Origin of the sequence: uncultured Kriegella sp. (assembly GCF_963975415.1) — a bacterium.
In the GTDB taxonomy this organism is placed as follows: domain Bacteria; phylum Bacteroidota; class Bacteroidia; order Flavobacteriales; family Flavobacteriaceae; genus Kriegella.
This window is the reverse complement of the sequence record NZ_CAXBGN010000002.1, coordinates 115,343-576,715: the sequence shown is the minus strand read 5'-3', so window position 1 is coordinate 576,715 and position 461,373 is coordinate 115,343. Positions and strand designations below refer to the sequence as shown.

The following is a 461,373-nucleotide window of genomic DNA, read 5'->3' as shown; positions in this document are numbered from 1 at the left end:
TACCAACGAAAAGGTATATATGAACTATGACACTTTTCCAAAAGACGTGAAAGCCGGGGAGCGCATCTTATTGGATGACGGAAAACTAATGTTTCAGGTGCTTTCGACCAACGGTAAAGACGAAGTACGGGCGAAAGTAATCCAAGGAGGGCCCTTGAAATCTAAAAAAGGGGTGAATTTACCCAATACGAACATTTCGTTGCCGGCGTTGACTGAAAAAGATATAAAGGATGCAATTTTTGCCATATCCCAAGATGTCGATTGGATCGCACTGTCTTTTGTGCGTTTTAGCCAAGACCTTATAGACCTTCAGAGCATAATCAAAGAACACTCAGAGCATAAGATTCCGATTATTGCGAAAATTGAGAAACCCGAAGCTGTCGAAAATATCGATAAGATTGTTGCTTATTGTGACGGTTTGATGGTGGCAAGGGGAGATTTAGGTGTAGAAGTGCCCGCACAAGAAGTTCCTTTGATACAAAAGCAATTGGTACTGCGAGCCAAAAAGGCAAGAATTCCGGTTATCATCGCTACACAGATGATGGAAACTATGATCACCAGTCTTACCCCGACAAGGGCCGAGGTAAACGATGTAGCTAACTCCGTAATGGACGGCGCTGATGCCGTAATGCTTTCCGGTGAGACTTCAGTGGGTAATTATCCTGTTCAGGTTATTGAAAAAATGTCAAGTATCTTACAAAGTGTTGAAGGATCTGAATTAATTCAAGTACCACATGATCCACCACACATTAGAACCAAGCGGTACATTACCAAATCGGTTTGCTATCACGCGGCAATAATGGCTAATGAAATTCAGGCCAAGGCCATATCAACATTGACCAATAGTGGTTATACGGCCTTTCAAATATCCGCTTGGCGGCCCAGCGCCCATATTTTGGTGTTCACCTCGAACAAAAGAATATTAACGCAGTTGAGCTTGCTTTGGGGGGTAAAGGCATTCTTTTATGATAAGTATGTTTCAACCGATGAGACTATCGAAGATGTAAACGGAATTGCTTGTAAAAAAGGATATTTAGAGGTTGGCGATATGCTTATTAGTCTTGCTGCCATGCCGATAAAAGAAAAAGGAATGGTAAACACGCTAAGGGTTACCGAAATAGAGAGCTGTAGTTTTTAGCATACACTTGGAATAGAATTAATAAAGACCGATTTTATACTTTCACATGAAATCGGTCTTTTTTATGCAGGTATATTGTAAGTGCCGGCGTATAAATAAGACTAATAGGCTTCACCTATTCTATTCGCTATGAAGTTCGAATTTCATGATGCTAAAATTGGTTCCCTTTTTGCGCTGACCGATGATATTAAAGTCAATGAAAATCGATTTTCCTACACTAAAGGGAATATTACTATTGTTTGGAACAGGAACACGGTGCCCGTGCGGCTTGAGGTTGATGATCTAGAGGTAGTTTTGTTTCCTGGGCAGTTGCTCACCACCACGTATTTGCAACACGTATCCTACAAAAAAACGGAGCAGCCTTTAACTGCCTTCTTGTTCAACAGGGAGTTTTACTGCATTGTGGATCATGATAGTGAGGTGTCGTGTAATGGGATACTCTTTTTTGGCACTCAAGACCTTCCTATTATACAAATACCGGTCGATCAAGAACGAAAGTTTAATACACTATACGAAGTCTTCGTTGACGAGTTTTCTACGCCCCGTGATAATATTCAGGGTGATATGCTACAAATGCTATTAAAACGATTGATTATTATCTGCACGCGTTTGGCAAAGCAACAGCTAATCGTCAAAAATCTTGATAATGACCAAATAGATATCATACGAAGGTTCAATGTCTTGGTAGACACAAATTTTAAGTCTAAACGCAAAGTTGGCGATTATGCCGATATGCTGTTTAAAAGCCCCAAAACTCTTTCCAATCTATTTGCCATATATAACCAGAAGACACCGCAACAAATAATTTTAGAGCGGGTGGCCTTGGAAGCAAAAAGACTCATCAGTTTTAGCGATAAGCAAAATCAAGAAATTGCTTTTGAATTAGGGTTCAATGATCCTGCACATTTTAGTCGTTTTTTCAAGAAAATGACCTCCTACTCCCCTACAGAATTCCGGGCAATCAGCACAATTTCGTCCTAAAGGGAAATTTGTACAAGCCTTCGGGAAATTCTTCATAACGTCTGGTTTGATTTCTGCTTCATCTTTGCAGTGTAATTAAAACAATACCAGATGAAAACAAAGCATATATCCATTTTCAACCTCATTGAAATTTTCCGGACACCCAAAAGACCGGTTCGGAATACTATCAGTTCAGAAACACATTGTGCACAAAAGCACCATCACGATTTCTATTGTAATGCTAAAGGCCAATATGTAAATACAAACAAAAATCCGAGTATATAATCAGACCATCCTTACATAAGGAAAAGGTCATAAATAGTTGAAAGTTATGAGCAAATTTAATGTACCCACAAGAGAAGAAGTAAGTGTAAAAAACCAAGGTATTTTTGACAATTTAGAAAAGGCGGTCGGTTTTGTGCCCAATCTATATGCCACCTACGCCTATAGTGAAAATGCTTTGGAGAATTATTTAAATCTTAGCGGAGCCAAAACTTCATTAAGCAACAAAGAAAAAGAAGTAGTGAACCTTGCTGTAAGCCAAGTAAATAACTGTACATATTGTTTGGCAGCGCATACGGCTATTGGTAAGATGAACGGTTTTAATGATGGTGAAATTTTAGAGTTGCGAACAGGAAAAGCCTCTTTTGATTCTAAACTGAATGCTTTGGCTGCCCTAGCAAAGAACATTACTGAAAATAGAGGCGCTACTGATAGTACCATTGTCGAAGCCTTTTTTAATGAGGGGTGGACAAAGGAACAGCTGATAGACACTATAGTTTTGGTCGGTGACAAAACCATATCGAACTATATTCATAAAACAACAGATGTACCCGTCGACTTTCCTGCTGCCCAGCCTTTAGAAGCTATCGAAGCATAACTGTAAATGGCAGTTCGATCATTAGTATTGACTTGACATTCAGTAAAAAATCCATAATTCAAAAAAATAAAAAGCAAATCATGAAAAAAGTAATCGTAGTAGCAACACTAATATTTGGGGCGGTATTTTCAATAAACGCTCAAGATAAACAAACTTCCGAGATTATTTCTTTGGAGCAAACCCCGGGTGAGTTTACCCAAAAAGAAATTACGGTTTCCCCCGGAACCTATGTTTTCGCAATTCACAATAACGAAGTCGGGCACGATGTCGGTTTTGTATTGGTAGAAAAAGGAAAGGATGTCAGTAAACCTGAAAATCATATTCAAACAGCCTATGTAACAAAAGCTGTTGCCAATGGAAAAACCCAACGTTCAAAACCCACGGTTCTGAAGACAGGAACATATTTATACTTCTGTCCACTAAACCCGACCGCTATAGATAATGAATTGGTTGTGAAATAAGCACGTTATATTTAGTGTTTAAAAGCCTTAAAGGTCTATTGACCTTTAAGGCTTTTTTTTGGAATTAGTGCCGATTAGTTAGTAATTTAACGAGGTGAAAATGGGGTCGAGTACGAACTCAAGATAAGTACATTATAAGATATACCTATGTTAAAGGAGCTACAAGAAAGTTATGGAAAGATATTTGAAGAAGGCCTGATGAACGAAATAAATCAGGTAGGCACACTTAAAGAAGTGCCCGAAGGATTTAAGTTGATGGAAATTGGTGACTATATAAAAAGTATGCCTCTTTTGATTTCAGGGGCAATTAAAATTCTAAGGGAAGATGGTGATGGTGATGAACTGCTGCTGTATTATTTAGAAAGGGGTGAGACTTGTTCGATGACGATGACATGTTGTATGGGAGATTCAAAAAGTGAGATTAGGGCCATTGCCGAAACAGATACCAAACTTATTATGATACCCGTAGCGAAGATGGAAGAGTGGACGGCAAAATATAAATCATGGCGCAATTTTGTGTTCGATAGTTATCACACGCGATTGAATGAGCTTTTAAATACACTGGATACCATAGCTTTTAGTAAAATGGACGAACGTCTTATCGCTTATTTGAAAGAAAAAGCAAGGGTCAATAAAAGTAACAGTATTCACAATACACATCAAGAAATTGCCTATGAACTACATAGTTCAAGGGTCGTTATTTCAAGACTTCTAAAGAAATTAGAGCGGATGGGCAAGATAGAACTGCACAGAAATTATTTAAAAATCCTGGCATTGTAAAGGGGTAGGTACAAAGGAGTTGGTGTGAGCGTGTAGATAAACGCATTACTCGGAGTCAAGACTTGGTCATGAAATCAAGGTGTTCCCAACATTCAAATGAAAAAAAATAGCCTTACAACAAACAAAAATACGGGCTTTGTAACCTAAGTCACTGTAGAATGGGCTTAAGCTGTCTATGTTTGCAAAGGAAATGTAACAGATAGTGCGATTATAAAAAACAAACAGATGAAAATCGAACAAATTTATACCGGTTGTTTGGCCCAAGGGGCCTATTATATTGAAAGTGAAGGTGAGGTGGCAATTATCGACCCCTTACGTGAAGTAAAGCCGTACCTAAATCGGTCTAATGCCGACAATGCCAAAATCAAGTATATCTTTGAAACCCATTTTCACGCAGATTTTGTAAGCGGCCATGTGACTTTGGCCAAGGAGACGGGTGCTTCAATTGTTTATGGGCCAAATGCAAACCCATCATTTGATGCAATTATCGCAGAAGATGGCCAAGAATTTAAATTAGGTAAAATTACGATTGTCGCCTTGCACACACCCGGGCATACCATGGAAAGTACCACCTATCTACTTCGTGATAAAAATGGGAGAGACCATGCTATCTTTAGTGGTGACACCTTGTTTTTAGGAGATGTCGGTCGGCCCGACTTGGCTCAGAAAGCAGCCCATATGACCCAAGAACAATTGGCTGAAACGCTTTTTGATAGTCTGCGAACGAAGATAATGACGTTGGCCGACGATGTTATTGTATATCCCGCACATGGAGCCGGTTCGGCCTGTGGAAAAAATATGATGAAGGAAACCGTTGATACCCTTGGTAATCAGAAGAAGGTAAATTACGCCCTTCGTGCCGATATGACCAAAGAGGAGTTTGTTAAAGAGGTTACGGAAGGGCTCTTGCCTCCCCCAGAATATTTTCCTTTAAACGTCAAAATGAACAAAGAAGGCTATGACGATATCAAAGATGTGCTGAAAAGGGGAACGCGTCCTCTTTCTCCCGAAGCTTTTGAAGCAGCGGCAAATGAAACCGGCGCGGTTGTTTTGGATGTCAGAAATGAAAATGATTTTGCCAAAGGACATATTCCACGGTCGATATTTATCGGCCTGGATGGAAGTTTCGCCCCGTGGGTCGGTGCTTTGATTGCCGATGTAGAGCAGCCCATTCTATTGGTAGCACCCAAGGGTCGTGAAGAAGAAGTGGTAACCCGTCTGTCTAGGGTCGGTTTTGATAATACCTTAGGGTTTCTTGAGGGAGGTTTCGAAGCTTGGAAAAAATCGGCTATGGAGTATGATACCGTAGCGTCTTTTCCGGCGGCAGAAATAAAGCAAATACTCACAGAAAAAGACACGCCGGTTTTTGATGTTCGTAAAGAAAGTGAGTTTCTTTCTGAACATGTTGAAAATGCGGAAAATACGCCCTTGGATTTTATAAACGATCACATTTCGCAATTTCCGTCCGAAGGAACCTTTTACCTACATTGCGCAGGCGGTTATCGAAGTATGATAACGGCATCGATTCTTAAAAGTCGAGGAATTCACAACCTTATTGACGTAGCTGGAGGTTTTGGGGCTATTAAAGAAGCAGGCGTTCCGGTGTCTGATTATGTCTGTCCGTCGACACTCTAATAAAAAATAATAATCGAAATACGTGGGGAGGCTTGCATCGTGTTTTTAAAAGCTAAAAAAGGAATTTCCATTTACGGAAATTCCTTTTTCTTTTTACGGTTGTAACGGAAATTACGTTAATCTTATCCCTATTTTTGCACTACCTATTCCGAAAAACCATCCCTTTATGGAAGACATGCTTTTTTACGATCGGATGCAGTTCGCCTTCACGATAACCTTTCACTATTTGTTTCCGCAATTGACCATGGGACTTTCTTTAATGATCGTCTATTTCAAATGGAAGTTCTTAAGAACACTACAGGTCAAATACAACGATGCGGCCAGGTTCTGGATGAAAATTTTTGCCTTGAATTTTGCCATGGGGGTGGTAACCGGCATACCCATGGAATTTCAATTCGGAACAAATTGGGCGAAATTTTCGGAACTAACAGGAGGGATTATTGGGCAGACCTTGGCGATGGAAGGTATGTTTTCTTTCTTTTTAGAGTCCTCATTTTTGGGGATGTTCCTTTTCGGCGAAAAGCTTCTGGGCCAAAAACTTCATTTTCTAACGGGATTCTTGGTCTTTTTAGGATCATGGGCCAGTGGGTTTTTGATTATAGCTACACATTCGTGGATGCAACACCCCGTAGGTTTTGAAATCGTTGAAAATGGGAAATTCGTACTTAACAATTTTTCCGCCCTCTTCTCAAACCCGTGGTTATGGCCAGCCTATATTCATAATCAACTGGCTTCATTGATAACTGCATCTTTTGTAGTAGCTGCTATCGGAGCATTTTATATCTTGAACAACAAGCATAGCGAATTCGGAAAGTTGTTTGTAAAAACGGGGGTACTGTTCGGTTTGATAGCTTCGGTGCTTGTCGCTTTCCCAACGGGAGATTGGGCGGCTAAGAACGTAGTTGAGTACCAACCCGTCACTTTTGCAGCGATGGAAGGTATTTTCGAGACGGAAGACGGAGGTTCTGAAATCGTATTGATTGGTCAACCCGATACCGAAAATAAAAAACTGGATAATAAGATTGCAGTTCCAAATGTGCTGAGCTTCTTGACCTATCAAAGATGGGACGCCCAAATAAAAGGGCTGAACGAATTCGATGAAAAAGACTATCCCACCAATATTCCAGGACTGTATTATGCCTACCATATTATGGTGGGTTTGGGCACGATTTTTATTGCATTGATGCTCGTAGCTACTGTACAGCTGTGGCGTAAAAGGTTATTTGAAAGCAAATGGATTTTATGGGCGCTTGTTTTTGCATTGCCCTTTCCTTATATCGCCAACACTACGGGATGGTACACTGCTGAATTGGGTAGACAACCATGGTTGGTTTATGATCTATTACGCACTGCTGATGGGGCGTCGCCAACGGTATCTGCAGGAAACACACTATTTACCCTCTTGGGCTTTATTGGGCTCTATTTGCTATTGGGTATGTTGTTTCTAATTTTAGTGGGAAAAATGATAAACAAAGGACCTGAAACCTCAAAAGTGTAGTTATGGAGTTATTTTGGTATGTTGTTTTAATGGGGATGCTGGCCATATACGTTGTACTCGATGGTTATGATTTTGGTGCGGGCATTGTGCACTTATTCTTTGCAAAGACCGAAAAAGATAAAAAGGCAATAACCAGTGCCATAGGTCCTTTTTGGGATGCCAATGAGGTATGGTTGATTGCTTCTGGGGGTGTGCTTTTTTTCGCTTTTCCTACGTTGTATGCGTCTTCCTTTAGTGGGTTTTACCTGCCTTTGATGATGATTCTGTGGTTGTTGATTTTTAGGGCTATAGGGTTGGAACTGCGGGGGCAGGTGCATAATCGCCTATGGGAAAGTGTCTGGGATAAGGCCTTCGGAATTTCGAGCTTGCTGTTGGCATTGTTTTTCGGGGTCGCCCTAGGCAATGTGGTTCGGGGGGTGAATTTGGGCATTGTTGAAAATGGGGTCTCCGCCCATGAAGCCCATTATTTCTTTCTACCCTTGTGGAACCCTACTTTCAGCCCGACAGCCGAACATCTCGGCATTATAGATTGGTTCACCTTGCTATTGGGTGTTATCGGTGTAGTGGCATTGACCATTCACGGGGCAAATTGGATTATTTTTAAGACAAATGCGGTTTTAAATGACAAACTTAAAAAAGTGGTTTTTCGATTGAATTTTGTGCTATTGGCCTTGATCGTGGTTTCCTTATTGGTATGGCATATAATAGAACCGAAACCTTTCCATAATTTTATCGAGGCTCCGTGGTTATGGGTTTTTCCCGTTATTACATTTACAGGTCTTTTCGGTTTGTTCAATGTAAGGGGATTCAAAAAGGACGGTCAAGGTTTTTTGTGCTCTACGCTTTTTTTGTTGGGAGGTTTTGCCACGACGGTGGCATCTATTTTCCCCAATGTGTTGCCCTCAACAAATGATGTAAATCCGTCTTTGACGATCTACAATGTAGCGGCCGATTCTTACGGACTTACCGTCGGATTGAACTGGTTTATCATCGCCTTGATTCTGGTGATTATTTATTTTGTGATACAATATCGTGTCTTTAAAGGCAAAATGGAAGATGTGGGCTACGGAGACCATTGAAAATTAATGTTTTAGGGAAGATTTCTCCTGCTTCCATTTCTTTGTAACAATTGTTACTGACCACCCGAAAGATAATTCCTTTCTTTGCTTTTAATAATGAAATTGTATGGATTCAATATATGAACCTTGGCCTTGGTATGTTTCGGGCCCACTGATTGCTTTGGTAATGTTTTTATTGCTGATGGTCGGAAAGAAGTTCGGTATGTCATCAAACCTACGCACGCTATGTACTATTTGCGGAGCCGACAAAACCACTGAATTTTTTAAATTTGATTGGAAGGCGCAGCGCTGGAATTTGGTCGTGGTCTTAGGAGCTATAATCGGAGGCTTTATCGGTTCTCATTGGCTTTCGACTGATGTAGCGGTAGCCATAAGTCCTGAAACGGTCAGTGATTTGAATAGATTGGGTTTTCAGAGTGCTGGAAAGGCCTATTTACCTACCGAATTGTTTGATACGGTAGCCTTGACCGATTTAAAAAGTTTGCTTTTGTTATCAGTTGGTGGATTACTCGTCGGTTTTGGCGCGCGCTATGCTGGCGGATGCACATCAGGCCATGCTATATCAGGTCTAAGTAGTCTAGAACTCCCATCGTTAATAGCGGTAATCGGTTTCTTCATCGGAGGTTTGGTAATGATACATTTAATTTTCCCTTTATTATTCTAATTCATGCGCACACTCTCATATCTTTTTATTGGTATATTTTTCGGTATTGTAATGTTCAAATCGGAGGCCGCCTCATGGTTTCGAATCTATGAAATGTTCAAATTCGAATCATTTCACATGTATGGTATTATGGGATCTGCCCTAGTCATAGGTATTGTTATGGTGCAATGGATCAAACGGTTTCATATCAGGTCGTTTTACGGGGAAGAAATCGTGTTTTTCCCGAAAGACAAAGGAATTCGTCGTTATCTCTTTGGCGGTATCTTTTTTGGTTTAGGGTGGGCATTGTCGGGGGCTTGTCCCGGCCCCATGTTTACTTTGGTGGGGGCGGGTTATGTGCCTATTTTAGTCGTTGTTTTGGCCGCCTTGCTAGGAACGTACGTATACGGGGCGCTAAAAGACCATTTGCCCCATTGACATGTGCATTGCCAGGTACTGGGGCCATACTTAGGCATATCGGCACCGCAGTTGTACACCCGCTTTCTTTAAGTTATCATTTCGTCATTTCCTGAAAAATGGTACATTAGTGCAGTTTGATACAATGCTACTCACAACTGTAACTATGAAATTACCTAAAGCATCTTCCCTTATTATAATAGTACTGACTCTACTTGGATCTCAGTACAGTTTTTATGGTCAAGATCGACCGAACATTCTTTTTGTGATCAGCGATGATCAATCGTTCCTGCATACAAGCTACGAAGGCTCGGGCTTTATAAAAACGCCTGCCTTTGATAGGGTTGCCCGTGAAGGCGTGTATTTTGAGAATTGCTATGCCGGATCCCCGGGCTGTGCCCCTTCGAGAAGCGCACTTATTACGGGAAGGCACCATTGGCAAAATGAACAGGCAGGTCAGCATGCCTCCGCATGGTTGAACAAATATGTTCCGTTCGTTGATTTGGTCGGAAAAAATGGCTATTCCGTGGGGAGAACGGGGAAAGGTGTAGGACCTTTTCAATATGCCCGAACGGAGAATGATTCGCTCTGGCGAAAGACTGATGCTGCGGGAATCGCCCATAGCGATATAAGCTACGATGGGCAAGAAGATGAGCGGTTTGCGAAAGGAATCAGTACAACCAATTATTTCGAAAATTTCAAATATTTCTTGGAAAACAATGACGATGGTGCACCGTTTTTTTTCTGGTACGGTGGTCGAGAGCCCCATCGCCGTTATGAAAAGGGGTCATGGAAAAACAGGTCTAAAAAACTAGAGGATGTTGAGGTGCCCGAATTTCTTCCGGATAATGATGAAATTCGGGGCGATTTATTGGATTATGCCGTGGAAATAGAATGGTTTGACCTTCACTTGCAAAGAATGCTCGATTATCTTGAGGAAATCGGGGAATTGGAAAATACCATTGTAATCGTAACTGCCGATAACGGCATGCCTTTTCCTCGTGCCAAAGCAAATAGTTATGAATATGGTGTACACGTGCCGTTGGCGATTCGATACCCGAAAGCGTTTCCATCCAATAGAATTATCAAAGACGCAGTCGGTTTTGTTGATCTTGCGCCGACGATACTTGAAATGACCAATACTTCCTCTGAAGGAATGCTTCCGATTAGCGGAAAAAGCATAGTGAATCTTCTAAAAGCTAAGCAAAATGGCTTGGTTTCAAAACAAGACCGTCCTGTCTTTTCGGGTAGGGAACGCCATTCTTCTTCGCGCTATTTAAACTGGGGATATCCACAAAGAGCTATACGAAAGGGAGACCATCTTTTGGTTTGGAATATGAAACCTGATCGTTGGCCAGCTGGTGCTCCCCAAAAATTTGATAAGAACGATTCCCTGAAGCTGCTCTCCATGCATGGATTGAATGAACATAATACCTATATACCTGACGGGGCCTATACCGATATCGATGATTGCCCTACTAAGACCTATCTTATAGAAAACCATGAAGAAGATGAAATCGGGCCCTTTTTTGAACTAGCGGTGGCCAAACGGTCCGAATATGAACTTTTTAATGTGATTGAAGATCCTGCCTGTTTAAAGAACCTATCCGGGCAGTCGGCTTTCAAGACTATTGAAATGGAATTAAAAAAGGAATTGTTGGAAGAACTAAAAAAAACTAATGACCCGCGCATTGTTGGGCCTGACCGCGAAGTATTCGATAGCTATAAAAGATATTCCCCGATGCGAAAATTTCCTAAGCCTGATAAAACCTAAGTATGGAAACTACAAAACTTAGGATGATTGAAAAGCCTCATAAACAAATCCTTTAGAGGTTTTGCCAACAAAGGCTAACCTGCTATGACTACTTTTTTATTGGAAATAATGTCTCTAGTTAATTTATGTAACTGGTTACGATAAATTTTTATATATTTGTGTAACCAGTTACATATAAATACGGATGAAGGACTTTCTAACCGAAATTGAGCTTGCGGGTTTAATCAGTAGACTTAAGCGATTAAGTGATGAGCTATTGTATAGTACGCGGGATTACTACAAAACTGTAGGTCTTGACATTGAACCCAATTGGCATTTGGTATTCTTGCTTCTTGAAAAAACGAATGCCTTAACAATATCGGAAATATCACAAGAGTTGAGAATGTCACATCCTGCCTGTATAAAAATCATCAAAAAAATGAAGAAGCATGACTATCTGATATCAAAGACAGATAAAAATGATTCAAGAAAGCGAATATTGGAATTGTCCGACAAAGCCAAAAAACGGCTTCCTTCTTTTCATAGACATTGGGAAGCAGGGATACAGACCACGCAAGAATTGCTGCAAAATAGCCCCCACATCTTTGAAGATTTAAAAGCATTTGAGAAAGAGGTAAGTGAGGTAAGCTATAAGGAAAGAACGTTAAAAAATCTTAGAAAGGAATGACTTGGATAACGGAAATATTGGGTTATATCGCCATAGCAACTGGTTTTTATGCAATAACAAAAAAGGAAATGGGTGCGTTTCGTTTGTGGCATCTCGTTTCGAGCTTTTTCTATATCATTTACGGAGTATTTTTAGAATCAAGTCCGCTGATCATTGCGGGTATTGTTTTCTGTGTCATTCATGTTTTTCATCTGAAAAAACTCAATATGAAAAAAAATCAAATGAATAAATCGAATAAGTTATAACGGAATTTGTAGGGGGTTAATACATGATAGCCTCGGTCGGAATATACTCCAAAATTAAAGATTCCCTCACTTTTGACCCCATGTATGTTAATAAAAAACAGCTAAATTAGCAGGGTTCCTAACTACCAAATTAGCCCTTATTATGAGTTTTCGAAACCTATGCGTTCTGTTTTTCCCAATAGTTGTGCTGTGTCTATATGCCAATTTCAGTTTTGGTCAGCAGGTGAAAAATGTACCCGAAGCCTTCAATGCTTTAGACACAACACCGGAAGTAGTTGTGTTTAGCAATTCGCTGAATGTTCCCATAGCGAACGGACATTTTCAAGGCGTACAGTTGATTGAAATCGATGGCAGCGAGAAATTACTAATTTCGGGAAGCTCCCAAACCACTGCCTACATATTACAGGCCGATTTGACGACACAAAAAACGGATGAGCTTATTCCCTTAATGAACGAACCTTTTAGACACGCCGGAGGCATTCAGATTAGCGACCCGTATCTGGTGGTGGGAATAGAAGACAATATAATCAAGACCACCTCAAAGGTTTGTTTGTACAATTATAAAACGGGAAATTTGTATAATGCCCGACAAGACATGATTATTGAAAGGGAGGGTGAAGTAGAATTGAAAACTGCCGGGGCTACAGGTTTATTGGGCATGGAGAATGGTTACCTTATGTTGACGAGTAATTGGGACAGCCGTAATTGGGATTTCTATCGCGTGAATCCTAAAACAGGAAATCAAAAAATGCTTACTAGTTTTACGGCCCCTAACGATTGGGCGGGTTATCAATCGATTAATCTGATTAGTGATGACGAAGCCATTTATGCTGTTGGAACTTATAAGGAGGAGGAATTAAGTCATGCGGATTTAATTCTTGTAAGTAAACACGGAACTTTCGAGCCGATTATGAAAAAAGTCGCTACCAAAGCCTTCTATTGCAAAAATCAAGTTGATTTTGGAGGTGCTGCGGGTATTCAAGTCGACGCCCAAGGAAAACTACACCTTTGGGGAACCCAAAAAAATTCGGAGCGCCAAATTAGTGTAAACCGATTTTAGCAACAGTAAACTTGTCCTCCCAAGGTGCGAAGTAATCTCTTTTCCAAACCATGAAGCGACCCACCAAGTCTATCATTGCGAGGTACGAAGCAATCTTCCCCTTCAGGCATCCAAGAACCCACACCAGTAAGTCGCCATTGCGAGGTACGAAGCAATCTCAATGAATATCATTGCGAGGTACGAAGCAATCCCTTGAAACAATCTGCTCCGTTTTGACCGTCCACTACGATGCACAAAGCAATCTCCTCCCTGAGGTCTTGAGCAATCCATGCCCGTAATCCCTTATCTCTCTCTAACACGTCTACCCCACCTCGAGTAGTTCGTATTAAAAAATGTAAATTCGTGTATAATTGGTTGAAGCAAATGAGTATACCAATAGCACCTGTAAATTGAAAAAATCGTGTTTAAATTGAAATGAAGAATAAAAAGCAACCAATACAGCTTTTTTTAAAGTGGTTTGACGAAGAACTAAAACGATCAAAAGTCCGTATTCCGTCAGCAGTTTGCTTGTCTACCATTGGTACAGATGATTTTCCTAACGCGAGATTCGTTTCTTTTAAAGAGTTAATTGATGATTCGTTTATTATTACCGGCCCATTAAATTCAAGAAAGGGACTTGAAATTGAAAAAAATAATAAAGTAGCGTTGACTTTTTGGTGGACGGAAACTGAAAGGCAAATTAGAATCCAAGGGTTTGCCACAAAAATATCTGATCAACTTGCGGATAAATATTTTGATGCGCGCAGTACAAATTCCCAAGCTGTATCTTTAATTAGTGAGCAGGGGAAAGAAACTGACAATCTGAAAAACTGGAACAAAAAGTGTTGGAAAAAGTTTCTGAAAACACCAAAATTAGCAGGCCACGGAATTGGAGTGGATTTTCAATTAAACCGATACGAATTGAATTTATGGAATTCAAGAAATCAAGGTTTCACGACAGAAAACTTTATGAAGTTGTAGCTGATGATTGGACGCTAAAAAGAATACAACCCTAGGAAAATGCCCGTGGAGAACTACCGAACAGTTGGTTTTTATATGAGAATATATCCAGAGTTATACTAAAACAGCGCACCATTTTTATGAAATATACTTCAAATCACATCCTTTTTATACTGTTGGCTTTTCCCTATTTAACGCTTGCCCAAAGTACTTTTTGGCAGCGACATGTAATAGATTCATCGTTTAGTGGTGCAGACGGGGTACGGCTGGCGGATGTAAATGGTGATAACTTAATGGACATTACCACGGGCTGGGAAGAAGGAGGGTTTACTAAGGTTTATCTTCACCCTGGGTATGATTTTGTAAGCGGAAAATGGCCGTCCGTAATTGTGGGAAAGACGCCGTCAGTTGAAGATGCGGTCTTTGCAGATTTAAATGATGATGGGGCTATTGATGTTATCAGCAGTACGGAAGGCAAAAACAGAAAAGTATATATCAACTGGGCACCAAAAAACCCGGAAAACTATCTTGATTCCACGAAATGGACTACTGAAGTTATTCCGGCGTCTGATGGTCTTATGCAGTGGATGTTTGCAATTCCTTCTCAGGTAGATGGCATCAACGGATTAGATTTTATTGCTGGTGCCAAAGGGGACGAAGCTAAAATCGGATGGTTTCAAGCGTCGGAAAACCCGAATGGAATTTCTGATTGGAAATGGCATCCCATAAGTCCGGCAACTTGGGTGATGTCGCTTCTGGTTAAAGATATGGATGCTGACGGGGATCTCGATATCGTAACGTCCGATCGTAAACCGGGGCCCACAAACGGTGTTCGGTGGTTGGAAAATCAGGGAGAAATAAGAAAACAATCCCAAGAATGGGAAAACCACTTTATTGGGGCGAAGGGTTTGGAGGTCATGTTTTTAGACATGGCCGATCTCGATGGCGATGGATTGGAAGACGTCATCGCAACCGAATATACCAACCAGAAAATTGTGTACCTGCGAAAACTTGACAGCACTGGACTTAACTGGCAGCATTATAACATTGCTATTCCTGAAGTAACAGGAAGGGCCAAAGCAGTTAGCTTAGGCGATATCAATAATGATGGTAGACTTGATATTGTTTATAGCTCAAATACGCTTGGCAACGACAGCAAAGTTGGTTTGATCTGGCTATCGTTTAAAAATAAACCTACAGACCCGATTTGGGATTGGCATCATTTAAGTGGACCTGAAGGTTATAAATTTGACCGCATCGAGTTATTGGATCTTGATGGAGATGGTGATTTAGATGTACTTACCTGCGAAGAAAATTACGGTGTAGATAGCCAAGGTCTTGGCGTGATTTGGTACGAAAATCCATTGAACATTAAAGCCGCTCATAAAAGATAACCCCTTCATTGCGAGGCACGGAGCAATCTCAATGAACATCATTGCGAGGAACGAAGCAATCCCTCAAAAACAATTTCGCCGTTTTACCTCATCATTGCGAGGCACGGAGTAATCTCGCAAAAGCAATTTCGCTGTTTAGCACATCATTGCGAGGTACGAAGCAATCTCTACCTTGTATTAACCCCTATCTCTATAATACACCAATGCTACCTATTACAATTCGTATTAAAAATGTAAATTAGTAACTAATCGCGATAGCATCAATGATGCTATCCAATTGTTGTGCATAATACTGTACAATCGCAAATCCACAACTATAACAACAAATTTATTTTTACCAATCGTATCAGCCAACTCCCAAAAAATAAAAGAGCTGTTTCTGACTTTGCGCTCAACCGACTTTATCTACAAAAGAATGTGAACAAAAAAAAACATATGCCTAACAAAGCGTAAATATCTTTTTTAACTTGTGGAATTGAATACTCAAAGGAATGATTAAAGAAAAAATTGACATAGAGAACATTGACGGACAACTATTTGATATTAAAATAGTAGCGCCAGAGAACTCTAAACCAGCGTCCTTTACGCACTATTTACACAATCACGAGAACGGAGTTTCGCAATTTTACAAAAAAGACGCTCTAGCATTTGTAAAAGAAATACTTACCAAGGAATATCCGTCTGGCGAAGTAACTAATAAAGTTGCTGAAGAGGCACTCCAATATTTAATTTTTGACCTTAATAAATCAGTTCCATTTCCTACCCCAGAAAAACCCAAGTTCAAATTTATTGATCTTTTTGCTGGAATTGGAGGGTTTAGATTGGCATTTCAAAATCTTGAAGGAAAATGCGTATTTACAAGCGAATGGGACAAATACTCTAAACAAACCTACAAAGCAAATTTTGGAGAAATACCTTTTGGAGATATTACCAAAGCTGAAACAAAAAGTTACATTCCAAATGGATTTGACATTCTGTGCGCAGGGTTTCCGTGCCAAGCTTTTTCCATTGCTGGCAGACGTGGTGGGTTTGAAGACACTAGAGGAACACTATTCTTTGACGTAGCAGAAATCATAAAAAAGAAACAACCAAAGGCAATTTTCCTCGAAAATGTTAAAGGACTGCGAAATCACGATAGAGGAAAAACACTAGCGACCATCCTAAATGTCCTGAGAGAAGATCTGGACTATTATGTGCCCGAACCGCAAATTTTAAACGCAAAAGATTTTGGTGTTCCCCAAAATCGAGAACGTATTTTCATAGTTGGTTTTCGAAAAGATTTAGGTATAACAGACTTTCAATATCCTGAGTCAACTAATAAAAATGCGGTTTTAGATGATATTCTTGAGCCAGAAGAAGTTTCTGTAAAATATTATTTGTCCACCACTTACGTTCAGACCTTAAAAAACCACAGAGCAAGGCACGAGAGCAAAGGGAATGGATTTGGTTACGAAATTATACCGAATGATGGAACAGCTAATGCTGTTGTTTGCGGAGGAATGGGAAGAGAACGGAATTTGGTGTATGACGACCGATTGACCAATTTCAAACCAATAACAAATATTTCAGGTGAAGTAAATCGCGAAGGTATCAGAAAAATGACACCACGAGAATGGGCAAGACTTCAAGGTTTCCCAGACAAATTTAAAATAATAGTTTCTGACGCGCAGGCTTACAAACAATTTGGGAATTCAGTTGCGGTTCCCGCAATTCAAGCGACCGCAGATAGAATAATTAAAAAATTGAGCGGAATAGAAAGAAGCAAAATAAACTAGTTCATGGGGTTTCATATTTGTATTTCAAACGAAAATGCTATAGAAACTTCACTTTTTCATGGTGTTTATGGTAATGTTGGCAATGCTTCAGAAAGCAGAAGAACAATTTGGGGGAAAATTAAAGATTTGTATGCCATAAAGCCAGGAGACTTAATTTTAATCTATGTAAAACATCCCGTTTCACATTTTAGAGGAGTTTTTGAAGTATCTTCAATTCCGTACATATGTTCGGATGATTTATTCGATGAAGCTGATAACACGTACCCTTTTAGGTTTAATTTTAAAATTAAGCAACATTTTCCCAATGCAGTTCCTGCATTTGAATTCTATAGCTTAGTAGAATCTGGCAAAATTGATTCGTTAATTAGTCTAGCAAGAGATATAAATTCTTCGTACAGAGGAATTAGACAGTTATTCGAATCTGAATTTAATGAAATTCTTCATTTGTTTTATAAGTATAATCCTAAAACTAACCCTCTAGATTTTGAAGAAATAATAACTCCAAATATAAATCCGATTGAAATTGAGGCTAAAGATTTTATGGCCGAGAATTTGGACGATATTAAAGAACATACAATTATAAATTTTAATCAAATACCATTCGAAAATAACCGAGCTATTTTAGAGGATGTTTTACATGCCTATATTGTAACTAACGTTTTGAATAACACAAATAATTTAAGAGAGAAACTCGGTTTACTTAATTTTAATGAACTAATCTTAGAAGCCCCTATTTTTAAATCTATGCAGTTTAGGAGTGATATCCTAGCTACTTTTAAACAAGCTGATAGAGTATATTTTTACAGCTTTTTCGAATTAAAAAGAGATAAGAAAATAGGGATAGAAGAAATCTCTCAATTGATTAGTTACTTAAAATCATTTGCTGCTAGTAAATCACTACCAGTAAATAGTTATGAAGGTGTTTATATATCTAATCGATTCGATGACGAATTAATTGATTATTTGAAAAAAAGACGTACTGTAGAAAAAGAAAATATTATCAGTTTGATTTCATATTCTATTAATGATGATGGTTATGTTACATTAAATAAAGAAATATGATTACTGGCAACAAAGGAGAATGGAGTGAAGTCTATGCTCTTTTTAAACTCTTAGGAGACAAACAACTCTTTCTTGGAGATAAAGATATCGATAAACTCGAAGGTTTTATTTATCCTATTATCAAAGTTCTTCGTTCAGAAAATAACGGTGATTTTGAGTATTCTATTCAAGATGAAATTATTCTAATTTCAGGCAATGAAGAAGTTCTTAAAATTCCAGTTGACGAATTCAGAAACAAGGCTTTATTCCTCCTAAATGCTATTAAAGAAAATAAAGAAAGAACGTTTTCCGTTCCTGAAATTGAGCATTTTATGCATTCAATAAACTGTATTTCATTAAAAGCAAATTCGTCAGCAAAAACAGATATTACGATTGTAGTTCACGACCAAAGAACAAACCAGCAACCAACACTCGGTTTCAGTATTAAATCTCAACTTGGAAGCCCGTCTACCTTACTCAACGCCGGGAAAACAACCAATTTCATTTATAGAATTAATGGAGCAGATTTAACGGACCATGAAATTGAGCATATCAATTTGATTACAACACGTCGTAAAATAATGGACAGAATTGCACAGATTCAAGACAAAGGCTGCTCATTTGAATTTGCAAAAATTGAAAGGAAAATATTTTTAAATAATCTTGTTCTTATAGATAGTTTATTGCCCGAAATTTTGGCCCAAATAATTTTTGACTTTTATTCGAGTGAATACTCTCATTTAACCGATTTAGTAAATTCAACAGCAGAGAAAAATCCAATGAATTTCGATATTGAAAACGAGCATAAATTTTACGAATTCAAAATAAAACGTTTCCTAACGGATGTAGCACTTGGAATGATGCCATCGCAAGTTTGGACAGGGAAATATGACGCAACTGGTGGTTATCTGATTGTGAAGGAAAATGGTGATGTATTGTGCTACCATATTTATAATAGAAACGAGTTTGAGGATTACTTATTTAATAATACCAAATTGGATACAGCAAGCTCGTCTCGACACGGTTTTGGAGAAATATATAAAGAACATGGAGAGTTGTACTTTAATCTGAACTTACAAATTAGATTTATTAAATAAGTAGGGAAGAAAACAACCTCGTACGATGCTGGTGCCAGCAAGGTTCAAATTTATCTTACCGATGAAACCGAAAAATCAATAATCGTTAAAGATGATGGTCACGATAAGAGTTGTACAGATAAAAAATAAATCTTTTTTAGTATTCATAGAAATACGTGCAATAACACTGCACTGCCCGTGGCAAATAGGGCGCAAGTATTTATTTTTATGCAGCAAAACAATTCAATGAAAAAAAGAAAATGGCTAATTGGAATTTTGTTAGGCCTAGCGCTACTCTATGTCTTGGCCGTAGTTATTGTTCCTAAAACATTGGATAAACAGAAGAATACGACAAAACAACTTCCTCCCTATCAGGTTTCCGAAAAAGCCCAATCCCTTTATAATTCTCTTGATTTTATTGCCGATTTGCATTGCGACGCCCTACTTTGGAGTAGAGACCTGACAATTAAAAACAGCATCGGGCATGTCGATTTCCCAAGAATGGAAGAAGCGAATATGGCGTTGCAGGCGTTTACGATTGTTACCAAATCCCCAGTTGGGCAGAACTTCTCAAAAAACACGGCCGAGACTTTTGACAATATCACTTTGCTCAATTTTGTACAAGGGAGACCGCTATCGAATTGGTTTAGCCTTTTTGAAAGGGCCGCCTACCAAAGTCGACGGTTGCATAAGTTCGCTACCGATTATAATGACGAATTCATTGTGGTCAAAAACACCGATGATTTGAATCGGCTTATAGCGCTAAGAAACCAGAACAAACGGGTGACCGGAGGTTTTTTAGGCCTCGAAGGCGCACATTGTCTTGAAGGAAAAATCGAAAACCTCGATAAATTATATAAAGAAGGTGTACGTATGGTCGGCCCCACCCACTTTTTTGACAATGAACTGGGAGGCTCGGCACATGGGGTGAGTAAAGGCGGACTTTCCGATTTCGGCCGTGACGTGATACAGCGTATGGACGAGCTAGGCATGTTTGTCGATCTGGCCCATGCCGCACCAGCCCTAATCGATGATGTCTTGGCAGAAACTAAAAACCCGGTGCTCGTTTCACATACCGGCGTCCGTGGCACCCTAGACAATTCCCGTAATTTATCCGATGCCCATATCCAAAAAATTGCGACCAATGGAGGCTTGATCGGGGTTGCTTTTTTTAAGGGCGCAGTCACCGCACCGCTGATCAAAGGCATTGTCGATGCGATGAAATATATCAAGTCTATTGCCGGTGTCGAATGCATAGCTTTGGGCTCCGATTATGATGGTACCATTGCCGCACCTTTTGATGTTACCGGTCTGCCGTTGTTGGTCGAAGAACTATTAAATCAGGGGTTTCAAGAAAGTGAAATCAAGATGATAATGGGTGAAAACGTAAAACGGTTTATGTTAGAAAACCTAAAGTAACATTTAACAATTTACCGTATTTTAAAAATCAAACTTTAATTGAACCGACACCGATTCTTCTTTGGTCGGGGTTTTCTTCTTTTCGGTATTCAGATTCGCGAGTGAAATACCCAACAATCGCACCGAATTCTGAAGTTTTTCTTGATAAAGCAGTCCTTTTGCAGTTTCAAAAATAAGGGCCTTGTCCGCCACAAAATAGGGTAGGGTTTTGCTCCGGGTATTCAGCGTGAAGTCGCTGTATTTGATTTTAAGGGTAATAGTCTTTCCAGCGAGTTTCGACTTTTTTAAACGCCGTTCAAGCTCCTCGGCAATATGCTCCAGTCGTTCGAGCATAAAAATTTCACTGCTGAGGTTTTCGCTAAACGTACGTTCGGCACCAACTGATTTTGGGGTGCGATGCGATTTTACCGCACTGTTATGAACGCCGCGAACCACATGGTAATAGTAAGCACCACTTTTTCCGAAAATATCTTCCAAATACTCCAGTGACTTGGCTTTAAGATCTTTTCCTGTAAAAATGCCCAAGCGGTACATTTTTTCGGCGGTAACCTTGCCGACACCGTAGAATTTGCGAATTTCAAGATCCTCTAGAAAAGAAAGCACCTCTTCAGGATTTACTGTTTTTTGCCCGTTCGGTTTGTTAAAATCACTGGCTACCTTGGCGATAAATTTGTTGATGGAAATTCCGGCGGAAGCGGCGAGCCCGACTTCATCAAAAATACGCTGTCGTATTTCTTGGGCAATCAAGGTGGCCGAGGGATTTCCCTTTTTGTTGGTGGTAACGTCCAAATAAGCTTCATCCAAAGAAAGGGGTTCTACCAAATCGGTGTACTCGAAGAAAATGGCCCTGATTTTTTTTGAGATTTCTTTGTAACGATCAAATCGAGGCCGAACAAAAACAAGATGCGGACATTTTTTTTTGGCCAAAACACCACTCATGGCGCTATACACTCCGAATTTCCGTGCTTCGTAATTGGCAGCCGACACCACGCCTCTTATTTCGCTTCCACCTACAGCGACCGCCTTTCCTTTTAGATCAGGGTTGTCGAGCTCCTCCACAGAGGCGTAAAAAGCATCCATGTCGACATGTATGATCTTTCGTAAAGGAAAATCCGTTTCCATATTGTAAATTTATGGAAGAAATTATTTAGAAATGGCCTTAATTATTTTTGGGGCAATAGATTGGTTAGAGGTTTGTGAAGTATGAAAAAGATGGGCAAAACAGCGATTCTTTTAGGAGCAACAGGGTTAACGGGCGGGAAACTACTCGAAATGCTTTTGGAAGACGGGGATTATGAAAAAGTCAAACTTTTTTCCAGGAGTTCGGTGGGACTTTCGCACCCAAAGATCGAGGAATACTTGGGGGATATGCTACAACTTCAAAAATTCGAAAAGGAGTTTGTAGGTGATATTGTTTTCTGTTGTATCGGTACAACGAAGTCTAAAACGCCGGATAAGGAGTTCTATAAAAAGATCGATTTCGGAATCCCTAAAAATGCTGCAGCGTTGGCACATACAAATAAGATTCCGACTTTTATTGTGATTTCTGCCCTTGGCGCCAATGCAAAAAGTGCTGTTTTTTACAACAGGATAAAAGGAGAGATGGAAGATGCGGTGCTCGAAGCGGAACTGCCGAAGACCTATATTTTGCAGCCTTCTTTGATTGGGGGAAAACGGAAGGAAAAGCGTATTGGGGAGTTGGTTTTCAAACAACTAATGAAATTGGTGAATATTGTTTTGGTCGGGCCATTGGATAAATTTCGTTCGATTTCACCCGAAAGTATTGCAAAATGCATGGCCTGGCTGGCAAAAAATGAATATGACGACGTACGCATACCATCTGACAAAATAAAACAAATCGCACAAGGTAATTCGATACTGTAATGCTTGAGATAGAACGTAAATTTTTGGTGTCATCGCAGACGTATAGAAAAAAGGCTATTTCAAAAGAACGTATCGTGCAAGGCTTTTTAAATACAAACCCCGAGCGAACCGTTCGTGTTCGGATGAAAGGAGAGAAAGGGTTTTTAACGGTAAAGGGGAAATCGAATAAAGCGGGAACATCACGTTTTGAATGGGAAAAAGAAATTGGGGTCGATGATGTAGACGCCCTACTACCCTTGTGTGAAGCGGGGGTTATCTCCAAAGTAAGATATGAGGTGCCCGTGGAGGAACATATTTTTGAAGTGGATGAATTTGATGGGGATAATGAAGGGCTTGTGGTTGCCGAAATTGAGCTAAGCAGTGAATCGGAACCTTTTGAAATACCCGATTGGGTAGGAAAGGAAGTTACAGGGGAAGTAAAATATTATAATTCGCAATTGGGTCAAAATCCATATAAAAACTGGAAAAAATGAAGTATATATACACTTTTCTCGTCGTTATTGTTTTTTTCTCTTGCAAGCCAGACGCTAAACCAGAACCGAGCGTTGAAAAGGTAGAAGCCAAAACAGTAAAGGAAATTAAGGAAGAACTTACTTCAAAAGGGTTTCAAATTTTTGATTACGTAGATGAAAAGACCAAAGATACTGTAATCATGCAGCAGTATTTTATTGCCTTTTTAAAACGTGGGCCTAACCGTTCACAAGACAAAGCAACGGCCGATAGCCTACAGGCGTTACATTTGGCTCATTTAGGAAGCATGTATGAAAAAGGCTATGCCGATATTTCGGGACCTTTTGGTGACGATGGCGACATAAGGGGCATCACCGTTTACAATACTCCGACTTTGGAAATGGCCGATAGTTTGGCAAATTCAGACCCTATGGTGAAAGCAGGACGCTTGATTATCGAAATACACCCTTGGTGGGCCGGTAAGGGATTTCCGCTCAGGTAGTTTTTGTTTTGAAAAGTTGCCAGATTTCGTTTTTAGGGATGCTTTAAAAGATGGTATTCTTTTGTATAATCAAAAGTCAATATCCCCTTTAGATTATTTACAATTAAGTGTTCAAGCAATTCGTGCACCGTGTATCTTTCCCATAAATTAAGATGTGAGAACACAATATTCTCCATATGAATTAAATATAGTTCGCAGACCAGCTTTAGATTTACATCAGCCCTTATGTGTTTCTGTTCTTGTGCTTCTTTTAATAAATTATGGACTACGCCCAGCACTATTTTTTTTCTAAAATTATCGTAGGTGTCGTAGGCTTTCGGATAATATTTTTTGAGGCCGTACAAAAAAGAAGGACTGAAGCTACGCATGTGCTTCAGTCCTACCTTGTAAATATAGACAACCTTTGTTATTGGGGGGAGTGTGACACCTTCATTGAGATGGGTGTCGATTTCTTTTTCAACTTTATCAAGAAGAAACTGAAGGCTTTCGGTTACCAGTTCCTCTTTGTTGCTGAAATAATGGTAAATGGTTTTTTTAGAGATTCCCAATTTACGCGCCAGCTCGTCCATAGTAAAGCTTTTGCTACCAAATTGGGTGAAATTGGCGATTGAAAACGCTAATAACTGCTCTTTAGTTTCCATTTATAGTTATTTCCAACCTCCGCCCAATGCCCGATATAAGGTTACGATGGCATCCAGTTGGCCATATTGCGCGTTGATGTAGTTAAGTTCTGAATTCAGGGCGTTCTGCCGTGCGGTCAATACTTCCAAATAATTGGCTAACCCATTGTTGAGTAGTTCTTCGGAATAGGATTCGGCCAAAGTGTACGCTTCCAGTTCTTTGGTATACGCCTCGATTTTTTTGCTTTCCGCGTCATAGTCGTATAGGGCATCCGAGACCTCCTTGCCGGCAACTAGCAAGGTTCTTTTATAAGTCAATAGGGCCTTTTCTTGTTCCACTTTTGCGACCTCGTATTGTGTTCTTATTTTTCGACCGTTCAATATGGGTTGTGTCAAAGAACCGATCAAACTTGAAAATAAAGAGCTTGCATCGAACCAATTGTCAAGTTCAAGGCTTTGTAGACCCCCAGAAGCGGTGAGTTGTAATGACGGGTAAAAACTGCTCTTTGCTACATTGGTCAATTCAAAGGCATTGATCAGTCCGTATTCGGCTTGCATAAGATCGGGCCTATTGGTCAACAACTGTGCGGGAACCCCTGTTCGCAACGTGGTTTTTATTTGCTGCTCGTCAAGCTCCCCTCGTTCAATAGCGCCGGCCGGCTCCCCTAGTAAAATGCTCAAGGTATTTTCCAACAACTTGATATTTTTTTCGAGATCGATCAATATTACTTCGGCCGTATAGAGTTGTGCTTCGGTTTGTTTGACCGCAACTTCGGTCACTTGCCCGGCTTCTTTAAGGGCTAAGGTAGTCTCCAAGCTACTTCGGCGTGCTTCCAAAGTTTCTTCGGTAATACTCTTTTGCTTATCTAAAGCCATCAATTGGTAATATGAAGAAGCAATGGAAGCTACCAAGTCTGTTTTTATAGCCTGATGGGCCGCCACACTTTGTAAATATGACGCACCAAAAGCTCTTTTTGTACTTCGTATCTTTCCCCAAATATCCGCTTCCCAAGATAAGGTGGCAGAAAGCTCGTATTGTTCCACGGCTTCACTGAACAGACCTCCGAATTGACTGTTTTCCGAGTTTTTGGTCCGTGAAAATTGACCAGTCCCCGTCAAGGTAGGCAAGTATCCCATTTTTCCTTGTTTGACATAGGCTTGAGCCGCCGCGATATTTTGCATCGCGATACGTACGTCTAGGTTATTGGTGAGCCCTTTTTCAATATAGCCGTCGAGATAGCTGTCGGTAAAGATGTCTTTCCAAGAAACCGTGGCCATGGAAATACTGTCTTGCGGCAAGTTATCGGTTCTATATAGGCTTTCAGCTTCCAGTTCGGGGCGAACATAATCTTTGGCTACAAAACAAGATTGCAATAACAGCGGAAGAATGGCTACCAGTACGAATTTATTAGTTACTAATTTATTCATGATTTTTCTAGTTCTTTGATTGTTCTGTGATTTCTTCGGGAGCACCGGTTATGCGCTCTTGAATGGTTTGGAAAATGACATAAAGCGCTGGAATAACAAATACCCCGAATATGGTGCCTATTAACATACCACCAACCGCACTCATACCAATAGATTGGTTGCCGACTGCACCGATACCTGTAGACAAGGCCAAGGGCATTAATCCGAGAATAAAGGCGAAAGAGGTCATCAATATGGGTCTAAGTCTAGCTTTTGCACCATCAATGGCAGAGTCAATTATCGACATGCCTTGTTTTCTTCGTTGTAACGCAAATTCTACAATTAGAATGGCATTTTTAGAAAGTAGACCAATAAGCATGATTAAGGCAATTTGGAAATATATGTTATTCTCAAGACCTGCCATACTTACAAAACCAATAGCTCCGGCAATACCCACTGGAAGCGATAACAAAATCGACAATGGTAATATGTATGATTCGTATTGGGCGCTCAATAAGAAGTAGACAAAGACCAAACTCAGTATAAATATAATAATCGTTTGGCTACCTGCACTGTTTTCTTCTTTTGTGAGTCCCGAATATTCATAGGTATAGTTGTTGGGCAATACCTCCGCGGTTACTTCTTCGATTGCTCTAATGGCATCACCAGTAGAATAACCAGGATTCATGGCTCCGTTAATCTTAACCGAACTCAATAAGTTAAACCTACTAACTACTTCAGGGCCGTAAATTTTCTTTAACGATACAAATTGTGATACAGCAACCGACTCGCCATTTGAATTGGTTACAAAAATATGGTTCAGCGAATTTTCATCGGCCCTATCTTCAGGTTTCGCCTGGATCATAACACGGTATTGCTTACCGAACTTGTTAAAGTCAGTGGTATATAATCCACCATAATATCCTTGCATTGCACTGAAGACATCGGTCACCGCTAACCCGGCCATTTTAGTTTTCTCAATATCTACCTCTAATTCATATTGCGGGAAATTGGCGTTGAAATTTGTGATAGCGTATTGTACTTCCGGTCTTGCATTTATAGCAGCTAAAAACTCATTGGTAACCTTATTTACAGACTGCCAATCATCTGCATCCTTACTTTGTAAATTCATCTCAAAACCGGTTGAGTTACCAAAACCACGTACACTTGGCGGTGTAAAGAAGAATATTTTTGCATCTTTTAATCCGGCGGTTTTAGCAAAAAGACTTCCCACGACTTCCTGAACAGATTCGCCTTCACCCTTTCGTTCGCTCCAATCTTTAAGTCGAATTACCGAGAAACCATAAGAACCACCGTTGACACTATTCAAAATACTAAAGCCGGTAATGTTCATTCTAGCTTGTATGATATCCATAGATTCATAAATGGAATCAAGCTTTTTAACGGTCTTTTGAGTCTGCTCCAATGTCGTTCCTGGAGGCATCGTAACATCGGCAAATACAATGGCTTTATCCTCATTGGGTATAAAACCTGTTGGGGTAGAGCTGAATAACATATATGCGATAGCAGAAAATATTACAAGCGATAATACGGTTACCCATTTTCTTTTGGCAATGAATTTTACCGAGCCAACATATTTATCGGTTATTGCATCAAAGCCAGTGTTAAAGGCTGAAAAGAAACGTTTTGTAATTCCTTTTTTATGTTCTTCCGATGGATTGTGAGGCTTCAATAAAAGTGCTGCCAAGGCCGGACTAAGCGTTAAGGCGTTTACCGCAGAAATAAGAATTGCGATAGCCAATGTTATTCCAAACTGTTGATAGAATACGCCCGAAGATCCACTAATGAAAGATACCGGAATAAATACGGCCGACATTACCAAGGTGATGGAAATTATCGCACCTGATATTTCAGACATCGCTGTTTTTGTTGCAGTTTTAGCATTGGTGGCGCCTTCTTCCATTTTTGCATGCACCGCTTCTACTACCACAATAGCATCATCTACCACTATACCAATGGCGAGAATCATTGCAAATAACGTCAGCATGTTGATCGAATAACCAAATAATGAGAGGAAGAAAAAGGTTCCAATTATGGCTACTGGAACCGCAATAGCCGGGATCAATGTTGATCTAAAATCTTGTAAGAATAGAAACACCACTAAGAATACCAGCAAAAACGCTTCAATTAAGGTTTGTACAACATGGTCTATAGATGCGCTTAAGAAGTCTTTGGTATTATACGGAATTACATAATCCAATCCTTTCGGGAAATCCTTTTCACTTTCTTGTAAGATATTTTGAATTTCATCGATAATGGCATTTGCATTAGATCCCGAAGTTTGGAAAATACCGACTGCGGTGCCGGGCTTACCCATACCTTCGTTTTTTGTACCATAGTTAAAGGCACCCAATTCGACTTCAGCTACATCTTTAAGTCTTAAAAATTGACCGTTTTCTTGAGCTTTAATGATGATATCCCCATATTCTGCCTCCTCTGAAAGGCGTCCTTTGTATTTAAGAACATATTCATACACCCCATCTGCATTTTCACCTATCTTACCTGTTGCAGCTTCAAGGTTTTGCTCATTTAATGCGGCTTGTATGTCAGAAGGCATTAGCTTGTAAGCGGCCATCTTTTCTGGGTTCAACCAAATACGCATTGAATAATCTTTCGATCCAAATACAGTTACATTACCCACCCCTTCAATACGCTGTAACTTAGGTACTATGTTAATTCTAGCATAGTTCTCTACAAACGTTGCATCATAATCATCGCTGTCTGAAAATAGGGAGAAGAATAATAATGCACTAGTTTGAGACTTTTGGGTAATTACTCCGGTTTGAACAACTGCTTGCGGTAAAACACTGTTTGCTCTCGCCACCCTGTTCTGAACGTTTACCGCGGCAATATCTGGGTCGGTACCCAATTTGAAAAAAACGTTTATAGTAGCGGCACCGTCATTACTAGCGTTGGAGGTCATATACAACATGTCTTCAACACCATTAATTTGCTCCTCTAACGGAATAACAACACTATTAAGTACTGTTTCTGCGTTCGCACCTGTATAGGTACTTGTAACCTGTACCGTTGGTGGTGCTATTTCTGGATATTCTTCTATAGGTAAGGTTGTCAATCCTAGAACACCTAGAATAACTATGATAATCGATATCACCGTAGACAATACGGGTCTATCTATAAATTTTTGAAACATTGCTCTTTAATTATAGATTGTGAGAAATACGATGTAAACGAAGCTTATTTGGAAGGATTAATGGTCATTCCGTCTTTTAATTTTGAAACTCCTTCTAGAACAAGGGTAGTTCCTTCTTCTATTCCGTTTTCTACGATAAAGCCTTTCTGGGTATTGGTTGTAATATCTAAAGGCACGGTTGAAACGGTATTGTCATCTTTGACCACATATATGAGTTTCTTCCCCTGAAGGTCAACAGTTGCTGATTGCGGTATTTCATAAGCCCCTTCGTATACTGTTGGTATTTTAATTTTACCTGTACTACCGCTGCTCAATAAATTGTCTTTATTATCAAAATCAGCTCTCGCAGTTACACTACCTGTAGTACTGTTAATGATAGTGTTTATCATGGCAAGTTTACCGGGCTCGGCATATTCTTCGCCATTGATCATAACAAGTGTCACGTTTGGAGCTTTGGCAACATCCATAGTGTTGTTCTTAGGCATAGATTCCTTTAGCTTTAAAAGTTCCTTTTCGTTCATTGAAAAATAGGCACGTACTTCACTAATATCGGAAACAGTAGTTAATGGTTGACTCATGTTTGAGCTGACCAAAGCACCTATTTTGAAAGGAATCTCTCCGATGTAACCGTCTACTGGACTTGTAATGCGGGAGTAGCCAATGTTTGATGCCACACTTTCATAACCAGCTTTGGCTTGTTCTAGCTGCGCTTTAGCAGTTTCTAGTTGAACACTACTGATAATGTTTTTCTCAACTAGCGGTTTTAACTTATCAACTTCGACTTGAGCAACATTGACCGATGCTTTTGCGGCATTGGCATCTTGGTTCAATGTTTGGGTTTCCAATTTAAAAAGTAATTGACCTTTTTTGATTTTTTGACCTTCTTCTACATAAACTTCCTGTACGAAACCGGAAACTTTTGGCCAGATTTCAACATTCTGTTTACCTTCTAATGTGGTCGAGAATTCATTGTATACCGTTAAATTTTGCCTATCTAGTTTAGCTACTTTCAAACTTGGCGGTGGCGGGGCGGCAGCTCCTTGTACTGGTTTTTCTGATGTTGCAAAGCAGGAACTCAAAAGAAGGGCGGTGCTTGATATGGCTATAATTGAAAACTTTTTCATTTTAAGGTGGATGTTTGTTTGTATTAAATTATTGATTCGAACCTGTTAAGGTTTTGTTAATTCGGAATGTTCGGTATTAAACGAACTAAACATATAAAAAAATTATTGTTCAAGATTCTTTAAGTTGACAATTGTCTTTTTGTAGATAGCTTTGGTGTCTTCTAAACATTTCATATAAATCTTTTTCTTCTCTTTATTGGCTTGGTGCTTTTCAGCGTTATATGTTTTATTAAAGGCCGCTACCTTTTCGATCATCTCAGATTCATCTTCAAGCTTTTTAAGTGTTTTATTTAACTTTTCAACAAAAAATGCATCTTTTTCCGCAATTTTGAAATATCTCCTTCTATCTCCGGACTTGGTAAAATATTTGATAAAATTCATTTGCAATAAAAGATTGAGCGAAGTCGATATGGAACTTTTGCTGGCACCCCTCTTAATTAGACAATCATCAAAAGTGAGTCCTTCTTCCTCGGTTATCACAAGGCTAGCAAAAATTCTTGCAGCCAAAGGGGGAAGGGAATATTCATTTTCAAAATGAATGCCCAATTCCTCGATTAACAATTTTTTACTTTCTTCTTTATTCATGATCAACATAAATTTCAATGCAAATGTACGGTTAGTTCGGAAACAACCAAACCAAACGAAATAAAATTTATGTTAAAATATTAAATGATAATTTTTGAGATTGACTTCTAATGCCTTTTGTTACCCTGTTTTGGGAATTAAGTTTTAAGGGTACGTTTGAGATGCTAATACTTATACGCTTGGGGTGTCACTTGGAATGTTAAGTTTTTGTGATACCGCTTTCGGTGGCCCCGAAAGTTTTTCCTGTAACCACTGAAAAACAACAAATAGTGTTGGAATGATAAATACGCCAAGCACCGTACCGATGAGCATGCCTCCAACGGCCCCGGTTCCTATGGCATTGTTTCCTGCCGCACCTACTCCAGAGGCCAGTACCAAGGGCATCAACCCCAAGATAAAGGCGAAAGAAGTCATTAGAATCGGACGCAAACGGGATTTGGCAGCATCAATGGCCGCTTCCTTCAATGAAAGTCCGTGTTGTCTGCGCTGCCTAGCAAATTCTACAATAAGAATTGCATTTTTTGCCAGTAGCCCGATTAGCATAATTAAGGCAATCTGAAAATAAATATTGTTCTCAAGACCTGCGAATTTTGTAGTCAAATACGCTCCTGCAACTCCTATTGGTAAAGATAGCAACACCGAAAAAGGTAAAAGATAGCTCTCGTATTGTGCCGATAGAAAGAAGTACACAAATACGATGCTTAGTAGAAAAATAATACCCGCTTGGCCTGCGGAAGCAATTTCTTCCCGTGTAATTCCTGAGAAGGCCACTTCGTAATTGTTGGGCAAATTGTCTTCAGCTACTTGGCTCACTGCCTCAATCGCATCGCCGGAACTAAAGCCGGGAGCGGCCGAACCATTTATTGTTACGGCATTGAACAGGTTAAATCGACTCACTGTCTGGGGTCCGTATACACGATTCAGGCTTACAAATTCAGAAACCGGCGCCATTTCACCCTCACCGTTTCGTACAAACATACTATTTAGACTTGCAATATCTTTTCGGTCTTCAGGCTCGGCCTGTACAAATACCCTAAACTGTTTTCCGAAGCGACTGAAATCTGCTGCATATAAACCGCCAATATATCCTTGAAGTGTTCCTAAAATGCTGCTAATTTCTACGCCAGCTTCCTTAGCTTTAGGAATGTTAATATCCATCTGTAATTGGGGGAAATTTGTGCTGAATGAATTGGAGGAAAACCCGATTTCTGATCGTTGGTTTAGCGCCGTCACAAAATCGTTGGCTACCTTGTCAAGGTCTTTCAATTCGCCAGAAGTACGATCTAACAATTGTAGTTCAAATCCGTCCGATGCTCCAAAACCAGGAATACTAGGCGGGGTAAAAAAGAGGATCTTGGCATCTGCGATGTTGGCGGTCTTGGCGAATAATTGTTGTATAATGGCATCTGCCGAAGTCTCGTCCGTTTGCCTTTGATCGAAATCTTCTAGAATAATAAAACCCATCCCGTACGAACTACCGGCACCTGAAAAGAAGTTTCGCCCACTGATAATAGAGGCCGTACGAATTCCTTCGACCGAACTGATAATCTCGTACAATTTTTGCTGAACGCTGAATGTTCTATCTAAAGATGCACCCTGCGGAAGGTCAAGGTTTAGAAAAATCACACCGCGGTCTTCCGAGGGCACAAAACCACTTGGGGTAGTGCTGTTCGCCCACCAAATGGCGGCTCCGCAAATAATCAGTAATAATGCGGTAATCCATTTGTGATGTATCAAAAATCCTAGAGAGCCTACATATCTTTGGCGTATCGCATTGAAACCTATGTTAAATGCAGTATAGAACCGTTGAAGAAATCCCTTTTTCGTTTCTTCCCTGTTCTTATAGGGCTTAAGAAAGATAGCACAGAGTGCTGGACTCAAAGTCAAGGCGTTTACGGCCGAAATGATGATAGCAACAATAAGTGTGACCCCAAATTGCTCGTAGAACACCCCGGAAGGACCTTGTATAAAAGTAATCGGAATAAATACGGCGGCCATGACCAAGGTAATCGAGATAATGGCCCCGCTTATTTCATCCATGGCGGAAACGGTAGCTTCCAAAGCAGAATCATAACCTTCTTCCAATTTTGCATGTACGGCCTCCACCACCACAATAGCGTCATCGACCACAATACCAATGGCTAAAAGTAGCGCAAAGAGGGTCAAGAGGTTGATGGAATACCCTAGGATTTCCAAAAAGAAAAAAGTACCGATTATAGCGACAGGTACCGCTATGGCAGGGATAAGTGTCGATTTGATATCTTGTAGGAAGATAAATACAACAAAGAATACCAATAAGAAGGCTTCAATCAAGGTTTCTTTGACCTTGTTCATCGAAGCTGTCAAAAACTTATTTGTATCGTAGTTGATGAGGTAATCTACTCCTTCGGGAAAATTCTGTTTTAAATCGTCGAGCTTTACATAGATTTTCTCAATAATTTCCTGAGCATTCGAACCGGGTGTTTGAAAAACGCCGAAGCTAATGGCTGGGTATCCTCGAGATAGACTGGTCGAGCTATACGAAAACGCATCCAGTTCTACCTTTGCTACATCCCCAAGTCGTAAAAACTGACCGTTGCCGAGTGATTTTATGATGATATCACTATATTCTTCAGCAGTCTTGTATCGCCCCTTGTATTTGATAACATATTCGAAAGAGGCTCCCGTATTTTGTCCCAATGAACCCGCTGCAGCCTCCAAACTTTGTTCGCCGATGGCATTGGATACATCGGTCGTGGTAATGCTGTAGGAGGCCAATTTCACAGGATCTATCCAGATACGCATGGAATAGTCTTTGGCTCCGAAAACCGAAACATCGCCAACCCCATTGACGCGTTGAAGTTCTGGTCTTACATTGATATTTAGGTAATTTTGAACAAACGTATCATCATAATCCGGATTTGTCGAATAAATGGCGGCATACAAAAGCGCAGAGCTCTGTCTTTTTTGTGTAATCACCCCAGAACGTATGACCTCGGCAGGAAGTAGTGCATTTGCTCGCGCTACCCGGTTTTGAACGTTGACGGCTGCAATATCGGGGTCTACGCCCTGCTCGAAATACACGGTAATACTCGCACTACCAGTATTACTTGATGACGACGTAATATAAGTCATTCCCTCTACACCATTGATCTGTTCTTCGATAGGTACGATGACACTTTCTAAAATAGTTTCGGCATTGGCTCCTGGGTAATTGGCCGAAACCTGCACCGTTGGGGGTGCGATATCTGGATATTGGGTAACAGGCAGTGTTGCCATACCCAGTAGACCTAATACTACAAGTATAATCGATATGACCGTGGAAAGTACCGGCCGTTCTATGAATGTTTTTAGCATCGGACGTTATTTAAAAACGGTTGTGAATGAACTGGTAATACTGTCGATTGTGGTCAGCTGAGGTACGATTTTGGAGCCAGGGCGAACCTTATTTATGCCTTTGGCAAGTATTTCGTCGCCTTCGTTTATTCCTTCTATTACAACAACTCCCCCGATTGTGGCTTTTGGATCTACGATTTTGGTTACCAGTGTATCGCCTTCTATCAAATACACAAAGGTGTTGCCCTGTTGCTCAAAGGTAGAAAGAGCGGGTACAATAAGTACATCCTGCATTTTTTCTGGGAGTAAGATGGTACCGCTGCTGCCATTTCTTAAGAGTCCCTCAGGATTGACGAAAGTGGCCCTGAATTTTACGGTTCCCGTATTGGGGTTGATCTCCCCGGTAATAGTTTCTATCTGGCCTTCATGGTCGTAGATGGAACCGTCTGCTAAGCGAAGCTGTACCCTGGGTAGATTCTCTGCCTTTTCCTCCAACGTTTCACCCTTTATTTTTTTTAGGAAGCCAATTAAATCTTTTTCGTTCAGTGAAAAGTAGGCATACACTTGGGAAATACTGGAAATGGTAGTCAATGGGCGGGCATCTTGTGAGCTAACCAAATTACCCTTACGAAAGGGAATGGATCCCACCACCCCGTTAACGGGGCTTTTAATGTTCGCATAGCCGATGTTGGCCGTAACACTTCGGTAATTGCTCTTGGCCTGTTCTAAGTTGGCCTTCGCAGTTTCCAATTGCACGTTGCTAATGATGTTTTTATCTACTAAGGGCTTTAATTTGTCAACCTCTACTTGTGCTGCGTTAATTCTAGCCTTTGCGGCCCCGGCATCTTGGGTAAGCGATTGGGTTTCCAATTTAAACAATAACTGCCCCTTTTTTACCACTTGGCCCTCGTCTACCAAAACCGATTGAATGTACCCTGGTACTTTGGCGCGAATAGTGCTATTCACAATCCCTTCGATGCTTGCCGGGAAAGTAGCAATATCTTCAACGCTTCTTTTAGTTACTAGAATAGTTGGATAGGACGGTATACTTTGAGGTTTTTGGTCGGCAATCTTATTTCCACAACCTGTTAATAGCAAAGTTATTAAGGCTAAAACCGAAACAAGAAGAGAAGATAGTTTTTGTTTCATAAGCTTCAATTTTTTGAAAAATGCAACGCTTAAAACAAAAATACGATAGGGTCAATTTTAAGTCGAACAGGAGTAGTTAATTGAATGTTAAAAGCCTGAAAGGCTCATTCCGATAAAATACCCTCTTTGTCAATGACGGAAATATGTTTTAATGCATTTTCTTTTACCGAATATTTCGGAAATAAAAACCGTTTTTCGAAGAGTTTGCCCTCGGCAAAAAATGTAACAAAGAACTCATTGTTCAATGCCAGTACATCTTCCTGTAAGAGTTCGATTTTCGCAAAGGATTTTGGGGCGACCAAACCGATTCCGTGTCGCATGATAGATGTTTTTCGTTGTTCGTCAAAACCTTTGGAGACGACTAAAACCATTTCAATCTGATCTTGCCTATTGTTGATGAGATAGGCATTCCAGTCTTTTGAGAGAAAGTCGTCGTTCCATTCCCTTACCACGGCAACATACACATCTTTGGCAATAGGTATTTCAATATCCTTTTTCAAAACGAAATTTTAAAAAGTACTCTTGAATTGCTCTAAAAACCTAACGTCATTTTCGCTGAGCAGTCGAATATCAGGAATTTGATGTAGTAATAATGCAATACGATCAATACCCATACCAAATGCAAATCCCGAATATTCGTTCGCATCTATACCACAATTTTCTAGCACATTGGGGTCGACCATACCACATCCCATAATTTCAAGCCAGCCGGTTCCTTTGGTCATTTTGTAATCGGTTTCGGTTTCCAGGCCCCAATATACGTCTACTTCCGCACTCGGTTCTGTGAACGGAAAATATGAAGGGCGTAACCGTATTTTCGATTTGCCAAAAAGTTCGGTAGTAAAAAATTGTAAGGTTTGTTTTAAGTCGGCAAACGACACATCTTTATCAATATAGAGACCTTCCACTTGATGGAAAAAGCAATGCGATCGTGCAGAGATGGCTTCGTTTCGATAAACCCTACCGGGCGAAATTGTTCTGATAGGAGGTTTATTGTTTTCCATATACCGTACTTGAACCGAAGAGGTATGGGTACGTAGCAAAATATCGGGATCGGTCTGAACGAAGAAAGTGTCTTGCATATCTCGTGCAGGATGATGCTCTGGGAGATTCAAGGCGGTAAAATTATGCCAGTCATCTTCAATTTCAGGACCTTCTGAAACGTTAAAGCCAATTCTTGAGAAGATATCGATAATTCTATTTTTTACAATTGAAATAGGATGTCTAGCACCTAATTCGATAGGTTCTCCGGGTCTTGTCAAATCACCGTAAATACCTTTCTTCTCCGATTTTTTCTCTAAGGCACCCTTAAGAGTGCTTACCTTTTCGGTAGCAGTTTGCTTCAGCGCGTTGATGGTCTGGCCAAATTCTTTTTTTTGTCCGTTAGGAACATCCTTAAATGCTGCAAAAAAATCATTCAACAGCCCTTTTTTTCCTAAATATTTTATTCGGAAAGCCTCAATTGCTTCTTTATCGTCAGAGATGAACGATTCGACTTCTTTTAGATGCTCTTTTATTTTATCTATCATTGTTTGGCTAAAGAGAGAAGGGCAAATTTAGGAAATATTCCTATTACGTGCCTATAATATGCCATTGCATTTACAGATTATGCTGAACTAATAATTACTCCAATTGTCAATCTCAGAGCTTATTGGCTTCAATGCCCTTAGAATAGAATGTGATAGATGGGAGGAATCACGACAATAAAAGGCCCTGTCGCGCTGATTGTAATCGGGTATAAATCCGAAATTATGCGACAGGGCCAATTTGATTATAAAAATATAAGAACCCTTAGCCCGGTTTGTCTTATATCGCCTTTATTTATTGCTTAGCTTCCACTTTATTGTCCTTGTTCTGAAATTGACTCTGTTTCAACTTTATATAAGAGGTAGCCTGCTTAAATGTATCGAAGATATTCTCTTTAGGAACCAGGTCGGGAATAATGTCGATTCGCTCCATCATATACATGGGTTGTTGCAATACATCTACTAAAATCACTTCGATGTCTTTTTTCCTTAAATCGACAAGTACTTCTTCCATAGCATATAAACCACTTTGATCCATATATTGCATTCGATCCATTCGTATAATTACGGTAACGGCCGTATCTGGAATTTGATCGGCCAATTGCTGAAATTCACTGGTCGATCCAAAGAACAACGGTCCTTTGATATGTTTGATGAAAACTTCGTTTTTCAGATTTTCAGGAAAATTAGCTTCATCGTCCCAAGCTTTTTCTTTCAGCAAGCTCTTTACATCAGAACGCTCGGCAGTCAAATCCCCCATTTTTTTCATAAACATCAAAGAAGCAATAACAAGGCCCACGCCCACGGCATATACTAAGTTCCATACGGAAGACAACACCAGTACGATAAGCATGATAATTACTTCTGAACTCAATTTTATTGGTCCGAATCTCATATCCTTAGGTAAACTTGGAATGGCTTTGAGACCTTTGTAATCCATAACACCGATTCCTACGGTTACCAAAATTCCGGCTAGAACTGCTGCGGGTATTTGGGAAGCAACTGGCCCCATGGCAAGCAGTATGACCAAAAGCAGTAACCCTGCAATCATACCTGATAATCTTGTTTTTCCACCTGCATTAATATTGACCACCGTTCTTATGGTTGCTCCGGCCCCCGGAATTCCTCCGAAAATTGCACCGATACTGTTTCCGATACCTTGACCTACCAATTCTTTGTTAGGCTTATGTTTGGTCTTTGTCATGTTATCGGCAACTACCGAAGTAAGCAAAGAATCAATTGCACCCAAGAGTGCAAGGGTTAGAGCCGTAAAAATGTAAGGAGTTATCGAACCTAGTTCGAATTCGGTAAAAATTCTCAAGTTCGGTATGGGTAAACCACTAGGTATTTGTTCAATAGGCCTATAGTTTAAGCCGAATCCGTAGGCGACACCGGAGACAACTACCAATGCCACCAATGCACTGGGTATTTTAGTCGTAATTCGCTTAAAACCATAAATAATAAAAATGGTCGATAAAGCAAGGATGAGCTCAAGCCAATTGATGTTCTGCAAGGCTCTTGGCAATACCTTAAAAGCACCAACGACTCCAGAAGCATCGCTAGCGGCCAAGGTCTTGGCCTCTTTCAGCATATCTTCTTCAGTAATGCTCTCGGCCCGTTTTATGGTCTCTTCGAAATTTTCTAAAACTAAAATGCCTTCTCCTGCTTCCTCTTTTAGAATGTTATCAAGAATGATTTCTTCGGCATGCGGTTTGAATTGGTCTACAAATTCGACGTCTTCTTTGGGGTAGTACCCTATGGCCGGTAATATTTGAGTAACCAGAATAATCACACCTATTGCCGTCATAAAACCAGAGACCACGGGGTAAGGAATGTACTTTATATACTTTCCGATTCCAATAAGCCCCAGGCCGATCTGCATGAGACCCGCCAAAAGAAAAATGGTCAATATTGCTGGTAAGGCCTTTTCTATACTGCCGTCATATATGGCCACAATGCCCGCGATAACGACCATACTTACTGCGGTCATTGGAGCTGTCGGACCAGAAATCTGCGTGTTCGTACCTCCGAACATAGCCGCAAAAAAACTGATAAAAATTGCTCCGTAAAGGCCCGCACTTGGACCCAGGCCAGAGCTAACCCCGAAAGCCAAGGCTAGAGGGAGTGCAACGATACCAGCGGTGATTCCACCAAAAAGATCGCCTTTAAAATTAGAGAATAGGTTTTTCATATCGGGTTTTTTAAAGTAATTCTACCTTTCCATTGGAAAGTGAGTAAACACCACCGACGATTTTGATTTCGCCATTGTCTTCCATTTCTTTTAAGATGGGACTTTTTTCACGTATTCTTTCAATAGTCAGTTTTACATTATTGGCCACAGTCGCGGCAACAAAATCACTGTTCGAAGAGTTAGCTTCGCCCTCTATTTCTTCAGCGGAAAGCTTTACTGCCGGCAGTATGTTGCCCAGCATCGAAGTAATATTGCCCATTTCTACACCGTCGCAAGCTGCTTTTACGGCCCCGCAAGATTCATGACCTAAAACTAGAACCAATTTACTTCCAGCGGCTTTGCAAGAGTATTCGAGACTACCCAATATATCCGTATTTTCAAAGTTTCCGGCAACTCTGGCAACAAAAACGTCACCTATTCCTTGGTCAAAAATAGTTTCTATTGGGACCCTTGAATCAATGCAGGATAATACAACGGCCTTTGGAAATTGTCCGTTTATGGTAGATTTGCGTTGTTCTTGATAGCCTCTTGTTTCCATATTACTGTTGATAAACCGATCGTTGCCAGAAATAAGATCTTGCAATACGGCGTCAGGAGATAGGGAATTTTGAGTTTTTTTATCCAATGTTTTGGTAACCATGATGTTATGATTTTTAGTTTAAATGTACAGATTTAAATCCACAAGAAATTATGAAAATATTTTCATATCTCTATGGATATTTTTATTGATTATAATTACAGGAGCTAGATAATGGGTTCCGGGGGAGGAAGAATTATTTCTAAAGTATGGTCAAAGTTGGCCAAAAGATAGAAATCACTTAAGGAGTGGTTCCTTAAGCGAGCTAGAAAGTAAAAATTCGTGTTGTCGTATACAATTTTTTTTTCGGCAACGTTTTTTTTCCCTTGTTCAGACTGCTCCTCTTCATTTAAGTTGATGGTAATAATGGACTTTCCATCATTGTTCATCAAAGAAATGATAGGCGGTGCAAATATGGCAAAGAGCCATATTGATAAAAGGGTAATAAAAATTGTCGATCTAAGCATTGAACGGCATTTATTGCAAAAATAATATCGAAGAAATCAATATGCGTTAAAGATATATTAAAAATCTTTAAGCATTTTTAAATCCTCCGAAGAAATCCAGCCTGTTTTGCCATCGGCTATCTCAATTTTTTTCCAATCGTTGAGTATATCAACGACATTGACTTTCGCTCCTTCATGCAACGTAAATATTGCCTGACTTCTTTTATTCGGTTCAGATTTCACCATTGTTTCCTCTGAGAAAATTATGGCAGGATTGTCTTTTTTAAAATCGCTAAAGCCCATATAAGCAAAAATAAGGCCAACCACCATAAAGAGTATTGAAACAATACTTGCTACAAATGCAATACGTTTTCGAGAAGAAAAACGGAAAAAATAAAATGCAATATAGGAAATTACAAATAAAAACATAAAGGCTACGGCCAAATAGGCCCATTGGTCAAAAGACAACGCTTTTACTGTTGAATTGTATAATTTAGAGAAGATGGTCTTAGGTAGCGGTTCTATGGCGTCTAAGGTCATATTTTGGGCATAGGCCAAATTATTTTTTATCTCGGGATCATTGGGTTTTAAAAGTAACGCTTTTTCATAATAATAGATGCTTGGTGCAATATGATTAAGCTTGTAATAACAGTTGCCCAAATTAAAATAGAGTTCAGGGGAATGTTGTTTGTTCTCTAGTATTTTGAGGTAACTCTCGGCAGCTTGTTCATAGTTACCTTCATTATAGGCTGTTGTAGCCCGATTAAAAAGGGCTTCATTTTGTGCCGTGGCCCAAAAACATATAAGAAGAGAAAATGTTGTTATTATTTTTTTCAATTCGCTTTTTTTCAATTCATTGATCCAGTTCTTTCCCGCCCTGATTTAGGGCTACAATTGTTTGTCCATCTGGGAAATCACTTCACTGGCCTTGTCGTAATCTTGTTGCATTTGTACTTCAGAAAATGGGCTATACCGAGCCATTTCACAATTTTGCAGTAAGGCTATGAAACCGTCCTTGGTTGCAACATCTACTTTTCTCTCGGTCAGCAAGGTTGCAATTTTATCTTTACTGAACTCCGAGGTTTCAATTTTCAATTTTGCCTTTAAGTAGTTGTGCAGTGCTTTTTCCAAAGCTATATAAAATGCTTCTTTGTTACCTAGTTCTTTTTTTGCCTTTGATAAATATCTTCGTGCTAGTTTATTTGCCCTTTTTATTTTATTGCCGGCAACATCGCTTGCAATGGCCTCTCTTTTTTTGCCGGTAATAATGGTTAAAGGAATCAATATTAACGGAAGTAATAACCATAAATAGAAGCGGGTAGACCCAAAAAAGTGCTTTAAGCCTATGGTTGTCAAGTTCGGATCCAGTTTTATGAAATTAAATTGATCCCCAGTGGTTACGACTGTCTGCTTGCTTCCTGAATTGAGAACGGATCCCGAGGGGCCGGCGGCACTACTCGGACCTTGGATTACATCTATCATAATTTCCTCTGAACTCAGGTTCTTGTATTTTTCCGTTGTAGGGTCAAAATAGCTGAACGAGATGCTTGGAATAGGGTACTTGCCCTTAAAGGAGGGTACAATAGTGTAGCTGTTGCTTACTTTGCCTTGCATGCCGGAAAGGGTGGTGCGAACACCTTCTTCAAACTCTGGGTCATAAACCTCTAAAGAACTGGGCAGATTCGGTTCGGGTAGTTGAAAAAGCTTGAGGTTGCCTTTTCCGCTGACCTCTACTTTTGCTTGTAACGATTCCGAGGCATTGAGTTTTGTTTTGCTTGTGGTGACCGTAAAATCAAAATTGCCGACCGCCCCGCCGAAATTAAGCGGTTTTCCTTTAGAAGGCAATGCTTTCACTGTAATTGTGCGTTTACCTGCCGATACTGTTTTGTTTGTTTGGGAATAAATACGTCCGCCAAAGAAGTCCCGTTTGTTGGTGGGTACGTCTACTGTAACCTCTAGGGAAAGGGGTTCGATCTCAAGTTCCCCGGATTTTTGAGGATAGAGAACCACTCTTTTTAATACAACATATCGGTAAGGCTTTCCTTGATAGGTGCCATTTTGGGCATTAAGTTTAGAAACCGGAATATCTTGGCTCCAAAAGTTATTATATTTTGGATTGTCTAAAGGCCGGTAATTCGAGACACTAATGGAAGGGCTGACATATAGCTTGTACACCACGCTAAGGGCTTCATTGAGATAGGGGTTGGTCTTTGAGACTTCCGCAACTAAATGTAGGCTCTCATCGGCAACATCGTCTACGGTTTTCTCTCCACTGGGATTATCGACCGCAGCTGTAACCTCGACCTGTTTTGCCAGTGATTTATAGGTTGTGCCCTCGATTACGATGGAGGCTTGTTTGATAGAGAATTTCCCACGAGCTGTCGGGGTCAAGGTATAGGAGTACGTCTTGGAATAGCTTCTAACACCGTTGAACCATGACGAACTAATTCGTTGCGACGGGCCCATCAGAACGCGAAAGCCCTCAAAATCAGGGGGGATGAAATCGTCTCCGTCTTTGTTCATGATAAAATCGACGCGCAGGCGCTCGTTTATGCCCAGTTTTTCTTTACTCAGTTCTACTTTAAAAGTAACCGCATCCTTATCCTGCGCATTCATAAAGATGAATGCGAAAAGCATTGGAAAAATTGCGATATATTTTTTAAAGCCCATTACCAGTCCTTCTCATTTTTAACTTTTACGCCTTTTACTTTTTGTGCATCGATTTTTTCTTGCACTTTTTTCTCCTCATTCTGCATGGCATCCAACAGATTTTGAATTTGTTGCTTGCTCAATTGATTAGGTCTAGGTTGTTGCTGCTGATTCTGTTCTTCCTCAGATTTATCACCTTGATCTGGCTGTTTTTTTTCTTCTTCTTTTTCATCTCCATCTCCTTCTTTATTGTCTTCTTTTTCATCTCCTTCATCACCCTTGTCGCCTTCATCACCTTGGTCTTGCTCGTCTTGATCTTTATTGTCTTCTTTATTGTCGCCCTCGTTCTTCTGGTCTTCGTCCTTTTTATCTTCTTGGTCTTTGTTATCTTTGTTATCCTTGTTTTGCTCGTTCTGTTCTTGCTCCTTTTTGAGCATTTCTTTTGCCAGTGCAAGGTTGTATCGGGTTTCCTCGTCCTTGGGGTCGTTTCTAAGCGCTTCTTTATAGGCCTCTACCGCTTTTTCGTATTCTTTGCGCTTCATAAAAACGTTACCCATATTATGGTACGCTTTGTGTTTGTCTTTTTTATCGGTGGCTGTCTCACCGGCCTGCTTGAAACGCCCGAAAGCTTCGCTGTAAGTTTCCTTATTATAATAAGCATTACCTAGATTATAGGGTGCTGCGGCATTCTCTTCACTTTTTGAAATGGCCTTTCTATAATCGATTTCTGCTTCAACGAATTTGTTTTCAGAAAGCGCGGCATTTGCATCCCAAGTAAGGTTTTCGGAAGCTCGAAGTGCATCGCGATTCTCTTTTTCGGTTTCTTGGGCATTTAGCAAGTTGCCCAACATTAGCATTATGAAAATGAATTTTTTCATATTATAGAATTTCTTCGTTCTTTTCGTTGAACAAATTCAATTTTTTAAGCCATTTTGTTTTTCTGTCCAAGATAAAAACATCTAAAAAAAGAAACAACAGTCCCGCACCTAAAAACCATTGAAATTGGTCTTTGTACTCGGCGAATTGCTTGGCTTCGAATTCCGTTTTGTCCATTTGGTTCAACAGTTCTTTGATTCTGTTTACGGCTGTCTCCGTATTCGTGCCGTCGATGTATTCCCCATTTCCTTCTTCGGCAATGTCTTCAAGAACTTGTTGATTTAACTTTGATATGACCACCTCTCCCTGAGCATCTTTCTTAAGACTTTCGACTACGCCATTGTGCTTTATTGGAATTGGAGCACCTTTGGTTTTACCGACTCCGATTGTAAAGATGCGTATGCCCTCTTCCACGGCAGGTTCGACGGCGTTCAATGCCGAACCATCGGAATGGTCTTCGCCGTCTGAAACAATAAAAAGCACTCTGTTGGTCTGCTCTTCATCATCGTAATATGTGGTTGCCAATTTTACGGCCTCATTTATGGCGGTTCCCTGCGAGGTAAGCATATCGGTATTCATACTCTGCAAGAACATCTTTGCCGCTCCATAATCGGTTGTAATGGGAAGCTGCGGAAAAGCTTGCCCGGCATAGGCGATGATGCCGATACGGTCACTGGCCAATTGATTGATAATTTCAGAAATCAGTCTTTTTGCCTTTTCAATACGGTTGGGGGCAATGTCTTCGGCCAACATACTTTTTGAAACATCAAGGGCAAATACGATATCGACCCCTTCCCGTTTAACCGTCTCCAATTTCGTGCCAATTTTTGGGTTGACAAGCCCTAAGGTCAGAAATGTTATTCCTAATAATAGAAACAATAGTTTTAGCGTAGCCTTGAAATTAGACTTATTAGGGGTCAACCGCTTCAACAAGGCAAGGTCTGCAAACTTTTTCTGCGTTTTTTTCTTCCAAATTAATGACAGCACGAATAAGACGATCATCACAGGGATAATCGCCAATAGGTAAAAAAATATTTTTTCGTCGAACTGTATCATTTTTTCTCTTCTATCTCAAGCCCTAAACAGTTTTCATTGTTCGATGGGCGTATACGATGTTCTAAATAAAACTTCTAAATAAGGTATTTCGCAATAGCCATTCCAATACTAACAAAGCTCCTGCCAAAAGTACCCATGGCCTAAATTTTTCTTCATATTTATAGTATTTGAACTCTTCTATTTCTGTTTTTTCGAGTTTGTTTATTTCATCGTAAATGGCCTCTAATTTTTCGTTGTTTGTGGCTCTAAAATATTGACCGCCCGTTGTATTTGCAATATCCATTAACAAATCTTCATCTATTTCAACTTGGCGCATACCATATCTGAATGACCCATCTGCATTATAGGAAATAGGAGTTAGCGCATTTCCGTTCGTGCCCAACCCTATGGTATAGGTTTTAATGCCGAACTCAATTGCCAGATCGGCTGCGGTCTGGGGTTCAATAAAACCCGAATTGTTGACTCCGTCTGTTAGCAAGATAATTATTTTGCTGATGGCCTTGCTTTCTTTTAATCTATTTACGGCTGTGGCTAGACCCATTCCTATTGCGGTTCCATCATTCAATTGGCCGTAGGTTATTTCCCGTAATGCGTTAAGAACAATTGATTTGTCACTCGTAATGGGTGTTTTGGTAAACGCCTCCCCCGCATAGGCGACTAACCCTATTCTATCGTTAGGCCTTTTCCGAATAAAATCAGAAGCCACCTTTTTCAGGGCCGATAACCTGTTGGGTTTTAAGTCTCTGGCGAGCATACTGGAAGATACATCTATGGCCATTACAATATCGATACCTTTGGTCGTCTTTGTTCTGGTAGAGATGTCTTCTGTTTGGGGTCGCGCCATAGCTACTATAATTGAGGCCAATGCCAATAACCTAAAAAGAAACAATATGGGTTTCAGTTTGGGGAGCAGCCCTCCTTTGGAAAACCCTTTGGTGCTTGAAATCTTAAGGGACGCGCTTTGTTCATTTCGCTTAAAAAAATACCATAGCATTGCTAGTGGCAGCAATAACAGCAGCCAAAAAAACTCAGGGTTTGCGAATGATATATTTTCGAACATCTATGCCTCTGTTTTTACCTCTACGGTTTTTAATATACGATCAACAATTTCTTGCGCATATGTATCGTCTTCTTGCCAGGTTAGCAATATTTGTTGTTGAAAGCCTTTACCTCCAAAACTTAATATCACATATTTTCCGGTGACCGGCTGCGATGCGTCTGGAATCGTGAACTTTCCACTTCCATAGGTTTTAATTCCCTTAACACCGGTAATGGTCGAGAACTCCTCTTGTTTGGTAATTATGTTCTTTGCTCCCTTTTTTTCGAAGTTTTTCAGTAATTGTTGAATGGTTTTTTCGTGATCAGGCTCAACGGGTTGGGTAAAGGTCGTTGATGTTGCGGCAATCGTAAGGAGTGTTGCATCATTTTGGTATATAAAAGTCTGCATTTCTTGGATATTCGCTTGGGCTTCTGGTGGAACCTTAATGTCCTGCCGTGCCAAAACCTCTGGTGTTTCAAGATCTATGGGAGGATAACCATAAGAACTGGAGACCCATTCTTTTTCTAGAAGTCGCTTCGAAGCATCTCCTGTTACTGTATCCCACACATAGGCTGGTCCGTAATAGATGGTCAAAGATGTGATGGCAATTAGTAGTGCTCCTACCGCGATACCTGTAGTCAATATCCATTTTTTTCGTTGTTGCTTTCGCGCCAATTCTTCTAGATATTCTTCTTGCTCCATTAATTCTTCCATGGTAGGTTCTGGAAGGGCATCGTGGGTCTTGATTACGATTTGTTCAATCGATTTTCGATCTTCTTCAGCTACTGCTGTGTCCGGTTTTGATTTGGCAAATTTGACCAAATCCGCAGTCTGTAATATGCGTTTGAATTGGTGAAGGGTGTCGTGATCAAGCTTCAATTCGCCTGCGTCCTTCAGCATTTCCAATTTGGAAATCAGTTCGTCGGTCGTGCTTTCCATAGCCATTACATGAGCATCTTCTTCAAGATAAGAACGCACAATAGTCGTAAGTTCTGTATAATATTCTTTATACTCGTCTTGTATTAGATACTTGGAGTTTTCTAGCTTTTTAAGCTCTAAAAGTGCTCTGTCGTACGGGGGTAACAAAGCTTCTTTTTCAGCTTCCGTCAATGGTTTTTTTCGGAAAATAAACCAATAAATCAGTCCTCCTAATAGCGCTAGGCCAATAAGTATACCCAGTAGCATTTTCCAGAGCTGCATATGGCTCTTTTGTACCTCCATCAATGGCTTGATGTCGTACATTTTTTGTGCTAAGGTATCTACGGCAACAGTTGCCACTTCGATCTGCAATGAGTCGGTGAGATACCCCTTGCCGTCAATTTCTATGCGTTGGGCAGGTAATTTGTACAAGCCTGAATCAAATTGGGTAAGCGCGTAAATTTTTTGAAGCGTATATCTGTCGCTTTTTCTAGTAGTATCGGTGGCAAAGGCCTCAACGGTTTCTAACGGAGCGAAAGTTTGTCCTTCCGGGAAAATAACCTGTGCGGTAGAATCTGCCTCTACAGTCACGGTGAAATTTATTTGCTCCCCTATCTTGATAGCGGTAGTGTCGACCTCTGAACGTACGGTTGGTACATTTTGTGAAAAGCCTTGAAAAGTACAAATAAAGACCAGGCATCCAACCATATACCGCAAAGCCTGCGATATATAACAATTATGTATTACCTTTTCATTTTTCATTGAAATCAACCTCTTCGCTTAAAATAACCCAATAACTTTTTTACATAACTTTCATCGACCCTGCAACTTAATACGCCACAACCCGATTTGGTAAAACTATTTTTAAAATAATCGACGCGTTCTTTCTGGTAATTCGCATAAGCCCTTCGCACTTTTTTTGATTGGGTATTGACCAATTGAACCGTTCCGGTCTCGGCATCTTCCATTTGAACCATGCCTAAATTGGGTATTTGTTCTTCACGTTCGTCAAAAACGCGTATTCCAGTAACATCGTGTTTGTTTCCTATTATTTTTAGAGTGCGCTCATAATCGTCGGCAATAAAGTCGGATAGTACAAAAACGATAGCCTTCTTTTTCATTACGTTGGTGAGGTACTTTAATGCCCCGGCAACATTGGTCTTGTTACTTTTAGGCCTAAACTCGAGCAATTCTCGAATGATTCGGAGTACATGGCTCTTTCCTTTTTTTGGAGGAATAAAAAGTTCGATTTCGTCGGAAAAAAGAATCAACCCAGCCTTGTCATTGTTCTGCAATGCCGAAAATGCGAGTGTGGCCGATATTTCAGTAATGATTTCCTTTTTGAATTGATTGGTCGTTCCAAAGTATTCTGAACCACTAACATCGACCATCAACATCATGGTAAGTTCCCTCTCCTCTTCAAAAACTTTTACAAAGGGCTCGTTATAGCGCGCAGTAACGTTCCAATCGATACTTCGAACATCGTCACCAAACTGATACTGTCGTACTTCACTGAAGGTCATGCCACGACCTTTGAAGGTAGAATGGTATTCTCCTCCAAAAATGTGATCGGAAAGACGGCGCGTCTTTATTTCGATCTTACGAACTTTCTTAAGTAATTCTTTGGTATCCATTTTTCGGTAAACAGTTTTCAGCAAGCGTGTTTCAATCGCAACCAATAAATAAATTTAAACGGCGACTGCAACTGCTAACTGCCCACTCTTCTAAGGTACTTCGATCTCGTTAACGATCTTGTTGATGATTTCTTCTGAAGTGATGTTTTCCGCCTCTGCCTCGTAAGTTATTCCAATACGATGTCTAAGCACATCGTGTACTACCGCCCTGACATCTTCCGGTACTACGTAGCCACGACGCTTGATAAAAGCAAAACATTTGGCCGCATTGCCCAAATTGATACTACCCCTTGGAGAAGCTCCGAAGCTTATCAAAGGTTTTAAACTCTCCAAATTATATTTTTCAGGATAGCGTGTGGCAAAGACAAGATCCAATATATATTTTTCTATTTTTTCGTCCATGTAGACCTCCCTAACGGCCTTTTGGGCACTCAAAATCTGATCTAAAGAAACGACGGGCTTAACTTCTTCGTACGCCGACAATAAATTTTGACGCATTATCAACTGCTCTTCGTTCATTTTTGGGTAGTCAATAACCGTTTTTAGCATAAAACGATCTACCTGTGCTTCTGGCAATGGGTAGGTGCCTTCTTGTTCTACAGGGTTTTGGGTGGCCATAACCAAAAAAGGCTTGTCTAAAATAAAAGTTTCGTCACCAATGGTGACCTGTTTTTCCTGCATGGCTTCCAATAAGGCAGATTGCACCTTGGCAGGAGCACGGTTAATTTCATCGGCCAACACGAAATTGGCGAAAATCGGACCTTTTTTTATGGAGAAATCATTCAACTTCATGTTGTAGATCATGGTACCGACCACATCGGCGGGCAAAAGGTCTGGAGTAAACTGTATTCTGCTAAAACTGCCCTTTACGGCTTTTGACAAAGTGTTTATGGCCAAGGTTTTTGCGAGACCGGGTACTCCTTCCAATAAAATGTGGCCTTGACCCAAGAGACCGATAAGCAGTCTTTCGACCATATGTTTTTGACCAACGATAACCTTGTTCATTTCGAGGGTAAGCAAATCTATAAAAGCACTTTCGTGGGCGATTTTCTCGTTCACGGCACTAATATCAACAGTAGTATTTTCCTCCATATATTTTTATAAATTTTGGTGTTAATCGGTTGAATGGTTATTAGAGGTGCAAATTGAAAATTTATTCATTGAGTAGCTGTTAACGATTGGTTAAAAAATAGCACAAGCCCTTATTTTTATGAAGTTTTTAAGGGATTTCTTTTTAATTTCACACAGCTATGGAAAACTTTAACTTTTTTTCTAAGATTATGGCAAGATTCCTGACTTGGGGTAACCGAGAAAAGTAGTTTTCTAAAGCTGAAATAATTCTCTTGGCGACCCCTTGCTGGCAAGCGTCAATCGCCACTTTTGCCATAGTGATATTTGCGTTGAACATACCTAGTGAAGCCGATTATGGAAATAATTTTTTCAAAAACACTGTTTTTAGAATGGGTCCCTTTAGGTAATGATTGTTTGATATATTTTAAGGTCATTGTGGTTATATTGGTGTTGGTTGTGTTGCTTTGGAATTTTAAAAGTAGTCTTTTTTAACGAAGATAAACTTAGGGCAGATTGTTCTGGGATTTTTAATTATTTATTATCAAAGAATGTTTATGAGTAAAACCGTACTTATTACTGGTGCTACGAGTGGAATAGGTAAAGCCACCGCTGAACTTTTTGCTACAAAAAATTTTAATCTGATTCTATGTGGTAGACGCCAAGAGCGGCTTGATGATTTGAGCAATGACCTCGGTAAGCAAACGAAGGTCCATACGTTGAATTTTGATGCTCGCGATAGAAATGCGGTAATTGACTCGATCAATTCTCTGCCAAAAGGGTTTTCAGCGATCGATATTTTAATCAATAACGCAGGAAATGCCCATGGGTTAGACCCCATTGAGAACGGTAAAATTGACGATTGGGACGCTATGCTCGATATTAATGTAAAGGGGTTGCTCTATGTTTCCAAGGCCGTAATTCCGAAAATGATCGAGAAAAAATCGGGGCATATCATTAATATTGGTTCAACGGCCGGAAAAGAGGTGTATCCCAAAGGTAATGTATACTGTGCGAGTAAACATGCTGTTGACGCCCTAACAAAGGGCATGCGTATAGATTTGAATCCATATGGCATTCGTGTTGGCGCCGTAAACCCAGGGGCCGTCGAAACCGAATTCAGTAATGTGCGATTTAAGGGAGACGACGAAAAGGCCGCAAATGTATATAGGGGATTTCAACCCCTTGTGGCACAAGATATTGCGGAGACTCTACTTTTTGTAGTCACAAGACCACCTCATGTAAATATTGCAGATTTGATTGTGACGCCAACGGCACAAGCATCTGCCACTATTTGGAAGAAAGACCAATGATTAACAAACGGCTATTGGTAAAGAACCTGCTCGCCCATAATGACGAGAACAGTTTTTACGACAAGAAGCGCTTTATTGATATTGGCCAAAAAGAAGGAAAGGGGAAATTTCTTAAACACGTTTGTGCCTTGGCAAATAGTAACCCCCAAAACAACTCGTTTATTGTAATCGGGGTGGAAGATGAAGACAACAAAATTGTCGGAGTCGATTTTTTCGATGATAGCAAGATTCAAAATTTGGTCAATGCTTATTTAGACAATCCTCCTTTGATATCGTATGAAAATATTCCTTTTCCCCATTTACCTGAGGGTAAGGTTGTAGGGTTGGTTACCATTAGATCCAATGGGAAAGTTTGCGCCTTACGAAAGAACATTTGGAAATATTATGGAGGCGCAGTTTTTTTTCGGGAAGGAAGCATCAGTATGCCAAAAGCATATGGCATAGAGCTGAAAAATAGTAATGTCGACGCCGTAGCGACTATTGAACAACATGCACATAATAACATAGAACTTACCTTAGATGGGGTTATCGATTTCATCAATTACCGCCATAAAGACCTGACGAGCAGTTACAAGGTTTTTAAGGAACAGTTTGTGGTTTGCTGGGCCGGAAACGAAAAGAAGGTGAAAGGCAATGTTTATTACTCGAGGGTCGATATTGAGCTGATTAACGAACAGGTGAAATTGTTCTATTCGACCTTGGATGAAATCACTATTACTTATGATGAGCAATCTTTCTCCACAACGGAATACGTGCAGCTGGGACTTGGAAAAAATCAGGCTTACTATCCTTTGGAAAAAATGGTGCTTACTTTTGATGACAACGGCACCTATCAAATACAGAGTGATTTAATTTTCAAACCTCCGCAATTCGATAAGAAAACATTACACCATATCTACAATGCCAACAATGCCTTGCTTCAGAAGCTGAAAAATAAAATGGTAGTTAAGCCTTCGGAAAGGGCCGACCTAAAAAATCTTCCCGACACCTATTTGATCTGTTATCTTAATGGGTTTGAAGAGGCAAAAGATCAAATGGAAATTGCAAGGCCATTACTTAAGCTATATGATGAAAAGATATATGCTTCTTTAAAAGAGGCACTACGAATCTTAAGAAAAGTCAGGTATAATTAGGGCATTGGAGTGGTACAAGGCGGCAATCTATTTTAAGTTGGCTTTTTTTATCGACTTATGACCGTTCTATTTGTGTTCTGGAAATAGCTTATCATCCTTTTTGCCCACTTTAAAGAAATGCCTATCTTTTTGAAAAATTTAAAATAGCCGTAAAATGGATTTATTCAACGAAATCAAAAAGAAACTTAGCCATGAATTTATAGATATTATCGAGTGGTTAGACAATACCAATGACACGATTGTGCATAGGTTTGAGCGCTATCAAAACGAGATAAAGAACAATGCGAAACTAATTGTGCGAGAAGGTCAGACCGCAGTATTTGTCAATGAAGGTCAATTGGCCGATGTATTTAAGCCGGGCACGTATACACTGAGTACTAAAAACTTGCCTATTTTGACTACTTTGAAAGGATGGAAATACGGCTTTGACAGTCCTTTCAAGGCAGAAGTGTACTTTGTAAATACACGACTCTTTACTGATGAGAAATGGGGTACCAAAAACCCGTTTATGCTAAGTGACGAAAGGTTTGGTCTAGTTGAAATACGGGCCTTTGGAACGTACAGTTTCAGAATAAATGACCCTGGGAAATTTGTGGTCGACGTGGTCGGTACCGATGGAAATTTCACAAATTTTGAAGTAAATGAGCATTTAAAGAGTTTAATCGTCACCCGTTTTACCGATACTGTAGGTGAAGCTAATTTGCCTATTGAACTATATGCCGCGAATACGAGTGAGTTGTCTGAAACTTGTCGTGAAGTAATGCAGCCTGAATTTGGGCGTGTAGGTATTGAATTGGAGAAGTTCTATATTGAAAACGTTTCAATGCCGGAGGAGCTTAAGAAAGAAATATTTGAGTATAGTCGATTAGATAAGCTTGATATGGTCAAACTGTCTCAGTTCAAGGCCGCAAAGGCAATGGAAGCTGCCGCTAAAAATGAAGGTGGTACCGCGGGTGCGGGCATGGGCATGGGCATGGGTTTTGTGCTGGCTCAGCAAATGGGGAATATGATGAATCCGCAAGCTGCACAGCAACCCTTTGGTGGTCAACAGCCCCAGGCTATGGCCCCGCCACAGCTGCCCGCGCAGGTCGTGTACTTTTATGCCGTTTCCGGTCAACAGATGGGTCCGGTTTCCTTTGAAAAACTAAAGGAACTTTTTGCCGCCAGAACGATAAATAGAGATTCTTTGGTTTGGAAACAGGGCATGGCCAATTGGACGGCCTTAAAAGAGGTAGAAGAGCTTAAGTCGTTTTTAGGAGGGAATACGCCGCCGCCGCTACCAACAACATAACATTTCGTTCAAAACAGCTGTAGAAAAGGAAGAAAATCTTTTAATTGATACTTCAGGCGGCCGTTGCTATATTCGAACAATTTATTTCAAAAAATTCCCAAAATTCTTGGGAACGATAGGTGTTTTTCATGGAAGAAACCAAAAAATCGGAAGATAAAAAGTCGTGCGCTAATTGCGGTGCCGAAATGAAATTTAAACCCGGTTCGCATCAAATAAAATGTGAGTATTGCGGTTATGAGGCGTTTATAGAACAAACGAAAAGTAGTTTTGAAGAGCTTGAGTTGGAACACTATTTAAAAGTGGTGGGCCAAAATGCGCATACCGAAACCATAGATTTACTCAATTGTAAAAATTGTGGGGCCAATCAGCATGTTGAGGAAAATTACAAATCCCTTAACTGTGTGTATTGTGGAGAACCCTTGATTCGGGAAGATATAGAAAGGGAAGGCTGGATTTTGCCCGGGGCCGTTCTTCCTTTTCAATTAGACCGAAATAAAGCCCTTGGCATTTTTAAAAATTGGGTAAAAGGTATTTGGTTTGCTCCCAACAATTTAAAACGGGCATCGATCGATGCTGAAGGTCTTCATGGTCTTTATGTGCCTTATTGGACATTCGACTCCAATTTACATGCCTCGTATCAAGGGGAAAGGGGTGATTATTATTATGAGACACAAAGGGTAAGAACAAAAAATGGAACCCAAACCAAACAAGTACGAAAAACAAGATGGTCACGTGCGTCGGGTAATGTTAACGGTTTTGTTGATGATATTTTGATTAATGCATCCCAAAAAAAACGAAGAGACCTTCCTTCAAAGATCGCTTTTTGGAATGTTAAGGAACTAGTTCCCTTTAACTCCAATTACCTATCGGGGTTTGTCACTGAAAAATATACGGTCTCATTAAAAGAGGGGCATCATCAATCGTTTCAAGAGGCAAAGAAGATTGCACACCAATGGATTCGCCGTGACATCGGCGGTGATACCCAAAGAATTCATCAAGCTGATATCAAATTGACCGATGAAACTTTCAAGCATATTTTGCTTCCTGTTTATATTAGCTCATATCGCTATAATGGTAAAGAGTACCAGTTTTATATTAACGGTCAAACCGGTACTCTGAGTGGAACAAGACCCTACTCTTTTTGGAAAATTTTCTTTTTGATTCTATTTATCATTGTAATAGCTGTCATAATTACGATTTTTGCACAATGAATTCAAGAATATTAGTTATAGGAGATATACACTCTGGGTTGAAAGCCTTGAAACAGCTGCTTCAAAAAGCGAAGGTTACAACAAAAGACAAGATTATTTTTTTAGGGGATTATGTCGATGGATGGAGTGAAGCTGTTGATACCGTCGACTTTTTGCTTGATCTACGATCGACCCATAATTGCATTTTTATACGGGGAAACCATGATGAGCTCTGTTACGAATGGCTTCGTGATAGGGAAGATAATCCACTTTGGTTACAGCATGGAGGTAGGGCTACAAGGGCTTCTTATGAAAATGCAAGTAAAAAGACCATTGAGCAGCATATGCACTTCTATGAAAATTTGGAAAACTATCACCTAGATTCCGAGAATAGACTTTTCTTACATGCAGGTTTTACCAACCTCAAAGGTATTGACCACGAATACTTTAAAAAAACTTTTTACTGGGATCGAACACTTTGGGAACTGGCACGCTCTTTGAATCCGGCGTTGTCAAAAACCGATAATTACTATCCACAACGTTTACGTAATTATGAAGAGATTTATATAGGCCATACTCCTATTTCAAAAACTGGCTTGGCCGAACCTGAAAAGGCAGCGAATGTTTGGAATATTGATACGGGTGCAGCCTTCAAAGGACCACTTTCAATGATTGATGTCGGTACCAAACAAATCTACCAAAGCGATCCGGTATTTACGTTTTATCCGCAAGAAAATGGCAGAAATTAAAAATTGCTGTTATTTTAAATGATTTTATTATATTATTTGACGAAATTTGTAAAAAAGCAGCGAATGCCCACAAAGAATATAAGATTAGAGGTAATGCAGGCGATTGAGCCTCAGGTGGAGGGATTTATGGAATCTTTCTTGATTCCTATTGAGGATATATGGCAACCATCTGATTTTTTGCCAGATTCTGAGAACGAAGGGTTTTTAGATGCTGTAGCCGATTTGCGAGGTGAGTCAAAAGAACTGGGTTACGATTTTTGGGTTACGATGGTCGCCGATACCATTACTGAAGAAGCACTGCCGACATATGAATCTTGGCTGATGGATGTTGAAGGGATCGATCAACATGGGGAAAATAAAACCAACGGATGGTCTAAATGGGTACGTGCTTGGACCGGTGAAGAAAACCGGCATGGTGACGTGCTAAACAAGTACCTCTATTTATCGGGAAGAGTGAATATGCGTGAGGTAGAGATTACCACCCAACATTTGATTTCTGATGGTTTTGATATTGGTACCGATCGAGATCCCTATAAAAACTTTGTTTATACCTCTTTTCAGGAGTTGGCCACCAACATTTCACACAAAAGGGTAGGTCAGATGGCCAAGAAAAAGGGGAATGTGCTTTTAGGTAAAATGTGTACTATTATCGCTGGCGATGAGATGAGGCATCATTTGGCTTACAGAGAGTTTGTGAAGACAATTATGGGAGAAGACCCTTCTGGTATGATGTTGGCTTTTGCAGATATGATGAAAAAGAAAATAGTTATGCCTGCCCATTTTTTAAGAGAGTCGGGGGGAACTATCGGAACGGCCTTCGAAAATTTTTCGAATTGTGCACAGCGCTTAGGAGTATATACGGCTCAAGATTATATTGATATTCTAAAGAAACTGAATGCTTATTGGCAAATTGATTCTGTAAGAAGTCTTTCAGATGAGGCGGAAAAAGCAAGAGATTATTTGGTAAAACTACCAGACCGTCTGCAACGTATTTCTGAACGAATACAACACCCTCAGGATCAGTACCGATTTAAATGGGTCGAGGCTAACGGAATGGTTTAAACTTTTGGCATTATAGTGCATAAAAAAATCCGATTCTACATGAATCGGATTTTTTTTATGTTACACTTATAGTTTTCCGTGGTCATGTTCGTCTTGCCATCTGGCTAATTCGACCCATTTTCCTTCAAAACACATTTTTGCCTGCATGGGCCACGATGCGGGGTCATGAACTTTAAAACGACTTCCGCCGCTCCTTAAGATTTCCTGACACTGGGCCACTGCTGTTTCAGACAATGATTGCCATGTGTTTATTCCTGCATTGCGGAACATTTCTTCTATTTTAGGTCCAATACCCTCGATAATTTTTAAGTCATCCTCTTTTATGGTTTTACCCATAATCGCCGTTGCCCTTGAGGCGTCAAAGGAAGCCAAGGTTACTTCCGGTGCAATTGTTGCGATGGGGGGCTCGATTTGAGAAGAAAGCCTGTCTCTGCAAGCGTCAAGATCAGCTTGTAATTTGATTTTTTCTTTCTCAAAAAGTGCAAGATTTCCCGAATTGTCAACCGATGTGTTTTTTCCTTTGCCATAGCGATACCCGAAATAGGCAGAAAGGGCACCAATTAAAATAGTTAAAATCCAGTACCCGGGAGTTACAGTTGAAAAATCCATATGTTTTTTGTTTAGGGTTCATCGGTCGATCCGCCATATATCATATTTGAAGTTGGGGAAGGTTCAAACGTATAAGATGCTATTGATTTTTAATTAGTTTTCTGATTAGCAATGTATTAAAAAAAAATTAAAAAGATGTTTCAAAAGTAGGCAGCTTTTATAACCAGAACAACATGAATATCAGACTTGGGTAATTTCAGGTTTTTCATAATATGGCACGAATAATTCTTGTAGTTTATCGAATTCTATATGCTACCATTCGAACATGGCTTTGCCGTAATCATACATTTTATTTCTCCTGTCATACAAAAGTGCTTGTAATCAGTTGTTTGCCGAGTTATTTTTAAAGTAATATGAATCTATAAACAGATGAATCATGAAAATTACTATTAATTTTTTCAAGATGGCATTATTGATATTTGCAATTGTGTTGACTTCAAGTGTAAGGGGTATGGTTCGGCCATTATTGCTGCCAAAGCGAACTTTGGGTAAAACGAACTTTAATCGAAATGGAGTCAACTTAGACTAGTCATCTTTATAGTACGACCTCAATTCCATTTCGTATGGTAATGTTTACAATTGCTGCTCTATTTTTTCCTTCTATCTTAATATAGTTAATTTCTTCCAGGGAAAGCGTTGTCCGAAATTCTGCTGTTCTGAACAACCATCACATGGTAAGTTTAAAGGTTTTTCTTTCTTGCTTTTCAGGTTTTTAAGCTGATTTCAAAACAGACGTTTCCTTTCCAACCGATTCAAACGTTGTTTTACCAACTATACAAAAATGTGCTACAATTATACAAGCTACTAAGACGAGGATACATAAGTATCTGTAAGTCAATGTTTATATGGCTATTTTTAAGTATTGAAAGAATAGAGAAACATTTAAAATGAAAACCAAGATGATACATTTTTTGACGTTTTGCTGTATGGTATTAGTATTAGGCGCGCAAGCGCTACTAAAAGGTAGTTGGGCAGTCGAGGAAACAAAACCCATTAAAACCGATCAAGGTACTAAAGATTAGGGTTTCGTAAGTTAAGCGGAATCACAGAAGATAGTTGTTTGAGTTAGTTTAGTTAGTGTTTAAGAAACCGCTGTATTTTCAAAAAATTGCCGATCGGGGGAACGGGCAACAAAAGGGAAGTACAGCGGTTTTTCTATTCTCAAACGAAAGAATTGTTTAAAGGTGTTCACCTTTATCGTAATGGGGGTATTAATTAATAAGAAGAATAATTGAATCGGCCAACCAAAGCTTTTAGCATCCGGAACTAAAATGCTGCTGGAAAAAATTGGCAGTAAAAGGCCCCTGATCGTTTGAGCCAGTTGCGCTTTTTGAGGTAATGAAGGAGCTAAACGGCCAGGAGCTTTTTGCTTTGTGGTATTTTAAGATGTACTCAGTCTTTATGTACGAGGTTTAAAACTATAGTTTAATCGCCCGCTGTTTTTTTGACTTGCCGATCGGGGGAACGGGTAAGTCGAGTTGCAGCGGGTTTTATTTTAATATTTTAGCAAAGCACATGCTATAAATCAAATTTGATTCCTTGTGCCAAAGGTAATTCTGTGGTATAGTTAATCGTATTTGTCTGCCGTCGCATATATACTTTCCAAGCATCTGAACCACTTTCACGACCGCCACCGGTTTCCTTTTCGCCCCCAAAGGCACCGCCTATTTCGGCACCTGAAGTTCCTATATTTACATTGGCAATACCACAATCGCTTCCGGCAACGGAAAGAAAAAGTTCTGCTTCCCTAAGATTGTTGGTCATGATTGCTGACGACAACCCTTGAACTACACCGTTCTGTATTTTCAGGGCACTTTCGATATCTCCAGAGTATTTTAAAAAATAAAGTAGCGGTGCAAATGTCTCATGTTGTACGATTTCATAATTAGGTTGGGCTTCGGCGATGGCGGGTTTAACGTAACAACCACTTTCATAACCCTCGCCTTCTAGAATTCCTCCTTCAACAATCATATTCCCTCCTTGATCGACAACTTTTTGCAAAGCATTTTTATACATAGCGACCGCATCGGAATCTATCAATGGACCAACATGATTATTCTCGTCTAGCGGGTTTCCTATACGTAGTTGTTTGTAAGCGTCGACCACGGCATTTTTAACCTTATCATAAATCGACTCATGGATTATCAATCGCCTTGTTGAGGTACAACGTTGTCCTGCTGTGCCAACTGCCCCAAAAACAGCGCCGATTACGGTCATTTTGATGTCGGCATCGGGGGTTACAATAATGGCATTGTTTCCGCCAAGTTCCAATAGCGATTTTCCTAAGCGCGCCGCCACGGCCTGTGCAACAGTTTTTCCCATTCGTATCGAACCTGTTGCCGAAACCAACGGAACTCTTTTATCGGTGGTCATAAATTCGCCAACTTTATAATCTCCGTTGATAAGACAAGAAATACCTTCAGAAAGATGGTTTGTTTTAAGAACTTCAGCGGCTATATTTTGGCAAGCAACTCCGCATAAAGGTGTTTTTTCCGAGGGTTTCCAAATACAGACATCACCACAGACCCAAGCGAGAGCGGTGTTCCATGCCCATACGGCAACGGGGAAGTTAAATGCCGAGATAATGCCCACCACTCCCAAAGGATGATATTGCTCGTACATTCTATGGCCAGGTCGTTCAGAATGCATTGTCAGCCCATGCAGCTGTCTTGAAAGACCAACTGCAAAATCACAGATGTCGATCATTTCCTGTACTTCACCAAGACCTTCTTGATAACTCTTACCCATTTCATAAGAGACTAATTTGCCCAAAGGTTCTTTAAGCTCTCGAAGCTTATCACCAAACTGGCGTACAATTTCACCACGCAACGGGGCAGGTTTGAGACGCCAAGTCTCAAAAGCTTGGGTCGCAGTATTTATAACTCTGTCGTAGTCTGACTTTGATGTCGTTTTTACCTTGGCTATTAATGCGCCATCTACAGGGGAGTATGAAGAAATTGATGGCCCAGTTGCGAATTTCTGTGAACCGGTAGCAGTTCCATCATTTATTGCTTCGATACCCAATTGTTCAAGGGCTTTATCAATACCAAATACGGATGCAATTTTTGACATTTTACAACTTTTTATAGATATATTGTTAGATTTAAGACAAAGCTACAAATAATAGCTGTCTTCTAATGGCTCGCAAAGGGTATTCAGCTTATAAGAAACAGTATGGCCAATAATGCTGGAAGTGCCTGTATGAAAAATATTTTCTTTTCAACGGTCAAGGCTCCATAAATACCGGCAATCGTGACACAGGTTAAAAAGAAAAGGGAAATATTAGTTTTCCAAATAGGGTTGTCTATAAAGAAGGTCCAGATGAGACCGGCAGCTAAAAACCCGTTATATAGGCCTTGGTTGGCTGCCATCGCTTTTGTAGGTTCGAACAACTCCGAAGGAAAGCCTTTGAATATTTTTCTTCCTTTAGTTGTCCATGCGAACATTTCAAAATATAGAAAATATAGATGCAAGAATGCTATAACACCGATTAAGATAGCGCTGATTACCCTCATGACAATTTAAAAACGGTTGACGTTGATAAGGCTTATATGAAACATATATCCCGTGCGTACAAGATATGAATTTAAGTCTTGCCAATGGTTTTACTTTTCAACCTTATTTGCAAAAGCGACCTTAAAACGGCTACCCTTTTCGTCGGATTCATAGGAGAGGTTTGCCGAGATTTGTCTGCATAAAGACCGTATTATTTCAAATCCGATACCACTTGCTTTGGTAATATCAAAATCTTTTGGCAATCCTTTGCCATTATCATAGACCATCAGTTCGACCTCGCCGTCATAACTTTTTACTTCGATATGTAATTGATTTGATTTAGTTGGATCTCCATAGGCATGTTTTAGGGCATTGGTCACAAGTTCAGAAACAATGAGCGCCAAGGGTACTGCGTAATCTAGATCTATAGATATTTCAGGACAATCGATATTGTATTCAACTGAAGGAAATACCTTTTTCTGATAGGCCATTAAATCAACAAGGTATTCATATAGATTGACCGCTTTGGAATCTCTATCTTGATAAATTTTTTGGTGGGTCAATGCAATTGCCAAAATACGTGCTTGGCTATCTTCCAAAGCGGTAATAGCCTCTTTGCTCGACAGCTTCCTTTTTTGCATGTTCATTAGGCTCGAAGTGATTTGAAGGTTGTTTTTTACCCGGTGGTGTATTTCCCGTAATAAGTTTTCCTTCAATTCGTTTGACTCTTCCAATTCTGCCGTACGCAATCTTACTTTGGCCTCTAATCGGCGGTTATAATCATCACGTTTTCGAACCAATGAAACAATGAGAAAAGTAGCCAAGAGTGTTAGAAATGCCGCAACGTAGGACTCGTATGCGTGGGGAAAAGACTGGTATTGATCCCTAGCCACAAAACGTACTTCCCAGAGATGATTTGCTGCCCTTAATTCGATTGGCAGTGCTTTTGTCTCAATTTGTTCTATCTTTTCACCACTATAATACAGCAGCGTATTGTCGCTTTTCTCATAGATAGCTATATCTAGAAATTTTAGTTCCGAGGCCAAGGTTTGTTCAATGAACATGTCCATTCTATATACCCCGGCAACAATGCCCTTCACACTATCTGTTGAGCGGTGAAAGACTGCTTTTACTGCTAAAAAGCCTCGGGAGACATTATTTTTTACTACCAGTTCTATAGGGCCTGAAATGGAGAGTTTGGTGGTTGCAATGGCCGTATCGATAGTCGATTTTCGAACACTTTCGGAATACGTATCGTAACCCAGGGCATCACGCAGAGGCTCTACCGGGTTGAGAAGTTCTATGGGGAAGTAAACTTCCCTTCGTTCCGCATCGATAAACTGATTGTCGGATCCGATTTGCCGAATGAATGGTGAATTATTACCATTTCTTTCGGTTCTTTCGAAATATTCTTCTTTCGAAATGTCCAATACTTTTGGAGACCATTCTAATGCACCTATGCCGTAGAGCTGGGTTAAAAATGGATCTGTGAACTTTTCAAAAACCTCTTGGGTGATACTTGTTTTCTTTTTATTTTCAAAAAAGAAACCCATTGATTCTAGAACCAAATTAATTTTATTGATTTCCTCTGAAAGTCGTAAGACTACTTTTGACGTAGCATTTTCAACAATAGCCTTTTTTTGTTGAACGAACTTGTCATTGATGGCAAAAAAAAGATAAAGAGATATGGAAACTCCAGTAAATAGTACTGTAAAATATTTCAGAATTTGCCTTCTTGTCATAATAGTGTAAGATACTTAATCGTCATAACATCGAAATAACAATAAGGCCAATGAAACCTCTATTTTTTTTAAACTTTCTGAAGTAACTAGCCAATAAACCTAGGGTCGACTGGCATTATGGTACCACAATTATCACAAGTACGAAGCTCTTCCGATTTATAGAAATGCTTGAAATGTCCTAGAAAATCTTTTTCGATGTCGTTTAGAGTGAAATAAACGTCATAGAGCTTATGGTTACAATTATCGCAAAACCAAAGAAGTCCGTCTTCAACGTTCATATTGGCCCGCTTTCGTTCAATGACCAAACCTATTGAATCTTTATAGCGAACAGGCGAGTGGGGTATTTTGGCAGGGTGTAGATACATGTCTCCGGGCCCGAGTTTCATGGTCTTTTTTTTGCCGTTTTCTTGAATATGAACCTCAATGTTTCCTTCGAGTTGGTAAAAAAGTTCTTCGGTCTCATTGAAATGATAGTCTTTGCGGGCATTGGGGCCGGCAACAACCATCACAATATAGTCGCCGGCGTCTTTGTACAGATTCTTGTTTCCTACGGGAGGCTTAAGTGTGTCTCTGTTTTCGTCGATCCATTTGGTGAGGTTGAAGGGTGGGGGTATTGCCATTGTTTTTGATGTATAAAATTCATGGTGCCAGGTGGTCGGTGGACCATCACCTTGGACCAGCTATCACCTGTCAGCTCATCAAAATTAAGAAAACAAAATTTGATTTAAGATACTATCTGTAGAAACAGTTCACCAAAGTGACATATTGGGAGTCGTCGATATACCGTAAATGAAAGTCTTTACGATAAAAATGGCGGAGATTTACGACAAAATCTAGATTTAACGGAAAAACAACTGGGTATAATAGAGTTTTCCCTGTAGGTCTTTTTTGACACTGACGGCTGTATGGGTAAATTCGCCCTCAATAGTCTTTCGATGATCAGAACTCTCAAGCCAGTTTTCAAAGGCCTCTATTGCCGTTTCATAATCTTTGGCAACGTTCTCGGCCACATATTGGGCGTTTTCCTGAGAAGAAATACTTGACGCTCTTGCACTGAAGTTGTCATGGCTCAAATTGCCCTTGGAAATCATGTAATCAGTGTGTTCATTGGCGTAGGTATAGGCAACAGCACTGAATTCTAAAGCTGTAGCGCCCTTAGTTTCTCGGTAGTTATTGACAACCCTGAGCAATTCGCTCTCAATATCAACATTGTTTTCAGCAACTGGTTTGTCAGCAATTTGTATCGATTCTTTACTACAGGATATCGCCACAAATGCAAACAAGACCATGAAGGCATGGTATAATCTTATCTTCATAATAGTGTTCTTATTACGCAAACAGGTGTTCTAAACCTAAGTAGGTAGTAAATGGAGGGTTCTCGTATTCGAGAATTATGTAAATGAAAGTTGATAGGGGAAGAATCAACAGTGTAATATTAATGAATATATCACCCAGTGTTGTGTTAAATGATTTTTTTTCGACGAACTACGCTTTTCTATAAAATTGTTGTAATCTAAATAAGACAAGTCTTATAATCTTTAAGGGAATGACTACGGAAAATACGATTTACTTTTAGAGTGCTCGCCGCACAACCATGTCTTGAATTGACCCTTTTCTCCAAACCCGAATTAGCATTGACTTTGAAGTGCATCCATAGAAATTGAGTAAATTTACAGAACTAAAACAATCTGCGAATATGCGCGCAAAAGCAATAGTTGTATTGTTCCTAATTATTCTTTCGGGATGTACACCAAAAAAAGGCAATACACTAGAGCAGTATGATAATCTCGACAATTTTGGGGATTATATTTCCGAAGTAAGCCATGGAATTATTTCTGCTCAATCTGATGTTCGTGTAATATTGAGCCAACCCGTTTCTTCTTGGAGCGGTGGTGATGAATTGAATATGAACCTGCTTCAGGTCTCACCGGATATAAAGGGGAAAGTTGTGGCTCTTGATGATAGAACTATTTCTTTTGTTCCTGAAAACGGACTCGAACAAGACACTCAATATCGCTTTACTTTGGCTTTGCAAGCTATCATCGAAGAAGTTCCTGATGACCTAAAAACATTGACTTTCGGGGTTAAAACGTTAAAACAACAATTCAATGTTTACACCAACGCGCTTCAATCGTATTCCAAGGAGCGGCAGTTTATTGAGGGACAATTACGTAGTGCCGATCAGCTTACCTTGGAAACCGTAAAACACTTGGTCACGGCCGTGCAAAACGGCAAATCAATTCCCATCAATTTCGATGATACTGCGCAAAAGGGAACCCAATTTTATTTTAAAATCGATAGTATACAGCGATTTGAAGAAGATTCAGAATTGGAGATTTCTTGGGGCGGTTCTGATTTTGGTATTGAAAGCTCAGGAAAGAATACGATCAAGATTTCGGGAAGAAGCAATTTTACCGTACTTGGCGCCTCTGTTGAAAGGGGAACGAACCAATTAGTGCTCGTGAATTTTTCCGACCCCATAAAAAAAGGCCAGAATTTAGAGGGTCTAGTGGTTCTTGATGGTGACGACAATCTCAAATATGCAGTAGACGGCAATACCATAAAAGTCTATCCTTCCAAAGAAATTAAAGGTACCGTTAATCTCGAAATTTTTGAAGGTGTCGAAAGTGTTGACGGCCATAAATTAAAAGTTAAATTTGAAGAACACATCGCTTTTGAACGGGCAAAGCCGCAGGTACGTTTACTATCCAATGGTACCATTCTACCTTCATCAAACAATTTGAAAATCAATTTTGAAACAGTCAGTCTCAAGGCTGTCGATGTTTCGGTACTAAAAATATATGAAAATAACATTTTACAGTTTTTGCAGGGCAACAACCTTGATGGCAATTACAATTTGCGCTCAGTGGCCCGCCCTATTGCTACAAAGAAAATAAGTATTCCGGATGATGGGGCCGATTCGCAGTTAAAATGGACGGCGCACGCGTTGGACTTAAGGGCGCTAATTTCTCCTGAGGTAGGGGCCATGTATCGGGTCGAGCTTAGTTTTAAACCTTCGTATAGTACCTATAGCTGTTCGTCGACCAATTTTGAACCACAACTCGATAGTGCCGAGAATTTTGATGAGGAAAAAGAAAGTAGTTCATGGGATGGAATAGAGGGCTATTATGATAATACCTATTACAATTATGATTGGAACGAACGTGAGAACCCCTGTCATACTTCCTATTATTATGATAAGAAAGTAGGTGTCAATATATTGGCTTCTGATATTGGTGTTACGATAAAGAAAGGTGCCAACAAAAGCTATTTTGTGGCGGTCAACGATATTGTGAATACGAACCCGATTGCCGGGGCCAAGGTTGTTTTTTATAATTTTCAACAACAGGCTATGGGTCATGTCATCACCGAAGACAATGGTACTTCGGCTTTTTATGCAGACCGAGTGGCTTATTTTGCCATTGCCGAATATAACGGCCACAAGACATATATAAAATTGAATGATGGTAATGCCCTTTCGATAAGCAAGTTTGACGTGTCGGGGGTAGAATTACAGAAAGGTATCAAAGGGTTTATTTTTGGGGAACGTGGTGTGTGGCGTCCCGGTGACCACATTTATCTGTCTTTTATACTGAACGATAATGCCAATAAGTTGCCACAAAACCATCCGGTTAAATTAGAGTTTCTAGACCCTTATAACAAAATTGTACATCGGGAAATCAAAACAAAGGGGCTGAACAATTTTTATCTGTTTGATTTGATAACTGATGACAATGCACCGACAGGGAATTGGTTGGCCAAGGTATCGGTCGGAGGAGCATCGTTCACAAAAACAATTAAAATCGAGACGATAAAACCCAACCGATTGAAGATTCTTGCAGATTTTGAAAAAGAGTTGCTTTCAGGGGAGGCCCCATTATCGGGTAAACTAGAGGTGAAATGGCTGCATGGGGCGATCGCAAAAAATTTAAAAGCTGATATTACGGCAAAATTTAATTCTTCGACAACTACTTTTAAAGACTTTCCAAGTTTTGTTTTTGATGATCCTACCCGAATCTTTTCCACTGAAGATCAAGTTGTTTTCGATGGAAAAATTGATGCTTTCGGCAAGACTAATTTCAAGATCAATCCACAATTGGCCACTAAGGCACCTGGGATGTTGAACGCTGCTTTTGTAACCAAAGTCTATGAAAATGGCGGTGATTTCAGCACCGATGTATTTGTCAAACCTTATTCTCCGTATACAACCTACCTTGGGTTGAGCGTTCCAAAAGGTGATAATACACGGGGAATGCTCTTGACAGATACACCGCACACTTTTGAAGTGGTATCTGTTGATGAGAAAGGAAATCCTAAAGCGACAAAAAATCTCAAAGTGACTGTACACAAGGTTAATTGGCGATGGTGGTGGGATACTTCTGCGGATAACCTCAGTAGTTTTAATAGTAGTAATTATCGGGAAAAAGTTTTTGAAAAAACACTGAATACCGATTCGAATGGAAAAGCCTCATTTGATTTTGAATTGAAATATCCGGCATGGGGGCGTTATTTGGTACGCATTGAAGACGAAAAAGGGGGGCATGCTACTGGAAGGACCGTCTATATCGACTGGCCGGGATGGGCAGGAAAATCTAGAAAAAACGACCCATCTGCTGCCACAATGTTGGTTTTTTCTACAGATAAAGAACAGTACAAAGTGGGAGAGACGGCCACTGTAACATTTGCTAGTTCTAAAGGTGGCCGGGCTTTGGTGACCATTGAGAACGGTACCGAAGTTTTGGAGTCGCGGTGGGTGGAAACACGTCAAGGAGAGACAAAATTCGATATTGCAATAAATGAAGGATATGCACCGAACGTATTTATCAGTATTACATTATTACAGCCGCATGCTGCAAGTATCAACGATTCGCCGATTCGATTATATGGGGTGTTAGGTATTGGAGTGGAAAATCCTGAAACAAGATTACAACCTAAAATTTCTATGCCTGAGGTGTTGACCCCTGAGGAAAATGTTAAAGTGAAAGTAAGCGAAAAGCAAGGCAATGCAATGACATATTCGATTGCCATCGTTGATGAAGGACTTTTAGACTTGACGGGTTTTAAGACACCTGACCCTTGGGATATTTTCTTTGCAAAAGAAGCCTTGGGGATAAAAACGTGGGATGTCTATGATGATGTCATCGGTGCTTTTGGCGGTCGTATCGATCAAGTTTTTGCGATTGGTGGTGATGATGAACTTGCAGGAGCAAGGAATAAGAAAGCAAACCGTTTTGAACCTATGGTGCTACATTTGGGGCCTTTCGAATTGAAAGAAGGAGAGACTAAATCGCACACCGTAAAAATTCCCAAGTACATAGGTTCAGTACGTACGATGGTGGTCGCGGAACATCCGGAAAAGGAAGCTTATGGAAGCATTGATAAAACCACTGCGGTACGCAAGCCGTTAATGGTCTTGGCTTCATTACCACGAAAAATAACCCCTGGTGAGAAAGTGATTTTACCGGTGACGGTTTTCGCGATGGAAAGGAAAATCAAAGATGTAACGATAAAACTTCAACAGAACCAATCGTTTAAAATAATTGGAGAAGCCACTCAAAAATTGACGTTTGCGCAACCTGATGAAAAAATGGCTTATTTTGAGTTGGAGATTGTTGATTTTGAAGGAATTGGAAAGGTGGTTGTTGAAGCATCCGGCAATGGAGAGAATGCCTCTTTTGAAATCCCTGTGGATGTCGTAAACCCCAATCCGTTGACTACAGAAGTCCAAGAGGTAATTTTAGATGTCAATAAGGAACATACTTTTGATTTAAAAACCTTTGGTATTTCAGGAAGCAATACCGCACATGTTGAATTTTCGACATTACCGCCTATGAATTTCAATGGAAGAATGCAGTATTTGATCCGTTACCCCCACGGGTGTGTAGAACAGACCACTTCTGCTGCTTTTCCCCAATTGTTCTTGGCGGATATCTTTGACGTGGATGTGTCCCGGAAAAACCAGATACAGCAAAATGTAGAAAATGCTGTTCAGCGTTTGGGAAAATTGCAGAACAGCGACGGTGGATTCTCCTATTGGCCAGGGCAGCAGCAGGCTGATGATTGGGGAACAACTTATGCCGGGCACTTTTTATTGGAAGCCGAGAAGAAGGGGTATGTGCTTCCTATCGGGTTTAAATCGGGCTGGGTGAAATTCCAACAGAATATGGCAAAGCAATGGCGTTCTGAATCTGGGAATTCTGATTTGGCGCAGGCTTATCGATTGTACACGCTGGCGTTTTCAGGAAATGCAGATGTGGCAAGTATGAACCGATTACGTGAAACAAGCGAACTTTCTAATGAGGCCAAGTACCGACTGGCGGCGACCTACGCATTGATCGGACGGGCAAATATTGCGAAGGCCTTGTTGGGTGGTGCTTCGCTCGACTTTGATGGTTATACACACAATGCCTATACTTATGGTTCTGCAGATCGAAATAGGGCCATGGCTTTAGAGACTTTGGTACTTCTAAAAGACAAAGCGAAATCTCAACAAACGGCAAAGACTTTGGCCAAAGCACTGAGTGAAGAGCGTTGGATGAGTACCCAAAGCACGTCGTATAGCCTTTTGGCCATGGCAAAATTTGCCGAAATGGTTGGCGGAAAGGGTATTGAAGCAAGTATGATGATAAATGGTACTTCAAGAAGTGTAAGTACCTCAAAGACTTTGGCGAGCCGAAACCTGAACATTAAAAATGGCAATAATCACATTTTTCTCAAGAATGAAGGACAGAATACACTTTACGTGAGCGTTGTCAATAATGGTGTTCTACCAATTGGCGATGAAAGGACAATACAGCGTAACCTCAAGGCCAGTCTGGTGTTTAAGGGTAGAAATGGATCTCGAATAGATGCTTCACAAATAATGCAGGGAACAGATTTTGTGGGAGAAGTGACTTTGACCAACACTACGGGTAACACTATCAAAGATTTAGCATTGACGGAGATTTTTCCCAGTGGTTGGGAAATTGTAAATACCCGCTTCACAGACTTCGGGGAATTCGCTGAAAATCAAGTAACCCATACGGACCTTCGTGACGATCGGGCCCATTTTTATTTTGATATGGAAAAGAACGAGACCAAAACCTTCCGCATACTATTGAATGCCTCTTATCTTGGGCGTTATTATTTGCCCGGAATTCAAGCAGAGGCCATGTACGATAATGATTATGCCGTACGAACCGAAGGGCAATGGGTCGAGGTGGTTCGGCAGTAGAAAGCATGTTTGTTTATGGTAGGGTAAAAGAATCTATGAAGCAATCGATTTTGAGTCCGAAAGATTTTTTGCCCAAGCAATAGCGTTCTCTAAATTTGAGAAACGCTCTGTTGTGGTTTGTACAAAAAGCTTCTCTAAAAGTGCATTGTAATGTCCAGATTGACTGTAGCTTACAATTCCGTAACCTTTTAATTTGTTGCTGAACCTAAAGAAATTCATCCAATCCGTTGGTTTGCATGAGTAATTATTTATTCTATTGGTTATGAACACCAAATCACTGCCGTCGCTATCATATAGTTCTAAGATTTTGGTGCTGGCTTTTTTTCCATGGTCTTCCCAAGTATATATAATATCTTCATATACTTCGGCAACCACAAAGCCATCGAAAAGGTAATAATTACCAAAAGGGAGATTGAGTTCTTGTATGGCTTCCTTATACCTTGGAGAGTTTTTTAAGCTATTCAATATCAACTGTTTTTGGATTTGGGGCCAAGGTCAAGAAAAATTTGATAATTCAACATTTTCTTCGGTTAAAGGCTATGATATTCTTTAGGCCGTAGGTTTTACGCTTTTATAAAGTGCTGAAAACTGGTATCTTACGTTTTTTATAAATGATCTTCACATCATTTGCGACCGATTGTATAAAAGGTTGAAAGGTAGCGCTACGTAGCTGAACATAGCGCTCGCTGATTGAATTTCTCGGTTGTTCCGATTACTGTCTGTTGAGTGGCGGGTATTTCAATTTTTTATTCGCTTTTGATACTATCCTCTTTTTTTAAAACCTTGGCAAATACAAAAGCCCCTATTTCTTTAATAGGTTCATAGAGTATCGATTCTTGCACCTTTTCGTTTTGCACTAGTTGTGTTGAAGTATTTACTCGGTCGAAGAATATCAAAAGTGCCCCAAGTATTACGGCAACCTTTAAGGCTCCAAAAATACCGCCGGCGACTTTATTAAGCAGGCCAAGCATAGCAAAATCCGCAATTTTGGTCAGAAATTTTCCTGCGATATGCACTACCATAACTATGCCGATAAACGTAATGACGAAAGCGGCGATATTGATATACCGTTCTTCCCAATCCATATTTTGAGCGAGATAGTCCCCGGCATAATAGGAAAAATGAATGGCCCCGTAGATTCCCGCGATTAAGGCGATAATCGAAGCAATTTCCACAAAAAGGCCGTTTTTAAGACCCCTCCAGAGGCCATATAGCAAGAGTAAGCCCAAAATAATATCTAAAAAACCCATAGTCGAACGTTTGTGTAAAAGTAATATTTTGATTTGTACCTTTGGTGATTAATGGTTGTTCCTCTGAATTCGGGACTAAAGGAGAAAGGTAATGGGGTTTAGGTCAATACCATCGAAACACTTTGAAATAAGCCATTATTCGATGAATTTTGCCCAAATTACAGGGAGAAAGGCTGATTTTACAGTATTAAGCATCCATCTTAACAAAAAAATAAAAGCTTAAAAAAGAGATGTCAAGAGACGTAGAACTTAAAGAACGTTGGGGGGTACTTGTAGCGAAGCTTTCCGCTCAATTTTCAGACAATGACCCTTTAGACTTGGATGCCATTATTTATCTAGTGGGAATTCAAGAGTTGGGGCAGTATCACAGAAAGTATAAAAAAGACGATAAGCTAGACCTTATGCATATTGCTATCTGTCGCTTATTGGAACCTTATGGGTATTATGAATTTGATTTTTTTGATGCGGAAGGCTGGCCACATTATAAGATAAAGGAAGAATTACCGGCATTAAAGGCCGGGGAGCAATCCGTACTGATGAAAGAGGCTATTGTGGGTTATTTTTTGGAGAAGGAGTACATTATCTAATGACATTTCGACCCGATTTGCCAAAGGCAGGCAAAATGAAGGGATTTGCTTGTCGGTGTCTTGATGGTCTCATTGTATGAAAAAATAGCTGTTTTACGTAGGTTGAAAAGATTCTTGCGCTACAGTCGAAATGATGAAAAATGAAAACGAAACCGCCCTATTACGCCGTAATCTTCACGAATCAGAAAACCAAAACAGATGATGGCTATAGCGAAATGGCGCAAAAAATGGAGACGTTGGCCAAACGACAACCCGGCTATATCGATTTAGAGAGTGCAAGCGGTGAGGTAGGAATAACTATAAGTTATTGGGAAAGTCTCGAAGCTATTGCGCAATGGAAATCAAATACTGATCACTTGTTCGCCCAGCAGAAAGGTATTTCTGATTGGTACCTCTGGTACAAGGTGCGTATTTGTTTAGTCGAACGGGAATATGAATTTGAGAAATAAAAATTTTGGGAGAAATCGCTTTATTTTTAATGGCCTAACAGGTCTAGTTCACTGGACTAAACAGCATTTCAAAAAATTGATGCTTTTGGTTATTTTATTCACGGCCTACTATTTCTGTCTTCCTAAAAAATTGTTCAACGATCCTACGGCTACGGTTATCGAGAGTAGATCGGGCACCCTATTAGGCGCCCTGATTGCAGATGATGGTCAATGGCGGTTTCCTGTGGTTGATAGTGTACCCAATAAGTTTAAGGAGTGCGTAGTGCAGTTTGAAGACGCCTATTTTTATAAACACCTAGGGTTTAACCCTGTTTCAATGGGAAAGGCTTTTGCAGCCAATGTTTCCGAGGGAAAAACGGTTCGGGGTGGAAGCACCCTTACCCAACAAATAATTCGCCTCTCTAGAAAAGGAAAAAAGCGGACTTATTGGGAAAAATTCATAGAATTAATTTTAGCCACTCGATTGGAACTTCGTTCTGGAAAAGATGATATTCTAAAATTGTACGCCAGTCATGCACCATTTGGGGGCAATGTTGTCGGCTTAGATGTCGCCGCATGGCGGTATTTCGGACTCCAACCACACCAGCTGTCTTGGGCCGAAGCGGCAACCTTGGCCGTATTGCCGAATGCTCCGAGTTTGATTTATCCGGGTAAAAACCAGGCAAAATTGTTGGCTAAAAGAAACCGGCTTCTTCAGAAACTTGTATTTAAAAGCATTATCGATAGCACAACGTATAACTTGGCATTACTAGAAAAGTTGCCTAAAAGACCTTATGCCTTGCCGAAAACAGCGCCTCATTTGGTACAGTATATGGTCAAAGAGAACAAAGGGAAACGTATGGCAACTACCATCGATGAGAATTTACAAGACAATGTAAATGCTCTCGTTGAAAGGCACTATCAAAGTCTTCGACAGAATCAAGTTCATAATGCCGCTGTTTTGGTGCTGAATGTAAATACGAGGCAGGTTCTTGCATATGTAGGCAATACCCAGACTACGGTAGCCCATCAAAAAGATATTGATATGGTTCAGGCGAACCGAAGCACAGGTAGTGTCATGAAGCCTCTTTTGTATGCCGCCATGTTAGATGCCGGGGAACTATTACCTGACATGTTGGTGCCTGATGTACCCACACAGATTGCGGGCTATACTCCAGAAAATTTCAATGAAGATTACAGCGGGGCGGTTCAGGCAAAAAAGGCCTTGGCACGTTCGCTTAATATTCCTGCCGTTCGCTTGTTGCAATCGTACGGGTTGAAAAAGTTCCGAGATCAACTTGACCTGTTTGACTTGCGAGGGTTGAATAAATCGGCCGATCATTATGGGTTGACTCTTATTTTGGGGGGGGCAGAAACAAACCTTTGGGACCTCTGCAAAACGTATGCAAATATGGGGTCGACCATTAATCATTTTAATAATTCTTCGAGTGAATATTTTTCAAATGAATTTACAACGCCAATACTTAAAAAAGACCAAGCGGTCGATTTTGGTGTCAAATCCTCGGAAAAAATAATTTTTGATGCGGGCAGCATGTATCTCACATTTGAAGCTATGAAGGAGGTCAATCGCCCTGAGGGAAGCGAGTCTTGGGATTTTTTTGACAGCAGCAAAGAGATAGCTTGGAAAACGGGTACGAGTTTTGGCAATAAAGATGCATGGGCTATTGGCTTGACAAAAGACCATGTAGTCGGTGTTTGGGTCGGAAATGCCGATGGTGAGGGTAGACCAAATATTAGCGGGGTGAATAGTGCGGCCCCTATTTTATTCGATGTGTTCGATGTACTTCCCAAGAGCAAATGGTTCTTAAAACCGTTGGATGAGTTTACTGATATTGAAGTCTGTTCCGAAAGCGGATTTTTGGCAACTACCGATTGTCCCAATAAATTAATTTCGATTCCCAATAAGCAAAATTTTGTAACGTCTTGTGGTTACCACCAAATGGTACAGTTGGATGCCCAAAGCCAATTTCAGGTTAATTCTTCCTGTACAAATTTGGCAGGGACGGTCTCAAAATCATGGTTTGTTTTGCCTCCCTTGATGGAATTTTATTATAAAAGAACACACCCTAATTATAAAGTCTTGCCTCCCTTTCGCTCCGATTGCGAAAGCACCAATGTGCCTCCTATGGAATTTATATACCCCAAAGATGAAAGCCGAATTACTTTAGCTAAGAATTTCGATGGAAACAAAAACGAATTGATAGTAAAACTGGCACATACAAAACCAGAGACTGAAGTTTATTGGTATTTAGACAATAGGTTTATCGGCAAGACCAAAAACTTTCATGAAAAGGGTGTTTTGCCTTTGGGAGGGAAACATAAGATTACGGTGGTTGATGCATTGGGTAATGAAATTGCCATTTCGATAAGCGTTATCAATGAACTTTGATATGGAAGGTTTAAGTATTATATTTAACAGTTCTCGAAATATTGGGAATCTGCAGTTCCACTTGAATTAGGAAGCGCAAATCACTGTACGATTTTAAGGGCAACGGCCCGAATTTCAATAATTAAAGCAAAAACACATGAAATATATCATTTCCCTAGACCAGGGCACCACAAGTTCACGCGCTTTGTTGGTAGATCAAGAAGGAAAAATACAAGGAATGGTGCAGCAGGAGTTTAAGCAGATTTTTCCGAAGTCAGGCTGGGTCGAACATGATGCCAACGAAATTTTGGAATCCCAATTGGGTGTGCTCAAAGAGTTGCTTAAAAAGAAGAAAGTGTCGGCTACGGATATAAAAGCGATAGGCATTACCAATCAAAGGGAAACTACGGTTGTTTGGGACAAAAATACCGGAAAACCAGTTTACAACGCCATTGTCTGGCAAGATAAACGTACCGCCGATATTTGTGAGCATTTAAAGAAGAGCGGACTAGAAGAACACGTTCGTAATACCACTGGGCTGGTCATTGACTCCTATTTTTCCGGAACCAAAGTAAAATGGATACTTGACAATGTCGAAGGTGCCAAGGCCAAGGCAGAAAATGGAGATCTTTCTATGGGAACCATCGATTCTTGGTTGGTTTGGAATATGACGAATGGAAAAGAGCACGTCACCGATTATACCAATGCCTCCCGTACCATGATTTACGATATCGTAAATCTAAAATGGGATGATAAAATGTTAAGGGCACTAGGTATTCCAAAGAGTATGTTGCCAGAAGTAAAGCCTTCGGCCTATCATTTTGGCGATTATGAAATCGATGGTGTAAAAATTCCGATTGCAGGCATTGCCGGTGACCAGCAAGCTGCACTTTTCGGACAGGGATGCTTTAAAAAAGGAATGGCAAAGAACACCTATGGTACAGGCTGCTTTATGTTGATGAATACGGGCGATAAACCTCAATTCTCCAAAAATGGATTGTTGACCACGATTGCCTACGGACTCGACGGAAAGGTAAATTATGCTTTTGAAGGCAGTATTTTTATTGCTGGAGCCGCCATTCAATGGCTTCGAGATGGTCTTGAATTGATAAAAGATGCCAAAGAAACCGAGGCTTTGGCGAATTCGGTTAAAGGAGACAGTTCGGTATATGTCGTTCCGGCTTTTGCTGGTTTGGGTGCTCCCTATTGGGATATGTATGCCCGTGGCGCTATCTTCGGATTGACCCGTGATACAGGCAAGGCTCATTTGGCAAAAGCAACTCTCGAATCGTTGGCATATCAAACAAAAGATATTTTAAAGGCTATGGAAGATGATTCGGGCCTGCAATTGAAAAATCTACGTGTCGATGGCGGTGCTTGTTCCAATAACTATTTGATGCAGTTTCAGGCCGATATTCTGGATACTGAGGTGCACAGACCCGAAGTCATCGAATCGACCGCTATGGGAGCTGCATTCTTGGCCGGAATACAGGTTGGGCTCTGGTCACAAGAAGATATTGATCAAAATCGTCCTATGAATCGAATTTTTGAACCTAAATTTGACCGTGTAAAAAGAAAAAGGTTATATAAGAATTGGCAGAAGGCGGTCGAACGTACAAAGGGCTGGGAGGAAAAGTAGAAAATTCGTATTTGCGAAAAACCAAACAAGATTTGACCATTGGGTAAAATGCATATGGCGTCAAAGCAAACGGTTGGTCAAGCATCCGGTTTCTACGGCTTGCTGTGTTACGAAAGCTCTTTTAGTGACGATTTTAATTAAAAAATATCATGGAAAACATAAAATTCTCGAATAGAGATAGGGCAAAAACCATTGCGAAATTTATAAAAGAAGAATACGACCTAGTCGTAATCGGAGGAGGTATCACAGGGGGTGGCATTGCCCTTGACGCTGCATCACGTGGTTTGAAAGTAGCTTTGGTCGAAAAAGGCGATTTCGCATCGGGCACCAGTAGTAAATCGACAAAACTGATACATGGCGGGTTGCGTTATTTAAAGCAATTCGATTTTTGGCTCGTAAAAGAGGTGGGTTCAGAACGTGCCATTGTTCATAAGCTGGCCCCACATCTGGTGCTTCCCGAAAAAATGCTGCTTCCGCTGATCGAAAATGGGTCTTATGGTAAATGGCTTACTTCCATTGGGTTGAAGGTCTATGATATTTTAGCCCAAGTTACGGGAGATGATAAGCGTAAAATGTTGGAAAAAAAGGAAGCATTAAAACTGGAACCGTTACTTCCTAAAAAAATATTGAAAGGCGCAGGTTATTATGCCGAATACCGTACCGATGATGCCCGTTTGACTATTGAAAATATTAAAACGAGTCTTAAGTATGGTGCTGTGGCTTTAAACTATGCGGAAGTAAAGGGTTTTACATATGTTGAGGAAAAAGTAGCCGGGGTGACTGTGAAAGATTTAGTCTCTGGGAATGAATTCAATATCAAATCGAAATACGTAATCAATGCCGCAGGGCCGTGGGTAGACGAATTGCGAAGCATGAACAATTCTAAGAAGGGAAAGCAACTGCATCTTACCAAAGGAGTGCATTTGGTGTTTCCGTATAAGAAACTTCCTGTGAAGCAGTCGGTTTATTTCGATATTCCCGATGGGCGTATGATGTTTGCCATTCCAAGAGGCAAGATTACCTATGTTGGTACTACCGACACCAATTTTAATAAAGACAAAGACCATGTGGGTATTGACTTGGCCGATGCCATCTATCTTTTGTCTGCAGTAAATAATATGTTTCCTAAAATCAATTTGGAAATGGAGGATATTATTTCTTCCTGGGCCGGATTACGTCCATTAATTCATGAAGAAGGAAAATCTGCTTCAGAACTTTCGCGAAAGGATGAAATTTTCACTTCCGACACAGGGCTTGTGAGTATTGCGGGCGGAAAGTTGACCGGGTATCGAAAAATGGCAGAAAGAGTTGTCGACCGAATTGCCAGAAAATTGGAAGAAGACTACGCGTCCAAATCGAAAGAATCGGATACGGAGAATATACCGTTATGCGGTAATGTTGGCTTTAAAAAATTCAAACACGTTAAAAAATATATCGCAGAAATCTATGATCGGATAAAGGCCGACGGATTTTCAGAATATGACGCTTGGTTCTTAGTTACCAATTACGGCAAACAGACCGATACTATTCTAGAAACCTACTCGAAATTAAAGGATAAAGACCACTATGTGCGATTGATAAAAGCGGAGTTGCATTTTGGTATTGATTTTGAAATGGTGCAAAATCCGATGGATTTCTTTGTGCGAAGAACAGGAAGGTTATACTTTGACATCGATGGTGTTACCACTTTTATGGAACCTGTACTAGAAGAGTTTCAATCCGTTTTTAAAGTTGATGAAGCACAACTAGATGCTTGGCGTGAGACCTTGTTGGCCTTGATTAAAGAACACTCCGATTTTTCATTGGAGCGGGTTTGATAGGTTCCATTCGATAGGGTTCCTTTCCAAACTGCAATCCATATTCGGCTTATGACCCGGATTGTTCAAAAAATCTTCCGCTATTTGAAAAAAACAAGAATTATAAAAATGGTGACTTTCATCTTGAAAAATAACCTCATAACCATTTATAAAATTTTTTACAGCACCAGCTGCATTGCTTACAGGTGTGGCAGGATCCAAACGGCCCGATACCATTAACGTAGGAATATCTGAAACGACAGCTTGGTTTTCAATATCCGTAGCCCTAAAAGGGTGCCAATCGGCCAGTAACTTGGCTAACAAGTTATGGGCAGTATGGGCGTACCCAATTTTGGACTGTAGTATTGCTTTTTCTGTATCTTGGGCGTTATAGAATGGAAACTCCTCATAGGCCGTGACCGAATAAAGCATTGGCAAATTTACGAAGCTATAAAGGGATTCGAAAGCACTTAAATGGGCGATAATAATTTCAGTTTCTCCATTTTCAAGAGCCTCAATAAATAAAGGGACATTGGCAATGGACTGACGGTCGTAAAGTACAACATTTAGTATAGGGAATACATCTTGTAAATTCAATACGAAGGGTTTATTTTTATAGTCAAAGCGCAAAGGATTAGACTCCAATGCCTTAAGAACTTTCAATAAACGTTCTTTCAGATTAGGATATCTGTTGTTACAGTCCTTGTTTTCCTCGCAACGTCGAAGAACTGTAAAAAGGGAACTATCAATGCTCCTAATCCTATCCCCAAACAAATCGGATTCAGGAGCCAAAACCCCGGCAAGTATCGAACTTCGAACACTATTGGGGAAATCACGCATAATGGTCAACCCAAGTCGTGTTCCATAAGAAGCTCCAAAAAGATTCCATTTGTCATACCCTAAAGCTTTTCGAAGGTCTTCAAAATCGGCTGCATTTTCACGACTATTATAACCAGCTAGATCAACTCCTTTTTGTTTAATAGCCTCCCTGCATCGGTCAAGCTGCGCCCTCGAGGCATTATAATCATCCTCAATGTCAAGATCTTGTCGCATGAGATCAAAAAGTGAATTGCCTAATTCTGTACAATTGGCTTCAGATTGACCGGTTCCACGTTGATCCATCAATACAATATCCCTATCATTTCGCAGTGGATGGTCGCTCCAAAATTCCTCCATAATCAAGGTCTCAGCGCCAGGGCCGCCCTGTAAATAAACAATAGGTGCTTTGCGAGAATTGGTGTCCTTCGCCTTTAATACTTTATAGGCTAATTTGAGGGTTCGCGAATCGGGATCATCTCTGTTTTCAGGTACTTCTAGAATTCCATCTATTATTATATCGGGGGGAGTATTATTGCATGCACATAACAAAACTGTAAAAAATAAAATTCCCCATAAACGCATAACCTTTATGTATTGAAGTAATCTAAGATAAAGAAACTTTCTTTAATCGATTTTCTCGGTCAGCTTGGCAAAAACTTTTTTTGGGTTCTTGCCTTCGTAAAGCACGGCATACACGGCATTGATAATGGGTGTTTTTACCTTTTTTTCGAATTTAGATTTGATTTCAAAGGCGCTCTTGGTGGCATAGTAGCCTTCGGCGACCATGTTCATTTCCATTTGGGCACTTTTTACCGTATAGCCTTTCCCGATCATATTACCGAACATACGGTTGCGGCTAAAAGTTGAATAGCCTGTTACCAGAAGATCTCCAAGATAGGCGGAGTCGTTAATATTCCGGTCAATTTTATGAATGCGTTTGGTAAAGCGTTTCATCTCGCGGATTGCGTTGCTCATCAGTACACTTTGAAAATTGTCGCCATAGCCCAGTCCATGTGCTATACCTGCGCCAATGGCATAAATATTCTTTAACATGGCGGCATATTCGGTTCCGATGATATCTTTTGAAATTTTAGTTTTGATATAGGCGCTAGTTAAATTTTCGGCTACAAGGTCAGCTTTTGCACGGTCAGCACATGCGATGGTTAAATAGGAGAGTCTTTCCAGGGCTACTTCTTCTGCGTGACAGGGACCCGTAATGACGCCAATATTCTTAAAGGGAATATCATAAGTTTCGTGAAAATGCTCTCCAACTATGAGTCCGGTTTCCGGGACGATTCCTTTAATGGCCGAGAAAATAATTTTATCAGCTAAGGTTACTTTTAATTTTTCAAGTTCACTTCCTAAAAATGCAGAAGGTATTGCAAAAATTAAAATATCAGCATGTTCAGCGGCCTGGTTGATATCGTCCGTTAATTGAAGTTGATCAAGGTTAAATTCAACGGACCGTAAATAATTAGGGTTGTGTTTTTCAGTTTGTAAATAACTTATAGCATCTGAACTGCGCATGTACCATGTAATTTTGTCCAAATTTTCGGTAAGCATTTTTACAATTGCAGTGGCCCAGCTTCCTCCACCAATTACAGCAATTCTTGTTTTTATCATTAGTAGGTGTAATTAATTTCAAAAGTAATTAAAATTGATTTAGGTACTTCATCGTAGTTTTTCCGATAAACTACATCTAGGTGAATAAAAACCGACCAAATGCCTAAAATTTTAACATCCTTCGGCCAATTGCCCAACAATAAATTGTAGGAAAATACGCTATTAATAAAGAACATTGCAAAAAATAAAATATAGGGACTTGAAACAGTCCGAGAACAATTTTTTTGGTTGGTTATTTAGTTAGGAACCGCCTCGACGTCTTAGTTGGGGCGGTTTTTTATGGTCCTATAGTTTGAAGAAAAAGTGGCGCTATCTTTTAATTGTTTAAATATCTTTTTTTGAATTCCGAAGGATTTTCTAACGTAACTTTTTTGAATATACGATTGAAATAGGAAAGACTTTCGAATCCGCAATCGAAGCACGTTTCGGTAATGTTTTTTCCGGTTAAAAGTAGTCGTTTCGCCTGGCTGATCCGGTATTGATTTAAAAATGCTACAAAAGAGTTTCCTGTGGCTTTTTTAAAGTAACGACAAAAAGCGGGTTTACTTAGATTGCAAAGTGACGCGATTTCCTCTACCGTTATTTTTCCTTGATAGTGTTCATCAATGAAAGCGTAGATGGTTCGCATGCGTTTTTGTTCTTTTAGATTGAAGCGGCTCACAAATGGTTTTTCATGTAAAAGGGTATATTCGTTGGTAGTGGATAATACGTTCAATAATTGCATAATTTCTACAAATAATTGAAATGGGGCAAGCGCATGTATTTTTTTAATGCGTTTTCCAATTTCATTTTTTGTTTCTCCATGAAAGGCAATTCCAAATTGTGCTTTTTCAAAGAGTACCTGAATGTGGTTTAGCTCAGGCATTTCATTTGCGAAAGATTGTCTAAACGATGGTTTGATATGCAACACCTCCATGCGATAGTTGCTTTTGACCCCATGGTCAAAATTCAGATGTGGAATATTCGATCCTATAAAAACCAAATCACTTTCCTCATAAGTAGAAATGTGGTCGCCCACGTGTCGGGTGGCGGTGGCCCCCTCTATATAAACAAGTTCGTATTCAGGATGAAAGTGCCAAAAGAATAGGTCGTTAAGCTTGGGCTCGTGTAATACCCGAAAAGGGCTTTTAGTTTCAGGACTGATGGTCTCTAGCTGGATTTTCATAATTCAATTTAACAAATTTCACATGTAAACCATTTTTTTTGGTATAAAATATCAATATTGTTCAAATAATGGTCAATATCAAGGTAGAAAGGCACCTTCTGAATTTCTAGTTTTACTTCACAACTCTAACTTCTGATAAAATTTGAACTATGAAAAAAATAGATAAGATTGAAATGGCCAATAAAGGTCATAAGGCAATTCCCGGGAATCCATCTACCGCAACGACCAGTAAAATTAAATTGAACGATCGCTCGAATAATGTACCGTTACGGGTTTTGAGCGAAGCCGATTGGGATTTCTGGGTACACAATGGCTATATCGTCATTAAAAATGCAGTTTCAAAAGAGCAGGCCAAGGCAACAGCTGATTTCATCTGGGAGTTTGATGAAAAAGATTCTAAAAGCCCAGAAACCTGGTACGCTCCGCCAAGAGCGGAAATGAAAATGAAAGAACTGACCGGAACAGGAATGGTCGAAGTATATAACCATCAACATCTCTGGAACAATCGCCAGACGCATCGCGTATATGATGCTTTTGTCGATGTGTGGGGCACCGAGAAATTGTGGGTTACTATAGATCGGGCCAATTTGAATTTTCCTTTAAGACCCGGGGTCAAGAAAAAGGGGTTTATTCATTGGGATTATGATCCGGAAACGAGGCCTCAGAATGTTCAGGGTGTTTTGGCATTGGCGGATCAGACCGATGAAAATATGGGTGGTTTTCAATGTATCCCGTGGTTGTATCGTAATTACGATGCTTGGAAATTGACCCAACCCGAAGACCGTGATCGATTTCAACCCGATGTTTCCAATTTAGAAGACAAAATTGTCAAAGTTAAAATGGAGGCTGGTGATTTACTCATTTTCAATAGTACACAACCGCACGGTATAAGGCCCAATAACTCGAAAGACAAGGTGCGTATTGCGCAATATATTTCCATGATGCCGGCAGAAGAAAACAATGAAGAGCTTCGACAATGGCGGATCAATTCCTGGCGGCAACGGATCGCACCTGAGGGGTATGCATTTCCGGGTGACCCGAGAAGATGGGAACAGACAAAATATGAAACTGCCAATTTATCCCCACTGGGACAGAAGCTATTAGGGCTGACCCCTTGGTAGATCATCAAATCTTTAATTCTTAGCTAGTTTAAGGTGAAACCGACTATTAATGGTATTTTTGCATCCTTAAAATAAGAAGGTTTGAAGAAATACTTTAATTTATTCGATTTTAAACAAAAGGTAGACTATAAAACCGAGATTTTATCGGGCCTTACAGTGGCATTGGCATTGGTGCCAGAGGCCATTGCCTTTGCTTTGATTCCAGGTTTTTCACCACTTACAGGTTTGTATGCAGCTTTTGTGTTGGCATTGGTGACCTCAATTTTAGGAGGTCGACCAGGAATGATTTCAGGTGCTACAGGTGCAGTTGCCGTGGTTTTTATTGGATTGATACTTGAACTCAAACGTAATTTTCCGGGAATCGAACCCGAGACTATTTTAAATTACGTTTTTGCCACGGTCATTATTGCCGGATTACTTCAGATCGGAGCAGGAGTTTTGCGTTTAGGAAAGTTTATCAGACTAGTGCCGCACCCCGTAATGTTCGGGTTTGTTAATGGATTGGCCATCATCATATTTATGGCACAGTTCCCTAATTTTTATCAAAAGGGAACCGATACATTGCTAACGGGTGCCCCAATGTATACAATGCTAGGGCTAACCTTGCTAACCATGCTCATTATATGGGGTTTTCCAAAATTGACCAAGGCAATTCCATCTTCTTTATTGGCAATCGTTGTAGTTTCTTCCTTGGTTATAGGTTTTGGAATTGACACCCTTACCGTAGCCGACACCATGAAAGCAGGAGAATCGATTAAAGGGGGCTTTCCGCCTTTATCAATTCCACAGATTCCTTTTACTTTTGAGACCCTTAAAATTATTTTCCCTTATGCGGCCATTGTTGCCGGGGTTGGTTTGATTGAAAGTCTATTGACGCTGAATATCATTGATGAAATTACAGAAACACGAGGAAGTGGAAATAAAGAATGTGTGGCGCAGGGTACGGCAAATATATTATCCGGATTCCTATCAGGTATGGGAGGTTGTGCAATGATTGGGCAAAGTTTGATCAACACTTCATCTGGGGCAAGAGCCCGTTTGTCTGGTATTACCGCTGCGGTAATGTTGCTGGTTTTTATTATGTTCGGGTCAAGTCTCATTGAACGCCTTCCTATGGCGGCCTTGGTCGGATTGATGTTTATGGTCGCTATCGGAACCTTCGAATGGGCAAGCTTTAAGACATTTCGAAAAATGCCGAATTCAGATGTTATTGTGATGGTTTTAGTGACCTTGATTACGGCGATTACACATAATTTGGCAGTGGCCGTTCTGTTGGGAGTGATTATCTCCGCTTTGGCATACTCCTGGGAGAATGCAAAACGTATTCGAGCACGAAAACATATTGATGAAAACGGGGTCAAGCATTACGAGATTTATGGCCCTCTGTTTTTTGGTTCAACCACATTATTTGCTGAAAAATTTGATATTCAGAATGATCCTTTGGAAGTAATTATAGACTTCAAGGAAAGTCGTGTTGCAGATATGTCAGGTATTGAGGCACTGAATAAAATAACCGATCGTTACCAAAAAGTTGGTAAAAAAGTACATCTCAAACATTTGAGTAAAGACTGCATTCGCTTGTTGAAGAATGCCAATGATATCATCGACGTAAATGTTTTAGAAGATCCTACCTATAAAGTCGTCGTAGACAAGACTTAAAAAGAAATCATTATAAAAAAAACCGATGCACAAGCATCGGTTTTTTATAACTTTCTGTAAATTTTTACAGCGACTATTGTTTTTAATTAATTACCGCCGTACAATTTATAGACTTCAGAACCAGCACTTAAAAAAGCACCTGTTCCATATACTTCGGTCTTATCGGGCCAAGCTTTTCCAGGAGCTGCTCCTATTGGTTGTACATAACCCAACATACCTTCATCGGTAACATGGCTTACCATGGCATTCCACCCTTTCTTGACGGCCGGGCCATAGGTAGATTTGTCTAAAATACCCTTATTAATGCCCCAAGCGAGACCATAGACATAAAATGAAGAACCGCTTGTTTCCGGTGTAGGATAGAAATCTTGTCCTAATAAACTCATGGCCCAATGGCCTTGTGGAGTTTGAATGGCAAGCAATTTTTTGGACATTTTTTTATAGATACCCAAAAAGTATTTGTATTCCTTGCTTTTAGGGTCTAATTCGTTCATGACATTAGTCAGTCCGGCGAATACCCAGCCATTGCCTCTCGACCAGAATATTTTGGTTCCATTGTCTAGCTTGCCCATATAACTTTCATCACGGTAGTATAAGCTTTCTTTCTTATCAAATAGGAAATCTGTAGAAGCTTTGAATTCGGTCATTAAAAAATCAAGATACTTTTTTTCTCCTGTGAGTTTATAGAGTTTTGCCCAAACCGGTGGAGACATAAACAAGGCATCACACCAGTTCCAACGGTCTTGGTGGTATGGAGACTTCCAATGAAACGAAGATTGCGAAGGGTGCATCATAATAAAGTTGAATTGCTCCTTGGTTGGCTCGATCATTTTTTCGTCGTTATACTTACGAAAAAGCTCAATGTACATTTGACCGACAGTGTGATCATCTGCATGATATTTTCGACGATATAATTGCCATTCGTTTTCTTCTCCAATTGTTTTTAGCCAGTTGTAGTATTTATCGTCATCGGCCATTGCGGCCCATTTTACCATACCGACGTACAAAGCACCATTGGTCCAATCAAGTGGGTGGTGGGGTTTGGTGTGGCCGCTATAAAGGCCGTCGAAATGATCTATCTGCCAATCGGCTACCTTTTTCATGATTTGTTCGACTTCATTTGGCTTTATATCTTGAGCAGTCGATGCAATAGAAGCGGTTAACACTACTAGGGCAAGAATATTACGAATTGATTTCATTGTTAAGGGTTTTATTGATGGAAATTTAATTTTGTGCCAAAACGAAATGTGCTATTACCCCAAATTCATTTCAGGATAACAGCACAGTAAATTTGGTTCGGGACAATGTTACAGTGTGCGTAAAAATTCTGTCACATTTCTTGCATCCTCTTCGCTTAAATTTTGATTTAACATAATCGCGTTGTTATACTCTTTAAGTAATGCCTTTGCAATAGGATCTTCTTTAAGCATAACATCAGGATTGATAATCATGTTCATTACCCATTCAGGACTTCTGCGCTCTAAAACACCTTTTAAAGCAGGGCCTATCATGCGTTTATCGACTGCATGACAAGCAATACATACGGTGCTAAAAATCTTTTCACCTTTGGCAGCCATTTCAGAGTCTATTTCATCGGCAAAGGTTACCGATTTTATAGGGCCTACTCCTTTGTTGCTTAAATCAACGGGTACGCCTTCAGCCTCTGCCGCTGGGGCTTTAGCTTCCGTTTTCGTTCGGTTCATTTCAAAACCTTCTTTCTTCTCTTCCTTTTTCTCTTTTCCTCCACAGCTGATCATTAGACCGCCCAGTGCGAAGACCACAAATAATTTTTTCATCATGTTTGTTTTTGTCGGCACTAATATAAGAATTACCGTTATTTAAATAACCTCTTCACAAAATTTTACCGCCCTTTTTTCTGTATAAGTGGCGTTATTTTTACCAAAAAATCCAACATGACCACCATTTCGGGGCATCTCTAAGCTTAAATTGGGATTGGTATTTGCGGCTTCAATGGGATAACATTCTTTTCCTAAAAAAGAATCGTTCTTGGCACTAATTATCAATGCCGGAATGCTAATCTGACCCAAAAACTGGAGACAACTGCATTTCTTGTAATAATCCAGTGCATTTATAAAACCATGGGCGCGACTGGTATAGATATCGTCAAAATCCTTTAAAGTTCGAATACTGGCTATGTCATTGGCCGAAATTTTATCTGGAAACATTTTTTGTTTCGGAATTAGTTTTTCCACCAAATGATTTTTAAATCGTTTGGCATATGGAAAATTCTTGGGCTTCAGAAGCTCTCGAAGTGAGCTGTGTAGGTCACATGGTACTGAAATTCCGATAATACCTTTCACTGTTTTTGGGATGTTCCGCCCTTCGCCCGCATATTTAAGAGCCATATTACCGCCTAAGCTTACGCCTTTTATAAAAATTTTAGGGTATTTTTCTGTGTTTACAATATGCCGTACTACGGCATCTAAATCTTCGGTAGCTCCTGAATGGTACGACCGAAATAGTTTGTTGGTTTCACCACTACAGCCTCGAAAATTTACAGAACAAGCATCGTAACCCAGTGTATTGAAGGCTTTGGCACTTCCTGTGATATAAGGGCGCTGTGCATTGCCCTCTAGACCATGAAGTAGAATAACGACCTTGTCGGTAGGTTTGAAGGAGAAACTCCAGTCGAGATCAAGAAAATCGCCATCGGGCAAATCAATACGCTCTCGGGTTTGTAGTAAACCTTCGACTTTACGAAAAAGACCTGAATAGATCGTAGCGAAATGTCCGCTCCTGAATAAAAAAGGAGGGTTATAATTTGATTGAAATAAAGGCATCTCTAAAATGAATTACTTTTAAGAGTAAGAAGGTACCGCATAGTTTAAAAGTACCTTAAGATTCGTAAAGGGTTGGGTTAAATCCAACAACGTCAAACTTTATTGTAAATTTTAGCATGACCAAAATAATAAAAAATGCGACCATTAAGAAGCGTTTTCCGAAGTTATGAAGCCAAAACTAACGGGGAAGTAGGGCATTGTGAAAGTGATACGGTCTTATTCGTTTTGGGAGATTTGCAGTATGATTTTGTTGTAGTTCTTAGTGGTGAATTTTCTGTTATGACCCCAATATCGGTACTGTTGCAGTAGTGATTCACAAAAAAATAAATTTTCAGGAGAAAGTGGGGTGCTTTCCAGTCGTGGGGTGCAGTTTTAGGCGCTGGCAAAATCAGGCTCCAGCATGCTAGGTATAATGCCCTTGCGCTTAAAGGGAGCTACTTCTAAATGGCTATGTCTTCAATGCTTACTTCGGGTACATTTCCAATACCTTAATTTGTTCCTCGATTGCCGATTTAAATTCTGATTTTAAATGGTTTACCAGTTCGGAAACCGGAAGAACATTGTCTATAGTGGCTGAACCTTGACCTGCCGACCAAATGGTTTTCCAGGCTTTAGCTTCCGTATCGAGTTCTTTTCCAAAATCGATTTTTCTATCTTTTTCCAAATCTTCCTCCGTAATTCCTGCGGCCTTTAAACTAGCCCCCAAAAAATTGGCATGAACACCTGATATTGCTGCAGTATACACTACATCACTTGCGCCAGCAGCCACGATCATTTCGCGATATGCAGCCGAGGCCTTGCTTTCTTCGGTATTTATAAAACGAGTGCCCATATAGGCGAGATCCGCCCCCATTTGGAGGGCCGAAGCAATATCACGACCCGTACTGATGCAACCGGAAAGTATAATGGTCTTATCGTAGAATTTTTTTATTTCAGCAACCAAAGTCATCGGGTTTATAGTGCCCGCATGGCCGCCTGCACCTGCTGCTACAAGAATAAGTCCGTCGACCCCTGCACCTGCCGCTTTTTGGGCATGACGTTTTTTAATGACGTCATGAAATACCAATCCACCGTAACTATGAATGGTGTCTACAACCTGTGAGACGGCACCCAAAGAGGTAATGATCAGCGGCACTTTATGCTTTACGCACAATTTAAGATCGGCCTCCAATCGAGGATTGGTGGGATGAACAATAAGGTTGACCCCGAACGGTGCCGGCTTTTTACCTGTTTCATCCTCAAAATTCTGCAATTCCGATTGTATCTCGATTAGCCATTCTTCGAAACCTTCCGATGTCCGTTGGTTTAAGGCGGGAAAAGTGCCTACTATACCGTTCTTACAGCATTCGACGACCAATTTAGGGCCTGAAATCAAAAACATCGGCGCCGCAATGGCAGGAAGTGAGAGATTCTTAATGAAGGGAGCTTTTAAATCCATTTTTTGTTTTTCTACTTAAAAATAAGGCATTTTAACCTTGAGATTTCCAAAACTATACTATTTTTATAAAATATTATGCATGCATAGCAAAAATATTTAAAGGATGTACTTAAAAGACTTTGAAGTTCGGTGGAGCGATATTGATGCCAACCGACATTTGGCCAACTCGGCATATATTAATTTTATGAGCCACACGCGAATGTCTTTTTTATGGGAGTTGGGTTTCAATCATAAAACAATGGCCGAGAATCAAATCGGCCCGGTAGTTTTTTATGAGCACATGTACTATTTTAAGGAAGTTTTTCCCGGCAAGCCCATAAAGGTGTCTCTAGAAGTTACAGGATTGAGTGAAGATGGAAAGTTTTTTGAATTTCACCATAACTTTTATGATAGCAACGGAAAGAATGTAGCACATTGTGAGATGATGGGTGCGTGGATCAGTTTGAAGACGCGAAGTCTTATTGGTCTAAATGATAATATGTTAGCTGCTTTCAATTCGATTGACAAGCCAGAAGGATTTAAAGTGTTGACCAAAGAAGATACCAGGCGATTCGCCAAAGCACCCCAGAAAGATCTGTCTATTTAAGCAGTATTAACTTTTTGCTACAGAAGATGGTTTGCGACTTGCCAAGTAGACGCCGACCAATACCATTGCAGCACCGAATATTTTCAAGGTGGTCAGACTATCTTTTCCTGTCATTACAGCAAACAAAATGCCGATGATAGGTTGAAGATACACAAAAGCGCTTACGGTAGATGCTTTTAATTGTGTAAGCGCAAAAACATTGAAAAGGTAGGTGCAGAAGGTGGTACCAACGACTACAAATATAATTCCCAAAAACGCTTCAGATGGTAAACTTGTCCATTCGATTTGTAAAAGCTCTTTATAGCCCATGGGAAGACAAACAAAAATGCCGATAGTAAAAAGCCATTTCATGCAGGTGAATAGATGATATTTCTCAATTAATTTCTTTACTAGGATCAGGTATAGGCCATATGAGAAAGCGTTAACGACAAAAAGGGCATTGCCCAGGGGAATGTTGGGGGCATCTTGGCGTATTTCTGCTCCAAAAAGAATGAGGGATACTGCTCCGATAAGTCCAATGAAAATACCGAAGATTTTACGGTTTGAAATTTTTTCCTTGATAAGCAGGGCAGATAGCAGCAGCACAATAATGGGTGTGGTGGTAATTAGCACAGCGCTGTTGATAGGGGTCGAAAGCTGTAATCCCTTAAAGAAACTAAGCATGTTGATACCCATTCCAAAAAGTGCGCAGATTAGCATTCGTCCGTAATCTTTTTTTTCGATGGTTTCTTTTGGTCCAAAAAAAGAAATGGCCCAGAATAGAATAGAAGCACCGATTACCCGTAACATAATAAAGCCGAAAGGAGCGACATGATCGGGCATGACTCCTTTGGCAATGGTATGATTCAGGCCGTAAATGACCGTTGCGCCGATAGCTGCAAATATCGCAAGTGTTCTTTTACTCAAGGATGAATGGTTGCAGCGGCTGCGGAGACCACGTTTTTACTGTTACCGATGAAAATTTGATTATCTACAACGATTACCGGTCTTTTGAGAAAAGTATAGTGGTCTAAAATAAGGTCTTTATAATCGGTTTCAGAAAGTTGTTTTTCTTTTAGATTCCTTTCTTTGTACAACATGGCCCTTCTGCTGAAAAGAGCTTCATAGCTTCCGGAAAGTTTTTGCATTTCCTCAAGTTGTGCTACAGTAATTCTTTCTTTTTTTATATCCTGAAGTATGAATCCTTCTAAAGGCTGAAGCTCCTTAATGATCCTTTGACAAGTGCTACAGGTACTTAAATGGTATATTTTTTTCATAAAGAAACAGTTTTTTCATTGTCGGAAAGATTTAGATTTTCCCAATTTTACCAAAAATTATCCTTGTGCAAAGAAACCCATTTCAATCGAATTGTGCTACTTTTGGGGTTTCGATACAAAAAGTATTTTAACCAAAAAAATTGATATTTTGGAAAAATTATTCAATGTCATATTACAGAACCGAAAGTCTTTCTATCAAATAATATCAGAAACACCAAAGGAGCAGTTGCTGCAAATACCGGAAGGCTTCCGAAATAATATTTGGTGGAATATAGCGCATGTGGTGGTTACACAACAAATATTGTTATATAAATTTAGCGGAGTTTCGATGAAGGTCGATGAAGAATTGGTGGCCAAATTCAAAAAGGGAACAGTACCCGATGGCACGGCTGACGATGAAGAAATAGCGAAAATCACAGACTTGCTCTTGACCACGGTAGAATCGGCACAAAAAGATTATGAAAACGGAGTTTTTAAAGAATATAGTGAGTACACCACAAGTGCTAAAGTTACCTTAAGCAATGTGGAAGATGCTATTGCCTTTGTTGCTTTTCATGAAGGGTTGCATAGAGGCGCGGTTATCGCGCTTCAAAAGATGGTAGTGTTAAAAGAGGCTTAGGACTTTATTTTTTTGGCTAAAAACTTTTTTACGTCATTATATGGGAAAGTGATTTCAATTGGGCCATCGGCATACGATGCGACCTCATATTGATTATACAAAAGTTTCAAGCCCTCTTTGGTAAGGCCAATATTTTCAGGTAGGTAAAAAGAATCGCTTTCAAACATAAACCCCGTACTGTTAATGGGCTTTCCTTCAGGAATGTTCTCTTTTATACGAAATTCAGTTTCGGCGTATTTTTGAAAATTCTCTAAATCTTTGAAAAGTTGCCAGTTTTCAAGTTCGGTACCTTTCTTTTTGTCAAAATTTAAAAATCGTTTAGATCCGTACCCATGTGCTCCGCCAGTAAAAAGATATGCATTGAGCTCAATAGTCAACAAAGCGTCGTCTTCATAAACCTTTTTGCCGTCAATTTTAGCTTCCCATTGGGCGGTTTCGTCGGCATATTCTTCTTTGAGCTCAATGTATCCATGGGTAAACGAGGTTATGGCTTCTTCAATCGTCGTCGCTTCCAAATCATCATCGTATAAGAGTAATGAGATAATTTCTTCCCTCAGTGTCCTGTTTATGGTTCTGGTTAATTTGGTCTGTTCAATTGCCTTAGGAATTGAAATACTGACATCAGGACAATCTGCACATTCTTTCTGGGCTATTTCCATAGGTTCAAATGTCAGCTTGGCTTCTTTTTTACAGCTGATAAAGACGAAAAATAAAATGAGGCAGGCGAAGGAGGTTTTCATGGGAATGTTTAGGGATAAAACACAAAGTTACATCATGATTGTGTGCTATGAAAGATAACGATACATTTGTGTAGTAAATTACATGTCATGAGCGAAAAAAAATTACGATTTAACAGTAAGACAATACACGGAGGTCAGCAACCTGATAAAGCTTACGGGGCGGTAATGCCTCCGATATACCAGACTTCTACCTATGCCCAAACAACCCCGGGCGGGCATAAGGGATATGAGTATTCACGAAGTGCCAACCCTACGCGCACGGCCATGGAAAATGCATTGGCCAGTATTGAAAATGGAACATACGGACTAGCTTTTGGTAGCGGACTTGCGGCCATGGATGCCGTTATTAAACTATTGAGTCCGGGTGATGAAGTAATCTCGACCAATGACCTGTATGGAGGTAGTTACCGGATTTTTCGTCAGATTTTTGAAAAATATGGTATCGTTTTCCATTTTGTTGGTATGCAGAATGTAAACGAAATAGCTGAAAAAATCAACGCGAATACGAAGCTCATCTGGGTAGAGACCCCCACCAACCCGATGATGAATATTATCGATATTAAAGCGGTATCAAAATTGGCGAAAGAACATGCTATACTTTTGGCCGTTGACAACACTTTTGCGACACCCTATTTGCAACAGCCTTTAGATTTGGGCGCTGATATTGTCATGCATTCGGCTACGAAGTATTTAGGAGGTCATAGTGATGTAGTTGTTGGGGTTTTGGTAGTAAAAGATAAGAAGTTGGCAGACCAATTATACTTTATTCAGAACGCAAGCGGTGCTGTGTGCGGCCCTATGGATAGTTTTCTGGTACTTCGCGGTATAAAAACACTTCATGTAAGAATGCAGCGGCATTGTGAAAATGGCAGGGCCGTAGCACAGTATTTATCCAAGCACCCAAAAATTGAAAAAGTGTATTGGCCCGGTTTTGAAAGTCACCCAAACCATGAGGTGGCAAAATTGCAAATGAAAGATTTTGGCGGGATGGTATCATTTGTGACCAAAGGAAACAATTATAAAGATGCCATAGCAATCGTGGAAAAATTGCAAGTATTTACGCTTGCGGAGTCTCTGGGCGGGGTCGAGAGTTTAGCTGGCCACCCTGCAAGTATGACTCATGCCAGTATTCCAAAAGCCGAGCGGGAAAAAAGTGGAGTAGTCGATTCCCTAATAAGATTGAGTGTAGGAATTGAGGATGAGGCAGATTTAATAGGCGATTTGGAGCAGGCCATAGGATAGAGGTTTATCAAATTCACAAAATAGGATGATTAAATTGAATAAATAGTATAATTTTGCCATTAAATTATCGTTTTATTAAAATATTTGTAATCAATTAAAGAATAGATGGAAGCAAAGGTCAAAGCATTTATGGATGAGGTGAAGACTCGAAATGGTCACGAACCTGAATTTATACAGGCAGTGCAAGAGGTTGCTGAAACGGTAATTCCGTATATCGCTAAACACAAAATATATAGTGGCAAAAATATTCTTCTGCGTATGGTCGAGCCTGAACGATTGATTTCTTTTAGGGTGGCATGGGTCGATGATAATGGAGATATACATGTGAATAGGGGATATCGAATTCAAATGAATTCGGCAATTGGGCCCTATAAGGGAGGATTGCGTTTTCACTCATCGGTAAATGCCAGTATTCTAAAATTCCTTGCTTTCGAGCAGGTTTTTAAAAATAGCTTGACTACACTTCCCATGGGTGGAGGAAAAGGGGGTTCTGATTTTGACCCGAAAGGGAAATCTGATGATGAGGTAATGCGTTTTTGTCATGCCTTTATGGTCGAACTGTGTAGGCACATTGGTCCGAATACTGACATTCCTGCTGGCGATATCGGAGTAGGCTCACGTGAAATAGGCTTTTTATTCGGTATGTACAAAAAGATTAGAAATGAATTTACGGGGGTTCTGACAGGTAAGGGCCGCTCATGGGGTGGTTCATTGATACGTCCTGAAGCTACAGGGTATGGCACCGTTTATTTTGCGCAAAGTATGTTGCAGACAAAAGGCCAAGATTTTTCAGGAAAGACCGTGGTAATTTCTGGCTCTGGCAATGTGGCCCAATATGCAGCGGAAAAGGCTCTGCAATTGGGGGCGAAAGTATTGACCCTTTCCGATTCTCAAGGCTATGTGTACGACAAAGATGGTATAGACGCCAAGAAATTGGCGTATGTGATGGATTTAAAAAACAACAAAAGAAAAAGAATTTCGGAATATGTAAAAAAGTATTCCTCTGCCACTTTCCATGAAGGAAAAACGCCTTGGGAGGTAGCATGTGATATAGCATTGCCATGTGCTACCCAAAACGAATTGAACGGCAAAGGTGCCAGCGCATTGGTTAAGAATGGATGTATCTGTGTCGCCGAAGGAGCCAATATGCCATCTACCCCGGAAGCTATTCACGAATTTCATGCTGCGAAAATTCTTTTTGCCCCGGGCAAGGCTTCCAACGCAGGTGGGGTGGCGACATCAGGGCTCGAAATGTCGCAGAACTCGTTGCGGATCAGTTGGACCAGGGAAAAGGTCGACGATATGCTTAAAAATATCATGGGAGACATTCATGATTCATGTATCGAATATGGCAAAGAAAAGGACGGTTTCTGTAATTATGTAAAAGGAGCCAACATCGCAGGTTTTGTGAAAGTAGCCGATGCGATGCTCGCGCAAGGGGTTATTTAATGATCAAGCAATAAACGGTCACGACATGATAATCAAATAGTTCAAGCAGTGGGGGTTGAAAATTTGATGTAAGTAGCTTGTCTTTTGAGAATGTTGAATTGCTTCTGGTGCTCTGCTGTTTTGATAATGCTTAAATCGTTATTTCTTTTCATAAAATTGGTGGTTCCTTCTCTTGTCTCTACCTTATCAAAACCAATACCCTACACTAAAAAAGAAGTTGCTAAAACTACCTTCAGGCGACCAAGAATAGTGCACCTGTACAGGGCCAAAAAAAGACTCCCAACCGTAGCCTATGCCATAGCCCGAAAAATCAGGCTCTGTAAACCATTCGCCAGTTCTAAAAAGGTCATCATCGACATTGGCATAATTTGCCGAAAGCATAAAATGGTTATTAGGGGCAAACTCCCAATCTGCCCTTCCATAGGCTTTTACAAAACTATTTCCGGGTAAACTTAAAAAATCATACCCCAAAAAGGGTACAAAATTATTGATCAAGTTCGTACCATTTCCTCCTAAAACGAAATCATAGGTAGCGATACCCGAAGTACCTAATTTAAAGCCGCCGGAGGTCTCAAAATTCAAGGATATGTTTTTTGATACCGGAAACGCCCCTCCTATACGTGCTTTGGCAATTGAAAACTCCTTGAAATCATTATTAAAATCGGAAGAAAGGATGTAAAAATGAAAATCCCCGTCAAAAAATAGACCTTTGGTCGGAAAATATTTGTCGTCGTAAGTGTCGAGCACAAGTTTTCCGAAGGTGCTATAATAATTACTCTTTTCAAATAATACCCTACCCTTGGTGCCAGTAGTGATGTTATCGGTGCCCGCATCATCTTCATTAAAAAAATTACCCAGCGTTCTTGTACTATATTTCAAAAACTTATGCTCGACACCTAAGCTCACGGCAAATTCTTCTTTTAGAACAGTTTGAATATAAAATTGATTGGTTAAATCGGTTACATCAAAATTTATAGTATTGATGTTCGAAGTGTTCGAGATATCAAAATTACTGGCAACCAAACCATAGTCTACATCTTTTTCAAAAGCATTGAATCTAGAATTTAGACCAAAGCTCCAATACGCACCCTTATCGACAAAATACCTAAAGTCATACCTGACATTGTCACCGAAAATAAAATCAAGGGAACTCACGTCATCTTTCATCAGCAGATTTTTATGCGTAATATTGATGAGAGCTGCTGTTTTATACAAATCGTCATAGTGCGCGCCCAAACGAATATATGTTTTAATAGGGTTCTCCTTTAAATCGAGTACTAAATCTACCTTATCGTCGTTTGACAATAATTCGTACCTGATGGTTTTAAAGTTGCCTGTCGCCGACAGGTTATTTATGCCTTGTTGCAACTTCTCAAAATTCACTTTGTCAACTAAATCGAACCTTAGCTTTCCTTTTACATAGCCTCTAGTGTAATTTTCATTACCCGTTAGCACAAGTCGATCTATTTTAATGCTATCACGCATCGTTACAGGTTTTATTTTGGCCTTATTTAAGCGTTGTTCTTTTGACAACTTCCTTAATGCCTCTATTTGCGCAGTTGCAGCATCGGTACCACTATCGATAATCTTCTGCCCAGAATTAAAATCGACTACCGAAAAATCACTGATGTCGGGTTTGATATATACATCGGTCATGATCGACTTGTCTTTCATATCCAACGCTGTTCTGTAATTGTTGATTTGTAGTAAAATCTCCGTTGCCGACAGAAGGGCCTCACGATCACGAAGACCATGTTGTACATCTACTCCTATAATAACATCGGCACCCATATTTCTTACCTCTTGAATGGGGTAGTTGTTTACGACACCTCCGTCAATTAAAACCTTTTCTCCCATCGAGGCCGGCTCGAACAATGAAGGTAGCGTTCCACTTGCCATAATCGCTTCAGGAAGATACCCCTTATTTAGCAACACTTCTTCACCCGTCTCTACATCAGTGGCAATGCATACAAAGGGAATAGGCAATTGGCTAAAATCATTCACATCTTTAACATGATAAAGTATTCTGACCAGTTCATTATAAACATTTTGTCCGCCAGAATAGGCTTGGGGAAATGAGACCTTGAAATTATCGAAAGGCAGGGTCAACGCATATTTTTCGGCCGCTTCTTTTTCATAAAAAGATTTGGCACTACGTGGTAAATTGTCTTGAATGAGATTGGTGAAATCAATACTTCTAAAAATAGAGTCTAATTGTGTGGCCGAATATCCAGAAGCATATAAACCGCCGATAATGGCCCCCATACTCGTACCACCGATATAATCGATTTGTATACCGGCATCTTCGATTACCTTTAAAGCCCCAATATGGGCAAGGCCCTTGGCCCCGCCACCGCTTAATACCACCCCAACTTTGATATCGTGATTACCCTCGATATTCTGGGCCATAGAAAAAAAGGAACTTATCAAGAACAATATTGAAACACCAAGTTTTTGCATAGTGCGATATAAGTCGTTTTTTTTAATGAAATGTTTCATATATTTTTTTAGCCCTTGCCATACCGACACTTTTTGCCAAATTTTCTATGGAAGCCTCTTTGATCCGTTTTACTGATTTGAACTTTTTCAATAACTCTTCCGCTGTCTTTTCCCCAATTCCATCAATGCCCTCCAATTCGGAATTAATCGCCGCTTTGCTCCTTTTGTTTCTGTGAAATGTAATCCCGAACCGGTGGGCCTCATTCCTAAGCTGCTGAATTATTTTTAGACTTTCCGATTTTTTATCGAGGTATAAGGGAATGGGGTCTTCAGGAAAATAAATCTCCTCCAACCTTTTGGCGATGCCTATTATTGCGATTTTACCTCGTAATCCTAAAATATCCAAACTTTTTACCGAGGACGAAAGCTGCCCTTTGCCTCCATCTATTACAATCAATTGGGGCAAAGGTTCATCTTCTGCCAATAGGCGCTTGTAACGTCTAAAAACCACTTCTTCCATAGATGCAAAGTCATCGGGGCCTTCAACCGTTTTGATATTATAGTGCCGGTATTCTTTTTTTGATGCCTTTCCATTTTTAAATACGACACAGGCAGCCACAGGATTGCTGCCTTGTATATTACTGTTATCGAAACATTCGATATGACGGGGTTCTTCTGACAATCGCAAATCTTTTTGCATTTGGGCCATTATTCTATTGGTATGCCTATCGGGATCCGTAATACGTATTTGCTTGAACCGTTCTTGCCGGAAGAACTTGGCATTGCGCTCTGAGAGTTCTAGAATCTTTTTTTTGTCTCCTAGTTTGGGTATCGTCACTTTTAAATGCGGTTCAACCACAACTTTAAAAGGAAGGTAAAGTTCTTTCGACTGTGAATCGAACCGTTGCCGTATTTCTACAATTGCAAGCTGTAATAGCTCTTCGTCCGTCTCGTTCAGCTTCTTTTTTATTTCCAAGGTGTGCGAACGAATAATGGATCCGTGGGAGAGCTGTAAGAAATTGACATATGCAAAGGTATCTTCGGAAATAATTGAAAATACATCTACATTATTGATTCTTGGGTTTACTATCGTAGTTTTTACTTGATAGTTCTCCAGGATTTCTATTTTGTCTTTTATACGTTGCGCTTCTTCATATCGCATTTCACTCGCCAACGCCTTCATCTGATGTTTAAAATATTGAAGTGAAGATTTGAAATTACCCTTTATGATTTCACGAATATCGGCAATCTGCCGATCGTATTCCGAAATGCTCTGTAAACCCTCACAAGGACCTTTACAGTTGCCTAAATGAAACTCGAGACATACTTTATATTTTCCCGCATTGATCTTTTCTTGTGAAAGGTCATAGTTGCAGGTGCGTAGGGGGTATACGCCTTTAACAAGGTCTAATAGGGTCTTAACAGTCTTCATACTGGTATACGGACCGTAATATTCAGACCCGTCCTTTATAAGTTTCCTTGTTGGAAAAATTCGAGGGAAACGTTCATTCTTAATACAGATCCATGGATACGATTTATCGTCCTTAAGAAGTACATTGTACCTAGGCCGATATTTTTTGATCAGATTATTCTCTAAAAGCAGCGCATCGGATTCGGTCGGCACAACTATATGCTGAATTGAACGAATTTTTTTTACCATGACCCTCGTCTTACCGTAATCATGGTTTTTTGTAAAATAGGATGACACCCTTTTCTTTAAATCCTTTGCCTTGCCGATATATAAAATGCTGTCGTCAGAATCGTAGAATTGATATACCCCCGGACTGTTAGGAAGTGTGCTAAGTTGAACTTTGATGGGTACTTGGGCCATTTTATAATGGGCAGATTAGTTACTCCCTATTTAAGCTGTTAAATTACTATGTTTTTACAAAATTAGACATTCTTCGTATTATTTTAACGTTACTCAAACCTGAATGGCTCTTTGTTTCTAAACGTAAAACACCCCTTTATTTAATGGCCTGTACCTTTTGATAATGACTTTGTCGTGTCAACAGGCCGTAGTCTTTTTTGAAGGCATCAAAAATTATTGCAGATTTTCTAAATTTAACGAAAATCGGGAAAAAACAATTAATCATTGATAGCCAATATTTTACATAACACAAAATTAAACAGATGTAGTCTTTCGGTTAGAAATTTGTTAAAGTTTCTTAAAAAAGATGTATTTCATCGATAAAAAGTTGCACTTGATAGGATTTCAAAGAAAAAATTATCTAAATTTAAAGACAAAATCAATTTTACACATGGATAACTATTTAATAATGCTAGGCATGTACCTCATTTTAATGATTTTCGTTAAGGTATATGTTTCAGTCGCTACCAAGGATTAAGATTTAATTGTCATTCTAGTGAATGTACCGATTAATCCTTCAGAATGCTAAAAGAAAGTCTGCGCTCCATATATTTGAAACGCAGAAAGAATATATCGGCCCAACAACTTATCGACGCCGACCTCTGCATAGCTAACAATCTCTTGAGACTTTCTGTCTGGGAATTTAGCAATTACCATGTTTTCCTATCTATTACCGAAAAAAAAGAAATTGACACTACCCCTATACTTTCTATAATTCAGGGAAAGGACAAAAACATTGTCGTTCCAAAAATGAATGAAGACGGTACACTGTCGAACTACTTACTTACAGATAACACCACACTAGTCAAAAATAAGTGGAATGTTCCTGAACCAATTGATGGTATTGAAATCTCGGAGAAAAAATTGGATGTTGTATTTGTTCCTCTTTTGGCCTTTGATAAAGCAGGCCATAGAGTGGGGTATGGAAAAGGGTTTTACGACAGATTTTTAAGCAATTGTAGACCAGATATCATTAAAATAGGACTTTCCTATTTTGAGGCTGAGGAAGAAATCTCCGATATTGAAGAAAATGATGTCCCTTTGGACTACTGTGTTACCCCAACAAAAATCTACTACTTTTAGGTTGATTGATTTCCCTCGGTTGCTGCTGTTTCCTCCGCAGTACCAAAAGCTTTTTTATTAAATACTAAAAGTATGCCGACCCCTGTACTAATAGCTGTATCGGCCACATTAAAGACGGGCTCGAAGAAGCGAAAGTTTTCACCTCCTACAAAAGGAACCCATTCTGGCCAGATGGTATCGATCATAGGAAAGTAAAGCATATCTACCACCTTTCCGTGGAATATGCCCCCATACGGCTCATCAGAAAATAAGGTTGCGACTTGATTGTTGCTGTGGTCGAACAAGACGCCGTAGAAAACCGAATCAATAATGTTGCCCAAGGCTCCTGCAAAAATCAAGGCAACGGCAATAATTAATGTCCGCGAAGATTTTTTACGAATGACGTCGAATAACCAATACCCGATGCCGGCTACGGCAAATAATCGAAATATAGTCAATATCAATTTTCCCGATCGCTCTGAGATTGGTAGAAAATCACTTAATTTTGCTCCCCAAGCAGCTCCCGAATTTTCTATAAAAAGTATTTTGAACCAACTGAAGACTTCCACAGGCTCACCAAGAACAAAATTGGTCTTTATGTATAATTTGCTCAGCTGATCTACGATTAGAATAGCAGCGATTAAAAGTAAGGACTTATTTAGGCTCATTCGTTACAATAATAAATGGCAAAAGTAGACATATTATTCGGTTTTCTTAAGATGGATATTTCCGGTTGTGGTTCGTAAAACTAAACTAGTGTCGCCTTTAGGTATCGATACGCTATCGACAAGCCCGTATTTGCTACTCGCCAGAATAGTTGCATTTGTACTACTCACCATAATATCGCCGCTTTGGGTCATAATATTTGCCGATTCGGAAATATTACTTAAGGTACATTTTCCGTCGTTTAGGGTTACCCGCAAAAACTGGTACTGCCCTGACGCAAAAACATTGCAACTCGTACCATGAAGGTACACCTCTTTCTGTTTTGGTACCGTAATTTTCAACGCAATCGAAATAACCTTATGTGCACTTAATTTGTCATTCGGGCGAACAAAATTAGGTTGAAAATCAGCACTGACCGAAGTGGTGGCCCCATCTCTCTTTACATTTAATAGAAGTTCTTTGCTGTATTCCCCATCTATGTTAGCCGCTATAAGCATTTCGTTCGTATTACCTGTTTCTAGCTCGACTTTAAAGCAATTGTTGGCATCTACCCTGATAAATGAGATGCCGGGGTCAATAAAAGATTTTTTCAGCACCTTTTGTGCCGTCAATAAAGTTGCATGTAGCAAGAGAAGCAGATAAAAAGACTTTTTCATAATAAAAAACGCCCCGAAGGGCGTTTGTCTATTTCTGCATATTCTTAGCCTCGATACTCAATGTGGCATGGGGCACAAGTTTCAGGCGTTCTTTATTGATCAACTTTCCGGTCACCCGGCAAATACCATAAGTTTTGTTTTCAATGCGCAGCAGGGCATTTTTCAAATCTCTGATAAACTTCTCTTGTCGAATGGCCAACTGTGTATTGGCTTCTTTACTCATGGTTTGAGACCCTTCTTCAAAGGCCTTAAAGGTTGGCGAGGTATCATCAGTACCGTTGTTGCCATCGTTCATATAAGAGCTTTTGAGCAAATCTAAATGACTCTTCGCTTTTTCTATTTTTTGCTCTATCAAAACTTTGAATTCCGCTAAATCTTTGTCCGAATATCTAATCTTTAAATCTTCTGCCATACTTTCTAATGTTTTTCAATAAACAATTTCGTGTTAATTTCATCAAAGGAAACCTTTGTTCCATTTTCCAAATTATCTTCAAAATTCAGTTCTGCCGTCAACGTCTCTGTCTTTATATAATCAATGTTGTTGACGACCGCATTTTCAACGAGCCCATCCTTAAGAATCTTGATATCGATTCTATCGGTCACCTCGTATCCTGATTCTTTTCTAATATTCTGAATACGGTTTACAAGTTCCCTGGCAATCCCTTCTTTTCTAAGTGTATCGTTAATGGTTACATCAAGCGCCACGGTAAGCGAACCTGAACTGGCCACCAACCAACCTTCGATATCTTGCGATGCTATTTCAACATCTTGTAACTGTAATTTAATAATTTTATTTTCAATATCCAGTGATATTTCGCCCTCTTGCTCGATTTTCTGGATGTCTTCCTGTCCCAAGCGCCCTACGGCAGCCGCTATTTGCTTCATTTCTCTCCCAAATTTTGGTCCTAAAACTTTAAAATTTGGTTTGATCTGCTTTACCAAAATACCAGAAGTGTCATCAAGAAGCTCAATTTCCTTTACATTCACTTCCGATTTAATTAAATCGGCTACTGCCTCGATCTCTTCCTTCTGTTTTCTATCCAAAACAGGAATCATGATTTTTTGTAGCGGTTGCCGCACCTTAATTTTTTCCTTCTGCCGAATGGAGAGCACCAAAGATGAAATCGTTTGAGCCTTTTGCATTTTGCTCTCAAGGTCTGTATCTACGACCTTAGCATCGAAAAGTGGGAAATCGGCTAAATGCACACTTTCGAAAACCTCCTTTTGTGTAGTTTGCGTCAGGTCTTTATACAGGCGGTCCATGAAGAATGGCGCAACAGGTGCCGATAATTTAGCTACGGTTGCCAAGCAAGTATAAAGCGTCTGATATGCGGAAATTTTATCTTTTTGATAATCCCCTTTCCAAAAACGTCTTCTACTCAATCGCACGTACCAATTGCTCAAATTTTCTTGAACATAGTCGGAAATCGCCCGAGTAGCCCGTGTAGGTTCATAATCTGCATATGCTTCATCGACTTTCTTTATTAGTGAATGTAATTCTGATAAAATCCATCGGTCGATTTCAGGACGTTCCGATAGTGGGATGTCTGTCTCCGAATACTCAAACCCATCAATATTGGCATAAAGACAGAAGAAGGAATAGGTGTTATACAGTGTTCCAAAAAACTTTCGTTTTACTTCTACTATGCCTTCTTCATCGAATTTCAAGTTATCCCATGGATTGGCATTCGAAATCATATACCAACGGGTAGCATCGGCCCCATGATTTTTCATCGTTTCAAACGGATCTACTGCATTACCAAGGCGTTTTGACATTTTTTTGCCATCCTTGTCAAGTACAAGTCCGTTAGAAACCACATTTTTATAGGCGACAGAATCAAATACCATGGTCGCAATGGCGTGTAATGTATAAAACCAGCCCCTGGTCTGGTCCACGCCCTCGGCAATAAAATCGGCGGGGAATGTTTTACTTTTATCGATTAACTCGCGGTTCTCGAACGGATAATGCCATTGTGCGTAAGGCATGGATCCACTATCGAACCACACATCGATCAAATCGCTCTCGCGTTTCATCGGTTTTCCCGATGCCGAGACCAGAATAATTTGGTCAACTATATTTTTATGAAGATCGATGCCGTCATAATTTTCTTCAGACACATCATCTACAACGAAATCTTCAAAAATATCTTTCTGTAAAACCCCGGCTGTTACGGCCTTGGCCATTTCCGATTTCAATTCGGCAACGGAGCCTATCATGAGCTCTTCTTTACCATCTTCAGTGCGCCAAATCGGCAGGGGTATACCCCAATACCGAGATCGCGAAAGGTTCCAGTCATTGGCATTGGCCAACCAGTTACCAAATCGACCATCGCCAGTTGCCTTGGGCTTCCAGTTTATCGATTGGTTGAGTTCGTACATACGATCTTTTATATCGGTGACCTTGATAAACCACGAATCTAACGGGTAATACAGAATAGGTTTGTCGGTACGCCAACAGTTAGGATAACTATGCACATACTTTTCAACCTTAAATGCTTTGTTCTCTTCCTTTAATCGAATGGCTATTTCTACATCTATAGATCGCTCTGGGGCCTGACCATCTTCATAATATTCATTTTTTACATATTTGCCACCCCATTCTTTCATTTCTGACCGAAACTTCCCTTGCAAGTCGACTAATGGAACAGGGTTGTTATTTTCGTCTAAGACCAGTAATGGTGGAACTTCGGGAACGGCCTGTTTGGCGACCAAGGCATCATCTGCACCAAAAGTCGGTGCCGTATGTACGATTCCGGTTCCATCCTCGGTGGTTACAAAGTCACCTGTAATTACCCGAAAAGCATTCTCAGGATTTTGATAAGGTTGTGCATAATCGATCAGTTGTTCGTACTTAATACCGACCAAATCTTTACCCTTAAATTCTTTTACGACGTAAAATGGAATTTTTTTATCACCGGAATTATACTCCAATAATTCAGGTTTTGTTTCGACTTGATGGAACTTTCCGACAAATTGCTTGGCCACAAGACCCTTGGCCAGTACAACGTTCATGGGCTGAAATGTGTACTGATTATACGTCTCGACCAAAACATAATCGATTTTCGGTCCGACCGTTAATGCCGTGTTCGATGGCAATGTCCACGGAGTGGTCGTCCACGCCAAAAAATGGATTGTACCCTCGTTTTGAAGAAAATCAGGTAATGAATCTTCTATGGCCTTAAATTGGGCCACCACTGTAGTATCGGTAACATCTTGATATGTTCCCGGTTGATTGAGTTCGTGTGAACTTAATCCGGTACCGGCTTTTGGGGAATAGGGTTGAATGGTATAGCCTTTGTAAATAAGGCCTTTATCATATATTTGTTTCAACAACCACCAGACCGATTCCATATATTTTGACTTGTAGGTGATATACGGGTCTTCCATATCGACCCAATAGCCCACCTTTTCTGTCATTTCATTCCATACATCGGTATAGCGCATTACTGCTTTTTTACAAGCAGCATTGTATTCCTCTACGGATATTTTTTTGCCAATATCTTCCTTCGTGATACCCAATTCTTTTTCGACCCCAAGCTCTATGGGTAGGCCGTGCGTATCCCAGCCAGCTTTCCGTTTTACCTGAAAACCTTTCATGGTCTTGTAACGTGGAAAAATATCTTTAATAGTGCGTGCCATTACATGGTGAATGCCCGGCATGCCGTTTGCAGAAGGGGGGCCCTCATAAAACACATAGGTATTTTGACCTTCCCTTGTTGAAACGCTTTTTTCAAAAATCTGGTTCTCTTTCCAATAGTCAAGAATTTCTTCCGCTACTTTTGGTAAATCCAGTCCATTATATTCTGCAAACTTCATAGTAACTTCTTCTACCGCTACAAATTAAGTCCGCAAAATTAGTGATTTTTAAGTAAAGTATAAGGGGTGTAAAACAAAAAGCCTCTTTTTGAAGAGGCTTTTATATAAGACTATTTTTTCTGTTATTGTTTGGTACCCGTAATGGTAACATTGGCACTGATTTGGAGCGCTGCGGAAACGCTTATGGCACCTAAATTCAACCCGGTAGTCGATTCGACTTCCAAAAGCGAATTAAAATAAAAGGCGTCACCATCTTTATTGTAGGAAGCAAAAACCAATTCATATTCCCCTTCTGCCAAGAAATTAAGACTATAGCTCCCATTGGTGGCACTGACCTCGGCACTGGTAATGGCATTGGCAAAAGTAACGTTACTGGAACCTTGTCCTTCCGTTTCAGTTTCGGCATCAAAGGCGCCTTTTTCATAGCAGTAGACCACAACTTTGTCAGAAGTATTATTCGTATCGTTTGCCGTACCCGAAATTTCACCTGTAAATTCTTCGTTGATCGTTCTGATACTAGCAGAAAGTTCTGAAGTGGATACGAATTCAAAATTCGATGAGACCGCGCCCTGTTCTTCTTTAACGGCCTTTCTCAAATCAAAATCGATAATGATTTCGTTTGATGTGGAAGTAAACACTTCGAAGGCATTGGAAATATTGATTTTTTTAGAGCTCGCCTCTAACTTGTCTTTAGATCCATCGGCCATTTCTACATAGCAACCCGGACTATTCCCAAAGGAGTCCATATCATAATCCAATTCCAAAACAATGTCGGAATAAGAACCCGCCTGCAAATCAAGATTTCCCAAAGTTTCGGTTTTTCCATTGACAAGGGCCGAAAGTTCTATGGTTGTGGTATTAAACCCTTCTAATGAAGTACCATCAACTTTCACATCAGAGATTGTAACGAACACTGCTTCTATATTAGCATTGTCGACCGGTGCATCGGTAATTTTAAACGTAGTATTGTAAGATTCACCATCTGTGTTCTTTTCTCCATCATCGCTTTTACTACAAGCGATCATGGCCATCATCGTTAGACCTAATAAGGCTCCATTTTTTAAATACTTTTTCATAAGATTGAATTTTTATGGGACAATTTGGTATGGAACAACTGAACCCTACCTAATATTCTTAAAAAAATGTTAAAAATTGAGATTATCGATGAAATGCCGATTTGTCACAAACTAGGAAATGTGACGTGAAGTCAATATTCATAGGCTTTTTCAGAAAATAGATGGGGTGGTTGAAAAGAGAATCATCCAAAAGGCCAATTGTGACGTATATACCTGCAACTAAACAATGGACTATAAACAATTAAAACTAAAAACAATGAAAAAGGTAATTTTAAGTTCAATTCTAATGCTTGCCCTAAGTGTTTCTTTCGTTTCGTGCAGGGAAGCTGCCGATAAGGCTAAAAGTGCTACTGAAGAGGCAGGCGATGCCATGGAGGAAGCTGGTGAGGATCTTGAAGAAGTGGGTGAAGATGCCATGGATAAGGCTAAGGAAGTGGGCGAAGACATTAAAGAAGCTGGTGAAAATGCTGCCGATAAGGCCAAAGAAGCCGGCGAAGATGTTAAGAACGCAGCTCAAGATGGGATTGACAAAGTAAAGGACGCTGTTGACAATTAATAGCGGACAGCCAAATCAAAAAAATGACCCTGGCAGTTTTGTCAGGGTTTTTTGTGGCAATACCCCAATGGCATAGATGACCAAGTTCTGCTCAAATTTCAAAAATTATAACCTATGCCAATTATAAGGTTTGTGCCCGGGGCCACAATACCCGATGAATAAGAACGATACCGTTGGTCAGTAATGTTTTCCAGTGAAACATTCGCTTTTAAATTGTTTGACACAGAATATTGCGTTCGCACATTTAAGGTATACCAAGATGGGGAGTATGGATTGCCATCGGTATCGATAGCGTACATATAGTCTTTGCTTTTTTCCGATGTAGCTAAATTGGAAAAAACAATTTCCCCATTATAATTCAAGAACACATCTGTTTTAAGTCGTTGATTCTTCCATTTGACATGAAAGTTTCCAAAGGTCGGTGGAACATGTCTTGCTGGAGAATCAGTACCATCATCCTCTTCTTCGATTCCTTCCGTCAATGTCAGGTTCGAAGACATAGAAAGGTTATCCGTGAAAAAAGCCTCCAACCCAAATTCAAAACCATATACATAAGCTTTGGCAGCATTCTGTATGGCTTGAACATTGCTCAATTCTCCCTTATATTCAATCTGCGAATTTCCATTGAACATAAAATCACGGCGTACTAGGGCATCTACCAAATACGTATAGAAAGAGGCGGCTTTAAAAACCACCTTATCACTAAAGTTTTTCTGTACTCCCAGCTCCATATTATAGGCATATTCAGCTACCAAATCAGGGTTGGGAACGACCACCGAACCAGGTTCGGAATCAAAAATTTTCCCCACATCATCTATATTCGGGGCCCTGAAGCCCGTTGAACCGTTAAGTGTGAACTGCAAGTCTGCTCGTGGAAGCCAACTGAACCCTACGCTACCAGTCAATGCCCCGGTACTCAAATTGGCATCGTCAAATGGAAAAGGATAAAAGGTCTTGTCAAAATCGGCATCGATCCACACATGGCTATACCGCAAACCACCGAGCATCGTGAAATTGGGCTTTGCCTTATACTCACCATGAAGATACCCCGCCAAGGTCTGCCAAGTAGATCCATCTGGATATCTTGAGGCTGCATTCAATGAGGTATTAGTCTCAATGTTTAGCACATCGCCTACAGAACTTACTTTGTTAAAGATATACTCGCCCCCATAGTACAATCGCAGGTTACCAATTTTTTTGTTTTCAAAATCAATATTCGAAGAAATGGCATCTACCTCTTCTTTCGTCGAGAACAAGTCGGTATCTTGAAAGGCTCGATCGTGCCGGCTCTCTTCGAAATGCTGATATGCCGTCGTAATCTTAAGTCCGTCGTAGAACTTTCCTTTTCCTTTTTTGTCGATCTGGAAATTGCCCAAAAACCATTTTTGAGGGCCATAATACCATTCGGCCGACCTGAATTTGTCATCATCATGGCCTGGCCGTATCAGCCTATCATATCTAGAGTAATCAGACGTTTCAGAATAATGCATACCAAAATTGTAGCTCCAATTGTTATTTGGTTCAAAAACAACTTTCTGCATTACATTTATTTGGTCGTAACCTGTTGGAACCTGCTTTCTGGCATTATTATTGACGCTCACGATATCTTCACCACCAATAGTAGAAACATACTCGTTTCTGAGATAGGAAACCGGCCCATGACCGCCCATTTTTAAATCGCCAAAATCATTGTACGAAGCACTGGTCAAAAAAGCCCATTTTCTTTTACCCAAATTAATGTCAAAGTGAAAAGTGTTTTCGGTGTTGGCCGAAGAAAATCGATATTTGGCGTTACCCGACATAGCCAAGCCATCGGTATCTGAAAGCACTGGTTTTTTCGTATAAAAATTCATGACCCCCCCCATGGCATCACTCCCATATATGACAGAACCAGGACCAAAAATAACTTCCGTCTTATCAACGGTAAAGGGATCAACAGCTATTATATTCTGAATATTCCCTCCTCTAAAAATCGCATTGTTCATTCGAATACCATCCACGGAAAGAACTAGCCGATTGGTGGCGAACCCCCGAATCATTGGGCTACCGCCACCTAGTTGACTTTTTTGCACAAATACTTGACCACTATGTTCCAATAAGTCGGCAGAAGTCTGTGGAGCGGTAAATGAAATTTCTTGCGCACCGATAAAAACAACTTTTTGAGGAATATCCTTTTTCTGTTGTTCCCATTTTGAAACCGACATCACGACCTCATCTAAATGCTCGGCCCTAGATGTCATGAAAATTCGGGAGGCCCGCTTTAAAGTTTGTGATTTAGTTGACCTATACGTTTCATAGCTCAGGTGTTTAAAAGTAATGCGTTCGTGTCTTTCGAATTTTGATAAATCGCATTTTCCATCAAAATCGGACAATGCCGTTACAGATCTATCATCGTTAAATACTACCACATTTACGATGGGCAATTTGCTTTCTGCATCTAAAACGGTAATGTTTTGAGCGAAGGCTTTAGCGGAAGACAATAGAATAATACCGCAAAATAGAAGTTTACGCTGTTTATGGTAAGAGTCAAATTTGCCGATCGCTCTCATAAGCTCATTTCCTTTTTGGTAGGAAAAACCAAAAATTAAGTCAATCAAATTAGCAATCATTACACTAGCTAAAAACTTCATTTAAAATGGCAAGCGATTTGGGTTTCCTGAATCCTTGTAGATGCAGTTCATAATAAAGCACGATAGATTTTAATAGATTTTGCCGATCGGTTTTCGTCATCTTGATTTTATGTATACTATCAAAATTTATGCCTAAGAACTGCTTAAAGTACGCTAAGTTTTCCTTTTCTAAAATCAAGTTCGCGGAAAGTTCGGATACGAACTCCCCTTCTACAACATCGAAGTACGGCAAATCGATGGTTGAGGTTTCTGGATAAAAACCAAGATATTTGGTCAAGCGCAATAAAAAATACAAATGAAAATTCGAAATTTCTTCATGAGTGTCTAAATATTGCAATGAAGCTTCCAGAAAATGGAAAAGCTCTTCATTTTGCTCCTCTTCGAAGATACTATTTCCCAACATCTCGGCAAGAAACAAAGTCAAGGCGTTTTTAAATATATCAGTGTGTAGAGCAATATAGTGATATGCTACCTTTACCTCTCTTATACTTTCTAAAGTACCCTTGTTCTTGTGGTTGGCATTAATTTCCAATTGGGTCAAAGGTTGAAAATAGGCAGGTTTAAGCTTTCCCTTTTTCGATGCCAAGACCCCTTTGAGAAGATATGTTTTTAATCCATCGGACAATGTAAAAGCCTTAACGATAAGGCTAGTATCGCCATATTTCAGAGAAGAAAGAACAATGGCCTTTGTGGTAACCTGCATCTTTTGCTATTCGATTTATGCAAAGATATAGGTTTAGCGATAGCATGAAGAAGTTATCCGTATTGCTTGGCCAAACAGTGTATTTGTAAAGGAGGGTAGGGTTGAACGAAATTGACGTAATTCGATGATGTGAACAGGAAGGCATTGTATTCGTGATTTTTAATTTTAAGAAACTTCCGGGAGAATGTTTAAACTCATTTCTTAAGACTGTAATTGAGCGAAAACGAGTTTGTAAAAACTTAGCTGTTTTGTTACAAGAGGAAAACAAAGAGTTGATTCTAGCGGTATGTCTTTACAAGATATGTAGGTTAAAGTTTCTTTAAGGACTATAAAACTGTAGGAATAATCAACAATAAAAATGAGTTAAGCTTTATTTTTTTTCTTCCTTTTCATCGAAAATATTCCTAATTAAGCCTTTTTTAACTTAATTTTATGATTATAGATAAGTCCTTTGTTCAGGTTCATAATCCCACTTCTCATGTTACACGCCCTAGGTTTTTCCCAGAGTATCAATTTTGACCAATTGGACAAAGAAAAGTGGATGCGCTATAATGGTGGCGTTTCGGCCAATGCCGTCTATTATGATGGAACGGCCAATCGACAGAATCTCACGTACTATCTTTCCGGAAACCTTAATTTTAATATTGCCGGACTTTACAACATTCCGCTTTCCTTTACTTATTCAAATCAAGTGTTTGATTTTCCTAATCCGTTTAAATTTAACCGATTGAGTTTGCATCCTTCTTATAAGTGGGCTACAGCACATATTGGTGATGTGAGTATGACCTTTTCTCCTTATACTTTGGCCGGTCATCAATTTACAGGAGGCGGATTTGACTTGAATCCTGAAGGAAAATTTCAGGTCAGTGCGATGTACGGCCGATTTTTAAAAGCTACGGAATACAACTTTGAAGAACCACGGGCCATTACCGTCTACAAGCGAATGGGATATGCTTCAAAGAATTAGAGAATCCTTTGAGCCAAAACATAAAGTTTTCACTAATAATGTGGAACTTGACGAGGCTTTTTACGTTGGCAAGAAAAGAACAAGCACATGAATAAAAGAACTAAAGCTCACAAGGTAGAAGCCTTTAAGACTAAAACTCCAATATTAGGTATCTTGGAGTGGGACGGTAGGGTTTATGATATTCCTGTTGCCGATGCGTTCGCTAAATCCTTGATTCCAATTATCAAAACAAAAGTAAAAAAAGGTCCTAGTGTGTTTACTGGTGAATGGAAAAGTTATCGTAAATTGTCCGAGAACTACGACCATAAATTCATTAAGGATTCAGCTAATCAGTCTATTGATGGCAATATACACAATAACAACATTGAAAACTTTTGGTCGTTTTTAAAAAGAGGTATTGATGGAATTTACCATCATGTAAGCGATAAGAATTTATCTAGGTATGTAAATGAGTTCACCTGTAGATACAATAATCGAAAAATTACGGATGGCTCTAAATTTGATACCAGTACTGCCAAAGCAAAGGTTTACTTATAAAAAACTTATTAAAAATGTATAAGTTTTCTCTAAAATTTGACGATAAAAATCATTCTCTTTCTGCGGAGAAAGGTTTGCCAATTGATATCCTTTCTGAGTTGCTTAAAGATTTATATAAGGCGATAGATTTAGATAAGGAAGCAAACTGCACACTTTCCAATATTCGGGGAAACTGTTACGCTTTGGACTTTAACTCTCTCGAAGAAACACATTTAGAAAGATTTAAAATCGTTCACAAAAACCTACAAGACGTACCTTTAAATATATTAGAGGGTGATGAAAAAAAATATGGAATCACTTTAAAAAAAGTACTTGGAGATGATTATTATGTCGTTGCATACGATGAAAATAATAATGAAGTTGCTTCAATAAAGGAGTTTAAATCCTCTAAGGAGATAAAATACTATTATACATATCAAACGATTTATGGCTATTTATCTGAGCTTGGTGGAAAGTCAATAAATTCAAAGACAAAACACATCAAGGTGGATGGGTATCCTTTCAATATATATATAGACAAAGACTTGGACCTATTACTTAAACCGCATTATAGAACGGATAAATTATCTATGAAAATAAAGCTTAAAAGGTTTTTTGAAAAAGGAAACGTTGTAAGCGCAACAATGGATGGTTTTAAGGTTGTTCATGGAAAAACCCTGATGGGGACTTTAAAAGACGAAGGTTTTATTGACTTGAATATTTTTAAAGAAGTTACATCTATTGACGGATTAATTGATTCACTTTATGGCGGTAATTGAAAAAACTATAGCAGACTGGAAAAGGATTATGCTGGACACAAGCGTAATTCTTTCTTTGTTTTTATCAGAAGACGAAAACTGCAAAGACGAAGTCGTTTCTTTTAATAGAAAATTGATTGACTTCCTCGAAGAAAGTAAATCAGGAGATGGAAAAGACCGGACTTTTCTGGTTTCCACTGTGGTTATAACTGAGATTTTAGTAAAAGAAAACGATCAGGAAAAAATCAAAAAAATTCTTCGTGTTTTGAATAGCTCTAATGTCGAATTTGTAGACTTTGACCTAGATACGTCGTTAATGTTTAATTATCAATTACACCCACATCTGGGTAAAAAATCACTACATAAATTTGCAGAAGAATTTGGATTTAAGACTCATGAATATATGATGGCTAGGGAGTGGATTAACAGGGATTTTATGATTATGATGTCTGGGGTAAGGCATAATGCGGATGTTATACTTACGGCTGACAAAAATACATTTTATCCTTTAGCAGAGAAAGCTAATGCCTTTTGCGCCCTCACCTATCCTAAGTACTTTGAGCAGTCCCCTAAATTTATAATCGGCTATAAACACAAAGATGTAGTTTCAGAATTACTTGGCTCAATTAAGGAAACGTTGGTTATGGAAGTTCCTGTTGTAAGTTTAGATGTTATCGAAGATTTTGCCGAAACAATTTCAGTTGATGAAGATGAAGAAGAATAAGGAAAAAGACCCGCTAAAGCCAAAAGAGGACGTTAGGATTGATAAAAAAGACGGAGACGGATTCTTAGATACCTTGTCAAAAGTCGTAGGGGTGAATAATGATGATATTTGCCCTAAGCATGGATTAAAAAGTCGATACATTCCACCCTCTACACTAGACGGAACAACTTTGTACGCAACTTATGAATGCCCTAAAGGCACAAGTTTACCGTACAATCTTCAACATTAGAATAAACAAATAGACTTTTTGGGTTACATAAGTAATCCATTGCCTAATTAATAAAATATTGGGTGCTTAAATAATAGGTTTTATGTATTAAAACCGACTTATATTCTAATTCTTCTTGTTAGAAACGTCATTTTTCAAATCATTAATATTCAGCTGATTAATAGTTTTGATGCCTTCTTGAAGCTGAAATATTTTCCGATATTTGTATATCAAAGCACTTCTCTTATGCTACAATTTAGAATTGATATTACGGCCCATCTGAGGGCGATGTGGTAAAACACCGCTTGATCGTCATTATATCACTGACGAATGACTTTATAATTTTTGTAAATTCTATTAGTTTCAAAAAACACGCTTATGTCAGCACACGATAAAACATCATTACAATTGCCCAAAGAAAATCTGGAGGCTGAAGATTTTTTGCCCTTATTGGGTACAGATCACGTAGAACTTTATGTCGGTAATGCCAAACAGGCTGCACATTATTATATGGCGGCATGGGGGTTTCAGCCCTTGGCCTATGCCGGTCTTGAAACAGGGCTTAAAGACAGGGTGTCTTATGTGGTACAACAAAATAAAATTAGATTGGTACTTACTTCTCCCTTAAAGTCAGGCGGAGCGATTAATAAGCATATCGATGCGCATGGCGATGGCGTAAAGGCGATTGCCCTTTGGGTCGATGATGCTAAAAAAAGTTATAGGGAAACCGTTAGCAGGGGGGCGGAGCCTTATTTTGAACCCAAGACCCTAAAAGACCCCAAGGGTGAAGTAGTACTGTCGGGCATTCATACCTATGGTGAAACCGTTCATGTGTTTGTAGAACGACGCAATTATAATGGGGTTTTTATGCCGGGGTATCGGGCTTGGCAACCCTTCTACCGTCCGAAAGATGTGGGCCTTAAATATATTGACCATATGGTGGGCAATGTAGGATGGAACGAAATGGATAAATGGTGCCAGTTTTATGCCAAGGTCATGGGGTTTGCACAATTGGTATCTTTTGATGATAAAGATATTTCGACGGAATATACCGCTTTGATGAGCAAGGTGATGAGCAATGGAAACGGAAGAATCAAATTTCCCATCAACGAACCGGCCGACGGCAAAAAAAAGTCACAGATCGAAGAATACATTGAATTTTATAATGGGGCGGGGGTGCAGCACATGGCTTTGGCTACCGACAATATAATTGAAACCGTTACGGCCCTAAGAAATCGGGGCGTCGAATTTTTATCGGTGCCTGTAAGTTATTATGAAGAGGTGCTTGACAGGGTAGGCAAAATCGATGAAGATTTGGCCCCGTTAAAAGAGCTGGGAATACTTATCGATAGAGACGATGAAGGGTATCTGCTACAGATTTTTACAAAGCCGGTTTTAGACCGTCCCACCATGTTTATCGAGATTATTCAACGAAAAGGGGCGAAATCATTCGGAAAAGGAAATTTTAAGGCACTTTTCGAGGCTATAGAACGGGAGCAGGCGTCTAGGGGAACGCTCTAAAAAAAAGGTTGTTTTTCTTAACTTTTTGCCAAATTGACGGCCGAAGCATAAATAACTGTTAACGGAATAGTTAAAGTACGTTAAAACCGTTTACGGCATGCCTCGTATGTATTAGATTTGTACTCGTAAGGGGTGGTTCCCTTACAACTTTAAGTATTGGTTTTTCATAATTTAAAGTTTGGTTGGTTATTTAGGAAAAGCCCTGACAATAGCGTCAGGGCTTTTTTTATACAATACTTTGGAACAAATTTTGTTTAAGTAATTGTCAGATACCTCCTGCTTTAAAGTTCATTTAGTAATTTTGTTATAAGCGTTCAATTATGAGAAGAATTTTTGTACTGTTTTTTTTGTTCATAGGGCTTTGTTCCAGCGCTCAAAATACCGATGCTGCTTTTAAGCCGGGCGAGTGGCTGAAATTCCGATTACATTACGGTTGGTTGAATGCCAGTTATGCCACACTTCAGGTGAATTCTAATTATGTTGAAGGCGTTCCCGTGTATCATGTGGTAGGTAGGGGCGAGACCACTGGTTTTGCAAGCGTCTTCTTTAAGGTAGACGATACGTACGAAAGTTATTTCGGAAAAGAAGATGGCAAACCGTATCGCTTTGTGCGCAAAATTGACGAAGGCGGTTATAAGAAGGATTACGATATCGTTTTCGACCATCAGAACGACACAGCCGTGTTGAATGATAAAAAAAACAAAAAAAAGATTAATTTTACACTTCAAGACAGTATTCAAGACCTGCTTTCGGCTTTTTATTACTTGAGAAACAATTATAACCCCGAAGATCTGGTCAAAGGGGAGAATATAAAGCTGAAAATGTTATATGACGATGATGGAATTTTCAACTTCAAGCTCAAATACCTGGGCAACGAGGTGTTAAAAACCAAATACGGCAAAGTAGAGTGCTATAAATTTAGGCCTCTGGTGCAGTCGGGAAGGGTTTTTAAAGAAAAGGAGAGTCTCTCATTGTGGGTTTCGGCCGATAAGAATAGAATTCCTATCCGCATAAAGGCAGATTTGGCGGTTGGGGCGATAAAAGCAGATCTTGATGGCTATAACGGACTGAAACATCAGTTTAAAATAATCATGGACTAACCATTGGCATGAAGGACAAAGCGCGTATCGATTCCCAAATTTCCAAACTTGAAGAAAAATATAAAGACTCCGGCCAAGATTTAAGCTCGTATTTGGACGGCCTGCTCTATCAACGTTACCTCACCTATTGGGATTATATTCATTTAGATACATTGTTGAGCCTCCAGGTTCCTAGAACCTATTTTCCCGATGAGGAAATTTTTATCATGTACCACCAGATTACCGAGCTTTACTTTAAGCTGATATTGCACGAACAAAAGCAATTGGTAGATGATAAGTCGCAAAGGGTCGAATTTTTTATCGAAAAGGCCAGAAGAATAAATAGTTACTTTAAGGCACTTATTTCATCCTTTAGCATCATGATAAAGGGAATGGAACGCGAACAATTTCTACAATACCGAATGGCGTTGTTGCCAGCTAGTGGATTTCAATCGGCACAATACCGAATGATCGAGATTTACGCCACGCCTTTAGAAAATTTGGTGCATCATACCGAACGTGAAATGTTTTCATCTGAAAATGCGGTAGAGGAGCTGTATGAGCATGCTTATTGGAAAAAGGGTGCCACTGATCTTACCACGGGAGAGAAGACACTGACCTTAAAGCAATTTGAGTACCGATATACCCCGCGCCTCATACGTATTGCCAAGCAAGTGGAGACCAGTACTATTTATGATAAATACCGGCAATTACCCGAGAAAAAGCGACATAATAAAGAACTCGTTGAAGCGTTAAAGACTTTAGATATGAATGCAAATGTAAACTGGCCGTTGATGCACATGGGTTCTGCCCATAGATATTTGGGTAAAGAGGCTGGGGAGATAGAAGCTACAGGAGGCACCAATTGGAAGGAGTTTCTTCCGCCAAGTTTCCAAAAGATTGTGTTTTTTCCGGAGTTGTATACAAAACAAGAGTTAAATAATTGGGGAAAACAATGGGTAGACCATATCTTTAACCCTGATAAAATAAGAGAATAGCAATGCGTAGAATTTGGTGTTTATTGTCCATTTTAATAGTATCAATATCTTGTTACGACAAAAAACCAAAAAATGAGGAAGTTAGAAAAGACCTTGTCGAGGTCGAAACTATAGAAAAACCAATAGTCGTAAAACAGTTCGGCTTTAATTTTGAAGATTTTAAGGTTAAGCATGATACGGTTCGAAGAGGAGACAGTTTTGGCCAGCTCATGTTGGAAAACAAGGTCGACTATCCTAAAATTGCTAAACTCTCACAAGACTTCAAAGATACATTTGACGTGCGCAAGATCCAATTGGGCAAACCATATCTTATCTTAAAGTCCAAAGACACTACCGAAGCGGCCGAAGTTTTTATTTATCAGAATGACCCTATCAATTATACGGTTGTAGATTTTAGGGATAGCGTTGTTGCCTACAAAAATAGTAAAGAAGTAAAATACGTAGAGCGCGAGGCTTCGGGTATTATCGAAACTTCACTGTCAGAGGCTATTTTAGATCAGGGTATCGATTACAATATTACCAACAAGCTTTCCGAAGTATATGCTTGGACCATTGACTTTTTTCGCCTACAAAAAGGAGATAAGTTTAAGGTCATTTATAAAGAAAAGTATATTAACGATTCAATTTATGCTGGTGCCGGACCAATAGAATCAGCCTATTTTGAGCATAATGGTAGACCGATATATGCCTTTGCCTACGAAAATGATTCCCTTAAGAGTATTGTTGACTACTTTGATGAAGAAGCCAACAACTTAAGAAGAACTTTTTTGAGAGCGCCTGTGCAGTTCAGTAGAATTTCATCACGGTACAACCTTAAAAGAAGAATACGGTATTATGGCAATAAGATAAGGCCGCACCGGGGAACAGATTATGCCGCTCCCGTGGGAACACCTATCATGGCAACTGCCGATGGTACCGTAACCGAATCTACACGAAAAGGGGGTAATGGCAAATATGTAAAAATAAGGCACAACGGCACCTATAGCACCCAGTATCTGCACATGCAGAAGCAAAAGGTACGCAGAGGTGAGTTTGTGCGCCAAGGTGATGTTATCGGATGGATCGGAATGACGGGAAATACCAGTGGTCCGCATGTATGTTATCGCTTTTGGAAGAATGGAAGACAAGTCGATCCACTGCGGGAAGAGTTACCGCAGGCAGAACCCCTTGACGAAGCATTACGACCTGATTATTTTTCCTATATTAACCCCAAGAAAGCACAATTGGATTGTATCGTTTATCCAGAAAAACTGGATGATGAAAGTGAAGAACTACTAACATTGAACCAATAAAATGTCACTGCAGAACACTGACCCCACGACTACTGAAGCTTGGAAAAAATTAGAACTACATTATAAAGAGACCAAAGACATCCATTTAAAGGACCTTTTTGCCGCCGATGTAAAAAGAGCTGCTAAGTTTAGCATTCGATGGAATGATTTTTTGGTCGATTTTTCTAAAAATAGAATTTCTGAAGAAACTTTGCAACTGCTGCTAGCGTTGGCTAATGAGGTCGATCTAAAAGGGGCGATTGAGGGCTATTTCGGTGGTGACCTTATTAATCAGACCGAAGGGCGTGCTGTACTTCATACAGCGCTTCGCGGAAAAAAGACCGACACGGTCATGGTCGATGGTCAAAATGTGATGTCTGAGGTCTACGAGGTAAAAGAAAAGATAAAAGCATTTACCGATGCCGTCATTTCGGGGGATAAAAAAGGGTATACCGGCAAAGCCTTTACAGCTATCGTTAATATTGGTATCGGAGGTTCAGACCTTGGCCCGGCGATGGTGACCGAAGCACTGAAATTCTATAAAAACCATTTTAAGACCTATTTCGTAAGCAATGTAGATGGAGATCATGTTCATGAAATTTTAAAGGAGCTTGACCCCGAGACCACTCTTTTTGTGGTGGTATCAAAAACATTTACCACTCAAGAAACCTTGAGCAACGCAACCACTATTAAAAAATGGTTTTTAAAACACGGGAAACAAGAAGATATTGCCAAACATTTTGCTGCGGTATCTACGAATACAGCACAAATAGCTGAATTTGGCATTGCCGCTGAGAATGTATTCCCGATGTGGGATTGGGTCGGAGGCCGATTCTCGTTATGGAGTGCCGTTGGCCTTTCCATTGCCTTGGCAGTGGGGTTTGAGAATTTCGATGCGCTTTTGACCGGGGCCAATGAAATGGACGAACATTTTAAATCGGAAGATTTAGACCAAAATGTACCGGTAATACTGGCGCTCCTAAGTGTTTGGTACAATAATTTTTATGGTGCGGAGACCGAAGCGATTATACCTTACGCTCAATACTTAAGCCGATTCTCTGCATATTTGCAGCAGGGCATAATGGAAAGTAATGGTAAAAGTGTTGATAGAAATGGTAGCCCAGTTAACTATCAGACCGGTACGATTATCTGGGGCGAGCCTGGCACGAATTCGCAACACGCGTTCTTTCAATTAATTCATCAGGGTACAAAATTGATTCCGGCTGACTTCATTGGTTTCAAAAATTCGCTTTATGGTGATGAAAGTCATCACAACAAATTAATGGCCAATTTCTTTGCCCAGACCGAGGCACTAATGAACGGAAAAACCAAAGAACAAGTGCGTTCAGAATTTGAAGGCAAATCGCTTTCCGAGGGTGAGATAAACAAATTGCTTCCGTTTAAAGTATTTACGGGCAACAAACCTACAAACACTATTTTTATAGATAGGCTTACCCCCAAAAGTCTGGGTAGTTTAATTGCATTGTACGAGCATAAAATATTCGTTCAAGGAGTGATTTGGAACATTTTTAGCTACGACCAATGGGGAGTTGAGCTGGGTAAGCAGTTGGCAGGTGCTATTTTAAAGGATATTGAAGATTCCGAAATCTCTGATCATGATGGCTCTACATTACAACTTTTGCAAGATTTTAAGAAGTGATTTAGTATTTTTCCTTTTTTTTCATAAAGTCTTATAACTTCCTTCTTTATGAGCTTTGTTTTATTCGTAAAGCGTTAATTTTGAGACGGCTAATTTAACGTTGTCTTAATCTAAATGTGTTATAAATGCAACACATTTGCAACAATTTAAGAAACTATAAACTCAAAAAGGATGAAGAAAATTTACTTCGCAATGGTTGCACTTTGTGTTGCTGCCACTGCTTTTTCACAAGGAACAATTACGGGTACAGTTACCGATGCCGAGCTTGGCGAGCCACTACCCGGGGCAAATGTGGTCGTTCAAGGTACGACAAATGGTACGACTACCGATTTTGACGGAAACTTTGTGATCGAGGTGTCTAAAAATACCGGAACCTTGTTGGTATCCTATATTGGATTTGTTACCAAAAAGGTAAATTATACGACTGTTGGCGCTATTGGAACCATTACGTTGGCACCCGATGCCGAAGAATTGGAAGGTGTTGTTGTAACAGGTATTATGGATATCGCTAAAGATCGCGAAACTCCCGTTGCAGTATCTACGATTAGGGCTACTGAAATTAGGGAAAAACTGGGTTCGCAGGAATTTCCTGAAATTTTAAAATCAACACCATCCGTTTATGCTACGAAGTCCGGAGGTGGTTTTGGAGATGGTCGGGTCAATGTTCGTGGTTTTGAATCCCCGAATATTGCAATTATGGTCAACGGTATTCCTGTTAATGATATGGAGAACGGTTTTGTCTACTGGAGTAACTGGGCAGGTCTTAGCGATGTTACTACGGGTATGCAGGTTCAAAGGGGGTTGGGGTCTTCCAAATTGGCCATTTCTTCCGTTGGAGGTACAATTAATATCATAACTAAAACTACTGAACAATCTCAAGGCGGTGCCGTAACTGTTGGAATGGGAAATGATGGATATCTTAAAACCAATGTAGCCTACAACACGGGGAAATCAGACAGTGGTTTTGCGGCTTCGGTCTTATTAGGTAGAACGGCAGGTGATGGTTACATTGACGGAACCCAGTTTGAGGGGTACAATTATTTTATAGGATTGGGGTATGAGCCCAACGAAAAGCATAGCTTTCAGTTTATACTTACAGGAGCACCACAAGTACACGATCAAAGAACGACCAGTTTCTTTAACGTTGCGACTGTTGAAGATTACTTAGAGTATGGCGATAAATACAATTATAACCATGGCTTTTTAAATGGGGAGGAATTTGGTTGGAGAAGTAATTTTTACCACAAACCCATAACCTCCCTGACTTGGGAATGGAAAATGAGCGAGAAGTCGACATTGGCGACTTCGGCATATGCCTCTTTTGGTAGAGGTGGCGGTACGGGAGACATCGGTTCGGGCCCTGGTTTCGGTTTTGCCAGCTCAAGCCGATATAGAAACCCTGAAAACGGTCAGGTAGACTACGATTTGATTTCAAGGTTCAATGGCGGTGAAGCGGTTACTTTTTATGATGGCAGGGACTACCAATTGTCGCCCAATAGCGATGGCGAATATTTGACAACGGATTTTGGCGATGGCTTGACCCGAAGGGCTTCTATGAACTCACATAACTGGTTCGGGCTAATTGCCAACCTACATACCGATATCAATGAAAAATTCAGCTATGACTTAGGGGTTGATTTAAGAAGTTACAAAGGAATTCACTACAGAAGAGTAGATAATTTATTGGGAGCCGATGGTTATTTAGATACCAATGATGTTAACGACCCTGAACACATTGTGCGTCAAAATGCTACCGTGGCGTCTGATTTTTCATCGATTTTAAATGTATTCAAAGACATAGACAAAGAAGAGAAAATCGATTATTACAACGATGGATTGGTTAGGTGGTATGGTGCCTTTGGTCAAATGGAGTACAAAACGGAAGTCGTTTCGGCATTTGTCCAAGGCGGAATATCACAACAGGGCTTTAAAAGAATTGATTATTTCAACTATTTAGATTCCGACCCCGAGCAAGAAACCGACTGGGAAAATATTTTGGGAGGAAACATTAAAGGAGGATTGAACGTAAACATTAACGAAGAAAACAACGTTTTTGTAAACGGGGGTTATTATTCGAAACAACCTAATTTTGATGCGATATTCCTGAACTTTGTAAATGATCTGAATCCAGATTATAGAAATGAAAAGATTTTTGGTTTAGAGGCAGGGTATGGTCTTAATCTGGGAGATTTTAGAGCGAAGTTAAACGTTTATAGAACTTCTTGGAAAGATCGGTTTATCAACGTTGAAGTCGAAACTACGACGGGAGATGAAGGGTTTGCCAATATTTCAGGCGTCGAGCAAGTACACAAAGGTGTTGAAATCGAGGCAGACTATAGGGCCTCTGAAGTGGTACAATTTAAAGGGATGATTTCCCTTGGTGATTGGGAGTATGCCGGAAATGTAAGTGGTGTTGCCTTTGATGACAGTCAAAATGTTATCGATGACGATGTCAATCTATACCTAGATGGTGTAAAAGTCGGTAATGCCGCCCAGTTTACCTCAAATTTGGAAATGGTTATCAGACCGGTCGAGAGCTTGAAATTGAGCGCAAACTGGTTCACTGCCGCTAAATTGTATGCCGATATTTTGGCAGAAGATTTTGATGAACCAAACCACCAAGGTTCATTAAGATTGCCCACCTATAATTTATTCGATGCGGGTGCTTATTATACATTTAAATTTGGAGGTGAAAATGCAATAGGGTTGGCACTTAATGTAAACAACGTATTCAATACCGAGTATTTGGCAGAATCGTTGACCAATACTTTTCCTGGGAGTGGAGATACTACCTATGAAGGTATCGCAACCAGTAATAAAGCATTTTTTGGTTTTGGTAGAACATGGAACTTAAGTCTACGGTATAGTTTCTAGGCATAGCTTTATAAAAAATGAAAACCCTGCCGATTCGCAGGGTTTTTTTGTGGCCAAAAATTGCTACATTTAGACGCTTAAAACCTAAGATATGTACGAAGTTATACTTACCCTTCATTCCTATTTGGCTTATATCGTATTGGCCATTCTTTTTTTGGCAGTGGGCAATGCCATTTCTGGCCTTGCCACCAATAAAATGTTTACACCTGAAAAAGATTTTCGACTAAGTCTTTTTGCCTTGATTTTGACCCATTTGATGCTTCTTGTCGGGTTGATTTTGTTTTTTGTTTCCCCAAGTGGACTTCAGGCGATTCAGGCGCTTGGTATGGGCGGATTAAACGCACCTGCTCGATTATTGGCAGTTGAACATCCATTTATAAATATTATTGGCGTAACGCTTATCACAATAGGTTGGTCGCGTCACAAGAAGTTTATCGAAGGGAAAAAGAAATTTAAAAGTATCGCCATTTTCTATGGTCTGGGGCTGGTATTGATTTTGAGCCGAATACCGTGGGGGCAGTGGTTCAATTGATGCTATCTCCACGTTTAAAGGAACTAATAAATTTGAATAACACATCTTATATAAAACAATAATTAAATACTTAAATATATTTCGAATGAAAAAAATACTCCTACTAGTTACAATCCTCTTTTCAACACTGACTTTCGCACAGAAAAAAAAGCTTTTTAATGGAGAGAATTTAGATGGATGGACAATCTATGGCACTGAAAAGTGGTATGTTGAAGACGGATTGTTAATCTGTGAGAGCGGCCCGGATAAAGCGTATGGTTATTTAGGAACCAACGACCACTATAAAGATTTTGAACTTACCCTTGAATTCAAGCAGGAAGCCAATGGCAACAGTGGTGTTTTTATACGATCTACCGTTGATGGTACAAAAGTAAGTGGCTGGCAGGTAGAAGTTGCTCCCCCGGGGCATAATACGGGCGGGGTTTACGAATCTTATGGCCGGGGTTGGTTGATAAAGCCAGACCCTGAAAAAGACAAGGCCCTAAAAATGGGGGAATGGAATAAAATGAAAATTCGCGTTAAAGGTGATCAATTGACTTCTTGGCTGAACGGAACCGAAATGGTCGACATTACCGATGAGAAAATAGGTCAGGGTGAAGGCTCTGTCGCACTACAAATTCACGATGGTGGTGGTATCAAAGTAAAATGGCGTAAAATCAAGCTCAAGCAATTGTAGCTTGAATAATATTGACCTTAAAGGCATTACTCCCCATTGGTAAATTGATCAACGGGGAGTTTTTCTTTTATCAAATAGATATATACCGGAAAATGGTCACTATACCCTCCGGTATAATTTCCGCCAGAATAAGTGCGATACGGATAGCCTTTATATTGCCCCTTTTTTGTTATCAAATAGGGTTTGTTAAAAACCCCCGCTTTCCAATACGAATAGCTGTTTTTTTCGGAATTGATAAAATAGTTGGTAAAGAAAATTTGGTCGAATAAGTTCCATTTGTCACGATAGGCCAAAGAGCCTGTTCCTTTTTTAAAGAGTTTTTCCATGGGGTTGAACAAACCTCCTGCTTCTAAGTTTTTTTGCTTGCCTTTCGTTTTCAAAATCTTTTTAAGACTACCATCAATAGGATCATCGTTTAAATCTCCCATACTGATGATTTTGGCCAAAGTATTGATTCGCTGAACCGAGTCGATAATGTGCTTGTTAAGCTTGGCAGCTGCAATGCGATTTGGTTGGCTACGTGCTTCTCCCCCGCTTCGAGAAGGCCAATGATTGACGATGATATGTATTTCTTCATCATCTAGGAGACCTTCGACGATAAGCTGGTCACGAGTATAATCCCGCTTATCATTATTATCTATCAAAAGTAGCCTATGGCTGGCGGATGAGATAGGTAAGAATGTGGTTTTTTTATACAATAAGGCCACATCTATTCCTCGCTCATCGGGAGAATCGAAATGGACAATACCATAATTTTTACGTTCAAGTTTTGGGTGATGTATCAGATCTTCAAGCACTTGTCGATTTTCGACTTCGCAAAGCCCCACAATATCGGGAGAGGTTGTAGAAATGTTGGAGCCGATTTCTGAAATTACTTTTGCAATATGAGCTACTTTATGCCAATACCTTTCTTTTGTCCAAAGGTCTTTTCCAGTTGGAGTTCTATCATCGTCGAACGTAAGCGAATCATTCACTGTGTCGAACAAATTTTCCACATTGTAAAACGCAATAGTTCGAATTTGGTATTGGCGTGAGTCTTGTGCAACCGTTCCCAGTGGCGTAAGAATAACTAATAGTATTGTGATTCTCAAGGTCTGCATTGATGCTAAACGTCTAATGGAAGTGTAAATAACGTAAATTCTTACAAAATATTGATATATTTATTGTAAGAATCTTTGTTAGATGTTGGAAATGAGACTTTTAGTTTTATGTATTTTCTTGATTTTACCATTCTATTTTTTGTCGGCTCAAGAGAATTATGTCATATCGGGTTATGTTGTTGACAATCGTACAAAAGACCCGATCGATAATTCTACAATTTCTATCGAAGGATCATCTTTTTCGGTTAAATCTAACGACTCAGGAGCTTTTACTTTAAAGGTAGATTTGTCCGGTGTAGTGATTTTGAACATTACCGGCATTGAATATGAGTTAAAACGAATTCCAGTGGAACTCGAAGGTTTCGCAGTAGATATTGGCACAATTTTTTTGGAAAAAGACTTGACCATAGAGCAAACAGACAATCTAATAACATTGACCGATACTGAATTGCTTGATGATGAAGTGGACTCCAACACAGCGGGACTTTTAAGGGCCACACGCGATGTCTTTTTAAGCCGGGCTGCGTTTGATTTTGGTCAAGCATTCTTTCGTGTTCGTGGTTATGATTCACAAAATGGAGAAGTACTTGTCAATGGCATTTCCATGAACAAGATGTTCGACGGCCGTCCACAATGGAATAATTGGGGCGGACTTAACGATGTAACAAGAAATCAGCAATTCACAAGCGGGCTACTTCCTTCCGATTTCACCTTTGGAGGCATCTTGGGCAACACCAATATTGATACCAGGCCATCAAAGTTCCGTACCGGCACGCGTCTATCGTCATCAGCCTCAAATAGAACCTACACGGGAAGGTTGATGGCTACATATACTTCGAACGTTCCTGACAAAGGTTTATATTATTCTTTTTCTGGCTCTAGAAGATGGGCCAAAGAGGGTTATGTCGACGGAACTCTATATGATGCATATTCTTTCTTTAGTGCTTTGGAATATCAAATTAACAAAAAGAACAGTTTTAATTTTACCGGTATGTTTGCTAGCAATCGCCGAGGGCGTTCGTCGGCCGTTACCGAAGAGGTTTTCGAGTTGCTGGGTAAACGGTATAATCCGTATTGGGGATTTCAGAACGGTAAAATTAGAAATTCCCGAGAGCGAAAAATAGCAGAGCCTATTCTGATGCTCAATTACTTTTACGAATCTGAAAAATTCAGTTTGAACACGGGCGCCGCATACCAGTTTGGTACCAATGCCAGAAGTCGCCTAGGGTACTATAACGCACCCAATCCTGATGCGACCTATTATCGTTATTTGCCTAGCTTTTCTATCAACAGTCCCATTGGCGCCAATTTTCCTAGTGCCAATCTTGCTAAAATGGGGTTTTTGCAAAATCCGCAAATGGATTGGCCAAAACTTTATGTGGCGAATAGTAGGGAAAAGGCTGCTTATGTTCATTACGACGATGTGGTACAAGACCGTCAATTTACGGCGAACACCACAGGGAATTGGAATGTGAACTCAAAATTACAAACGGATTTTGGAGTGATGTATAAAAAATTACAATCAAATAATAATGCCGAGATTCAAGATTTGTTGGGTGCACAATTTCATGAAGATTCCGACCCGTTTTCCCAAACGTTGAATGATGTGCAAGGCGAAGTCCGTAAAGAAGAAGGTGATATTTTCAATTATCGGTACGAAATAGATGCTTTTCGATTTTTGGCCTTTACCCAATTTCGCTACGAAGAAGTGAACTGGAATGCCTTTTTATCGGCAACCTACGGAACGTCAGGTTACCAACGTGATGGTCTGTTTCAGAATGAGCGATTTCTTGACGATTCATTTGGTAAAAGTGATAAAGTCAAATTTACAAACTATGGAACCAAAGGCGGATTTACCTATAAGCTTACGGGAAGACATTGGCTTACGTTCCAGGGCGCTCTTCTGACACAGGCTCCCGTACTTCAAAATGTATTTATTAATCCGAGGGAAAATAACCGAATCGTTCCCGATTTACAGAGTGAGACGGTATCGACGGTTGATTTGAATTATTTTCTTCGTTTACCCAAGTTGACGGGGCGTTTCACGAGTTTTTATACCCGTTTTCAAAATATGACAGATATCAATTTCTTCTTTGTAGATGCCGGTGTAGGGTCTGATTTTGTTCAAGAGGTGCTCACAGACTTAGATAAGCTGCATATGGGAGTCGAAGTTGGTTTGGAGTATCAATTATCATCGGCAGTCAAACTTTCATTTGTTGGTGCCTTGGGGAAATATCGTTATGCGAGTTATCCAAATGTTTCCATCAACTTCGACACCGCGGGCTCAGAAGAAGATTTGATAAATCCTGATGGATTTATTGACTTGGGTCCGGCCAATATCAAAGATTATAATTTGGCACAAGGACCTCAGATGGCTTTTGCATTTGGTGTCGAGTATCGCGATCCAAAATACTGGTGGTTGGCCGTTACGGCCAATCATTTGGGAAACAATTACGCAGCCATTTCAACGATTACAAGAACATCAAGTTTTTATTTGAATCCTGAAACCGGAGCTCCTTTTTCTGATGCTACAGTAGAAAATGTAAATAAATTATTAGAACAAAATGAACTGGATGATTTTTATTTACTAAATCTAGTAGGAGGAAAATCTTGGTTAAAGAAGGGTAAATATATCAGCATTTTTGCAAGTGTCAACAATGTGTTTGATGCCGTCTTTAAAACGGGCGGTTATGAACAGAGTAGAAACGGGAATTTCGGGCAATTGAAGCAAGATAACCTAAGCGGTAGCCCCTCTTTTGCACCCAAATATTGGTATGGTTACGGCAGAACCTATTTCTTGAATGTAGCCTTTAGTTTCTAGTGTAGAAAACAGCAAATTATCAAATGGTATGCGAAAATTTATAGAAGTAAAAAGGCCATTCATAAAGAAGCATATTAAAATAGCAAGCTTCTTGAGTTTGTGGCTACTTCTTGCATGTGTAAATAACCGAGATTTCGATATGCCCAAAAGCACTTGTGATGCGGAGGTTATTGTCAATAGCACTTATGCCGAGGTAAAGGGATTGTATGTGAACGAAACGCTGCAAATTCAGGAAGATCTCACCATTGAAGGTTATGTAGTGTCTTCCGATGAAGTGGGGAACTTTTTTAGTTTACTACATTTTCAAGATAGCCCTTTTGCACCAACGGAAGGTTTTCAGATTGAAATCGATGTTCGAGATTCACATTTGTTTTATCCTATAGGCAGTAAGGTTTTCATAAAACTCAAGGGACTGTATTTAGGTAAAACCAAGGATGTTTATAAAATTGGCGGGGTCTTTACTTCCTTCGGAAATGTATCGGTAGGAAGATTGCCGGCGTCAATAGTTGGCGAACATATTTTTAGGTCCTGTGATGATGTGGAAAATATTGTACCGACTCACGTTTCAATTGACAGTTTAGATAAAAATCAAACCAACACCCTTGTACGGCTTGACAGGGTTGAAATTCTTGAAGAAGAATTAGGGTTGCCCTTTGCTTTGCAGGGAGAAGAAACCGAGCGAACACTTATTGATTGTAATGATAACGAAATTGTATTGCTGAACAGTGGCTTTGCTGATTTTAGCGCTGAAGTTTTACCAGAGGGCAGTGGAAGTGTTACGGCTGTGCTACTAAGGGAAAATGATAAGTACCAATTAGCGGTACGCGACTTAAATGATTTTGATTTTTCGCGAGAAAGATGTGACGATGTTATCGATGAATTTACATCGACCGCTATTTTTATTTCAGAACTGGCCGACCCTGATAATAATGCGGGCGCTCGTTTTGTTGAACTCTATAATTCAAATTCAGAATCACTTAGTTTAAAAGGATGGACATTACAACGCTATACTAATGCAAGCACCGAAATCAGTTCAACAATTGATTTGTCTGAGTATATTATTGAAGCGCAAAGCACGCTTGTTATTTCTCCCAATGCTACGGAGTTTGAAATAGTATATGGTTTTGCCCCAGATTTAGGAGTTGGAACGGGTGGTCCGGCCGATTCTAATGGAGATGATAACTTTGAACTTGTCGACCCTTTCGGCGTTGTCATCGATGTTTTTGGTATTATTGGTGAAGATGGTTCTGGTACCGATCATGAATTTGAAGATGGTAGGGCGTATCGCAATCCGGAGGTTATGGAGGGAAGTCCCAATTATTCAGCTAGCGAATGGACAATTTATAATGATACTGGTGATTTCGGAACCATTAATCAGCCTCAGAATGCCCCGAATGATTTTACACCCGGAGGGCGACATTGATATGGGAGGGCAAAGCAATGATGGTTCTATTATCTATAGAAAATTGAGACCAAATTTATGGTTCAAAGTATATCGAGTAACAGGGTAGAATTTACTGGTTTGGGTAAGAATCTTGTGGCAAGACTGTTGTTGTGCACTTTTGAGATATCGGCAATATCTAGAGATGAAGACATGACATATATACCGTCTTTGCCAGCTTCGTTTCCGGGAATCTTTATTAGCTCTTTTAAAAAATGCCAACCGCTCATTTCGGGCATATTGATATCAAGAAAAATAATCGAGGGTGATTTTTCTTTGTTTTTGGCAAGCCGTTTGAAATGTTTGAGTGCGGTTATTCCATCGTTGAAAATAACTAGGTTGTCACAATATGCTATCTGTTTCATTGATTTTTTTAGACAAAATATGGCTATTTCATCGTCGTCTATGATACAAACAGTTTTTACTTTTTTCATAACTGTATTTGCAGGTTCATTTAGGAAGAAGTAATCAGAACAGCTATTTTAAGTTATTCAGTATTTCTTCCAAGTCGTTCGTGGAAATAGGTTTTAAAATATAGTTGTTTACCACTTTGTAACTTTTTATGCGCTCTAAATCTCTAGGATCGACAGAAGAACTTATGATATAAACGGTAACCTCTTCCCTGCTTTTATTAGGTATCTTGACAAAATCTTCTAGAAACTCCCACCCGTTCATTATGGGCATGTTTAGGTCTACGAAAATAATTTCAGGCAACTCTTTATGTTGCTCTACCATTTCTGTGAGTGCGTCGATGGCATCTTGACCATTCTCAAAGACCATAATTTCGTTGCAGAAGTCCACTTCTCTCATGACTCTTTTTGTTCCGTAAACAAAAATGGGGTCATCATCGATGATACAGGTGCTTTCAATTCTTTTCATTTTTTGTTTTGGTGTTTATTTATCAAAAATTAAGGTGAATTCTGTTCCTACGTTTACCGTACTATCCACTGTTATACTTCCATTCATGGCTTCAATTTGGTTTTTCGTTATGAATAGGCCTATGCCCTTGGCATCTTTGTTGCGATGAAATGTTTTGTACATACCGAATAGTTTTTTTCCATGCCTCTTCAGGTTTATGCCTAAGCCGTTGTCAGCGAAAGTAACGATAACCCTGTAGTCATCTTTTTGAATGACTTTAATCGTTAATTTAGGGGGGCGGTCGACAGCGCTGTATTTAATGCTGTTGGTGAATAGATTGAGAAAAATGCTGTCTAAGTAGGCGGGTATACCTTTAACCGTGATATGCTTGGGAACATCTATAATACACGTTGCTTTTTTGTCTTGCAACAAACCACTTAAGTTTTTTTCTACATTGATTATGGTTTTGTAGAGATTGACATTTTTTAATTTGTTCAAGGCTCCCGACTTTACCTGTACTACCTCATTTAAATGCATGACGGTCTCGTCCAAACTTTCTGAAGCAGCATCTAGCATTGTCGTTAGGTTGCCTCGCTCGTTTTCGTTCGTTTCCCTTTTCAGAAAGCCGGTCAACATTGATAAATTACTCGAATGCGACCTAAGATTGTGTGAAACGATATGAGCAAAGTTCAAGAGACTCGTATTCTGTTTTTCAGTAACTTTGACCAATTGGGTCAACTTATGTTCATCTTCTATGCGAGCGGTGATGTCCATAATTTGGGAAATAAAATAAGATAGCTTTCCGTTGATGTCTTTTACTCCCGTTACGGTTAGAACAACATACACAATATGTCCCTTTTTATGAAAATATCGTTTATCAATTTGATAGCTGTCACGTTTTCCCGAAACTAATTCATGTAATAAATCTAAATCACTTTGTAAATCTTCCGGGTGGGTTACATCTTGAAAAGTGAGCTTTAGAAGTTCGTGGTTTTCATAACCCAAAATTTTACATATACTATCATTTACCTGGGTCCATTTTCCATCTAAACTAATTATGGCCATTCCCAGTGTTGAATTTTCAAAGGCCCCAAGAAATGATTCCCTACTTCTTATGAGTTGTAATTGGGTGGTTTTTAGTTCCGTGATATCCCAATTGGCACCGACCATTTTTATGGGTGTGCCATTGAAATCCTTAATGGTTTTTCCCATTCCTATAAGATTACGGGTTGTTCCGTCGGGCCAGATTACCCGATATTCCGTCTTGAGTTCTTTCTGGCCTTTAATGGCCTCATTAACCTGCATTTCTGCCTGTTCGAGGTCATCGGGGTGCACCGTACGAGCCCAAGAATCAGAATTGGCCGAAAAATGTTTCTTGGAAACCCCATGCAAATCGAGCATAATGTCATCCCAGATGAGTTTGCCTTTATTAAGGTTTAATTCCCATATGCCGATTTGAGCCGCTTTTGTTGCAATTTTTAGACGTTCGGCAACCGCCTGGTATTTAACTTCTGCTTTCTTTTTTTCGTCGATATCTTGAAAAGTTCCAAAAATTCGAACACATTTGCCATGGTGCATTTCGGTTTCTCCTTTGGCATGTACCCATCGCTCTTTTCCTCTTGCAGTGATGATGATCAGTTCTGTGTCCCAAGGGGTTCCTTTTGCCAAAGCCTCATTCACCAGTTCGGTAATACGGTTACGATGTTCACCAGCTTTATAGAAGGTTATGGCATTTTCTAGATTGGCTTGAAAGTCGGAAGGAACTTCATGAATCTCTTTTGTTGTGTCCGTCCAAAATATATCATTGGTGATCAAGTCAAGTTCCCAGCCTCCTATTTTGGCAACCTTTTGGGCTTTTAAAAAAATTTCTTCCCTGCGTTTTTGTAAAGTTATATCCTCTTGGGCAATTACCAGGCCCCCAACCTTTCCGTCTTCCGTTTTCCAAGGATTTATTCTCCACTTAAGCCATTGTACTTTTCCATTGGCCTGCGTGAATTTGGTGCCTTCATTGGTGCTTGTTTTACCTTGAAGACATTCTTGATGGACTTTTTTAAGGGCCAATGGGGTTTCAGGAAGAACATCATAATATGATTTACCAATTATGTTCTTATCTGAGATTTGAAATTCTTTTAACCAAGGTTTGGAATGACTGATAAAACACAGCCTTTCATCTAGAATAAAGATTGAGGATGGTGCATCCTCAATAAAGGAATGAACAGATAAAGTACGCAATACGGTGGGTGTTTAGTTAGTCGCAAAATACGATTATTATAGGTAACGTAAGAAATAACCCAAAAATTGTCGGATAAATGACTTCCTTTTATATAGCAAAAGATTGTATGGTCAAAATTTGACCTGCATACTGATAAAAGTGGTGAAGGGGAAATACTTTGCCGATGAAAGTCTTTAGGCTTCTACTTTTAAAAAACCATTAAAGTGCTTTGCGTTATGGGATTATCGATTGCTTTTCCATTAAGAAGTTCGCGGGTTCATAGGAAACTGCTCTTTGGGAAGAAGATAAAGAAATTAGAAAATGCTATAAGGGAAATAGCTTATAAACATGATGAAAAAGATGCATATTGTGCAGCTTTTACTTACTTTTATAGCATACAAGGGGATATTCAAAACCGGAAAAAATCCAATAATTCCGATTAACTATGAACGAAGTATTTTTCAATGAAATACGCAATGGAAACCTCAAGGAGGTTAGGGCAATGTTAGCTAAAAATCCACTTTTGCGTGACAGTAAAGACCAACGAGGTTCAACACCGCTTATTTTAGCAACGTACTACGATGAGTTGGAAATCGCAGAGCTTTTACTCGAGCAAGGGGCCAAAATCGATGTGAAGGATGAATCGGGCAATACGGCATTGATGGGGGTCTGTTTCAAGGGGTATACCGATATTGCTGAAAAGTTGATAGAGAAAGGGGCCAATGTGAACGAAAAGAACGCGATGGGAGCAACCTGTTTGATTTATGCGGCCACTTTTAATCGGGAGGAAATCGCAAAGCTGCTAATTTCTTCCGGGGCCGATGCATCGGTAGCCGACGCTAGGGGTAATACGGCTTTGGATCATGCCAAAATGCAAGGAGAACCATCGTTGATTAGATTGTTGGAAGGTCTATAGTGTATAAATGGAGGAGACTAGAAATTTAGAACTGATAAAGCGTATTAAGGCTTTGGCCGACACCGGTTTGGTTTATGCGGAAGATGAGTATAATCGCGAGCGTTACGAAGAGATAAGGGAAATTGGTTTGGAATTATTGGGGGCGGTTATGGAGCGACCCCTAAAAACATTGAAAAATTTCTTTATGCCCGTGACCGACTACCCTACGGCTAAAGTCGACGTTCGTGGGTTTGTTTTAAACGATGCGAACCAGATTTTGTTGGCTAGAGAAAGTGTCGATGGGAAGTGGACAATTCCTGGAGGATGGGCCGATGTCGGTTATTCTCCTTCCGAGGTAGTGGTGAAGGAAATTAAGGAAGAAACAGGACTACAGTCACGAGTAGTGCGATTGCTGGCCGTTTATGATAAAAAATGCCACCCTCATCCGCCGGAGCCCTATTATATTTATAAATTGATTTTTCTATGTGTGCAAATCGGAGGTGAGCTACAACCAGGTTTTGACATGCTGGGCGCGTCATTCTTTGCTATCGACAATCTACCCGATTTATCTGAAGACCGAATCTTGGAATCACAGTTGCGGCAACTATTCAAAATGGCCGTGGAAGATGACCACGAGGTTCATTTTGATTAAATTTTTTAGCAATGGAAGAACGTCTTAAAATAGCACTAGTGCAATCTGAACTGGTTTGGGAAAATCCAGAAAAGAATAGAAGTCATTTTTCTGAAATTATAGAAGCTATTTCTCTTGATGTAGATCTTGTTGTTTTACCCGAAATGTTTACCACTGGGTTTACGATGAACCCGAAAAACATTGATGCTTTCGAAGGAAAGAAAACGGTAGCTTGGATGCAAGAATTTGCTGCGAAAAAGAATATGGCAATCACGGGTAGTGCTGTTTTTTTTGAAAATGGGAATTATACCAATCGGTTATTTTTTGTTGAGCCGAGTGGAAACGTGTCTCATTACGATAAGCGGCATACGTTTACCCTGGCAGGGGAGGATCAGGTATATAGTGCCGGAAGTAATAAGTTGATAGTTAATTATAAGGGTTTTAAAATTTGCCCTATGATCTGTTATGACCTTCGATTTCCGGTGTGGTCGAGAAACGTGGAGAATTATGACGTCCTCATTTATGTAGCCAATTGGCCAAAACGTAGAGTTGATGCTTGGGATACCCTCTTAAAAGCACGAGCTATTGAAAATATGTCATATTGTATTGGCGTAAATCGTGTAGGGGTAGATGATACGGGTTTTGTCTATTCAGGGCATTCGGCGGCATATGACGCACTGGGAAACCAATTGCTTTTTTCTGAAAAAGAAGAGGTAATCTGCACCACTTTAAATAAAGGGCATACACAAGAACTAAGAAGTGCACTAAAGTTCTTGGATGATATGGATAAATTTACTTTAAAAGGGTAAAGGTTACTGGCATTTCCCAATTGGCACGAACATCTATGACTTCAGGGTAATAACTAACCTTTTCTGGCTGAATTCTTTTAAGATAACTTCCTGTGTCCCATTTTTTATTACCGTTTACATCGAAGATAATACGAATCAAGTATTTTGAGGGTTGTAGGTGGTTGAATTCAAATACTTTGGGTTCTTCGGCAAAAATTTCCCTTTTAATCTCCCCTTTTTCGTCGGTCAATTGAACCAACAGGGGGTATGATAAGCTGTCAGTAACAACATTAAAACTCAGGTTGCCGTAATCAGCAAAGCTTTTGGTAGCCAGATTTAAATTCAAAGTATCGTTGGTTTCCCCAAAAAAATTAGTAATCGCACCAGGTAACAACCCCATCTGATAATTTTGATTGGGCTCTACTTCAAAGTCAAAATCTATTTTGTTTTGTAAAGTATCTAGATCAGAAGTAAAATAGATTTGGGTCGAATCTTTGTCCATCAATGTTATCCTTGTAGTATCGATGGCCGTAATCGGGGTATTGGCGGTAATATAAAAAGGGTCTTCAAAATTTAGCGATCCCGTTTGGCTCGGGTTGAGCTGCAATGAATCGGTGTCTACCTTTCTTGATTTGACGGTAAATGTATCAATGACCTTTAGCTTTTCATTGGTGACCGTAAAAATAATAGAATCAAGATCCGTGGGTGTAAACCAATAGTTTAGGGTGTCTTTATGCCGTTCTTTAAGCACTTTGGTCTTAACGCTATCCGGTAGTGAATTTAAGGGTTCGATCAGTATAGAATCGCCCTCTCCATAATAGCCAAAGATTATCCTGTTCTTTGCTGCAAAAGTCGGTACGGCCACACTGTAATCGGGTATCTCTTTGAATAAATTCAATAAATAGGTAGAATCGGTTGGAATGGAAATCGTATCACTAACGAAGGCTATTTTATCGGTATTTTGATCAAAAACATTATTTTTGGCAATGTCTTTTATTCCAAAAAGCGCATATTTACCGGCTTTCAAGTGGTCTAAGGTAAATATGACCGCACTATCTAACGTATTGGTAATATAGTAAGGCGGTTTTTGATATACCGTACTGTCGGTATAGGCCGAATCTATTTCATAAAGCATCACGCTAATAAATTCCTCGGCCTTTTTGTTGAACGCATCTTTCACCGCACCCTGCACTTTGAGTGAATCTAAATAATCTCCTGTAGAGAATACATAGGTGAAAAAGCTAAACGGGTTACCCTCGTTATTATCGGTAATGCTCTGACCGAAATTTAGGGTGTACGTGGTGTTTTCCTTAAGCGTGTCTTTAAACTTTATCTCAAGGTATTTGCTGGCACTGCCTTGCGGTGTAATGTCTGGAGTGTATTTCAGGGGAGGGGAAACAATGAGCTGATCTTGAATGTCTTTAAGTTTTATAAACTCGTCGAAATACAGTCGAATTTTTTTCGCTTTAAAATTGACACTCATGTTTTCTGGTTCAGCCTTAACCAGTACCGGGGGGTCAAGGTCTTTTGGGCCACCAGTGGGGTTACCTCGTCGTGCACATTGCCAGAGTGCCGCAACCACAAAGAATACAAATATAGAAGCCAAAATACGTCGTAACATTGCTTTGAATATAGGGGCAAAGTAACAACTATTTTGGTAAAATGAACAATATTTGGGGAGCCTCATTTATAGCGCAGTGGCACTATTGCTATACTTGCTATGTAAATTATAATACCTGTTGTTTCTTGCAAGGCCCTTGCGCAGATTTCCATGGTCGCTCCCGTAGTGATTACGTCATCGACCAGCAATACCCGTTTATTCTCCAAGAAAGTTCGGTCAGATAAGGTGTAAAGAGAGGTGTTTCCATACCATCTGCCAAGTCTCCCTTTTTTTGTCTGTGTCTTGGTATTTGCAGTTTTCAGCAGGATATTGTCGACGTATTCAGCATTCAAGTGATGTGCTATACGTTGCCCAAATTGGGCAACTTGATTGTACCCTCTTTTCCTTAGCTTCTTTTTATGTAGCGGCACGGGTACTACGGTGTCTATAAAACTTATACCATGTTCTTCTTTTAACAATTGACCGTACCAATCACCCAAAAATGCGCCAATTTTTTCCTGATTTTTATATTTAAGGTAGTGAATAAGCTGCTGTACAATGCTGTTTTCCTCGAAAAACAGGAATGAACTCGCTTTTTTTATATTAATTCGACCATAAAAAATACGGTCAACAGGGTTTTCGACGTTAAAACTATATTCGGTAAGCGGTATTTCGTTTCGACAAAACGTACATATAAGGTGTTCTCCTCTATTTAAATGGACATTACATCCAAAACATAGTCGTGGCACTAAAACCGTGTTGATATCATTTAGTATCTTTGATATCGCTATTTTAACCGAATCGAACATAAAAAACCTGCTTAACCCTAACATTTTTAATGGACGGTCAAGATAAGAAATTCAATTCCAAAATAATCTTCGCTATGTTGGTTGCCGTTATTATCGGCATACTTATAGCTTTTTTCTATAGTTACGCCCAGTCACAGGCGAAAATGGATTTTCTGAACGAAGAAAAAGATTTGCTCATCAAAGATATTAATTTGATGAAGGCCGATGTTGACCGGCTTTCTGCGCTTGATGAGGTTAATGAAATTGAGCTGGAGTCTTCAAAATTTCGGGTTCAGCAATTACTCGATTCGGTGGGTAGATTGAACTTTACTGTCGAGCGACTACGAGAATTCAAAAGCGAACTACGTCGGCTGGAAGCCAAAAATGATAGCCTCAAGCTTAAAAATAACTTTCTGCGTTATAATAATATGGTGCTTTCTGAAAAGTATGCCGAAAGCAAACGGAAAATAGAAGAATTAGAAAGTGCTAGCAACTCATTGGCCGAAGCCGATCAGCAGCAGAAAGAGAAAATTAAAGAGCTGAATGAAGAGCCTAAAATAAAGAACTACCTGCAACTTCGCAATTCTGAGGGCGGTGGGTTTAGAGAGCGAAGTGGAAAGCCCATACGAACAAATAAAGCATCAATCATCCAAAAATTACGAGGGTGCGTTACCGTTGTGGCAGATTCGGAGGCCATTAATGAGGAAAGAATTATCTATTTTCAATTTCTGGGTCCAGATATGCGGGTCATAGAAGATAATGCCAACACCATTACGGTTAATGGCAATGTGTATAGCAAACGAATCAAACTGTTGCTGAACAGTGAAGATTTTATAGTATGCGATTTTATCACAATTCCTGAGGGCTCTTTAAAAGAAGGTATTTACACCTTGAATATCTTTGAAGATGAGCGTTTACTGACCAATACTGAATTTCAACTAAAATAAATTATTTCATTTTAGGGTAATATTCTATTTTTGCCGAATGGCAAAGCAAGAAGACGATTTTAAAAAGGTGATATCCCATGCTAAGGAATACGGCTATGTGTTCCAATCAAGCGAAATTTACGACGGCCTAAGTGCTGTTTACGATTATGCACAAAACGGTGCGGAATTAAAAAAGAATATCAGGGAATACTGGTGGAAGGCGATGGTGCAGTTAAACGAGAATATTGTCGGTATCGATGCCGCTATTTTTATGCACCCGACTACATGGAAAGCTTCGGGCCACGTTGATGCCTTCAGTGATCCTTTAATCGATAATAAAGATTCAAAAAAACGCTATCGTGCCGATGTGTTGGTCGAAGATTATGTCGCCAAGATCGAAGGCAAAATAGAAAAGGAAGTCAATAAAGCCGCAAAACGCTTTGGCGATTCTTTCGATAAAACCCAATTTTTAAGTACGAACCCACGGGTCGTGGAATATCAAGAAAGAGCTACTTCGATTTTAAAACGCTTGGGAAAATCGTTGGAAAAAGAAGATTTGGCCGATGTCAAACGTTTGATCGAAGAGTTGGAAATTGCTTGTCCCATGTCGGGGTCAAAAAATTGGACCGATGTAAAGCAGTTCAATCTGATGTTCGGTACCAAATTGGGAGCCTCTGCTGAAAGTGCGATGGATCTTTATCTGCGCCCCGAAACTGCTCAGGGAATTTTCGTAAACTTCTTGAATGTTCAGAAAACGGGTCGTATGAAAATTCCGTTTGGAATTGCACAGACCGGTAAAGCTTTTCGGAATGAAATTGTAGCGCGTCAGTTTATTTTCCGAATGCGGGAATTCGAACAGATGGAAATGCAGTTTTTTATAAAGCCGGGTACACAGCAAGAATGGTACGAAAAATGGAAGGAAACCCGTATGAAATGGCACTTGTCATTAGGGTTGGGCGAAGAGAACTACCGTTTTCACGACCATGAGAAATTGGCACACTATGCCGACGCCGCGGCAGATATTGAATTCCGATTTCCTTTTGGTTTTAAAGAATTGGAAGGCATACATTCCCGTACCGATTTTGATTTGGGTGCACACGAAAAATTCTCAGGTAAAAAACTACAATTTTTCGATAACGACACACGAGAGAGTTATGTGCCTTATGTGGTCGAAACTTCTATCGGACTAGACCGTATGTTCTTGGCGGTCTTCTCGCATGCCTTGCAAGAAGAAGAGCTGGAAAACGGCACTACCCGAACTGTACTTCGGCTCCCTGCCGTCTTGGCCCCTACCAAGGCCGCCGTACTGCCTTTAGTTAAAAAAGACGGACTGCCCGAAGTGGCACGGCAGATTATTGATGACCTCAAATGGGACTTTAACGTCACGTATGATGAAAAAGATGCTGTGGGCCGACGGTACCGCCGCCAAGATGCGAACGGAACGCCTTTCTGTATTACGGTCGATCATCAAACTTTGGAAGACCAAACAGTTACCATTCGCCATCGCGATAGCATGGAGCAACAGCGTGTGGCCATTACCGAATTGAAGGGCATTATTGCCAAAGAAGTAGATATGAAGTCGTGGTTGATGAAGATGGAGTAGTCAGCTACTGAGATAATTTTAATATTTCCTTTTGTAAAAAGTAAGAACACTATTTTTTTGAAAAAAGGCGTTTAAAGTTGAATGTTTTAGTTTAGTAGTTGCTTTCCATAACAACATTATGAATGTGGTCTTTTTCGAATCTTGTGTCCGTAGGGATTAAACCAAACCTAGCATCGTTTTGATCTATTTGCACGGGAAATACGCCATCCCTTACTACTTTTTCCTGCCTTGTCACTTCGATGACTGTAATCAATAATATGGTGCCATGGCCTGATGGTGGTTAATTTTTAGAACTGGACGCCATTGGTTACAAATAATGAAATTAACGCAACAACTTTATTGCTTAATATTAAGATTTTTCTTTTTCAATTAAATCCTGAATTGCATCCCAAAGAGAAATTCGTCTTTCTAGAGATTGTTTTGCAATGACCAATGTCTCATTCCATTTTAGATCATCGATTCCGCATAATTCTGAAATCATTTGAAGGGATAGGGGGCCATGTTCATCTCCGTCAAGTTCGATATGGCGTTGAAGATAATAAGTGAGTTTGTTATAAAGTTCATTTTTAGAATCGGCATTTTTTAGAATTTCGATAAACATGTCGGGAATAACATCTTCTCTTCCAAATGTAAATGCTGAAGCCACTAAATGAGGCTTCTCTGTTTCAATGATTGAAAATGAGAATTTAACAAAGTTGACGACTCTTTCATCAATTTCAATTTCATTGAAAGAATCGTTGACCGATTTCCCGGATTCTATCAGTGTTATAAACTTATTTATTTTATTGGTGTTTGCACCTACTTGGGACATTGCATCCAAATACATTTCAAAATGACTCTTAGGTTCCTCTAACTCATTAATATCGCTTTCTTCCCCCAGAACAATCTCATTAATAAATCTAGAAAGTGTCGGGTTGTTCTTCGGAATCCATGGTATTTCTACGCTTGTGAGCTTTAGTTGTAAGAACTTTAATAGTGACATAAAATCCCAGACGGCGAAAACATGGTTTTCCATAAAGAGTTTTATGTCGTTTATATCTTTTAAACTATCATAAAGTCCATGATTTTGCAATTGACTTCTTAATTCAGAGATTTCATGTTCTATATATTGTATACGGTTCATGGTGTTTATTTATGATTGCAATTTTTTGAATGCTACAAGTGATAGCCCAACCGTAAACTTCCATAGAAATTTCGGGCATCGCCGGGGTAATAATATCGGGGTTCACTACCGCCAAAACCTTGGGTGTTGATCAGTACCGATCGGGCGTAGACCTTATCAAATACATTGTTGATCCCCAGATCCATTCCTACGGTAAATCGTTCAGAGAGCTTTTTGCGGTACCCCAAGCGTGTAGTAAAAACAGTAAAGGGGTCGCTTTCCAACGTGTTTGCGTCGGTCAATGGTATTTCGCTGACGTGTTGGTGTACGATATTCCAATAAAAATCACGGAAGAACTGCATTTGAAGTCCAGCAGTTCGGCGTTGTTTTGGCACACCCGTAAGGGGGTTTCCAGAAAAATCATTGTCCCCATCAATAAATTCTATGAATTCGTGGTCGCTGAGCGTGTAGTTGATAAAGGGAGTGATTTGAATTTGTGGGCTGAGGTCCCAGCGGTAGTTCATCGTAATTTCTAAACCGCGATGCCGGGTTTTACCCGCATTTTTCCCGATAAATTGATCATCACCGACACGCTGTGCGACCAAAAGATTTTTAATGTCCATTTGATAAAGGGCGAGATTAAGGTAAAATCTTTTATCGTGTAGAAATAAGTGTGTGCCCAATTCATAGTTCATACCAGTTTCTTGGTCAATATCGGGGTTGATAACCCCATCAGGGGTCAAAGTCTCTTCGAGACTCGGGTTTGAAAAGCCTCTGCTGATATTGGCGTACACCTGTTGGTCATCTGAAAAACGATAGTTCAGGTCGAGACTGGGCAGCACAATTGCCTTAAAGCTGCGGTCCGCACTTTTATTTGCCGTTCCCGAATTAAAAAGATCCTGAAAATCATAGTCCGTTTTGTTGATATTAAGTCCGATCTGCGCCGAAAAAGCTTCGGTCAATCTATAAAGTGCGGTGCCAAAGGCGTTCCATTGACTTCTAAACTCTTTGTTCTCTGCAAATCTTTCACCCTGTAAACTGCCCTGCCCCTCATTTTCCTCGTATAAATTTTCATATTCGTCCCAACTGTATTCGTCTTTGTACAGTTCGCTCCCAAAAGTGTATTCTCCTTTGTCAAAATTACCTGTAAATCGGGTACGGAAACCGTAGCCGTTGGTGAATTCATCGAGAATGCCGAAAGGTCTTGGTTCATAATGGTCGAGATAGGTATAGAAAATACTGGTTGAGTTTTTAAGCTTTTTGTTAAAAACATGGGTATAGTTCAAACCAACGAGCGAATAATTATTGGCTTCGTACCCTTTGGCCGAGCTCCATGTAAAGGCCGCCTGTTTTGGGTCTTCGGAAAATGCAGTTGCACCTAACGAACTCGGTATCTGAGCGGTATAGTCTATATGGTTGACGAGCAAACTTATACTATTCTTTTCGTCAATCTGATAGGCGGCATTTAACAATAGGCCGTCTCTTTCAAAATTACTGTTGTCGCGGTACCCATCAGTCTCCATATGTCCATATTGCAGCCCCAAGCGTAATTTGCCATCATAATGGTTAAATGACAGGTTGTTTTTAAGGAGTCCGAACGAACCAACGGTCAAATTGTTCGAAATGTTCGTGGATCGGCCTAGGGCCTCTTTAGGGTTCAGTATAATGGCCCCTCCGAGGTTAGCGCCAAATGCCGTGCTTTTAGGCCCTTTGATTACTTCCACTTGACTTAGATTCTCTAGGTCGTATGCCTCAATGGTTGAAAATCCGGAGCCATTGGTTACGGGAATATCGTTATAATACAACCGAAGTTTATCGGTTCCGAAAAGTGTTCGAGCCCCGATTCCCCGAATAGTAATGCGATTTGTGTTCAGGGCACCTGAAAGAATATAAACACCTGAGACTTGATTGATGGCCGAAACCATATCTACAGGACTATAATTCTGGAATGTTTTTGCACCAATGACTTCGGAAGCGGTGATGCCCGTGGCATTTTTAGTTTTTAGGGCATCCAACAAAATAACTTCATCAAGCTGTGTAATACTGTCCGTTTTGGCCGGATCCTGAGATAATAGCGAAAAAGTAAGGAGTGAAAATGTAAAAGCAAATAGGGTTTTCATTCAAAGGGATTAAGCGCCAAAAATAAAGAACTAAAAGGAATTAAAACCAAAATTCTGCAAGAAGGATGTTTTCACCAAGCCCCCTATAGCTTTATTGACACCTGCTTATAGTGCCATTGGGTTTCAGATGGCCGAAACATTCCTTATTTTCGGCCCAAATTGTAAAGAATGAAAATTGTATCATACAACGTAAACGGTATTCGTGCCGCTTTAAAGAAAGGCTTTATAGCGTGGCTAAGAGCCGTAGATCCAGATGTGGTTTGTCTTCAAGAAATCAAGGCCATGGAAGAACAATTGGATCTTTCTGTTTTTGAGGAGGCGGGTTATATCTATAATTATTGGTATAGTGCCCAAAAGAAAGGATATAGTGGAGTAGCCATACTTTCTAAAAGGCAACCAGATCATGTGCAGTTTGGCACCGGTATCGATTATATGGATTTCGAGGGAAGAAACCTTAGGGCCGACTTTGGCGATGTCTCGGTCATGAGCATGTACCTGCCCTCGGGCACCAATTTGGCACGATTAGACCTTAAACTGCAATATATGGCCGATTTTCAGAGGTATGCCGATACCCTGCGAAAAACCAAGCCTAACTTGGTGGTGTTGGGCGACTATAATATTTGTCACGAAGCTATTGATATTCACGACCCGGTACGTAATAAAAATGTTTCCGGGTTTTTACCTGTAGAACGTCAATGGATCGGTGACTTTATTAAAAGTGGATTTATCGATAGTTTCCGACATTTTAACAAAGAACCCGATAATTATACGTGGTGGACCTACCGTGCCAACGCTCGAAACAACAATAAGGGTTGGCGGCTCGATTATGCCATGGTCTCCGATCCTTTGGCCGAGCGCTTGAAGCGGTCCGTAATCTTATCCGAAGCGAGACACAGTGATCACTGTCCTATTTTAATTGAACTGGGAAACAATTGATGACTCCCAATTTACGTTGTTGTTATCAGAATCATTAAATTTGCCGCTTCTAATCACCTAAGTACCCTCAAATGATATATACTAACCTACCCCACACCAACCTTGAAGTAAGTAAAATTTGTCTGGGCACCATGACCTGGGGCAAACAAAATACGGAAGCCGAAGGCCATGAGCAGATGGACTATGCGCTGGAGCAGGGCGTCAATTTTTTCGACACTGCCGAACTTTACCCGGTTCCGGCACACCCTGACCGTAAATCAGAGACCGAAAAAATTATCGGTTCATGGTTCAAGGCAAAAGGCAATCGTGATAAAGTTGTTTTGGCAAGTAAAATGGCAGGAAAAGCTGATTTTACAAAATTTATTCGCAGCGGAGGGTTTGCTCGTGAATCGATTATAGATGCTGTAGAAGGAAGTTTAGAGAGGTTACAGACTGATTATATAGACCTGTATCAATTACATTGGCCTGACCGTAATACCAATTATTTTGGTAAGCGGGGCTATAAACATAGTGGGTCTGATCTTTGGGAAGATAATATTCACCAGGTATTGGAAACGTTGCGTGATTTGATTCGGGAAGGGAAAATCAGGTATGTGGGCATATCGAACGAGACCCCATGGGGCACAATGCGTTTTTTGGAAGAAAGTAAAGTGCACGCCAGTTTGCCACGAATAAGTACAATTCAGAACCCGTACAATCTTTTGAATAGGCTTTTTGAGGTCGGATTGTCAGAGATTTCGATGCGTGAGAAAGTAGGTCTTTTAGCCTATTCTCCTTTGGGTTTTGGAACATTGAGCGGCAAGTATTTGGGAGGTATGCAACCAGCAACCTCTAGAATAACCTTGTTTCCACAGTACGATCGGTACAGTAGTGAAACGGCTGTAGCTGCCACGACAAAATATCATAAATTAGCGCAGGAAAATGATATGTCAATGGCTCAAATGGCTTTGGCATTCGTTAGTTCCCGACCTTTTTTGACAAGCAATATCATTGGAGCCACAAGCATGCGACAATTGGAAGAAAATATTGCCAGTATCGATATAAACCTGCACGAGGAAGTATTAAAGGGAATAGAGGAAATTCATAACATGATTCCAAATCCCGCTCCATAAACAGAAATATGATTTTTTTAAAAGTAGGTTTTGGTCAGGTCGTTTTGATTATCGTGGTAATCATCGGTATTCTGGTATTGTCACGTATTATGAGGGATAGACGGTAATATTATGAATTAAGTCTAACTCATCAATTAAGGTATTCACTTCTTATCATCTGTGGTTAGGCTAATGTTTATTTTTTCTAAGTTTTTGTTTATTTTTTCTAGATTATGGGCAATTAGTCCGACATAATTATCTGGTGGAACAATTCTTGCCGAGGCAAAACTATCCTTGAAGTTTAGTACAAAATTTTCGGAGAATTTATCACCGAAAATATCTTCGTAATAACATTTTATCTCGATATAATCTTCAAATTTGGCTTCAGCATTATTAGAAAAATCAAAAATGTAATGTCTTAGATTATAATTCGGTGGGAATTTAAGATAGTTTCTGTTCAAAAAAGAGCGACTTTCTAAATTTCGATCAAGTTCATGAGAAGTTTCCATATCCTTGATTACTTCAAATTTAACATTTTGAGCAACTCCCTGCCCGACATTTTTAACGTTTAAATACCTTCCAGTGGGCTTGGCTTCTGGTGAGTCTAAATAAAGAATCATGTAAGGTTTGAGTCCAATTTCCCGTGTTTTTCGAGCTTCTTGTACTAATTTATAAGTGAAAAAGACATAAACTATTGTTGAAATAACCAACACAAACGTGAAAAAAACCTCGAAATACTGCATGTTTTTAGAATTTAGCTAATCAATCCGCTGGCCACATCTTCGATTTTGGCTACCAGCTGAATTTCGATTTTGGTATTTTTTAATCCGATTTTATTCCGTTTGGAAACATAAATAGTTGTGAAGCCCAATTTTTCAGCTTCCAAAATGCGTTGTTCCACCCGTTGTACGGGCCGTATTTCCCCTGCGAGACCGACTTCCGCGGCAAAACAAATGCCCTTTTCAATGGCGATATCGGCATTACTAGATAGTATGGCTGCGATAACAGCCAAATCGATGGCCGGATCATCGACCGATATACCACCGGTAATGTTCAGAAAAACATCTTTTGCACCCAATTTAAAACCTGCCCTTTTTTCCAAAACCGCTAAAAGCATATTCAGTCGTTTGGCATTGTAGCCTGTGGTCGAGCGCTGGGGTGTGCCATAAACGGCCGTGCTGACCAAAGCTTGTATTTCAATCATTAGGGGGCGCATACCTTCGATGGTAGAGGCAATGGCCGTTCCACTCAACCCCTCATCATTTTTTGAAATTAGAATTTCCGACGGATTGTTTACTTCACGTAACCCACTGCCCTGCATTTCATAGATACCCAGTTCTGCCGTAGATCCAAATCGGTTTTTAAGGGAACGGAGAATGCGATAGACATAATTGCGATCGCCTTCGAACTGGAGTACGGTGTCGACCATATGTTCCAAAATTTTAGGGCCTGCAATGCTGCCGTCTTTGGTGATGTGGCCAATTAAAACTACGGGAGTGTTCGTTTCTTTGGCGAATTTGATCAATTCGGCTGTACACTCCCGAATTTGAGAAATACTACCTGCGGCAGATTCGATATAATCGGAATGCAATGTTTGTATGGAATCGATTACGACGATATCGGGTTCGGTAGCTTCTATCTGTTGGAAGATATTCTGGGTTTTTGTTTCGGTCAGAATAAAACAAGTTTCACTATTTGGGTGAATACGGTCGGCCCTCATTTTGATCTGTTTTTGACTTTCTTCCCCAGACACATACAATGTTTTATAGGGAAGCTTCAGTGCGATTTGAAGCAAAAGCGTGCTCTTGCCTACACCGGGCTCACCTCCGAGCAATACCAGGGAACCGGGCACCAAACCACCACCTAGAACACGATTGAATTCTAGGTCGTGAACATTCAACCGCAATTCGGTTTCGGTGCTGATTTCATTTACGCGTAAAGGTTTGGCTATTTTTTTAGAAGAAGGGCCGGTCGTAATTTTCCATCCCTTCTTTTCCTCTTTTTGAACGACCTCTTCCACGACGGTATTCCATTCTTTACAGGCACTACATTGCCCTACCCATTTGGCATATTGAGTACCACAGTTTTGACAGAAAAATGCTGTTTTTGTCTTGGCCATTTCTTGAATTGAAGTTCGGGACTAAGATATCGTGGTTGGGGGTAAAAACCAAGGGAAGTTATAGCTTTAGCTATAACTTTGGGATAGTTGGGTCAGTACAGCAATAGCTTTTTCCGCATCTTTTTTGGCCACAAAGATATGGTCGTGATAATACCCCGCCACAACATTGCAACTGATATTGTTTTTTGCCAATTCAGTCGCGAATACAGCTGTTAGGCCGACGCCATCCAAAGAAGAATGAATCTTTAGAGTAATCCAGGATGCGATATAGCCATAGTCGAGATTTAATTTATCCGCCTTTTTTCGCTCGATTACGAGGGTTGTGCCTTCGCTTTCCTTAAACTCACAGATGGTGTCCTTTCGACCAATTCCATCTAAAGTTTTTACAGAAGCGAAGACATATTCTCCTTGATTCAATTCGGGCTTCATTCCCTTTATTAACTGAGATAGATTTGTTTCTCCTGCCATTTTTCTGTAACCGAATTACTTTTCTACTTGTATAAAAATAAGGTTTATTATCCGGATGAATTCTGGTCGAGGGCTACAAAAAACTATTATTAAAACTAGTTGTTATCGGTCTGTTTTATCAGTTCATTTTTTACGAAATATTTTTTTCGCAGCCAAAATGAAACGCGAACGAGCAAAATAAGCGCAGGAACTTCCACCAGCGGACCAATAACTCCCGCGAAGGCCTGCCCTGAATTTAAGCCAAAAACGGCAATGGCAACAGCAATGGCCAACTCAAAGTTATTGCCTGCTGCCGTAAAGGCTACGGAAGCTGTTTTGTCGTATTCCGTGCCCATTGCTTTAGTAATGAAAAAGCCAATGATAAACATTAAGGCGAAATAGATTAGCAGTGGTACGGCGATAATCAAAACATCCATAGGTATTTTGACAATCAGTTCACCTTTAAGGGAGAACATGACTACAATGGTGAATAGTAAAGCAATCAAGGTCATCGGTGAAATGGTAGGAATGAATTTTTCGGTATACCATTTTTCGCCTTTTAGGCGCACTAAAATCAAACGGCTTAAGATACCCAACAGAAATGGGATACCGAGATAAATGGCAACGCTTTCGGCAATGGTCGCTATCGAAATATCGACAATGGCGCCTTCAAACCCGAAATAGGGCGGAAGCACGGTTATAAAAATCCAGGCGTAAAAACTATAGGCAAAAACCTGAAATATGCTGTTCAAGGCAACCAGACCTGCCCCATATTCACTGCTCCCTTCCGCAAGGTCGTTCCAAACAAGAACCATGGCAATGCATCGAGCCAAACCTATCAAAATTAATCCGACCATATATTCGGGATAATCCCTTAAAAAGGTTATGGCCAAGAGGAACATTAAAACAGGACCGATAACCCAATTGAGCAGTAGTGAAATTGAAAGGATCTTCGTATTTCTGAATACTTTGGGCAAAAGTGCGTAATTCACCTTGGCTAATGGCGGATACATCATTACAATCAACCCGATGGCTATTGGAATGTTGGTAGCGCCACTACTTGCCGAATCGATTAAGGTCGGGAAACTTGGTATAAAATATCCAATGCCGACCCCTATTGCCATTGCGATAAAAATCCATAGGGTCAGGTAACTATCGAGAAAGCTCAATTTTTTTTTAGCCATTTTTAAATAGTTATTTGTGAGAAAACATAGCACATTTCCGTTGCAATCTGTACACTTCTTTCATTATACTTTTCAGCCTGTTGTGGGGTGTTGTCAAAGGCCTTTGGGTCTTCAAAGGTTATCGGAATGCGTTTTTCCGCGCCCACGATAAACGGACACCCACCATCTGCTTGTGAACAGGTCATAACAGCGGCAAAGCCTGACTTCGGATTAAAATCGTCATCCAGTTTCTTTGAAAAACCAATAACGGGATGTTCGTTCACCGCATACTTAATGGTGTAGACGGGGTTTTTTCCTTCGGAAATGGTCTGAACCTCAAAGCCTGTTTTTAGCAATGTTTCGGCCACCATGGGAAACAATGCCGTGGACTCCGTTCCGCCCGAATAACAAGACACGTTGTCAATATTAAAATATGTCGCCATGGTTTGCGCCCATACCTGCGATAAATGACTTCTACGTGAATTGTGGGTGCAAATGAAATTGATCCTTATTTTTTGCTTGCTTTCTGCTTTGTTCTGAATAAAATCAATTAAGGGTTGCAATGTTTCCTTTCTTTCCTCGGAAATTTTAGCAACTTCTAATGTAGGTATCAAGTTCGCTATCGCTTCGAATAGCACTTTTTCTGTTGTCATTGATTTCGATTTTATGTTATTAGCAACAACCACCTCCAGGGGTACAGGTATTTTCGGTTTCCAATTCTGAAAATTGTAGTTTGGGTTTTTCGGTCGGAATGCCACAATTTTCTTTGGCTAGACAATCGGTCTGCTTGGTGGTCAGTAAGAAATTAGTGCCGTCAAAATCGAGTCCGAATTTACCAATGGTTTCCGCTTGGTATTCCACTTCGATTTCCAGGTCGCCTATTTCCAATGCTTTTTCGGAGAGTTCTATAATGTGTACCAACTTCTCAGGATGCAGTCTATGATCATAGTCGTTGGCATTCCAAAGTTGAAAATTCACTACCTCCTCATTTCGCAGGGTTCCTCCACAATCAATGAAGTTTTTGGTAATCTTACCTACTTCCGTTACATGAAAATGGTTGGGCACCAATTCACCGTTCGGTAACTGGAAGGCAATTTTTTCCAATTTCCCCAAAGCTGTTTTAATTTCTGATAGTTTCATAATTATATTTGTTTATTGCGATTATACGATTAATTGTTTGAAATTTTTTTAGCAACATTGTTCTTGTGAAATGTCTTGATCTAAAAACTGCAACATCACCGCTTTCATTTTGGCCCAATTTTCCGAATCGATACAATAGCAAACGCTGGTTCCTTCAACATTTCCTTTTATCAACCCTAAATGTTTTAATTCTTTCAAGTGTTGCGAAATAGTGGGTTGTGCGAGGCCTATCACATCAACCAAATCACCACAGACACAGGTATTTATTTTGAATAAATGTTGTAGAATGGCTACCCTTGCCGGATGCCCGAACACTTTGGCATATAGCGCAATTTCGTTTTGCAGTTCGGAAAACATTTCCGTTTTGGTGAGTCCCATCTTTTATTTATTATTTCATTGCAATATTACGATAAACATTTGAAGGCACAAAATTATTTCCAATTATCGTCAAATTGTTTCTTTTTTTAAGGGAGCGAATACGATGGTTTAAATTCAATGATTTGCCAACCATTGTTTGCGCCTTAAATCGGGAAGATGGTTAATTTCAAAATGTTCGAACAAGGCTTCGAACCCATCTCCATCGGGAGAGGCTGCGGTCAACCCAACCATGATGGGTGTGTTATCCGGAAAGTAGGCAAGTCGCATCATTTTGAAATGATTGTTGTTCAAAGAATAACTTATCTCAACGGTATCTATTCTTCTGACGACTTTAAGCCAAATCGATTTAGGGTTTTGTTCTAGTTCTATAACGCTCCAATCGCTTTTCTTTCTAGTTACGACAGCGCTTAACTTGACTTTTTCGTCAACGTACTCAACGCCGGTTTTAATCCAGTTTTTTTCATCTTTCCGGATCATAAGTCCCATTTGGTCATATCGGGTTCTGTAATCTCCGGTTATTTTGACCTTCATTTCAAATTCCCCGCCCAAAGAGCAATAGTAAAACGGACCATCGTCGACCGTAAAGCCGTAATGCGTCTCCCTCCAAAAGTCCGTCTGAGGCGTCACGAACATTGATAAAGAAGAATCATCGATTTGAGTCCATTTATCGGGTTCATTATACCATTGCATTTTTTTCATTATCAATTATTTAATTTATGTACTAAACCCATCAGAAAGCGGCAGAGTTCTTAGATTATTTTAGCATTTAAGAAGTAAAAGGTCATTCGTTTATATTCAGCGCTCTTTTTAAGGCGCCGTGCATTACAGTGGCATCAACGTCTGTATTTGTCCAGTACTTGATTCCTATGACCCCTTGGTTTACCAACATTTTCAACCCGTCAATTGTTCTACAACCTTTGTTTGCCGCGGTCTTCAATAAATGTGTTTGCGGTGGATTGGGGATGCAATCAGCCACTACCATATCTGGTAAGAGACTATTAAAGTCAATGTTCAATTGCGCATCAACATTGGGGAAAAGTCCGATACTGGTGGCATTGATGATAATATTGGATTTGGGGTCAACCGCATATTTTTTGTTCCAAGGCTGATAAAATGCCTTGGTCGATGTATTTTCATTCAATAACTTGACTACAGCATCGGCACGTTCCTCACTGCGGTTCACAATGGTTATCGTACTAGCTCCCGCCAATGCTAATTCTACAGCAATTGCCCGCGCCGCGCCACCAGCTCCAAATAAGGTAATGTGCTTCGCCATGGGGTCGATCACTTCTTTAAGGGCCTGTAAAAAACCCTTGCCATCAGTGTTTTCGCCGATCCACTTGTTGCCTTGTCTTACTATCGTGTTAACTGCGCCTATTAGTTCTGCCGATTTGCCCAATTCATCCAAGTATTTGATGACGGACACTTTATGCGGCAAAGAACAATTGAACCCTGCCCAACCCATTGCTTTTGCACCATTTACGGCCGCACTAAGGTTCTTAGGGTCAACTTCACAAGTGATGTAGCGAAAATGTAATCCGTGATGTTGGTAGGCCGCCTCTACCATGGCTACTGTAGGGTTTTCAGCGGCGGGTTGTGCAAAACAACCCGTCAATTGTGGTAAAAAATCAATGGGCGTTGTTGAATTTGTATTCATATGGTCAATCCACTTTTAAATATTGTTGCAATTGATTTCTACTTAGAATCAAAAGCTTTTTTTGAGTCTCAATTGTTTTTTATGCTAATGTTGAAGACAACCTTTGTGCTTCGAAACAAAACAAGTTACGAACAGTTGATCCCTTCGTCTCAAATATAACAAAAGTTTACCGGTGAATGCATCGTATTTATTGATGGAAATGGTTAGTGTGCATAGGTATAGTTGCTTATTTTTAACATTTATCTTTTCGGTCGCCATATAGATAGCATGAACACATTTATATATAAAAAACACGCTATCCGCTCATTTTTAGCACAGTGTGTATTTGTATGTGTTGCCTTAGGCTTTTTTGTGAATATCTATCCCTGAGATTATCTTGTATGGTCTTTTTAAAATTTATATTTGCCATCCTAAAAAAAAGATATGAGCGTAACGTGGTATGAGTGCAAAGTAAAATATAGAAAAACACACGAAACAGGAGAGCAAAAGATAACAACGGAAGCCTATTTGTTGGATGCGGTATCGTATACCGAGGCGGAAACGAGAATCAATCAAGAGATGGCTGCCTATACGAGTGAAGAGTTTCTGATTACAAATATAAAAGTGGCGAATTTATCGGAGGTTCATCCTTTTGAAAATTCTGATCGCTGGTTTAAATCCAAAGTTTCTTTAATTGCCTTTGATGAGGAAAGCGGAAAGGAACGAAAAACCAATATCTACATGTTGGTTCAGGCAAATGATGTAAAGGAAGCTTTTGACAACACGAATGAGATGATGAAAGGTACAACGGGAGATTATACGATTCCTGCTATTTCAGAATCTCCTATTATGGACGTTTTTCCTTACTTTACTGGAGAAGAAGAGCAGTTGGAAAAATTTAATGTCGTCGAAAGACCCGAAACTTCCGAAGAAGAAGTTTTAGAAGAAGGTGAAATAATTTAGTTTTAAAAAGGCTCGTGGGCCTTCTAAATATTTCGATAAATAAATTATGAGCGGTGTCAGTGTCTCGATAGGTACTCATCAATTGGGAGGATCAATTTCCTCTTTGGGTCAAGTAGATTTGCCTAGTACCCGAAATCGGCCTTTAAGGCATCTATTTTCTCCAAGGCCATTTCTTTTGTCAAGAAATCAATTTCTTCCATGCCAAATGATTTTTCAAATGTACGCAGTGCCTTTTTGGGCTCTCCTTTTTGTTCGTAGTATTCGGCCTCAAAGTAGAAACCTAACATAGTTTCGGGATACTCTTTTTTGCAAAGATCTGACAATGGTTTTAATGACTCGAAATCTTCTTTTTTTCGTGTTGCCGCATAAATGGCCATTATGTCGTTAAGATCGACGCTTTTTTCGAAACCGAAAAGATCTTCGATGCCCTTATATTTGTCTTCCAAGTATTGAAAAACTGGTCCTTCGGCGGTTAAAATTTCGGATTTATACTCTTTAGGACTGATAGGTTTAAACATGCCGAAGATGTTGTCAAATGCCTTTCCTATGCCATACGTCGCTATGGCAATGTGATCAGCGGAAGGGTATTCGTCAAAGAAGTAATGCAACGTTTCTTTTTCAATGTCTTTTATTGCATTGTGCATGGCCATAATTTTCGGTGTGTCATTTGACTTTTCACCCTCAACGATCAACTGATAAAAAATCTTTTGATCGATGGCGCTTAAACGTGCTGGCACTCTCATTTCCATTTCTGGGGCAAGTGTCGGTGAGATATTGATATAAGCGTTGAAAAGGGAGTTTTCCTTGAAAAGCCAATAGTTTTGAAAATTGGCTGTAATGTCGTACCCCACAATCATTTTAAAGGGTGCTGTGCTATAATTTAAATCTAAATATGGGATGATTTCAGTGCCTAAAAACTCGAAGAATTTTTTTCCTTTTTCAGTTGGAAGCCCGGTATCGGGTTCATAGGCACAATCGTCTAGCCGAATACTATTGATACTTTGATGGATGCCAACAACAATCATTTGAGGCATTCCATGAAAAGTACTGTAAAATTTAGAGTTGGCTACTACCTGATCAAAAAGGTAATCTCCGTCCAAGACAACGACCAAAGGGTATTTTTTCTCCTTGTCATAATCTTCCGGGAAATAGTAGCTTACATCCCTTCTTTCCTGCAGTTTGAAAGATTCAAAGATTTCTTTGGAGACCTGGGCTTTGACGCCAAGGCATATCAAGAGGGCAAAAACGACTATTGAACGTTGCATAACAAGGTAATTTGGTACGTAGAAGACGTACAGTTATTTCTTTCTGTTCAATAACGGTAATACCAGAAAAGATATTGCACCAAAGAATACGATCATCAAAGTTTGGGAAATCCACATAATCCACCCAAAGGCATCGCCGGCTATGGCGCTAACACCAAAAATGGCCAAGGCCTTGCTAACGGCAATTGGGTATAGCCCTACCCCGCCGTTGGTCGTTGCCATGGCAAAGGCTCCTGCGACAAAAGCTACCAGAAGTTGGTCTAGTGAGAGCGCGGCAGTTTCGGGAAGCGTATATTTTATAACCCAGAACATTGCGATGTAGCAGGCCCAAATAAGAAAAGTGTGGAAGATAAAAGCTCCTTTCTTTTGCATTTTAAAAATGCTAAAAACCCCATCTAGGAGTCCTTTTATGAATCCTTTGATTTTAAGCGCAAGACCACGGTTAGACCTTTTTATAAAAATAAAGAAAAGGAGTAGTCCGAGAATTCCGAGACCCCCTAATAATAAAAGGCCCTTAAAATCAAATCCTCTTTTTTCTAAAAATCCAACGATAATATCTGTTTGAAGGGCTAAGGTAGAGCCAACTACAAGTAACAGCATGATAACATCGATCACCCGCTCGGTAACAATAGTGCCAAATCCCTTTTCAAAGGGAACGTCTTCATAGGTGGCCAAAGCGGTAGCCCTTAAAATTTCACCTGTCCTTGGAATGCCCAGATTGGCAAAATAAGCCATTAGAATAATAAATATATTATTACTCAACTTTGGTCGATATCCCAAAGGTTGCAGTAAGTAGTTCCAGCGAATGGCGCGTGAAATGTGTCCTAGTATCCCAAGAAATACTGATACGCTTACCCAAAATGGATCTGCTTCTTTGATGTAAAAGAGTATTTCTTTACGATTTTCGGGGGAAGTTGAATTAAACCAGTACCAAACGAAAAAAACTCCCAAGGCAATTGGGAGTATTAACTTTAATGTTTTTTTTACCGAAGCGGCCAAATCAGTTTAGAAGATTGGTTTCTTCGTTGGGGAATACCAAAGCCGGATTGAATTTTTTTGCTTCTTCAATGTCCATTCGAGCATAAGTAATCAATATTAAAATATCGCCAACAGCGACCTTTCTGGCTGCGGCACCGTTCAAGGTAAGTTCACCGCTGCCACGCGGCCCGGGAATAACGTAGGTTTCCAATCGTTCGCCATTGTTGTTGTTGACGATCTGTACTTTTTCACCTTGTATAATATTGGCGGCATCCATCAAATCTTCATCAATTGTGATACTTCCAATATAGTTTAGGTCTGCTCCTGTGACCTTTATACGGTGAATTTTCGATTTTACAACTTCTATTTGCATAGGACAAAGTTAGTTAATTTAGGGCTATATTATCAATGAGGCGTATACCGTCGGCATAAACGGCCACAAAGGCCCTATATTTTAAGTGTTGTTGTATTTTTTGAATCGGTGTCAAGGTTTCGACGTCTGAAATTTCAAAATATTCTAATTCGAAATTAGGCTGGTCCTGAAATTCCTGAACGACCCAATCCGTTATGTTTTTAGCACTTTTCGTGCCAAATTTTTTCTTTGCGGTCTGTAGGGTGCTGTAGATTAAAGAAGCCTCCATTCTTAGGTCTTTGGATAGGCGCTCGTTTCTCGAGCTCATGGCCAGTCCGTTGGCTTCCCTGACAATTGGGCAGCCCTTGATTTCCACGGGAAGCTGCTCTAATTCGACCAATTTTCTGATAATTTGTAATTGTTGGAAATCTTTTTCCCCGAAATAGGCGCGATCAGGTTCGATCAATCGCAAGAGCATTTCAACGATAGTTCCTACGCCGTTAAAGTGATCGTCACGGTAAGCGCCTTCCATCACTTTGTCCAGTCCATGAAAGTCATAGGTTTTGGGGGCAATGCGCTCAGGATAGATTTCAGCTACCGACGGTGTGAATACGATGAGCTTGCTCGAGATGTTTTTTAGCAGGGCGAAATCGGCTTCCAGCGTTTTAGGGTACTTTGCAAGATCCTCATTGTTGTTGAACTGGGTCGGGTTTACAAAAATACTCACGGCTACATAATCGTTCTCTGTAAGGGCTTTTTCGACCAAAGATGTGTGTCCTTCGTGCAGAGCGCCCATTGTGGGTACAAGCCCAAGACTTTGCCTTGTATTTAACGATTCAAGGTGAAATCTCAGTTCTTTTTTTGTTTTGATTACCAACATTGGTTTTATATATGGGCGAGCAAACTTACTATAATTACTGCTAATCTCTATAATTTTTGTAATTTTGCAGCCACGCACGGTCGATAAATAAAACAAAGCCCCATATGAATGGTAAAAAGATATTGTTTGTATCTTCAGAATTAGTCCCTTACTTGCCAGAGAACGAAGTTTCACTTATGTCTTATGAAGCCCCCCGAATGGTCAACAGCAATGGTGGTCAGATTCGGATCTTCATGCCCAGGTACGGTAACATCAATGAGCGAAGACATCAGCTTCACGAGGTTATACGTCTTTCTGGAATGAATTTGGTTATTAACGATATGGATATGCCCTTGATTATAAAGGTGGCATCTATTCCACGAGAGCGTATTCAGGTTTATTTTATTGACAATGAAGAGTATTTTAAAAGAAAAGCAACTTTTGCCGATGTAGATGGAAATCTTTTTCCTGACAATGATCAACGGGCTATTTTCTTTGCCAAAGGTGTTGTCGAAACGGTAAAAAAATTGAACTGGACGCCAGATATTATCCATGTTCATGGATGGATGGCCTCTTTGTTGCCACTCTATCTCAAGAATTACTACGCCGATGAACCACTATTTGGCGATAGTAAAATTGTACTATCGGTATATGGTAAATCTTTTGAAGGAGAGTTGGATAAAGGAATGAAAGATAAGATTCTTTTTGATGGTATATCGGAAGAAGCTATTAGTTCGCTCACTGAGCCTACCTATAATAATTTGTTAAAAGTAGCTGTAAATTTTTCGGATGCTGTTATTTTAGCCTCGGAAGAAATTCCCGAAGATTTGCAATCGCATATTGCCAACCTCCAAAAACCGGTGTTGCCATATGTTTCTCTCCAAGAGTTTGAGGAAGCTTATGCAAACTTTTATAACACAGAAGTTTTAAAATAATCTAGATGACTTTTTTGAGTAGATTTAAATTTCCTGCGTTGGCAGGTTTTTTTCTGGTTGTAGTAATGTTAGGTTCCTGTGAGGAAGACTTGACTACTATAGGGGCCCAAGTAGTGGGCGATTCTCCTTTTACGACCAACAAACAGGTTTTTGATGTATTTGCTTATAATAAGAAGATAGAAGCTGTTCGAACCAATAAACTGCCCATTTATCAGTTAGGGGTTTTTAATGACCCCATTTATGGAAAGACAGAAGCAAGAATTACCTCGCAGTTGACACTTGCATCCGGAAATCCGATATTTGGGGGGCTTAGTCAAGAAGGGGAGGATAGTGCGGCCGCCGATAGCGACGATACTACAGTGCCGGATAATGAACAAGTAAAGGAGGTCTATTTATATATACCCTATTTGTCACAGGCCGAAGCGCTTCGCGATAGTGATGGCGACGGAGTCGATGATGCTTTTGATGTCGATAGCGCAGATCCAGCTAGTGATAGTGACGGTGATGGTATTACGGATAATCAGGAAAGAGCGAATGGTACAAACCCGCTAAGCTCGGTCAATGATACGATTCAGAACAATTTTGCAAAGCGTATAAATATCGATAGTATTTATGTGAATGGAAAGAGCCTGCCCAATAATTTAGACGGAACGTCACATACTTTTTCCCTGAAAGTGGAGAGCTCAACCTATTATTTACGTAACCTAGATCCGAACACCAATTTTCAACAAGCGCAAGAGTACTTTTCGAATAAGGAATTTGCGCCTACTTTTGTTGGTGATGTGTTGGCGACTGAAGACGTGGTGATTAGTGATATGGAAATGTTGTTGACCCCCGAAGATAGCGAAACCACAGAAGATGTTGATGAATCATTGACAAAAATACATTTGGCACCAGGAATACGAATTCCATTGAGCAATAGCTTTTTTCAAGAGAACATCTTGGATAAAGAAGGAAGTTCTGAATTATTGAGCCAAGCAAATTTTGGCGAGTTCTTAAGGGGGGTTCATTTATCTGTAGAATCAATTGATGATGATATTATGCTCTTGTTAGATTTGACGAGCGCTAATATTACGATTACATACGAGTACGATAGTTATAATAGCACTGATGGCGAAGTTGAAAAGAAGGAGCGTGATTATGTACTCGGACTACTGCGTAATACGAGCGGTGTTATAACGGGCAATGCGGTAAATACTTTTGTGAACGACACTTATCCTCCAGAAATTCTTAGTAGTATGGATACACCTGAGAATGCTTCTAGACTGTATCTTAAGGGTGGCGCGGGTTCTTTTTCGCAAATAAGGTTATTTCACGAAAACAAAGATAATGCCGAAGGAATAATTAATCAGATTAGGGTCAATAATTGGATTGTTAATGAGGCAAATCTTGTGTTTTATGTTGATGATACTTCGCCCTTGGCAGAAGAGCCGTTGAGATTGTATATGTACAAGGCTGGTACCAATGAACCGCTTATTGACTATGCCACTGAAACATCATCCTCGGAAACCTTACAGGGTCTCTATTTGAATTATGGAGGAGTTTTAGACGATTCGGGAACGGGAGCTAAAAAGTATACTGTTCGAATAACCGATTATATCAACGATTTGGTGCTGAGAGATTCTACCAATGTCGATTTAGGGTTGACAATTACCCCTGATATCTCCAGAACTGTTGAGAGCAACGCTATGTTGGCCAATGATATAGAAGAAGATATTCCGGCAGCCTCTACTATTACTCCGTTGGGTACCGTTCTTTACGGAAGCACAGGCACTACACCTGTCGACAATAAATTAAAACTTGAAATATCATATACCAAGGCTGACTAAGTACTTATTATCCAAATATTTAAATGCAGATTATGAGATAATTTTCAAAATCACATAATTTTTAGCCACCTCAAAGTGCTACTTACGGAAAATTTACGTTATATGTCCGTAAACCACATGATTATCTCCCTACATCATGTAAATTTGCTCAATATTAAGAATTTAACCGAACTAGAAATAAAATACTATGTGTGGAATTGTAGGTTATATTGGCCATAGAGAAGCTTATCCCATTGTTATTAAAGGACTACAAAGATTGGAGTATCGTGGCTATGACAGTGCCGGAATAGCACTATACGACGGCAACAACATAAATCTTTCAAAGACAAAAGGTAAGGTCGAAGACTTGAAACAGAGGTCTGAGGCTACTATTTCCCTTAAAGGAAGCTTAGGGTTGGGTCATACCCGTTGGGCTACCCACGGTATTCCCAACGATGTAAATTCACATCCACATTACTCTAATTCTGGAGATTTGGTCATTATACATAATGGAATCATTGAAAATTATGAGTCTATTAAAAAAGAGTTGACCAACAGGGGATATACATTTCAATCCGATACCGACACCGAGGTATTGGTAAATCTGATCGAAGAAGTTAAAAAGACCGAAGACGTGAAATTGGGCAAGGCGGTTCAGATTGCATTGAACCAGGTTGTCGGGGCATATGCTATTGCCGTTTTCGATAAACAAAAACCAGATGAAATCGTTGTGGCCAAATTGGGCAGTCCGTTGGCTATTGGTGTTGGAGACAAAGAATTTTTTATTGCTTCCGATGCATCACCGTTCATAGAATTTACAAATAATGCGGTCTATTTGGAAGATGAAGAGATGGCGATTGTTCGGTTGGGCAAGGAAATTAAATTGAGAAAGATCAAAGATGATGCCATCGCCTACCCAAATATTTTAGAGCTGCAATTAAATCTTGAGGAAATTGAAAAAGGGGGGTACGACCACTTTATGCTCAAAGAGATATACGAACAGCCAAGAGCGATTTTAGATACCTATCGTGGGCGTTTACTAGCAGATCAGGGATTGATTCGTATGGCAGGTATAGATCAGCACTTAGAGAAGTTTCTGAATGCCAATAGAATAATTATCGTTGCTTGCGGTACATCTTGGCATGCCGGTTTGGTGGCCGAATACATTTTCGAGGATTTAGCTCGAATTCCTGTGGAAGTCGAATATGCCTCGGAATTTCGATATAGAAACCCCGTAATTACAGACAAAGATATATTGATTGCTATTTCACAGTCGGGAGAAACAGCCGACACCTTGGCGGCTATAAAGATGGCCAAGAAAAAAGGCGCTTTCGTATTTGGTGTGTGTAATGTTGTGGGTTCTTCTATTGCTCGAGAGACTAATGCAGGGGCATATACACACGCTGGTCCGGAAATTGGAGTCGCTTCTACAAAGGCCTTTACTACCCAAATTACGGTTCTTACGCTGATGGCCCTAAAATTGGCAAAAGAAAAAGGTGTTTTTTCGCAATCAAAATTCCATGAGTTTTTGACCGAATTAGAGACTATTCCGGCTAAAGTGGAAAAAGCGTTGGAGTCCAATGCGCTCATCGAAGTGATTTCAGATGTCTACAAAGATTCTACGAACTGCCTGTATTTAGGCAGGGGGTATAATTTTCCCGTAGCACTTGAAGGCGCTTTAAAATTAAAGGAGATTAGTTATATTCATGCTGAGGGATATCCTGCGGCCGAGATGAAACACGGGCCTATTGCTTTAATCGATGAACAAATGCCTGTTTTTGTAATTGCTACCAAAAAAGGACATTATGAAAAAGTGGTCAGTAATATTCAGGAGATAAAATCCAGAAAGGGTAAAATCATTGCAATTGTTACCGAAGGGGATACCCAGGTTAGGGAACTTGCTGATCATGTGGTCGAAGTTCCTGAAACACTTGAAAGCCTAACCCCACTTTTAACTACGATACCCCTACAATTGTTATCATATCATATAGCGGTTATGAGAGGATGTAATGTTGATCAACCTCGGAACTTGGCAAAATCTGTTACCGTGGAATAAGAACCAAGAGTTATTTTCCTACAAAGCTCATGAATTGATTCATGGGCTTTTTTTGTGGATTTGGGATTTTGGAGTCCTCTTTTTGAGAAAAATATACTATGCATGCATAATTTTTTTCATTTTCGTATTCTTGGACTAAAAAATTCCGTAAATTGCTAAGGTAAAACTATATAACTCAAATACTATGCGAACAGTACTACTCGTCCTCCTGCTGTTGCTGGGGGCAATTGCCTTTTCACAGACTAATATCAAAGGAAGCGTAGCCGATGAGAATGGAGATCCAGTACCGGGTGCCAATATCGTCATTGTTGACAAGGCTATCGGAACTACTTCAGACTTTGACGGAAACTTCTTTCTTGAAACGGAGGAAGAACCTCCTTTTCAGTTGCGCATCACAACGCTGGGCTATTCCGATGCCATAGCCGAAGTGACATCGAATAATCAAACGTTGGCGATTGTTCTCACAGAGGCCCAAACTTTTTTAGATGAAGTGGTTCTTTCGGCCTCGCGTACGCCGGAACGTATTTTTGAATCGCCCGTAACCGTAGAACGCTTGGGGCTGAAAGAAATAAAAAATACAGCTTCGGTCGATTTTTATGATGGTTTGGAAAATTTAAAGGGTGTTGATGTCAACACGAACAGTTTGACTTTTAAGTCGGTTAACACTAGGGGCTTTGCAACATTTGCCAATAACCGGTTCATGCAATTGGTAGATGGTATGGACAATTCTACTCCCGCTTTGAACTTTCCCATCGGAAACCTGGTGGGTATGGTCGAAACCGATGTGCTGAGTGTAGAGCTGCTCCCAGGGGCTTCATCGGCACTATATGGTGCGAACGCATTTAACGGTATTTTATTTATGCGTAGCAAAAACCCTTTTGATCATCAGGGCATAAGCGTATCCATTAAACGGGGAATTACCTCGCAAGAAGCGGCAGGTGATAATTCGTATACCGATGTAGGTTTCAGGGCCGCTTATAAATTTAACGAGAAGTTTGCCGCAAAAGTTAACTTCGGTTACCTGAGGGGTACCGATTGGCAGGCGACAAGTGAGGTTGATAAATTTGTTGAGGGTAGAACAAGGGCGAACCCTTCGTACAATGGTATAAATGTGTATGGCGATGAGGTGGCACGAAACATTCGATCGGCTTCGGGTCTAGGTATTCTTCCAGATGTCGTCGTTTCAAGAACAGGGTATAACGAAAGAGACTTGACCGATTATAAAGCTGAAAGTGTAAAAGCCGATTGGGGACTTTATTACCGCCCAATTGTAGATAATAGCCTAGAATTGTCTTATGTAGGTAAGGTGGGAACGGGAACGACCATATATCAAGGTTTGAACCGATACAATATCGACGGTTTTTTTCAGGAACAGCATAAATTGGAAATAAAAAACGACAACTTCTTCTTGAGAGGCTATCTGGTTGCTGACAAAGCTGGGGATTCCTACGATATGCTTTTTACGGGGATTAATATTCTTAATGCTTGGAAGCCACACTTACAATGGTTTGAAGATTATATTGGCACCTATGCGGGAATTGAATTAAGTGGCAACCCCCAAGGGCTAACCACGCAGCAAAAGCACGATGCGGCAAGAGCGGTAGCCGAACAAGGAAGATATGAGCCCGGGTCGCCTGAATTTCAGGCAGCTTTTAACAGAAGTATAAATGACCCTAGCTTACTGACCGGGTCTAAATTTCAAGATGCTTCGAAATACTATCACGCAGATGCTAACTATAATTTTAGCCATTTGACCGAATTTGCAGATATTCAAATTGGAGGTTCTTACCGACAGTATAGTTTGAATTCGGGAGGAACCATTTATACCGACTTTGACGGGGCTATAGATTATTCAGAATTTGGTGTCTATACGCAGATACAGAAAGACTTTGATTTAAGCGAGACTATGAATTTGAAATTAACGGGTTCTGCACGTTATGATAAATCTGAATTTTTTGATGGCTACCTCTCTCCGAGAATATCAGCAGGGTTAACGGTTAATAGAGATCATAACCTTCGGGCATCTGTACAGACCGGTTTTAGAAACCCTACTACCCAAGACTTATTTATTGGGCTAGACTCAGGTCAAGGCGTTTTGGTAGGTTCCGCACCTGCAAATTTGGATAGATATTCAAAGCCGTATGATGTAAGCAGTGCCGCACAATTGTCCGGTCAACCGGCAACCATAACCCAAACAGGGGCGGCAGCCTATAATAACTCATATACTGTAAGTTCCTTGGAAGAATTTGCCGCTACCGGGAATCCTGCTGTTTTGGCTGATCCAGGTGCAATAGCGAGTCCTGACTTAATAAAGCCGGAGCAAGTGACGTCTGCTGAAATCGGTTATCGAGGTAAGTTCGGTAACCTCATAGTAGATTTTAGTACCTATTATAATAGGTATAAAGATTTTATTTCCCAAGAATCTGTTGCAGCACCTTTATACGGAACGGTTGGTGATAATAGCCTGTCGGTGGCCGCCATAGTTAACGGTGATTATGTAGGGTATGGTACATATACAAACGCTGAAGCCGACGTTAACTCGTATGGGGCGTCTTTAGGGCTATCACTAAAAGTTTTTGGCAATTTTGATTTAGGTGGAAGTTATACTTTTTCGAAACTAGATTTTGATCAGGAAGAATATCCTGATTTTACGACAAATTTTAACACGCCGGAACACAAGTTCAAGGCAAGTTTTGGAAACACCGAGCTCTTTGAGAACTTTGGTTTTAATATTGCCTATCGATTTAGTGATGATTACTACTGGGAAGCAACCTTTGGAGATGGCCTGGTGCCAGAGTTCCATACGTTGGATGCCCAGATAAGCTATAGTGTGCCGAGTATAAAATCTACATTTAAGGCCGGTGGTACCAATCTTTTGGGAGATGAATATTTCACGGCTTTCGGAACAGGCTTTATTGGGTCTATGTATTATGTAGGGTGGACAATCAATAACTAAAAAAATAGCACCATGAAAATCATGAAAATAAAACATATAAATTACTTTGCCTTTCTCACTGCGTTGATAGGCTTTACGGCGTGTAATGAACCCGAAGACGTTTTACCCGAAGATCAGATGGAAGAAATGGTTGAGACGCCACCACAGTTGACTGCGGGTTCAGCGGATTTTTCGACGTATGTTGCCATCGGAAATTCTTTGACCGCAGGTTTTACCGATAATGCATTGTTCAAATCGGGACAAGAAAATTCAATGCCAAATACATTGGCTGCGCAGTTTGCCCTCGTAGGTGGAGGTAGCTTTTCCCAACCATTGACCAATGATAATATTGGAGGGCTGCTCGCTGGTGGGACACAGATAGATGGTTTTAACCCCAGATTGGTTTTTGACGGGGAAGGCCCCGTTGATTTGGCCGATTTGATCGGAGACGTTATGCCGACCACCGATATTGTTTTGAATAACCCTACAGGGCCGTTTAACAATATGGGCGTTCCCGGGGCCAAGAGTTTTCACCTGATTGCACCGGGATATGGCAATATTGCCAATTTACCCGCAATGTTGGCAAATCCATATTTTGTTAGAATGACAGGAGCTACACCTGATGCGAGCGTATTGGAATTGGCCATGGCGCAATCTCCAACTTTCTTTACGCTGTGGGCCGGTAGCAATGATGTATTGGGCTATGCGACTAAAGGAGGCGATGGTACGGATCCAATCACAGAGCAAACTACATTCGACTTTGCAATTAATACTTTGGTGACTACTTTGACCTCTGGAGGGGCGCAAGGGGTTATGGCGAATATACCGTATGTAAATACCATTCCGCATTTTACTACAGTACCTTATAATCCTTTGGATCCGACAAATCCTGATTTTGGTCCTCAAATACCTACGTTGAACACTATTTTTGGTGCTTTAAATCAAGTCTATACGGCCTTGGGACAACCAGAACGAAATGTTGTTTTTTCGGAAACTGAGGCCAGTGCGGTAGTTATTAAGGATGAAAACCTAACGGATATCTCCGAACAAATAATAGATGCTTTAAATGCAAACCCTGCATTTTCAATTTTTGTGCAACAGTTCGGCCTTTCGGAAGAAGCCGCTCCGCTTGTTGCTAACCTATTGGGCACAACCTATGGCCAAACAAGGCAAGCCAATGAAAACGACTTGTTCGTATTGCCAAGTAGTTCAGTGATCGGAACGGTCAATGAAGCTTCCGTTGCAGCTCTGGTTGCTCAAAACTTACCTTTAGAGTTGGCAGGTCAATTCTCTGTGGAAGGTGTGAGCTTTCCATTGGAAGATAAATGGGTTTTGTTACCTGAAGAGCAAGCGGAAATAAAATTGGCAACCGATAGTTTTAATGCGACAATTGCTTCCGCAGCCAATGGTGCTGGACTTGCATTTGTCGATGCAAACGCGATGATGCAGACTTTGGCAAGTAGTGGATTCACTGACGGTGACTACACCCTTACCGCTAGTTTGGTTACCGGTGGGGCATTTTCCTTAGACGGGGTGCACCTTACGGCTAAAGGGTATGCGGTAATCGCCAATGAGTTTATGAAGGCTATCGATGCAACGTACGGGTCGAATTTTGAGGCCTCTGGGTCTTTGGTCGATATAGGAAATTTCCCTACCAATTACGCCCCGACACTTCAATAACTGTTGTAGGTTGCAAACTATAATGAAACATTCTAAATGACGGTTTTTTTAGGGGTTTTAAAAAAAGAAAAAAGTAGTTTCTTATTTAAGATTGAAAACCTATCTTTGCAGCCTGAAAAACAAAGGCTTCCAAGCCTGGTTTTTTTATCTAGGTTAATCTTAAAAAGATAAATACGCAATAGAATGGCTAAAGTTACAGGCAAAGTATCCCAGATTATTGGGCCAGTGGTCGATGTAGAATTTGAATCGGGAGCGGACCTTCCCAAGATTTATGACTCTTTGGAAATCACCAATAAGGATGGTTCTAAATTGATATTGGAAGTGCAATCGCATACCGGTGAAAATACGGTTAGAACAATTTCTATGGATTCGACCGATGGTTTGAGCCGTGGAACCGAGGTGCTTTCTACTGGAAATGCCATACAAATGCCGATTGGTGATGATGTGTATGGACGCTTGTTCAACGTTATTGGAGATGCCATTGACGGACTTGGGGATTTACCTAAAACAGGAAAAGATGGCCTTCCTATTCACCGTGAGGCCCCGAAATTTGAAGACCTTTCTACTTCGACAGAAGTGCTTTTTACAGGTATCAAAGTTATCGATTTGATCGAGCCATACTCAAAAGGTGGTAAAATTGGATTGTTCGGAGGTGCAGGTGTAGGTAAAACGGTATTGATCCAAGAATTGATCAATAATATTGCAAAAGGTCATGGTGGACTTTCAGTTTTTGCCGGTGTAGGTGAACGAACAAGGGAAGGGAACGATTTATTGCGGGAAATGCTTGAATCTGGCATTATAAAATATGGTGACGATTTCCTTCATTCTATGGAAGATGGCGGATGGGACCTTTCGAAGGTCGATAAAAAAGCCATGAAACAGTCTAAGGCAACCTTTGTTTTCGGACAAATGAACGAACCTCCTGGAGCACGTGCTCGTGTAGCGCTTTCAGGATTGACCATTGCAGAATATTTCCGTGATGGGGCCGGTGACGGTCAAGGGAAAGACGTATTGTTCTTTGTTGACAATATTTTCCGATTTACGCAAGCAGGTTCTGAGGTATCGGCACTTTTGGGCCGTATGCCATCTGCGGTAGGGTACCAGCCTACTTTGGCAACTGAAATGGGTGCCATGCAAGAGCGTATTACCTCAACAAAAAGAGGTTCCATTACATCGGTGCAAGCGGTTTATGTGCCTGCAGATGATTTAACGGATCCAGCGCCGGCGACTACCTTTGCGCATTTGGATGCTCAAACGGTACTTTCCAGAAAAATTGCTGAATTAGGTATTTATCCAGCGGTTGATCCCTTGGATTCTACCTCTAGAATTTTGACTGCGGATATTTTAGGTAATGAACATTACAATTGTGCACAGCGTGTAAAAGAGCTGTTGCAGCGATATAAAGAACTTCAAGATATTATTGCCATCTTAGGTATGGAAGAATTATCTGAAGAAGATAAACTGGCAGTAGGTAGGGCACGACGTGTACAACGTTTCTTATCCCAACCTTTTCACGTAGCAGAGCAGTTTACGGGTATTCCTGGAGTGTTGGTAGATATTAAAGACTGTATCAAAGGATTTAATATGATTATGGAGGGAGAGCTTGATCATCTTCCAGAATCTGCTTTTAACCTAAAAGGAACCATTGAGGAAGCTATAGAAGCAGGAGAAAAAATGCTTGCTGAAGCGTAATTAGTCGATAGTTGACCGTTTATTGTTTTGGAGAGCCTGAAACATTGAAGGACAACTAACAACCAACAACCATAGAATATGTATTTAGAAATTGTATCGCCAGAAGCGACCTTATTCGCCGGAGAAGTTAACTCGGTCACTGTGCCGGGGGTTGACGGGGAATTTCAGATGTTGGAAAATCATGCGCCAATAGTGTCTTTATTGCAAAAAGGTAATGTTAAGGTTGAGGGCAATATTACTATAGATAAGGCTTATGAAAGCAAATTTTCAAAAGATTCTAGTGGAAAAACGGTGTTGCCAATTTCGAGCGGAACACTTGAAATGAAAGACAACAAAGTAATTGTTCTTGCGGAATAGTTGGTAAGAATATAATAGATAGGTAAAAGGGCCATACAATTACAGTTGTATGGCTTTTTTGGTTATTTGAAGTGATGGAAGAAAGAAAAATCATTATCTCGGAGGGAAATCGGCCGTTCTGGCAAAGTGTGATAGCTTCATTTTTTTACACTATTTCAGTAGTTTTCACGGGTATGTTCTTCTTTGGTTACGAAATTTTTCCTTCAGAAGGCGTTTCCCCGAAATGGGATTTTGGTGTCATATGGCTTGCGATTGCTTGTACGACACAGGGTGTTTTGTTTTCATCGGTAAAACGTGTTTTTTTTGATTTAGACACCAAAAGGTATAAAGTTCAGTATAGTGTCGGGCCAATACATGTTGGGCGATGGACATCATTGCCAAACGTTGAATATGTTTCGGTCTTCCAACAGGCTAAAAAAGATGGAAATTATATTTTTGAAACCAATCTGTGGTATCAAAAAAATAAACATTTTAATGTTTACGAGAGTATTGACCCAGAGCCAGCTTTTGCCATGGGGAAATTGGTGGCACTTAAACTGAATCTAGATCTATTGGACGCCACACAACCCAAAAACTATGTTTGGGTAAAAGTAGCGCCCATTACGCAAGAATAATCAATTGCCATTGTTGTCCGTCGTATTGATAACTTTTTAGAAGCTTGAAGCCAATGGCATAATGCGCATCTATAGATCTTGTATTTCTAGCGTCTACTTCGGTAATAATGCTTTTGTAAGTTGGGGCAATACTGTTTTGCATCGTTTCATATAATTTGCGAAAGATTCCTTGTTTTCGATAGGCCTTGGCAATACAGATTTGCCCCATGACCAGATAATTTTCGATTTTTGGCAATGTTCTGTTTATTTCGTAAAACATAGGTTTGAGCACGTCGATGGTGTTGGCAAATTTGGGATGCATACTTAAGGCATAACCTACAACTTGACCGGATGACATTGCGATAATGTGCGGGCAAGCTTGGTTCATGTCTTTTAATATGTCAAATGTATGCGCTACGGTGACAAAACCTTCTTGTTTTCTTTCCGAAGCTTCTAAAACAGCATTCAGATTCTGTTGCTGAAGCTCCAAAATCTGACGGAGTTCAGATTCTTTTGAAACTTGTTTAAAAATAATCATAGTGTGAAGTATATCGAAAAAAGATAAAGAATAATTCACCAAGTTTTAGAACTCGTCTTTAAAGGTAGTAAATTTGAAATATGGTCCGGTTTCCAAAAAAAATAACAGTTAAACTTGCTCAAAGAGAGGGGGCAAATGCACTCCGTAGTTTGATCGATAATGGCCATTTGATCGATTTTTCTTCAAATGATTATCTTGGGTTTGCTAGAGATGCATCGCTTAACGAAAGAACTTCCGAAATACTTGCCGATAAAAGAAAGATTCGGAATGGCGCAACAGGTTCAAGGCTTCTTACGGGCAACCATTCCTATTATACGGCATTAGAGGCAAAACTTGCGGCTTTTCATCAAACCGAAGCAGCTTTGGTCTTTAATTCCGGCTATGACGCCAATGTCGGATTTTTCAGTGCGGTTCCACAACGTGGAGATATAGTTTTGTATGATGAATATATACACGCCAGTATTCGCGATGGGATCAATCTTGGCAATGCCAAAGGCTTTAAATTTAAGCATAATAGTCTTACCGACCTTGAAAGAAGATGTAAGGTCGAGCGAAGTCAAAGTACGTCTAATGCTGAAATATATATCGTTACCGAGTCGGTTTTCTCTATGGATGGCGATTCCCCCGACTTAAAGGGCATGGCAGAAATCAATGAAAAATACAATTGCTTTTTTGTGGTAGATGAAGCACATGCGCTCGGTGTTTTCGGAAAAAAAGGAGCGGGTCTTATACAACAAATGGGCCTAGAAGAAGCCGTTTTTGCTCGAATAGTGACTTTTGGAAAGGCTATTGGTGTACACGGGGCGGCCATTTTGGGTTCTGGATCATTAAAAGCTTACTTGGTGAATTTTGCGCGAAGCTTTATATATACCACAGGGCTTCCCCCCCACGCTATAGCTTTGATTTCTGCTGTATATGGGAAGCTGGAGGAAGATAACCAGACTAAGAAGGCCCAACTGCATGAAAATATAAATTATTTTGAACAACAGGTCGAATCATTAAATTTGAAATCGCTTTTTATTCAAAGTGTTTCGGCAATACATTGTTGCGTTTTTTCGGGAAATGATAGGGTGCGTTCTATGGCTGAAAGGTTTCAAAATGAAGGGTTCGACATACGACCGATTCTTTCCCCGACCGTTCCCAAAGGTGAAGAACGTTTGCGCATCTGTATACACAGCTTTAATACTAAGAAAGAAATAAGGAAGGTTTTACAATTATTAGCTATTTTTACAGAAGAAGTCTAATCCCACTGAATTTTGACGATAAGGAAACTCGAATATGTTAAGAACGACGAAATTTTTAGCACCGTTGCGTCTTTTCAGTATTCTTCAGAGGCGCAAATCGTAAAAGGGCGGTTGGAAGCAGAGGGTATTCCGGTTTTTCTTTCCGATAATCTTACTATCGATACCGATCCATTAGTGAGTAATGCCATAGGAGGGGTTAAACTCAAGGTTCGTTCTAAAGACGAAGGCGATGCAATTAACATCTTGAAATCTATAAATCGGTACTCCATAGATGACCTGGGAAATAAGATTGTATGCCCAAACTGCCATAGTAAGAAAGTAGATTATTTTACCAATGTTAAAGACTTAAAATCGCTGGTTTCTTTTTTAGTTGGATTTATGTTCGGAGTACTCCCGTTCTATACCAAATATGAATATCGGTGTGATAATTGTAAAAACAAGTTCAATATATGAAGGAAATTTTTGTCACGGGAATATCGACCGAAGTCGGAAAAACAATGGCTTCAGCCATTATTACGGAAGCATTACAGGCTGATTATTGGAAGCCGATACAAGCAGGTGATTTAGACAATTCCGATAGCCATAAGGTCAAATCTTTGATTTCAAACGACAAAACGGTGATTCATAAAAACAGTTATGAGCTCAATACAGCAATGAGTCCGCATGCCGCTGCCGAAATTGACGGAATTAGAATAGACCGTTTTCATATCAACCAACCTGAGACGTCAAACCACTTGGTCATTGAAGGTGCAGGGGGGTTACTTGTACCCTTGAACGAAGAAGATACCATGTTCGATATTATCATGCCAAGTTATAAGGTTATTGTTGTTTCAAGGCATTATTTAGGTAGCATCAACCATTCTCTATTGACCATTAATTGGCTTATCGGAAAGGGTTATGATGTTTCGGTACTGTTTAGTGGGGATGCCAATCCGCATACCGAAAATATCATATTGCACAAAACTGGTGTTTCCTTGATTGGCAGGATTGATGAAGAGGAAGTGTTTGATAAGCAAATTATTAGTAAATACGCCAATAAGTTTAGGGGTGTTCTTGAATCACTCTAGTCTTTGGTGTACGTTGGCGTTGCCTATGATTGTATCAAGCTTATATAGGTCTTTTAAATAGCTTTCGATATAGGTATTTGCAACTTCATATTGTTCGTCGAATGCTTTTCTGTTCTTTCGGGTGATTACTGTTTGTGGTTTAATGGTTTCCATAATATAACGGAGTTCTTCTAGACCCGTTTTTCTGGGGTTTTCATAAAAGGGAAAAAGGGCTTCCCGTAATATGTTGCTGGGGTGTGTTGCCGCTACCGTCGGTGGTGTTGCCTCTAGCATCCAATAGCCAATGTGGTATTCCAAGAAGAGAATGTTTTCCGTCTCTAAATCCTTTTCGAGAATGTAGTTGGGTACATCAATACCTTCGCCATTATAAAAAGTACCCTTTTTCCATCGATTATTTATAATGTTGGCGTATTCCAAATGGCTTTCAATAGGAAGTAAAAGCAATATGACGGGTAGGTAATGCAATAGTTTTTTAGATTGAAATAGTTCAATCTGACTTGCCACCATGGCAAATAAAACAATGAAGATAGGGTGAAATTGAATTAAGTAATGCCCGTTTACCCTCCCTCCTAATAAAAACATAAGTATTATTCCTATAATGGTAACGATTAAAATGGCTACCGTTCCGTCATTAAAGTTTAAAACTTTCTTTTTCCATGTGAAAAACAAAAAAGCTAGAATGATAAGACAAAAAGGAGCTGTTTTGTATATCGGATTTTGTTGTGAAGCCGAATATTCGATAGGCGCCATAACTACAGAATTCCACCAAATTTCGGTTTGACCCTGTAAATAATATGGTAATAAAGTTAAAAGGATAACAAATAAAAGGCTTGAACCCATGCCAACGAGATGGCCGACCCCAGTCCAAAACTTTTTTTCCGTATAGTGCTGATATAACAGATAGAGGCCTACAACAAGAATAACATAGGCGATATTCAATTTAGACATTACTGCCAATCCGAATAATAGTCCGGCACAACAGTAGGCCCACAATTTTTTATACCGTACCAAAAGGTAGAGCGCCGGAACAAAAAATAGCATGCAAATATGTTCAGACATAACACCTTGTAGGCTTCCGAAAAGACTCAAAAGCAAAACACAACCAACAGCCGACCATAACCCTATTTTTTTAGATTGTGCCGTTTTACCAATTTTATAGGTAAAAAAGGCGGTCAGTGCAACGATGACCACTCCAAAAAACCGAACGGCTAAAAAACTTTTTCCAAAACTATAGATGATGGCCGCAAAAAAAAGAAAAATAATCGGTGGTTTTAAATCCCAGAGTTCAGTATAAGGCAAGTGTCCGTCGACCCAAGATTGTCCCATTAAAATAAAGGTACTTTCATCACGATCGATATAATCGCGAAAAAAAAAGGGTAATCTAATAATGAAAGAAATCAAAAATAAAACCGCAAAAACAGTTCGATTTTTCAGGGAATCGAAATTGTTTACCAACGAATGTATAAGCCTTTGAAACATGAATTGTTTAGGGATTAATTCCCATCTTTGCAAGATAGAAAAAGCGAGTTTAACCAATTCAATTGTTTTGAAAAATCTAGCGGAAAGAGATAAAAAATACTTGTGGCACCCCTTGACACAACACAAACTGCATCCTGAAATGTTGCCTATAGTTAAGGCTAAGGGTGCATTGTTGTATGATGAGAACGGCACGGAATATATTGATGGTATTGCCTCGTGGTATACCAGTGCCTACGGGCATTGCAACGATTTTATCCTAAAAAAGGTGTATGAGCAAATGCAGCAATTGGATCAAGTAGTCTTCAGTGGTTTTACCCATGAACCTGCGGTCAAATTGTCGGAAGACCTAATAAACATTTTGCCCCAGAACCAAGGGAAGCTGTTTTTTTCCGATAATGGTTCCACGGCCGTGGAAGTAGGTATTAAAATGGCGCTACAATATCATCACAATCAAGGGAATAAACAACATGTTTTGTTGGCTTTTGAAGATGGTTTTCACGGCGATACTTTTGGCGCCATGTCGGTTTCTAGCTTATCGGTATACAACGGTCCTTTTGAAGATTTTTTTATTGAGGTAGAACGTATTCCCGTGCCGACAAAAGAGAATATTGAAGGTGTTCTTGATGCTTTGGTGAATAGACTGAAACAAAACAATATCGCGGCATTTATTTACGAACCTCTTGTGCAGGGTGCGGCGGCAATGAAGATGCACGATGCAGACGGGTTAAATCGAATAGTGTCTCTTTTGCAACAACACAATGTATTGACCATAGCCGATGAGGTGATGACCGGTTTTGGTAAAACAGGCAGTTATTTTGCTTCCGATCATGTGGATACCAAACCCGATATTATGTGCTTTTCAAAGGCCTTGACCGCTGGTTTAATGCCGATGGCGATTACCAGTTGTACCCTTAATGTTTACGAGGCTTTTTATAGTGACGAATTGACAAAGGGATTATTTCATGGGCATACGTATACGGCTAACCCCCTGGCCTGCGCAGCGGCCTTGGCCGGAATAGAACTGTTGCGGTCTAATGAAATTCAAAGTGACATACAATGTGTTATTGCCGCTCATCAAAAATTTGATGCGGAAATAAAAAGTCATCCGAAAGTAGCGGGTACACGACAATGTGGAATTATCTATGCGTTGGACTTAAATGTAAAAATGGAGCGCTACGGGAATTTAAGGGATCGCCTTTTTAAGCACTTTATGGATAACGGGGTATATTTGCGTCCGCTTGGTAATACGATATATATTTCGGCCCCTTATATCGTTTCCGACGACCAACTACAAAAGATTTATGGCACTATAAAAGGCGCTTTGAATTTGGTCTAAGCAAAGCATTTTAATTCTACTAGGGTCCAAAAAAGATGAAAGGTATGGAGAATGAAACTTCCCTTCTTTTGAAGGATAAGAATAATGAAGGACTTATTTCAATAACGGCAATAACTTCCGTTTCCCCTTTGGGAATTTCGATGGAGGAAGTTTGGAATAATTATAAAACGGACCGCCATTTTTTAAAAAAAATGGGATTTGGTACGACCGAAGAATGGGCGGCTCCGTTGTCAGAGGATGCGAAAATTGTGATCGACCAGCTTCGTAAATCAGATTCGAAATACAAAGACCTTGATGATACAGTGCTTTTTGCGATTTATGTGGCGAGAAAAAGTGTTGCTGTTGCAGGATGGAAATCAGGGGATGACTTTGGTGTTAATATTGGCTCCTCTCGGGGAGCTACGGCATTATTTGAAAAATATCATGCCGAGTTTCTCGATCAAGATAGGGTGTCGACATTGTCTTCTCCGACAACCACATTAGGCAATATTTCTTCGTGGGTAGCACATGACCTGCAAACAAAAGGCCCTGAAATATCACACTCCATAACCTGTTCCACTGCGCTGCACGCTCTTCTGAACGGTGTGGCATGGATCAAAAGTGGATTGACCGATAAGTTTTTGGTGGGTGGTAGCGAGGCTCCGTTGACTCCCTTTACCATAGCGCAAATGAAGGCGCTAAAAGTATATGTACAACAAGAAGATGTGGCTAAAGGCAATCAGCATTATCCGTGTCGGGCATTGGATCCGAACAAGACCAAAAATTCGATGGTCTTAGGGGAAGGGGCGGCCGTAGTTTGTTTAGAGGCAGGCCATTCCAAGAATGCCTTGGCGGTGATTGAGGGTGTCGGGTATGCAACGGAAGTGTTAAAACATAATGTTTCCATTTCTTCGGATGCCGAATGCTTTCAACGCGCCATGAAAATGGCTCTGGGGAATACGTCGCCTAATGATGTCGATATAATCGTAATGCATGCCCCGGGTACGATTAAAGGTGATTCTTCGGAATATAATGCGATACAAAAGGTATTTGGTGAAAAGATACCTGCTTTGACCACTAACAAATGGAAAATAGGTCACACCTTCGGGGCATCGGGAATGTTGAGTCTTGAATTGGCTGTCTTGATGTTGCAAAAACAGGAATTTATAAAAGTTCCTTTTGTAGATAATACGGCAGTTCCATCGCAGATTAAGAAGGTAATGGTCAATGCTGTGGGTTTTGGAGGGAATGCGGTATCTGTACTTTTTTCGAAAAATTAGTTTTCGGGAATTCTTTTTCTTCAGCTGATATCTAATCGCTTAAAAAGAATTTCCCTGTATCTGTTGCTAATTGGTGTTTTGTAAGGGCCCATGTGAATATGGTTGTTTTCTATTTTATCTATTGCAGAGATATTTACAATATAAGATTGGTGCACTCTGATGAATTGCTGAGAAGGTAATTTTTCCACAATATTCATAAATGTCATTCTGGGGGTGTATGTTTCCTTCTTTGTGATAATGTCCAAATAGTTCCCGGCACCTTTGATGAACAAGATATCGTCGAATTGCAATCTAAGATTTTTAAACCCGTCTTTTACAAAGAAAAAGGTGTTTTGTGACTTTTGAATTGAAATGCGCTCTTCAACTTTTTTAATAGCTATTTGGAACCTGTCGAATTCGAAAGGTTTCAGTAAATAATCTACGGCATTCATAGTGTAACTTGCCAAGGCAAATTCGGAATATGCTGTAGTAAATATCACCAGTGGGTCCACTTGTAGGTCTTGAAGCATTTCAAAGCCTGACATATACGGCATATTGATATCTAAAAAAATTAGATCCACAGGATTCTGCCTCAGAAAAGCAATCGCCTTTTTAGGGTCGTAGAAATAATCGGTCAATACAATATTTTCCAGTTTTGATATATGGTTTTCGATGATACTAATGGCCTTAGGCTCGTCATCTATAGCAATCGCATAAATCATTAGGGTTTGGTAATTATACTAAGTTTTACTTTGAACATTTCCTTTTCTTTTGCAATAACTAAGGTATGTTTTTTAGGATAAATCAGTTGTAATCGTTGTTTAGTATTGGTAATTCCGATGCCAAACCCTTGTTCTTTGTGAGAGGTTTTATAATGGATGTCGTAGCTATTGGTGCATTCAAAATTGATACCTTTTGGGTCTCCAGTTACCAACAGGGTTAATTTTGAGGGCTTTGATGGGTCTATTCCATACTTAAACGCATTTTCTACAAAAGGAATCAATAGACCTGGACTGATGGTCTTACCCTTAATACTTTTAAAATTAGTAATGATTTCTGGAGTTACTTCACAGCGTAATTTTTGAATGGCAATATAGTCTTTCAAATATTTGATTTCGTTTTCCAAAGCAATAAAATCTTTTGAGATGTCGCTTTGCATGTATCGTATTAAGTTGGCCAATTTGGCAATACTTTCAGAAGTTTTCGGGGCATTTTCCTCTAAGGCCGTGGCGTATAAAGTGTTTAGGGTATTAAATAAAAAATGAGGATTGACCTGTGACTTTAACAGATCGAGTTCAGACTTCTTGGTCTCTAATTTGAGGTTAAAGAAGCGTTCTCTATTTTGTATTTTTAAACGTATATGGGCGTAGGTTAATGATAGTATGGTGGTTATTATAAATAAGGTAGTAAGGTTAAATAAATTAGCGGAATGTATGAAATCTAGAAAATGGGTGCCATATATCAATGACGCCATTACGATAATTGATAAATAAGACAGAATTATCTTAAATAGATAGGTGCCGATGTTTTTAGCCTCTAATAAAACTGGGCCGAATAGGAAAGAGTTTATATAAAAAAAGAGTATGTACAATGATACTTGAAAGAAAGCCTGAATGTCTTTCGTACTATGAATTAATAGGTGATAGATATAAAACAATACTATTAGGTTTATTAATAGCTCTAATTGTTTATTCGTAAACTTTTTAGTCAACAAACGTATGTCTAGTATGGCAATACTATAAACTGAAGACAGAAAAATAAATGAAGCAAATTCATAAAGACTACGGGTCAGATGCTTAAAGCTTAAGTAACTATATTTAAACGTTGTTGAATCATGCTCTTCTGTATAAAACATAATTTCGGTTACATTTATATACAGCCAAGAAACACATACGGTGTATAAAAGTGAATAAAGAAGAATAAAAAGAAGGCCTTTTTTTCTGTTAACTATAATCAAGGGGATAAGCCACCATGCTAATACATAAAATGAAAAAATTTGAATTATTAGCCTTGCGATTCCGTAAGTTTTAAAATCTTCATTGTAGTTATGTTTTTGAATCATATCGTTCATAGATTCAATAGAATCAAAAAATAACCAGACCAAGCAAATAGAGATAAACCCGTGAATGTAATTTTTGTATTTAGGTGTAAAAAAATCTGAAATAAGCATACATATGGTTTTGGCGCCAAATTATCTCCAACCATAAGGTTAAAAAAAATTATGTGATGGTTTGCCTGATTTCTGGGATATATTTTCAGTTTTTTAGGATTTGGTTTTTAGAAATTGTCATTTCTTCAGATTATACGTTACTTTTGAAACCGATTTAAGGTAAACGTATGAGCTTAATTAGACACAACTGGACCAAACAAGAAATATTAGATGTTTACAACAAACCCTTGATGGAGTTGTTATACGATGCGGCAACGATCCATCGCAAGCATCACGACCCCAATACGGTTCAGGTGTCGACTTTATTGTCGATAAAAACAGGTGGTTGCCCAGAAGATTGCGGGTATTGTCCGCAAGCGGCGCGATACCACACCGATATCGAAGGCAATGATTTGATGAGCGTACCCCATGTGAAAGCTCAAGCGTTGCGTGCCAAGGCATCAGGCAGTTCGCGGGTGTGTATGGGTGCAGCATGGCGAAATGTAAAAGACGGTCCTGAGTTTGATCAAGTACTTGAAATGGTACGTACCATCAATAAATTAGACATGGAGGTCTGCTGTACTTTGGGAATGTTAACCGAAAATCAGGCCAAACGTTTGGCAGAAGCGGGGCTATATGCCTACAATCATAATTTAGATACTTCTGAAGATTATTATAAAGACGTGATTTCGACTCGCGCTTTTGAAGACCGATTGGAAACTATTGATAACGTTCGTAAGAGTAATGTAACCGTATGTAGCGGTGGCATTATAGGAATGGGGGAACAATTGGAAGACCGGGCAGGAATGCTGGTAGCGCTTGCTTCGTTAAATCCACAACCGGAATCTGTACCTATAAACGCATTGGTTGCCGTTGAGGGTACACCTATGGAAGATATAGAACCCGTATCTATTTGGGAAATGATACGTATGGTGGCCACCACCCGTATCGTAATGCCAGAGACCCAAGTGCGTTTATCGGCCGGGCGAACGGAAATGAGTAGGGAAGGGCAGGCGATGTGTTTTTTCGCAGGGGCAAATTCTATTTTTGCGGGAGATAAATTGCTGACCACTCCAAACCCTGATGTTAATGAAGATATGGAAATGTTCAAATTACTAGGTTTAAGTCCGCAGAAACCGTTTACCAAAGTTTCCCAACCGAAAACTGTTGAGGCACAAGATTCTGAGTTTATAACTCTGGGCGAAAAGCCGAAATGGACGCGACCTGGTCATACCATCGAACGTAATGAACAGGCCAAGGCTAAGGCCAAATTAGCAGGGCAATCTTAATCAAAGGTTAATTTTGGGCTATTTTTTTGTAAGGTTTTTTAACTTTGAATCCAAATAACCTTAGTAAGCTTGAATTTAAAAGACATCCCCAGAGTCAAAAAGATTACCAAAAGGGAGTTTATCAACAATTACTTTAAACCCCAAAAACCGGTAGTAATCGAACAATCGGTTACCGATTGGCCTGCCTACTCCAAATGGAACATGGAGTACATGAAAAAAGTGGCCGGTGATAAAATCGTTCCATTATACGATGATCGCCCAGTACGCCATGAAGAGGGCTTTAATCAGCCGCATGCCCAAATGAAAATGGCAGATTACATCGAGTTGCTCAAAGCCGAACCCACAAAATACCGTATTTTTCTGTGGAATATATTCAGGCAGGTACCTGAGTTGCAAAACGATTTTACCTATCCTGATTTTGGATTGAAGTTAAAGAAGAAGCTGCCCATGCTCTTTTTTGGGGGAATGGATTCGTATACTTTCATGCACTACGATATCGATATGGCCAATATTTTTCATTTCCATTTTGAGGGTGAAAAAGAATGCATCTTGTTTCCGCAGTCAGAAACTAAAAACCTGTACAAAGTACCACACTCTTTGATTACTCACGAAAGTATAGATTTCTCAAATCCTGACTTTGAAAAATGGCCTAGTTTGAAGAGTGCGACGGGGTATCGGACCCACCTCGGCCATGGTGAAGTACTCTATATGCCCGAAGGGTATTGGCACTATATGAAGTACATTTCCCCTGGTTTTTCAATGAGTTTGAGAGCATGGCCTAAAAATCCCATAAATTTCGCTAAGGGACTGTATAATGTCTTCGTTATGCGAACATATGACAATATGATGCGTAAGGTGAAAGGGCAGAAATGGATCGATTGGAAGAATGAACAAGCTATTGCGAATACCAATAAACAATTGGCCAGAACCGGTCCAGTATTGGATAAATAGATACATTTGTATATTAAACACTAACATTTTTATAATGAAAAAACTGTCAATTTTGACTTTGTTGCTTTTAGCAACTGCTTTAGGTAGTGCCCAGGCCTATGAGGGAAAGGGCGATTTGAAACTTCAGATCGGAGCCAACTTTCAAAACAACGGTAGCGGTATTATGGCAAGTTTGGATTACGGCCTAGGGGAGAATTTTTCAATTGGAGCTGCATCTACCTATCTTTTGGGAGTAAATACCATTTTAGACGCCGATTTTAGCGATCGAATCGATCTCAAGGCTAAATTCAACGCCAATTTGGGAAGTGTGTTCCAATTGGGTGATAATGTTGATATTTATCCCGGACTTAATCTTGGGTTGAAGAACTTCGGTGGTCATCTGGGGGCTCGGTATTTCTTTACCGACGGCTTTGGTGTTTTTACCGAACTGCAAACGCCCATAGCAAAATATAAAACTGAAGATTTGACGGCAGCAGAAAAACTACATAATCAGTTTACTATTAATATTGGTGCTTCGTTCAATATACAATAGGATGTAAGCTATTTGATGAATTCATTTATCTTGTCATATACCAAATGGCTTTCCCAGCCTCGGTATAACAGGTAATCTGCGAGTTTCTTTTTCTTTTTCTGAATATTGGTCTCACCCTTTAAGGTTGCCAATTTCTTTAGAATTAAGGTGTCAAGGGTTTCTTGGTATGTCTGGGTATTAATTTCTTTTAAGGCTATTCCGATTAAAAAGTGGGAGATTCCACGACGCTTTAATTCAAGCTCGATACGTTTTTTTCCCCATTTTTTAATGTTGAACTTGCCACGTGCAAAGCTTTGGGCAAATCGTTCTTCATTGAGATAGTTTTCTTTGATAAGGTGAACCATGATTTGGTCAATAGCCTCTGGAATCATGCGCATTTCCTGCAGCTTTGTGAGAACCTCCTTATGGCAACGGTCTTGGTATGCGCAGTAGTGTTCCATTTTTTTGGTAGCTTCGGAAAGCGTATATGCTTTGTAATTGGTCATTGGGATTAAAACGGGGCAATGGTTACTAAATCATTTTTTCTACAGCGGAGCCAAATATGCCAATCTTCTTTTTACTTCTTCGTTTTCTTTTACTTCTTCGGAAATCTTATTCCTATCTATTTGAAAAATATATTTTGAGTCGCCATCGCTGAGCAATGCTATTGAATTCAAAATAAGCAAAGCTTCCGTTCCGTCTTTTGTACTGTATAGGGCATCGGTCATCACTTCAACCGGACTTTCTGCCTTTATAATACCTAGAAATTCTGCCGCTCTTACCCTGTTTATTGGCTCTGGGTCGGTTTGGGTAATCTTTTTGGCTTGGGGTGCAAAAGTATTTGCCTCGTCCTTAAATGTACTACAAGCAATAAGTGCCCAATAGCGCTCCCAAGGATGTTCAGATTGCAGACTCGTGCGTAAAGCTGCTTTGGCATTGGCGAAATTGGTCAAGCTTAAATCGGCAATAGTCCTATATTTTTGAATATTGTTTTTGTTGGCTTGTCCGAATGCGACGGGATTTTCAATGGCGTTTTTAATTAGAAAATGTTCGGGAAAGAAAGATAAATCGGGCATTTCTTCCGTCCAGTCGATTAATTTTTGGCGCATTTCTTTTAGAATATCGGCAAAGTCTGCCTTTTGGGCCAAATTTTGGGTTTCGTAGGGATCTGCTTCAACATCAAAGAGTTGTTCAGGTGCTCGAGGCTTAAAGAACTGCGCTTGAATTTCGCTCAATTTGCCCTTGTGATATAACTCCGCCCACTCTTGATAAGCTAGCTGTTTATATCTGTAATTGTTCATCAACCCATCAAAATTAAAAGGTTGGTAGTTTCTGATGTACTTGTATTTGCCTTTTCGAACAGCACGCACCATATCATACTTTTCATCGAATCGGTCAGCATAGCTATACGTTTCATTGCGAAGGACCCGATTATCGGCTTTGACGCTTTTGCCAAGAAAAGGTTTTCCGTCGATGGCGTTGGGAATGGCTACACCAGCTAAATTTAGCACTGTAGGGGCGAAGTCTATAAAGCTTACAAAGGTTTCTAAAGTGCTACCTATTTCAGAAGCTACTAAATGTGCATATTTGTTGGGTATATGAACTACTAAAGGAACATGTAGCCCTGTCTCATAGAGATACCCTTTGCTGCCCGGAAGTACTCCACCATGATCTCCAAAATAAAAAATGAAGGTGTTGTCGAGTAACCCCTCTTCTTTAAGCTCAGCAACAACTTCGCCGACCTGCCTGTCCATCTTAACAATGTTATCGCGGTATCTGGCATTGGTGTAGTTGAAAAGTTCGGTGTCGGGGTGGTTGGGCTGTACGGTAAACAAATCAGTATTGGTTTCTGTTTTGTTTGTGGTCATTTGGGTCTTATTAAAGTGCAGACTGCTTTCGTGTGTGGTGCCGATATTGAACACATGGAAGAAGGGTTGCCGGCCATTTCTATTTTTCCAACTAGCAGTCTTCGAAGATTCATCCCAAACGCTATCGTTTTTAAAGAAGTTGTAATCTTCCTTGCTATTATTCGAGGTGTGATACCCAGCTGCTCGTAAATAGGTAGGAAACATCAACACGTTTTCCGGCATGGGAACTTTTTGTAATTTTCGGTGATATTGGGCACCTACTCGAGGGGCATAACAGCCAGAAATTAAGGTAGAACGGGCGACGCTACAAACAGGTGCATTGGAAAAGCACTTGTTAAATACCAGTCCGGTTTCGGCCAAAGCTTTTATGTTAGGTGTTGCCACACCGTTGTCGTCGAATAGCTTCATGTAGTGTTTTGAATTGTCTTCAGAGGTTATCCAAACAATATTGGGAGGCTGTAAATCTTGGTCGCTTGTTGTAGTACAGGAGCCTAAAAGGGCAAATATGACCGATAGGCAATGGAATGTAATATGTTTTTGGACTTTGAAACCTATTTTAAGGGGCATTGAGAATCTTGTTCTGGTGAAATCAAATATATCGAATTGTAAGTCGAAACGAAAGGGGTTGTTGTCTTAAATAATCATAAGGTGAAGAGGGTGGAGCATTATTAAGGGGTGTTATTCTGTTTGCTGCCTAATAGTGCATGCTGACAATTGGGTACAAAAAAAGCGACTACGTTGCCGAAGTCGCTTTTAACTTTTAATAAATTGTTTTACCGTCTTTATCTTTAAAACGGTATTCGAGATACGTATACGCATCCCTAGGTTGTATTTTAATCCATTTTTTATGCTCTAAGAACCATTTGGAGCGCATGGAGGGAAAACCTTTCGTAATATAGGCGGCAATGAACGGATGTATGTTCAAGATAATGCCATTATCCTTTTTAGGGCCTTTTAAAAGTTTTTCCAAATCGGAGTTTATTTTGTCTATCAAAACAATCGGAGCTTCGACCTGTTGGCCATTGCCATTAGGGTTTTCCTCTGTTGTTTTAATATTCATTTCGGGGCGTACCCGTTGTCTGGTAATTTGAATAAGACCAAACTTGCTCGGAGGTAGAATTTTATGTTTGGCACGATCATCTTTCATTTCATCCCTGAGATGGTCGAATAACTTTCTCCTATGTGGAGCTTTGACCATATCTATGAAATCTACTACGATGATACCTCCCATGTCACGGAGGCGCAATTGCCTTGCAATTTCAGAAGCCGCCAAAAGATTTACTTCCAATGCGGTGTCTTCTTGATTCTTTGCCTTGTTTGAACGATTACCACTGTTTACGTCTATAACGTGCAACGCTTCGGTGTGCTCTATAATTAAATAGGCACCTTTGCTCATTGAGGCAGTGCGACCAAAAGAGGTTTTTATTTGCCTCTCAATCCCGAATTTCTCGAAAATAGGAACAGGAGTATTGTATAGTTTTACAATAGACTCCTTACCTGGCGCTATTTCTTGCACATAATCTTGAATTTGTGCAAAAAGCGTTTCATTGTCAACATGAATACCTGTAAAGGAATCATTGAAAACATCCCTTAAGATGGAGGAAGCTCTATTGAGTTCGACCAATACTTTAGAGGGGGTGTGCGCCTTGTACAATTTTTTACACATTGCCGACCATTTGCCCAGCAAGTTTTCCAAATCTTTGTCCAGTTCGGCGACTTTTTTACCTTGGGCAACCGTGCGTATAATTACTCCGAACCCTTTTGGCTTAATACTTGTTACCAGCCTTTTGAGCCTATCTTTTTCCTCTTTACTTCCTATCTTTTGAGAGACGGAAACACGATCTGAAAAAGGTACCATGACCAAATAGCGCCCAGCTAATGAAAGCTCGGAACTTATTCTAGGCCCTTTTGTAGAGATGGGTTCTTTTACGATTTGCACTAATAAGGATTGATTGGCTTTTATGACATCGTTAATGGTGCCATTTTTATCAATATCTTTCTCAAAGGGAAAATTTTTCAAGGAATAATCCCTAAGTTTCCCTGTGCTTACCCCTTTTATGAATTTTAGCATAGTGGAAAGTTGCGGACCTAGGTCATGATAATGCAGAAAAGCATCTTTTTCATAACCCACATTTACGAATGCCGCATTCAGGCCAGTTACAGGTTTGCGTACCTTGGCCAAAAATATGTCTCCAACAGAAAAATTGTTGTTGTCTTCCTCTTTATGTAACTCAGTGAGTTTTCCATCCTTTAACAAGGCAAAATCGACAGCGTCTGAACTAGATCTTACGATTAATTCTCTATTCACCTGAATGTATTTGTATCTGCCAACTGCGGCAGATAGATTAAACAATTGTCAAAACAGGTTATATAAACCCGTCGAAATTCCTTTGTGAATTTCTATGTCAAAGAACGTGTTAAAACGAAAAAGTAGTTTTTAAAACTACTTTTTCTTGTGTCGGTTAGCTCTCCTACGCTTTTTGCGTTTGTGGGTAGCTACCTTATGTCTTTTTCTTTTTTTACCGCTCGGCATAAAGTTCTGCTTTAGTGATTAGATTTAATTTATTTAACCCGGACATTGCTCTTAACTCCTTCAACAAAAACCTTTGCAGGCTTAAATGCGGGGATATTATGGGCGGGTATTTTGATGGTTGTGTTCTTAGAGATGTTTCTCCCCGTTTTTTCGGCTCTAGTTTTTACGATAAAACTGCCAAAGCCTCTGAGATAAACATTGTCTCCGCCCTCTAATGAAGATTTTACCTCTTCCATGAATGTTTCGACCGTTGCTTGCACATCACCTTTTTCAATTCCCAGTTTGTCTGAGATTTTCGATACAATTTCCGCTTTCGTCATCTTGAATTTTAGATTTTCTGTATGTTTTTTTGGGTTGCAAATATATAAATTAAATTCAATCTTTCAGGCTAAAGAACTAATTTTAAGTATATAAACTGCTACTTTTGTTAATCACTATTCTAGTCGATGTCTTTTTCCGAAAAAATTCTCCTTTGGTATTCAGGTAATAAGCGCTCACTTCCGTGGCGAAATACACGAGATCCGTATAAGATTTGGCTGTCGGAAATTATGCTGCAACAGACCCGTGTAGCACAAGGTCTGCCTTATTATTTAAAATTCAATGAGGCATTTCCGACCGTTGAGCATTTGGCAAATGCTTCTGAAGAACAGGTCTTAAAATTATGGCAGGGATTAGGGTACTATTCCAGAGCTAGAAATTTACACGCTACAGCCAAAATGGTTGTAAAGGTTTATGATGGTGTTTTTCCCAATACGTATAGCGAACTTTTAAAGTTAAAGGGTGTTGGTGATTATACCGCAAGTGCTATCGCATCGATTTGTTTTGATGAGCCCCAACCAGTGGTCGATGGTAATGTGTATCGGGTTTTGGCGCGTTATTTCGGTGTTGATACGCCTATAAATAGTACTAACGGTATCAAATACTTTAAACAGTTGGCTCGAGAGGTCATGAATACAGGGAACATACGCGATTATAATCAGGCAATCATGGAGTTCGGTGCCATTCAATGTGCACCAAAGAAGCCAAATTGTGCCCGCTGTCCGTTAAACGGGAGTTGCGTTGCACTTCAAAAGAATTTAGTCGATCTGCTTCCGGTTAAAATCAACAAGACCAAGGTAAAAAAACGGTATTTTAATTATTTGGTCATGCTGGATACTGAAAACCAAACTAGACTACAGCAGCGTAAGGGTAAGGGTATTTGGCAAAATTTATGGGAGTTCCCGCTTTTTGAAACAAAAACGGAAATCGGTCTCAATGAAATTAAGAATCATCTAATTGGTGATTTGAAACTTAGTTCATCAACGGAAATTTTATTGTACAACAAAGACCAAATCGTTCATAAATTGTCGCACCAGCATCTTTATACTAAATTTTGGATTGTTAAAATAGATGCGAGATTCGATAAAGGTATCACATTGAAACAGCTTGATGAATTTCCTGTTCCTGTTTTAATAGCTGATTTAATAAAAACACTGAAAAATTCGTACTTTTGATATCCAATAAGTTAAGACAGCAGTATGAGTGGAACATTGAATAAGGTGATGTTGATAGGGCATCTTGGAGATGAGGTCAAAATGCATTATTTCGAGGGTGGTGGCTGTATTGGAAGATTTCCGATTGCCACGAATGAAACCTATACCAATAAGCAGACGGGAGAGCGAGTGACCAATACCGACTGGCATAACGTAGTTGTGCGCAATAAGGCCGCAGAGATTTGTGAAAAGTATTTGAGTAAAGGTGACAAGGTATATGTAGAAGGCCGGCTAAAAAACCGGCAATGGCAGGGGGAAGATGGTAATACCCGCTACTCGACCGAGGTGCAAGTGCAAGATTTTACTTTCTTGACGACCAAAAAGGAGAGTATGGCAAACAACAACCAAAGTGCGAGTCGACCAAATTCTGGGAATGCCCCTGCACAGAAAGCCACGACAAAACCTACACAACCGGCCGGGGTGAATGAACCCGAATCCGAAGATGACCTTCCCTTCTAGAAACTAAATAAAACTGTGACTGTTGGACCCTGACCCCTATAGTTTACTATTTAATTTTATTGGATTTGACAGTGCACTAGCGCTTAAAATCGGCTTTCTTATCGTGCTGTTGGCATGCTCTGCCCTTATTTCTGGGGCCGAGGTCGCTTTGTTCGGTCTCTCGCCCACCGATATTAACGAAATGGAAGAGGCCAAAACTTCGCGAAGCAGCATTATTGTGAAACTTCTAGAGCGACCGAAAAAATTACTGGCTACCATTTTGATTGCCAATAATGGTATTAATATTGGCGTAGTTCTGTTGTTCAGTATAATAGGCGATACCATTTTCTTTGGTGTTGATGCGGTTCTTCTTGGTTTTATTTCCGTGCGTTTTCTTTTAGAGGTTGTGGTCGCCACTTTTTTGATTTTGATGTTCGGTGAAATTTTGCCCAAAGTTTATGCCAATAGAAATCGAGTTGATTTTTCACAATTCATGGCGTACCCCTTAAAAGTGCTAGATTTTATTTTTTCGCCATTGAGCCTGCCCATGAGGTCCGGTACTATTTTTTTGTACCATAAATTGGGCAAAGAGAAATCTAACCTCAGTGTCGATCATTTGTCACAGGCTTTAGAGCTCACATCTGATGGTGATACCACCAAAGAGGAGCAAAAAATCTTGGAAGGCATAGTTTCTTTTGGCAATACCGACACCAAACAAGTAATGCGGCCCAGAATCGATATTTTTGGGCTTAGTGAAGAAATGAAGTTTCCGGAGGTGATGACAGAAATAAAACAGAACGGATATTCAAGAATACCCGTCTTTTCTGAAAATATGGATAATGTTCTCGGTGTGCTATATGTGAAAGACCTTTTGCCATATATCGACCGAAAGACTTTCAATTGGATGTCTTTGATCCGCGAACCGTATTTTGTGCCTGAAAACAAAAAGTTAGATGATCTTCTCTTGGAGTTTCAGGAGAAAAAGAACCATTTGGCTGTTGTAGTCGATGAATATGGAGGCACCTCGGGCATCGTAACGCTTGAAGATATTATTGAAGAAATTGTAGGTGATATCAGTGACGAATTCGATGACGAAGATTTGGTGTACTCCAAGCTTGATGACTTTAATTATGTTTTTGATGGAAAGACCGCATTGAAAGATTTTTATAGGGTGATTAAAATAGATGATGCCACAATATTTGAGGAGCAAAAAGGGGAATCTGAAACAATTGCCGGATTTGTACTTGAGATAGCCGGAAATTTTCCAAAAAAGGGAGATGTTGTAACTTTTAAAGCATATCAATTTTTGATAGAGAGTCTTGATAAAAAGCGTCTAAAGCAAATTAAAGTGACCCTGCCCCATGAAGAATAAGCCCATAATTTTTGTTGTGATCGCGGTACTCGCTTTTTTAGGATGCAAAGAAGATGTGCTTCCTAAGCCTAAAGCCCAATTGCGCCTTGAATACCCTGAGGTGGAAAGAAAGAAGCTTGAAACCGACAAATTTGAATTTGAGTACAATACGATTGCTGGAATTAAAGATAGACGAGAGACATCACTTACTTTAGATTATCCCAGTATGAGAGGGTCTATATTTCTCACCTATAAAGGTGTTGATGGCAATCTTGACAAACTTTTGACCGATGCTCAGAAGTTGTCGTATGAACACGTGGTGAAAGCAGACGGAATTGAAGGTGATTCCTTTGTTGATGAGGAAAATAAAGTCTTCGGAATGATTTATGAAATCACGGGTAACGCAGCATCCCAGTCGCAATTTTATGTTACCGATAGTATCAAACATTTTGTGACAGGTTCACTTTACTTTTATGCCAAGCCCAACTATGATTCTATCTACCCGGCAGCCGAATATCTTCAAAAGGATATCAGAAAAATTATGGAGACCTTACGATGGAAGTAGCGTTTTAAACCGTTCCAATGTTCTTATCGGGGGAGTTAGAAAGTACGGGTAATAACACGAAGCTCAAGAAAGTATGTCTAAACGCTTAAAAATAATTAAAAGAATGGTGGTTTTCATTGGCGGAATTATATTGATTCTGATAGTGGGGGTAATGCTCTTTATTAGGTTAAGTCCACAATTCGGCGGCTCCGCGACAGAAGCGCAAAAGGCGGTTTACGCTGAATCGAAGCAGTACAGAAAGGGAGTTTTTTCCAATATCGGTGATGTTAAAATGAATATGGGCTTTAGTGATTATGTTAAAAGCCTGGTAGGTTTTTTTGGGCCGCAACCCAAATCAAAACCAAAGGAAAATATTACCGTACAGAAGGCCGATTCATTGAATATTGCCCAGTACAGTGGCAATGCCCGTTTGATCTGGTTTGGCCATTCGACCTTTTTACTACAGATAAAAGGTAAAAGTATTTTACTTGATCCCATGTTTGGGGCGGTTCCTGCACCATCACCCTTACTTGGATCGAAACGTTTTAGTAAAAATTTGCCAATTGAAATTGAAAAGCTTCCGAAGATCGATGCAGTCATTTTATCCCACGACCATTATGACCATTTAGATTACGGGTCTATTTTGAAATTGAAGGATAAGGTAGGGGTCTTCTATACCCCTTTAGGTGTTGGTGTACATCTGTTGGAGTGGGGAGTTGAACCTGACCGTATTAAGGAATTGGACTGGTGGGAGGAAATTATTCTTGAAGAGCTCACACTTGCGTGCACACCTGCTCAACATTTCTCGGGAAGGGGCTTGACCGATGGGGGGAAAACTCTTTGGGGTTCTTGGGTTATAAAATCTGCGTCGGAAAATATATTTTTTAGCGGAGATAGCGGATATGGGTCTCATTTTAAAGAAATTGGGGAAAAATATGGACCCTTCGATTTTGCTATGATGGAATGTGGTCAATATAATACCTTGTGGCAAGAAATACATATGCTGCCGGAAGAAACGGCTCAAGCAGGTGTTGATGTAAAAGCAAGGGCAATAATGCCAATTCATTGGGGAGCGTTCAAGCTTGCTATGCATCCTTGGTCAGAACCGGTAGAGCGCTTGTCGATAAAGGCTGCCGAACTTAACATCCCTATAGTGACGCCTAGAATCGGAGAACCCGTTATTTTAGATCAAGAGCTCATGACAGTTGAGGAGTGGTGGAATGAATTTAATTAGTCGATAATAAAGCTTCCGCTTTGTTGATACTCGAATTAATATCTCGATGTACCTCTTTAATTTTTTCTTCCTCTTCGTCGAGCCAAGCTTGCTTTTCTTTCGACAAGGCTTTTCCGTTCAAAATTTCATCAGAATCAAACCGGTCGCCAAAACCTTTCATCCAGTCCATCATGTTTTTATGGGCAGCCTGAAGGTCTTCCCGTGCTTGTTTGTATTTTAGGCCCATGGCCGTACTATCTTCTTTGCTCTTAAGTTCTTTAACAAGTTTGCCGAAAACACCCATTTTGGGCATTACCTCATCATGTAGGGCCATAACTTGCTTCATTTGGTCGTTGGTGTAACCATCGGCCTTCTTGGTTTCTTTACACGCGATTACAGCGAAAAGTAGTACTATAGCACTTAAAATTGATAGGATATGCTTCATGAGTCGACTTTTATGCAAATATAAGTGATTATAGGATCAAAGGTGAATCTTTGCTTTTTGAGCCTCTTTAAATTTATGTCAATTGTTTTTTCTATACTTTTTCGTGTGTATACTTTCCTGGTAACCTCATTAAATGTAGGCTAACTCTTATTTTGAATTTTGCATCTGAAATATGCGGTTTTATTTCAATTTTTATTCCATTGATTAAGGTGCAGGTATGTACTGAGGATTCGTACTTGGGTACTTTGCATCAATACTTTTTCGCCATGCCTTTAAATTATGATAAAGGTCCGCTACAATATCAGGATGTTTTTCGGCCAAATTATGATTTTCACCTAAATCACTTTTGAGATTATAGAGTTCGAGATGATTGTCTTCAAAAAACTCAAGCAATTTCCATTTTCCTTTTCGAATTGCACTTACCGGGGTTGTGGTGGGATAATAGTGCGGAAAATGCCAGTAAAGCGTTTCCCGGGCCAGAGTTGAAGAGGGGTCTCGCAGTAATGGCACTATTGAAACGCCATCTATTTTTTTAAGATGATTTTCTTTATCTGTCAATCCGGTCATTTCCTGAATGGTAGGCAAGATATCAATAGACGATACGGGGTAATCACATACGTCGCCCGGCTTCGTGATTCCCGGCCATTTAACAATAAAAGGAACCCTGATGCCCCCTTCGTATAGCGACCCTTTTCCAGACCTTAGCGGATAATTGTTTTTTAAGTTTACCCGTGCATTAACTTGTCCGCCATTATCCGAATAAAAAAAGATGATTGTATTTTCTTCTATGCCAGCTTTCTTGATTGCGTTAAAGACTCTTCCAATATTCTTGTCAAGAGATGCTATCATTGCCGCATATCCTGGATTGGTGTGATAAGTATTTTTGTTTCCAGCGGTAAGTTTATGCTCAAAATAATCAACTAGTTCAGGTTTTCCTTCTATTGGTACATGACAATTGTAATAGGATAAATTCAGAAAAAAGGAATCGTTCTTTTTTGCTTCAATAACCTCAATAGCCTTGTCGGTTAAGCGATCGGTCAAATAAGCATTCGCATTGTTTCCGTCAATATTATCTAGGCCGGGAACATATCTTATTTCTTGGTCACTTTCTCTCCAACCTCTAAATGGGTACCAATACGTTTGCGGCATTCCCCACATGGTTCCGCCGATATTTATATCAAATCCCTGCGTTTCCGGGTAATGATTTGCGTCGCCCAAATGCCATTTCCCTATGTGAGCGGTAAAGTACCCTGCTTTCTTTACCATTTCGGCAATGGTGAATTCATCAAGAAGAAGGTTGGGCAATGTGGTGGGTGGAAGTAGTTTGTTCTCTGTATTGGGGGTTGGTGGTCCGGCATTCTCATGCCAAGTGGTCATATTTAACCTCGCCGGACATTTTCCTGTCAAAATGGACGCTCTAGTCGGAGTGCAAATAGCGGCTGCGCTGTATGCATTGGTAAATTTCATTCCTTCCTTTGAAAGTTGGTCGATGACAGGCGTCTCATGCAGGTTACTTCCGTATCCGCTCAAACCCGTCCACCCCATATCATCGGCCATAATAAATATGATGTTCGGTTTTTTTACCTCCTCCGATTTCGTTTGGGTATATGCAGAAAAAGGATAAGTGGCAAGCGATCCTATGATTATAAAGGAATTGACTAAAAAATCTTTGATCATAAGTGGCTATATTTTGATTTTTCGACCAATGGTTTTTTAAGAATAAAGGGTGACTTAATATTTTTTGTCAAATGTTCGGTAACCACATGAATGAGTGTATGATGCGCTCTTTTCAGCGTAACACTACTCGAAATCGGTGTCTGAAACCCCTTCGTCAACTTTTATTTCTTTTACGACAAACTCAAATTTTTGAGGGCCCATGGTTTGGGAGATCGTGAAGGGAAACTGTATTCCGGATGTTTCCTTGTAATCGCCATAGCTTATAATGCTTGTCATTGTTTGGCCGTTCATTTCCGCATTGGTGACTTCCTGTATTTTTAGTCCAGTTTCCATATCATAGAAAGCGGATTTCTCTTCGGATATTTTAAGCTTGTACGCCTTTTTTCCGTCAATTTCTTCAATACCTTCCAAAGACAGCTCTTTATCGAGATAGTTTAGTTCAGGGAATAATGCAGACTCTTCCTTCACTTTCTTCAGTTCTTCAACACCCATTTCTTTGCGCTGCCCCTGTATAGTCATATAGCCTTGATCTCCGTTGAGAACCTGTAAGCTCATCGAGTTGCCGGCCACTTTTATCTCTTGCATAAACTGATTTTTTACCGTTTTTTTAATTTCAAGGGCCAATTTCATGCCTTGCATTTCAGCCTCGGCAAGTAATTTATACGACGCAATACCTCCCAGTTTTTCTTTTCCTCCTATGGCCTCTAGGTACTTGTTCAATACATCGTTTACGGCGATACCTTCGGGCATTTCAGAATCGTAATTTGGCTTGTCAACCGGATTGGCATATTTATCAAAATACTTCACCTGCATAGGTTTGCCGTTAAAAGTAATGGCTTCAAGATTTTCTGCCACATCACTGCCTTTTCCTGTGACAACAACTCGGGCGTTGTCTACCGTGAGGTATTTTTTTGCTGCACGCTGAACATCTTCAATGCTAATGGCATTGATTCGTTCAAGATATGTTTTGTAAAAGTCTTTGGGCAAGTTTTCGGTTTCCATATTGATGGCATAACGTGCCATGGTTTCTGGTCGTTCCAAGGCCAGTACGAAACTACCGATATACGTGGCTTTGGCATTTTTTAATTCTTCTTCGGAAACAGGGTTTTTTATTATTTTGTCGATTTCGCTCAAAATCTCTACGATAGTACTATCGGTCACCGCGTTGCGTACACTTGCGGAAGCACTAAAATTGGCAGGGGCGTATTTGTCGTTACCAATACCGGAGTAAGCCCCGTAGGTATAGGCCTTATCTTCCCTAAGGTTTTGAAAAAGTCTTCCCTGGGCACCGCCTCCTAAAATACGATTGGCCATAAGGGCCGAAAGGTAGTCATCGTCAGCCATTCTTAGATTCACCAAATTTTCCACAGCGACTTCAGATTGTACGGCATTGGGTACATCGATGAAGTTTATTTGGGTGTATAACGCGTTTGACGGTCTTGAAAATTGAAATGATGGCGGTGTGGCTTTCGTCCACGGGGTAAAATGGGTTTCTACCAGTTCTTTTGTATCTTCAAAATTTACGTCTCCTATAATTACCAAATAGGCATTGGCCGGAACGAAATAATCGGTATAAAACTGCTTAACGTCATCCAGGGTTACGTTGTTGACACTTTGTTCGGTCACAAACTCGCCATATGGATGATCCTTTCCATAGGCCAACGAATTTTGTACCCTATTGGAAATTGCGGATACATCTTTCTCTTGACTTTTAAGATTGGTCAGCAATTTGGCTTTTTCCTTGTCGAATTCTGCTTCAGTGAAATTAGGGTTTAGTGCCGCATCGACCATAAGCTCAAAAATTCTAGGAAAATACTTGCTAAGCGAATTGGCAAAGGCACTTTGCGAACCGAAATTAATGCTGGCGCCCAAATAATCGACCTCCTCATTAAAGTCATCCATTGAGATTGATTTTGAACCTTTGCCCAATAGACTTGCGGTCAAGCTCGATACGCCTGCTTTGCTGCCTTCTAATATGGGTGGGTTGTCAATCAATAATTGCACAGAGACCTTGGGCAGTTTGTGGTCTTCTACCACCATTACTTTAAGGCCGTTCCTCATCTCGAAGCGTTGGGGCTCTTTTAGATTAATTTCGGGTGCTGGTCCCGGTTTTGGTGGCTGACTACGATCAATCTGTGCATGCAATGATATGCCGAGAAATATAAAAGTTAAGGTGAAGGCTATATGTTTTTTCATCTGGTTTTGTGTTTTCAGCTATTACTTGCCTGTAGATTCGCCCGGTAAATATTGCAACTCTACACGTTGATTGGGATGGAGGTATTTATTGGCTACTTTTTTAATTTCTTCCCTGGTAATCGACCTGTATATTTCGATTTCAGAGTTGATTAAATCTGTATTGTCATAGAGTAGATAGTTTCGCGCCAATGAATTGGCGATACCCGCTATACTGCTGTTCGAATTCACAAATTGATTTTCAAATTTATTCTGAATTTTTTGATAATCTTTTTCAGAAATCAAATCAGTTTGAAGCTTTACGATTTCTTCGTCGATTTCGTTTAAAAGATCTTGCAGTGAATTTTCACCTAGCGGAAGTGCACCTATCACGTACGACCCGTAATCTTCTTGACTAATATTGAAGGCGAATACTTGAACGGCCTTTTTTTTCTCGTCTACCAATTTTTTGTAGAGTTTTGAGCTTTTTCCACTGCTCAAATAGGTAGAGATCATATCAAGAACATACGCTTCTCGATCAGTGTTTTTTGGCGTTCTGTATCCAGCGAAAATTGCTGGTATTTGAATATTGGGGTCTTTGTAACTGGCCTTGATCGTTTGTGTAATAGGTTCTTCGATAATTGTTTTGCGCTGAATTTTTTCTCCTCTAGGAATAGGTCCGAAATAATCGTCGATCATTTTTTTGGTGACTGCTATATCGATATCCCCTGCCACGACAAGAACGGCATTGTTCGGAACGTAGTAGGTTTTGTTGAAATCCTTGAAATCCTCGAGGCTGGCACTGGCTAAATGCTCCAACGAACCGATGGTTTGCCAACGATAAGGATGCTTTTTGTAAAGATGGATGCCCATTTGCTCTTGCCATCTGCCATAGGGGGAATTGTCGTATCGCATGCGACGTTCTTCCTGTACGACTTCCTTTTGAGTGTCGACTCCTATTTGATTGATAACCGGGTGCATTAATCGCTCAGATTCGAGCCACAATCCTAGTTCTAAGTTGTTGGAAGTGAATACTTCGTAGTAATAGGTGCGATCTTGTGTGGTGTTTGCATTGTTCTGTCCGCCATTCGAAGACACTATTTTAAACCACTCCCCACGCCCAATATTTGCCGTTCCCTCAAAGAGTAGGTGTTCAAAGAAATGGGCAAAGCCTGTTTTATTTTCATTTTCGTCTTTTGCGCCGACATGGTACATCACAGAAGTTGTAACCACAGGTGCGCCATTATCTTGGTGCAATATTACATGTAGTCCGTTGTCAAGATCGTATTCTTGATAGGCCACTTCTTGAGCCTTGGAGATAGTTGCCAGTAGCATCAAACAAATCTTAAGTAGTAAGTTTGCCTTCATCTTAATATGGTGTTTGGTTCTTATATAATGTAGGTAGTGAATTATCGTAGTTCGTTACAACGAATATAATTTTTTTTTGATGTTTGGGTTGAAAGGCATGGCGCTTTAACATGATTTTGTAATGTTAATTTATAAATTTTGTGTAATTTGAAGGGGTCAACTTGAAAACTCTGATAAATGAAACAATTTGCACTTCCGATTCGTTTTGGTGTAGCCACAAGTGGCTGTCTTATTGCATATTTTTTGATCCTTTCGCTCTTTAATTTGCATACCAATGTTTTTTATAGCCTTTTTAATGCTATAATCACGGGGTTTGGGATATATGAGGCTATCAAGTACATGAGGTTGCGAGACCCCGGTTTTGATTATGGAAAGGGTTTTGTTGCCGGGTTGGTTACAGGGGGTGTTGCAACGTTTATTTTCACCTTGTTTTTTGCGTTGTATTCTACAGAGTTGAATACCAATTTTTTAAATGAGCTTTCTACGGCATGGGCCAAAGATTATGCGGGTTTCGAGGGTATCGTCTTTGTGACTGTGGCCATTATGGGTTTCGCAACTACCTTGGTTCTGACCCTATCTTTTATGCAACTCTTCAAATCAAGCAACAACTTAAAGAAGAGATCTGCTTAAAAACTCGATAAAATCACTTGTACATTTGATATTTAGCAGTATATTTGCATCCGCTTATTGAAAAATAATAGGTGATAATATAACTAATATACACGCTATGTATGCAATTGTAGAGATGGCAGGGCAGCAATTTAAAGTTGCGAAAGACCAAAAAGTGTATGTTCATCGTTTGCAAACAGAAGAAGGTAAAAAGGTAACTTTTGACAATGTACTTCTTTTGGATGACGGCAAGAACATTACTATTGGCGCCCCAGCTATAGACGGAGCCGCAGTTGAGGCTAAAGTCATTAAGCACCTTAGAGGTGACAAGGTAATTGTCTTTAAAAAGAAAAGACGAAAAGGGTACAGCAAGAAAAACGGTCATCGTCAATCATTGACCGAAATTGTTATCGAAAGTATTGTAGCCAAAGGTGCTAAAAAGACCGAATCTAAAAAGGAGTCAAAGCCCTCGAAGGAAAAAGCTGATGGTAAAGCGGCAGCTGTAGAAGTATCGGTTGCATCAAAAGCTAAAGCGGAGAAAGCGGCACCTAAGAAAGCCGCTGCCAAAGGTGACGATCTGAAGAAAATCGAAGGAATCGGGCCAAAGGCGGCAGAAGCCTTGACAAACGCCGGTATTGGAACTTATGCCAAGTTGTCAAAAGCTGAACCAGACAATATCAAAGAGATATTGACCGAAGCTAGTTCAAGAATGGCTCATTTAGATCCAGGAACATGGCCACAGCAGGCTCAATTGGCTGCCGAGGGTAAATGGGATGAGTTAAAAAAATTACAAGACGAATTGAACGGAGGAAAGTAAGACTGCTTTTCCAAGTAACATATAAAATTTTAGAAGATGGCACATAAAAAAGGTGTAGGTAGTTCTAAGAACGGTAGAGAGTCGGAATCAAAACGTTTAGGCGTTAAGATTTTTGGTGGTCAGGCTGCAATTGCTGGAAACATTATCGTTAGACAAAGGGGAACTAGACATAACCCAGGAGAAAACGTATATGCCGGGAAAGATCATACATTACATGCCCGTGTTGACGGACTCGTAAAATTTGAAAAGAAAGCAGGCGGAAAATCTTATGTTTCCATAGAGCCTTTCGAGGCTTAGTATAAATTTCTTTACATAGTAGATAGTGAAAACCCTTTTTGGAAACGGAAAGGGTTTTTTCGTGCTCTAATGGACTGAAGGAGAGTTCGTAACTGTTTTTTTTAGAACGGGATAAAGATTTTTTTCTTATATTTATTACCTCCATTTTTTCATTGAGGACTTAAAATTAAAATAATTCCCCACTCTTATTCATAATTTCTTCGGTTCTTCCCGAAGGGCATACGATGGCTTAATACATTATAGTGTAATTTGATTAAATGATACAAAAATGGCCAAGATTGAAATAAAAGGTACACCAGAGAAACTTGATAGAATTGCCATCTTTCTGAAGGCTAACAGTATACCACATGTCATCATAGATGATTATGGAAATCACTCAAAGGAAGACTCTGAAAAGTATAGGGATTTGATGTTGAGACACAACGATTAGGTTGTAATCGTCAAAAATCCTAGAACGTTGTGTATGCTCGGCTTTTATCAGGAATCGAGCGTGTATTAGATACTTTTCATTGCATTTTCTGTTTTTAGAATAGCTTGTTCTATTCCGTATGTTGATAACCGAGGCGCTTTTACGGTCAATATTCTGTCTATTGGCGAGTGGAATATTATTTGTCGTAAGCGCTATGCTTTATGTCAAACCAGTTGGAGGTTCTATAAAGGAATCTCAAATGTTAAATTACTGAACTTTTCCTATTCACTGTCCAACATTTTTACCGATTTTAAAAAATAGTGTTAACTTTCCTCTTCTTAAGGCAACCCTGCATTTTATGCCTGTTCTATCACAGTGATAGAATCAGAATAGCAAGGGGGCAATAGGGTACCGATTAAATTTTTTAACATTCAATGAGTCATGTTCGACTGTTTTAGAATGTTGATTGGTTTAGGCTTTAGCGGTAGTGATCAAGAATTTTAAGTTTAACTAAATATAATAGCGAATGAAATCAACGAGAAGGTCCTTTATAAAGAAAACGGCCGTTGCTTCCTCGGCTGTAATAACGGCGCCAACCATTATCTCAGCAAATGTTTTTGGAGCTAACGATCGAATAAATGCTGCAGTGTTAGGTGTTAATGGTCGTGGCAAAAGCCATATTAAAAGTTTTATGGCTCAGGATAATGTGCGTATCGCCACACTATGCGATCCTGATATGAACCTCTTGAAGGAGCGTCAAAAATCGTTTAAGGAAACATACAATAAAAATGTAGGTATCGAACAAGATCTTCGTCGCGTTTTTGATGATAAAGATATCGACGTTGTCAGTATAGCTTCTCCTAACCATTGGCACGCCCTTTCTGTGATATGGGCTTGTCAAGCCGGTAAGGATGTCTATGTCGAAAAACCTGGATCACATAACATATGGGAAGGCCGAAAGATGGTTGAAGCTGCAAACAAATACGATCGCATCGTACAGCACGGCGTACAGTTAAGAAGCTCTCCCGCAGTCAATGAGGCTATTGAATTAATGCGAGATGGTTATATCGGGCGTGTTTATATGGCACGAGGTCTTGTTTTTCGTTGGAGAGGCGATATTGGGGATAAAGGCACTTCTCCTGTTCCTGCTGGTCTAGATTATGATTTATGGACTGGCCCTGCCCAAAAGCAACCGTTTACCGAAAACCTTGTACATTACAATTGGCACTGGCATTGGGATTATGGTAACGGCGATGTGGGCAACCAAGGTATTCATGAAACGGATCTCTGCATGTGGGGATTAGATGTTGGTCTTCCCACCCAAATAACCTCTATGGGGGGTAAATTCCTTTGGAACGATAGTAAAGAGACACCCGAATTGCTTACTTCCGTATACAATTATCCAGATGAAAACAAGATTATACAATTTGAAGTGCGTCCTTGGTGTACCAACACCGAAGAAGGGGCTACTGTAGGGAATATTTTCTATGGCGACAAGGGTATACTGGTAGTAGATGGTTACGACAAGTACAAAACATATTTAGGTCAAGACCGAACTCCGGGTAAATCTGGTGAGGACGGAGGAGAGTCTGGTACTGGAATGGATAGAGGTGCCGGAGGTACCGATGGACATTTCGCTAACTTTATCGAAGCCGTTCGCAAGCATGATAAATCGATTCTTAACGGGCCGGTCGAAACTGCACACCTTTCTTCAGGCTTGGCACATTTGGGTAATATAGCCTATCGTACAGGTCGTGTTCTGAACTTTGACCCTAAGACTGAGAAGTTTGTCAACGATGCCGAGGCAGATAAATACTTGACACGAAACTATCGGGCAGAATTCGAGGTTCCTCAGAATGTTTAAATCGATATGAAAGATTGAACCGAACCAGTTCGGTGAATTTAAAAAAAAACACTGGCCATTGCATTATGTGGTGGACGGTGTTTTTTGTGTTTATAAGAAGAAAAAGAGTTTGTTTTGCAAGGGGTTCAATAGGATGAAACCGTTGGAGAACATGAAATAAACAGGAGGTGTGTATCATAAAAAAACCTCCACATTGCTGTAGAGGTCTTTTGTTATTCGTAAGTCTCCTGTACCTTACGGCCTGAGGAGGAATGATTTTAGTACCTGTAATACTCGGGCTTGAACGGCCCTTCAACGGTCACTCCGATATACTCGGCTTGATCTTCACGAAGTTCGGTAAGTTCTGCACCCAAACGTGATAGATGTAATTTGGCCACCTTTTCATCTAAATGTTTTGGCAACATATATACATCGTTTTTGTATTTGTCGCTAAATTTCCAAAGCTCGATCTGAGCCAATGTTTGGTTTGTGAACGAGTTGCTCATAACAAAACTAGGATGTCCTGTGGCACAACCCAAATTGACCAAACGACCTTCGGCCAAAATGATAAGATCTTTACCGTCGATGGTATATTTATCCACTTGTGGTTTTATTTCATCTTTGGTGTTACCGTAATTTCCGTTTAACCAAGCCATATCGATTTCATTATCAAAATGCCCGATGTTACACACGATGGCTTTGTCTTTTAACGCCTTAAAATGTTGTGCCTGAATAATGTCTTTATTACCAGTTGTAGTGATAACCACATCTGCGGTACCGATAACATTCTCTAGTTTTTTAACCTCAAATCCATCCATACAGGCTTGAAGTGCACAAATAGGGTCGATTTCGGTTACAGTTACGATAGAACCTGCGCCCTTAAAAGAAGCAGCAGTACCTTTGCCGACATCCCCATAACCTGCTACAACTACCCTTTTTCCGGCTAACATGGTATCGGTAGCTCGGCGAATTGCATCTACGGCACTCTCACGACAGCCGTATTTATTATCAAATTTCGATTTGGTAACAGAATCGTTCACATTTATGGCAGGCATAGGTAATGTGCCTTTTTTTACTCTCTCGTACAAACGGTGTACACCAGTGGTAGTTTCTTCCGAAAGTCCTTTGATCGCTGAGGTCAACTCTGGATATTTGTCAAGTACCATGTTCGTAAGATCGCCACCATCGTCTAAAATCATATTCAAGGGTTGACGATCTTCGCCAAAAAATAAAGTTTGCTCAATGCACCAATCGAATTCTTCTTCGGTCATGCCTTTCCAAGCATAAACGGGAATACCCGCAGCCGCTATTGCGGCCGCTGCATGGTCTTGTGTAGAAAAAATGTTGCACGAACTCCAAGTGACATCGGCGCCCAAAGCGACCAAGGTCTCTATTAATACTGCTGTTTGTATGGTCATATGCAGGCATCCGGCGATGCGAGCACCTTTTAAAGGTTGTTCGTTTTTATACTCTTCCCGCAGTGATATCAAACCGGGCATTTCTGCTTCTGCGAGGTCAATTTCTTTTCTTCCCCAAGCTGCAAGAGAAATATCTTTAACTTTATAAGGCACATAGGCGATAGTTTTGGTGCTCATATCCTTTTTTATTTTTATTTTCGTTATATGACAGTTTTTCTGTCTTTTTTAGCGCATACAAAGTTACAAATTACTTAACAAACGGAATGCCACTATATAAGACAATAACCGTAAGTTCTTCGATCAAATTGTACATTTGGAAGATCGAAGAGTCTGAAGCCCAACTTTCTGAAGGCATCAGGTTGACCCCACATTGTCAAAATCGTATGGATGGTATGAAGTCCGAATTACACCGTCGCGGTTTTTTGAGCATTCGTCATTTGATGGCCGAGGCAGGTTACGTAGATGAAGATTTGTATTACGACGAGGCGGGCAAACCCCATTTAAAAGATGGGCGACATATATCGATTACACATTCGCATGAATTTACGGGCATAATTATTAGCGGTACGCAGGAAGTCGGTATAGATATTGAAATGCAACGGGAAAAGATATTGCGTATTGCCAATAAGTTTACACCGATCGAAGAGTACCGTACGATTGCCAATACCGATGCCTTAATTCAGAAGCTGACAATTGTGTGGGGTGCCAAGGAATCAATTTTTAAGATTTATGCCAAGCAGGGGCTTAGTTTTTTGCATCATGTAGATGTAAAGGATTTTTCTTTCGCTGATAATCTAACTACGGCCGAAGTGCTTTATCACGGTGATTCATCATCTTATGATATCCATTTTTTGGAGTTTGAAGGCTTTACATGCGTCTATGCCCTTAAAACTTAGGTCTAATTTTATGTGAACTGTTTTTCAAATTAGCACAATCCCTTTTTATTTTAATTCTCCTTATTAACTTTATTATAGTAATTGATAAATGGATATTTCCGTAGAACTGACTTTTTCTCCATTACAAGATGATTTTGAAGAGCGCATTATTGATTTTATTAAAAAACTTAGGGCTTCTGGTCTTACCGTTCTTGAAAACCCATTAAGTACTCAGGTCTACGGAGAGTATGATGCGGTAATGAAGTTACTTCAGACCGAAATTAAGACAGCTTTTGAACTAATGGATCGGGGCCTACTTCTTATGAAAGTAGTAAAAAGTGACAGAAGCGGGTATGAGCCACATTTTTGATTGGATTTTTTCGCAGTACCAAGGAGTTCCGATGCATTTAACCGTGCTGGAGATGATTGGTGTGGTCTTTGGTTTTTTAAGTGTTTGGTATTCTAAGAAGGAGAATATCTTGGTTTTTCCTACCGGTATTATCAGCACGGCCGTTTTTGTTTATATCTTGCTGATTTACGGGCTCTTGGGTGACATGCTCATAAATGCCTATTATTTTACGATGAGTATTGTGGGATGGTATATTTGGACAAGAAAAACAGATGAGGATCATTTTATACCAATAACCAGAACTACAACAATGGAGAAAAAGTGGTCGGTTATATTGTTTGTTAGTACCATTGTATTTGTCGGCTTGGTATATGCTTTCTTTAATAAGTTCAACAATTGGACAGCTTATGTAGATGCCCTGACTACGGCCATTTTTTTTCTGGGAATGTGGCTTATGGCAAAGAAGAAATTGGAAAATTGGACGTATTGGATTATCGGCGACATTATATCTGTTCCGCTTTATTTATACAAAGGACTTATATTTACCGCGATACAATACTTTTTGTTTACCATAATCGCCATTTACGGGTACAATGCATGGAAAAAGAGTTTGAACAAGAGCCCTCGAACGTTGTTAAAGTAGTACTCTTCGGTCCTGAATCGACCGGTAAGACAACCCTATCGGAACAATTGGCGCGCCATTATAATACAGTTTGGGTGCCCGAATTTGCTAGGGCATATCTTCAGGAGAAATGGAACAACGAACGAAAGACATGTGAGCCGGAAGATTTGCTTCCGATTGCGAAAGGACAGATACAGCTTGAAAACGAATTGGCAAAAAAGGCCTCTGATGTCTTGATATGTGATACCGATTTGTTGGAGACCAAAGTATATTCAGAAGCATACTATCTTGGTCATTGTAATCCGATTTTGGAACGACATGCCCTGAAAAATACGTATGATATTTATTTTTTGACATCTATTGATATACCTTGGGTAGGAGACGATTTACGCGATAAACCTAATGAAAGGGAAAGAATGTTCGAGTATTTTAAACTTACGTTGGAAAAGTATAAACGAAATTTTGTTATTTTAAAGGGCGATAAAAAAGAAAGAATGGCCAAGGCCGTTAAACACATTGATAAACTATTGAGCAAATGACACAATTTTCAGAAAATGATTTAGCACAGCTTTCAAAGAAAAAAATAGCAACTGAAATAGTAGCAAACCAAATCAAGACCTTTGAGGAGGGAGTGCCGTTTGTTCATTTATTAAAACCTGCGGTGGTCGGTGACGGTATTTCAAAGTTTTCGGAAGGGGTGGAAGACGTATTGGTACAACGGTTCGATAATTCACATCACAAGCTCTCATTGCTTAAGTTCGTTCCAGCCTCGGGTGCGGCATCTCGAATGTTCAAGGCTTTGTTCAATTTTCTGGAAAATTATGACTCCGCCAAAGAAAGTCTTGAAGCCTATATCGAACGAACCAATGATAATGATATCAAACGATTTTCTGAGGGAATACAGAATTTTGCATTTTATGATCTTGTGAAAAATAGAATTGCGGGTGAAGCAAAATCAAAAGATGAAGAGGTATATCTCTTTGTGAAAGAACTTTTGTCCGATCAAGCACTAAATTATGGTTTTTACCCTAAGGGGTTGTTGCCATTTCACAATTATGGTGATTATGCTGCCACACCTTTTGAAGAACATTTAAAAGAGGCTGCGGCATATGCCAAAAATGACGATTCGGCTAGACTGCATTTTACCATTTCTGAGCAACACGGAGATTTGTTCAATAAAGAATTTGAAAAGGTAAGACAGCGGGTGTCAGAGGCAACCAATACGTCATTTGAAGTTGGCTATTCCTATCAAAAACCTTCAACCGATACCATTGCTGTCGATATGGATAACAATCCTTTTCGAAATTCAGATGGATCATTGTTGTTCAGACCTGGAGGACATGGGGCGCTCATTGAGAACCTGAATGAGCAAGATGCCGATATTATTTTTGTAAAAAATATTGATAATGTAGTGGCGCCAGAATTCGCTACGGCTATTGCGAAGCATAAAAAGGTACTTGCCGGCCTTCTGATGCGTGTGCAAGAAAAGGCTTTTGCTTACGCCAGACAATTGGATGAAGGTGAAATGACCGCCGAATTGATGGAAGAAATCGAGCGTTTTCTGAAAGACGAACTAAACGTTCGTTTATCCGAGAATTTTTCCGGATTTAGTCTTCAAGACCAGTTAGACATATTAAAAGATAAAATCAACCGGCCTATACGCATCTGTGGTATGGTGAAAAATGAGGGAGAACCCGGTGGTGGTCCGTTTTGGATACTTGATCAGAATAACCATGTATCGTTGCAGATTGTAGAGTCGGCACAAATCGATATGGACAATGAGGGCCAAGTTGCTATTTTAAAGAATTCCACCCATTTTAACCCGGTAGATCTCGTTTGTGGCATTAAGAACTATAAGGGAGAGAAGTATAATCTATTGAATTTTGTAAACCCTAAACAAGGTTTTATAACGAGTAAAACCAAAGAAGGACGGGCGTTAAAGGCATTGGAACTACCAGGGCTTTGGAATGGCGCTATGGCTTTTTGGAATACTATTTTCGTAGAAGTTCCATTGGTAACCTTTAATCCGGTTAAAACAGTGAACGACCTATTGAAACCGGCCCATCAGGTAAAGTAGGTAGTTATATATTACTTTTTTTAAAGATAAAAACCCGAAAAAGTGTGTAAGCTTTACACACTTTTTCGGGTTTTTACACATCTGTATACAATAAATATAGAGGGCGGTATGTTTGTAAAATGCTATAAATCAGTGTTTTAAATCCTATTTGTTGTCATTTGTTAGGTTGGCATTATTTTTCCTCTTTACTAAGTGATTTCAAAACAAAAAACAATAATAATTTTAAAACACACACAAGATGAAAAATTTAATGATTGTAGCAGCAATGTCTTTAGGAACAATGACTGCTTTTGCGCAAGAGGAGGCCCCTGCGGTTGAAGAAGCAGCAACTGAAGTAGTTGAGTCTCAAGATGGATTTAACGAAGTAGCAATCGAAGAGTTGCCAGAAGCAATTTCTACAGCTCTAGAAGCTGCCCATCCTGGAGCTACTATCTCTAAGGCATACGCTAACGAAGAAGCCCAATACAAGTTGGAAGTTGCCAAAGAAGACGGTTCTGCAGTTGAATTGTACGCAGATGCCGAAGGTAACTGGATCGATATGTAATTAGGCGTCTATTGACGTTTCACGATCAAATCGTGGAAAAGAAAAGCCCCAACGCTACCGTTGGGGCTTTTTTTATTGTCTTGCTACCTTCTACTGCTATTTTCGACAATGGGCTGAAGACAACACTTAGCAGTTGGCGATTTTTTTCGAAGTAGCTATTCTTTTGTTTACATATTACACAGTTTTATTGTAGTCTCCCCAAAATTACACACATGAAAAAAGAGTGTTGTTTTTTAAACCATTGATAATCAATTACATATGCATTTATTCAAAAATGGTATCATATTTTCTATGTATTAAGAGAGTTTAATTATTAATAACACTATTAAAAATAAAGATCATGAAAAAATTAGTTTTTGTATTAGCATTGTCATTAGGAAGTTTTACTGCATTCGCTCAAGATGCCGAACCGGCACAAGAGGAAGCAACTGAAGCTGTAGCCACTCAAGATGGATTTAACGAAGTAGCAATCGAAGAGTTGCCAGAAGCAATTTCTACAGCTCTAGAAGCTGCCCATCCTGGAGCTACTATCTCTAAGGCATACGCTAACGAAGAAGCCCAATACAAGTTGGAAGTTGCCAAAGAAGACGGTTCTGCAGTTGAATTGTACGCAGATGCCGAAGGTAACTGGATCGACATGTAATCAGGCATTCAAGAATTTTTGCGGTAATCTTTACGATTATATCGTAGAAAGAAAAAGCCCTAACGGTAACGTTAGGGCTTTTTTCGTATTGAGATATATCATCGCATACAAGTAGAGCACATTTCCTGAATGACTACTACGTTGCACTGGTATGACCAACACCGTTGCTTTGCGTTTACATTTTACACATTTTTTCACGGAAGTTCACATAATTACACATATTAAAACTATCGATTATTTTATAATGAATTAGTAATCAATAGTTTACAAGTTTACTTAAAAGTGGTATCATATTTTCTATGTATTAAGAGAGTTTAATTATTAATAACACTATTAAAAATAAAGATCATGAAAAAATTAGTTTTTGTATTAGCACTGTCATTAGGAAGTTTTACTGCATTCGCTCAAGATGCCGAACCAGCACAAGAGGAAGCAACTGAAGCTGTAGCTACTCAAGATGGTTTTAACGAAGTAGCCGCTGATGAATTGCCAGAGGCCGTTACTGCCGCCGTTTCTAAAAACTATCCAACAGCTAGCATTGACAAGGCTTACGTAAATGAAGAAAAGCAATATAAGTTAGAAGTATCGTTGGAAGATGGTACAGCCGGAACACTATATGCTGACGAAAGTGGAAACTGGATTGAAATGTAATAACTTGAGTTATTTGTTTTGTATCAAGTTGGTTTGGTCAGAAAGGGGTTGTAGCAATACAGCCTCTTTCTTTTTTTATGAATGTCATTAAAACTAATGCAACATCTCCAAGATTTTTTTAAATAAAAATTTTGACTTTTTCAAACGTTCGGTCAAATAGCCGATTCATATTGTATACAATACCTTTGGGGTATTTTTTGCGTTTTTAGCACGTCTCTTGAACGGGAGTTTTTTCTCACTTTTTGTGAAATATTTTTAAAGTATTATTGGTGATTAACGGCTTTCTTATGGTATTTTTACGTAGATACCTATAGACTAGAAAATTTTTATGCCAAACATCTTGATAATTGAGGATGATGCTGCTTTTTGTCAAATGCTACAGAAGTTTTTGATTAGGAATGGTTATGATACGGAAATTAGTTTTACCGCTCCTGATGCCAAAGAAAAAATTAAGAATACCGATTTTGATTTGGTCTTGACAGATTTGCGATTACCAGACTATGATGGAATTCAGCTGTTATCCTATATTAAAGAAATTAATCCGACGATACCCGTAATTTTGATGACAGGTTATGCCGAAGTTGGTTCTGCGGTAAATGCCATGAAAAAGGGTGCTTTCGACTATATATCGAAACCTTTTACGCCTGATGAGGTTGTAATGGTCATCAAGAACGCACTAAAATCAAAAGCCGAGCGCCAAGATTTTATTGAAAAAGTTGAAGAACTCCCCATTAAAACATTGGAGAAAACTGCGACAGTAGAACCTACTGCTGCCATACGAAAGGGTCCTGTGCAGGGGATAAGTGAGGCTTCCAAAAAATTGGAGGAATATATTAAGTTGGTCGCACCGACAGATATGTCCGTTTTGATTACAGGTGAGAGTGGTACCGGGAAAGAAGTGACCGCCAAAGCCATACATGACAACAGCAAGCGAAAAGATTTTAATTTTATAGCGGTAGATTGTGGAGCTATTCCCAAAGAATTGGCAACCAGTGAATTTTTTGGTCATATAAAGGGGAGTTTTACAGGAGCAATAGAAGATAAAATCGGTAATTTCGAAGCTGCTAATGGTGGAACCTTGTTTTTGGATGAAGTTGGTAATCTTTCCTATGAGAACCAGATACAGCTGTTGAGGGCTTTACAAGAACGTAAGATAAAAAGGGTAGGTAGCACTAAAGAAATCAATGTTGACCTCCGTATTATAACAGCCACGAACGAAGATTTGACCGAGGCCGTGGAAAAAGGAACTTTTCGGGAAGACTTGTATCATAGATTGAACGAGTTTTCAATTGAAATTCCGTCATTGGAAGAACGCTTCGAAGATTTGACCCTATTTGCCGATTATTTTTTAAATAAGGCAAACCTTGATTTAGATAAAAATATCAACGGCTTTTCTACCGAAGTATGGGATATTTTCAGAAGATACCATTGGCCTGGAAACTTGAGGGAACTACAAAATGTTATAAAAAGGGCCGTACTTTTAAGTACCGGAGACAAAGTCGAGGCAGATGCCTTGCCAAGGGAAGTTTCCGAAGCGGAAAACTCAGGGGGGAAGTCTACCGAAAACTTATCAAAATCGGAATTTGAAAAGGATCAAATACTTAAAGCCTTAAAAAAGACAAATTTCAATAAGTCGAAAGCGGCAAAATTGTTACAGGTTACCCGCAAGACACTATATAATCGAATCAATCACTATAACTTGGACTTGTAGTAGTTCGTTCTTTTAGCGCGGTTACCAAATCGTTTACAACCGATATTAATTTTTTCAGGGCAACGTTTAACGATGCTGAGTCCATCGTACTGATTTTGGCCAGCTCCAATTGCTCCAAAGGGGTAATGGCTTCACGTACCCTTAATTGTCTAAACATGGGTAACATGCGATGTGCGACATGATTGATCTGTTTGTAATCGGTGGCACCAATAGTCTCGTTCAACAGCCGCATATTGGTATGGGTATCCCTTAAAAACGTATCGAGTACTTCTTGAATGGCATCCTCATTGTTGCCTAAAAAGGAATATATAGTGTCTAAGCTGTAGATTTCCGATTTCTCTTCTTCAGCTGTTTTGTGAGCCGGAGTGTCGAGCACACTGTTGGTTTCGACCCCCAATAATTTTAAAATACCAATCAATTCACCTTTTGAAAATGGTTTTTGAATCACTTGGGCGAAGCCCAAGTTGGCATAAGCTTCCGGTTCAAGGTCGCGTCTTCCGGTCATGGCGATAATCGGTTGATTTTTATAATGCTTATAAATTCCCGATTTAAGTTTTTTAAGTACTTCAAAACCATTGACCTGAGGCATTTGAATATCCGTTAATACTACATCATAGGCCAAATGCGCATCTTCTTCGACACGTAGGAAATTTGTAAATGCATGTGCCGTAATGCCCATGCTTTCTGCTAATTCCTGCAGCATACGCAATAAAGAGGTGTCGTCATCAATGATGAGCATGCGTAATTTCGGGGCCATATAAGGCTTATCTTTTTGTTTGGCCTCTTCAGCATCGGCAATTTTTAACGGAATTTGTATGGAAAAAGTGCTGCCTTCACCAAACGTACTTTGTAAACTCAAGGATCCCTTTAGTAGTTCCGTAAGTTTTTTAGAGATGGTCAGCCCCAGACCATATCCCCCGAATCTTTTTTCGGTATCGTGATCCGCTTGGGTAAATTCTTTAAAAATATGCTCTTGTTTCTCTTTGGCAATGCCGATTCCGGTGTCGGTAATAGCGATATTGGCGATTAAGGATTTTTCTTTTCCAACCGTTGATGTAGCCTTTATTTTTATATGCCCTTCTTCGGTGAATTTAAAAGCATTCCCGATAAGATTTGTCAATATTTGCCGCAAGCGGAAAGGATCGCCCAAAACAGTTTGCCGGAATTCTGGGCCTATCTCCAAAAATAATTTTAAATTTTTATTGTTGTGAAGGGCTTGAATGCTCTCGGCAGTTTCTTGTATGAGATGGGCGGCTATAAATGGCACTTTTTCTATATTTAGTTTGCCTGCTTCCAGTTTTGAAAAATCGAGCAAGTCATTGACCAGGTTGCCTACATATTGCGTTGAAGATTTGACATTTCTTAGATAGCGTATCTGCTTCTTGGTAAGCTCCGTGCTTTCCATCAATTCCGTATAACCCGTAATCGTGTTTAAAGGGGTTCTAAGGTCGTGGCTGACTGTAGATATCAACTGCTCCCTACTTTTTAGGAGTGATTCTGAATATTTCTTTTCTTTTTCCAGTTTTTGACGATAGGTCTGTACTTTCCAGAAATCACGGTTTATCAGAAACGTAAAGAGCCCGACTATGATAAAACCTAAAATGGCCGTGATTCCGGCAAGTCGTATGGTTTTTTTAAGGGCAGCCTCTTTTTTAAGGTTTTCATTATAAGTAGTGGTCATCACTTCCTGTTCAAAGGCCGAGATTATGGCCCGTAACTGCTGCGAAAGCTCAAGGTCGTTCTTGCTGATTTCAAGCTCTTTTCGGGCCAAGCTGTTTTCTGCCGCTGCACTTTTACGCTTTGCACTCAGCAATTGTGATTTCGAGGCATTTAAAATCGAATCGATATAAGCGGCATCTTCTCTGCCCTGTGCTTTCTTGGGTGAATTCTCGGTAAAGAGCAAGGCAAGTTCGCGACGTGATTGCTGTTCTTTTGGTGATAGTTCGTCAAAATTGGGCCACAGGTTTTCGGCCGAAAACTTTCCGTAAGATTCCTCGATTTTATCAAATTCCTTAAGTGCCTTGTCAATAGAATTGTTGTTTTTGCTCTGTGCCTTTAATGTAAAAAGCTGTTTGCTATTGGCGACTTTTTTTTGCAAAAGTACTTGTAGACTGTCTAAAAGGTCTTTTTGTGAGGCATATTCCGTAAGTAGCTTTAACGAATCGATTTCTGCAAATATGGTGTCTATTTTTTGCTCGTAGGCAGCGAGACTTTGTTTTGTCTTGACTTGTGATACACGCTTTGACACCCCTTCAACTTCATAAAGTTCTGCAATCAGTGAGCCAGTTTTTAAGAGTTTGTTGTCTTTTTCTTCAACAGTTTCATTGGTTATGAAAACCCGTATTTCAGAATAAATAAAATATCCCGCAACAAAGGCAAGAACGCACAATACCAAGTAGCTGAATATTATTTTTGCGTTGTATTTGTTGTTTGACTCTTCTCTCATAAACTCCACCCTGTTAGACCGTATGTTATAGATACGTATTTATCGCCAATATTGACTACAAAGAATAGTTAATATTTGTTATGATATTTAATTTTCGCGCAGTAGCTTTGCCCCATCTCAAAGGGGTGCTGAATCTCAAACTAGTTTTGAAGATTTTTGATACTGGTTTAGGACAAGGCTGAGATTATACCCAATGAACCTGGGCGGGTAATGCTGCCAAGGAATGCGGAAGTCGCTATTTGGAATTCAACCGTCCTTAAATGGGCAAAAATCATGTTTTAACTTAGAATAATAGCCCCTTTTATTCGTAACAAATGTATTACGAATGAAAACTATATTCACAACTACGGCCCTTTTTGGGCTGACCATGGGTCTCTGGGCCCAAGAAAAACCTTCAGATTCTCTGGAAGGAAAGAAAATCGTTCTAGATGAGGTTCTGGTATCGGCAATTCGAGTTACGAAAGAATCGCCCGTTACATTCTCTAACTTGGGAAAAGAACAAATCAAGCCACGAAATTTAGGGCAAGATATTCCCATACTTATGAATTTTCTGCCCTCCGTAGTCACTACGTCCGATGCCGGCGCAGGTATGGGATACACGGGCATTCGGGTGCGCGGTAGTGATAACACCCGCGTTAACGTAACTATTAATGGTATACCTTATAACGATGCCGAATCACACGGTTCGTTTTGGGTGAATATGCCCGATTTTGCATCTTCGACCGAAAACTTACAATTACAACGAGGGGTAGGTACTTCAACAAATGGGTCGGGAGCCTTCGGTGCAAGTTTGAATATCTTGACCGATGCAATATCAGAAACTGCATACGGACAGGTTTCGTCATCGATCGGCAGTTTCAATACACTAAAAAACAATATCAAATTCAGTACCGGACTATTGAGTGACCACGTTGAAATCTCCGGAAGATTGTCGCGAATTACTTCTGACGGATATGTTGATAGGGCCGCTTCTGAACTCGACTCCTATTTTTTACAAGGCGCTTATAAAGATGACAATACCTTGATAAAAGCGCTTTTGTTCGGCGGGCACGAGATTACTTATCAAGCTTGGAACGGTATCAATGCCGATAGCTTAAAAACCAATCGTACCTATAATTCTGCAGGAGAATATACTGATGAAAATGGTGACACGCAATACTACGGGAACGAGGTAGATAATTATAAACAAAACCATGCACAATTGCTGTGGAACGAAAGACTTACCTCTGCTTGGAGCACCAATATTGCACTCCATTACACCCGGGGCCGAGGCTTTTTTGAGCAATATAAAGAAGACGATGATTTTGCCGTGTATGGCATTACACCTGTTGTTGTCGATGGAGCGGAAGTCAATTCGACCGATTTGATTCGCAGGCGCTGGCTCGATAATCACTTTTATGGAGCTGTTTATTCGGCAAATTATGTGAACGAGAACCTGAACTTGATTTTCGGCGGTGGATGGAACAAATATGAAGGAGGGCATTTTGGCGAGATTATTTGGGCCCGATTTGCCAATAATACCGATTATCGCGATCGTTATTATGACAATAATTCTACAAAGACCGATTTTAACTTTTATTCAAAGCTGAACTATACCATAGACAAGCATTGGACTCTTTTTGGGGATGTGCAATATCGTTCTGTGGGGTATAAAGCAAATGGTGAAGATACTGGCCTTGTCGATGATACTTTTGATTTTTTTAACCCGAAGGCAGGATTGACCCTTGACTTGAATTCGAATAACAATTTCTATTTTTCATATGCGATGGCCCATCGCGAACCCAACAGAAACGATTATGAAAGTGGCAATCCGCGACCGGAGAAACTAAATGATTTCGAGTTGGGGTGGCGGTATGTTTCTTCCGAAGTGCAGGTGAATTCCAACATATACTATATGCGTTACAAAGACCAGCTGGTCTTAACAGGCGAGTTAAATGATGTTGGGGCACCTCTTCGCGCCAATGTAGGAGACAGTTATCGTTTAGGATTGGAGATAGACGCTAACTTAAACCTAGGCGAGCATTTTCAATGGCAGCCCAACCTCGCATTGAGCACGAATAAAAATGTAGATTTTGTTTTTGAAAGAAACGGAACGTTAGAGGCGCTGGGGAATACCAACATCGCCTTTTCGCCAGATATCGTAATTGGGAACAAATTGAATTATCTCCCGACTGAGAACATGCAATTATCACTGCTTACTAAATTTGTTGGCAAACAGTATATGGGCAACATAGATGCCGATGATTCGGTACTTGACGCGTATTCGACTACCGACTTCAATGTGCAATATGAAATCAATGTCGGTTCTTTCGTAAAGAATATTGTGTTCTCGGCATTGGTAAACAATATTTTGAATGCCAAGTATGTGTCAAATGGCTATTTTGGGTCATTTGATTATGATGATACAACAAGTGCTACTGGAACGACGACTGGGTTCTACAGTGGGTATTATCCGCAGGCGGGAACCAATTTCTTATTAGGGGCTACCGTAAGTTTTTAGATAAAAAGAGATTTACTTCGAATCCCCGGAATGTGACATTTTCGGGGATTTATGTGGTGAATATCCTTATACGGAAACGATAATGAATTTGGTTTTTGAGATTACCGGTACTGTTTTAAGTTTAGCCTTTCTCTATTTTTTGATCAAAGAGAAAAAGATATGTTGGCTGTTCGGAATTTTGGGTTCGCTCTTGAGCATGTACCTATTTTATTCGACCAAACTATATTCCGAATGCATCTTGCGTATGTATTATGTGTTCATTGGATTTTATGGCTATTACCTTTGGAATAAACGTAGCGGAGCTAATAAGGATTCGGCGGAAATCATAAAGTGGAAGGGCTCAAGCCATGTTATGATTATTTTGGTTGGAATTGTTCTGGTACTGGTTCTCGGCTATGTTTTTGATAATTTTTCAGATGCCAAGAAATCGTATTTTGATGCCTTTACCACGGTATTCAGTTTTTTGGCCAGCTACCTTGAGGCAAAAAAAATACTACGCACTTGGGTCTATTGGATTATACTGAATGGCCTTAGTATTTTTCTTTATGCGGGCCAAGGGTTGTTCGTCTACGCCGTTTTGGCGGCCATCTATTTTGGGGTTTCGTTTTACGGATACTTTTCATGGAGACAGAAATACAACAAGTTAAATTCAGTAAGTAATTTGGTACATTTGCCTTAAAATCGAAGGCAAAATGGCTAAATACGATAACGAAAACGTGAAAATCGACGGTATTGATAAGAAAATACTAAGATTCTTGATGGAAGATGCGCGAAAACCTATTTTAGAAATAGCCCGAAGTATTGGTATTTCTGGTGCGGCGATACACCAGCGTCTTCGTAAATTGGAAGCATCAGGACTACTTTCCGGGTCGAAGTTTATCATCAATCCGAAAGCGATGGGGTATAGCACTATGGCTTATATCGGTATTTTTTTAGATAAGGCGATGAGCAACCCTAAAGCCGTAAGGGCCTTGGAAAAGATTCCGGAAGTACTCGAATGCCATTATACTACGGGAAATTGGTCTATTCTTATCAAGGTGCTCTGTCGTGATAACGAACATCTTATGCAAGTATTGAATAAGGAAATTCAGCAAATCGAGGGCGTATCCCGCACAGAGACCTTTATTTCATTGGCTCAACAAATTGATCGACAAATTCAGGTATAATATTTGTATTAAATCTAAATAAGGATTATTTTTGTGCCTCAATGGAAATAATTCATTCATCACGATATTATTCATTCTTCCAATCCGATAAGGAAAGATGCTTCTATATTGACCTAGGTCAAAAAACAGTGCGTTTGTCTTTTTGTCAATTGTTGGCCCTCCGACAGAAAGTATGGAATATTCAAATAGAAGATCATTTTGAAGACGAAGGTAATAAGCATGGTTTTGAGATTTTAGTGCTTTGTAACAAAGAACATCTTTTTATTTTGAATACTTTAGAGATTTTAGATCTAAAGGAATTGCTTGTGGGTGTCTTCTTGTTCCTCGATATGGGTGTTTCTAATTCTCCCATACCTCAAAAAATATAGACCTTCCGACTATTTTTAATCAGTCTAAAACCAGTTATAAATTGGTTTTGGTACTAGACACGCATGCTTTTATTTGGTAGCTTTACATAAATTAATATAAAATACGAAACAGGCACGCAATACTTTGGAAATATCCTTTAAAATAGGATGGTCGAAATTTTGATGAAAAAGGGGTAGGATACTGTTATCCTGCTTCCAATAAGCCGTTTCTAAACAAATTAAAGATTAAAACATATGAAAGATATAGCAAGACAGCAGATGAGTATTAAGGTGGAAAGCATGGATATGCTTAACGCGCAAATACAAATGGAAGGCAAAGCATCGGCCTCATATTTGGCCATGGCTTCATGGTGTGATCAGCATGCATACCTTCAAAGTGCCGATTTCTTTTACCATCAAGCCGGTGAAGAACGAGAGCATATGATGAAAATTTTCAAATTTATCAACGATTGTGGAGGGAACGCGATATCGCCCGAAATCACTAAAATAAACCATGACTTCTCTTCTTTGGAAGAGATATTCGAGACGGCACTTAGTCAAGAAGTGGAAGTTACCAGATCGATCAACAAGATTGTCGCGGCCGCAAAGAAGCATAATGATTATGCTGTAGAGAACTTTTTACAATGGTTTATAAAAGAACAATTGGAAGAGGAAAAAACAATGCGTGATATCCTTGATCTTTTCGAAGTGATGGGAAGGGACGGAATTGCCCTAAAATTGATCGACGAACGTATTACAGTGGAATAATTGCGATTACCTACCGCCCTTCGGAGACAAAACAAAAAGACCGGCTAAAATTTTTAGCCGGTCTTTTTTATTCGCTTCTTTTTTAACAGGAATTAATCCCTTCCTCCGAAGACTTGCATTCCCCAATAGACCAATGTGGCCAATGAGCCTATTGCTGCAACCAGATACGTTCTAGCCGCCCATTTTAATGCATCTTCCGAGCCTTTAAATTCTTGTTGGGTCACCATATTTTTTTGTTTTAACCACACCAAGGCACGTTTACTGGCGTCGTATTCCACCGGCAGCGTAATAAAACTAAAGAGGGTGGCCATGGCCATCATCACCAGACCGGCAACTGCAACCCAGTAACCAAAGCCTACACCGGCGGCGGCACCCAACATCAATCCACCAAAAACGACCCACATGCTCATACCTGATGTAACACTTACCACAGGTACCAATTTAGAACGCAAGGTCAACCATTCGTACGCCTGTGCATGCTGAACGGCATGACCACATTCGTGCGCAGCTACTGCGGCGGCGGCGGCATTACGTTGACTATACACCCCCTCGCTGAGGTTGACCGTTTTGTTTTTCGGATTGTAATGATCCGTCAGCATACCTGCCGTCGAAATCACCTTTACATCACGAATACCGTGGTCTGCCAACATCTTCTCGGCAATTTCGGCACCGCTCATACCATTTTGTAAATGTACTTTCGAGTAATGCTTGAATTTGCTTTTTAACTTGCTACTGACCAACCAGCTAATAAGGGCAATGGCACCGATCAATATATAATATCCCATCATAATATGTACGTTTTAAAATTTAAAATTAAAGATACTAAAGATCGCCTCTTGGCCAAATAACTTTATGATATGACTAAAGCGATACGTTTAGATAAATAGCAAAAACCCCGCCATATTATGTTGGTTAACTTAAACTGACAAAATGTACTGACAGTTATTTATATTTAAGTTTAAGCCCGATAACGAGTACAATTAAAGCGGAAGTGATGCCGTTGGCCAAAATCATCGAAACACTTTCGTAATGCAGTCCGTAGATGAACCATAGCGTGGTGCCTGCCAAAAAGACGAGGTACATTACCAATGAAATGTCTTTGGTCGACTTGTGTTTCCAGATTTTAAAAACCTGGGGCACAAAAGCCGAAGTGGTGCAGACCGCGGCGATCAAGCCTAATATTTCGATGTTTTGCATAATTTTTAGAGCCTTGGTATCTTATTAAATGTTCATATAACACTCGGTTTCCCGAGTGAAAAAGTCCGGATCCACCTCCCTTTGGTAAAGGGAGGAGCCAATTTCAATGCAACATTCTTCAAATGTCCGATCCAGATGCTCCCCTCTTTTAAAAAGGGGGGAATGAATCCCGTGGAATGCAATGTAGCGGGAGAAAGGGGAGTTTGCTCTCACGGCATATACATTCATACTATCCTACAACATTTACGATTTTCCCGGGTACTACAATAACTTTCTTAGGCGTTCGCCCCTGCAACTGGGCTTGCGTTTTTTCGTGTGCCATGACTTCGGCCTCGATTTCTTCTTTTGATAGATCCAATGGAAGCTCCAGCTTAAACCGCATTTTGCCATTAAACGAAATGGGGTACTCTTTGCTGCTTTCCACCAAATACTTTTGTTCGAATTTTGGGAAAGGTGCCGTGGCAATCGATTCGCTATGTCCCAATTGTGCCCAAAGTTCTTCTGCGATATGCGGCGCATAGGGCGATACTAGAATAGCCAAGGGTTCCAGCACAGAACGGCTGGTGCATTTTTGGGCGGTCAGTTCGTTCACGCAGATCATAAAGGTGGAAACCGAGGTGTTAAAACTAAAGTTTTCTATGTCTTCCTCGACTTTTTTGATGGTTTTGTGCAAGGTTTTAAGGCTTTCCGCCGAAGGTGCTTCATCGGTAACTTTAATGCCACTTTCCTCAAAATAGAGTTTCCAAAGTTTCTTAAGAAACGAGTGTGCTCCTGTAATCCCAGCGGTGTTCCAGGGTTTGGATTGCTCCAACGGCCCCAAAAACATTTCATAAAGCCGTAGGCTGTCTGCTCCATACTCCTCACAAATCGCATCGGGACTAACCACATTGTATTTGGACTTGGACATTTTTTCGACTTCACGGGAAACAATAAATTCCCCTCCGGGCTTCCCCGAAGTGGGATTGATTCCCTTATAGATTTCTCCATTGTCCAGGGTGAATATGGCATCTTTAAATTCTGGGCGCCAGTTTTTAAAAGCTTGGATATCTAGTTCGTCTGATGCATTAACCAAAGATACATCTACATGAATGGGCATCCATGTGCTCACTTCGGTCGTTCCATCGGTTAGCCTTTTAAGAATATCCTCGAAATCAGCAGTATCCGGGGGAACCATCTTTTCTTTGGAAGGGTCACTTAAGTCAGAAACAAGTTTGTTATACCAATTTCTAGAAACAAAGTGTTCTTTATTATCTTCTCTAATTAAATAGGCCAATGCACTTGTCCCCGTAATCATCCCTTGGTTGATCAGTTTTTTTGCAAACTCATCTTTGGGAGCGACACCTCTGTCAAATAAAAACTTTTGCCAAAACCGGCTATATAACAAATGCCCCGTGGCATGTTCGCTACCACCGATATAGAGATCCACATCTTGCCAATAATTAATGGCTTCGGGTGAATAGATAGCGTCTTCGTTGTGCGGGTCCATATACCGATTAAAGTACTGTGAGCTACCCGCCCAACCGGGCATGGTATTCAATTCTAAAGGGAAAACCGTTTTATGGTCGATCAAATCATTGCTGACCACTTCGTTCTTTTCAACATCCCAGGCCCAAACCGTGGCATTCCCGAGTGGGGGTTCGCCCGTTTCGGTAGGGAGGTATTTTTCAACTTCCGGCAATTTAATGGGCAGGTATTTTTCGTCGATCATCTGCGGCATTCCCTCTACATAATACACAGGGAAAGGTTCGCCCCAATAGCGCTGACGGCTAAAAACGGCATCGCGCAAACGGTAGTTGATTTTACCCTCGCCTTGTCCTAATTTTTCGAGTTCGACAATGGCTTTTGTTGTCGCTTCCTTATAGTTCAGTCCGTTTAAAAAATCGGAATTGGCTATCACCGTAGTGGCCTTATCGGAAAACGCTTCCTCAGAAATGTCAACGCCCTCAAAAATATTCGGAATGGGAATATTGAAATGCTTCGCAAAGTCATAATCGCGTTGATCGCCACAGGGTACCGACATCACCGCTCCCGTACCATAGCCGGCCAATACGTAATCGCCGATCCAAATCGGTATGGGTTCTTTTGTAAACGGATGCTCGGCATAGGCGCCTGTAAACGCTCCAGTAATGGTCTTGACGTCGGCCATACGATCGCGTTCCGAACGTTTTGCAGTCGCTTCGACATAGGCTTCGACCTCGGCTTTTTGATCCGGTGTCGTAATTTTCGCAACCAAGTCATGCTCGGGAGCCAGGGTCATAAACGAAACGCCAAAAATGGTATCGGGGCGTGTAGTGAACACTGAAATCCCCCTAGCCCCCGAAGGGGGAATACTTTTCTTCACTAAAATTTCCTTTATTTCTTGTAAGACAGCATCAATATCACCAAGAACCTGATTGTTTCTAAAGCGAACAACCTCAAAACCACGTTCGTTCAGAGCCTTTGTGCGTGCCTCATCCTCTGCTTTTTGAGTATCATGAATATCCCCATCTACCTCGACAATCAGTTTTTTGGAAAGACATACGAAATCGACTATGAAGTCATCTATAAGATGTTGTCTTCTGAATTTATCACCTAGGTTTTTTCCTTTTAAACTTTCCCAAAGGGCCGCTTCTGCTTGTGCAGGGTTATTTCGCAATTTCTTTGCTTTCTCAAGTAGTAAATGAGAATTGTTCCCTCCAGTCATATAACCCGGAGTTGTTCCTTCCCCCTCGGGGAAGGCTAGGATGGGGAAAGTTACTTCGGCACCTTCACTTCTTCCGATCCAATTCGTTTGCGAGTCTTTTAGCGGCTGGGGCCAATCCACTTTATTCAAACCATCGAGTAAACGTTGGGCATAAGCCGTGATACGCATGCTCCATTGGGTCATTTTTTTACGGATTACCGGGTGACCGCCGCGTTCCGAAACGCCATTGACGATTTCATCGTTGGCCAACACTGTTCCCAACGCAGGGCACCAGTTGACCTCGGTATCGGCCAAATAGGTCAATCGATATTTTAAAAGCACTTGTTGCTTTTCGGTGTCGGAATAATTTTTCCAATCTTGTTGGGTGAAAATGGAGGTTTCGTCATCGCACACGGCATTGACCGCTGCATTTCCTTCCGTTTCAAATTTTGAAATCAAACTTCCGATGGCTTCCGCCTTATCGGTGTCTTTGTTGTACCACGAATTGAAAAGCTGAATAAAGACCCACTGCGTCCATTTGTAATATTTCGGGTCTGAAGTACGTACTTCGCGGCTCCAATCGAAAGAAAAGCCCATACGGTCAAGCTGTTTTCGATAACCCTCAATTTTGTTTCCTTCTTTATCAACACCGCCCTCGATATTGACTTTGGTCGTGTCTGCGGGGTGTTGCCCCGTTTGTATGGCATACTGTTCTGCGGGGAGTCCGAAAGAATCGTAACCCATCGGGTGCAACACGTTAAAACCTTTATGCCTTTTATAGCGGGCATAGATATCACTGGCAATATAGCCCAACGGGTGTCCCACGTGTAACCCGGCACCAGAAGGGTAAGGGAACATATCCAAAACATAATATTTGGGTTTATCAGAATGGTTTTCTGCCTTAAAAGTTTGGTTGTCGGCCCAAAATTTTTGCCATTTCTCCTCTATCTTTCTAAAATCGTAGTTCATGCCTGATTTTTGCTATTCGGCAAAAATAAGTTTATTCAATTTACTTTCCTATTTTTACATCTTATACCGTATAGCATACCATGGGTAGATCATTTGAACAGTACCAAAAACGAAAGCTGATATCGTCCTATTTCTCGGTCGTATTGAGTATTGGTCTTGTACTTTTTCTTTTGGGGGCTCTGGGTCTTTTACTGTTGAACACCAAGAAAATGGCAGATCATTTTAAAGAGCAGATTACCATATCGTTGTTCTTGAAAGACAGTGCCAAAGAGGTGGAAGTCGACCAATTGTTGAAGAGTTTAGAGGTCATGGAATACACCAAGCAGGCCACCTATGTGTCTAAAGAAGAGGCCGCCGAAAAACATAGCGAAGAGATTGGTGAGAATTTTTTGGAGTTTTTAGGATATAATCCGCTAAAAAATTCGATCGATATTCAATTAAACGCCGATTTTGTCTCTCCCGAAAAGATTGAAGAAATTGCCGCGGAACTATCTAAAAAGAAGCATGTTGACGAAGTCAGCTATGATAAGCCCCTTGTCGGGCTGTTGAGTGAAAATGTCAAGCGTATAAGCTTTTGGATCTTGGTGGCCAGTGCTGTTTTTACATTTATCGCCATGCTGTTGATCAATAGCTCCATTCGATTGTCGATATATTCCAAGCGATTTATAATCAAGACGATGCAAATGGTGGGAGCCACTAAAACCTTTATCAGAAGACCTTTTATTTGGACGAACGTTAAACTAGGCATGTTGGGTGCCCTACTGGCGTTGCTTGGTCTGGGGGGCGTACTGTATTATTTGGATCAAAATTTTCCTGAAATGGATCTTTTTCATGACATTCCGCAATTGGCCATACTTTTTGGTGGCGTTTTTGTCTTAGGTGTTTTGATTTCATGGATAAGTACCTATTTGGCGGCCCAGCGCTTTTTGAATTTGAGAACCGATGAACTTTATTATTAAATAGTGATTTGATTCGGTCAGCGGATCTACGTCTTTCGCTAAAAGCGTTAATACTTGGTTAAGGTTTGTAATGGTGAAAATGGAATAACGTAATACCCATTAACTTTTTTCCTAAATTTGCGGCATGGGCAAAAAAAATAGAAACAAGAACGATCAGCAACCCCGGCAAGAATTTATCTTTCAAAAAAAGAACTATATGTTCATGTTCTTGGGTGTCGCTTTTATTGTATTAGGTTTTATTTTAATGAGTGGCGGCGGAAGTGATGACCCGAACGTGTTCAATGAAGACATCTATAATTTCAGGCGTATACGTTTGGCACCTACTTTGGTGCTTATCGGATTGGGGATCGAAGTATATGCCATATTGTTGAACCCCCATAAGAAGCGTAGTTAATTTGGATACTTTAGATGCTATAATACTTGGTATAATTCAAGGATTGACCGAGTTTTTGCCTGTGTCGTCAAGCGGGCATTTAGAATTAGGAAAAGCGATTTTAGGCGATCATTCCGTTCCCGAGGAAAGTCTTTTGTTTACGGTAATCTTACATTTCGCCACAGCTTTGAGTACGATAGTGGTCTTTCGAAAGGACATCTGGGAAATAATCAGGGGGCTCTTCAGTTTTACTTGGAACGAAGAAACCCAGTTTTCCTTAAAAATTATTGTTTCTATGCTACCCGCCGTATTGGTGGGTCTTTTTTTTGAAGAGCAACTGGAAGCCTTTTTTGGGGGCAATATTCGTTTTGTAGGTTTTATGTTATTGATAACTGCAGTGCTCCTGTATTTTGCAGATAAAGCCAAAGATACCGATAAAAAGGTAACGTTTTCGAATGCCTTTATTGTGGGGGTTTCCCAGGCTATTGCGATGCTTCCGGGGATATCGCGAAGTGGTGCGACCATTTCTACCTCTGTGTTGTTGGGCGTCGACAAAACCAAAGCCGCACGTTTTTCCTTTTTGATGGTGGTTCCGTTGATTTTCGGAAAAATAGGAAAAGATTTGATGAGCGGGGAATTGCACTTTGATGGAGAGAATAATTTTGCCATGGGCGCCGGATTCATTGCGGCCTTTATTGCTGGTCTTGCCGCTTGTACATGGATGATTCAATTGGTCAAGAAAAGTAAACTCACCTATTTTGCAATCTATTGCTTGATTGTTGGCGCTATCGCGATTGCGTATAGCTTTTGGGGCTAAGTGTGCCGCTAAAAACTCCTTTTGGTAAGGGGCAATACAGTTTTCCTATGGATGTACGAACTAAAGAAGATTTTCTTAACGGACAACTGCTGTTAATTGACAAACCGCTGGGTTGGTCATCTTTTCAGGCTGTGAACAAATTGAAGTGGGTTATCCGTAAAAAGTTTGGACTCAAAAAAATTAAAATAGGCCACGCCGGAACTTTAGACCCTTTGGCGACGGGGCTTCTATTGATATGTACAGGAAAGTTTACCAAAAAAATTAACGAGTTACAGGGGCAAGAGAAAGAGTATACGGGAACGGTCACTTTAGGGGCCACCACGCCTTCTTATGATTTAGAGACCGAAGTCGATCAGACCTTTCCTATTGAGCATATCACCGAAGATCAAATTCGAAGCGCGGTAACGGGGTTCATCGGTGATATTGAACAAATACCACCCATATTTTCCGCTTTAAAGAAAGATGGAAAACGATTGTACGAATATGCCAGGGAGGGGAAGACGGTAGAAATTAAGAAAAGGGCCGTTACTATTTCAGAATTTGAAATAACCCGTATAAACCTGCCGGAAGTTCAATTTCGTGTGGTTTGCAGTAAAGGAACCTATATACGGTCTTTGGCACATGATTTGGGGTTGGTTCTTAAGAGTGGAGGGTATTTATCGGAACTCAGGAGAACCAAAATAGGCCTTTTTAACGTAGATAAAGCGCAAGGTCCTCTTGTTTTTGAGGAGAGTTTGCTCGAAAATTCCTCCGATTCGTAAAAAGATAGGGTAGCGAGTTCCGTTTAACGATAAAGTAAAATATTTTTATATAATTGTGGTTATAGCACTATGAATCTGAATCGCAAACAATTATCACTTGTGATTACTCTTTTTTCCATGTCTATCGTGGTGTTGGTTTTATTCAACATTCACCTGGGTAAGGAAGAGGAGCGGGAGGAGTATGTAGTAGAAATGGTGTTGGCCGATGATGAGGAACTTCTGGTTGAGGAAGAAGAATTAGTGGAAGAAATGGCCGAGGCCGACCCCATAAAGAGCCATATGGCCTTTAATGAAACGGCAAAGCCGAGTTATGGTAATCCTGAACCTCTAAAAACCTTGGAGGAGTTGATGGAGGAGAAGGAGTCTGCTAGCGAAAATGAAGAAACTACCGATGTATTGAGTACCGATAGTGATTATGTTGCCCGTGTAAAGGAAATGGCCAAAAGACGCCGGGAACAAAGACAGTTGTTGGGCGAGAAGGAAGCGCAGAAAAAAGAGTTTACCAATAATCTGGCCAAACGAAGAACGTCAGTTTCCTATTCATTGGTCAATCGAAATAATTACAAACTGCCACCTCCAATTTATACCTGTATCGAAGGGGGAAAAGTGGTCATTAATATTACCGTCGACGGATTGGGCAATGTTCTCGATGCACATTTTAATTCGAAAAGTTCAGGCACTTCGAACGGTTGTTTGGTTGATAACGCAATTACATACGCCTATAAAGCCAAATTTAATTCTTCCGATAAAGGTCAACAAAAAGGTACGATTACCTATTTATTTCAGCAGAAGGCTCGATAAGAGCTCATTGGCGATACTTTTTCCCTTGTCTTTATTGTACCATGATTGAAGTGTTTCCCTAAATTCAGGGGTCAAACCCTCGGGACTGTTCTTTTGAGTTTTTACCATTTCGGCCGCTTCTACCGGGCGAGGTCCCCATTCATCCAAAATTGTATTTGTTGTGTCATCGATAACGATCAATTTAGGTATAGACATTGCCCCATTGGTCAAAAAACGGTTCATCAACTCAATGTTTTCATCACGCAATAAAACTTTCAAGTTGATATTAGAATTCAAAGAAGCCATTTTATGCATCACCGGCAATGATGGGGCCGCGTCTCCACACCAACTTTCGGTCAAGACGACCCATGTTCGCTTATGGTCTATTTTTGAAATTTCGTTGATGGTATCCTCCGATAACCGTAATGTTTTATCCCATCTCCTCATCCGATTATGGTTTAAGAGGGTATAATCACGTAATGCTTCCGATTGATCAGGGCCAGTTGATTTTCCTTCCAATACCAATTGGGCGACCATTTCACGGTAATCGACATAGGTCATTGCTTGGGGGAGACTTTCCTCTAATAATTCTTCAGTTGTTTTCTTTGTAAGCTCTTGTGTTGGGGTATTCATAGATTATATCGATTTTATTTGAAAATGAATTGGTAGTATAGGGGCATAGAACCTTACAAACTTTTCGGCAAGCGGAAGTTTTTCAAGTTGTCGGCATTGCTATTGTGGTAATTTTGGGGTTGTCTGTAGTATGCTAAAGACAAGTTGAATAAAATATGGTGTAGGGTGGTTGTTTTCATGGCAATCGGTCAATGAAGAAAAATGGTCTTTTAAGAAGTGTTGATGCAATGAACCTTCTAAAACCGTGCTGGCCAAACTTGCGGAGTATGGAAAATCATTGTTTACGGCGGTTATCATGGTGCTCAAGCGTTTGACCAACCGTTGATAGATTGTAAAATAACCGTCTTTGTTTTCGGTATCTACTTCTTGGGTCAAATATGATTTTGAATTTTCATTGATTACGATTTTGTTCAAAAATACCTCGTTAATATGTGAATAGGCCGAATCTTCTTCGGTCGATTTTGTAAGGATTTCGATGGTTTTTTTTAGTTTTTTTACGGGGTCGGCCATACCATTGGTTGTGAATACAAGCTGGTATTCAAGCCAGCCCCAATACCAAGACGTTAGATAGAGCAGTAGTTTGTGCTTATTCTCAAAATAGCGATAAACCGAACTTTCGTTTGATTTTATGCGTTTACCCAGTTTCTTGAAGGTAAAACTCTCAAAACCCATTTCATATATCATGATGATGCTTTCTTCAATGATACGTTTACCGAGATTGGAAGATTCCGGGTCTTTGATATAGATTTTTTCGTTAATTTGAATCCTTACGGAGTGCAGCAGTTCGTCCATACTTCAAAGTTAATAGTATTACTATTACATTGTAATATATTAACTAATTTTTAACGATGGTAATACTTTTTAAATAGTTAAATATTGGTATTTTCGAATAAATCATTTAATATAAAAGTCATGAAAAATACGTTTTTAGTTTTATCATTAGTTGCTTCGTTTGCAATGCTAAATGCGCAAGAGAACGAGCCCATTGTCAAAGAGGGAAGTGTGTTGACTTTAGGGGAGCCTTCTGTAGATGGCTACCAACATATTGATTTTCCTCGTAAGAATATTATTTTAAAAAGAGGGGCGATTGCAAATTTTAATAATCTCATTGGAAAAAAGGTCGTCGTTAAAAAAATGGGTACCGAAAATTCTACTGCGCTTCTCGAACGTCAAAATGGGCAGCCCTTTTTTAGGTTCTATCCAAAGGTTAGTTCAGATATAGAAAAAGCATTGGCAGCAGGCGAATTAAAGTATGTAAGTAGTAAAAAGCAAGAAGCTATTGTTCGACCATAGGTAACTCAAGAACTTCATACAGGTTTTCATAACAGTTGGTACAGCCATTTCAAGTTTTTGAATGGGTTTACCAGCTGTTTCATTTTATTCCCATATCTTTAAATTCAAAGCGGATTTCATGCAAAAAAATCGATGTGGCTGGTGCAAGGGTGATAAACTTTACGAAGATTATCATGACTTTGAATGGGGCGTGCCTGTACGTGACGATAAGACTAGTTTTGAATTTTTGGTTTTAGAGACTTTTCAAGCTGGTTTAAGTTGGATAACCATTCTTCGAAAACGTGAAAATTTCCGTGAAGCCTTCGATAATTTTGATTATGAAAAAATCGCCCAATATGATGAGGCTAAAAAAGATGTGCTTTTGCAGAATGCCGGTATCATTCGTAACAAGCTCAAAGTAAACGCCACGGTAACCAATGCACAAGCATTCATGGCCATTCAAAGGGAATTTGGAAGTTTCAGCACCTATATTTGGAATTTTGTAGATGGAGTACCCCTTGTAAATAAAGTTGAAGACTATCGAAAGGCTCCTGCAACTACTGAAGTTTCAGATAAAATCAGTAAAGACTTAAAGAAAAGAGGATTCAAATTTGTGGGTAGTACGGTGATGTACGCCTATATGCAGGCGACCGGAATGGTAAACGATCATGAAACCAGTTGCTTTAGGTATGAAGAGGTGTAAGTCTTTTTTGCTTCTGCTCTTGTTTTTAGCTAATATGACCGTTTTTGGTCAGAACGGTGTTGAAGGCGAACATCGAATTAAAAAAGTACAATTTCCTTCCATTTCAATAGATACCTTATTTAAAACTGTCGGGCGCTCTGAACTAACAAGAGTTCGCTACTATAAGACGGTCGATACTGTACGAACAAGCTATACGCTTAAATTCAAGATGCAACGGCTACATTATCAAATGCATTTTGATGCGAACGGGAATCTGCTCAAAGTAGGTTTTGGGGTAAAGGAAGTAGACGTGCCCTCAGACACCTATGCCGCAATGCGTGGTTATCTTCAAAATCGCTTTGAAAAAGTAAAAATTCGCAGAATGTATCAAGAATATCCGATTACGTCTAGGGAAAAAGTACATTCCCACCTTAAAAATGCTTTCCAGAACTTGCATTTGCCAACGAATCAATATCGTCTTCTGGTCATGGGGAAGAATAAGGGTGGCCGAGAACAGTATGTGGTTAAATTCGATGCGAAAGGAGGTTTGAAAGATTTGTCCATGGCTCTACCGGCTAACCACGATCGTATATTGTACTAGCATTTCGGTTTTGTCTTAAGTACGTTGATAAAAGACGTTCTAGGTATTTCAACGGCTCCAAGACTAGCTAAATGTTTGGTGTATACTTGACAATCGATAAGACGGTAGTTTTTCTCTTTTAGTTCTTGGGTCAATTTTATAAAAGCGAACTTAGAGGCATTGCTTGATTTGCTGAACATGCTTTCGCCGCAGAAGACGTGACCGAGATCGATACCGTACAATCCACCTACGAGTTGGCCCGCTTCCCAAACCTCATAAGACAAGGCTACGCCCATGGTGTGTAGCTGCATATAGGCTGCCTTCATCCGTTTGGTAATCCAGGTACCTGGTTGTCCTAATCTTTCGACTGTTGCGCAGGCAGTTATCACATTTTCAAACTGTGTGTTTTTGGTCAAGGTGAACGTATGGTCCCTTAAAACTTTCCGCATACTTTTTGAAATTTTCAGCTGGTCGGGAAACAGGACCATTCTAGGGTCGGGACTCCACCAAAGTATCAACGAGTCGTCGTTGAACCAAGGGAAAATGCCATTTCGATAGGCAAGCAATAACCTTTCCGTGGATAAATCTCCACCTACGGCTAAGAGTCCTTCCTCATTGGCCGTTTCGACCGATGGAAATTCCAGTTTTTGCGTTAAAAAAGGAATGGGCGTTTGGTGGTTCATTTCATATTTCGGAATAAAATTATACTCCCTGAAAACTAGCATCGTCTAAATTAATCAAAGGGGACGAAATCTGGTATTGATTTAAATCAATACCTGTTTGCAAAAGATATTGTTGAAAGATAGGGAGTAAAACCGAAACAGTGCTTCAATACAACGGTTTTGGTCTTAAAGTATCGAACTAACGAGAAATAAAAAGACCTGACAAGTCTTGAAAACTTGTCAGGTCTTTTGCCTCATATAAAAGTGGGTCTAAATTCAAACAATCTTTGCTTAAAAAGGTAAATCGTCGTGATCTTCTTCGTTCAAATTGTCGGCAGGTTCGAAAGCTTCCGTAGGAGGCACTGGAGGAATGTTACTGCTGGCCGCTTCGGTTTGCAAATTTTCAATACGCCAACCTTGAATTGAATTGAAATATTTGGTTTCACCTTGAGGGTTGGTCCATTCCCTACCTCTTAAGTTAATACTTATTTTTACCTGTTGACCAACGCTAAAATTATTGAGTAGGTCGGTCTTATCCTGTACAAATTCCACCATGATGTGTTGTGGGTATTGCTCTTCCGTGGTAACGACTACTTCTCTTTTTCGAAATCCATTGTTTCCAAATGTTTGAGTCTCTCCTATTACCTTAATCTTTCCTTGTACTTCCATGTTACTGTTTATTACGTTCTAAATTCTCTTTGTTTAGTTATTCAAACAGGAACTCCCATCAAATAAGTTCCTTGTTTTTTACCATTGCTTTTTTTTGCCTGTCCTTTTTTCCATATATAATTACTTGTTCCTAATCCGTCGAGTAAGGCGTCAAGGTCTTTGAAAGTGTACATCCTCGGTAGAGAGGCTTGTCCGTCCCAAGCAAAGCAAACCGGGATTACGGGAATCAAATAAGTAAATATAATTTGCTGCCAAGTTAAGGGTTTTACAGATGGTGTCATAAAAAGAACCATAATAATTAGTACGATCAACGAAATTGGTAGTAAAAGCCACCATATCAGTAATGGGATGTTATTTTCTCCCATTTCATAAATGAGCAATGGTTGTCGATTCTCTTGGGCCGAGGCCAAAATTTTGCGAGCTTTTTTCGGTGGCATATGGTGAAAGCTGTTGACCATGGTTTTGAGTCCTGTCGGAGCCGTGGCGATGTTTGTGGCATCTACCGAAACATCATGATAGATGATAGATTCTCCTTTAGCCATCTTGTATTTTTTGACCATTTCAGGATTCGGATATAAATCGGTCATTACCAGTTTGACCTCACCCAAACCATGAACTTCGTGTAGTGCTTTAATAACGTCTGGCATGGTTCCTCCCGAACCAGATCCCACATCGACAATTTGTGATATATTTTTCTCTTTTAGTATTTCGGCAATCAAATCGGACAATACTTCGCCTATGCCAAGTTTTCGCTGAAGATGAACTATGAGGTTGGTCATATAGCTACGAATGTTAGTCGGAAACCAACTGAAATCTTCAAACTCGAATAATTGTATTCTTTTCATTAGGGTAGTAACATTTTCCATGCCGAGAGCACATCGTTTTTTTGTATGAATTCTTGGGCTTTTTTATGAATTTTATTGGTATCTCCACTAATTCTTATAGCTCTGATTTTGGGGTGATCTGCCATAAAATTAGCTACTTCTTCTGCATCGGGAATCTTTGCCACATTACCTAATAACCCTAGGTCATTGCCCGTTAGAACTTTGCTCAAACGAATATTTTCTGGTATTTTATCGACTCCGACTCCCAAGGTCAAAAGAGGTTTGGGCACTTCAAACAATCCTTGATTGGCTCGACTGTACCAATTACCTCCCATGCGAGCGACTTGATCGATTTTCGATGGGTCAATGGTGCCATTTTTGTCGAGCACATTACTTTTGATATGCATTTTGACAACTTGGGAAAAAATTAAATTTCCAGCCCCACCCTTATTGCCCAAGGCTTCTACCTTGGTCACTTTACACTCGAACTGTACAGGTGATTCGGCGACACGAAAGGGTCTTACGATATCCGATGGCAACATGGTGAGTCCTGATTTGATAAACTCGTTTATCCCTTCCCCGTATTCGGTACTGGTCAAAGACATCTGTTGCACCATGGCATAATTGACAATATTAATGACTACTTCTTTGGTTTTTAAGACATTTTCCAAAGTATGTTTAGTCGAATTGTCACGAACCCTTCTAGAGGGTGAGAAAATTAAAATTGGAGGATTGGAACTAAAAATATTAAAAAAACTAAATGGTGATAAATTGGGTCTTTCCTGAGAATCAACAGTACTTGCAAAAGCAATGGGTCTGGGGCCTACAGCACCCAAAAGGTGGCCGTGCAATGCGCTGGTATCCATTTCATCGGGCAGTATGGAAATCATTTTTGCCATGGCCCATAAAGATATGCAATTTGAATTCTATTTGAAATAAGTACAGGAGTGCTCGAAGTACGAATTTGCATCATTTTACGTTATCTTTAATGCAAGAACACATTCGATGAACTTTTACCTCAAAGGAAAGACTTCCAACATATTTTTATTGATAGCATCTTTTGTTATTGTTAGTCTGATTCTTTGGAATACCAATAGTTTCTTTAAAAAGTTCAAAGAGGAAGAACGGCTTAAGATGGAGATTTGGGCCACTGCTCAACTTGAGCTACTGCAATCTTCCATTGAAGACGATCCAGGGAATCTTACGATTAAGGTGCTACAGAACAATACTTCGACACCGATGATTCTGGTCAATAAAGATGGTTCGACAAAGACAAACAACATGCCTGGCGAACTGGCTTCTGACAGTTTGTATATTCAAAACCGAATTGTTCGGTTTAGGGATGAAAACACTCCCATTTCAATAGATCAACAGGGAGAACACCTGGCGACTTTGTATTACGGAAATTCAGAGGTGTTGACGAAGCTGAAGTATTACCCAATTGCTTTGTTGCTGATTATTTTTCTTTTCGGGGCAGTCATTTACTTCTTTTTTAAAACAAGCAAGGCGTCGGAACAGAATAAACTTTGGGCCGGTATGGCCAAAGAAACAGCGCATCAAATTGCAACCCCGCTTTCATCGTTGTTAGGATGGAACGAGTTGTTGAAGACTGAGAAAATAAGTCCTGAGATTACAAAGGAAATTGAAAAGGATATTTCTCGTTTGGAAACGATAACCGAGCGTTTTTCAAAAATAGGGTCGCTACCTAAACTTGATGAGTATGATATTGTCGAAGAAACTCGGGATGCTTATGACTATTTGAGGCATCGAAGTTCAAAATTGATCCATTTTTCTTTTAATTCGAAAATAGAGAGTTTATCGGTTCAATTGAATAGACCTTTGTATAATTGGACTATCGAGAATCTTGTCAAGAACGGAATTGATGCGATGAAGGGAAAAGGTAGTATTTCGATAGAAATTATTCCTGATGGAAAATATGTAAATATTCTTGTTACTGACACAGGACATGGTATATCAAAGAGTGATTTTCAATCGATTTTCAATCCAGGCGTAACTTCCAAAAAAAGAGGGTGGGGTTTGGGTCTTAGTCTTGTTAAAAGAATAGTGGAGGAATATCACAAAGGAAAAATAAAAGTACTTTCATCAAGTAAGGAAGGTACAATTATGCAGATTTCGTTAAAAATAAATCCATGATTATGGCAAAGGAAGAATTGGAAGTCATCAAAGAGGCTGACCTCACTAACAACTGCCCTGAATGTTTTAATCAAGATATGAAGATTACCTTCTATCAAAAACACAAACACGGCAAATTTTTCCATCGAACAACAGATGAAGTTAGTTGTCAAATCAAATGCAATAAGTGTGATTCGATTATTTATCCTGTTAATTGGACGGAAGACATTGAACGTACTTTTAAGTACTATCAGAAAATGGCGGCCCCTAAACGCACTACTATGCGCTTCACCTTGTTGTTTTATGTTCTAATGCTGTTGTTAATTGTCGTTGTTGGCGCAGGGGTTTATTTTCTCTTGCAAGGAAGCCCGCTCTAGTTGCCGATTTAAAATGTGATAACGTCAATAATTTTCCAAAATGGTAGTTGAATTGATTACTTCAGTTTCGCACGAATCTTGTCGGCAATAGTTTCGAACTCTTCCTTTGAAAGTGAAACTTTGTTTTGAAAAGTGGCGTCGCCCATTTTGTTCAGCGGTATTAAATGAACATGTACATGGGGTACTTCCAAGCCTATAACTGTCATTCCTACGCGTTGACAATCTATGGCATCTTCAATGGCTAAACCTATTTTTCGGGAAAAGGCCATGAGACCCAGATAAGTAGCTTCATCAAGATCAAAAATTTTATCTACCTCTTTTTTCGGAATGCACAATGTGTGGCCAACAGCATTGGGATTAATGTCTAAAAAAGCAAAAAAATCTTCGTCCTCGGCAATTTTGTAGCAAGGTATTTCGCCATTGATAATTCTTGTAAAAATACTCGACATAAGCTTTAAATATAATGGCCTGACTTGGCGTTTCAATTCCGCTAGGCCTTTATGTTACTTTCTTGTAATTTCGAGAATGTCAAATTTTAAAGTTCCGTTCGGAACAGTAATCTCTGCGGTATCGCCTACTTTTTTGCCTAGCAGACCCTTACCAATTGGAGAGCTTACAGATATTTTTCCGTTCTTTAGATCGGCCTCACTTTCGGCGACCAAAGTATACTTCATTTCCATTCCGTTCTGTTGATTCTTTAATTTCACGGTGGAAAGCACCAGCACTTTAGAGGTGTCTAATTGTGATTCGTCGATTAAACGGGCATTGGATAGCGTTTCCTCCATCTTTGATATTTTGAGCTCCAATAAGCCCTGTGCCTCTTTTGCGGCATCATATTCGGCATTTTCGGAAAGATCTCCTTTGTCTCGGGCTTCCGCTATGGCTTGTGAAGCTTTGGGGCGTTCAACATCCTTTAGATGGTTTAGTTCGTCCCTTAATTTTTTTAATCCCTCAGGGGTATAATATGATACGTTACTCATGATTTTTACGTTTAAAACAATAGTAAAAAAAACCTTATCATGTAGTGCACACCTCTTTCTGAATTGCAACCTAAATGTTCATCATTGTAAGTATGAATGATTACTTTATGTTGCGTGTGTCCAACAGGGTTTCCTTAATACGAAAATCCTCTGCATTGCACGTGGTTTACCCGGCTTTTTAGAGAGGATTTAACGCAAATATACATAATTTTTGTTCAACTTTGTCGAACAATCGGGCATTTGAAATTACACTATGAAACATTTTTTGATACCATTTATAATTCTGCTGTTGCTTTCCTGTAGTAGTGACCGAACGGTTAGAAACCCCTACTTGCAGGAAATTGGGTTTCAGTTCGAACTTAACCTTAATTTACCTTCGTATAGCCCATTAACTAACGTAGGCAATGTTGTGCCTGTTCTTAGTCAGGGTGTGGGTAACCGGGGAGTGTTCGTAATTAATACCGGTTTTGATCAATTCAGGGTATTCGAGGCAAGTTGCCCCAACCACGCTCCTAATGATTGCTCAACAATGGATTTCGAAGGGCAAGTCGCGACCTGCTCATGCGAAGACTATGAATACAGTTTGTTTACCGGTCAACAACTAAACCGACCTGATGATGGCAATCGCTATTACGATATGCTTGAATACCATGCTAGGGCCAACGGGAATTCTGTGATTATTTCAAATTAGAGCTTACAATACCCCTAGAATTTTATCCATAACCCAACTGGTATGAAGTGCTGAATCCCCTAAGGATGGATGCGTTCGTTCTCCAGCCAAATGGCTTTTAATATCTTGAACGTGAAATTCTTGAATATGATCGGGATGTTCTATTTCCAAGACTTCTGAGCTGTCTTTATACTCAAGTTTTAAAGGGTTTTCATGAAAAATTGAAAAAGAAATTTTTCCCGTGCTTCCGATAATCTCCGCTTGATCTCTGTGTTCCCAACTACCAAAATTCCAACTTCCTTCACCGGTGGCCCCGGTTTCATGAAGCCAGCAGGCAGCGACTGCGTCTTTAGCCGTATAAAGCTTTTGTTGGTTCAGGCTTATGCCATGAACTTGGTCAATTGGTCCAAGAAGGTAAGTGAACAAATCGAGACCATGACTCGCCAAATCATCGAAATAGCCACCTGGGGCGACTTCGGCATCGGTACGCCAATTGTCTACTCCGCTTAAGTCTTGTTTAGATGGCGGTTTGCTTAAGTGCCATTTGATATGTCTTATTTCCCCGATTTTTTGGCTGTTTAGCCATTCTTTTATTTTAGTAAACCTAGGTAATGATCTTCTATAATAGGCGATAAAGAGGGGAATGTTCCTTTTATGAAAGGCATTATAAATTTCTAGGCTATCTGCATAGGTGGGAGCCATAGGTTTTTCAATGCAACATATTTTTCCGGCCTCGGCAACCTTTAATCCGTAATATTTATGGGAGTCGGGCGGCGTGGCTATATAAACGGCATCTACTTCGGTATCATTGATTAAATCATCTCCATCTGTATAAAACTTTGAAATATGATGTCTTTTTGCGTAATCGGCCGCCTTTGCTGCATTTCGCCGCATAACGGCAACAATTTCAAAGCCTTCGGTATTTTGATAGGCTGGGCCGCTTTTGACCTCGGTTACGTCACCGCATCCGATAATACCCCAGCGAACGGTTTTTCCAATATGTTTTATGTCTGCCATTTTTTTATCAGTATGAAACAAAAATAGCGGTTTATTTAGAGAAAATAATATCTTGTACAATTAAGTGCCTAACCGGCTACGGTATTCGGATTATAACCTAAATACGGAACACTGTATTCATTAAAGGTGATGCCATAAGATTTTAATTCTTCCAAAATCGGTTGGTAGACTTCACTGTTGATAGGAATTTGTACTCCGGCCTTTGTGATTTTTCCATTCAGGATAAGTAAAGTGGCTATTGCAACGGGCAGCCCTACGGTCTTCGCCATTGCGGTGTAGGTTCGGTTTTCTCCTATTACCACCATTTTGGCGTCCAATTGCTGTTTTTTACCTTGAATTTCATAGCCGAACTTATGATACATGACAATCATGTCTTTGTCTTTGTCACCAAGTGTCCAGCTTTCCTCCAAAATTTCTTGAAGTATTTGTGCCGGTGTAGCATTTTTAAGCGATACGGTTTTATTGGCATCAAAAAGGTGTAGTTCTAGCAATTTTCCCCACATGATATCATCTTGATCGATTTTCAAATAATGTCGCAGTTTTAGTTCTACGGAATCTGTGGGAGAGTAAGGCAGGAAGAGGTTGGTGAATTCGCGATACGACATACCTTCTGAATTTTCTATGGTATAGCCATCATCGGTCATACCCAATTGCACGAACATGTTCCATGCCTTTGAAAAACCGACCCTACGCATGGTTCCGCGGTATAAGGTAAGCGCATTCTGAAGACCGTATACCTCCCGATAATTTAAGGAGTCGCGGTTGGCATAGCCTTCGAATTTGCCATAGCCTTCGATTTCGAAAAATTCGGTACGACGAAAAAGTTTATGATAAGGGATGTATTTGTAGGTGCCCTCTTGAATGAACTGTGCCGCACCTCCTTGACCGGCAATGACCACGTTACGTGGGTTCCAAGTGAATTTGTAGTTCCATAAATTATTGTCGCTTTCTGGTGCTACCAAGCCTCCGCAAAAAGATTCGAATAAAAGAATGTTTCCGCCCTGGGAGCGAATTCTATCCAAAATTTGCATGGCGCTCATATGATCGATTCCGGGGTCAAGACCTATTTCGTTCATAAAAACAAGACCTTTTTCTTTAACCTGCTTGTCTAGCGCCTGTAGTTGGGGGCTGATGTAACTTGCGGTGACCAGATGTACTCCAAAACTCAGGCAATCTTCGGCCACTTTTAAATGAAACCGGGCGGGAAGCATAGATACAACAATATGGGCTTTTTCAATAACCTTTCTTCGCGCTTTGTCGTTAAAAATATCCAAGGTGATGACAGCACATGATGGGTGCGTCGTAATTTTATTCGGTAAGTTTTCAGGGTGGAGGTCGGCAATGGTCAGGTGTAGCTTTTCTTCTGTCAGTTTGCTTAAAAAATAATCCAATAGATAAGAGGTCGATTTTCCTGCCCCTACCACAAGTATATTGCGCACCATGGGTTTTGTTTAGTTTTGCTATAAAAATTGATACTAAGGTATCAAAATGTTACATTTATAAAAAGTAAAGCACACGATGTTATGAACAAAACAATATTTCTTTCCGGAATTGTTCTGGGTACATTAGCCGTAATTCTGGGCGCTTTTGGGGCTCACGGACTTGAGAAAATGGTAGATGCCGATGCTGTTGGAATTTTTGAAACCGGAGTGAAATACCAACTTTATCATGCGCTTTTTTTAATGATTCTGTCAAATGTCAAGCAATTGCCCGAACAAAGTAAAAAAACCGTTTTCCTTTTGATTATGGTTGGAACAATTTTATTCTCTTTTTCCATATATTTTTTGGCGACAAATACCTTGACCAATTTTGATTTTAAGACGATTGGATTTGTCACCCCTATCGGGGGCCTGCTTCTTATTTTAGGATGGTCTTTTTTAGGCTATCGCGTCTTTAGGCAATGGAATTAATATATTCTCATTAATTGAGGTAAAATGATATATTTATGATAATTTTGTATCTATAACCATCCTTTTGGGTGAAGATATCGCAAATAAATGAAAAAATCAATCACGCTTGCTGCCTTAGGAATCGAAAATAGTACGCTACATTACCAACTCACACCTGCGGAACTCCATAGAATTACTTTGGATAAGAACATGGGGCAAGAAACTGATTCTGGTGCTTTGGCCATCAATACTGGGGAGTTCACGGGAAGGTCGCCTCAAGATCGGTTTATTGTTAAAGATGAGGTCACCGCTGATAAGGTTTGGTGGGGCCCGGTCAACATTCCTTTTGAGGCTGATAAGTTTGACAAACTTTATAAAAAGGTCATTTCATATTTAGATGGAAAGGAACTTTTTGTGCGTGACTGTTATGCCTGTGCCGATGCAAACTATCGAATGAATATTCGGGTAATTAACGAATATCCTTGGTCGAATATGTTCGCATATAATATGTTTATACGACCTACGAAGGAAGAACTTCGGAATTTTGAGCCTGAATGGACCGTAATCAATGCACCTGGTTTTATGGCAAATGCGATAACAGATGGTACTCGACAACATAATTTCGCAATTCTGAATTTCACCAAAAAAATTGCACTTATCGGTGGTACGGGGTATACTGGTGAAATAAAAAAAGGGATTTTCTCGGCTTTGAATTTTATACTTCCGGTCTATAAAAAAACTTTGCCAATGCATTGTTCCTCGAACATCGGAAAGAATGGTGAGACAGCTATTTTCTTCGGATTGTCGGGAACGGGAAAAACTACGTTGTCTACCGATGCTTCCCGAAAACTGATAGGAGATGACGAACACGGGTGGAATAATGAGAATGCCGTATTCAATTTTGAAGGAGGGTGTTATGCCAAGGTTATTAATTTGTCAAAAGCAAAAGAGCCCGAGATTTTTGGGGCTATAAAAAAGGGTGCAATTCTAGAGAATGTTGTGCTTGATAACAACGGGAAAGTTGATTTTTCAGATACCTCTATTACCCAAAATACAAGGGTAAGTTATCCTATTTATCATATTGAAAACATTCAGCAACCTTCTATTGGCAACAACCCCAAGAATATTTTCTTTTTGACGGCCGATGCCTTTGGGGTAATTCCTCCGATATCAAAACTCACTCCAAGTCAGGCTGCCTATCATTTTATATCGGGCTATACGGCAAAAGTAGCTGGTACCGAAGCAGGTGTTGTCGAACCGGTTCCATCTTTTTCAGCCTGTTTTGGTGCTCCTTTCATGCCGTTGCACCCCGCTGAATATGCAGAGATGTTGAGTAGAAAAATGAAAGAAGCCGAGGTTAATGTGTGGTTGGTGAATACAGGTTGGACAGGGGGGGCTTACGGTGTGGGTACACGAATGGAATTGAAGTACACGCGTGCCATGATCAATGCGGTTTTAAATGGGGATCTAGGTTTATATAACTATGACGATTACCATATTCATTCGGTATTTGGAGTGGCACAGCCAAGGTCGTGCCCGGGAGTGCCAACAAGTGTCTTAAGTCCCCGTGCTACATGGAACAATGATGAAGCGTACTATACAACGGCATTTAAATTAACAAATGCGTTTCGTAAAAATTTTAAACAATTTGAAGCCTATGCCAGTGAGGAAATTCGGCGCGGTGGGCCACAGCGATATGCATTCTAACGTTTCAAAATTGAGGGGGAACTTTTGGAAACGTATAAGCCGAACTATTTCTTGTTCGCTTGGTTAATGTACTTTTGAAGTGCCATTGTCATCGAAGGTGTTTCGGGCGTTGGCGCTTTAATGTCGATTCGAAGACCCGCTTCTTGGGCCGCGTCTACGGTAGAATTTCCAAATACGGCAATACGCGTATCGTTTTGTTCGAAATCAGGAAAATTCTTAAGCAGTGATTCTATGCCCGAAGGACTAAAGAACACCAGTACGTCATAATAAACGTTGCGCAGGTCGGAAAGATCACTGATGACCGTCCTGTAAAAGATTCCACGAGTCCATGAAACACCTGTTTCGTCTAATATTTCAGGAATTTCTGGTTTTAAAGCATCTGATGAAGGAAGCAAGAATTTTTCATTCTTATACTTTTTGAACATCGGCAATAAATCCTGGAAAACTCTTTTACCAACGTAGATCTTGCGTTTTCGATAGACTACATATTTTTGAAGATAATAGGCCACAGCTTCTGATTGACAAAAATATTTCATGCTATCAGGAACCTTGAAGCGCATTTCTTCTGCAATTCTAAAAAAATGATCTACTGCGTTTCTGCTAGTTAAAATGATGGCCGAATAATTTTTAAGATCGATCTTCTGTTGGCGTACATTTTTAGCATCAACGGCCTCTACGTGAATAAAAGGCCTGAAATCAACTTTTACTTTCTCCTTGTCAATAAGTTTTGAATAAGGAGAATTTTCCATTTTTGGTTCGGGCTGCGAAACCAAAATCGTTTTTACTTTCATAAAACCTAGTCTGTTAGATAGCTTGCGACAATAATGAACGGCGCAATTTCAAGAGCGCAAAGGTACAAAATAAAATAGAAAAAGTTGTTTGTAATGAATTTTTGATGATTCTTTACTGTTGTAACCCAGCCGATTCCGTTTATTAAAATTATTAGGGATGCACTAGTATAAATCACAATTTTTGAATCCTTTGCGATATAACAAAGGATAATATTGGCTAAAAGCATTATAATGCCACTGTGGTTCAAGTAGGAAAGTTTTTTAAAAATCAAGTCGCTAATAACCTTGTTCGCATTGAATATAAAACCATTGCCTAATTGTAAGAATATTTTAACAAGGAGAAAGAGTAATAGTCCTCCGAGAATAATAGGAAATATAAATGGGTAGGAAGTGTATTCAGGTTGAAAAAATGTGCGCCATGATAAGAAAACAAATAGCGAAAAGTTAGAAATCATGAAGATTGTGAAGAAAATATGAAACCAGTTCAATAGCTTTTCCTTCTTGTTATACATAAAAATGTATTTGTTGTTGAAAGGCAGTATGATGAAATTCATGAATCTGGTATAAAACAACCCTTTGGCAATAACCAAGAATAATAAACTACCGAATATGAGCATGGTCATCCAATCAGCAGTGGGGACAGCTCTTAAAATAGGCTCCATTATTGCTTTAATTTGATGTTTTCTCCATTGAGTCCGTAGTTCAGCCCATTCTCTGAAATTCCAATTCTAAAATAACCGGGATTCTTCATGTTGGGTTTTGGTAATCTAAACGTAAAATTCGTAGTATCATTTGATTTTAAGGTTAGAATATTTTTATTGGTTGGATCGACCTTGATCGGCAATACTTCTTTCACCTGTTTGTGACTATTGAGGTAGGCCAAGCCGAATTTTATTTTTTCAATAGGAATGTTGTCGTCGTACGGGTTGAATACTTTGAAATTGATTGTTTTTTCGACAGCAAATGAGAGTGGTGCTTCTTCAATAATGAAACACCTCAATTTTCTAAACGATTCAAAATCATCGATAAATCGGCCGTGATAAATAGTCCCGTTGATTCTTGTGAAAGAAGCATCCCCACTTTTGGCATATTTAGAGATATACATAATCTTTTTATGTTGTACTTCATACTCTGAACTATCTATAGAATATTGATTCCTTCTGTAATGTATGTTGTTGAGTGAATAGGTGGGGTTTCCCGAATAGAAAGCATGCATAGGTGCATTTCTATACGAATTTTCAAAAACAATGGGAATGTCGCCTGCTTTCGAGCGTATTTCATTGGTAAATTGTTTATTACCGTGCGTTTCATAAAAAACCGGAAATAAAGGCTCGTAAACGAGGCCAAGACGCAGGAATATTAAAATTACACAATTTACGATTCCCATTCGGTAAATCCATTTTCTCGCGCTGGCGTTCTCCAACATATAATTGAAAACGATTATGACCAAAGGAATGGATATTATAATAATCCACTGTGTTTGCACCCGGCGGTTAAAACTAGATATGAAAAAAAACAGAATTACACCATAGGTTAGATACAGCAGGCCCTTTGTGAAAAGTGATGAAGGTTTGGTTTTAAAAAGTGATTTATAGACCCATGGGAAAGTCAACCCGAAAATAGCGACGAGATTAACGAAAAATCCTAGTGTATATTTATTAAAGTCATAAGCACCATTGGGCCTTTCAAAGAGGTGGTATTTTATAGAGACGAAATCATTTTCGTACAGCCATAAAAAGTGCGGGGAGTAACTCAGAAGCGCAACCATCACCGCTAACCATGCATATTTGTTTTTCAGCAATGCTAAATTTGAAAGCGACACGAAGAGAATGACCAAAACAGCATGATACTTACTGTACATTAAAGCGGCCATCATAACACCTAAAAAAATCGCCGATAGTGCGGTTGCATTGGCGATGAATTTTTTATAGGCCCACAAGAAAAGGGCAGCGAAAAATAATAGAGGTGTGTCGGGCAACGTAAAGAAACCGTAAGCATTCAGCAGGGTCATGGAGAAGGTCAAAATAAAAAAATGCGGTACGAAATCGCGTTTTTTTGGATTGTCGATCATTAGCCATAACAATACTAACGTGCCGGCTGATAGTAGGCAGCTCATAAAACGAACACCTAGTTCCCCATCAAAAAAGTAGCTGCTCAATCGTATCAAAAGGGCTACCATTGGAGGATGGTCGAAATAGCCCCATGCCATTTTTTGAGCATAATGCCAATAATAGGCTTCGTCAAAAATAAGTTCGGTAAAATGGGACTGCAACAGATTGATGGCCAAAATGGCGCCCAAAAAGTATAAAAATAGTTTTGGTAATTTCAACGGCATTCTCGTTTGTTGATTTGAACCCATTTAACTCTTTTGTTTGCCTACAAATCCGAGATTGTCGTTTTTAGGAAAGAGCCAAGTTTGATCTTTGGCGTCAAAATTACAAATTCTATGCGTTTTAATATATTTATAATCTAAATGCCCGCGAAAGTGACCAAAAAAAATGCTAAATCACAAAAATGTCTTCTTTGTCAAGTTTGGAAAACACTATTTTTGCTAAAATTCAAATCGATCAATGTCAGACAGTTTAGTTATAATTCCTACTTACAACGAAATTGAAAATGTCGAGGCTATTATACAAGCTGTTTTTAAACTGGAGAAGCGTTTTCATGTGTTGATTGTTGACGACAATTCTCCTGATGGTACGGCATCTCAGGTAAGGAATATGCAAAAAGAGTTTCCTGACAACCTATTTCTTGAAGTGAGAAAAGAAAAATCTGGTTTAGGTACGGCGTACATTCACGGGTTTAAGTGGGCCATCGCCAGAAAATATGATTATATTTTTGAAATGGATGCCGATTTCTCACATAATCCTGAAGACTTGCAACGCTTATATCTTGCCTGTGCCGATGGTGCCGATGTGTCTGTTGGGTCGCGTTACAAAAAGGGCGTGAATGTTGTAGATTGGCCATTATATCGTGTTTTGTTATCATATGGTGCATCATTTTATGTAAAGATGATTACAGGTATGCGCGTTCATGATCCTACTGCTGGTTTTGTTTGTTATAGGCGTCGTGTTCTCGAGACAATTGATTTAGATTCAGTGCGTTTTGTGGGGTATGCATTTCAAATTGAAATGAAATTCAGGGCTTATCTTAAAAATTACAAGATTCAAGAAGTCTCGATTATTTTCCGTGACAGGGTAAGGGGCAAATCGAAAATGAGTTCCTCTATTGTTAGTGAGGCCATTTATGGGGTTTTTATGATGAAAATGCGGAGTCTTTTCCAGAAAAGTAAATTTTAAGCATGAGGAAAACATTGATTAAAAATGCGGTAATAGTTAATGAAGGCCGCGTATACGAAAGTGATATACTATTAGGTGATGGGGTTATTCAGGAACTGGATAGGCATATTATTGAACCCAATGCCCAAGTAATTGATGTGAAGGGCAAGCACGTTTTTCCGGGTGTAATTGACGATCAGGTACATTTTAGGGAACCCGGTCTTACCCACAAAGGCGATATTGTTTCTGAAAGTCGCGCGGCCATTGCTGGAGGTATTACCTCGTTTATGGAGCAGCCGAACACCATCCCCCAGACAACTACCATTGAAAAGTTGGAAGAAAAGTTCGAGAGGGCAAGAGAAACCTCGTATGCGAACTACTCTTTTTTGTTCGGGGGCACCAATGATAATTTGGAAGAGTTAAAACGATTGGACAAAAATGCTTGTTCGGGAGTGAAATTGTTTCTGGGATCATCGACAGGGAACATGCTCGTCGATGATGAAGCGGTTATTGAAAAGATTTTTAGCAGTACTGAAATGGTTATTTCGGCGCATTGCGAAGATGAGACGACAATCAAGCAGAATCTTGAAAAATATAAAAGGCAATATGGTGATGATATTCCTATTAAATGTCATCCACTGGTTCGAAGTGCCGAGGCTTGCTATTTGTCTTCTTCAAAAGCAATAGCATTAGCCCAGAAAACGGGTGCTCGCCTTCATGTCTTTCACGTTTCAACAGGTATAGAGACAGATTTATTTCGTAATGACATTCCTTTGGTGGAGAAAAAAATAACGGCGGAGGTGTGTATTCATCATCTTTGGTTTTCCGATGCGGATTACGATAGTTTGGGCACGCTTATAAAATGGAATCCGGCGGTAAAAACTGCGGAAGATAGAAGGTTGCTGTGGGATGCCCTACTTGATGATCGTATTGATGTGGTAGCGACCGACCACGCGCCGCACACTTGGGAAGAGAAGAATAATATATATACGAAAGCGCCTTCAGGTGGCCCTTTGGTGCAACATGCGTTGCCGGCCATGTTGGAAAAATACCATGAGGGCATTATATCTTTGGAAAAAATTGCCGAGAAAATGTGCCACAATCCCGCTATTCTTTTTCAAGTAAAAAAACGAGGTTTTATAAGGGAAGGGTATTGCGCCGATTTGACCGTTGTAGATTTGAAGAGTCCTTGGGAGGTAGAACAGGGCAATGTAGCCTCTAAGTGTGGCTGGTCTCCATTTGAAGGAAAAACCTTTGGGTCGAAAATAACACATACTTTTGTAAACGGGCATTTGGCCTACGACAATGGTATATTTTCGGTAGGGCGATTTGGCCAGCGACTAACATTCGATCGATGAGCTTAAATAAGATACTTCTTTTTGGTTTTTTTACGTTGTTTTTTTCTTGCAATGAAAAACTTATTGACAAGCCCGAAAATCTGATTGCCAGGGACAAAATGGTCGAGGTGTTAAAAGATTTGGCGCTAGCCAATGCTGCAAAGAACACGAATATTGTCGTTTTAAGGGAAAACGATATCGAACCGACAACCTATGTATTTGAAAAATACGGAATAGATAGTATTCAATTTACCCAAAGTGATACGTACTATGCTTCTTTGCCAGGGGGAGAATACGAGTCAATTTACACGGAGGTGGAGCAACAATTGGAAGACGAATCAAAACGCTTGGAAGAGGCAAGACAATTGAACGATAGTTTGGCCGCGGCAAAAAAGAGTGCTGACGCGAAATCTAAATCTTCCGTAAAAAAAATCAAAGATTCTCTTCAATAAATCGAGTGCAACAGAACTGTATCGTTTTCTCTAAAGGCTCAAATTCAAAGTTCAATTCCTTTTTGATTTTAGTATTGTCATAAGTACCCCGGGTTTTTAATGATTTTATCGAATTTTTGGTAATACGCCTTCTCCTTCCAGTAAAAAAACAAAAAAACATATCGAAAATTCGACCGATATGAAGCTGCCAAAAAGCAAGTTTTTTAGTGGGTTTCGGTTTGCCCAAATACTTGGTGAGCAGACCCAACATGGTTTCAAAAGTGATGTTTTCGGCAACGGTAATGTAGCGTTGGTTTACTAAGGAAGAGTCCATAAGCCCGGTCATGATTCGAATTAAATCTCCAATGGTTATAAAGCCGGTTCCGCCAGGAGGGAAATAGGAATAGCCCTTGCTTGCCGTGGTAAAGAGATTGCCACTGCCTTCTTCCCAAAAACCCGGCCCTACAATTACTCCGGGATTGACGATTATTACAGGAAGCCCTTCTTGCGAACCACGCCATACCTCCATTTCTGCAGCATGCTTCGTCAAGGCATAGACATTAATGTCTTCTTCGACCCATTCATTTTCTTCGGTAGCTGAGTTGCCGTTCACGCTTTTGCCAATGGCGCCAATAGTGCTTACATGACATAATTTTTCAATATTGTTGGCAAGGCATAAATTAACTAGGTTGGCAGTACCTAGTGTATTAGTATTATGTAGTATGTCATAATCTTTGGGGTCGAAAGAAATTAATGCGGCACAGTGATAAACATGTGTAATGTCTTGAAATGCCGTTTCCATGCCGGGTATGTCATTAAGGTCGGCCAAAATCCATTCGATTTTGCCGAAAAGCTCTTCGCTTTTTTGTTCATAGTAAGCGAATATTTTTTCGACTCTTTTTAAGTTGCTGTTCTGGCGATAGGTTGCGCGCACGGCAAATCCCGACCTGACCAATTGCAACAGTAGATGTGAACCCACCAAACCCGTACCACCAGTTACTAAAATCATGGTGCTAATTTAGCCAAATGAGATGGATAAATTCGGGTGTTCTTCAAGACAAAGCTCCTGATTTGCCTTATATTTGCAGCGATTATTAAAAGAATAGAAACCAATGGCGACAAATTTTGTAGCAGAATTAAAATGGAGGGGTATGTTGCATGATGCCATGCCCGGCACGGAAGAACATTTGTTAAAAGATATGCAATCGGCTTACGTGGGTATAGATCCCACGGCAGACTCTTTGCATATTGGTCATTTGGTCGGGGTTATGATGCTACGCCATTTTCAATTGGCCGGGCACAAACCATATGCTTTGGTAGGCGGTGCTACGGGAATGATCGGAGACCCTTCTGGCAAATCATCGGAACGTAACCTTTTAGATGAAAAAACATTGCGACATAATCAAGATGCGTTAAAAGGTCAACTGTCGAGATTTTTAGATTTTGATTCTGATGAGGCCAATGCAGCGGTATTGGTGAACAATTACGATTGGATGAAAGATTTTTCCTTTCTTGATTTTATTCGTGATGTCGGTAAGCACATTACCGTAAATTATATGATGGCGAAAGATTCAGTGAAAAAGCGCTTGTCCGCCGAGGCCAAAGAAGGCATGTCATTTACCGAATTCACCTATCAGTTGGTGCAAGGGTATGATTTTTTACACCTATATCAGGAGAACGATTGTACTTTGCAAATGGGTGGTAGTGATCAATGGGGCAACATTACGACGGGTACAGAACTAATTCGTCGTATTGGCGGAGGAAAAGGTTACGCCTTGACCTGTCCGTTGATTACGAAGGCCGATGGCACTAAATTTGGTAAGACTGAAAGCGGTAATGTTTGGTTAGACTCGCAACGAACGTCCCCGTATAAATTTTACCAGTACTGGTTGAATACCTCGGATGAAGATGCCGTGAAATACATTAAAATTTTCACGTTTTTATCAAAGGAAGAAATAGAGGGGCTGATTGAAGAACATGAAAAAGCACCACATCTTCGAATCGTACAGAAGCGTTTAGCCGAAGAAATTACCGTGATGGTGCATTCGCAGGAAGATTTAGATAATGCCGTTCAGGCAAGTGCCATACTTTTTGGAAAATCGACCTCCGAAGACTTGAAGAAATTGGATGAAAAGACCTTTCTAGATGTATTCGATGGTGTGCCACAAGCCGAAATTCCGAAATCTGAATTGGAAAACGGGCTTGATATGATTGGAGCCTTGGCCGCAAAGACGGGTTTCCTTGGTTCTAATGGAGAGGCACGACGAGAATTGAAACAGAATTCGATTTCGGTGAATAAAGAAAAGGTCAAAGAAGATTATCTTATTTCAACTGCTGATTTGATCAACGGTAAATTTGTACTCTTGCAGCGAGGTAAAAAGAATTATTTTGTTTTGACTGCACAGTAATTACTCAAATTTTATAGCATTAAAATCTTGATTGTTTAAGGGCGCGGTTGCGACAGTGCACCTACGCTGTCTTTTTTGTTTTTTGACCAAATATTTTCCGTCTTGTCACGTTAGTAGTACATATGATTTACAAGAAACCTACTATGCGCAATTATTTTTTGATTCTAGCCGTTTTCGCAATTTTAACAGGTTGTGATAAAATTGATGAATTGACCAAGTTCGATATCGAATACGATCAAACGGTCGTTATTCCGTCAACCACAGGTATAAACTTGCCCTTTGATATATATACTCCGGAAACGGAAACAAACTCAGAATCTGAATTTGAGGTAAACGATACGCGTAAAGACCTGATCGAGGAAATTCAATTAAAGAAGCTTGAATTGACGATCACCTCTCCCGATGCGGCCGATTTTAGCTTTCTTGAATCGATAGAAGTCTATATTTCTGCAGAAGATGTTGAAGAAATTAAAATTGCCTGGATGGACGATGTTCCTGAAACCACTAGTAACAAACTTCAACTTGATACTTCCGACATGGATTTAAAGGAATATATCAAAAAAGACAAGTTCAACCTACGTTTGAATACGGTAACCGATGAAGTGATAAACCAGGATCATGAATTGGATGTTAATTCTACGTTTTTTGTAGATGCCAAGATTTTAGGACTCTAGGGAAAAACCGGTCAAAGTACCATCAAGTTGCATCCACGAATATCGGAGTGGTCAAAACGACCCAAGACTTCAAAATCTCCATTTTCGTAAACCTTGCCCAAGTCTTGGGTGGCAATAAAGGCGCAAGCGTTTACATTGGCCAAATCAATAATATTGATTCCCCCTGTTTTTCCTGGGCTTTGTAGGGTCAAGGGGTCTTCCGTATCACGGGTCAAAACCTTCATCCATGACGGCGTCTTAAAAATACCTTCGCCCTGCGAATATGCTTGAGACAATAATTCGGTCATACCATATTCCGAATGAATATCAGAAACCCCAAATCCCTTTTTGAGTGTTTCATGCAGTTCTTCCCGAACCATTTCCTTTCGACGGCCCTTCATACCTCCCGTTTCCATTATAATGGTATTTTTCAACTGAAACTGGTGCTTCTCGACTAAATCTAGAAGCGCAAAAGAAACCCCGATCAAAAGTATTTTGGTGCCCTGGGAATCAAGGGCTATAAGCTTATTTTTTAATTGGGATGTGTTTTTTAGATAGAATCCACTATCGGTATGTCGGCTTTTCTTTATCAGATCGTCGACCATATATATTAATGAAGAACCTTCCCGCTCTAAATACGATGGGAGCAATGCCAAAACACAATAATTGGAGATGGGGCCATAAAAATGTTCGAACGCGGTTTTGTAACTTTTTTGGTAGATCGTTATATCACTTACAAAGTGTTTGCTTACATGGCTTCCGGTAGTACCACTACTCGTGAATATCAGGTTCTCCTTGATGTCCCCCGTCATTATTTTTTTTGTCTTAAAAAATTCAATAGGTAAAAAGGGGATGTTTTCAATGCTATTGATTGTCTCTCGGTTTGTCTTTAAAAGATTACAGAATTTGCGATAAATAGGGTTGTGCAGGTATTGCTGGTGAAATACATCGAGCGCTACAGCTTTAAATTCGGTAGGCGAGGAAATAGCAAAAATATCTTGAGTATTTACCATGGCCCAAAAATAGCCAATTTGAATATACTACTTTACTACTAATTTTCGGGTCAAGGTTTTTTTGTTTTGAACTACCTGTAATACGTAGACACCAGGGGTCAGCTTTGAGATGTTTAAGGTGTTGGTAGTGATTCTGTCAGTTAGAACTATTTTTCCGAACACATCGTAGATAGCGATTTCTTTGGGTGTTGCTAAGTGTGTGGTTACGTGCACTACATCGTCGAAGACCGGGTTAGGGTATACGGTCAGTCTTGTCGGTTCGTTATAGGTTTGGCCTTGAATAGTTGCTGTTTCTTGGGCAGATAGACCAATAGAAAATACGATAAAGAATATAAGGCTGGTTAGTTTCATTTGGTATCGACTTGGGATCAATACTTTAAAGATAACCAAAGACACTTTTTACTCGGAAATAATGTTGTGAAATGAATTAAATTGTAGGTATACGTGTAATGCCCATACTGTTCATCGGCTTTTTCTGCACTTTGTCAAAAGGTGTAGGCAATCATTAAAATAGGCAAGTGCTACTTTACGATTAATTTTCGGGTCGCAACTTTATCTTTTTCCAATACCCGCAGAACATAAACCCCGGCGTCTAAATCGGAGAGATTCAATTCCGTTCCTAAAATAGTGGTTTCCAAAACTTGAATACCCAATACATCAAAAATTAAAATTTTCTTGGGGGCTTTTGCTGTGGTATTTATGTAAATCTTTCCACTGGTAACCGGATTCGGGTAGAGCTTAAAGCCATCAATATCACCTCTACTTTTGGTGTCTTGACCATAAGCGGCAGCAATAAAAAGAAAAAAAAGTACGAGGTAGAGTTGCTTCATAAAGTATTGATAACAATAAATATACCACAAATATAGGGATTTTCACCATTCGTAACTGAAGGTGTTCTTGGGATTACATATAAAATCGTTAAAATGCAAAAAGCCCCTTTTAAGTAAGGGGCTTTTATAAAATTACCAGATTTTCTTTAGAATTTAATGCTATAACCTATTGAAAATGCCCGCCCCGGACTTCTTTTGGAAAAAGTCTTATTGGTAGCGCCAAAAGATTCATATTCACTTTCTACATCGTCATTCATAAGATTGGCGATTTTGAAATTGATACTTTGGTTGTTATTCTCTCCAAAAGTCTTGGTCAAATTGAAATTCAAATTATGGTAGGGCATGGTGTAAACATCTGGTACAAAACCATTACCTACTACTTGCAGGGTTTTGCCCTGTACATTGTAGAATAGGCCCATTTGCATGCCGTTCGCTTCGCCTTCATAATTGATTCCGGTATTGATCAAAAAGGGAGATTGACCCTGCAATTCCCTGTCATTGCCCAATGTCTGACCATCCCGTAGGCCGAGTTCCCTTAGGTTTCTTTCTTGATCGCTATAAATTTGAGTAGACTTTATAATCGAGGTGTTTACGTTGAAACTCAAATTACTCAAAACCGGAGCGATAAAACCAAGGTTTTTTCGCACTTCGAACTCGAGACCGATAACATCGGCATCTCCCAAGTTTTGAGGTTGAAAGTTATCGGTGGAAGATTCGAAATAAGTAAGTTCTATAGGATCTTTGAACTTTTTGTAAAAGCTGCTTAAGGCAATCATTTCAGCACTTTCGCCAAACCATTCGATTCTGAAATCAAAATTATTGATATAAGTGGGCTGTAAATTTATGTTACCTATGAACGTATTACTGGAAAGTGGATCAAAAATCTTGGCGATAGAAGCTTCTTTAAATGAAGGCCTAGCCGTTGTTCTGGCATAGGAACCACGCAGATTTACCTGTTCTGTCAATTCATAGATAAGGTTGGCCGTTGGGAAGAAATCGAATTCATCTATGATAGTTTCATTATCAAAAATCACCTTTTCCGGGTCATTGATATCCTTATTGTCTTCTCCGGTATAGGTAGATTCGAATTTTTCCATTCGTAACCCAAGAATCGTTCTTAGCTTGGTGCCGACCTTGAATTCATTGGAAACATAACCTGCGATGTTTTGTTGGGCCGCTTCATAAGTGTTGGCAGGTTCGGAAATTGAAATGTCGGGGTCGATATGAGACCCTGAATTGTTGCTGACCGTCCATAGGTTCTCCTCCAAAAGAATATTGTTGGCATCCCCTTCATAATTTACAGTTGGGAAGTTCGAGGATTGAATCTCAAAATTCAATATACTAAAATCACGTGTTTTATAAGATCCGTAAGCGCCAAATTTTAATTTGGCATCTTTTTGACCGAGTTCGTATTTTTTGGTAAAATCGAGTTTAGCGACGCCGTTGATCTCCTCGAGATCTCGCCAAATTCTTTTTGGCTGGTTGTTTTGGGCAATTGCATAAACCCCGTCTTCCACTTGAAACGAAGTTGTTCTGACATCTTTATCCTCAATTTTAGAAAGGGTAGGGGAAAGGGCCCATTCCGATAACCAAGAGGCATCTTCGCTCGTATGTGTGCCCGTTAACAGCGCATTGGTAATCGAACGTTGTGTATATTCGATATTGTCTTTGGCAAAATTTACGAAATCGGAAAAATTGAGGGTTTGATTGAAAACACCTGCAGTAGATTCACCGTTTTGTAAATGTAGAAGGTTCAGTTTGTACTTTGAACGAGCAGTCTTGAACGATGTGCCCAATAGTCCGCTTACGAGTACATTGTTCTCACCGATGTCGCCTCGTTGGGTTCTATCGGTCTCCAATTCAAATACAGATTTGTCAGAGTTTCTTCTATAAAAATTGTTTTCTGCACCTTCATAATACGTTGTACTGTTTTTGTAGGATACCGAAGCAAGAAAACCTAGTCGGTTTTCCCCTTCTCCTACATTGAATTGGTTGCCAAGGGTAAAGCCTAGGCTATAGTCCATGCCATTATTGCTGCGCATCGACCCAAGTACGGGATTGAATTGTTTTGTGATCGTCGTAAGCCTAGGGTCGTAATCGTAGGTGTTGGGTATGTCTTGATTCTCATTGATGGGAACGTCTCTTGTGCCATCGTCAAAGCCTAAGAAATCAGAACCCCCACCGTCATAATCGAGGTAGTCTCCATTAAAATGCATGTCGGGATTGTACGTGCCACTCAATGAAAGGCTGTATTCTTTTTTTGTGGGATAGTCTTTTGTTACAATATTGACCATGCCTCCTGTGAAATCGGCAGGAAGATCTGCAGAAGATGATTTCAGTACCAGTACATTGTCGATAATATTGGTCGGAAAAATATCCAATTGAATAGTGTTTCTATCAGGATCCAAACCGGGAATATCTACCCCGTTAAGTATAGATTTGGTATATCGGTCACCGAGTCCGCGTACATAAACGTACTTTCCGCCCTGAACTGACACTCCAGGTACGGTTTTAATGGCACTGGCCACATTGCCTGAACCTGATTTTTTAAATGTCTCTGCAGAGATGCCATCTAATACGTTGACTGCTTTTTTCTGAATGCCTAGAACCGCCGTTTCTGTATTTTTCTTTACACTTACCGAAACGACTACTTCATCCAGTCCTTCGGCCAATGTTTCCATGCTCACGTCTACCGTAGTTACTTCTCCTGGTTTTATGATCACATCGGTGATTTCAACGGTTTTGTAACCTAGGAAAGAGTAGGTTATGGTATAGGTGCCTTCATCTAATGGAATGGTGTATATCCCATCAAAATCTGATGTGGTTCCCGTGGTGGTGCCCTTGATAAGAATATTGGCAAAAGCGACAGGGTCTTGGAAATCGACATCGATCAATTTGCCCGTTACTTCTCCTTTTTGGGCGAAGATAGATTGAACCAGAAGTAAGGTGACAACGATTATTTTATAATTGATTTTCATTTAAATAAGTAGTTAGATCGCAACAAAGCAATTGCCCGCCATGTTTGATGGCGAGCAATTGTAATAGTTTTAGTTATGTTTACTTGTATTAGAATCCTAATCCAGCTTTAGCGTTTGCATATGTCCAAGAGAACTGAGAAGTGTCAGCACCAACAGTAGCGGCGCCTTCTGTTACTTGGGTGGTCCATGCAGCGGCTTGTTCTGTAAATGCTGGAGTTATGATAGGTGTTTCATCGACATCATTGCTATCATCATCGTCATCACAATTTGACAAGCAACCTACTTTTTCAGAAAAAATACTATGGTCGAAACCTACAACTTCCCAAGCGGCGAATGTCAAAAGACCATCAATATAGTTCTGGGCTACCTGGTTGTTGTCCAATTCTACATCCTTGCCATCTTGAAAACCGATGGCATAAATATTCTCGGTAGTTCCCATCGCATTACTTCTATAATCGGCATATTCCCCGTTGGGAGCTACCGAACTTCCGAATATGGATACGTTTCTCAAGATAAAGGCACCTGTGGCCGAACCTTCCGGGCCGTCGATTTCAAAAGCATGGTCAGACTCATTACCGGCAACACATACGGCATTGTCGATAGTGCCCGAATAAGCCATGTCAACGTCTATGGCATCGTCTCCCTGTGCCCAAACCATGATGTTGGTGGCATTTACCGTTCCGCCAAAGAACTCGACACCATCATCGACATTGCCTACGACCTCTATGTTGTCTATAGTCGTGCCAGTACCAACGGAGCCAAGGGTAAGACCGTTAATTTCATTCCCTTCACCTATTAACGCTCCCCCATGACGGATAGAAATATATTTCAAAATACCTGAATCGTCAGCGTCGTTGAGCGCATCTCCAGGCCCGAATAATCCGAAGGTGTCATCTGCAGGAATGCCCTCGATTTGAACTTCGGTAACATCGCCTTTAAAAGAACCTGAAGCTCTTCCTAAAACAATAAGACCGCCCCAAAGTCCTCTTTGGTTTTCATCTAAATTGGTGCCGGCAGTCTGGCCAACACTGATATTGTCATCTTCCGAAGTAAAAATGATCGGTTTGTCTGCCGTGCCTTCTGCGTTGATCTTAGAATCTCTCTGTACAATCAAAGCTGACGCCAAAGATCCAGACCCTTTCTGGCCTTTAATGATAGTGCCAGGTTCGATGGTCAATGTTTTTCCTACGCCTACAACAACTTTTCCGGCGATGATGTAAATGTTCTTGGCCTCCCATGTGGTGTCTTCGCTGATTTCGCCAGATACTGTAATAATCTGTGCACATGAACCTCCAAAATCGATATCGGTTTCATCACCGTTTTGAATTCCGTCATTACAGGTTGCAGATACGTCACCGCCACAAGGCTGACAATTTGGACCTCCACAATCGATACCGGTTTCACCTTGGTTTTGAATACCATCGTTACAAGTGGCCAACGGTTCGATTATCGCAACCTTGTCGTCGTCACCACAAGAAGTCAGGGTTAGGGCGACGATGGTCAGTGTAGATAAAATTAATTTTTTCATTTTCCGTTTGTTTTATTATTTTAGTTTAGTGTGGGGGGAAATCCCTTATTTTGAAACACTGCAAATAAACCGTGACACTGTAAAAGTCACATTACGCATATATTAAATGTGTATTGCAATAAGGTTATCTAAACGTTACTACATTAAATGAACGTTAAGCCGCTTTGATATAATAGTATTATCTTTACATTTGGCGGATTAACCAATTTGAATGCGCTCATGAAAAAGAAGGATATTAAGATACTATTAGTTGATGACGAGCCCGATATCTTAGAGATTGTCAGTTATAATCTTTCTTCGGAAGGATACGAAGTATTTACTGCAAAGAATGGAATTGAAGGTGTTGCGAAAGCAAAGAAGAAAAAGCCGCATCTGATTATCCTAGATGTTATGATGCCTGAAATGGATGGCATCGAAACCTGTGAGACCATACGCAACACGACAGGTCTCGAGAATACCATCATTGTTTTTCTGACGGCAAGGGGGGAAGATTATTCGCAAGTTGCAGGCTTCGATGCGGGTGCTGACGACTATATTACCAAACCGATAAAGCCCAAGGTTTTGGTAAGCAAGGTAAAAGCATTGTTGAGAAGATTGAAAGATGAAACCCCGCAAGCCGAAGATATTGTGAAAGTGGGTAACATTGTTATTGATCGGGAAGAGTATAAGATTATAAACGATGGTACTGAAATCGTACTCCCAAGAAAAGAATTCGAACTCTTGGCGCTACTTACTTCGAGGCCTAGTAAAGTTTTTAAAAGGGAGGTGATTTTAGACAAGGTTTGGGGCAACGAAGTTGTAGTCGGAGGTCGAACAATTGATGTGCACATAAGAAAATTGCGTGAAAAAATCGGGGATGACCACTTTAAGACCGTAAAGGGCGTTGGTTATAAGTTCGTCCTATAATGCCTATCCGTTTAAAAAAGTCATACCGATTTGCTTTTCGTTCTGCACTTTTGATAACCATATTTTTTGTGCCGGTATTGAGCTTGTTGTTGTGGCTTTTTGATATGGTCAATTGGTATTTGCTTGCCACTACGAGTATTGTTGTATTTTTCTTGTCTTTTCTTGCTATTCAAATTCGAATTGAAAAATTCATCTATAGGCGAATAAAGAAAATTTACGATGATGTTTCGCTACTCGAATCGTCTTCTTTGACTTCCGACACTATAAATACCGATATGCGAACTTTGACTGCGGAAATAGAAAAGTTCGCCCATGACAAGAAAATAGAAATTGACACACTTCGAATTCGCGAAGAATATCGAAAAGATTTTTTGGGAAATGTTTCCCATGAGCTAAAAACTCCTCTTTTTACGGTTCAGGGATATATTTTAACTCTTCTAGATGGGGCGATGGAAGATAAAAATATTAGAAAAAAGTATCTGCAACGCGCCAATAAAGGAGTAGAAAGACTTATTTATATTGTTAAGGATTTAGATTTAATTACCAAATTAGAAGTTGGTGACCTTCATTTAGAACTTGAGAACTTTGATATTGTCGAGCTTATTCAAAGTGCTTTTGATCAACTGGAAATGAAAGCCGCGAAAAAAAAGGTTGTCTTGACCTTTGATATGGACTATGAGGAACCAATCTATGTAAAGGCCGACAAAGAAAAGATACATCAAGTGCTCATCAATTTATTGGTCAACTCGATCAAATATGGGCATAGGGACGGTACTACGGAAGTCAGTGTTGAAAATTTAATCAAAAACAAGGTCATTATAAGGGTAACCGATAATGGGGAGGGAATCGCAAAAAACCATATTCCACGACTCTTTGAGCGCTTTTATAGGGTCGATAAAAGTGGCAGTAGAAATGAAGGAGGCTCCGGATTGGGGCTGTCAATAGTAAAGCATATTATTGAGGGGCATGACGAAAAAATCTATGTTGAGAGTGTTGAGGGGGTCGGTTCTGAATTTTCATTTACATTGGAGAAAACTAAAAATAATGCCTCGTAGTCTATTTTTGGGCTACCGTTTCTCAAGCCGCTAAAATAATCTACTCGGCTTAAATCTTTAATTCTAAAGTTGTCTTGTTTACTATAGGGCACTAAACCGTTTTTCTCCAATCTTTTTGCCAAATATTTTTGTTCATATTGACCCGGAGTAGGAATAAAATAGGTCTTTTTTTCTAACTTTGTTAAATCCAATAACGTAGTGTAGCCCGGTTGCGATAGAACTATTTTACTTTCATTGAGCACCTTTTGCAGCTCTTTCGACTTCATGAAATTATAGTAGTTGATTATGGCCTTCTCCGTAATGAGGGTTTTTGATTTTTGAATAGGCTCTGGCACGCCTCTTACGAACATCACCCGCCCTGAAAAGAGTTTTAGTTCTTGCAAAATTTTTGTTTCCAAGTGACTGCGTTGTGGTTCCGATCCTGAGAGTAAAACCATAAGGTCATAGGTTGTAACGGTTGTTACCTTCTCTAAACGGCTTAATATCCCGATATACTTTATCGGGAGGTTTACGCTCTTTGAATGCCCTAGTTTACCTGATAAATTAGGTTTTTCATTTGTGTCGGGAATCCAGCATTCCGTAAATTTTTTAATAATGGTCCTATATATTTTTGAAGTGAACCAATTGGTGTTTCCCGCGAGTACATTCAGCTGATGTGTCATAAGTACGCAGGGTATGTTTTTATCGTAGACACCAAGGCGGGTGTCTGAAATGATACCGTCTAGTTGTAGCGCTTTTGACAACTTTTTGGTAGCCCTTTTTTCTTTTGTGATTGCTTTAAGTATTCTTGGGGAATCCCATACTATTTTCTGTTTATGATTTCGTTCTTTTTCGTGAAGATGTATATTATATGAAGGCAGTTCAAACCATGCAAGTTTAGGGAATTCTTTTCGTAAAAACGCCAAGGCGCAACCATCGGAAGCTAAGATCGGAGTGTGGCCCTGCGCTATCAAGGCATTTATAATAGGAGTGCATCGCGCTGCATGACCTATTCCCAAATTCAAGGGCGCAACAAGAATTAGTTTAGATTTATTCATATAACATAAAGAAACAATACTCGTTGGGTTTGGAGATTTCCTTAGCTTTGCCAAATCATTAAATTTAGTTTTTTGGGAAGCAAGAATAAGTTAAAACGATTTAGGGAAAACGAAACATTTCGCAACGTTATTCAACCCCAGAGGGATGAAATACTGAATGGATACCCCTTAAAAGGCGATTGGAAAAGTCATTTTGGCAATGATAATCCAATAGTACTTGAACTTGGTTGCGGTAAAGGTGAATATACGGTGGGTCTTGCTCAAAGGAGCAAAGACAAGAACTTTATCGGAATCGATATCAAAGGAGCTCGATTATGGCGTGGGGCCAAGACGGCTTTGGAAGAGAATCTGCCGAATGTTGCCTTTCTTCGAACCCAAATAGAATTGATCGATGATTTGTTCGCACCGGGAGAAATAGCTGAAATCTGGATAACTTTTCCAGACCCCCAAATCAAGTACAAGCGAACCAAACATCGTATGACCAACCGTTTCTTTCTGGAAAAGTATAAACAGATATTGAAGTCGAAAGGGGTAGTTCACCTTAAAACCGATAGTGAGTTTATGCATGGTTATACCTTGGGCCTCATACAAGGCTTAGGGCTTGAAATATTATATGCAAATCACGATGTATACAAAAATGCTGGGAGTCCCGATGCTGTGTTAGAGATCCAGACCTTTTACGAAAGTCAATACCTTGAAAAAGGAAAACCAATTACCTATATTCAATTTAGGATTTAAAGAATGCAACATCTGCTCATACTTTTTTTTGCCACATTCTCTGCGGCATTTATGGCCACTGTGCCCCCAGGGTTGTTAAACATGAATGCTGCCAAAACGAGCGTCGAAAAAGGTAAGTTGAACGGTATCATTTTTAGTCTTGGTGTTTCGAGTATGGTATTGATTCAGGCTTATGTTGGCGTGATAATCTCTAAATTTTTATACAAAAACCCAGATGTTGTAGAAGTATTGTTGAAGATTGCCGTGGTTATTTTCGCTTTGTTGGCCATTTACTTTTTTAGAGCTGCTAGACTTAATGCGGTAAAAGTTGCAAAAAAAGTGAACGTAAGTAAAAGAAATAGCTTTTTTAAAGGATTTTTACTGGCAGGGGTAAATTTATTGACCATTCCATATTACAGTGGGCTCAATGCCATGTGGAACGCCTCGGGTTGGATTAAATTTCAAATTACCGATATACTTACTTTTGTGTTGGCAGCCGGGTTTGGTACCTTTTCGGTGCTGTATATGTACACTGTCTATTTTAATAAATTGGAGAACAAGACCAATCGCTTTTCAAAGAACTCGAACTATATTCTAAGTGCGTTGATGGTCGTACTATTAGTTATCACCATTTATAGAATTAGCAATCAATAATGAAACCAGAGAACCAGAACTTCTTTCAAAAAGTATATGAGGTCGCCGAACAAATTCCCTATGGAAGGGTAACCTCCTATGGGGCTATTGCTAAATATTTGGGAGCCGCACGAAGCGCGAGAATGGTAGGTTGGGCCATGAACGGGGCGGGAGCCATAGCCAATGTGCCCGCACATCGTGTTGTCAATAAAGTAGGGTTATTGACCGGAAAACACCATTTTGACGGCACAAATCTGATGCAACAGCTTTTAAAAAGTGAAGGGATCGAGGTTGTCGATAATCAGATTGTTGATTTTGAAAAGCACTTTTGGGATCCCGGGAAGGAGTTGTAACGTTCATTAGTACTGCTTTACTTTTGATTGAAAGCAGATAAATTATTATTTGAATGTTTAAATTTAGGGGCTTATTTTCGTTATTACACTTTCTTGCCCTACCATGTTATATTTCAATACCTTCACTTTCTAATCTCCGCCCTAAGCCTTATCTTTGTTGTTTAGAATCATTTTATATAAAATGACAAAGTAGGAGTTTAATGAAGATTGATAAAAAAGAAGTTTTAAAGGCCTTGGAAAATATCACCGTACCCGGGGAAGGGAAGAATATGGTCGATAGTGGTGCGGTAAAAAATATCCAGATTTTTGGTGATGAGGTCGAAGTCGATATTACGATTGGTAACCCAAGTTTACAAGCGCGAAAGAAAACCGAAGTAGAGATTTTAAAGATTATTCACGAAAAGGTATATGAAAAGGCTAAAATAAAAGTGAATATCAAGGTTGAGGCGGCCGCTGCCAAACCCAAAGTTAACGAAATTAAGGGCAAGCCCATACCCGGCATACAGAATATTATTGCTGTAGCCTCAGGTAAGGGAGGTGTGGGCAAATCTACTGTAACGGCAAATTTGGCGGTTACTTTGGCTAAAATGGGGTTTAAAGTGGGATTATTAGATGCCGATATTTATGGGCCATCAATGCCCATAATGTTCGATGTTGCCAACGAAAAACCTTTGGCAATCACTATCGATGGCAAGTCTAAAATGAAGCCAGTAGAAAATTATGGGGTCAAATTATTGTCCATCGGATTTTTTACGCAACCTAGCCAAGCTGTTATTTGGCGGGGCCCCATGGCTTCTAAGGCGCTAAATCAAATGATTTTTGATGCCCATTGGGGGGAGTTGGATTTTATGTTGTTGGATTTGCCTCCGGGTACGGGTGATATTCACTTGAGCATCATGCAAGCAATGCCTGTTACTGGTGCCGTTGTGGTAAGTACCCCGCAAGAGGTGGCGTTGGCAGATGCTAAAAAAGGTGTTGCCATGTTTCAACAAGACTCTATAAATGTCCCAGTTTTAGGGATTGTTGAGAATATGGCGTATTTTACACCCGAAGAACTTCCTAATAACAAATATTATATCTTTGGAAAGGAAGGGGCCAAATATTTGGCGGAAGATTTGAATGTGCCCTTTTTGGGAGAGATTCCCCTAGTGCAAAGTATTCGCGAAGCAGGTGATGTCGGAAGGCCCGCAGCATTACAGACGGCGAGCCCAATTGAAAAGGCCTTTGAAGAACTTACCAAAAACGTAGTTCAAGAATTGGTGGACAGAAATAAGAGTTTGCCGCCAACGGAGGCGATTAAGATAACAACCATGGCAGGATGTTCCGCCGTGAAAAGGAAATAGTTATGACACCGGAAGAACTTAAAACAAACGTTGAAAGAGCGTTGGAAGAGATTCGTCCTTTTTTGCAAAGCGATGGAGGTGATATCTCATTAGTTTCCATCGACAACGAAAACTCGGTCAAGGTAAGGTTGCAGGGCGCATGTGTAGGTTGTACCGTAAATCAAATGACATTAAAAAGTGGGGTAGAGATGACGATTAAAAAGTACGCCCCACAAATTGAGGAAGTAGTTAACGTTGGGTAAATTAATATGACTGTCTTACCTAAGGAAGATGGTAAGTTCATACTATTGTGGCACCAAATATTTTAATTCTACATGATTGAAACAGACATACTGATAATTGGAGCTGGACCTACGGGTCTTTTTGCTGTTTTTGAAGCTGGTCTATTACAGCTAAAATGCCACTTGATCGATGCGCTTCCACAGGCGGGCGGTCAATGCTCCGAGATTTATCCTAAAAAACCCATCTACGATATTCCAGGTTTCCCCGAAGTACTTGCTGGCGACCTTATTGATAATCTGATGGAACAGATAAAACCTTTTGAGCCTTCTTTTACGTTGGGCGAAAGAGCACAGACTATTGATACACTAGAAGATGGTACGTTTGTTGTAACCACAAACAAAGGCACCCAGCATCATGCACCAGTGGTTGCCATTGCTGGCGGACTCGGAAGTTTTGAGCCGAGAAAACCACCGCTAAACAATTTAAAGAAATATGAAGACAATGGTCTTGCATATATCATAAAGGACCCCGAAGTATATCGAAATAAAAAAGTAGTCATTGCTGGAGGTGGTGATTCTGCTTTGGACTGGAGTATCTTTTTGACCGATGTTGCCTCAGAAGTGACTTTGGTGCATCGTCGAAGCGAGTTTCGAGGAGCATTGGATTCTGTTGAAAAAGTACAACAGCTAAAAAATCAAGGAAAAATAAATTTGATTACCCCAGCTGAAGTAACTGCCCTTCATGGGGTGGAAAAATTAGATGGTATAACAATAAGCAAAACGACCAACAGCGAAGAAGATATACTACTCAAGGCAGATAGCTTTATTCCTTTGTTCGGATTATCACCAAAACTTGGCCCCATTGCAGATTGGGGACTAGACATAGAACGAAATGCCATAAAGGTCAACACCTTCGATTACCAGACCAATGTTCCTGGCATCTACGCCATAGGCGATGTGAATACTTATGCCGGAAAGCTAAAACTAATTTTGTGCGGTTTTCATGAGGCTACCCTGATGTGCCAAAGCGCGTATCAGCGTATTCATCCAGATAAAAAATACGTGATGAAATACACTACCGTTGGTGGTGTTACTGGTTTTGACGGTAGTAAAAAGGAAGCGCCGAAGGCAGTCGTTAAAGCGATTGATTAACTTCTGAAATTTTTAATTATTTTTTAAGTATAATCCTTAATTCAGTCAAAGGAATTGTGACGGGAACTTAAATTCCAAGTCCGACAAATAGCTAGTAAATGACCGATATCAAAATAAAAATTACCGACCGCGAAGGAGTAACCCATGAAGTAGATGCACCGACAGATATGAATATGAACCTTATGGAGGTAGTTCGTTCGTATGAATTGGCCCCAGAAGGAACCATTGGGGTATGTGGTGGCATGGCCATGTGTGCTTCCTGCCAATGCTATGTAAAATCTGATCATGAACTTCCTGAAATGTCAGATGATGAAGACGCTATGTTGGCCGAAGCTTTCAATGTGGAAGACAACAGCCGGTTGGGTTGTCAAATTCATATGACCGAAGATTTAGACGGCCTCGAAGTGGAGTTGGCACCTGAAAGCTAAACATGGTCATAGCGATCGAAGGGAAGCCATCCATTGCATTAACTTGTAGCAAAACTCCGCACCAAGAGGCGTAATCCAAATTAAATTCGTGCCTGGTAGGTGAATAAATTGTAGTAACGGCCTTCTTTAGAAATGAGCTCGTCATGGGTGCCCTGTTCGGCAATTCTCCCATTTTCAATAACTAAAATTTGATTCGCTTTGCGAATGGTGCTGAGGCGATGCGCGATTACAAAGGTCGTACGGCCCTTTGTGAGTTCGGCCAAACTTTTTTGAATCAAAGCCTCACTTTCAGTATCAAGATTGGAAGTGGCTTCATCCAAAATCAAAATTTTCGGATTTGCCAATACCGCCCTAGCTATGGCGATGCGTTGCCGTTGTCCACCAGATAATTTTACGCCACGTTCCCCAATAAGAGTCTCCAAACCTTTTTCAAACCGATCCGTAAATTCATCGACATAAGCTGCTTTGACGGCTTTTTGAACCTCCGTTTCGGTGGCATTGGGTCGAGGAAACATGATATTTTCGCGAATAGTTCCTTCAAATAAGAATTCATCCTGTAAAACAACACCCAAATTTTTGCGATAACTGTTCAGATTTACTTTCGATAAGTCTTTACCGTCGATGGTTATCTTCCCTGATTGTGGATTCAGAAAGGTTGCGGCCAAACCGGCAATGGTCGATTTGCCCGAACCAGAGCTTCCTACCAGGGCAACAACATTGCCCGAGTCGATACTGAAGTTTATATTGTGAAGCACCTCTTTATCCTCCTCATAGGCAAATGAGACATCATCAAATACAATATTCCCTTTAAGATTGCCGAGAGTCTCAGTTCGGTTTTCTTCATCCGATTCGGGCACCATATTCATTAATTCCTCGGTGCGGTCTAACCCGGCCAAAGCCTCGGTCAGCTGGCTTCCGATATTGCTCATTTGCACAATCGGGGCAATCATCAATCCAAGAAGAAATGTGAATGTTAAAAACTCACCGATGGTTAATTCATCCATCATGATTTTGTAACCACCGATTCCCATAATACCGGTTGTGGCAATTCCAAGAAGAAAGGTAGAAGAACTGGTCATAAAGGCTGTGGCGGTCAAACTCTTTTTTACGTTTTGAAAGAGTCTTTCTACTCCTTTTTCAAAAATTTCATTCTCCTGGGCTTCCGCATTAAAACCCTTTATAACACGTACACCGCCTAAGGTTTCGGTAAGGCGCCCGGTGACCTCGGCATTTATTTTCCCTCTGTTTCTGAATATAGGGCGTATAATCTTAAATGCCTTTAATGCTATTAGCGCAAAAATTGCCATTGGAACAAGGGTGAAAAGTGTCATTGTCCAACTGATTCGTAAAAGCAGAACAAGCGATACCACCGCAGTTATGGTGCCACCTACCAATTGTACCAAGCCGGTGCCGATCAGGTTTCTAACGCCTTCGACATCGGTCATAATACGCGATACCAATGCTCCCGATTTGGCATTATCAAAAAATCGTATGGGGAGCGATAATACTTTCTTCTGTACTTGGGCCCTTAATTCTGAAATTAAGAACTGGGCCTGAACGCTCAATATTTTAGTCAATAAAAATGATGTTACCGCCTGTACGAAAATGGCCAACGCTACGGCCCCGACTAGTAATTTCAGAAAATCAATATCCTTGTTTGGAATAATATCATCCATGAGATATTTAAGTGATAGGGGTGCAACAAAACTTGCCGCTTTGCTGATTACGATTAGAAGTAAACCGATGAAAACCAGATTGCGCCTAGGCCAAATAATGGTTTTAAAGGCGGTGAGTATACTAACTTTTTTTTCAGCCATTCTATTGATAAATATTCAGAATTAAAGGCTGCAAGGTACCCCAAAATTATAAGCAATGGACTTAACGGAAATATGCGGGCCAAATTTTAATGTAAAATTAGCATTTTGAGACCAAGACAATTAATTTAGTTGGTTCGGAAAAGTATTTTCCTTATACTACACAGATGCAGCAAGAAAAGGCTTTGGCACTTTTAAAATCGGGTAAAAATGTATTTCTTACGGGATCGGCCGGTACGGGAAAGACCTATGTGCTCAATCAATACATTACGTATTTGAAGTCCCGAAAAGTTCCAGTGGCCATTACCGCCTCTACGGGCATTGCCGCGACACATATGAACGGGATGACCATACATTCTTGGGCAGGTTTTGGAATTAAGGACCGTTTGACCCGTGCCAATTTGGGCGCTATGCGGGCAAAGAAATACCTCAAGAAGCACCTTGAAGAAGCCAAGATTTTGATTATCGATGAAATATCGATGCTACATAAGAATCAGTTGGACATGGTGGATGAAGTGCTCCGATTTTTTAAAGAAGACGATAGGGCCTTCGGAGGAATTCAAATCGTACTTTGCGGCGATTTTTTTCAATTACCCCCAATTGGTCGACAGGGAGAAAGAAGCAGGGATAAATTTGCGTTTATGTCGGAAGCCTGGATCAAAGCGCAATTGAATGTCTGCTATTTGACCGAACAATACCGTCAAGAAGGGGATAATATTTTAAATGGAATTTTAAACGAGATTCGTACGGCCCAAATATCCCATAAAAGTATTCAAGGGTTAAAAGAGGCCGAATCGAATAGTTTAAAGGCCGACGAAAGACCGACGAAATTATTTACGCACAATGCCGATGTCGATCATATCAATCTTATCGAACTTGAAAAGCTGGAGGGGAGGTCGAGAAAATTCAAAGCTGGTACAAAAGGAAATCAAAAACTGGTTGAGACGCTTAAAAAATCCGTTTTGGCTCACGAAGAACTTGAGCTCAAAATCGATGCGAAGGTCATGTTCGTCAAAAACAATCCCGAGCAAGATTATGTAAACGGTACTTTAGGGAAAATTGTAAACTTCACCACAGAAGGTTTTCCTATGGTAAAAACGGTTCAAGGTAAAACGATTACTGTAAAACAGGAGATTTGGGGGGTACATGATGATCACGGTAAAGTATTGGCGAGCTTGAGTCAGATTCCCCTGCGTTTGGCTTGGGCAATAACCGTGCATAAATGCCAAGGAATGACCCTGGATGCCGCTTCGATAGATCTTTCAAAAACTTTTGAACGTGGTCAAGGCTATGTGGCACTATCGCGGCTGAAGAATATTAAAAACTTACAGTTGACCGGTTTCAACGAGATGGCTCTTCAGGTTGATGGTTTAGCGCATAAGGCGGACCTCCGTTTTCAAGAATTGTCCGATGTGGTCGATACGCAAAATGAATTCAATATTCTTGAAGTCGAAGCCATGGCTTTCGTTAAAGCATGTGGCGGACTTACCAATAGCGATGAAATCAAAAAACAATCAAATAAACTAAAGGAAAAGAAAGCAAAAAAACAGTCGACCTATCAAATAACCTTGGGGTATCTGAAGCAAAAACTACCTTTGGAAGAGATTGCCATACAACGGGGACTTTCTTCCGGAACGATTGCCGGCCATTTGATCAAGCTTCGCAAAGAATTTCCGAAAGAAGACCTTGAATATTATCGACCCGACGACAAACTACTAAAAAAAGTAACAAACGCCAGAAAAAAACTAAAAGGCGATACTTCAAGTCTAAAACCTTTACATGCCGCTTTAAAGGGAATGGTCGATTATGACGACATCAAACTGGCTTTGGCGTTTCTTGAAAAATAAGTTTACTTAGGTTGAATTTAATGAGGTTAATCTTTGGTAATTATCAATGTTGCCTTTGAGCCCCTGGAAAGTAACCATTTGTTAGAATAAATCAACTGCCCCTGATCGTCATATACATCGACCTGAGCTGTGTTAGGACTTGAAGACCCCTCATTGAGTGCCTCAAATTCGAGTCGGTTGAAACCTTTCTCCAAATCAAGATTTATCCCTTTAAAGGTGCCGGTCAGTAAAATGTTGTGGTCGACTACTTTTCCGTTGGCATAAATTCTCACTCGGTCGCCATCAACGAATTCATGGTCACGACAAACAATACCAACAAATTTGCCATTGCTCTTTACATCACCTAGGTACATGTCGGAGAAGAATTGTTTTGAACCCTCTTTTGGTTGTCTAGGACCGACTTTGGGGTCTATTTTCATATCGTGTCCGGCTTGCACCAACTCCCGTTCAGGAAGCATTTGTACCGGTTTTTTGCCTGATAGATCTAAATTGACTTCGGGCTTGTCATTTACTACTGATGGTATTTTCAATGCCGTGCCCTGATTGGCAGTTCCTTGGTTGTCAATTTTGTTGGCCGCCTCGATTTTTAATGATTTTGAGGTAGGTATATCCGTTTGGGCATGTGCCAAGGCCGAAACCAATAACAAGGAAACGAATGTAGAAAAATACCTTCCGGACATTTTAATGCGATTATGATAGTTCCAAAGATAACAAATACCCTGCCACAGGTACTTAAGGGGCTGTTAAAATCTATATGGGAGCCAACCAATATCCCCTCCGTTAGGTAATCCCTTTTTTACTACCCTTTAGTAGCTAACGTTTTTTTGGTCTCTAACGTATATCTAACCCCATGTTCGCCTTAAAAATCGAATAAAATTCATGTGCATGATATCTAATATATCATTCTGTGTGTATCCTTTTTTCTTTAACAACAATGGTACCTTCTGTAAATCGGCAATAGTGTCAACATCGGCCGGACCTTGTTCTTTTCCGAATCCACCGTCCAAATCGGTTCCGATGCCAACATGGTTGGTATTACCCGATAGTTGACAAATATGATCAATATTGTCAACCATTTGTTGCAATGAGACGTTCATGCCTTGTGGGGTAGACTCACCACGAATCCATTTGGGCACCATCATCCATGCATCAAGGGCCATCCCGATAACGGCATTTCTGGAAATTAGTTCGTTGAGCTGTTCATCTGAGAATTGGCGGTTGTGGTCAACTAATGCGCGACAATTGTTATGACTTGCCCAAACGGGTCCCTCATAAACTTTCATGGTTTCCCAAAAACTTTGGTCACATAAGTGGGTTGCATCAAGAATTAAACCTAGACGCTCTATTTCTTTTAGCAGCTCTTTGCCTTTGTGCCCGATACCTCCGACAGCATCAGTGCCATGTGCATAGGTTCCGGGCCCATAATGCGCAGGACCGATGGCACGTAGCCCCTGCTCATATGATTTTTGTAAATAATCAATGGATATTATCGAATCGGCACCCTCTAAACTCAAAATGTAGCCTATAGGTTTTTTGGCGCCCGAAGTCTCCCAAAGTTCTAAATGTTGGTTGAGTTCTTCGGTATTGGTGATTTGTACCATTTCGCCAATTTCCTCCATAGCATGGTACCAAGCCAACTGGCCTTGGGTCTGGGCCCATGCCTGATGTGGCGAATGCCAACCGGGAAGGGAATTCTCCTTTTTTACATAACGGGCAATCTGGGTGGCCACGCAGAGACCGATATTCCCTTGGCGCATGGCATTGAGGGAAACCGTATTATTGCCCCTATCAGGTTTATCGATCATTCCTTTTTCGCTTTCTCGGATATCGGATACCGACCAGGTAAGGTCTCTGTTCCATTCCAAAGCATTCATGGCTAGATCTAAGTGGGCATCAAGTATAAACATGTTTAAATCGTTATTTTTTGATTGCGGGCTTCTACTTGCCATGTGTCTACCAACTTACCTGAAGATACTACAAGAACGTTTTCATATTTGGCAACCGTAGGGCAAATATGCATCGGTATGGCATAATGTACATCACCTACATTGTGGTAGCCTGGCTGGTTATGTTCGACCACTAAATGTTCTTCACTTTGCCCAATTTGCTTAGAATCTTCCATATCGAGAAGTTCTACCCTAGGAAAAGCCATTTCTGGGGCAATTGATTTATGGCCGAGGTCGAGGCATAGCGTGGTCTCTTTTGGCAAACTGATAACTCTTGTAAGTAGTACAGCGGCCGGAAGAAATGGCAAGTCAGGAAATAGATTTCCGTATCCGGCATCCCAAAGCAAGGTTGTACCCGGACTCGTCTCTACATTTTCTCTTTTTGCATGTATAGAAAATGTAGGGGATCCACCAGCAACAATTTTCGGTGCTATAATACCTCTGTCTAGTAGTTCTTGTCTTAGTTTGGAGACCGCTTCAAAAGCTTGGTCACATGTTTTTGTTCTTTCATCGAGATTCGAAGTGCGTATGTGGCCATCATATACATGCAAGCCCTCTGCCTTCAAATAAGGGTGGGCGTTTGTCGCTTCATACAAGCTGACTGCTTCTGGGCCGGGTCGTATACCTGTGCGGTCCATGCCGTTATTGATGTCTAACCATAATCGCACCTTCTGATCTTTGGCGGCAGCTATTTCCCCGAGCGTATTCATTACTTTCAAATTATCGACTAAAGTGGAAAAATAGGTTGAGGGGTATTTTTCCATCAATTTGAAAAACCGGTCCATGTTGGCTCCTACGGGTTGCATGGCCAGAAGAACATTCACGGCCCCGCATTGCGCCAATAACTCGGCTTCGGCAATAGTAGCACATTTGAATTTATCAATACCCTGCTGCAATTGCATTTTGACCACTTCTCCCATTTTATGGGTTTTGATATGGGGCCTAAGATTTTGTGCGCCGCCTGCTATAGTGATCATGGTCTGGATATTTTTTAAAATCCGATCAGGGAATACCAGTAGCGTGGGGGATATCACGGCCCGTGTCTCTTCAATTTTGTGCCAGTTTTGATTGTCCATGAGACGCTTATTGATGGAGTTCGAACATGGCTTCCACCTCCACGACAATATTGTCGGGAAGCATCATACCTACGGCACTTCGTACTCCGACTCCTTGGTCATCTCCAAAGACTTGGGCCATCAATTCGCTAAAGCCATTGATTACTAAGGGTTGTTTTGCAAAATCAGGTGTACAATTGACCATGCCCAAAGTCTTTACTAGGCGTTTTATACGATCTAAATCACCAAAATGTGTAGTTATGGTAGCGAGCATAGTAAGCCCCACTTGTCGGGCTACCAATTTTGCTTCCGCTATGTTTAGATTGTCGCCTGCTCTTCCTGTCATTAACGTTCCGTCAGATTGAATGGGTCCTTGGCCGGAAACATACAGAAAGTTATCTACTACTAGAACGGGTTTGTATAGCCCTGCTGGTGCTGGTGCGGGAGGTAATTTTAGCCCTAGCGCTTTAATTTTTTCTGAAGGTAACATACTCATAAGAATAGAATTAAATAAACGTATTTAGAATTAAGACTCCGATAAGACCCATTACACCTACGGTGGTTTCCATGACCGTCCATGTACGCAGGGTATCTTTTATAGATAAATTAAAATATTCTTTGTACAACCAAAATCCGCCGTCATTGACATGTGATAGCATTAGGCTGCCCGATCCAATGGCCAAGACCATGAGCTCGGCGCTAACACCCGAATCCCCGATGAGGGGAAGCGCAATACCTGCTGCGGTCAAACCTGCTACCGTTGCCGATCCTACACATATTCTTATGACGGTAGCAATAAGCCAGGCAAGTACTAGTGGGGAAATGGTGGAACCCTTGAGCATTTCACCTATATATTCGCTAACACCACTGTCGATGAGCACTTCTTTTAAGCCCCCGGCACCAGCAATGATGAGTAGTACCATAGTAATACCGGCAACCGAGCTGGTCACGGATTCCATAACTTCTTTCATTTTTCTTCCACGGGCAAGGCCTAATGTATAGATTGCCACCAAAACGGATATTAGCATCGCTATAACCGGATTTCCCAAAGCATCAGTTGTCTTTCGAATAATATGTTCCTCAGGCAGTAGTAAGCTTATGATAGAGGCCAGACCGATTAAAACTACGGGAAGCAAAGCTGTGAAAATACTAGTTGTGGTACTAGGCATTTCTTCATCCGTTAAGATTCTCGGGTTCATAAATTCTTTTAAGGGCGTGGCTTTTATATTTTTTAAGGTACGTGCAAATAGGGGTCCAGCTACAATAATCGCGGGTATGGCGATGATAATACCATACAATAATGTTTTGCCAATATCTGCATTGAACATTACGGCAATGCCCGTTGGAGCGGGGTGGGGAGGTAAATAACCATGGGTGACCGAGAGTGATGCCAACATTGGTAGGCCTACATAAAGTAACGGGAGCCCCGTACTGGCGGCTACCGTAAATACCAAAGGAACCAATATGACGAACCCTACCGTATAAAACATAGGAATGCCCACGATAAAACCAGTAAGCACCACGGCCCACTGAATATTCTTCTTTCCGAATTTAGTAACTAATTGTGTGGTAATACGTTGTGCGGCACCGCTGTCGGCCACCAGTTTCCCCAACATGGCGCCGAGACCTAAGATCAATATTAGATAACCCAAAGTGTTACCAATGCCATTTTGAATAGCATCCACTACATCTTCCAAGTGCATGCCTTCGGCAAGTCCTACTAAAAGCGAAACAATTACAAAAGCGATAAAGGCATTCAATTTAAATCGGGCAATAAGGAGAAATAGAAGAAGTATTCCGGCAATAACAATGACTAATGGCATAGGGTTGGTTTAGAATGGTGCACTTTTTTACTAAGAACTGGTTCGAACTTTTTCAAATTGATCAAAAAATAAACGAGTCCTAAGATAGTGAAATAGCATTACAAGAAAAACTACGTAGAATGTCGTGCGGTTAGGTTGCGACGAACACTTATTTGTTGTAACTTTAGTAGGAGCCCATACTCGATGTATTCGGAATTCTTCCCCCTCTTTCTTAACATCGAAGTTTATATAGAAAGCGATAGAAAAATGAAATTCATTCATTGTTCAGTTTTTCAAAAATCGTTTTTTCAAGAGAATATCGAACTTTTATTTTGAAGGTATGAATCCACTACTATTTGTCGGACTGTTGTTCGTATTGTTTTTGCTTGCCGGAATACGGATAATTTTTGAATATAAACGTGCCTTAAAATTCAGGTTTGGAAAATATATCAAAACACTTCAACCTGGTTTTCGATGGATTATTCCCATTATTGAAACCATACAAGTGGTCGATATTCGGGTGATAACTTTTAATATCGTTTCTCAAGAAGTAATGACTGAGGACAATGTGCCTTGTAGCATAGACGGTGTGGTTTTCTTTAAAATTGACAATCCCGAAAAGGCAGTATTGGAAGTGGAGGAATATAAATTCGCAATCACGCAACTTTCCCAAGCCGCGTTAAGAGATGTATGCGGGAAGGTAGAATTGGACACCATTTTGTCAAAGCGCGAAGAAATGGGTAAGAACATTAAGGCTATTGTTGAGCAGGAAACCGGTGAATGGGGCATTGTTATTATCGATGTTAAAATCAAGGACATACAATTGCCGGAGAATATGCGTAGAATGATGGCCAATCAGGCTGAGGCGGAACGATCACGTAGGGCTCGAATTATTTTGGCATTGGCTGAAGAACAAGCAGCAGGAAAGTTATTGGAAGCAGGAAAGCTTATTGATCAGTCACCTTCTGCGATAAAATTAAGGCTTTATCAGACGCTTTCGAATATTGCTGCGGAGAAGAATTCGACCATTCTTTTTCCATTTCCGGAAGAAGTGCTGCCGAGAAATTCCAAAAAAGAATAGCAAAAGGTACAACCTGTTTCTATCTAGACTGTTGATGCAGCCCTCCTCTTCTGATAGGATTATTTTATTTTAAGCGGTTTCTCGAAATCACTTTTCATATTATAGGGAAGCTGGTAAACGTTCCCCTCAAAATCGCCAAAGAAAAGTTCCGAGCTACTTATCTTTTCTGGGTTTCCATTGGCCCAGAAAAAGTTAAAAGGAGCTTTGTTATGGAGTGGTCTGCGTACATAAGAATTGTTCAAAGCGCTGTTGGTTGTGATCTGTTGCTTCTTCTTCCATGTTTTTCCGGCGTTCTTCGAGGTCCAGACCACTATTTCTCCCCCGACACCATATTTCTGCGGACCTTCTGCGGTAGGCCCTACAACTTTCCAAAGGCCATCTTCTACGTAAAGACTTCCCATATCGTAATTATGGTCTGAGGCACAAATTATTGAGGTCAGCCATTTCTTTCCGTTCCAGGAAGTCACACGCCATTCATAAGGCATATTTTTCGGCCCAGGTTCATGTCCGCCGCTAGTGATGTAAAGACAGATGGGATTACCCTGTTTATCGAATGCCATGTCTTTCATATATACATTCTTTTTTTGCTTATGATAATCGATAACTCGGGTTGGGTCAGCTACTTCATTTATTGGAATTTGTACGGTCTTATGGTCTACTGTACCCCATGAAACTCCGTTATCAGAGGTCTCAACATAGTAAAGATCGGTTCGCGTATCTGGGTGACCATTGATATGCCGGTTAAAAAAAGTTCCGAATGTTTTGCCGTTCCCATATTGATTGCTGACTTGATAATGCCCGCTCTTTCTATCTTTTCCTGATGGAATACCTGCTAGTTTTTGGGTAGGCTGCCAAGTCTCTCCATGCTTACTGGTTTCAAAATATAATTCACGAACACCGCTGTATTTGGTAAAGAAATGAAAAAACCCTTTGTCGGTGTGCCAAATTTGAGGATAAGTAAATTCTGACGAACCAACAATCTCAAATTGTTCAATCGAAAAAGGTACTGTGCTTTTTAGTTTTACACCGAGACGTCTTGTGTTTCGCCCGCTAACGAATATCCATATGTAACCATCATTATCTATTGAGATTGTAGGATTGTCATGCGGATCGTCGACATCTTGTTTGTCATAGGCAATAAGAGGTTTGGAAACCATTCCCGTGGTGTGGTCAAAAGAACCGACCATACAGAGCAGATGACGTTCATCTGTTTTGGTTGTGCCACCATAAACGAAAAAAGTTTTGTTGACTGATGGGGCGTAAATGGCCAAAGGTATGTGTTTGGCGGTATAGGTGCCCAATCCTCCTGAGTATTTGTCGCCATAATCATATTTTTGGTTGAGTTCAAACCAAATACCACGATATCCGTCTACTTTTTGGTTACGCAAGTCCACATCGGTTTGGGCTTGTGAAAAGTGAAATAAAGATAGAACTAAGCAGAACGCAAATTGTTTTTTCATATTTGATCGGTGTATTTCAATGGTGGTAGGCCAATTACAAACTTTGATTATTATTGATGCGCTTTAATTTAATCGTAAGAAGTAAATTGGGAAACCTAACGATTCCTCCTTCTTGATAATTCTAAAACCAAGTTTTTGATACAATCGTGCATTGTCTGGTGAAGCGGCATCTATAAGAACTGGAAGTCGATTATTTTTATGGTGTGCCATAACCTCGAGCATCAGTCTTGCCGCCGTTCCACTGCCCTTATTGTTTTCTTTGACCCCTGCTATCATTGGTCGAATATGGGGTTCTTTGGGGTAGTTGCGTTTGGCCACAAATTGTCTTTTGACTACTTTGAAAACGCGCTCGATACCGATACATTGAAAGGCCAGTTTGATATCCCACCAAATGGTTTTTAAGGTCGTTTTTTCTTTATGCGGATAGCTAATCAAAAGGCAGGCTTGGTTGTTATTCGATAGAAAGACTTCCCCAAAAAGTAAAGCTCTTTCAAATAAATATGCCATTAAAACGCGCATTCTTTTAATCCTATTTTTATCTTGTTTTACTACCAAATTGATAGAGTTGTCTTCGTGCAGTGGGGCAAATGCAGAAACTAAAATATCAACAACCTTACTCTTGTCAGCGTTACTTGCTCTAATCAAATCTAATTATTTTACTCTTCTAACTCGGTGATTTTCTTTTCGTAAAGTTTTTTACTTTCTACGACGGCTACATTGAGTTCTTGCATGATGCCGTCTACACGGCCTTCGATACTTTTCATTTGATCGTTTATATTATCGAAAGAGTTTAGGGCTGCGGCCACTTCTAATGCCTTTACTACTTCTACGGCATCACCGTGCAACAAACGTAATTTTTCAATGGCTTTTGAGGTTTTGTTCAATGTGCCATTGTATTTAGTGCGCGCTTTTTCAATAGCTTTCATCAACGTTTTTTTACTAGTGGCATCGCTCAGGCTATTAGTTTGGGTTTCCATGGCGGTAAAGAGGTTGGAAGCCTTTTGTTTTAAGTCTTCATATTCTTTATTTAAATTTCCAACGCGCGTATCTACCTTTTCCCAATCACCATAGACTTTAGCAAACTCCTTGTCTTCATTTTTGGTGTCTTCCAAAGCACTTTTTAAGGCATTGAGCGATTCAAGGCCTTTCGTAACGTTTTTGTTGGTACTTTCTTTTCTCTTTTCGAATGAAGATACCTGTGATTTGAATTTATCTTTTAATCGGATGAGGTCTTCGGGACTTTTATCTTTCCAACAGGAAATGAGAAAAAGGGAGAAAAGGGGAACTATCAGTATTTTTTTGAACATTCGGTTAAAATTTTTGTTAATGGTTAAGCAAATATACAAGTTCTTTTAACCTTTTGCTTTTTGATAATCTGCCAACTTCCTCGGCCCTTCCAATAAAATACGAACAACACGTAATATACCATCGTCAGTCGTGGCTATCTGCCATTTGATCAATGAAATCTGGCCATTTTCTATTTCAATACCCGTAATGCTTCGCGGATGTACACAACTACCATCGTTGAAGAAAGGAATATCCCCTGGCTCTGGAAATCGCGGGCGATGTGTATGGCCTACAATAGTTAGTAAAAGTTCGTTGCGTAAAATCCATTTCTTTATACGACGCTCTATTTTAATAAGTTCTTTGTAATTCTTGGCAGGACTGGTAGGGTCGGCAATGCCCCAGACTTGTAACGGTTTCCATAATACGCGAACCAAAAATCGGCTCCATCGCCAAAAAGTATAGTTCCACCAGTCAGCTTGATGCCCGTGCGTCAGAAATAGTTCCTGTGCTGTTTGACGGTGCTTTAGCCGAATGGCTTCATAATAGGTGATACCTTCAAAAAGTTCTTTTGACTTATTGTCAATAGGCTCAAAATAACTACTGAGATTTTCTTTCACATAATCGGGATTTTTGTATACCATGTCGTGGTTGCCCCATATCATATGCAGCCTGCGTGCAAGATGGAATTTGCGCAACAACCCGTAGACGTTTTTGTGTGCCTCGAAAATAGATTCGAAATTAACGTTCTCCCATAGCTCGTCACCATCACCAATTTCACAATACTGAAAGCCTTCTTTGAAATAAAAGTTCAAAGCATGATAATAGATATTTCGGTTGTTGGCAAAGTCGTCGGCAAAACTATTATCACCACGATGACAATCGCTGAAAAGTATAAACTTTGAGGCATCATCGAACGGGATTACTTTGGCATTTTTGTAAGCTCTTGTTAGTCTGCTGTTAGATGACATATCGGTGAAATTGATGCTGTACCAATGGCGCGCCTGTGCAATTGTATTGAGACGTGAGCGTATTTTAATTTCAAACTAAAATCTGAGGTAAGGCAATATGGAGGTAAATATCTAAAAAAAGTGTGGAACAGCGGAAAAATTTCTTTTACACCTATTATAAGTTGTTCTTTTGTAATTTTGTAAGGTCGTAGCCGACCAATATGATCAGTATGGAAATGAAGAACGGAAAAGAATTGCCAATAGTGCTCAAGGTAAGCTTTGATAAGTTATTAAGGCATTACGATTCTATGGCACAAAGCGAAGATATTTATTTGGCTAATAAAGCTAAAAGAATCTTGGCTGCCCAAGCACCATTTCCTGAATTAAGGGACGGCTTTACCGATTTTTCCCTCTTGGAAAAACATAAAGATGTCATCAGTTTGATTCTTGAAGATACCTTTCCCGAACCGCTTACCCATAATGAGATTAAAACTGCCGCTTTGCCTTATGACAATGTGATTTTTAATTCGACTGAACGATTTAAAAAAATTGTGAAAGAAGCTGGTGATGACTTTAAACTTGAGATAGGCGATTTTAGCAATGATCTGAATTATATCATGGCTTGTACGGTTATTCTGAATTTTCATTACGGCTTTAATCTTGATTTTAAGCGACCTTTTTTTTATAATATCCCTGATGCCAAAGGAGTAATGCGTCATTACCGTATTCTCTATAATGCTGATTTTATGGATATCATTCCTACGGAAAAAGCTAAGCAATTAAATCAATCCGACGTTGATGAGCTTTTGGCCAATTTTGAGAATTTAGATCTCTGGAAAGAGAAAATACCGCCCAATAGTTTTATTTCAAAGGGTTTTGTGGTATCGAATATGTTCGATGTTACTGCCGAACATTCCATTTCCGAAATAAAATCTAGTCTTATTTCAAATGATAAGCGGAGTCAAGAGGGGTTTATGGGAAATGTCAATGAAGTTTTTCGTTCACTCTTTAATTTATCGGGCATACGAACAGGGTTTACAGTCTATAACCCGAAGGAAGACGAATTCGAGCGAGTTTACGGGCCAAACGTCCAGAGTTTCCTCTTGCAAGGTAAGGAGAATGAGGCTTGTAAGGATGCTCTGTGCCAAGCTTCCTACAAAAAACTATTAAAGGACAATACCTATTTTGCCATTTCAAATGTCGACCAGTATTTTGAAATTTCGGGTGGTACGGCACCCTATAAAAATTTGAAAGAACAGGGTGTAAAAAGTGCGATTTTTGCTCCGATTGCAGAAAATGGGGAGTTATTGGGAGTCATGGAATTGGTTTCTTTTAAAACCAATGAGCTTAATAGTATCAATGCCCAGAAACTGGAAGATGTAATGCCTTTTATTGTTGCAGCGGTGCGACGCTCAAAAACGGAAGAGGAGAACCTCATAGACGCCATTATTCAACACGAATGCACAACAGTACATTCTTCTGTGTTGTGGAAATTTGAAGAAGAGGCAAAGAGGTTCATCGCTGAGGATTTAAAAGGTGGCCGGCCTTCTTTTAAGGAAATTGTCTTTAATGATGTACACCCCTTATATGGGCAAATTGATATTAAGGACTCTTCACAGGCTCGAAATTTTGCTATTCAACGCGACTTGATGATCCAGCTTTCCGATATTAATGATGTCTTGACCGTTGCATGGCAAAAGAATAAATTGCCCATTTATGAAGAATTGATTTTTAGGGTAAATAACCACATAGACGATATCAAAGAAACGTTGCATACAAATAGTGAGCAGGCAATTTTTGATTTTGTAAAGAAAGAGGTGGTGCCAGTTTTCGAACATTTGAAGAGAACAGATACTGATTTGGGCAAAAATGTGATTACCTATGAGTCGAATATTGATATGAGTACCGATTCATATTATGACCATCGCCGAAATTATGATGAAAGCGTTATGCGAATAAATAGAGAGCTAGCGTCCGTAATCGACGAAAAACAAGAAAGTGCGCAAGCCATGTATCCGCATTACTTCGAGCGATATAAAACTGATGGTGTAGAGCACAATGCCTATATTGGAGACTCGATAACGGGAGAACGGGAGTTTGATAAATTGTATCTGCGTAATCTCAGATTGTGGCAGCTTCAGGTTATGTGCGAAATGGAAAATGTACATTATAATTTAAAGCCAGAACTTGCAGTGCCGTTAGATGTGGCCTCTTTGATTTTGGTTTATAATACTTCATTGTCGATTCGTTTCCGAATGGATGAAAAACGTTTTGATGTAGACGGCACTTATAATGCCCGGTACGAGATAATCAAGAAACGAATTGATAAGTCTTATATCAAAGGTACCAATGAGCGGCTTACCCAGCCGGGCAAAATGGTGGTGGTATATTCACAAAAGAAAGACGAGCTCGAATACCTGCGCTATATTAAGTTTTTGAAGTCGAAGGGCTATTTCGACGGTAAGATTGAAATTGTTGAGTTAGAAGGCCTGCAAGGGGTTTCGGGCCTAAAAGCGATTCGAGCCGGCATTTTGTACCGGCCGAAAAACAAATCTTCAGAAAAAACATATACCTATCAAGAGCTTATTGAAGAGATTCAGGCATGATTAGGTCGGTAAATGGATGATTTTTTCAGGGCCGAAAAATTTTAATGCCACAAAAAAAGCAATTACCGAAAGAATCATTCCGATCATAAATATCGTATAGGTCCAACGAAGCAGCTTATATTTTCTGTCAAGAACGAGACCCAAATAATAGAGGTCCTTTGTTAAAGAACTGTAGACATATTTCTGGTCTTTTATAAGTTCTTGAATGGCCCATTCATAATCGGCTAACTTCATTTTATGAAAATTTCCGAAGAAAAGCAGGTTTACTTTTTTCTGTTCCACGTCTGCTTTGGTAAACTGTCCACTAGTTACATTGGGCCTTGTGGCCAAGATTGACATTACCATCGATATCACGCTAAAAATGACAAAAATGACCGCAGGATAGACTAAATAGTCGTTTGAAGGATTATCTAATTTTGGTACGAGGTTGGCCAATACCAATGAAATTATTATGGCATTTACAGAAAGCAAAATGTTTGCTTTGGTGTCGGCGATATCACTTAGTTTCAAATGGTTTCGCATAGTGACACGAAACATGGTCTGAATTCCACGTTCAGGACTTTTATCTTTGAAATTAGATTTTAATTCAGCTTTTAAACGCTCTTTTTTTACAAGCTTTTTATTTTTTTTCCTATTCTTTATGAGGTTTGCCAGATTCTCATCTTTGCCCTTTTGCCAATTGTTTTTGGCGTAGTCCGTATAAAAACGATGTTCCGTTTGAAACATTTGAATGTTCGTATCTCGCCATTCTTTTTGTGAAAAATTCGCGATGCCCAGCAAAGAGAGTTCTTCACGCAACATTTCTGAAGTTTCTTCATAGGTGCTGTGTCCGAGGTGTGAAGCGTCCGCATCCCTTAAAATTTCTTCTGATAAATTAGTCGGTTCGTGATAACGTCTCGTCGCTAAAATAAGATTACATATATGATTGATTGCATCTTTATCATAGTTGTTTTCTTCTAGAAAAGATCGAACTATGGCACAACTCGTTTCCTCATGATTGTCAGGTCCTTTAGTATAACCGGTATCGTGTAACCAAGCTGCTAAAATAAGTGCGTCATTTTCTTTGGCATTTAAGTCATAATAGTCCAGTAATTCTTTAGTATTTTTAACGACTCTTTGGGTATGCCTTAGATTATGGTATAAATATTCTGAACCCAATTGGTTTGACAATAAGTCAGTGACGAATACTTCGGTTTTTTCAATGATGGTTGACATACAACGATTTTAGAAATCCCAAAGTACAAAATTTCATAGCCAACATTATGATTGAACAAAAACATTTTTTGCTCATTGCAACATTTCTACTTCTCTTATCGGGTTGTGCAACGATGAAGACCAAATATGAGGACCCTGATAAGGCAAAAGATTATAAGTCTGATAAAGAAGTGGCCCATACTTTCTATCTTATAGGCGATGCTGGTTTGTCTCCCATGGGCGAAATGAATGCTGCATTGAAAATCTTTAAAAATAAATTGGAAAAGGCCGACAAGAATAGTACTGCCATCTTTTTGGGAGATAATATCTATCCAGCCGGATTGCCTGACCCAAAAGATTCTACGGTCGCCTATCGCATAGCAAAAAATCATTTGGATGCGCAGATTAAAACACTTGAAGAGTTTAAGGGTAAACCTTTATTTATACCAGGAAATCATGACTGGTATACTGAGGGTTTGGTGGGTCTCGAGCGGGAACAAAAGTATATTCAAAAGCAGCTAAAAAGTAAAGAAGTTTTTTTTCCCGAAGATGGTTGCCCCATTGAAACAATAGAAGTCAGTGAGCATGTCGCAATTATTGCGATAGATACCGAATGGTACTTGACCAATTGGGACAAGAGACCAGATATTAATGATAAATGTGATATTAAAAGTAGGGATAAGTTTTGGTTGGAGTTAGAGGATGAAATTAAAGATAATAGACAAAGAACGACCATTATTGCTATGCATCACCCCGCCTTTAGCTATGGGGAACATGGCGGACAATATTCTTTAAAAAAACAACTATATCCTGATAACGGTAAAGTTCCCCTGCCCTTTTTAGGAACATTTATAAACGTACTTCGACGTGCAACGGGGGCTTCGGTTGAAGATCTTTCGAACAGACGATATAGAGAGTTGAGTGACCGACTGGTCACTTTGGCCCAGTTTTCTGATAAAGTGATTATTGCCTCGGGTCACGAACATAGCCTTCAATATATTGTGGAAGACAATACCCCGCAGATAGTAAGTGGTTCAGGATCAAAGAATGGAGGCACTAGACTTTTGAACGGTAGTAAGTTTTCAACCGGAAGAATGGGCTATGCAACGTTGGAAGTATATAAAGACGGTTCTTCGAAAGTGCGTTACTATGGGGTAGGTGACACGGAAAATGAGGAGTTTTTATTTGGGTCCGATGTACTTCCCCCTGATAGAAGTTTAAATGTAGAGAAATATGAAGATTCCTTCCCTGCGGAAGTAGAAGCATCTATTTATACGGATGAAGAAACTCATAAAACAGGAGTTTTTACAACGATTTGGGGAAAACGTTATCGAAAATATTACAGCACAAAGGTAACGGCGCCCACCGTACGTCTTGATACGTTGTTGGGTGGGCTTATACCTGTAAGTAAAGGTGGCGGGCATCAGTCAAAATCCCTTAGACTACGACATAAAAGTGGCAAAGAGTATGTTATGCGGGCGCTTCGAAAAGAAGCGGAGCTCTATTTGCAATCTATGGCGTTCCAAGATCAGTTTGTTATGGACGAATTAGAAGATACATATACCCTTGAATTGCTGCAAGATTTTTATACCGGGGCACACCCCTATGGGCCGTTTGTGATCGGCCCGTTGTCAGATGCCATTGATATTTATCATACCAATCCGAAATTATATTATGTGCCGAAACAAACGCAACTAGGAGATTTTAATGGCGATTTTGGCAATGAGCTTTATATGATTGAAGAACATGCTGGAGATGGTCATGGTGATTTGGAGAGTTTTGGTTTTGCGAATGAACTTAAGAGTACCGATAGCATGTTGGAAGATTTGAGAGATGACGAAAAGTACGATGTCGATGCCGAAATGTATCTTAGGGCAAGGCTTTTTGATATGGTCTTGGGCGATTGGGATCGACATGTTGACCAATGGCGATGGGCAGAGTTTAAAGATGAAAAATCAGATAAAATTACATATAGACCAGTTCCTAGAGATAGGGATCAAGTGTTTTCTGTTATGGGAGACGGGCTTTTGATGAGTATGGCTACACGTATTGTTCCGGGGTTAAGACTGATGGAAGGGTTCAACAAAGAGATTAGAAGTGTAAGAGGATTTAATTCGTCACCCAAGACCTATGTTTTAGATATGGCATTACTGACCGAAACCACAAGACGTCAGTGGTTGGATCAAGCCGAATTCATCCAACAGAACTTAACTAAGGAAATAATTGAAAAGGCTTTTGAAGTGTTTCCTGAAGAGGTTAGGGACGCGACCATTACAGAAATTGAAGATATATTGTTGTCTCGAATTGCCAATATTGGCGAAACGGCATTGGAATACTATGATGTCTTAAACAAATATGCCGTTGTTGCCGGCACTGATAAAGATGATTGGGTCGTTGTCAATCGTCTCAATGCAAACGAAACCGAGGTTCAGGTATATCGAAACATCGGAGGGGAGAAAGAAAAACTCTTTTTTGATAAAAAATTCGATAAGGCCAGTACGAAAGAAATCTGGATTTACGGTCTTGATGATGATGATCGATTTGTGGTCGAAGGGGCGACCAATAGTGCTATAAAAGTGAGGTTGGTTGGAGGTCAAAACAATGATATTTATGAAATCAAGAATGGTAAAAAAGTGGCTATTTACGATTTTAAGGATAAGGAGAACACCTTTGAGAATACCTCAGGTGCAAAAGTAAAGCTGACAAACGATTATGAAGTGAACACCTATCGCCCGTTGAAACTGCGAAATTCTGTGAATCAAACCATACCGACCATAGGCTATAATCCCGATGATGGAGTGAAAATAGGACTCGTCAATACCTATACCTACAATGGTTTTCGACAGAACCCTTTCACACAACAACATAGTGTTGACGCGGCCTTTTATTTTGCCACTAGTGGGGTCGATATAAAATATACGGGTGAGTTTGCCAACCTTTTTGATAATTGGAATTTTCAATTGCAAGGCCGTTTTACGAGTCCGAACTTTGCAATAAACTTTTTTGGTTTTGGAAATGAAACGGTAAACTTAGATGATGAATTAGACCTAGATTATAACCGTGTGCGTTTACGAAATATGAAGTTGGCACCGGCTTTGGTTTGGAGGGGGCAACTCGGGGCTAAATTCAAAACGGGAATCTCCTATGAAATTATCGATGTTGAGGAAACTGATAATCGTTTCATCAACACCTTTTACCAACAAAATGGAGAAGAGAACCGAGAGCAATTCTTAGGAATTGATGCGGTGTATAGTTACAAGAATAGCGATAATGAAGCTTTTCCAACCATGGGGATGGCAACCGATATAAAGGTCGGTTATAAAAAAAATACAGGTTCGACCGGACAAGATTTTGGTTATGTGGTGCCAAGTCTCTCTTTCGATTATAAATTGGTGGCCAGTGGTAGATTGGTACTGGCCTCAAAATGGAAGGCCCATTTTACTATCGGTGAAGGGTATGAGTTTTATCAAGGAGCAAGCATTGGGGGAGTCGATGGTCTTCGCGGATTTCGAAACCAGCGCTTTACCGGTAAAAAGGCATATTATCAAAATACCGATATCAGATATAGCTTGCGCAAGATGCGTACGAGTATATTGCCAACGGCTTTCGGGCTCTATGGGGGATTTGATTATGGCCGAGTGTGGCTCCCCAACCAAGACTCGAATCAATGGCATACCTCTTACGGAGGAGGTTTCTTTTTAAATATAGCGGACATTATTTCGGCTAGAACCGCACTCTTCTATTCCGATGATGGGCCACGATTTTCATTCGGACTTGGGTTTGGGTTTTGATTGTGATATCACTTCAAAGTTCATTCGAAAAAGAGTGTGTCTTTTTGCTCTTGTAGCGACGCTATTTTATGCTGAAGGAATACAGATTTCTTCCCGTGTTGCCCCGTTCCTCATCTGAGAGCAATAAAGTGCTTTCATCCATAAAACAAATAGATTCCAACTGCGTGGTGGCTCCTAAGTCGATAGTGTTCATTTTTCCTTGAGAAAAATCATCGGAAGTGAAATCGGTAAATATCCAAAGCTTTCCATAGCCTAAAATTACAATCGTTTTGCCATCTTCTGATATGTCGGCCGCTGTAACTTCACAAACGCCCTGTTCTTTGCAGGGTGTAAATTTACCAACGAAAGTAGCTTCGTACGTTCCTTTATCCGCAGGAACTTTATAAATCATGGCTTCACCGGTGAAGGGTCGTGCCCTGTCTTTGGTAATAATGTACAGAAAATTATTCCGATAGAAGAGCGCCTCTGATCCAAAAGATTTTTTATCAGGGAATCGGAATCTTATTTTTTCGGCATCGATTTTGTTTCCTTGCTCATTTTGAGGATTTGGGAGTTTGTAAATTGTCAAGTCTTTCCGCTTTCCATTGTTATTTCCCGTGTCGGCTATATATACATTTCCTTCTTCATCTCTTGCGATATCTTCCCAATCTTCATTTTTGGCATTATCGACTTTTAGTTCGTTCAATAATTTACCTTTGAAGTCGGCTTTGTATATTTTATCAGGATTTCCCCTGTCAAGAATAACCCAAAGTGTCGAATCGTTGTTATATATGATTCCTGAATTTTCCTTAAGTTTTCCTGGAAGTTTGGTGATGTAGGTGAGCTGTCCGTAGTTGGAACAGCTGGTTAAGAAAAGCGTACATATAAAAAAAGCTATTTTTCTCATTTATTTATTTTTGAAGGGCATGAATACTTCGGTTTTCCAATTCAGTTCATTACCCCCAAAGTTAGGGTTGCTATAAAATATTTCCATGGGCTTTTTCTCTACTTTCAAACTATTCTTGTCCGCATAGTCGAGCAATGCGTACCAAGCTCGGTCCGAGGTGATGTAATTGCCATTGTAAATGGCCTTAACCGCTTTTCTACTTTTAAATTCTTTGTACTGAATGGATTTATGTCGTGGAAGGGAATCTGATTTTACAATTGGATAGCAAAAATTGTAATGAATGCTGTCGGTTTGCATGTTCCATTTGGTTACCTCGATAAACGGCCTTCCATTTGGCTGAATGTCGTTTTTCAAAATCAATTGATCCAACAGCGCGTAATGTTGCATCATTCCTTGAGCTTTTTCCGTTTGCTTGCCACTTAATGAGACATAGGCACAATAGCTACTTGGAATACGATCTATACCAATAACGGCAACCTTGAAGTTTTCTATGTGCTCTTTCAATCGTTGGTTAAACTCCAAAATTGTTTTTTTGGCACGTTTTTCAAAATCGGTATCTGAAAGAGGAATATGTAGTTTATTGCGCAAACTATGATCAACATCTTTTATGTAAACGTGTATTTTGGAAGTTGAATCGCTGAGCGCCTCGATTTTCCATTGGAATGAAAATACCGAATCATTGTATTTAATTTGTTGCTTTAAATAATTCAAGTCAGTCTGTTCGACAAATCGGGAATCTTTTAATGAGGCTCCCCACGCCTTAAGAGACTGGTTTATGGCACCTGGAAAAGTATTTGCTTTGATAGTTGCGGCATAATCATAGGGTTTGATGAAAAGATACCAAAGGAAGACGACCAGAGCTACGGCCAGTATAAATACAGCAATTTTCTTCATTTATTTTTGAATAGAGACCATCTCTTTTTTTGCCGTCATTTTTAAATGGTTAACAATAAAATCGCCCAAATCTCGTCCTTGCTTTAACCCCACTTCGATTGCCACACGGTAGTGAATGCCGCCGTACATACGACTGATGGCGGCCTCATCGGCCGCCTGATTGAACGAAGTAAAACTTCTTACAGGAAGCCCATATGCGGTTTCGGTATCATCATCGAAGGCAAAATTATTGCCAAAAATACTAGTCAGTGCTGTCGATGCGGCACCCGAAACTACGGAATGACCACTGGTATATTCAGGAAACGGTGGGGTTTGTAAGACCGGTTTCCAATTATCGTCGATATGTTCGTTGATCAGGGTTTCGGGTCGAATAAGATTGCTTCGATATTTTTCATCCCAACAACTAATAAAAGCATCGGCAATGGCCAGCGATGTTTTCGTATATGCAAAAATGGTTTTATCAAAATCACTATCCGTTTTTTTACAGGAAATCTTGGTGATGCCGATCCAATGGGCTCCAGGGGTTATTTTTTTCGTGGCAAACATTAGATGGCCCCTTGTTACCGAAACATAAGGATTACAGTCCCAGAATTTGGCGATTTCTATTTCTTCCGATTGATCGCCCGTTTCTGTAATCTTTTGACCGACATCATAAACTTCTTTCAACTCCCTGTAAAAATCTGAATCTTCTTCCATTGAAAAAGTAGGGGGAGGGGTAGGTTTGAATTGCTGCGCAGAATCAATTACAAAGGGTCTGATTTTATTCCAGTGCGGTTCAATACCATCCATATAGGCGGGAGGTGTGGGTTGCCATCGATTCGGGTCTTCGGCATTTACCGTAAACTTTGGCATGGTGCGTGTCTGGGCATAATTGTCTTTACTCATCCAAGTGCCAATATGTTCGGCTACTTTTAACCCATAGGTTTTTGAAGCATTGAAGGTAGCGGCGTTTTTGGTTTCCCAGATTCCGTAAAGACTATCGCGAAAAGCTTCCATCCGGTCTTCTGAAAAAATCAATCTTTTACTTAATTCCATGTGGGCTACCAATGCGGCCACTTGATAGTTGATGGGTAAATTCACTTCAGGTTTGGGAATGGAGGTCAAATCGGTCACTTGTCCTTCCAGCGAAAGGTAATCTTCATTTTGAAGTGAGATAATCTCGTAGGCAGCAATATTCGGATAAGCAAAAATACGACTGGCAACAGGGGGGGAGAAAATGTCATGAACCATAATTTCGATGACCTTGTCAACGGAAGTGTGAAATTGTTCAGGGGTAACCACTATGGGGCCTTCCTCTTCTTTTGTGTTGCAAGAAATCATGGCTGTCATGACTACTAGTCCCATCAATACCTTCTTCATCTTTCTTCCGTTTGTTGTTTTAATTTATAAACCTGTGCCCGTTCGTTGTTTATCGTGGCCAAGAGGTATGGTCGGTCTTTTACGGTAATGATATTTAAATGCCGAATTGATTTCCGGTAAAAATTCAATCCGATCTTATTCCCCAAAATTACGTTATTTTGATTTTTTATCAAGGCTCCCGAAAAAGAATCGAATCGGCCGTGAAAAGGTTTGATGCCAAAGTAGTTTCCCCCGACCAATACTTCTGCTGCACCATCACCGTCAAAGTCATAATCGAGAAAGGCCATTATTGGTGATACTTGCAACTCGTTCTGAAATGGAACGAACACAAATTTGCCTTTTTCATTTTTCAGAAAACCAGAGTGTAGTTCGTTTACTTCTAAAATAGTGGCCCTGTTCAATATGGTCTTGTCAAAAATCTGTTCGATCGACTTGCCGGCGAAGCTGCTGTAAGTATTGAACTTTTTTCGCAGGCCCACCAGTTGGCCCACCAATTGATCAAAACCTTCTAATGGATAATAGGCGCCATCTTTCTCAATGGCGACCAAGGTTTCCGTGTTTCCGTTTGAGTCAAAATCGTTGTAGAACATTTTCATAGGAGAATTTGTGGAGGCCTTGAATTTGGTGTTCGTGCCCCAATTGCCCATTAGGTAATCGATATCGCCATCTCCATCGATATCAAAGGGGATAATGCATTGCCATAATCCGTTTATCTTTTTATTCAAAACTGATACTTCGGTCAAATCACCATTATCGCTTTTAAAGAATCTGGGTGACATCCACTCACCGACGACAATAAGGTCTTTATAACCGTCATTGTCAAAATCGTGCCAAAGGGCATCGGTTACCATGCCTATATTTTGAAGTGCCGAATTTTCGCTAATGGAAAAACTGCCTTTCTCATTTTTTAGTAAAAAGGAATTTGGAATTCTTCCGAAGTCATTCGTTATTGCTTGATTACCGACAAAGAGGTCAATGTCGTCGTCACCATCGAAGTCATGGGCCCGTACAACGGAGGCATTTTCAAAATATGTGGGAAGTTCCCGAGTTATAAAAGAGGAATCTTTCTGAACATAATAGCTATCGCGTAAGGGTTTCATTTGATTGTAGAAGTCGCCGCCACCCGATCCTAAAAAGAGGTCGTTTTTACCGTCATTCGTAAAATCGGTAATCAAGGCCGCCACATCTTCTTTAATAGAATCTTTGATGATTGCAGCTATTTTGTTTTTAATAAACGAAGTATCACCCTGTATGAATAGTTGGGAAGGAATATATTTCGATCCCCCAAAGAAAATGTCAGCTTTGCCATCATTGTTCAAATCACCGATGGCTGTTGCGGGACCGCGATCCGAGATTTGATAGGGAATCAATTTCTGACGATTAAAATCGGTATAATTGTCTTCGATATGGGTAAAATCGATTCCTAAATTTGTGTCGACCTTTTCAAAGATTTGCTTTGTTTTTTGATGCAATGATCGGTAGTCGAATGACTTGGTGTGGTTGGGTGAGATAGTGAGCGTTTGGTTTGTGGCTACCTTGGTTAGTACCTGATAACTTTTGTCGGGCCAAACGATTTTCAAAGAGTCCACCATGTCGGCTTGACCATAACCAAAATGGATAATGGGTTCTGAAGAGGCTTGAAATCCCCTGACCGTATACAGTTCTTTGTATTGTAAATTATTCTTGTTATATGAAAATACTTTGGTGCCGATGCCAAACGGATTTTTATCAGCATACTCAAACCTTAATTTTAAGTATGTTGCTTTTGTATTGGTTTGGTTGATATAGAGCGTTGCAGGGCTGTTTAAGTTGTTCACCACTAAATCAAGGTCGCCGTCATTATCGAGGTCACCAAGGGCAGTGGCCCCTGAAACAAGGGTGTCGTTTGTGATCCATTGGTGTGATTTGTCTTCGAAGATTAGATTATTAGTACCCTTGAAGATGTAATTATGTGTTTTTCCCGAGGGCATTAAATCCAAGGCACGTTGATCGACCAATTTGGTGTTGTTTATTTTTTTTTTGATTTCATCACTTGATACAAAGTTGATGTAATCAAGGTCATTTGGGCGTTTTGGTATGCCATTGGAAATAAAGACATCTTGTTCGCCGTCTTGGTCGTAATCTCCAAAAAGTGCACTCCAGCTCCAATCTGTGGCCGAAATGCCACTTTGCAAGGCAATTTCAGCGTAACCGTCCCGCCCATTCACCTGCAACATGTTTCTGGTGAACTGGTAGTGGTAGCCATACTGTTGGGTCTGCAGCTTTTGAATTTGAAAATCTATATCACCTTGTGATGATTTCAATATTTTTTCATCTTCCGGGAGCATGTCTAGTGACAATAAATCGGGAAGACCGTCATGGTTGATGTCGGCCACGTCGTTCCCCATTGAAAATCGCGTGGTATGACCAAAAAACTCTTTTAGTCTATTGGTAAAAGTACCGTTTCCATTATTGAGGTAGTAATAATCGTCTTCGTGAAAATCGTTCCCAACATAGATGTCAGGCCATCCATCTTGGTTAAAATCGGCCACGGCCACGCCTAATCCATAACCACTAACTCCTCCATAAATACCCGCTTCTTCACTTATATCGGTAAACTTTTCGCCATCGTTACGCAACAATTTATCTCCGGTTTGATAATTTCTTTTAAGCCGTTGTTCCGCTTTACCAAAAGAATCTTGTGTATGTATGGCATGATTGAGAAGGTAAATGTCTAGATCACCATCGAGGTCAAAATCTATAAATGCCGCGTTGGAACTATAAGAGTCAAAATCGAGGCCATATTCGGCTGCACTTTCTGTAAAAGTAACCTCTCCCTCTTCAGAAGTGCCGTTATTGATATAGAGTTCGTTGAACCCGCTGAAACCTTTGATGCCGACTACGGCACAAACGTAAATGTCGAGCAATCCGTCGCCGTTGACATCACCCATAATGGCACCGGTATTCCAAGTACTATTGCCTTCGACTCCCGATTGCGCGGTAATATCCTCAAAATTTAGACTTGCTTTACCGTTGGCATTGTTTCCTTTGTTGAGGTATAATTTATTCTTTACCTGGTTTCCCGAGAAAAAAATGTCTGCAAAACCATCATTATTTATATCGCCAATGGCCACGCCACCGCCATTATAGAAATACAGATAGTCTAAAATGTTGCGGTCTTCTGTTTCTGAAAGCGTGTTGGTGAAGGTAATTCCGGTTAGCTCTGGTGACGGATTTTCAAATAGATCACCAACTTCACTTTTACATCCTGTCATGAAGGCGAGTATTATGATAAGTCTTAAATGCCTAATCATCGAGCGTAAAAATCTTGGGTTTGTCGTCGTTTAGTGCGGTAATCAAATAGACCTTGCCATTTTTGTTTTTAAATTGCTTGAGGTGTTTTATCTCCCCTTTAACAAAAAAACCACTTGTGCCATAGTCTTGCCATTTAAAATCTAACTTTCCGTTGCCTAAAAGCACGTGGCCATAACTAGCATCAAGTCTTGAATATTGGGGTTTAAATTCGTAATTGTTTCCTCCCATAATCAAGTCTAAATTACCGTCGCCATTTACATCAGAACATGTTATGCCGCAAATGCATGATAATTGTGCCCTACTTGGCAATTCTTGAACCGAAAATCTTCCATCGCCTTCGTTAACGGCAATGACCGAAGCGGATATGCTGGCTTTCTTAACTATTGAGTTATCTAAAATGCTCTTGGGGAATAATTCATCTACCGTTTTCTTTGCGTACTCAGATGCTTTCAAGTTCTGTTTCTTTAAAGCGACGATTTGAGTTGTTAGTTCTTTTTTCTGGTGCAGCGGATAATCTTTTCTGTTAAAACGCTGGGTTACTATTTGTTCGATGGTTCCATTATTGTCAAAATCGTTAACCCACATTTGCATCGGGTTTTCCTCAGAGGGTTTGTAATGGAGATTATTTCCTTGATTGCCTAATATGAGGTCATCGTCGCCGTCGTTATCAAGGTCTGCAACTTCAATAGTGTTCCACCATCCATTTAAACTATCCAATGCTGAGGATAGTTTGGTCAACCTTCTTCCTGTATTCTTAAATATTTTTGGCGTATCCCATTCGGCCACAGTAATCAAATCTTTTTTTCCGTCCCCGTCGATATCCGTCCAAAGGGCATCTGTAACCATGCCTGCATCCTTTAAATCGTAGGCCAACCGTTCCGAAGCATCTGAAAATGTGCCATCGCCATTGTTTTCTAAAAAAAGGTGATTCGGGTTTACTCCATAGGTGCCCACCACGCTACGTGAACCAATAAAAACGTCGATGTCGCCATCTTCATCAAAGTCGTTAGACGAAATTACGGCGACATTCTTATGGATGGATGGCAAGCTAGTTGGCGAGCCAGCAAAAGAGCCTTTTCCATCGTTGAGATACAGCCTTGCTGCATAAGTGTTTTCTTCCCCAACTTGGTTGCCTCCTGTGCCGACCATAAGATCCAAGTCTCCATCGTTATCAACATCAAAAAATGAGGCGGCGGTATCTTCGTAGTCTGCATCGGAATATAGGGCATTTTGTGAGGTAGGAAAAAGTTTTCCTGCCCCTTTGTGCAAATAAATCATTCCAGCCTTTCCTTTGGCTCCTCCTATAAAAACATCTTGATTGCCGTCACCATCAATATCTCCAATAGCCATGGCCGGACCTTCTTGCGACAGCTTTTTATAAATGAGGCCTTCTTGGTCAAAATCATTGTAGCTATTTTCTTTATGAACCACCAAGTTGTCTTGTTTTAACTCCTTAAGCAATGGTTCTTTAGGGCTGGTTTTGGTAATCACATATTTTTCCGTAGCCATTGATTGTTTTACAATAACCAGTTGATTTGCCTGTACGTTGGTCAATTTTTGGGTGTCATCGTTGGGCCAGATGATGCGTACGGAATCTATGGTTTTCGTTGTACCCACCCCAATGGTCATTACATAATCTACAGAAGATTGAAAACCGCGGGAAGGAATCAGTTCTTGAAAAACAATGTTGTCATCATAATAGAGTCGCATGCTTGTGCCCACGCCGAATTTATTTTTTCCTTCCCCTTCAAATTTTAATTTGATATAGTTATGGTCAAGATGTTTTTCCGACTCGTTTTCGTAAACAAATGCGCTCATGTTCACATTATTGACCACAAGGTCTAAATCACCGTCATTGTCTAAGTCTCCATAGGCTGCTCCGTTAGAAAGACTGGGTATTTCGAAACCCCATTCCTTATTCTCGTTGGAGAAGGTAATATCGCCATTATTTCTAAAAGCATAATTGGGTTGGGGGGCCACTGGCATTTTATTGATTATCGAATCAATGGACTCTTTTCTTCCGGTGAGCGCCATGTTTTGGATAATCTCATTCGCGAAAAAATCGACAAAATCGAGATCTGTAAGGTCGTGGTTAATGCCATTGGTGACGAAAATATCACGTAATCCATCATTGTCCATATCGAAGAGAAGGCCTGCCCAACTCCAATCGGTAGCCGAAACACCGCTAAAATAGGCGACTTCAGAAAAAGACCCGTTACCATTGTTGAGTTGCAAAGTGTTTTGAATGTACTGTTGAGAGAAATCTTTACTTTGCTTCAGCTTAAAAATATTGTATCCTTCAAACTCCATCACTGATTTTACGCGCTCATCGGGCTCGGGTAACATGTCGGTAATGAAAATGTCTGCATTGCCATCGTTGTTGATATCGGCCATGTCAATGCCCATAGCAGATAGGGATAGATGGGAGGTCCAGTCTTTTATTTCTTCGGTAAAGGTGCCGTCTTTTTGATTGATATACAGATAATCACGCTCGTAAAAATCATTCGACACATAAATATCGGGGTAAAGGTCGCCATTGATGTCGCTTACCATCACCCCTAGGCCAAAGCCGATTAGACTGCCATAGATACCCGATTCTTCGCTTACATCAACGAATTTTCCGTCATCGTTTCGAAGTAACATATCACCCACTCCTTTGAAAATATCGGGAACACCCTCCCAATCTTGGGCCCTGATCTCTCGTTGTTCGGCATAACCCAAACTGCTAACCGGGATATTGCTATTATTTAAAATGTATGCATCTAAATCTCCATCTTTATCGTAATCAAAAAAAGAAGCGTGGGTCGAAAAGCCCGTTTTGGCCAAGTTGTATTCTTTTGCACTTTCCGTGAATGTTATTTGTCCTGACCCATCTGACGGGCCATTGTTTATATACAGATCATTATCGTGATTGTTGCCTTCCATATTTCCGGCGTTACTTACGTAAATATCCAAAAGACCATCGTTGTTGATGTCGGCCATTACCACACCGGTAGACCAGGGTTTGTTGCCCGTGACTCCGGCAGCCTCTGAAATGTCTTCAAACTTAAAGTTGCCTTTATTGAGATATAATTTGTTAGACTTCATGTTGGCGGTCATATAAATGTCTGCCAGGCCATCATTGTTGATGTCCCCTATAGCAACACCCCCGCCATTGTAGAAATTGCGATATTTGAAAATATTAAAATTCTTTTGGTTCTCTACTTCATTTATGAAGTCGATACCCGTTTTATCAGAAGAAAGTAAGGAAAAAAGAGTTTCTGTGACTTTCTCGCCTTGGGTGTTTTCCTTTTTTGTATTGCAGGAAAAAAGTACTGATACAAGCACAAAAAAAGTCAGTCTTTTTGTTAAATTCAATATCAATTTTGAAGTAGTTAATTACTAAATATTTTCTGCTTCGGAAAGTAGCAATATAAGTAATCTTCCTAGAAATGACCTAAGCGATTGAGTTAATGTTTTGGCCGTGTTTGCAAATCTGAAAGATTGTCAGACGATTATTTATTTTTTAGCAAATAATCCGATATATTTAGCCACTATTATCAACCCAACTTTATATTATGCTAGGAATTCTCTCCTTCGTAGGCTTTACCTTATTGGTGGCCGTAATCTCATATTTGGCAACCCGTAAAACAGATGAAAACTCTTCCGACGGTTATTTTTTGGGAGGTAGAAGCCTAACAGCTGGTGTTATCGCCGGATCTTTATTGTTGACCAACCTTTCCACGGAACAAATAGTGGGTCTTAATGGCCAAGCCTATACCGAGGGGATTTTGGTAATGGCCTGGGAAACTTTAGCGGCCATGGCCATGGTTGTTACGGCTATATTTCTGTTGCCGCGATATTTAAAAGGCGGGTTAACAACCATTCCCCAATTTTTGGCAACAAGATTCGATGTAACGACTAAGACTATTACATCGGCCTTGTTCTTAACAGGATACGTTGTCGTACTCTTACCGATCATTCTATATTCAGGTTCCGTGGCGATTAGCGGCATGTTCAAAATTCCTGAACTACTAAACGTAACCGATACCCAAGCTTTGTGGATCTGTGTCTGGGGTATCGGAATAATTGGGTCGATTTATGCGGTTTTTGGGGGTTTAAAGGCGGTTGCGGTCTCCGATAGTATTAATGCCATAGGTTTGTTGCTAGGGGGTATATTGATTCCCATATTTGGATTAATGGCCATCGGGGACGGAAGTGTTCTTGAAGGAATTTCCGTTTTGACCACAGAACATCCGGAGAAGTTCGATTCGACGGGCGGAGTGACGGCATCGGTGCCCTTCGTTACCATTTTTACGGGAATGATGTTGGTACAACTTTTCTATTGGGGAACAAATCAACAGATCATACAAAGGGCCTTAGGTGCCAAGAATTTGCAAGAGGGCCAAAAGGGGCTCTTATTGGCTTCTTTCATAAAAATATTAGGACCACTTATCGTGGTATTACCGGGAATTATTGCCTATCACATGTTTCAGGGAGGGTTGGACCTTCCCGATCAGGCATACCCCGCTTTGGTAAATGCGGTACTACCCGATTATTTAATCGGTTTTTTCGCAGCTGTATTGTTCGGTGCTATTTTAAGTTCATTCAATAGCGTGTTAAATAGCTCGGTAACCCTTTTCGGACTCGATATTTATAAACAACACATAAATCAGGAAGCTTCTGAACGAACCGTCGTAAAGTATGGTAAAATTTTCGGAATTATATTGGCCATTGCGGCTATGTTCATAGCTCCCCTGATTGCTAATGCTGATAGCCTATTCGCTTATTTGCAGGAAGTAAACGGAATTTACAGTATTCCGATCTTAACAATTATAGTGGTTGGTTTTGTGACCAAACGCGTTCCGGCCATCGCAGCTAAGATTGGCATTATTTCCGGTTCTATTCTCTATATTTTAAGTCAATTCATTCTAAAGCCCCTTCTTGTTGGAAATGCCCTTGAACAAGCCGCAGTCCAAGGAATAACAGATGCTGGTGAATTGGCCGTAGTGGAAGCCGAGGCCTATCCACACTTTTTGCATGTCATGGCGATTTTATTCATATTGAATATTGCCATAATGTTGGTTATCGGCAAGTTATATCCCAGAAAAGAGGCTTATTTACAGGAATACACAGAACAAGTTGATATTACCCCGTATAAATATGTGAAACAAGTTGGTCTTGCTATTACTGCTATCGTGGTGGGCATATATATATATTTTGCACAATAAAAAAGAACTAAGTAAAAGCCCGCTCAGATAAACATGAGCGGGCTTTTTATATACCTATAGACCTTTTTACGGTCGAAAATGCAATCTAAATATATTGGTTAATGATATTCTCGAAAAGCTCTTGCTTGCCACTTTGAAGTTCAAGTTCGCCATTATCTTTAGCAATTTCATATAAATCGGTAAAGTCTAATTTTCCATCTTCGAAATCCTTGCCTTTTCCAGAATCAAAAGAGCTGTAGCGTTTTTCTCGAAGTGCATCGTATTGAGATGATGAAATGATCTTATCGGCTACCAAAAGTCCACGGGCGAAAGTATCGACTCCACCGATATGCGCATGAAAAACATCGTCCATATCAGTAGAGTTTCTACGGATTTTCGCATCAAAATTGATACCTCCACCTTGAAGTCCGCCTGCCTTTAAAAAGGTAATCATCGCCTCGGTCACTTCTGTTATGTTATTGGGAAACTGGTCGGTGTCCCAGCCATTTTGGTAATCACCACGGTTCGCATCAAGACTTCCAAGCATACCATGAGAAGCGGCAACCTCCATTTCATGCTGCATGGTATGGTTGGCCAAAGTCGCATGGTTGAATTCCAAATTTAGTTTGAAATCGTCTTGAAGGCCATATTGATGAAGAAAGCCTACAACTGTGGCAGAATCGAAATCATATTGGTGTTTCATGGGCTCCATGGGTTTGGGCTCGATAAAGAAATTACCTTTAAAACCTTGTGCTCTTGCATAATCGCGAGCCATACCCAAGAACCTGCCCATGTGGTCCAATTCTTTTTTGATGTCGGTATTCAATAGCGACATATAGCCTTCACGACCACCCCAGAACACATAGTTTTCTCCGCCTAGTGCCATAGTAGCGTCCAAGGCTAATTTTATTTGCCCGCCAGCGCGTGCCAATACATTGAAATCAGGATTGGTGGAGGCACCATTCATATATCGGGGATTGGAGAAGCAATTGGCCGTACCCCATAATAACTTGACGCCTGATTCGGCTTGTTTCCCTTTAATATAATCTACTATGGTGGCAAGCCTTTTTTCTGATTCAGCAAAAGTGGAAGCTTCTTGAATCAAGTCAAAATCGTGGAAGCAGAAATAATCGAAACCCATTTTGGTGATGAATTCAAAAGCGGCGTCGGCTTTTTCTTTGGCTGCTGTCACGGCGTCGGAAGGTTGGTCCCAAGGGAAATTTTGCGTTCCAGGACCGAATGGATCGGCGCCTTGACCACAGAAAGTATGCCAATAGGCTACCGCAAACTTAAAATGCTCGCGCATGGTTTTTCCTGCGACCACCTGTTCTGGGTTATAGTATTTATAGGCTAGTGGATTGTCTGAATCCTTTCCTTCGTACTTTATTTCTCCAATACCTTTGAAATACTCTTTGTTTCCTATTAATGCCATTATTTTTGGGTTATTAAGTTAAATTATGTTGTTTGTTGTTGTGAATTTTGTTTTACCAATTCTGAAATTTTGTTCATTGGCTTTATTTCTAACGAATACAGTTTTCACTGATTTTATTTATTTTCTAGTAATATTTCCAAGGCTTTTTTCCAACCGTTATAGGCGTTTTGATAAGTTTCTTTATTTTTGAGGGGCTTGAAACCCATAACATAATCATTCTCCATGATTTGCTTGCCAAACGCTTCAAAATCACCGGTATGTAATTCGCAAGCTCTTGCTGCTCCTATTGCCCCGGTCGTATTGTAAATTTCAATTTCTTGACCAATTAGGGTTGCAATAGTGTTTGAGAAAATATCGGAACGAAATAAATTATCGTTGCCGGCCCGTATTACTTTAGGGACAATACCATCTGATTTCATTATTTCCATTCCGTACACAAAGGAAAAGGCGATACCTTCTAAGGCAGCGCGACAAAGATGTGCTTTGCTGTGATTGTTTAAATTTATGTTGGACAATTGTGTGCCCAAAGTTTTATTGTTTAGCATTCGCTCGGCCCCGTTGCCAAATGGAAGAACGGTAACCCCGTCGGAACCAATAGGAACCGAAGCCGCCAATTGATTCATCTCATCATATGAATCAACATTCAGGTTGTTTAAGAGCCAACGGTACTGTATGCCCGACCCATTGATGCACAATAATTTTCCAATACGCGGGGTTGAGGAGGAATAATTGACGTGCGCAAAGTTATTTACTCGAGAACTTTCTTTTACCGAAAGATTGTCGGTTATGGCATAAACCACCCCTGAAGTGCCTCCAGTAGCGGCTACTTCGCCCGGCTTGAAAACATTGAGTGATAGTGCATTGTTCGGTTGGTCGCCCGCACGGTACAGAATGGGAGTTCCTTCGGCAAGTCCAGATTCAGCTGCCCCTTGTTTCGATACCTTGCCTTGTACCGAAAAGGTCTCGATAGTTTCGGGAACCATATTAGGGTCTATTTGATAGTGTTCCAATAACCAATCTGCAATAGTGTTTTCTTTGAAATCCCAGAAAATGCCTTCCGAGAGCCCTGAAATAGTAGAGCAAATCGTATTACTAAGACGATAGGCAATATAATCGCCAGGCAACATAAACTTGTCAATTTTCCCATATACGTCGGGCTCATTTTCTTTTACCCATTTGAGTTTTGAGGCGGTAAAATTAGCAGGGGAGTTTAATAGTTGCGAGGCACACTTGTTGTTTCCCAAGGCATCAAAGGCTTCTTGACCGATTTCAACAGCCCTACTGTCACACCAAATGATGGAATTTCGAAGCGGTTTCCCTTCTTTGTCGACCACCACCAATCCGTGCATTTGATAAGAAATGCCAATTCCTGAAATATCGGATGCGGTAATATTAGTCTGCTCAATAAGAGCTTTGGTGGCATCGCAAATGTGTTTCCACCAATCATTAGGGTCTTGTTCCGCCCATCCGTTCTTCAGAGCGATCATTTCCATTTCGACATCTGGCTTACTAACAACAGCGACCCTTTTTCCTGTACCTGTCTCTACCAAAGCTGCTTTTATAGAAGAACTGCCAATATCGTAACCTATAGAATACATAGTACCAAATATAAAATTAAAGGAGTTCAATATATTGTTTTTATACAGATATGGCAAGGTATAGGTTATAAAAAAAGACCGCTTTGGCGGTCTTTTTAAATCGTTAAGAATAAAACTATTAGTACCCTGGATTCTGGACTAAGTTCGGGTTCGAAAGCAGGGCTGTTTCAGGAATAGGAAATAGATTTACATTTGGGTCTCCTTCAACTTCTTTAAGTGACCAAGGTGCAGTAAATTGATCGAAGCGAATGAGGTCATTTCTTCTCCAAAATTCGATGTAGAGCTCGCGGCCCCTTTCGTCTAACAGCATGTCTTCGGTTACACCGGAAAGATCAGGTGTATCCGTCCTTTTTTGTCTGAGCTCATTTACCATAGCGGTTGGGTCATCGCCCATACGCATCATGGCCTCAGCTTTCATCAAATGGGCATCTGCATACCTGAACATGATCTGATGTCTTCTAAAGGAATTATTCTGATTTTCATCATCCGTAGGGTCGAAAGGGTGGTATTTGATAATTCGCATACCGGTTTCTTCGCCATTGCCAACTATGGCCGGTATCTCTTTAGAGAAACTCAGGGGGCCTCCCTGTCTATTTTTCAAAGGAGTTCCATCAGAATCGTACTGCTGTCCGATTAGAAAGCCACGACCTATTCCCAAATTCTGGGCATTAGCGGTAGTTGCATCTGGTACCCAACCTCTACGTTCTTCTTGACCATCACCTACGTAGTTACTGTTCGCGGCCCCTTCAAAGGTGTCATAGAATTCTGCCAGCGTAGAAAATCCGTTCCAGCCCCCACCTGTATTGTCTGGAGAATTTTGATTGTAGTGTAGGGAATTCCATATTCTTGCGCCAATATCCGAACTTAAATGGAGAATGGTCTCGGAATCATCAGTGGGTTCAAAAATATCAAAATACCCTTCCTGTATCGCAAAGCCTTGGGCCGCAATGGCATCAACGGCATCAACAACCTTTTGCATGTCAGCACTGTCGGCAGCTCCCGTACCATTATAGATGTGAGCATTTAAATATAACTTAGCCAACAAAAAATTTACAGCGACTTTGGTGGCTTTACCTGTATTTGCCGTTCCTGGACCACCATCGGCCAAGCCAGTCATTGCTTCTTGTAAGTCTGTCAAGATGAAATTATAAGCGTCGGTTCTTGAGAGTACGCTAGGGTTGATGTCGGGCCCTTCGTCTACTTGACGGAAAGGAACGGATCCAAAAAGATCCATGACAAAAAACATGTTAAAGGCTCTCAGAAATTTGGCTTCTGCCAATACAGCTGCATCGGGATTACTTTCGATGATTTCAGAGGCCCGAAAGACATTTTGGTTCAAATTGTTCCAGGCATTTTTTACAAATATATGATCTGATTTCCATGTATGGGTATGCAATTGTCGCCATACGCCATTGTCGCCCCAATCAGTTCCACGCGTTGGAATCAAGAGTTCATCGGAGGTTACTTGTTCAAGGGCATACATGTTTTCTTGCGTTGCAAAATCAGTTCCAACCTTATTGTACAGGTCGCTCAATGACGATGCGGGGTTGGAAAGGCCTGAAAATCCGGTGTCACTGGTGTCTTGACTAATGATAGAATCCGTTTCCTCAATTTCCAAGTTGGTGCACGACACGAGAAATAGCATCATGAAAACCGTGAAAATAAAGGGTTTGATTATTATTTCTAGTTTCATTATATTTTTTTTAAAAAGTTATATTTATTCCTAAAGTATAGGTTCTCGGTCTTGGAAACGAGCTATAATCTATACCAGCAATGGGCAATCCATTAAGAAGAGCAGCACTTGCGGGTGAAACGCTAACCTCGGGATCAAGTCCGCTATAATCGGTAATCACAAAAAGATTCTGACCGTTTAGACTAAGCCGCATGGATTTAAAACCGGTATTCTCAGACAAGGGCACGTTGTAACCAATGGAAGCGTTTTGCAACCTTACAAAATCCCCTTTTTCTAAAAATCGCGTAGAAACCGAGGCTTCTGCGAAACGATCTTCTTCACCAGCCAGACCAACTACATTCTGGGTAACATTATTTCCACTGCCAATTGCGCCTCCTGTAAAGAAAGCATTTGCAGTATTGTTGTAGATATAGTTGCCAAATTGGCCGTTGAAATAGAGGGAAGCATCCCAATTCTTATAACTGGCATTGGTTGAGAAACCTCCTGTTATATCTGGAAGAGCACTTTTTCCGACGAATTTTTGGTTGTCTGTTCCGCCTTCATGAACGGGATTTCCATTTTCATCAAAACCGACGAACTCCCGTAAATAGAAGGAGAACAGTGGTTGGCCCGAAGCTAGCCGTTGCGCAAAGGCGTTGCTGAGTCCCGCGCCTCGAATGGTGCCCGCAGCAATCTGACCGTCGAAATCCTGTATTTCGTTTTTATTGTATGCGACGTTGAAGCCAGCACTCCAGTTAAAATCTTCACCTTGAGCCAAATCGTAGTTTAAGGCGAATTCAACACCTTGGTTGAGTACGAGGGCGTCCAGGTTTTGGAAAAATGTAGGCTGTGGCGAAGGTTGTGCAGCTTCAATATTTAATAACAAGTCACGCGTCTCTTTACGATATACATCTATAGATCCATTGAATCGATCTTGGGCAAATCCAAAATCAAGACCAACCCCATATTGGGTAGTCTCTTCCCACTTCAAATCAGGATTGGCAAATTCAACAGTAGTAATCCCTGGGATATTTACATCTCCCCCATCACTAATGTTTGGATCACCGTTTGTAGTAGTAGAGAATCGTTCCCTTCGTACGAAGCGACCATACCCTAGACCATCTTGGTTTCCGGTAATACCATAGTTCAACCTAAGTTTTAGAGTAGAAAAAGCATCTCCGATAAAATCTTCTTCATTTATTTTCCATGCAAAGGCTGCGGATGGGAAGATACCATACTGGTTGTTTTCCCCGAAACGTGATGAACCATCGGCCCTGACCGTTGCCGTAAACAAATATTTGTTGGCAATGGTATAATTTACTCTGGCAAAAAAGGATTGTAGTTCATCGGTGTTGTCGAACGTATTTGCAAAAATTGAAGTTAATGGTCTGGCCACATCACCCAAAGAAATAGTTTGCAGATCGGGAGCGACAAAAAGTCTGTTGACAAAAAGGTCGTCATCACCGTCAATACCGTATTGCTGGTAGTCGTCTACGATTTTAGACTCTAAAATAGCTGCCGAAGCGGCAAGGTTTTTGGCCATACTGTTAAGGTCAACAGTAGGGTATCCCCAACCTTCGACATTTCGCCCACGAGTATTAAAGTCTTGATAGGAAAACCCACCCAAGGCATCTAGTACCGAATTGTTGAATTCTTTCTTATAATTAAAAGTTACTTCTAGTAGGCGATTTTCGTTGGTTAGATCGTTTAGGGATCCTCGCCCATTTCCACTGGTTCCCCGGCCCACGTTAAAAGATTTTGCCGAAAGGGAAGCTTCTCTGGTGGAGGCCGATTTGTCATATCCTACGGTGACTTTTGCGGTTAGATCGTCGGTAATATCGTAATCGGCGGAAAAGTTGATTAAAAAGCGATTCGTATTTGTGTGACTTTGCCAATTTTCTAACAAGTTAATCGGATTGATACGATCCCCTGGATTAAAATTGGGAGATGCAGGCCAAGTAGGGTTGGCAGAATAGGCGGCACCTAACATATCACCCGTAGATCCAGCACTACCACTTAGTGGGGGTGCTTCATCATTCACTCGTGATAGGGTACTCTGAATGTTTACCCGCAATTTATCTTGTAGCAGGCGTTGTGATATGTTGATACGCCCCGTAATTCTTTCTTGTGATGATTTTTCGATGACCCCGAACTGTTTCCCATAATTAAAGGTCGCCCTAATATTTCCAGAGCCATAATTTTGTGAATAAGCCAGATTGTTATTGGTAGATTCCGAATTACGGGTAACCAGTGACTGCCAATCGGTATCGTGACCAAAATCGGTAGCTTGGCCACCAAAGGCCTGAACCGCTGAAAGAAACTGTTGTCTGTTAAGTAAATCAAATTCGTTGGCAGGCGACGACATGCTAAAATCTGATGAAAACTCCCAAGTGCCTCCTTGTCCGCCTCCTTTACCACTTTTGGTGGTAATGATTACTACCCCATTAGCTCCCCTGGAACCGTAGATTGCCGTCGCCGATGCGTCTTTTAAGACACTCATACTCTCAATGTCGCTAGGGTTTAAAAAACTTAAAGGATTTCGGGCCGAACTAGAGCCAACACCGATATCGGTACCTTCTGAAGATGTGTCTCCGGAGGGTAAGGGAACGCCATCAACAACAAACAAAGGATTGTTGTTGGATCGCACTGACGAGGTACCACGTATTCTTATAGCGACACCAGAACCGGGTTCACCACTACCTTGAGAAATTTGTACCCCGGCCGTCTTACCTTGAATCAATTGTTCGGGAGAAGAAATGACCCCTTGGTTAAAATCTTCGGAGGTAACCGAAGCTACCGATCCCGTGGCGTCTTTTACCGTTGTGGTACCATACCCAATAATCACCACTTCATCCAATGCCTGAGCATCTTCTTCCAAGGTGACATTGATGGTCGATTGTCCACCAACGGGGATCTCTGTTGTTTTGTAACCGATATAACTGAATACCAAGGTGGCGTTATCGCCAATATCAGTTAGCGTGTAAATCCCGTCAAAATCGGTCTGGGCTCCATTGGTGGTTCCCTTTACCACCACACTTGCGCCGGGAAGAGGGCCCGATGCATCGGAAACTGTTCCCGATACTTCTTGAGCTTGTGCAAGTCCGAAGAACAGAAAAACTCCGGCCATTAACAGGCCTTTTAATTCTTTGATTTTCATGAATAGTTATTTTAAGTTGAGTTTAATATTTAAAAATATGCAAAAAAACCATTAGTTGTTAGTAAGATTCTTTATATACTTTGTCGCAAACGGTTTCGTGTTGATAACTTTGTGTAATATGACAATATTAAATAAGCTTGGTTTAAATTATAGTATTCGTATTTAATAGGGTTGATTAATGAGGAGTTTGCATATAAGGGTAAATATAACATTTATTTTATTTTCTTTCAAATAAAGATGAATTAACCTACTTATTATCTGTCTTGTTAAAAAAGTTTGATTTAATTGGTATTGATCTATATGATATTTAACTTCACTCAATTAAGACCTCATATCATTATAATTTTAAGAAGCCCTTTTGAAAAAAAAAATCACTTTAAAGCATATTGCTCGAGAACTTGATGTCTCGATTTCGACGGTTTCAAAGGCACTGAAGAACAGCGAAGAGATTAGTGCCGATACCAAAGAAAAAATTCAGGCATTTGCCAAATTGTACAACTATAAGCCTAATAATATTGCGGTAAGTCTTAAGAATAAGAGTACTAAAAATATCGGCGTTGTAATACCCGATATCGTCCATCATTTTTTTACTACCGTCTTTAGGGGTATAGAGATTTATGCCAATGCAAAGGGGTATAATGTGATTGCTTGTATATCAGATGAATCTTTTGCGAAAGAAGTGTTGTCAATGGAAATGTTGTCCAATGGCAGTGTCGATGGTTTTATTATGTCGTTGAGCGCAGAAACCGAGCAAAAAAATGACTTTAACCATTTAAAAGAAGTTGCAGCACAAGGTATACCCTTGGTGCTTTTTGATAGAGTGACTGATGAAGTGAAGTGTGATAAGGTAATTTTGAACGACAAGGAAATCGCATATAAGGCGGTGATAAAATTAATCGATGAAGGTCGACAACGAATAGCGTTGGTCACTACAGAGAGTTATTTTAACGTTAGTGAAAAGAGGTCGGCGGGTTACAGTGCGGCACATTTAGATCGGAAAATGCCGATCGATGAAGATTTATGTTTGATACTCCACCATAAAGAAGTCAACCTAGAGGCCATCAAGGATTTTTTTGAAAAACAGCAAGTTGACGCGGTACTCTGCGTGAACGAACTATTTGCCGTTCAGTGCATGGGAGTGGCGCAGAAAATGGGATTTCAAATTCCTAAGGATATATCCTTTATTGGTTTTACAGACGGCATTCTTTCCCAGAATTCTCAACCAGCGCTGACAACCGTTGCACAGCACGGAGAAAAAATGGGAGCGGTTGCTGCCGAGCTATTGATAAATAAGATTGAAGATGAGGCTGAGGAAGAATCAATTGATTGTAGAACCGAGATTATTGAGGCAACGTTGATCGAAAGAGATTCTACGATCAATTGAAGTGGAGGTAGTTTGACGGTTGAAACGTTTTTGTCACATTAATTTAATCTTAACCAAAAAAATCCGAATGAATAAAACAGGATTTATTTTTGACCTCGACGGGGTAATTGTAGATACGGCCAAATATCATTTTTTGGCATGGAAGAAACTGGCCGGTGAACTTGATATTGAGTTTACCGAAAAAGATAACGAACGATTCAAGGGTGTAAGCCGTAAACGTTGTTTGGAGATTTTATTGGAAATGGGGCGAATCAAGGCTTCCGAGGAACAATTCAGTGCCTGGCTTATTGAGAAAAATGAGGACTATTTGGCTTATATTGATACTATGGACGAATCGGAAATCTTGCCAGATGTACCAAAGGTCCTGAAATACCTTAAGAGCCATAAAATCCCAATGGCACTAGGTTCTGCAAGTAAAAATGCAGGGCCCATTTTGGAAAAGGTAAACTTATTGTCGTATTTTGATACCCTTGTCGACGGAAATAGTGTAACCAAGGCCAAGCCAGATCCTGAAGTATTTCTGATTGCCGCTGAAAGATTGGGCGTTAAGCCCGAACATTGCGTTGTTTTCGAAGATGCTCTTGCGGGAATCGAAGCGGCTAATAGCGCAGGAATGATAAGTATAGGTATTGGTGAGGCCAATGTATTGACCGCGGCCAAATTTAACTTTGTAGATTTTACCGAAATAGATTCGGAATTTCTTGATAGTTTGATCAATAGAAACGAAGGTAGATAATACTATTCTTGTTGAAGAAACCAAAATTGTCCAGATTTTATTATAACTGCATTTTTTTCGGAAGCTGTGAAAAGTCAACAAACCATATTCAGAATAACCATAAAAACATCTAAAAATGAATCAAGACTATATACAACCTGACGAATGGTCCATAATTGAAGAGGGATTTTCAAAAGAGATGGTGAAGTCTTCCGAAAGCCTTTTCAGTATTGGTAATGGGGCAATGGGCCAACGTGCGAACTTCGAGGAACAATATTCGGGGCCGACCTTTCAAGGTAGTTATATCGGCGGGGTTTACTATCCTGATAAGACCCGTGTTGGCTGGTGGAAAAATGGTTATCCCGAGTATTTTGCCAAAGTATTGAATGCGCCGAACTGGATAGGCGTCGACGTTTTTATAAATGGCAGTCCACTTGACTTGAATACCTGTAAAAAAGTTGAGGATTTTCGACGGCGGCTCAATATGAAAGAAGGGTGGTACCAACGTAGCTTCAAAGCTACCTTGCCTTCCGATATTCAAGTCAGTGTAAAGGCAACTCGATTTTTAAGTTTGGATATCGATGAGGTTGGTGCTATCGAATATCAAGTTACCTCGATCGATACTGATATTGAGGTAAAGTTCATTCCGTATCTCGATAATGGAATAACCAATGAAGATTCGAATTGGGACGATAAATTTTGGAATACGACCAATATTATTTCCGAGGGAAACCAAGCTTTTATTGAGGCCCATACCATGAAGACCAATTTTGCCATTTGCACTTTTATGCAGTCACAACTGGTGTATAAGGGCGAAATAGCGGATCAAACCCCTTCGGAAACAAAAAAGGAACTGTGGGTGGGCCATAGTTATTTCCAAAAAGTGGAAAAGGGCGAAACTGTAACGCTTCACAAATTTGGTGGTTATACGGTTTCTTTGAACCACAAACCTGACGCATTGGTGCAGGCGGCCAAAGATGTACTAAAAAAAGCATCCGACCTTGGTTTCGATGCTCTTTTAAGCCAGCAGAAAAGAGATTGGGCCCAGATTTGGGAAATGAGTGACATCGCCATCGAAGGTGATATTAAGGCACAGCAGGGCATTCGCTTTAATATTTTTCAATTGAACCAGACCTATTTGGGTACTGATTCCAGATTGAACATTGGCCCTAAAGGGTTTACTGGCGAGAAATACGGTGGCAGTACCTATTGGGATACGGAAGCTTATTGTCTTCCTTTTTATATGGCCACCAAAGACCAACAGGTCGCCCGAAAATTATTGAAATATAGATATAACCATTTAGAGAAGGCTATAGAGAATGCGGCCAAACTAGGTTTTTCAAATGGTGCCGCATTGTACCCCATGGTTACGATGAATGGGGAAGAGTGCCATAATGAATGGGAGATTACTTTTGAGGAGATACATAGAAACGGGGCCATTGCCTTCGCGATATTCAACTACTATCGTTTTACAGGAGATTATAGTTATATTCCTGAAATGGGGCTCGAAGTGCTCATCGGCATTTCCCGTTTTTGGCAACAACGGGCTACCTTCTCAAAGCAAAAGAACAAATATGTTATTTTAGGTGTTACGGGGCCTAATGAATATGAGAACAACGTCAATAATAATTTCTATACCAATTATCTCAGTAGGTGGTGTATAAATTATACGCTCGAACAGCTGCTCAAAGTCAAGGAAGGCTTTAAGGAGGATTATGATCGGATTATAGGCAAGACCGGGTTGACAGATGTAGAAACCGATGCGTGGAAAAATGTGGCCGACAATATGTATTTTCCGTATGCTGAAGAAAAAGATATTTACCTTCAGCAGGATGGTTTTTTAGACAAAGAACTTATTACCGTCGCCGATTTGCCAAAGTCACAGCGCCCGATCAATCAAAAGTGGAGCTGGGATCGTATTTTACGTTCTCCTTATATAAAACAAGCGGATACCCTTCAGGGGTTTTATGTATTTGAAAGCGATTTTACCGAAGAAGAACACCGGCGACATTTCGATTTCTACGAACCGTTTACGGTGCATGAATCTTCTTTATCCCCGTGTGTTCATTGTATAATAGCTGCGAAGTTGAATCGAATGGACCAGGCTTACCAATTTTATTTAAGAACGTCGCGATTGGATCTTGACGATTATAACAAAGAGGTGGAGGAAGGGTTGCATATTACTTCCATGGCCGGCACATGGATGAGTATCGTTGAAGGTTTCGGCGGTATGCGCGTCATAGACGATAAGCTTTCATTTACTCCCCGTATTCCTGAACAGTGGAAAGCCTATTCCTTTAAAATTAATTTTAGACATCGCATTTTGAAAGTAACAATCAATGCTTCAGAGGTAAAATTTGAATTGGAAGGCGATGAAGACGTTTCCGTTCGGGTTAATGGTGAACGTGTGGCAATAACACCGGCTAAATCGGTAACTGTCAAAATCAAATAGACTGTTGGGATTTTTTCTTTAGAAGATTAAATAGTTGTTCTTTGTTGAAAAGTGACCAATCGTGTCAGGAATACGAAAGAATCATATATCGGGTATGAAAATGAACGAAAATGGAAATGAGCGTAAAGAAGTGGTCTATCATGTCTTTACCCGACTGTTTGGCAATACAAATACCACGAATAAACCCTGGGGTACCCTGCAGGAGAATGGAGTTGGTAAATTCAAAGATTTTAACGATCGGGCTTTACAGGCTATCAAAGATCTTGGGGTAACTTACTTATGGTATACCGGTGTTCCCCATCACGCACTGATTGCAGACTATACGGCTTTCGGAATTTCTAATGATGACCCCGATGTAGTCAAAGGCCGTGCCGGCTCTCCGTATGCCGTCAAAGATTATTACAATGTAAATCCTGATTTGGCCGAAAATCCAGAGAACAGATTGGAAGAGTTCAAGTCACTGATACATCGCACGCATAAGACGGGATTAAAGTTGCTTATCGATATTGTTCCGAACCACGTAGCCAGAAACTATGAAGGCAGATCTACGCCTGAAGGTGCCGAGCCGTTTGGGGCTTCTGATGATACGACTGTGGAATACCGGCGCGATAACAATTTTTATTATGTTCCCAATGAGGCATTTAAAGTTCCTGAATGGCAAAATGGGTATCAACCTTTGGGAGGTGAAAACCATCCATTGGCAGATGGCATGTTCGATGAATTTCCGGCAAAATGGACAGGAAATGGCTCGCGTTCCCCACAACCGGGCGTCAACGATTGGTACGAAACCGTAAAGATTAACTATGGTGTGCGCCCCGATGGAACATGCGATTTTGATTTGCTTCCTGCCGGTTTTGAGGAAAAAACCTATGAAGAACATTACCAATTCTGGGGTGATAAAGATGTTCCGAATTCTTGGGTAAAGTTTAAGGATATTGCCTTGTATTGGTTGAATATGGGCGTCGATGGCTTCCGTTTTGATATGGCCGAAATGGTTCCTGTTGAATTCTGGAGCTATATGAACTCCAACATCAAAATGAAAAATCCGGAGGCATTCCTATTGGCCGAGGTGTACAATCCCGATTTGTACCGTGATTTTATCCATAGGGGGAAAATGGATTATTTATATGACAAGGTAGAGTTGTATGATTCGCTAAAACATATTATGCAGGGCCATGGGTGGACGGATCATATTCCGAAAGTACAGGAAGGTTTACATGATATTGAACACCATATGCTGCACTTTTTAGAAAACCATGATGAACAGCGTATTGCAAGTCCTGAATTTGCCGGAGACGCTCAAAGAGGAAAACCCGCCATGGTGGTTTCTGCTACCATAAGCACTTCGCCAACGATGATTTATTTTGGACAAGAAGTAGGTGAGCCCGCGGCGGAGAATGCCGGTTTTGGATCTAAGAGCAGAACATCGATTTTCGATTATATCGGGGTGCCCCATCATCAAAGATGGTTAAACGATAAGAAATTTGACGGGGGGCAGCTGTCGGAAGATGAAAAAGAACTCCGTGATTTTTATAGCCGCTTACTGAATTTCACCATAAATAGTAAGGCCTTAATGGGCGCCTATCAAGATATTCATTTTTACAATAGGGAGCATACCGAATATTACAATCATCATGTACTATCTTACGTGCGCTGGAGTACAACCGAAAAATTAATCGTTGTTTCCAATTTTGATGCAAATGACAGGTTTGGTTTTGATTTACAGGTGCCTCCCGATATTACAGAAAAGTGGAACTTGAAAGACGGGGCTTATCAAATGACCGATACTTTATATGGTACAACGGCGGCTCTTGCAGTCGAAAATGGTATCGGCAAATTCCGGGTAGACCTTAATCCATTGGAATCCTTTATTTTCAAACTAAATTAGATATATTATGTTAGGTAAATCGATGTTGGCAATAGTCGCATTAGTATTATTTTCAAGCTGTATGAGCAACAACACACCACTCGTAATTGGCCATCGGGGCGCCATGGGCCATGAAACGGAAAACACCCTTGCCTCCATTCAAAAGGCAATAGATTTGGGGGCAGATATGATTGAAATCGATGTTTTTGTTATAAAAAGTGGCGAAATTGCGGTTTTTCATGATGATGAAGTAGATCGTTTGACCGATGGTACGGGGAAAATAGAAGCCTATGATTGGGAAGGGTTACAACAACTAAATCTTGAAGGAGGCCATAAGATTCCGAGCCTTCAGCAGGTGCTTGATGTAATCGACAATAAAGTGATCCTCAATATTGAATTGAAAGGTGCGAATACTGCGGAACCTACGAACCGCGTAATACAGGAATATTGTACTTCAAAAGAATGGGATCTTGATAGTTTTGTGATTTCTAGTTTCAAATGGGATGAACTTAAAACTATGAGAAGTGTAGATCCGAAAATTCCGATTGCGATACTTATTGGTAAAAACCCCCTCGAGGCAATTTCCATAGGAAAAGAAATCAATGCGGTCGCCATTAATCCTGCGTATAAAGCTTTGACCGAGGGTATTGTGGTCGAAATGCAGGCCGAAGGTTTCAAAGTATATCCTTGGACAGTAAATGAGGCAGAGGATATCGCTTTGATGAAAAGTTTCGGAGTTGATGGCATTATCACCAATTTTCCGGAAAGGGTACATTGATGTTCGATGTTGCTATAATTGGCGGTGGAGCAGCTGGTTTTTATGCTGCGGTTCATGCTGCCGAGGCCGATCCGAAGTTGAAAATTGTGATTTTCGAAAAAGGAAAGGACGTACTTTCGAAAGTCAAGGTTTCCGGTGGCGGTCGATGCAATGTTACCCATGCTGAATTTGACCCCCATGAATTGGTTAAAAATTATCCTCGCGGTGAAAAAGAACTTCTAGGACCTTTCCATTCCCATTTTAGCGGTGATACCGTTGCCTTTTTTGAAGAGAAAGGCATTCCTCTTAAAATTGAGGAAGATGGTAGAATGTTTCCGGTTTCCAATTCGTCACAAACCATTATCGATTTTTTTCTGAACGAAGCGGACCGTTTGGGAATTAAAGTAATGCGACATAGTGCAGTAACCAATATGGAATCTATCTGTTCGGAAAATGGAGGAAAGACATGGCGGATAACTTCGATTAAAAGCACCTATCGAGCCAAGAAAGTGCTGATTGCCACTGGTAGCAGCCCAAAGATATGGGGCTTATTAAAAAAAATGGGGCATACCATCGTTTCTCCCGTCCCTTCATTGTTCACTTTTAATATCGATGATGAACGAATTAATGGCATACCCGGAATAAGCACAAACGCTAAAATCGATATTTTAGCAAACCCTCGGAATAATACTAAGGTAACGGTAAAACTGAAAAGCAAAATTGCCCCGGAAAAAACTATTTTAACTTCTGAAGGGCCTCTTTTGATAACACATTGGGGTATGAGCGGGCCTGCAGTGCTTAAGTTGTCCGCTTGGGGAGCGAACATATTGAATGAATGCAATTATCGCTTTTACATTAAGGTCAATTGGTTACCTGATTATCATGAAGACGGAGTTTTTAATTTATTAGCGGAGATAAAGGAAATTGAACGAAAAAAGACTATTTTAAGAACAAAGGCCGTTGATTTGCCTAGGCGCTTATGGACCAATTTGGTGCGGGCTTCTGGTATTCCGCCTGATATGAAATGGGCCGATGTGTCCAATGAGAAATTACTGCAATTGGCCGACCAGTTAACTGCCTGTAGGTTCAAGGTCGATGGTAAAAGTACGTTCAAGGAGGAATTTGTAACCGCCGGGGGCGTCGATTTAAAGGAAATCAATTTTAAGACTTATGAAAGTAAAATACTTCCAGGGCTCTACTTTGCTGGTGAAGTAATTAATGTGGATGCCATTACAGGTGGATTCAATTTTCAAAATGCCTGGACGGGTGGCTATATTGCCGCCAAGGCCATGGTTGGTAAAAGTTAGTTGGTCAGGATAAAGAATCGGTCATTTTTTGTATATACCCGTGGGCAATTTAGAACCATTTACTGTAAAAAATACGGTCGTCAATAATTGGTTGACTTCTCATGAGTACCCATGAAAATGTCTAGATTTAATTGTAAATCGTGAAGAGTTCAATATGCAAACATATATCGCATTACTAAGAGGCATAAACGTAGGCGGGCAAAAGAAAATAAAAATGGTCGATTTACGTCAATTGTTGGCGCAAATAGGTTTTAAAGACGTGGTGATCTATATTCAAAGTGGGAATATCGTTTTGAAGACCGAAGAAAGGAATCCTAGGGCTTTGGAAAAAACCATTGCATCGGAGATACACGAGAGCTATGGTTTTGATGTGCCCGTTTTGGTAAAATCAAAAGAAGAAATTCAAGATATTATTGAAAAGAATCCCTTTGACAATTCTGAGGACCTTGAGGCCAATAGAATTTATTTTGTGCTTTTAAAGGAGGTTCCTAAAAAGGATTTGACCGAAGCACTAGTGAATGAGACTTTTGCCAATGAAAAATTTATTATTACCGGTAATTGTGTTTATTTATGTTGTGCCAAGGGCTATGGCAATGCGAAATGTGATAACAATTTTTTCGAAAGAAGACTAAAGGTGCCGGCAACCACTAGAAACTATCGAACGATGACCAAACTTTTAGAAATGTCTGAAAAATAGTTGAACGGTAAAATGACAATTAATGTTCCGCAGCCTGGGGTGCTTTTAGAATATATTTTTGGTAACGTTCTTAGCGTCTTGATCCAATATATGATTTTGGGGTAAGACCCGTGTATTTTTTAAAAGTTGTTGCGAAGTACTGCGATGAACTGAAACCTAATTCAAAGGCTACTTCCGTTATGGTGGGCCTCTTCAGCAGAATGGCCTTAGAATGTTCTATTTTAATTCGGTTTACATATTCTTTAGGGGTTACACCTGCCTTTGTTCGAAACCAAGACTTGAAATACCCTGTTGAAATCTTAAGGACGGTGGCAAGCTCATCGACATAAATAGTTCGATACATGTTTTGATATATGTATTCGTCAATAAGGGCTAATCTTTTATTTTGATAAGTAGATTGACTTTTTTCGCTTAATTCAATGGTACCAAGCAAAATTTGAAGAACGAGGTGATTGACCTTGATTTTGTTTAAAACCGATGTAAAGTCGTCCAATTGCCCTATCAACTTTTCTAGGTAAACCTTAATATCCAAAGCTCCTTTAATTATAACTCCAGTAGTTTTTAAGAGTTCTTCCATAAGAATATTGCTTTGGTCATAGGTTAAGTTGCACAGGGTCTCATGATTATTGTCTAAGTTAATTTGAAGCCAAAATAGTTCTCCCTTATCTTCAGGAAAATCTCCAGTGCCATGATGGGTGTTGGGAGGTACAACCAGAATATCGTTCCCACTCAATTGATACCGTTTGTCACCAACTAAATAATGTTGTTTTCCTTTAATACAAAAGCATAGTTCGATGCTATTATAGTGCAAATGGGTTTCAAGTTTAGGCTGTACAGAGGTGTAACGGTAATACCCGAAATCGATGCCACGGGGTATGCCATAATCTGGTAGGTAGTAAACTATCCGCTTGATTTCACCCATCCTGTATAAAAAAGTAATGTAGTTTAATTTTAGTAGACAAGTATATTGATAATTTTCAACTTTGTAGCTTATAAAGCTTATAATTGGGTTATGAACGAATTAAGAAAACAGTTCTGCGAACAAGGTTATGCAAAACTCGATGATTTCCTTTCTTCTGATGAAGCCAATGAACTTAGGTTGGTTTACGATGCGCTATTAAGTGATAAGCAGAGAACGATGCATTTAAGAAGTGATCTAGCCGGCAGCACCGATGAAAACAAGGTCGAACGCATTACGCAGATTATGCGTCCCAGTTCGATCGAGAAAAAATTGTTGGCTCATAGTGCGTACAAAAAGGCGTTGAATTTGGTAAAGGTTATTTTGGGAGAGGATATGGAACTGGACTTCGATATGTTGATAAACAAGGCGCCCCACACCGATACCCCTACACCATGGCATCAAGATGCGGCCTACTGGATCGATTTGCCAGACAAAAGAGCGGCCAGTTGTTGGATAGCTCTTGACAAAGTATTTGAAGGGAATGGCTGTATGTGGTTTTTGCCGGTAACGGACCAAAAGGTTTTAGCACATCAGAATTTGCCTAATGGGGGTGCACTGTATTGTGAGACAGAGACATCGAATGCCGTAGCGGTACCCTTGGCTATTGGGGGGTGTACTTTTCATGACGGATTTACATTGCACTTTAGTAGGGGGAACAGTACTTCAGGCCAAAGAAGAGCCCTGATATTGAATTTCCGTCCAAAAAAAATGATTGCCCTGGAAAGAGAACAAGGCATGGATCATACTGGTACAAGAAAGAAACGCAGCTGATGCAATTGAAATTTATTTACCCACTATGGGGCAGCGCACATTTAGAGTTGAACGATTTTTTGAAAAAAGTCAAAAAAGCGGGGTACGCCGGCATAGAAATGGATTTACCCCTTGAAAAAAAATCAAAAGAAGAAATAGTTGAAATGGTCGCCGACCATGGGTTAGAACTAGTAGCACAGCATTGGGAAACTAAGAATGTAAATTTTGCAGAACATAAAGCAAAATTCGAAAGACACCTCTACAATTTAGCTGAGGTTGAACCGCTTTTTATTAATTCACATACGGGACTGGATTTTTTTTCGTTCGCCCAAAATGCCGAGTTAATAGAATTGGCCTTTTCGATAGAACAAAGTACCGGGGTAGCCATTACCCATGAAACGCACCGTTCTAGATTCTCCTTTGCGGCCCATATATGTCAATCTTTTTTGAAGGAATACCCATCTTTAAAGTTAACATCTGATTTTTCGCATTGGTGCTGTGTCGCCGAAACTTTGCTAGAAAACCAAGAGCAAGCGGTTGACCTGGCTATAGCGCATAGTTTTCATGTTCATGCAAGAGTTGGTTCAACGCAAAGTGCTCAGGTGATAGATCCTAGAGAGGCTCGATACGCTGCCGAATTAATACAATTCAAAGCATGGTGGAAAAGAATGGTTGGTAACGCAGCTGCGCAAGGGCGTTCTTTTATATCCATTACTCCGGAATATGGTCCCTATCCGTATGCCCAATATTTACCACATACGAACAACCTTTTAGCCGATCAATGGGAAATAAATCAATTTATCAGAAGTGAAATTGAGCTCAATTGTGAGACATAAATTGATTAAGGACCAATTTTAAGAATTCAATGCCCAAATTTTATAGTTGAGAATAGTAGCAAAACAAACCCAGAAAAAATAGGGGATGAGCAAATAGGCTGCTGTGGTATTTACCACCTTGAACCATCTTATGGTCAAGAGAACAAGAATCAGTAACATGACAATGACCAGCAAGGCCAGAAAAGGAGCTTTAAAGCCAAAGAATACGATGCTCCACGAGGCATTAAGCAGTAATTGAAAACAAAAATGGTAAAGGGCCGTTTTTACCCAGATATGATAAAATCCTCTCGCCCAAACGATTCCAGCGGCAATACCCATCATGATATATAAAGTTATCCATACGGGTGCGAAAATCCAGTTTGGGGGGTTATAACTCGGCTTATCGAGCGCTTCATACCAATCATTTACTGAACTGTGTACTGCGAAACTCGATAGAAACCCGATTACCAAACAAACGGCGACGGCAATACTGATATAGAATAGTTTCTTTTTCAAAATGAGGCATGTATTGTCTAAAGTAGCGATTTATTTTAATTAGCACGAAAGCAAATGCGGTTAAAAACTATCTTTGCCCAAATTATACGGCCCATGACAGAAAATGACTTTGTACCTTCTGGGTATTCGCATCAGATAAAGAGTGGAAAGGCAACTTGGAGCGCACCTAGCAATATTGCGCTGGTTAAATATTGGGGTAAGAAGAGAAATCAGATTCCGGCGAACCCTTCTATAAGTTTTACCTTGGATATTGCTGCCACGACAACCTCGGTTTCCTATGCCAAGCTTACCCAAAGTCAAGGCCCTTTTTCTTTCGAGCTGTTTTTTGAAGGCAACCCCAAAAAGGATTTTGAACCTAAAATTGAGACTTTTTTCGCAAGAGTGGAAAAATACCTTCCTTTTTTAAGGGATTATCATTTTATAATTGAGACTTCAAATTCATTTCCACATAGCAGTGGCATCGCTTCATCAGCATCGGGAATGTCAGCATTGGCACTTTGCCTAATGGATTTAGATCGCCAAATGAATCCGGCGATGACCTCTAGGTTTTTTAAGAAAAAAGCTTCTTTTTTATCACGTTTGGGGTCTGGTAGTGCTTGTCGTAGCATTGAAGGGCCTATAGTACAGTGGGGGGATCATGACGATACCGAAGGAAGCTCCGATCTATTTGGAATCGGGTACCCTTATAAAGTTCACAACGTATTTGAGAATTATCAAGACACCATTCTTTTGGTAGATAAAGGGCAAAAACAAGTCAGCAGTACGGTTGGTCATGATCTGATGCATAATCACCCTTTTGCCACGCAGCGTTTCGAACAAGCGCATAACAACCTTTCTGAGCTGCAACAAGTGTTTGCAAACGGAAATTTGGACCGATTTATCGCCATTGTCGAAAGTGAGGCGCTAACCTTGCACGCCATGATGATGACAAGTCACCCATATTTTATTTTAATGAAACCCAACACATTGGAAATCATCAATAAGATATGGGCGTTTCGTGAGGCAAATAAAGCCCATGTCTGTTTTACATTGGATGCGGGGGCCAACGTGCATGTGCTATATCCCGAACATGAAAAGGATATAACCCTTCAATTTATTAAAAACGAACTAGTTGCATATTGTGAAAACCAGCAGTATCTTTGCGACAAAATTGGATTTGGGGCGAAAAAAATGTAACTTTTTGTCATAATAACGTCAAAGCAACGTTATACTAACTTTCCCGGATCAACGATAAATTATGAAAGGACCCCTGTTTTATTCTAAAATTCTCCTATTTGGAGAATATGGCATCATCAAAGATTCCAAAGGATTATCCATTCCCTATAATTTTTTTAAAGGAGCTTTAAAGACAGATGAGAATCCTTCTAAAATTGCCATTGAATCCAATGGACATTTGCGGAAGTTTGTGAATTATCTTGAAGACCTACACCATAAGTACCCCAAAATGGTCTCTTTTAATTTTGAGAGCCTACGCAATGATGTTGATGGGGGAATGTATTTTGACAGTTCGATTCCTCAAGGTTATGGGGTTGGAAGCAGCGGGGCTTTAGTCGCCGCGATTTATGATAAATATGCGGAGGATAAAATCACTATTTTAGAAAACCTTACCCGTGAAAAGCTTTTAAAACTGAAATTGATTTTTGGTAAAATGGAATCTTTCTTTCATGGCAAATCTTCGGGACTTGATCCCTTGAACAGTTATTTGAGTTTGCCGATTCTTATAAACTCCAAAGATAATATTGAATCAACTAGCATACCTTCGCAAAATAGTGAAGGCAAAGGGGCCGTCTTCTTATTAGATAGCGGTTCAACAGGCGAAACAGCGCCTATGGTACAATTGTTCATGGAGAAGATGAAACATGAGGGTTTTCGCAATATGTTGAAGAATCAATTCATTAAACATACCGATGCCTGTGTTGAAGATTTTGTAAATGGCAACGTCAAGTCACTTTTTGGCAACCTGAAACAGCTTTCCCATGTGGTCTTGGATAATTTCAAACCTATGATTCCAGTAAAGTTCCATCAACTATGGAAACAAGGTATCGAATCAAACGATTATTATCTAAAACTCTGTGGATCGGGTGGCGGCGGTTATATTTTGGGTTTTACCGAAGATATCGATAAGGCTAAGAAAGCCTTGAAAGATTATAATTTAGAAGTCGTATATAACTTTTAGTCAGTACCCATATACTTATAATGTTCAGTAGAAAAAACAAACTCTTGCTTTTAAAGTTATTGAGTCTGTTTTCTGTGGTACGGGGGTACAACATTTTAATGATCGTTGCAGCCCAATACTTGGCATCGATTTACATTTTAGCTCCTGACCTGCCTTTGCGAGAGGTCGTTTTTGATTTCAACTTATTTGCTATCGTACTCGCATCGGCATTGGTTATTGCGGGTGGGTATATCATTAATAATTTTTATGATGCGGAAAAAGACCTGATCAATAAGCCTACAAAAAGCATGTTGGATCGATTGGTGAGCCAGCGCTTTAAACTCTCGACCTACTTTGTTCTTAATTTTTTAGCCGTTTTTGCCGCGAGCTATGTTTCCTTTAGAGCTGTACTATTTTTTTCAATTTATATTTTCGGAATTTGGCTGTATTCACATAAGCTAAAAAGAATAGCTTTTATCGGTAATGTGGTGTCCGCTATCTTGGCTATTGCTCCGTTTTTTGCGGTATTTGTTCATTATAAAAATTTTGCTACGGTCATTTTTGTACATGCCATGTTTCTTTTTTTATTGATTTTGGTACGTGAAATGATTAAAGACCTAGAGAATATTGCCGGGGATTTGGCACAGAATTATAAAACCATTCCTGTTTTATACGGAGTGCGATTTTCAAAACGTTGTATCAGTGTATTGATTTTATTGACCTTATTGCCATCACTATTATTGATCAATTATTTCGATGTAGGTTATATGTACCTCTATTTTATAGGATGCATTTTTTTGTTAGTACTATTTTTGATTATGTTATGGAAGGCCAAAACGAAATTACATTATGTTGGTCTTCATAATATTTTAAAGTTGATTATCGTGGTCGGAGTTTTTAGCATACTATTGATTAATGTAGATTTAGTGCTTAATCGTATTTTATAGTCGATTATTTAATGTCTGCCAAAGCGGTTGCTGTGATACAAACGTGGCTTGCCATACTTCCGGGAGGCCGAAATAGTTTTGGAATACGTTTTTGATGATACCCTAATTTTCCATTCAAAGGTCATAAAACCTTTGAGTTTGAAGCGTAACTTTATGCGTTGTAGTATTTGGGGAATTCGACCATATAAATGCTTAAGTCAATAGGTTATACCATGGCGATACGTATCTTTGCGTAAAAGTTATAATCATGAACAGGTCAGATTCGAAGGGTGGAGATAAGCGGGCATCAGGAAGACAGGGGGGAACATTTCGAAAGAAAAGTTATGCCAGGGGGAATGCTCCCATAAAAAAGAGAAATGATTCGCAGCAATCTGCTCCCCAAAAACAAAAAGACACCGGCTTGATTCGATTGAACAAGTATGTGGCCAATTCAGGGGTGTGTTCCCGCAGGGATGCCGATATATATATCACCGCAGGAAACATCACGGTAAACGGCAAACCTATTACCGAAATGGGCTATAAGGTAAAATTGACCGATGAGGTTAAGTTTGACGGTCGTTTGTTGAATCCTGAAAAGAAGGAATACGTACTACTGAATAAACCAAAAGATTTTGTGACCACGACTCGAGATGAGCAAGGCAGAAGAAGTGCCGTGGGACTAATTTCAAAGGCATCAAAATCTACCTTGAACCCTGTGGGCAAATTGGGTAAGGAAACCACGGGGCTTTTACTCTTTACAAATGATGGGGAACTGACCAAGCGACTAAATAGCCCTAAAAACGGATTGCGAAAAATCTATCACATCGAGTTGAACAAACACTTGCGAAGTGCCGATTTAAAGAAAATACAAGAAGGTATTCTGGTAGATGATAAAATGGTCAAGGTTGCTGATGTCAGTTATGTTGATAATGCGGCAAAAAACCAAGTGGGTATGGAGATTTTAAGTACACGAAACGATATCGTTCGTCGTATTTTTAAGGCTTTGGAATATGAAGTCGTTAAGTTGGATAGGGTTGTGTACGCCAGTTTGACTAAAAAAGACTTACCACGAGGGCACTGGCGCTATTTGACCGAGCAAGAGGTCATTAATTTGGGAATGATCAAGTAACAAGGCCAAAGGCCATTTTTTGAAAAATAGTATCCTATTTACACGTTGCGATGAAATTATTTCAATGTCAGCATTGCTCAAGTCCGGTTTTTTTTGAAAATAATACCTGTGAAAGTTGTGGCCATCTATTAGGGTTTTTAGAAAGTAAACTAGATCTTATTGCTTTGGCACCTACTTTGAATCAATGGTCTCTTTCTCAAGAGAACAACGCCGTTTTTAAATATTGTGCGAACAATCAATACCAACTCTGTAATTGGTTGGTTCCGATAGACAATGTTTCGGGCGGTTTGTGTTCTGCATGTTTCCTCAATAGAACTATACCAAACTTGGGTGTGGATAAAAATCGAAAAAAGTGGGAAAAACTTGAAATTGCCAAGCATAGGCTTATTTTTCAGTTGCGTCGGCTTAATTTACCTATTGAAAGTAAACAACAGTTTAGTGACCGTGGGTTATGTTTCGATTTTGTTTCGAAGGAAGATGTTGATGAAACCAAGAATAAACCCATGACTGGGCATGCCAATGGCGTTATTACTATTTTGGTGTCGGAGGCCGATAGTGTACTGCGAGAGCAGATGAAAATGAAAATGTCAGAAAAATATCGAACACTGATCGGTCATTTTAGGCATGAGGTCGGGCATTACTACTGGGATCGCCTGATTCGAAACAACCATAATTTACTCCATAATTTTAGAACTGTTTTTGGTGATGAAAGAGAATCGTATGCCAATGCCCTCGACCGCTATTATAACAATGGCCCAGCGAATAATTGGCGAAATAGCTTTATAAGTGAATATGCCTCATCTCACCCGTGGGAAGACTGGGCGGAAACTTGGGCACACTACCTGCATTTAATGGATACTACCGAAACTGCTTATTTTTATGGAATTGGCGTCAACCCAAGGTTAAGTAGTGACAACAGTTTAGAAATGAATGCCGTGTTCGACCCATATCAAGAACAAGATTTTAAAAAGGTTGTAGATTTATGTATTCCTTTATTTTCTGCATTGAATAGTGTCAATCGATCCATGGGTATTCCCGATGTATACCCCTTTGTAATTTCGACCCCGGTTATTGATAAGATGACATTTATCCATGATGTTTTGCAGTCGTATCGATAAAGGAGTAGGTACTTACATCGTCTTTCCACATTTATATAACGTAAGGGTAATCATTGCTTTACCTGATTCACGCAGAAATTAACCATTTTTGTGGTGTTCAAATTACAGTTTGTTTGAGTTAGCAGCCTTAAGACCGATATTCGTATCGGTTTTGTCTTTTTAGGAGTTTTTGAGAATGGCATTATTTTACATCGATGCAAACTTTAAAGTTCTTTATTTAAAAAATTATGGGCTATTCTACTACGTCCTTCACTTGAAAAAATGTGCCAACAAGTTCACTTTTCCAATGGTCATTAGGGTTTGTTCGCGGATAAACAACTAACAGAATATTTGGGGCAACCTCTTCTATGGAAAAATAATTACCACAATCAGGGGGATAAATATCATTGTAGAATGGGATAATTGGGCCCCAACTTTCACTTTTGTTATCGTTGAACATAAGCCAATTTCCGGGTCGACCATAGCTGAGGGCGATGATACCGTTCTCCAATTGAAGTGCATCAGGCCAGACACCATGGGTCGTAATCGGATCTGCAGTGCTCCAATTATTTCCACCATCATTTGAGGTACTCATATAAATCGGGGTCTGCTTACCATAACCGAAGGGCATTTTTGTATCCCAGTCGTTATTATTAAAGCTGCCCAATGACGCTTGGTAGCTAGCACCTGATCTCATAAAGCTAAGAATTTTGCCATTGTCGAGAACTAAGAGCGATGCCTCGTCGAAGCCTTCCCCTCGAACATCTTCTTTTCCATCAAATGCAATTGTTGATAGGTAGTGCCATGTCTTACCTCGATCTTTAGATCGTAAAGCAATGGTACGAAATTGTTTTTCAATATTATTACCTTTTGGATCTCTGCCATACATACTTACTAACAGGCTTCCGTCTTTCAGTCTAACAATTTTACGGCATAAAACACCAATCAAATGACTTAATGCTTCTGGTAAGAATATTTTGGCAGGATCTGCTTCTCTTGTAATTCCATTGTCGTTGGAACGAAAAAAGTCAGCTTCAAAAACGCCTTTCGTATCCGTTTTTTGAAGCGAAATTTCTGGTCGGCCCGCGCTTGAAGAACCGCCGGCTGCATTTTGTGAACGGAACATAACCACTTCACCATCAGGTTGAGGATATTGATAGGTCGAATTTTCCAGTATATGCTCGGCTTGTTGCCATGTTTTTCCGCCATTATTTGATCGTCTATCAAAAACATGAATGTCACCATTATTGTATTTGAAAACGCTGCCAGCGGGGCAAAAGCTTTTATGCTCTGGAACAATTACTTGGGTTTCTCCCCTGATAACTTTAATTCCCGGGACATAACTTACTCTTGATTTAATTTTTTCGTATTCAGGATTAAAGTTTGCTTGCGATGTACGTGATTCTGAAGTATTGGTAATGCGCTTTTGCTGAGCAGAAAGATTTGTGCTAGAAAAATAAGAGATTGAAAGGGCAAAGAGTATGTTGAAAAGGGAATAGTCTAATGTTTTCATGTAATGGTAATTGGTGATTTGAATGATATATGCAAGCCTAACCCTACAAACATATTCTAAACTTTCTGTTGAAACACATGATATTGCATTATTTGTAAATAATATATTAACTCTTTTTAGGGCTTACATGGTTAATGATTCAATGGAATGTTAAAATTGTATTGGTGATGGCAATGGTCGAAATAATCATACAAAAACCGAAACCTACGATTGATAGCCCTTTTATCTTTATAAGATCGGCATCAAATAAATGTTGGAAGAACTTTTATAGTAACCTTATCATAAGCATAAGATAACTGTATTGGTCAATGAAAATGCCATTTTTGTGGTGTTCAGATTACAATTTTGTTTGAGTTAGCAGCCTTAAGACCGATATTCGTATCGGTTTTGTCTTTTTAGGAGTTTTTTGAATTTTACAGCGAATCTTAAGGAAGTATATCTTTAATCGCTTTAGAACGCTGCAAAATTCGATTTTTTGGTCAAATGCCCTATTTGTGTGCTCTCCTATTTTCTTTAAAGAAGGGAATGAATCTTGGCGTTACAGTCAGGAGAAAAGGCAGTTTGTTTTTACCCCGACTATAGATAATTTAAATATAACCCTACGGTGAATCCACCTCCCTTCGAAAAAGGAGGAGCTACCCTCGATTCGATTTTTTAACAAAATGTGTAATCTAGGAGGCTCCCCTCTTTATTAAAAGAGGGATGGCCTTGCTGACAAGCAAGGTCGGGGAGTTTAGTTGATAGAAGCGAATTTTAAGAGTATAACCCTCCGTCCTGAAGAAAATGTCGGGACACCTCCCTTTCCGATAGCCGGGAGGTAGGAGTTGCCTTCAATGCAACCTCCTCGAAAAAGTTCGATTTGGGCGGTTTTATGATTTTTTTTCTCCTCGCTCATCCCAACCCCCAGAGGAAACAACAGAGCTGAAGACCGGTTTAGTTCAATATGGCATTCTCTAACGGAAATCAATTAATGAAATCCACATTGTAATTTATTAAATTAGCTATTCGCTGATAATGGCGGGCAGTTTTTGTCTTAATTTTTTCTATTTCCACTAAAGGCTATAATTTTTGTCAAAATGTTGCACAACAATTGAATAACATCATTGATGATATCCCGCAAATAGAATCAATATGCAATCAATTTAATCAATTTTATCCATCTTCTTCCGAATCTCCTTCAAACACAAATTACCTAGGCTCCCCTCATGGGTGTGTTTGATATCTCGTTTGGGGTTAAACGTACCTGCTTGAATTTCTTGCCCCATTTTTTTATAGGCATCGCGAAAGGGCATTCCTGATAGAACCAATTCGTTTAGTGTGTCTACGCTAAAGAGGTAGTCGTATTTGGGATCTTCCAAAATACTTGGGTTCACACGAATTTCGGCCAAACTAAAGGTCAAAATTTCGAGGCAGGCTTTCATGTCTTGCAAGGCAGGCACAATCACCTCTTTTACCAATTGTAGATCACGGTGATACCCGCTAGGTAGGTTGTTGATAATCAAGGTCAATTGATTGGGGATGCTTTGAAGTTTGTTGCATTTGCCACGTACCAATTCAAAAACATCGGGATTCTTTTTATGTGGCATAATACTACTCCCCGTAGTCAATTCGTCGGGAAAAGAAATAAAATCAAAATTCTGGCTCATATACAGACAGATGTCCATGGCCATTTTTGATAGGGTAGCGGCCAGACTGCTCATGCCAAAGGCAGCTGCTTTTTCTACTTTGCCACGCCCCATTTGGGCGGCAACGACATTGTATTTGAGTGTTTCAAAACCCATTTCCTGAGTAGTAAAATTTCTGTCGATTGGGAAAGAACTTCCGTAACCCGCGGCACTGCCCAATGGGTTCTGATCAGCGACTTTAAGCGCTGCTTCGACAAAATAGAGGTCGTCTATCAAACTTTCGGCATAGGCCGAGAACCATAGTCCGAACGACGAAGGCATCGCAATCTGTAAATGTGTGTAACCGGGCAGCATAACGTCTTTGTGCTTTTCCGCTAACTCTAGGAGTAAGTCGAACAATGCCTTCGTCTGCGATTTTATTTCTGTGAGTTCCTCTTTGAGATAGAGGTGCATAGCCACCAAAACTTGATCGTTTCGCGATCGGGAGGTATGTATTTTTTTTCCGGTATCGCCCAACTTCTCGGTTAACAAAAATTCGATTTTGGAGTGCATATCCTCGAACGAATCTTCAATGATAAAAGTTCCCGCTTCGATAGATGTACCAATGTTGTCCAGTTCAGATACCAAAGCTTCGGTTTCGGCCTCCGTAAGCAATCCTATTTTGCCCAGCATTTTGGCATGGGCCTTAGAAGCTAATACATCGTATTTTGCCAACAGCAAATCCAATTCGCGATCATTGCCTACTGTAAAATGATCTATTTTTTTATCGGTGCTAAAGCCTTTGTCCCAGAGTTTCATAAATTTCGGTTTACATTTATCAATGAACAATTACCAATTGTTCATTGTATACTGTTAATTTTTTATTGCAAAAATCCCTTCAAAATTTTAATATACAAATCAATACCTTCTTCGATTTCCTTTACATATATAAATTCGTTGGCGGAGTGTGAACGGGTACTATCGCCAGGTCCTAATTTCAGCGATTGACAGTTTAAGGCCGCTTGATCCGAAAGTGTAGGCGAACCGTAGGTTTCCCTTCCAAGAGCAATCCCCGATTGTACCAATGGATGGTTCTTGTCGATAGCCGATGAATTTAAGCGCAGCGAACGGGGTTTAAGTTCGCATGGGGCTTCCTTTTGCAAGATATCCCTAATCTCTTTGTTGGAGTATTTATCATTGACCCGAACATCGATAACCAGATTTACTTGTGCCGGCACCACATTGTGCTGTTCGCCACCATTAATTTGCGTGACCGTTAATTTTACTTCCCCAAGTACTTCAGAAACTTTTTTGAACTTGTAATTTTTGAACCAATCCAAAACTTCAATCGTATTGTAAATCGCGTTATTATCGTTCGGATGGGCCGCATGCGAAGGGGTGCCTTTTACAGCGGCCTCAAAAACCACCAGTCCTTTTTCGGCAATGGCGAGTTTCATTACTGTAGGCTCGCCTACGATGGCGACATCGATTTTAGGAAGTATCGCCAACATACTGTTCAGGCCCTTGGGCCCTGAGCTTTCTTCCTCTGCCGAAGCCACAATGATGATGTTGTGGTTTAAATCTTCGGCCTCATAAAAATGGGTAAAAGTTGCAATAAGCGAAACCAAAGGTCCGCCGGCATCATTACTACCGAGCCCGAATAGTTTTCCATCTTCGATATGCGGATGAAATGGATCCTTGGTATAGGCCGTATTCGGTTTTACCGTATCGTGATGTGAATTGAGCAGCAACGTGGGCTTGTTCTCATCATAATATTTATTAAAGGCGTAGATGTTATTATTTTCGCGTTTAAAGGGGATATTGAACGACTTGAACCAATTTTCAATGGTATCCGCAGTTTTGTCTTCTTCGGATGAAAAAGATTGAATCGAAATAAGGGACTTCAGTAAATCGATGGCTTTTTCGGTAAGTACTCGCTGTTCCATTATAAGGTTATTGTAGTGAATAATTGGGCTTCGGGTGCCAACATCGAAGTATTTCCGATACAGACCTGATGTACATTTCTTTTTAGGGCATTAAAACAATTCTCAAGTTTAGGAAGCATGCCATCGGCAATTATTTTTTGTGCTAATAATGTTTTATAGGATACCGCATTGATGTTTTTTATAACGGAATCATCATCGTTGACATCTTTTAAAACCCCTTTCTTTTCGAAACAATAGTTTAAAGTTGTTTCATAGAATTCGCTCATGCCAATGGCAATTTCGGAAGCAATGGTATCGGCGTTGGTGTTAAATAATTGTCCGTTTTGGTCGTGGGTTATGGCGCAAAAAACCGGTGTCAAGTTGGCTTCCAGCAAATGATGAACAGTAGTTCCGTTAATCGAATCGACATCGCCTACAAAGCCAAAATCAACTTCATTGACAGGTCTTTTATGCGCCTGTATTGTATTTGCATCGGCCCCCGAGAGACCAATGGCATTACAGTTGTTAGCTTGAAGTTCGGCAACAATTTTTTTATTGACCAAGCCTCCGTAAACCATGGTTATAAGATCAAGGCTTTGGGCATCGGTAATGCGCCTACCACCTACGAGTTGAGATTCAATACCTAATTTCTTGCCCAGTTCGGTGGCCAATTTTCCGCCGCCATGGACCAGAATTTTTTGACCTTCGATTTTGGAAAAAATAGTGAGAAATTTCGATAATTCCGTCTTTTTCTCAATGACGTTTCCCCCAATTTTTACGATGGATAATTTTGGTTTCATTTTAGGTTAAATTTATTTTTTTTGGCCATTTTCAATCGTCATAATATCATGCGTTTAGAATGCCTCCGTCAATATTTATGGTACTTCCGGTCATCCATGAGGAATCATTCGAGACCATAAAAAGTGCCAGTTTTGCAATATCATTAGGCATGCCCAAACGTTTTAAAAGTGTCGTTTCTTTCGCATTTTCAACCGCACTATCCGGATTTTTGAATGCTTGTGCCGAATCGTGCAATAATGGGGTATCTACAGGCCCTGGACAAAGGGCGTTTACCCGTATTGTTGGTGCATACTCCACGGCCAGTTGTTTCATTAGGGCTACCGACCCTGCTTTTGAGGCGCAATAGGCGGGGTGGTTCGGAAAACTCTTAAAGGCCGCTATCGAGGCATTGATCAAGATGTTGGCGTCAGTACTTTGTAAAAGATGGGGAATGGCGTATTTGGTTAAATAGAAAATAGCACTAAGATTCGTATCTAATGTACGTTGCCATGATGAAATAGCGAGGTCGACCACATTCCCTAACCCTAAAATACCGGCATTGATCGAAAGAATGTCGAGTTTACCAAAGTTATCTACCGCAGCTTGAACTAGTTTTTCATTGGTTTCTGCTTTACTAATATCACCTTGAATAAAAATTGAATTCTTCAATTGCTTTTCCAAAGTACTCCCCTTGTCACTGGATTGACCTGAAAGAATTAGTTTGGCCCCTGCTGCCGCGAACTTCTCAGATATGGCTTTTCCCATTCCGCCCGTAGCTCCGGTAACAATGCAAACCTTATTTCTTAATTCTTGTGACATTTAGTTCTGTGTGGTTTTATCAATCGGGAGTTTTGTTTTCAAGTGTATCGGCCCCGGTCAAAATCTTCTTTAAGACCACTTGTGCGGCGTAGGTTCGGTTATTTGCCTGTTCGATGGCCAGTGATTGGTCGCTGTCTAATACGGCATCTTCCACCACTACATTACGTCGTACGGGTAGACAATGCATGAACTTGGCATGACCCAGTTTCGATTTGGTCATCATCCAATCCGCTTCTTGATTCAAGACTTGTCCGTAGTCGGAATAGCTACTCCAGTTTTTTACATAAACAAAATCGGCATCTTCCAATGCTTTATTTTGATCGTATTCGATTTTAACATCCTTGGTAATTCTTTTGTCTAGATCATATCCTTTCGGATGTGTGATTACAAAATCGGCATCTTGAAGTTGCATCATTTCCACAAAGGAATTGGCTACGGCGTGGGGCAATGCCTTGGGGTGCGGTGCCCAAGAAAGTACTACTTTAGGTTTTGGCTTGGTATTTTGTTCGGCAAGGGTTATGGCATCGGCCAAAGCCTGCAACGGGTGGCCCACCGAACTTTCCATATTAATAATGGGTACGGAGGCATATTGTCTAAAACCGTTGAGTACCAATTCGGCCTCGTCTTTTTCTTTGTTTACCAAAGAAGCAAAAGCCCTGATTGCTACCACATCACAATATTGTGAGATTACTTGTGCGGCTTCCTTTATATGTTCTGAAGTGCCTTGGTTCATTATAGTGCCATCTTCATATTCAAGCGCCCAGCCCTCACTTCCAAAATTCATTACAATGACTTCCATGCCTAAATTCATGGCCGCTTTTTGCGTGCTTAATCGGGTGCGCAGGCTGTTATTGAAAAATAATAGCCCGATGGTCTTTCCTTTGCCCAGGGCTTCCAATTGTCTTGGGTCGCTTTTTAAAGCTCTGGCTTCTTCGACCCATTGGGGAAGTGAATCTATATCGTTTATGGAGAAGTACTGTTTCATGGTTTAAAAATATAAGTTTATTTGGCGGCTAGCTTTTTATTTTGGTATGGTTGCCAATACCATTAAGGGCGTCGATCAGAAAATTGTCCTTTAATCCGTTGACAATCCAGGTTTCAATGCCAACATTTTGTGCTATAGTGGCAGCTTCGATTTTTGAGTGCATCCCTCCAGTACCGTGTGATGATTTGACACTGCTAATTTCCTGTCGCAAATTTTCTAGCCCGGAAACCGAGGTTATCGTTTTAGGATCATTGTTTTCGATAGAAACTTTGGTGTAAATGCCATCGGTGTTTGTGGCCACGATAAGAAGGTCTACTTGTAACAAAGCAGCTGTAAGGGCCGCTAATTTATCATTATCCCCAAATTGGATTTCATCGGCAGCAACCGTATCATTTTCATTAATGATGGGGATTACGTTATTGGCGACCAAAACGTTAATGGTGTTTTTAATGTTTGCCTTGGCAATAGGGTTTTCAAAATCGGAATACGAAAGAAGACATTGTGACGTGAATAAACCAAGTTCCCTGAAATTTTCCTGATAAATGCGCATCAAATGGGGTTGACCAATAGCGGCTAGTGCCTGTTTTACATTGATTTCTGCACCATTATGTTCTAATTTTACGAATTGTTTGGCAGCTGCAATAGCGCCAGAACTGACGATTATAATATCATAACTGTCTTTAAGTGCGGCAATTTGACGGCCGATGTCTTCTATTTTTCCTCTGGAAATCTGATCCGTTTCCTTGGTCAAGGTATTGGATCCAATTTTTAAAAGTATTTTCTTTTTTTGCATTTTTTCAATGTTTTGACCTGCGATTTTTAAAATTCTGCAGATCAGCAGTCGACAGAAATAAAGTGATTTTTTAGATTACCTTATTTGTCCGTTCCCTTTCACATACCACTTATTGGTCACTAGGTGTTGAAGACCAATTGGTCCTCTTTGGTGTAATTTGTCGGTACTTATGGCAAGTTCTCCCCCCAAGCCAAATTGACCGCCATCGGTAAAACGTGTCGATGCGTTATGATAGACTGCGGCAGTATCGACGTTGTTCATAAATGCATCGGCGATTTCTTCGTTTTTTGTAATGATGGATGCGGAATGCCCTCCTCCATAACGATTTATTTTGGCTACGGTCTCCTCGAGGTTTTTTACCCCCCCCAAAACGATTTTATAGTCTAAAAACTCCTCGAACCAAATGGCTTCATCTGTAATTTTCGAAGTGCCTTCAAAGCCCGAAACGGCTTGATCGACCAATATTTCGACATCACTTTCTTTTAATTTGGAAATGAGTTGCTGGGTAAATTTTTCCCGTTCAGGAAGGTTATCATCTATCAAAACCTTATCCAAAGCGTTACAGGCCGATATTTTTGTAGTTTTGGCATTGATAATAATTTCCAGCGCCATTTCTTGGTCGGCATCTTTATCGACAAAGACAAAATTATTGCCACGGCCGCTAACGATTACCGGACAGGTAGCGTGTTGTTTTACAAAGGCAATCAGTCTTTCTCCACCACGGGGCACTATTAAGTCTACTTTCTGATCGGGTTTTTCCAAATAGGCCTGCGTCTGTTTTCTGTCGAATTGTAAATACGTGACCCATTCGTTCGACACTTGGTTTTCCCTTAGGGCGTGGTGCCATAATTTGACCAAGGCCAAATTGCTCTGTATCGATTCTTTGCCCCCTTTTAATAATATTTTGTTTCCAGATTTAAAAGCTATCCCCGCTGCTTCGATAGTAACATCAGGGCGAGATTCGTAAATAATCAATACTGTACCAAAAGGTGCCGTTTTGTTACTCACTTGCATGCCGTTCTCATGGGTGAATTGAAACCGCTCTACCCCCAACGGGTCCTCTTGATTGGCCAAGTGTACCAATGATTCGATCATGCCTTCGATTTTAGTGTCATTTACCACCAAGCGATCACGCATGGCGATATCTTCACCATGGTAGGCATCCATATCTTTTTTATTGGCCTTTAAAATTGCCGTTCGGTTTGTATTTATCAATTCTGCCATAGTCTGAAGTACGGCATTTCGTTGGGCAATATTTAAAAATAAACTCATGACAATTCTTTTTGTAATGCTTTAAAGAAAGTATCTAAATGGGCTTCGGTAATATTTAGAGCCGGTAAGAACCGCAGTACTTTTTTGTCCTTGGCGCCACCGGTAAAAATATGTTGATTATGAATCAGGCGTTTTCTTAAATCGGCCACTTCAAAATTAAATTCTAGTCCGAGCATCAGACCCCTGCCTTTCACCCGTTGTACTTGGGGAATTTCAGCGGCCATCTTTTCAAATCGTTCGCCTAACTTTGTGGCGTTTTCCAGCAGCTGTTCTTTTTCAATTACTTCTAAAACAGCAATTGTAGCCGCACAAGCCAAATGGTTGCCGCCAAAGGTAGTTCCCAACATGCCGTAAACGGCCTTTATGCTTTCGTGAATGAGGACGCCCCCTACCGGAAAACCGTTGCCCATACCTTTGGCAATAGTGATGATATCGGGTTTGATCCCGTGATGCTGGTAGGCAAAGAATTTCCCGCTTCTCCCAAATCCACACTGGACTTCATCGGCAATAAGGAGTGCCCCGTGGTCTTTGCATTGGGTCGCCACCATTTGGTAGAATTCCGTTGAAGGTTCGTCTAATCCGCCCACGCCTTGAATGGTCTCAATAATAACCGCGCAAACATCGCCTTTTTCAATTTCGTTTTGAAAGGCTTCGACATCATTGAACGACAAGAAAGTAACCTTTTGTTGTTTGTTGATTGGGGCATTGATACTTGCATTATCGGTAGCGGCAACTGCTGCCGATGTTCTGCCATGGAATCCATTTTTGAATGCGATAACCTGTGATTTACCCGTTTGGAACGAGGCCAACTTCAACGCATTTTCATTGGCTTCTGCTCCTGAATTACATAGAAAGAGGTTGTAGTCTTCGCAATCGGAAAGTTTTCCCAGTTTCTCGGCGAGTTCCACTTGTAACGGATTCTGTATTGAATTGCTGTAAAACCCAATGCGATCTAATTGGTCTTTTAATCGTTTTATGTAGTGCGGATGTGAATGTCCGATGGAAATCACGGCGTGACCACCATAAAAATCGAGATACTCGTGCCCCTGGTCGTCGGTGACTACGATTCCTTTTGCCGAAACAGGAGTCACATCGTATAATGGGTATACATCAAATGGTTTCATTATTGCTTTTTGTTTTATTTCCGCTGAGACGGAAATCGTTTCGTTGTTGTTGGACATCATTAGTTGCTAATTTTTGTCTTTGAATTCACTTATCTTATCGAACGAAGCTACGATTCCACGGATAAGGGAAGAGCTCAAACCTTGATGTTCCATTTCATTCAGCCCTTGAATGGTACAGCCCATGGGCGTGGTCACTCGATCGATTTCTTCTTCGGGATGGTTGCCCGATTCAATTAACAGGCCAGCAGCGCCTTCGCAGGTGTGCATGGCAAGCTCTTGTGCTTCCTTTGCATCAAAACCCAATTGAATGGCTCCTTGGGTCGTTGCCCGTATTAAGCGCATCCAAAAAGCAATTCCGCTGGCGCAAATGACGGTGGCGCCTTGCATTTGTTCCTCAGGAATTTCCAGTGTATGACCCATACGATCAAAAATGGCCTTAGCGAGCTGTACTTTCTTTTTACCTTTCTCATTGCTACAAATACAGGTCATCGATTTTCCGACAGAGATTGCTGTATTCGGCATACTTCGTATAATAAATACATCTTTGCCGAGAATGTCTTCCATTTTATGGATTCCGAAACCGGTAATGACAGAGATGACCACATGTTTTTCGGTGAGCAAGTCTTTTACATCGTTCAACAGCTTTTCAATATGCCCAGGTTGCACGGCGAAAATCAAAATATCGGAATTCTGAACTGCTTCTCGATTGTCAGCGGTTACGGTGACGTTACCATAGTTCTCGTAATCTTTGATATCTGCCGTATTTCGTTTTGTAAGGTACATCGAGGTCGCTCCGTTGGTATTCAAAATACCCTTGGCGATGGAGAGGCCCAAATTTCCGGTTCCTATGATGGCTATTTTCATGAATTCATAGTTTATGTCAATTCTCGCCAAAGCGAGAGCTTTTTTAATTTATCGTTATTACGAGACCCGAGGCAATCCGAGTTTGCCGAACTAGGCCTTGGCTATCGAACCCTCTAGAATCCTTTGTCGATACCCCTCTCTTTAACTAAGGGCCTGGGCTTTAGTTATAAAGTTTCAGCCGTCTCCTAAAAAACCCCAGCTTTTAAGCGCAATCCTGTACTTTCTGCGAACCCGAACATTAAATTCATATTCTGTACAGCCTGACCAGAGGCCCCTTTCAACAGATTGTCCGTAGCCGAAGTGATGAGCAGGGTATCGTTATGTTTGTGCAAATGCACGTGGCACTGATTGGTGTTCACTACTTGTTTTAAATTAATGGGCTCATCGGCCACATGGGTAAAAGCAGCATCGTTGTAAAAATCCCTATACAATGAAATGGCTTCGGCTTCACTTCCGTCAAAATGGGTATAGGCCGTTGCCAATATGCCTCGAGGGAAATTACCTCGGTTAGGCAAAAAGAAAAGCTCCCCAACATTCTGTTGTAAAGAGCCTAAGCTTTCACCAATTTCACCCAAATGTTGGTGGGTAAAAGGTTTATACCATGATACATTGTTATTTCGCCAACTGAAATGCGAGGTGGCCGAAGGACTCACGCCTGCCCCAGTGCTTCCAGTAATGGCATTGACATGAATGGGATTGTCTAATTTCCCCGCCTTGGCCAACGGTAGCAATGCCAGCTGTATGGTAGTGGCAAAACATCCTGGGTTCGCAATATTATCGGCTTTTTGTATTTCAGACTTTTTAAGCTCCGGTAGGCCGTAAACAAATGTTCTGCCATTGCAGACCGCGTCATTCTTTAACCTGAAATCATTACTCAGGTCAATTATTTTAGTGGCTTCTGAAAAATCGTTTTCGTTTAAAAACTTGGTAGAATTACCATGGCCCAAGCATAGAAAGACGACATCGACATCAGGATTGATAGTACCTGTAAACGCTATATCGGTCTGCCCCAACAAATCAGGATGTGCAGTGGTCACTTTTTTTCCGGCCCTTGTCGTACTGTATACAAAATCGATTTTAGCCTCAGGATGATGCAAAAGAATTCGAATCAACTCCCCGCCTGTGTACCCTGAACCTCCAATTATTCCAGCTTTAATCATTATTATGATTTACATGGTTATATATCTTTCCTGAATTGGAAAGTATTTTAATAAAACCTTTGGCGTCATCGGCCGTCCAGCCTTTATTTATTTCACCATAACTTCCGAAGGAAGCGTTCATCAAATCGTGTTTCGATGAAATGCCGTTAAGTTCGAATCGATAGGGGTGAAGACTGACAAAAACATCGCCCGAAACGTTCTTTTGGGTGTCGGTCAAGAAGGCTTCGATGTTACGCATAACTTCATCCAAATAATTACCTTCGTGCAACAACATGCCATAAAAATTACCTTGCTGTTCTTTTTGATATTGCTGCCATTTGCTCAAGGTATGTTTTTCGAGCAAGTGGTGGGCCTTAATAATAATCAACGAGGCGGGAGCTTCAAAACCGACCCTGCCCTTTATACCAATAATGGTATCACCAACATGAATGTCACGGCCAATAGCATATTGTGAGGCCAAGGCATCCAGTTTTATGATGTTGTTTACCGGACTATCTTTTTTTCCATCGATTGCAACAATTTCGCCTTTTTCAAAAGTCAATTTTAATTCTTTTGAACCATGCTCTTTTAATTGACTGGGGTAGGCTGAATCAGGCAAGGGCTTTTCTGAAGTCAGTGTTTCCTCACCACCAACGGAAGTACCCCAAAGTCCGCGGTTGATGGAATATTTGGCTTTTTCCCAAGAATAATCAACACCTTTGGTCTTAAGGTATTCGATTTCAGCTTCCCGCGATAGTGTGTTGTCCCTTATCGGGGTTATGATCTCGATTTCCGGAGCGATGATCTGAAAAATCATGTCAAACCGAACTTGGTCATTACCGGCGCCAGTACTGCCATGGGCAATATGTGAGGCCCCTATTTTTTTTGCATAATTTACGATTTCGATGGCCTGAACAATTCGCTCGGCACTTACCGATAGGGGGTACGTATTGTTTTTTAGTACATTTCCGAAAATCAGGTATTTTACTACTTGGTCGTAAAAGTATTGTATAGCGTCAATCGAGGTGTACGAAGTAGCGCCGAGTTGTAAGGCTTTTTCTTTGATTTCGGCGATTTCCTCTTCTGAGAACCCCCCGGTATTTACACTTACGGCATGTACTTCGAATCCTTTTTCTTCTGATAGGTATTTGGCGCAATACGAGGTGTCCAATCCGCCACTATAGGCTAAAACTAATTTCATAATTTCGGTGCTTTCCTTCCCGTATGAACGAGAATTTTTAATTTATTGTTCAATTTGTAAATTTCCTCCTTTTACTGGGGAAAATGTTATACAATTTATTTTGTTTTCTTTTTGAGAAACAAGCTTTCCTTGATACTTTTTAATCGTTTGAAGGCCTTGCTGTTCACTTTTTTTTCTTCCACCTTTTGTTTCGTGGCCGGGTCGTAAAGCATGCCTGTACAGAGGCACATTTTTCGTTCGGTACGGGTCAAGATATCGAAATTCTTACAGGTCTGACAACCTTTCCAAAACTCAGGGTCATCGGTAAGCTCGGAAAAAGTGACCGGCTTGTAGCCTAACTCATAGTTCATCTTCATCACGGCAAGCCCCGTAGTGATACCAAATATTTTGGCATCGGGAAACTTCGTTCGGGATAATTCGAATACCTTGCTCTTGATTTTTTTTGCCAACCCTTGGTTTCGATAATCAGGGTGCACGATGAGCCCTGAATTGGCGACAAAGTTTTTGTTGCCCCATACTTCAATATAGCAGAAACCTGCAAATTTGTCGCCATCTAAAGCGATGACGGCATTGCCGTTAGCGAGTCTTTTTTGAATGTATTCGGGTGTACGCTTAGCAATTCCGGTGCCCCGTACCTGAGCAGATTCCGTAATCGTATCGGATATAACCTTAGCGTATTTAAAATGTGATTCGTTGGCAATGCTTATTTCCATTGCGAAATGGTTTAATGAAAAATGGAATGAAAAATATTTGTTGGATTCTGCAGGAATGGACTCACCTATTCCCATACTAAATATGCACCCTTACGGGCGACGGCGAACGGGCACAAAAGGACGTGTCGGAAAAGATCTCCAAGGCGTAGAATTAATATGTGCTTTTGTTTTCATTGCGGCTCAAATGTACAAATTAAATTGAAAAGAGAAGTTTTTAGGATTAGTTTTTTAAAAATTTCGGAATATTCCCTTTTTTGCTGATGATTTCGTAAACCAAAAATCCATATACCGAAATATATTCAACGGCTAGCAGCCCCATATGTTCTTTGAACTCGATTTGAGCGTAGGCATAGTAGCTCAGAACAATTGCTGCCGACCAAATAACGGTAAAACGGTATTCTGTGAAAATGGAAAGCAATACCAAAAATACGATATACCACGGGTGTACAGTAGTCGATAGAAAATAATAAATCGTCAAAATCCAAAGCATGTTCGAAATCAGGTTCGATAGTTTTTGGTTTTTAGTCAAGAAGGTAAAAAGTAGTGAGATGGTGATAAGAGTATAGGCGGTAAGTTTGCCGTAAGATTTAATAAGTTCCCAAGGTTTGGCATCAAATTGAACCGCAATTTTTTTAAGCCCATTGTAAAATCCCGCGTTGAATTCGAAATTGGAGAACCAAAGACCCACGGTGTCAGAATAGTTATTTATGAATTCTGGGGCAAAAAACGGAAGTGTCAAAACCAATGATATTACTCCGATAATGGTATAAAACAATAGGCTCTGCTTCCATTTGAAATAGGTTAAGAACAGGGGTAAAAAAATCAAGGGCACTAATTTCACACAAATTGATAAGGCGTAGGGAATCGCTGCCAGCGCCCATTTTTTTACCGAGAGCAAATAAAGTGCCCAGATAAAAAAGAAAAGCATTACACCTTCAAAATGGAGATTTCCGGTTAGTTCGACTATGATTAGCGGGTTTAGGAAATACCAAAAAATAACATGGGGAGAACGGTTGATCTTTTTAAGTAATTTTCTGCCGAAGTAAAAAATTCCGATATCCGACAGAATGATAATGGTTCTCAATACGACAACCGTACCCATAATGTTTTTCCCTCCTAAAAAAGCCGCTATGGCGAAAATAAACTGATTGAATGGAGGATAGTTACTAAAGTGTCGCGCACTGAGCGCGCCCATACCGTTATGCAGTTCTTGGGCATTGGCCAAAAAGAAATCGCTCCGGTCCATAAGTGTGTCAGGTGTAAAAAGATAGGGGTTGATGCCATCTAGAATTAGCTGCCCGTCCCAAATAAACCGGTAATAGTCTTGTGAGAGATTGGGCTCGGTCAGTAAAAAAACGAAGCGAAAAATTACCCCACAAATCAGCAAGAACTTAAAATTCCATTTTTCAAATTGAATAAGCTTGAAACAGAGAAAGAATAAGGCGACAAAAAGGGTTAGGAGTTTTATAAAATCGGTTCGCTCAAGATGGTATGCAAAGGTGTAGTAAAAGCCAAAACACATTAATGCCAAGATTATTGACATTTTATGCAATTTAAGATATCTGGCAATTTGGTTGGGCATTCGTATAAAATCTGTTCTGGACGAATTTAAGGTATTTAATGGAATTTTTTTATGGAACCTGAAATTGTCACTTACTGGACCAAGCCTGGGTCAAGAAACATAACCGCAACGGAAGCTTCATTTCAGAGAGAAAGGTAAGATTTATAGCGCATTAAAATCTCTGGTGCCGTATAGCTGAAAAATCTTTATGCCCGTGCCGTCAACGATTTGGTAAAGACAAAGCCAAACCCCAAGAACAGCATAAAGTGAAACGGAAAGAGTCCGAAATTGTTTAAAGGAATTGCACTATACATACCAAAGAGGAAATAAACCATTAGCGCAAATTCTAAAATCATATTGGGAGACAGTTTCTTGGTAAGGTATTTATTGTCTTTCCAAGTGTCGGTCAGATTTTTAAGATTAAATTTCGGCGTTCTGACAAATTCACTGCGTTTGCCCATATGGCCTTCCAACACGGCAATGGAATTGTGTAACGAAAAGCCTAGGGCTACCGAGAAAAAAGTAAAAAAGAGTTTTATATAGTCCACAAAATTATCAAAACCACTGCCTTGAATATTTTTATAGGTAAACCAATAACAAACAAAGAGAATAACGGTACTTGATACAAAGAAACTTAAGACGACGAATACCCAATCAAATTGGGGGAACAAAGCCTTGATATACATGGTCGGAATACTCAAAAGAGCAACTATAAAGACACAGAGGAACATGGAACTGTTCAATAAATGCATAACCCCGTGAAATTTGGTCTTGAAAGGTATATTCTTGGCGGTAATAACGTTCCAAACGGTTTTCTTGAAATTTTCTGCCCCACCCTTGTTCCAACGAAACTGTTGTGAACGGGCCGCACTAATAACTACAGGGAGCTCTGCTGGTGTTTCCACGTCTTCCAAATACTTGAATTTCCAGTTTTTTAACTGGGCTCTGTAACTTAGGTCGAGGTCTTCGGTAAGGGTGTCACCTTCCCAGTTACCTGCATCCAAGATGCAATCTTTGCGCCATATACCCGCCGTACCATTAAAATTAATAAAGTGTCCTTTAGCATTTCTGCCTACTTGCTCTAAGGTGAAATGGGCATCAAGTGCAAAGGCCTGAATACGGGTTAGGGTCGAATAATCGCGATTGATATGCCCCCAGCGGGTCTGTACGACGCCAATTTCCTTATCTTTAAAATACACAACCGTCTTTTTTAACCAATCACTTGATGGAAGAAAATCGGCATCGAATATTGCGATAAAATCTCCCTTGGCAATATTAAGTCCTTCTTTGAGCGCTCCTGCCTTAAAACCTTGGCGATTTTCACGTCGAATATGTTGTATGTCTAGCCCAGATTGTTGTAAAATTTTAATACGTTCGGCCGTTTCTTTGACCGAATCATCGGTAGAGTCGTCTAAAACTTGAATTTCTAATTTACTATGGGGATATTCGATTTTGGAAATATTCTCCAACAGCCGCTCCATAACATATTCTTCATTGTATATAGGCAGTTGTATCGTAACGAATGGAATTTCTTTGGGGTCTAGAAGGTTGAATTTAGGAGCTACTTGATTTCTTTTTTTGTACCCTAAGTAATTGACCAGCAAATTCAATTGTGCCAAGCTGTAGAAGAAAATCAATAGCAAAGCTATACTATAGATGGCAATGATGAAATAAGCAAGTGTTAGTCCCATATTATTTTATGCTGTATTTAAATATCCAAGCCAATATTTTTATGCCCGCAAAGATACTACCTTTTACAGTACCTGATACTTTTGAGACACCAATTCTTTTCTTGTAACGCACTGGTACTTCGGTATATGTCAATTTCTTTTTTAGGGCCTTTAATTGCATTTCCACTGTCCATCCGTAGGTTTTGTCCTCCATTTGGAGCAGTAATAATTTATCATACTTTATGGCTCTAAACGGGCCGAGGTCGCTATATGTTGCCCCAAAAAACATTTTCATCAAAAAAGTAGCCAATTTATTGCCAAATATCTGCTGAGGCGTCATACTACCATCTTCTCTTAGTCTCTTGATTCGGGCTCCAATTACAAAATCGATGTCTTTTTCTAGAATCGGGGCAACCACTTTAGAGAGTTCTTCGGGATAATCGGAATAGTCTCCGTCAATAAATACGATAATATCAGGTCGATCGGATTGTTTGGCAACGTAATCCATACCACATAAACAGGCAAACCCATATCCCTTTCGAGGCTCAGAAAGCACGGTAGCCCCAGCATTCAGGGAGTTTTCAACAGTATCGTCTGATGAATTATTATTGACAACAATAACCTCGGAAACTATCTCAGGTAGCTCTTGTATAACCTTGGCGATGGAATCGGCCTCGTTAAATGCGGGAATGATGACTTTAATGTTGGCCATTAGCGTAAATCGGAGAGTTTGTTTTCACGTTTAAAGCTGGCGAAATTAAACCACTCTTTAATTTTCTTGCCATTTTTATATTTTTCTGCAGAAGTTAATACCTCATCGGTATATTTTAAACAATAGCCATTTTTGACACCCCTATTCAATTGGCATTTGTGATTTATACGTCCCTTGCTATCATAAAATAGCCACCAATCGGTCATTTTTCCGTTTAAATAGTGTCCTTCTTTTGTCGGCATGCTATTTTGGTCGTAAAAATACCAATATTTTTGCCTTTGACCTTTTTTATAGTGTCCCTGTTCCGAAAGGTTCCCGCTGCTATGATAAAATTTCCAATAGTCGGTTTTAACGCCGCTTAGTACCCAACCTTCCGATTTAAGTTTTCCGTTAGCATGAAAATCCTTTTGATAAATATGTTGCTTTTCAGATACGTTTGCAATAAGTATGAGCATAAAAGAAAAGAGAACTAATTTGTACCACATTGCCGACATTTATTTTTTGTTGACCAAATCCATCAAGTCTACATCATTGCCTAACAATACGTCATTGGAATTGATACGCCCTTTGAGTGGCCCGTTTTCTAATTTTAAGACTCCACGGGGGCAAACTGCGGAACAAATGCCACAACCCACACAACTAGATCGCACAATGTTCTCGCCTTTTTGGGCGTAGGCACGTACATCGATTCCCTGTTCGCAATAGGTAGAGCAATTGCCACATGAAATACATTGACCGCCGTTCGTTGTAATTCGAAATTTAGAGAACAGTCTTTGTTGGAAACCTAAAATTGCGGCCATAGGGCACCCGAAGCGACACCAGACACGATTTCCGAAAATAGGATAAAGACCAACGCCGATAACTCCTGAAAATACGGCTCCTATTAAAAAGGCGTATGTTTTTCGAAGTGTTTCAGCCTTAAAAAGAAAAATATTGCCGTCACCACTGAAAAAATGAAATCCGATAAGAGTCGCAATAATAGCAAAGTATCCTATAGCGCCGTATTTTGCGTCTTTTTGAAGTTCTTCCCGCTTGTATAGCATCACCCAGGCAAAAACGGCGGTCAAAATGGTCGCTACCCCAATAAGGAAGGTGGTTTTGGTCAACCAGTATTTGCTACTATCATTCCCTAAATAGGAATACACCACGGCCGTTGTCATTAAAGTAACAAAAACAACGACACTATGAATTACCCATCGCTCGACATTCCATGCGAACAAACGTTTGTCGCTGAGGTGCCTGAACGGATCACCGGCAGTTTCCGCCAATCCACCACATCCGCATACCCAAGAGCAATACCAACGTTTTCCAAATTTATAGGTTAGGATGGGGGTAATGACAAAAATTGATAAAATACCGAAAATAAGCATGGCAAGCCCGATGTCACCGGCATCAATGAAGGCATTTATACGATATTTTTCAAAATTGTAATAATTGAGGGGCCAAACATTTTTAAGGTCGTAATAGGGTAGATCTCCATTAAGTCTGGCCATGATTTCAGGAATCAAAAAAGCAAATGATGTCTGAAAGAACATTACGCTTATCGTGCGTATTTTTTCATAGGTGTTGTGACGATACTTCCATATAAACTTAACGCCAAATACCAATATGGCAACAGTGTATAATGTGCCGTATACAAACCACTGGCTCGCAGGGTTGCCACTAAGTAATTTACTCAGTGGGTCGAAGAGGGCAATAACGCCCTGGTTGTCTCCCTCTTTTACCAGACCAAGATACTGCGGATAGAAATATAGAACGATATAGAAACCGGTCAAGGCAATGCCTGACAACCAGCCCCAGATGCCAAAACTTGAGATGGATTTAAACCAGACACCATCGTTTTTGATACCCTTATGTTTGTGGGAGTAAGATGCCCAGGAGAACCATATAACCCCGATTGAAATTGCTGCAAGGGAAATGGTTAACCACATTGCTTTGTTGGGAAAGTCTATATTGAACAGTGATAGCACCAAAATACCCAAGCCCGACATACCTAAAAGTGTGGCCAATTTTTGATGGGTATTCAATGCTTTTGGCGGTTCGCCCGTGAGGGCCATGTTGTTGCTCGATGTATTCATTACTTCTAATTGTTTTGGTATTCGGTAAAATCTAAGGTTTGACGTTCTGTCGATTCCTAAGGGTGGCTACCTTCTTATAAATTCAAGATACGCTTCCAACTCTTTTTCCTAGGTTGGATGTTCGTTGCGAATTCTGAATTGTATTTTGAAATAATATCATTTTCGTAGTCGGCGAAAAACTCTGGGTCGAAGTTGGCGTCCTTTAAATATTCCATTACATAATCAATGGTTCGTTCTTCGGTCAGCCAACGGTCAAAAATTTCGTGCCGAAGGCGTATGCCAAAAGTGTTGATGCCCAAAAATTTTCGATCCCCTTTATGATAGGCGATTGTAATACTTATTTTTTCTTTGGGGTGTCGCCAGTGAAAATGTTCCTCATATTCCTTTTTGCTTTGAGAGCTGAATACCCATCCGTAAGTTTGGTATTCAATATCAAGGAATTTGGCGGAATTGAACCAGTGACCGGGGTTATATGGCGTTCGATTACCACAAATGGTCTGTGCCAAGGCTTCACCCATCATGCGTCCTGTGTACCATACGGCTTCGATGGGCCTTCGATTACCGATGGCTTCCTGTTGTTCTGCACAATCTCCAATGGCATAAATATCTTGAATGTTGGTTTCTAGATACCGGTTTACCATTACCCCGCGCCCCAATTTTATACCTGATTCCTTTAAAAAATCAATATTTGGCGAGACTCCTGGTGTTAGACCTACTACGTTGCATTCAATGGTATCGCCTGTGTCTGTGGTAACCGCCTTGGCCCGGCCATTCTCGTCGGACAAAATTTCCTTTAGATTCGTTTGCAATCGCAAATCAATATGATGTTGCAAAATGTGCTCGTTAAGCATTTGTGATTCGCCATCGGGCAGTACGCCATTCCAAAAACTTTTTTCACGCACCAAAAAGGTGACTGGAATATTACGGCTTCGAAGCATTTCCGCCATTTCGATTCCGATAAGCCCACCGCCTATTATGACTGCTCTTGGGCATACTTTGCTGTTTGGTGCATTCTTTTCCAATAGATCGAGGTCTTGTTTTGAGTATAGCCCCTGCACCCCCTTTAAGTCTTGACCCGGCCAACCAAATTTATTAGGTTTCGAACCTGTGGCGATAATCAATTTGTCATAATTTAATTTTTTGTCTCCCGTTAAAAGAAGCCCTTTGTTTTTATGGTCTACCTGGGTAACGTAGCCTTTGACAAGATCGATGTTATTCTTTTTCCAAAACCAATTTTCGTAAGGCTGTATATGTTCAAACTTCATGTACCCCATATAAACATACATTAGCGCAGTGCGTGAAAAGAAAAAATCAGTTTCACTAGAGACTATGGTGATTTTTTTGTCGGATAGTTTTCTAATGTGCCTTGCCGCTGTAACCCCCGCGATACCATTTCCAATTATAACGATATGTTCCATATGTATCTATCAATTGCTGCACCTTGGGTCGCAGCTTTTGTTATAAACTTAATTTTAATTTTCAATTTAGAAAGAATTTAAATTGAAGGCCATCCTTTCATATATAAACTTATGTGACATAATAAAACCAAGTTTTGCCCAATGCCCCATTAGTATTATACTCAAAGCGGGTTATTTTTTTACGAGTGTCTTAAAATGGATATCTTTCTTAGCTCCGAAATAATTGCGCTGAGCTCATACAAAGTAATCTAAATCTTTTTTTTTCGACTGATTATACAGAACATAAAAATAAGAAAATGAAAACAAGAAAAACTTTGCTGATTTTTTCAGGGGTATTAATGATCGGGTCTATTGTACACGCCCAAGGTCTCGTCGACGGATATTTCAGTTCGAAGGGAAACCTTGCGATAACTGCATCTTACACCAAGGTCGGGGCTTACGATGAGTTTTATGTGGGTAAAGAAAAAACAGGTCCTGTACCTGTACACAATGAAATTTCACAGGATATTTTTGGTATTTATGCCAAATATGGCCTTCTTGATGATGTAACATTAGTGTTGAACGCCCCCTATATTACTACAAAGGGGTATGGTGATCCCGACCCGGTCAACGGTGAAACGAGGCAATCCGATTTTCAAGATATCTCTCTTACGGCAAAATATCGCCCTTTTAGTGTTGATTTCACTGGAGGAAGAATCGATGGTGTTTCAGCTTTGGGTATTGCCATACCTGGCGGGTATGAGCCCAACGGTATTCTTTCGATCGGAAACGGTGCTTTTACGACAGATTTACATATTGGAGGGCATTTGCAACTCAATGGAGGTTTCTTTTCTACATTGATTGCGGGCTATAGTTTTAGAGGTAAGGCAAACGATAATCTAGCGACGAACGGCGGGGCTGATTTTGATGTGCCCAATGCCTTTTTGGCCGTTGGGAAACTAGGGTATGCCGCTTCTAAATTTTATGTTGAATTATGGATGGATTATCAGGCATCTTCTTCGGATGGGGTTGATATTATGGGGCCTGGCTTTGCAGGTAACTTCCCTGAGACCCGGGTCGATTATATGCGGCTGGGTATTTCAGGATATATCCCGATAACCGCCGGTATCGGTTTGAGTGCGGGGTATGGCACTTTGTTGGATGGTAGAAACATTGGAGATTCTGGTTATTTTAGCACAGGGGTAACCTTTTCTTTTGATACGGCATCAGCTTCCGTAAATTAGAAGTTTAGGTCTCTACCTACGATATATAGCCACAATACCAATAGCCCTTTCCTTCGTGATAGGGCTATTTTGTTAAACGGAAATGTGAAAAAGGATACTTTCGTTATTATACTGTGATACTTATGTCTGTTCTTTGTCGCAACAAACGAAAGAAAGTATTTGTGTAAGCTATTAAACCAGTACACGACTTATTGCACCACTGCGAATTAACAGATACAAGAATGAAAAAACAAATAGTTTTAATAGGAGTGTTCTTTTTAGTACTTTCCCTTGGCCATTCTCAAACAACAACTGATTTCTTCAATAAAACAGATGCCTTTCTCCAAAAGTTTGTGAAAGATGGCAGGGTAGGCTATAAGGCTATTAAAGATGATACTTCGGCATTAGATGAATTGCTGACTATGGCCGAGGCTATCTCGGTTTCGACAGAAAATTCAAATGAATTTCAGGCCTTTTGGATCAATGGCTATAATTTATTGGTTATAAAAGGAGTTGTGGAAAATTATCCGTTAAAATCACCGCTTGATGTGGACGGATTTTTTGATAAATCAAAGCACAATATTGGGGGAGAGAACCTTACTTTGAACGATATCGAGAACAAATTGCTACGGGGCAATTTCCCGGCAGAGCCTCGATTTCATTTTGTGTTGGTTTGTGCCGGTTTGGGCTGTCCGCCTATTATTAGTGCTGCATATATGCCTTCAACGTTGGATTCGCAGTTAGAAACCCAGACTGAAAAAGCCCTCAATAATCCTGACTTTATTCGAGTGGATAAGAAGAAGGTAAGAATCTCCCAAATATTCGAATGGTATAAAGGTGATTTCACCAAAGAAGGCAAGAACTTGGTCGATTTCATCGATTTATATCGGAAGGAAAAACTGCCGGAGAATGCAAAAGTATCGTATTACCCGTATGATTGGACCCTGAACGCCATTCAATAAGTAGACCTTAACTTTAAAAATAAAGCAGTATGAATTCAAGTAGAAGAATCCTATTTTTTTTAGGATTGTTATTTATGTCGTTCGTTAATTTTGCTCAAGATGCATCTCAAGACGATTCTCGTCAGACCAGTAATATTCAGCAATATACGCCATCAAAATTGATGGGTAAGGGGCAATGGGATATCAAATGGTTTAATAATTTATACACGGAAACTAAAAGCACGTTTGCCGACGGAAAACAACCGCGTCAAACCTTTTTTACTTCGACATTGGAGACCTATACCGGTGTCGGGGAAAATAGGAGATGGAATGTGGGTGCAATTGTTGAAGTGCGTTCCAATGTTATTGCCGACCGTAAGGCCTTGGATGTTTTTAAATTTGATGGTGAAGAAAGTACTGCTCGTTCCGGATTGACGTCTATTGCGCCGTCGGTAAAATTTGTGCCCGTTGCCTCAATAAGTAATTTTAGTATTCAGAGTTCATTTTTTATTCCTTTGGTAGATCAAGAAACGGAAAATGGTGTTTTTTTGGACCAAAAAGGATATACTTGGCAGAACCGTTTTTTTTATGATTATACATTCCCAGGAAGTAAATGGCAGCTGTTCTCAGAGCTTAATTCTGAATTTCATTTTGGCAAAAAGTCTGTTCGAGACGCCAATGACGATACAATTGAAGGAAGTTTTGCCAATAACAGCCTAAGTTTGACACCAGGAGTTTTTCTAAGTTATTTTCCCAGTTCCAAATTTACCATTTTAGCTTTGGCACAGCATTCGCAACGGTTGGATTTAGGCAATAACTTTGGTCAAGATTATACGGCTGTTGGTGGTGGCACAAAATATCAACTGACCCATGCCCTGAATTTAGAGTTGTTGTATACCAATTTTGTCCGGGGCAATAGCACAGGGCTTGGTCAAACCTTTAATTTAGGACTTCGGGCCATTTTCTAAATCGATTACGATAAATACCGTATTTTAGGAGTCGTAATCAAATGTGGATGAAAAAATTAAGGCTTCTTTTCTTGTGCTTCCTCCAATTTTCCTGTTCAAGCCAAGTCCAAGAAAAAATCAATGGTATAAGTTTTGTGGCCTCCCGAGAAGAAGTGGCACAAGAGCATGTACAAGAAGTACTGAATATACATGCCAACCACGCCGCGGTGATGCCCTTCGGCTTTATTCGTGAAGTCGATTCCCCTGAAATTATTTTTGACACCGAGCGGCAATGGTTCGGGGAAACCAAACACGGCGCAAAACAATATATAAATCTACTACACAAAAATGGGGTTAAAGTCATGCTGAAACCCCAGATATGGATTTGGCGCGGCACCTTTACGGGAACGTTGGCTATGAATTCTGAAGATGATTGGAAAGCCTTAGAAAGTTCCTACGAGAAATTCATACTCAATTATGCCCAGCTGGCCCATGAAACGAACGCTGATATATTCTGCATCGGTACGGAACTTGAACAATTTGTAAAAAACAGGCCTGAATTTTGGAAAACCCTTATTCTAAAGGTGAAAGAAATCTATAAAGGAAAACTGACCTATGCTGCCAATTGGGATGAATATACACGAACCACTTTTTGGGAAGAGCTTGACTATATTGGTATTGATGCCTATTTTCCGTTATGTGAAGAGGTTACGCCTACCGTGGCACAATGTCGGGAAGGTTGGCAACGTCACAAAGAAGTAATACGAGCGCTGTCAAAAGCCAAGAACAAGCTTGTGTTATTTACCGAGTACGGGTATAGAAGCACCGACAAGACTGCTTGGAAACCTTGGTCGGCCGATAGGCACGAAAACCCGGTCAACTTGGAAGCTCAGGTCAATGCCACCAAAGCTATTTTTGAAGAATTTTGGGGAGAAGATTGGTTCGCAGGAGGGTATGTATGGAAATGGTTCATACGCCATAAGGAAGCCGGGGGAGGTGAAGATAATAGGTTTACACCCCAAAATAAGCCTGCGCAGGGCGTGATAGCCGAATTCTATGAAAAACATCAAAGTAAATAGGTTTAACGGCTTTGTCTAGCCTTGAACGCATTAAAATAGTTCATGCGAGATTTCTTTAAAAAGACATTAACCACTAAAGGATTATGAGTGGAAAGTACCTGTTCTTGCTTTTATTTTGGTTAACCTGTGTTGGTTTCGGGCAGAAGAACAATGTGGTAGATATAAAGATTATAGGCGCAAAAAAGACTAAAGCTGCTTTCTTGAGAAAGATAATTCAAGTGAAGAAGGGTGTGCCGCTCGATTCTGTCAGTCTTTTAAAAGATGTAGAGCGTTTAAAACGTTTGCCTTCCATTGCCCATGCCTATTCCGAAGTTTTTTCTGCTGAAAATGGGGCCACTCATGTAGTCTTTACTATTGAAGAAAATTTTACCATTATTCCTTATGCCAATGTTTATGCATCGAGTGATGACGATTTTGCTTTCAGAATCGGAATTCAAGAGTTTAATCTTTTGGGTAGGAATATGATTTTTGGCGGATTTTACCAGTATGACAACTATAATTCTGTAGGGGTCAATCTGCGGGCACCTTATCTCATCAATAACAAAATCGGTTTGGCCGTGAATTATAAGCATCTCACCACCGAGGAGCCGGTTTTTTTCGATAATACTACGGCCGATTACAAATACAACAATAAAGGTTTTGAACTAATGGGGCTGTACGAGTTTAATTTTGAGAACAGAATAGAATTTGGGTTTAGCCTATTTACTGAAGACTATGCCTACCTTTCAGGAGCCACAAGTGCTGCCGTACCCCAGTTCTTAAATGTCGACAAACACCTGTTCAAATTTATTTACAATTATGACAATGTGAAATACTACTACCACTATTTAAAAGGCTTTCGTAGTATGTTGAATTTACAGTATGTGGGGAGTTCTGATGGGAATCTACCAGAGTTTTTGATTGGCTTTAATGACTTTGTCTATTTCCGTAGAATGGGGTCTAGAGGTAATTGGGCCAGTCGCCTTCGTTTAGGGTTGGCCAGTAATATGAAGACGCCTTTTGCTCCCTTTACTGTTGATAATAACATCAACATTCGAGGTGTTGGGAATACAATAGATAGGGGCACGGGCGCTGTGGTTTTTAATACGGAATATAGACATACATTGATTGATAAGAATTGGTTCGCCATGCAAGCAAACGTATTCATCGACGGTGGTTCATGGCGGAACCCGGGAGGTCGTTTCAGTGATTTTGGCGACCGAATGAACTTGCGAATATATCCTGGAATCGGACTCCGACTCATTCATAAACGCATTTTCAATGCCATTTTTCGAATCGACTACGGGTATGGCATCACCAACAATGCGGCCCAAGGTATCGTATTCGGTATTGGTCAGTATTTTTAATGATATCCGGTTTTAACCTAAAGCATGATAGGTTCCAAAAGCATTTTTTTATTCTGCATTTATAATTTGCGGATCCAAATATTTTTGAACTGGGTTTTATTACCATGGTCCTGTAGTGAAATAACGTCATCCCCATGTGCCGAAGGATAAGTATGCAATCCGACATAAAAGGTGTTTCCGTTTATCGAGACGTTGTTCTGAACTAAAACACCATTGTGAAGTACGGTTATTCGTGCGGGGGCGTCTAAACGCCCATCAGCTTTAAAACGGGGTGCTGTATATATGACATCGTAGCTGTTCCACTCAAGAGGTCCTCGCATGGCATTTACCAATGGAGCGTGGTCTTTATAAATACTGCCTGCTTGTCCATTGCGATATGTGCGATTGTTGTAAGAATCTAATATTTGAAGTTCGTAGCGGTTCTGAAGAAAAAGTCCACTATTGCCTCTTCCCTGACTATGGCCCTCTACTTTATCCGGGGCGCTAAACTCAATATGTATCTGGCAATCACCGAATTTCATTTTTGTTGAAATTCCTCCGGAGCCAGGTACTACTTCTAAGTGATCATTGTCAACGATTTTCCAAGGGGCGGCTTTTGATGGATCCTTTTGGCTCACCCATTGCTCAAGATTGGTGCCATCGAACAAAATAATGGCATCTGATGGTGCATCTCCCAACTTTTTTGCTGGGGTAATGACTTCGACTTCCGGCTCCCATATTTCCGTCATTTGTGGTTTCATGGGCATTGGAGATACTTCCGGTGGCGTATTTTGAGCATTTAGGTTTATGGCAAAGGCGATTGCGACCAAACTGGTCCAAACTGTTTTTGAGTTCATGTGTGTTTGAAATTTAATAATGGAATTACTTTAATATATATTGAAAATCTATTTAGGTCGATTCGAACGTCGAATTAGCAGACATAGAATTGGCAATAAATGTAATTATATTCCATTGAAATCATATGATCATACTCTATTTAATAACAGGCGTTACTCGATTTAGTGTTCAGTAGACTTGTATTTTATATCGAATGCACTATTCCTGTCTGTTTTGAAGACGTTTATCTCTTACTGTTGTCTTTAAAATCAGGTAAGTAGTTTTTTTACTAATTTTAATTAGTAAAAAAGAAGGTTCGGCCGAACTGCTCGAGCATACCAAAAAGTCTCTTTCTGATAATGGTAGTATTGTGGTACAAACATTGCATCCATATTTTTTGATAAAAAGCGGGTTCGAGTATAGAAGTCAAACAATTTGCGATTCGTGGAAAGGGCTCCCCGGTAATTTTGTAGAAGGCCATAGTTGGTATGCCCGTACCTTTGAAGATTGGGTGGCTGTTTTTTCTACAGTCAATTTACAAATTGTATATGTTAAAGAAGTATTGAACAATGATAATGAACCTATTTCTTTGATTATGCAGTTGAAATAGCACCTGTTTCTTGACCTACAATTATGAAAAACAGCAAGTATGAGAGTCTTAGGTGTTGTTTATTGGAAATTTTCTATCGTTCATAAATGGTTAACTAAACTTTCGAAATCTCTTTCTCTAATCCGTTGTGTTGGTTAAATTTGTAGCTATTGAGTGTAATTTTAGGCATCGTTTTTGGTGTTTGTAGTTTAAACTTGTCGTGATACATCGATTTACACCAAATAAAGTACTTCTCTTTTTTCTCGGAGTTTGTCTCACGGGCACCACTGCTTTTTCGCAAGACTCATTAATTACGGTTACTGCTGAAAAGGGGGATGGTATTTTGTCACTTTTAAGAAAGCAGGGTGTCGACCCCTATGACTCGTTTGACGATTTTGTGGCGTTGAATATTTCTAACCTGCGTGATAGCGTTCATTTGTATGCGGGACGAAGATATATTATTCCAGTGGCAGAATTGGATACGGTCGAAGTGATTCCTGCTATTAAGAAGCAGGCGACCCAGATCAAGAAAATTGAAGGAAAGGCATTTCCCATTTTTGGCAAGAAACATGAAATTGTGCTTTCAAAAAGCGAACGACTCAAGGGCAATGTATATTATTTAGTTTCTGGTCATGGTGGTCCGGATCCCGGTGCAATGGCCATATATGGAGGTAAACCTATCGCCGAAGATGAGTATGCCTATGACATTACCTTGCGATTGGCCAAAGAATTATTGGCGCATGGCGCAACGGTGTATATTATTATCCGTGATGAGAATGACGGTATTCGTGATGACCGTGTTTTAGAAATTGATCGTGATGAAGTGGCTTACCCCGATAAGGCCATTCCCCTGAACCAGGTAGCCCGATTGAAACAACGTGTGCAGATTGTAAACGAGTTGTATCGAAAGAATCGAGGAAAATATCAGCGTTTGATTGTGACTCATATCGACAGCCGTAGTAAAGGTCAGAATATCGATGTTTTCTTTTATCACCACGAAAAGAGTAAAAATGGTAAAAAATTAGCGGAAAGCATTCATAAGACTTTTCAAGAGAAATACAAAAAATACCAACCTAATCGTTCGTATTCAGGAACATTTGAAGATAGGACCTCGCTCTATTTGGTCAAAAAGACGCATCCGGCAATGACCTTTATAGAGGTGGGGAATATACGTAATAAAAAAGACCAACGCCGTATTTTGGACCCTGACAATCGTCAGGCTCTCGCCAAATGGATTTCAGAAGGTATTTTGTTGGATTATGAGGACTGATAGATGTGTTGTTTCAGGCTTTCATTGTAGCTTATTTTATAGCCATCCACACTAATTTTGTGACCATTGGCACATATAAATATTCTGTCAATTTTAATTCGTCTATATTGGTAGCTTAGTTGTTGTGTATTGTAAGTTGGTTAACTGTGAATGAAAATTGCAATTATATTTTTTGCATTAATGTGCAATAGCTGTACATCTTTCGCCTACTTCCCCGGCCGTGGTATAATTTAATAATACAGCAGAGACCGATTGTGAACTCTCATTATGGTCAAGCAAAAGAAATTTATCGAGAGTTGTTTCAAAACAATAATTTTCGGTTATAGGTCGTTTTAACGTTATTGAAAACTACTTGAAGGCATATAGTAATTATGGCTTTTTTAGAAAAATATTTTGTTCAGATAGGCTATTGAACAAAAAAGGCAATAGTATCTTTCAGATGCTGTTGTCTTTTGTTTTTTTGAGGTCTTTCTGATTTAAAACGGGGATTACTTCCAAAAAAGATGCAATAGTTTTAAAGTGTGATTTTGTTACTGTAATAGTCATACAATTGGTCTGGGCCGGCTCCTAAAATATTCTTTAAGTGTATTATTCCAAAATGATATTGTAGTCGCAATGTTCCACACTTCTCGTATTTACGCGCAGAGGTAATGACTTTTTGTGGCAATACTTTAAACTTGGTTTCTTTGTATAGTCTTCCTATGAACTCACTATCCTCGAGAATGAGATAGTCCTCATTAAAACCCTGCATTTTTTGAAATAAAGATTTGGTGACGAACAATGACTGATCTCCACCGCGACAGATTTTGTGATTAATAGCAGAAAGGGATGCAAAAAATTTAAGAAAATTACTATTGCTGTCAAACTTCATGCGAAAACATCCGGCAGTTTGACGATGGGCCACGGCATTCAATATGTTCGTGTCGAACTTTTTTGGAGGGAAAGTATCCGCATGTAGGAAATAAAGAATTTGTCCTTTGGCTCGTCTAGCACCGTAATTCATTTGTTTTGATCGACCTTTTGGGCTATGTAATACCATGGCCCCGAAATCGGAGGCAATCTCTGTTGTGTCATCAGAGCTTCCGCCATCAACAACAATAATTTCTTTGATATTTTTAACCGAACTATGTTCTTGTAGATACATTAATAGACGGGCAATATATACGGCCTCATTTAAGGTAGGAATAATGATGCTAATTTTAAGACTTCTGTTTTTCATTAAAAATATGAGGGGCACTTAAAATTGTTAGAACCTAAAATTAAGTGGTTGTATATCTGAAAACCTTACGGATGGTCAGAAAATTTAACAGTTAAAGTTTAATGTGTTTGGGTGAATTCAAGCGATGTCATGTAAAGGCACAATACTTGTTGCAGCTATAATGATCGTATCAGTTCTTTGAACAGTTTGATCATTTTGGGTTCGGTCTTGCCTGCTATCTCAATAATATCTTGAATGTTGACGGGGTCTAGTTCGTCGGGGTTGCATTCGTCGGTCAAAACCGATATGGCCACAATGGGAAGGTCTAAATGGTTGGCGACGATTACCTCTGGCACGGTGCTCATACCCACTGCATCGGCTCCAAGTATTTTTAACATGCGATATTCTGCCTTGGTTTCAAGTTGAGGGCCTACTACAGAAGCATATACCCCCTTTTGCAATGAAATAGTTTCTTTTTTTGCAATTTCCTCTAATTTTATTCGCATCTGAACATCATACGGCTCACTCATGTCAGCAAATCGATGACCGAATTCCGCAACATTTTTAAAGGCTAATGGGGATCCTCCTTGAAGATTAATATGATCTTCTATCAGCATAATGTCCCCCTTTTTATAATCGAGATTAATGGCCCCGGCCGCATTGGAAATAAATAGCTTTTGTATTCCGAGTTGGTGCATCACACGAATGGGGTAGGTGATGTCTAAAAAATCATAACCCTCATAAAGATGGAACCTACCTTGCATCACTACAACTTTTTTACCCTCGATGCTTCCATAAATTAACTTTCCGGCATGAAACTCCACTGTCGCCAGTGGAAAAAACGGAATGTGATTGTAATGCGCTTCAATAGGGTCTTTGATTTCCAAAGCCAATTTGCCGAGTCCGGTACCTAGCACGATACCGATTTCCGGATTTTCAAATCCTTTTTCCTTAAGATATGCGACCGATTCGTTCAATTGTTTTCTTCTCATTTTTCGCTATGTTTTAGAAACGGTTGAAAAGCAGCGATATGCTGGATATCTTCATATACGTCAACATCATTTTTGACGTCCATCAGGTGTATGTTTTTATTCTTCAAATCATTCAGGGTGTCTTGTAATACCGTACTTTGACCCCAATCCTTGTTTTTAAAGGGTTCGGGGGTCCATTTTTTCATACCTAGCAAATAATATCCTCCATCGGTCGCTGGGCCTAAAACAATATCAGAATTATTCAAAGCGATAAATGCATTTTCAAGGGACTCTTGATTTAAATCGTACATATCACTACCGATTATTATGATCTTTTCAAACCCTTTTTCAAAACCTTCTTGAAAAGCATGGGCCATGCGCTCACCGAGATTTGCTCCTTTTTGAAGTTTTTTTTCAAAAATAGTGCTGTCCCAGACATCGTCGTTCCAGATATCTTCAGAATACCACACCTGTTTTTTAACAGTCAGGTTAGTGGTCAGCGCAACGGTGTGGCTTAATAAAAACTTGTAAATGGCAAGCGCTGCTTCATTTCCTACCGTAGCGGCAAGTCGCGTCTTGCATTTCCCTAATTCCGGGTTTCGAGTAAAAATAAGGAGTAGGTTCTTAGTGTCTACCAAACTGAAGTGAACAGTTTGTTCGTCTTTTTTATCTTGTTTCTGAAGTATAAGACCCATTTTAATTTTTAGAAGTTTAAGGAAGACAAAAAGTCAAAATCCATATTCAAAAATAAAGTATTTAAGAATAATTAGCTACCGATTTTTAGGGCCATATACCTTTTCGCCCTTAGTCAATAATTTCCCCCAATGTTTGCTGAATGCATGTACTTTTTCGGTCTCGTTTCCTGCAGGGTCGTACACGGGAAAGCCCTTGTTTTTCCATTCAAAAATGCCTCCATACAAATTTTTGACATTTTTATAACCTGCTTTTTGCAATCGTTCCCCGATATCTTCCGAACGCACACCAATAGAGCAATAGACCGTGATTTCGCTGCTTTTGTCAATAGCCTTTGCATCGATAGAGTCGATATCAAATTCTTTGTAGCCCACCCAAATGGCATTGTTAAGATGGCTTACGTTGAACTCGTCTTTCCTTCTTGTATCGAACAAAATTGCATTTTTCGAAAGCTGTAGCGCTTCGGCTGATATGTAGGGTATACTTTCTTTATTGAATTTCTTTAATTTTCTATCCATTTTAGTCTGGGCGGTGAGGCCGAGAAGAAAAAATTGAGAAATAAATAAGCACGAAATATATTTCATTATAATTGAATGGGAATAACGACAAAGATACTATTTTAGAGGTTGTAGGATCAAAGGCGTTTTTAAGAATACAATATGGATAACATTGGAAAAAGGTTTTATTTGGCGTTGGTTTTGATAGTTTTGATGTCTTGTAAAGAACAAGCCAAGAAGAAAGAACCTGCGGTCATAACGCAAAACAACAAGATGGAGTATTATAACGAACGGTATAGGCCTCAATTTCATTTTTCCCCTGAGGAAAAATGGATGAATGACCCTAATGGCTTGGTGTATCACAAAGGCGTTTACCACCTCTTTTATCAATATTATCCTGAAGATATTGTCTGGGGGCCTATGCATTGGGGTCATGCAACGAGTAAAGACTTAGTGGTTTGGGAACACAGGCCAATTGCGCTGTTTCCTGATGCCCATGGTTATATATTTTCTGGAAGCGCAGTAGTCGATGTCTATAATACTTCGAAACTTGGTTCTGATGAAGCCCCACCTTTGGTGGCTATTTTTACGTATCATGATGCCGTCGCAAAAAAAGAAGGAAAGGAACGTTATGAGACACAGGGGGTTGCTTTTAGTTTAGACAATGGTGAAACATGGACAAAGTATGAGGGTAACCCGGTAATTGGAAACCCGGGCGAAAGGGATTTTAGGGATCCCAAGGTTTTCTGGAATGAAAAAACAAAGGCTTGGAGTATGCTCTTGGTCGCTGGGGATCATCTACAAATCTGGGGTTCAGATAATTTATTGGAATGGAAAAAAGTCAGTGAATTCGGAAGGGAGCAAGGTGCTCACGGAGGTGTTTGGGAATGTCCTGATATGTTTAAATTGGTTGTTGATGAAACTGGTGAGGAAAAATGGGTATTGCTCATCAGCATCAACCCTGGTGCACCGAATGGAGGTAGTGGCACGCAATACTTTGTTGGTGATTTTGATGGGGAGACCTTTACTTCTGACCAAAAGAATGTGCGATGGGTCGATTGGGGCGCCGATAATTATGCGGGGGTTACGTATAATAACACGCCCAATAATGACCGTATTTTTATAGGTTGGATGAGCAATTGGAACTATGCGACAAAGACACCGACCAAAAAATGGCGGAGCGCCATGACGCTGCCTCGTAAACTATCACTGCGAAAAATTCGGGGAAATTATGAGCTGATCAATTATCCTTTGAAAAATCTAAATGACTTACTAAAATCTAAGCAAGAAGCAAATATTGTGCTTCAAGCGGGAGCAGAGGAAGCTATTTCATTTGATAATTTCAATCAGGCTGAAATCCGATTTATGACAAACGCAAAAGATTTTAACCTTACCTTCAAGAATCAAACAAATGAACGCCTGATACTTGCTATGGACGGGGTTAAAGAACAATTTTTAGTGGATCGCTCCCAATCTGGAGTGACCAATTTTGATAAAAACTTTGGAGGGCTCCAGCAGATGCCCATAATCAACCTTCCAGAGGGGCAGTTTGAGGTCCGTCTGTTTGTGGATCGTTCTTCTATAGAGATTTTTATTAATAAAGGGCAATATGTAATGACCTCGCAGCTGTTCCCTACTGAGAATTATACCGATTTATCGATTAAAAACACAGGCAATACTCAGCTTTCCCTTAACGACTTTAAGATTAGTGAGGTTAAGGATGTTTGGTAGCTTTACATGGATTATTGGACTGTAGCAGATGCGTTTAAATCTGGGTGCTATGGCATATGTTCTTGACCGTAAAGCAGCTCTTGTGCCAATGCTTCAAGATCAATGCCCATTTGCTCTTTGTTAACTTTTAGTACTTCATTCCGTAGTTCTTCCGGAAGATTCGTAAACCCGTCTTTAGCTCCAAGGATCATTCCCGCAACGGCGGCCACAGTGTCATTATCGCGGCCATAGTTTACAATAAATTGCATGGTTTTCGTGAAATCTCCCTCTCCGAACTGCAGGGCAGTAACCAGAATTTGCCAGATTTCACCGGCATGGAAGGCGATGGCTTTTTCATTCTTTTCTAAAAACTGGTAGACCATTTCTTGACGAGCCCAATCGCTTTTAGTTCCTTGAAAATTTTTGGGGATTTTAAATAGTAGGGAATCTTTGGCGAATACCGAATCGATTAAAACCAAATCTTTGATGCTCAACACATGTTTTATTGAAACATCGGCGACCGAATAGGCGATACGACCAACCAATCTACTGTCTTGGTACCCGTTGGGGTCGACAAAGGTCGCGGTATTTAAAATAGAGTCCATGTCGTGGGTGCGCATCGCCATTTGGGTCATACCAGCCACTAGTCCAGATATATCTTTGGCATATCCCAAATCAAAAATGGAATGGCTGTAGCCCATGTTATAGGCATCTTCCACATTGTAGGCGATAAGGCCGAACATGGGTGTGTAAAGCTGCCCGGCACATGACATTTCTCCTCCATAAAATCGATTTAACGATTTTTGATAAGCCTCGTCACTTTCTTGATAGGCTAGGGAAACCCGGGCCCATTCTTTGATCCAATCCATTTTTTCGATTTTTTCGTCCAATAGATCGGTATTGATAAAAAGATCTTTGTCGGCCAAGGTTTTGGCCAGAGATTGGTAGTAGTCGGTAATGAACCTTGCAAATTTCTTCGCTTCCGGCTTTCCTTTACTATCATTAAAATACTTGACCATAAGTAGTTTCCATCGCGTATCATCGGTGGTTGCTCCGGCCATTAGGTTGTGCCCCCAGATTCCTTCGGGTGATTGTTCACGAACAGCAGGGGTGAGCCCGGTAATATACCCATACTTTAACTGAATGTCTTTTCTTGGCCACATTTCGGTTGACGCCCCCATGGCATCACCAATTGCCGAACCAACAAGTGCACCCAGAACCTTATCGTACTTTTCGGCTTTGGAAAGCTGTAAGCTATCTGCTCCGTAAGCAATCTTCTTGGGAGCATCGATATCGATTTTGGGTGGCATTTCCTTACAGGAAAAACTTAGAAGCAACGAAATCAGTAGTAGTAGAAGGGCGAATGTGTTTTTCAAGCCTGTAATTTTTTTAAAGTTAAGTTTTTTTGATTTGTATACGAAACATACAGCCGATTATACAGTTTTACCCACAGGACAGGGATAAGTTGAAGGAGTTACAGTTTATGTTTGTTCGCAAATGGATGCTTTTTGAATTAGATGGAAAAAAAATCCGATAGTTCAGAACGATAGAAAGCATTAGGAAGTATTTGTGAAAAATTCGATTTTTAATCGCAATGGCAAGGGGTCAAAATCTAATTTTTGGGAAAGGTGGCTTTGATGTTTCTCTTTTAAAAACAAAAAATCCCCGTTTGTACGGGGATTTTTGTGGTGCCTCCAGCCCCGAAGCTTCGGGGGAACCAGGGCGTTACTTCCTTTTGCCGAGGATGTCATCTAGAATTTCCGGTGCTGCGATCACTTTTTCGATGAACACCTTGCTTTTCATACATTTTACGAACTTCTCCAAATAGATGGCATCCTCTTTCGACCCGCATTTTTTGGACAGGACCAATTCCCAGTCGGTGGCCATTGCCGTATATGCGTTTTTAAAATGATGTTTCCTGTGGAGTTTCAGCCGTTCATCTATATCTGGGGTCTCCCCAACATAATAGTTGCCCCGCCCAGGGCTATGGATAATGTATAGAAAATGTACCATAAACAAAAAATCCCCGTTTGTACGGGGATTTTTGTGGTGCCTCCAGCCCCGAAGCTTCGGGGGAACCAGGGCGTTACTTCCTTTTGCCGAGGATGTCATCTAGAATTTCCGGTGCTGCGATCACTTTTTCGATGAACACCTTGCTTTTCATACATTTTACGAACTTCTCCAAATAGATGGCATCCTCTTTCGACCCGCATTTTTTGGACAGGACCAATTCCCAGTCGGTGGCCATTGCCGTATATGCGTTTTTAAAATGATGTTTCCTGTGGAGTTTCAGCCGTTCATCTATATCTGGGGTCTCCCCAACATAATAGTTGCCCCGCCCAGGGCTATGGATAATGTATAGAAAATGTACCATAAACAAAAAATCCCCGTTTGTACGGGGATTTTTGTGGTGCCTCCAGCCCCGAAGCTTCGGGGGAACCAGGGCGTTACTTCCTTTTGCCGAGGATGTCATCTAGAATTTCCGGTGCTGCGATCACTTTTTCGATGAACACCTTGCTTTTCATACATTTTACGAACTTCTCCAAATAGATGGCATCCTCTTTCGACCCGCATTTTTTGGACAGGACCAATTCCCAGTCGGTGGCCATTGCCGTATATGCGTTTTTAAAATGATGTTTCCTGTGGAGTTTCAGCCGTTCATCTATATCTGGGGTCTCCCCAACATAATAGTTGCCCCGCCCAGGGCTATGGATAATGTATAGAAAATGTACCATAAACAAAAAATCCCCGTTTGTACGGGGATTTTTGTGGTGCCTCCAGCCCCGAAGCTTCGGGGGAACCAGGGCGTTACTTCCTTTTGCCGAGGATGTCATCTAGAATTTCCGGTGCTGCGATCACTTTTTCGATGAACACCTTGCTTTTCATACATTTTACGAACTTCTCCAAATAGATGGCATCCTCTTTCGACCCGCATTTTTTGGACAGGACCAATTCCCAGTCGGTGGCCATTGCCGTATATGCGTTTTTAAAATGATGTTTCCTGTGGAGTTTCAGCCGTTCATCTATATCTGGGGTCTCCCCAACATAATAGTTGCCCCGCCCAGAGGGCTATGGATAATGTATAGAAAATGTGCCATAAACAAAAAATCCCCGTTTGTACGGGGATTTTTGTGGTGCCTCCAGGAATCGAACCAGGGACACATGGATTTTCAGTCCATTGCTCTACCAACTGAGCTAAGGCACCATGCCGTTTTAAGCCAAAGGCTTTGCTAAGGCGGGTGCAAATATAATTTCAAATTTAAGAACTGCAAACAAAAATGCAAAAAAAGGTGTTCGTTACCCAACATTTTTTGATCTTTGTCTTATGAACTTAATAATTGATGTCGGAAATAGTTCGGTGAAACTGGCCGTATTTGATGGGGGTGTATTGATTCATCAGCAGCAAATGCGAGGTGAAGAACATGCTGGGCAGGTAAAAGAGATCTGTGATCGATATCCAAGATTGGAGCGAGCTATCGTTGCCGCTGTAGGTGAACTCGATGAAAAGATGATTAAAGTGTTGTCGGTTTTTTGTTTTGTTCATATGCTTGACCATAAAACCAAAACTCCGTTCAAAAATTCTTATGCTACACCACATACCCTCGGTGCAGATAGAATTGCATTGGCCGCGGCCGCTTTTTATCACAATCAAAATGGCAATACACTGGTAATCGATGCAGGTACCTGCGTTACTTATGATATGGTCAACGATTATGGGGAGTATCTGGGCGGTTCTATTTCTCCTGGTTTGACCATGCGCTATAGGGCATTACATGAACAGACCTCGAATTTACCTTTGCTCGAGTTTGAAGAGCCTTTCGATTTTATTGGAAACTCTACCAAGAGCAGTATTCAAAGTGGCGTAATAAATGGCATTTGTCATGAAATTGATGGAGTCATTGACCAATATAATTCCCGTTTCACAGATTTAACAGTTATTTTAACAGGCGGGGATGCCCATTTTTTGTCTAAACGGTTAAAAAATACCATATTTGCGCTTTCCAATTTTCTCCTAGAGGGATTAAACCATTTGTTGGAGTACAACAAACCTTAAATGATTAAAAAAATTGTTATTTTGTTGGTGTACGGTGCCGTAACCGGCCTGTTTGCCCAAAATGGTACTGCTTCACCATATTCCTACTTTGGAATTGGAGACTTGCGAGCGACAAGTACCGCTGAGAATCAGATGATGGGGGGTATTGGCATTTTCGCCGATAGCATCCATATAAACCTTAAAAACCCAGCGGCTTACAGCAAGCTGGGAATACCAGCAGGAGGTGACTACGGAATTACCACTTACGCTGCCGGGATTTCTCGTAAAGAATTGCGGCTTAAAAGTTTTACTGAAGAAGAGCGTAGTTCTATTACGAACCTTGACTATCTTGCTTTGGCCTTTAGTTGGCGTAAAGGTGTGGGGATCGGGTTTGGTGTAATGCCTTATTCTTCAGTGGGCTATAACCTAGTGTCGGAGACCACCAATAATAATGGAGAGGTAGTTACGAATCAGTATTCTGGTGAAGGTGGACTAAACAAGGTGTACTTATCTATTGGTTACGAAGTAGTTAAAAATCTAAGCGTCGGTGTCACGGGTAACTTGAATTTTGGTACTATAGAGAGTAGTCGATTGCAGATGACCGAAGATGTACAGTTCGGTACGAAAGACGAACGGCTATCGAAGGTAAATGGTGTGGATTTCACCTATGCGTTGAACTACACGCCGAAAATTAGTGAGCGACATACGTTACATTCTTCCTTGCGTTTTAATGCCCAGGCCAATTTGGTGGCGCGAAACACACGGAGAATCGGCTCTTTTTCCTTGCAGAATGGGGCTGATATTGAGGTGGTTGATGTTGATTTGGTGGCGCAAGGTCTAGAGAAAGAGGGTTTTCAAATACCTACGACTACAACTATAGGGCTTGGTTATGGGGAAGATAGAAAATGGTTCTTGGGGGCTGAGTACAGTTTTCAAGGGTTAAGTGGTTATTCAAATAACTTTTTAGACACTGGGAATTTGGTCTATGAAGACGCAAGCTCTTTGGCTTTAGGAGGATTCATTGTGCCCGATTTTGATTCCTTCGACAATTACTTGAACCGAATCACATATCGGGCAGGATTACGATTTGACAAGACCGGTATGATGGTCAATGACAAGGAAATTAATAACTTTGGCATAACTTTTGGAGTTGGACTACCGTTGAGTAGATTAATTCCATCAAATCTTAACCTTGGTTTTGAGTTGGGAAGAAGGGGTACTACGTCAGCCGATTTAATTGAAGAGAGTTACTTCAAAGTCAATGTAGGATTGTCTTTGAACGATTTATGGTTCCGGAAAAGGAAAATAAATTAAGAAAAATTTAGTACTTTAACCAAATATTAAATATCTAATCAAATGAAAAGGAAATTTTACTTCACGGCGGTAATGCTTTTGGGGTTCATGGGAGTTAGTAATGCTCAGGCGCAAAATCAGGAATGTATGACCAACCTTTCGATTTATGTAGAGCATGTCAAGGTGAAAAACTATGATGCTGCATATACTCCTTGGAAAATGGTGTATGATAATTGTCCAGATGTAAATTGGGCCAACTTCTTATATGGTGAACGTATCCTTAAAGACAAAATAGAAAAATCATCAGGATCTGAAAAAGATGCTGTCATACAAGATTTATTGACACTTTATGACAATAGCACAAAATATTTTCCTAAAAAAGCTACTCCCGCAACAGTGGCAATAGATAAGGCGCTGTTGAAATATGAGAATAAAATGGGCTCTGATTCTGAAATTTATGAAATGTTGCACAAAGCATTTCAAGAAGATCGTAAGAATTTTAAGAATTCAAGAGCGCTTTACCTTTATTTTTCTAGTTTGGTCGATTTACATAAAGCAGGCAAAAAAGACTTGCAGGAAGTATTCGATGTCTACGATGATGTAAATGACAAAATAGAGGAAGAGAACAATGAGTTGACAGCTGTAGTAACCAAGTTACTGCCTAAAGATTCATTGAAAACAATTACTACCAAAGAGAAAAGGTCGTTGAAAATTGCCACTACCAACTCTGAATCTTACGGAAAAATTGCCGGTAGTATTGATTCTAAACTTGGTAGTTTGGCTGATTGTGCCAATTTGATTCCCTTGTATGAAAAAAGTTTTGAAGAAAAGAAAAGTGATGTTACTTGGGTAAAACGTGCCGTGGGTAGAATGTTCAATAAAGAATGTACCGACGATCCAATGTTTCAAAAATTATTTGATGCACAAATGGCGTTGGATCCCTCTGCGGAAGGTTGGGTTTATAGTGGAACCATTAAAATGAAAAATGGAGACACCCAAGGTGCCTTGGCTGATTTTGACAAAGCGATGAGTCTTCAGTCCGATGGTAAGAAAAGGTCAGGTATTGCCTATAAAGTTGCTGTTATTAATAAGAGAAAGGGAAGCAAATCAACCGCTAGGAAATACGCGCAAATGGCAATTGATGCCGATGCTTCAAATGGTCGAGCTTATTTGTTAATTGCTGCCTTGTATGCTAGTAGTGCTAACGATTGTGGTTCTACTACCTTTGAAAAAAGGGCTATTTATTGGAAAGCCGCTGCTATGGCCGAAAGGGCCGGTCGAGTAGATCCAGCCTTGAAGTCAAGTGCTAATCAATCTGCTGCTAGTTATCGGGCCAAAGCGCCGTCTAAGACCGATATTTTTAATTCGGGAAATGCCGGTAAGACTATATCTTTTAGCTGCTGGGTCGGCGGAAGCGTAAAAGTGCCCAATTTATAAGATGTGACATTATTTTCTGGAAATAAATTGAATTGCATTGCCGTTATCATTATAACGGCAATGCTTTTTTTTTCATGTCAAGACAATTATAAAAGGGTTGGAGACGAAGCCCAGAAACCAATGTACCCTAGAGGGGTTGCGCAAAATTTCACGTTGGTGCGCACTAAAACGAAAAAGGACCTTGAGAGCGAAGATTCCGCACCTTCAAAGGTTGTTGCGGTTTTGACCAGTTCGGTAGGGGAAAACTATGAAAATCTTTCTTTTCCGCACATGACCTTTCCCGAAGGGTTGCAGGTCGATTTTTTTGATGATGATAATCGCAAGAGTATCATTAGGGCCGACTATGGAATTATGTATTCCATATCAAATGTAATAGATTTGCAAGGTAATGTGGTTATCGAATCACATGATGGTAAAAAGTTGGAGACCCCTCAGTTGTACTATGATCAAGACAACGAATGGATTTTTACCCAAGAAGAATTTAAATATACCAATCCAGAAGACGGAACTGTTATGGATGGGAAGGGAATGGATTTTAATAAAGACCTTAGCCTTTTAAAGGCACACAAGACCAATGGTTTAATGATGATAAAAGAAGAAGCTGATGATTAAGATTTTAAAGTATACCGAATATCTATACTTGGGGGTAGCATTTTTTTCACTGTATCGTATTTTTACCGATTGGAATGTTGATCGGCAAAATGCGTACTTGTTCGTGTTTTTTGCCATAGTCTCCGTTGGAATGTTTCTTTTTCGCAGGAATTATCGAAAAAAATTTGAACAAAGAAAACAGGACAATCAACGGTAATTGTGGGAATTGCTATATTTATTATTGTAACTAGCCTACTGCTTTCCGCCTTTTTCTCGGGTATGGAAATCGCTTTTATCTCAGCCAATAAAATACATATTGAAATTGTTAAGAAGCAAGAAGGGTTCTTGGCCAAAGTACTTGCGCGACTGACCAAAAAACCATCTAAGTTTATAGCTACAATGCTAATTGGTAATAATATAGCCTTGGTGGTTTATGGGCTTTATATGGGGGAACTGTTGATGATATGGTTTGAAGAAATGGTGCCATCGCCTTACGGTTTTCTCAATATAATGCTTACAGATTTTAGTCTTCTCTTTCAGACTTTGATTTCAACTTTGATTATTTTGTTGACGGCCGAATTCTTGCCTAAAGTACTTTTTCAGGTGTATGCCAATACCTTATTGAAGGTTTTTGCCCTGCCAGCCTACCTTTTTTATATTTTGTTTTCGGTAGTTTCTGATTTTATCATCAAGATTTCTGATTTCATTTTGAAAACATTTTTTAAAACGGATGGAGATGAGGTGCAATTGGCTTTTAGTAAAATAGAATTGGGAGACTACATTACGGAGCAAATGGAAACTGTAGAGGAGGAAGATGTAGTGGATTCTGAAATACAGATTTTTCAAAACGCATTGGAGTTCTCGGAAGTGAAGGCCAGGGAAGTGATGATACCACGAACGGAGATTACCGCTGTCGAACTTCACGAGACGCCCAAAAATTTAGCAAAGCTCTTCACACAAACAGGTTATTCCAAAATATTGGTCTATAAGAATACGATTGACAATATTATTGGTTATGTGCATTCTTATGAGTTGTTTAAGAAGCCAAAGACAATAAAAAGTATCCTACTTCCTGTAGAATTTGTTCCTGAAACAATGTTAATTCATGGCATTCTTAATATTTTGACAAAAAAGCGTAAAAGTATTGCCGTTGTATTGGATGAGTATGGGGGAACCTCTGGATTAATGACCGTTGAAGATATTGTAGAAGAGCTTTTTGGTGAAATTGAAGATGAGCACGATTCTACTGATTTGATCGAAGAGCAGATCGATGAGGCACATTATAAATTTTCGGCGCGTTTAGAAGTTGATTATATTAATGAAAACTATAGGTTAGAATTACCTGAAAACGATGAATACGAGACGATTGGAGGTTTAATTGTAAATGAAACTGGAGAGATACCTGAGCAAGGTGCTGAAATAAAAGTTGGCCATTTTATGTTTACAATGCTTGAGGTTTCCAATACCAAAATAGATTTAGTAGAACTTGAGGTACTTGAAAAAGATTAACCTTCGGCGTTCAATAGCGGTCTATGCAGCGGCTATTCAAATACCAAATTAGGTAAGGGAATAAAAATCAGTAGCTTGTTTTTTATTCCCGAGACAAAAAATTTTAAATAGATGAAAGAAAAGTGGTAGTTTTGCCACCTGATTTTAAACATTCCACAAAATGGCAATTTTAGAGAAGATAAGAAAACGTACAACCGTTTTGATTTTAATCATTGGCTTGGCCTTGTTCGCATTTGTGATTTCAGGGGTTTTTACAAGCACTGGTTTTGGAGGAGAGAAAATAGGCTCTACGGTGGCAGAGATAAATGGGGATGAAATTTCCATAGATGAGTTTAGGCAGAACCTTGAGGTTGCCACAAGAAATGCTCCACCATCGAGTTCGACCATGCAGACCGTCAATCAAGTTTGGGACCAACAAGTACGAAGTAGTATACTCGAACAACAATTTGAAGGTCTAGGTGTTGATATCGAACAAGATCAGATTATTAACTTTTTAAGGACAAGTGGTTATGCCCAAAGTCCGGAATTTCAAAATCAAAGCGGGGTTTTCGATGAAAATATGTTTAGAGATGCCGTTGCAAGCTGGAAAGCCACCAATCCTCTTCGATACGATAGCTGGTTGCAAACAGAAAAGGCCATAATTCAAATGGCCAAGGAGCAGACCTATTTTAATTTGGTCAAAGCGGGTGTTGGTGCCACTTTGAAAGAAGGAGAGATGGATTATAAACTTGCTAATGATAAGATGGATATCAAATATGTGAGAATTCCATTTACCTCAATACCAGATAGCTCTATTGTCGTGTCTAAAAGTGATATTTCAGCATACATTCAAGCACACAAGGAAGATTTTAAACAAGAGAAAGGTAGAGATATTCAATTTGTTTATTTTGAAGAGAAGCCATCTTCTGAAGATGAGAAGGCCGTTGAGGATGAGATTACCAAATTGCTAGACGATACGATTGAATATAATGCCCAGAAAGATCAGAACGACACATTAAGGGGTTTTAGAAATACGACTAATATAACCGATTTTCTTGACAGGAATTCAGATGTGAAATTTGATACCATTTATAGGGCTAAAAAGGAATTGCCCTCAAATTTTGCCGATACCTTGATGACCTTAAACGTAGGAGAAATTTATGGCCCCTATCGCGATGGAGATTTCTTTAAGGTTTCAAAAATGGTGAACAGAAAGCCTAATGGATCGGTAAAGGCCAGTCATATTCTAATTCAGTATGAGGGCGCAGAGCGAGCAAATCCTGATGTAAAGCGCACTAAAGAAGAAGCAGAAAAAAAGGCAAAAGACCTACTACGTGATGCCAAGAAGAAAGATGCAGTATTTGTAGAATTGGCACGGGACAATTCCGATGGTCCTTCTGCTCCTAATGGTGGGGACCTTGGCTACTTTCAAGAGGGTAGAATGGTTCCTGAATTCAACGATTTCGCTTTTGACAATTCGGTGGGTACCATTGGTATGGTAGAGACAGCTTTCGGTTTTCATGTTATCAAAATTGATGATAAGGAAGATGTAGTGCAAATCGCTACCTTGGCACGGGAAATTCAACCATCTGAAGAAACAAGCAATGGTTTGTTTACAGATGCCACTAAATTCGAAATGGAATCGACATCTTCTGAAAAGGCTTTTAGTGATTTGGCGAAGGAAGCAAACTATGTGGTTCGGCCGGTGAACAAAATAAACCCAATGGATGAAAACCTACCAGGCCTTGGCGCACAACGAAGCATAGTGCAATGGGCATTTAATGGAGATTCTGAAATTGGGGATATCAAACGTTTTGATGTCAATGGTGGATATGCAGTTGTACAACTGACGGCAAAGTATGAAGAAGGTCTTATGTCTGCCGATGAGGCCTCCGCTACGGTTTTGCCTAAAATACGTAAAGAACGTAAGGCGACACAAATTATGGAAGCCAACAAAGGAAAATCAATCGAAGACTTGGCAAAAGATAACAACGTTGCTGTCTCCACAGCCTCTGCACTTGCCGTGAAGTCTCCCACCATTCCTGGTGCTGGTAGTGAACCTAAAGTAGTGGGTAGGGCATTTACAATGAAAGAGGGAGCCACTTCAGATTTAATAGAAGGAAATAGCGGTGTTTTTATGGTGACCCTAACCAAGAAAACCGAAGCTCCTAAATTAGATAATTATAGTACTTATGCCAATGCATTAAAAACTACCAATGCCGCTAGAGTAAATACAGAGGTTTATAATGCATTGAAAGATGGTGCCGAAATAGAAGACAAAAGAGCAACTTTCTTTTAATAGTTGTTGGCCCTTCGGTCGAAAAATCTGATAGGTAATTACAAAATCATTTTTGAATAGGGTATGATAGTTTCATACCCTTTTTCTTTGAAATATCTTGGAGTTTTCTTGTTTCCTGTTGCGAGAATAAAATCACCGCCCCACGCACCAAGACTTTTTACCGCACCTTCGAAATCTGAAAAATGGCTTTCTTTTATCGTTGGTATTTGAAGTACATTGGAAAGAATCGCCTCGTGCGCTTCAATAAAAATGTTGAATTGCCCTAAGTCTTTACACAGCGTAATGTCTTGAGTTAACCTTGAGATTTCTGCCACTAATTTCGGGGTATCGAACTTTTGTTTTCGGTATTGGGCGATGCCCTCTCGACTATTTTGTTTCTTATTCAAATAAACGAAATATAATTGTTCTTTAAAGGGTGGGTCAAAATCTACTATTTGCACCTCTGGTCTATTGTTCTTAGGTTCAATTAGGTATTGAATCGGCTTGTTATGCTGCGCGCAAGCAATATCATACCCACTGCCGCCGAAAGTGCGCTGTAAGAGCATTTGTGCATCGGTATGCGACCACTTTGCGACATTGTTGATGAGCGTAGATGAAGATCCCAGTCCCCACTTTCTAGGAAAGTCAAGTTTGGTATCAATAGAGTACCCTTGTTTCCCTGAAAGAAAATTAGGATTCAACTTTTGGGCCTCTGTTAATATTTTAATAAGCATTTCAGCAGTTGCGACAATTTCTTTTTCGTTTAAGCCTTTAATTTTCGCAAGGGTCGACTGTTTTTCTTTTATGGGTTGCAGTTTAAAAACTGATTGGAACCAAATCGAGCCTTGGTCGTCTTTACTTGTCCATTGAATTTCGGGCTTGGTATGAGCCGTGACGTTAAGTGATTGCCCATACCGACAGGGAAGGGCTAAACTTAAAGCACCGTCAAGAACGGCGTACTCACCGGTCAGTAAAAGTTTACCGTTGCTGTAGAATTGCTGGGTCATTGATTTTTCCTAAGTTTTTCAAAAGCTTCCACGACAGCACTGTGGGTGACCGTATTTTTCTTGAAATACTGTTTCAATTCCTGTTTCTCTTCGTTGGTTGCACCCAATTGATTTAAGATATTCATTAGATGCATTTTCATGTGCCCTTCCTGAATTCCGGTGGTCACTAGAGAACTTAAAGCTGCAAAATTCTGTGCTAATCCAGCAACTGCTACGATTTGCATTAGCTCTTTTGCCGATGGTCTGCGTAAGATTTCTAAGGCCAGTTTGACTAAGGGGTGTAGGCTGGTCAATCCTCCCACCGTGCCAAGTGCCAGGGGCACTTCAATCGAGAATTTGAAAATATTATTCTCGATACCCGCATGGGAAAGGCTGGTATAGGATCCATCTTTACTTGCATAGGCATGAATTCCTGCTTCAATGGCCCTAAAATCATTGCCAGTGGCCAATACTACGGCATCGATACCGTTCATAATCCCCTTGTTATGTGTAACTGCCCTAAACGGTTCGATTTGGGCAATACGTACCGCCCTGACCATTTTATCGGCAAACTCTTTTGGAGGTATCATGGCATTTGCTGTCAACTTATCGATAGGGCAGCTGACCTCGGCACGTACTAAGCAATGAGGTACGTAATTCGAAAGTATGCTCATCACAATTTCGATATCTTTTTCCGTTTCGGTAAATTGGGCAAATTTTTGGGCTTCCTTTTTAAAGGTCTTGGCAAATTGTTCTAAACACGAATTTATAAAATTGGCACCCATGGCATCCAATGTTTCAAAAGTACAATGGAGTTGAAAGTAGTTTTTTAGTTGGTTGCTTTTATTTCGAAGAGTTATCTCAGTGACGCCCCCGCCACGTTTTTCCATGTTTTTAGTAATTGGGGCAGCGTCGGAAATAAGTTTTGACTTAACTGATATAAAAAAAGCATTCAGTTTATCAATATTGCCTGAGTACATAAAATGCACTTGACCAATTTTTTGAGTGCCTAGCACGGTGGTTTTGAATCCTCCCCGATCCAACCAGAATTTAGCAGATTTGCTGGCGGCCGCCACTACCGAGCTTTCCTCTATTGCCATGGGTATGGCATATAGTTTGTTGTTTATCAAGAAGTTTGGGGCGATTCCCAATGGGAGATAAAAATTGGTTATTGTATTCTCAATGAATTCGTCGTGTAGTTTTTGAAGCTTGTTCTCGGAGTTCCAATAGCGTTTCAAAATCGACTTGGTCGCTTTAGAATTATCGGTGTAATGTTCGGCGATCCAATCTATTTTTTCGTTCTTGGTCAGTTTGGAGAATCCTTCGATAGGAGAGATCATAGGGTTGTTGGTTACTGCGCCAAAGATACGCATTATGACGAAAATGTAAGTAGCGGTTTCGCACGCTGAGATTTGCATTTATTTTGCCGCGCCCCACTTTTTTTAGAAGAATAATTAGTAAAATTGATAAAATGAACCGATTTTTGAGGATTTTTGAAGGCTCTTTGGGGTAATTGGATAAAATAGACGGCAATTGCGCAATGCGATAAATATCAAATTGGTGAGCCATGAAAATTTATTTTGATGAGAAAAATTTATGTTCTTTTGATTTGTTTCCTTGGTTTTTTTACAACGATCAATGCACAAGGGGAGCAGATGTCAGTGGAAAAAATTTATGCAGGGGAGTTTAGTACCGAAGGATTGCCACTACTTCGATCGATGAAAAATGGTAAACAATATACCATTCTCAATTTTGACAGAACCAATGGAAGTAGTCGTATCGACAAATATGACTATACCACATTGAAGAAGGTCGAAACCATTGTATCTTCAAGAGACCTGAAAGCTATTGAAAACTTTTCTTCTTATTCCTTTAGTGATGATGAATCAAAAATTCTATTGGCTACCCAGGTAGAACCGATTTTTAGACGCTCAACATTGGGTGTTTTTTTCGTTTATGACATTGCAGCCAAAACCTTGGTCAAGGTTTCAGATGCGAAAATTCAGGAGCCTTCACTTTCACCAGATGGTAAGCAAGTTGCCTATGTGTCGAACAATAATCTTTACATTTTCGACATAACCTCGAAAAAAACAAAGCAAATTACCGATGATGGGGTCAAGAATAAAATTATCAATGGGGTTACTGATTGGGTTTACGAAGAAGAATTTGCCTTTGTGCGTGCCTTTGCTTGGAATTCTGACGGAACTAAAGTTGCGTTTTTGCGTTTTGACGAAAGCAAAGTACCTGAATTTTCGATGGATGTGTATGGGACGGAACTTTATCCCAGACCTCATGTCTTTAAATACCCTAAGGCAGGGGAAGACAATGCTCTGGTGACTTTGCACATGTTCGATGTTCAAAATGAACAAATTTCCAAAGTTGATTTAGGAGATTTCTATTATATTCCACGTATAAAATGGATGCATAACCCGAACTATTTGAGCGTGCAGACCATTAATCGACATCAAAATCATTTGAAATTACATACCGTTAATGCCACAAACAATACTGTTTCCTTGTTGCTAGAAGAACAAGACAAAGCCTATGTCGATGTTACGGATAATTTGACCTTCTTAGCTGATGACAGTTTTATATGGACCAGCGAGAAAGATGGGAATAATCATATTTATTTATATAATAACGAAGGTCAATTGATGAATCAGATTACCAAGGGCCCTTGGGAAGTCACCAATTATTATGGATATGATCAAAGTGAAGATAGAGTTTATTATCAATCAACTGAAAATGGCTCGATTAATCGAGGTGTTTATAGTATCTCAAGCGGTGGCAAGGGTAAAAAGGCCTTAGCCGCTGACAAAGGGACTAATGTGGCCGATTTCAGTGCTGATTTCACTTATTTTATCAATACATATTCTAGTGCTACGGTACCGCCGTTTTACACGTTGCACAAGGCGTTGACCGGTAAAAAATTAAAGGTTATCAAAGATAATTCTGCCTTACAGCAGAAATTGGAAGGTTATGATATAAGTTTTAAAGAATTTTCAACCTTGAAAATAAATGGGAATGACCTAAATATGTATATGGTCAAACCTAAAGATTTTGATCCTTCCAAAAAGTATCCATTGTTTATGACTCAATACAGCGGTCCTGGCTCGCAGAGTGTTGCAAACCGTTGGCTGGCCGCAAATGACTATTGGCATGAGATGTTGGCGCAACAAGGTTATATTATAGCTTGTGTTGACGGACGTGGAACGGGATTCAAGGGTAGAGATTTTAAGAAGATGACACAAAAGGAGCTAGGTAAATATGAAGTTGAAGATCAAATTGCCGCTGCTAAGAAATTAAGTGAACTTTCATATATCGATGCCGAACGGACGGGGATTTGGGGCTGGAGTTATGGAGGCTTTATGTCTACCAACTGTATCTTAAAAGGCAATGATGTTTTCGAGACCGCCATTGCCGTTGCGCCAGTGACTTCGTGGCGTTTTTATGATACGATCTATACTGAAAGATATATGCAAACGCCACAAGAGAACGCTAGTGGGTACGATGATAATTCACCATTTAATTATCCTGAACTCCTAAAGGGAGATTATCTTTTGATTCATGGTTCTGGTGATGACAATGTACATGTGCAAAACAGTATGCGAATGATAGAGGCATTGGTGCAAGCCAATAAACAGTTCGATTGGGCAATTTATCCCGATAAAAATCACAGCATTTATGGTGGTAATACACGTATTCACCTCTATAATATGATGACTAATTTCATTAAGGAAAACTTATAATTCAATTATTTATGGCAGATACGATTCAAACTATAAAGCGAAAAGAACTTTTTGGGCACCCAGTAGGACTGTATGTTTTATTCTTTACCGAAATGTGGGAACGTTTTTCTTATTATGGAATGCGGGCCATTTTGGTATTGTATCTGGTAACGGAGACTACAGAGAATAACCCTGGCTTAGGATGGACGAATTTGGAAGCACTTAAACTTTACGGTTGGTACACAATGTTGGTATATGTTGCCTCCATCCCGGGAGGCATAATTGCGGATCGCGTTCTGGGCCAAAAGAAAGCGGTGATTGTTGGGGCAATACTTTTGGTTATTGGGCATAGTATTTTGGCCATTGAGGAGCTATGGGCCTTTTATACCGGACTTGGTTTTATTATCTCCGGGGTGGGAATGTTAAAGCCGAATATATCTACAATGGTAGGTGGTCTGTATTCAAAAGGCGATATTCGAAGGGACAAAGGCTTTACCATTTTTTATATTGGGATAAATATAGGTGCTTTTCTATCTAGTTTGATTGTGGGTTATGTGGGCGAGGTTTATGGCTGGCACTATGGTTTTGGTCTTGCAGGGATATGCATGCTTTTGGGTCTTGTTCAGTTCTTATTCGGACAAAAGCATTTAAAAGGTGTTGGAGAGTATTTGGGGAAATCTGAAAATGTAGAAGATCGTGAATCGCTAAAAAGACCACTTACGAAGATAGAAAAAGACAGGGTGATCGTTTTGATTCTTTCTTTTCTTATGGTCATCGTTTTCTTTGGGGCCTTTGAACAGGCTGGGGGGCTGATGAATATTTTTGCCAAAGATAATACCGATAGAATATTAATGGGGTGGGAGGTTCCTGCTTCATGGTTCCAATCGGTGAATGCCTTTTTTATAATAACCTTGGGAGCGGTTGTTGCAAATTTTTGGGCCAAACGGAAACTGAAAGGTAAAGAAGCTTCTTCGCTTTTCAAGATGATTATGGGGCTCATTATCATGGGTATAGGATTTTTGTTTATGACTGCTGCTACGGCTCAATTTCATGAATCTGGTTCCGCTGCCATGTATTGGTTGATTTTGGCTTATTTGTTTCATACTGTTGGCGAACTCAGTCTTTCGCCTGTATCACTCTCTTTTGTGACCAAGTTGGCTCCTGCCAAATACGCCTCCTTAATGATGGGGCTTTATTTTGCTACCACTGGTTTGGGTAATAAAGTGGCAGGATTGCTAGGGGAATCTGCTTCCCAGTTCGGAGAATATAAAGTGTTTACCGGAATCGCCTTGTTTTGTATTCTTTTTGGATTGTTGATCTGGGTTTTCCTTAAAAAACTGAAGGCGTTGACGCATGGTGCTGAAGATGATGAACGAAAAATAGCAAATTAGATTTGACAGTTTCGAAATGTCTTGTTTTTTAAAATTTTTCTTTAAAAAAATAAGCTCCTTTTTCACCGGTATAGTGAAAAGGGAGTTTTCTTTTGATACAAGTTTTTTTCCACCGTGCAATATAGCTTTTGTAGTTACTGCCATCGGCGATAATAAATCGGGGCCGTAATGAATCGATTAACCGCTCTAAATTTAATTTTGGTGATTGGGTAAGCCATACATAATCAGGGCGAAATCCTTTTGGTTGATGAAGGGCCAAACTGTCGATTATAAGTATCTGGCTGTTTTGCCATTGGTAGCTATTTCTTAAAGGCCTGTATTCAATTGATTTTAGATGCTCGCCAATTTGATAATTGGTTGCAATTGTCTTGGTTCTTTGAGTGTCTTGGGCCATAACAAAAAGTTGTTTTCCTTTTTGGTGCATTAAAACAGAGTTGCGGGTTTGATGAACTACAATAAGAACCTCTCTTTTTTCGGTTTGATACCTCGTGTTGATAGACCAAGCCTGGAAAGCAATAATGCTTAGGCCCAAACCCGCCATTCGTTTGAAAGTAGGCTTAGTGAGACACCAAACCAGACTTACTAGGGTACAATAGGCTAATAGCATTTCGATGGCATCAAAAGAAATATTCTTGAAAATAAAAGATTCCTGTTGTGCCACCCATGCTATGGTGGCATTCATCCAAAAAATAAAGGTGTCATAGATGGTAACCAAAAAATCGGGCAGAAAGTCGAATAAGGATAAGACAATGACCAGAATGCCCATTCCTAGAATTAGTCCCAAGGCTGGAACTATCAAAAGATTCGAGACGAAAAATAGTCCTGGGAATTGATGGAAATAAAAAAGACTGATGGGCAAAACGCCTACCTGAGCGGCGAAGCTTACGGCAAGTAGTTGCCATATTTTTTGAAGCATAATATTTTTGGGAAGCCACAATTTTTGGAGCAAAGGATAGATCCAGACAATTGAAAACACGGCTGCGTAGCTCATTTGGAAGCCTACTTGAAACAGCAATTTAGGGTTTACAATCAATAAGATGGCAAACATCGATAATGCCAAAATATTAAAGGTATTGCTGGGCCGGTTCAAATAAAGGGCATAGGCTACAAAAGAAAACATAGTAACGGCCCTTGTTACCGAAGCTGATAATCCCGCTAAAAAGGCGAAGGCCCAAAGGAGTATAAGAATTGTGGCGAGCTTCAGTGTTCTACCGTGCGTTAAAAGCTCTAATGGGCGTAATAGAAATTGAAGTAAGAGTAATATAATACCTATGTGCAAACCCGAAACGGCCAGTATATGAACGGCACCCGCATCTTTATAATTGGTATACGTAGTTTCTGAAAGGTCGTTTCGCTGCCCTAATAACAAGGCTTGAATAATAGCCAATTCTTCAATGCCAAAATGGGCCTTTTTTAGTTTAGCTATTATAAGGTTTCTTGTCTTGGCGGCTAGACCATGCAAGGTTGTTGATGTCGTTTTGGTTATGGTGAACTGATTGTCTGCCAACTGCAGTTGATGATACACGCCCAAATCTTGCAAGTATTGTTTGTAGTTAAATTGATGCGGATTCAAAGGAGGGCGTATGGGCTCAAGTAGACCATAGGTTAAAATTTCATGGTCGACCTCGAGTGATTTGGCAGTGCTGTCAGTTAAAATGGAAACGATGATTTTACCGGAGACTTGAAGGCTATCCATGCGTTTGACATCAGCTATATAACGTATTGAAAATGCATTTGGTTTCAGAACTTCCCGTACTTTTAGGTGCCAAAGCTTTTTCTTGTAAGTATTAAAATGAGCATAATGACCCGGTTGATTTTTGGGCACTGTTAATGAAACTGCAAGCATTCCCATTAGAATTGTGGTAAGGGCTGTAACTGCAGGGAAGGCAAGTGTGCCTTTTGGTTTTTTCCGAATGAGAAGAAGTCCTAGGGTAGTTATTCCCAGAAGTGTAGCGGCAAGCACAGCCGTGCTTTCAACGTTCAGGTAATGGCCAATTAAAATACCAATCACCAAAAACAAGGTCAGTTGTATGGGAATAAATCTAAGGAGCCGCATGAGCACCAGTTTTAGATGGAACTGAAAGTTACAGGATTCGGGTGGCTTTCACAAAAGCATAGTTCCAATAACCTTCACGTAATGATGAAACGATGACGCCTCGCGAAGTTGTACTGTGAATAAATTTGATGTCATCTCCCTCGATAGCCACGACCATGCCAACATGGTTGATTCTTTTGGAAGCCCTTCCTGTTTTGAAAAAAAGAAGATCACCCTTTACGATATTCTTCAGCTTAATGGCGTCGCCTTGTTCAGCCATTTGATATGAGACCCTTGGTAAACTAATGTCGTGTTCCCCAAAAGAAATATAGAGGAGTCCTGAACAGTCCATTCCTTTTGTCGTAGTGCCGCCATATTTATAGCGAACTCCTGAAAAGGTCAAAGCTGTATTGATTATATTTTCTGCTTTTGATTTGGGACGTTTTGCTTCTTTTTTCGTCTGTTCTTTCCTGGGCTCAGCAATTCGGGGAGATGCCGCTACAGTAACTTTCCGCTCTTGAACCTGGGTTGTTTTCTTCTTGGCACCGCAGCCGGCGATAAGAAAGAGGAGTAATAAATAACCAATGTTACGAATCATTCGGCACTTTAGTTTATGACTGCAATTTCAAAATTAAACATTTTGAACAATAAGATTGGCGGTTTTATTGCTAGCTCCCTCACCGCCCAACTTTTTTTCCAATTCATTGTAGGCCTTAATCTGCTGAGCACGCGAGGGACCTTCGATTAATTTGGTAAGCTCAAATTTCAGGTTTTTGGTATTCAAATCATCTTGTATCAATTCTTTGACAACTTCTTTTTCCATGATCAGGTTTACCAATGATATATATTCTAAAGTAACGATCTGTTTCGCAATTTGGTATGACAGCCAATTGGCTTTATAGCATACCACCTGTGGAATCTTGAATAAGGCAGTCTCTAATGTAGCGGTGCCACTTGTGACCAATGCGGCATGTGAATGGCTTAGTAAGTCGTAGGTCTTGTTCGATACGAAATTGACATTCGGATTTTTTAAAAAAGGAGCATAAAAATCATTGTCTAGACTAGGGGCGCCTGCTATAACGAAATTATAGTCTGGAAAATCATCGACTACTGATAACATAATTCGCAACATTTTTTTTACCTCCTGTTTCCTGCTTCCGGGGAGTAAGGCTATAATCGGCTTTTTTTTGTCTAGATGGTTTTCTCTTCGAAAGGTTGGTTCATCGATATTTTTGCGGCTTTCTATGGCATCGATTAAGGGGTGACCCACAAAATGTACGGGAAACCCGTGCTTTTGCTCATAAAAATTTTTTTCAAAGGGAAGGATGACGTACATGGCGTCGATATCTCTTTTTATTTTTTCGATACGGCTTTCGCGAGAGGCCCAAATTTGTGGGGAAATGTAATAATTGGTCTTGTAACTTTTTTCTTTTGCCCACTTGGCGATGCGTAGATTGAACCCGGAAAAGTCAATAAAAACAATGACATCGGGCTCAAATTGCTGTATGTCTTTTTTGCAGAAGGTAATATTCTTGGCAATCGTGTTCAAATTCAATAGCACTTCAAGAAATCCCATAAAGGCCATTTCTTTATAGTGCTTTGCCAAGGTGCCGCCTGCTTGCTGCATTAGGTCGCCACCCCAACAGCGTATATTGGCTTGCGGATCTTCGATTTTTAACGCTTTGATCAGGTTAGACCCGTGTAGGTCGCCCGATGCTTCTCCCGCTATGATGTAGTATTTCATAATTGATTCAAATTCGATACATCTGCAAAACAGTCCTAGGTTGTTAAAAAACTTTGTAGTAGAGAATGATTAGCGCTGTCAACATAGTGGCAACCAAAACGCCTTTGGCCCTTTGATCTCTTCGCAGTCTCAGAAATCCGAAAAAAGCGATCAGGTTCAATATGGCGCCTAATGCCAACAAGCTACCTACGTGACCTTGTTGTATTGCTGCTTTGAAAGTTTCGGTTATGCCAAATTCCGAAAACAAGAGAATGTATAGCAATGTACCCAAAACATTAGCGATGAGACCAACCAAAAATCCTATAAAAAGCTCCTTTTTCTGATTCATTTTTTAATACAAGTTTAAGGTTACTTAATAAAGAAGGCATGAATATACAGATCAAAAATGGAATCCTATATTAAAAATTCCAAGAATTCAACTGTTGTATCGCGTGGTGGGCGGTAAGGTCGAACTGTGTCGGTACAACCGATATATAGCCATTGGCCAAAGCCCATTCGTCAGTGTCTTCTCCTTTGTCTAAAAGTTCAAATTCTCCAGTGAGCCAATAGTAGTCCTTACCCATCGGATTGGTTCGCTTGTCAAATTTTTCTTTCCAGTTGGCACGTGCCTGCCGGCATATTTTTATACCTTTTAATTCGCTCTTTGCCAATTTTGGAATATTTACATTGAGTACGACTCCTTTGGGAATGCCATTTGTCAGCGCTTCTTGAACTATTCTTTTTATTGCGGTTTCTGCAGGTTTGAAATCGGCATCCCATGAATAATCGCACAATGATAAACCAATGGCGGGTATGCCTTCGATCCCCGCTTCGATGGCAGCACTCATCGTGCCAGAGTATATGACATTGATTGACGAATTCGAGCCATGGTTTATGCCACTGACACAAATATCGGGCCGCCGCCCTAAAATTTCTTGTAAGGCCAACTTTACACAATCAGCAGGAGTTCCACTGCAGCTATATTCTTCGGTAGCGCCATGTTCTTTGTCTACCATGATTTTTGCCGAAAACAATGTGTTGTCAAGCGTTATGGCATGTCCTTTGCCCGATTGTGGGCTGTCAGGTGCGACAACTACTACGTCTCCAATGGTTTTCATATAGCGTATCAGGGCTCGAAGTCCCGGTGCAGTAATCCCGTCATCATTGGTTACTAAAATTAAAGGTTTGCCCATTGAAATACTTTATGGCGTAAAAGTACGTTTTAAAAAAGATATGTTCCTCAAGATTGGCTTTAACATTAAATTAATGCCCTGTGTTAAAGGAGTGGCATGGTTTTTTCAGTAACTTAGGGAATTCGTTATATTTAGGAATAGAACTGGCGATTTATGGGCCTGCGCCCTTTTTAAATTGCAAAACTTTTAATGATAGATTATATGAGAAGGAATTTTGCTTACCCCTTATTGCTTATACTTGTAGCCGTAGCCTCTTGTAGCTTTACCAATAAGTCCTTTGACAATGACGATAAGGATAAACTCCTATTGGATTTGATTACCTACGTTCTCGAAAAAGGGCATTATGAACCAAAAGAAATCAACGACGATTTTTCTGTCAGTATTTTCGAAGATTTTATAGACATTATCGATCCGACCAAGCGTTATTTTCTTGAATCGGATATCCAAGAATTTGAGCAGTATAAATTTCAGATTGATGATCAAATAAAGAATACCGATATAACATTTTTTAATATCGTTTATGATCGCTTGATGAAGCGAATGGAAGAGGCAAAAGATATTTATAAAGAGGTGCTTTCTACTCCCTTTGATTATGATGTTAATGAGACTATTAATATAGACTATGAAAAAGTGCCTTTTGCTGAATCTAAAGCTGATTTAAAAGAGCGTTGGAGGAAGCAATTGAAGTATGCTACGATGGCTACTTATGATGGGAAATTGACTATAAACGCCCGTAAACGGGAAGCCACGCCGAAATTTTCCACCCAAACTGGGGAGGTCGTCTCAACCGTTGAGGGTAATCCCGTGGCCGATCATGAAGTGCCCGAAAAACCCTTATCTCCTGAAGAAGCAGAGGTAGCCTCCCGTGAATCGACACGAAAGACTTTGGATGAGTTTTTTGATTTTGTAAAGGATTTGGAGCGTAAGGATTGGTTCGTTCAGTATATCAATACCATTGTCGATGAGTTCGATCCGCATACTTTTTATTTTGCTCCAGATGATAAAGATAAGTTCGATATGAGCATGTCAGGCAAGTTTGAAGGTATTGGCGCTCGATTACAGAAAAAACCAGAAGGGGCTAAAATTGTTGAGATTATTTCTGGAGGTCCCGTATGGCGTGACCAACGTTTAGAAGTAGGTGATGAAATCACCAAAGTAGGTCAAGATGGGGAAGAACCTATCAATATTGTAGGCATGCGTTTAGAGGATGCCATTAAACTTATAAAAGGACCTGAAGGTACAATTGTTGATTTAACGGTGCGTAAAGTCGATGGCTCAATGGAAGTGATTTCTTTGACTAGGGATGTTGTGGAATTGGAAGAATCATATGCCAAATCAGCAAATGTTATTAAAGACGACCAGAAATTCGGGCTGATAAATTTGCCCAAATTCTATGTAGACTTTGACGATTACAGCAAGCGCAATGCAGCTTCCGACGTAGCAAAAGAAGTAGAACGTCTTAAACAAGAAGGTGCCGAGGGACTTATATTGGATTTACGGGATAACGGTGGCGGTTCATTAAAGACCGTTGTTGAAATGGCCGGACTCTTTATAAAAGATGGCCCGATAGTTCAAGTACGCTCAAATGGCAAACGTAAAGACGTATATGACGATAAAGATGAGCGTATTCAGTGGGACGGTCCGTTGGTAATTTTAGTAAACGAACTTTCCGCCTCGGCCTCTGAAATCTTAGCTGCAGCCATGCAAGATTATAAAAGGGCAGTAGTTATTGGAAGCAGGCAGACCTTTGGAAAAGGTACTGTTCAGAATGTAATTCCTTTAGATAATCTTGTGAATGCCAATGACCATGGTGATTTGGGGGCTATTAAATTGACAACTCAAAAGTTTTATAGAATTAACGGTGGCTCTACCCAGTTGGAAGGTGTAAAAAGTGATGTAGTGGTTCCAGATAAATACAGTTATGTCGATTTAGGGGAGCGTGATCAGCACAACCCCTTAAAATGGGACAAAATAACACCTGCCGATTATAAACCATGGGATGGCTATATCGATTACGAACAGACTATTGCGAACAGTAAAAAGCGCATGGCGGCCAATCCGCAATTCAAATTAATCGAAGAGAATGCCAAGTGGATTAAATTGAAACAAGATGAAACCGAAATATCCTTAAACTACAAGGTCTATAAAGGGGAAGATAAAAAGGATCGCGCAAAATCGGATTATTTCAAGAAACTATCCGATTATGATTCAAAATTAAACTTTACCTCTTTGAAATATGAAAAAGAACTTTTTACGCAAGATTCTGTCTTGCGTGAGAAAAGAGATCGATGGCACAAAAACTTGGCCAAAGATGTTTATGTTGAAGAGGCGGTTAATGTGTTACAAGACTTGAAGGTGAATAACATCAAGAATAGTAAATTGGCCAGCGTAAAGGGATAGACTGAGCACTTTTTTTAAAAATCTTGGCCCCGGCATATATGTCGGGGTCTTTTTTTAGAAAAAAGTCGAACAGTGGGTATGGGCTTGAGATGCAGTGTGATTGATATTCAAACGAATCCGATATGGCCAACAGCCATTATCAGCTGTTGAATGTTATTTTGTAATTATTTCGTGTGGTTTTAAATAAGGTAACTTATGTCATATTAAACTTACATTCTATTATATTTAGGTAAAATTAAACCAGGTTCTAAGTCAATGAACCTTGTTTCTAAATAGGGCGCTTTATGAGTATCGATCTGATTCTTACCTTTTGTATTATTGGGGTAGGGGTATTTTTATTTGTAAAAGACTATTTTTCAATTGATACCACCTCCATTCTGATTATGGCACTCTTTATAGTGGCGGGGGTGCTTAATCCTGAAGAAGGTTTTTCTGGTTTCAACCATCCTGCGACTTTAACTTTGGGGTGTATATTTGTTGTTAGTGGGGGTGTATTCAGGTCAGGGATTTTAGATGGATTGAGCCATAAGATTATAAAACTGGCCAAAATCAACTACCTGATTGCCCTAATTGTGTTTTGTACTATTTCAGGCGTTTTTTCAGCTTTCATAAATGATACTGCGGTAGTTGCATTGTTGTTGCCAATTGCCCTTACCGTTTGTAGGGAAACCAATATAAGCCCAGGAAAATTATTGATGCCCATTTCTTTTGCTGCACTTTTTGGGGGAACTTGCACACTTATTGGTACATCAACAAATATTTTAGTTAGTAGTTATGCGAAAAAATATGGATTTGAAGAATTTGGAATGTTCGAATTCTCAGGAGCCGCTTTCTGCTTGTTGCTTATTGGATTTGCCTATATTTTTTTGGTTGGACCATTTTTACTTCCTAAGGGTAAAAATAATATGGAGCTGACCAAGAAGGCTGAAGAATACATCACCGAACTTACCATAGAAGAGAAATCCCCGGATTGTAATAGGCGTGTAGTTGACTCAAAACTGGTCAAGGATTATGGTGTGCGTATTCTTTCAATCTTACGAAATGAAAACCTTATACATTCCGTGGGGCCTGAAACTTTAATATTAAAAGGTGATATTCTCAAAGTAATAGTGCCTCCTGTTACATTTAATACGCTTTTAGATTTACCAGGATATAAAATTAAGGGTGATAAACGGATGAAAATTGACCAAAATCATGATTTGCATTATCAACTCTATGAAGTGATAATTCCGTTTGGCTCTACTTTAGCGCAAAATTCGTTAAAATCATTAAAGTTTAGTCAGAATTATGGGGTCTCAGTATTGGCCATACGACATCGAAATGAAATTATTTTAGATAAACTGGCTAAAGTAGCGCTTAAAGAAGGTGATATGCTATTGGTCTTGGGAAAAAAGGAACAGGTCGACCGTTTGGAATCTGAAAAGCTTTTGGTCACGCTTTCTGAGTATGCTCAAAAAACGACCAATTATCGGAAGGCGATTCCGGCGATTTTGATTGCTGTGGGGGTGGTTCTTGTGGCGGCGTTTAACATAACTACAATATTGATCAGTGCAATGGTAGGGGCATTGTTAATGGTGTTGACTAGAACATTGAAGCCCTCCGAGGCTTATAATGCTGTAGAATGGAAGGTGATATTTATGATGGCAGGCGTGCTCTCAATGGGAGCGGCCCTTGAAAAAACAGGGGGTGCGAAGTTAATCGCCCAATTCATAGAGTCTACCCTAGGTGATTATGATGCACGTATTACTTTGAGCTTGATATATCTGATTACATTTATTTCTACGAATCTTATTTCAAGTAAGGCGACCGCGGCATTGATGACTCCCGTGGTCATTGGTTTAGCCTCTGCCATGGAGATAAGCGAGCGTCCTTTTTTAGTAGCCGTGATGTTTGCCTGTTCTTTGACTTTTATGACGCCGATGAGCTATCCTACCAATACGATGGTATATGCCCCTGGCAACTATAAGTTCAATGATTTCTTGAAATTTGGAACTCCGTTAAATATTGTTAGTTGGATAGCCGCCTCCTTTATTATTCCTTATTTTTTTCCGTTCTAGAATCGGCTATTTTTACCAGTTTTAATCAAAGGTAACCGCATGCAGTATGGCTTGATAGCTTCACTCAATTTTTAACATTAACCTGTTCGGCGAACCGAGACAATAATAGGCGCAGTTTAGGGTCGATATGGTTTTTACAAAAAGGCTTGGAAGGGTTTTTGCCATAATAATTGATAAATCGTTCTTCAGAAGGTTTGAATTTGGCAAATGGATACACTTTGGTTATTAATCGATTATCAAATTCAGATTGGAGGTCTACAAGACATTGTCGGGATTCGATCGCCTGTTTCTTTGAGTAGGTATATATGGCGGACCGATACTTGTGGCGCATTGAATGATAAGATGTACTGTTGTGGGTGTGCAAGTGAATTTCAATCAGAACTTTCTGAGAAATAAAGGCTGCTTCAAAATGAACAATTACCGCTTCAGAAAAGGTGTCGTTTATTCCGGTAGATGCAATAAAACCCTGTTCAACCTTTTCAACGCCTTTCAATGATTGAAAAACCGCTTCGGTACACCAGTGGCAACCTCCGCCAAATGCTATTTTATGTAATGACTCAGCTACTTTGTACATTAGGTTGAGCTTTGGTACTCATTTAAAAAATCAATGACTTTTTGCATGGGCATCTCACAAGGTTTCATTTTCTGGGACGAACTTGTTACGTAGTAGTTCAGACTAATAAAATTTGTCCCTCCCAATTCTTCGGCATAAATTTTATGACTCTTTCCTTCATTGAAATCGGTACGTGTTACGCCATATCTTTGACCTTGGTAAACTACCTCCGAATATCCTATGGATAAGGCTTTTATTCTATTTAACATCGTGACGAATTAGCTCTTTTTTAATAGGGAACAACTTTAATTCAGGTATAGATTATGACAACATATAATTAGTTGTATTCGATGATTGTGTTCCATTTTGAACTTCTTTTGGCTACTGCTTTAATGTAAGAACACACGGCTACTGCCGTATAACCTTCTTCGGTCAATTTTTCAAAGGTTTTTTCAACCAATACTTTGCCAATACCCTGTCCTCTTAAATTATAGGGTACTTCCGAATACACTAAATACATCTTTTCATTTCGAAGGGAGTAATCGACTTTGGCGGTTTGATCATTTATCTTCATTGAAAACCGCTTGTTTTCTTTGTCATGTATAATTTCTGAACCCGAAGTTTCGGTCGCCGTGTTTTTTTGTTTCATATCATTTGTTTTAGGGGGAATGCCCGTTTACTGTATAGTGTTTAAAAACTCGATGGTCTTATCGATATTTAAATGAAAATCATTGAACACTACATTATTTTTTTTATCGATGAGAATGAACCATGGTGTACCTCCTGTTCTGTAATGGTACATGACCTTAGACCGGTTATGCGAATTTTCGTCGCCAGGGTCATGCCCAAAAGGAATCTTTAAATTGTATTTTTTTTGAGTTTCCACTAGTTTTTCATAGGTATTCTCCCCATGTCCCTCGAATACGGTTTGTATGGCTAAAAAAACAATGTCTTGTTTGTTTTTTAAAGCTTTGGTCATTTGTTGTAACGCAGGAAAGCCCCAACTGTGACACCCACGACACCAACTTTGAAAGCAATAAACAACTTTGAACTTTCCGTTAAAATCAGAAAGTTCAAATGGTGCGGTGGTCTTCCCGTTACCATTGATCCATTGATTTACTAAAAACCGGGGAGCTTTATTGCCGCTGATGCCGTAGGTTGTCGTATTACTCATCTCATAAGTGTCTTACTATGATTATTGAAAGATTCCATTGAGAAAGCACACTGATAATAATGGTCGGTGACTCGTCGTGTTGGTAATGAGCTCTTTCAACCACTAGCTCCGCTAAAAATAAAGTCTATAACGCAGGTACTATGAGGCAGAAACTCCTTTTAGTTTGTCGGCGTGCATCTTACGTAATTTGGCTAATTTCGGAGTGATTACAGCACTGCAATACCCCTGCGCGGTGTTGTTTCTGTAATAATCTTGGTGATAGTCTTCGGCTTCGTAAAACGTTTCCAACGGACTTACCTCGGTCACCACGGGGTTTTCATAATAAGGCGCCACTTTTTTCGTCATTGCTACTGCAGATTCTTTTTGGGAATCATCGTGATAGTAGATTACAGATCGATATTGTGTACCTGCATCGGCACCTTGACGATTCAAGGTGGTCGGGTCATGACTTGTCATAAAGATGAGGAGTATATCTTCATACGAAATGACTGTTGGGTCAAAGGTCAATTGTACCACTTCGGCATGGCCTGTGAGACCAGAGCAAACCTCTCTATAGGTCGGTTTTCCGGGAGCTGAACCTCCAGTATAGCCCGATACTATTTTTTCAACACCTTTGATTTCCTGAAAAACGGCTTCCATACACCAAAAGCAACCACCACCGATTGTAGCTATTTCCATTTTTTTATCCTTCATTTGTTGTTTTCTCTTTTTGTAGTTGCATTGAAGCAGAATTAATACAGTATCGCAAACCACTAGGTTCTGGTCCATCAGGAAATACATGGCCTAAATGCGCATCACAGGTGTTGCACATAACTTCGACCCGTACCATGCCAAAGGCCGTGTCTTTTTCATATTTTATCGCACTTTCCGTTATCGGTTGCGTGAAACTGGGCCATCCAGTGCCCGATTCAAATTTAATCGTCGAATCGAACAAAGGTGTATTGCAGCAGACACAATTATACTTGCCCGCTTCGTGAATACTACAAAGCGCACCGGTATGTGGGGCTTCGGTTCCCTTTTTACGAGTAACCCTAAACTGTTCAGGAGTTAAAAGAACCCGCCATTGGGCTTCTGTTTTTTCTAGTCTCCGTTCAGGTTCAGGATTTCCTTTAACGGCAAAATGGATTATATCATTCCAAGTAAGCATTATTTGTTTCCTTTCAGTTATAATAGATTTATTTTTTAAATTTCCCACATTAACACTGCGAGAAACACTCCCGGATTTAGTCGGTTTTTTTGTTTAGACCTTACAAATCTTTGAAGCTTCAATACCACTAATTTAAGTTAAATTTGACGCATGGTAGGCGCAAAATCAAGAAAAAAAAACAGAGCGATATTCACGGTATTATTGCTCATTTGTGTGGTAGGGTTTTGGTTTTTTGAAAATTTCTATACCCCGGCCACCTATTCAATAGGGGCTGAAAGTGACATTAAATCGCAAATGTCGCCAACGATGTTGCCTAGTTCGACCACTGGTGACATTATTGTTCACAATTATTATGCCTTATCGTATAACGAGCCATTTGAGCAAGCAGAATGGGTGGCTTACGAACTTAAGAAAGAACATTTGACCAACGACGACCGTAAACGCCCTTATTTCATAGAGGATCCTAAGGTGAAAACTAAGTCGGCGGATTGGCGGAACTACAGAGGTTCTGGTTATGATAGGGGACATTTATGTCCTGCCGGTGATCGAAGGTTTTCAGAGCAGGCCTATAACGAAACATTTTATACTAGTAATGTTAGTCCGCAAAACCGAGATTTTAATGCTGGTATATGGAACCGTTTGGAGATGCAGGTACGTCAGTGGGCCAAAAGGTATGGTAGTTTGTTCGTGGTGACTGGTGGGGTATTGGAAGCTGGGCTGAAACAAATCGGGGAGGAAGATGTGGATGTGCCTAATTATTATTATAAAATTATAGTAAAAGAAGAAAATACCAGGTTGCAAGCGATAGCTTTTTTGATGCCAGGCCGATCGAGTTCTAAACCGATTCGGGAATTTACCGTTCCTATTGATAAAATTGAAAAAATGACGGGAATCGATTTTTTTGAAAAGCTTCCTATTGAGATAACAACTGAACTTGAAAGAAGTGTGAATTTGGAAGGGTGGCGTTTTTAGTAGTTGTCATATCTTGAGAACCTTGGATGGTACATCATAAAACAATGTTGGCAATTTTAAACTTCGAGAAGTTAGACTCCTTCCTTTAGCCTATTGGCATCTAACTTTAAAAGGATAAAGATAAGTATGGTGAAGAAAATCATACCTGATCCACCATAGCTGAATAAAGGTAACGGAATACCAATAGTGGGTAACAGGCCGATAACCATTCCGATATTTATAAAGTAATGAATCAATAGAATAGAAATGACACCATAACCATACATACGCGCAAAATCTGTCTTTTGACGTTCGGCCAAATAAACAAGCCGCAATAACAAGAGCGTGAAAAGTAGAACAACACTTGTAGTGCCGACAAAACCCCATTCTTCACCTACGGTAGTAAAGATATAATCTGAATGTTGTTCCGGTACGAAATCACCTTTGGTTCGAGTTCCTTCCAAAAATCCTTTGCCAAAAAAACCACCGGATTCAATGGCTTTTTCAGATTGATAGGTATTGTAGCCTATTGTTTTGCGTATTTGTTCTAATTTTTTTGGATCCTTTTCCAAGCGAAGCCATAAACTGAACCGGTCTCTATGGCGCTGTTCGAATACATTATTGAAAACAAAATTAACGGAAAGGGAAAACAGTATCATGATGATTATAGCAGAGGCCAATGGTATAATAGGAACCCTAAACCTTTTCTTCTTTAACAAGAAGAATAAGATGACCATTAAGGCTAATGCAATAACGACCCATATGGTACCGAACATCAAAGTTGTTGCGAATACCAGGATAGCAATAAATACAATACCTAGATAGTAAAGCGGTAAGCCCTCCCTGAAAATTACAAAAGTCAATGAGAAAAACACCAAGGCACTTCCAGGATCGGGTTGTGGAATTATCAATAGCGCCGGTATGAATAAAATTAAAAATGCATACAGCTGATCCTTACGACGCTTAATGTCAGTTTGTATATCGCTTAAGTATTTCGCAAGGGCCAAAGCCGTAGCAACCTTTGCCAATTCGGTTGGTTGCAAGTTAAAGAAGCCCAAGTCGTACCAAGAGGTGGCACCCGCCACGGTCTTACCAAAAACAAACAATCCTAAGAGCAGTATCATGGCAATAACGTAGAAAACGCTGGCAAAGCGTTCATAAAAACTGGCCTCTAAAGCCAATACTATAATAATGGTCAATAGGCTGACCCCAATAAAGAACAGTTGTTTGCCATGTAATGTGCCAAAATTAAAAATCGAGGGTTCTGCTTCTGTAAATGTGCTTGAATAAATATTGACCCACCCGATTAATATCAATAGCAAATAGAAAAGTACGGTAAGCCAATCGATTCGTCGTAAAATACTTTTACCAGACATACTCGTTGATCTTAAACTCTTTTCCGCTATAAGGCTTGGCATATTCATGCTCCAAAGTCTTCTCTAGCATCTTTTTTTCGAGATCCTTACGTGTAATAAAGCCTTTGATATATTTTTCAATCATTAAGGAAGCAATGTGTCCGGCATATCTAGAGCCATAGTAGCCGTTTTCTATATAGACTGCAATGGCAATTTTCGGATTATCAACTGGGGCAAAGGCCACAAAAACTGAGTTGTCGGTCAATTGGGTCTTCACTCCGTCTATTTTGGTAAAATTTTCAACGGTACCTGTTTTTCCAGCAATGGCAATATCGGGTATTTTAACCCATCGAGCAGTTCCTTTATTGTAAACATCGGCCATGCCTTGAACTACTGGGTCGAAGTGCTTTTTGTCAATAGTGGTATGTTGCGGTTCTGTAAATTTTGAATCCTTGATATCTTCGCCTTCGATTTTCTTTAAAATATGAGGGATGTAGTAATGACCTCGGTTTGCTATGGCGGCAGTCATATTGGCTAGCTGAAGTGGTGTTACGGCAATTTCACCTTGACCTATGGCATTGGAATAGATGTAAGACCATGACCATCGGTTATCGCCATACCATTTGTCATATAACTCTTTGTTAGGAACTCTTCCAGGGCGTCCTGTATAAATATCAGAACCCAAATAGCCTCCAAGGCCAAAACTTCTCATATGTTTTTCCCAAACATCCATACTCTCGTCAGAAGTGGGGTACTTGCTAAACATTTTTTGAAAGACCCCGGCAAAATAGGCGTTACACGAGTTGTAAATGCCACTATTCAAATCCCTAAGTCCGCCACCACAGTGACAGCCTCTTTTTTTTCTGCCAATATAAAAGCCATTATAACACCGAATGGATGTTTCAGGGGTAATTACCCCTTCTTGCAAGGCTACTAGCGCGTTCAATGTCTTGAAAGGAGACCCTGGTTCCTTTTCAAAAGAGATGGAACGGTCAAATAAGGGCTTGGCTATAGTGTCATAATGAAGTGCACTATAATTTTTCGACCTTTCTCGGCCCACTAAAAGCGCTGGGTCATAAGTCGGCCCTGAAATCATGGAAAGTATTTCGCCCGAAGAAGGCTCTATGGCAACGATACCACCATGTTTGCCATGCATCAATCGCTCACCGTATTCTTGAAGGTCTTTATCTATGGTTATACTTATTTCTTTGCCTTGTTCGGGCAAAGTATCCATAATTTGGTCCTTGTATGGACCTATATCCCTATTGAAACGGTCTTTTTGAATATATTGCACACCCTTTCTCCCTCGTAGAATATCTTCATATTGTTTTTCCACGCCTGAACGGCCGGTTAATTCCCCTTGTATGTAAAATGGATTTTTAGCCAAATCACGTTCGTTTACTTCACTGATATAGCCTAAAACATTTGCAGCACTAAAGGTATCATAATCACGTAAAGAGCGCTTCTGAATGTAAAAGCCCTGATAATGCCGCATTTTTTCTTGAAGTTTGGCATAATCTTCCTTCGAAAGCTGAGGAACCAAAACTGAAGGTAGTCTGGGGGAATAAATACGAGCTTTGTTTAGGCTCTTGATAAATTTCTCCTTTTCAATGCCCAATAGGCCGCAGAATTCCAAAGTGTCTAAGGCCCTTACTTCTCTCGGAATAACCATCACATCGTAGGCAGGTTGGTTTGCTACCAACAATTTGCCGTTCCTGTCATAAATATAACCACGTTCTGGATAATCATAGACCCGCTTGATGGCAGGATCTTCCAATACTTCATTAGGGGAAAAACTGAATATCTGAAGGTATGATAACCTGCTGATAAAGGTAATTCCTATAATTATTATTATCGAAGAAAGTAAAACTCTTTTCATTCTTTACTAGCACTGAATAACGATCCAAACAACAAACATAGTATCAATGTCGCTAAACCAATAGAGACTGTCTTTTTCAAAACTAATAGAAAGTTTTCCAAACTAAAAATCTCTAGGGAGAAGAAAACAAGATGATGTACTATTATTAGTAACGCCAAAAATGTGATTTGTTGTGCTTTAGTAGTGCTACTTAGTTTAAAACTTTGAAATTCGAAATTGACCCCAAAGACAAATCGCATTATCGTCGGGCGCACATAGGCAATGGTCACCGTTGATGCTGCGTTCAAAGCTAGGGTGTCGGAAAAAAAATCGATAGAAAGCCCGAGAAGAAAACTGAGAGCTATAAAAGCAGATCGGTTTTCTTTGATTGGATACCAGTATAAAAAAAGAATGTAGACCATAGGGTTGATATACCCGAAGAAATTAAGCCTATTAAAGACCAGTACCTGTACCAGTACCAGCAGGGTAAAGCGAATGATATTTAAAAAGTAATAATTACTGATCATTGTTTATGGTCTTGGCCTCTAGTTGCTCAATTTCAGATTTGTATACATTGTTGACGATGTAGACATTTTTAATATTTGTCATATCATTGAAAAGATCTACATCAATACTATAAAAGCTCTTGGCCGTATCGAGATTGAATTTTTTTATGGTACCTATAGGTACATTTTCAGGAAAAATGCTACTCATTGCGCCTGTGACGATAGTGTCGCCAACGTTAAGCTGTACAAATCTTGGAATATCGATCAATTGTACCACATTGTACATCTTGGTGTCCCATATCAGTGAACCAAAGTGATTACTATTCTTAATTTTGGCATTGATAGTTGATTTTTCGTTTAAAATACTCTGAACAGTTGCAAAATTTTCAGAAGTATTCTCAACTATGCCAAGAATACCTTCTGAAGTAATAACCCCCATGTCTTGCTTGATACTGTCACTTTCTCCCTTATTTATGGTGATGTAGTTTCGTTGATTGGTAAAGCTGTTTTTGATGACCCTGGCGTCGACTACAGTATAGTTGATGGTGGAGTCAAGTGCTATGGAATCAGAGGTTTTACTATTGAAAAGTAAAGTTTGTAATCGCTTGTTCTCGTTGACTAATTTCTTATTTTCCTCACTAAGTCCAAAATAAGAAGAAATACCATGGGAAGTTTCATAAATACTGCCTGTAACCCAATTGGAAGAATTAAAAAACCGTGCTTGGTGGTACGAATGTGATTGCACGGTGAATGCCAAGGCTATGATCAGTAAATGGAAGTAGAGCAGAAAACTCTTATACCGTAATACAAAATTTATAATCTGTTGCATTCACTATATTGTTTTTGTGTGAGCTGTGAAAGCACCTTCATTCGCAGAACAACGACAAGCCTGAATAATAAAAATTCTATCAACTACTATAAAAGCTTACTTGATAAGAATACTTTTGTAGCGTTCTAGATTTTTTAAAGCGATACCGGTTCCTCGTACTACTGCGCGCAAAGGATCTTCTGCGATATAAACGGGTAGATCTGTTTTTTGTGACAATCTTCTATCAAGTCCGCGAAGCATTGATCCTCCCCCCGCAAGGTAAATGCCCGTATTATAAATATCGGCCGCTAATTCAGGCGGTGTTTGAGATAGCGTTTCCATAACGGCATCTTCTACCCTTAAAATCGATTTGTCCAATGCTTTGGCAATTTCCCTGTACGAAATTTGAACTTGCTTTGGCTTTCCCGTTAGCAAATCTCTACCTTGAACCGATTTTTCATCAGGGGGGGTCTGTAGGTCTTCGGTAGCAGAACCTATCTCAATTTTGATACTTTCCGCCGTAGCTTCACCAACATATAAATTATGCTGGGTACGCATATAATAAATAATATCGTTGGTGAACACATCACCTGCAATTTTGACGGATTTATCACATACAATACCCCCCAAGGCAATCACGGCAATTTCTGTGGTACCACCACCTATATCAACAATCATGTTTCCTTTGGGTTGCATGATGTCCAATCCGATACCGATGGCTGCTGCCATGGGTTCGTGAATTAGATAAACCTCTTTGCCGTTGACACGTTCGGCCGATTCTTTTACCGCACGCATCTCTACTTCGGTAATTCCCGAAGGAATACAAATAACCAATCTTAAAGCCGGAGGGAACCACTTTTTCTTCAAAGCTGGGATATTCTTAATGAACATCATCAGCATTTTTTCCGATGCGTCAAAGTCTGCGATTACACCATCTTTCAATGGACGTATGGTCTTGATGTTTTCGTGGGTCTTTCCTTGCATCATATTGGCCTCCTTGCCAACGGCGATTATTTTACCTGAGATTCTATCTCTGGCAACAATAGATGGACTATCGACCACGACTTTGTCCATATGAATAATCAGGGTGTTCGCCGTACCTAAATCGATGGCGATTTCCTCTGTCAAGAAATCAAAAAATCCCATTTTTTATCGTTTGGTTATGTTAGTAGCTTGAAAGGGGTGTATTTTCATCGACAAAAGTAGTAAAATTAATGCTTAAAATGACGTGTGCCTGTCATTACCATGGCAACGTCATTTTCATTGCAATAATCAACGCTCAATTGATCTTTAATAGACCCACCGGGTTGTATAACGCTGGTAATACCACTTTTATTGGCTATCTCAACACAATCTGGAAAAGGAAAGAAAGCATCACTTGCCATAACGGCTCCATTCAAGTCAAATTTAAAAGATGCTGCCTTGTGAATTGCTTGATTTAGGGCATCTACACGGGAAGTTTGTCCAGTGCCACTTGCGCACAATTGTTTGTTTTTTGCCAAGACGATGGTGTTGCTTTTTGTATGTTTACACAATTTCGAAGCAAAAATAAGGTCTTCAATTTCGCTTTTTGAAGGCTGTTTGTTTGTTACATATTGTAAATCGGCCAAAGCATCGGTCTTTGAGTCTTTTTCTTGGACCAAGACGCCATTCAAGCATGATCTGACTATGGTATCAGGCAGTTCGATTTCATTTAATATAAGTATGATACGGTTTTTCTTACCCTTTAACACTTGCAAAGCTTCTTCTGAATAACTTGGTGCGATCACTACCTCGCAGAACAAATTGTGAATTTCGTCGGCAGTGGCTTTGTCAATTTCAACATTGCTGATAAGTATACCGCCAAATGCCGAAACCGGGTCTCCTGCCAAGGCATCGACGTAGGCGGAATGAATTGTGTCCCTCGTGGCCAATCCACAAGCGTTGTTATGTTTTAGAATGGCAAAAGTAGGGTCGTCATTCTTGAATTCGTTTATCAGGTTTACCGCCGCATCGACATCGAGCAAATTATTATAGGAGAGTTCTTTACCATGTAATTTGGTGAATATGGCATCGAAATCACCGAAAAAGAAACCTTTCTGATGAGGGTTTTCACCATAGCGCAGTACTTGTCCGGTAGTTTCACTAATCTTAAGAACGGTCTCTTGATTGTCTTTGTTGAAATAATTGAAAATGGCCGTATCGTAGTGGGAAGAAACGTTGAATGCTTTCGCGGCAAAGCGCTTACGGTCTTCTAGAGTGGTGTTTCCACCATCCGAAGAAATCACATTTAAGAAATCACCGTAATCTTCCATTGAACTGACACAAAGAACATCTTTGAAATTCTTTGCCGCTGCGCGAATCAATGAAATACCACCGATATCTATTTTTTCAATGATATCTTGTTCCGAAGCACCACTGGCGACTGTTTTTTCAAATGGGTATAGGTCAACGATAACGATATCTAATTGTGGAATTTGAAATTCTTCCAATTGGGCAACGTCACTTTCATTGTCCTGACGATTCAAAATGCCTCCAAAAACCTTGGGATGAAGCGTTTTTACCCTTCCTCCCAAAATGGAGGGATAACTGGTAACTTCTTCGACCGGAATAACGTTGATACCCAAATTCTTGATAAATGTTTCAGTACCTCCTGTAGAATAGATGGTAATGCCGAGTTCTGCGAATTTTTTAACGATGGGTTCCAATCCATCTTTATGAAATACGGAAATTAAGGCCGACGTGGCTTTTTTGGTACTGCTCATTTTTTTTATGTTAGGAATTGTGGGATGAATCCTCGATTTTGATTACCGCTTTCAAGGATACTTTACTGTTTAATTTTCAAAAATTTGAATGTTTTGGTGGTTATTCTGGGTCTGCCCTAAAGGTTCGGCCACATAACAGCGCAAAAGTACTTTTTTTACAGATAAAAGTACGGCCGCGTTATCAACAAAATCGTTAAAGTTTTAAACCGTTTCTACTATATTCAGTAGCTGATTCGGCTCTTTTGTATAAATTCGTTTATTGTCGGTTCAACACAATTATTCGAGGTAGCCCTGAATAATTTTCGCCACATTTTGATTTACAAACTCTAAAAACCTTTCATCTTGTCCTGTAAATGGGTCTGGTGTATTTGAATCGATGTCAATTTGTCCTACATTCTGACCATTTAAGAATAGCGGGACTACAATTTCAGATTTAACAGTTATGCTGCAAGCAATATAATTATCTTGGGCACTTACATCGGGTACCACAAAATTCTGATTACTTATGGCTACTTGCCCGCAGATACCTTTGCCAAATGGGATAATCGTATGGTCGGTGGGTTTTCCGGCATAGGGGCCGAGTTTCAGTTCTTCCTTATCGCCGTTTTTGAAGTAGAATCCGACCCAATCATAATGGGGTACGGTAGTCTTCAATAGTTCACATACTGCTTGAAGACGATTTTCAATGGAGGAGTCGGCGTTACTTAAAATCGCATTGACTTTAGATTGTAGTTCCTTGAACATGATACTTGTTTTTTGCAAAAGTAGTGCTTTGTATGCACTTGTCGTATTCCCTCTTCAAATCAAAAATATATATTATTGGCGGTTGGTTCGAGAAGGGAGATTTGAAATTCTCACATGCAAAAATGACCTGCCCGATAACAATACCGGATAGGCCATTTTTCAACTTTTTTAAAATGCAGGCGCTTAGATCTTTTAAAGATTTTTGTTGACTGCTTTTACTTGGGGCCCATCAAAAACTTTCACTGTAGTAGCTGCAATCATAAAGGGCAGCCCTATTATTTTTTCGAATAAAGTATTTCTAAAGAGCCAATCTTTTCGAAGGTCTAAATTTGTTGGACAGGAGTCACATGGGCCAGGTGGGAGTATACCAGGTTTTATTTCGAATAGTGGGGGGCATTCAATAGGTCGTCCATTTTCATCTGCACAGCGGGTTTGCCCTAACATGGTGTTTGCGCTAAAAGCCAAAAAGGCTAATACTAAAATTGTTGTTCTCATAATAATAAATTTAAAAATTAATAAAATGTTTTTATTCGTCTTTTTATGTTATTCGGAATAACAAGGTTAACATGCCTTGCGAAAGATTTGTATTCAATGAGTGATAAAAACATAGCGGTACTGATTTTACTAAGTTATAACGTGTGAAAAGGAATTGAAGATGGGGAACGGTGTGCCCAAATTTTCGTTAAACATACAGTTGTGCTCTATTAGAATAATAATTATTCATAATTTTGTGCTAATGAAAGAAAAACTACATCGTTATTTTTCATGTCTAATGGCGGTCGTGCTGTTATTTTCTACTACTTCTTGGAAAGTGGAGAAGCACTATTGCATGGGGCACTTAGTCGATGTTGCTTTTTTTGTCGATGCACAAGATTGTGGAATGGACACCTCCTCGGAATCTGCACCGGAAGCTACTAAGGAAAAGAAATCTTGCTGTGACCATGAGGTAATAGCTGTAGAAGGTCAGAATGACGCCAAACCCTCTTTTAACGACTTTGATCTGGAACATCAATCGTTTTTGGTCGCTTTTACCCATTCTTATATTGGTTTGTTTGAACCATTGACGACTCAGCGCATTTCACATACGCAATATATTCCTCCCAAGATTGTTAAGAATATTCAGTTGCTTGACGACGTTTTCCTAATCTGATTCCTTTTTAGTTTACTTCTTGTCACTCTTTTCGAGGTGTATTCGAGTTAAATAAATCGATGCACTTCAATAGTTTTCAACTTTCTATAAATCATCAAATGACAACCACTTTCCATATAAAAAATATGGTCTGCGACCGATGTAAAATGATTGTGTCCCAATTGTTTGCTGAAATCGGGGCTTCTCCTGTGAACGTTCAATTAGGTGCCGTTACCGTATCATCCGACAATCCATTGAATTACGAGCAAGTGCGCCATGCTCTGGAAAGCAAGGGTTTTGAATTGATTGCCGATAAAAATGAAATCTTAATTGAAAGAATAAAAGCGAGGCTCATTGATTTTGTTAATCCCGGAAGGCCAAGCAATGAAGAGAATGTTTCCTCCTTTTTGTCTGGAAAACTAAATCGTGACTATTCCCTGTTAAGCAAGCTTTTTAGTAGAATGGAAGGTGTTTCCATAGAGAAATATGTTATTAATTTAAAAACGGAAAAGGCCAAAGAGTTGATTCAAATGAACAATTTGAACTTTTCTGAGATTGCATATGCCTTGGGCTATAAAAGCAGCAGTCACCTTGCAAGACAGTTTAAATCGGTAACAGGGTTGTCAATGTCTGAATACAAGAATCTACAAAATTGGGAGCGCAAACCCTTAGACCGAATTGTATAAGCCTTAACCATAACTAATCAAATGTATACCGAAGTTCCATAGTAATTTTGTGTCGTAATAAAAGAATATTCAAATGAATAAGACATATCATATTCACGGAATGAGTTGTAGTGGGTGTAGCGCCCATGTGAAGCAGACGTTGGCTAACATTGAGGGCGTGGCCAATGCCTCGGTCGATTTAGTAAAAGCTGAAGCTATTTTAGAAATGGATACGGAGATACCGTTGCAAACATTGCAAAATGCGATGAAAGCAGCTGGGGGGCATTATTCCATTCATGAGCGAGGTTCTCATCATTATCAAGAGGAAGCAAAACCGAAAAAACAAAAAAACGGTAACGTAACTTTCTATTGCCCAATGCATTGCGAAGGCGATAAAACTTATGACGCCCCTGGCGATTGTCCGGTTTGCGGGATGGATTTGGTCGAAGAAGTGAACGCTTCGAGTAATGTAGCCCAAGAATATACCTGTCCCATGCATCCGGAAATTGTTCGTGATGAACCGGGGGATTGTCCGATCTGTGGTATGGAATTGGTTCCAAAAAAGGTCGATGTTTCTGCAGAAGAAAGAAGTTACGCCAAGCTTTTGAATAAGTTTAAAATTGCCGTTGTTTTTACATTGCCCATTTTTATTATCGCGATGTCGGAGATGATACCTAATAACCCGCTTTATGATGTATTAGGTTTAAAGCATTGGAACTGGGTTCAGTTTGCATTATCTATTCCAGTTGTTTTTTATGCCACTTGGATGTTCTTTGAACGTGCTTACCGTTCGGTGAAAACATGGAATCTCAATATGTTTACCTTGATAGGCATAGGTGCCGGTGTGGCTTGGTTGTTCAGTGTATTTGCCATTTTAGTGCCTGATTTCTTTCCATCCCAATTTAAAACAGGTCAGGGTACGGTTCACGTATATTTCGAGGCCGCTACTGTTATTCTGACTTTGGTGCTTTTTGGCCAGTTGCTAGAGGCCCGTGCTCATAGTAAAACCAATTCCGCAGTAAAAGAACTGTTAAAGTTGGCTCCCAATAAAGCAATTCGAATTATTGATGGAAATGAAGAGTCCATTACAATCGACCAAATTTCAAAAGGAGATTTACTGCGCGTAAAACCAGGGGATAAAATTCCCGTTGACGGTGTTATCTCAGAAGGTGAAAGCACGGTGGATGAATCTATGATTACAGGTGAGCCCGTTCCTGTTCAAAAAACAAAAGGAGACAACGTAAGCTCAGGTACTATCAATGGCAAACGCTCATTTGTGATGAAAGCCGAAAGAGTAGGAGCTGATACCTTATTGTCACAGATCATTGAAATGGTAAACAAAGCGAGTCGAAGTCAAGCGCCTATTCAAAAACTGGCCGATAAGATTTCAAGTTATTTCGTGCCCGCGGTAGTTTTTGTTTCGGTGATAACCTTTGTTGTTTGGGTCATTTTCGGCCCCGAACCTGCCTATGTCTATGCATTGGTCAATGCGATAGCTGTGCTCATAATCGCTTGCCCATGTGCTTTGGGGTTGGCAACGCCAATGTCGGTTATGGTCGGTGTAGGTAAAGGAGCGCAATCGGGGGTCTTGATCAAGAATGCTGAGGGTTTGGAAAGAATGAACAAAATTGATACGCTGGTTATTGATAAAACAGGAACCATAACTGAAGGAAAGCCATCGGTCGAAAAGGTAGGTGGCTTTGCTGATTTTGATTCGCAAAGCGTGTTGCAATATATCGTTTCCTTAAACCAATATAGTGAACACCCATTGGCGGATGCTACTTTAAAATATGGGAAAGCTCAGGATGTAAAACTATTAAAGGTTGAAAATTTTGATTCTGTTACGGGAAAAGGAGTAACGGGAAAAATAGATGGAGTGGCTGTTGCTTTGGGTAATGAAAAGATGATGTTGGAGGCAAAATCTGTCATTCCCGATAATTTGAGATCTGACGTAGTCGTTCATCAAAAACAGGGAAAAACAGTTTCGTACTTGGCCGTCAATGGAAAAGCTGTCGGTTTTGTTGCTATTGGTGATAAGATTAAGAAAACAAGTAAAAGAGCTATTGAAGAATTGCAAAATTCGGGTATTGCCGTAGTTATGTTAACCGGTGATAATCAGGATACCGCAAAGGCTGTTGCCGATCAACTCAATCTGGCTGATTTTAAAGCGGGAATGCTTCCACAAGATAAGCTGGCCGAAGTCGAACGTCTGCAAGCTGAAGGTAAAAAAGTTGCCGTAGCTGGTGATGGTATCAATGACGCGCCTGCCTTGGCAAAAAGTGACGTGGGCATAGCTATGGGTACGGGTACCGATGTAGCTATCGAAAGCGCTTCGATTACCCTGGTCAAAGGCGATTTACAGGGCATTGTAAAAGCGAATAGACTGAGTAATGCCGTGATGAAAAACATCAGGCAGAATTTATTTCTTGCATTGATTTACAATACCGTAGGTATTCCTGTTGCAGCTGGAGTTTTGTTCCCATTTTTTGGGTTATTGCTTTCACCAATGATAGCTGCATTGGCCATGAGTTTTAGTTCTGTTTCTGTAATCGCCAATGCATTGCGTTTACGTGCGGCAAAAATTGATTGATTAAGTTTAAGTAAAGATGAATGAATAAATATATTATAGTACTTATTTCAACAATAATGCCTTGGCTCGTCTTTTCTCAGGAAAATGTGGACGGGGTAATCTTAGAAGCTGGAAATTCCAATGCAACAGGACTTCCGGGTGCCAATGTCTATTGGCAAGATTCTCAAACGGGAGTAGTTACCGATATTGATGGAAGATTTTCTATTCCTTTTAAAAAGGAATATAATAGATTGATAGTTAGTTGTGTGGGATTTGAGTCAGATACGTTGACCATAAACAAACCTAAAACTATTAACCATAGTTTGAAAGCATCCAATGAGTTGGATGAGGTAGTGGTGCAACAAGAGCGAGATGCCATTCAGAAAGCGTATTTCAGTCCACAAAATGTGGTTACGGTCAATAGTGCGGAATTGCTAAAAGCAGCTTGTTGTAATCTAGCGGAAAGTTTTGAAACTAATCCGGCAATCGATGTGAATTTTTCCGATGCCCTTACGGGAACGAAGCAAATTCAAATGTTGGGACTAACGAGTCCTTATTTGTTGATTACACAAGAGAATATCCCCATGGTCCGTGGTGCGTCACAGGCCTATGGTTTGACATTTACTCCCGGTACTTGGGTAGAGAGTATTCAGATTACAAAAGGTGCGGGTAGTGTGGTCAATGGCTATGAGAGTATTTCGGGTCAGATAAATACCGAGCTGGTAAAGCCGCTTACTGATGACGCCATTTTTGTGAATGGGTATGGAAATGAAAACGGGCGTTACGAATTGAACACCCATTTTAATAAACAATTGACGGATAAGTGGAGTACAGGCTTGTATATTCATGGAAATAAGAGAACCCAAAAAGAAGACGATAACCAAGATGGGTTTTTAGATGCTCCGATTGCCGACCAGATTAATGTTATGAACCGTTGGCAGTACCAAGATACCGAAAGGGGATGGGTAAGTTTCTTTAATGTTCGTTTCTTAAACGATGAAAAGCAAGTTGGGCAGACTAATTTTAACCCTGATACCGATAGGGTGGATGGCAATCGTGGTACATTGAACGAAGCTGAGGTGTGGGGAAGTGAAATCGATACACGGAGATTTGATACGTCGTTAAAATTAGGATACGTTTTTCCTGAGCTTCCTTTTCAAAGTTTTGGTTTTCAAACAGCGTACAGTTTGCATAAACAAGATTCGTATTTCGGGTTAAGAACTTATGATATCAATCATGAAAGCATCTATACGAATCTGCTTTTCAATTCTATTATCGGCGATACCAGAAATAAATTCAAAACGGGCTTTACATTCGCCTATGATGGTTACGATGAAATGGCCAACACAACAGATTATTCGCGGGAGGATAAATCGGTAGGGGCATTTTTTGAGTATAGCTATGAAAACTTGGAAAAGGTAAGCTTAACCGCTGGCCTTCGTGCCGATAGTCATAACCGTTTAGGTACTTTTGTGACACCGAGATTTCATATTCGGTACACACCTTGGGAAAAGGGCAGTTTGCGCGGTTCTTTTGGTAGGGGAAAACGTGCCGCAAACATTTTTGCGGAGAATCAGCAGTTATTTGCATCCTCAAGAGAGATTAAAATCTTAAATTCAGACGGAGATGTCTATGGCTTAGAGCCTGAAGATGCATGGAATTATGGAGTCAGTTTTTTGCAGGGTTTTAATCTCCTGAATCGAAAAGGGAATATCGTGTTCGATTATTATATTACCGATTTTAAAAATCAGGTTGTTGTAGATTGGGAAAATCCACAAGAAGTATCTTTTTATAATTTAGAAGGGGATAGTAAGGGAAGTAGTTTGCAGATAGAAGTGAATTACGAACTTTTGCCGCGATTAGATTTACGTACCGCCTATAAATTCTACGATGTTTCTACAGATTATAAAAGTGGCACTTTGCAGAAACCGTTACAGGCACAACATCGGTTTTTTGCTAACTTTGGCTATGAAACGAAAGCAAAGGAAAACGGTTCCCAGTGGAAGTTTGACTATACGTTGCACAGCTTAGGAGAAAAGAGGTTGCCAGACACAAGTTCTAATCCCCAGGTATATCAATTGGGGGCGTATTCGTCACCGTATAACCATATGAATGCCCAGATAACAAAGGTGTTCTCGAATACGTTTGAAATATATGCAGGTGGAGAGAACCTTTCAGATGTACAGCAAGCCAACCCCGTTTTAGGAAGTGACGACCCTTTTGGCCCTAATTTTGATACGACAATTGTATATGCACCTATAATGGGTAGAATGTTTTATGCAGGGTTTAGATTTAAAATTTAATGACTAAATAATAAAAAATGAAAACAACAATTTTATCAATAGCTATGACTTTGTTTACACTTGTGGCTTTTGCCCAAGAGAAGAACAAAAAAGCCACCTTTGATGTCAACGGAAAGTGTGCCATGTGTAAAGAGCGAATAGAGAAAGCTGCATTGGGGGTTAAAGGAGTCAAATATGCACTGTGGGATATTCCTACGCATCAATTATCCGTAATTATGGATGAGCGTAAAACAGATGCCATGAAGATTAAAACGGCGATAGTCGCTGTAGGCCATGATACCAAAGAATTGAAGGCTACAGAAGAGGCCTATGAGAGTGTTCATCCTTGTTGTAAGTATCGCGAAGATAATACAGACGATGGCGCTAATCATTGAGCATACTATGTTCCCTTATAATTTGGCAATATTCAAAGTGCTGGTTTAGTGCTTTTTTGAGAAACTACCTTTTTACAACTAAATCCGTTCAGCCTCTAAATGAGAACTGATGCGGATTTTTTTGTAAGCTGATGCTTTTTAGCTATGAACAAACCCCTATCTCTGTTCGATAAATAATGATGGTTACCTCGTCTTAAGACGTGCCAATTCTATAGATAGTTCGAGTTGATACTATGCAAGAAATATTTCAATTTCGCTGGGCTTTTGATGGTGTATTATAAGCTGTCTTGACTCTGGCACCAAAAGTAAGGTATTGCAGAGAAGTGGAAATCCTTTTTTTTATAGGTTTCATTGAAAATTTAAAAACCGCTATGGATAATTTTATCCATAGCGGTTTTTTATTATAAGTAATCTATACTCAAATTACATCATTCCGGGCATACCGCCACCGCCATGAGCGTGTCCGCCGCCACCAGCAGGAGCTTCCTCCTTAATGTCGGTCAAAGCACATTCGGTAGTTAATATCATTCCGGCAACAGATGCTGCATTTTCTAATGCCACTCTGGTTACTTTCTTAGGATCGATTATACCGGCTTTGAACATCTCAACGTATTTTTCAGATTTGGCGTCATAACCGTAATCTGCTTTTCCATCCAAAATTTTGGCAACGACTACAGAGCCTTCACCACCTGCATTTTCAACGATGGTGCGCAATGGAGATTCGATTGCTCTAGCGACAATCTGCAAACCTGTTTCTTCATCGGCGTTTTCAACGCTTACTTTTGATAAAACAGTTTTTGCTCTAACCAAGGCAACACCACCACCGGCAACGATACCTTCTTCAACAGCGGCACGAGTAGCATGCAAAGCATCATCAACACGGTCTTTTTTCTCTTTCATTTCAACTTCAGATGCGGCACCTACATAAAGTACTGCTACTCCACCAGCTAATTTAGCTAAACGTTCTTGAAGTTTTTCTTTGTCGTAATCTGAAGTAGTCGTTTCGATTTGCGACTTGATTTGATTAACACGGGTCTTGATGTCTTTTGCAACACCTCCACCGTTAACGATAGTCGTGTTATCTTTATCGATAGTTACTTTTTCACAAGTACCCAACATGTCGATAGTGGTATTGTCAAGGGAGAAGCCTCTCTCTTCCGAGATTACGGTACCTTTGGTCAAGATAGCGATATCTTCCAACATGGCTTTTCTTCGATCTCCAAAACCTGGGGCTTTTACCGCCGCTATTTTTAAAGACCCTCTTAATTTGTTCACTACCAATGTCGCCAAGGCTTCACCGTCAACATCTTCGGCAATAATCAATAATGGTTTGCCTGATTGCGCTACGGGCTCTAAAACAGGAAGCAAATCTTTCATTGAAGAAATTTTCTTGTCAAATAACAAGATGTACGGGTTCTCCAAATCTGCAGTCATTTTTTCAGAATCGGTAACAAAATAAGGGGAAAGGTAACCGCGATCGAACTGCATACCTTCAACAACGTCTACATAAGTATCGGTTCCTTTAGCTTCTTCAACAGTAATTACACCTTCTTTACCTACTTTTCCAAAAGCTTCGGCAATAAGTTCACCGATAACTTCATCGTTATTTGAAGATATAGATGCTACTTGTTTTATCTTTTCGGAAGAATCCCCAACTTTTTTTGACTGCTTGCCCAAGTTTTCGACGATAGCTTCAACAGCCTTATCGATACCTCTTTTTAAATCCATTGGATTTGCACCTGCAGCAACGTTTTTCAGTCCTTCTTTAACGATAGATTGTGCCAATACGGTAGCAGTAGTAGTACCATCACCGGCCAAGTCATTGGTTTTTGATGCAACCTCTTTTACCATTTGGGCGCCCATGTTCTCAAGTGCGTCGGCCAATTCTATTTCTTTTGCAACGGTTACACCATCTTTGGTGACCTGTGGAGCACCAAAAGACTTGCTTATAATAACGTTTCTTCCTTTTGGTCCTAAAGTGACTTTTACTGCGTTTGCCAATGCATCGACACCTCTTCTAAGGCCATCGCGTGCATCGATATCAAATTTTATATCTTTTGCCATAATAAATTTTCATTTTCATTCTCGTGTCGACGAGAATTTTTTTAATTAATCTTAAGTTTTTGGGATTTCCTCTTGAAGGTTATCAAGATTTATGGAAACAATTAAAATAGTTTAAATAATTGCCAAAACATCACTTTCGCGCATCATAAGATAATCGGTGCCTTCCAATTTAAGCTCGGTACCGGCATACTTTCCGTATAGAACGGTATCACCTACTTTTACAGTAACCTTTTCGTCCTTGGTGCCAGGTCCAACAGCAACAATTTTGCCTTGTTGGGGTTTTTCCTTTGCAGTGTCAGGAATATAGATGCCAGATGCCGTCTTGGTTTCGGCTGCCATGGGCTCTATAAGAACCCTATCTGCCAATGGTTTAATCTTAACTTTAGCCATATTAATTTAAATTTTAAAATTGATTTTTAATAATTCCACGATTGCATTGACAGAAATTATGCCATGATGCGAAAACTGACATAATGTTAATGCAAAAATGCCAGCTTGTCATTTTGGCTGGCATTTTGATATGATATTTGTAATAGATTATAGGCTATCGGTCGGATCGGCATCATTGCTCGCCGGTGCCGGAACTTCTTGAGGAACCGCTTCCGGTACCGTTTCCGGAACTGTGGTTTCAATATCGTCGCCTCCCTGTAATAGTTTAGAATCGGCATCCCCATAATTTCCGGTAAGGGCTATATTGGAAGCTAAAATCAAAACAACTAAAAGAATGGCCAAAGTCCATGTGCTTTTGTCTAAAAAGTCACCTGTCTTTTTTACGCCGCCAACTACTTGACTGCCACCTCCGCCAAACGAAGATGATAAACCGCCGCCTTTAGGGTTTTGAACCATTATGACCAAAACCAAAAGGAAACATACAACGATTATGAGGATTAGGAATATTGAAAAGGTACTCATTATATTATTTGTTTTCTTTCTGTAATTTTTCCACCGCTCGAATACGGTCTGCAAAGAAACCACTTTTTTCCGGATATTTCAAACTTAAAATTTTATAGGATTGAATGGCTTTTTTATACTTTTTTTGTTCCAAATAGACCTTGGCCAATGTCTCTGTCATCAGCTCTTTTTTATCAAGTTCGATTGAAGACTTGATATCTATTTTATGATACTTGTCTTCTTTGGCAATTGGTGTTATTTTCGGATTGTCTTCAATGAACTTGTCTATAAGTTCAAATTTTTTCTTTTTTAAGATTTCTTCCTCTAGTGTGAATTGTATTTCTTCTTTGTCGGAAGTTGTATGGCTTTCCTCCTTGTTTCGCTGTATTGTCTTAGGTGACGTGAGTTGAAGCCATTCTGCAAAAGAATATTTTTCCTTTTTTGTAAAGGGCAGCGGCTGGCCTAGTTGTAGTTGCTGCTTTGTCTCCGATGCTACGGTTAATTTCTTATCTATTTCCGGATCTTTTGACTTGAAAAGCTTTGGGTCTAGAATTTGGTCGGCGTCTTCAGTGGTCAACGATAAGTGGGGCGAGGCTTTTTTAGCAGGTTGTGTGGTGCTTTTTGGGGCGGCCACAATTTCTTCGGAAATGATTTCTTGGTCGACCAATGGAGTGGTTTTGCCGGAAATTGTATCAGCAATACTATTTTGTAAGAACTCATCGGAAGTTATGAAATCGAAAAGAATATCTCGATCTGTGGTATAGGCCGCGGTGATTTTTAGGGCTTTATTGTATTTAAAACTATTCAGGTTTTTGAGTCCTTTTAAATGTAGTGCTTTTGCAGCCTGAAAGTATGGGTACTCCTCAAGTATGTCTTCCAAGTGTTTGGTCTGAACCGGGGACACTACCTTGTTCGGGTTTTGCAGGAGATATGTGAAATCTTGTACTTTCATTTATACTACTAGATGCTGCCTCGATTTAGTTTTAAAGCAATGAGGTGTGGCATGTTTTAAGAATTTATATGTTCTCGTTGTCAGGGCTATTGAAAATGTTTTTACCAATCGGCAAGTGAGGCGTTAAAAATATCTTGAGTAATACGTTCAAAAATAACTTGCAACGCTTCGTCTTTGACTGATGATAATTGCGATGCCGCGGGATAATCATAAAAAAACGAAAATCGCTGGTCAAAATCGGCATCCTCCTTTGTTTTGTTATAAAATCGTACTTTGACCGCCATAGTGAGCCTATTTTGGGCTGCTGTCTGTTGGGCGGTAGCCGACATCGGTGAAATGCGATATTCGACAATTTCACCTTCATAAAGTAAATCACCATTACTAGGGGTCAAATCTAGATTAGTCTGGTTCAATATCCTGTCTTGTAAAGCTAAGGTGAAATCTCGTTCAAGGCCAGGTTCGAAAGTTGATCCAGGGCTTTGCGAAGCATAGTTCTGAAAAGTAGGTACCGTAAAAGAGGTGGCCGTACCAACGTTACCGCCTGTGAAATTGTAGATGCCGCAGCCCCAAAGTAAGAAAAGGGGGAGGCAAAAGGCAATCAAAGTTTTAAATTTATTCAATCTTTTTGTCATTTATAAAGACGTGGATTTGTATTATTTGAAGATGACCGAGATTCGAAATATACATTTGAAATCGACTTTAAAGGTCATATTGTTTTATTTTTCGATAGAGCGTTCGCTCTGAAATACCAAGTTCCGCGGCTGCGGCTTTTCGTTTTCCGCGATTGCGATCCAACGATTTTTTAATAAGCTCTATTTCCTTATCTTGTAAAGATAAGGTTTCCTCTTCTTCTATTTCTTCGGCGAAATGATATTTGTCCTCTTGGGGAGCTTTGGCCACTACTTTTTCTCTGTCTCTATCTCTGTCGTGTTCGGGAAGCCGCATCACTTCCATAGTGGTGTCGGTATTCTGATCTTCTTCGATTTCTTCTCCGTTGTTACCATAAATTTTTTGGATCAAGTTCTCATTCTCTTCCTGTACTTTTTGAGAATCATTGTTTTTCAGTAGCTCCAAGGTTAGTTTTTTAAGGTCGTTAAGATCACCTTTCATATCGAACAATACTTTGTAAAGTATTTCCCGTTCATTGGTGAAATCTCCCTCTTTCTTTTCGCGATCGATAACCGCAGGTAGGTTAGACCCGTGTGAATTGGGCAAATAACTGTTCAAGGTGTACGCCGAAATGGATCGGCTCTCTTCTAAAACGGAAACCTGTTCTGCAATGTTTCTAAGCTGCCGAATATTCCCCGGCCAACGGTATTTTGACAATAATTGTATGGCATCATCGTCTAAACGCAGTGTGGGCATTTTGTATTTCTGTCCAAAATCGGAAGCAAATTTCCGAAATAGGAGATGAATGTCATCACGGCGTTCGCGTAACGGCGGAATATTGATTTCAACAGTGCTCAAGCGATAGTACAGGTCTTCCCTAAATTTTTCCTTTTTAATCGCTTCGAACATATTTACGTTAGTGGCTGCTACAATGCGTACATTGGTTTTTTGTGTTTGGGAAGATCCAACTTTTAAAAATTCGCCATTCTCTAAAACACGAAGTAGGCGTACCTGGGTCGTCAAGGGAAGTTCACCCACCTCATCTAAAAAAATAGTGCCACCATCGGCGACCTCAAAATAACCACTACGGGTTTGGGTTGCCCCTGTGAAGGCCCCTTTTTCATGACCAAAAAGTTCACTATCTATTGTGCCCTCTGGGATGGCTCCACAGTTTACAGCAATATATTTGGCATGCTTACGGTGGGAAAGTGCATGAATAATCTTGGGTATGGCCTCTTTGCCCACGCCACTTTCGCCAGTTACCAAGACCGAAATATCAGTAGGGGCAACCTGCATGGCCTTTTCAATGGCGCGGTTAAGCTTTACATCGTTGCCGATGATTTCAAAGCGCTGTTTTATAGCTTGTATAGATTCCATTTATTTTTCTCGTTCCCTTTTAATTTAACTCATAGTAATCAGGGACGTTCTTTATTTTAAATAATTCAATAAAACTTTGAAACGCTTAATTGTTTTCGGAATAGCCAACAGCTTCACCGATCAAAGTGGCCGAAGTACAATTGAGCATTTTTACGTTGACAAATTCGCCAACCTTGTAGTTTTCCTTGGGGAATACTGCAACCGTATTCTGTGAATTGCGACCCATCCAATGGGCATCCGATTTCTTCGATGAACCTTCAATAAGTATTTCTTGAACCTTTCCAACATGCCGCTGGGTTCTTTCTTGACAATGTTCTCTTTGCAGGGCGATTATTTCCGATAACCTGCGTTTTTTGATTTCTTCAGGGACATCATCCTCAAGTTTTCTAGCCGCCATGGTTCCAGGTCTTTCGGAATATGCGAACATAAATCCATAATCGTATTTGACATACTCCATTAGCGATAAGGTGTTTCTATGATCTTCTTCGGTCTCGGAAGGAAAACCGGTTATCATGTCTTGAGAGACTGCGCAATCGGGAATAATCTTTTTAATATTATCGATTAGCTCAAAATATTCTTCACGGGTATGCAACCGATTCATCTCTTTCAAAATTCGATTACTTCCACTCTGAACAGGAAGGTGAATGTAATTGCAGATATTTTTGTGCTTCGCCATGGTATGAATTACTGCCAACGTCAGGTCTTGTGGGTTTGAAGTTGAAAAGCGAATGCGCATCTTTGGTTGTGCAAGGGCGACTAACTCAAGTAATTGTGCGAAGGTTACCGAGGTGGCTTTTTGCATATCGGTAGCTTTGTCAAAATCTTTTTTTAGTCCCCCACCATACCAAAGGTAGCTGTCTACATTTTGGCCTAATAACGTGATTTCACGAAAACCCTTGTTCCATAAATCGTTCACTTCACTGACAATTGATTGTGGGTCGCGGCTACGTTCGCGCCCACGTGTAAAAGGCACGACACAAAAAGTACACATGTTATCGCAACCTCTGGTAATGGATACAAAGGCGGTAACCCCATTCGAATTCAGGCGTACCGGGGCAATATCGCCATAGGTTTCTTCCTTGGAGAGAATTACATTGACGGCATTTCTGCCTTCGTCAATTTCTTGAACCAGATTGGGTAAGTCTTTGTACGCATCGGGTCCCACGACCATATCGACAATTTTTTCTTCTTCAAGCAGTTGACTTTTCAGGCGTTCTGCCATACAGCCCAAAACACCTACTTTAAGATGGGGTCTATTTTTCTTTACCGCATTGAATTTTTCGAGCCGTTTTCGCACTGTAAGCTCGGCTTTTTCCCGAATAGAGCAGGTATTTACGAGAACAAGGTCGGCGTCATCAAGACTGTGGGTGGTATTAAAACCTTCTTTTGCTAAAATGGATGCAACTATTTCGCTGTCGGAAAAATTCATCTGGCATCCGTAACTTTCAATGTAAAGTTTTCGGTTGTTCTTTTTGTTTTTCTCTAAAGTGAGTACAGAGCCTTGTAAAGATTCGTCTATTGTTTTCTCCATTTAAAACCTGTTTCCTGTCAATTTAATTTCCCTACTATACATTTGTGATTTCTACCTTGGCCTAAGTGCGTACTTATAAAGGAATGTGTTTCGGGGAGACAAAGATAATGCTAATTCTACGATAGTGACAATATGGCAGTTATAAATTTTGGTTAAACTCCCGATTTAAGGCTCGAAGAATATGCAATGGTCGGTCTTGAGAGTTATAGGGAATGATTAAATTGCCATAAGTCATTCCTTTGTTTTGATAAGAATTATACTCGACGATAAAATAAATATGCTCGTTTATGTTGAAGAATGATATGGAAAAAAAAGACCAAAAGACTAGAACTGTGAAGGAAGTGATGACGGAAGTCTATAAAGAAAACCTTTGGGGCGGTAAAAATGAACCCTTTTATTCGGGTTCAGGTTCACATAAGCAAAAAATTGTGGAGCCCTATATTCTCGCGGTTACCAAATGGCTTGCTTCCCTAGATGAGAAATTGGTTGTTTGTGATTTGGGCTGCGGGGATTTTAATGTGGGACGTCAATTGGTGTCTTACTCAAAAGAATATGTCGGTATCGACGTAGTAGATGCCTTGATTCAACGAAATCAAACCCTGTTTAAGGGAGATAAGTTGATGTTTGAATGTCTAGATATTATTCAAGAAAAACTTCCTGAAGGAGATTGTGCTATTGTACGTCAGGTGTTACAGCATTTATCCAATGAAGAGATTTTGATGCTTATGCCAAAATTGAGGGAATATCGGTTTCTTGTGGTCACCGAACACTTGCCTTTTGCTGAATTCGTTCCCAATATAGATAAGCCGACAGATTATGACATCAGGTTGAGAAAAAAAAGTGGTGTGGTATTGACCGAGGCTCCTTTTGATTTAAAACCCTTAAAGGAGAAAAAACTTTTGACGATAGGCTTTAGACAGCGAAGCCAAATAACAACCACGCTCTATCAAAACTTTTGATTTATAACGGCTAATTTCCGTTATAATATTTTGACAGAGAGCAGGGTAGTCATTCATTAAGATTGAAAGGGGTTACAATTTTTGCCTCTTTTAGACGCAACTTCAATTGAATTTTGACATCTTGATAGTATATAACCCCACAATTAAAATAGTGATGAAAGACAAAATATTGCTGTTGCTGTTTGTCAGTGCGCTACTGTTCGTTTCTTGTGATAAAAGCGAGGATCAAGAGAAATATGCCGATTATCAGGTGGCTCGCCCCTTGAAAATTTCCAAGACAGAATTTAAGAATAGTGTTACTATTTTACCACCTGCGCCTATTGAGAGTTCAGGAAAAATTTATGCCTATCAAAACTATATTTTTGTGAATGATAAATTCAGGGGTGTACATGTAATCGATAATAGCAATCCGGAAAATCCTAAAAAAGTTTCTTTTATCAAAATTGCCGGCAATGTAGATATTTCGGTGAAAGACGACTATCTATATGCCGATAGTCTTACCGATTTGGTCGTACTCGACATTTCGAACCTCGAAGATATTACGATAGTAAATCGATTGGAAAATGTGCTTAGAGACAATGTGGTCTGGCCTGCCCAGGCCGATTTTTTCGAATGGGAAGATGTAGATTACGAAAATGAAATGATCGTTGGTTGGGAACTGGTGACCGAAAAACGGTCGGTCGAGGAATACGAAAGTCAGTTTGTGAATAGAATGGATGATGTTCTTTTTGCCGAAGTGGCCAATGATGTATCTGTAGGTCAAGGGGGTTCTTTGGCTCGGTTTAAAATAGTTGACGACTTTCTTTACGCCGTAGATAGCCATAATATCAATGTTTTTAATATTACCGATTTAGAAAACCCTAAAGATCTCGAAGATGTATATGCCGGGTTCGATATTGAAACCATTTTCAACCAAGGTCATTATTTGTTTTTGGGTAGTATGCGTGGTATGTATATATATGATATCGCCGCTCCGGCAACACCTACTTTAGTTTCCGAATTTCAACACGGCACTGCCTGTGACCCTGTTGTCGTCGATGGTGATTATGCCTATGTCACCCTAAGAGGGGGCAACCAATGTGGTGCTACCGAAAGCGGACTCTTTATAATTGATATCTCCAATATTTCGCAACCTGAGTTGAAAGTGAGCTACCCTATGGATGGACCTTATGGACTCGGTATAAAAGATGAGAAGTTATTTGTCTGTGATGGTGAATCTGGATTGAAAGTTTACGACAAAACAAATGTTGAAGATTTGACAACTTTGAACCATTTCAAAAATATTAATACGTTTGACGTGATACCATTAAATGATAACCTGCTCATGGTCGGGGACGGTGTACTCTATCAATACGCCTACCTTGAAAAAGATATTACGTTGATTAGTGCGTTGCCGCTGCATTAAATCTTTAAAAATTTCGATTGAAACGCCTTACTGAAATAGGGCGTTTTTTTATACATATATATAGGGTGTTGGAACAAATTAAAAAATTCAACTACTTTTGTTGCATCAAAAAACCATGAATGGCCAAGAATTTAGTTATTGTAGAGTCGCCTGCTAAGGCAAAGACCATAGAGAAATTTTTAGGAAAGGATTATAAGGTAGAGTCCAGTTTTGGGCATATCGCCGATTTGCCTTCCAAAGAACTGGGTGTAGATGTTGATAATGATTTTGAACCTAAATATATTGTTGATAAAGACAAGAAAGCTTTAGTTAAAAAGCTAAAGGATTTAGCGGCAAAAGCCGAAACTATATGGTTGGCTAGTGATGAAGACCGAGAGGGAGAGGCTATTTCATGGCATTTAGTAGAAACACTTGGTCTTGATAAAAGTAAGACCAAACGTATCGTGTTCAACTCCATTACGAAGTCGGCCATACAAAAGGCCATTGAGAACCCTCGGGAAATAAATTATAACCTCGTAAATGCCCAACAGGCCCGAAGAGTCTTGGATCGATTAGTCGGGTATCAACTATCGCCCGTGTTATGGAAAAAAATTAAACCAGGGCTTTCCGCTGGTAGAGTGCAATCAGTTGCAGTTCGCTTGATTGTAGAGCGTGAGCGCGATATCGATGCTTTTGTTCCCGAAGGGTCATTTAAAATTGCGGCAGAGTTTAAAACTGAAGATGGTAACATCTTTACGGCGAAACTGAATAAAACTTTTTCCTCGAAAAAAGAGGCTGAGAGCTTTTTGAAAAAAAATATTGGAGCTGATTTTTCGGTCGGGAGCTTAGATAAAAAACCGGCCAAGAAGTCGCCATCGGCACCTTTTACCACCTCGACATTGCAGCAAGAGGCTTCTAGAAAGCTTTATTTTTCAGTTGGTCGTACCATGCAAGTAGCACAACGACTGTATGAGGCGGGATTAATAACTTATATGAGAACCGATAGCGTCAACCTTTCGGGAGAAGCAATCAATGCTGCTAAAGACGCCATTATTGACAATTATGGTGAACAATATAGTTCGGTACGCAATTTCAAGGGGAAGACGAAAGGGGCACAAGAAGCGCATGAGGCTATCCGGCCAACCGATATGACCCGGCAGTCTCCCTCACTAGAACGTGATCAGTCGAAATTATACGAATTGATATGGAAACGTACGATTGCCTCGCAAATGAGTGACGCCCAATTAGAGCGAACCAATGTTAAGATTAAGGCAAGCACACATTCACAAGAATTTACGGCCAATGGTGAGGTCATCAAGTTCGATGGCTTTCTTAAGGTTTATATGGAAGGATTGGATGAGGAAGATACTGCTGAAGAGCAAGAAGGAATGCTTCCTGCTATGAATGTCGGTGACGCCTTATTAAATCAATATATTTCGGCCACGGAACGTTTTACACGACCACCATATCGGTTCACGGAAGCTTCCCTTGTGAAAAAACTGGAAGAGCTAGGTATAGGTAGGCCATCTACGTATGCCCCAACAATTTCCACGATTCAGAATAGAGGGTATATCGAAAAAGGCTCTGTAGAAGGTGTCGAACGTAAGTATGCCCAGTTGATATTGGAATCTGGCGCTGTGAAAGAAAAAGGGCTCTCCGAGACCATAGGTTCCGATAAGGGAAAAATGGTGCCTACCGATATCGGTATGATTGTAAATGATTTTTTGGTAAGCCATTTTGCGAACATCCTTGATTATAATTTTACCGCCAAAGTCGAAGAAGATTTTGACGAGATTGCCGAGGGTGATGAAGATTGGCAAAAAGTCATGAAAGATTTTTATAAAGACTTTCATCCTATTGTGCTAGATGTTGAAGAGAATGCCGATCGTGCAAGTGGTGAACGTGTTTTGGGTACCGATCCAAAATCCGGAAGACAGGTTTCTGTACGTCTGGGAAGGTTCGGCCCTATGGTACAGATGGGCACTGCCGAAGAAGAAGAGAAGCCGGTCTTTGCAAGTCTTTTGCCAGAGCAATCATTGAACACCATTACGTATGATGAGGCAATGGAATTATTTACGCTTCCCCGTAAATTAGGAGTTTATGAAGGGGAGGAGGTTGAAGCCAATGTAGGTCGTTTCGGTCCATACGTTCGCTTTGGTAAAAAGTTTGTTTCCTTGGAAAAAGGGGAAAGCGCTTTTGATGTTGATATGGAAAGGGCAATTGTGCTGATTAAAGCAAAGCAAAAGGCAGACGCCCCGATTGCCAGTTACGAAGACAAAGAAGTTACCAAAGGCACTGGTCGCTTTGGGCCATTTATAAAATGGGATGGTATGTTCATCAATGTGAACAAGAAATACGATTTTGATAACCTTTCCCAACAAGATATTGAGGAGTTGATCGAGGTCAAAAAACAAAAGGAAATAGATAAATTGATACAAGAATGGCCAGAAGAGGGTATTCGTATTGAAAAAGCACGATGGGGGAGACACAATATTATAAAGGGCAAGATTAAAGTAGAGATTGCTAAGTCGGTAGATGCTACAAAGGTGTCCTTAGAAGAAGCAAAGGCCCTTATTGAAAAAAAGACGCCCAAAAAGAAAAAGACTACGCCAAAATCGAAGCGTAAATAATGAACGCAGCATTTGATTTTTTAGTTCCTGTTGCCGATAAGGTGTTGGCCCATTGTGAATTATTGCCTGTCCAGGCATTGGGTAGAAAGATTCGTAAGCACTCGGCAAATAACGGATTTCCTGAATTTGACAATACCGCTGTAGCCTTAATAGGGGTGAGGGAGTCTAGAAATGCCTTTGAGAAAAAACCGGAAAAACTAGATGTTTCGGCAATTCGAATCCAATTGTATAAGTTATTGATGGGCAATTGGAACTCTTCAATCATCGATATAGGTGATGTGGAAGAAGGGGAAACTGTTGAGGATACATATTTTGTGGTGAAAGAGATAGTGGCCGTTCTTCTGAAAGAGAATATCGTGCCTATTGTTTTAGGAGCCACTCAAGACATTACTTATGCCGTTTACCGTGCGTTTGACGAAATTAAAGACCGCATAAATCTGGTCGCAATCGATAGCCGTTTTGATTTTGGTATGGATGAAGAGCTTATTTCCTCTAACTCCTATATGAGTAAGATCATTACCGATAAGCCAAACAACCTCTTTAATTTTACCAATATCGGTTACCAGAGCTATTATAATGCTCAAGAAGAGCTAGACTTAATGGAGCGCCTTTTTTTTGACGCTTATCGTTTGGGAGAGATTACGGCAGATATTTCTTCTGTAGAACCTTTATTAAGAAATGCCCATGCAATAAGTTTGGATGCTCGTTCCATTAGAGCAAGTGAAGTAGGTTTTTCTAATAATTTTTCCCCCAACGGTTTTACAGGTCGTGAGATATGCGCAATTGCAAGGTATGCAGGCATAAGTGAAGACGTTATGGTTTTTGGTATCTATGAAATGGAGAATGCGAATCAGTCGTGTCAACTAATGGCGCAAATAATCTGGTATTTTATTGAAGGTTTTAATTTTAGGATAAAAGAAACTCCACAAGATAAAGACGACGACTTTACAAAATACATAGTACCGACCGAAACTGAACAATTAGTATACTACAAAAGCTTGCTTACCGAAAGGTGGTGGGTCGAAGTGCCTTCCCTTCTAGCTGAGCATAATAAAATAAACTCGCCTGCGTTATTACCATGCGCCGAAAAGGACTATTTGGAAGCATGTAACCAAAACATTCCAGAACGGTGGTTTAAGGCCTATAAAAAAGGACTGAATTAATTGAAATATTTTTTAAGGTATAATTGCTTTCAATACAATAATTTAAGCAAAACGTAGTTTTAGAGAATAGAATAAATACATGTGTTCGAAGTTTATAACCATAATCGAAATTTAACCTAAAGTATGAAAAAGCTATTGTTATCATCTATAGCGTTTGTTTTTTTACTCACGAGTTGTGGGTCTAAAACAAAGGGAGAGCTAGTCGGAGCCAAGGGAAAAAGATGGTACCCCGAAAAACCCTATGGAATGGAGCTAATCCCCAGAGGAGCTTTCATTATGGGTAAAAGTGAAGAAGATCAGGCTAAAGTTCTTAATGCACCTGCCAAGACGGTAACGGTGCGGTCTTTCTATATGGACGATACCGAGATTACTAACAGTGAGTATCGTCAGTTTGTAGAGTGGGTCAAAGATTCCATTACTAGAACAAAATTGGCAATTCTTGCAGATGAACTTGGTCTTGGACCTGAAGATGGCGGTATTGGTGATTACGCTTTTAAGGATGCCGATACAACTAAGGCTTCGGTCTATGATAAATATATGTTGGATAATTATGCCGGAATGGGCGAAACAGGATATGAAGGCAGGGCTTTGAACAAAGATGAAGAGTTGATATGGGATATTTCTGAATACCCTGATGAATACTATACTGAAGTGATGGATTCATTGTATATTCCTGAAGAAGAATCTTATAATGGTCAGCGTACGGTCGATGTAACGCAGCTGAAGTTTAAATATAGTTGGATGGATATCGATGCTGCAGCTAGAGCTAGAAGTGGTAGGAGAAAAGATTTTATCCGTCACGAAGAACTAGAGATCTATCCTGATACAACCGTTTGGATTAAAGATTTTGAATATTCGTATAATGAACCAATGCACAATGATTATTTCTGGCATGATGCCTATAGTGAATATCCTGTGGTCGGTGTTTCTTGGGAACAGGCAAAAGCATTCTGTAACTGGAGGACTAAATTTAAGAATGACGATCAAAAAAATCGTGGCAAACAATTCGTAAATCAATTTAGATTACCTACTGAAACTGAATGGGAATATGCGGCAAGAGGAGGTATCGAAGGAGGTACGTACCCATGGGGAGGTCCTTATGTGATTAGTGATACCGGTTGTTTTATGGCGAACTTCAAACCACAGAGAGGTGATTATGCCGCCGATGCCGCACTATATACCGTAGAGGCCAAATCGTATGAACCTAACGATTTTAACTTGTACAACATGGCGGGCAATGTTTCTGAATGGACAAACTCTAGCTATGACCCCAATGCATACGAATATGTTTCTACTATGAACCCCAATGTTGGTGATGGCAGTAATGCAAGAAAAGTAATTAGGGGTGGATCTTGGAAAGATGTTGCTTACTTTCTACAGGTGAGTACCAGAGATTATGAGTACGCCGATTCTGCACGTAGTTATGTTGGCTTTAGAACAGTTCAAGATTACATGGGCGAAGAAGACTCAACGCAATAAACAGTAAATACGCAAATACAATAAATAGTAAATACGCAATTAAATACACCCCGATTAATTATCGGAAAATCAAATTTTAACCAAATCTTTTTAATTATTTCGAACCTTAAATTAAATTTAAAATTATGGCACAGTCAAAATCAACAAAAAAATTATTTAACATGGCCTATGGCCTAGGAGCATCTGTAGTAATTATTGGAGCTTTGTTCAAGATTCTTCACTGGGAATTTGGTCCCCTAACAGGTGGATTACTTTTAGCGGTTGGTCTTATTACCGAGGCTCTTATCTTTGCAATCAGTGCATTTGAACCTGTAGACGACGAGTACGATTGGTCTTTGGTTTATCCAGAATTGGCAGGTGGTGCGCCTTCAGTAAAGAAGAGCAACGAACTAGCCGAAGTGAAAGAAGCTGAAACTTCTTTGTCTAAAAAATTAGATGAATTGTTGCAAGAAGCTGGTGTTGATGCCAACTTGATGGAAAGCCTTGGGTCTAGTATCAGAAACTTCGAAGGTGCTGCCAAGGGTATTGCTCCAACTGTAGATGCCATGGAATCTACCAAAAAATATTCAGATGAGATGGTTGAGGCCGCTGCTCAAATGGAGTCATTGAACAGCTTGTACAAAGTTCAGTTGGAAAGTGCGAGCAAACAAGCTTCGGTTAACGAAGAAGTTGTTCAGAATGCCTCTGCACTTAAAGATCAAATGGAATCTTTGGCTACCAACCTTTCTTCATTGAACGGTGTTTATGGCGGTATGTTGACAGCCATGAACAGAAACTAATTAGTTTTAGTTAACCCCAAATCAATTATTAATTAAAAACTAATTAGAAAACATGGCAGGAGGAAAAGCAACACCACGTCAGAAGATGATCAACTTAATGTATTTGATCTTCATCGCTATGCTGGCGTTAAACATGAGTAAAGAAGTTCTGGCAGCGTTCGGTTTGATGAACGTAAAAATGGAGACTTCAAACGCAAAAACCACAGAAAGTAACCTAGCTTTCTTAGATGGACTTAGTACCAAAGCATCTGAAGATGCGGCTAAATATGGTGATTTATACGCCAAAGCTGGTCAAATCAAAGAGATGTCTCAAGAGTATTACGATTACCTACAATCATTGAAAGACGGAATGTTGGAAGATGTTGAGGATCCTACAGATTACCAGGTAATGGATAAATCTGATTTCTTAGATGGAAAGTTTTTCCAAGGAGATAATTTGACTCCTGAAGGTGAAGACTTCTTAAATAGAATCAACAATTATCGTGATGGTGTTATCAATATTTTACCAGCGACAATGAAAGATGTCAAGGAATCTGTTATGGCGCGTTTCCAAACAGGTGATGAGAACGGTAAAGTTGAGAACCGAAGCGGTGATAAGGTTGATTGGATTAATTACCAGTATGAAAGATTTCCTTTGGTAGCTTCATTGACCAAATTGACTGCATTGCAGGCCGATATTAAGGCCACTGAGGAAGATGCCTTGAAATCGATGTTGGCAGGTGAGTTGACAGAGCAAGTTTCTTTGAAGAATTTTGCTACTTCGTTACTCGCTAAAAAATCGGCTTATTATACTGGAGAAAAATATGATGGTAAGATTATCATAAGTAAAACTGACAATTCTTCTACGCCTGTAAGGGCTGAGTTGACATTGGACGGCAGAAAATTGTCCGAAGGTCCTGATTACAAGATAGAGCCTGGTGGTATAAAAATGCTCATTAGTTCTGGTAATGCAGGTGACCATGAAGTTGCTGGTACTATGTACTTCATGCAAGATGGTAAAGAAATTGAAGTTCCGGTAAAGAACTCCTTTGCAACAATATCGAAACCTAATGCGGCCTTGATAGCTGCTGATAAAATGAACGTTGTATATCGTGGGGTAGCTAACCCTATGAGTATCTCAATTCCTGGTATCCCAGATAATAAAGTTACCGCATCTGCTCCTGGTCTTAAGAAAGTTAGTTCAAGCAAGTATATTATGAACCCAGGTACGGGTAGAACCGTTAAAATTGTTGCTTCCGGTACATTACCAGATGGTCAACGTATTTCTACCCCTGCTGAATTTAGGATTAAAGATATCCCAAGACCTTCAAGTACGATACGAGGAGAAAGCGGTAGCGTTAAAATGCCAAGGAATAACCTTGAGATTTCGACTATCGGAGCCATTCTTGAAGACTTTGACTTTGATTTGAAACTTGCTGTTAGCGGATTTAGCTTTAAAGTGCCGGGTCAACCTACGGTTAAGGTTAATGGTAATAAATTGGACGCACGGGCCAAGTCTGCCTTGAAAAGAGCCAAGCGTGGTGATGCAGTACAGATATTCGATGTTCAAGCATATATTACCAACAACAAGAGTTATAAATTAAAGAAGGTATCAAACGTTTTTATAGAGCTTACGAACTAGTAACTAGTATAATTAATGATTATGAATTGGAAGAATGTTTTATTAATCGGAGCCGTTAGCTTATTGCCGGTGTCCATTATGGCCCAGGCGAACATTTTGAACGCCAAGAAGCCAGAGGAGATTGGCAAGAAAACGGAGGCTCAAAAAGAGCTTGATAATGATGCTCCCTTGGAATACGGTTATGTTGACGACAGAGATATTCTTTGGTCAAAGACTGTTTGGGAAACCATCGATCTTGATGAGCGTGTCAACTTTCCGCTGTATTATCCGGTCGATACCATTGATATTGGTGCAGACAGAAGATCCTTATATGATGTTTTTATGAAAAACATCAAAAATGGAAAACTCACGGATATATATGTAGACTCTTATTTCAGTGAAAAGAGAAATTTCAGTGATTTGGCAGCTACGTTGCAGAAAGTAGATACTACCGATCTCGGGTATGAACAGATCAATGCGGGGGAACAACTTTCTATGGAATACGTAAACCGTAGAGAATTGACCGCTGCCGATATTGAAGAGTATCGTATCAAAGGGATGTGGTATTTCGATAAGCGTTTAGGAGAGCTTAAGTACCGTTTGTTGGGTATTGCCCCGGTAGCTCCCGATGTGAACTTTATTGATGATGATTCTATGGATCCTGCGGACGCCAAAGTGGAGTTGTTCTGGGTATGGTACCCAAGTGCTAGGCAAGTACTGCATGATGCAAAGGTGTTTAATCAACGCAATTCGGCACAACCCTTATCTTTTGATATGTTGCTGAATGCAAGACGGTTTAATGGTGTGATTTATCGTGAAGATAATGTCCATGGTGACCGGGTAATCAATGATTATATATCCGATAATTCGTTGTTCCAATTGCTGGAGTCCAAGCGAATTAAGGAGGTCATCAGAGATAGGGAACAAGATATGTGGGCCTATTGATGAGCTTCTGATTTGAAAGACGCTAAGGCGTTATTTCAAATAGGGTTTGATTAAATCCTAGAAAAATAATACATTCCAATTCAAAAGTACAAAACGTCCTGATGGCTAGCCATCAGGACGTTTTTTTATGCAAAGTCCGGCCCTTCTCTTTACGATTATGCATTTTTGATTTCATATATACCCTTCTGTTTCGTAGTATGAAATCCAATTATCTACCTTTGCGCCCATGGTAGATTATATAATCGTTGGTCTCGGTCTTGCGGGAGTTTCTTTTTGTGAACAATTAGAAAAGCACAATAAATCGTTTATGGTTGTAAGCGATGATTCCCAAACTTCATCTTTGGTGGCCGCGGGATTGTACAACCCGGTTATTCTAAAAAGATTTACTTTGGCCTGGAATGCCAAAGAGCAGCTAGATATTGCTATTCCGCATTACAAAGAATTGGAAAGAAAAATGGGATTGCAATTAGATCATAAAGTTCCCGTATTTCGTCGTTTTGCATCGATAGCGGAACAAAACTCATGGTTTGAGGCATCTGATAAAAAAGGACTACAACACTTTTTATCCACAGAAATACGGCAAAATAAGAACAGGTCGATTGACGCGCCCTATGGCTATGGCAAAGTTAAACATACTGGAAGAATAGATACGGGGAAGTTACTTCTAGCATATCGCGACTATTTAAGAAGAAAAGGGCAATTGGTTTCCGAAACCTTTGATTATGATGCTTTTGATATTCGAGAAAATGGCATAGCGTACAAAACGTTCGAGGCGAAACACATTGTTTTTGCCGAAGGTTTTGGGTTAAGACAGAACCCCTATTTCAAATATTTACCATTGAATGGCACCAAGGGTGAACTCTTGACCATAAGGTCGGCCGATTTAAAGGAGGAAAATGTCATTAAGTCATCGGTATTCGTAATTCCCCTAGGGAATAATCGGTATCGTATCGGAGCAACTTACGAAAGAAATGATAAAACCAATACTCCCACTTTAGAAGCCAAATCAGAGTTGGTGAAGAAATTCGAAGCGTTCGTAAGCTGTGACTATGAGATAGAAAGCCATTCGGCGGGCATTAGGCCTACCGTCACAGATAGAAAGCCTCTGGTAGGAAGGCATGCAGTTCACAAAAACCTTTATGTACTGAATGGATTAGGTTCTCGGGGAGTTATCATCGGCCCGTACGCAGCTAAACTGTTATATGAGTTTATAGAATACCAAAGTCCCATTAATAAGGAAATGAACATTGAACGATTCGTTGTAAATTGAAAGGCAAGGCTACATATGGCGTTGTATTAGGAGCCTTGATTGCTGGCACAAGTGGTGTTATAATAAAAAGTATCGATAGCATTGATGCTACTTCTATTGCTTGGTTTCGCACGGCTGTACCGACTGCCATTGTTTTTGCTTGGATGTTGTTGAATGGTGTAAAACCTTTTCGTGGCAACTACCGAAAAATGATGGTGGGCGCTCTAATCAACTCCTTGCGTATTTATTTATATCTTATTGCCTTTATCTATACTTCGATCGGTAATGCCGTGATATTGTTTTATACGTGGCCTATTATGGTCGCCCTTTTAGGGTTCTTATTTCTTGGAGAGAAAGTAGCGAAATATCAGTCTTTTCTTCTTGTCTTAACTTTTTTAGGTATTGTATTGGCATATTCCGATAAGCCATTCTCTTTTGAGAGCCGAGACTTTTTAGGGATGCTTGCCGCACTCGGGGCTTCATTCGCAAATGCGGCTACGGTAGTACTTTTTAAATCGGAGGTCGAAAACTATCATAGTCTTGAAATGATATTTTATCAAAATGTATTAGGGGTGTTTATATTTCTGCCATTTTTTATTATGGGTGCTGGTAATGCTGAAATAGTAGACATAGGGCTTGGGACCCTGTTCGGGTTCATAGCTGGAATATTGGTTTTTGGCCTATTCTTTCACGGCCTCACATATTTGAAAGCTGCAACTGCATCAACTTTAATGTATTTGGAAGTAGTAAGTGCCGTACTTTTCGGTTATTTGTTCTTTAATGAAGTATTGAGTGTTCATATGGTTCTAGGCGGACTTTTGATAATGGCCAGCAATTTATTGCTCATTCGGTTTGATCGAAAAAAAAACGTTCCGGAAATCAAACATAAATAAAGCGATTTGGAAAAGATGAGGCTCAACCCTTAAAGGCCTTGGGGTCGTATTTAATAAAAAAGTTGATCCAAATGTTTCTTGATAACCGGATGATAATGGGCATGAAGAGAATCATTGTAGCTACAATGGCAATAAAGGCGGTTATCAAAGAGGTTCCGATGAACAAAAAAGCTATTACAAAAGCGGCCACAGCAAAGGCAATACCGACCCCATAGCTAACATACATGGCACCATAAAAGAAAGAAGGTTCTATTTTATATTTCGTTGCGCAATGCGAACAACGTTCCTGCATTTTGAAAATATTGCCCAAATGATAAGGGTTTTTATCCTTATACATGCTTTCTAGATGACATTTAGGGCAAGTTCCTGTTAAAATACTGTACAGTTTGTTTCCTTTTTTTAACATTTGCAAAATCTTTGGGCAAAGATAGGGTTTTGTCCATTTTTATCTTGAGGCTAAAAAATAATTGCTAAAATTCAGGGATCAGATGGCTGGTCAGATAGATTTAAAATATATTGGTAATAATAGGGTTTGAATATACGTTGTAGGTCAAGCATATATGAACCCGAAGCGGCAATGAGACTGCACAAAACTATAATTAAAAAGACATGCTCAACATTCACAATCTTTCCGTTTCTTTTGGAGGCGAATATCTTTTCGAGGAAATATCGTTTCGATTAAATGCCGGAGACCGTGTAGGGCTGATTGGTAAAAATGGTGCGGGAAAATCGACCCTTTTGAAATTGTTGACTAAAGATATGCCCCTAGATACGGGTGTTATTGCGATGGAGAAGGATGTTCAAGTCGGTTTTCTAAGACAAGATATTGATTTTGAGCAAGGCAGGTCTGTCTTGGAGGAGGCTCATCAGGCGTTCGAAGAAATCAAGGCCTTGGAGTTTCAATTAGAGGAAATCAATCACCAATTGGCTGAGAGAACCGATTATGAGAGTGAAGGTTATAACCAGTTAATGATTGACCTGAGTGATGTAAGTCATCGCTATGAAATTTTAGGTGGTTATAACTATCAGGGAGAAACAGAGAAGATACTTTTAGGACTAGGTTTCAAAAGAGAAGATTTTGATAAAAAAACAGATACCTTTTCCGGCGGATGGCGTATGCGTATCGAGTTGGCGAAATTACTATTGCAAAACAATGACGTTTTGCTTTTAGATGAGCCGACAAATCACCTCGATATCGAATCTATTATTTGGTTAGAGCAATTTCTCAAAAGCTTTCCGGGAGCTGTGGTCATTGTATCTCACGACAAAATGTTCTTAGATAATGTGACGAACCGCACAATTGAAATTTCTTTAGGCCGAATTTATGATTATAACAAACCCTATTCTAAATTTTTGACGCTTCGGTCCGAGATAAAAGAACAGCAACTCAACGCTCAAAAAAATCAAGAAAGGGAAATTCAACAAGCCGAACGCCTAATAGAAAAATTTAGGGCAAAGTCTACAAAAGCCTCCATGGCTCAATCTCTCATAAAGAAGCTTGATAAAATGGAACGTATCGAAGTAGATCAAGATGATAATGCCGCTATGAACGTACGCTTTCCTATTTCCGTAACCCCTGGTAAAGTAGTTACCGAAATAGAAAACCTCTCCAAAAGCTATGGAGACCATAATGTACTGCAAGGCATAGATTTGCTTATTGAGCGTAATAGTAAAACCGCTTTTGTCGGTCAGAATGGCCAAGGTAAATCAACTTTGGCAAAGATTATGGTCGGCGAGCTAAATCATGAGGGCCACTTAAAATTGGGACATAATGTTGAAATCGGATATTTTGCCCAGAATCAGGCGGAATATTTAAATGGGGAAAAAACTATTTTGGATACCATGATCGATGCGGCCAATGAAAAAAATAGGAGCAGGGTCCGAGATATTTTAGGCTCTTTTCTGTTTAGGGGCGATGAGGTTGAGAAGTATGTTAAAGTACTTTCTGGTGGGGAGCGGAACCGCTTGGCGTTAGCGAAAATGCTTTTACAGCCTTTTAATGTTTTGGTTATGGATGAACCTACCAATCATCTTGATATTCAGTCAAAGAATGTTTTGAAAAAAGCACTGCAGAATTTTGAAGGCACCTTAATCTTGGTTTCTCACGACAGGGATTTTTTACAGGGACTTACCAATAAGGTATATGAATTTAAAGATTGTAAAATCAAGGAATACCTAGGTGATATCGATTACTATCTGGAACAACGTAAGGCCGATGATTTTAGGGCTATCGAAAAAAAGAAAAAAGAAACGGTCAAAAAAGAAAGGCCGATAACGAAACATGTTAGTTTTGAAGACCAGAAAAAGCTAAAGTCCCTAAAGAACAAACTTAGTTCTGTAGAAAGCTCAATAGCATCGCTAGAAAAGGAAATTGCCGACATCGATCACCAACTTCTGATGGATTATGATGCGACTATTGCCAAACCTGGTTTTTTTGATAATTATCAGAATAAAAAGAAAGTGTTGGAGGATCAAATGAAAAATTGGGAAGAGATAACCTTAAGTTTAGAGGAAATGACTTCTTGATCACCTTTGCATTATCAATCTTTTTTAGCTATACCACATCAATCTAACCTTTCACAACATAATAGGGCTGTTCACCGATATTTTTTTCGTTTCAAGGGGTTTTATTGTTACTTTGTAGGTAAATTCTTTAAGTATTTACGATAATCTAAAGTAACCTAACTATCTATGAAAAAGCTTATTTGTTTTCTGATGTTGACAATCACAGCCGGAAATCAGGTTTTTGCCGAAGTTCCCAATAAAGAGAAAAAAGCATTAATCGAATTTTATGACGCCACTAATGGCAAAGAATGGGTGAAAACTTGGAACCTTGATGAACCGGTATCGACGTGGCACGGGGTTACCGTAACTAACGGTCATGTTTCACAGATAAATTTATTTAGAAATAATTTAGTGGGCCTGGTGCCAGAAAGCATAGGTCGACTTGAACATCTGGAAATTCTGAATCTTGCTTTTAATTCGATTTCCGGTGAGCTTCCCAAAGATTTGGTGAGGTTAAAGGATTTAAAAGTACTTCGATTAGAGATGAATCGTTTGAAAGGTTCACTCCCTGAGGCTTTAGGTAAGATGGAGAAGCTAGAAGAGCTTGTAATGTTCAACAACCTTTTAACGGGAAGTATTCCTGAAAGCATAGGAAACTTGGTTAATTTGAGAGTGCTTAACCTTTCTAGTAATTTACTTAAAGGTATTATACCAGGTTCATTAGGAAACTTGGTGCATTTGCAAAGTTTGGGCCTTTTTGAAAATAATTTGGAAGGTGCCATACCTACTGAGGTAGGCAACCTTACGTCATTAAGGGAGTTGGTTTTGGCCAACAACCAACTAGAAGGTGATATTCCTAAGGAGTTCGGACAATTGGCAAGTCTGCGTATTTTACAGATACAGAACAATAAGTTCAATTCTTTCAAAAGTTTGCAATCGATGGACGAAGCGCGATTCACGGTATTTGATTATGATAAAAAAGAGGATACTCAAAACTTTAAGGATGTTGATTTTAGTAGAACAAGAATGGCCGACACGAAGTTTGAAGATGATAATGATGAGTAGCCGCTAATTTTTAAGTTTAATCTGTTTGATTATTAATGAAAGGGATGTTTTATACATCCCTTTTTTTATGGTTTTTAATTGAGTATTCTTTTATCGACTTAGAGTTATTGAATTGATTGTCAAAGCTTATGGGAGTTGGCATGTGTGCATACACAAGGGGTCCAGACCATCGATAATTGTTTTATGAATTAAAAGAAGGAACATCCTTTTAAATTCACTATTGACATTTAGGATATATTTAACAAAACAGGCTTAAACTAATAGATAGTTTTGCAGTCTAACGACCAATCAATTTTCATGGATACAAGAAAAATAATCCTTTCAATTTTAGGGGTATTATTGATAGGGGCTTCCATTTATGGGGCAATGGCTATTGTAAATAGTAAGAAAACACTTAGACCTCGCCCTGAGAAGGTCGTAAAAACAGTATTTGTCGATACCGTTCAAAATGGTACGGTTTCAATTGTCGTTCCTGCTAATGGTAATTTAATGGCTAAACAGCGTGTTGAATTGTATGCAGAGGTGCAAGGGGTATTCAGAAGTGGTAATAAGCTGTTTAAGGCGGGTCAGGTATACAATCGGGGAGAGACTATTATTCGAATCGATGCTTCAGAGTATGCTGCTAGTGTGCAATCGGCAAAAAGTACGTTGTACAATTTGATTACCTCCATAATGCCCGATTTACGACTTGACTATCCAGAGGTCTTTTCAAAGTGGCAAGATTATCTCAATGGTTTTGATATCAAAGAAAGTACACCTCCTTTACCAGAAATGACATCGGAGAAAGAGAAATATTTTATTTCCGGTCGTGGCATACTTACCAATTATTACAATATCAAGAACCTAGAGCAGCGTTTGTCTAAATATCGTATTGCTGCCCCTTTCGGGGGTGTGCTTGCCGAGGCATTGGTTACTGAAGGAACGTTGATAAGGGCGGGGCAGAAATTAGGTGAATTCATCAATACTGATGTCTATGAATTAGAGGTTGCCGTGAGTAAAACGTACAGCGATTTATTAAAGGTTGGTGAAATGGTCGAACTGGTGAATTTAAATGGCACCAAGAAGTACACGGGAAAAGTGGCCCGTATAAATGGTAGGGTCGACCAGGCCTCTCAAACAATAAAAGCATTTATAGAGGTTAAAGATGAAGGTTTGCGGGAAGGTATGTATCTTGAGGCAAACTTGAACGCTAAGAAAGAAAGCAATGCCATCGAGGTGGATAGAGGGTTGTTATTGGAAAACGATAAGATTTTCGTCGTACGAGATTCCATTTTAGATTTGATTGATGTCAAACCTGTTTACTTCTCCGATAAGAAAGTGGTGCTGAAAGATGTACCAGACGGACAGACCATTGTTTCAAAACCAGTGGTAGGCGCCTATGCTGGCATGTTGGTTAAGGTTTTTGATGAGAGTAACTCAAAAACCGAAGACTAATGAGAAACATTATCTCATATTTTATAAAGTACCACGTAGCCGTAGATGTCGTTGTCTTGGCCTTTATGGCTTTTGGTATATTTGGAGCGACATCTTTAAAATCCAGCTATTTTCCGCTTACCGACTCTAAGAATATAACCATCGCTATTACTTACCCGGGGGCTTCCCCACAAGAGGTGGAAGAGGGTATTGTGCTTCAAATCGAAGATAATTTAAAAGGTCTTGAAGGTGTTGATCGTGTTACATCAACGGCCCGTGAGAATAGTGGAGTTATCAACGTAGAAATCGAGAAAGGGCGTGATATAGATTTTATGCTCTTGGAAGTCAAGAATGCGGTAGATAGAGTGCCGACATTTCCAACTGGAATGGAGCCGTTGATTGTTTCGAAATTAGAAGTGGTTCGAGAAACGATAACTTTCGCCGTAAGCGGTGAGAACATACCCTTGGCTACTTTAAAGCAAGTTGGTAGACAAGTTGAGAACGAACTTCGGGCGATAGATGGTATTTCGCAAATAGAAATGAGTGGCTATCCCTTGGAAGAAATAGAGATAGCCGTTAATGAAAACAGCCTACTGGCTTATGATATTACTTTTAGCGAAGTCTCTCAAGCCGTGGCAAATGCAAACATCTTAGTCACTGGGGGCAATATAAAGACCGATGCGGAAGAATACTTGATTAGAGCCAATAATAGGTCTTATTATGGTGATGAGTTGTCTAATATGGTAGTCAGGGCAGATCCTTCCGGTAGCACGATACGATTGAAAGATATAGCGATAATACGCGACCGCTTTGAAGAATCACCCAATGCGTCTTACTTCGATGGTAACCTTTCGGTAAGCGCCTCCATTACAAGCACCAATACCGAAGATCTTCTTGGTTCCGCAGAAAAAGTAAAGGAATATATTGAAGATTTTAACCAAAAGCATAATAATGTACAACTGCACGTTGTAAGTGACCGTAGTATTACGCTTAACCAACGTACCCAATTACTTACCGAAAACGCCATTGTAGGTATGATTTTGGTACTTATATTTTTATCGCTGTTTTTGAATACGCGTTTAGCCTTTTGGGTGGCATTTGGTTTGCCGATTTCCTTTTTGGGGATGTTTATTTTTGCCGGATTTTTTGATGTAACCATTAATGTTCTATCGCTTTTTGGTATGATTATCGTTATCGGTATTCTGGTGGACGATGGTATTGTGATAGCGGAGAATATTTACCAGCATTACGAAAAAGGAAAATCACCGATTCAGGCGGCTATTGATGGTACTATGGAAGTTATACCACCGATTGTTTCAGCAATTATTACCACTGTTCTGGCTTTTTCTATTTTTCTGTTTTTAGATGGGAGAATAGGAGATATTTTTAGTGAAGTATCTGTTATCGTAATTCTTACATTGGTAGTTTCATTGGTGGAAGCGCTCATTATTCTGCCGGCACATTTGGCACATTCCAAAGCTTTGCAGCCTATGGAAAAGAAACCCAAAACAAAAGTCGGACAGGCCTTTGCCAAACTTCGGGTCATAAACGAAATGGGAGACCGTTTTATGGTTTGGATGAGAGATAAACTATATAGCCCTGCTTTACGTTTCGGACTGCGCTATAAAGTGCTTATGTTTGCTTTTTTTGTGATAGCACTTTTTCTTACTTTGGGTTCGGTAGGAGGAGGAATTGTTCGAACCTCGTTTTTTCCCCGCGTGGCAAGTGATCGGGTTTCTGTAGATTTGTTGATGCCTAATGGAACTAATGAGAAGGTGACCGATTCCATAATATCGCTGATTGAAGAGAAGTCGATCATAGTGAACCAAGAACTTACGGATAAGTACCTGAAAGGAACTGGTAAAAAGTTGTTTGAAAATACGATCAAAAAAATTGGTCCGGGTAGTTCAGCTGCTTCTTTAGATATAAATCTTTTGCCAGGGGAAGAGCGACCTGATGTTATTAGTTCTAACATGGTAACCAATCGACTTCAAGAATTGATGGGACCCGTGATTGGGGTTGAAAGCCTTATTTATGGTACTGGGGGCAATTTTGGTGGTAGTCCGGTATCCGTATCTCTTTTAGGAAATAATATTACAGAACTTAAAGCTGCAAAAAAAGAGCTGAAGGGAGTGCTGGAAAATAATGCCCTACTTAAAGATGTGGCCGACAATGATCCCGCCGGTATCAAAGAAATAAGGCTAGAGCTCAAAGAAAATGCCTTTTTGTTGGGGTTAGACCTCCGTACGGTAATGAACCAGGTAAGAGCAGGTTTTTTTGGTTCCCAAGCACAACGTTTTCAGAGAGGTCAAGATGAAATTAAGGTATGGGTAAGATATGATCGAGAGAATCGATCTTCGATTACCAATTTGGATGAAATGCGTATTGCAACCCCAGATGGAAACAAGGTGCCTTTTAAAGAAATTGCAAGCTATACAATCGAAAGAGGAGATGTTGCCATAAACCATCTAGAAGGACAACGTGAGATTCAAGTTTCGGCAGATATTAAGAACGAAAAAACGACAAGTGCTACAGATATTATGAATGAAATTCGCACGGTGATAATGCCTGAAATTCAATCGAAATATCCCACGGTCACAGCTTCTTATGAGGGGCAAAACAGAGAAGCTGCCAAAATGACCAGCTCTATAAAGGTGGTCGGATTGACGGTACTGTTGTTAATTTACATTACAATCGCATTTACATTCCGAAGTTTCAGTCAACCTTTGTTACTTATTTTATTGGTGCCGTTTAGTTTAACAGCGGTAGCTTGGGGTCACTGGATTCATGGTTTTCCCGTAAATGTTCTCTCTATGTTAGGTATTATCGCCCTAATAGGTATTATGGTTAATGATGGTCTCGTTCTCATTAGTAAGTTTAACGGAAACTTACGTGACGGAATGAAATTTGATGATGCTATTTTTGAGGCAGGGCGTTCTCGTTTTAGAGCTATATTTTTGACCTCTATAACTACTATAGCAGGTTTGGCACCCCTATTATTGGAAAGAAGTAGACAAGCCCAGTTTTTGAAACCTATGGCCATATCCATTGCGTATGGTATTGCTTTTGCAACAGTTCTTACATTGTTGTTGTTGCCTTTGTTTTTGGCATTTAGTAATAGGATGAAAGTTACTACGAAATGGCTTAAGACGGGTAATGATATCACCAAAGAAGAAGTAGAGCGTGCGATTAAGGAGCAAAAAGAGGAACAGCATATGCAAGATAGACCGACACAAGCTTTAAATGGAGCTTCGGTGAAATTGAAGAAGCTACCCCAAAAAATGGAAGGTAAAGAATAGTCCTAAGAATGAAGAGAATACTTATAAGTGGCCTATTGCTAATGGTCTTTGGAAGTCTTTTTCCCCAAGATGGTTTATTGTCAAAAGAGGATGCCGTAAATCTGGCGCTTGAAAATAATTTCGGTATAAAAGTCGCCAAAAATGAGATGATGATTGCCGACAACAATCAAAGCTTGTTAAACTCGGGTTATCTGCCTAGCTTAACGGGCTCTGCAGGGGCGAATTATAATGAATTGAATAGTACTACGGGCTATCCGGGCCAATTTGATGCAGATGGCCAGGCCCGGCCAGATCTTGAGATTAATCATGCCGAATCACAGTCTTATAGTGCGGGCCTTAATGTAGATTACACCATCTTCGACGGCTTAGGGCGGTTTTACAATTATAAGAGACTGAAAGAACAGTATGCCCTAAGTGAGCTACAGGCTAGGGAAACCATAGAAAATACCTTACTTCAACTTTTTAGTGTTTATTTTGAGGTAGCACGACTTTCGGAAAACGAAAATGTTTTGCAACAGGCTTTGGAAATTTCTACCGACCGTATCAAGAGGGCCGAATACTCGTTTGAATATGGCCAAAATACAAAGCTTGATATTTTAAATGCCCAAGTAGATGTGACCAATGATAGTATCAACCTCTTAAATACAAGGCAACAATTAGTGAATACCAAGCGTGATTTGAATGTGGTTTTAAATCAAAGTCTTGATGCGGTCTACGAAGTTGATACTTTGGTACATTTTATCCCCAAACTACAATTAGAGGAACTGGTGAATCAAGCCAAAGAGAATAATGTCGCCATTCTTCAAACACGGCGCAATATGGCCATCAATGACTATGATATTAAGGTTAATAAGTCAGGATATTTACCCACTGTGGGTTTAAATGGCTCTTATGGTTGGAATTTAAATCAAAGTGCAGCTTCCTCGTTTATTCCTGGACAGGTTATTCCTGGAAGCAATAGAAATAGCTTGAATTTTGGATTGGGTGCAAGTCTTACTTGGAACCTCTTTGATGGAGGTGGTACCGCTGTACGGGTTAAAAATGCAAAAATTGCCTATGCAAATCAAGAACTACTTCAGAAGCAAGTGACCCTAGAGGTAGATAGGGATATTGCCAATGCACTCGCCATATATGAAAACCGTTTGACTATTTTTGAGATACAAGAGCAGAATGTGGTGACCAATCAGAACAACTTTGAACGCTCGAAAGAACAATTTCAATTGGGTCGTATTACTTCCATTGAATTTAGACAGGCCCAAATCAATTTATTAAATGCCCAGACGAATAAAAATCTGGCCAAATATGACGCCAAATTAGCAGAGCTTCAACTTCTTCAACTTACGGGGCAATTGCTAAACGTAGCTTTATAGGGGTCTTCAGTCTTTTTAGGTTTATAACTGTTCCATTTCTGAATAGGAACAAAACAATTAACGTGCTTTTTCGAGCTTAGTATTTGGGTGGGGTGTAAAACCGTTTAATCCTTAGAGGATTATGGTTATATAATCTCCGTATTAGATTATAATATTTTTTGTTTTCAGGGTAAAAAAATATCAGATTCGTAATTTTTTTAGGATAAAAATTGACAAATGTGTTTTTTTTACAATTATTTTTTCTACATTCGAAAATGTTAAAAAAATTAACATTTTATTAAAACTAACAAATTAACTTTAACTCAAACACATGCTAAGAAGAAAAATTACTTTTCTGCTGATGGCTATTTCTATGCTGTCATTTAATGCAATATTGGGGCAAGTAACCGGTACCGTAACTGACGGTAGTGGTGTTCCTTTGCCTGGTGCCAGTATTGTTGTAAAGGGAACTACCGTTGGAACAGTAGCTGATTTTGATGGAAATTATGCCATCAACGTCGACTCAAACGGAGTACTGGTTTTTAGTTACGTGGGCTTCAGGCCTCAAGAAATCGGTGTAAATGGAAAGTCGAGTATCAATGCTTCGTTAGAGGCAGATGCCAGCCTGCTCGACGAAGTGGTAGTGGTCGGTTACGGTACCCAGAAAAAAGGGTCGGTAACGGGATCTATCGCGACCATTGGGGCAGAGGCTATCGAAAAGATCGCTACCTCAAGCAGTATCGATGCTATAAAGGGCCAAGTCGCCGGTGTTGATATTCAGGCAAACGGGGGTAGGCCCGGTGAAAATTCTACGGTTCGTATAAGAGGTAGGCGTTCTATCTCGGCATCTAACGACCCTCTGTATGTTATCGATGGTATTCCTCAGATTAGTGGTAATGCAGCGGTAGCCGATATCAATCCTCAAGACATTGAATCGATGAACGTACTTAAAGATGCGGCAGCAACTGCAATTTATGGTTCGAGAGGTGCCAACGGGGTTATTCTAATTACGACCAAGAGGGGGCGCGTGGGCGACACCAAAATAACTTACAGTACGCACTACGGCGTTACTTCGGCTACACGGCTGGTCGACATGATGGATGGCGAGCAGTTCGCAGGTCTAAAACGTGAGTCAAGAAGAAGACCGGCTACTGAGGGTGATCCAAGTTGGAACGGAACTATACCTGCTGATGATGTTGTTTTTGAAGATCCTGTTGAATTAGAATCGATTGCTTTAGGTCGTTCGACGGACTATTTGGATTTGGTTTTAAACAACGGTTGGCAGACCAATCATCAGGTAAGTGTCAGCGGGGGGTCTGAAAAGACAAACTTTAATACCTCGGTAGGTTACTTTAACGAGCAGGGTATTATTAGTAATATGGATTTTGAGCGTTTTACGGGAAGGTTGAATCTTGATCATAAAATAAGTGACGTGTTTAAAGTCGGTATGTCCTTTACTGTGTCACACTCCATTCAAAACTACGGTTCGAATGCCGTAATGGGAGAGTCACTTTCGAACAATCCGTTAGGTGTTCCTTATGATGCAAATGGAGAAGTAATATTTTTACCTACCAATGATGGTATCCGTACGAATCCTTTAAGCGAATTGGTTGATGGTGCTTTTGTCGATGAACGAAAAGTTACACGGGTCTTTGTTCCCGTTTATTTAGATATCAATATAGCCGAGGGACTGAAATGGACAACCAATTTTGGTCCTGATATCCGGTATTATAGAAGAGGTGAATTTAGGGGCAGCTTGACCAATGATAACAGGGGAGGCCCCGGTGATGCAGAAGTTGAAAACATTCAAAACTTCGGCTATACCCTTGAAAATATACTGAACTACAATACATCATTTAATGATAAGCATAACTTTGGAATGACTTTGCTGCAAAGTATCCAGAGTTCAAGAAGAGAACAATTTAAGTCGGAAGTATCGAATATTCCCTACGAGGAGCAGCAATTTTATAATATGTCAACGGCTTCCGTAAAAGGTGTCATTGATTCAGATTTGGAAGAATGGACCTTGGCATCGTTTATGGGAAGGCTGAATTATGATTTCGACGGCAAGTATCTTTTTCAGGCTTCGCTGAGAGCGGATGGCTCCTCAAGATTGGCGGAGGGAAAAAAATGGAATTATTTTCCAGGGATATCCGCTGGGTGGAGAATTTCCCAAGAAGATTTCTTGTTGGATTCGAATACCATTTCCGATTTGAAATTAAGACTTTCTTATGGGGAAGTTGGGAATACTTCGGTAAATCCTTACCAAACTCAAGGAACATTGGGTGCGTCTGATTATGCATTCGGAGAAGGATCCGCCTTAGGATTTGCCTTAAGCGAAATACCCAACAGTAGTCTAGGTTGGGAGGTGTCTAAAACCATAGACGTAGGTTTTGATTATGGGTTCTTTAATAATAGAATAAGTGGGTCCTTTGATTATTTTTCTACCAAGACATCTGCGCTACTTTTAGATAGAACCTTACCACCTTCTTCCGGTTATTCAAGTGTTTTTCAGAATGTCGGGTCAACGGCTACAAGGGGGGTTGAATTTGGGATTAATGGAGATGTCATACAAAACCAGAATCCCGACGGGTTCAACTGGAACATTGGCTTTAATATAGCAAGTTATAAAGAAGAAATTACTGAATTGCCATTGAAAGACGAAAATGGTAATTCTTTAGATGACCTGGGCAATAGATGGTTTATTGGGCAACCGGTAAATGTATTTTATGACTATGAAAAAATCGGTATCTATCAGACTAGTGAAGAAGCTTTGGCGGCTAGTGCTGAAAGCAAGGTGCCTGGGGAAATCAAGTTGAAAGATCAAAATAATGATGGTGTTATTACTGATGAAGACCGAATTATTTTAGGAACCGATATCCCTGATTTCTATGGTGGTATTACCAATACCTTTAATTATAAAGGTTGGGACTTAAGTTTCTTCTTTTATTTCCGTCAAGGGCAGATGATACGTTCTCGGTTTCATGATAGTAACAACGGACTATTTGGTCGTTATAATAATTTAGATGTTGACTATTGGTCAATAGATAACCCTACAAATGATGCGCCAAGACCGAACGAAAATCAAGAAAGCCCAAAAAATGCTTCGACCATGTCTTACTTCGATGGTAGTTATGTGAAGCTGAGAAACTTACAATTGGGGTATAATTTTCCAAGTTCCTTGACCAAAAAATTGAACATTTCAAATTTGCGATTGTACCTATCAGGTCAAAACCTTTGGTTCTTGACCGATTTTGAAACGTTTGACCCGGAAGTGTCTGAAGAAGATGATGATGGTGGAAATGGCGTATCGAGTAGTACGGTACCCAGCAACAAAATGTTCTCTATAGGTTTGAACGTAACTTTTTAAGAAAAAAATAGTGTTGAAAAACGATATAAATAAAATATTATGAAAGGAAAAAAATATACACTTTTGCTCTTGGCACTGCTATTTGTATTGCAGTCGTGTGAGCAGTTTTTGGAAGAAGAACTGATTTCCGATGTTTCTTCGGGAACATATTATACCACTGAAGCAGGGTTAGAAGATGCAGTTGATGCAACTTACGCATGGTTAAAGGGGTTCTATGGTCCTGAAAGAGGTTTTACGATGACAACCTTTGGGACTGATATCTTTACAAATGGTGCAGATGGTAGCCATAAAAGGGTAAACCTTTATGATGGGTCGTTCAATGCCACCGAAAGCTATGTTAATGAATCATGGAGAGATTGGTATCGCGGGGTCAATCAGGCCAATGCGGTAATAAATCGATCCCAAGACGTGGTGATGGACGAGGCCCAAAAAACCATATGGTTGGCCGAAGTACGTTGGTTAAGGGCTTTTTATTATTTCGATATTGTAAGAACATACGGCGATGCCCATTTGAGTTTGGAAGAAACCGAAGGAGTAGAAGTGGAAGCAAATAAAACTGCGGCTTCTGAAATCTATAGTCAGGCTATTGTCCCAGATTTGGAATTTGCCATAGCCAATCTGCCAGCGGTTCAAGATGAATATGGAAGGGCAACCAAGGCGGCGGCTGAATTTTTATTGGGTAAAGTATTGCTGAGGCGCAGTTATACTTCGTATGCCGCAAGTGATGATGCATCAAGGGCCGAGGCGTTGTTTGGTAATGTAATCAACAACTACGGTTTTGAATTGTTAGATAATTATGGCGATTTATGGGATATCAATAACCAAGAGAATTCTGAAATTGTTTGGAACTTGACTATTTCTAAAGCACTGGTAGACGACGGTACCGATGATGAAGGGCATAGAGGACATTTATATTTTTTAATGGAATATGACGTTCGTCGAGGTATGAGTAGAGATGTTGCCAATGGTAGACCTTGGAAACGATTTAGGCCAACTCCCTTTATGCTTGGGCTTTGGGATCGAACTATCGATACACGGTATGATGCTGGCTTTAAACATGTTTGGTATGCCAATAAAGAAGTTAGTGATGAAAGGGGAACATTGGCTATTGGCGATACCGCCTTGTTTATTCCAGGTCCTGGAAAAGATATCGAGTGGCCGCAACCAAGAAAAGATGCGGCACCTTATGAAGTATATACGGTAGATGATTATACGGAACGGGTTTTTCCTTCAGTGAATAAGTGGATCGATCCTACAAGACCTGATCGCCAAAAAACCCAAGGGCAACGTGACGTCGTCTTAATGCGTTTGGCCGATGCTTATTTGTTACGTGCCGAAGCACGATTGAAGCAAAATAATGCGGCTGGGGCTGCTGCTGATATAAACGTAGTACGTGATAGAGCTGCAGTACCGGGGATGGAAGCATCCATGCAGATTGCCGCAGGTGATGTAGACCTTGACTTTTTGTTGGACGAACGTGCTAGGGAAATGTACGGTGAGCATGCGCGCTGGTGGGATTTGACACGTACTGGCAAACTAGTGGAACGTGTTAGGCTGCATAATGTACAAGCGGCACCCAACATTCAAGACTATCATACGGTAAGGCCGATTGGTCAGGATCAAATTGATAGAACAGTTGGCGGTTACCCGCAAAATCCAGGTTATCCACAGTAAGAATTGATTGTTTAATTAATAAACAAAGGTCGATACATGCGTATTGGCCTTTGTTTTTATATTTTTGAGTGTAGCTAATACTATAAATATGGAAAAAATAGGTTTCGGCATAATTGGTACAGGATCGATTGTAAATACGTATGTCAAATGTATTGATGAGTTGACTCAAGCTAAGCTCGTTGCGCTCTATACAAAATCTAGCGAAAGAATAGATAGTGCGCAGAAAGAATTCGGGGTGCCGGTTTTTGATGATATGGAGCAATTTCTCAAACAAGCTGATGTCAACATCGTTTGTGTATGCAATGAAAGTGGCAACCATGGAGCAGCGATCAAAGCTGCCGCAAAAGCGGGTAAACATGTGCTTTCTGAAAAACCTTTGGAAGTTTCGTTGGAAAAAATAGATGAAGTAATAGCGGTTTGCGAACAACAAAAAGTAATGTTGGGATGTACGCTTCAGAATAGATGCAGCCCTGAGTACGTTGAACTTTACGATGCAGTAAGTCAAGGTAAATTAGGCAAATTGTTAATGGGTAATGCGCATATCAATTGGTATCGCCCTACCGAATATTATAAGAACAATCCGTGGCGGGGAACTATGCGGTTGGATGGTGGTGCCGCATTTATGAATCAAGGTGTACATACTATTGATTTGTTATTGAACGTCATGGGGCAGGTCAATTCGGTCTTCGGAAATGTAAAGACCCTGGTACATGATATTGAAGGAGAGGATGTCGGTTCGGCCATACTTTCCTTTGCCAGTGGGGCAATTGGTACGATAACGGGGGGTACGGCACTTTATCCGGGCTATCCCGAAAAATTGGAAGTCTACGGAGAAAAAGGCAGTATTCTTATGGAAGGGGGGGAAATTGTACAATGGAATGTAAAGGGACTTCCGCGACCATCATCTACTCCAAGTAGAGAGTTGGGCAGCGGAGCAAGCGACCCTACGGCGATAACCCATTTAAACCATAAGAAGGTTATCGAAGATATGATGACGGCAGTAATGGAAAACAGGTCACCAATGGTCGATGGTCCCGAGGCACGAAAAGCAGTGGAGGTAATTACCTCCATTTATAAATCATCGGAAGAAGCACGAGTTGTATCTTTATAATCTGATTCCGGTCGTTTGAGTAATCGAAGAACTTAAGGTCTGATATAAAAAATGTACGAACACTATTTTCAATGTCCATATTGCTGGGAAGAAATATCGATGTTGCTTGATCCTTCGGTTTCTGAACAAACGTATGTTGAAGATTGTGAAGTGTGCTGTAACCCTATTTCAATAACGCCTAAATTTGAGAATAATGAGTTGGTTGGGTTTGAGGCTGCGGATATCGAACAATAACGATATTTATGCAAGCGTATTCTAAAAGTCCAGGACTAAAATTTAAAAATTGAGCTTTGGGTTTTAGCTTTAATACTGTTTGGGAAGGCATTGAAAAGCTTTAATCCATTACTTTTATTTTTCCACCGAATACTTTGTCTTTTTCTATCTGTTTTGGGTTGCCGTGTATATAAATCGATCCACCGGCCCGAACCTTTGCCACAACACTTTCCGAAGCTTTTACATCGGCCCTTCCGCCTGCGTTTACAGTTACTTTGGTGGTGCCCGTGTTCAAGGCTTCGTTGTATACTTTTCCACCGGTATTGACCATTACCTCTTGTGCATCGGCATTTCCGGTCAAGGTAATTTCACCACCTGAAATTGATTTTGAGTAAAGATCCTTGATATCGACCTTTAAATCGATGTGACCGCCTTCCTGTGTTTTTATTTCGACACGTTCCCCTGAAACAGTTTCTTTTGAGTTTATTTTGGCATTCTCATTGGCATCCAAAAGTTTAAATGTTTCCGAATAGTAGAGTGTCGCTTTAGCTTCGTCCCCATCCATGAAATTATCGAATTCCATACGAATTTTTAGTAATCCGTTTTTATTCGAGATGTTCACTTCGTCTTTATCATCTCCAGTAATTTCCAATCTATTTTCATTGCTCTTTACCAACGTAACGACTATGCGATCATATACTTTGAGTTCAGTGAACTTTTCCAGTTCCTTGATATTTCTTTTTTGTGCCAATAAGAGTATAGGCGAAACGATTGCTATAAATAATAGAAGGGAATTTTTCATTTTTTTGCTTATCTATGTTTTGTTAAGTTCAGATGACTAGAATTAGCACATCAAAAGTACTATATTTTCCTAAAAATCAATATTAGCAGGTTAAACTTCACATGCCGCAAAAATAAAGGGCAAAAACAAAAAAGTTTTCGCAATGCGTAAAGAATCCATATCTTGGGATGCAATTTAAAAAATAGAAAATGAAGTATCGTATGGGTAAAGAATTAAAGGTTTTTTTCTGTTGGTTTTTTGTGAGCGGACTTTTGTTGGTCTCCTGCAAATCGGCAAAACCGGCAGCAACTGAAAATGAGAAAGAAGTAGCTCAAAAAGAACAATCCAAACCTGCTGATTTCACCCAAGAAGTTCCGGGAACCGATGTTTCATTTGAAATGGTAGGTATTCCTAAAGGGAGTTTTAAAATGGGAAGTCCCGAATCGGAAACAGATAGAAAAGCTGATGAGGGTCCTCAAAGAGAAGTTGAGCTAGATGCTTTTTATATGGGTAAGTATGAACTTACTTGGGAAATATTCGAACTTTTTTTCAAGCAGAACCAAGAGCTTTTTGTAAAATTAGATAATGATAAGGTAATGAAAATCGATGCCATTACCAGACCAAGCCCGCCTTACGAAGATCCTTCATACGGTATGGGCAAAGAAGGGTTTCCTGCCGTCAGTATGTCTGCTTATTCAGCCTTGGTTTTTTGCAAATGGCTGAGCACCGTCACAGGAAGGTTCTACAGGTTGCCAACCGAAGCCGAATGGGAGTACGCTGCCAGGGCGGGTACAGAAGAGGCTTATAGCTTCGGGGATACTACAGTTGATTTGGATGCCTATGCGGTATATTATAAAAATGCGGATGGAAAATATGCAAAAGTTGGTACGAAAAAACCCAATCCATGGGGCCTTTATGATATGCATGGAAATGCTGCGGAATGGACTTTGGATGAATATAAAGAGGATGCCTATGCTACTTTGGAAAGCAAAAATCCATGGCTGACCCCAAAGGTTATCCACCCGCGTGTTTATCGTGGCGGTTCTTGGGACGATGATGCCAAAGTGCTTCGTTCGGCTTCAAGATCGGCTTCAAGTTTGAAATTGCAAAAGCGCGACCCACAGATTCCAAAAAGTTTTTGGTGGTTCACAGATTCTAATTTTGTTGGTTTCCGTTTGGTAAGTCCAGAACCGCAACCAAGTGCAGAGGAACAAGCAAAATTCTGGCAGACCGTATTAGACGAATAGGTTTTATAAGAAAAGATGGAAATCCAAGAGTTGAAAATTTTCTCGCAAAATATTAATGAGCAAGAAAGTTTCTATTCAGAGGTGTTGGGTTTCAACTGTATTCGCACATCGGCTTCGACCTTGGAGGTGATTACCAAAGAAAACAAGTTGATACTTGAAAAGTCTGACAGCGCGTCGTACTATCACTTTGCTTTTCTGATACCACCGAAATCCATAGAATCGGCAATAACTTATGTAGAAGATAGATCTATCGAATTATTAAGGTTTAGAAATGATAAGATCATTCATTTTGATTCGGGAAGGGCTATTTATTTTTATGACAAGGACGCAAACATTGTCGAATTTATCGAAAGGCCTTCGTTAAAGTATTTGTCGCAACATTCTTTTTCGGCCGATAGTATTATTAAAGTGAACGAAATTGGTCTTCCAGTGAAGAATCCTATGCAAGTAGCGAAAAGACTGGTGCGAGATTTTGATGTGGAACCGTTGGAAGAAATTGGTTTCAACGATAATTTTTGTTGGGTAGGAGATTATAATGGCGTAATTATTGTTGTTAAGGAGGGCAGAAATTGGCTGCCCACAGAGAAGCCTGCAATAGAAAATGAATTTTCAATTTGGTACCGTGATAAAGGGATAGTAACTAGTCTAAAATTCGAGAATAACCAGATTAACCGATCCTCGAATGAGGGTGGGCAAGACCATTCGAGTTAATGGTTTGGTTGAGGTGTCAGGAACAGCGGATAATTAGGAATTTTTGCCGTAAGGGTTATTAATTTAATAAAAAGTAAATAGACATATGAAAAAGGTTTTGATTTTTGCATTCCTAGGTTTAACGTTGAATGTATTGGCGCAAGATACGTATACCCTTTCTCCTGAGAGCACATTAAAGATAGATGGTTCATCGACCATTCATGATTGGACGGTTACTGCCAATACGTTAGCGGGAAGTTTAAAAGCAACCACGGCTACTTTGAACGAAATTTCTTTTGAAGTGCCCGTAGAAAACATTCAAAGTGAACGGGGTGCGGCAATGGATAAAAAAATGCACGAAGCTTTAAAAAAAGACGAATACCCAAAAGTGATTTTCTCCCTGAAGGATGTTAGCAACCTAGGAGCGGAAAATCAAACGTTATCAGGTACGTTGAATATTGCAGGTGTTGAGAAAGAGGTGGAGATTGAGACCAAAGTAGAGCAAACTGATAGTAAATTAAAATTGAGCGGTGCCAAAGCACTAAAGCTGGCCGATTTTAATATGGAGCCTCCCACAGCAATGTTCGGTTCAATTGTAGTGGGTGAAGACATTACGGTAAACTTCGATTTGTCTTTTATCAAAGAGTAAGTGTTTAATGCTCAAGAGCATTTTTCGAATTTTGAATTTACTCCTATCTTGATTATACGTACAGTGATGTATGTTGTTAGCCATTTTTAATGTTTAAGAAAAACAGAGCATATTATTCTGTCTTTTTTGAAAATGGTATTTTCTACCATAACATCATACAGTCTTATTTCTTTTAGCGACAAAATAGGGGGTATAGGTAATCAAAAAAGCATTTGGGCTTATTATTCGGAAATCATTAACTTTAAACATTAATTACTCCGTTTAATGAAACAAAAAATAGGCATTTTCATCATTCTTTCAATTTTGGTCGGCGCCCTCTTTGCCGTAAAGCAGGGTACGTTCACATTTAAGAACGACGGATATGCGAAGGTGAGGATACCCGATGTGGTCGACTACAATTTCCATATCAAGCCCATTCTTTCCGATAATTGTTACACCTGCCATGGTCCCGATGCGAACCAGCGCAAGGCGGGCCTTCGGCTCGACCTTGAGGAGAGCGCCTTTTCGGAACTTTCCGAAAGCCCCGGCAAGCATGCGCTCGTCGCCGGCAGGCCGAATGCGAGCTTGCTCTACCAGCGTATTGTCTCGGAGGATGCGAGCGAGGTCATGCCGCCTTCCGATTCACAATTGAAGCTCAAGCCCCATGAGAAAGAGCTTATCAAAAAATGGATCAAACAGGGGGCCAAGTTCGAGAAACACTGGGCCTACATCCCTCCCGAGAAATCGGAGCCGCCTAAACCGGAGACTGCCGGTTGGGGCCATAACGAGATAGATGCCTTTATACTGGAGAAATTGGAGGAGAGCGGGCTTCTGCCCTCGAAACGTGCGGAAAAGGACATTCTTTTGCGCAGAATGGCACTGGCCCTTACCGGCCTGCCGCCGACGGCGGATCAAATAAAAAAACTTCAAAAAGACCCTTCGGAGGAAGGTCTTGAGCGCCTGGTAGACGAACTTTTGGCCTCCCCGGCCTATGGCGAGCGCATGACCCAAGTCTGGTTGGACGTGTCGCGCTACGCCGATTCCCACGGCTATCAAGACGACAGCTATCGCACCATGTGGCCCTGGCGGGATTGGGTGATCCATGCATTCAACGAGAACCTGCCCTATGACGATTTCCTGACCTGGCAATTGGCGGGAGACCTCCTGCCCGATGCTACCAGGGAACAGATTTTGGCCACCGGTTTCAATAGGAACCATCCCATTACACAAGAAGGGGGGGTCATTCAAGAGGAGTACCGGTCCAACTATGTAGTGGACCGTACCAATACGCTGGGCAAGGGTATTTTGGGCATCACCCTCGAATGTGCCAAATGCCATGACCATAAGTACGATGCCATATCCCAGAAAAATTATTTCGAGGTCTACTCCTTCTTCAATCAAGTGAATGAAAAGGGTCTGCAAATGGATGCCGTTCAGGCCAAGAACCAAAAATATTTTGCCGATGCGCCCTATATCACCATAACCCAAGAGGAGACCAAGAGTGTACTCGACTTCATCAATATGAAGGAGAACGAAAAAATAAACGTAATGGTTATGAACGATTCGGCACCAAAGGAAAATTATGTGTTGAACCGTGGCAATTACGATGACCCTACCGATGAGGTGTTACCGGGAACTCCGGAACGCATCTACCCGTTTTCAGAAGACCTACCCAAGAACAGATTAGGTCTCGCAAAATGGGTGACAAGTACTGATAACCCGCTAACAGCCCGGGTTTTTGTAAACCGTACCTGGTCGATGCTCTTTGGCAGGGGGCTGGTGGAGACCGAAGAGGATTTCGGGGTACAGGGCAGTTTGCCTACCCATCCCAAATTGTTGGACTGGCTTTCGCGGGATTTCATGGAGAATGGCTGGGACATCAAATACTTATTGAAGAAAATAGTGCTTTCGGCCACCTACCAACAAAGTTCCGAACTCAGACCAGAACTGAAAAAGGCCGATCCCGAGAACAAATTATTGGCCAGGGCCCCACGGTTCAGAATGAGCGGTGAGATGATCCGTGATTATGTGCTGGCCACTAGTGGTGTACTGAACCGAGAGATCGGAGGGCCGAGCGTAAAACCCTACCAGCCCGCAGGACTCTGGGAGGAGACCAATGCGGGGGGCAATCGTGGCGTTTTGACGAAATATGTGGAAGATGAGGGTGAAAAGCTGTACCGGCGCTCGTTGTACACGCTGTGGAAACGTACCTTGCCACCCCCCACCATGTCGATTTTCGATGCCCCTAACCGTGATTTTTGCGAAGTGAGGCGCCAGAAGACCAATACGCCGTTGCAGGCGCTCGCCCTGCAGAACGATGTGCAGATGCTCGAAGCGGCACGGGTATTGGCACAGAACGAAGTGGCCGCCAATACCGATGCGGACTCCCTGGTGCAGGATGTATTTAGGAACATACTGGTGAGAAAGCCCCGAACGGAGGAACTGCAAACTTTGGAGCTCTACTATGAAGATGCATTCGCAAAGTTCTTGGACAGTAAAGAAGATGCCGAAAAGTTGTTGGCCGTCGGGGACTACGAAAAACGGGATACGGACCCCGCGAAGACCGCTGCCCTGATGCTTACTGCACAGGTCATCTATAATCTGGACGAGACGATTACGATAGAATAAGATCATGGAAGAAGACAAAACAAACAAGGAAAGCCCGTTAAAGGTAAATCGCAGGCACTTTTTTTCACAATTGAGCGTGGGTATCGGGTCTTTGGCCCTAGGGTCGTTATTGATACCCGACCTTTTTAAAAAGGAACAGGATGTTCTGACCGGCAGGGCATTGGGAATACCGCATTTCGCGCCCAAGGCCAAACGCGTTATTTATCTGTTCCAGGCCGGGGCGCCCTCACAATTGGAAACTTTCGACCACAAACCTACGCTGCGAAAACGGATGGGCGAGGATCTGCCCGAATCGATCAGGAACGGACAGCGATTGACCGGAATGACCTCGGGACAGGACAAGTTCCCCCTGATGCCCCCGGCGGTGAAATTCAACCAGCACGGAAAGAGCGGGGCCTGGGTCAGTGATTTTTTTCCCCATATCGCAAAAATAGCCGACGAGATCTGTATCGTAAGAAGTATGCATACCGAGGCGATCAACCATGACCCGGCCATTACCTTTTTTCAAACGGGCAGCCAACAGGGGGGCAGACCCAGTATGGGATCGTGGATGAGCTATGGGCTCGGCAGCGAGAACAAGAACCTTCCTTCTTTTGTGGTATTGACATCCCGTGGAAAGGGCAATAGTCAGGGCCTGTACTCTAAATTATGGTCGAGCGGATTCCTTGATTCCAAGCACCAGGGCGTATTGCTGCGCGCCGGAAAGAATCCAGTACTTTATCTGAACGACCCCGAGGGGATATCCCGTTCCGACAAACGGCACCTGCTCGACAACGTATCGTCGCTGAACAAACTGCACCATGTAGAAACGGGCGACGACGAGATAGAATCACGTATCGCACAATATGAGATGGCCTACCGCATGCAGATGTCAGTACCCGACGTCATGGACATTTCAAAGGAACCGGAGTCGATCATAAAATTATACGGCGAAGATTGCCAAGTGCCCGGCACCTATGCCGCAAATGCCTTGCAGGCCCGAAGGTTGGCCGAGAACGGGGTCAGGTTCATACAATTGTACCACCAAGGATGGGACCAACACGGTAACCTGCCCAATGAAATGGCCGGTCAGGCAAAGGATGTCGATCAGGCCTCCGCGGCGTTGATACTCGATCTGAAACAAAGGGGCATGCTGGAGGATACCCTGGTTATTTGGGGCGGGGAGTTCGGGCGCACCAACTACTGCCAAGGGAAGTTCGACCCGGAAAACTATGGAAGGGACCATCACCCCAGGGCATTCAGTATCTGGATGGCCGGTGGGGGCATCAAACCAGGGATTACCTATGGCCAGACCGATGAATTCGGGTACAATGTCGTTGAGAACCCGGTACATATCAATGATTTTCACGCTACGCTCCTACACACCATGGGCCTTCAGCACGAACAGTTGACCTATAAATATCAAGGGCGCCGATTCCGATTGACCGATGTGGCGGGTAATGTTGTAAAAGACCTGTTGGCGTAACCTATGACATCAACCACTACAAAAAATCGAAGGGTCGATCTGCTCATTTTTGGCCTTTCCGTATTTCTCGTGTTCTGTCTGATTTTCGAGTCGTTCTTACGGCTACCTATTCTCATTGCCTGGTTGGGGCGTTGGCATCCGTTGATCCTGCATTTTCCCATCGTTCTTTTGTTGATCGCGGCTTTTTTGGGGCTAACGGGAAAGAATGTGCCCAGGGCATTGCTTACCGTAGCCACCGTTACCGCTTTGGTCACGGCCATTTCAGGTTTTTTTCTGGGTAAGGAGGCCGTGGAAAAGGGCAATCTACTGTTTTGGCACCAATGGCTTGGGGCAGGTACCGCCCTTGTGGCGGTCGTATGGTACTGGCTTGACGGGGAAGGTTTCGGAAATACCGTTTACACCAAAGCGCTCCAGGTACTACTGGTCGTTCTGGTCGGGTTTACGGGGCATTTCGGGGGAATGATCACCCACGGGGAAAACTTTCTGGCACTGCCCACCGAAAAGAGTATGGATGGCCCGATACCCGACAATCCGTTGATATACCAACACGTGGTGGCCCGAATACTGAAGAACAACTGTGTTTCCTGCCATAATCCCAACAAGCAGAAAGGCGAATTGTTGATGACCGATCTTGACGGACTTTTGAAAGGGGGAGAGAGCGGGAGTACCTTGGTCCCTGGAAATCCGGAAAAGAGCGAGATCATTAAAAGGTTGTACCTGCCCCTGGCCGACGAGGAACATATGCCCCCCGAGGGCGAAAAGCCATTGAGCACCAGTGAAATACAAATTTTAGAACGTTGGGTCGCCCTCGGGGCTTCCGATACGGTACGCCTGAACCATTTGGGTGCCAACGAACCCCTGGCCTCCCTGGTCAAGGAAATGATGGAGCCCGACCCCATGGAAAAATGGGCGAAACTGCCCAAGGTGGCCGATAGTACCATTCAACGGTTGAGTTCCGATTACTTGACCATCGGACGGATTGCGGGAAGCACCGATGCCCTGCACATCAATATGTACAAACCACCCACCTACGATCCCCGATTGATATTGGACCTGAAGGCCATCAGCAAGAACATCGTGCAGATGGATCTTAGCGGACTGCCCATAGGTGAACAGGAGATGGAACTGGTCGGCAGCTGTGAAAACCTGGAATGGTTGGAGGTCGACCGTACCCCGATCAACGATACCCAGATCGAAGGTCTTAAAAATCTCTCGAACCTGCATACCCTGAAAGTATACGGTACCGATATCGGTGACCCAAGTGCTGCCGTTTTTAAGAATTTGACAAAATTGAAAAGTTTGTATCTATGGGATACCAACATATCGCAAAGCGCTTTGGACAATTTACGGAATGCGGCCCCGGCGCTTTTGATAGATAACGGGATCGATGCGGCAATCCAACCATTTTTTGTAGATCGCGATTCCATTCCAATATCGGGGAACCAAGACAGGGCTATAGAGTAACAAGTTAGAGATTGGTATTAAATACCGTGCTTTGGTTTTAATGAGGTATCGTTTATTGTGGGACAGATGTTGCTGTTGACGGAGAATAATTGGAAATTAGAACAATCTATATAACTAAAAGGATATGAAATTAATACGATTTGGAGCAATAGGAAATGAGAAACCTGGGGTGCAATTGGAAGACGGAAAGCGGCTTGACGTTTCCGGCTTTGGCCAAGATTATGACGAAGACTTCTTTGGGGGTGACGGATTAGAAAAGTTGAAAAGTTGGTTGAACAAAAACGCAGATAGCTGTCCGGTTGTCGGAGGGGAAGTTCGTTTGGGAGCACCGTTATGTCGTCCTTCAAAAATAATCTGCATTGGCTTGAATTATGCAAAACATGCCGCAGAAAGTGGTATGCAAGTGCCAAAAGAGCCCGTGTTGTTTTTTAAGGCTACTTCGGCCATTGTAGGACCAAATGACAATGTTATTATTCCTAAGGGAAGTGAGAAAACCGATTGGGAAGTCGAATTGGCCGTGGTCATCGGTAAAAAGACGTCTTATGTTTCCAAAGCTAAAGCCATGAATCATATTGCCGGATATGTGATGCACAATGATTATAGTGAACGTGCATTTCAAATTGAGCGTAGTGGTCAATGGGTCAAAGGAAAAAGTTGTGATACGTTCGCTCCTTTAGGTCCGTTTATCGCTACATCAGATGAAATAAGTGATCCGCACAATCTAGATTTGTGGTTAAAGGTAAACGGAAAAATGCTACAGAACAGTAATACTTCTGATTTTGTCTTTGATATTCCGACTTCAATAAGTTATATCAGCCAGTTTATGACCTTGTTACCTGGTGATATTATTTCTACGGGAACTCCGTTTGGTGTGGGATTGGGGCTTAATCCACCACGTTATTTAAAATCTGGTGATGTAGTAGAATTGGGCATTGAAGGACTTGGTATTTCCAAGCAAACAGCCAAGGCGTATGAAGAAGTTTAGCAATTATTTCTTTTTTGAATGATTTTGCTGTTATCTAATCTAGATTTTTTAGTAACTTCGCGGCACATTTTTGGATTTTTTCCAAGAATATGTAGTCGGGTCGCGTAGCTCAGCTGGATAGAGCATCTGCCTTCTAAGCAGACGGTCGAAGGTTCGAATCCTTCCGCGATCACCTGAAAACCAAGACTTTAAAGATTAATTTCTTTAGAGTCTTTTTTATTTGCACTCAATTTGCACTCAAAATTTAGGGTTATTTGGTTTTATATGAATTGATTTGAGTTTTATAGGGTTAGTATTTGACCAAAATGCACTTTTTTCTTCTTCTCCCTAACCACAAAAAAGCGCCCGTTAGGGCGCAAGATTCTTTTTTAGTCCTCTTCAATCATAATCTTTTGCATCGTAAAAGGGTCAATCGAACCAATATTTGGAATTAATCAACCAAGAAAAATGGACTTGTATTTTACTTTTAGCAAGCACTATTCTGACCAAATAAATTTAGTCTTACTGATAATCGAATTTTCAGTAGTCATGGTCTACTCTAATGATAAGGGGAACTTTTAAAGATGAAAGCAGCAGGAGAAAAGAGTCGGTAAGGATAATTATGGTCATAACAGACAATCAAGTATTGCGGGGTTTCAATACTTGCTGGCTTTGCAACATATTATACAAAGCCAGCTTGTATTAAAGCAGCGGTGTAATTCTACCATCGGCTGAATGAACTTTTAGATAGTGTCAAGTCTTCAACAGGTGCATTTGGAGCATCGCGTTTTACCGCAGATATTCCATTTTCCCTTGCCACATTGGAATTATACATTTCGCTCATACCCAAAGGCTCTCCATTCGCTGCCTTCAACACAAAGTAATATTTTCCATTCACGCTTGTGTTTCTACCGTAACGACTATCGTACGGCGCATTGATTTTGACCGAGCTAATACCATTCTGACAGCCCTGTTTTGAGGAATAGCCCTCACTGCTGTGCAAAATAATCTCACCATTTCTGGCTCTCAACCTAAAGCGAAATTCATCCGCTGTGTCCTTAAAAATCTGGAATTTTGGATTTTCCATAACAAAATAATTTAGTTAAATAAAAAAGTTAAATTTATGATTTGAAGCATTTTGTGGCTTCATCCATCTATTAACTGAACTTTTTCAATATTACCCCTGAAAGGAAAATATTCTTATTTCAGTTAATCTATTACAAAGCTGCTTTGGATGAATAAAAAGAGTACAAAACAAAGACTGATCGAGCTAACCGATGAAGAATGGCGAATTGCTCTAGAGAAGGCAAGAAGGTTAATTTCTTATCGGGTAAAAGGAAGAACTAAGTATGGGTGCCATAGTCAAAAGGAACTGGGAGTATCTCCGTTCGACTACTATGTAAAGGAGGCCATAGACAAACTGTATGATGGTATCTGGGAATGGAAAGAAGAATACTCTTTTCCTGAACAATTTTCTCGAATAATTGGAAGTTTAATATCGGAAAAGGTACGCAAGTATCAAAAAGGGACTTCCGATGACGATGCCCTTACAAAACCCACGACGAAGTTTGAAGATGTTGCCTTTTTATTTGAAGAGGTTTTTGATGAAGAAGTTGAAATAAATGAAAGGGAAAAAATATATGAAAACCAGTTAAATGTTGTCTTGCAAGCGATAGACAGAAATGCTAATATGGAGACTCTGCTGCTGCTAATAATGGATCAAAAAACAAATGATGAGATTTGTGCTGAAGCCGGATGGGAACGGAAGAAGCTATACAGAGTTACCGACCGGATGAAAAATAGGGTTCGAGACTATGTTTCGGAACAAACCATTAAAATGACAAAATGAATAATACAGAAACTATAAAAAGACTTTCTGAACTATTTGAAGAAGCCATAATAATGCTTCCAGACGATGACATTGCAAATTATGTAAAGGAAAACCCAAACAATGATTTCAACAAACACATTATGTATATCAAAAGGTTAAACACTAAGGCAAAGTCCGAAATGCAACAAAGCCTTACTAATAAGGCCAAGGAAATTTTAGAATCTCTAATAAGTGAAATTGGAAAAAATCAATTTGTGGAAACTTTACTGACTCAACCTAAATATCAAAAATTAGCTCCTCAGCTATTTAGCAAATTTGAAAATATATCGGATAAAGACAAGGAAGAGATGCTAAAGGATAAAAGGTTCATGGAATTAGTTAGAGAGCTTAAGGAGGACTTGAAAAATGAAGGAAATTCCTAGCGATATTGGTTCTAAAAAGGCGAGGCTAGTTTTGGAAGAATGTGGTCTAACCGACGACCCCACCGCCTTACCTTGTGAAGACATTGCCTACTCAAGAGGCATTACTGATGTCAAAGCCATTAACATAGATGGTTCGCAAGGCCGAATAATGATTGACGGAAACGAAGCGGTCATCTCTTACGACAATAAAATTTATATTGAAGGAAAGAGAAGATTTGTAATTGCCCATGAAATCGGGCATTTCGAACTTCATAGGGAATTATTAAACAATCAGGTTCATAATGACGATGAAAGGACCTTAAGCGAGTGGTATAACAAAGGTCCGCATGAAAACCAAGCCAACAGATTTGCAGCAGAATTATTGATGCCCTCACAACTATATCTTGAAAAGGTTAGCGGAAAAATTTTCAATTTGGATTTGATAATATCGGTTGCCAATTTTTTTCAAACGTCCATTACCTCTACGCTCATAAAATATCTCTCATTAGGAGATTTTCCTATAGCCATAATTTTTAGCAATGAAGGAAAGGTCGAATGGAGTAGCTTTTCTAACGATTTCTTACTTCAATATGTCCCTAAAGGCATGGATGTACCAGAAAATTCGGTGGCGGTAGATTTTTACGATGGCCATCAACTCCCAAATGAACCTGAACCCGTGGAGGCTTTAGATTGGTTTTTACATGACTTTAATGTGAAAAAGTATAAGGAAGTTGGTTTCTATGAGCAATGTATTCAAGTGAGCGATAGGGCAATTTTAAGCTGTATTTGGAATGACTAATGCAAAAAGTTATTTAAGGATAACATTCTTCTAAGCGCAATATCCCATGTCAAAAACACCTCTTCAAATTTTACCACGGAAGCCCCATGCCTGTGCCTTTCCTTTCGGACTTTGTAAAATCCGTAAATTCATCCTTGAAACCGTTGTAGACTTCTTCGGTTTTCTTGCCGCTACCGCCCAATAAAGAGGAAACGGCATAAACACCTTTTCTGAGCAGTCGGTTTTGTTGGATATTGGAATGCCTCGTTGATGCTACGTTCACGCTTTCGCGAAGTCCGCTATCCATATGGTGCTGCACCATTTCCCGGTGCAGGTTCGGGTACACTTTTTCCACCGTTAGCATAAAGGCTACCTTGTCGTACATCCCCCTTTCCATTAAATGTCCCGCCCAAAGGTTTTCAAGGTTGTTCCTGCCGTCATTTACAAGGCCATTGATAACGGGTTGCTGTTCTTTTAATGCTTCGGTCAAATCGGGTATTGAACTCAAATACTGGCCCGTTCTTTTCGGTAAAGGACAACTTGTTCTGTTGTCCGTGTAAATCGATTTGACCTCGAACTCTTGTTTTCCCTTTACAAAATAGAACCCCTTGGCATTGAAAAACGCGATATAGTCCTTCGGTGATTTTTCGAAGGGAACGTGCATCCGTTCTGCATTTTTTATATAGGAACCCAAAGCGACACTTTCATATTGCTTTTTGTAGACAGGATTCATTTTTTCATGAAGTTTCGGAAAAATCATGGGCAAGAACATAGCCGTTGCCGTCAACTTGGGGCTATTTTCGGAAGACTGCTCCGATAACATTTCAAGCATTAGGTGGTTTTGGCGGACGAATCCCGTGGAAACATGTTTTTCCATATGCTCGGGGAAGGACAAGTGTCCCAGAGGAACGGGAACCATATGCTTGTTCGATTTGGTAAAGGACAACTCGTTATTTTGATACTTTACGCCCAGAGATTGGAACAAAAGCCGAGCGCTACCCTGTTCTGTACCAACATCGAAAATGCCCTTTTTCAATACGTTACCAATGAGCTTGAATTTGCTTTCCAAGGTTTGCTTTTCCTTTCTGGTTTCAAGTTCATATAGTCTTTCCTTGACGATTGGAAAGGCCTTTTCTACTGCTTTCCTGAATTCTTTCCTTTTATCTTTTGGGATGTAACGTTCCAAGAAATGATGCTTTTTTAAAGCGGTCAAGCTGGAAAAGATATCCCCAAAGCTGGTTTTCATAATATGTTCCGAAAGCAGTCCTTGCTGTTTTGGGGATTTCAGATAGGATGTTGTAAAAGCGTCCTTTATAAGTTTTTGGATCTCCAATTTGAACTGTTTACTTTCCATATCGATTTGGGTGGGTTCGTCCTTGTCGCCAAAAATGTCCAAACGATTCTGCATCCTAATGTTCTTGCCGAGTTCCCTTGCCCTGAAGACATAGCGCGATTTATCAAAGATGGTGTATCCCTCGATAACATCTCCTTTTATATCCAGTTTGATGTCAATGTCCTGATATTCCTTGAGCACATCTTTTAGGTCGTGCGGACGGATTATTTTGAAAAGGTCGTAGGTTGTCCCTATCTGCTTCAAAAATCGTTTCCGATACATCGGCAATAGCTTCGAATTTGAATGTGTATCGAAGACCTTTTGCAGTTTCGGGCCGCTCAGACCTCGGTGCACTGCGGAACCGTTGATGAACCTTGTTCTGTAGCCTTTTTGGTTGTCCAGCCCGTAGGCTACCCCGATTCTTCCAATTTCGTTTTTCGTCTGCCTAACTTCAATATGATAAGGCTTTACCAGTCTTTCGAGTTCATCGAAACTCCGCACTTTGTATTTTTGGTTGATGCTGTTAAGCACATCCTGTAGATAGAATTTCGTCCCTTTTTCCGCATCCATGCCGAATTGTTTTTCCGGCAATCGGTATATCGGTAGTTGGCTTTTTTGTTTCGTTGTCGGTGCTTGGGACAGCCCGTATTTTTTCTCCAGGCACCGCCTTGTCGCCATGCTCCTTTTATGACTATTGTAAATAGGCAGGACTTTTCCATCTTCTTTTACGATAGTGGTTACGATATGGACATGCTCATGCTTGGTATCGTTGTGCCTGACCACCACATAGGGCTGTTCTCCAAAACCCATATTTTCCATATATTCCTTGGAAATCTTGTAAAAGGTCTTGTCATTTAAATGTTCCCCATGGGGAAGGTTCAGGCTGATGTGGGCATAGCGGTTCTTGGTGGCGTTGCGCTGTCCTTGAAAATACAGTACGCTCCCAAAGAACTTTGGCGATATGTTTTGGGAAAACGTGTTGCCGTAACCGAGTATCCGCATACCTTCCTTTCCAAGGACATAGTTCAATGTTCCCGTACAGGTTTCGCCATAAATAATCTTTGCTATCATGCTGGTTTTTCTTCCATCGTAATTTCAATGAGCGAGTACAGCAGTTCGTTCGCTTTTTTTATCTCGTTTTGCAAACTACTGTTCGGACTTTTCAGATTTTTGTGGTGCGCTATCTTGACCAGTTGGTTGATATTGTTGCCGATCTTGTTAATGTGGTAAGCAAGGTTCGAGGTATCGGGGAGCATATCCTTTTCTTCGGATTCGCTTTGCAAAACCAACCTTCTTAAAAGCGGACTTATCGTTCCCCTTTCGGAAATATCCAGATTATAGGATTCACAGATTTTCCCCAATCTTTCATATTCCGTATCGTTGAACCGTAGCATCACGTTATGATACCGTTTCATTTTCCCCAATCGTTTTCGGCCTCTTTTTCGCTGCTTCATATTTATTGCTTTTTAAGGCAAAACACTTCGCAAGAAGTAGACAATTCTAAGTTACTTAGAATGCACCTCGCTATCCGTTTCACGGATAAATATAAGTAATCAATTATGAATTTAACTATCTTATAATCAATTATTTAAGTCGTAAAATCATATAGAACCATATCAATATAAATGGGTACAGATAAGAGATTTATCTGGTCTAATATGGTGTTGAAAAATGGAAGGAAATACGGAAGTGTTCAAGTTTTTTGTGGGTAGGGAGAAAAAAGTTCAAGCGGCTTTTTTGCCGCTTGTGCTTTTGCGCGGACGCGAGGGGGTCTTGCAAAACCGGAACGGAAAGACGACCGAAAGCGGGCGGGCGAAGGTCGCCCGCTCGGGAGGATCGGAGTGGAATTTTTGCAAGACTTCCGCAGTAATAGGGGCGGCCGAATATGAGGTATCACAATTTGTGATACCACCTTAGTCAGATAATTTATATTTTGGAAAATGTGAATTGCTAGTTTAGGCCAATCGTACGGATAAAGAGGTATTGGAGTTACGGTTTTTGATTCCATAGATTAAAGTAATGATTCATTTTTTTTAGTAAAAATGCGAGAAAGTTATCAAAAATCCATAACTTTCTCGGAAAATTACTAAAACTGAACCTGTCGAACTACATTAAAGAACGCCTATCACTTGAAGAATACTCCTTTTCAAGGGCCGAACTAATAAACAGTAGCCCAAAGAATAAAACCGCCCTGACCAATGAACTGTCATACGCTGTTGCAAAAGGCGATATAATTCCCTTAAGAAAAGGTTTTTATTTAATCATACCTCCTAGATATTCAAAACAGGCTAAGCTGCCCATTGAACTATACTCAGAAAAACTTTTCAAAACTTTGGATAGACCTTATTATATAGGTTTATATTCTGCGGCAAAATTCCATGGCGCAAGCCATCAGCAAATTCAGCGAGATTATATCATTACGACAAAGCCCACCCTTTTGGATATAAAAAAGGGTACAATCGATTTACGCTTTTTCACGACGACCACGTGGCCCGAAAAAAACATTATCGATAAGAAAGCCGATGCCGGGATTTTTAAAATTTCAGATCCTGTTTTAACGGCCGTAGACTTGATACATTATCAGAATAAGTTAGGGGGGTTGAATAGAATGCTATCGATTCTGCAAGAGCTCATTGAGGGCATAACCTTCTATAATCTATCGGACTTATTGTCGTGGTATCCCCATAAGAGTACTTTACAGCGTTTGGCATATTTTATTGATGGTTCCGAAACCGATGAACGTGATGAATTGGTTCAATTGCTAGTTGAGTATTTTGAATCCGTGAAGTTTTATCCCGTATTGCTGAGTCCGGTGTCCAAAGAAAAAGCTGGGGCGGTAGACAATTTCTGGAAGGTGGATGTCAACGTTAAACTAGAGAGCGATATATGATACCTAGACCCCATATCGCCCAATGGCAAGACCACGCTCCTTGGAAACAATTTTCACAAGTAGAGCAAGACTTGGTCATTAGCAGAACCTTGGTGGCCTTATTTTCTGATGATTTCCTTCAAGAGAACTTAGCTTTTAGGGGCGGTACGGCTTTACATAAGTTATATCTGAATCCCGCCCCAAGATATTCCGAGGACATTGACCTTGTTCAAATAAAGTCCGGACCCATAAAACCGATAATGAAGCGCATCGGCGAGGTCATCGATTTTTTTGAAGAGGACAGAAGAACGGACATTCGGGGCCATGGGGCAAAGGCATTGTATCGGTTCAATTCAGAATATGAAAATATTCGATTGCGGCTCAAACTGGAAATCAATTGTAAAGAGCACTTTAACGTGTTGCCATGGGTGGAGTTCCCATTTGAGGTAAACAGCCAGTGGTTTTCAGGAAGTGCCACCATCAGAACCTATAATATCAATGAACTTTTGGGAACCAAGTTGAGAGCACTGTATCAACGTAGTAAAGGCCGTGACTTGTTCGATTTGGATTATTCAAGATTACATCTTGAATTAGATCATGAGCTGATTTTAAAATCCTTTGATGAATATATGGCTTTCTCTGTGGGTAAACCACCAAGCAAAAAGGAATTCTTGATAAATATTGAAGAAAAGGAAACCGACCCAAATTTTTCGGGAGATATGGAGGGATTGTTAAGAACAGGGATTGATTATGACCAAGAAGCGGCATTCGAGTGGGTTAAAACCACTTTACTTTCCTAACCTTTTGTTGGATTTTTCCTTCAATCATAAAAATAATCTATTTTTAAGTATTAAAACCTGACCAAAAATAAATGCCATTATTCCAAACATCGGTACTTAAAAAATACCTATCTCAACAGGACCAAACAGCAGCAGAAAAAGCCTATCGGAAATACTCCAAATATTTTCTCAATACTGAAATACAGGAAAATATACGAAGTAGTAAGGAAGAGCAATTTCAGGCTACCTTTCTTACCGAACTGTTTGTGAATGTATTTGATTATACCATAAATCCTAGTCCTAAATACAATCTAACCACAGAGTACAAAAACGAAAAGAACAATCGGAAAGCAGATGGTGCCATACTAAACGATGCTACAACGCTTGCCGTCGTAGAGCTAAAAGGCACTAATACCAAAGATTTGGAGAGTATACGACGCCAAGCGTTCGATTATAAAGTAAATCATAAGGGTTGCCGATATGTGATTACCTCCAATTTCGAAAAGTTGCGGTTTTATATCGATGATGCCACTGCTCACGAGTCTTTTGACCTATTCCAACTAACGCCGGACAGATTTGCTCTTTTATATTTGTGCTTGTATAAAGATAATCTGCTTACCGGCGTACCGTTTAAAATAAAGCAGGACTCATTGGTCAAGGAAGAGCAGATTACTAAGGAGTTTTATAACGATTATTCGCTTTTCAAACGGGAACTTTTTCGCGATCTGGTAAAACGGAACGCCAAAAAAATTCGAATAGAAAGACAGCAGGAATTAAAGGAAATATCTACCAATCTTACCTATCAACAGGAATTGCAAGGTCTGGAAAAAAACGTAAAACTCGCCCTGTTCAAGAGGTCACAAAAACTGATAGATCGCTTTCTGTTTGTCTTTTTTGCGGAAGACAGAGGCCTTCTCACGCCCAACTCTACCCTTCAAATACTTGAAAAATGGAAGGCAGATATGGACTTTGGGGATGAACGCCCTTTGTACAATTTGTTCAAGCAATATTTTAACTATTTGGATACAGGAAGAAAAGGAACGTCTAGCAGGGCAGAAATTTATGCCTATAATGGTGGCCTTTTTCAACCGGATTCTATTCTTGACGGTTTAGAAATCGATGATAATCTGCTATACCGCCATACTCTAAAACTGGCCAAGTATGACTTCGAAAGCCAAGTAGATGTCAACATTTTGGGACATATTTTCGAAAATTCCCTTAACGAGATAGAAAGCGTCAACGCAGAAATCGAAGGTGCCCAGTTCGACAAACAAAAGAGTAAGCGAAAAAAGGATGGTGTTTTTTATACGCCCAAATATATTACCAAGTACATTGTTGAGAATACCATAGGCAAACTCTGCGAAGAGAAAAAGGCAGCTCTTGGTTTTAAGGAAGAAGAATATTTCAGGGGCCGAAAACACCGACAGAAAGCCACCGTTCAAAAATTAGTAGATATACTAGATGAATACCGCGATTGGTTATTACAATTAACTATCTGTGATCCCGCTTGTGGTTCTGGGGCATTTCTCAATCAAGCCTTGGATTTTCTCATCAAAGAACATCAATATATTGATGAGCTTAAAGCAAAAGTGTTAGGTGGGGGGCTCCAATTTCCCGATATTGAGAATACCATTTTGGAAAACAATATTTACGGCGTAGACCTGAATGAAGAGTCCGTCGAGATTGCCAAACTTTCACTTTGGTTACGTACCGCACAACCCCGTCGAAAATTGAATGACTTGAGTAGCAATATTAAGTGTGGAAATAGCTTGATAGATAGCAAAGCAATTGCCGGAGACAAGGCCTTTCATTGGGAGACCGCTTTCCTAAAAGTTTTTGAATATGGGGGTTTTGATGTTGTAATCGGGAATCCGCCATATGTGCAATCACATGCTATCAATACAAAAACCAAAGAATATTTTTACAAGAATTACCAAACGGCCGAATATCAAGTAAATCTCTATGGTCTATTTTGTGAAAGAATATTTTCTATAATTAAAGATAACGGTTTATATAGCTTTATTATACCTAACTATTGGATATCAACAAAATATGATGATAGATTAAGGAATTTTTTATTCCATAGGAATTACTGTTCTGAATTAATAAATCTTTATCGAGTATTTGAAGATGCGACTGTGGATACCTTGATAATAACCGGAAAACGGACCGATAATCCCACGTACCCAAAAACAACTCATTTACATAGTGTAAACAACACGTTAACTTCAATAAATCAGCGATTATTAGCCCTGGATCAAGAGAATTGGCTACTCTCTAAATCTTTGAAAATTGGAAATGATTCAAGTAAAATAAATATTAGTTTTAATTCGAACATAGAATTGAACGGGGAGTACACAATAGGGGATTTTTTTGATGGTTACCAAGGAATGAAGCCTTACGAAAAAGGCAAAGGCACACCAGCAATGACCCGAGAAATGATGAATCAACGCATATATCATTCCGATAGAAAGGAAAGTGAAAATCACTTTCCATTAATTGGAGCAAGCCATGTTCAAAAATATTATATAAGAGAATCTGACACTTTTATTTTATATGGTGCAAATTTAGCGGCGCCCAGAAAATTAGAAATTTTTGAGGGCCCAAGACTATTATTGAATAGAATACTGTCCAAGTCATCAATAGATGTAACATATACAGAGAAAACTCTAATCAATAATACGGACGTTTTTAATTTCATTCCCAAAACCAATAATGAAGATAAAATATTTACAGTTTTGGGAATATTGGGAAGTAGCCTATGTGCTCAATTCTTCAAAATGAACAACATCAATTTGGGTAGAAAAGCATTTCCAAAACTTAACGTCAACCATATTTTAGAATTTCCGATATCAGATAAATATCTCGATTCTAGCCCAATAAAGAAACTTTTAAAATTATCTGCCGAGAAAGAAAGTGTTAGGACTAAACTTCTCGTGTATTTAAAAAATATAGTAGGAATAACTAAACTTTCTCGAAAACTTGAAAACTGGTTAAATCTAAATTTCGGCGAATTCATAAAAGAATTGAATAAGGCCATCAAAGCAACCAATAAAGAGGGAGAAAAAGAGGGTCAACAATCCATTGCTATGCTTACCAAAACTGACGAGTTTGAGTGGTTGGATCTATTTGAACAAAACAAGAAAAAAGCCCAAGATTTACAAACACAAATTGATGCCATCGAACAACAAATTGATGTAATGGTGTATGAGTTGTATGGGTTAACTGAAGAGGAAATAAGAATAGTTGAACATAAATAATATGTTAGGAAATAGAAGAACTGGTCTTGTCCCTACTGAGGACGACATTATCAACAATTCAAAACCAAATCACTTGTACAGTCATGAGTTTGAGAAAGGAAGGTTTTTTCAAGTGGTACATGAAGATGAGGAAGGGTTTGAAATAAAACTTTCCACTAGAACTATGCTTAAGGCTGTGTATATCAAAGAGAAAAATGATATTGAAGGAATTGAGATTATTAAGCTTATTGGAAAGGATGAGAAGCAGAAAGTAGGTTTTAGCAAATTTAATTTAGCTCAACTCAAAGCTTTTTTGAGCTTTTTGAATCAAACTGATTTATCTGCGATTTCCGAGAAACGTATCAAGATAGCTGATTCTGAACTTACAGTTGAAAATATCAAACTTATAAAAACACTTCTTGCAAAAGAAGGTGGTCAACAGGTAGTTGAATCAGTAATTAAAGAAGGAATCATCACATCTCGTGATATCGTAAACGTAGCATTTAGGAAAAGAGGACTTGACTACTTTGAGAAATTACTATCAAATCCAGAATATTGGAAAGAGTATAGGAAGCTCATTGACTTGCCGAAGGCAAAAGAAGAAACCACTTGGCAAGCCTTTTTCGAACGTAATCAATGGATTCTAGGACTCGGGATGGACTATAAATTTCAAAGGGTATTGGAAAAAGAGGCGAATGTTTCAGAACAAGATTTGTCTGGTGGCAATGCTGTTATCACAGACTTTTTACTATCAGATTCTAAATTTGTAACCTTCATTGAGCTTAAAAAACCTACAACACCTCTTTTTGGAAAAGATAAGAATCGTTCAGGAGCATGGTCACTGTCTAGAGATTTACAAAACGCGTGTTCTCAGATTTTAGAACAAAAAGCAGCAGGCCTGATAAAGTTTGACAAACCGCAGGAGGATGGCGAGGGAAATTTAATCGCTGAAAAAGCATATGACTCTAAGACTATTTTAATAGTAGGAAATTGGATGGAGTTAGAAAGTTCAGAAAACTTTCAGGAATCAAGAATAAAGAAAAAAACACTTGAACTATACCGAAATGATAGTCGGAATATTCAGATACTTACCTATGATGAATTATTTGAACGTGCGAAATTCATAGTAAACAATCTTAAAAAAAATGATTGACCAAAACCTTTGCAATTATTCATTTGGCGATTCACCTGAGATGGAATATGAAACTACCCAATTAAGATTTATGAAAACGCATTTTTTATTTTTATTGACACTACTATGCCCTTTAGCTATAAAGGCTCAAGCAAATAATGTTATGGCGGAAATAGAGGATGCTTTTGAAGAATACCAATCTGCATTTAAGAAAACCCAACAAGGCATTTATTATATCGATCAAGCTTTCGAACAGTCGAATATTTCAAATATTCAATTTGAGGCCAGTAATGCTGAAAGTGAGATATCAAGTGCAAGAACTAAAGCAGGCTACGCCGAAGATGAGGCTGATGACGCAGAAAGCGAAGCAAGTAGTATAGACTGTGATGATGTAGAAGATTTTGCAGAAGATGCAGAAGACTATTTTTATGAGGCGAAAAGAGCTTTATCGAATGCTGAAAGCGAACTCTCTAGCGCGTCATACGAAGAAGACCCTGATTATCTAGCAGATTATTTGAATAATGCCAAAAGTTACGCAAACGATGCATTATCAAAATTAAATGAAGCGGTAGATGAGTTGAATGCTGCCGTCAAATCTCTTCAAAATTGCGCCGGCGGCAGTATTGAATCTGCTGGCAGCTCAATAAGTTGCGATGCCTTTCAAGATTTCATAATAGACAAAGGATATCGAAAAGGTAGTGTAGGAAGTTATACTTTGGATTCCGATTGGCTGACAGAAGTGACCGCCTATGATTATGAATACAAAATATACGTGGTCGCCAAAATAAAAGTGAAAAAAACCTACTCATCGCGTTCCTATATTTTTTGCGATATTCCCTCTAATAAATGGTCAAATTTTAAGAATGGCGGTTATGGAGAGCGTGAAACCTATGGGGAACGCTTTCACGATAATATTATGGAATATGTTTGTAATTGCGAATGAACATGATGTGAAAATGAGCATTATTGTTGTAAATGTTGGTTTACAGAATGAGTGATTTAAGTTGTTGGAAAGAGGGCTAAATATATGAGATAAATAGTATGGGTGTAATAATTAGAAACAGGACTATAAGGCCGAGTACTAGAGATGCTAATGCCCCTTATCGTATTAAAGTTGAGAACGCTAAACTTGGTGATGAAATAGTAATATTTATTGACCATGAATCTAAGGATTATAGAGCCATATATAAGTGTAGGGGTGATTTGTTCCAAGAATCTGATTCAATTCATTTTAAAGTTGAAGATGAAGAAGATGAAATATCCATCAACTGGATGAAGGGAAAAATACCAGAAAAAATTCGCTGAAAATCTGAAGAATGAAGTTTAACACTAATCGAAAAGTTTGGTTGTCACCTAGTATAATGAATAAAGGTTTAAGGCAGTAAAGGCAAAGGAGTATTTAAGTTGGGTTGCAGATAAAAGGAGCAATTATGGGAAATAATCTAGTGGTCATATTGGGTGCCGGGTTTTCAAGGCCCACAGGTCTTCCTCTTGCCAATGATATTAGAGAGCGTTTCGATAGAGATCAAAGAAAAAAATTATTGCTATTTGGTTCAAGTGAATGGACCTGGGTGGATGGAAAAAGAGATGTGGATAAGCATAACGGTTCAATTGATCCGGATAATACGGTTTACTCTTATATTTTGAATGAGGCCATAAAAAAATACAAATCAGAAAAAGGTTCTTTTGATAATTACGAACTCTTTTACCAATGGATCAATGATATATCATTCAGTCAGGATATTAAAGGCCAAATCTATGAAAATGCTAAGTCAGAATTACTAAACGACTATCCATTCATAGGAGAATTCAAACCAGAATATGAGGGAGATACTTCACCTTACCTCTATAGTTTCAAAAATGATTCAAGTCTCTCAAAACTTTCTGGCATCGTAAATTATTTGATTGCTGATTTATTGAGTTACAGTGATTCCCAATTCAACACTTCGCTGCATGAGTATGGGCAATTCTTCACATATATCAGGGGTTTCCAAGAGGTTGATATTTTTACCTTGAACCATGACTTACTTTTAGAAAACTTGTGCAAGGCCTATGGAGCTAAATATTCTCGTGGTTTTACCAAGCAAGATTCGGAAATCCACTATCAAGATGAAGGAACATCAATTGCAGTCTTCAAAGGTACTTTTGATAAACCTATAAGAATTCACAAACTACATGGCAGTCTAGATTTCTATCGATTTGAACACTATATTAAAGGAGAGAAACCATACCTAGAACCCACGGGAGAGTACAATTACTTCACAACTACAAATTATCGCGAGAAACATTTTGCCATTAGGGTTGATCCTGAAACTAAAAAAACTTTGCAAGACCTTAATTCTGATATAATACCAAAATTCATAACCGGTACAGATAAAACTAAAATTATTAAAAATGATTTGATGTATTCTGTTCTTTTTAAACGGTTTGAAAAGTGCGTGGCAGAAACTGAAAATATTTTAATATCAGGCTACTCCTTTGGTGATAAGCATATAAATAATGAACTTCAAAAAAGAGAAGATTTTGAGGTAATTAATCAAAATCCGGGTAATGAGTATCCCTACGTAGCAAGTAACATTTCCAATATTAAATATCTTTCTGAACTTTTATGAAAAACATTTACGTTGTACGAGCAGACTTCGGTAGGTATACACAGGCCTTTAAGGATAACGGCTATGTGGGCATTGGTTGGTTTGACTTTTTGATGGAGAAGGGCATTGCCAGAGAAGAAATCAAAAAACATTACTTTAAAAAGTTTCCAAAAGATGTTCCATTGAGGGCAGGTCAAAATTCTGGACAGGTTTATCGCTTTATAAATGAAATTAATGTTGGTGATATCGTACTTACACCTTTTAAAAGTGGTCAGCTTTTGGTGGGTGAAATTATCAGCGAAAATTATTATGAACCTGATGACACCTCCCCATATGGTCAGCGCAAAAAGGTAAATTGGTTCAACCAAACTATTGATCGTTATGAACTAAGTGTTCCATTACAAAATACGCTAAGGAGTAGCCTTACTGTATATAGAGTTAGTAACGGTCGTGAGATCTTACAAGCCATCGATCTTGTTCCAAAAAATGAGGTCGTTCAAAGAGCCGATATCAATATTTATAAAATCATCAAGGAGAAGCTTTTAGAACTAGATGCTTTTGAATTTGAAATGTTAGTGAGCTACTTGCTGCGCTCTATAGGTTTTGAACCAACTGATGAAAAGCAAGGCGGTGTAGGCGATGGAGGCATTGACTTTGAAGGTGTTTTATCCGTTTTTGGTGTGGCTTCAATCAATTTACAGGTACAAGTCAAAGCTTACTCCAAAAAAGCAATCTCTTGGCAAGAAGTAGCTAGTTTTCGCGGGGCCATGAAACGTGATTTTCAGGGTTGTTTCATTACCCTTAGTGATTTTCATAAAAAAGCTGTTGAAAATGCTAGTGATGAATATAAAGTGCCCATCACACTAATCAATGGCAAAAAACTCATAGATATTTTTATTGAAGAATATGAGGAAATCATTTATACCCTTCGAGAAGAAGAAAATGATGATTTGGCCGACAAATTGAAGTTTAAGAAGGCGTTGATACCACTGTAAGTCAACTAATTATTATAGTCATTTGGCTTTCATAAGATTTAAAAAGGCATCCCATATTTGCATAATACTACAATTTCCGTAGTAAATCGCAAATGAATTTCAATTATTAGCTCTAGATTTCCAACCGCTCTTGATACTCGTCCATGATATGAGTCGGTAGATTTTTGATGTAGATTTCCGTGGTTTGCAGTTTGCTATGACCAAGCATTTTACTGAGGGCATTGATGGGTACGTCATTAAGAATAAGGTTTGTAGCCATTGAATGACGGCTTACGTAGCTCGTTAGTTTTTCTTGAATATCACACAGTTCGGCAATTTCTTTTAATCGTTTGTTGTAACGTTTTCTTTCCCATTGCACGTCATAATATTGATCCTGTAGGTCTTCCCTCCGTACTATCGGAAAAATGAAATCGGATTTCTCCTTGCCTTTTAGATAGTATTCAAGAATGGAGGAGAGCTGATTCGTTATTTTAATGTCATAAGGTCTTGCAGTTTTTTGTCTGCGATACTGAATACGACCATCTATAATG

At 40.0% G+C, this 461,373-nt stretch carries 406 protein-coding genes, 2 tRNA genes and 2 pseudogenes (2 of these 410 only partly in view); 216 read left to right on the top strand and 194 right to left on the bottom strand.

The annotated features are described in order from the left end of the window. From pyk to AACZ88_RS06250, 20 genes are all read left to right on the top strand, one after another. Positions 1 to 1,138: the 3' portion of a pyruvate kinase gene (gene pyk / locus AACZ88_RS06345; RefSeq protein ID WP_339707840.1), read on the top strand. Its footprint begins 305 nt before the window's first position; the window shows 1,138 of its 1,443 coding nt (coding positions 306-1,443); its start codon lies beyond the left edge, outside the window; the stop codon is at positions 1,136 to 1,138. A gap of 129 nt (positions 1,139 to 1,267) precedes the next feature. Continuing rightward, the gene (locus AACZ88_RS06340) at positions 1,268 to 2,119 is read left to right on the top strand and encodes a helix-turn-helix domain-containing protein (RefSeq protein ID WP_339707837.1); all 852 of its coding nucleotides are present in this window, start codon (positions 1,268 to 1,270) and stop codon (positions 2,117 to 2,119) included. A gap of 310 nt (positions 2,120 to 2,429) precedes the next feature. Continuing rightward, positions 2,430 to 2,978 (top strand): carboxymuconolactone decarboxylase family protein, encoded by a 549-nt coding sequence (locus AACZ88_RS06335; protein WP_339707834.1) that lies wholly within the window; start codon positions 2,430 to 2,432, stop codon positions 2,976 to 2,978. A gap of 80 nt (positions 2,979 to 3,058) precedes the next feature. Then, positions 3,059 to 3,439 carry a plastocyanin/azurin family copper-binding protein gene (locus AACZ88_RS06330; protein ID WP_339707832.1) on the top strand — a complete coding sequence of 127 codons (381 nt, stop codon included), beginning with the start codon at positions 3,059 to 3,061 and terminating at the stop codon, positions 3,437 to 3,439. Between the two features lie 147 nt (positions 3,440 to 3,586). Continuing rightward, positions 3,587 to 4,219 carry a Crp/Fnr family transcriptional regulator gene (locus AACZ88_RS06325; protein ID WP_339707830.1) on the top strand — a complete coding sequence of 211 codons (633 nt, stop codon included), beginning with the start codon at positions 3,587 to 3,589 and terminating at the stop codon, positions 4,217 to 4,219. A 225-nt stretch (positions 4,220 to 4,444) separates the two neighbouring features. Then, the gene (locus AACZ88_RS06320) at positions 4,445 to 5,854 is read left to right on the top strand and encodes an MBL fold metallo-hydrolase (RefSeq protein WP_339707827.1); all 1,410 of its coding nucleotides are present in this window, start codon (positions 4,445 to 4,447) and stop codon (positions 5,852 to 5,854) included. 166 nt (positions 5,855 to 6,020) lie between these two features. After that, complete coding sequence (locus AACZ88_RS06315) at positions 6,021 to 7,352, top strand: cytochrome ubiquinol oxidase subunit I (protein WP_339707823.1); 1,332 nt, start codon at positions 6,021 to 6,023, stop codon at positions 7,350 to 7,352. A 2-nt stretch (positions 7,353 to 7,354) separates the two neighbouring features. After that, complete coding sequence (gene cydB, locus AACZ88_RS06310; RefSeq protein ID WP_339707820.1) at positions 7,355 to 8,431, top strand: cytochrome d ubiquinol oxidase subunit II; 1,077 nt, start codon at positions 7,355 to 7,357, stop codon at positions 8,429 to 8,431. A 106-nt stretch (positions 8,432 to 8,537) separates the two neighbouring features. Continuing rightward, on the top strand, positions 8,538 to 9,095 hold the full coding sequence (locus AACZ88_RS06305) for a YeeE/YedE thiosulfate transporter family protein (RefSeq protein ID WP_339707817.1): 558 nt from the start codon (positions 8,538 to 8,540) through the stop codon (positions 9,093 to 9,095). A 3-nt stretch (positions 9,096 to 9,098) separates the two neighbouring features. Beyond that, positions 9,099 to 9,512, top strand: coding sequence for a DUF6691 family protein (locus AACZ88_RS06300; protein ID WP_339707813.1), 414 nt, complete (start codon positions 9,099 to 9,101; stop codon positions 9,510 to 9,512). A gap of 145 nt (positions 9,513 to 9,657) precedes the next feature. After that, positions 9,658 to 11,265, top strand: coding sequence for a sulfatase (locus AACZ88_RS06295; protein WP_339707810.1), 1,608 nt, complete (start codon positions 9,658 to 9,660; stop codon positions 11,263 to 11,265). Between the two features lie 184 nt (positions 11,266 to 11,449). After that, the gene (locus tag AACZ88_RS06290; RefSeq protein WP_339707807.1) at positions 11,450 to 11,932 is read left to right on the top strand and encodes a MarR family transcriptional regulator; all 483 of its coding nucleotides are present in this window, start codon (positions 11,450 to 11,452) and stop codon (positions 11,930 to 11,932) included. Next, positions 11,929 to 12,177, top strand: a complete 249-nt coding sequence (locus AACZ88_RS06285) for a YgjV family protein (RefSeq protein ID WP_339707804.1) — start codon at positions 11,929 to 11,931, stop codon at positions 12,175 to 12,177. Before AACZ88_RS06290 ends, AACZ88_RS06285 begins: the two co-directional genes overlap by 4 nt. A gap of 142 nt (positions 12,178 to 12,319) precedes the next feature. Then, complete coding sequence (locus AACZ88_RS06280; RefSeq protein WP_339707801.1) at positions 12,320 to 13,237, top strand: hypothetical protein; 918 nt, start codon at positions 12,320 to 12,322, stop codon at positions 13,235 to 13,237. Between the two features lie 414 nt (positions 13,238 to 13,651). Continuing rightward, the gene (locus AACZ88_RS06275) at positions 13,652 to 14,197 is read left to right on the top strand and encodes a pyridoxamine 5'-phosphate oxidase family protein (protein ID WP_339707799.1); all 546 of its coding nucleotides are present in this window, start codon (positions 13,652 to 13,654) and stop codon (positions 14,195 to 14,197) included. Positions 14,198 to 14,316: 119 nt separating this feature from the next. After that, positions 14,317 to 15,570 carry a VCBS repeat-containing protein gene (locus AACZ88_RS06270; protein ID WP_339707797.1) on the top strand — a complete coding sequence of 418 codons (1,254 nt, stop codon included), beginning with the start codon at positions 14,317 to 14,319 and terminating at the stop codon, positions 15,568 to 15,570. Positions 15,571 to 16,061: 491 nt separating this feature from the next. Then, complete coding sequence (locus AACZ88_RS06265; RefSeq protein ID WP_339707794.1) at positions 16,062 to 17,345, top strand: DNA cytosine methyltransferase; 1,284 nt, start codon at positions 16,062 to 16,064, stop codon at positions 17,343 to 17,345. Between the two features lie 3 nt (positions 17,346 to 17,348). Beyond that, on the top strand, positions 17,349 to 18,407 hold the full coding sequence (locus AACZ88_RS06260) for a hypothetical protein (protein ID WP_339707791.1): 1,059 nt from the start codon (positions 17,349 to 17,351) through the stop codon (positions 18,405 to 18,407). Continuing rightward, complete coding sequence (locus tag AACZ88_RS06255) at positions 18,404 to 19,483, top strand: HpaII family restriction endonuclease (RefSeq protein ID WP_339707789.1); 1,080 nt, start codon at positions 18,404 to 18,406, stop codon at positions 19,481 to 19,483. Before AACZ88_RS06260 ends, AACZ88_RS06255 begins: the two co-directional genes overlap by 4 nt. Before the next feature lie 225 nt (positions 19,484 to 19,708). Further along, a complete protein-coding gene (locus AACZ88_RS06250; RefSeq protein WP_339707786.1) occupies positions 19,709 to 20,881 on the top strand; it encodes a membrane dipeptidase in 1,173 nt (390 codons plus the stop codon). Between the two features lie 21 nt (positions 20,882 to 20,902). Here the strand turns inward: AACZ88_RS06250 and dinB are convergent, their stop codons facing one another. Continuing rightward, on the bottom strand, positions 20,903 to 22,003 hold the full coding sequence (gene dinB, locus AACZ88_RS06245; RefSeq protein WP_339707784.1) for a DNA polymerase IV: 1,101 nt from the start codon (positions 22,001 to 22,003) through the stop codon (positions 20,903 to 20,905). Between the two features lie 81 nt (positions 22,004 to 22,084). Here dinB and AACZ88_RS06240 point away from each other — a divergent pair, with 81 nt between their 5' ends. From AACZ88_RS06240 to AACZ88_RS06230, 3 genes are read left to right on the top strand one after another with little or no spacing between them, the layout of a single operon-like run. Beyond that, positions 22,085 to 22,765, top strand: a complete 681-nt coding sequence (locus tag AACZ88_RS06240; protein ID WP_339707781.1) for an NAD(P)H-binding protein — start codon at positions 22,085 to 22,087, stop codon at positions 22,763 to 22,765. Next, complete coding sequence (locus tag AACZ88_RS06235; protein ID WP_339707778.1) at positions 22,765 to 23,238, top strand: CYTH domain-containing protein; 474 nt, start codon at positions 22,765 to 22,767, stop codon at positions 23,236 to 23,238. The genes AACZ88_RS06240 and AACZ88_RS06235 overlap by 1 nt, the downstream gene beginning before the upstream one ends. Continuing rightward, complete coding sequence (locus AACZ88_RS06230) at positions 23,235 to 23,717, top strand: hypothetical protein (protein ID WP_339707775.1); 483 nt, start codon at positions 23,235 to 23,237, stop codon at positions 23,715 to 23,717. The genes AACZ88_RS06235 and AACZ88_RS06230 overlap by 4 nt, the downstream gene beginning before the upstream one ends. Before the next feature lie 32 nt (positions 23,718 to 23,749). Here the strand turns inward: AACZ88_RS06230 and AACZ88_RS06225 are convergent, their stop codons facing one another. The 20 genes from AACZ88_RS06225 to AACZ88_RS06130 form a co-directional block, all read right to left on the bottom strand. Beyond that, complete coding sequence (locus AACZ88_RS06225; RefSeq protein ID WP_339707772.1) at positions 23,750 to 24,358, bottom strand: TetR/AcrR family transcriptional regulator; 609 nt, start codon at positions 24,356 to 24,358, stop codon at positions 23,750 to 23,752. 6 nt (positions 24,359 to 24,364) lie between these two features. Further along, entirely contained in the window at positions 24,365 to 25,765 is a 1,401-nt protein-coding gene (locus AACZ88_RS06220; protein ID WP_339707769.1) for an efflux transporter outer membrane subunit, read from the bottom strand. Positions 25,766 to 25,772: 7 nt separating this feature from the next. Then, entirely contained in the window at positions 25,773 to 28,919 is a 3,147-nt protein-coding gene (locus tag AACZ88_RS06215; RefSeq protein WP_339707766.1) for an efflux RND transporter permease subunit, read from the bottom strand. A 44-nt stretch (positions 28,920 to 28,963) separates the two neighbouring features. After that, the gene (locus tag AACZ88_RS06210) at positions 28,964 to 30,043 is read right to left on the bottom strand and encodes an efflux RND transporter periplasmic adaptor subunit (protein ID WP_339707763.1); all 1,080 of its coding nucleotides are present in this window, start codon (positions 30,041 to 30,043) and stop codon (positions 28,964 to 28,966) included. Positions 30,044 to 30,145: 102 nt separating this feature from the next. Beyond that, the gene (locus AACZ88_RS06205; RefSeq protein WP_339707760.1) at positions 30,146 to 30,628 is read right to left on the bottom strand and encodes a transcriptional regulator; all 483 of its coding nucleotides are present in this window, start codon (positions 30,626 to 30,628) and stop codon (positions 30,146 to 30,148) included. Positions 30,629 to 30,799: 171 nt separating this feature from the next. Further along, the gene (locus tag AACZ88_RS06200; RefSeq protein ID WP_339707757.1) at positions 30,800 to 33,964 is read right to left on the bottom strand and encodes an efflux RND transporter permease subunit; all 3,165 of its coding nucleotides are present in this window, start codon (positions 33,962 to 33,964) and stop codon (positions 30,800 to 30,802) included. Between the two features lie 6 nt (positions 33,965 to 33,970). Continuing rightward, entirely contained in the window at positions 33,971 to 35,092 is a 1,122-nt protein-coding gene (locus AACZ88_RS06195; protein ID WP_339707754.1) for an efflux RND transporter periplasmic adaptor subunit, read from the bottom strand. Between the two features lie 104 nt (positions 35,093 to 35,196). Beyond that, on the bottom strand, positions 35,197 to 35,592 hold the full coding sequence (locus AACZ88_RS06190) for a hypothetical protein (RefSeq protein ID WP_339707751.1): 396 nt from the start codon (positions 35,590 to 35,592) through the stop codon (positions 35,197 to 35,199). Between the two features lie 9 nt (positions 35,593 to 35,601). Further along, positions 35,602 to 36,621, bottom strand: a complete 1,020-nt coding sequence (gene pheS, locus AACZ88_RS06185) for a phenylalanine--tRNA ligase subunit alpha (protein WP_339707748.1) — start codon at positions 36,619 to 36,621, stop codon at positions 35,602 to 35,604. A gap of 292 nt (positions 36,622 to 36,913) precedes the next feature. Further along, positions 36,914 to 38,809 carry a SulP family inorganic anion transporter gene (locus AACZ88_RS06180; RefSeq protein ID WP_339707745.1) on the bottom strand — a complete coding sequence of 632 codons (1,896 nt, stop codon included), beginning with the start codon at positions 38,807 to 38,809 and terminating at the stop codon, positions 36,914 to 36,916. A 10-nt stretch (positions 38,810 to 38,819) separates the two neighbouring features. Further along, the gene (locus AACZ88_RS06175; RefSeq protein WP_339707742.1) at positions 38,820 to 39,449 is read right to left on the bottom strand and encodes a carbonic anhydrase family protein; all 630 of its coding nucleotides are present in this window, start codon (positions 39,447 to 39,449) and stop codon (positions 38,820 to 38,822) included. A gap of 104 nt (positions 39,450 to 39,553) precedes the next feature. Beyond that, positions 39,554 to 39,853, bottom strand: coding sequence for a hypothetical protein (locus AACZ88_RS06170; protein WP_339707739.1), 300 nt, complete (start codon positions 39,851 to 39,853; stop codon positions 39,554 to 39,556). Positions 39,854 to 39,910: 57 nt separating this feature from the next. After that, positions 39,911 to 40,669, bottom strand: coding sequence for a tetratricopeptide repeat protein (locus AACZ88_RS06165; protein ID WP_339707736.1), 759 nt, complete (start codon positions 40,667 to 40,669; stop codon positions 39,911 to 39,913). Positions 40,670 to 40,720: 51 nt separating this feature from the next. After that, positions 40,721 to 42,502, bottom strand: coding sequence for a BatD family protein (locus AACZ88_RS06160; RefSeq protein ID WP_339707732.1), 1,782 nt, complete (start codon positions 42,500 to 42,502; stop codon positions 40,721 to 40,723). Then, positions 42,502 to 43,359, bottom strand: coding sequence for a tetratricopeptide repeat protein (locus AACZ88_RS06155; RefSeq protein WP_339707729.1), 858 nt, complete (start codon positions 43,357 to 43,359; stop codon positions 42,502 to 42,504). Before AACZ88_RS06155 ends, AACZ88_RS06160 begins: the two co-directional genes overlap by 1 nt. Before the next feature lies 1 nt (position 43,360). Continuing rightward, positions 43,361 to 44,413, bottom strand: coding sequence for a VWA domain-containing protein (locus tag AACZ88_RS06150; RefSeq protein WP_339707726.1), 1,053 nt, complete (start codon positions 44,411 to 44,413; stop codon positions 43,361 to 43,363). Positions 44,414 to 44,474: 61 nt separating this feature from the next. After that, positions 44,475 to 45,473, bottom strand: coding sequence for a VWA domain-containing protein (locus AACZ88_RS06145; RefSeq protein ID WP_339707723.1), 999 nt, complete (start codon positions 45,471 to 45,473; stop codon positions 44,475 to 44,477). Beyond that, entirely contained in the window at positions 45,474 to 47,132 is a 1,659-nt protein-coding gene (locus AACZ88_RS06140; RefSeq protein WP_339707720.1) for a BatD family protein, read from the bottom strand. A 5-nt stretch (positions 47,133 to 47,137) separates the two neighbouring features. Beyond that, positions 47,138 to 48,004: a DUF58 domain-containing protein gene (locus AACZ88_RS06135; protein WP_339707717.1), complete on the bottom strand. Its 867-nt coding sequence runs from the start codon at positions 48,002 to 48,004 to the stop codon at positions 47,138 to 47,140. 90 nt (positions 48,005 to 48,094) lie between these two features. Further along, positions 48,095 to 49,096 carry a MoxR family ATPase gene (locus AACZ88_RS06130; RefSeq protein WP_339707714.1) on the bottom strand — a complete coding sequence of 334 codons (1,002 nt, stop codon included), beginning with the start codon at positions 49,094 to 49,096 and terminating at the stop codon, positions 48,095 to 48,097. 533 nt (positions 49,097 to 49,629) lie between these two features. On the opposite strand from AACZ88_RS06130, the gene AACZ88_RS06125 reads away from it, so the two are divergent. The 6 genes from AACZ88_RS06125 (at position 49,630) to AACZ88_RS06100 (ending at position 55,810) form a co-directional block, all read left to right on the top strand. Next, the gene (locus AACZ88_RS06125; RefSeq protein WP_339707711.1) at positions 49,630 to 50,385 is read left to right on the top strand and encodes an SDR family NAD(P)-dependent oxidoreductase; all 756 of its coding nucleotides are present in this window, start codon (positions 49,630 to 49,632) and stop codon (positions 50,383 to 50,385) included. After that, on the top strand, positions 50,382 to 51,518 hold the full coding sequence (locus tag AACZ88_RS06120) for an ATP-binding protein (RefSeq protein ID WP_339707708.1): 1,137 nt from the start codon (positions 50,382 to 50,384) through the stop codon (positions 51,516 to 51,518). Before AACZ88_RS06125 ends, AACZ88_RS06120 begins: the two co-directional genes overlap by 4 nt. A 154-nt stretch (positions 51,519 to 51,672) precedes the next feature. Continuing rightward, positions 51,673 to 52,809, top strand: a complete 1,137-nt coding sequence (locus AACZ88_RS06115; RefSeq protein WP_339707705.1) for an SPFH domain-containing protein — start codon at positions 51,673 to 51,675, stop codon at positions 52,807 to 52,809. Between the two features lie 128 nt (positions 52,810 to 52,937). Next, positions 52,938 to 54,020, top strand: a complete 1,083-nt coding sequence (locus AACZ88_RS06110; RefSeq protein WP_339707702.1) for a DNA helicase PriA — start codon at positions 52,938 to 52,940, stop codon at positions 54,018 to 54,020. Continuing rightward, positions 54,017 to 54,748: a metallophosphoesterase gene (locus AACZ88_RS06105; RefSeq protein ID WP_339707699.1), complete on the top strand. Its 732-nt coding sequence runs from the start codon at positions 54,017 to 54,019 to the stop codon at positions 54,746 to 54,748. The genes AACZ88_RS06110 and AACZ88_RS06105 overlap by 4 nt, the downstream gene beginning before the upstream one ends. Before the next feature lie 63 nt (positions 54,749 to 54,811). Next, positions 54,812 to 55,810, top strand: coding sequence for an acyl-ACP desaturase (locus tag AACZ88_RS06100; protein ID WP_339707697.1), 999 nt, complete (start codon positions 54,812 to 54,814; stop codon positions 55,808 to 55,810). Between the two features lie 66 nt (positions 55,811 to 55,876). Here the strand turns inward: AACZ88_RS06100 and AACZ88_RS06095 are convergent, their stop codons facing one another. The 6 genes from AACZ88_RS06095 to AACZ88_RS06070 all read right to left on the bottom strand — a co-directional run bounded on the left by AACZ88_RS06095 (position 55,877) and on the right by AACZ88_RS06070 (position 62,972). Next, entirely contained in the window at positions 55,877 to 56,419 is a 543-nt protein-coding gene (locus AACZ88_RS06095) for a hypothetical protein (RefSeq protein WP_339707694.1), read from the bottom strand. A gap of 1,518 nt (positions 56,420 to 57,937) precedes the next feature. Continuing rightward, on the bottom strand, positions 57,938 to 59,491 hold the full coding sequence (locus AACZ88_RS06090) for an aldehyde dehydrogenase family protein (RefSeq protein ID WP_339707691.1): 1,554 nt from the start codon (positions 59,489 to 59,491) through the stop codon (positions 57,938 to 57,940). A gap of 83 nt (positions 59,492 to 59,574) precedes the next feature. Beyond that, positions 59,575 to 59,934 (bottom strand): DUF1304 domain-containing protein, encoded by a 360-nt coding sequence (locus tag AACZ88_RS06085; RefSeq protein ID WP_339707688.1) that lies wholly within the window; start codon positions 59,932 to 59,934, stop codon positions 59,575 to 59,577. A 90-nt stretch (positions 59,935 to 60,024) separates the two neighbouring features. Then, positions 60,025 to 61,656, bottom strand: coding sequence for a CHASE domain-containing protein (locus AACZ88_RS06080; RefSeq protein ID WP_339707685.1), 1,632 nt, complete (start codon positions 61,654 to 61,656; stop codon positions 60,025 to 60,027). 86 nt (positions 61,657 to 61,742) lie between these two features. Then, positions 61,743 to 62,276: a 3-hydroxyanthranilate 3,4-dioxygenase gene (locus tag AACZ88_RS06075; protein WP_339707682.1), complete on the bottom strand. Its 534-nt coding sequence runs from the start codon at positions 62,274 to 62,276 to the stop codon at positions 61,743 to 61,745. Between the two features lie 219 nt (positions 62,277 to 62,495). After that, positions 62,496 to 62,972 carry a CAP domain-containing protein gene (locus AACZ88_RS06070; protein WP_339707679.1) on the bottom strand — a complete coding sequence of 159 codons (477 nt, stop codon included), beginning with the start codon at positions 62,970 to 62,972 and terminating at the stop codon, positions 62,496 to 62,498. 380 nt (positions 62,973 to 63,352) lie between these two features. Between AACZ88_RS06070 and AACZ88_RS06065 the strand changes: the two genes are divergently transcribed. Further along, positions 63,353 to 68,869, top strand: coding sequence for an MG2 domain-containing protein (locus tag AACZ88_RS06065; protein WP_339707676.1), 5,517 nt, complete (start codon positions 63,353 to 63,355; stop codon positions 68,867 to 68,869). Positions 68,870 to 68,902: 33 nt separating this feature from the next. Here the strand turns inward: AACZ88_RS06065 and AACZ88_RS06060 are convergent, their stop codons facing one another. Together AACZ88_RS06060 and AACZ88_RS06055 are read right to left on the bottom strand one after the other, a co-directional pair. Next, positions 68,903 to 69,334 carry a hypothetical protein gene (locus tag AACZ88_RS06060; protein WP_339707674.1) on the bottom strand — a complete coding sequence of 144 codons (432 nt, stop codon included), beginning with the start codon at positions 69,332 to 69,334 and terminating at the stop codon, positions 68,903 to 68,905. A gap of 281 nt (positions 69,335 to 69,615) precedes the next feature. Next, positions 69,616 to 70,119, bottom strand: a complete 504-nt coding sequence (locus AACZ88_RS06055) for a CvpA family protein (RefSeq protein WP_339707672.1) — start codon at positions 70,117 to 70,119, stop codon at positions 69,616 to 69,618. 230 nt (positions 70,120 to 70,349) lie between these two features. Here AACZ88_RS06055 and AACZ88_RS06050 point away from each other — a divergent pair, with 230 nt between their 5' ends. From AACZ88_RS06050 to AACZ88_RS06030, 5 genes are all read left to right on the top strand, one after another. Continuing rightward, positions 70,350 to 70,706, top strand: coding sequence for a hypothetical protein (locus AACZ88_RS06050; RefSeq protein ID WP_339707669.1), 357 nt, complete (start codon positions 70,350 to 70,352; stop codon positions 70,704 to 70,706). A gap of 140 nt (positions 70,707 to 70,846) precedes the next feature. Beyond that, positions 70,847 to 71,155, top strand: a complete 309-nt coding sequence (locus tag AACZ88_RS06045; RefSeq protein WP_339707666.1) for an antibiotic biosynthesis monooxygenase — start codon at positions 70,847 to 70,849, stop codon at positions 71,153 to 71,155. 79 nt (positions 71,156 to 71,234) lie between these two features. Further along, complete coding sequence (pbpC, locus tag AACZ88_RS06040) at positions 71,235 to 73,544, top strand: penicillin-binding protein 1C (RefSeq protein ID WP_339708217.1); 2,310 nt, start codon at positions 71,235 to 71,237, stop codon at positions 73,542 to 73,544. Positions 73,545 to 73,680: 136 nt separating this feature from the next. Continuing rightward, positions 73,681 to 75,162 carry a glycerol kinase GlpK gene (gene glpK / locus AACZ88_RS06035; RefSeq protein WP_339707663.1) on the top strand — a complete coding sequence of 494 codons (1,482 nt, stop codon included), beginning with the start codon at positions 73,681 to 73,683 and terminating at the stop codon, positions 75,160 to 75,162. Positions 75,163 to 75,311: 149 nt separating this feature from the next. After that, positions 75,312 to 76,979 carry a glycerol-3-phosphate dehydrogenase/oxidase gene (locus tag AACZ88_RS06030; RefSeq protein WP_339707660.1) on the top strand — a complete coding sequence of 556 codons (1,668 nt, stop codon included), beginning with the start codon at positions 75,312 to 75,314 and terminating at the stop codon, positions 76,977 to 76,979. On the opposite strand, the gene AACZ88_RS06025 is transcribed toward AACZ88_RS06030, so the two are convergent. The 3 genes from AACZ88_RS06025 to AACZ88_RS06015 form a co-directional block, all read right to left on the bottom strand. Beyond that, the gene (locus AACZ88_RS06025) at positions 76,962 to 78,359 is read right to left on the bottom strand and encodes an alpha/beta fold hydrolase (RefSeq protein ID WP_339707657.1); all 1,398 of its coding nucleotides are present in this window, start codon (positions 78,357 to 78,359) and stop codon (positions 76,962 to 76,964) included. The two genes, AACZ88_RS06030 and AACZ88_RS06025, sit on opposite strands and share 18 nt — an antisense overlap. 42 nt (positions 78,360 to 78,401) lie before the next feature. After that, entirely contained in the window at positions 78,402 to 79,400 is a 999-nt protein-coding gene (locus AACZ88_RS06020; RefSeq protein ID WP_339707655.1) for an NAD(P)H-dependent glycerol-3-phosphate dehydrogenase, read from the bottom strand. 316 nt (positions 79,401 to 79,716) lie between these two features. Next, complete coding sequence (locus tag AACZ88_RS06015; RefSeq protein WP_339707653.1) at positions 79,717 to 80,565, bottom strand: AraC family transcriptional regulator; 849 nt, start codon at positions 80,563 to 80,565, stop codon at positions 79,717 to 79,719. Positions 80,566 to 80,714: 149 nt separating this feature from the next. Here AACZ88_RS06015 and AACZ88_RS06010 point away from each other — a divergent pair, with 149 nt between their 5' ends. Next, positions 80,715 to 81,686 carry a phytanoyl-CoA dioxygenase family protein gene (locus AACZ88_RS06010; RefSeq protein WP_339707650.1) on the top strand — a complete coding sequence of 324 codons (972 nt, stop codon included), beginning with the start codon at positions 80,715 to 80,717 and terminating at the stop codon, positions 81,684 to 81,686. An 81-nt stretch (positions 81,687 to 81,767) separates the two neighbouring features. Continuing rightward, positions 81,768 to 83,345 (top strand): SulP family inorganic anion transporter, encoded by a 1,578-nt coding sequence (locus AACZ88_RS06005; RefSeq protein WP_339707647.1) that lies wholly within the window; start codon positions 81,768 to 81,770, stop codon positions 83,343 to 83,345. A gap of 86 nt (positions 83,346 to 83,431) precedes the next feature. Here the strand turns inward: AACZ88_RS06005 and AACZ88_RS06000 are convergent, their stop codons facing one another. The 3 genes from AACZ88_RS06000 to AACZ88_RS05990 form a co-directional block, all read right to left on the bottom strand. Next, positions 83,432 to 84,544 (bottom strand): glycoside hydrolase family 88 protein, encoded by a 1,113-nt coding sequence (locus AACZ88_RS06000; RefSeq protein ID WP_339707644.1) that lies wholly within the window; start codon positions 84,542 to 84,544, stop codon positions 83,432 to 83,434. 108 nt (positions 84,545 to 84,652) lie between these two features. Continuing rightward, on the bottom strand, positions 84,653 to 85,141 hold the full coding sequence (locus AACZ88_RS05995; protein WP_339707641.1) for a cytochrome c: 489 nt from the start codon (positions 85,139 to 85,141) through the stop codon (positions 84,653 to 84,655). 42 nt (positions 85,142 to 85,183) lie between these two features. Next, positions 85,184 to 86,146, bottom strand: coding sequence for an alpha/beta fold hydrolase (locus AACZ88_RS05990; protein ID WP_339707638.1), 963 nt, complete (start codon positions 86,144 to 86,146; stop codon positions 85,184 to 85,186). Positions 86,147 to 86,281: 135 nt separating this feature from the next. Between AACZ88_RS05990 and AACZ88_RS05985 the strand changes: the two genes are divergently transcribed. Beyond that, positions 86,282 to 86,455 (top strand): hypothetical protein, encoded by a 174-nt coding sequence (locus AACZ88_RS05985; RefSeq protein WP_339707635.1) that lies wholly within the window; start codon positions 86,282 to 86,284, stop codon positions 86,453 to 86,455. 154 nt (positions 86,456 to 86,609) lie between these two features. On the opposite strand, the gene AACZ88_RS05980 is transcribed toward AACZ88_RS05985, so the two are convergent. Next, a complete protein-coding gene (locus AACZ88_RS05980) occupies positions 86,610 to 87,584 on the bottom strand; it encodes a nitronate monooxygenase (protein WP_339707632.1) in 975 nt (324 codons plus the stop codon). Positions 87,585 to 87,687: 103 nt separating this feature from the next. Here AACZ88_RS05980 and AACZ88_RS05975 point away from each other — a divergent pair, with 103 nt between their 5' ends. After that, on the top strand, positions 87,688 to 88,170 hold the full coding sequence (locus AACZ88_RS05975; protein ID WP_339707629.1) for an acyl-CoA thioesterase: 483 nt from the start codon (positions 87,688 to 87,690) through the stop codon (positions 88,168 to 88,170). Between the two features lie 6 nt (positions 88,171 to 88,176). On the opposite strand, the gene AACZ88_RS05970 is transcribed toward AACZ88_RS05975, so the two are convergent. Both AACZ88_RS05970 and AACZ88_RS05965 read right to left on the bottom strand, forming a co-directional pair. Continuing rightward, entirely contained in the window at positions 88,177 to 89,076 is a 900-nt protein-coding gene (locus AACZ88_RS05970) for a DMT family transporter (RefSeq protein ID WP_339707625.1), read from the bottom strand. Further along, on the bottom strand, positions 89,073 to 89,426 hold the full coding sequence (locus AACZ88_RS05965) for an ArsC/Spx/MgsR family protein (RefSeq protein WP_339707622.1): 354 nt from the start codon (positions 89,424 to 89,426) through the stop codon (positions 89,073 to 89,075). The genes AACZ88_RS05970 and AACZ88_RS05965 overlap by 4 nt, the downstream gene beginning before the upstream one ends. 148 nt (positions 89,427 to 89,574) lie before the next feature. Between AACZ88_RS05965 and AACZ88_RS05960 the strand changes: the two genes are divergently transcribed. Continuing rightward, on the top strand, positions 89,575 to 90,045 hold the full coding sequence (locus AACZ88_RS05960; protein WP_339707619.1) for a DinB family protein: 471 nt from the start codon (positions 89,575 to 89,577) through the stop codon (positions 90,043 to 90,045). Here AACZ88_RS05960 and AACZ88_RS05955 read toward each other — a convergent pair. Then, complete coding sequence (locus AACZ88_RS05955; RefSeq protein WP_339707616.1) at positions 90,042 to 90,785, bottom strand: DUF3298 domain-containing protein; 744 nt, start codon at positions 90,783 to 90,785, stop codon at positions 90,042 to 90,044. The genes AACZ88_RS05960 and AACZ88_RS05955 overlap by 4 nt on opposite strands. Positions 90,786 to 90,872: 87 nt before the next feature. Here AACZ88_RS05955 and AACZ88_RS05950 point away from each other — a divergent pair, with 87 nt between their 5' ends. Beyond that, positions 90,873 to 92,027: a cystathionine gamma-synthase gene (locus AACZ88_RS05950; RefSeq protein WP_339707613.1), complete on the top strand. Its 1,155-nt coding sequence runs from the start codon at positions 90,873 to 90,875 to the stop codon at positions 92,025 to 92,027. Positions 92,028 to 92,132: 105 nt separating this feature from the next. After that, the gene (gene gdhA / locus AACZ88_RS05945) at positions 92,133 to 93,476 is read left to right on the top strand and encodes an NADP-specific glutamate dehydrogenase (protein ID WP_339707611.1); all 1,344 of its coding nucleotides are present in this window, start codon (positions 92,133 to 92,135) and stop codon (positions 93,474 to 93,476) included. Between the two features lie 186 nt (positions 93,477 to 93,662). Here the strand turns inward: gdhA and AACZ88_RS05940 are convergent, their stop codons facing one another. Together AACZ88_RS05940 and uvrC are read right to left on the bottom strand one after the other, a co-directional pair. After that, the gene (locus AACZ88_RS05940) at positions 93,663 to 95,975 is read right to left on the bottom strand and encodes a patatin-like phospholipase family protein (RefSeq protein ID WP_339707608.1); all 2,313 of its coding nucleotides are present in this window, start codon (positions 95,973 to 95,975) and stop codon (positions 93,663 to 93,665) included. Continuing rightward, entirely contained in the window at positions 95,959 to 97,746 is a 1,788-nt protein-coding gene (gene uvrC, locus AACZ88_RS05935; protein WP_339707605.1) for an excinuclease ABC subunit UvrC, read from the bottom strand. Before uvrC ends, AACZ88_RS05940 begins: the two co-directional genes overlap by 17 nt. A gap of 561 nt (positions 97,747 to 98,307) precedes the next feature. On the opposite strand from uvrC, the gene AACZ88_RS05930 reads away from it, so the two are divergent. Continuing rightward, entirely contained in the window at positions 98,308 to 98,868 is a 561-nt protein-coding gene (locus tag AACZ88_RS05930) for a 5-formyltetrahydrofolate cyclo-ligase (RefSeq protein WP_339707602.1), read from the top strand. Here AACZ88_RS05930 and AACZ88_RS05925 read toward each other — a convergent pair. The 5 genes from AACZ88_RS05925 to AACZ88_RS05905 all read right to left on the bottom strand — a co-directional run bounded on the left by AACZ88_RS05925 (position 98,865) and on the right by AACZ88_RS05905 (position 105,061). Continuing rightward, the gene (locus AACZ88_RS05925; RefSeq protein WP_339707599.1) at positions 98,865 to 99,515 is read right to left on the bottom strand and encodes a lipoprotein signal peptidase; all 651 of its coding nucleotides are present in this window, start codon (positions 99,513 to 99,515) and stop codon (positions 98,865 to 98,867) included. The two genes, AACZ88_RS05930 and AACZ88_RS05925, sit on opposite strands and share 4 nt — an antisense overlap. Positions 99,516 to 99,548: 33 nt before the next feature. After that, positions 99,549 to 100,169 carry a hypothetical protein gene (locus AACZ88_RS05920; RefSeq protein ID WP_339707596.1) on the bottom strand — a complete coding sequence of 207 codons (621 nt, stop codon included), beginning with the start codon at positions 100,167 to 100,169 and terminating at the stop codon, positions 99,549 to 99,551. A gap of 28 nt (positions 100,170 to 100,197) precedes the next feature. Next, the gene (locus AACZ88_RS05915; protein ID WP_339707593.1) at positions 100,198 to 100,581 is read right to left on the bottom strand and encodes a TraR/DksA C4-type zinc finger protein; all 384 of its coding nucleotides are present in this window, start codon (positions 100,579 to 100,581) and stop codon (positions 100,198 to 100,200) included. Between the two features lie 5 nt (positions 100,582 to 100,586). Then, positions 100,587 to 103,985 carry an isoleucine--tRNA ligase gene (gene ileS / locus AACZ88_RS05910; RefSeq protein WP_339707590.1) on the bottom strand — a complete coding sequence of 1,133 codons (3,399 nt, stop codon included), beginning with the start codon at positions 103,983 to 103,985 and terminating at the stop codon, positions 100,587 to 100,589. Between the two features lie 122 nt (positions 103,986 to 104,107). Then, on the bottom strand, positions 104,108 to 105,061 hold the full coding sequence (locus tag AACZ88_RS05905; RefSeq protein WP_339707587.1) for a DUF4382 domain-containing protein: 954 nt from the start codon (positions 105,059 to 105,061) through the stop codon (positions 104,108 to 104,110). A gap of 256 nt (positions 105,062 to 105,317) precedes the next feature. Between AACZ88_RS05905 and AACZ88_RS05900 the strand changes: the two genes are divergently transcribed. After that, complete coding sequence (locus tag AACZ88_RS05900) at positions 105,318 to 105,617, top strand: hypothetical protein (protein ID WP_339707584.1); 300 nt, start codon at positions 105,318 to 105,320, stop codon at positions 105,615 to 105,617. 98 nt (positions 105,618 to 105,715) lie between these two features. Here the strand turns inward: AACZ88_RS05900 and AACZ88_RS05895 are convergent, their stop codons facing one another. Then, the gene (locus AACZ88_RS05895) at positions 105,716 to 108,247 is read right to left on the bottom strand and encodes a TonB-dependent receptor (RefSeq protein WP_339707581.1); all 2,532 of its coding nucleotides are present in this window, start codon (positions 108,245 to 108,247) and stop codon (positions 105,716 to 105,718) included. Further along, positions 108,231 to 108,950 carry a DNA repair protein RecO gene (gene recO / locus AACZ88_RS05890; protein WP_339707578.1) on the bottom strand — a complete coding sequence of 240 codons (720 nt, stop codon included), beginning with the start codon at positions 108,948 to 108,950 and terminating at the stop codon, positions 108,231 to 108,233. Before recO ends, AACZ88_RS05895 begins: the two co-directional genes overlap by 17 nt. Positions 108,951 to 109,428: 478 nt before the next feature. On the opposite strand from recO, the gene AACZ88_RS05885 reads away from it, so the two are divergent. The 13 genes and pseudogenes from AACZ88_RS05885 to AACZ88_RS05825 all read left to right on the top strand — a co-directional run bounded on the left by AACZ88_RS05885 (position 109,429) and on the right by AACZ88_RS05825 (position 122,734). Continuing rightward, positions 109,429 to 109,917 carry a hypothetical protein gene (locus tag AACZ88_RS05885; protein WP_339707575.1) on the top strand — a complete coding sequence of 163 codons (489 nt, stop codon included), beginning with the start codon at positions 109,429 to 109,431 and terminating at the stop codon, positions 109,915 to 109,917. A 69-nt stretch (positions 109,918 to 109,986) separates the two neighbouring features. Then, a pseudogene (locus AACZ88_RS05880) lies at positions 109,987 to 110,454 on the top strand (IS1595 family transposase); the annotation flags it as partial. Between the two features lie 14 nt (positions 110,455 to 110,468). Further along, complete coding sequence (locus AACZ88_RS05875; RefSeq protein ID WP_339707572.1) at positions 110,469 to 111,212, top strand: hypothetical protein; 744 nt, start codon at positions 110,469 to 110,471, stop codon at positions 111,210 to 111,212. Continuing rightward, on the top strand, positions 111,199 to 111,915 hold the full coding sequence (locus AACZ88_RS05870) for a hypothetical protein (protein ID WP_339707569.1): 717 nt from the start codon (positions 111,199 to 111,201) through the stop codon (positions 111,913 to 111,915). Before AACZ88_RS05875 ends, AACZ88_RS05870 begins: the two co-directional genes overlap by 14 nt. Then, positions 111,896 to 112,144, top strand: coding sequence for a hypothetical protein (locus tag AACZ88_RS05865; protein WP_339707566.1), 249 nt, complete (start codon positions 111,896 to 111,898; stop codon positions 112,142 to 112,144). The genes AACZ88_RS05870 and AACZ88_RS05865 overlap by 20 nt, the downstream gene beginning before the upstream one ends. A gap of 357 nt (positions 112,145 to 112,501) precedes the next feature. Next, the gene (gene hppD, locus AACZ88_RS05860) at positions 112,502 to 113,644 is read left to right on the top strand and encodes a 4-hydroxyphenylpyruvate dioxygenase (RefSeq protein ID WP_339707563.1); all 1,143 of its coding nucleotides are present in this window, start codon (positions 112,502 to 112,504) and stop codon (positions 113,642 to 113,644) included. A gap of 320 nt (positions 113,645 to 113,964) precedes the next feature. Next, positions 113,965 to 114,744 (top strand): DUF3108 domain-containing protein, encoded by a 780-nt coding sequence (locus tag AACZ88_RS05855; RefSeq protein WP_339707560.1) that lies wholly within the window; start codon positions 113,965 to 113,967, stop codon positions 114,742 to 114,744. 8 nt (positions 114,745 to 114,752) lie between these two features. Further along, the gene (locus tag AACZ88_RS05850; protein ID WP_339707557.1) at positions 114,753 to 115,721 is read left to right on the top strand and encodes a tryptophan 2,3-dioxygenase family protein; all 969 of its coding nucleotides are present in this window, start codon (positions 114,753 to 114,755) and stop codon (positions 115,719 to 115,721) included. Between the two features lie 2 nt (positions 115,722 to 115,723). Then, positions 115,724 to 117,013: a peptidoglycan DD-metalloendopeptidase family protein gene (locus AACZ88_RS05845; RefSeq protein ID WP_339707554.1), complete on the top strand. Its 1,290-nt coding sequence runs from the start codon at positions 115,724 to 115,726 to the stop codon at positions 117,011 to 117,013. Between the two features lies 1 nt (position 117,014). Beyond that, entirely contained in the window at positions 117,015 to 118,652 is a 1,638-nt protein-coding gene (pgi, locus tag AACZ88_RS05840) for a glucose-6-phosphate isomerase (RefSeq protein ID WP_339707551.1), read from the top strand. Positions 118,653 to 118,823: 171 nt separating this feature from the next. Beyond that, positions 118,824 to 121,526, top strand: coding sequence for a TonB-dependent receptor (locus AACZ88_RS05835; RefSeq protein WP_339707548.1), 2,703 nt, complete (start codon positions 118,824 to 118,826; stop codon positions 121,524 to 121,526). Positions 121,527 to 121,617: 91 nt separating this feature from the next. Continuing rightward, positions 121,618 to 122,058 (top strand): hypothetical protein, encoded by a 441-nt coding sequence (locus AACZ88_RS05830; protein ID WP_339707545.1) that lies wholly within the window; start codon positions 121,618 to 121,620, stop codon positions 122,056 to 122,058. An 85-nt stretch (positions 122,059 to 122,143) separates the two neighbouring features. Then, the gene (locus AACZ88_RS05825; protein ID WP_339707542.1) at positions 122,144 to 122,734 is read left to right on the top strand and encodes a DUF1080 domain-containing protein; all 591 of its coding nucleotides are present in this window, start codon (positions 122,144 to 122,146) and stop codon (positions 122,732 to 122,734) included. 26 nt (positions 122,735 to 122,760) lie between these two features. On the opposite strand, the gene AACZ88_RS05820 is transcribed toward AACZ88_RS05825, so the two are convergent. Beyond that, the gene (locus tag AACZ88_RS05820; RefSeq protein ID WP_339707539.1) at positions 122,761 to 123,834 is read right to left on the bottom strand and encodes an endonuclease/exonuclease/phosphatase family protein; all 1,074 of its coding nucleotides are present in this window, start codon (positions 123,832 to 123,834) and stop codon (positions 122,761 to 122,763) included. A gap of 91 nt (positions 123,835 to 123,925) precedes the next feature. On the opposite strand from AACZ88_RS05820, the gene AACZ88_RS05815 reads away from it, so the two are divergent. Both AACZ88_RS05815 and AACZ88_RS05810 read left to right on the top strand, forming a co-directional pair. Continuing rightward, entirely contained in the window at positions 123,926 to 126,655 is a 2,730-nt protein-coding gene (locus AACZ88_RS05815; RefSeq protein WP_339707537.1) for a TonB-dependent receptor, read from the top strand. A gap of 139 nt (positions 126,656 to 126,794) precedes the next feature. Next, the gene (locus AACZ88_RS05810; protein WP_339707534.1) at positions 126,795 to 128,078 is read left to right on the top strand and encodes a DUF5689 domain-containing protein; all 1,284 of its coding nucleotides are present in this window, start codon (positions 126,795 to 126,797) and stop codon (positions 128,076 to 128,078) included. Positions 128,079 to 128,140: 62 nt separating this feature from the next. Here the strand turns inward: AACZ88_RS05810 and AACZ88_RS05805 are convergent, their stop codons facing one another. The 3 genes from AACZ88_RS05805 to AACZ88_RS05795 are packed head-to-tail and all read right to left on the bottom strand — an operon-like array spanning position 128,141 to position 131,186. Then, a complete protein-coding gene (locus AACZ88_RS05805) occupies positions 128,141 to 128,530 on the bottom strand; it encodes a response regulator (protein ID WP_339707531.1) in 390 nt (129 codons plus the stop codon). Positions 128,531 to 128,573: 43 nt separating this feature from the next. Beyond that, entirely contained in the window at positions 128,574 to 128,975 is a 402-nt protein-coding gene (locus AACZ88_RS05800) for a response regulator (protein WP_339707529.1), read from the bottom strand. A 15-nt stretch (positions 128,976 to 128,990) separates the two neighbouring features. Beyond that, positions 128,991 to 131,186: a PAS domain-containing protein gene (locus AACZ88_RS05795; RefSeq protein WP_339707526.1), complete on the bottom strand. Its 2,196-nt coding sequence runs from the start codon at positions 131,184 to 131,186 to the stop codon at positions 128,991 to 128,993. 425 nt (positions 131,187 to 131,611) lie between these two features. Here AACZ88_RS05795 and AACZ88_RS05790 point away from each other — a divergent pair, with 425 nt between their 5' ends. From AACZ88_RS05790 to AACZ88_RS05780, 3 genes are read left to right on the top strand one after another with little or no spacing between them, the layout of a single operon-like run. Next, positions 131,612 to 132,082 (top strand): ankyrin repeat domain-containing protein, encoded by a 471-nt coding sequence (locus tag AACZ88_RS05790; protein WP_339707523.1) that lies wholly within the window; start codon positions 131,612 to 131,614, stop codon positions 132,080 to 132,082. A gap of 7 nt (positions 132,083 to 132,089) precedes the next feature. Then, the gene (locus AACZ88_RS05785; RefSeq protein WP_339707520.1) at positions 132,090 to 132,713 is read left to right on the top strand and encodes an NUDIX hydrolase; all 624 of its coding nucleotides are present in this window, start codon (positions 132,090 to 132,092) and stop codon (positions 132,711 to 132,713) included. 11 nt (positions 132,714 to 132,724) lie between these two features. Further along, positions 132,725 to 133,501, top strand: coding sequence for an amidohydrolase (locus AACZ88_RS05780; RefSeq protein WP_339707517.1), 777 nt, complete (start codon positions 132,725 to 132,727; stop codon positions 133,499 to 133,501). On the opposite strand, the gene AACZ88_RS05775 is transcribed toward AACZ88_RS05780, so the two are convergent. Further along, positions 133,485 to 135,101 (bottom strand): Ig-like domain-containing protein, encoded by a 1,617-nt coding sequence (locus tag AACZ88_RS05775; RefSeq protein ID WP_339707514.1) that lies wholly within the window; start codon positions 135,099 to 135,101, stop codon positions 133,485 to 133,487. The two genes, AACZ88_RS05780 and AACZ88_RS05775, sit on opposite strands and share 17 nt — an antisense overlap. 62 nt (positions 135,102 to 135,163) lie before the next feature. Beyond that, a complete protein-coding gene (locus AACZ88_RS05770) occupies positions 135,164 to 135,889 on the bottom strand; it encodes a phosphoribosyltransferase family protein (protein WP_339707512.1) in 726 nt (241 codons plus the stop codon). A 29-nt stretch (positions 135,890 to 135,918) separates the two neighbouring features. Between AACZ88_RS05770 and AACZ88_RS05765 the strand changes: the two genes are divergently transcribed. Together AACZ88_RS05765 and AACZ88_RS05760 are read left to right on the top strand one after the other, a co-directional pair. Beyond that, positions 135,919 to 136,815 carry a hypothetical protein gene (locus AACZ88_RS05765; protein WP_339707509.1) on the top strand — a complete coding sequence of 299 codons (897 nt, stop codon included), beginning with the start codon at positions 135,919 to 135,921 and terminating at the stop codon, positions 136,813 to 136,815. 37 nt (positions 136,816 to 136,852) lie between these two features. Then, positions 136,853 to 138,397 (top strand): glycine--tRNA ligase, encoded by a 1,545-nt coding sequence (locus tag AACZ88_RS05760; RefSeq protein ID WP_339707507.1) that lies wholly within the window; start codon positions 136,853 to 136,855, stop codon positions 138,395 to 138,397. Positions 138,398 to 138,746: 349 nt separating this feature from the next. On the opposite strand, the gene AACZ88_RS05755 is transcribed toward AACZ88_RS05760, so the two are convergent. After that, complete coding sequence (locus AACZ88_RS05755; protein ID WP_339707505.1) at positions 138,747 to 139,520, bottom strand: DUF3050 domain-containing protein; 774 nt, start codon at positions 139,518 to 139,520, stop codon at positions 138,747 to 138,749. Between the two features lie 32 nt (positions 139,521 to 139,552). Continuing rightward, positions 139,553 to 141,619, bottom strand: a complete 2,067-nt coding sequence (locus AACZ88_RS05750; RefSeq protein ID WP_339707504.1) for a TonB-dependent receptor — start codon at positions 141,617 to 141,619, stop codon at positions 139,553 to 139,555. 168 nt (positions 141,620 to 141,787) lie between these two features. On the opposite strand from AACZ88_RS05750, the gene AACZ88_RS05745 reads away from it, so the two are divergent. Together AACZ88_RS05745 and AACZ88_RS05740 are read left to right on the top strand one after the other, a co-directional pair. Further along, positions 141,788 to 142,555: an exodeoxyribonuclease III gene (locus tag AACZ88_RS05745; RefSeq protein WP_339707502.1), complete on the top strand. Its 768-nt coding sequence runs from the start codon at positions 141,788 to 141,790 to the stop codon at positions 142,553 to 142,555. Positions 142,556 to 142,626: 71 nt separating this feature from the next. After that, entirely contained in the window at positions 142,627 to 143,667 is a 1,041-nt protein-coding gene (locus AACZ88_RS05740; RefSeq protein ID WP_339707500.1) for an NADP(H)-dependent aldo-keto reductase, read from the top strand. Between the two features lie 143 nt (positions 143,668 to 143,810). On the opposite strand, the gene AACZ88_RS05735 is transcribed toward AACZ88_RS05740, so the two are convergent. From AACZ88_RS05735 to aroE, 9 genes are all read right to left on the bottom strand, one after another. After that, entirely contained in the window at positions 143,811 to 144,389 is a 579-nt protein-coding gene (locus tag AACZ88_RS05735; RefSeq protein ID WP_339707497.1) for a hypothetical protein, read from the bottom strand. Between the two features lie 11 nt (positions 144,390 to 144,400). Next, positions 144,401 to 145,765, bottom strand: a complete 1,365-nt coding sequence (gene radA / locus AACZ88_RS05730; RefSeq protein WP_339707494.1) for a DNA repair protein RadA — start codon at positions 145,763 to 145,765, stop codon at positions 144,401 to 144,403. Between the two features lie 66 nt (positions 145,766 to 145,831). After that, positions 145,832 to 146,233, bottom strand: coding sequence for an ACT domain-containing protein (locus AACZ88_RS05725; protein ID WP_339707491.1), 402 nt, complete (start codon positions 146,231 to 146,233; stop codon positions 145,832 to 145,834). 95 nt (positions 146,234 to 146,328) lie between these two features. Then, positions 146,329 to 147,396 carry an ACR3 family arsenite efflux transporter gene (gene arsB, locus AACZ88_RS05720; protein WP_339707488.1) on the bottom strand — a complete coding sequence of 356 codons (1,068 nt, stop codon included), beginning with the start codon at positions 147,394 to 147,396 and terminating at the stop codon, positions 146,329 to 146,331. 2 nt (positions 147,397 to 147,398) lie between these two features. Continuing rightward, positions 147,399 to 148,028, bottom strand: a complete 630-nt coding sequence (locus AACZ88_RS05715; protein ID WP_339707485.1) for a protein-tyrosine-phosphatase — start codon at positions 148,026 to 148,028, stop codon at positions 147,399 to 147,401. Positions 148,029 to 148,047: 19 nt separating this feature from the next. After that, on the bottom strand, positions 148,048 to 148,515 hold the full coding sequence (locus AACZ88_RS05710) for a DUF6428 family protein (protein ID WP_339707482.1): 468 nt from the start codon (positions 148,513 to 148,515) through the stop codon (positions 148,048 to 148,050). Positions 148,516 to 148,563: 48 nt separating this feature from the next. Beyond that, positions 148,564 to 148,893, bottom strand: a complete 330-nt coding sequence (locus AACZ88_RS05705; protein WP_339707479.1) for a metalloregulator ArsR/SmtB family transcription factor — start codon at positions 148,891 to 148,893, stop codon at positions 148,564 to 148,566. Between the two features lie 114 nt (positions 148,894 to 149,007). After that, positions 149,008 to 149,592: a DUF1349 domain-containing protein gene (locus AACZ88_RS05700; protein ID WP_339707476.1), complete on the bottom strand. Its 585-nt coding sequence runs from the start codon at positions 149,590 to 149,592 to the stop codon at positions 149,008 to 149,010. 82 nt (positions 149,593 to 149,674) lie between these two features. Continuing rightward, the gene (gene aroE / locus AACZ88_RS05695) at positions 149,675 to 150,550 is read right to left on the bottom strand and encodes a shikimate dehydrogenase (RefSeq protein WP_339707473.1); all 876 of its coding nucleotides are present in this window, start codon (positions 150,548 to 150,550) and stop codon (positions 149,675 to 149,677) included. 423 nt (positions 150,551 to 150,973) lie between these two features. Here aroE and AACZ88_RS05690 point away from each other — a divergent pair, with 423 nt between their 5' ends. Next, positions 150,974 to 151,492, top strand: a complete 519-nt coding sequence (locus AACZ88_RS05690) for a DUF4494 domain-containing protein (RefSeq protein ID WP_339707471.1) — start codon at positions 150,974 to 150,976, stop codon at positions 151,490 to 151,492. A 122-nt stretch (positions 151,493 to 151,614) separates the two neighbouring features. Here the strand turns inward: AACZ88_RS05690 and AACZ88_RS05685 are convergent, their stop codons facing one another. From AACZ88_RS05685 to panC, 4 genes are read right to left on the bottom strand one after another with little or no spacing between them, the layout of a single operon-like run. After that, a complete protein-coding gene (locus AACZ88_RS05685; RefSeq protein ID WP_339707469.1) occupies positions 151,615 to 152,757 on the bottom strand; it encodes an alpha/beta hydrolase-fold protein in 1,143 nt (380 codons plus the stop codon). A gap of 33 nt (positions 152,758 to 152,790) precedes the next feature. Continuing rightward, the gene (locus tag AACZ88_RS05680) at positions 152,791 to 153,756 is read right to left on the bottom strand and encodes a lysylphosphatidylglycerol synthase transmembrane domain-containing protein (protein ID WP_339707466.1); all 966 of its coding nucleotides are present in this window, start codon (positions 153,754 to 153,756) and stop codon (positions 152,791 to 152,793) included. A 1-nt stretch (position 153,757) separates the two neighbouring features. After that, a complete protein-coding gene (panD, locus tag AACZ88_RS05675) occupies positions 153,758 to 154,108 on the bottom strand; it encodes an aspartate 1-decarboxylase (RefSeq protein ID WP_339707463.1) in 351 nt (116 codons plus the stop codon). Positions 154,109 to 154,121: 13 nt separating this feature from the next. Further along, positions 154,122 to 154,967, bottom strand: a complete 846-nt coding sequence (gene panC / locus AACZ88_RS05670) for a pantoate--beta-alanine ligase (RefSeq protein WP_339707460.1) — start codon at positions 154,965 to 154,967, stop codon at positions 154,122 to 154,124. A 104-nt stretch (positions 154,968 to 155,071) separates the two neighbouring features. Between panC and AACZ88_RS05665 the strand changes: the two genes are divergently transcribed. The 8 genes from AACZ88_RS05665 to AACZ88_RS05630 all read left to right on the top strand — a co-directional run bounded on the left by AACZ88_RS05665 (position 155,072) and on the right by AACZ88_RS05630 (position 167,023). After that, a complete protein-coding gene (locus tag AACZ88_RS05665) occupies positions 155,072 to 155,881 on the top strand; it encodes a glycogen/starch synthase (RefSeq protein ID WP_339707457.1) in 810 nt (269 codons plus the stop codon). Between the two features lie 5 nt (positions 155,882 to 155,886). Beyond that, complete coding sequence (locus AACZ88_RS05660; protein ID WP_339707454.1) at positions 155,887 to 157,710, top strand: DUF4270 family protein; 1,824 nt, start codon at positions 155,887 to 155,889, stop codon at positions 157,708 to 157,710. Positions 157,711 to 157,897: 187 nt separating this feature from the next. Beyond that, the gene (gene glmS / locus AACZ88_RS05655; RefSeq protein WP_339707451.1) at positions 157,898 to 159,745 is read left to right on the top strand and encodes a glutamine--fructose-6-phosphate transaminase (isomerizing); all 1,848 of its coding nucleotides are present in this window, start codon (positions 157,898 to 157,900) and stop codon (positions 159,743 to 159,745) included. A 184-nt stretch (positions 159,746 to 159,929) separates the two neighbouring features. Continuing rightward, positions 159,930 to 162,701, top strand: a complete 2,772-nt coding sequence (locus tag AACZ88_RS05650) for a TonB-dependent receptor (RefSeq protein WP_339707448.1) — start codon at positions 159,930 to 159,932, stop codon at positions 162,699 to 162,701. Between the two features lie 12 nt (positions 162,702 to 162,713). Beyond that, positions 162,714 to 164,360 (top strand): G-D-S-L family lipolytic protein, encoded by a 1,647-nt coding sequence (locus tag AACZ88_RS05645; RefSeq protein WP_339707445.1) that lies wholly within the window; start codon positions 162,714 to 162,716, stop codon positions 164,358 to 164,360. 183 nt (positions 164,361 to 164,543) lie between these two features. Beyond that, the gene (atpD, locus tag AACZ88_RS05640) at positions 164,544 to 166,052 is read left to right on the top strand and encodes a F0F1 ATP synthase subunit beta (protein ID WP_339707442.1); all 1,509 of its coding nucleotides are present in this window, start codon (positions 164,544 to 164,546) and stop codon (positions 166,050 to 166,052) included. A 78-nt stretch (positions 166,053 to 166,130) separates the two neighbouring features. Further along, positions 166,131 to 166,409 (top strand): F0F1 ATP synthase subunit epsilon, encoded by a 279-nt coding sequence (locus AACZ88_RS05635; protein ID WP_339707439.1) that lies wholly within the window; start codon positions 166,131 to 166,133, stop codon positions 166,407 to 166,409. A 74-nt stretch (positions 166,410 to 166,483) separates the two neighbouring features. Beyond that, positions 166,484 to 167,023 (top strand): hypothetical protein, encoded by a 540-nt coding sequence (locus tag AACZ88_RS05630; protein ID WP_339707436.1) that lies wholly within the window; start codon positions 166,484 to 166,486, stop codon positions 167,021 to 167,023. On the opposite strand, the gene AACZ88_RS05625 is transcribed toward AACZ88_RS05630, so the two are convergent. Further along, positions 167,010 to 167,540, bottom strand: coding sequence for a GNAT family N-acetyltransferase (locus AACZ88_RS05625; protein ID WP_339707433.1), 531 nt, complete (start codon positions 167,538 to 167,540; stop codon positions 167,010 to 167,012). The genes AACZ88_RS05630 and AACZ88_RS05625 overlap by 14 nt on opposite strands. Positions 167,541 to 167,620: 80 nt before the next feature. Between AACZ88_RS05625 and AACZ88_RS05620 the strand changes: the two genes are divergently transcribed. Genes AACZ88_RS05620 through bioD form a run of 3 tightly spaced genes read left to right on the top strand, consistent with a single transcriptional unit; the run spans position 167,621 to position 169,851 of the window. Further along, on the top strand, positions 167,621 to 168,784 hold the full coding sequence (locus AACZ88_RS05620; protein WP_339707430.1) for an 8-amino-7-oxononanoate synthase: 1,164 nt from the start codon (positions 167,621 to 167,623) through the stop codon (positions 168,782 to 168,784). A 12-nt stretch (positions 168,785 to 168,796) separates the two neighbouring features. Beyond that, positions 168,797 to 169,237: a DUF2007 domain-containing protein gene (locus AACZ88_RS05615; protein ID WP_339707427.1), complete on the top strand. Its 441-nt coding sequence runs from the start codon at positions 168,797 to 168,799 to the stop codon at positions 169,235 to 169,237. Continuing rightward, positions 169,234 to 169,851 carry a dethiobiotin synthase gene (gene bioD, locus AACZ88_RS05610; protein WP_339707423.1) on the top strand — a complete coding sequence of 206 codons (618 nt, stop codon included), beginning with the start codon at positions 169,234 to 169,236 and terminating at the stop codon, positions 169,849 to 169,851. The genes AACZ88_RS05615 and bioD overlap by 4 nt, the downstream gene beginning before the upstream one ends. Here the strand turns inward: bioD and AACZ88_RS05605 are convergent. Beyond that, entirely contained in the window at positions 169,843 to 171,330 is a 1,488-nt protein-coding gene (locus AACZ88_RS05605; protein ID WP_339707420.1) for a glycosyltransferase family 39 protein, read from the bottom strand. The genes bioD and AACZ88_RS05605 overlap by 9 nt on opposite strands. Positions 171,331 to 171,397: 67 nt before the next feature. Here AACZ88_RS05605 and bioA point away from each other — a divergent pair, with 67 nt between their 5' ends. Next, a complete protein-coding gene (bioA, locus tag AACZ88_RS05600) occupies positions 171,398 to 172,666 on the top strand; it encodes an adenosylmethionine--8-amino-7-oxononanoate transaminase (protein WP_339707417.1) in 1,269 nt (422 codons plus the stop codon). Positions 172,667 to 172,710: 44 nt separating this feature from the next. Beyond that, entirely contained in the window at positions 172,711 to 173,925 is a 1,215-nt protein-coding gene (locus tag AACZ88_RS05595; RefSeq protein ID WP_339707414.1) for a beta-ketoacyl synthase N-terminal-like domain-containing protein, read from the top strand. A 20-nt stretch (positions 173,926 to 173,945) separates the two neighbouring features. Here AACZ88_RS05595 and AACZ88_RS05590 read toward each other — a convergent pair whose 3' ends face one another. Continuing rightward, the gene (locus AACZ88_RS05590; protein WP_339707411.1) at positions 173,946 to 174,626 is read right to left on the bottom strand and encodes a LytTR family DNA-binding domain-containing protein; all 681 of its coding nucleotides are present in this window, start codon (positions 174,624 to 174,626) and stop codon (positions 173,946 to 173,948) included. Next, on the bottom strand, positions 174,626 to 175,378 hold the full coding sequence (locus AACZ88_RS05585) for a sensor histidine kinase (protein WP_339707408.1): 753 nt from the start codon (positions 175,376 to 175,378) through the stop codon (positions 174,626 to 174,628). The genes AACZ88_RS05590 and AACZ88_RS05585 overlap by 1 nt, the downstream gene beginning before the upstream one ends. Before the next feature lie 863 nt (positions 175,379 to 176,241). Between AACZ88_RS05585 and bioB the strand changes: the two genes are divergently transcribed. The 3 genes from bioB (at position 176,242) to AACZ88_RS05570 (ending at position 178,825) form a co-directional block, all read left to right on the top strand. Then, the gene (gene bioB, locus AACZ88_RS05580; protein WP_339707405.1) at positions 176,242 to 177,342 is read left to right on the top strand and encodes a biotin synthase BioB; all 1,101 of its coding nucleotides are present in this window, start codon (positions 176,242 to 176,244) and stop codon (positions 177,340 to 177,342) included. Positions 177,343 to 177,411: 69 nt separating this feature from the next. Beyond that, positions 177,412 to 178,293, top strand: a complete 882-nt coding sequence (locus AACZ88_RS05575) for a cupin-like domain-containing protein (RefSeq protein ID WP_339707402.1) — start codon at positions 177,412 to 177,414, stop codon at positions 178,291 to 178,293. Between the two features lie 34 nt (positions 178,294 to 178,327). After that, a complete protein-coding gene (locus AACZ88_RS05570; protein WP_339707399.1) occupies positions 178,328 to 178,825 on the top strand; it encodes a DUF6646 family protein in 498 nt (165 codons plus the stop codon). Between the two features lie 8 nt (positions 178,826 to 178,833). Here the strand turns inward: AACZ88_RS05570 and AACZ88_RS05565 are convergent, their stop codons facing one another. From AACZ88_RS05565 to AACZ88_RS05550, 4 genes are all read right to left on the bottom strand, one after another. Beyond that, positions 178,834 to 179,310, bottom strand: a complete 477-nt coding sequence (locus tag AACZ88_RS05565) for a regulatory protein RecX (RefSeq protein WP_339707396.1) — start codon at positions 179,308 to 179,310, stop codon at positions 178,834 to 178,836. 39 nt (positions 179,311 to 179,349) lie between these two features. Next, on the bottom strand, positions 179,350 to 181,239 hold the full coding sequence (locus tag AACZ88_RS05560) for a sulfatase (protein ID WP_339707393.1): 1,890 nt from the start codon (positions 181,237 to 181,239) through the stop codon (positions 179,350 to 179,352). A gap of 193 nt (positions 181,240 to 181,432) precedes the next feature. Then, positions 181,433 to 182,980, bottom strand: a complete 1,548-nt coding sequence (locus AACZ88_RS05555) for a ribonuclease E/G (protein ID WP_339707391.1) — start codon at positions 182,978 to 182,980, stop codon at positions 181,433 to 181,435. A gap of 254 nt (positions 182,981 to 183,234) precedes the next feature. Beyond that, a complete protein-coding gene (locus AACZ88_RS05550; RefSeq protein ID WP_089886716.1) occupies positions 183,235 to 183,525 on the bottom strand; it encodes an HU family DNA-binding protein in 291 nt (96 codons plus the stop codon). Positions 183,526 to 183,651: 126 nt separating this feature from the next. Between AACZ88_RS05550 and mutY the strand changes: the two genes are divergently transcribed. From mutY to AACZ88_RS05525, 5 genes are all read left to right on the top strand, one after another. Continuing rightward, a complete protein-coding gene (mutY, locus tag AACZ88_RS05545; RefSeq protein ID WP_339707381.1) occupies positions 183,652 to 184,698 on the top strand; it encodes an A/G-specific adenine glycosylase in 1,047 nt (348 codons plus the stop codon). A gap of 24 nt (positions 184,699 to 184,722) precedes the next feature. Further along, positions 184,723 to 185,196: a single-stranded DNA-binding protein gene (gene ssb / locus AACZ88_RS05540; protein ID WP_339707378.1), complete on the top strand. Its 474-nt coding sequence runs from the start codon at positions 184,723 to 184,725 to the stop codon at positions 185,194 to 185,196. 22 nt (positions 185,197 to 185,218) lie between these two features. Then, positions 185,219 to 186,547: a gliding motility-associated protein GldE gene (locus AACZ88_RS05535; protein ID WP_339707375.1), complete on the top strand. Its 1,329-nt coding sequence runs from the start codon at positions 185,219 to 185,221 to the stop codon at positions 186,545 to 186,547. Further along, positions 186,537 to 187,091 carry a gliding motility lipoprotein GldD gene (gene gldD, locus AACZ88_RS05530; protein ID WP_339707372.1) on the top strand — a complete coding sequence of 185 codons (555 nt, stop codon included), beginning with the start codon at positions 186,537 to 186,539 and terminating at the stop codon, positions 187,089 to 187,091. Before AACZ88_RS05535 ends, gldD begins: the two co-directional genes overlap by 11 nt. Before the next feature lie 103 nt (positions 187,092 to 187,194). Next, entirely contained in the window at positions 187,195 to 188,304 is a 1,110-nt protein-coding gene (locus AACZ88_RS05525; protein ID WP_339707369.1) for an MBL fold metallo-hydrolase, read from the top strand. Here AACZ88_RS05525 and AACZ88_RS05520 read toward each other — a convergent pair. The 4 genes from AACZ88_RS05520 to AACZ88_RS05505 form a co-directional block, all read right to left on the bottom strand. Continuing rightward, complete coding sequence (locus AACZ88_RS05520) at positions 188,297 to 188,728, bottom strand: hypothetical protein (RefSeq protein ID WP_339707366.1); 432 nt, start codon at positions 188,726 to 188,728, stop codon at positions 188,297 to 188,299. The two genes, AACZ88_RS05525 and AACZ88_RS05520, sit on opposite strands and share 8 nt — an antisense overlap. 204 nt (positions 188,729 to 188,932) lie before the next feature. After that, the gene (locus AACZ88_RS05515; RefSeq protein WP_339707363.1) at positions 188,933 to 190,405 is read right to left on the bottom strand and encodes a sulfatase; all 1,473 of its coding nucleotides are present in this window, start codon (positions 190,403 to 190,405) and stop codon (positions 188,933 to 188,935) included. 123 nt (positions 190,406 to 190,528) lie between these two features. After that, positions 190,529 to 192,601, bottom strand: coding sequence for an insulinase family protein (locus AACZ88_RS05510; protein WP_339707360.1), 2,073 nt, complete (start codon positions 192,599 to 192,601; stop codon positions 190,529 to 190,531). A gap of 21 nt (positions 192,602 to 192,622) precedes the next feature. Continuing rightward, a complete protein-coding gene (locus AACZ88_RS05505) occupies positions 192,623 to 193,945 on the bottom strand; it encodes a pitrilysin family protein (protein ID WP_339707357.1) in 1,323 nt (440 codons plus the stop codon). A 177-nt stretch (positions 193,946 to 194,122) separates the two neighbouring features. Between AACZ88_RS05505 and AACZ88_RS05500 the strand changes: the two genes are divergently transcribed. From AACZ88_RS05500 to AACZ88_RS05480, 5 genes are all read left to right on the top strand, one after another. Further along, the gene (locus AACZ88_RS05500) at positions 194,123 to 194,575 is read left to right on the top strand and encodes a DUF4199 domain-containing protein (protein WP_339707354.1); all 453 of its coding nucleotides are present in this window, start codon (positions 194,123 to 194,125) and stop codon (positions 194,573 to 194,575) included. A 97-nt stretch (positions 194,576 to 194,672) separates the two neighbouring features. Next, positions 194,673 to 195,371 (top strand): 50S ribosomal protein L21, encoded by a 699-nt coding sequence (gene rplU, locus AACZ88_RS05495; protein ID WP_339707351.1) that lies wholly within the window; start codon positions 194,673 to 194,675, stop codon positions 195,369 to 195,371. Positions 195,372 to 195,407: 36 nt separating this feature from the next. Beyond that, positions 195,408 to 195,668 (top strand): 50S ribosomal protein L27, encoded by a 261-nt coding sequence (gene rpmA / locus AACZ88_RS05490; RefSeq protein WP_013992723.1) that lies wholly within the window; start codon positions 195,408 to 195,410, stop codon positions 195,666 to 195,668. Between the two features lie 268 nt (positions 195,669 to 195,936). Beyond that, the gene (locus AACZ88_RS05485) at positions 195,937 to 196,098 is read left to right on the top strand and encodes a hypothetical protein (RefSeq protein WP_339707348.1); all 162 of its coding nucleotides are present in this window, start codon (positions 195,937 to 195,939) and stop codon (positions 196,096 to 196,098) included. 505 nt (positions 196,099 to 196,603) lie between these two features. Continuing rightward, positions 196,604 to 197,941, top strand: a complete 1,338-nt coding sequence (locus AACZ88_RS05480; protein ID WP_339707345.1) for a Gfo/Idh/MocA family oxidoreductase — start codon at positions 196,604 to 196,606, stop codon at positions 197,939 to 197,941. Positions 197,942 to 198,198: 257 nt separating this feature from the next. On the opposite strand, the gene ahcY is transcribed toward AACZ88_RS05480, so the two are convergent. After that, positions 198,199 to 199,515, bottom strand: coding sequence for an adenosylhomocysteinase (ahcY, locus tag AACZ88_RS05475; RefSeq protein WP_339707342.1), 1,317 nt, complete (start codon positions 199,513 to 199,515; stop codon positions 198,199 to 198,201). Between the two features lie 86 nt (positions 199,516 to 199,601). Between ahcY and AACZ88_RS05470 the strand changes: the two genes are divergently transcribed. The 9 genes from AACZ88_RS05470 (at position 199,602) to AACZ88_RS05430 (ending at position 206,810) form a co-directional block, all read left to right on the top strand. Next, positions 199,602 to 200,234, top strand: a complete 633-nt coding sequence (locus AACZ88_RS05470; RefSeq protein WP_339707339.1) for a 4'-phosphopantetheinyl transferase superfamily protein — start codon at positions 199,602 to 199,604, stop codon at positions 200,232 to 200,234. Positions 200,235 to 200,322: 88 nt separating this feature from the next. After that, a complete protein-coding gene (locus AACZ88_RS05465; protein ID WP_339707336.1) occupies positions 200,323 to 200,583 on the top strand; it encodes a thiamine-binding protein in 261 nt (86 codons plus the stop codon). Next, entirely contained in the window at positions 200,567 to 201,205 is a 639-nt protein-coding gene (gene pnuC, locus AACZ88_RS05460) for a nicotinamide riboside transporter PnuC (RefSeq protein WP_339707333.1), read from the top strand. Before AACZ88_RS05465 ends, pnuC (AACZ88_RS05460) begins: the two co-directional genes overlap by 17 nt. Further along, the gene (locus tag AACZ88_RS05455) at positions 201,160 to 201,723 is read left to right on the top strand and encodes an ATP-binding protein (RefSeq protein ID WP_339707330.1); all 564 of its coding nucleotides are present in this window, start codon (positions 201,160 to 201,162) and stop codon (positions 201,721 to 201,723) included. The genes pnuC (AACZ88_RS05460) and AACZ88_RS05455 overlap by 46 nt, the downstream gene beginning before the upstream one ends. After that, entirely contained in the window at positions 201,720 to 203,261 is a 1,542-nt protein-coding gene (locus AACZ88_RS05450) for a DUF4301 family protein (RefSeq protein WP_339707327.1), read from the top strand. The genes AACZ88_RS05455 and AACZ88_RS05450 overlap by 4 nt, the downstream gene beginning before the upstream one ends. Positions 203,262 to 203,511: 250 nt before the next feature. Continuing rightward, a complete protein-coding gene (locus AACZ88_RS05445; protein ID WP_339707324.1) occupies positions 203,512 to 203,805 on the top strand; it encodes a hypothetical protein in 294 nt (97 codons plus the stop codon). A gap of 367 nt (positions 203,806 to 204,172) precedes the next feature. Next, a complete protein-coding gene (locus AACZ88_RS05440) occupies positions 204,173 to 204,448 on the top strand; it encodes a hypothetical protein (protein WP_339707321.1) in 276 nt (91 codons plus the stop codon). A gap of 348 nt (positions 204,449 to 204,796) precedes the next feature. Next, positions 204,797 to 205,099 carry a hypothetical protein gene (locus AACZ88_RS05435; protein ID WP_339707318.1) on the top strand — a complete coding sequence of 101 codons (303 nt, stop codon included), beginning with the start codon at positions 204,797 to 204,799 and terminating at the stop codon, positions 205,097 to 205,099. 328 nt (positions 205,100 to 205,427) lie between these two features. After that, on the top strand, positions 205,428 to 206,810 hold the full coding sequence (locus tag AACZ88_RS05430) for a sigma-54 dependent transcriptional regulator (RefSeq protein ID WP_339707315.1): 1,383 nt from the start codon (positions 205,428 to 205,430) through the stop codon (positions 206,808 to 206,810). Here AACZ88_RS05430 and AACZ88_RS05425 read toward each other — a convergent pair. Next, on the bottom strand, positions 206,785 to 209,256 hold the full coding sequence (locus AACZ88_RS05425) for an ATP-binding protein (RefSeq protein ID WP_339707313.1): 2,472 nt from the start codon (positions 209,254 to 209,256) through the stop codon (positions 206,785 to 206,787). The genes AACZ88_RS05430 and AACZ88_RS05425 overlap by 26 nt on opposite strands. A gap of 325 nt (positions 209,257 to 209,581) precedes the next feature. Between AACZ88_RS05425 and AACZ88_RS05420 the strand changes: the two genes are divergently transcribed. From AACZ88_RS05420 to AACZ88_RS05400, 5 genes are all read left to right on the top strand, one after another. Further along, entirely contained in the window at positions 209,582 to 211,756 is a 2,175-nt protein-coding gene (locus tag AACZ88_RS05420; protein ID WP_339707311.1) for a TonB-dependent receptor, read from the top strand. Between the two features lie 82 nt (positions 211,757 to 211,838). Next, positions 211,839 to 212,435 carry a nicotinamide riboside transporter PnuC gene (gene pnuC, locus AACZ88_RS05415; RefSeq protein WP_339707308.1) on the top strand — a complete coding sequence of 199 codons (597 nt, stop codon included), beginning with the start codon at positions 211,839 to 211,841 and terminating at the stop codon, positions 212,433 to 212,435. 13 nt (positions 212,436 to 212,448) lie between these two features. Continuing rightward, positions 212,449 to 212,922 carry an Lrp/AsnC ligand binding domain-containing protein gene (locus tag AACZ88_RS05410; protein WP_339707305.1) on the top strand — a complete coding sequence of 158 codons (474 nt, stop codon included), beginning with the start codon at positions 212,449 to 212,451 and terminating at the stop codon, positions 212,920 to 212,922. Between the two features lie 41 nt (positions 212,923 to 212,963). Beyond that, a complete protein-coding gene (locus AACZ88_RS05405; protein ID WP_339707302.1) occupies positions 212,964 to 213,290 on the top strand; it encodes a hypothetical protein in 327 nt (108 codons plus the stop codon). A 234-nt stretch (positions 213,291 to 213,524) separates the two neighbouring features. Continuing rightward, complete coding sequence (locus AACZ88_RS05400; protein ID WP_339707299.1) at positions 213,525 to 214,037, top strand: ferritin; 513 nt, start codon at positions 213,525 to 213,527, stop codon at positions 214,035 to 214,037. 92 nt (positions 214,038 to 214,129) lie between these two features. Here AACZ88_RS05400 and AACZ88_RS05395 read toward each other — a convergent pair whose 3' ends face one another. From AACZ88_RS05395 to AACZ88_RS05385, 3 genes are all read right to left on the bottom strand, one after another. Beyond that, a complete protein-coding gene (locus tag AACZ88_RS05395; protein ID WP_339707297.1) occupies positions 214,130 to 214,825 on the bottom strand; it encodes a zinc metallopeptidase in 696 nt (231 codons plus the stop codon). 154 nt (positions 214,826 to 214,979) lie between these two features. Then, positions 214,980 to 215,234 carry a SemiSWEET transporter gene (locus AACZ88_RS05390; RefSeq protein WP_339707295.1) on the bottom strand — a complete coding sequence of 85 codons (255 nt, stop codon included), beginning with the start codon at positions 215,232 to 215,234 and terminating at the stop codon, positions 214,980 to 214,982. 229 nt (positions 215,235 to 215,463) lie between these two features. After that, on the bottom strand, positions 215,464 to 218,865 hold the full coding sequence (locus AACZ88_RS05385) for a class I tRNA ligase family protein (RefSeq protein ID WP_339707293.1): 3,402 nt from the start codon (positions 218,863 to 218,865) through the stop codon (positions 215,464 to 215,466). Between the two features lie 80 nt (positions 218,866 to 218,945). Here AACZ88_RS05385 and AACZ88_RS05380 point away from each other — a divergent pair, with 80 nt between their 5' ends. The 5 genes from AACZ88_RS05380 (at position 218,946) to AACZ88_RS05360 (ending at position 222,576) form a co-directional block, all read left to right on the top strand. Beyond that, entirely contained in the window at positions 218,946 to 219,824 is an 879-nt protein-coding gene (locus AACZ88_RS05380; protein WP_339707290.1) for a permease-like cell division protein FtsX, read from the top strand. Between the two features lie 124 nt (positions 219,825 to 219,948). Beyond that, a complete protein-coding gene (locus AACZ88_RS05375) occupies positions 219,949 to 220,218 on the top strand; it encodes a DUF3098 domain-containing protein (RefSeq protein WP_339707287.1) in 270 nt (89 codons plus the stop codon). 1 nt (position 220,219) lies between these two features. Then, positions 220,220 to 221,014 (top strand): undecaprenyl-diphosphate phosphatase, encoded by a 795-nt coding sequence (locus AACZ88_RS05370; RefSeq protein ID WP_339707284.1) that lies wholly within the window; start codon positions 220,220 to 220,222, stop codon positions 221,012 to 221,014. Between the two features lie 47 nt (positions 221,015 to 221,061). After that, a complete protein-coding gene (gene truB / locus AACZ88_RS05365) occupies positions 221,062 to 221,775 on the top strand; it encodes a tRNA pseudouridine(55) synthase TruB (protein ID WP_339707281.1) in 714 nt (237 codons plus the stop codon). 99 nt (positions 221,776 to 221,874) lie between these two features. Then, positions 221,875 to 222,576 carry a hypothetical protein gene (locus AACZ88_RS05360; RefSeq protein WP_339707278.1) on the top strand — a complete coding sequence of 234 codons (702 nt, stop codon included), beginning with the start codon at positions 221,875 to 221,877 and terminating at the stop codon, positions 222,574 to 222,576. Here the strand turns inward: AACZ88_RS05360 and AACZ88_RS05355 are convergent. Together AACZ88_RS05355 and AACZ88_RS05350 are read right to left on the bottom strand one after the other, a co-directional pair. Continuing rightward, positions 222,553 to 223,188 carry a thioredoxin family protein gene (locus AACZ88_RS05355; RefSeq protein WP_339707275.1) on the bottom strand — a complete coding sequence of 212 codons (636 nt, stop codon included), beginning with the start codon at positions 223,186 to 223,188 and terminating at the stop codon, positions 222,553 to 222,555. The two genes, AACZ88_RS05360 and AACZ88_RS05355, sit on opposite strands and share 24 nt — an antisense overlap. Positions 223,189 to 223,287: 99 nt before the next feature. Further along, positions 223,288 to 223,980: a TetR/AcrR family transcriptional regulator gene (locus AACZ88_RS05350; protein ID WP_339707273.1), complete on the bottom strand. Its 693-nt coding sequence runs from the start codon at positions 223,978 to 223,980 to the stop codon at positions 223,288 to 223,290. A 120-nt stretch (positions 223,981 to 224,100) separates the two neighbouring features. On the opposite strand from AACZ88_RS05350, the gene AACZ88_RS05345 reads away from it, so the two are divergent. From AACZ88_RS05345 to AACZ88_RS05335, 3 genes are all read left to right on the top strand, one after another. Next, positions 224,101 to 224,481: a hypothetical protein gene (locus AACZ88_RS05345; protein ID WP_339707270.1), complete on the top strand. Its 381-nt coding sequence runs from the start codon at positions 224,101 to 224,103 to the stop codon at positions 224,479 to 224,481. A 118-nt stretch (positions 224,482 to 224,599) separates the two neighbouring features. Next, a complete protein-coding gene (locus AACZ88_RS05340) occupies positions 224,600 to 225,163 on the top strand; it encodes a DNA-3-methyladenine glycosylase I (protein WP_339707267.1) in 564 nt (187 codons plus the stop codon). Next, positions 225,150 to 225,743 carry a hypothetical protein gene (locus AACZ88_RS05335; protein WP_339707264.1) on the top strand — a complete coding sequence of 198 codons (594 nt, stop codon included), beginning with the start codon at positions 225,150 to 225,152 and terminating at the stop codon, positions 225,741 to 225,743. The genes AACZ88_RS05340 and AACZ88_RS05335 overlap by 14 nt, the downstream gene beginning before the upstream one ends. Here the strand turns inward: AACZ88_RS05335 and aat are convergent. The 4 genes from aat to AACZ88_RS05315 all read right to left on the bottom strand — a co-directional run bounded on the left by aat (position 225,740) and on the right by AACZ88_RS05315 (position 228,767). Then, entirely contained in the window at positions 225,740 to 226,447 is a 708-nt protein-coding gene (aat, locus tag AACZ88_RS05330) for a leucyl/phenylalanyl-tRNA--protein transferase (protein ID WP_339707261.1), read from the bottom strand. The genes AACZ88_RS05335 and aat overlap by 4 nt on opposite strands. Before the next feature lie 228 nt (positions 226,448 to 226,675). After that, positions 226,676 to 227,053, bottom strand: coding sequence for a DUF3127 domain-containing protein (locus AACZ88_RS05325; protein WP_339707258.1), 378 nt, complete (start codon positions 227,051 to 227,053; stop codon positions 226,676 to 226,678). A gap of 41 nt (positions 227,054 to 227,094) precedes the next feature. Beyond that, positions 227,095 to 227,898, bottom strand: coding sequence for a hypothetical protein (locus AACZ88_RS05320; protein WP_339707255.1), 804 nt, complete (start codon positions 227,896 to 227,898; stop codon positions 227,095 to 227,097). After that, positions 227,898 to 228,767, bottom strand: coding sequence for a flavin reductase family protein (locus tag AACZ88_RS05315; RefSeq protein ID WP_339708214.1), 870 nt, complete (start codon positions 228,765 to 228,767; stop codon positions 227,898 to 227,900). Before AACZ88_RS05315 ends, AACZ88_RS05320 begins: the two co-directional genes overlap by 1 nt. 115 nt (positions 228,768 to 228,882) lie before the next feature. On the opposite strand from AACZ88_RS05315, the gene AACZ88_RS05310 reads away from it, so the two are divergent. After that, the gene (locus AACZ88_RS05310; RefSeq protein ID WP_339707252.1) at positions 228,883 to 230,031 is read left to right on the top strand and encodes a HAMP domain-containing sensor histidine kinase; all 1,149 of its coding nucleotides are present in this window, start codon (positions 228,883 to 228,885) and stop codon (positions 230,029 to 230,031) included. A 2-nt stretch (positions 230,032 to 230,033) separates the two neighbouring features. Beyond that, a complete protein-coding gene (locus AACZ88_RS05305; protein WP_339707249.1) occupies positions 230,034 to 230,387 on the top strand; it encodes a hypothetical protein in 354 nt (117 codons plus the stop codon). Between the two features lie 56 nt (positions 230,388 to 230,443). On the opposite strand, the gene AACZ88_RS05300 is transcribed toward AACZ88_RS05305, so the two are convergent. Then, positions 230,444 to 230,836 (bottom strand): HIT family protein, encoded by a 393-nt coding sequence (locus AACZ88_RS05300; RefSeq protein ID WP_339707246.1) that lies wholly within the window; start codon positions 230,834 to 230,836, stop codon positions 230,444 to 230,446. Between the two features lie 54 nt (positions 230,837 to 230,890). Next, positions 230,891 to 231,367: a transcription elongation factor GreA gene (gene greA, locus AACZ88_RS05295; RefSeq protein WP_339707243.1), complete on the bottom strand. Its 477-nt coding sequence runs from the start codon at positions 231,365 to 231,367 to the stop codon at positions 230,891 to 230,893. Between the two features lie 253 nt (positions 231,368 to 231,620). On the opposite strand from greA, the gene AACZ88_RS05290 reads away from it, so the two are divergent. After that, complete coding sequence (locus AACZ88_RS05290; protein WP_339707241.1) at positions 231,621 to 232,058, top strand: hypothetical protein; 438 nt, start codon at positions 231,621 to 231,623, stop codon at positions 232,056 to 232,058. A 3-nt stretch (positions 232,059 to 232,061) separates the two neighbouring features. Here AACZ88_RS05290 and AACZ88_RS05285 read toward each other — a convergent pair whose 3' ends face one another. Beyond that, on the bottom strand, positions 232,062 to 233,054 hold the full coding sequence (locus tag AACZ88_RS05285; protein ID WP_339707238.1) for a Gfo/Idh/MocA family oxidoreductase: 993 nt from the start codon (positions 233,052 to 233,054) through the stop codon (positions 232,062 to 232,064). Positions 233,055 to 233,122: 68 nt separating this feature from the next. After that, positions 233,123 to 234,496 (bottom strand): saccharopine dehydrogenase family protein, encoded by a 1,374-nt coding sequence (locus AACZ88_RS05280; RefSeq protein ID WP_339707235.1) that lies wholly within the window; start codon positions 234,494 to 234,496, stop codon positions 233,123 to 233,125. Between the two features lie 81 nt (positions 234,497 to 234,577). Between AACZ88_RS05280 and AACZ88_RS05275 the strand changes: the two genes are divergently transcribed. Both AACZ88_RS05275 and pckA read left to right on the top strand, forming a co-directional pair. Continuing rightward, positions 234,578 to 234,964, top strand: a complete 387-nt coding sequence (locus AACZ88_RS05275) for a DUF423 domain-containing protein (RefSeq protein ID WP_339707232.1) — start codon at positions 234,578 to 234,580, stop codon at positions 234,962 to 234,964. A gap of 87 nt (positions 234,965 to 235,051) precedes the next feature. After that, positions 235,052 to 236,650 carry a phosphoenolpyruvate carboxykinase (ATP) gene (gene pckA, locus AACZ88_RS05270; protein ID WP_339707229.1) on the top strand — a complete coding sequence of 533 codons (1,599 nt, stop codon included), beginning with the start codon at positions 235,052 to 235,054 and terminating at the stop codon, positions 236,648 to 236,650. Positions 236,651 to 236,694: 44 nt separating this feature from the next. Here pckA and AACZ88_RS05265 read toward each other — a convergent pair whose 3' ends face one another. The 3 genes from AACZ88_RS05265 to AACZ88_RS05255 are packed head-to-tail and all read right to left on the bottom strand — an operon-like array spanning position 236,695 to position 239,776. Then, positions 236,695 to 237,441, bottom strand: a complete 747-nt coding sequence (locus AACZ88_RS05265; protein WP_339707227.1) for a uroporphyrinogen-III synthase — start codon at positions 237,439 to 237,441, stop codon at positions 236,695 to 236,697. A gap of 5 nt (positions 237,442 to 237,446) precedes the next feature. Continuing rightward, positions 237,447 to 238,058 carry a DUF4271 domain-containing protein gene (locus tag AACZ88_RS05260; RefSeq protein ID WP_339708211.1) on the bottom strand — a complete coding sequence of 204 codons (612 nt, stop codon included), beginning with the start codon at positions 238,056 to 238,058 and terminating at the stop codon, positions 237,447 to 237,449. A 44-nt stretch (positions 238,059 to 238,102) separates the two neighbouring features. Continuing rightward, positions 238,103 to 239,776, bottom strand: coding sequence for a glycosyltransferase family 39 protein (locus tag AACZ88_RS05255; RefSeq protein WP_339707225.1), 1,674 nt, complete (start codon positions 239,774 to 239,776; stop codon positions 238,103 to 238,105). A gap of 235 nt (positions 239,777 to 240,011) precedes the next feature. Here AACZ88_RS05255 and AACZ88_RS05250 point away from each other — a divergent pair, with 235 nt between their 5' ends. The 3 genes from AACZ88_RS05250 to AACZ88_RS05240 are packed head-to-tail and all read left to right on the top strand — an operon-like array spanning position 240,012 to position 242,508. Beyond that, a complete protein-coding gene (locus tag AACZ88_RS05250) occupies positions 240,012 to 240,740 on the top strand; it encodes a polyprenol monophosphomannose synthase (protein WP_339707223.1) in 729 nt (242 codons plus the stop codon). 2 nt (positions 240,741 to 240,742) lie between these two features. Further along, entirely contained in the window at positions 240,743 to 242,077 is a 1,335-nt protein-coding gene (locus AACZ88_RS05245; protein WP_339707220.1) for a dihydroorotase, read from the top strand. Next, positions 242,074 to 242,508, top strand: coding sequence for a DUF4296 domain-containing protein (locus tag AACZ88_RS05240; RefSeq protein ID WP_339707217.1), 435 nt, complete (start codon positions 242,074 to 242,076; stop codon positions 242,506 to 242,508). Before AACZ88_RS05245 ends, AACZ88_RS05240 begins: the two co-directional genes overlap by 4 nt. On the opposite strand, the gene AACZ88_RS05235 is transcribed toward AACZ88_RS05240, so the two are convergent. After that, positions 242,489 to 243,496: an SDR family oxidoreductase gene (locus AACZ88_RS05235; protein WP_339707214.1), complete on the bottom strand. Its 1,008-nt coding sequence runs from the start codon at positions 243,494 to 243,496 to the stop codon at positions 242,489 to 242,491. The genes AACZ88_RS05240 and AACZ88_RS05235 overlap by 20 nt on opposite strands. A gap of 103 nt (positions 243,497 to 243,599) precedes the next feature. On the opposite strand from AACZ88_RS05235, the gene tyrS reads away from it, so the two are divergent. Then, positions 243,600 to 244,895 (top strand): tyrosine--tRNA ligase, encoded by a 1,296-nt coding sequence (tyrS, locus tag AACZ88_RS05230; RefSeq protein ID WP_339707211.1) that lies wholly within the window; start codon positions 243,600 to 243,602, stop codon positions 244,893 to 244,895. A gap of 143 nt (positions 244,896 to 245,038) precedes the next feature. Next, positions 245,039 to 245,569 (top strand): hypothetical protein, encoded by a 531-nt coding sequence (locus AACZ88_RS05225; RefSeq protein ID WP_339707208.1) that lies wholly within the window; start codon positions 245,039 to 245,041, stop codon positions 245,567 to 245,569. An 11-nt stretch (positions 245,570 to 245,580) separates the two neighbouring features. Here the strand turns inward: AACZ88_RS05225 and AACZ88_RS05220 are convergent, their stop codons facing one another. The 5 genes from AACZ88_RS05220 to AACZ88_RS05200 form a co-directional block, all read right to left on the bottom strand. Continuing rightward, positions 245,581 to 246,561 carry an acyl transferase gene (locus AACZ88_RS05220; protein ID WP_339707205.1) on the bottom strand — a complete coding sequence of 327 codons (981 nt, stop codon included), beginning with the start codon at positions 246,559 to 246,561 and terminating at the stop codon, positions 245,581 to 245,583. A gap of 27 nt (positions 246,562 to 246,588) precedes the next feature. Next, positions 246,589 to 246,912, bottom strand: a complete 324-nt coding sequence (locus AACZ88_RS05215) for a T9SS type A sorting domain-containing protein (RefSeq protein ID WP_339707202.1) — start codon at positions 246,910 to 246,912, stop codon at positions 246,589 to 246,591. A 170-nt stretch (positions 246,913 to 247,082) separates the two neighbouring features. Then, entirely contained in the window at positions 247,083 to 247,391 is a 309-nt protein-coding gene (locus AACZ88_RS05210) for a T9SS type A sorting domain-containing protein (RefSeq protein WP_339707199.1), read from the bottom strand. Positions 247,392 to 247,537: 146 nt separating this feature from the next. Next, positions 247,538 to 250,369 (bottom strand): TonB-dependent receptor, encoded by a 2,832-nt coding sequence (locus AACZ88_RS05205; RefSeq protein ID WP_339707196.1) that lies wholly within the window; start codon positions 250,367 to 250,369, stop codon positions 247,538 to 247,540. An 88-nt stretch (positions 250,370 to 250,457) separates the two neighbouring features. Continuing rightward, positions 250,458 to 251,897 carry a hypothetical protein gene (locus AACZ88_RS05200; protein WP_339707193.1) on the bottom strand — a complete coding sequence of 480 codons (1,440 nt, stop codon included), beginning with the start codon at positions 251,895 to 251,897 and terminating at the stop codon, positions 250,458 to 250,460. Between the two features lie 219 nt (positions 251,898 to 252,116). Here AACZ88_RS05200 and AACZ88_RS05195 point away from each other — a divergent pair, with 219 nt between their 5' ends. Further along, the gene (locus AACZ88_RS05195; protein ID WP_339707190.1) at positions 252,117 to 252,803 is read left to right on the top strand and encodes a response regulator transcription factor; all 687 of its coding nucleotides are present in this window, start codon (positions 252,117 to 252,119) and stop codon (positions 252,801 to 252,803) included. Then, positions 252,803 to 253,858 (top strand): ATP-binding protein, encoded by a 1,056-nt coding sequence (locus tag AACZ88_RS05190; protein WP_339707188.1) that lies wholly within the window; start codon positions 252,803 to 252,805, stop codon positions 253,856 to 253,858. Before AACZ88_RS05195 ends, AACZ88_RS05190 begins: the two co-directional genes overlap by 1 nt. Here the strand turns inward: AACZ88_RS05190 and AACZ88_RS05185 are convergent. Then, entirely contained in the window at positions 253,783 to 254,895 is a 1,113-nt protein-coding gene (locus AACZ88_RS05185) for a glycosyltransferase (protein ID WP_339707185.1), read from the bottom strand. The two genes, AACZ88_RS05190 and AACZ88_RS05185, sit on opposite strands and share 76 nt — an antisense overlap. 72 nt (positions 254,896 to 254,967) lie before the next feature. Between AACZ88_RS05185 and trmB the strand changes: the two genes are divergently transcribed. From trmB to AACZ88_RS05150, 7 genes are all read left to right on the top strand, one after another. After that, the gene (gene trmB / locus AACZ88_RS05180; protein ID WP_339707182.1) at positions 254,968 to 255,633 is read left to right on the top strand and encodes a tRNA (guanosine(46)-N7)-methyltransferase TrmB; all 666 of its coding nucleotides are present in this window, start codon (positions 254,968 to 254,970) and stop codon (positions 255,631 to 255,633) included. Positions 255,634 to 255,636: 3 nt separating this feature from the next. Further along, entirely contained in the window at positions 255,637 to 256,266 is a 630-nt protein-coding gene (locus tag AACZ88_RS05175) for a LysE family transporter (protein ID WP_339707179.1), read from the top strand. Then, positions 256,266 to 256,598: an MGMT family protein gene (locus AACZ88_RS05170; RefSeq protein WP_339707176.1), complete on the top strand. Its 333-nt coding sequence runs from the start codon at positions 256,266 to 256,268 to the stop codon at positions 256,596 to 256,598. Before AACZ88_RS05175 ends, AACZ88_RS05170 begins: the two co-directional genes overlap by 1 nt. Positions 256,599 to 256,798: 200 nt before the next feature. Then, the gene (locus AACZ88_RS05165; RefSeq protein WP_339707173.1) at positions 256,799 to 257,941 is read left to right on the top strand and encodes an Mrp/NBP35 family ATP-binding protein; all 1,143 of its coding nucleotides are present in this window, start codon (positions 256,799 to 256,801) and stop codon (positions 257,939 to 257,941) included. 2 nt (positions 257,942 to 257,943) lie between these two features. Then, on the top strand, positions 257,944 to 258,183 hold the full coding sequence (locus tag AACZ88_RS05160) for a NifU family protein (protein WP_339707170.1): 240 nt from the start codon (positions 257,944 to 257,946) through the stop codon (positions 258,181 to 258,183). A gap of 72 nt (positions 258,184 to 258,255) precedes the next feature. Beyond that, complete coding sequence (locus AACZ88_RS05155; protein WP_339707167.1) at positions 258,256 to 259,314, top strand: NAD(P)/FAD-dependent oxidoreductase; 1,059 nt, start codon at positions 258,256 to 258,258, stop codon at positions 259,312 to 259,314. A 98-nt stretch (positions 259,315 to 259,412) separates the two neighbouring features. Continuing rightward, positions 259,413 to 259,742: a ferredoxin gene (locus AACZ88_RS05150; protein WP_339707164.1), complete on the top strand. Its 330-nt coding sequence runs from the start codon at positions 259,413 to 259,415 to the stop codon at positions 259,740 to 259,742. Positions 259,743 to 259,822: 80 nt separating this feature from the next. Here AACZ88_RS05150 and AACZ88_RS05145 read toward each other — a convergent pair whose 3' ends face one another. Continuing rightward, entirely contained in the window at positions 259,823 to 261,559 is a 1,737-nt protein-coding gene (locus AACZ88_RS05145) for an ABC transporter ATP-binding protein (protein ID WP_339707161.1), read from the bottom strand. A 164-nt stretch (positions 261,560 to 261,723) separates the two neighbouring features. Between AACZ88_RS05145 and AACZ88_RS05140 the strand changes: the two genes are divergently transcribed. After that, on the top strand, positions 261,724 to 263,403 hold the full coding sequence (locus AACZ88_RS05140; RefSeq protein WP_339707158.1) for an AAA family ATPase: 1,680 nt from the start codon (positions 261,724 to 261,726) through the stop codon (positions 263,401 to 263,403). Positions 263,404 to 263,429: 26 nt separating this feature from the next. On the opposite strand, the gene AACZ88_RS05135 is transcribed toward AACZ88_RS05140, so the two are convergent. From AACZ88_RS05135 to AACZ88_RS05115, 5 genes are all read right to left on the bottom strand, one after another. Next, positions 263,430 to 264,083, bottom strand: coding sequence for a hypothetical protein (locus AACZ88_RS05135; RefSeq protein ID WP_339707155.1), 654 nt, complete (start codon positions 264,081 to 264,083; stop codon positions 263,430 to 263,432). 162 nt (positions 264,084 to 264,245) lie between these two features. Continuing rightward, positions 264,246 to 265,310 carry a membrane dipeptidase gene (locus AACZ88_RS05130; RefSeq protein WP_339708208.1) on the bottom strand — a complete coding sequence of 355 codons (1,065 nt, stop codon included), beginning with the start codon at positions 265,308 to 265,310 and terminating at the stop codon, positions 264,246 to 264,248. 2 nt (positions 265,311 to 265,312) lie between these two features. Beyond that, the gene (locus AACZ88_RS05125; RefSeq protein WP_339707152.1) at positions 265,313 to 266,425 is read right to left on the bottom strand and encodes a D-TA family PLP-dependent enzyme; all 1,113 of its coding nucleotides are present in this window, start codon (positions 266,423 to 266,425) and stop codon (positions 265,313 to 265,315) included. A gap of 7 nt (positions 266,426 to 266,432) precedes the next feature. Further along, positions 266,433 to 266,900: a RidA family protein gene (locus tag AACZ88_RS05120; RefSeq protein WP_339707149.1), complete on the bottom strand. Its 468-nt coding sequence runs from the start codon at positions 266,898 to 266,900 to the stop codon at positions 266,433 to 266,435. Between the two features lie 10 nt (positions 266,901 to 266,910). Next, positions 266,911 to 268,227 carry a gluconate:H+ symporter gene (locus tag AACZ88_RS05115; RefSeq protein WP_339707146.1) on the bottom strand — a complete coding sequence of 439 codons (1,317 nt, stop codon included), beginning with the start codon at positions 268,225 to 268,227 and terminating at the stop codon, positions 266,911 to 266,913. A 319-nt stretch (positions 268,228 to 268,546) separates the two neighbouring features. Here AACZ88_RS05115 and AACZ88_RS05110 point away from each other — a divergent pair, with 319 nt between their 5' ends. Continuing rightward, on the top strand, positions 268,547 to 269,287 hold the full coding sequence (locus AACZ88_RS05110; protein ID WP_339707143.1) for a slipin family protein: 741 nt from the start codon (positions 268,547 to 268,549) through the stop codon (positions 269,285 to 269,287). Positions 269,288 to 269,346: 59 nt separating this feature from the next. Here AACZ88_RS05110 and AACZ88_RS05105 read toward each other — a convergent pair whose 3' ends face one another. From AACZ88_RS05105 to AACZ88_RS05090, 4 genes are all read right to left on the bottom strand, one after another. Next, positions 269,347 to 270,747, bottom strand: a complete 1,401-nt coding sequence (locus AACZ88_RS05105; protein ID WP_339707140.1) for a BNR-4 repeat-containing protein — start codon at positions 270,745 to 270,747, stop codon at positions 269,347 to 269,349. Between the two features lie 63 nt (positions 270,748 to 270,810). Next, entirely contained in the window at positions 270,811 to 271,392 is a 582-nt protein-coding gene (locus tag AACZ88_RS05100) for a GNAT family N-acetyltransferase (RefSeq protein ID WP_339707137.1), read from the bottom strand. Positions 271,393 to 271,403: 11 nt separating this feature from the next. After that, on the bottom strand, positions 271,404 to 272,054 hold the full coding sequence (locus AACZ88_RS05095; protein ID WP_339707135.1) for a hypothetical protein: 651 nt from the start codon (positions 272,052 to 272,054) through the stop codon (positions 271,404 to 271,406). A 45-nt stretch (positions 272,055 to 272,099) separates the two neighbouring features. Beyond that, positions 272,100 to 273,002 carry a metallophosphoesterase gene (locus tag AACZ88_RS05090; RefSeq protein WP_339707133.1) on the bottom strand — a complete coding sequence of 301 codons (903 nt, stop codon included), beginning with the start codon at positions 273,000 to 273,002 and terminating at the stop codon, positions 272,100 to 272,102. A gap of 209 nt (positions 273,003 to 273,211) precedes the next feature. On the opposite strand from AACZ88_RS05090, the gene AACZ88_RS05085 reads away from it, so the two are divergent. After that, positions 273,212 to 275,587, top strand: a complete 2,376-nt coding sequence (locus AACZ88_RS05085; RefSeq protein ID WP_339707131.1) for a GAF domain-containing protein — start codon at positions 273,212 to 273,214, stop codon at positions 275,585 to 275,587. On the opposite strand, the gene AACZ88_RS05080 is transcribed toward AACZ88_RS05085, so the two are convergent. Then, positions 275,588 to 276,802, bottom strand: coding sequence for a Pycsar system effector family protein (locus AACZ88_RS05080; protein WP_339707128.1), 1,215 nt, complete (start codon positions 276,800 to 276,802; stop codon positions 275,588 to 275,590). A 47-nt stretch (positions 276,803 to 276,849) separates the two neighbouring features. Here AACZ88_RS05080 and AACZ88_RS05075 point away from each other — a divergent pair, with 47 nt between their 5' ends. Then, positions 276,850 to 280,572, top strand: coding sequence for a metallophosphoesterase (locus AACZ88_RS05075; protein WP_339707125.1), 3,723 nt, complete (start codon positions 276,850 to 276,852; stop codon positions 280,570 to 280,572). 61 nt (positions 280,573 to 280,633) lie between these two features. Here the strand turns inward: AACZ88_RS05075 and AACZ88_RS05070 are convergent, their stop codons facing one another. From AACZ88_RS05070 to AACZ88_RS05050, 5 genes are read right to left on the bottom strand one after another with little or no spacing between them, the layout of a single operon-like run. Further along, complete coding sequence (locus tag AACZ88_RS05070; RefSeq protein ID WP_339707122.1) at positions 280,634 to 281,458, bottom strand: SdiA-regulated domain-containing protein; 825 nt, start codon at positions 281,456 to 281,458, stop codon at positions 280,634 to 280,636. Next, positions 281,459 to 282,352 (bottom strand): GyrI-like domain-containing protein, encoded by an 894-nt coding sequence (locus AACZ88_RS05065; RefSeq protein ID WP_339707119.1) that lies wholly within the window; start codon positions 282,350 to 282,352, stop codon positions 281,459 to 281,461. After that, complete coding sequence (locus AACZ88_RS05060; RefSeq protein WP_339707116.1) at positions 282,353 to 283,711, bottom strand: vanadium-dependent haloperoxidase; 1,359 nt, start codon at positions 283,709 to 283,711, stop codon at positions 282,353 to 282,355. Further along, positions 283,708 to 286,965 carry a CRTAC1 family protein gene (locus AACZ88_RS05055; RefSeq protein ID WP_339707113.1) on the bottom strand — a complete coding sequence of 1,086 codons (3,258 nt, stop codon included), beginning with the start codon at positions 286,963 to 286,965 and terminating at the stop codon, positions 283,708 to 283,710. The genes AACZ88_RS05060 and AACZ88_RS05055 overlap by 4 nt, the downstream gene beginning before the upstream one ends. Before the next feature lie 31 nt (positions 286,966 to 286,996). Next, positions 286,997 to 290,368: a VCBS repeat-containing protein gene (locus tag AACZ88_RS05050; protein ID WP_339707111.1), complete on the bottom strand. Its 3,372-nt coding sequence runs from the start codon at positions 290,366 to 290,368 to the stop codon at positions 286,997 to 286,999. 194 nt (positions 290,369 to 290,562) lie between these two features. Between AACZ88_RS05050 and AACZ88_RS05045 the strand changes: the two genes are divergently transcribed. Beyond that, entirely contained in the window at positions 290,563 to 292,215 is a 1,653-nt protein-coding gene (locus AACZ88_RS05045; RefSeq protein ID WP_339707109.1) for a solute:sodium symporter family transporter, read from the top strand. A gap of 85 nt (positions 292,216 to 292,300) precedes the next feature. On the opposite strand, the gene xylA is transcribed toward AACZ88_RS05045, so the two are convergent. The 4 genes from xylA to AACZ88_RS05025 form a co-directional block, all read right to left on the bottom strand. Further along, positions 292,301 to 293,626 carry a xylose isomerase gene (gene xylA, locus AACZ88_RS05040; protein ID WP_339707106.1) on the bottom strand — a complete coding sequence of 442 codons (1,326 nt, stop codon included), beginning with the start codon at positions 293,624 to 293,626 and terminating at the stop codon, positions 292,301 to 292,303. Positions 293,627 to 293,739: 113 nt separating this feature from the next. Further along, on the bottom strand, positions 293,740 to 295,224 hold the full coding sequence (locus tag AACZ88_RS05035) for an FGGY family carbohydrate kinase (protein ID WP_339707103.1): 1,485 nt from the start codon (positions 295,222 to 295,224) through the stop codon (positions 293,740 to 293,742). A gap of 118 nt (positions 295,225 to 295,342) precedes the next feature. After that, the gene (locus AACZ88_RS05030; RefSeq protein WP_339707100.1) at positions 295,343 to 296,917 is read right to left on the bottom strand and encodes a RagB/SusD family nutrient uptake outer membrane protein; all 1,575 of its coding nucleotides are present in this window, start codon (positions 296,915 to 296,917) and stop codon (positions 295,343 to 295,345) included. 10 nt (positions 296,918 to 296,927) lie between these two features. Next, positions 296,928 to 300,053 carry a SusC/RagA family TonB-linked outer membrane protein gene (locus tag AACZ88_RS05025; protein WP_339707097.1) on the bottom strand — a complete coding sequence of 1,042 codons (3,126 nt, stop codon included), beginning with the start codon at positions 300,051 to 300,053 and terminating at the stop codon, positions 296,928 to 296,930. Positions 300,054 to 300,411: 358 nt separating this feature from the next. Here AACZ88_RS05025 and AACZ88_RS05020 point away from each other — a divergent pair, with 358 nt between their 5' ends. From AACZ88_RS05020 to AACZ88_RS04990, 7 genes are all read left to right on the top strand, one after another. Next, positions 300,412 to 301,437 carry a LacI family DNA-binding transcriptional regulator gene (locus AACZ88_RS05020; RefSeq protein WP_339707094.1) on the top strand — a complete coding sequence of 342 codons (1,026 nt, stop codon included), beginning with the start codon at positions 300,412 to 300,414 and terminating at the stop codon, positions 301,435 to 301,437. Between the two features lie 67 nt (positions 301,438 to 301,504). Further along, the gene (gene pgmB, locus AACZ88_RS05015) at positions 301,505 to 302,173 is read left to right on the top strand and encodes a beta-phosphoglucomutase (RefSeq protein WP_339707091.1); all 669 of its coding nucleotides are present in this window, start codon (positions 301,505 to 301,507) and stop codon (positions 302,171 to 302,173) included. Positions 302,174 to 302,288: 115 nt separating this feature from the next. Beyond that, the gene (locus AACZ88_RS05010) at positions 302,289 to 304,604 is read left to right on the top strand and encodes a glycoside hydrolase family 65 protein (RefSeq protein ID WP_339707089.1); all 2,316 of its coding nucleotides are present in this window, start codon (positions 302,289 to 302,291) and stop codon (positions 304,602 to 304,604) included. A gap of 94 nt (positions 304,605 to 304,698) precedes the next feature. Further along, on the top strand, positions 304,699 to 306,492 hold the full coding sequence (locus tag AACZ88_RS05005; protein ID WP_339708205.1) for an alpha-amylase family protein: 1,794 nt from the start codon (positions 304,699 to 304,701) through the stop codon (positions 306,490 to 306,492). Between the two features lie 7 nt (positions 306,493 to 306,499). Next, a complete protein-coding gene (locus AACZ88_RS05000; RefSeq protein WP_339707086.1) occupies positions 306,500 to 307,249 on the top strand; it encodes a glycerophosphodiester phosphodiesterase family protein in 750 nt (249 codons plus the stop codon). Continuing rightward, positions 307,249 to 308,535 (top strand): NAD(P)/FAD-dependent oxidoreductase, encoded by a 1,287-nt coding sequence (locus AACZ88_RS04995; protein WP_339707083.1) that lies wholly within the window; start codon positions 307,249 to 307,251, stop codon positions 308,533 to 308,535. Before AACZ88_RS05000 ends, AACZ88_RS04995 begins: the two co-directional genes overlap by 1 nt. Before the next feature lie 154 nt (positions 308,536 to 308,689). Further along, a complete protein-coding gene (locus AACZ88_RS04990) occupies positions 308,690 to 309,232 on the top strand; it encodes a DUF1697 domain-containing protein (protein ID WP_339707081.1) in 543 nt (180 codons plus the stop codon). Positions 309,233 to 309,302: 70 nt separating this feature from the next. On the opposite strand, the gene AACZ88_RS04985 is transcribed toward AACZ88_RS04990, so the two are convergent. Further along, the gene (locus AACZ88_RS04985) at positions 309,303 to 310,154 is read right to left on the bottom strand and encodes an AraC family transcriptional regulator (protein ID WP_339707079.1); all 852 of its coding nucleotides are present in this window, start codon (positions 310,152 to 310,154) and stop codon (positions 309,303 to 309,305) included. Between the two features lie 90 nt (positions 310,155 to 310,244). On the opposite strand from AACZ88_RS04985, the gene AACZ88_RS04980 reads away from it, so the two are divergent. After that, positions 310,245 to 310,964: a phytanoyl-CoA dioxygenase family protein gene (locus AACZ88_RS04980; RefSeq protein WP_339707076.1), complete on the top strand. Its 720-nt coding sequence runs from the start codon at positions 310,245 to 310,247 to the stop codon at positions 310,962 to 310,964. Continuing rightward, entirely contained in the window at positions 310,964 to 311,779 is an 816-nt protein-coding gene (locus AACZ88_RS04975) for a sugar phosphate isomerase/epimerase (protein WP_339707073.1), read from the top strand. The genes AACZ88_RS04980 and AACZ88_RS04975 overlap by 1 nt, the downstream gene beginning before the upstream one ends. Positions 311,780 to 311,797: 18 nt before the next feature. Here AACZ88_RS04975 and AACZ88_RS04970 read toward each other — a convergent pair whose 3' ends face one another. Beyond that, entirely contained in the window at positions 311,798 to 312,274 is a 477-nt protein-coding gene (locus AACZ88_RS04970) for a TspO/MBR family protein (protein ID WP_339707070.1), read from the bottom strand. 93 nt (positions 312,275 to 312,367) lie between these two features. Between AACZ88_RS04970 and AACZ88_RS04965 the strand changes: the two genes are divergently transcribed. The 5 genes from AACZ88_RS04965 to AACZ88_RS04945 all read left to right on the top strand — a co-directional run bounded on the left by AACZ88_RS04965 (position 312,368) and on the right by AACZ88_RS04945 (position 317,602). After that, complete coding sequence (locus tag AACZ88_RS04965; protein WP_339707067.1) at positions 312,368 to 313,450, top strand: diphosphomevalonate decarboxylase; 1,083 nt, start codon at positions 312,368 to 312,370, stop codon at positions 313,448 to 313,450. A 61-nt stretch (positions 313,451 to 313,511) separates the two neighbouring features. Further along, a complete protein-coding gene (locus tag AACZ88_RS04960; protein ID WP_339707064.1) occupies positions 313,512 to 314,450 on the top strand; it encodes a mevalonate kinase in 939 nt (312 codons plus the stop codon). A 20-nt stretch (positions 314,451 to 314,470) separates the two neighbouring features. Further along, positions 314,471 to 315,376, top strand: a complete 906-nt coding sequence (locus AACZ88_RS04955; protein ID WP_339707061.1) for a geranylgeranylglycerol-phosphate geranylgeranyltransferase — start codon at positions 314,471 to 314,473, stop codon at positions 315,374 to 315,376. Positions 315,377 to 315,623: 247 nt separating this feature from the next. After that, on the top strand, positions 315,624 to 316,484 hold the full coding sequence (locus AACZ88_RS04950; RefSeq protein WP_339707058.1) for a pseudouridine synthase: 861 nt from the start codon (positions 315,624 to 315,626) through the stop codon (positions 316,482 to 316,484). Positions 316,485 to 316,534: 50 nt separating this feature from the next. Then, positions 316,535 to 317,602 (top strand): putative zinc-binding metallopeptidase, encoded by a 1,068-nt coding sequence (locus AACZ88_RS04945; RefSeq protein WP_339707055.1) that lies wholly within the window; start codon positions 316,535 to 316,537, stop codon positions 317,600 to 317,602. Positions 317,603 to 317,834: 232 nt separating this feature from the next. On the opposite strand, the gene AACZ88_RS04940 is transcribed toward AACZ88_RS04945, so the two are convergent. The 19 genes from AACZ88_RS04940 to AACZ88_RS04850 form a co-directional block, all read right to left on the bottom strand. Continuing rightward, positions 317,835 to 319,094: a sialidase family protein gene (locus AACZ88_RS04940; RefSeq protein WP_339707052.1), complete on the bottom strand. Its 1,260-nt coding sequence runs from the start codon at positions 319,092 to 319,094 to the stop codon at positions 317,835 to 317,837. Positions 319,095 to 320,236: 1,142 nt separating this feature from the next. Then, positions 320,237 to 321,517 (bottom strand): argininosuccinate lyase, encoded by a 1,281-nt coding sequence (argH, locus tag AACZ88_RS04935; RefSeq protein ID WP_339707049.1) that lies wholly within the window; start codon positions 321,515 to 321,517, stop codon positions 320,237 to 320,239. 62 nt (positions 321,518 to 321,579) lie between these two features. Beyond that, positions 321,580 to 322,644, bottom strand: coding sequence for a M20 family metallo-hydrolase (locus tag AACZ88_RS04930; protein WP_339707046.1), 1,065 nt, complete (start codon positions 322,642 to 322,644; stop codon positions 321,580 to 321,582). Continuing rightward, a complete protein-coding gene (gene argB / locus AACZ88_RS04925) occupies positions 322,644 to 323,423 on the bottom strand; it encodes an acetylglutamate kinase (RefSeq protein ID WP_339707043.1) in 780 nt (259 codons plus the stop codon). The genes AACZ88_RS04930 and argB overlap by 1 nt, the downstream gene beginning before the upstream one ends. 46 nt (positions 323,424 to 323,469) lie before the next feature. After that, positions 323,470 to 324,222 (bottom strand): SDR family oxidoreductase, encoded by a 753-nt coding sequence (locus AACZ88_RS04920; RefSeq protein WP_339707040.1) that lies wholly within the window; start codon positions 324,220 to 324,222, stop codon positions 323,470 to 323,472. A 19-nt stretch (positions 324,223 to 324,241) separates the two neighbouring features. After that, positions 324,242 to 325,207: an N-acetylornithine carbamoyltransferase gene (locus AACZ88_RS04915; RefSeq protein WP_339707037.1), complete on the bottom strand. Its 966-nt coding sequence runs from the start codon at positions 325,205 to 325,207 to the stop codon at positions 324,242 to 324,244. Positions 325,208 to 325,235: 28 nt separating this feature from the next. Next, the gene (proB, locus tag AACZ88_RS04910; RefSeq protein ID WP_339707034.1) at positions 325,236 to 326,000 is read right to left on the bottom strand and encodes a glutamate 5-kinase; all 765 of its coding nucleotides are present in this window, start codon (positions 325,998 to 326,000) and stop codon (positions 325,236 to 325,238) included. A gap of 75 nt (positions 326,001 to 326,075) precedes the next feature. Then, complete coding sequence (locus tag AACZ88_RS04905; RefSeq protein WP_339707031.1) at positions 326,076 to 327,272, bottom strand: glutamate-5-semialdehyde dehydrogenase; 1,197 nt, start codon at positions 327,270 to 327,272, stop codon at positions 326,076 to 326,078. Then, positions 327,269 to 328,396 carry an aminotransferase class III-fold pyridoxal phosphate-dependent enzyme gene (locus AACZ88_RS04900; protein ID WP_339708202.1) on the bottom strand — a complete coding sequence of 376 codons (1,128 nt, stop codon included), beginning with the start codon at positions 328,394 to 328,396 and terminating at the stop codon, positions 327,269 to 327,271. The genes AACZ88_RS04905 and AACZ88_RS04900 overlap by 4 nt, the downstream gene beginning before the upstream one ends. A 66-nt stretch (positions 328,397 to 328,462) precedes the next feature. Further along, positions 328,463 to 329,260, bottom strand: coding sequence for a pyrroline-5-carboxylate reductase (gene proC / locus AACZ88_RS04895; protein ID WP_339707028.1), 798 nt, complete (start codon positions 329,258 to 329,260; stop codon positions 328,463 to 328,465). Between the two features lie 185 nt (positions 329,261 to 329,445). Beyond that, positions 329,446 to 330,420 carry an N-acetyl-gamma-glutamyl-phosphate reductase gene (gene argC, locus AACZ88_RS04890; protein WP_339707026.1) on the bottom strand — a complete coding sequence of 325 codons (975 nt, stop codon included), beginning with the start codon at positions 330,418 to 330,420 and terminating at the stop codon, positions 329,446 to 329,448. Next, entirely contained in the window at positions 330,413 to 331,603 is a 1,191-nt protein-coding gene (gene argG / locus AACZ88_RS04885; protein WP_339708199.1) for an argininosuccinate synthase, read from the bottom strand. Before argG ends, argC begins: the two co-directional genes overlap by 8 nt. A 92-nt stretch (positions 331,604 to 331,695) precedes the next feature. Then, entirely contained in the window at positions 331,696 to 332,313 is a 618-nt protein-coding gene (locus AACZ88_RS04880) for a GNAT family N-acetyltransferase (protein WP_339707024.1), read from the bottom strand. A 220-nt stretch (positions 332,314 to 332,533) separates the two neighbouring features. After that, positions 332,534 to 333,856, bottom strand: coding sequence for a mannosyltransferase (locus AACZ88_RS04875; RefSeq protein WP_339707021.1), 1,323 nt, complete (start codon positions 333,854 to 333,856; stop codon positions 332,534 to 332,536). Between the two features lie 224 nt (positions 333,857 to 334,080). Further along, complete coding sequence (locus tag AACZ88_RS04870; RefSeq protein WP_339707019.1) at positions 334,081 to 335,565, bottom strand: glycosyltransferase; 1,485 nt, start codon at positions 335,563 to 335,565, stop codon at positions 334,081 to 334,083. A 1-nt stretch (position 335,566) separates the two neighbouring features. Beyond that, positions 335,567 to 336,256, bottom strand: coding sequence for a glycosyltransferase family 2 protein (locus AACZ88_RS04865; protein WP_339707016.1), 690 nt, complete (start codon positions 336,254 to 336,256; stop codon positions 335,567 to 335,569). Then, on the bottom strand, positions 336,256 to 336,741 hold the full coding sequence (locus AACZ88_RS04860; RefSeq protein ID WP_339707013.1) for a hypothetical protein: 486 nt from the start codon (positions 336,739 to 336,741) through the stop codon (positions 336,256 to 336,258). The genes AACZ88_RS04865 and AACZ88_RS04860 overlap by 1 nt, the downstream gene beginning before the upstream one ends. 9 nt (positions 336,742 to 336,750) lie before the next feature. After that, complete coding sequence (locus AACZ88_RS04855) at positions 336,751 to 338,334, bottom strand: 4Fe-4S dicluster domain-containing protein (protein WP_339707010.1); 1,584 nt, start codon at positions 338,332 to 338,334, stop codon at positions 336,751 to 336,753. Positions 338,335 to 338,408: 74 nt separating this feature from the next. Beyond that, positions 338,409 to 339,752: an FAD-dependent oxidoreductase gene (locus AACZ88_RS04850; protein ID WP_339707007.1), complete on the bottom strand. Its 1,344-nt coding sequence runs from the start codon at positions 339,750 to 339,752 to the stop codon at positions 338,409 to 338,411. A 296-nt stretch (positions 339,753 to 340,048) separates the two neighbouring features. Between AACZ88_RS04850 and AACZ88_RS04845 the strand changes: the two genes are divergently transcribed. The 5 genes from AACZ88_RS04845 (at position 340,049) to AACZ88_RS04825 (ending at position 345,267) form a co-directional block, all read left to right on the top strand. Further along, complete coding sequence (locus tag AACZ88_RS04845) at positions 340,049 to 340,975, top strand: transporter (protein ID WP_339707004.1); 927 nt, start codon at positions 340,049 to 340,051, stop codon at positions 340,973 to 340,975. Positions 340,976 to 341,196: 221 nt separating this feature from the next. Then, entirely contained in the window at positions 341,197 to 341,916 is a 720-nt protein-coding gene (locus AACZ88_RS04840; RefSeq protein ID WP_339707001.1) for a DUF547 domain-containing protein, read from the top strand. Between the two features lie 29 nt (positions 341,917 to 341,945). Continuing rightward, complete coding sequence (locus AACZ88_RS04835; protein ID WP_339706998.1) at positions 341,946 to 342,863, top strand: hypothetical protein; 918 nt, start codon at positions 341,946 to 341,948, stop codon at positions 342,861 to 342,863. 47 nt (positions 342,864 to 342,910) lie between these two features. After that, on the top strand, positions 342,911 to 343,921 hold the full coding sequence (locus tag AACZ88_RS04830; RefSeq protein WP_339706995.1) for a glycoside hydrolase: 1,011 nt from the start codon (positions 342,911 to 342,913) through the stop codon (positions 343,919 to 343,921). 83 nt (positions 343,922 to 344,004) lie between these two features. Beyond that, a complete protein-coding gene (locus AACZ88_RS04825) occupies positions 344,005 to 345,267 on the top strand; it encodes a POTRA domain-containing protein (protein ID WP_339706991.1) in 1,263 nt (420 codons plus the stop codon). A 59-nt stretch (positions 345,268 to 345,326) separates the two neighbouring features. Here AACZ88_RS04825 and AACZ88_RS04820 read toward each other — a convergent pair whose 3' ends face one another. Further along, positions 345,327 to 346,103 carry a DUF1080 domain-containing protein gene (locus AACZ88_RS04820; protein WP_339706988.1) on the bottom strand — a complete coding sequence of 259 codons (777 nt, stop codon included), beginning with the start codon at positions 346,101 to 346,103 and terminating at the stop codon, positions 345,327 to 345,329. 789 nt (positions 346,104 to 346,892) lie between these two features. Here AACZ88_RS04820 and AACZ88_RS04815 point away from each other — a divergent pair. Continuing rightward, the gene (locus AACZ88_RS04815) at positions 346,893 to 347,942 is read left to right on the top strand and encodes an N-acetylmuramoyl-L-alanine amidase (RefSeq protein ID WP_339706985.1); all 1,050 of its coding nucleotides are present in this window, start codon (positions 346,893 to 346,895) and stop codon (positions 347,940 to 347,942) included. Between the two features lie 514 nt (positions 347,943 to 348,456). Here the strand turns inward: AACZ88_RS04815 and AACZ88_RS04810 are convergent. The 4 genes from AACZ88_RS04810 to AACZ88_RS04795 form a co-directional block, all read right to left on the bottom strand. After that, positions 348,457 to 349,161, bottom strand: coding sequence for a TIGR04283 family arsenosugar biosynthesis glycosyltransferase (locus AACZ88_RS04810; RefSeq protein ID WP_339706982.1), 705 nt, complete (start codon positions 349,159 to 349,161; stop codon positions 348,457 to 348,459). 155 nt (positions 349,162 to 349,316) lie between these two features. Continuing rightward, on the bottom strand, positions 349,317 to 350,132 hold the full coding sequence (locus AACZ88_RS04805) for a purine-nucleoside phosphorylase (protein ID WP_339706979.1): 816 nt from the start codon (positions 350,130 to 350,132) through the stop codon (positions 349,317 to 349,319). Beyond that, a complete protein-coding gene (locus tag AACZ88_RS04800) occupies positions 350,129 to 350,806 on the bottom strand; it encodes a TIGR04282 family arsenosugar biosynthesis glycosyltransferase (protein ID WP_339706976.1) in 678 nt (225 codons plus the stop codon). Before AACZ88_RS04800 ends, AACZ88_RS04805 begins: the two co-directional genes overlap by 4 nt. A 75-nt stretch (positions 350,807 to 350,881) precedes the next feature. Next, complete coding sequence (locus AACZ88_RS04795; protein WP_339706973.1) at positions 350,882 to 351,322, bottom strand: rhodanese-like domain-containing protein; 441 nt, start codon at positions 351,320 to 351,322, stop codon at positions 350,882 to 350,884. Between the two features lie 141 nt (positions 351,323 to 351,463). Between AACZ88_RS04795 and AACZ88_RS04790 the strand changes: the two genes are divergently transcribed. Further along, positions 351,464 to 353,032 (top strand): glycoside hydrolase family 32 protein, encoded by a 1,569-nt coding sequence (locus tag AACZ88_RS04790; RefSeq protein WP_339706970.1) that lies wholly within the window; start codon positions 351,464 to 351,466, stop codon positions 353,030 to 353,032. 47 nt (positions 353,033 to 353,079) lie between these two features. On the opposite strand, the gene AACZ88_RS04785 is transcribed toward AACZ88_RS04790, so the two are convergent. The 6 genes from AACZ88_RS04785 to AACZ88_RS04760 all read right to left on the bottom strand — a co-directional run bounded on the left by AACZ88_RS04785 (position 353,080) and on the right by AACZ88_RS04760 (position 356,216). Beyond that, positions 353,080 to 354,387 carry an ADP-ribosylglycohydrolase family protein gene (locus tag AACZ88_RS04785; protein ID WP_339706967.1) on the bottom strand — a complete coding sequence of 436 codons (1,308 nt, stop codon included), beginning with the start codon at positions 354,385 to 354,387 and terminating at the stop codon, positions 353,080 to 353,082. A gap of 349 nt (positions 354,388 to 354,736) precedes the next feature. Beyond that, on the bottom strand, positions 354,737 to 355,123 hold the full coding sequence (locus tag AACZ88_RS04780) for a GIY-YIG nuclease family protein (RefSeq protein ID WP_339706964.1): 387 nt from the start codon (positions 355,121 to 355,123) through the stop codon (positions 354,737 to 354,739). After that, a complete protein-coding gene (locus tag AACZ88_RS04775; RefSeq protein ID WP_339706964.1) occupies positions 355,098 to 355,484 on the bottom strand; it encodes a GIY-YIG nuclease family protein in 387 nt (128 codons plus the stop codon). The genes AACZ88_RS04780 and AACZ88_RS04775 overlap by 26 nt, the downstream gene beginning before the upstream one ends. Next, positions 355,459 to 355,845 carry a GIY-YIG nuclease family protein gene (locus AACZ88_RS04770; protein ID WP_339706964.1) on the bottom strand — a complete coding sequence of 129 codons (387 nt, stop codon included), beginning with the start codon at positions 355,843 to 355,845 and terminating at the stop codon, positions 355,459 to 355,461. Before AACZ88_RS04770 ends, AACZ88_RS04775 begins: the two co-directional genes overlap by 26 nt. Next, complete coding sequence (locus AACZ88_RS04765) at positions 355,820 to 356,026, bottom strand: hypothetical protein (RefSeq protein ID WP_339708196.1); 207 nt, start codon at positions 356,024 to 356,026, stop codon at positions 355,820 to 355,822. Before AACZ88_RS04765 ends, AACZ88_RS04770 begins: the two co-directional genes overlap by 26 nt. A 117-nt stretch (positions 356,027 to 356,143) precedes the next feature. After that, positions 356,144 to 356,216, bottom strand: a tRNA-Phe gene (locus AACZ88_RS04760). Between the two features lie 120 nt (positions 356,217 to 356,336). Here AACZ88_RS04760 and AACZ88_RS04755 point away from each other — a divergent pair. The 6 genes from AACZ88_RS04755 to AACZ88_RS04730 all read left to right on the top strand — a co-directional run bounded on the left by AACZ88_RS04755 (position 356,337) and on the right by AACZ88_RS04730 (position 364,152). Beyond that, the gene (locus AACZ88_RS04755) at positions 356,337 to 357,065 is read left to right on the top strand and encodes a type III pantothenate kinase (RefSeq protein WP_339706961.1); all 729 of its coding nucleotides are present in this window, start codon (positions 356,337 to 356,339) and stop codon (positions 357,063 to 357,065) included. Then, on the top strand, positions 357,066 to 358,358 hold the full coding sequence (locus tag AACZ88_RS04750) for a hypothetical protein (RefSeq protein ID WP_339706958.1): 1,293 nt from the start codon (positions 357,066 to 357,068) through the stop codon (positions 358,356 to 358,358). Positions 358,359 to 358,400: 42 nt separating this feature from the next. Continuing rightward, positions 358,401 to 359,774 carry a hypothetical protein gene (locus AACZ88_RS04745; RefSeq protein ID WP_339706955.1) on the top strand — a complete coding sequence of 458 codons (1,374 nt, stop codon included), beginning with the start codon at positions 358,401 to 358,403 and terminating at the stop codon, positions 359,772 to 359,774. Between the two features lie 3 nt (positions 359,775 to 359,777). Beyond that, positions 359,778 to 360,386, top strand: coding sequence for an LPS export ABC transporter periplasmic protein LptC (gene lptC, locus AACZ88_RS04740; protein ID WP_339706952.1), 609 nt, complete (start codon positions 359,778 to 359,780; stop codon positions 360,384 to 360,386). Between the two features lie 198 nt (positions 360,387 to 360,584). Further along, a complete protein-coding gene (locus AACZ88_RS04735) occupies positions 360,585 to 361,874 on the top strand; it encodes a hemolysin family protein (protein ID WP_339706949.1) in 1,290 nt (429 codons plus the stop codon). Between the two features lie 160 nt (positions 361,875 to 362,034). Continuing rightward, entirely contained in the window at positions 362,035 to 364,152 is a 2,118-nt protein-coding gene (locus AACZ88_RS04730; RefSeq protein ID WP_339706947.1) for a peptidylprolyl isomerase, read from the top strand. A gap of 38 nt (positions 364,153 to 364,190) precedes the next feature. On the opposite strand, the gene AACZ88_RS04725 is transcribed toward AACZ88_RS04730, so the two are convergent. Both AACZ88_RS04725 and AACZ88_RS04720 read right to left on the bottom strand, forming a co-directional pair. Further along, positions 364,191 to 365,138, bottom strand: a complete 948-nt coding sequence (locus tag AACZ88_RS04725) for a GYDIA family GHMP kinase (protein ID WP_339706945.1) — start codon at positions 365,136 to 365,138, stop codon at positions 364,191 to 364,193. Then, entirely contained in the window at positions 365,135 to 366,457 is a 1,323-nt protein-coding gene (locus AACZ88_RS04720; protein WP_339708193.1) for a hydroxymethylglutaryl-CoA reductase, degradative, read from the bottom strand. Before AACZ88_RS04720 ends, AACZ88_RS04725 begins: the two co-directional genes overlap by 4 nt. Positions 366,458 to 366,700: 243 nt before the next feature. Between AACZ88_RS04720 and AACZ88_RS04715 the strand changes: the two genes are divergently transcribed. Continuing rightward, on the top strand, positions 366,701 to 368,866 hold the full coding sequence (locus AACZ88_RS04715) for a S9 family peptidase (protein ID WP_339706944.1): 2,166 nt from the start codon (positions 366,701 to 366,703) through the stop codon (positions 368,864 to 368,866). An 11-nt stretch (positions 368,867 to 368,877) separates the two neighbouring features. Then, complete coding sequence (locus AACZ88_RS04710; protein WP_339706941.1) at positions 368,878 to 370,236, top strand: peptide MFS transporter; 1,359 nt, start codon at positions 368,878 to 368,880, stop codon at positions 370,234 to 370,236. A gap of 28 nt (positions 370,237 to 370,264) precedes the next feature. On the opposite strand, the gene AACZ88_RS04705 is transcribed toward AACZ88_RS04710, so the two are convergent. The 5 genes from AACZ88_RS04705 to surE form a co-directional block, all read right to left on the bottom strand. Beyond that, positions 370,265 to 372,292 carry a ComEC/Rec2 family competence protein gene (locus tag AACZ88_RS04705; RefSeq protein ID WP_339706938.1) on the bottom strand — a complete coding sequence of 676 codons (2,028 nt, stop codon included), beginning with the start codon at positions 372,290 to 372,292 and terminating at the stop codon, positions 370,265 to 370,267. Positions 372,293 to 372,320: 28 nt separating this feature from the next. After that, positions 372,321 to 372,869, bottom strand: a complete 549-nt coding sequence (locus tag AACZ88_RS04700) for a C40 family peptidase (protein ID WP_339706936.1) — start codon at positions 372,867 to 372,869, stop codon at positions 372,321 to 372,323. A gap of 33 nt (positions 372,870 to 372,902) precedes the next feature. Beyond that, complete coding sequence (lpxB, locus tag AACZ88_RS04695) at positions 372,903 to 374,015, bottom strand: lipid-A-disaccharide synthase (RefSeq protein ID WP_339706934.1); 1,113 nt, start codon at positions 374,013 to 374,015, stop codon at positions 372,903 to 372,905. 43 nt (positions 374,016 to 374,058) lie between these two features. After that, on the bottom strand, positions 374,059 to 374,343 hold the full coding sequence (locus AACZ88_RS04690) for a hypothetical protein (RefSeq protein ID WP_339706931.1): 285 nt from the start codon (positions 374,341 to 374,343) through the stop codon (positions 374,059 to 374,061). A 70-nt stretch (positions 374,344 to 374,413) separates the two neighbouring features. Then, the gene (gene surE, locus AACZ88_RS04685; RefSeq protein ID WP_339706928.1) at positions 374,414 to 375,187 is read right to left on the bottom strand and encodes a 5'/3'-nucleotidase SurE; all 774 of its coding nucleotides are present in this window, start codon (positions 375,185 to 375,187) and stop codon (positions 374,414 to 374,416) included. A gap of 201 nt (positions 375,188 to 375,388) precedes the next feature. Here surE and AACZ88_RS04680 point away from each other — a divergent pair, with 201 nt between their 5' ends. Together AACZ88_RS04680 and AACZ88_RS04675 are read left to right on the top strand one after the other, a co-directional pair. Next, entirely contained in the window at positions 375,389 to 377,587 is a 2,199-nt protein-coding gene (locus tag AACZ88_RS04680) for a carboxy terminal-processing peptidase (protein ID WP_339706926.1), read from the top strand. Between the two features lie 284 nt (positions 377,588 to 377,871). Further along, complete coding sequence (locus AACZ88_RS04675; RefSeq protein WP_339706923.1) at positions 377,872 to 379,644, top strand: SLC13 family permease; 1,773 nt, start codon at positions 377,872 to 377,874, stop codon at positions 379,642 to 379,644. Positions 379,645 to 379,708: 64 nt separating this feature from the next. On the opposite strand, the gene AACZ88_RS04670 is transcribed toward AACZ88_RS04675, so the two are convergent. The 6 genes from AACZ88_RS04670 to msrB all read right to left on the bottom strand — a co-directional run bounded on the left by AACZ88_RS04670 (position 379,709) and on the right by msrB (position 382,518). Next, positions 379,709 to 380,218: a peptide-methionine (S)-S-oxide reductase gene (locus AACZ88_RS04670; RefSeq protein ID WP_339706920.1), complete on the bottom strand. Its 510-nt coding sequence runs from the start codon at positions 380,216 to 380,218 to the stop codon at positions 379,709 to 379,711. Next, the gene (locus tag AACZ88_RS04665; protein ID WP_339706917.1) at positions 380,218 to 380,466 is read right to left on the bottom strand and encodes a peptide methionine sulfoxide reductase; all 249 of its coding nucleotides are present in this window, start codon (positions 380,464 to 380,466) and stop codon (positions 380,218 to 380,220) included. The genes AACZ88_RS04670 and AACZ88_RS04665 overlap by 1 nt, the downstream gene beginning before the upstream one ends. A gap of 68 nt (positions 380,467 to 380,534) precedes the next feature. Continuing rightward, complete coding sequence (locus AACZ88_RS04660) at positions 380,535 to 380,846, bottom strand: GNAT family N-acetyltransferase (RefSeq protein ID WP_339706915.1); 312 nt, start codon at positions 380,844 to 380,846, stop codon at positions 380,535 to 380,537. Positions 380,847 to 380,873: 27 nt separating this feature from the next. Continuing rightward, the gene (locus tag AACZ88_RS04655; protein WP_339706912.1) at positions 380,874 to 381,371 is read right to left on the bottom strand and encodes a redoxin domain-containing protein; all 498 of its coding nucleotides are present in this window, start codon (positions 381,369 to 381,371) and stop codon (positions 380,874 to 380,876) included. A gap of 138 nt (positions 381,372 to 381,509) precedes the next feature. After that, complete coding sequence (msrA, locus tag AACZ88_RS04650) at positions 381,510 to 382,064, bottom strand: peptide-methionine (S)-S-oxide reductase MsrA (protein ID WP_339706910.1); 555 nt, start codon at positions 382,062 to 382,064, stop codon at positions 381,510 to 381,512. After that, positions 382,054 to 382,518: a peptide-methionine (R)-S-oxide reductase MsrB gene (msrB, locus tag AACZ88_RS04645; protein WP_339706908.1), complete on the bottom strand. Its 465-nt coding sequence runs from the start codon at positions 382,516 to 382,518 to the stop codon at positions 382,054 to 382,056. The genes msrA and msrB overlap by 11 nt, the downstream gene beginning before the upstream one ends. A gap of 150 nt (positions 382,519 to 382,668) precedes the next feature. On the opposite strand from msrB, the gene AACZ88_RS04640 reads away from it, so the two are divergent. Beyond that, the gene (locus tag AACZ88_RS04640) at positions 382,669 to 383,490 is read left to right on the top strand and encodes a DNA/RNA non-specific endonuclease (protein ID WP_339706905.1); all 822 of its coding nucleotides are present in this window, start codon (positions 382,669 to 382,671) and stop codon (positions 383,488 to 383,490) included. Positions 383,491 to 383,561: 71 nt separating this feature from the next. Here AACZ88_RS04640 and rodA read toward each other — a convergent pair whose 3' ends face one another. From rodA to AACZ88_RS04600, 8 genes are all read right to left on the bottom strand, one after another. After that, entirely contained in the window at positions 383,562 to 384,845 is a 1,284-nt protein-coding gene (gene rodA, locus AACZ88_RS04635) for a rod shape-determining protein RodA (RefSeq protein ID WP_339706902.1), read from the bottom strand. Beyond that, positions 384,835 to 386,703, bottom strand: coding sequence for a penicillin-binding transpeptidase domain-containing protein (locus AACZ88_RS04630; RefSeq protein WP_339706899.1), 1,869 nt, complete (start codon positions 386,701 to 386,703; stop codon positions 384,835 to 384,837). The genes rodA and AACZ88_RS04630 overlap by 11 nt, the downstream gene beginning before the upstream one ends. Next, a complete protein-coding gene (locus AACZ88_RS04625; protein ID WP_339706896.1) occupies positions 386,700 to 387,209 on the bottom strand; it encodes a rod shape-determining protein MreD in 510 nt (169 codons plus the stop codon). The genes AACZ88_RS04630 and AACZ88_RS04625 overlap by 4 nt, the downstream gene beginning before the upstream one ends. Further along, the gene (gene mreC / locus AACZ88_RS04620) at positions 387,199 to 388,017 is read right to left on the bottom strand and encodes a rod shape-determining protein MreC (RefSeq protein ID WP_339706893.1); all 819 of its coding nucleotides are present in this window, start codon (positions 388,015 to 388,017) and stop codon (positions 387,199 to 387,201) included. Before mreC ends, AACZ88_RS04625 begins: the two co-directional genes overlap by 11 nt. A 96-nt stretch (positions 388,018 to 388,113) precedes the next feature. After that, complete coding sequence (locus tag AACZ88_RS04615) at positions 388,114 to 389,142, bottom strand: rod shape-determining protein (RefSeq protein WP_339706890.1); 1,029 nt, start codon at positions 389,140 to 389,142, stop codon at positions 388,114 to 388,116. A gap of 65 nt (positions 389,143 to 389,207) precedes the next feature. Further along, positions 389,208 to 390,740 (bottom strand): bifunctional phosphoribosylaminoimidazolecarboxamide formyltransferase/IMP cyclohydrolase, encoded by a 1,533-nt coding sequence (gene purH / locus AACZ88_RS04610; RefSeq protein ID WP_339706887.1) that lies wholly within the window; start codon positions 390,738 to 390,740, stop codon positions 389,208 to 389,210. 276 nt (positions 390,741 to 391,016) lie between these two features. Then, entirely contained in the window at positions 391,017 to 391,484 is a 468-nt protein-coding gene (locus tag AACZ88_RS04605) for a GAF domain-containing protein (RefSeq protein WP_339706884.1), read from the bottom strand. Between the two features lie 192 nt (positions 391,485 to 391,676). Then, positions 391,677 to 391,979, bottom strand: coding sequence for a hypothetical protein (locus AACZ88_RS04600; RefSeq protein ID WP_339706881.1), 303 nt, complete (start codon positions 391,977 to 391,979; stop codon positions 391,677 to 391,679). Positions 391,980 to 392,220: 241 nt separating this feature from the next. Here AACZ88_RS04600 and AACZ88_RS04595 point away from each other — a divergent pair, with 241 nt between their 5' ends. The 5 genes from AACZ88_RS04595 to AACZ88_RS04575 all read left to right on the top strand — a co-directional run bounded on the left by AACZ88_RS04595 (position 392,221) and on the right by AACZ88_RS04575 (position 398,524). Next, entirely contained in the window at positions 392,221 to 392,634 is a 414-nt protein-coding gene (locus AACZ88_RS04595) for a hypothetical protein (RefSeq protein WP_339706878.1), read from the top strand. A gap of 98 nt (positions 392,635 to 392,732) precedes the next feature. Further along, positions 392,733 to 393,299 (top strand): helix-turn-helix domain-containing protein, encoded by a 567-nt coding sequence (locus AACZ88_RS04590; RefSeq protein WP_339706875.1) that lies wholly within the window; start codon positions 392,733 to 392,735, stop codon positions 393,297 to 393,299. A gap of 73 nt (positions 393,300 to 393,372) precedes the next feature. After that, a complete protein-coding gene (locus AACZ88_RS04585) occupies positions 393,373 to 395,868 on the top strand; it encodes a heavy metal translocating P-type ATPase (protein ID WP_339706872.1) in 2,496 nt (831 codons plus the stop codon). Between the two features lie 20 nt (positions 395,869 to 395,888). After that, a complete protein-coding gene (locus tag AACZ88_RS04580) occupies positions 395,889 to 398,150 on the top strand; it encodes a TonB-dependent receptor (RefSeq protein ID WP_339706869.1) in 2,262 nt (753 codons plus the stop codon). 17 nt (positions 398,151 to 398,167) lie between these two features. Then, positions 398,168 to 398,524 carry a cation transporter gene (locus tag AACZ88_RS04575; RefSeq protein WP_339706866.1) on the top strand — a complete coding sequence of 119 codons (357 nt, stop codon included), beginning with the start codon at positions 398,168 to 398,170 and terminating at the stop codon, positions 398,522 to 398,524. 423 nt (positions 398,525 to 398,947) lie between these two features. On the opposite strand, the gene groL is transcribed toward AACZ88_RS04575, so the two are convergent. The 7 genes from groL to miaB all read right to left on the bottom strand — a co-directional run bounded on the left by groL (position 398,948) and on the right by miaB (position 405,948). Then, entirely contained in the window at positions 398,948 to 400,588 is a 1,641-nt protein-coding gene (gene groL, locus AACZ88_RS04570; protein WP_339706863.1) for a chaperonin GroEL, read from the bottom strand. A gap of 111 nt (positions 400,589 to 400,699) precedes the next feature. Continuing rightward, positions 400,700 to 400,978, bottom strand: a complete 279-nt coding sequence (locus tag AACZ88_RS04565) for a co-chaperone GroES (RefSeq protein WP_089887006.1) — start codon at positions 400,976 to 400,978, stop codon at positions 400,700 to 400,702. 147 nt (positions 400,979 to 401,125) lie between these two features. Further along, on the bottom strand, positions 401,126 to 401,500 hold the full coding sequence (secG, locus tag AACZ88_RS04560; RefSeq protein ID WP_339706854.1) for a preprotein translocase subunit SecG: 375 nt from the start codon (positions 401,498 to 401,500) through the stop codon (positions 401,126 to 401,128). A 4-nt stretch (positions 401,501 to 401,504) separates the two neighbouring features. Next, positions 401,505 to 402,431, bottom strand: coding sequence for a hypothetical protein (locus AACZ88_RS04555; RefSeq protein ID WP_339706851.1), 927 nt, complete (start codon positions 402,429 to 402,431; stop codon positions 401,505 to 401,507). Positions 402,432 to 402,532: 101 nt separating this feature from the next. Further along, on the bottom strand, positions 402,533 to 403,063 hold the full coding sequence (locus AACZ88_RS04550; protein ID WP_339706848.1) for an LptE family protein: 531 nt from the start codon (positions 403,061 to 403,063) through the stop codon (positions 402,533 to 402,535). Between the two features lie 67 nt (positions 403,064 to 403,130). Beyond that, entirely contained in the window at positions 403,131 to 404,417 is a 1,287-nt protein-coding gene (locus tag AACZ88_RS04545; protein ID WP_339706845.1) for a sigma-54 dependent transcriptional regulator, read from the bottom strand. 85 nt (positions 404,418 to 404,502) lie between these two features. Then, positions 404,503 to 405,948: a tRNA (N6-isopentenyl adenosine(37)-C2)-methylthiotransferase MiaB gene (gene miaB / locus AACZ88_RS04540; protein WP_339706842.1), complete on the bottom strand. Its 1,446-nt coding sequence runs from the start codon at positions 405,946 to 405,948 to the stop codon at positions 404,503 to 404,505. Between the two features lie 287 nt (positions 405,949 to 406,235). Between miaB and AACZ88_RS04535 the strand changes: the two genes are divergently transcribed. The 10 genes from AACZ88_RS04535 to AACZ88_RS04490 all read left to right on the top strand — a co-directional run bounded on the left by AACZ88_RS04535 (position 406,236) and on the right by AACZ88_RS04490 (position 419,029). Beyond that, positions 406,236 to 406,907, top strand: a complete 672-nt coding sequence (locus AACZ88_RS04535) for a class I SAM-dependent methyltransferase (RefSeq protein WP_339706839.1) — start codon at positions 406,236 to 406,238, stop codon at positions 406,905 to 406,907. A gap of 154 nt (positions 406,908 to 407,061) precedes the next feature. Continuing rightward, positions 407,062 to 408,312 carry a hypothetical protein gene (locus AACZ88_RS04530; RefSeq protein WP_339706837.1) on the top strand — a complete coding sequence of 417 codons (1,251 nt, stop codon included), beginning with the start codon at positions 407,062 to 407,064 and terminating at the stop codon, positions 408,310 to 408,312. A 119-nt stretch (positions 408,313 to 408,431) separates the two neighbouring features. Further along, entirely contained in the window at positions 408,432 to 410,921 is a 2,490-nt protein-coding gene (gene topA / locus AACZ88_RS04525; protein WP_339706834.1) for a type I DNA topoisomerase, read from the top strand. Continuing rightward, positions 410,921 to 412,084: a formimidoylglutamase gene (locus tag AACZ88_RS04520; protein WP_339706831.1), complete on the top strand. Its 1,164-nt coding sequence runs from the start codon at positions 410,921 to 410,923 to the stop codon at positions 412,082 to 412,084. The genes topA and AACZ88_RS04520 overlap by 1 nt, the downstream gene beginning before the upstream one ends. Before the next feature lie 123 nt (positions 412,085 to 412,207). Further along, complete coding sequence (gene gldK / locus AACZ88_RS04515) at positions 412,208 to 413,563, top strand: gliding motility lipoprotein GldK (RefSeq protein ID WP_339706829.1); 1,356 nt, start codon at positions 412,208 to 412,210, stop codon at positions 413,561 to 413,563. 125 nt (positions 413,564 to 413,688) lie between these two features. After that, positions 413,689 to 414,342: a gliding motility protein GldL gene (gene gldL, locus AACZ88_RS04510; RefSeq protein ID WP_339706826.1), complete on the top strand. Its 654-nt coding sequence runs from the start codon at positions 413,689 to 413,691 to the stop codon at positions 414,340 to 414,342. Positions 414,343 to 414,394: 52 nt separating this feature from the next. Continuing rightward, positions 414,395 to 415,963 carry a gliding motility protein GldM gene (gene gldM / locus AACZ88_RS04505; RefSeq protein WP_339706823.1) on the top strand — a complete coding sequence of 523 codons (1,569 nt, stop codon included), beginning with the start codon at positions 414,395 to 414,397 and terminating at the stop codon, positions 415,961 to 415,963. 21 nt (positions 415,964 to 415,984) lie between these two features. Next, positions 415,985 to 416,887: a gliding motility protein GldN gene (gene gldN / locus AACZ88_RS04500; protein WP_339706820.1), complete on the top strand. Its 903-nt coding sequence runs from the start codon at positions 415,985 to 415,987 to the stop codon at positions 416,885 to 416,887. 226 nt (positions 416,888 to 417,113) lie between these two features. Then, a complete protein-coding gene (locus AACZ88_RS04495; protein WP_339706817.1) occupies positions 417,114 to 418,157 on the top strand; it encodes an FAD-binding oxidoreductase in 1,044 nt (347 codons plus the stop codon). Beyond that, positions 418,154 to 419,029, top strand: a complete 876-nt coding sequence (locus tag AACZ88_RS04490; protein WP_339706814.1) for a DMT family transporter — start codon at positions 418,154 to 418,156, stop codon at positions 419,027 to 419,029. Before AACZ88_RS04495 ends, AACZ88_RS04490 begins: the two co-directional genes overlap by 4 nt. 22 nt (positions 419,030 to 419,051) lie before the next feature. Here AACZ88_RS04490 and AACZ88_RS04485 read toward each other — a convergent pair whose 3' ends face one another. After that, complete coding sequence (locus AACZ88_RS04485; protein ID WP_339706811.1) at positions 419,052 to 419,435, bottom strand: DUF983 domain-containing protein; 384 nt, start codon at positions 419,433 to 419,435, stop codon at positions 419,052 to 419,054. A gap of 203 nt (positions 419,436 to 419,638) precedes the next feature. Between AACZ88_RS04485 and AACZ88_RS04480 the strand changes: the two genes are divergently transcribed. From AACZ88_RS04480 to AACZ88_RS04440, 9 genes are all read left to right on the top strand, one after another. Then, a complete protein-coding gene (locus tag AACZ88_RS04480) occupies positions 419,639 to 421,555 on the top strand; it encodes an ABC-F family ATP-binding cassette domain-containing protein (protein ID WP_339706808.1) in 1,917 nt (638 codons plus the stop codon). 165 nt (positions 421,556 to 421,720) lie between these two features. Beyond that, positions 421,721 to 422,599 carry a leucine-rich repeat domain-containing protein gene (locus tag AACZ88_RS04475; protein ID WP_339706805.1) on the top strand — a complete coding sequence of 293 codons (879 nt, stop codon included), beginning with the start codon at positions 421,721 to 421,723 and terminating at the stop codon, positions 422,597 to 422,599. 297 nt (positions 422,600 to 422,896) lie between these two features. Continuing rightward, a complete protein-coding gene (locus AACZ88_RS04470; RefSeq protein WP_339706802.1) occupies positions 422,897 to 424,033 on the top strand; it encodes an HlyD family efflux transporter periplasmic adaptor subunit in 1,137 nt (378 codons plus the stop codon). Next, positions 424,033 to 427,311 (top strand): efflux RND transporter permease subunit, encoded by a 3,279-nt coding sequence (locus AACZ88_RS04465; RefSeq protein ID WP_339706799.1) that lies wholly within the window; start codon positions 424,033 to 424,035, stop codon positions 427,309 to 427,311. The genes AACZ88_RS04470 and AACZ88_RS04465 overlap by 1 nt, the downstream gene beginning before the upstream one ends. 8 nt (positions 427,312 to 427,319) lie before the next feature. Further along, on the top strand, positions 427,320 to 428,681 hold the full coding sequence (locus AACZ88_RS04460) for a TolC family protein (RefSeq protein ID WP_339706796.1): 1,362 nt from the start codon (positions 427,320 to 427,322) through the stop codon (positions 428,679 to 428,681). Between the two features lie 310 nt (positions 428,682 to 428,991). Continuing rightward, positions 428,992 to 432,030, top strand: a complete 3,039-nt coding sequence (locus tag AACZ88_RS04455; protein ID WP_339706793.1) for a TonB-dependent receptor — start codon at positions 428,992 to 428,994, stop codon at positions 432,028 to 432,030. Positions 432,031 to 432,069: 39 nt separating this feature from the next. Beyond that, positions 432,070 to 433,704: a RagB/SusD family nutrient uptake outer membrane protein gene (locus AACZ88_RS04450; protein ID WP_339706790.1), complete on the top strand. Its 1,635-nt coding sequence runs from the start codon at positions 432,070 to 432,072 to the stop codon at positions 433,702 to 433,704. A gap of 88 nt (positions 433,705 to 433,792) precedes the next feature. Further along, on the top strand, positions 433,793 to 434,815 hold the full coding sequence (locus tag AACZ88_RS04445) for a Gfo/Idh/MocA family oxidoreductase (protein ID WP_339706787.1): 1,023 nt from the start codon (positions 433,793 to 433,795) through the stop codon (positions 434,813 to 434,815). Positions 434,816 to 434,866: 51 nt separating this feature from the next. Further along, complete coding sequence (locus tag AACZ88_RS04440) at positions 434,867 to 435,049, top strand: CPXCG motif-containing cysteine-rich protein (RefSeq protein WP_339706784.1); 183 nt, start codon at positions 434,867 to 434,869, stop codon at positions 435,047 to 435,049. Between the two features lie 100 nt (positions 435,050 to 435,149). Here AACZ88_RS04440 and AACZ88_RS04435 read toward each other — a convergent pair whose 3' ends face one another. Further along, the gene (locus AACZ88_RS04435; RefSeq protein ID WP_339706782.1) at positions 435,150 to 435,830 is read right to left on the bottom strand and encodes a head GIN domain-containing protein; all 681 of its coding nucleotides are present in this window, start codon (positions 435,828 to 435,830) and stop codon (positions 435,150 to 435,152) included. Positions 435,831 to 436,018: 188 nt separating this feature from the next. On the opposite strand from AACZ88_RS04435, the gene AACZ88_RS04430 reads away from it, so the two are divergent. From AACZ88_RS04430 to AACZ88_RS04420, 3 genes are all read left to right on the top strand, one after another. Continuing rightward, positions 436,019 to 437,056 (top strand): SUMF1/EgtB/PvdO family nonheme iron enzyme, encoded by a 1,038-nt coding sequence (locus AACZ88_RS04430; protein ID WP_339706780.1) that lies wholly within the window; start codon positions 436,019 to 436,021, stop codon positions 437,054 to 437,056. Positions 437,057 to 437,071: 15 nt separating this feature from the next. Further along, the gene (locus AACZ88_RS04425) at positions 437,072 to 437,767 is read left to right on the top strand and encodes a hypothetical protein (protein WP_339706777.1); all 696 of its coding nucleotides are present in this window, start codon (positions 437,072 to 437,074) and stop codon (positions 437,765 to 437,767) included. An 85-nt stretch (positions 437,768 to 437,852) separates the two neighbouring features. Then, the gene (locus AACZ88_RS04420) at positions 437,853 to 438,395 is read left to right on the top strand and encodes a YceI family protein (RefSeq protein WP_339706774.1); all 543 of its coding nucleotides are present in this window, start codon (positions 437,853 to 437,855) and stop codon (positions 438,393 to 438,395) included. 297 nt (positions 438,396 to 438,692) lie between these two features. Here AACZ88_RS04420 and AACZ88_RS04415 read toward each other — a convergent pair whose 3' ends face one another. Continuing rightward, positions 438,693 to 438,839 carry a hypothetical protein gene (locus AACZ88_RS04415; RefSeq protein ID WP_339708229.1) on the bottom strand — a complete coding sequence of 49 codons (147 nt, stop codon included), beginning with the start codon at positions 438,837 to 438,839 and terminating at the stop codon, positions 438,693 to 438,695. Between AACZ88_RS04415 and AACZ88_RS04410 the strand changes: the two are divergent. Beyond that, a pseudogene (locus AACZ88_RS04410) lies at positions 438,780 to 438,956 on the top strand (c-type cytochrome domain-containing protein); the annotation flags it as partial. The gene AACZ88_RS04415 and the pseudogene AACZ88_RS04410 sit on opposite strands and share 60 nt — an antisense overlap. Positions 438,957 to 439,099: 143 nt before the next feature. Here the strand turns inward: AACZ88_RS04410 and AACZ88_RS04405 are convergent. Then, positions 439,100 to 439,234, bottom strand: coding sequence for a hypothetical protein (locus AACZ88_RS04405; RefSeq protein WP_339708226.1), 135 nt, complete (start codon positions 439,232 to 439,234; stop codon positions 439,100 to 439,102). Between AACZ88_RS04405 and AACZ88_RS04400 the strand changes: the two genes are divergently transcribed. The 5 genes from AACZ88_RS04400 (at position 439,188) to AACZ88_RS04380 (ending at position 445,088) form a co-directional block, all read left to right on the top strand. Next, on the top strand, positions 439,188 to 441,002 hold the full coding sequence (locus AACZ88_RS04400) for a DUF1549 and DUF1553 domain-containing protein (protein WP_339708190.1): 1,815 nt from the start codon (positions 439,188 to 439,190) through the stop codon (positions 441,000 to 441,002). The genes AACZ88_RS04405 and AACZ88_RS04400 overlap by 47 nt on opposite strands. Positions 441,003 to 441,006: 4 nt before the next feature. Next, the gene (locus tag AACZ88_RS04395; protein WP_339706771.1) at positions 441,007 to 442,467 is read left to right on the top strand and encodes a DUF1501 domain-containing protein; all 1,461 of its coding nucleotides are present in this window, start codon (positions 441,007 to 441,009) and stop codon (positions 442,465 to 442,467) included. A 3-nt stretch (positions 442,468 to 442,470) separates the two neighbouring features. Then, positions 442,471 to 443,931 carry a c-type cytochrome domain-containing protein gene (locus AACZ88_RS04390; RefSeq protein WP_339706768.1) on the top strand — a complete coding sequence of 487 codons (1,461 nt, stop codon included), beginning with the start codon at positions 442,471 to 442,473 and terminating at the stop codon, positions 443,929 to 443,931. A 124-nt stretch (positions 443,932 to 444,055) separates the two neighbouring features. After that, positions 444,056 to 444,916, top strand: a complete 861-nt coding sequence (locus tag AACZ88_RS04385; RefSeq protein WP_339706765.1) for a fumarylacetoacetate hydrolase family protein — start codon at positions 444,056 to 444,058, stop codon at positions 444,914 to 444,916. A gap of 98 nt (positions 444,917 to 445,014) precedes the next feature. After that, positions 445,015 to 445,088, top strand: a tRNA-Arg gene (locus AACZ88_RS04380). 528 nt (positions 445,089 to 445,616) lie between these two features. Here the strand turns inward: AACZ88_RS04380 and AACZ88_RS04375 are convergent. After that, positions 445,617 to 445,982, bottom strand: coding sequence for a YegP family protein (locus AACZ88_RS04375; RefSeq protein WP_339706762.1), 366 nt, complete (start codon positions 445,980 to 445,982; stop codon positions 445,617 to 445,619). 147 nt (positions 445,983 to 446,129) lie between these two features. Here AACZ88_RS04375 and AACZ88_RS04370 point away from each other — a divergent pair, with 147 nt between their 5' ends. The 3 genes from AACZ88_RS04370 to AACZ88_RS04360 are packed head-to-tail and all read left to right on the top strand — an operon-like array spanning position 446,130 to position 447,926. Beyond that, positions 446,130 to 446,744 (top strand): hypothetical protein, encoded by a 615-nt coding sequence (locus AACZ88_RS04370; RefSeq protein ID WP_339706760.1) that lies wholly within the window; start codon positions 446,130 to 446,132, stop codon positions 446,742 to 446,744. Then, positions 446,741 to 447,148, top strand: a complete 408-nt coding sequence (locus AACZ88_RS04365; RefSeq protein ID WP_339706757.1) for a hypothetical protein — start codon at positions 446,741 to 446,743, stop codon at positions 447,146 to 447,148. The genes AACZ88_RS04370 and AACZ88_RS04365 overlap by 4 nt, the downstream gene beginning before the upstream one ends. Further along, complete coding sequence (locus tag AACZ88_RS04360; protein ID WP_339706754.1) at positions 447,132 to 447,926, top strand: ImmA/IrrE family metallo-endopeptidase; 795 nt, start codon at positions 447,132 to 447,134, stop codon at positions 447,924 to 447,926. Before AACZ88_RS04365 ends, AACZ88_RS04360 begins: the two co-directional genes overlap by 17 nt. Positions 447,927 to 447,996: 70 nt before the next feature. Here AACZ88_RS04360 and AACZ88_RS04355 read toward each other — a convergent pair whose 3' ends face one another. Both AACZ88_RS04355 and AACZ88_RS04350 read right to left on the bottom strand, forming a co-directional pair. Further along, the gene (locus tag AACZ88_RS04355) at positions 447,997 to 450,309 is read right to left on the bottom strand and encodes a relaxase/mobilization nuclease domain-containing protein (protein ID WP_339706751.1); all 2,313 of its coding nucleotides are present in this window, start codon (positions 450,307 to 450,309) and stop codon (positions 447,997 to 447,999) included. Next, complete coding sequence (locus tag AACZ88_RS04350) at positions 450,306 to 450,692, bottom strand: hypothetical protein (protein WP_339706748.1); 387 nt, start codon at positions 450,690 to 450,692, stop codon at positions 450,306 to 450,308. Before AACZ88_RS04350 ends, AACZ88_RS04355 begins: the two co-directional genes overlap by 4 nt. Positions 450,693 to 450,909: 217 nt before the next feature. Here AACZ88_RS04350 and AACZ88_RS04345 point away from each other — a divergent pair, with 217 nt between their 5' ends. The 9 genes from AACZ88_RS04345 to AACZ88_RS04305 all read left to right on the top strand — a co-directional run bounded on the left by AACZ88_RS04345 (position 450,910) and on the right by AACZ88_RS04305 (position 460,843). Beyond that, a complete protein-coding gene (locus AACZ88_RS04345; protein ID WP_339706746.1) occupies positions 450,910 to 451,155 on the top strand; it encodes a hypothetical protein in 246 nt (81 codons plus the stop codon). 109 nt (positions 451,156 to 451,264) lie between these two features. Then, positions 451,265 to 452,128: a type IV toxin-antitoxin system AbiEi family antitoxin gene (locus AACZ88_RS04340; protein ID WP_339708188.1), complete on the top strand. Its 864-nt coding sequence runs from the start codon at positions 451,265 to 451,267 to the stop codon at positions 452,126 to 452,128. Beyond that, the gene (locus tag AACZ88_RS04335) at positions 452,125 to 452,907 is read left to right on the top strand and encodes a nucleotidyl transferase AbiEii/AbiGii toxin family protein (RefSeq protein ID WP_339706743.1); all 783 of its coding nucleotides are present in this window, start codon (positions 452,125 to 452,127) and stop codon (positions 452,905 to 452,907) included. Before AACZ88_RS04340 ends, AACZ88_RS04335 begins: the two co-directional genes overlap by 4 nt. Before the next feature lie 71 nt (positions 452,908 to 452,978). Next, the gene (locus tag AACZ88_RS04330) at positions 452,979 to 456,146 is read left to right on the top strand and encodes an N-6 DNA methylase (RefSeq protein ID WP_339706740.1); all 3,168 of its coding nucleotides are present in this window, start codon (positions 452,979 to 452,981) and stop codon (positions 456,144 to 456,146) included. Between the two features lies 1 nt (position 456,147). Beyond that, positions 456,148 to 457,278 carry a Shedu immune nuclease family protein gene (locus AACZ88_RS04325; protein ID WP_339706737.1) on the top strand — a complete coding sequence of 377 codons (1,131 nt, stop codon included), beginning with the start codon at positions 456,148 to 456,150 and terminating at the stop codon, positions 457,276 to 457,278. A 70-nt stretch (positions 457,279 to 457,348) separates the two neighbouring features. Next, complete coding sequence (locus AACZ88_RS04320; RefSeq protein WP_339706734.1) at positions 457,349 to 458,200, top strand: hypothetical protein; 852 nt, start codon at positions 457,349 to 457,351, stop codon at positions 458,198 to 458,200. 98 nt (positions 458,201 to 458,298) lie between these two features. Continuing rightward, positions 458,299 to 458,562: a hypothetical protein gene (locus tag AACZ88_RS04315; RefSeq protein WP_339706731.1), complete on the top strand. Its 264-nt coding sequence runs from the start codon at positions 458,299 to 458,301 to the stop codon at positions 458,560 to 458,562. A 125-nt stretch (positions 458,563 to 458,687) separates the two neighbouring features. Continuing rightward, positions 458,688 to 459,869, top strand: coding sequence for an SIR2 family protein (locus AACZ88_RS04310; RefSeq protein ID WP_339706729.1), 1,182 nt, complete (start codon positions 458,688 to 458,690; stop codon positions 459,867 to 459,869). Continuing rightward, positions 459,866 to 460,843, top strand: a complete 978-nt coding sequence (locus AACZ88_RS04305; RefSeq protein ID WP_339706726.1) for a restriction endonuclease — start codon at positions 459,866 to 459,868, stop codon at positions 460,841 to 460,843. The genes AACZ88_RS04310 and AACZ88_RS04305 overlap by 4 nt, the downstream gene beginning before the upstream one ends. A gap of 112 nt (positions 460,844 to 460,955) precedes the next feature. On the opposite strand, the gene AACZ88_RS04300 is transcribed toward AACZ88_RS04305, so the two are convergent. Continuing rightward, a protein-coding gene (locus AACZ88_RS04300) for a site-specific integrase (protein ID WP_339706724.1) crosses the window boundary here: on the bottom strand, positions 460,956 to 461,373 show its 3' portion. It continues 797 nt past the right edge of the window; only the last 418 of its 1,215 coding nucleotides appear in the window; the start codon falls outside the window, past its right edge; it ends in the stop codon at positions 460,956 to 460,958.

Bases quoted from the DNA above. Each gene is read 5' to 3' on its own strand.
- AACZ88_RS06340 (WP_339707837.1), top strand. From the start codon at position 1,268: ATGAAGTTCGAATTTCATGATGCTAAAATTGGTTCCCTTTTTGCGCTG.
- AACZ88_RS06335 (WP_339707834.1), top strand. From the start codon at position 2,430: ATGAGCAAATTTAATGTACCCACAAGAGAAGAAGTAAGTGTAAAAAAC.
- AACZ88_RS06330 (WP_339707832.1), top strand. From the start codon at position 3,059: ATGAAAAAAGTAATCGTAGTAGCAACACTAATATTTGGGGCGGTATTT.
- AACZ88_RS06325 (WP_339707830.1), top strand. From the start codon at position 3,587: ATGTTAAAGGAGCTACAAGAAAGTTATGGAAAGATATTTGAAGAAGGC.
- AACZ88_RS06320 (WP_339707827.1), top strand. From the start codon at position 4,445: ATGAAAATCGAACAAATTTATACCGGTTGTTTGGCCCAAGGGGCCTAT.
- AACZ88_RS06315 (WP_339707823.1), top strand. From the start codon at position 6,021: ATGGAAGACATGCTTTTTTACGATCGGATGCAGTTCGCCTTCACGATA.
- cydB (WP_339707820.1), top strand. From the start codon at position 7,355: ATGGAGTTATTTTGGTATGTTGTTTTAATGGGGATGCTGGCCATATAC.
- AACZ88_RS06305 (WP_339707817.1), top strand. From the start codon at position 8,538: ATGGATTCAATATATGAACCTTGGCCTTGGTATGTTTCGGGCCCACTG.
- AACZ88_RS06300 (WP_339707813.1), top strand. From the start codon at position 9,099: ATGCGCACACTCTCATATCTTTTTATTGGTATATTTTTCGGTATTGTA.
- AACZ88_RS06295 (WP_339707810.1), top strand. From the start codon at position 9,658: ATGAAATTACCTAAAGCATCTTCCCTTATTATAATAGTACTGACTCTA.
- AACZ88_RS06290 (WP_339707807.1), top strand. From the start codon at position 11,450: ATGAAGGACTTTCTAACCGAAATTGAGCTTGCGGGTTTAATCAGTAGA.
- AACZ88_RS06285 (WP_339707804.1), top strand. From the start codon at position 11,929: ATGACTTGGATAACGGAAATATTGGGTTATATCGCCATAGCAACTGGT.
- AACZ88_RS06280 (WP_339707801.1), top strand. From the start codon at position 12,320: ATGAGTTTTCGAAACCTATGCGTTCTGTTTTTCCCAATAGTTGTGCTG.
- AACZ88_RS06275 (WP_339707799.1), top strand. From the start codon at position 13,652: ATGAAGAATAAAAAGCAACCAATACAGCTTTTTTTAAAGTGGTTTGAC.
- AACZ88_RS06270 (WP_339707797.1), top strand. From the start codon at position 14,317: ATGAAATATACTTCAAATCACATCCTTTTTATACTGTTGGCTTTTCCC.
- AACZ88_RS06265 (WP_339707794.1), top strand. From the start codon at position 16,062: ATGATTAAAGAAAAAATTGACATAGAGAACATTGACGGACAACTATTT.
- AACZ88_RS06260 (WP_339707791.1), top strand. From the start codon at position 17,349: ATGGGGTTTCATATTTGTATTTCAAACGAAAATGCTATAGAAACTTCA.
- AACZ88_RS06255 (WP_339707789.1), top strand. From the start codon at position 18,404: ATGATTACTGGCAACAAAGGAGAATGGAGTGAAGTCTATGCTCTTTTT.
- AACZ88_RS06250 (WP_339707786.1), top strand. From the start codon at position 19,709: ATGAAAAAAAGAAAATGGCTAATTGGAATTTTGTTAGGCCTAGCGCTA.
- dinB (WP_339707784.1), bottom strand. From the start codon at position 22,003: ATGGAAACGGATTTTCCTTTACGAAAGATCATACATGTCGACATGGAT.
- AACZ88_RS06240 (WP_339707781.1), top strand. From the start codon at position 22,085: ATGAAAAAGATGGGCAAAACAGCGATTCTTTTAGGAGCAACAGGGTTA.
- AACZ88_RS06235 (WP_339707778.1), top strand. From the start codon at position 22,765: ATGCTTGAGATAGAACGTAAATTTTTGGTGTCATCGCAGACGTATAGA.
- AACZ88_RS06230 (WP_339707775.1), top strand. From the start codon at position 23,235: ATGAAGTATATATACACTTTTCTCGTCGTTATTGTTTTTTTCTCTTGC.
- AACZ88_RS06225 (WP_339707772.1), bottom strand. From the start codon at position 24,358: ATGGAAACTAAAGAGCAGTTATTAGCGTTTTCAATCGCCAATTTCACC.
- AACZ88_RS06220 (WP_339707769.1), bottom strand. From the start codon at position 25,765: ATGAATAAATTAGTAACTAATAAATTCGTACTGGTAGCCATTCTTCCG.
- AACZ88_RS06215 (WP_339707766.1), bottom strand. From the start codon at position 28,919: ATGTTTCAAAAATTTATAGATAGACCCGTATTGTCTACGGTGATATCG.
- AACZ88_RS06210 (WP_339707763.1), bottom strand. From the start codon at position 30,043: ATGAAAAAGTTTTCAATTATAGCCATATCAAGCACCGCCCTTCTTTTG.
- AACZ88_RS06205 (WP_339707760.1), bottom strand. From the start codon at position 30,628: ATGAATAAAGAAGAAAGTAAAAAATTGTTAATCGAGGAATTGGGCATT.
- AACZ88_RS06200 (WP_339707757.1), bottom strand. From the start codon at position 33,964: ATGCTAAAAACATTCATAGAACGGCCGGTACTTTCCACGGTCATATCG.
- AACZ88_RS06195 (WP_339707754.1), bottom strand. From the start codon at position 35,092: ATGAAACAAAAACTATCTTCTCTTCTTGTTTCGGTTTTAGCCTTAATA.
- pheS (WP_339707748.1), bottom strand. From the start codon at position 36,621: ATGATAGATAAAATAAAAGAGCATCTAAAAGAAGTCGAATCGTTCATC.
- AACZ88_RS06180 (WP_339707745.1), bottom strand. From the start codon at position 38,809: ATGAAAAACCTATTCTCTAATTTTAAAGGCGATCTTTTTGGTGGAATC.
- AACZ88_RS06175 (WP_339707742.1), bottom strand. From the start codon at position 39,449: ATGGTTACCAAAACATTGGATAAAAAAACTCAAAATTCCCTATCTCCT.
- AACZ88_RS06170 (WP_339707739.1), bottom strand. From the start codon at position 39,853: ATGCTTAGATCGACAATTTTTATTACCCTTTTATCAATATGGCTCTTT.
- AACZ88_RS06160 (WP_339707732.1), bottom strand. From the start codon at position 42,502: ATGGGCTTTAAAAAATATATCGCAATTTTTCCAATGCTTTTCGCATTC.
- AACZ88_RS06155 (WP_339707729.1), bottom strand. From the start codon at position 43,359: ATGAAAAAATTCATTTTCATAATGCTAATGTTGGGCAACTTGCTAAAT.
- AACZ88_RS06150 (WP_339707726.1), bottom strand. From the start codon at position 44,413: ATGATACAGTTCGACGAAAAAATATTTTTTTACCTATTGGCGATTATC.
- AACZ88_RS06145 (WP_339707723.1), bottom strand. From the start codon at position 45,473: ATGTTCGAAAATATATCATTCGCAAACCCTGAGTTTTTTTGGCTGCTG.
- AACZ88_RS06140 (WP_339707720.1), bottom strand. From the start codon at position 47,132: ATGAAAAATGAAAAGGTAATACATAATTGTTATATATCGCAGGCTTTG.
- AACZ88_RS06135 (WP_339707717.1), bottom strand. From the start codon at position 48,004: ATGGATACCAAAGAATTACTTAAGAAAGTTCGTAAGATCGAAATAAAG.
- AACZ88_RS06130 (WP_339707714.1), bottom strand. From the start codon at position 49,096: ATGGAGGAAAATACTACTGTTGATATTAGTGCCGTGAACGAGAAAATC.
- AACZ88_RS06125 (WP_339707711.1), top strand. From the start codon at position 49,630: ATGAGTAAAACCGTACTTATTACTGGTGCTACGAGTGGAATAGGTAAA.
- AACZ88_RS06120 (WP_339707708.1), top strand. From the start codon at position 50,382: ATGATTAACAAACGGCTATTGGTAAAGAACCTGCTCGCCCATAATGAC.
- AACZ88_RS06115 (WP_339707705.1), top strand. From the start codon at position 51,673: ATGGATTTATTCAACGAAATCAAAAAGAAACTTAGCCATGAATTTATA.
- AACZ88_RS06110 (WP_339707702.1), top strand. From the start codon at position 52,938: ATGGAAGAAACCAAAAAATCGGAAGATAAAAAGTCGTGCGCTAATTGC.
- AACZ88_RS06105 (WP_339707699.1), top strand. From the start codon at position 54,017: ATGAATTCAAGAATATTAGTTATAGGAGATATACACTCTGGGTTGAAA.
- AACZ88_RS06100 (WP_339707697.1), top strand. From the start codon at position 54,812: ATGCCCACAAAGAATATAAGATTAGAGGTAATGCAGGCGATTGAGCCT.
- AACZ88_RS06095 (WP_339707694.1), bottom strand. From the start codon at position 56,419: ATGGATTTTTCAACTGTAACTCCCGGGTACTGGATTTTAACTATTTTA.
- AACZ88_RS06090 (WP_339707691.1), bottom strand. From the start codon at position 59,491: ATGTCAAAAATTGCATCCGTATTTGGTATTGATAAAGCCCTTGAACAA.
- AACZ88_RS06085 (WP_339707688.1), bottom strand. From the start codon at position 59,934: ATGAGGGTAATCAGCGCTATCTTAATCGGTGTTATAGCATTCTTGCAT.
- AACZ88_RS06080 (WP_339707685.1), bottom strand. From the start codon at position 61,656: ATGACAAGAAGGCAAATTCTGAAATATTTTACAGTACTATTTACTGGA.
- AACZ88_RS06075 (WP_339707682.1), bottom strand. From the start codon at position 62,276: ATGGCAATACCCCCACCCTTCAACCTCACCAAATGGATCGACGAAAAC.
- AACZ88_RS06070 (WP_339707679.1), bottom strand. From the start codon at position 62,972: ATGAAGATAAGATTATACCATGCCTTCATGGTCTTGTTTGCATTTGTG.
- AACZ88_RS06065 (WP_339707676.1), top strand. From the start codon at position 63,353: ATGCGCGCAAAAGCAATAGTTGTATTGTTCCTAATTATTCTTTCGGGA.
- AACZ88_RS06055 (WP_339707672.1), bottom strand. From the start codon at position 70,119: ATGGGTTTTTTAGATATTATTTTGGGCTTACTCTTGCTATATGGCCTC.
- AACZ88_RS06050 (WP_339707669.1), top strand. From the start codon at position 70,350: ATGTCAAGAGACGTAGAACTTAAAGAACGTTGGGGGGTACTTGTAGCG.
- AACZ88_RS06045 (WP_339707666.1), top strand. From the start codon at position 70,847: ATGAAAACGAAACCGCCCTATTACGCCGTAATCTTCACGAATCAGAAA.
- pbpC (WP_339708217.1), top strand. From the start codon at position 71,235: ATGCTTTTGGTTATTTTATTCACGGCCTACTATTTCTGTCTTCCTAAA.
- glpK (WP_339707663.1), top strand. From the start codon at position 73,681: ATGAAATATATCATTTCCCTAGACCAGGGCACCACAAGTTCACGCGCT.
- AACZ88_RS06030 (WP_339707660.1), top strand. From the start codon at position 75,312: ATGGAAAACATAAAATTCTCGAATAGAGATAGGGCAAAAACCATTGCG.
- AACZ88_RS06025 (WP_339707657.1), bottom strand. From the start codon at position 78,359: ATGCGTTTATGGGGAATTTTATTTTTTACAGTTTTGTTATGTGCATGC.
- AACZ88_RS06020 (WP_339707655.1), bottom strand. From the start codon at position 79,400: ATGATAAAAACAAGAATTGCTGTAATTGGTGGAGGAAGCTGGGCCACT.
- AACZ88_RS06015 (WP_339707653.1), bottom strand. From the start codon at position 80,565: ATGAAAATCCAGCTAGAGACCATCAGTCCTGAAACTAAAAGCCCTTTT.
- AACZ88_RS06010 (WP_339707650.1), top strand. From the start codon at position 80,715: ATGAAAAAAATAGATAAGATTGAAATGGCCAATAAAGGTCATAAGGCA.
- AACZ88_RS06000 (WP_339707644.1), bottom strand. From the start codon at position 84,544: ATGAAATCAATTCGTAATATTCTTGCCCTAGTAGTGTTAACCGCTTCT.
- AACZ88_RS05995 (WP_339707641.1), bottom strand. From the start codon at position 85,141: ATGAAAAAATTATTTGTGGTCTTCGCACTGGGCGGTCTAATGATCAGC.
- AACZ88_RS05990 (WP_339707638.1), bottom strand. From the start codon at position 86,146: ATGCCTTTATTTCAATCAAATTATAACCCTCCTTTTTTATTCAGGAGC.
- AACZ88_RS05985 (WP_339707635.1), top strand. From the start codon at position 86,282: ATGCGACCATTAAGAAGCGTTTTCCGAAGTTATGAAGCCAAAACTAAC.
- AACZ88_RS05980 (WP_339707632.1), bottom strand. From the start codon at position 87,584: ATGGATTTAAAAGCTCCCTTCATTAAGAATCTCTCACTTCCTGCCATT.
- AACZ88_RS05975 (WP_339707629.1), top strand. From the start codon at position 87,688: ATGTACTTAAAAGACTTTGAAGTTCGGTGGAGCGATATTGATGCCAAC.
- AACZ88_RS05965 (WP_339707622.1), bottom strand. From the start codon at position 89,426: ATGAAAAAAATATACCATTTAAGTACCTGTAGCACTTGTCAAAGGATC.
- AACZ88_RS05955 (WP_339707616.1), bottom strand. From the start codon at position 90,785: ATGAAAACCTCCTTCGCCTGCCTCATTTTATTTTTCGTCTTTATCAGC.
- AACZ88_RS05950 (WP_339707613.1), top strand. From the start codon at position 90,873: ATGAGCGAAAAAAAATTACGATTTAACAGTAAGACAATACACGGAGGT.
- gdhA (WP_339707611.1), top strand. From the start codon at position 92,133: ATGGAAGCAAAGGTCAAAGCATTTATGGATGAGGTGAAGACTCGAAAT.
- AACZ88_RS05940 (WP_339707608.1), bottom strand. From the start codon at position 95,975: ATGAAACATTTCATTAAAAAAAACGACTTATATCGCACTATGCAAAAA.
- uvrC (WP_339707605.1), bottom strand. From the start codon at position 97,746: ATGGCCCAAGTACCCATCAAAGTTCAACTTAGCACACTTCCTAACAGT.
- AACZ88_RS05930 (WP_339707602.1), top strand. From the start codon at position 98,308: ATGCTAAAAGAAAGTCTGCGCTCCATATATTTGAAACGCAGAAAGAAT.
- AACZ88_RS05925 (WP_339707599.1), bottom strand. From the start codon at position 99,515: ATGAGCCTAAATAAGTCCTTACTTTTAATCGCTGCTATTCTAATCGTA.
- AACZ88_RS05920 (WP_339707596.1), bottom strand. From the start codon at position 100,169: ATGAAAAAGTCTTTTTATCTGCTTCTCTTGCTACATGCAACTTTATTG.
- AACZ88_RS05915 (WP_339707593.1), bottom strand. From the start codon at position 100,581: ATGGCAGAAGATTTAAAGATTAGATATTCGGACAAAGATTTAGCGGAA.
- ileS (WP_339707590.1), bottom strand. From the start codon at position 103,985: ATGAAGTTTGCAGAATATAATGGACTGGATTTACCAAAAGTAGCGGAA.
- AACZ88_RS05905 (WP_339707587.1), bottom strand. From the start codon at position 105,061: ATGAAAAAGTATTTAAAAAATGGAGCCTTATTAGGTCTAACGATGATG.
- AACZ88_RS05900 (WP_339707584.1), top strand. From the start codon at position 105,318: ATGAAAAAGGTAATTTTAAGTTCAATTCTAATGCTTGCCCTAAGTGTT.
- AACZ88_RS05895 (WP_339707581.1), bottom strand. From the start codon at position 108,247: ATGAAGTTTTTAGCTAGTGTAATGATTGCTAATTTGATTGACTTAATT.
- recO (WP_339707578.1), bottom strand. From the start codon at position 108,950: ATGCAGGTTACCACAAAGGCCATTGTTCTTTCTTCTCTGAAATATGGC.
- AACZ88_RS05885 (WP_339707575.1), top strand. From the start codon at position 109,429: ATGTTACACGCCCTAGGTTTTTCCCAGAGTATCAATTTTGACCAATTG.
- AACZ88_RS05875 (WP_339707572.1), top strand. From the start codon at position 110,469: ATGTATAAGTTTTCTCTAAAATTTGACGATAAAAATCATTCTCTTTCT.
- AACZ88_RS05870 (WP_339707569.1), top strand. From the start codon at position 111,199: ATGGCGGTAATTGAAAAAACTATAGCAGACTGGAAAAGGATTATGCTG.
- AACZ88_RS05865 (WP_339707566.1), top strand. From the start codon at position 111,896: ATGAAGATGAAGAAGAATAAGGAAAAAGACCCGCTAAAGCCAAAAGAG.
- hppD (WP_339707563.1), top strand. From the start codon at position 112,502: ATGTCAGCACACGATAAAACATCATTACAATTGCCCAAAGAAAATCTG.
- AACZ88_RS05855 (WP_339707560.1), top strand. From the start codon at position 113,965: ATGAGAAGAATTTTTGTACTGTTTTTTTTGTTCATAGGGCTTTGTTCC.
- AACZ88_RS05850 (WP_339707557.1), top strand. From the start codon at position 114,753: ATGAAGGACAAAGCGCGTATCGATTCCCAAATTTCCAAACTTGAAGAA.
- AACZ88_RS05845 (WP_339707554.1), top strand. From the start codon at position 115,724: ATGCGTAGAATTTGGTGTTTATTGTCCATTTTAATAGTATCAATATCT.
- pgi (WP_339707551.1), top strand. From the start codon at position 117,015: ATGTCACTGCAGAACACTGACCCCACGACTACTGAAGCTTGGAAAAAA.
- AACZ88_RS05835 (WP_339707548.1), top strand. From the start codon at position 118,824: ATGAAGAAAATTTACTTCGCAATGGTTGCACTTTGTGTTGCTGCCACT.
- AACZ88_RS05830 (WP_339707545.1), top strand. From the start codon at position 121,618: ATGTACGAAGTTATACTTACCCTTCATTCCTATTTGGCTTATATCGTA.
- AACZ88_RS05825 (WP_339707542.1), top strand. From the start codon at position 122,144: ATGAAAAAAATACTCCTACTAGTTACAATCCTCTTTTCAACACTGACT.
- AACZ88_RS05820 (WP_339707539.1), bottom strand. From the start codon at position 123,834: ATGCAGACCTTGAGAATCACAATACTATTAGTTATTCTTACGCCACTG.
- AACZ88_RS05815 (WP_339707537.1), top strand. From the start codon at position 123,926: ATGAGACTTTTAGTTTTATGTATTTTCTTGATTTTACCATTCTATTTT.
- AACZ88_RS05810 (WP_339707534.1), top strand. From the start codon at position 126,795: ATGCCCAAAAGCACTTGTGATGCGGAGGTTATTGTCAATAGCACTTAT.
- AACZ88_RS05805 (WP_339707531.1), bottom strand. From the start codon at position 128,530: ATGAAAAAAGTAAAAACTGTTTGTATCATAGACGACGATGAAATAGCC.
- AACZ88_RS05800 (WP_339707529.1), bottom strand. From the start codon at position 128,975: ATGAAAAGAATTGAAAGCACCTGTATCATCGATGATGACCCCATTTTT.
- AACZ88_RS05790 (WP_339707523.1), top strand. From the start codon at position 131,612: ATGAACGAAGTATTTTTCAATGAAATACGCAATGGAAACCTCAAGGAG.
- AACZ88_RS05785 (WP_339707520.1), top strand. From the start codon at position 132,090: ATGGAGGAGACTAGAAATTTAGAACTGATAAAGCGTATTAAGGCTTTG.
- AACZ88_RS05780 (WP_339707517.1), top strand. From the start codon at position 132,725: ATGGAAGAACGTCTTAAAATAGCACTAGTGCAATCTGAACTGGTTTGG.
- AACZ88_RS05775 (WP_339707514.1), bottom strand. From the start codon at position 135,101: ATGTTACGACGTATTTTGGCTTCTATATTTGTATTCTTTGTGGTTGCG.
- AACZ88_RS05770 (WP_339707512.1), bottom strand. From the start codon at position 135,889: ATGTTCGATTCGGTTAAAATAGCGATATCAAAGATACTAAATGATATC.
- AACZ88_RS05765 (WP_339707509.1), top strand. From the start codon at position 135,919: ATGGACGGTCAAGATAAGAAATTCAATTCCAAAATAATCTTCGCTATG.
- AACZ88_RS05760 (WP_339707507.1), top strand. From the start codon at position 136,853: ATGGCAAAGCAAGAAGACGATTTTAAAAAGGTGATATCCCATGCTAAG.
- AACZ88_RS05755 (WP_339707505.1), bottom strand. From the start codon at position 139,520: ATGAACCGTATACAATATATAGAACATGAAATCTCTGAATTAAGAAGT.
- AACZ88_RS05750 (WP_339707504.1), bottom strand. From the start codon at position 141,619: ATGAAAACCCTATTTGCTTTTACATTTTCACTCCTTACTTTTTCGCTA.
- AACZ88_RS05745 (WP_339707502.1), top strand. From the start codon at position 141,788: ATGAAAATTGTATCATACAACGTAAACGGTATTCGTGCCGCTTTAAAG.
- AACZ88_RS05740 (WP_339707500.1), top strand. From the start codon at position 142,627: ATGATATATACTAACCTACCCCACACCAACCTTGAAGTAAGTAAAATT.
- AACZ88_RS05735 (WP_339707497.1), bottom strand. From the start codon at position 144,389: ATGCAGTATTTCGAGGTTTTTTTCACGTTTGTGTTGGTTATTTCAACA.
- radA (WP_339707494.1), bottom strand. From the start codon at position 145,765: ATGGCCAAGACAAAAACAGCATTTTTCTGTCAAAACTGTGGTACTCAA.
- AACZ88_RS05725 (WP_339707491.1), bottom strand. From the start codon at position 146,233: ATGGCAGGAGAAACAAATCTATCTCAGTTAATAAAGGGAATGAAGCCC.
- arsB (WP_339707488.1), bottom strand. From the start codon at position 147,396: ATGGCTAAAAAAAAATTGAGCTTTCTCGATAGTTACCTGACCCTATGG.
- AACZ88_RS05715 (WP_339707485.1), bottom strand. From the start codon at position 148,028: ATGACAACAGAAAAAGTGCTATTCGAAGCGATAGCGAACTTGATACCT.
- AACZ88_RS05710 (WP_339707482.1), bottom strand. From the start codon at position 148,515: ATGAAACTATCAGAAATTAAAACAGCTTTGGGGAAATTGGAAAAAATT.
- AACZ88_RS05705 (WP_339707479.1), bottom strand. From the start codon at position 148,893: ATGGGACTCACCAAAACGGAAATGTTTTCCGAACTGCAAAACGAAATT.
- AACZ88_RS05700 (WP_339707476.1), bottom strand. From the start codon at position 149,592: ATGAAAAAAATGCAATGGTATAATGAACCCGATAAATGGACTCAAATC.
- aroE (WP_339707473.1), bottom strand. From the start codon at position 150,550: ATGAATACAAATTCAACAACGCCCATTGATTTTTTACCACAATTGACG.
- AACZ88_RS05690 (WP_339707471.1), top strand. From the start codon at position 150,974: ATGAGCGTAACGTGGTATGAGTGCAAAGTAAAATATAGAAAAACACAC.
- AACZ88_RS05685 (WP_339707469.1), bottom strand. From the start codon at position 152,757: ATGCAACGTTCAATAGTCGTTTTTGCCCTCTTGATATGCCTTGGCGTC.
- panD (WP_339707463.1), bottom strand. From the start codon at position 154,108: ATGCAAATAGAAGTTGTAAAATCGAAAATTCACCGTATAAAGGTCACA.
- panC (WP_339707460.1), bottom strand. From the start codon at position 154,967: ATGTTGGTAATCAAAACAAAAAAAGAACTGAGATTTCACCTTGAATCG.
- AACZ88_RS05665 (WP_339707457.1), top strand. From the start codon at position 155,072: ATGAATGGTAAAAAGATATTGTTTGTATCTTCAGAATTAGTCCCTTAC.
- AACZ88_RS05660 (WP_339707454.1), top strand. From the start codon at position 155,887: ATGACTTTTTTGAGTAGATTTAAATTTCCTGCGTTGGCAGGTTTTTTT.
- glmS (WP_339707451.1), top strand. From the start codon at position 157,898: ATGTGTGGAATTGTAGGTTATATTGGCCATAGAGAAGCTTATCCCATT.
- AACZ88_RS05650 (WP_339707448.1), top strand. From the start codon at position 159,930: ATGCGAACAGTACTACTCGTCCTCCTGCTGTTGCTGGGGGCAATTGCC.
- AACZ88_RS05645 (WP_339707445.1), top strand. From the start codon at position 162,714: ATGAAAATCATGAAAATAAAACATATAAATTACTTTGCCTTTCTCACT.
- atpD (WP_339707442.1), top strand. From the start codon at position 164,544: ATGGCTAAAGTTACAGGCAAAGTATCCCAGATTATTGGGCCAGTGGTC.
- AACZ88_RS05635 (WP_339707439.1), top strand. From the start codon at position 166,131: ATGTATTTAGAAATTGTATCGCCAGAAGCGACCTTATTCGCCGGAGAA.
- AACZ88_RS05630 (WP_339707436.1), top strand. From the start codon at position 166,484: ATGGAAGAAAGAAAAATCATTATCTCGGAGGGAAATCGGCCGTTCTGG.
- AACZ88_RS05625 (WP_339707433.1), bottom strand. From the start codon at position 167,540: ATGATTATTTTTAAACAAGTTTCAAAAGAATCTGAACTCCGTCAGATT.
- AACZ88_RS05620 (WP_339707430.1), top strand. From the start codon at position 167,621: ATGGTCCGGTTTCCAAAAAAAATAACAGTTAAACTTGCTCAAAGAGAG.
- bioD (WP_339707423.1), top strand. From the start codon at position 169,234: ATGAAGGAAATTTTTGTCACGGGAATATCGACCGAAGTCGGAAAAACA.
- AACZ88_RS05605 (WP_339707420.1), bottom strand. From the start codon at position 171,330: ATGTTTCAAAGGCTTATACATTCGTTGGTAAACAATTTCGATTCCCTG.
- AACZ88_RS05595 (WP_339707414.1), top strand. From the start codon at position 172,711: ATGGAGAATGAAACTTCCCTTCTTTTGAAGGATAAGAATAATGAAGGA.
- AACZ88_RS05590 (WP_339707411.1), bottom strand. From the start codon at position 174,626: ATGATTTATGCGATTGCTATAGATGACGAGCCTAAGGCCATTAGTATC.
- AACZ88_RS05585 (WP_339707408.1), bottom strand. From the start codon at position 175,378: ATGGCGTCATTGATATATGGCACCCATTTTCTAGATTTCATACATTCC.
- bioB (WP_339707405.1), top strand. From the start codon at position 176,242: ATGAGCTTAATTAGACACAACTGGACCAAACAAGAAATATTAGATGTT.
- AACZ88_RS05570 (WP_339707399.1), top strand. From the start codon at position 178,328: ATGAAAAAACTGTCAATTTTGACTTTGTTGCTTTTAGCAACTGCTTTA.
- AACZ88_RS05565 (WP_339707396.1), bottom strand. From the start codon at position 179,310: ATGACCAATTACAAAGCATATACGCTTTCCGAAGCTACCAAAAAAATG.
- AACZ88_RS05560 (WP_339707393.1), bottom strand. From the start codon at position 181,239: ATGCCCCTTAAAATAGGTTTCAAAGTCCAAAAACATATTACATTCCAT.
- AACZ88_RS05550 (WP_089886716.1), bottom strand. From the start codon at position 183,525: ATGACGAAAGCGGAAATTGTATCGAAAATCTCAGACAAACTGGGAATT.
- mutY (WP_339707381.1), top strand. From the start codon at position 183,652: ATGTCTTTTTCCGAAAAAATTCTCCTTTGGTATTCAGGTAATAAGCGC.
- ssb (WP_339707378.1), top strand. From the start codon at position 184,723: ATGAGTGGAACATTGAATAAGGTGATGTTGATAGGGCATCTTGGAGAT.
- gldD (WP_339707372.1), top strand. From the start codon at position 186,537: ATGAAGAATAAGCCCATAATTTTTGTTGTGATCGCGGTACTCGCTTTT.
- AACZ88_RS05525 (WP_339707369.1), top strand. From the start codon at position 187,195: ATGGTGGTTTTCATTGGCGGAATTATATTGATTCTGATAGTGGGGGTA.
- AACZ88_RS05520 (WP_339707366.1), bottom strand. From the start codon at position 188,728: ATGAAGCATATCCTATCAATTTTAAGTGCTATAGTACTACTTTTCGCT.
- AACZ88_RS05515 (WP_339707363.1), bottom strand. From the start codon at position 190,405: ATGATCAAAGATTTTTTAGTCAATTCCTTTATAATCATAGGATCGCTT.
- AACZ88_RS05510 (WP_339707360.1), bottom strand. From the start codon at position 192,601: ATGAAAAAACATATAGCCTTCACCTTAACTTTTATATTTCTCGGCATA.
- AACZ88_RS05505 (WP_339707357.1), bottom strand. From the start codon at position 193,945: ATGAAGGCAAACTTACTACTTAAGATTTGTTTGATGCTACTGGCAACT.
- AACZ88_RS05500 (WP_339707354.1), top strand. From the start codon at position 194,123: ATGAAACAATTTGCACTTCCGATTCGTTTTGGTGTAGCCACAAGTGGC.
- rplU (WP_339707351.1), top strand. From the start codon at position 194,673: ATGTATGCAATTGTAGAGATGGCAGGGCAGCAATTTAAAGTTGCGAAA.
- rpmA (WP_013992723.1), top strand. From the start codon at position 195,408: ATGGCACATAAAAAAGGTGTAGGTAGTTCTAAGAACGGTAGAGAGTCG.
- AACZ88_RS05485 (WP_339707348.1), top strand. From the start codon at position 195,937: ATGGCCAAGATTGAAATAAAAGGTACACCAGAGAAACTTGATAGAATT.
- AACZ88_RS05480 (WP_339707345.1), top strand. From the start codon at position 196,604: ATGAAATCAACGAGAAGGTCCTTTATAAAGAAAACGGCCGTTGCTTCC.
- ahcY (WP_339707342.1), bottom strand. From the start codon at position 199,515: ATGAGCACCAAAACTATCGCCTATGTGCCTTATAAAGTTAAAGATATT.
- AACZ88_RS05470 (WP_339707339.1), top strand. From the start codon at position 199,602: ATGCCACTATATAAGACAATAACCGTAAGTTCTTCGATCAAATTGTAC.
- AACZ88_RS05465 (WP_339707336.1), top strand. From the start codon at position 200,323: ATGGATATTTCCGTAGAACTGACTTTTTCTCCATTACAAGATGATTTT.
- pnuC (WP_339707333.1), top strand. From the start codon at position 200,567: ATGAGCCACATTTTTGATTGGATTTTTTCGCAGTACCAAGGAGTTCCG.
- AACZ88_RS05455 (WP_339707330.1), top strand. From the start codon at position 201,160: ATGGAAAAAGAGTTTGAACAAGAGCCCTCGAACGTTGTTAAAGTAGTA.
- AACZ88_RS05450 (WP_339707327.1), top strand. From the start codon at position 201,720: ATGACACAATTTTCAGAAAATGATTTAGCACAGCTTTCAAAGAAAAAA.
- AACZ88_RS05445 (WP_339707324.1), top strand. From the start codon at position 203,512: ATGATTGTAGCAGCAATGTCTTTAGGAACAATGACTGCTTTTGCGCAA.
- AACZ88_RS05435 (WP_339707318.1), top strand. From the start codon at position 204,797: ATGAAAAAATTAGTTTTTGTATTAGCACTGTCATTAGGAAGTTTTACT.
- AACZ88_RS05430 (WP_339707315.1), top strand. From the start codon at position 205,428: ATGCCAAACATCTTGATAATTGAGGATGATGCTGCTTTTTGTCAAATG.
- AACZ88_RS05425 (WP_339707313.1), bottom strand. From the start codon at position 209,256: ATGAGAGAAGAGTCAAACAACAAATACAACGCAAAAATAATATTCAGC.
- AACZ88_RS05420 (WP_339707311.1), top strand. From the start codon at position 209,582: ATGAAAACTATATTCACAACTACGGCCCTTTTTGGGCTGACCATGGGT.
- pnuC (WP_339707308.1), top strand. From the start codon at position 211,839: ATGAATTTGGTTTTTGAGATTACCGGTACTGTTTTAAGTTTAGCCTTT.
- AACZ88_RS05410 (WP_339707305.1), top strand. From the start codon at position 212,449: ATGGCTAAATACGATAACGAAAACGTGAAAATCGACGGTATTGATAAG.
- AACZ88_RS05405 (WP_339707302.1), top strand. From the start codon at position 212,964: ATGGAAATAATTCATTCATCACGATATTATTCATTCTTCCAATCCGAT.
- AACZ88_RS05400 (WP_339707299.1), top strand. From the start codon at position 213,525: ATGAAAGATATAGCAAGACAGCAGATGAGTATTAAGGTGGAAAGCATG.
- AACZ88_RS05395 (WP_339707297.1), bottom strand. From the start codon at position 214,825: ATGATGGGATATTATATATTGATCGGTGCCATTGCCCTTATTAGCTGG.
- AACZ88_RS05390 (WP_339707295.1), bottom strand. From the start codon at position 215,234: ATGCAAAACATCGAAATATTAGGCTTGATCGCCGCGGTCTGCACCACT.
- AACZ88_RS05385 (WP_339707293.1), bottom strand. From the start codon at position 218,865: ATGAACTACGATTTTAGAAAGATAGAGGAGAAATGGCAAAAATTTTGG.
- AACZ88_RS05380 (WP_339707290.1), top strand. From the start codon at position 218,946: ATGGGTAGATCATTTGAACAGTACCAAAAACGAAAGCTGATATCGTCC.
- AACZ88_RS05375 (WP_339707287.1), top strand. From the start codon at position 219,949: ATGGGCAAAAAAAATAGAAACAAGAACGATCAGCAACCCCGGCAAGAA.
- truB (WP_339707281.1), top strand. From the start codon at position 221,062: ATGGATGTACGAACTAAAGAAGATTTTCTTAACGGACAACTGCTGTTA.
- AACZ88_RS05355 (WP_339707275.1), bottom strand. From the start codon at position 223,188: ATGAATACCCCAACACAAGAGCTTACAAAGAAAACAACTGAAGAATTA.
- AACZ88_RS05350 (WP_339707273.1), bottom strand. From the start codon at position 223,980: ATGGACGAACTGCTGCACTCCGTAAGGATTCAAATTAACGAAAAAATC.
- AACZ88_RS05345 (WP_339707270.1), top strand. From the start codon at position 224,101: ATGAAAAATACGTTTTTAGTTTTATCATTAGTTGCTTCGTTTGCAATG.
- AACZ88_RS05340 (WP_339707267.1), top strand. From the start codon at position 224,600: ATGCAAAAAAATCGATGTGGCTGGTGCAAGGGTGATAAACTTTACGAA.
- AACZ88_RS05335 (WP_339707264.1), top strand. From the start codon at position 225,150: ATGAAGAGGTGTAAGTCTTTTTTGCTTCTGCTCTTGTTTTTAGCTAAT.
- aat (WP_339707261.1), bottom strand. From the start codon at position 226,447: ATGCTAGTTTTCAGGGAGTATAATTTTATTCCGAAATATGAAATGAAC.
- AACZ88_RS05325 (WP_339707258.1), bottom strand. From the start codon at position 227,053: ATGGAAGTACAAGGAAAGATTAAGGTAATAGGAGAGACTCAAACATTT.
- AACZ88_RS05320 (WP_339707255.1), bottom strand. From the start codon at position 227,898: ATGAAAAGAATACAATTATTCGAGTTTGAAGATTTCAGTTGGTTTCCG.
- AACZ88_RS05315 (WP_339708214.1), bottom strand. From the start codon at position 228,767: ATGATTTCCATACTGCCCGATGAAATGGATACCAGCGCATTGCACGGC.
- AACZ88_RS05310 (WP_339707252.1), top strand. From the start codon at position 228,883: ATGAACTTTTACCTCAAAGGAAAGACTTCCAACATATTTTTATTGATA.
- AACZ88_RS05305 (WP_339707249.1), top strand. From the start codon at position 230,034: ATGGCAAAGGAAGAATTGGAAGTCATCAAAGAGGCTGACCTCACTAAC.
- AACZ88_RS05300 (WP_339707246.1), bottom strand. From the start codon at position 230,836: ATGTCGAGTATTTTTACAAGAATTATCAATGGCGAAATACCTTGCTAC.
- greA (WP_339707243.1), bottom strand. From the start codon at position 231,367: ATGAGTAACGTATCATATTATACCCCTGAGGGATTAAAAAAATTAAGG.
- AACZ88_RS05290 (WP_339707241.1), top strand. From the start codon at position 231,621: ATGAAACATTTTTTGATACCATTTATAATTCTGCTGTTGCTTTCCTGT.
- AACZ88_RS05285 (WP_339707238.1), bottom strand. From the start codon at position 233,054: ATGGCAGACATAAAACATATTGGAAAAACCGTTCGCTGGGGTATTATC.
- AACZ88_RS05280 (WP_339707235.1), bottom strand. From the start codon at position 234,496: ATGGTGCGCAATATACTTGTGGTAGGGGCAGGAAAATCGACCTCTTAT.
- AACZ88_RS05275 (WP_339707232.1), top strand. From the start codon at position 234,578: ATGAACAAAACAATATTTCTTTCCGGAATTGTTCTGGGTACATTAGCC.
- pckA (WP_339707229.1), top strand. From the start codon at position 235,052: ATGAAAAAATCAATCACGCTTGCTGCCTTAGGAATCGAAAATAGTACG.
- AACZ88_RS05265 (WP_339707227.1), bottom strand. From the start codon at position 237,441: ATGAAAGTAAAAACGATTTTGGTTTCGCAGCCCGAACCAAAAATGGAA.
- AACZ88_RS05260 (WP_339708211.1), bottom strand. From the start codon at position 238,058: ATGCTCATATTCGGTAGTTTATTATTCTTGGTTATTGCCAAAGGGTTG.
- AACZ88_RS05255 (WP_339707225.1), bottom strand. From the start codon at position 239,776: ATGCCGTTGAAATTACCAAAACTATTTTTATACTTTTTGGGCGCCATT.
- AACZ88_RS05250 (WP_339707223.1), top strand. From the start codon at position 240,012: ATGTCAGACAGTTTAGTTATAATTCCTACTTACAACGAAATTGAAAAT.
- AACZ88_RS05245 (WP_339707220.1), top strand. From the start codon at position 240,743: ATGAGGAAAACATTGATTAAAAATGCGGTAATAGTTAATGAAGGCCGC.
- AACZ88_RS05240 (WP_339707217.1), top strand. From the start codon at position 242,074: ATGAGCTTAAATAAGATACTTCTTTTTGGTTTTTTTACGTTGTTTTTT.
- AACZ88_RS05235 (WP_339707214.1), bottom strand. From the start codon at position 243,496: ATGATTTTAGTAACTGGTGGTACGGGTTTGGTGGGTTCACATCTACTG.
- tyrS (WP_339707211.1), top strand. From the start codon at position 243,600: ATGGCGACAAATTTTGTAGCAGAATTAAAATGGAGGGGTATGTTGCAT.
- AACZ88_RS05225 (WP_339707208.1), top strand. From the start codon at position 245,039: ATGCGCAATTATTTTTTGATTCTAGCCGTTTTCGCAATTTTAACAGGT.
- AACZ88_RS05220 (WP_339707205.1), bottom strand. From the start codon at position 246,561: ATGGTAAATACTCAAGATATTTTTGCTATTTCCTCGCCTACCGAATTT.
- AACZ88_RS05215 (WP_339707202.1), bottom strand. From the start codon at position 246,912: ATGAAACTAACCAGCCTTATATTCTTTATCGTATTTTCTATTGGTCTA.
- AACZ88_RS05210 (WP_339707199.1), bottom strand. From the start codon at position 247,391: ATGAAGCAACTCTACCTCGTACTTTTTTTTCTTTTTATTGCTGCCGCT.
- AACZ88_RS05205 (WP_339707196.1), bottom strand. From the start codon at position 250,369: ATGAAAATCAATTATAAAATAATCGTTGTCACCTTACTTCTGGTTCAA.
- AACZ88_RS05200 (WP_339707193.1), bottom strand. From the start codon at position 251,897: ATGAAAAAATTAATTTTATCTACACTGACCATCGTCGCCCTAACCCTG.
- AACZ88_RS05195 (WP_339707190.1), top strand. From the start codon at position 252,117: ATGAAAAAGAAGGATATTAAGATACTATTAGTTGATGACGAGCCCGAT.
- AACZ88_RS05190 (WP_339707188.1), top strand. From the start codon at position 252,803: ATGCCTATCCGTTTAAAAAAGTCATACCGATTTGCTTTTCGTTCTGCA.
- AACZ88_RS05185 (WP_339707185.1), bottom strand. From the start codon at position 254,895: ATGAATAAATCTAAACTAATTCTTGTTGCGCCCTTGAATTTGGGAATA.
- AACZ88_RS05175 (WP_339707179.1), top strand. From the start codon at position 255,637: ATGCAACATCTGCTCATACTTTTTTTTGCCACATTCTCTGCGGCATTT.
- AACZ88_RS05170 (WP_339707176.1), top strand. From the start codon at position 256,266: ATGAAACCAGAGAACCAGAACTTCTTTCAAAAAGTATATGAGGTCGCC.
- AACZ88_RS05165 (WP_339707173.1), top strand. From the start codon at position 256,799: ATGAAGATTGATAAAAAAGAAGTTTTAAAGGCCTTGGAAAATATCACC.
- AACZ88_RS05160 (WP_339707170.1), top strand. From the start codon at position 257,944: ATGACACCGGAAGAACTTAAAACAAACGTTGAAAGAGCGTTGGAAGAG.
- AACZ88_RS05155 (WP_339707167.1), top strand. From the start codon at position 258,256: ATGATTGAAACAGACATACTGATAATTGGAGCTGGACCTACGGGTCTT.
- AACZ88_RS05150 (WP_339707164.1), top strand. From the start codon at position 259,413: ATGACCGATATCAAAATAAAAATTACCGACCGCGAAGGAGTAACCCAT.
- AACZ88_RS05145 (WP_339707161.1), bottom strand. From the start codon at position 261,559: ATGGCTGAAAAAAAAGTTAGTATACTCACCGCCTTTAAAACCATTATT.
- AACZ88_RS05140 (WP_339707158.1), top strand. From the start codon at position 261,724: ATGCAGCAAGAAAAGGCTTTGGCACTTTTAAAATCGGGTAAAAATGTA.
- AACZ88_RS05135 (WP_339707155.1), bottom strand. From the start codon at position 264,083: ATGTCCGGAAGGTATTTTTCTACATTCGTTTCCTTGTTATTGGTTTCG.
- AACZ88_RS05130 (WP_339708208.1), bottom strand. From the start codon at position 265,310: ATGTTTATACTTGATGCCCACTTAGATCTAGCCATGAATGCTTTGGAA.
- AACZ88_RS05125 (WP_339707152.1), bottom strand. From the start codon at position 266,425: ATGGACAATCAAAACTGGCACAAAATTGAAGAGACACGGGCCGTGATA.
- AACZ88_RS05120 (WP_339707149.1), bottom strand. From the start codon at position 266,900: ATGAGTATGTTACCTTCAGAAAAAATTAAAGCGCTAGGGCTAAAATTA.
- AACZ88_RS05115 (WP_339707146.1), bottom strand. From the start codon at position 268,227: ATGCCATTAGTCATTGTTATTGCCGGAATACTTCTTCTATTTCTCCTT.
- AACZ88_RS05110 (WP_339707143.1), top strand. From the start codon at position 268,547: ATGAATCCACTACTATTTGTCGGACTGTTGTTCGTATTGTTTTTGCTT.
- AACZ88_RS05105 (WP_339707140.1), bottom strand. From the start codon at position 270,747: ATGAAAAAACAATTTGCGTTCTGCTTAGTTCTATCTTTATTTCACTTT.
- AACZ88_RS05095 (WP_339707135.1), bottom strand. From the start codon at position 272,054: ATGTTCAAAAAAATACTGATAGTTCCCCTTTTCTCCCTTTTTCTCATT.
- AACZ88_RS05090 (WP_339707133.1), bottom strand. From the start codon at position 273,002: ATGTCATCTAACAGCAGACTAACAAGAGCTTACAAAAATGCCAAAGTA.
- AACZ88_RS05085 (WP_339707131.1), top strand. From the start codon at position 273,212: ATGGAAATGAAGAACGGAAAAGAATTGCCAATAGTGCTCAAGGTAAGC.
- AACZ88_RS05080 (WP_339707128.1), bottom strand. From the start codon at position 276,802: ATGTCAACCATCATTGAAAAAACCGAAGTATTCGTCACTGACTTATTG.
- AACZ88_RS05075 (WP_339707125.1), top strand. From the start codon at position 276,850: ATGATTGAACAAAAACATTTTTTGCTCATTGCAACATTTCTACTTCTC.
- AACZ88_RS05070 (WP_339707122.1), bottom strand. From the start codon at position 281,458: ATGAGAAAAATAGCTTTTTTTATATGTACGCTTTTCTTAACCAGCTGT.
- AACZ88_RS05065 (WP_339707119.1), bottom strand. From the start codon at position 282,352: ATGAAGAAAATTGCTGTATTTATACTGGCCGTAGCTCTGGTCGTCTTC.
- AACZ88_RS05060 (WP_339707116.1), bottom strand. From the start codon at position 283,711: ATGAAGAAGGTATTGATGGGACTAGTAGTCATGACAGCCATGATTTCT.
- AACZ88_RS05055 (WP_339707113.1), bottom strand. From the start codon at position 286,965: ATGACAGGATGTAAAAGTGAAGTTGGTGATCTATTTGAAAATCCGTCA.
- AACZ88_RS05045 (WP_339707109.1), top strand. From the start codon at position 290,563: ATGCTAGGAATTCTCTCCTTCGTAGGCTTTACCTTATTGGTGGCCGTA.
- xylA (WP_339707106.1), bottom strand. From the start codon at position 293,626: ATGGCATTAATAGGAAACAAAGAGTATTTCAAAGGTATTGGAGAAATA.
- AACZ88_RS05035 (WP_339707103.1), bottom strand. From the start codon at position 295,224: ATGTATTCTATAGGTTACGATATTGGCAGTTCTTCTATAAAAGCAGCT.
- AACZ88_RS05030 (WP_339707100.1), bottom strand. From the start codon at position 296,917: ATGAAACTAGAAATAATAATCAAACCCTTTATTTTCACGGTTTTCATG.
- AACZ88_RS05025 (WP_339707097.1), bottom strand. From the start codon at position 300,053: ATGAAAATCAAAGAATTAAAAGGCCTGTTAATGGCCGGAGTTTTTCTG.
- pgmB (WP_339707091.1), top strand. From the start codon at position 301,505: ATGAATAAAACAGGATTTATTTTTGACCTCGACGGGGTAATTGTAGAT.
- AACZ88_RS05010 (WP_339707089.1), top strand. From the start codon at position 302,289: ATGAATCAAGACTATATACAACCTGACGAATGGTCCATAATTGAAGAG.
- AACZ88_RS05005 (WP_339708205.1), top strand. From the start codon at position 304,699: ATGAAAATGAACGAAAATGGAAATGAGCGTAAAGAAGTGGTCTATCAT.
- AACZ88_RS05000 (WP_339707086.1), top strand. From the start codon at position 306,500: ATGTTAGGTAAATCGATGTTGGCAATAGTCGCATTAGTATTATTTTCA.
- AACZ88_RS04995 (WP_339707083.1), top strand. From the start codon at position 307,249: ATGTTCGATGTTGCTATAATTGGCGGTGGAGCAGCTGGTTTTTATGCT.
- AACZ88_RS04990 (WP_339707081.1), top strand. From the start codon at position 308,690: ATGCAAACATATATCGCATTACTAAGAGGCATAAACGTAGGCGGGCAA.
- AACZ88_RS04985 (WP_339707079.1), bottom strand. From the start codon at position 310,154: ATGGGTGAAATCAAGCGGATAGTTTACTACCTACCAGATTATGGCATA.
- AACZ88_RS04980 (WP_339707076.1), top strand. From the start codon at position 310,245: ATGAACGAATTAAGAAAACAGTTCTGCGAACAAGGTTATGCAAAACTC.
- AACZ88_RS04975 (WP_339707073.1), top strand. From the start codon at position 310,964: ATGCAATTGAAATTTATTTACCCACTATGGGGCAGCGCACATTTAGAG.
- AACZ88_RS04965 (WP_339707067.1), top strand. From the start codon at position 312,368: ATGACAGAAAATGACTTTGTACCTTCTGGGTATTCGCATCAGATAAAG.
- AACZ88_RS04960 (WP_339707064.1), top strand. From the start codon at position 313,512: ATGAAAGGACCCCTGTTTTATTCTAAAATTCTCCTATTTGGAGAATAT.
- AACZ88_RS04955 (WP_339707061.1), top strand. From the start codon at position 314,471: ATGTTCAGTAGAAAAAACAAACTCTTGCTTTTAAAGTTATTGAGTCTG.
- AACZ88_RS04950 (WP_339707058.1), top strand. From the start codon at position 315,624: ATGAACAGGTCAGATTCGAAGGGTGGAGATAAGCGGGCATCAGGAAGA.
- AACZ88_RS04945 (WP_339707055.1), top strand. From the start codon at position 316,535: ATGAAATTATTTCAATGTCAGCATTGCTCAAGTCCGGTTTTTTTTGAA.
- AACZ88_RS04940 (WP_339707052.1), bottom strand. From the start codon at position 319,094: ATGAAAACATTAGACTATTCCCTTTTCAACATACTCTTTGCCCTTTCA.
- argH (WP_339707049.1), bottom strand. From the start codon at position 321,517: ATGAAACTCTGGGACAAAGGCTTTAGCACCGATAAAAAAATAGATCAT.
- AACZ88_RS04930 (WP_339707046.1), bottom strand. From the start codon at position 322,644: ATGGAACAGCGAGTACTTACCGAAAAAGCCATCGATTTACTGAAGTCC.
- argB (WP_339707043.1), bottom strand. From the start codon at position 323,423: ATGAAACCAAAATTATCCATCGTAAAAATTGGGGGAAACGTCATTGAG.
- AACZ88_RS04920 (WP_339707040.1), bottom strand. From the start codon at position 324,222: ATGTCACAAGAATTAAGAAATAAGGTTTGCATTGTTACCGGAGCTACG.
- AACZ88_RS04915 (WP_339707037.1), bottom strand. From the start codon at position 325,207: ATGAAACAGTACTTCTCCATAAACGATATAGATTCACTTCCCCAATGG.
- proB (WP_339707034.1), bottom strand. From the start codon at position 326,000: ATGCAAAAAAAGAAAATACTTTTAAAAATTGGATCCAATACCTTGACC.
- AACZ88_RS04905 (WP_339707031.1), bottom strand. From the start codon at position 327,272: ATGAGTTTATTTTTAAATATTGCCCAACGAAATGCCGTACTTCAGACT.
- AACZ88_RS04900 (WP_339708202.1), bottom strand. From the start codon at position 328,396: ATGAAACCATTTGATGTATACCCATTATACGATGTGACTCCTGTTTCG.
- proC (WP_339707028.1), bottom strand. From the start codon at position 329,260: ATGAAAATAGCCATCATAGGAACCGGAAATTTGGGCCTCTCCATCGCC.
- argC (WP_339707026.1), bottom strand. From the start codon at position 330,420: ATGATTAAAGCTGGAATAATTGGAGGTTCAGGGTACACAGGCGGGGAG.
- AACZ88_RS04880 (WP_339707024.1), bottom strand. From the start codon at position 332,313: ATGGAAATAAGCATTGCCAACGAATCACATTTTAAATACGCTAAGGTT.
- AACZ88_RS04875 (WP_339707021.1), bottom strand. From the start codon at position 333,856: ATGTCAATAATCTTGGCATTAATGTGTTTTGGCTTTTACTACACCTTT.
- AACZ88_RS04870 (WP_339707019.1), bottom strand. From the start codon at position 335,565: ATGGGACTAACACTTGCTTATTTCATCATTGCCATCTATAGTATAGCT.
- AACZ88_RS04865 (WP_339707016.1), bottom strand. From the start codon at position 336,256: ATGGCCAACATTAAAGTCATCATTCCCGCATTTAACGAGGCCGATTCC.
- AACZ88_RS04860 (WP_339707013.1), bottom strand. From the start codon at position 336,741: ATGTGGTACAAATTAGTTCTCTTTTCTTTTATGCTCATACTTATTGCA.
- AACZ88_RS04855 (WP_339707010.1), bottom strand. From the start codon at position 338,334: ATGAATACATCGAGCAACAACATGGCCCTCACGGGCGAACCGCCAAAA.
- AACZ88_RS04850 (WP_339707007.1), bottom strand. From the start codon at position 339,752: ATGGAACATATCGTTATAATTGGAAATGGTATCGCGGGGGTTACAGCG.
- AACZ88_RS04845 (WP_339707004.1), top strand. From the start codon at position 340,049: ATGAAAACAAGAAAAACTTTGCTGATTTTTTCAGGGGTATTAATGATC.
- AACZ88_RS04840 (WP_339707001.1), top strand. From the start codon at position 341,197: ATGAAAAAACAAATAGTTTTAATAGGAGTGTTCTTTTTAGTACTTTCC.
- AACZ88_RS04835 (WP_339706998.1), top strand. From the start codon at position 341,946: ATGAATTCAAGTAGAAGAATCCTATTTTTTTTAGGATTGTTATTTATG.
- AACZ88_RS04830 (WP_339706995.1), top strand. From the start codon at position 342,911: ATGAAAAAATTAAGGCTTCTTTTCTTGTGCTTCCTCCAATTTTCCTGT.
- AACZ88_RS04825 (WP_339706991.1), top strand. From the start codon at position 344,005: ATGAGTGGAAAGTACCTGTTCTTGCTTTTATTTTGGTTAACCTGTGTT.
- AACZ88_RS04820 (WP_339706988.1), bottom strand. From the start codon at position 346,103: ATGAACTCAAAAACAGTTTGGACCAGTTTGGTCGCAATCGCCTTTGCC.
- AACZ88_RS04810 (WP_339706982.1), bottom strand. From the start codon at position 349,161: ATGAAAAACAGAAGTCTTAAAATTAGCATCATTATTCCTACCTTAAAT.
- AACZ88_RS04805 (WP_339706979.1), bottom strand. From the start codon at position 350,132: ATGAGAAGAAAACAATTGAACGAATCGGTCGCATATCTTAAGGAAAAA.
- AACZ88_RS04800 (WP_339706976.1), bottom strand. From the start codon at position 350,806: ATGGGTCTTATACTTCAGAAACAAGATAAAAAAGACGAACAAACTGTT.
- AACZ88_RS04795 (WP_339706973.1), bottom strand. From the start codon at position 351,322: ATGGATAGAAAATTAAAGAAATTCAATAAAGAAAGTATACCCTACATA.
- AACZ88_RS04790 (WP_339706970.1), top strand. From the start codon at position 351,464: ATGGATAACATTGGAAAAAGGTTTTATTTGGCGTTGGTTTTGATAGTT.
- AACZ88_RS04780 (WP_339706964.1), bottom strand. From the start codon at position 355,123: ATGACATCCTCGGCAAAAGGAAGTAACGCCCTGGTTCCCCCGAAGCTT.
- AACZ88_RS04775 (WP_339706964.1), bottom strand. From the start codon at position 355,484: ATGACATCCTCGGCAAAAGGAAGTAACGCCCTGGTTCCCCCGAAGCTT.
- AACZ88_RS04770 (WP_339706964.1), bottom strand. From the start codon at position 355,845: ATGACATCCTCGGCAAAAGGAAGTAACGCCCTGGTTCCCCCGAAGCTT.
- AACZ88_RS04755 (WP_339706961.1), top strand. From the start codon at position 356,337: ATGAACTTAATAATTGATGTCGGAAATAGTTCGGTGAAACTGGCCGTA.
- AACZ88_RS04750 (WP_339706958.1), top strand. From the start codon at position 357,066: ATGATTAAAAAAATTGTTATTTTGTTGGTGTACGGTGCCGTAACCGGC.
- AACZ88_RS04745 (WP_339706955.1), top strand. From the start codon at position 358,401: ATGAAAAGGAAATTTTACTTCACGGCGGTAATGCTTTTGGGGTTCATG.
- AACZ88_RS04730 (WP_339706947.1), top strand. From the start codon at position 362,035: ATGGCAATTTTAGAGAAGATAAGAAAACGTACAACCGTTTTGATTTTA.
- AACZ88_RS04725 (WP_339706945.1), bottom strand. From the start codon at position 365,138: ATGACCCAGCAATTCTACAGCAACGGTAAACTTTTACTGACCGGTGAG.
- AACZ88_RS04720 (WP_339708193.1), bottom strand. From the start codon at position 366,457: ATGATCTCTCCTATCGAAGGATTCTCCAAACTGACCAAGAACGAAAAA.
- AACZ88_RS04715 (WP_339706944.1), top strand. From the start codon at position 366,701: ATGAGAAAAATTTATGTTCTTTTGATTTGTTTCCTTGGTTTTTTTACA.
- AACZ88_RS04710 (WP_339706941.1), top strand. From the start codon at position 368,878: ATGGCAGATACGATTCAAACTATAAAGCGAAAAGAACTTTTTGGGCAC.
- AACZ88_RS04705 (WP_339706938.1), bottom strand. From the start codon at position 372,292: ATGCGGCTCCTTAGATTTATTCCCATACAACTGACCTTGTTTTTGGTG.
- AACZ88_RS04700 (WP_339706936.1), bottom strand. From the start codon at position 372,869: ATGATTCGTAACATTGGTTATTTATTACTCCTCTTTCTTATCGCCGGC.
- lpxB (WP_339706934.1), bottom strand. From the start codon at position 374,015: ATGAAATACTACATCATAGCGGGAGAAGCATCGGGCGACCTACACGGG.
- AACZ88_RS04690 (WP_339706931.1), bottom strand. From the start codon at position 374,343: ATGAATCAGAAAAAGGAGCTTTTTATAGGATTTTTGGTTGGTCTCATC.
- surE (WP_339706928.1), bottom strand. From the start codon at position 375,187: ATGGGCAAACCTTTAATTTTAGTAACCAATGATGACGGGATTACTGCA.
- AACZ88_RS04680 (WP_339706926.1), top strand. From the start codon at position 375,389: ATGAGAAGGAATTTTGCTTACCCCTTATTGCTTATACTTGTAGCCGTA.
- AACZ88_RS04675 (WP_339706923.1), top strand. From the start codon at position 377,872: ATGAGTATCGATCTGATTCTTACCTTTTGTATTATTGGGGTAGGGGTA.
- AACZ88_RS04670 (WP_339706920.1), bottom strand. From the start codon at position 380,218: ATGTACAAAGTAGCTGAGTCATTACATAAAATAGCATTTGGCGGAGGT.
- AACZ88_RS04665 (WP_339706917.1), bottom strand. From the start codon at position 380,466: ATGTTAAATAGAATAAAAGCCTTATCCATAGGATATTCGGAGGTAGTT.
- AACZ88_RS04660 (WP_339706915.1), bottom strand. From the start codon at position 380,846: ATGAAACAAAAAAACACGGCGACCGAAACTTCGGGTTCAGAAATTATA.
- AACZ88_RS04655 (WP_339706912.1), bottom strand. From the start codon at position 381,371: ATGAGTAATACGACAACCTACGGCATCAGCGGCAATAAAGCTCCCCGG.
- msrA (WP_339706910.1), bottom strand. From the start codon at position 382,064: ATGAAGGATAAAAAAATGGAAATAGCTACAATCGGTGGTGGTTGCTTT.
- msrB (WP_339706908.1), bottom strand. From the start codon at position 382,518: ATGCTTACTTGGAATGATATAATCCATTTTGCCGTTAAAGGAAATCCT.
- AACZ88_RS04640 (WP_339706905.1), top strand. From the start codon at position 382,669: ATGGTAGGCGCAAAATCAAGAAAAAAAAACAGAGCGATATTCACGGTA.
- rodA (WP_339706902.1), bottom strand. From the start codon at position 384,845: ATGTCTGGTAAAAGTATTTTACGACGAATCGATTGGCTTACCGTACTT.
- AACZ88_RS04630 (WP_339706899.1), bottom strand. From the start codon at position 386,703: ATGAAAAGAGTTTTACTTTCTTCGATAATAATAATTATAGGAATTACC.
- AACZ88_RS04625 (WP_339706896.1), bottom strand. From the start codon at position 387,209: ATGATCAGTAATTATTACTTTTTAAATATCATTCGCTTTACCCTGCTG.
- mreC (WP_339706893.1), bottom strand. From the start codon at position 388,017: ATGCAACAGATTATAAATTTTGTATTACGGTATAAGAGTTTTCTGCTC.
- AACZ88_RS04615 (WP_339706890.1), bottom strand. From the start codon at position 389,142: ATGGGATTTTTTGATTTCTTGACAGAGGAAATCGCCATCGATTTAGGT.
- purH (WP_339706887.1), bottom strand. From the start codon at position 390,740: ATGAGCAGTACCAAAAAAGCCACGTCGGCCTTAATTTCCGTATTTCAT.
- AACZ88_RS04605 (WP_339706884.1), bottom strand. From the start codon at position 391,484: ATGTTCAAGGAACTACAATCTAAAGTCAATGCGATTTTAAGTAACGCC.
- AACZ88_RS04600 (WP_339706881.1), bottom strand. From the start codon at position 391,979: ATGAGAACAACAATTTTAGTATTAGCCTTTTTGGCTTTTAGCGCAAAC.
- AACZ88_RS04595 (WP_339706878.1), top strand. From the start codon at position 392,221: ATGAAAGAAAAACTACATCGTTATTTTTCATGTCTAATGGCGGTCGTG.
- AACZ88_RS04590 (WP_339706875.1), top strand. From the start codon at position 392,733: ATGACAACCACTTTCCATATAAAAAATATGGTCTGCGACCGATGTAAA.
- AACZ88_RS04585 (WP_339706872.1), top strand. From the start codon at position 393,373: ATGAATAAGACATATCATATTCACGGAATGAGTTGTAGTGGGTGTAGC.
- AACZ88_RS04580 (WP_339706869.1), top strand. From the start codon at position 395,889: ATGAATAAATATATTATAGTACTTATTTCAACAATAATGCCTTGGCTC.
- AACZ88_RS04575 (WP_339706866.1), top strand. From the start codon at position 398,168: ATGAAAACAACAATTTTATCAATAGCTATGACTTTGTTTACACTTGTG.
- groL (WP_339706863.1), bottom strand. From the start codon at position 400,588: ATGGCAAAAGATATAAAATTTGATATCGATGCACGCGATGGCCTTAGA.
- AACZ88_RS04565 (WP_089887006.1), bottom strand. From the start codon at position 400,978: ATGGCTAAAGTTAAGATTAAACCATTGGCAGATAGGGTTCTTATAGAG.
- secG (WP_339706854.1), bottom strand. From the start codon at position 401,500: ATGAGTACCTTTTCAATATTCCTAATCCTCATAATCGTTGTATGTTTC.
- AACZ88_RS04555 (WP_339706851.1), bottom strand. From the start codon at position 402,431: ATGAAAGTACAAGATTTCACATATCTCCTGCAAAACCCGAACAAGGTA.
- AACZ88_RS04550 (WP_339706848.1), bottom strand. From the start codon at position 403,063: ATGACAAAAAGATTGAATAAATTTAAAACTTTGATTGCCTTTTGCCTC.
- AACZ88_RS04545 (WP_339706845.1), bottom strand. From the start codon at position 404,417: ATGGAATCTATACAAGCTATAAAACAGCGCTTTGAAATCATCGGCAAC.
- miaB (WP_339706842.1), bottom strand. From the start codon at position 405,948: ATGGAGAAAACAATAGACGAATCTTTACAAGGCTCTGTACTCACTTTA.
- AACZ88_RS04535 (WP_339706839.1), top strand. From the start codon at position 406,236: ATGTTGAAGAATGATATGGAAAAAAAAGACCAAAAGACTAGAACTGTG.
- AACZ88_RS04530 (WP_339706837.1), top strand. From the start codon at position 407,062: ATGAAAGACAAAATATTGCTGTTGCTGTTTGTCAGTGCGCTACTGTTC.
- topA (WP_339706834.1), top strand. From the start codon at position 408,432: ATGGCCAAGAATTTAGTTATTGTAGAGTCGCCTGCTAAGGCAAAGACC.
- AACZ88_RS04520 (WP_339706831.1), top strand. From the start codon at position 410,921: ATGAACGCAGCATTTGATTTTTTAGTTCCTGTTGCCGATAAGGTGTTG.
- gldK (WP_339706829.1), top strand. From the start codon at position 412,208: ATGAAAAAGCTATTGTTATCATCTATAGCGTTTGTTTTTTTACTCACG.
- gldL (WP_339706826.1), top strand. From the start codon at position 413,689: ATGGCACAGTCAAAATCAACAAAAAAATTATTTAACATGGCCTATGGC.
- gldM (WP_339706823.1), top strand. From the start codon at position 414,395: ATGGCAGGAGGAAAAGCAACACCACGTCAGAAGATGATCAACTTAATG.
- gldN (WP_339706820.1), top strand. From the start codon at position 415,985: ATGAATTGGAAGAATGTTTTATTAATCGGAGCCGTTAGCTTATTGCCG.
- AACZ88_RS04495 (WP_339706817.1), top strand. From the start codon at position 417,114: ATGGTAGATTATATAATCGTTGGTCTCGGTCTTGCGGGAGTTTCTTTT.
- AACZ88_RS04485 (WP_339706811.1), bottom strand. From the start codon at position 419,435: ATGTTAAAAAAAGGAAACAAACTGTACAGTATTTTAACAGGAACTTGC.
- AACZ88_RS04480 (WP_339706808.1), top strand. From the start codon at position 419,639: ATGCTCAACATTCACAATCTTTCCGTTTCTTTTGGAGGCGAATATCTT.
- AACZ88_RS04475 (WP_339706805.1), top strand. From the start codon at position 421,721: ATGAAAAAGCTTATTTGTTTTCTGATGTTGACAATCACAGCCGGAAAT.
- AACZ88_RS04470 (WP_339706802.1), top strand. From the start codon at position 422,897: ATGGATACAAGAAAAATAATCCTTTCAATTTTAGGGGTATTATTGATA.
- AACZ88_RS04465 (WP_339706799.1), top strand. From the start codon at position 424,033: ATGAGAAACATTATCTCATATTTTATAAAGTACCACGTAGCCGTAGAT.
- AACZ88_RS04460 (WP_339706796.1), top strand. From the start codon at position 427,320: ATGAAGAGAATACTTATAAGTGGCCTATTGCTAATGGTCTTTGGAAGT.
- AACZ88_RS04455 (WP_339706793.1), top strand. From the start codon at position 428,992: ATGCTAAGAAGAAAAATTACTTTTCTGCTGATGGCTATTTCTATGCTG.
- AACZ88_RS04450 (WP_339706790.1), top strand. From the start codon at position 432,070: ATGAAAGGAAAAAAATATACACTTTTGCTCTTGGCACTGCTATTTGTA.
- AACZ88_RS04445 (WP_339706787.1), top strand. From the start codon at position 433,793: ATGGAAAAAATAGGTTTCGGCATAATTGGTACAGGATCGATTGTAAAT.
- AACZ88_RS04440 (WP_339706784.1), top strand. From the start codon at position 434,867: ATGTACGAACACTATTTTCAATGTCCATATTGCTGGGAAGAAATATCG.
- AACZ88_RS04435 (WP_339706782.1), bottom strand. From the start codon at position 435,830: ATGAAAAATTCCCTTCTATTATTTATAGCAATCGTTTCGCCTATACTC.
- AACZ88_RS04430 (WP_339706780.1), top strand. From the start codon at position 436,019: ATGAAGTATCGTATGGGTAAAGAATTAAAGGTTTTTTTCTGTTGGTTT.
- AACZ88_RS04425 (WP_339706777.1), top strand. From the start codon at position 437,072: ATGGAAATCCAAGAGTTGAAAATTTTCTCGCAAAATATTAATGAGCAA.
- AACZ88_RS04420 (WP_339706774.1), top strand. From the start codon at position 437,853: ATGAAAAAGGTTTTGATTTTTGCATTCCTAGGTTTAACGTTGAATGTA.
- AACZ88_RS04415 (WP_339708229.1), bottom strand. From the start codon at position 438,839: ATGGCAGGTGTAACAATTATCGGAAAGAATGGGCTTGATATGGAAATT.
- AACZ88_RS04405 (WP_339708226.1), bottom strand. From the start codon at position 439,234: ATGTCCTTTTCCGCACGTTTCGAGGGCAGAAGCCCGCTCTCCTCCAAT.
- AACZ88_RS04395 (WP_339706771.1), top strand. From the start codon at position 441,007: ATGGAAGAAGACAAAACAAACAAGGAAAGCCCGTTAAAGGTAAATCGC.
- AACZ88_RS04390 (WP_339706768.1), top strand. From the start codon at position 442,471: ATGACATCAACCACTACAAAAAATCGAAGGGTCGATCTGCTCATTTTT.
- AACZ88_RS04385 (WP_339706765.1), top strand. From the start codon at position 444,056: ATGAAATTAATACGATTTGGAGCAATAGGAAATGAGAAACCTGGGGTG.
- AACZ88_RS04375 (WP_339706762.1), bottom strand. From the start codon at position 445,982: ATGGAAAATCCAAAATTCCAGATTTTTAAGGACACAGCGGATGAATTT.
- AACZ88_RS04370 (WP_339706760.1), top strand. From the start codon at position 446,130: ATGAATAAAAAGAGTACAAAACAAAGACTGATCGAGCTAACCGATGAA.
- AACZ88_RS04365 (WP_339706757.1), top strand. From the start codon at position 446,741: ATGAATAATACAGAAACTATAAAAAGACTTTCTGAACTATTTGAAGAA.
- AACZ88_RS04360 (WP_339706754.1), top strand. From the start codon at position 447,132: ATGAAGGAAATTCCTAGCGATATTGGTTCTAAAAAGGCGAGGCTAGTT.
- AACZ88_RS04355 (WP_339706751.1), bottom strand. From the start codon at position 450,309: ATGATAGCAAAGATTATTTATGGCGAAACCTGTACGGGAACATTGAAC.
- AACZ88_RS04350 (WP_339706748.1), bottom strand. From the start codon at position 450,692: ATGAAGCAGCGAAAAAGAGGCCGAAAACGATTGGGGAAAATGAAACGG.
- AACZ88_RS04345 (WP_339706746.1), top strand. From the start codon at position 450,910: ATGGAAGGAAATACGGAAGTGTTCAAGTTTTTTGTGGGTAGGGAGAAA.
- AACZ88_RS04335 (WP_339706743.1), top strand. From the start codon at position 452,125: ATGATACCTAGACCCCATATCGCCCAATGGCAAGACCACGCTCCTTGG.
- AACZ88_RS04330 (WP_339706740.1), top strand. From the start codon at position 452,979: ATGCCATTATTCCAAACATCGGTACTTAAAAAATACCTATCTCAACAG.
- AACZ88_RS04325 (WP_339706737.1), top strand. From the start codon at position 456,148: ATGTTAGGAAATAGAAGAACTGGTCTTGTCCCTACTGAGGACGACATT.
- AACZ88_RS04320 (WP_339706734.1), top strand. From the start codon at position 457,349: ATGAAAACGCATTTTTTATTTTTATTGACACTACTATGCCCTTTAGCT.
- AACZ88_RS04315 (WP_339706731.1), top strand. From the start codon at position 458,299: ATGGGTGTAATAATTAGAAACAGGACTATAAGGCCGAGTACTAGAGAT.
- AACZ88_RS04310 (WP_339706729.1), top strand. From the start codon at position 458,688: ATGGGAAATAATCTAGTGGTCATATTGGGTGCCGGGTTTTCAAGGCCC.
- AACZ88_RS04305 (WP_339706726.1), top strand. From the start codon at position 459,866: ATGAAAAACATTTACGTTGTACGAGCAGACTTCGGTAGGTATACACAG.